At 46.2% G+C, this 453,170-nt stretch carries 498 protein-coding genes, 1 tRNA gene, 16 pseudogenes, 10 riboswitches and 1 other annotated feature (1 of these 526 cut by a window edge); of the genes and pseudogenes, 340 read left to right on the top strand and 175 right to left on the bottom strand.

The annotated features are described in order from the left end of the window. From glpK to AADZ70_RS00415, 6 genes are all read left to right on the top strand, one after another. A protein-coding gene (glpK, locus tag AADZ70_RS00390; protein WP_099743975.1) for a glycerol kinase GlpK crosses the window boundary here: on the top strand, positions 1–146 show its 3' portion. It extends 1,345 nt beyond the left edge of the window; only the last 146 of its 1,491 coding nucleotides appear in the window; the start codon falls outside the window, past its left edge; its stop codon occupies positions 144–146. A gap of 138 nt (positions 147–284) precedes the next feature. Next, complete coding sequence (glpD, locus tag AADZ70_RS00395; RefSeq protein ID WP_016938407.1) at positions 285–1,952, top strand: glycerol-3-phosphate dehydrogenase; 1,668 nt, start codon at positions 285–287, stop codon at positions 1,950–1,952. Between the two features lie 132 nt (positions 1,953–2,084). Beyond that, positions 2,085–3,827, top strand: a complete 1,743-nt coding sequence (locus tag AADZ70_RS00400) for a phospho-sugar mutase (protein WP_342007520.1) — start codon at positions 2,085–2,087, stop codon at positions 3,825–3,827. Between the two features lie 142 nt (positions 3,828–3,969). Then, entirely contained in the window at positions 3,970–5,127 is a 1,158-nt protein-coding gene (locus AADZ70_RS00405; protein WP_342007521.1) for a GAF domain-containing sensor histidine kinase, read from the top strand. Further along, positions 5,108–5,752, top strand: coding sequence for a response regulator transcription factor (locus tag AADZ70_RS00410; RefSeq protein WP_045927070.1), 645 nt, complete (start codon positions 5,108–5,110; stop codon positions 5,750–5,752). Before AADZ70_RS00405 ends, AADZ70_RS00410 begins: the two co-directional genes overlap by 20 nt. Then, a complete protein-coding gene (locus AADZ70_RS00415; RefSeq protein WP_045927071.1) occupies positions 5,753–6,277 on the top strand; it encodes an NADPH-dependent FMN reductase in 525 nt (174 codons plus the stop codon). A 13-nt stretch (positions 6,278–6,290) separates the two neighbouring features. On the opposite strand, the gene AADZ70_RS00420 is transcribed toward AADZ70_RS00415, so the two are convergent. Then, positions 6,291–6,533, bottom strand: a complete 243-nt coding sequence (locus AADZ70_RS00420; protein WP_016938402.1) for a YhdB family protein — start codon at positions 6,531–6,533, stop codon at positions 6,291–6,293. A 190-nt stretch (positions 6,534–6,723) separates the two neighbouring features. On the opposite strand from AADZ70_RS00420, the gene AADZ70_RS00425 reads away from it, so the two are divergent. Beyond that, on the top strand, positions 6,724–7,047 hold the full coding sequence (locus AADZ70_RS00425) for a DUF3889 domain-containing protein (protein WP_045927072.1): 324 nt from the start codon (positions 6,724–6,726) through the stop codon (positions 7,045–7,047). Positions 7,048–7,088: 41 nt separating this feature from the next. Here the strand turns inward: AADZ70_RS00425 and AADZ70_RS00430 are convergent, their stop codons facing one another. From AADZ70_RS00430 to AADZ70_RS00440, 3 genes and pseudogenes are all read right to left on the bottom strand, one after another. Then, a complete protein-coding gene (locus AADZ70_RS00430) occupies positions 7,089–8,546 on the bottom strand; it encodes a peptidoglycan endopeptidase (protein ID WP_016938400.1) in 1,458 nt (485 codons plus the stop codon). A 178-nt stretch (positions 8,547–8,724) separates the two neighbouring features. Beyond that, the gene (nsrR, locus tag AADZ70_RS00435) at positions 8,725–9,159 is read right to left on the bottom strand and encodes a nitric oxide-sensing transcriptional repressor NsrR (protein WP_016938399.1); all 435 of its coding nucleotides are present in this window, start codon (positions 9,157–9,159) and stop codon (positions 8,725–8,727) included. A gap of 133 nt (positions 9,160–9,292) precedes the next feature. Continuing rightward, positions 9,293–10,950, bottom strand: a pseudogene (locus tag AADZ70_RS00440) (mechanosensitive ion channel). Positions 10,951–10,980: 30 nt separating this feature from the next. On the opposite strand from AADZ70_RS00440, the gene AADZ70_RS00445 reads away from it, so the two are divergent. Further along, complete coding sequence (locus AADZ70_RS00445; protein WP_342007522.1) at positions 10,981–12,387, top strand: SpoVR family protein; 1,407 nt, start codon at positions 10,981–10,983, stop codon at positions 12,385–12,387. A gap of 35 nt (positions 12,388–12,422) precedes the next feature. Here the strand turns inward: AADZ70_RS00445 and AADZ70_RS00450 are convergent, their stop codons facing one another. Further along, positions 12,423–13,802: an alkaline phosphatase gene (locus AADZ70_RS00450; RefSeq protein ID WP_342007523.1), complete on the bottom strand. Its 1,380-nt coding sequence runs from the start codon at positions 13,800–13,802 to the stop codon at positions 12,423–12,425. Between the two features lie 460 nt (positions 13,803–14,262). On the opposite strand from AADZ70_RS00450, the gene AADZ70_RS00455 reads away from it, so the two are divergent. Beyond that, positions 14,263–15,087 (top strand): C40 family peptidase, encoded by an 825-nt coding sequence (locus AADZ70_RS00455; protein ID WP_016938395.1) that lies wholly within the window; start codon positions 14,263–14,265, stop codon positions 15,085–15,087. 68 nt (positions 15,088–15,155) lie between these two features. Here AADZ70_RS00455 and AADZ70_RS00460 read toward each other — a convergent pair whose 3' ends face one another. After that, positions 15,156–16,031 carry a LysR family transcriptional regulator gene (locus AADZ70_RS00460; protein WP_045927075.1) on the bottom strand — a complete coding sequence of 292 codons (876 nt, stop codon included), beginning with the start codon at positions 16,029–16,031 and terminating at the stop codon, positions 15,156–15,158. Between the two features lie 109 nt (positions 16,032–16,140). On the opposite strand from AADZ70_RS00460, the gene AADZ70_RS00465 reads away from it, so the two are divergent. From AADZ70_RS00465 to AADZ70_RS00480, 4 genes are all read left to right on the top strand, one after another. Beyond that, entirely contained in the window at positions 16,141–17,244 is a 1,104-nt protein-coding gene (locus tag AADZ70_RS00465; protein ID WP_342007524.1) for a citrate synthase/methylcitrate synthase, read from the top strand. A 79-nt stretch (positions 17,245–17,323) separates the two neighbouring features. Continuing rightward, positions 17,324–18,193, top strand: coding sequence for an SDR family oxidoreductase (locus AADZ70_RS00470; protein WP_016938392.1), 870 nt, complete (start codon positions 17,324–17,326; stop codon positions 18,191–18,193). A gap of 354 nt (positions 18,194–18,547) precedes the next feature. Next, complete coding sequence (locus AADZ70_RS00475; RefSeq protein WP_188153851.1) at positions 18,548–19,945, top strand: amino acid permease; 1,398 nt, start codon at positions 18,548–18,550, stop codon at positions 19,943–19,945. Between the two features lie 124 nt (positions 19,946–20,069). Beyond that, complete coding sequence (locus AADZ70_RS00480; protein ID WP_342007525.1) at positions 20,070–21,425, top strand: sodium-dependent transporter; 1,356 nt, start codon at positions 20,070–20,072, stop codon at positions 21,423–21,425. A gap of 40 nt (positions 21,426–21,465) precedes the next feature. Here the strand turns inward: AADZ70_RS00480 and AADZ70_RS00485 are convergent, their stop codons facing one another. Genes AADZ70_RS00485 through sigM form a run of 3 tightly spaced genes read right to left on the bottom strand, consistent with a single transcriptional unit; the run spans position 21,466 to position 23,301 of the window. Further along, a complete protein-coding gene (locus tag AADZ70_RS00485) occupies positions 21,466–21,756 on the bottom strand; it encodes an anti-sigma-M factor (protein ID WP_003155315.1) in 291 nt (96 codons plus the stop codon). Then, complete coding sequence (locus AADZ70_RS00490; RefSeq protein ID WP_016938389.1) at positions 21,744–22,817, bottom strand: anti-sigma factor; 1,074 nt, start codon at positions 22,815–22,817, stop codon at positions 21,744–21,746. Before AADZ70_RS00490 ends, AADZ70_RS00485 begins: the two co-directional genes overlap by 13 nt. Continuing rightward, positions 22,810–23,301, bottom strand: a complete 492-nt coding sequence (sigM, locus tag AADZ70_RS00495) for an RNA polymerase sigma factor SigM (RefSeq protein WP_003155312.1) — start codon at positions 23,299–23,301, stop codon at positions 22,810–22,812. The genes AADZ70_RS00490 and sigM overlap by 8 nt, the downstream gene beginning before the upstream one ends. Before the next feature lie 238 nt (positions 23,302–23,539). Between sigM and AADZ70_RS00500 the strand changes: the two genes are divergently transcribed. After that, on the top strand, positions 23,540–24,139 hold the full coding sequence (locus AADZ70_RS00500) for a 1-acylglycerol-3-phosphate O-acyltransferase (RefSeq protein ID WP_045927079.1): 600 nt from the start codon (positions 23,540–23,542) through the stop codon (positions 24,137–24,139). 45 nt (positions 24,140–24,184) lie between these two features. Here the strand turns inward: AADZ70_RS00500 and AADZ70_RS00505 are convergent, their stop codons facing one another. Continuing rightward, a complete protein-coding gene (locus AADZ70_RS00505; protein WP_016938387.1) occupies positions 24,185–25,519 on the bottom strand; it encodes a hemolysin family protein in 1,335 nt (444 codons plus the stop codon). Between the two features lie 61 nt (positions 25,520–25,580). Next, a complete protein-coding gene (locus AADZ70_RS00510; protein WP_342007526.1) occupies positions 25,581–26,006 on the bottom strand; it encodes a MerR family transcriptional regulator in 426 nt (141 codons plus the stop codon). Positions 26,007–26,184: 178 nt separating this feature from the next. Between AADZ70_RS00510 and AADZ70_RS00515 the strand changes: the two genes are divergently transcribed. The 3 genes from AADZ70_RS00515 to AADZ70_RS00525 all read left to right on the top strand — a co-directional run bounded on the left by AADZ70_RS00515 (position 26,185) and on the right by AADZ70_RS00525 (position 30,266). Next, entirely contained in the window at positions 26,185–27,369 is a 1,185-nt protein-coding gene (locus tag AADZ70_RS00515; protein ID WP_342007527.1) for a pyridoxal phosphate-dependent aminotransferase, read from the top strand. Between the two features lie 32 nt (positions 27,370–27,401). Next, positions 27,402–28,646 (top strand): beta-ketoacyl synthase N-terminal-like domain-containing protein, encoded by a 1,245-nt coding sequence (locus tag AADZ70_RS00520; RefSeq protein ID WP_342007528.1) that lies wholly within the window; start codon positions 27,402–27,404, stop codon positions 28,644–28,646. A 231-nt stretch (positions 28,647–28,877) separates the two neighbouring features. Continuing rightward, positions 28,878–30,266: a hemolysin family protein gene (locus AADZ70_RS00525; RefSeq protein WP_188153854.1), complete on the top strand. Its 1,389-nt coding sequence runs from the start codon at positions 28,878–28,880 to the stop codon at positions 30,264–30,266. A gap of 13 nt (positions 30,267–30,279) precedes the next feature. On the opposite strand, the gene crcB is transcribed toward AADZ70_RS00525, so the two are convergent. Genes crcB through AADZ70_RS00540 form a run of 3 tightly spaced genes read right to left on the bottom strand, consistent with a single transcriptional unit; the run spans position 30,280 to position 31,743 of the window. Further along, positions 30,280–30,639 (bottom strand): fluoride efflux transporter CrcB, encoded by a 360-nt coding sequence (gene crcB, locus AADZ70_RS00530; RefSeq protein ID WP_045927082.1) that lies wholly within the window; start codon positions 30,637–30,639, stop codon positions 30,280–30,282. Next, positions 30,636–31,031, bottom strand: a complete 396-nt coding sequence (locus tag AADZ70_RS00535) for a CrcB family protein (RefSeq protein ID WP_047476669.1) — start codon at positions 31,029–31,031, stop codon at positions 30,636–30,638. Before AADZ70_RS00535 ends, crcB begins: the two co-directional genes overlap by 4 nt. A gap of 1 nt (position 31,032) precedes the next feature. Then, positions 31,033–31,743, bottom strand: coding sequence for a glycerophosphodiester phosphodiesterase family protein (locus AADZ70_RS00540; RefSeq protein ID WP_095241009.1), 711 nt, complete (start codon positions 31,741–31,743; stop codon positions 31,033–31,035). Positions 31,744–31,912: 169 nt separating this feature from the next. Between AADZ70_RS00540 and AADZ70_RS00545 the strand changes: the two genes are divergently transcribed. From AADZ70_RS00545 to AADZ70_RS00555, 3 genes are all read left to right on the top strand, one after another. Further along, complete coding sequence (locus tag AADZ70_RS00545; protein ID WP_016938379.1) at positions 31,913–32,017, top strand: YhdX family protein; 105 nt, start codon at positions 31,913–31,915, stop codon at positions 32,015–32,017. Positions 32,018–32,181: 164 nt separating this feature from the next. Continuing rightward, on the top strand, positions 32,182–33,297 hold the full coding sequence (locus AADZ70_RS00550; protein WP_342007529.1) for a mechanosensitive ion channel family protein: 1,116 nt from the start codon (positions 32,182–32,184) through the stop codon (positions 33,295–33,297). Positions 33,298–33,348: 51 nt separating this feature from the next. Then, positions 33,349–34,092: an NAD-dependent protein deacylase gene (locus AADZ70_RS00555; RefSeq protein WP_342007530.1), complete on the top strand. Its 744-nt coding sequence runs from the start codon at positions 33,349–33,351 to the stop codon at positions 34,090–34,092. Positions 34,093–34,126: 34 nt separating this feature from the next. On the opposite strand, the gene AADZ70_RS00560 is transcribed toward AADZ70_RS00555, so the two are convergent. Then, positions 34,127–34,975: a polysaccharide deacetylase family protein gene (locus tag AADZ70_RS00560; protein ID WP_342007531.1), complete on the bottom strand. Its 849-nt coding sequence runs from the start codon at positions 34,973–34,975 to the stop codon at positions 34,127–34,129. 256 nt (positions 34,976–35,231) lie between these two features. Here AADZ70_RS00560 and dat point away from each other — a divergent pair, with 256 nt between their 5' ends. After that, positions 35,232–36,083: a D-amino-acid transaminase gene (dat, locus tag AADZ70_RS00565; RefSeq protein WP_099745088.1), complete on the top strand. Its 852-nt coding sequence runs from the start codon at positions 35,232–35,234 to the stop codon at positions 36,081–36,083. 40 nt (positions 36,084–36,123) lie between these two features. Here dat and AADZ70_RS00570 read toward each other — a convergent pair whose 3' ends face one another. After that, complete coding sequence (locus AADZ70_RS00570; protein ID WP_016938374.1) at positions 36,124–36,708, bottom strand: TetR/AcrR family transcriptional regulator; 585 nt, start codon at positions 36,706–36,708, stop codon at positions 36,124–36,126. 108 nt (positions 36,709–36,816) lie between these two features. Between AADZ70_RS00570 and AADZ70_RS00575 the strand changes: the two genes are divergently transcribed. Next, a complete protein-coding gene (locus tag AADZ70_RS00575) occupies positions 36,817–37,368 on the top strand; it encodes a hypothetical protein (RefSeq protein ID WP_342007532.1) in 552 nt (183 codons plus the stop codon). A 38-nt stretch (positions 37,369–37,406) separates the two neighbouring features. Here AADZ70_RS00575 and AADZ70_RS00580 read toward each other — a convergent pair whose 3' ends face one another. Beyond that, positions 37,407–37,907: a universal stress protein gene (locus AADZ70_RS00580; RefSeq protein WP_045927089.1), complete on the bottom strand. Its 501-nt coding sequence runs from the start codon at positions 37,905–37,907 to the stop codon at positions 37,407–37,409. A 420-nt stretch (positions 37,908–38,327) separates the two neighbouring features. Between AADZ70_RS00580 and AADZ70_RS00585 the strand changes: the two genes are divergently transcribed. Beyond that, complete coding sequence (locus tag AADZ70_RS00585) at positions 38,328–40,085, top strand: ABC transporter ATP-binding protein (protein WP_327813808.1); 1,758 nt, start codon at positions 38,328–38,330, stop codon at positions 40,083–40,085. Then, positions 40,082–42,103, top strand: a complete 2,022-nt coding sequence (locus tag AADZ70_RS00590) for an ABC transporter ATP-binding protein (RefSeq protein ID WP_327813809.1) — start codon at positions 40,082–40,084, stop codon at positions 42,101–42,103. Before AADZ70_RS00585 ends, AADZ70_RS00590 begins: the two co-directional genes overlap by 4 nt. 40 nt (positions 42,104–42,143) lie before the next feature. Here AADZ70_RS00590 and AADZ70_RS00595 read toward each other — a convergent pair whose 3' ends face one another. From AADZ70_RS00595 to AADZ70_RS00620, 6 genes are all read right to left on the bottom strand, one after another. Further along, on the bottom strand, positions 42,144–42,764 hold the full coding sequence (locus tag AADZ70_RS00595) for an SDR family oxidoreductase (protein WP_342007533.1): 621 nt from the start codon (positions 42,762–42,764) through the stop codon (positions 42,144–42,146). Positions 42,765–42,792: 28 nt separating this feature from the next. After that, positions 42,793–42,918 (bottom strand): hypothetical protein, encoded by a 126-nt coding sequence (locus AADZ70_RS00600; RefSeq protein ID WP_016938366.1) that lies wholly within the window; start codon positions 42,916–42,918, stop codon positions 42,793–42,795. Between the two features lie 102 nt (positions 42,919–43,020). Then, on the bottom strand, positions 43,021–43,227 hold the full coding sequence (locus tag AADZ70_RS00605) for an alpha/beta-type small acid-soluble spore protein (RefSeq protein ID WP_016938365.1): 207 nt from the start codon (positions 43,225–43,227) through the stop codon (positions 43,021–43,023). A 224-nt stretch (positions 43,228–43,451) separates the two neighbouring features. Then, complete coding sequence (locus AADZ70_RS00610; protein WP_012117190.1) at positions 43,452–43,667, bottom strand: YheE family protein; 216 nt, start codon at positions 43,665–43,667, stop codon at positions 43,452–43,454. Between the two features lie 83 nt (positions 43,668–43,750). Then, a complete protein-coding gene (locus AADZ70_RS00615) occupies positions 43,751–45,109 on the bottom strand; it encodes a YheC/YheD family protein (RefSeq protein WP_342007534.1) in 1,359 nt (452 codons plus the stop codon). Further along, positions 45,099–46,190 (bottom strand): YheC/YheD family protein, encoded by a 1,092-nt coding sequence (locus AADZ70_RS00620; RefSeq protein ID WP_016938363.1) that lies wholly within the window; start codon positions 46,188–46,190, stop codon positions 45,099–45,101. The genes AADZ70_RS00615 and AADZ70_RS00620 overlap by 11 nt, the downstream gene beginning before the upstream one ends. Before the next feature lie 237 nt (positions 46,191–46,427). On the opposite strand from AADZ70_RS00620, the gene AADZ70_RS00625 reads away from it, so the two are divergent. Both AADZ70_RS00625 and AADZ70_RS00630 read left to right on the top strand, forming a co-directional pair. Then, positions 46,428–47,561 (top strand): DUF445 family protein, encoded by a 1,134-nt coding sequence (locus AADZ70_RS00625; protein ID WP_342007535.1) that lies wholly within the window; start codon positions 46,428–46,430, stop codon positions 47,559–47,561. A gap of 85 nt (positions 47,562–47,646) precedes the next feature. Beyond that, the gene (locus tag AADZ70_RS00630; RefSeq protein WP_045927096.1) at positions 47,647–47,997 is read left to right on the top strand and encodes a YlbF family regulator; all 351 of its coding nucleotides are present in this window, start codon (positions 47,647–47,649) and stop codon (positions 47,995–47,997) included. A 37-nt stretch (positions 47,998–48,034) separates the two neighbouring features. On the opposite strand, the gene AADZ70_RS00635 is transcribed toward AADZ70_RS00630, so the two are convergent. Continuing rightward, positions 48,035–49,108, bottom strand: coding sequence for a DNA alkylation repair protein (locus AADZ70_RS00635; protein WP_047476758.1), 1,074 nt, complete (start codon positions 49,106–49,108; stop codon positions 48,035–48,037). A 435-nt stretch (positions 49,109–49,543) separates the two neighbouring features. Here AADZ70_RS00635 and AADZ70_RS00640 point away from each other — a divergent pair, with 435 nt between their 5' ends. The 3 genes from AADZ70_RS00640 to AADZ70_RS00650 all read left to right on the top strand — a co-directional run bounded on the left by AADZ70_RS00640 (position 49,544) and on the right by AADZ70_RS00650 (position 53,416). After that, positions 49,544–50,410: a Cof-type HAD-IIB family hydrolase gene (locus tag AADZ70_RS00640; protein WP_016938359.1), complete on the top strand. Its 867-nt coding sequence runs from the start codon at positions 49,544–49,546 to the stop codon at positions 50,408–50,410. A gap of 112 nt (positions 50,411–50,522) precedes the next feature. Then, a complete protein-coding gene (locus tag AADZ70_RS00645) occupies positions 50,523–52,025 on the top strand; it encodes a coproporphyrinogen III oxidase (RefSeq protein ID WP_342007536.1) in 1,503 nt (500 codons plus the stop codon). A 101-nt stretch (positions 52,026–52,126) separates the two neighbouring features. Beyond that, positions 52,127–53,416, top strand: a complete 1,290-nt coding sequence (locus AADZ70_RS00650; RefSeq protein ID WP_342007537.1) for a SidA/IucD/PvdA family monooxygenase — start codon at positions 52,127–52,129, stop codon at positions 53,414–53,416. 25 nt (positions 53,417–53,441) lie between these two features. Here AADZ70_RS00650 and AADZ70_RS00655 read toward each other — a convergent pair whose 3' ends face one another. Genes AADZ70_RS00655 through AADZ70_RS00665 form a run of 3 tightly spaced genes read right to left on the bottom strand, consistent with a single transcriptional unit; the run spans position 53,442 to position 55,542 of the window. Then, positions 53,442–54,656, bottom strand: a complete 1,215-nt coding sequence (locus tag AADZ70_RS00655; protein ID WP_016938356.1) for a cation:proton antiporter — start codon at positions 54,654–54,656, stop codon at positions 53,442–53,444. A 7-nt stretch (positions 54,657–54,663) separates the two neighbouring features. Continuing rightward, positions 54,664–55,161, bottom strand: a complete 498-nt coding sequence (locus AADZ70_RS00660; RefSeq protein ID WP_014469990.1) for a cation:proton antiporter regulatory subunit — start codon at positions 55,159–55,161, stop codon at positions 54,664–54,666. Positions 55,162–55,188: 27 nt separating this feature from the next. After that, entirely contained in the window at positions 55,189–55,542 is a 354-nt protein-coding gene (locus tag AADZ70_RS00665; protein ID WP_188153861.1) for a hypothetical protein, read from the bottom strand. A gap of 184 nt (positions 55,543–55,726) precedes the next feature. On the opposite strand from AADZ70_RS00665, the gene AADZ70_RS00670 reads away from it, so the two are divergent. Then, positions 55,727–56,494, top strand: a complete 768-nt coding sequence (locus AADZ70_RS00670) for an enoyl-CoA hydratase (RefSeq protein WP_099745099.1) — start codon at positions 55,727–55,729, stop codon at positions 56,492–56,494. Between the two features lie 24 nt (positions 56,495–56,518). Here AADZ70_RS00670 and AADZ70_RS00675 read toward each other — a convergent pair whose 3' ends face one another. Beyond that, on the bottom strand, positions 56,519–56,704 hold the full coding sequence (locus tag AADZ70_RS00675; protein ID WP_342007538.1) for a YhzD family protein: 186 nt from the start codon (positions 56,702–56,704) through the stop codon (positions 56,519–56,521). Between the two features lie 105 nt (positions 56,705–56,809). Between AADZ70_RS00675 and AADZ70_RS00680 the strand changes: the two genes are divergently transcribed. The 6 genes from AADZ70_RS00680 (at position 56,810) to AADZ70_RS00705 (ending at position 64,532) form a co-directional block, all read left to right on the top strand. Beyond that, on the top strand, positions 56,810–57,706 hold the full coding sequence (locus tag AADZ70_RS00680) for an ABC transporter ATP-binding protein (RefSeq protein ID WP_016938352.1): 897 nt from the start codon (positions 56,810–56,812) through the stop codon (positions 57,704–57,706). After that, positions 57,699–58,958 (top strand): ABC transporter permease, encoded by a 1,260-nt coding sequence (locus tag AADZ70_RS00685; protein WP_047476687.1) that lies wholly within the window; start codon positions 57,699–57,701, stop codon positions 58,956–58,958. Before AADZ70_RS00680 ends, AADZ70_RS00685 begins: the two co-directional genes overlap by 8 nt. Before the next feature lie 110 nt (positions 58,959–59,068). Next, a complete protein-coding gene (locus AADZ70_RS00690) occupies positions 59,069–60,292 on the top strand; it encodes a DNA repair exonuclease (RefSeq protein WP_342007539.1) in 1,224 nt (407 codons plus the stop codon). Next, positions 60,289–63,174 (top strand): AAA family ATPase, encoded by a 2,886-nt coding sequence (locus tag AADZ70_RS00695; RefSeq protein WP_342007540.1) that lies wholly within the window; start codon positions 60,289–60,291, stop codon positions 63,172–63,174. Before AADZ70_RS00690 ends, AADZ70_RS00695 begins: the two co-directional genes overlap by 4 nt. A gap of 73 nt (positions 63,175–63,247) precedes the next feature. Beyond that, positions 63,248–64,192: a 3'-5' exoribonuclease YhaM gene (yhaM, locus tag AADZ70_RS00700; RefSeq protein ID WP_047476692.1), complete on the top strand. Its 945-nt coding sequence runs from the start codon at positions 63,248–63,250 to the stop codon at positions 64,190–64,192. Positions 64,193–64,304: 112 nt separating this feature from the next. Then, positions 64,305–64,532: a sporulation YhaL family protein gene (locus tag AADZ70_RS00705; protein WP_342007541.1), complete on the top strand. Its 228-nt coding sequence runs from the start codon at positions 64,305–64,307 to the stop codon at positions 64,530–64,532. 38 nt (positions 64,533–64,570) lie between these two features. Here the strand turns inward: AADZ70_RS00705 and AADZ70_RS00710 are convergent, their stop codons facing one another. Further along, entirely contained in the window at positions 64,571–65,428 is an 858-nt protein-coding gene (locus AADZ70_RS00710; RefSeq protein WP_342007542.1) for a peptidylprolyl isomerase, read from the bottom strand. A gap of 158 nt (positions 65,429–65,586) precedes the next feature. Between AADZ70_RS00710 and AADZ70_RS00715 the strand changes: the two genes are divergently transcribed. Continuing rightward, a complete protein-coding gene (locus AADZ70_RS00715) occupies positions 65,587–65,673 on the top strand; it encodes a YjcZ family sporulation protein (RefSeq protein WP_016938346.1) in 87 nt (28 codons plus the stop codon). A 124-nt stretch (positions 65,674–65,797) separates the two neighbouring features. Beyond that, positions 65,798–65,884: a sporulation protein YhzE2 gene (gene yhzE2, locus AADZ70_RS00720; protein ID WP_013351705.1), complete on the top strand. Its 87-nt coding sequence runs from the start codon at positions 65,798–65,800 to the stop codon at positions 65,882–65,884. Positions 65,885–65,936: 52 nt separating this feature from the next. Here the strand turns inward: yhzE2 and AADZ70_RS00725 are convergent, their stop codons facing one another. Both AADZ70_RS00725 and AADZ70_RS00730 read right to left on the bottom strand, forming a co-directional pair. Then, entirely contained in the window at positions 65,937–66,155 is a 219-nt protein-coding gene (locus tag AADZ70_RS00725; protein WP_003155245.1) for a hypothetical protein, read from the bottom strand. A gap of 60 nt (positions 66,156–66,215) precedes the next feature. Further along, positions 66,216–66,746, bottom strand: a complete 531-nt coding sequence (locus tag AADZ70_RS00730; RefSeq protein WP_047476697.1) for a DUF3267 domain-containing protein — start codon at positions 66,744–66,746, stop codon at positions 66,216–66,218. A gap of 210 nt (positions 66,747–66,956) precedes the next feature. Between AADZ70_RS00730 and AADZ70_RS00735 the strand changes: the two genes are divergently transcribed. After that, a complete protein-coding gene (locus tag AADZ70_RS00735; RefSeq protein WP_003155243.1) occupies positions 66,957–67,298 on the top strand; it encodes a YhaI family protein in 342 nt (113 codons plus the stop codon). On the opposite strand, the gene AADZ70_RS00740 is transcribed toward AADZ70_RS00735, so the two are convergent. Both AADZ70_RS00740 and AADZ70_RS00745 read right to left on the bottom strand, forming a co-directional pair. Then, positions 67,295–67,906, bottom strand: coding sequence for an HTH-type transcriptional regulator Hpr (locus tag AADZ70_RS00740; RefSeq protein WP_016938344.1), 612 nt, complete (start codon positions 67,904–67,906; stop codon positions 67,295–67,297). The two genes, AADZ70_RS00735 and AADZ70_RS00740, sit on opposite strands and share 4 nt — an antisense overlap. 179 nt (positions 67,907–68,085) lie before the next feature. Beyond that, the gene (locus tag AADZ70_RS00745) at positions 68,086–68,442 is read right to left on the bottom strand and encodes a YtxH domain-containing protein (RefSeq protein WP_007409224.1); all 357 of its coding nucleotides are present in this window, start codon (positions 68,440–68,442) and stop codon (positions 68,086–68,088) included. Positions 68,443–68,560: 118 nt separating this feature from the next. On the opposite strand from AADZ70_RS00745, the gene AADZ70_RS00750 reads away from it, so the two are divergent. After that, positions 68,561–68,752, top strand: coding sequence for a hypothetical protein (locus AADZ70_RS00750; RefSeq protein WP_007409223.1), 192 nt, complete (start codon positions 68,561–68,563; stop codon positions 68,750–68,752). 57 nt (positions 68,753–68,809) lie between these two features. On the opposite strand, the gene AADZ70_RS00755 is transcribed toward AADZ70_RS00750, so the two are convergent. The 3 genes from AADZ70_RS00755 to AADZ70_RS00765 form a co-directional block, all read right to left on the bottom strand. Beyond that, positions 68,810–69,328, bottom strand: a complete 519-nt coding sequence (locus tag AADZ70_RS00755) for a tryptophan transporter (RefSeq protein ID WP_016938343.1) — start codon at positions 69,326–69,328, stop codon at positions 68,810–68,812. 120 nt (positions 69,329–69,448) lie between these two features. Continuing rightward, positions 69,449–70,528 (bottom strand): 3-phosphoserine/phosphohydroxythreonine transaminase, encoded by a 1,080-nt coding sequence (gene serC / locus AADZ70_RS00760; protein ID WP_045925268.1) that lies wholly within the window; start codon positions 70,526–70,528, stop codon positions 69,449–69,451. A 135-nt stretch (positions 70,529–70,663) separates the two neighbouring features. Beyond that, on the bottom strand, positions 70,664–71,101 hold the full coding sequence (locus tag AADZ70_RS00765) for an HIT family protein (protein WP_007409220.1): 438 nt from the start codon (positions 71,099–71,101) through the stop codon (positions 70,664–70,666). A 490-nt stretch (positions 71,102–71,591) separates the two neighbouring features. On the opposite strand from AADZ70_RS00765, the gene ecsA reads away from it, so the two are divergent. Genes ecsA through AADZ70_RS00780 form a run of 3 tightly spaced genes read left to right on the top strand, consistent with a single transcriptional unit; the run spans position 71,592 to position 74,301 of the window. Further along, positions 71,592–72,335 (top strand): ABC transporter ATP-binding protein EcsA, encoded by a 744-nt coding sequence (ecsA, locus tag AADZ70_RS00770; protein WP_016938341.1) that lies wholly within the window; start codon positions 71,592–71,594, stop codon positions 72,333–72,335. Further along, entirely contained in the window at positions 72,328–73,554 is a 1,227-nt protein-coding gene (locus AADZ70_RS00775) for an ABC transporter permease (RefSeq protein WP_342007543.1), read from the top strand. Before ecsA ends, AADZ70_RS00775 begins: the two co-directional genes overlap by 8 nt. A 42-nt stretch (positions 73,555–73,596) precedes the next feature. Further along, entirely contained in the window at positions 73,597–74,301 is a 705-nt protein-coding gene (locus AADZ70_RS00780; RefSeq protein ID WP_047476700.1) for an EcsC family protein, read from the top strand. Positions 74,302–74,323: 22 nt separating this feature from the next. Here AADZ70_RS00780 and AADZ70_RS00785 read toward each other — a convergent pair whose 3' ends face one another. The 3 genes from AADZ70_RS00785 to hmoB all read right to left on the bottom strand — a co-directional run bounded on the left by AADZ70_RS00785 (position 74,324) and on the right by hmoB (position 77,581). After that, positions 74,324–75,511, bottom strand: a complete 1,188-nt coding sequence (locus AADZ70_RS00785; protein WP_342007544.1) for a M20 family metallopeptidase — start codon at positions 75,509–75,511, stop codon at positions 74,324–74,326. A gap of 68 nt (positions 75,512–75,579) precedes the next feature. Beyond that, positions 75,580–76,965, bottom strand: coding sequence for a hypothetical protein (locus tag AADZ70_RS00790; protein ID WP_095240995.1), 1,386 nt, complete (start codon positions 76,963–76,965; stop codon positions 75,580–75,582). A 115-nt stretch (positions 76,966–77,080) separates the two neighbouring features. Next, the gene (gene hmoB, locus AADZ70_RS00795; RefSeq protein ID WP_016938336.1) at positions 77,081–77,581 is read right to left on the bottom strand and encodes a heme-degrading oxygenase HmoB; all 501 of its coding nucleotides are present in this window, start codon (positions 77,579–77,581) and stop codon (positions 77,081–77,083) included. A gap of 122 nt (positions 77,582–77,703) precedes the next feature. On the opposite strand from hmoB, the gene AADZ70_RS00800 reads away from it, so the two are divergent. The 6 genes from AADZ70_RS00800 to AADZ70_RS00825 all read left to right on the top strand — a co-directional run bounded on the left by AADZ70_RS00800 (position 77,704) and on the right by AADZ70_RS00825 (position 86,628). Further along, positions 77,704–79,845 (top strand): PBP1A family penicillin-binding protein, encoded by a 2,142-nt coding sequence (locus tag AADZ70_RS00800; protein WP_342007545.1) that lies wholly within the window; start codon positions 77,704–77,706, stop codon positions 79,843–79,845. Positions 79,846–79,968: 123 nt separating this feature from the next. Then, positions 79,969–81,030, top strand: a complete 1,062-nt coding sequence (hemE, locus tag AADZ70_RS00805) for a uroporphyrinogen decarboxylase (RefSeq protein ID WP_029575331.1) — start codon at positions 79,969–79,971, stop codon at positions 81,028–81,030. A 75-nt stretch (positions 81,031–81,105) separates the two neighbouring features. After that, positions 81,106–82,041: a ferrochelatase gene (gene hemH / locus AADZ70_RS00810; RefSeq protein ID WP_016938333.1), complete on the top strand. Its 936-nt coding sequence runs from the start codon at positions 81,106–81,108 to the stop codon at positions 82,039–82,041. A gap of 27 nt (positions 82,042–82,068) precedes the next feature. Next, positions 82,069–83,502, top strand: coding sequence for a protoporphyrinogen oxidase (gene hemY, locus AADZ70_RS00815; protein WP_016938332.1), 1,434 nt, complete (start codon positions 82,069–82,071; stop codon positions 83,500–83,502). Positions 83,503–83,650: 148 nt separating this feature from the next. After that, entirely contained in the window at positions 83,651–84,223 is a 573-nt protein-coding gene (locus tag AADZ70_RS00820) for a TetR family transcriptional regulator (RefSeq protein WP_016938331.1), read from the top strand. A 71-nt stretch (positions 84,224–84,294) separates the two neighbouring features. Then, entirely contained in the window at positions 84,295–86,628 is a 2,334-nt protein-coding gene (locus AADZ70_RS00825; RefSeq protein WP_342007546.1) for a YhgE/Pip domain-containing protein, read from the top strand. Between the two features lie 61 nt (positions 86,629–86,689). On the opposite strand, the gene fabHB is transcribed toward AADZ70_RS00825, so the two are convergent. Further along, the gene (gene fabHB, locus AADZ70_RS00830) at positions 86,690–87,667 is read right to left on the bottom strand and encodes a beta-ketoacyl-ACP synthase III FabHB (RefSeq protein ID WP_045925275.1); all 978 of its coding nucleotides are present in this window, start codon (positions 87,665–87,667) and stop codon (positions 86,690–86,692) included. A gap of 135 nt (positions 87,668–87,802) precedes the next feature. Beyond that, positions 87,803–88,024: a hypothetical protein gene (locus AADZ70_RS00835; RefSeq protein ID WP_016938328.1), complete on the bottom strand. Its 222-nt coding sequence runs from the start codon at positions 88,022–88,024 to the stop codon at positions 87,803–87,805. A gap of 122 nt (positions 88,025–88,146) precedes the next feature. On the opposite strand from AADZ70_RS00835, the gene AADZ70_RS00840 reads away from it, so the two are divergent. Next, complete coding sequence (locus AADZ70_RS00840; protein WP_016938327.1) at positions 88,147–89,187, top strand: M42 family metallopeptidase; 1,041 nt, start codon at positions 88,147–88,149, stop codon at positions 89,185–89,187. Positions 89,188–89,226: 39 nt separating this feature from the next. On the opposite strand, the gene AADZ70_RS00845 is transcribed toward AADZ70_RS00840, so the two are convergent. Both AADZ70_RS00845 and yhfH read right to left on the bottom strand, forming a co-directional pair. Beyond that, positions 89,227–90,516, bottom strand: coding sequence for a cation:dicarboxylase symporter family transporter (locus tag AADZ70_RS00845; protein WP_016938326.1), 1,290 nt, complete (start codon positions 90,514–90,516; stop codon positions 89,227–89,229). Positions 90,517–90,749: 233 nt separating this feature from the next. Then, on the bottom strand, positions 90,750–90,884 hold the full coding sequence (yhfH, locus tag AADZ70_RS00850; protein WP_016938325.1) for a protein YhfH: 135 nt from the start codon (positions 90,882–90,884) through the stop codon (positions 90,750–90,752). A 156-nt stretch (positions 90,885–91,040) separates the two neighbouring features. Here yhfH and AADZ70_RS00855 point away from each other — a divergent pair, with 156 nt between their 5' ends. The 4 genes from AADZ70_RS00855 to AADZ70_RS00870 all read left to right on the top strand — a co-directional run bounded on the left by AADZ70_RS00855 (position 91,041) and on the right by AADZ70_RS00870 (position 95,182). After that, entirely contained in the window at positions 91,041–91,775 is a 735-nt protein-coding gene (locus AADZ70_RS00855; protein WP_047476707.1) for an MBL fold metallo-hydrolase, read from the top strand. Positions 91,776–91,787: 12 nt separating this feature from the next. Then, positions 91,788–92,783 carry a lipoate--protein ligase LplJ gene (gene lplJ, locus AADZ70_RS00860; RefSeq protein WP_342007547.1) on the top strand — a complete coding sequence of 332 codons (996 nt, stop codon included), beginning with the start codon at positions 91,788–91,790 and terminating at the stop codon, positions 92,781–92,783. Positions 92,784–92,864: 81 nt separating this feature from the next. Further along, on the top strand, positions 92,865–93,509 hold the full coding sequence (locus tag AADZ70_RS00865; protein WP_342007548.1) for an SDR family oxidoreductase: 645 nt from the start codon (positions 92,865–92,867) through the stop codon (positions 93,507–93,509). Positions 93,510–93,640: 131 nt separating this feature from the next. Then, positions 93,641–95,182 (top strand): fatty acid--CoA ligase family protein, encoded by a 1,542-nt coding sequence (locus AADZ70_RS00870; RefSeq protein ID WP_342007549.1) that lies wholly within the window; start codon positions 93,641–93,643, stop codon positions 95,180–95,182. 50 nt (positions 95,183–95,232) lie between these two features. Here the strand turns inward: AADZ70_RS00870 and AADZ70_RS00875 are convergent, their stop codons facing one another. Continuing rightward, a complete protein-coding gene (locus AADZ70_RS00875; protein ID WP_047476712.1) occupies positions 95,233–95,628 on the bottom strand; it encodes a hypothetical protein in 396 nt (131 codons plus the stop codon). Positions 95,629–95,782: 154 nt separating this feature from the next. Here AADZ70_RS00875 and AADZ70_RS00880 point away from each other — a divergent pair, with 154 nt between their 5' ends. Then, on the top strand, positions 95,783–97,033 hold the full coding sequence (locus AADZ70_RS00880) for a M48 family metallopeptidase (RefSeq protein WP_342007550.1): 1,251 nt from the start codon (positions 95,783–95,785) through the stop codon (positions 97,031–97,033). Between the two features lie 43 nt (positions 97,034–97,076). Here the strand turns inward: AADZ70_RS00880 and AADZ70_RS00885 are convergent, their stop codons facing one another. Next, the gene (locus tag AADZ70_RS00885) at positions 97,077–98,225 is read right to left on the bottom strand and encodes a S8 family peptidase (protein WP_016938318.1); all 1,149 of its coding nucleotides are present in this window, start codon (positions 98,223–98,225) and stop codon (positions 97,077–97,079) included. A 487-nt stretch (positions 98,226–98,712) separates the two neighbouring features. Between AADZ70_RS00885 and AADZ70_RS00890 the strand changes: the two genes are divergently transcribed. After that, the gene (locus AADZ70_RS00890; RefSeq protein WP_342007551.1) at positions 98,713–99,576 is read left to right on the top strand and encodes an ABC transporter substrate-binding protein; all 864 of its coding nucleotides are present in this window, start codon (positions 98,713–98,715) and stop codon (positions 99,574–99,576) included. 15 nt (positions 99,577–99,591) lie between these two features. On the opposite strand, the gene AADZ70_RS00895 is transcribed toward AADZ70_RS00890, so the two are convergent. From AADZ70_RS00895 to AADZ70_RS00920, 6 genes are all read right to left on the bottom strand, one after another. Beyond that, on the bottom strand, positions 99,592–100,167 hold the full coding sequence (locus AADZ70_RS00895; protein ID WP_198698643.1) for a histidine phosphatase family protein: 576 nt from the start codon (positions 100,165–100,167) through the stop codon (positions 99,592–99,594). A gap of 50 nt (positions 100,168–100,217) precedes the next feature. Then, the gene (locus tag AADZ70_RS00900; RefSeq protein ID WP_327813847.1) at positions 100,218–101,309 is read right to left on the bottom strand and encodes an acetyl-CoA C-acyltransferase; all 1,092 of its coding nucleotides are present in this window, start codon (positions 101,307–101,309) and stop codon (positions 100,218–100,220) included. After that, the gene (locus AADZ70_RS00905) at positions 101,297–102,733 is read right to left on the bottom strand and encodes an acyl-CoA synthetase (protein ID WP_342007552.1); all 1,437 of its coding nucleotides are present in this window, start codon (positions 102,731–102,733) and stop codon (positions 101,297–101,299) included. Before AADZ70_RS00905 ends, AADZ70_RS00900 begins: the two co-directional genes overlap by 13 nt. A gap of 11 nt (positions 102,734–102,744) precedes the next feature. Beyond that, positions 102,745–103,302 (bottom strand): biotin transporter BioY, encoded by a 558-nt coding sequence (locus tag AADZ70_RS00910; protein WP_016938313.1) that lies wholly within the window; start codon positions 103,300–103,302, stop codon positions 102,745–102,747. A gap of 130 nt (positions 103,303–103,432) precedes the next feature. After that, positions 103,433–104,725 carry a globin-coupled sensor protein gene (locus tag AADZ70_RS00915; RefSeq protein ID WP_264819945.1) on the bottom strand — a complete coding sequence of 431 codons (1,293 nt, stop codon included), beginning with the start codon at positions 104,723–104,725 and terminating at the stop codon, positions 103,433–103,435. Positions 104,726–104,845: 120 nt separating this feature from the next. Continuing rightward, positions 104,846–106,369 (bottom strand): FAD-dependent oxidoreductase, encoded by a 1,524-nt coding sequence (locus tag AADZ70_RS00920; RefSeq protein WP_342007553.1) that lies wholly within the window; start codon positions 106,367–106,369, stop codon positions 104,846–104,848. Positions 106,370–106,492: 123 nt separating this feature from the next. On the opposite strand from AADZ70_RS00920, the gene AADZ70_RS00925 reads away from it, so the two are divergent. Next, positions 106,493–107,350 carry an SDR family oxidoreductase gene (locus tag AADZ70_RS00925; RefSeq protein ID WP_007610477.1) on the top strand — a complete coding sequence of 286 codons (858 nt, stop codon included), beginning with the start codon at positions 106,493–106,495 and terminating at the stop codon, positions 107,348–107,350. Between the two features lie 29 nt (positions 107,351–107,379). Here AADZ70_RS00925 and AADZ70_RS00930 read toward each other — a convergent pair whose 3' ends face one another. Then, positions 107,380–107,613 carry an IDEAL domain-containing protein gene (locus tag AADZ70_RS00930; RefSeq protein ID WP_016938310.1) on the bottom strand — a complete coding sequence of 78 codons (234 nt, stop codon included), beginning with the start codon at positions 107,611–107,613 and terminating at the stop codon, positions 107,380–107,382. Between the two features lie 316 nt (positions 107,614–107,929). On the opposite strand from AADZ70_RS00930, the gene AADZ70_RS00935 reads away from it, so the two are divergent. From AADZ70_RS00935 to AADZ70_RS00945, 3 genes are all read left to right on the top strand, one after another. Next, entirely contained in the window at positions 107,930–108,508 is a 579-nt protein-coding gene (locus AADZ70_RS00935; RefSeq protein ID WP_342007554.1) for a competence protein ComK, read from the top strand. 145 nt (positions 108,509–108,653) lie between these two features. Further along, positions 108,654–109,025 carry an iron chaperone gene (locus AADZ70_RS00940; protein ID WP_342007555.1) on the top strand — a complete coding sequence of 124 codons (372 nt, stop codon included), beginning with the start codon at positions 108,654–108,656 and terminating at the stop codon, positions 109,023–109,025. 88 nt (positions 109,026–109,113) lie between these two features. Next, entirely contained in the window at positions 109,114–109,248 is a 135-nt protein-coding gene (locus AADZ70_RS00945; protein ID WP_342007556.1) for a hypothetical protein, read from the top strand. Here the strand turns inward: AADZ70_RS00945 and AADZ70_RS00950 are convergent. Then, the gene (locus AADZ70_RS00950) at positions 109,241–109,951 is read right to left on the bottom strand and encodes a YrpD family protein (RefSeq protein WP_342007557.1); all 711 of its coding nucleotides are present in this window, start codon (positions 109,949–109,951) and stop codon (positions 109,241–109,243) included. The genes AADZ70_RS00945 and AADZ70_RS00950 overlap by 8 nt on opposite strands. Positions 109,952–110,146: 195 nt before the next feature. On the opposite strand from AADZ70_RS00950, the gene AADZ70_RS00955 reads away from it, so the two are divergent. Continuing rightward, on the top strand, positions 110,147–110,416 hold the full coding sequence (locus AADZ70_RS00955) for an excalibur calcium-binding domain-containing protein (RefSeq protein WP_016938305.1): 270 nt from the start codon (positions 110,147–110,149) through the stop codon (positions 110,414–110,416). A gap of 32 nt (positions 110,417–110,448) precedes the next feature. On the opposite strand, the gene AADZ70_RS00960 is transcribed toward AADZ70_RS00955, so the two are convergent. From AADZ70_RS00960 to AADZ70_RS00975, 4 genes are all read right to left on the bottom strand, one after another. Beyond that, the gene (locus AADZ70_RS00960; protein WP_342007558.1) at positions 110,449–110,766 is read right to left on the bottom strand and encodes a YbjQ family protein; all 318 of its coding nucleotides are present in this window, start codon (positions 110,764–110,766) and stop codon (positions 110,449–110,451) included. Between the two features lie 40 nt (positions 110,767–110,806). Then, positions 110,807–112,276 (bottom strand): sodium:solute symporter, encoded by a 1,470-nt coding sequence (locus AADZ70_RS00965; protein WP_049628227.1) that lies wholly within the window; start codon positions 112,274–112,276, stop codon positions 110,807–110,809. Continuing rightward, positions 112,273–112,473, bottom strand: a complete 201-nt coding sequence (locus AADZ70_RS00970) for a DUF3311 domain-containing protein (protein WP_003155162.1) — start codon at positions 112,471–112,473, stop codon at positions 112,273–112,275. The genes AADZ70_RS00965 and AADZ70_RS00970 overlap by 4 nt, the downstream gene beginning before the upstream one ends. Before the next feature lie 120 nt (positions 112,474–112,593). Then, on the bottom strand, positions 112,594–112,953 hold the full coding sequence (locus AADZ70_RS00975; protein ID WP_016938302.1) for a hypothetical protein: 360 nt from the start codon (positions 112,951–112,953) through the stop codon (positions 112,594–112,596). 150 nt (positions 112,954–113,103) lie between these two features. Here AADZ70_RS00975 and AADZ70_RS00980 point away from each other — a divergent pair, with 150 nt between their 5' ends. From AADZ70_RS00980 to AADZ70_RS00995, 4 genes are all read left to right on the top strand, one after another. After that, the gene (locus AADZ70_RS00980; RefSeq protein WP_016938301.1) at positions 113,104–113,730 is read left to right on the top strand and encodes a TVP38/TMEM64 family protein; all 627 of its coding nucleotides are present in this window, start codon (positions 113,104–113,106) and stop codon (positions 113,728–113,730) included. Further along, entirely contained in the window at positions 113,727–114,242 is a 516-nt protein-coding gene (lepB, locus tag AADZ70_RS00985; RefSeq protein WP_045925291.1) for a signal peptidase I, read from the top strand. Before AADZ70_RS00980 ends, lepB begins: the two co-directional genes overlap by 4 nt. A 145-nt stretch (positions 114,243–114,387) precedes the next feature. Next, complete coding sequence (locus AADZ70_RS00990) at positions 114,388–115,866, top strand: monooxygenase (protein WP_342007559.1); 1,479 nt, start codon at positions 114,388–114,390, stop codon at positions 115,864–115,866. Positions 115,867–115,954: 88 nt separating this feature from the next. Continuing rightward, complete coding sequence (locus tag AADZ70_RS00995) at positions 115,955–116,476, top strand: MarR family transcriptional regulator (RefSeq protein ID WP_342007560.1); 522 nt, start codon at positions 115,955–115,957, stop codon at positions 116,474–116,476. Positions 116,477–116,512: 36 nt separating this feature from the next. Here AADZ70_RS00995 and AADZ70_RS01000 read toward each other — a convergent pair whose 3' ends face one another. The 5 genes from AADZ70_RS01000 to AADZ70_RS01020 form a co-directional block, all read right to left on the bottom strand. Beyond that, positions 116,513–117,670 (bottom strand): AbrB family transcriptional regulator, encoded by a 1,158-nt coding sequence (locus AADZ70_RS01000; RefSeq protein WP_269775514.1) that lies wholly within the window; start codon positions 117,668–117,670, stop codon positions 116,513–116,515. A gap of 165 nt (positions 117,671–117,835) precedes the next feature. Beyond that, positions 117,836–119,032: an MFS transporter gene (locus AADZ70_RS01005; protein ID WP_342007561.1), complete on the bottom strand. Its 1,197-nt coding sequence runs from the start codon at positions 119,030–119,032 to the stop codon at positions 117,836–117,838. Positions 119,033–119,062: 30 nt separating this feature from the next. After that, complete coding sequence (locus AADZ70_RS01010; RefSeq protein WP_264819952.1) at positions 119,063–119,671, bottom strand: TetR/AcrR family transcriptional regulator; 609 nt, start codon at positions 119,669–119,671, stop codon at positions 119,063–119,065. A gap of 209 nt (positions 119,672–119,880) precedes the next feature. Continuing rightward, positions 119,881–120,390: a ferritin-like domain-containing protein gene (locus AADZ70_RS01015; RefSeq protein WP_016938293.1), complete on the bottom strand. Its 510-nt coding sequence runs from the start codon at positions 120,388–120,390 to the stop codon at positions 119,881–119,883. 68 nt (positions 120,391–120,458) lie between these two features. Next, positions 120,459–121,172, bottom strand: coding sequence for a DUF421 domain-containing protein (locus AADZ70_RS01020; protein ID WP_342007562.1), 714 nt, complete (start codon positions 121,170–121,172; stop codon positions 120,459–120,461). Positions 121,173–121,313: 141 nt separating this feature from the next. Here AADZ70_RS01020 and addB point away from each other — a divergent pair, with 141 nt between their 5' ends. The 5 genes from addB to AADZ70_RS01045 all read left to right on the top strand — a co-directional run bounded on the left by addB (position 121,314) and on the right by AADZ70_RS01045 (position 133,448). After that, a complete protein-coding gene (gene addB / locus AADZ70_RS01025) occupies positions 121,314–124,814 on the top strand; it encodes a helicase-exonuclease AddAB subunit AddB (RefSeq protein ID WP_342007563.1) in 3,501 nt (1,166 codons plus the stop codon). Beyond that, positions 124,801–128,505 carry a helicase-exonuclease AddAB subunit AddA gene (gene addA / locus AADZ70_RS01030; RefSeq protein WP_342008035.1) on the top strand — a complete coding sequence of 1,235 codons (3,705 nt, stop codon included), beginning with the start codon at positions 124,801–124,803 and terminating at the stop codon, positions 128,503–128,505. The genes addB and addA overlap by 14 nt, the downstream gene beginning before the upstream one ends. Before the next feature lie 65 nt (positions 128,506–128,570). Beyond that, positions 128,571–129,743 (top strand): exonuclease subunit SbcD, encoded by a 1,173-nt coding sequence (gene sbcD, locus AADZ70_RS01035; protein ID WP_047476740.1) that lies wholly within the window; start codon positions 128,571–128,573, stop codon positions 129,741–129,743. Then, on the top strand, positions 129,740–133,132 hold the full coding sequence (sbcC, locus tag AADZ70_RS01040; RefSeq protein WP_342007564.1) for an exonuclease subunit SbcC: 3,393 nt from the start codon (positions 129,740–129,742) through the stop codon (positions 133,130–133,132). Before sbcD ends, sbcC begins: the two co-directional genes overlap by 4 nt. Before the next feature lie 16 nt (positions 133,133–133,148). Then, a complete protein-coding gene (locus AADZ70_RS01045) occupies positions 133,149–133,448 on the top strand; it encodes a hypothetical protein (RefSeq protein WP_045925296.1) in 300 nt (99 codons plus the stop codon). Between the two features lie 38 nt (positions 133,449–133,486). Here the strand turns inward: AADZ70_RS01045 and AADZ70_RS01050 are convergent, their stop codons facing one another. From AADZ70_RS01050 to AADZ70_RS01080, 7 genes are all read right to left on the bottom strand, one after another. Continuing rightward, on the bottom strand, positions 133,487–133,705 hold the full coding sequence (locus AADZ70_RS01050; RefSeq protein WP_045925297.1) for a spore germination protein: 219 nt from the start codon (positions 133,703–133,705) through the stop codon (positions 133,487–133,489). 39 nt (positions 133,706–133,744) lie between these two features. Then, a complete protein-coding gene (locus tag AADZ70_RS01055; protein WP_095240969.1) occupies positions 133,745–134,140 on the bottom strand; it encodes a spore germination protein GerPE in 396 nt (131 codons plus the stop codon). Further along, positions 134,140–134,316, bottom strand: coding sequence for a hypothetical protein (locus tag AADZ70_RS01060; RefSeq protein ID WP_045925299.1), 177 nt, complete (start codon positions 134,314–134,316; stop codon positions 134,140–134,142). Before AADZ70_RS01060 ends, AADZ70_RS01055 begins: the two co-directional genes overlap by 1 nt. Continuing rightward, positions 134,313–134,930, bottom strand: coding sequence for a spore germination protein GerPC (locus AADZ70_RS01065; RefSeq protein ID WP_045925404.1), 618 nt, complete (start codon positions 134,928–134,930; stop codon positions 134,313–134,315). The genes AADZ70_RS01060 and AADZ70_RS01065 overlap by 4 nt, the downstream gene beginning before the upstream one ends. Before the next feature lie 34 nt (positions 134,931–134,964). Then, the gene (locus AADZ70_RS01070) at positions 134,965–135,201 is read right to left on the bottom strand and encodes a spore germination protein GerPB (protein WP_007409164.1); all 237 of its coding nucleotides are present in this window, start codon (positions 135,199–135,201) and stop codon (positions 134,965–134,967) included. 12 nt (positions 135,202–135,213) lie between these two features. Then, positions 135,214–135,435 (bottom strand): spore germination protein, encoded by a 222-nt coding sequence (locus tag AADZ70_RS01075; protein ID WP_003155135.1) that lies wholly within the window; start codon positions 135,433–135,435, stop codon positions 135,214–135,216. Between the two features lie 159 nt (positions 135,436–135,594). Continuing rightward, positions 135,595–135,813 carry an aspartyl-phosphate phosphatase Spo0E family protein gene (locus AADZ70_RS01080; RefSeq protein ID WP_342007565.1) on the bottom strand — a complete coding sequence of 73 codons (219 nt, stop codon included), beginning with the start codon at positions 135,811–135,813 and terminating at the stop codon, positions 135,595–135,597. 216 nt (positions 135,814–136,029) lie between these two features. On the opposite strand from AADZ70_RS01080, the gene AADZ70_RS01085 reads away from it, so the two are divergent. Both AADZ70_RS01085 and AADZ70_RS01090 read left to right on the top strand, forming a co-directional pair. After that, the gene (locus AADZ70_RS01085) at positions 136,030–136,935 is read left to right on the top strand and encodes a fumarylacetoacetate hydrolase family protein (RefSeq protein WP_016938280.1); all 906 of its coding nucleotides are present in this window, start codon (positions 136,030–136,032) and stop codon (positions 136,933–136,935) included. A gap of 93 nt (positions 136,936–137,028) precedes the next feature. Further along, entirely contained in the window at positions 137,029–137,385 is a 357-nt protein-coding gene (locus AADZ70_RS01090) for a YisL family protein (RefSeq protein ID WP_045925301.1), read from the top strand. Between the two features lie 205 nt (positions 137,386–137,590). On the opposite strand, the gene AADZ70_RS01095 is transcribed toward AADZ70_RS01090, so the two are convergent. After that, positions 137,591–138,133, bottom strand: coding sequence for a DUF2777 family protein (locus AADZ70_RS01095; RefSeq protein WP_049628815.1), 543 nt, complete (start codon positions 138,131–138,133; stop codon positions 137,591–137,593). A 175-nt stretch (positions 138,134–138,308) separates the two neighbouring features. Here AADZ70_RS01095 and asnB point away from each other — a divergent pair, with 175 nt between their 5' ends. Both asnB and AADZ70_RS01105 read left to right on the top strand, forming a co-directional pair. Further along, a complete protein-coding gene (gene asnB / locus AADZ70_RS01100; protein ID WP_047476749.1) occupies positions 138,309–140,150 on the top strand; it encodes an asparagine synthase (glutamine-hydrolyzing) in 1,842 nt (613 codons plus the stop codon). 84 nt (positions 140,151–140,234) lie between these two features. Beyond that, positions 140,235–140,978 (top strand): squalene/phytoene synthase family protein, encoded by a 744-nt coding sequence (locus AADZ70_RS01105; RefSeq protein ID WP_047476751.1) that lies wholly within the window; start codon positions 140,235–140,237, stop codon positions 140,976–140,978. 36 nt (positions 140,979–141,014) lie between these two features. On the opposite strand, the gene AADZ70_RS01110 is transcribed toward AADZ70_RS01105, so the two are convergent. Next, a complete protein-coding gene (locus AADZ70_RS01110; protein WP_342007566.1) occupies positions 141,015–142,382 on the bottom strand; it encodes an MATE family efflux transporter in 1,368 nt (455 codons plus the stop codon). Positions 142,383–142,504: 122 nt separating this feature from the next. Here AADZ70_RS01110 and AADZ70_RS01115 point away from each other — a divergent pair, with 122 nt between their 5' ends. Further along, entirely contained in the window at positions 142,505–143,368 is an 864-nt protein-coding gene (locus AADZ70_RS01115) for an AraC family transcriptional regulator (protein WP_016938274.1), read from the top strand. 187 nt (positions 143,369–143,555) lie between these two features. On the opposite strand, the gene AADZ70_RS01120 is transcribed toward AADZ70_RS01115, so the two are convergent. The 5 genes and pseudogenes from AADZ70_RS01120 to AADZ70_RS01140 form a co-directional block, all read right to left on the bottom strand. Beyond that, the gene (locus tag AADZ70_RS01120) at positions 143,556–144,050 is read right to left on the bottom strand and encodes a DinB family protein (protein ID WP_099745128.1); all 495 of its coding nucleotides are present in this window, start codon (positions 144,048–144,050) and stop codon (positions 143,556–143,558) included. 152 nt (positions 144,051–144,202) lie between these two features. Beyond that, positions 144,203–144,829, bottom strand: a complete 627-nt coding sequence (locus AADZ70_RS01125) for a pentapeptide repeat-containing protein (RefSeq protein WP_342007567.1) — start codon at positions 144,827–144,829, stop codon at positions 144,203–144,205. Between the two features lie 183 nt (positions 144,830–145,012). Next, a pseudogene (locus tag AADZ70_RS01130) lies at positions 145,013–145,153 on the bottom strand (N-acetyltransferase); the annotation flags it as partial. Positions 145,154–145,219: 66 nt separating this feature from the next. Further along, on the bottom strand, positions 145,220–147,061 hold the full coding sequence (locus AADZ70_RS01135) for a bifunctional homocysteine S-methyltransferase/methylenetetrahydrofolate reductase (protein WP_016938271.1): 1,842 nt from the start codon (positions 147,059–147,061) through the stop codon (positions 145,220–145,222). A gap of 89 nt (positions 147,062–147,150) precedes the next feature. Continuing rightward, positions 147,151–147,272: riboswitch (SAM riboswitch) on the bottom strand. 100 nt (positions 147,273–147,372) lie between these two features. After that, entirely contained in the window at positions 147,373–147,864 is a 492-nt protein-coding gene (locus tag AADZ70_RS01140; protein WP_342007568.1) for a YajQ family cyclic di-GMP-binding protein, read from the bottom strand. 99 nt (positions 147,865–147,963) lie between these two features. Between AADZ70_RS01140 and AADZ70_RS01145 the strand changes: the two genes are divergently transcribed. Further along, on the top strand, positions 147,964–148,860 hold the full coding sequence (locus AADZ70_RS01145) for a S1 RNA-binding domain-containing protein (protein ID WP_201025258.1): 897 nt from the start codon (positions 147,964–147,966) through the stop codon (positions 148,858–148,860). A 168-nt stretch (positions 148,861–149,028) separates the two neighbouring features. Here the strand turns inward: AADZ70_RS01145 and AADZ70_RS01150 are convergent, their stop codons facing one another. Together AADZ70_RS01150 and AADZ70_RS01155 are read right to left on the bottom strand one after the other, a co-directional pair. Next, the gene (locus tag AADZ70_RS01150) at positions 149,029–149,151 is read right to left on the bottom strand and encodes a DUF3941 domain-containing protein (protein WP_342007569.1); all 123 of its coding nucleotides are present in this window, start codon (positions 149,149–149,151) and stop codon (positions 149,029–149,031) included. Between the two features lie 49 nt (positions 149,152–149,200). Further along, positions 149,201–150,052 carry a DegV family protein gene (locus tag AADZ70_RS01155; protein ID WP_342007570.1) on the bottom strand — a complete coding sequence of 284 codons (852 nt, stop codon included), beginning with the start codon at positions 150,050–150,052 and terminating at the stop codon, positions 149,201–149,203. Between the two features lie 125 nt (positions 150,053–150,177). On the opposite strand from AADZ70_RS01155, the gene AADZ70_RS01160 reads away from it, so the two are divergent. Together AADZ70_RS01160 and AADZ70_RS01165 are read left to right on the top strand one after the other, a co-directional pair. Continuing rightward, entirely contained in the window at positions 150,178–151,020 is an 843-nt protein-coding gene (locus AADZ70_RS01160) for a YitT family protein (protein ID WP_003155101.1), read from the top strand. Positions 151,021–151,034: 14 nt separating this feature from the next. Then, positions 151,035–151,496 carry a BsuPI-related putative proteinase inhibitor gene (locus AADZ70_RS01165; RefSeq protein ID WP_016938266.1) on the top strand — a complete coding sequence of 154 codons (462 nt, stop codon included), beginning with the start codon at positions 151,035–151,037 and terminating at the stop codon, positions 151,494–151,496. A gap of 36 nt (positions 151,497–151,532) precedes the next feature. Here AADZ70_RS01165 and AADZ70_RS01170 read toward each other — a convergent pair whose 3' ends face one another. The 3 genes from AADZ70_RS01170 to AADZ70_RS01180 all read right to left on the bottom strand — a co-directional run bounded on the left by AADZ70_RS01170 (position 151,533) and on the right by AADZ70_RS01180 (position 152,777). After that, positions 151,533–151,730: a DUF3813 domain-containing protein gene (locus AADZ70_RS01170; RefSeq protein WP_013351795.1), complete on the bottom strand. Its 198-nt coding sequence runs from the start codon at positions 151,728–151,730 to the stop codon at positions 151,533–151,535. After that, a complete protein-coding gene (locus tag AADZ70_RS01175; RefSeq protein WP_016938265.1) occupies positions 151,730–151,879 on the bottom strand; it encodes a hypothetical protein in 150 nt (49 codons plus the stop codon). The genes AADZ70_RS01170 and AADZ70_RS01175 overlap by 1 nt, the downstream gene beginning before the upstream one ends. 85 nt (positions 151,880–151,964) lie before the next feature. Then, a complete protein-coding gene (locus tag AADZ70_RS01180; protein WP_045925313.1) occupies positions 151,965–152,777 on the bottom strand; it encodes a Cof-type HAD-IIB family hydrolase in 813 nt (270 codons plus the stop codon). Between the two features lie 119 nt (positions 152,778–152,896). Here AADZ70_RS01180 and AADZ70_RS01185 point away from each other — a divergent pair, with 119 nt between their 5' ends. Together AADZ70_RS01185 and AADZ70_RS01190 are read left to right on the top strand one after the other, a co-directional pair. Beyond that, positions 152,897–153,664, top strand: a complete 768-nt coding sequence (locus AADZ70_RS01185) for a prolyl oligopeptidase family serine peptidase (RefSeq protein ID WP_342007571.1) — start codon at positions 152,897–152,899, stop codon at positions 153,662–153,664. Positions 153,665–153,726: 62 nt separating this feature from the next. Further along, the gene (locus tag AADZ70_RS01190) at positions 153,727–154,035 is read left to right on the top strand and encodes a metal-sulfur cluster assembly factor (RefSeq protein ID WP_003155088.1); all 309 of its coding nucleotides are present in this window, start codon (positions 153,727–153,729) and stop codon (positions 154,033–154,035) included. A 73-nt stretch (positions 154,036–154,108) separates the two neighbouring features. Here AADZ70_RS01190 and fosM read toward each other — a convergent pair whose 3' ends face one another. Then, positions 154,109–154,531, bottom strand: a complete 423-nt coding sequence (fosM, locus tag AADZ70_RS01195) for a FosM family fosfomycin resistance protein (protein ID WP_016938262.1) — start codon at positions 154,529–154,531, stop codon at positions 154,109–154,111. A 220-nt stretch (positions 154,532–154,751) separates the two neighbouring features. Here fosM and AADZ70_RS01200 point away from each other — a divergent pair, with 220 nt between their 5' ends. From AADZ70_RS01200 to AADZ70_RS01245, 10 genes are all read left to right on the top strand, one after another. Then, entirely contained in the window at positions 154,752–156,188 is a 1,437-nt protein-coding gene (locus tag AADZ70_RS01200) for an FAD-binding oxidoreductase (protein WP_342007572.1), read from the top strand. After that, on the top strand, positions 156,185–156,727 hold the full coding sequence (locus AADZ70_RS01205) for an MFS transporter (protein WP_198698672.1): 543 nt from the start codon (positions 156,185–156,187) through the stop codon (positions 156,725–156,727). Before AADZ70_RS01200 ends, AADZ70_RS01205 begins: the two co-directional genes overlap by 4 nt. A gap of 132 nt (positions 156,728–156,859) precedes the next feature. Next, positions 156,860–157,897 (top strand): N-acetyl-gamma-glutamyl-phosphate reductase, encoded by a 1,038-nt coding sequence (gene argC / locus AADZ70_RS01210; protein WP_095240957.1) that lies wholly within the window; start codon positions 156,860–156,862, stop codon positions 157,895–157,897. A 22-nt stretch (positions 157,898–157,919) separates the two neighbouring features. Then, positions 157,920–159,137 carry a bifunctional ornithine acetyltransferase/N-acetylglutamate synthase gene (gene argJ, locus AADZ70_RS01215; protein WP_342007573.1) on the top strand — a complete coding sequence of 406 codons (1,218 nt, stop codon included), beginning with the start codon at positions 157,920–157,922 and terminating at the stop codon, positions 159,135–159,137. Positions 159,138–159,151: 14 nt separating this feature from the next. Continuing rightward, a complete protein-coding gene (gene argB, locus AADZ70_RS01220) occupies positions 159,152–159,928 on the top strand; it encodes an acetylglutamate kinase (RefSeq protein WP_016938257.1) in 777 nt (258 codons plus the stop codon). Next, positions 159,925–161,082, top strand: coding sequence for an acetylornithine transaminase (locus tag AADZ70_RS01225; protein WP_342007574.1), 1,158 nt, complete (start codon positions 159,925–159,927; stop codon positions 161,080–161,082). The genes argB and AADZ70_RS01225 overlap by 4 nt, the downstream gene beginning before the upstream one ends. 69 nt (positions 161,083–161,151) lie before the next feature. Then, positions 161,152–162,210, top strand: a complete 1,059-nt coding sequence (locus AADZ70_RS01230) for a carbamoyl phosphate synthase small subunit (protein WP_342007575.1) — start codon at positions 161,152–161,154, stop codon at positions 162,208–162,210. Then, positions 162,203–165,298: a carbamoyl phosphate synthase large subunit gene (locus AADZ70_RS01235; protein WP_342007576.1), complete on the top strand. Its 3,096-nt coding sequence runs from the start codon at positions 162,203–162,205 to the stop codon at positions 165,296–165,298. The genes AADZ70_RS01230 and AADZ70_RS01235 overlap by 8 nt, the downstream gene beginning before the upstream one ends. Next, positions 165,286–166,257, top strand: a complete 972-nt coding sequence (gene argF, locus AADZ70_RS01240) for an ornithine carbamoyltransferase (protein ID WP_342007577.1) — start codon at positions 165,286–165,288, stop codon at positions 166,255–166,257. Before AADZ70_RS01235 ends, argF begins: the two co-directional genes overlap by 13 nt. Before the next feature lie 76 nt (positions 166,258–166,333). After that, a complete protein-coding gene (locus tag AADZ70_RS01245) occupies positions 166,334–166,513 on the top strand; it encodes a YjzC family protein (protein WP_016938252.1) in 180 nt (59 codons plus the stop codon). Between the two features lie 36 nt (positions 166,514–166,549). On the opposite strand, the gene AADZ70_RS01250 is transcribed toward AADZ70_RS01245, so the two are convergent. After that, the gene (locus tag AADZ70_RS01250; RefSeq protein ID WP_016938251.1) at positions 166,550–166,735 is read right to left on the bottom strand and encodes a YjzD family protein; all 186 of its coding nucleotides are present in this window, start codon (positions 166,733–166,735) and stop codon (positions 166,550–166,552) included. A 261-nt stretch (positions 166,736–166,996) separates the two neighbouring features. Between AADZ70_RS01250 and AADZ70_RS01255 the strand changes: the two genes are divergently transcribed. The 4 genes from AADZ70_RS01255 to AADZ70_RS01270 all read left to right on the top strand — a co-directional run bounded on the left by AADZ70_RS01255 (position 166,997) and on the right by AADZ70_RS01270 (position 169,626). Continuing rightward, a complete protein-coding gene (locus AADZ70_RS01255) occupies positions 166,997–167,731 on the top strand; it encodes a hypothetical protein (protein ID WP_342007578.1) in 735 nt (244 codons plus the stop codon). A gap of 82 nt (positions 167,732–167,813) precedes the next feature. Further along, on the top strand, positions 167,814–168,380 hold the full coding sequence (locus AADZ70_RS01260) for a hypothetical protein (RefSeq protein WP_342007579.1): 567 nt from the start codon (positions 167,814–167,816) through the stop codon (positions 168,378–168,380). Between the two features lie 88 nt (positions 168,381–168,468). Then, positions 168,469–169,422 carry a BMP family ABC transporter substrate-binding protein gene (locus AADZ70_RS01265; protein WP_264819967.1) on the top strand — a complete coding sequence of 318 codons (954 nt, stop codon included), beginning with the start codon at positions 168,469–168,471 and terminating at the stop codon, positions 169,420–169,422. 12 nt (positions 169,423–169,434) lie between these two features. Then, positions 169,435–169,626, top strand: coding sequence for a ComZ family protein (locus AADZ70_RS01270; protein WP_003155061.1), 192 nt, complete (start codon positions 169,435–169,437; stop codon positions 169,624–169,626). A gap of 29 nt (positions 169,627–169,655) precedes the next feature. Here the strand turns inward: AADZ70_RS01270 and AADZ70_RS01275 are convergent, their stop codons facing one another. Further along, positions 169,656–169,883: a hypothetical protein gene (locus AADZ70_RS01275; protein ID WP_264819968.1), complete on the bottom strand. Its 228-nt coding sequence runs from the start codon at positions 169,881–169,883 to the stop codon at positions 169,656–169,658. A gap of 165 nt (positions 169,884–170,048) precedes the next feature. On the opposite strand from AADZ70_RS01275, the gene AADZ70_RS01280 reads away from it, so the two are divergent. The 9 genes and pseudogenes from AADZ70_RS01280 to AADZ70_RS01320 form a co-directional block, all read left to right on the top strand. Then, on the top strand, positions 170,049–170,987 hold the full coding sequence (locus AADZ70_RS01280) for a beta-ketoacyl-ACP synthase III (protein WP_342007580.1): 939 nt from the start codon (positions 170,049–170,051) through the stop codon (positions 170,985–170,987). Between the two features lie 23 nt (positions 170,988–171,010). Next, positions 171,011–172,249 (top strand): beta-ketoacyl-ACP synthase II, encoded by a 1,239-nt coding sequence (gene fabF / locus AADZ70_RS01285; RefSeq protein WP_029575326.1) that lies wholly within the window; start codon positions 171,011–171,013, stop codon positions 172,247–172,249. A gap of 85 nt (positions 172,250–172,334) precedes the next feature. After that, the gene (locus tag AADZ70_RS01290; RefSeq protein WP_342007581.1) at positions 172,335–173,120 is read left to right on the top strand and encodes a DUF2268 domain-containing protein; all 786 of its coding nucleotides are present in this window, start codon (positions 172,335–172,337) and stop codon (positions 173,118–173,120) included. Positions 173,121–173,292: 172 nt separating this feature from the next. Further along, positions 173,293–174,279: an ABC transporter ATP-binding protein gene (locus tag AADZ70_RS01295; protein ID WP_016938243.1), complete on the top strand. Its 987-nt coding sequence runs from the start codon at positions 173,293–173,295 to the stop codon at positions 174,277–174,279. Continuing rightward, positions 174,276–175,265, top strand: coding sequence for a dipeptide ABC transporter ATP-binding protein (locus AADZ70_RS01300; RefSeq protein WP_188153899.1), 990 nt, complete (start codon positions 174,276–174,278; stop codon positions 175,263–175,265). The genes AADZ70_RS01295 and AADZ70_RS01300 overlap by 4 nt, the downstream gene beginning before the upstream one ends. 77 nt (positions 175,266–175,342) lie before the next feature. Further along, the gene (locus tag AADZ70_RS01305; RefSeq protein ID WP_045925326.1) at positions 175,343–176,971 is read left to right on the top strand and encodes a peptide-binding protein; all 1,629 of its coding nucleotides are present in this window, start codon (positions 175,343–175,345) and stop codon (positions 176,969–176,971) included. Positions 176,972–177,037: 66 nt separating this feature from the next. Continuing rightward, positions 177,038–177,988 carry an ABC transporter permease gene (locus AADZ70_RS01310; protein WP_045925327.1) on the top strand — a complete coding sequence of 317 codons (951 nt, stop codon included), beginning with the start codon at positions 177,038–177,040 and terminating at the stop codon, positions 177,986–177,988. Between the two features lie 21 nt (positions 177,989–178,009). Continuing rightward, positions 178,010–178,750: pseudogene (locus tag AADZ70_RS01315) on the top strand (ABC transporter permease); the annotation flags it as partial. A gap of 913 nt (positions 178,751–179,663) precedes the next feature. Then, positions 179,664–180,152 (top strand): annotated as a pseudogene (locus AADZ70_RS01320) (DUF3603 family protein); the annotation flags it as partial. 33 nt (positions 180,153–180,185) lie between these two features. Here the strand turns inward: AADZ70_RS01320 and trpS are convergent. Further along, complete coding sequence (gene trpS / locus AADZ70_RS01325) at positions 180,186–181,178, bottom strand: tryptophan--tRNA ligase (protein WP_016938237.1); 993 nt, start codon at positions 181,176–181,178, stop codon at positions 180,186–180,188. A 55-nt stretch (positions 181,179–181,233) separates the two neighbouring features. Next, positions 181,234–181,446: a binding site (T-box leader), on the bottom strand. Positions 181,447–181,923: 477 nt separating this feature from the next. Here trpS and AADZ70_RS01330 point away from each other — a divergent pair. The 8 genes from AADZ70_RS01330 to spx all read left to right on the top strand — a co-directional run bounded on the left by AADZ70_RS01330 (position 181,924) and on the right by spx (position 190,087). Beyond that, positions 181,924–183,558: a peptide ABC transporter substrate-binding protein gene (locus tag AADZ70_RS01330; RefSeq protein ID WP_342007582.1), complete on the top strand. Its 1,635-nt coding sequence runs from the start codon at positions 181,924–181,926 to the stop codon at positions 183,556–183,558. A gap of 106 nt (positions 183,559–183,664) precedes the next feature. Continuing rightward, the gene (locus AADZ70_RS01335) at positions 183,665–184,600 is read left to right on the top strand and encodes an ABC transporter permease (protein WP_016938235.1); all 936 of its coding nucleotides are present in this window, start codon (positions 183,665–183,667) and stop codon (positions 184,598–184,600) included. Between the two features lie 3 nt (positions 184,601–184,603). Further along, positions 184,604–185,521 carry an oligopeptide ABC transporter permease OppC gene (gene oppC / locus AADZ70_RS01340; protein ID WP_016938234.1) on the top strand — a complete coding sequence of 306 codons (918 nt, stop codon included), beginning with the start codon at positions 184,604–184,606 and terminating at the stop codon, positions 185,519–185,521. Between the two features lie 12 nt (positions 185,522–185,533). Further along, positions 185,534–186,610 carry an ABC transporter ATP-binding protein gene (locus AADZ70_RS01345; RefSeq protein WP_342007583.1) on the top strand — a complete coding sequence of 359 codons (1,077 nt, stop codon included), beginning with the start codon at positions 185,534–185,536 and terminating at the stop codon, positions 186,608–186,610. Next, entirely contained in the window at positions 186,603–187,520 is a 918-nt protein-coding gene (gene oppF / locus AADZ70_RS01350; protein ID WP_016938232.1) for an oligopeptide ABC transporter ATP-binding protein OppF, read from the top strand. The genes AADZ70_RS01345 and oppF overlap by 8 nt, the downstream gene beginning before the upstream one ends. Positions 187,521–187,629: 109 nt before the next feature. After that, on the top strand, positions 187,630–188,817 hold the full coding sequence (locus AADZ70_RS01355; protein ID WP_064777831.1) for a putative glycoside hydrolase: 1,188 nt from the start codon (positions 187,630–187,632) through the stop codon (positions 188,815–188,817). A 117-nt stretch (positions 188,818–188,934) separates the two neighbouring features. Then, positions 188,935–189,513: a GNAT family N-acetyltransferase gene (locus AADZ70_RS01360; protein ID WP_045925331.1), complete on the top strand. Its 579-nt coding sequence runs from the start codon at positions 188,935–188,937 to the stop codon at positions 189,511–189,513. Between the two features lie 178 nt (positions 189,514–189,691). Next, a complete protein-coding gene (gene spx, locus AADZ70_RS01365) occupies positions 189,692–190,087 on the top strand; it encodes a transcriptional regulator Spx (protein ID WP_003327578.1) in 396 nt (131 codons plus the stop codon). Between the two features lie 57 nt (positions 190,088–190,144). On the opposite strand, the gene AADZ70_RS01370 is transcribed toward spx, so the two are convergent. After that, positions 190,145–190,801, bottom strand: a complete 657-nt coding sequence (locus AADZ70_RS01370) for a TerC family protein (protein ID WP_016938229.1) — start codon at positions 190,799–190,801, stop codon at positions 190,145–190,147. Between the two features lie 182 nt (positions 190,802–190,983). On the opposite strand from AADZ70_RS01370, the pseudogene AADZ70_RS01375 reads away from it, so the two are divergent. From AADZ70_RS01375 to pepF, 4 genes and pseudogenes are all read left to right on the top strand, one after another. Beyond that, positions 190,984–191,086, top strand: a pseudogene (locus tag AADZ70_RS01375) (hypothetical protein). After that, positions 191,077–191,733 carry an adaptor protein MecA gene (mecA, locus tag AADZ70_RS01380; RefSeq protein WP_045925332.1) on the top strand — a complete coding sequence of 219 codons (657 nt, stop codon included), beginning with the start codon at positions 191,077–191,079 and terminating at the stop codon, positions 191,731–191,733. The pseudogene AADZ70_RS01375 and the gene mecA overlap by 10 nt, the downstream one beginning before the upstream one ends. A gap of 150 nt (positions 191,734–191,883) precedes the next feature. Then, positions 191,884–193,044: a competence protein CoiA family protein gene (locus AADZ70_RS01385; protein WP_342007584.1), complete on the top strand. Its 1,161-nt coding sequence runs from the start codon at positions 191,884–191,886 to the stop codon at positions 193,042–193,044. A 228-nt stretch (positions 193,045–193,272) separates the two neighbouring features. Then, positions 193,273–195,102 (top strand): oligoendopeptidase F, encoded by a 1,830-nt coding sequence (gene pepF / locus AADZ70_RS01390; protein WP_099745180.1) that lies wholly within the window; start codon positions 193,273–193,275, stop codon positions 195,100–195,102. A 34-nt stretch (positions 195,103–195,136) separates the two neighbouring features. Here pepF and AADZ70_RS01395 read toward each other — a convergent pair whose 3' ends face one another. The 5 genes from AADZ70_RS01395 to AADZ70_RS01415 all read right to left on the bottom strand — a co-directional run bounded on the left by AADZ70_RS01395 (position 195,137) and on the right by AADZ70_RS01415 (position 198,377). Further along, positions 195,137–195,304, bottom strand: coding sequence for a hypothetical protein (locus tag AADZ70_RS01395; RefSeq protein ID WP_016938224.1), 168 nt, complete (start codon positions 195,302–195,304; stop codon positions 195,137–195,139). Between the two features lie 284 nt (positions 195,305–195,588). Continuing rightward, entirely contained in the window at positions 195,589–196,491 is a 903-nt protein-coding gene (gene spxH / locus AADZ70_RS01400) for a protease adaptor protein SpxH (protein WP_099745140.1), read from the bottom strand. Further along, the gene (locus AADZ70_RS01405) at positions 196,488–196,886 is read right to left on the bottom strand and encodes a thiol management oxidoreductase (protein ID WP_016938222.1); all 399 of its coding nucleotides are present in this window, start codon (positions 196,884–196,886) and stop codon (positions 196,488–196,490) included. Before AADZ70_RS01405 ends, spxH begins: the two co-directional genes overlap by 4 nt. Before the next feature lie 224 nt (positions 196,887–197,110). Next, the gene (locus AADZ70_RS01410) at positions 197,111–197,797 is read right to left on the bottom strand and encodes a lytic transglycosylase domain-containing protein (protein ID WP_342007585.1); all 687 of its coding nucleotides are present in this window, start codon (positions 197,795–197,797) and stop codon (positions 197,111–197,113) included. A gap of 4 nt (positions 197,798–197,801) precedes the next feature. Continuing rightward, entirely contained in the window at positions 197,802–198,377 is a 576-nt protein-coding gene (locus tag AADZ70_RS01415; protein WP_342007586.1) for a CYTH domain-containing protein, read from the bottom strand. A 124-nt stretch (positions 198,378–198,501) separates the two neighbouring features. On the opposite strand from AADZ70_RS01415, the gene AADZ70_RS01420 reads away from it, so the two are divergent. Genes AADZ70_RS01420 through AADZ70_RS01435 form a run of 4 tightly spaced genes read left to right on the top strand, consistent with a single transcriptional unit; the run spans position 198,502 to position 201,255 of the window. Next, entirely contained in the window at positions 198,502–198,867 is a 366-nt protein-coding gene (locus AADZ70_RS01420) for a hypothetical protein (RefSeq protein ID WP_095240942.1), read from the top strand. A gap of 27 nt (positions 198,868–198,894) precedes the next feature. After that, positions 198,895–199,530: a GTP pyrophosphokinase family protein gene (locus tag AADZ70_RS01425; RefSeq protein ID WP_016938218.1), complete on the top strand. Its 636-nt coding sequence runs from the start codon at positions 198,895–198,897 to the stop codon at positions 199,528–199,530. 16 nt (positions 199,531–199,546) lie between these two features. Then, entirely contained in the window at positions 199,547–200,347 is an 801-nt protein-coding gene (locus AADZ70_RS01430; RefSeq protein WP_047477853.1) for an NAD kinase, read from the top strand. 14 nt (positions 200,348–200,361) lie between these two features. After that, positions 200,362–201,255 carry an RluA family pseudouridine synthase gene (locus AADZ70_RS01435; RefSeq protein ID WP_342007587.1) on the top strand — a complete coding sequence of 298 codons (894 nt, stop codon included), beginning with the start codon at positions 200,362–200,364 and terminating at the stop codon, positions 201,253–201,255. Positions 201,256–201,288: 33 nt separating this feature from the next. Here AADZ70_RS01435 and prpE read toward each other — a convergent pair whose 3' ends face one another. Continuing rightward, the gene (prpE, locus tag AADZ70_RS01440; protein ID WP_045925339.1) at positions 201,289–202,038 is read right to left on the bottom strand and encodes a bis(5'-nucleosyl)-tetraphosphatase PrpE; all 750 of its coding nucleotides are present in this window, start codon (positions 202,036–202,038) and stop codon (positions 201,289–201,291) included. A gap of 226 nt (positions 202,039–202,264) precedes the next feature. Between prpE and AADZ70_RS01445 the strand changes: the two genes are divergently transcribed. The 10 genes from AADZ70_RS01445 to AADZ70_RS01490 all read left to right on the top strand — a co-directional run bounded on the left by AADZ70_RS01445 (position 202,265) and on the right by AADZ70_RS01490 (position 211,146). Next, entirely contained in the window at positions 202,265–204,109 is a 1,845-nt protein-coding gene (locus tag AADZ70_RS01445) for a monovalent cation:proton antiporter family protein (RefSeq protein WP_016938214.1), read from the top strand. A gap of 53 nt (positions 204,110–204,162) precedes the next feature. Beyond that, positions 204,163–204,271: riboswitch (TPP riboswitch) on the top strand. Between the two features lie 85 nt (positions 204,272–204,356). Then, positions 204,357–205,064: a thiaminase II gene (gene tenA, locus AADZ70_RS01450; RefSeq protein WP_342007588.1), complete on the top strand. Its 708-nt coding sequence runs from the start codon at positions 204,357–204,359 to the stop codon at positions 205,062–205,064. Beyond that, positions 205,042–205,659 carry a thiazole tautomerase TenI gene (gene tenI / locus AADZ70_RS01455; protein ID WP_342007589.1) on the top strand — a complete coding sequence of 206 codons (618 nt, stop codon included), beginning with the start codon at positions 205,042–205,044 and terminating at the stop codon, positions 205,657–205,659. Before tenA ends, tenI begins: the two co-directional genes overlap by 23 nt. Beyond that, positions 205,643–206,752, top strand: a complete 1,110-nt coding sequence (gene thiO, locus AADZ70_RS01460; protein WP_045925342.1) for a glycine oxidase ThiO — start codon at positions 205,643–205,645, stop codon at positions 206,750–206,752. Before tenI ends, thiO begins: the two co-directional genes overlap by 17 nt. Then, entirely contained in the window at positions 206,749–206,952 is a 204-nt protein-coding gene (gene thiS / locus AADZ70_RS01465) for a sulfur carrier protein ThiS (protein ID WP_045506936.1), read from the top strand. The genes thiO and thiS overlap by 4 nt, the downstream gene beginning before the upstream one ends. Further along, a complete protein-coding gene (thiG, locus tag AADZ70_RS01470) occupies positions 206,949–207,719 on the top strand; it encodes a thiazole synthase (protein WP_099745145.1) in 771 nt (256 codons plus the stop codon). The genes thiS and thiG overlap by 4 nt, the downstream gene beginning before the upstream one ends. Further along, positions 207,716–208,726 (top strand): thiazole biosynthesis adenylyltransferase ThiF, encoded by a 1,011-nt coding sequence (locus tag AADZ70_RS01475; protein ID WP_342007590.1) that lies wholly within the window; start codon positions 207,716–207,718, stop codon positions 208,724–208,726. Before thiG ends, AADZ70_RS01475 begins: the two co-directional genes overlap by 4 nt. Before the next feature lie 22 nt (positions 208,727–208,748). Then, positions 208,749–209,561, top strand: coding sequence for a bifunctional hydroxymethylpyrimidine kinase/phosphomethylpyrimidine kinase (gene thiD, locus AADZ70_RS01480; protein WP_064777841.1), 813 nt, complete (start codon positions 208,749–208,751; stop codon positions 209,559–209,561). A gap of 129 nt (positions 209,562–209,690) precedes the next feature. Continuing rightward, positions 209,691–210,467, top strand: a complete 777-nt coding sequence (gene fabI, locus AADZ70_RS01485; RefSeq protein WP_013351851.1) for an enoyl-ACP reductase FabI — start codon at positions 209,691–209,693, stop codon at positions 210,465–210,467. Between the two features lie 97 nt (positions 210,468–210,564). Next, positions 210,565–211,146, top strand: a complete 582-nt coding sequence (locus AADZ70_RS01490; protein WP_064777842.1) for a CotO family spore coat protein — start codon at positions 210,565–210,567, stop codon at positions 211,144–211,146. 57 nt (positions 211,147–211,203) lie between these two features. On the opposite strand, the gene cotZ is transcribed toward AADZ70_RS01490, so the two are convergent. The 5 genes from cotZ to AADZ70_RS01515 all read right to left on the bottom strand — a co-directional run bounded on the left by cotZ (position 211,204) and on the right by AADZ70_RS01515 (position 213,763). Then, positions 211,204–211,647 (bottom strand): spore coat protein CotZ, encoded by a 444-nt coding sequence (gene cotZ, locus AADZ70_RS01495; RefSeq protein WP_016938206.1) that lies wholly within the window; start codon positions 211,645–211,647, stop codon positions 211,204–211,206. A gap of 148 nt (positions 211,648–211,795) precedes the next feature. Further along, the gene (cotY, locus tag AADZ70_RS01500) at positions 211,796–212,278 is read right to left on the bottom strand and encodes a spore coat protein CotY (protein ID WP_016938205.1); all 483 of its coding nucleotides are present in this window, start codon (positions 212,276–212,278) and stop codon (positions 211,796–211,798) included. 150 nt (positions 212,279–212,428) lie between these two features. Beyond that, on the bottom strand, positions 212,429–212,929 hold the full coding sequence (cotX, locus tag AADZ70_RS01505; protein WP_016938204.1) for a spore coat protein CotX: 501 nt from the start codon (positions 212,927–212,929) through the stop codon (positions 212,429–212,431). A gap of 92 nt (positions 212,930–213,021) precedes the next feature. Then, entirely contained in the window at positions 213,022–213,336 is a 315-nt protein-coding gene (locus tag AADZ70_RS01510; protein ID WP_016938203.1) for a hypothetical protein, read from the bottom strand. A 40-nt stretch (positions 213,337–213,376) separates the two neighbouring features. After that, positions 213,377–213,763: a spore coat protein gene (locus tag AADZ70_RS01515; protein WP_342007591.1), complete on the bottom strand. Its 387-nt coding sequence runs from the start codon at positions 213,761–213,763 to the stop codon at positions 213,377–213,379. A 170-nt stretch (positions 213,764–213,933) separates the two neighbouring features. Between AADZ70_RS01515 and AADZ70_RS01520 the strand changes: the two genes are divergently transcribed. The 4 genes and pseudogenes from AADZ70_RS01520 to AADZ70_RS01535 all read left to right on the top strand — a co-directional run bounded on the left by AADZ70_RS01520 (position 213,934) and on the right by AADZ70_RS01535 (position 215,431). Beyond that, entirely contained in the window at positions 213,934–214,290 is a 357-nt protein-coding gene (locus AADZ70_RS01520; protein WP_015388440.1) for a DUF1360 domain-containing protein, read from the top strand. Positions 214,291–214,578: 288 nt separating this feature from the next. Then, positions 214,579–214,776, top strand: a complete 198-nt coding sequence (locus AADZ70_RS01525) for a hypothetical protein (protein WP_327813931.1) — start codon at positions 214,579–214,581, stop codon at positions 214,774–214,776. Between the two features lie 143 nt (positions 214,777–214,919). Further along, a pseudogene (locus tag AADZ70_RS01530) lies at positions 214,920–215,024 on the top strand (YjcZ family sporulation protein); the annotation flags it as partial. 152 nt (positions 215,025–215,176) lie between these two features. Next, positions 215,177–215,431, top strand: a complete 255-nt coding sequence (locus AADZ70_RS01535) for a stage VI sporulation protein F (protein WP_016938198.1) — start codon at positions 215,177–215,179, stop codon at positions 215,429–215,431. A 66-nt stretch (positions 215,432–215,497) separates the two neighbouring features. On the opposite strand, the gene AADZ70_RS01540 is transcribed toward AADZ70_RS01535, so the two are convergent. Next, positions 215,498–217,783, bottom strand: coding sequence for an ATP-dependent helicase (locus AADZ70_RS01540; RefSeq protein ID WP_099745148.1), 2,286 nt, complete (start codon positions 217,781–217,783; stop codon positions 215,498–215,500). Between the two features lie 120 nt (positions 217,784–217,903). Between AADZ70_RS01540 and AADZ70_RS01545 the strand changes: the two genes are divergently transcribed. Together AADZ70_RS01545 and bla (AADZ70_RS01550) are read left to right on the top strand one after the other, a co-directional pair. Continuing rightward, a complete protein-coding gene (locus AADZ70_RS01545; RefSeq protein ID WP_342007592.1) occupies positions 217,904–218,158 on the top strand; it encodes a hypothetical protein in 255 nt (84 codons plus the stop codon). Between the two features lie 67 nt (positions 218,159–218,225). Next, positions 218,226–218,978, top strand: a complete 753-nt coding sequence (gene bla / locus AADZ70_RS01550) for a subclass B1 metallo-beta-lactamase (RefSeq protein WP_342007593.1) — start codon at positions 218,226–218,228, stop codon at positions 218,976–218,978. A 38-nt stretch (positions 218,979–219,016) separates the two neighbouring features. On the opposite strand, the gene AADZ70_RS01555 is transcribed toward bla (AADZ70_RS01550), so the two are convergent. The 6 genes from AADZ70_RS01555 to AADZ70_RS01580 all read right to left on the bottom strand — a co-directional run bounded on the left by AADZ70_RS01555 (position 219,017) and on the right by AADZ70_RS01580 (position 222,562). Next, positions 219,017–219,739: an ABC transporter permease gene (locus AADZ70_RS01555; RefSeq protein ID WP_342007594.1), complete on the bottom strand. Its 723-nt coding sequence runs from the start codon at positions 219,737–219,739 to the stop codon at positions 219,017–219,019. Further along, entirely contained in the window at positions 219,732–220,469 is a 738-nt protein-coding gene (locus tag AADZ70_RS01560; RefSeq protein ID WP_064777848.1) for an ABC transporter ATP-binding protein, read from the bottom strand. Before AADZ70_RS01560 ends, AADZ70_RS01555 begins: the two co-directional genes overlap by 8 nt. Then, positions 220,470–220,703, bottom strand: a complete 234-nt coding sequence (locus tag AADZ70_RS01565) for an AbrB/MazE/SpoVT family DNA-binding domain-containing protein (protein WP_016938192.1) — start codon at positions 220,701–220,703, stop codon at positions 220,470–220,472. Between the two features lie 163 nt (positions 220,704–220,866). After that, a complete protein-coding gene (locus AADZ70_RS01570) occupies positions 220,867–221,295 on the bottom strand; it encodes a GNAT family N-acetyltransferase (protein ID WP_342007595.1) in 429 nt (142 codons plus the stop codon). Between the two features lie 4 nt (positions 221,296–221,299). Continuing rightward, entirely contained in the window at positions 221,300–221,815 is a 516-nt protein-coding gene (locus tag AADZ70_RS01575) for a YjcG family protein (RefSeq protein WP_045925353.1), read from the bottom strand. Between the two features lie 24 nt (positions 221,816–221,839). Then, complete coding sequence (locus tag AADZ70_RS01580) at positions 221,840–222,562, bottom strand: esterase family protein (RefSeq protein WP_064777850.1); 723 nt, start codon at positions 222,560–222,562, stop codon at positions 221,840–221,842. A 174-nt stretch (positions 222,563–222,736) separates the two neighbouring features. Beyond that, a riboswitch (SAM riboswitch) is annotated at positions 222,737–222,862 on the top strand. A 68-nt stretch (positions 222,863–222,930) separates the two neighbouring features. Here AADZ70_RS01580 and AADZ70_RS01585 point away from each other — a divergent pair. From AADZ70_RS01585 to AADZ70_RS01595, 3 genes are all read left to right on the top strand, one after another. Then, a complete protein-coding gene (locus AADZ70_RS01585) occupies positions 222,931–224,052 on the top strand; it encodes a methionine biosynthesis PLP-dependent protein (RefSeq protein ID WP_095240929.1) in 1,122 nt (373 codons plus the stop codon). Further along, positions 224,045–225,220: a cystathionine beta-lyase gene (metC, locus tag AADZ70_RS01590; RefSeq protein WP_095240928.1), complete on the top strand. Its 1,176-nt coding sequence runs from the start codon at positions 224,045–224,047 to the stop codon at positions 225,218–225,220. Before AADZ70_RS01585 ends, metC begins: the two co-directional genes overlap by 8 nt. A 137-nt stretch (positions 225,221–225,357) precedes the next feature. Next, positions 225,358–225,430 (top strand) — tRNA-Val (locus AADZ70_RS01595). A gap of 113 nt (positions 225,431–225,543) precedes the next feature. Here the strand turns inward: AADZ70_RS01595 and AADZ70_RS01600 are convergent. The 4 genes from AADZ70_RS01600 to AADZ70_RS01615 all read right to left on the bottom strand — a co-directional run bounded on the left by AADZ70_RS01600 (position 225,544) and on the right by AADZ70_RS01615 (position 228,502). Then, positions 225,544–226,755, bottom strand: coding sequence for a site-specific integrase (locus AADZ70_RS01600; RefSeq protein WP_342007596.1), 1,212 nt, complete (start codon positions 226,753–226,755; stop codon positions 225,544–225,546). After that, on the bottom strand, positions 226,713–227,252 hold the full coding sequence (locus tag AADZ70_RS01605; RefSeq protein ID WP_134986443.1) for an ImmA/IrrE family metallo-endopeptidase: 540 nt from the start codon (positions 227,250–227,252) through the stop codon (positions 226,713–226,715). The genes AADZ70_RS01600 and AADZ70_RS01605 overlap by 43 nt, the downstream gene beginning before the upstream one ends. 66 nt (positions 227,253–227,318) lie before the next feature. After that, entirely contained in the window at positions 227,319–227,891 is a 573-nt protein-coding gene (locus tag AADZ70_RS01610) for an SHOCT domain-containing protein (protein WP_061046889.1), read from the bottom strand. Between the two features lie 245 nt (positions 227,892–228,136). Beyond that, complete coding sequence (locus tag AADZ70_RS01615; RefSeq protein WP_061046888.1) at positions 228,137–228,502, bottom strand: helix-turn-helix transcriptional regulator; 366 nt, start codon at positions 228,500–228,502, stop codon at positions 228,137–228,139. A 164-nt stretch (positions 228,503–228,666) separates the two neighbouring features. On the opposite strand from AADZ70_RS01615, the gene AADZ70_RS01620 reads away from it, so the two are divergent. From AADZ70_RS01620 to AADZ70_RS01710, 19 genes are all read left to right on the top strand, one after another. Beyond that, positions 228,667–228,894 (top strand): helix-turn-helix transcriptional regulator, encoded by a 228-nt coding sequence (locus AADZ70_RS01620; protein ID WP_179960591.1) that lies wholly within the window; start codon positions 228,667–228,669, stop codon positions 228,892–228,894. A gap of 10 nt (positions 228,895–228,904) precedes the next feature. Then, positions 228,905–229,096: a helix-turn-helix domain-containing protein gene (locus AADZ70_RS01625; RefSeq protein WP_342007597.1), complete on the top strand. Its 192-nt coding sequence runs from the start codon at positions 228,905–228,907 to the stop codon at positions 229,094–229,096. A 150-nt stretch (positions 229,097–229,246) separates the two neighbouring features. After that, positions 229,247–229,819, top strand: coding sequence for a helix-turn-helix transcriptional regulator (locus AADZ70_RS01630; RefSeq protein ID WP_015388430.1), 573 nt, complete (start codon positions 229,247–229,249; stop codon positions 229,817–229,819). Continuing rightward, entirely contained in the window at positions 229,816–230,073 is a 258-nt protein-coding gene (locus AADZ70_RS01635; RefSeq protein WP_015388429.1) for a YqaH family protein, read from the top strand. The genes AADZ70_RS01630 and AADZ70_RS01635 overlap by 4 nt, the downstream gene beginning before the upstream one ends. Next, positions 230,070–230,273 carry a hypothetical protein gene (locus tag AADZ70_RS01640; protein ID WP_031378519.1) on the top strand — a complete coding sequence of 68 codons (204 nt, stop codon included), beginning with the start codon at positions 230,070–230,072 and terminating at the stop codon, positions 230,271–230,273. Before AADZ70_RS01635 ends, AADZ70_RS01640 begins: the two co-directional genes overlap by 4 nt. 102 nt (positions 230,274–230,375) lie before the next feature. Next, complete coding sequence (locus AADZ70_RS01645) at positions 230,376–230,564, top strand: hypothetical protein (protein WP_007408617.1); 189 nt, start codon at positions 230,376–230,378, stop codon at positions 230,562–230,564. Continuing rightward, a complete protein-coding gene (locus AADZ70_RS01650) occupies positions 230,561–231,478 on the top strand; it encodes a hypothetical protein (RefSeq protein ID WP_342007598.1) in 918 nt (305 codons plus the stop codon). Before AADZ70_RS01645 ends, AADZ70_RS01650 begins: the two co-directional genes overlap by 4 nt. Continuing rightward, complete coding sequence (locus AADZ70_RS01655) at positions 231,438–232,235, top strand: PD-(D/E)XK nuclease-like domain-containing protein (protein ID WP_342007599.1); 798 nt, start codon at positions 231,438–231,440, stop codon at positions 232,233–232,235. Before AADZ70_RS01650 ends, AADZ70_RS01655 begins: the two co-directional genes overlap by 41 nt. Beyond that, positions 232,235–232,423 carry a hypothetical protein gene (locus tag AADZ70_RS01660; protein WP_017417481.1) on the top strand — a complete coding sequence of 63 codons (189 nt, stop codon included), beginning with the start codon at positions 232,235–232,237 and terminating at the stop codon, positions 232,421–232,423. Before AADZ70_RS01655 ends, AADZ70_RS01660 begins: the two co-directional genes overlap by 1 nt. A gap of 9 nt (positions 232,424–232,432) precedes the next feature. After that, positions 232,433–233,134 carry a DnaD domain protein gene (locus AADZ70_RS01665; RefSeq protein WP_342007600.1) on the top strand — a complete coding sequence of 234 codons (702 nt, stop codon included), beginning with the start codon at positions 232,433–232,435 and terminating at the stop codon, positions 233,132–233,134. After that, positions 233,019–233,966, top strand: coding sequence for an ATP-binding protein (locus AADZ70_RS01670; RefSeq protein ID WP_342007601.1), 948 nt, complete (start codon positions 233,019–233,021; stop codon positions 233,964–233,966). Before AADZ70_RS01665 ends, AADZ70_RS01670 begins: the two co-directional genes overlap by 116 nt. Next, positions 233,963–234,106, top strand: coding sequence for a hypothetical protein (locus AADZ70_RS01675; RefSeq protein ID WP_342007602.1), 144 nt, complete (start codon positions 233,963–233,965; stop codon positions 234,104–234,106). The genes AADZ70_RS01670 and AADZ70_RS01675 overlap by 4 nt, the downstream gene beginning before the upstream one ends. A 144-nt stretch (positions 234,107–234,250) precedes the next feature. Further along, entirely contained in the window at positions 234,251–234,733 is a 483-nt protein-coding gene (locus AADZ70_RS01680) for a YopX family protein (protein ID WP_342007603.1), read from the top strand. Continuing rightward, positions 234,720–235,178: a DUF1064 domain-containing protein gene (locus AADZ70_RS01685; protein ID WP_342007604.1), complete on the top strand. Its 459-nt coding sequence runs from the start codon at positions 234,720–234,722 to the stop codon at positions 235,176–235,178. Before AADZ70_RS01680 ends, AADZ70_RS01685 begins: the two co-directional genes overlap by 14 nt. A 119-nt stretch (positions 235,179–235,297) precedes the next feature. Further along, entirely contained in the window at positions 235,298–235,450 is a 153-nt protein-coding gene (locus tag AADZ70_RS01690) for a hypothetical protein (RefSeq protein WP_014470584.1), read from the top strand. Between the two features lie 81 nt (positions 235,451–235,531). Beyond that, the gene (locus AADZ70_RS01695) at positions 235,532–235,735 is read left to right on the top strand and encodes an XtrA/YqaO family protein (RefSeq protein WP_003155894.1); all 204 of its coding nucleotides are present in this window, start codon (positions 235,532–235,534) and stop codon (positions 235,733–235,735) included. Between the two features lie 31 nt (positions 235,736–235,766). Then, a complete protein-coding gene (locus AADZ70_RS01700) occupies positions 235,767–236,147 on the top strand; it encodes a VWA domain-containing protein (protein WP_342007605.1) in 381 nt (126 codons plus the stop codon). Beyond that, positions 236,144–236,365: a hypothetical protein gene (locus AADZ70_RS01705; RefSeq protein WP_342007606.1), complete on the top strand. Its 222-nt coding sequence runs from the start codon at positions 236,144–236,146 to the stop codon at positions 236,363–236,365. Before AADZ70_RS01700 ends, AADZ70_RS01705 begins: the two co-directional genes overlap by 4 nt. Further along, positions 236,362–236,637, top strand: coding sequence for a hypothetical protein (locus tag AADZ70_RS01710; RefSeq protein ID WP_342007607.1), 276 nt, complete (start codon positions 236,362–236,364; stop codon positions 236,635–236,637). The genes AADZ70_RS01705 and AADZ70_RS01710 overlap by 4 nt, the downstream gene beginning before the upstream one ends. Before the next feature lie 62 nt (positions 236,638–236,699). Here the strand turns inward: AADZ70_RS01710 and AADZ70_RS01715 are convergent, their stop codons facing one another. Then, positions 236,700–236,975: a hypothetical protein gene (locus AADZ70_RS01715; protein ID WP_342007608.1), complete on the bottom strand. Its 276-nt coding sequence runs from the start codon at positions 236,973–236,975 to the stop codon at positions 236,700–236,702. Positions 236,976–237,083: 108 nt separating this feature from the next. Between AADZ70_RS01715 and AADZ70_RS01720 the strand changes: the two genes are divergently transcribed. The 36 genes from AADZ70_RS01720 to AADZ70_RS01895 all read left to right on the top strand — a co-directional run bounded on the left by AADZ70_RS01720 (position 237,084) and on the right by AADZ70_RS01895 (position 262,856). Further along, entirely contained in the window at positions 237,084–237,518 is a 435-nt protein-coding gene (locus AADZ70_RS01720) for a hypothetical protein (protein ID WP_342007609.1), read from the top strand. A gap of 10 nt (positions 237,519–237,528) precedes the next feature. After that, positions 237,529–237,705: a hypothetical protein gene (locus AADZ70_RS01725; protein WP_342007610.1), complete on the top strand. Its 177-nt coding sequence runs from the start codon at positions 237,529–237,531 to the stop codon at positions 237,703–237,705. 78 nt (positions 237,706–237,783) lie between these two features. Next, positions 237,784–238,509 carry a hypothetical protein gene (locus AADZ70_RS01730; protein WP_342007611.1) on the top strand — a complete coding sequence of 242 codons (726 nt, stop codon included), beginning with the start codon at positions 237,784–237,786 and terminating at the stop codon, positions 238,507–238,509. Positions 238,510–238,604: 95 nt separating this feature from the next. Further along, positions 238,605–238,733 (top strand): hypothetical protein, encoded by a 129-nt coding sequence (locus AADZ70_RS01735; RefSeq protein ID WP_224463130.1) that lies wholly within the window; start codon positions 238,605–238,607, stop codon positions 238,731–238,733. A gap of 15 nt (positions 238,734–238,748) precedes the next feature. After that, positions 238,749–239,264, top strand: a complete 516-nt coding sequence (locus AADZ70_RS01740) for a sigma-70 family RNA polymerase sigma factor (RefSeq protein ID WP_342007612.1) — start codon at positions 238,749–238,751, stop codon at positions 239,262–239,264. Between the two features lie 104 nt (positions 239,265–239,368). Further along, the gene (locus tag AADZ70_RS01745) at positions 239,369–239,506 is read left to right on the top strand and encodes a hypothetical protein (protein WP_014304494.1); all 138 of its coding nucleotides are present in this window, start codon (positions 239,369–239,371) and stop codon (positions 239,504–239,506) included. A 298-nt stretch (positions 239,507–239,804) separates the two neighbouring features. Further along, the gene (locus AADZ70_RS01750) at positions 239,805–240,017 is read left to right on the top strand and encodes a helix-turn-helix domain-containing protein (RefSeq protein WP_003155868.1); all 213 of its coding nucleotides are present in this window, start codon (positions 239,805–239,807) and stop codon (positions 240,015–240,017) included. A 133-nt stretch (positions 240,018–240,150) separates the two neighbouring features. Continuing rightward, entirely contained in the window at positions 240,151–240,393 is a 243-nt protein-coding gene (locus AADZ70_RS01755) for a hypothetical protein (protein ID WP_042635077.1), read from the top strand. Between the two features lie 414 nt (positions 240,394–240,807). Continuing rightward, on the top strand, positions 240,808–240,963 hold the full coding sequence (locus AADZ70_RS01760) for a hypothetical protein (protein WP_157872147.1): 156 nt from the start codon (positions 240,808–240,810) through the stop codon (positions 240,961–240,963). Between the two features lie 44 nt (positions 240,964–241,007). Further along, positions 241,008–241,727 (top strand): phage terminase small subunit, encoded by a 720-nt coding sequence (gene terS, locus AADZ70_RS01765; protein WP_342007613.1) that lies wholly within the window; start codon positions 241,008–241,010, stop codon positions 241,725–241,727. Further along, the gene (locus tag AADZ70_RS01770; protein ID WP_342007614.1) at positions 241,727–243,001 is read left to right on the top strand and encodes a PBSX family phage terminase large subunit; all 1,275 of its coding nucleotides are present in this window, start codon (positions 241,727–241,729) and stop codon (positions 242,999–243,001) included. The genes terS and AADZ70_RS01770 overlap by 1 nt, the downstream gene beginning before the upstream one ends. Continuing rightward, the gene (locus tag AADZ70_RS01775; protein ID WP_342007615.1) at positions 242,998–244,401 is read left to right on the top strand and encodes a phage portal protein; all 1,404 of its coding nucleotides are present in this window, start codon (positions 242,998–243,000) and stop codon (positions 244,399–244,401) included. Before AADZ70_RS01770 ends, AADZ70_RS01775 begins: the two co-directional genes overlap by 4 nt. Further along, a complete protein-coding gene (locus tag AADZ70_RS01780; protein WP_342007616.1) occupies positions 244,388–245,308 on the top strand; it encodes a phage minor head protein in 921 nt (306 codons plus the stop codon). Before AADZ70_RS01775 ends, AADZ70_RS01780 begins: the two co-directional genes overlap by 14 nt. A gap of 6 nt (positions 245,309–245,314) precedes the next feature. Next, positions 245,315–245,596, top strand: coding sequence for a hypothetical protein (locus tag AADZ70_RS01785; protein WP_342007617.1), 282 nt, complete (start codon positions 245,315–245,317; stop codon positions 245,594–245,596). 90 nt (positions 245,597–245,686) lie between these two features. Next, positions 245,687–246,268, top strand: a complete 582-nt coding sequence (locus AADZ70_RS01790) for a DUF4355 domain-containing protein (RefSeq protein WP_202274327.1) — start codon at positions 245,687–245,689, stop codon at positions 246,266–246,268. Between the two features lie 15 nt (positions 246,269–246,283). Continuing rightward, positions 246,284–247,201, top strand: a complete 918-nt coding sequence (locus AADZ70_RS01795) for a phage major capsid protein (RefSeq protein WP_264819767.1) — start codon at positions 246,284–246,286, stop codon at positions 247,199–247,201. Between the two features lie 4 nt (positions 247,202–247,205). Further along, positions 247,206–247,541 carry a hypothetical protein gene (locus AADZ70_RS01800; RefSeq protein ID WP_161503378.1) on the top strand — a complete coding sequence of 112 codons (336 nt, stop codon included), beginning with the start codon at positions 247,206–247,208 and terminating at the stop codon, positions 247,539–247,541. A gap of 1 nt (position 247,542) precedes the next feature. After that, on the top strand, positions 247,543–247,794 hold the full coding sequence (locus AADZ70_RS01805; RefSeq protein ID WP_342007618.1) for a hypothetical protein: 252 nt from the start codon (positions 247,543–247,545) through the stop codon (positions 247,792–247,794). An 8-nt stretch (positions 247,795–247,802) separates the two neighbouring features. Then, the gene (locus AADZ70_RS01810) at positions 247,803–248,102 is read left to right on the top strand and encodes a phage head-tail connector protein (protein WP_015388403.1); all 300 of its coding nucleotides are present in this window, start codon (positions 247,803–247,805) and stop codon (positions 248,100–248,102) included. Then, positions 248,099–248,437 carry a phage head closure protein gene (locus AADZ70_RS01815; protein WP_342007619.1) on the top strand — a complete coding sequence of 113 codons (339 nt, stop codon included), beginning with the start codon at positions 248,099–248,101 and terminating at the stop codon, positions 248,435–248,437. Before AADZ70_RS01810 ends, AADZ70_RS01815 begins: the two co-directional genes overlap by 4 nt. Next, entirely contained in the window at positions 248,430–248,846 is a 417-nt protein-coding gene (locus AADZ70_RS01820) for an HK97 gp10 family phage protein (protein WP_014471518.1), read from the top strand. The genes AADZ70_RS01815 and AADZ70_RS01820 overlap by 8 nt, the downstream gene beginning before the upstream one ends. An 18-nt stretch (positions 248,847–248,864) precedes the next feature. Next, entirely contained in the window at positions 248,865–249,263 is a 399-nt protein-coding gene (locus tag AADZ70_RS01825; protein WP_342007620.1) for a DUF3168 domain-containing protein, read from the top strand. Between the two features lie 13 nt (positions 249,264–249,276). Continuing rightward, the gene (locus tag AADZ70_RS01830) at positions 249,277–249,789 is read left to right on the top strand and encodes a phage major tail protein, TP901-1 family (protein WP_101605523.1); all 513 of its coding nucleotides are present in this window, start codon (positions 249,277–249,279) and stop codon (positions 249,787–249,789) included. After that, positions 249,731–250,045 (top strand): fibronectin type III domain-containing protein, encoded by a 315-nt coding sequence (locus tag AADZ70_RS01835; protein WP_342007621.1) that lies wholly within the window; start codon positions 249,731–249,733, stop codon positions 250,043–250,045. The genes AADZ70_RS01830 and AADZ70_RS01835 overlap by 59 nt, the downstream gene beginning before the upstream one ends. Next, the gene (locus AADZ70_RS01840) at positions 249,987–250,301 is read left to right on the top strand and encodes a fibronectin type III domain-containing protein (protein WP_223253963.1); all 315 of its coding nucleotides are present in this window, start codon (positions 249,987–249,989) and stop codon (positions 250,299–250,301) included. Before AADZ70_RS01835 ends, AADZ70_RS01840 begins: the two co-directional genes overlap by 59 nt. Before the next feature lie 65 nt (positions 250,302–250,366). Continuing rightward, a complete protein-coding gene (locus AADZ70_RS01845) occupies positions 250,367–250,873 on the top strand; it encodes a tail assembly chaperone (RefSeq protein WP_031378545.1) in 507 nt (168 codons plus the stop codon). Positions 250,874–250,920: 47 nt separating this feature from the next. Beyond that, on the top strand, positions 250,921–251,229 hold the full coding sequence (locus AADZ70_RS01850) for a hypothetical protein (protein WP_071348589.1): 309 nt from the start codon (positions 250,921–250,923) through the stop codon (positions 251,227–251,229). Between the two features lie 4 nt (positions 251,230–251,233). After that, positions 251,234–256,309: a hypothetical protein gene (locus AADZ70_RS01855; protein WP_342008036.1), complete on the top strand. Its 5,076-nt coding sequence runs from the start codon at positions 251,234–251,236 to the stop codon at positions 256,307–256,309. Further along, positions 256,306–257,070 carry a distal tail protein Dit gene (locus AADZ70_RS01860; RefSeq protein ID WP_342007622.1) on the top strand — a complete coding sequence of 255 codons (765 nt, stop codon included), beginning with the start codon at positions 256,306–256,308 and terminating at the stop codon, positions 257,068–257,070. Before AADZ70_RS01855 ends, AADZ70_RS01860 begins: the two co-directional genes overlap by 4 nt. Positions 257,071–257,082: 12 nt before the next feature. Next, positions 257,083–260,439, top strand: coding sequence for a prophage endopeptidase tail family protein (locus AADZ70_RS01865; protein ID WP_342007623.1), 3,357 nt, complete (start codon positions 257,083–257,085; stop codon positions 260,437–260,439). A gap of 13 nt (positions 260,440–260,452) precedes the next feature. Continuing rightward, entirely contained in the window at positions 260,453–260,842 is a 390-nt protein-coding gene (locus tag AADZ70_RS01870; protein WP_017417517.1) for a hypothetical protein, read from the top strand. Beyond that, on the top strand, positions 260,832–260,960 hold the full coding sequence (locus tag AADZ70_RS01875) for a hypothetical protein (RefSeq protein ID WP_017417518.1): 129 nt from the start codon (positions 260,832–260,834) through the stop codon (positions 260,958–260,960). Before AADZ70_RS01870 ends, AADZ70_RS01875 begins: the two co-directional genes overlap by 11 nt. Before the next feature lie 19 nt (positions 260,961–260,979). Beyond that, entirely contained in the window at positions 260,980–261,147 is a 168-nt protein-coding gene (locus tag AADZ70_RS01880) for an XkdX family protein (protein WP_017417519.1), read from the top strand. A gap of 12 nt (positions 261,148–261,159) precedes the next feature. Next, entirely contained in the window at positions 261,160–261,381 is a 222-nt protein-coding gene (locus AADZ70_RS01885; RefSeq protein WP_048367942.1) for a hypothetical protein, read from the top strand. Positions 261,382–261,415: 34 nt separating this feature from the next. Further along, on the top strand, positions 261,416–261,838 hold the full coding sequence (locus AADZ70_RS01890) for a phage holin family protein (RefSeq protein WP_048367939.1): 423 nt from the start codon (positions 261,416–261,418) through the stop codon (positions 261,836–261,838). Positions 261,839–261,884: 46 nt separating this feature from the next. Further along, positions 261,885–262,856 carry an N-acetylmuramoyl-L-alanine amidase gene (locus tag AADZ70_RS01895; RefSeq protein ID WP_134986469.1) on the top strand — a complete coding sequence of 324 codons (972 nt, stop codon included), beginning with the start codon at positions 261,885–261,887 and terminating at the stop codon, positions 262,854–262,856. Positions 262,857–262,907: 51 nt separating this feature from the next. Here the strand turns inward: AADZ70_RS01895 and AADZ70_RS01900 are convergent, their stop codons facing one another. Together AADZ70_RS01900 and AADZ70_RS01905 are read right to left on the bottom strand one after the other, a co-directional pair. After that, positions 262,908–263,348, bottom strand: coding sequence for an SMI1/KNR4 family protein (locus AADZ70_RS01900; RefSeq protein ID WP_130571121.1), 441 nt, complete (start codon positions 263,346–263,348; stop codon positions 262,908–262,910). Positions 263,349–263,360: 12 nt separating this feature from the next. Next, positions 263,361–265,181 (bottom strand): T7SS effector LXG polymorphic toxin, encoded by a 1,821-nt coding sequence (locus AADZ70_RS01905; RefSeq protein WP_342007624.1) that lies wholly within the window; start codon positions 265,179–265,181, stop codon positions 263,361–263,363. 272 nt (positions 265,182–265,453) lie between these two features. On the opposite strand from AADZ70_RS01905, the gene AADZ70_RS01910 reads away from it, so the two are divergent. The 4 genes and pseudogenes from AADZ70_RS01910 (at position 265,454) to AADZ70_RS01925 (ending at position 268,182) form a co-directional block, all read left to right on the top strand. Beyond that, the gene (locus AADZ70_RS01910; RefSeq protein ID WP_259347430.1) at positions 265,454–265,588 is read left to right on the top strand and encodes a hypothetical protein; all 135 of its coding nucleotides are present in this window, start codon (positions 265,454–265,456) and stop codon (positions 265,586–265,588) included. A gap of 356 nt (positions 265,589–265,944) precedes the next feature. Next, positions 265,945–266,146 (top strand): annotated as a pseudogene (locus AADZ70_RS01915) (DNA-binding protein). A 215-nt stretch (positions 266,147–266,361) separates the two neighbouring features. Continuing rightward, the gene (locus AADZ70_RS01920) at positions 266,362–267,783 is read left to right on the top strand and encodes a viroplasmin family protein (protein WP_342007625.1); all 1,422 of its coding nucleotides are present in this window, start codon (positions 266,362–266,364) and stop codon (positions 267,781–267,783) included. A 33-nt stretch (positions 267,784–267,816) separates the two neighbouring features. Further along, on the top strand, positions 267,817–268,182 hold the full coding sequence (locus AADZ70_RS01925) for a type II toxin-antitoxin system RnlB family antitoxin (RefSeq protein ID WP_342007626.1): 366 nt from the start codon (positions 267,817–267,819) through the stop codon (positions 268,180–268,182). A 29-nt stretch (positions 268,183–268,211) separates the two neighbouring features. Here AADZ70_RS01925 and AADZ70_RS01930 read toward each other — a convergent pair whose 3' ends face one another. From AADZ70_RS01930 to AADZ70_RS01940, 3 genes are all read right to left on the bottom strand, one after another. After that, the gene (locus tag AADZ70_RS01930) at positions 268,212–268,400 is read right to left on the bottom strand and encodes a hypothetical protein (protein ID WP_342007627.1); all 189 of its coding nucleotides are present in this window, start codon (positions 268,398–268,400) and stop codon (positions 268,212–268,214) included. Between the two features lie 530 nt (positions 268,401–268,930). After that, on the bottom strand, positions 268,931–269,287 hold the full coding sequence (locus AADZ70_RS01935) for a tRNA-Val4 (protein ID WP_342007628.1): 357 nt from the start codon (positions 269,285–269,287) through the stop codon (positions 268,931–268,933). After that, positions 269,284–271,113 carry a T7SS effector LXG polymorphic toxin gene (locus AADZ70_RS01940; protein ID WP_342007629.1) on the bottom strand — a complete coding sequence of 610 codons (1,830 nt, stop codon included), beginning with the start codon at positions 271,111–271,113 and terminating at the stop codon, positions 269,284–269,286. Before AADZ70_RS01940 ends, AADZ70_RS01935 begins: the two co-directional genes overlap by 4 nt. 760 nt (positions 271,114–271,873) lie before the next feature. Here AADZ70_RS01940 and AADZ70_RS01945 point away from each other — a divergent pair. The 13 genes and pseudogenes from AADZ70_RS01945 (at position 271,874) to AADZ70_RS02005 (ending at position 279,500) form a co-directional block, all read left to right on the top strand. Beyond that, positions 271,874–272,572 (top strand): hypothetical protein, encoded by a 699-nt coding sequence (locus tag AADZ70_RS01945; RefSeq protein WP_342007630.1) that lies wholly within the window; start codon positions 271,874–271,876, stop codon positions 272,570–272,572. A gap of 47 nt (positions 272,573–272,619) precedes the next feature. After that, positions 272,620–272,994 carry a UPF0715 family protein gene (locus AADZ70_RS01950; RefSeq protein WP_342007631.1) on the top strand — a complete coding sequence of 125 codons (375 nt, stop codon included), beginning with the start codon at positions 272,620–272,622 and terminating at the stop codon, positions 272,992–272,994. 137 nt (positions 272,995–273,131) lie between these two features. After that, a complete protein-coding gene (locus tag AADZ70_RS01955) occupies positions 273,132–273,509 on the top strand; it encodes a hypothetical protein (protein WP_342007632.1) in 378 nt (125 codons plus the stop codon). 682 nt (positions 273,510–274,191) lie between these two features. Then, positions 274,192–274,329: pseudogene (locus tag AADZ70_RS01960) on the top strand (hypothetical protein); the annotation flags it as partial. 147 nt (positions 274,330–274,476) lie between these two features. Then, on the top strand, positions 274,477–274,839 hold the full coding sequence (locus AADZ70_RS01965) for a hypothetical protein (RefSeq protein ID WP_342007633.1): 363 nt from the start codon (positions 274,477–274,479) through the stop codon (positions 274,837–274,839). Positions 274,840–274,938: 99 nt separating this feature from the next. Further along, positions 274,939–275,766 carry a hypothetical protein gene (locus AADZ70_RS01970; RefSeq protein WP_064777855.1) on the top strand — a complete coding sequence of 276 codons (828 nt, stop codon included), beginning with the start codon at positions 274,939–274,941 and terminating at the stop codon, positions 275,764–275,766. A gap of 92 nt (positions 275,767–275,858) precedes the next feature. Next, a pseudogene (locus AADZ70_RS01975) lies at positions 275,859–275,942 on the top strand (hypothetical protein); the annotation flags it as partial. Positions 275,943–276,178: 236 nt separating this feature from the next. Beyond that, positions 276,179–276,379, top strand: coding sequence for a helix-turn-helix domain-containing protein (locus AADZ70_RS01980; protein ID WP_342007634.1), 201 nt, complete (start codon positions 276,179–276,181; stop codon positions 276,377–276,379). Between the two features lie 199 nt (positions 276,380–276,578). Beyond that, entirely contained in the window at positions 276,579–276,791 is a 213-nt protein-coding gene (locus AADZ70_RS01985) for a DNA-binding protein (protein ID WP_342007635.1), read from the top strand. A 137-nt stretch (positions 276,792–276,928) separates the two neighbouring features. Continuing rightward, positions 276,929–277,597, top strand: coding sequence for a hypothetical protein (locus AADZ70_RS01990; protein WP_342007636.1), 669 nt, complete (start codon positions 276,929–276,931; stop codon positions 277,595–277,597). Positions 277,598–277,799: 202 nt separating this feature from the next. After that, a pseudogene (locus tag AADZ70_RS01995) lies at positions 277,800–278,084 on the top strand (hypothetical protein); the annotation flags it as partial. A gap of 132 nt (positions 278,085–278,216) precedes the next feature. After that, positions 278,217–279,137 carry a class A beta-lactamase gene (gene bla / locus AADZ70_RS02000; protein WP_156524386.1) on the top strand — a complete coding sequence of 307 codons (921 nt, stop codon included), beginning with the start codon at positions 278,217–278,219 and terminating at the stop codon, positions 279,135–279,137. A gap of 42 nt (positions 279,138–279,179) precedes the next feature. Continuing rightward, a complete protein-coding gene (locus AADZ70_RS02005) occupies positions 279,180–279,500 on the top strand; it encodes a putative quinol monooxygenase (protein WP_327813949.1) in 321 nt (106 codons plus the stop codon). 99 nt (positions 279,501–279,599) lie between these two features. Here the strand turns inward: AADZ70_RS02005 and AADZ70_RS02010 are convergent, their stop codons facing one another. From AADZ70_RS02010 to lacG, 9 genes are all read right to left on the bottom strand, one after another. Beyond that, complete coding sequence (locus AADZ70_RS02010; RefSeq protein ID WP_342007637.1) at positions 279,600–281,012, bottom strand: MDR family MFS transporter; 1,413 nt, start codon at positions 281,010–281,012, stop codon at positions 279,600–279,602. A gap of 141 nt (positions 281,013–281,153) precedes the next feature. Further along, positions 281,154–281,627 (bottom strand): MarR family transcriptional regulator, encoded by a 474-nt coding sequence (locus AADZ70_RS02015; protein WP_342007638.1) that lies wholly within the window; start codon positions 281,625–281,627, stop codon positions 281,154–281,156. A 226-nt stretch (positions 281,628–281,853) separates the two neighbouring features. After that, on the bottom strand, positions 281,854–282,966 hold the full coding sequence (locus AADZ70_RS02020; RefSeq protein WP_342007639.1) for a glycosyl hydrolase 53 family protein: 1,113 nt from the start codon (positions 282,964–282,966) through the stop codon (positions 281,854–281,856). Between the two features lie 50 nt (positions 282,967–283,016). Next, positions 283,017–284,516, bottom strand: a complete 1,500-nt coding sequence (gene galT / locus AADZ70_RS02025) for a UDP-glucose--hexose-1-phosphate uridylyltransferase (protein WP_342008037.1) — start codon at positions 284,514–284,516, stop codon at positions 283,017–283,019. A 1-nt stretch (position 284,517) separates the two neighbouring features. After that, positions 284,518–285,510, bottom strand: a complete 993-nt coding sequence (gene galE, locus AADZ70_RS02030; protein ID WP_016936495.1) for a UDP-glucose 4-epimerase GalE — start codon at positions 285,508–285,510, stop codon at positions 284,518–284,520. A gap of 3 nt (positions 285,511–285,513) precedes the next feature. Next, positions 285,514–286,683 carry a galactokinase gene (locus AADZ70_RS02035; RefSeq protein WP_342007640.1) on the bottom strand — a complete coding sequence of 390 codons (1,170 nt, stop codon included), beginning with the start codon at positions 286,681–286,683 and terminating at the stop codon, positions 285,514–285,516. A 15-nt stretch (positions 286,684–286,698) separates the two neighbouring features. Continuing rightward, complete coding sequence (locus AADZ70_RS02040) at positions 286,699–288,405, bottom strand: PTS lactose transporter subunit IIBC (protein WP_342007641.1); 1,707 nt, start codon at positions 288,403–288,405, stop codon at positions 286,699–286,701. An 11-nt stretch (positions 288,406–288,416) separates the two neighbouring features. After that, positions 288,417–288,731: a PTS lactose/cellobiose transporter subunit IIA gene (locus AADZ70_RS02045; RefSeq protein ID WP_016936492.1), complete on the bottom strand. Its 315-nt coding sequence runs from the start codon at positions 288,729–288,731 to the stop codon at positions 288,417–288,419. Between the two features lie 62 nt (positions 288,732–288,793). Next, positions 288,794–290,194 carry a 6-phospho-beta-galactosidase gene (lacG, locus tag AADZ70_RS02050; protein ID WP_342007642.1) on the bottom strand — a complete coding sequence of 467 codons (1,401 nt, stop codon included), beginning with the start codon at positions 290,192–290,194 and terminating at the stop codon, positions 288,794–288,796. 252 nt (positions 290,195–290,446) lie between these two features. On the opposite strand from lacG, the gene AADZ70_RS02055 reads away from it, so the two are divergent. Both AADZ70_RS02055 and AADZ70_RS02060 read left to right on the top strand, forming a co-directional pair. Beyond that, positions 290,447–291,208 carry a DeoR/GlpR family DNA-binding transcription regulator gene (locus AADZ70_RS02055; RefSeq protein WP_045925377.1) on the top strand — a complete coding sequence of 254 codons (762 nt, stop codon included), beginning with the start codon at positions 290,447–290,449 and terminating at the stop codon, positions 291,206–291,208. Between the two features lie 17 nt (positions 291,209–291,225). After that, a complete protein-coding gene (locus tag AADZ70_RS02060; protein ID WP_342007643.1) occupies positions 291,226–291,909 on the top strand; it encodes an HAD family phosphatase in 684 nt (227 codons plus the stop codon). Between the two features lie 185 nt (positions 291,910–292,094). On the opposite strand, the gene AADZ70_RS02065 is transcribed toward AADZ70_RS02060, so the two are convergent. Both AADZ70_RS02065 and AADZ70_RS02070 read right to left on the bottom strand, forming a co-directional pair. Beyond that, positions 292,095–292,439, bottom strand: coding sequence for a DUF3147 family protein (locus AADZ70_RS02065; protein WP_045925379.1), 345 nt, complete (start codon positions 292,437–292,439; stop codon positions 292,095–292,097). After that, complete coding sequence (locus tag AADZ70_RS02070) at positions 292,423–292,848, bottom strand: MarR family transcriptional regulator (protein ID WP_342007644.1); 426 nt, start codon at positions 292,846–292,848, stop codon at positions 292,423–292,425. Before AADZ70_RS02070 ends, AADZ70_RS02065 begins: the two co-directional genes overlap by 17 nt. 259 nt (positions 292,849–293,107) lie before the next feature. On the opposite strand from AADZ70_RS02070, the gene AADZ70_RS02075 reads away from it, so the two are divergent. Then, complete coding sequence (locus tag AADZ70_RS02075; RefSeq protein WP_016936487.1) at positions 293,108–293,743, top strand: MgtC/SapB family protein; 636 nt, start codon at positions 293,108–293,110, stop codon at positions 293,741–293,743. A 341-nt stretch (positions 293,744–294,084) separates the two neighbouring features. Here the strand turns inward: AADZ70_RS02075 and AADZ70_RS02080 are convergent, their stop codons facing one another. The 3 genes from AADZ70_RS02080 to AADZ70_RS02090 form a co-directional block, all read right to left on the bottom strand. Next, entirely contained in the window at positions 294,085–294,258 is a 174-nt protein-coding gene (locus tag AADZ70_RS02080) for a YjfB family protein (RefSeq protein ID WP_076983035.1), read from the bottom strand. A 43-nt stretch (positions 294,259–294,301) separates the two neighbouring features. Then, entirely contained in the window at positions 294,302–294,703 is a 402-nt protein-coding gene (locus AADZ70_RS02085) for a DUF2809 domain-containing protein (protein WP_327813965.1), read from the bottom strand. A gap of 96 nt (positions 294,704–294,799) precedes the next feature. Next, positions 294,800–295,369 (bottom strand): YjgB family protein, encoded by a 570-nt coding sequence (locus AADZ70_RS02090; protein ID WP_342007645.1) that lies wholly within the window; start codon positions 295,367–295,369, stop codon positions 294,800–294,802. Positions 295,370–295,493: 124 nt separating this feature from the next. Here AADZ70_RS02090 and fdhF point away from each other — a divergent pair, with 124 nt between their 5' ends. The 4 genes from fdhF to AADZ70_RS02110 all read left to right on the top strand — a co-directional run bounded on the left by fdhF (position 295,494) and on the right by AADZ70_RS02110 (position 301,596). Next, entirely contained in the window at positions 295,494–298,451 is a 2,958-nt protein-coding gene (fdhF, locus tag AADZ70_RS02095; RefSeq protein WP_342007646.1) for a formate dehydrogenase subunit alpha, read from the top strand. Next, positions 298,444–298,986, top strand: coding sequence for a DUF1641 domain-containing protein (locus AADZ70_RS02100; RefSeq protein WP_016936482.1), 543 nt, complete (start codon positions 298,444–298,446; stop codon positions 298,984–298,986). The genes fdhF and AADZ70_RS02100 overlap by 8 nt, the downstream gene beginning before the upstream one ends. Before the next feature lie 208 nt (positions 298,987–299,194). Further along, positions 299,195–300,415, top strand: a complete 1,221-nt coding sequence (locus AADZ70_RS02105) for a cytochrome P450 (protein ID WP_045925385.1) — start codon at positions 299,195–299,197, stop codon at positions 300,413–300,415. Continuing rightward, positions 300,412–301,596 (top strand): macrolide family glycosyltransferase, encoded by a 1,185-nt coding sequence (locus AADZ70_RS02110; protein WP_342007647.1) that lies wholly within the window; start codon positions 300,412–300,414, stop codon positions 301,594–301,596. The genes AADZ70_RS02105 and AADZ70_RS02110 overlap by 4 nt, the downstream gene beginning before the upstream one ends. A 38-nt stretch (positions 301,597–301,634) precedes the next feature. Here the strand turns inward: AADZ70_RS02110 and AADZ70_RS02115 are convergent, their stop codons facing one another. Then, positions 301,635–301,820, bottom strand: coding sequence for a hypothetical protein (locus tag AADZ70_RS02115; RefSeq protein WP_003154919.1), 186 nt, complete (start codon positions 301,818–301,820; stop codon positions 301,635–301,637). A gap of 173 nt (positions 301,821–301,993) precedes the next feature. Here AADZ70_RS02115 and AADZ70_RS02120 point away from each other — a divergent pair, with 173 nt between their 5' ends. Next, the gene (locus AADZ70_RS02120; protein ID WP_342007648.1) at positions 301,994–302,812 is read left to right on the top strand and encodes a uroporphyrinogen-III synthase; all 819 of its coding nucleotides are present in this window, start codon (positions 301,994–301,996) and stop codon (positions 302,810–302,812) included. Between the two features lie 23 nt (positions 302,813–302,835). On the opposite strand, the gene fetB is transcribed toward AADZ70_RS02120, so the two are convergent. Genes fetB through AADZ70_RS02135 form a run of 3 tightly spaced genes read right to left on the bottom strand, consistent with a single transcriptional unit; the run spans position 302,836 to position 305,346 of the window. Beyond that, positions 302,836–303,597 (bottom strand): iron export ABC transporter permease subunit FetB, encoded by a 762-nt coding sequence (gene fetB / locus AADZ70_RS02125; protein WP_049628300.1) that lies wholly within the window; start codon positions 303,595–303,597, stop codon positions 302,836–302,838. Position 303,598: 1 nt separating this feature from the next. Next, entirely contained in the window at positions 303,599–304,336 is a 738-nt protein-coding gene (locus tag AADZ70_RS02130; protein WP_342007649.1) for an ATP-binding cassette domain-containing protein, read from the bottom strand. 26 nt (positions 304,337–304,362) lie between these two features. Next, positions 304,363–305,346, bottom strand: a complete 984-nt coding sequence (locus AADZ70_RS02135; protein WP_342007650.1) for a multidrug resistance efflux transporter family protein — start codon at positions 305,344–305,346, stop codon at positions 304,363–304,365. Between the two features lie 129 nt (positions 305,347–305,475). On the opposite strand from AADZ70_RS02135, the pseudogene AADZ70_RS02140 reads away from it, so the two are divergent. The 3 genes and pseudogenes from AADZ70_RS02140 (at position 305,476) to AADZ70_RS02150 (ending at position 307,993) form a co-directional block, all read left to right on the top strand. Then, a pseudogene (locus tag AADZ70_RS02140) lies at positions 305,476–305,972 on the top strand (cupin domain-containing protein). A 386-nt stretch (positions 305,973–306,358) separates the two neighbouring features. Beyond that, the gene (locus AADZ70_RS02145) at positions 306,359–306,775 is read left to right on the top strand and encodes a DUF1641 domain-containing protein (protein WP_016936474.1); all 417 of its coding nucleotides are present in this window, start codon (positions 306,359–306,361) and stop codon (positions 306,773–306,775) included. 39 nt (positions 306,776–306,814) lie between these two features. Next, a complete protein-coding gene (locus AADZ70_RS02150) occupies positions 306,815–307,993 on the top strand; it encodes an NAD(P)/FAD-dependent oxidoreductase (protein WP_016936473.1) in 1,179 nt (392 codons plus the stop codon). On the opposite strand, the gene AADZ70_RS02155 is transcribed toward AADZ70_RS02150, so the two are convergent. Next, positions 307,973–308,128 (bottom strand): hypothetical protein, encoded by a 156-nt coding sequence (locus AADZ70_RS02155; protein ID WP_342007651.1) that lies wholly within the window; start codon positions 308,126–308,128, stop codon positions 307,973–307,975. The two genes, AADZ70_RS02150 and AADZ70_RS02155, sit on opposite strands and share 21 nt — an antisense overlap. 234 nt (positions 308,129–308,362) lie before the next feature. Here AADZ70_RS02155 and AADZ70_RS02160 point away from each other — a divergent pair, with 234 nt between their 5' ends. Both AADZ70_RS02160 and AADZ70_RS02165 read left to right on the top strand, forming a co-directional pair. After that, the gene (locus AADZ70_RS02160; RefSeq protein WP_342007652.1) at positions 308,363–309,361 is read left to right on the top strand and encodes a LacI family DNA-binding transcriptional regulator; all 999 of its coding nucleotides are present in this window, start codon (positions 308,363–308,365) and stop codon (positions 309,359–309,361) included. A gap of 494 nt (positions 309,362–309,855) precedes the next feature. Next, positions 309,856–310,047: a hypothetical protein gene (locus AADZ70_RS02165; protein WP_014304836.1), complete on the top strand. Its 192-nt coding sequence runs from the start codon at positions 309,856–309,858 to the stop codon at positions 310,045–310,047. Between the two features lie 41 nt (positions 310,048–310,088). On the opposite strand, the gene AADZ70_RS02170 is transcribed toward AADZ70_RS02165, so the two are convergent. Beyond that, positions 310,089–310,853: a sulfite exporter TauE/SafE family protein gene (locus AADZ70_RS02170; RefSeq protein WP_342007653.1), complete on the bottom strand. Its 765-nt coding sequence runs from the start codon at positions 310,851–310,853 to the stop codon at positions 310,089–310,091. Positions 310,854–310,998: 145 nt separating this feature from the next. Continuing rightward, the gene (locus AADZ70_RS02175; protein WP_016936470.1) at positions 310,999–311,466 is read right to left on the bottom strand and encodes a DinB family protein; all 468 of its coding nucleotides are present in this window, start codon (positions 311,464–311,466) and stop codon (positions 310,999–311,001) included. 206 nt (positions 311,467–311,672) lie between these two features. On the opposite strand from AADZ70_RS02175, the gene AADZ70_RS02180 reads away from it, so the two are divergent. The 3 genes from AADZ70_RS02180 to AADZ70_RS02190 all read left to right on the top strand — a co-directional run bounded on the left by AADZ70_RS02180 (position 311,673) and on the right by AADZ70_RS02190 (position 314,026). Then, on the top strand, positions 311,673–312,806 hold the full coding sequence (locus tag AADZ70_RS02180; RefSeq protein ID WP_095240872.1) for a Rap family tetratricopeptide repeat protein: 1,134 nt from the start codon (positions 311,673–311,675) through the stop codon (positions 312,804–312,806). Next, positions 312,796–312,930 carry a PhrA family phosphatase inhibitor gene (locus tag AADZ70_RS02185; RefSeq protein WP_016936467.1) on the top strand — a complete coding sequence of 45 codons (135 nt, stop codon included), beginning with the start codon at positions 312,796–312,798 and terminating at the stop codon, positions 312,928–312,930. The genes AADZ70_RS02180 and AADZ70_RS02185 overlap by 11 nt, the downstream gene beginning before the upstream one ends. 142 nt (positions 312,931–313,072) lie before the next feature. After that, the gene (locus AADZ70_RS02190; protein WP_342007654.1) at positions 313,073–314,026 is read left to right on the top strand and encodes an N-acetylmuramoyl-L-alanine amidase; all 954 of its coding nucleotides are present in this window, start codon (positions 313,073–313,075) and stop codon (positions 314,024–314,026) included. A gap of 36 nt (positions 314,027–314,062) precedes the next feature. Here the strand turns inward: AADZ70_RS02190 and AADZ70_RS02195 are convergent, their stop codons facing one another. Next, positions 314,063–314,440 carry a PH domain-containing protein gene (locus tag AADZ70_RS02195; protein ID WP_342007655.1) on the bottom strand — a complete coding sequence of 126 codons (378 nt, stop codon included), beginning with the start codon at positions 314,438–314,440 and terminating at the stop codon, positions 314,063–314,065. A gap of 109 nt (positions 314,441–314,549) precedes the next feature. Between AADZ70_RS02195 and AADZ70_RS02200 the strand changes: the two genes are divergently transcribed. After that, positions 314,550–315,155 carry a poly-gamma-glutamate hydrolase family protein gene (locus tag AADZ70_RS02200; protein WP_016936464.1) on the top strand — a complete coding sequence of 202 codons (606 nt, stop codon included), beginning with the start codon at positions 314,550–314,552 and terminating at the stop codon, positions 315,153–315,155. Between the two features lie 140 nt (positions 315,156–315,295). On the opposite strand, the gene AADZ70_RS02205 is transcribed toward AADZ70_RS02200, so the two are convergent. Then, on the bottom strand, positions 315,296–315,886 hold the full coding sequence (locus tag AADZ70_RS02205; protein ID WP_045925396.1) for an ImmA/IrrE family metallo-endopeptidase: 591 nt from the start codon (positions 315,884–315,886) through the stop codon (positions 315,296–315,298). A 146-nt stretch (positions 315,887–316,032) separates the two neighbouring features. Then, positions 316,033–316,371, bottom strand: a complete 339-nt coding sequence (gene xre, locus AADZ70_RS02210) for an HTH-type transcriptional regulator Xre (protein WP_016936462.1) — start codon at positions 316,369–316,371, stop codon at positions 316,033–316,035. A gap of 190 nt (positions 316,372–316,561) precedes the next feature. Between xre and AADZ70_RS02215 the strand changes: the two genes are divergently transcribed. The 36 genes from AADZ70_RS02215 (at position 316,562) to AADZ70_RS02390 (ending at position 342,285) form a co-directional block, all read left to right on the top strand. After that, positions 316,562–316,741 (top strand): hypothetical protein, encoded by a 180-nt coding sequence (locus AADZ70_RS02215; RefSeq protein WP_047475424.1) that lies wholly within the window; start codon positions 316,562–316,564, stop codon positions 316,739–316,741. Then, positions 316,731–317,558, top strand: coding sequence for a phage portal protein (locus tag AADZ70_RS02220; RefSeq protein ID WP_342007656.1), 828 nt, complete (start codon positions 316,731–316,733; stop codon positions 317,556–317,558). Before AADZ70_RS02215 ends, AADZ70_RS02220 begins: the two co-directional genes overlap by 11 nt. Beyond that, a complete protein-coding gene (locus tag AADZ70_RS02225; RefSeq protein ID WP_016936459.1) occupies positions 317,458–318,258 on the top strand; it encodes an ATP-binding protein in 801 nt (266 codons plus the stop codon). Before AADZ70_RS02220 ends, AADZ70_RS02225 begins: the two co-directional genes overlap by 101 nt. Beyond that, on the top strand, positions 318,258–318,425 hold the full coding sequence (locus tag AADZ70_RS02230; RefSeq protein WP_095240868.1) for a hypothetical protein: 168 nt from the start codon (positions 318,258–318,260) through the stop codon (positions 318,423–318,425). The genes AADZ70_RS02225 and AADZ70_RS02230 overlap by 1 nt, the downstream gene beginning before the upstream one ends. A gap of 97 nt (positions 318,426–318,522) precedes the next feature. Then, a complete protein-coding gene (locus AADZ70_RS02235; RefSeq protein WP_045925400.1) occupies positions 318,523–318,864 on the top strand; it encodes a hypothetical protein in 342 nt (113 codons plus the stop codon). Continuing rightward, positions 318,854–319,057 (top strand): XtrA/YqaO family protein, encoded by a 204-nt coding sequence (locus AADZ70_RS02240; RefSeq protein ID WP_045925401.1) that lies wholly within the window; start codon positions 318,854–318,856, stop codon positions 319,055–319,057. Before AADZ70_RS02235 ends, AADZ70_RS02240 begins: the two co-directional genes overlap by 11 nt. Positions 319,058–319,169: 112 nt before the next feature. Then, complete coding sequence (locus tag AADZ70_RS02245; protein WP_099744181.1) at positions 319,170–319,679, top strand: sigma-70 family RNA polymerase sigma factor; 510 nt, start codon at positions 319,170–319,172, stop codon at positions 319,677–319,679. Positions 319,680–319,795: 116 nt separating this feature from the next. Then, positions 319,796–320,593, top strand: coding sequence for a terminase small subunit (locus tag AADZ70_RS02250; protein WP_016936453.1), 798 nt, complete (start codon positions 319,796–319,798; stop codon positions 320,591–320,593). Beyond that, entirely contained in the window at positions 320,590–321,888 is a 1,299-nt protein-coding gene (locus AADZ70_RS02255) for a PBSX family phage terminase large subunit (RefSeq protein WP_060963014.1), read from the top strand. The genes AADZ70_RS02250 and AADZ70_RS02255 overlap by 4 nt, the downstream gene beginning before the upstream one ends. A 48-nt stretch (positions 321,889–321,936) precedes the next feature. Beyond that, positions 321,937–323,328 carry a phage portal protein gene (locus AADZ70_RS02260; RefSeq protein WP_156133002.1) on the top strand — a complete coding sequence of 464 codons (1,392 nt, stop codon included), beginning with the start codon at positions 321,937–321,939 and terminating at the stop codon, positions 323,326–323,328. A 19-nt stretch (positions 323,329–323,347) separates the two neighbouring features. After that, entirely contained in the window at positions 323,348–324,190 is an 843-nt protein-coding gene (locus tag AADZ70_RS02265) for an XkdF-like putative serine protease domain-containing protein (RefSeq protein ID WP_342007657.1), read from the top strand. A gap of 25 nt (positions 324,191–324,215) precedes the next feature. Further along, entirely contained in the window at positions 324,216–325,151 is a 936-nt protein-coding gene (locus AADZ70_RS02270) for a phage major capsid protein (RefSeq protein ID WP_095240866.1), read from the top strand. Positions 325,152–325,167: 16 nt separating this feature from the next. Then, positions 325,168–325,551, top strand: coding sequence for a DUF3199 family protein (locus tag AADZ70_RS02275; RefSeq protein ID WP_342007658.1), 384 nt, complete (start codon positions 325,168–325,170; stop codon positions 325,549–325,551). After that, positions 325,548–325,904, top strand: a complete 357-nt coding sequence (locus AADZ70_RS02280) for a DUF3599 family protein (protein WP_342007659.1) — start codon at positions 325,548–325,550, stop codon at positions 325,902–325,904. The genes AADZ70_RS02275 and AADZ70_RS02280 overlap by 4 nt, the downstream gene beginning before the upstream one ends. After that, positions 325,901–326,404, top strand: a complete 504-nt coding sequence (locus AADZ70_RS02285; RefSeq protein WP_342007660.1) for an HK97 gp10 family phage protein — start codon at positions 325,901–325,903, stop codon at positions 326,402–326,404. Before AADZ70_RS02280 ends, AADZ70_RS02285 begins: the two co-directional genes overlap by 4 nt. Then, a complete protein-coding gene (locus AADZ70_RS02290) occupies positions 326,401–326,847 on the top strand; it encodes a hypothetical protein (protein ID WP_016936446.1) in 447 nt (148 codons plus the stop codon). Before AADZ70_RS02285 ends, AADZ70_RS02290 begins: the two co-directional genes overlap by 4 nt. Next, on the top strand, positions 326,844–327,053 hold the full coding sequence (locus AADZ70_RS02295; protein ID WP_047475412.1) for a hypothetical protein: 210 nt from the start codon (positions 326,844–326,846) through the stop codon (positions 327,051–327,053). The genes AADZ70_RS02290 and AADZ70_RS02295 overlap by 4 nt, the downstream gene beginning before the upstream one ends. Then, positions 327,053–328,450 (top strand): phage tail sheath family protein, encoded by a 1,398-nt coding sequence (locus tag AADZ70_RS02300; protein WP_045925721.1) that lies wholly within the window; start codon positions 327,053–327,055, stop codon positions 328,448–328,450. The genes AADZ70_RS02295 and AADZ70_RS02300 overlap by 1 nt, the downstream gene beginning before the upstream one ends. Position 328,451: 1 nt before the next feature. Then, entirely contained in the window at positions 328,452–328,895 is a 444-nt protein-coding gene (locus tag AADZ70_RS02305) for a phage tail tube protein (RefSeq protein ID WP_003154837.1), read from the top strand. 66 nt (positions 328,896–328,961) lie between these two features. Continuing rightward, complete coding sequence (locus tag AADZ70_RS02310) at positions 328,962–329,408, top strand: phage portal protein (protein ID WP_342007661.1); 447 nt, start codon at positions 328,962–328,964, stop codon at positions 329,406–329,408. 41 nt (positions 329,409–329,449) lie between these two features. Continuing rightward, on the top strand, positions 329,450–329,587 hold the full coding sequence (locus AADZ70_RS02315; RefSeq protein ID WP_156187190.1) for a hypothetical protein: 138 nt from the start codon (positions 329,450–329,452) through the stop codon (positions 329,585–329,587). Between the two features lies 1 nt (position 329,588). Beyond that, positions 329,589–333,410 (top strand): transglycosylase SLT domain-containing protein, encoded by a 3,822-nt coding sequence (locus AADZ70_RS02320; RefSeq protein WP_342007662.1) that lies wholly within the window; start codon positions 329,589–329,591, stop codon positions 333,408–333,410. Further along, entirely contained in the window at positions 333,403–334,062 is a 660-nt protein-coding gene (locus AADZ70_RS02325; protein WP_016936442.1) for a LysM peptidoglycan-binding domain-containing protein, read from the top strand. Before AADZ70_RS02320 ends, AADZ70_RS02325 begins: the two co-directional genes overlap by 8 nt. Positions 334,063–334,075: 13 nt before the next feature. Then, positions 334,076–335,053: a phage portal protein gene (locus tag AADZ70_RS02330; protein WP_342007663.1), complete on the top strand. Its 978-nt coding sequence runs from the start codon at positions 334,076–334,078 to the stop codon at positions 335,051–335,053. Continuing rightward, entirely contained in the window at positions 335,053–335,319 is a 267-nt protein-coding gene (locus tag AADZ70_RS02335) for a DUF2577 family protein (RefSeq protein WP_016936440.1), read from the top strand. Before AADZ70_RS02330 ends, AADZ70_RS02335 begins: the two co-directional genes overlap by 1 nt. Before the next feature lie 144 nt (positions 335,320–335,463). Further along, positions 335,464–335,889 (top strand): DUF2634 domain-containing protein, encoded by a 426-nt coding sequence (locus tag AADZ70_RS02340; RefSeq protein WP_342007664.1) that lies wholly within the window; start codon positions 335,464–335,466, stop codon positions 335,887–335,889. Next, the gene (locus tag AADZ70_RS02345; RefSeq protein WP_045925716.1) at positions 335,882–336,928 is read left to right on the top strand and encodes a baseplate J/gp47 family protein; all 1,047 of its coding nucleotides are present in this window, start codon (positions 335,882–335,884) and stop codon (positions 336,926–336,928) included. The genes AADZ70_RS02340 and AADZ70_RS02345 overlap by 8 nt, the downstream gene beginning before the upstream one ends. Further along, positions 336,912–337,490 (top strand): YmfQ family protein, encoded by a 579-nt coding sequence (locus AADZ70_RS02350; RefSeq protein WP_016936436.1) that lies wholly within the window; start codon positions 336,912–336,914, stop codon positions 337,488–337,490. The genes AADZ70_RS02345 and AADZ70_RS02350 overlap by 17 nt, the downstream gene beginning before the upstream one ends. Beyond that, on the top strand, positions 337,487–337,759 hold the full coding sequence (locus AADZ70_RS02355) for a hypothetical protein (RefSeq protein ID WP_064778770.1): 273 nt from the start codon (positions 337,487–337,489) through the stop codon (positions 337,757–337,759). Before AADZ70_RS02350 ends, AADZ70_RS02355 begins: the two co-directional genes overlap by 4 nt. A 2-nt stretch (positions 337,760–337,761) precedes the next feature. Further along, positions 337,762–339,351: a hypothetical protein gene (locus tag AADZ70_RS02360; protein WP_342007665.1), complete on the top strand. Its 1,590-nt coding sequence runs from the start codon at positions 337,762–337,764 to the stop codon at positions 339,349–339,351. A gap of 12 nt (positions 339,352–339,363) precedes the next feature. Beyond that, positions 339,364–339,789, top strand: coding sequence for a hypothetical protein (locus AADZ70_RS02365; protein WP_342007666.1), 426 nt, complete (start codon positions 339,364–339,366; stop codon positions 339,787–339,789). A gap of 3 nt (positions 339,790–339,792) precedes the next feature. Next, positions 339,793–339,990 (top strand): XkdX family protein, encoded by a 198-nt coding sequence (locus AADZ70_RS02370; protein WP_045925711.1) that lies wholly within the window; start codon positions 339,793–339,795, stop codon positions 339,988–339,990. Positions 339,991–340,038: 48 nt separating this feature from the next. Further along, positions 340,039–340,800, top strand: coding sequence for a phage portal protein (locus AADZ70_RS02375; protein ID WP_342007667.1), 762 nt, complete (start codon positions 340,039–340,041; stop codon positions 340,798–340,800). Positions 340,801–340,851: 51 nt separating this feature from the next. Continuing rightward, positions 340,852–341,115: a hemolysin XhlA family protein gene (locus tag AADZ70_RS02380; protein ID WP_003154815.1), complete on the top strand. Its 264-nt coding sequence runs from the start codon at positions 340,852–340,854 to the stop codon at positions 341,113–341,115. Between the two features lie 14 nt (positions 341,116–341,129). Further along, positions 341,130–341,393 (top strand): phage holin, encoded by a 264-nt coding sequence (locus AADZ70_RS02385; protein ID WP_016936430.1) that lies wholly within the window; start codon positions 341,130–341,132, stop codon positions 341,391–341,393. A gap of 13 nt (positions 341,394–341,406) precedes the next feature. After that, positions 341,407–342,285 carry an N-acetylmuramoyl-L-alanine amidase gene (locus tag AADZ70_RS02390; protein ID WP_342007668.1) on the top strand — a complete coding sequence of 293 codons (879 nt, stop codon included), beginning with the start codon at positions 341,407–341,409 and terminating at the stop codon, positions 342,283–342,285. 36 nt (positions 342,286–342,321) lie between these two features. Here the strand turns inward: AADZ70_RS02390 and AADZ70_RS02395 are convergent, their stop codons facing one another. The 6 genes from AADZ70_RS02395 to AADZ70_RS02420 form a co-directional block, all read right to left on the bottom strand. Beyond that, on the bottom strand, positions 342,322–342,447 hold the full coding sequence (locus AADZ70_RS02395; protein ID WP_141228459.1) for a hypothetical protein: 126 nt from the start codon (positions 342,445–342,447) through the stop codon (positions 342,322–342,324). A gap of 96 nt (positions 342,448–342,543) precedes the next feature. Continuing rightward, positions 342,544–342,714: a type II toxin-antitoxin system SpoIISB family antitoxin gene (locus AADZ70_RS02400; RefSeq protein WP_003154807.1), complete on the bottom strand. Its 171-nt coding sequence runs from the start codon at positions 342,712–342,714 to the stop codon at positions 342,544–342,546. Then, on the bottom strand, positions 342,714–343,460 hold the full coding sequence (locus tag AADZ70_RS02405; protein WP_342007669.1) for a type II toxin-antitoxin system SpoIISA family toxin: 747 nt from the start codon (positions 343,458–343,460) through the stop codon (positions 342,714–342,716). Before AADZ70_RS02405 ends, AADZ70_RS02400 begins: the two co-directional genes overlap by 1 nt. Before the next feature lie 107 nt (positions 343,461–343,567). Then, entirely contained in the window at positions 343,568–344,566 is a 999-nt protein-coding gene (locus AADZ70_RS02410) for an inorganic phosphate transporter (RefSeq protein WP_016936427.1), read from the bottom strand. A gap of 12 nt (positions 344,567–344,578) precedes the next feature. Next, entirely contained in the window at positions 344,579–345,196 is a 618-nt protein-coding gene (locus tag AADZ70_RS02415) for a DUF47 domain-containing protein (RefSeq protein ID WP_016936426.1), read from the bottom strand. A gap of 284 nt (positions 345,197–345,480) precedes the next feature. Beyond that, complete coding sequence (locus AADZ70_RS02420; protein WP_064778778.1) at positions 345,481–346,797, bottom strand: amino acid permease; 1,317 nt, start codon at positions 346,795–346,797, stop codon at positions 345,481–345,483. A 321-nt stretch (positions 346,798–347,118) separates the two neighbouring features. On the opposite strand from AADZ70_RS02420, the gene AADZ70_RS02425 reads away from it, so the two are divergent. The 3 genes from AADZ70_RS02425 (at position 347,119) to AADZ70_RS02435 (ending at position 351,328) form a co-directional block, all read left to right on the top strand. Next, the gene (locus AADZ70_RS02425) at positions 347,119–348,069 is read left to right on the top strand and encodes a ring-cleaving dioxygenase (protein WP_016936424.1); all 951 of its coding nucleotides are present in this window, start codon (positions 347,119–347,121) and stop codon (positions 348,067–348,069) included. A gap of 185 nt (positions 348,070–348,254) precedes the next feature. Beyond that, on the top strand, positions 348,255–350,345 hold the full coding sequence (locus AADZ70_RS02430) for a glycosyltransferase family 39 protein (protein WP_099744355.1): 2,091 nt from the start codon (positions 348,255–348,257) through the stop codon (positions 350,343–350,345). Between the two features lie 11 nt (positions 350,346–350,356). Then, positions 350,357–351,328 carry a glycosyltransferase family 2 protein gene (locus AADZ70_RS02435; protein ID WP_099744354.1) on the top strand — a complete coding sequence of 324 codons (972 nt, stop codon included), beginning with the start codon at positions 350,357–350,359 and terminating at the stop codon, positions 351,326–351,328. Between the two features lie 91 nt (positions 351,329–351,419). Here AADZ70_RS02435 and AADZ70_RS02440 read toward each other — a convergent pair whose 3' ends face one another. Continuing rightward, on the bottom strand, positions 351,420–351,596 hold the full coding sequence (locus tag AADZ70_RS02440) for a hypothetical protein (protein ID WP_326350905.1): 177 nt from the start codon (positions 351,594–351,596) through the stop codon (positions 351,420–351,422). A gap of 100 nt (positions 351,597–351,696) precedes the next feature. Further along, entirely contained in the window at positions 351,697–353,040 is a 1,344-nt protein-coding gene (locus AADZ70_RS02445; RefSeq protein ID WP_327814007.1) for a trypsin-like peptidase domain-containing protein, read from the bottom strand. A 284-nt stretch (positions 353,041–353,324) separates the two neighbouring features. On the opposite strand from AADZ70_RS02445, the gene AADZ70_RS02450 reads away from it, so the two are divergent. The 10 genes from AADZ70_RS02450 (at position 353,325) to AADZ70_RS02495 (ending at position 364,409) form a co-directional block, all read left to right on the top strand. Further along, the gene (locus AADZ70_RS02450; RefSeq protein WP_099744352.1) at positions 353,325–354,884 is read left to right on the top strand and encodes an MFS transporter; all 1,560 of its coding nucleotides are present in this window, start codon (positions 353,325–353,327) and stop codon (positions 354,882–354,884) included. Positions 354,885–355,038: 154 nt separating this feature from the next. Continuing rightward, a complete protein-coding gene (locus tag AADZ70_RS02455) occupies positions 355,039–355,863 on the top strand; it encodes a M55 family metallopeptidase (protein ID WP_016936418.1) in 825 nt (274 codons plus the stop codon). Between the two features lie 13 nt (positions 355,864–355,876). Next, entirely contained in the window at positions 355,877–356,803 is a 927-nt protein-coding gene (locus tag AADZ70_RS02460; protein ID WP_016936417.1) for an ABC transporter permease, read from the top strand. A gap of 5 nt (positions 356,804–356,808) precedes the next feature. Continuing rightward, complete coding sequence (locus AADZ70_RS02465; RefSeq protein ID WP_047475384.1) at positions 356,809–357,756, top strand: ABC transporter permease; 948 nt, start codon at positions 356,809–356,811, stop codon at positions 357,754–357,756. 5 nt (positions 357,757–357,761) lie between these two features. Further along, positions 357,762–358,793 carry an ABC transporter ATP-binding protein gene (locus AADZ70_RS02470; RefSeq protein ID WP_099744351.1) on the top strand — a complete coding sequence of 344 codons (1,032 nt, stop codon included), beginning with the start codon at positions 357,762–357,764 and terminating at the stop codon, positions 358,791–358,793. Continuing rightward, complete coding sequence (locus AADZ70_RS02475) at positions 358,790–360,409, top strand: peptide ABC transporter substrate-binding protein (RefSeq protein ID WP_342007670.1); 1,620 nt, start codon at positions 358,790–358,792, stop codon at positions 360,407–360,409. The genes AADZ70_RS02470 and AADZ70_RS02475 overlap by 4 nt, the downstream gene beginning before the upstream one ends. 66 nt (positions 360,410–360,475) lie before the next feature. Beyond that, the gene (locus AADZ70_RS02480; protein ID WP_342007671.1) at positions 360,476–361,435 is read left to right on the top strand and encodes an LD-carboxypeptidase; all 960 of its coding nucleotides are present in this window, start codon (positions 360,476–360,478) and stop codon (positions 361,433–361,435) included. A gap of 6 nt (positions 361,436–361,441) precedes the next feature. Further along, the gene (locus AADZ70_RS02485) at positions 361,442–362,539 is read left to right on the top strand and encodes a dipeptide epimerase (RefSeq protein ID WP_342007672.1); all 1,098 of its coding nucleotides are present in this window, start codon (positions 361,442–361,444) and stop codon (positions 362,537–362,539) included. Then, the gene (locus AADZ70_RS02490; protein ID WP_342007673.1) at positions 362,536–363,435 is read left to right on the top strand and encodes a C40 family peptidase; all 900 of its coding nucleotides are present in this window, start codon (positions 362,536–362,538) and stop codon (positions 363,433–363,435) included. Before AADZ70_RS02485 ends, AADZ70_RS02490 begins: the two co-directional genes overlap by 4 nt. A 2-nt stretch (positions 363,436–363,437) precedes the next feature. Beyond that, positions 363,438–364,409, top strand: coding sequence for an oligopeptide/dipeptide ABC transporter ATP-binding protein (locus AADZ70_RS02495; protein ID WP_016936410.1), 972 nt, complete (start codon positions 363,438–363,440; stop codon positions 364,407–364,409). A gap of 26 nt (positions 364,410–364,435) precedes the next feature. Here AADZ70_RS02495 and AADZ70_RS02500 read toward each other — a convergent pair whose 3' ends face one another. Together AADZ70_RS02500 and AADZ70_RS02505 are read right to left on the bottom strand one after the other, a co-directional pair. Then, a complete protein-coding gene (locus tag AADZ70_RS02500; RefSeq protein ID WP_342007674.1) occupies positions 364,436–365,485 on the bottom strand; it encodes a lactonase family protein in 1,050 nt (349 codons plus the stop codon). 69 nt (positions 365,486–365,554) lie between these two features. Next, on the bottom strand, positions 365,555–366,415 hold the full coding sequence (locus AADZ70_RS02505; RefSeq protein WP_342007675.1) for a dimethylarginine dimethylaminohydrolase family protein: 861 nt from the start codon (positions 366,413–366,415) through the stop codon (positions 365,555–365,557). A 181-nt stretch (positions 366,416–366,596) separates the two neighbouring features. Between AADZ70_RS02505 and AADZ70_RS02510 the strand changes: the two genes are divergently transcribed. The 8 genes from AADZ70_RS02510 (at position 366,597) to AADZ70_RS02545 (ending at position 372,847) form a co-directional block, all read left to right on the top strand. Then, entirely contained in the window at positions 366,597–367,115 is a 519-nt protein-coding gene (locus tag AADZ70_RS02510) for an acyl-CoA thioesterase (RefSeq protein ID WP_016936407.1), read from the top strand. Between the two features lie 103 nt (positions 367,116–367,218). After that, positions 367,219–367,764 (top strand): GNAT family N-acetyltransferase, encoded by a 546-nt coding sequence (locus AADZ70_RS02515; protein ID WP_342007676.1) that lies wholly within the window; start codon positions 367,219–367,221, stop codon positions 367,762–367,764. Positions 367,765–367,776: 12 nt separating this feature from the next. Continuing rightward, a riboswitch (guanidine-I (ykkC/yxkD leader) is annotated at positions 367,777–367,886 on the top strand. A 66-nt stretch (positions 367,887–367,952) separates the two neighbouring features. Continuing rightward, positions 367,953–368,291 (top strand): multidrug efflux SMR transporter, encoded by a 339-nt coding sequence (locus AADZ70_RS02520; protein ID WP_029575216.1) that lies wholly within the window; start codon positions 367,953–367,955, stop codon positions 368,289–368,291. Then, a complete protein-coding gene (locus AADZ70_RS02525) occupies positions 368,291–368,605 on the top strand; it encodes a multidrug efflux SMR transporter (RefSeq protein ID WP_016936404.1) in 315 nt (104 codons plus the stop codon). Before AADZ70_RS02520 ends, AADZ70_RS02525 begins: the two co-directional genes overlap by 1 nt. A gap of 73 nt (positions 368,606–368,678) precedes the next feature. Beyond that, positions 368,679–369,581 carry a formyltetrahydrofolate deformylase gene (purU, locus tag AADZ70_RS02530; protein ID WP_016936403.1) on the top strand — a complete coding sequence of 301 codons (903 nt, stop codon included), beginning with the start codon at positions 368,679–368,681 and terminating at the stop codon, positions 369,579–369,581. A 368-nt stretch (positions 369,582–369,949) separates the two neighbouring features. Then, the gene (proB, locus tag AADZ70_RS02535; protein ID WP_342007677.1) at positions 369,950–371,062 is read left to right on the top strand and encodes a glutamate 5-kinase; all 1,113 of its coding nucleotides are present in this window, start codon (positions 369,950–369,952) and stop codon (positions 371,060–371,062) included. Beyond that, positions 371,059–372,306, top strand: coding sequence for a glutamate-5-semialdehyde dehydrogenase (locus tag AADZ70_RS02540; protein ID WP_016936401.1), 1,248 nt, complete (start codon positions 371,059–371,061; stop codon positions 372,304–372,306). The genes proB and AADZ70_RS02540 overlap by 4 nt, the downstream gene beginning before the upstream one ends. Before the next feature lie 115 nt (positions 372,307–372,421). Continuing rightward, positions 372,422–372,847, top strand: coding sequence for an organic hydroperoxide resistance protein (locus AADZ70_RS02545; RefSeq protein ID WP_016936400.1), 426 nt, complete (start codon positions 372,422–372,424; stop codon positions 372,845–372,847). 27 nt (positions 372,848–372,874) lie between these two features. Here the strand turns inward: AADZ70_RS02545 and AADZ70_RS02550 are convergent, their stop codons facing one another. Continuing rightward, a complete protein-coding gene (locus tag AADZ70_RS02550) occupies positions 372,875–373,321 on the bottom strand; it encodes a MarR family transcriptional regulator (protein ID WP_045925688.1) in 447 nt (148 codons plus the stop codon). Positions 373,322–373,457: 136 nt separating this feature from the next. Between AADZ70_RS02550 and AADZ70_RS02555 the strand changes: the two genes are divergently transcribed. The 4 genes from AADZ70_RS02555 (at position 373,458) to AADZ70_RS02570 (ending at position 376,176) form a co-directional block, all read left to right on the top strand. After that, entirely contained in the window at positions 373,458–373,868 is a 411-nt protein-coding gene (locus AADZ70_RS02555) for an organic hydroperoxide resistance protein (RefSeq protein WP_342007678.1), read from the top strand. A 141-nt stretch (positions 373,869–374,009) separates the two neighbouring features. Next, complete coding sequence (locus tag AADZ70_RS02560) at positions 374,010–374,555, top strand: hypothetical protein (protein WP_342007679.1); 546 nt, start codon at positions 374,010–374,012, stop codon at positions 374,553–374,555. Between the two features lie 21 nt (positions 374,556–374,576). Further along, positions 374,577–375,044 carry a hypothetical protein gene (locus AADZ70_RS02565; protein ID WP_342008038.1) on the top strand — a complete coding sequence of 156 codons (468 nt, stop codon included), beginning with the start codon at positions 374,577–374,579 and terminating at the stop codon, positions 375,042–375,044. A 4-nt stretch (positions 375,045–375,048) separates the two neighbouring features. Then, positions 375,049–376,176 (top strand): glycosyltransferase, encoded by a 1,128-nt coding sequence (locus AADZ70_RS02570; protein ID WP_342007680.1) that lies wholly within the window; start codon positions 375,049–375,051, stop codon positions 376,174–376,176. 18 nt (positions 376,177–376,194) lie between these two features. Here the strand turns inward: AADZ70_RS02570 and AADZ70_RS02575 are convergent, their stop codons facing one another. The 3 genes from AADZ70_RS02575 to AADZ70_RS02585 form a co-directional block, all read right to left on the bottom strand. Next, entirely contained in the window at positions 376,195–377,139 is a 945-nt protein-coding gene (locus AADZ70_RS02575; RefSeq protein ID WP_342007681.1) for a collagen-like protein, read from the bottom strand. A 183-nt stretch (positions 377,140–377,322) separates the two neighbouring features. Next, complete coding sequence (locus AADZ70_RS02580) at positions 377,323–377,793, bottom strand: nucleoside deaminase (protein WP_342007682.1); 471 nt, start codon at positions 377,791–377,793, stop codon at positions 377,323–377,325. 120 nt (positions 377,794–377,913) lie between these two features. Beyond that, positions 377,914–379,098: an MFS transporter gene (locus AADZ70_RS02585; RefSeq protein WP_342007683.1), complete on the bottom strand. Its 1,185-nt coding sequence runs from the start codon at positions 379,096–379,098 to the stop codon at positions 377,914–377,916. Between the two features lie 82 nt (positions 379,099–379,180). Here AADZ70_RS02585 and yeiL point away from each other — a divergent pair, with 82 nt between their 5' ends. After that, complete coding sequence (gene yeiL, locus AADZ70_RS02590; RefSeq protein WP_016936391.1) at positions 379,181–379,852, top strand: transcriptional regulator YeiL; 672 nt, start codon at positions 379,181–379,183, stop codon at positions 379,850–379,852. A 49-nt stretch (positions 379,853–379,901) separates the two neighbouring features. Here the strand turns inward: yeiL and metE are convergent, their stop codons facing one another. Both metE and AADZ70_RS02600 read right to left on the bottom strand, forming a co-directional pair. Further along, complete coding sequence (metE, locus tag AADZ70_RS02595; protein WP_342007684.1) at positions 379,902–382,190, bottom strand: 5-methyltetrahydropteroyltriglutamate--homocysteine S-methyltransferase; 2,289 nt, start codon at positions 382,188–382,190, stop codon at positions 379,902–379,904. 83 nt (positions 382,191–382,273) lie between these two features. Next, positions 382,274–382,428, bottom strand: a riboswitch (SAM riboswitch). Between the two features lie 140 nt (positions 382,429–382,568). Beyond that, positions 382,569–383,528: a S8 family peptidase gene (locus tag AADZ70_RS02600; RefSeq protein ID WP_342007685.1), complete on the bottom strand. Its 960-nt coding sequence runs from the start codon at positions 383,526–383,528 to the stop codon at positions 382,569–382,571. A gap of 219 nt (positions 383,529–383,747) precedes the next feature. Between AADZ70_RS02600 and AADZ70_RS02605 the strand changes: the two genes are divergently transcribed. Beyond that, positions 383,748–384,581, top strand: coding sequence for an STAS domain-containing protein (locus AADZ70_RS02605; protein WP_264820035.1), 834 nt, complete (start codon positions 383,748–383,750; stop codon positions 384,579–384,581). A 45-nt stretch (positions 384,582–384,626) separates the two neighbouring features. Here AADZ70_RS02605 and AADZ70_RS02610 read toward each other — a convergent pair whose 3' ends face one another. From AADZ70_RS02610 to AADZ70_RS02620, 3 genes are read right to left on the bottom strand one after another with little or no spacing between them, the layout of a single operon-like run. Continuing rightward, on the bottom strand, positions 384,627–385,388 hold the full coding sequence (locus AADZ70_RS02610) for an energy-coupling factor transporter transmembrane component T (protein ID WP_099744333.1): 762 nt from the start codon (positions 385,386–385,388) through the stop codon (positions 384,627–384,629). After that, positions 385,363–387,000, bottom strand: a complete 1,638-nt coding sequence (locus AADZ70_RS02615) for an energy-coupling factor transporter ATPase (protein ID WP_342007686.1) — start codon at positions 386,998–387,000, stop codon at positions 385,363–385,365. Before AADZ70_RS02615 ends, AADZ70_RS02610 begins: the two co-directional genes overlap by 26 nt. Further along, positions 386,987–387,586 carry an ECF transporter S component gene (locus tag AADZ70_RS02620; RefSeq protein ID WP_342007687.1) on the bottom strand — a complete coding sequence of 200 codons (600 nt, stop codon included), beginning with the start codon at positions 387,584–387,586 and terminating at the stop codon, positions 386,987–386,989. Before AADZ70_RS02620 ends, AADZ70_RS02615 begins: the two co-directional genes overlap by 14 nt. A 181-nt stretch (positions 387,587–387,767) precedes the next feature. After that, positions 387,768–387,881, bottom strand: a riboswitch (TPP riboswitch). A 148-nt stretch (positions 387,882–388,029) separates the two neighbouring features. On the opposite strand from AADZ70_RS02620, the gene AADZ70_RS02625 reads away from it, so the two are divergent. From AADZ70_RS02625 to mgtE, 3 genes are all read left to right on the top strand, one after another. Further along, the gene (locus AADZ70_RS02625) at positions 388,030–389,292 is read left to right on the top strand and encodes a glycosyl hydrolase family 18 protein (protein ID WP_047475345.1); all 1,263 of its coding nucleotides are present in this window, start codon (positions 388,030–388,032) and stop codon (positions 389,290–389,292) included. A 90-nt stretch (positions 389,293–389,382) separates the two neighbouring features. Then, on the top strand, positions 389,383–389,520 hold the full coding sequence (locus tag AADZ70_RS02630; protein WP_116746191.1) for a transcriptional regulator SplA domain-containing protein: 138 nt from the start codon (positions 389,383–389,385) through the stop codon (positions 389,518–389,520). Between the two features lie 106 nt (positions 389,521–389,626). Further along, a riboswitch (M-box (ykoK) riboswitch) is annotated at positions 389,627–389,792 on the top strand. 234 nt (positions 389,793–390,026) lie between these two features. Further along, the gene (gene mgtE / locus AADZ70_RS02635; protein ID WP_045925675.1) at positions 390,027–391,382 is read left to right on the top strand and encodes a magnesium transporter; all 1,356 of its coding nucleotides are present in this window, start codon (positions 390,027–390,029) and stop codon (positions 391,380–391,382) included. Between the two features lie 37 nt (positions 391,383–391,419). Here mgtE and tnrA read toward each other — a convergent pair whose 3' ends face one another. Then, positions 391,420–391,752, bottom strand: coding sequence for a MerR family transcriptional regulator TnrA (gene tnrA, locus AADZ70_RS02640; RefSeq protein WP_003154734.1), 333 nt, complete (start codon positions 391,750–391,752; stop codon positions 391,420–391,422). 192 nt (positions 391,753–391,944) lie between these two features. Between tnrA and AADZ70_RS02645 the strand changes: the two genes are divergently transcribed. The 4 genes from AADZ70_RS02645 (at position 391,945) to AADZ70_RS02660 (ending at position 393,710) form a co-directional block, all read left to right on the top strand. Continuing rightward, a complete protein-coding gene (locus tag AADZ70_RS02645) occupies positions 391,945–392,100 on the top strand; it encodes a hypothetical protein (RefSeq protein WP_016936381.1) in 156 nt (51 codons plus the stop codon). Between the two features lie 89 nt (positions 392,101–392,189). Further along, positions 392,190–392,372 (top strand): Fur-regulated basic protein FbpA, encoded by a 183-nt coding sequence (locus AADZ70_RS02650; protein ID WP_016936380.1) that lies wholly within the window; start codon positions 392,190–392,192, stop codon positions 392,370–392,372. Positions 392,373–392,514: 142 nt separating this feature from the next. Continuing rightward, positions 392,515–392,979, top strand: coding sequence for a MarR family transcriptional regulator (locus tag AADZ70_RS02655; RefSeq protein ID WP_007610911.1), 465 nt, complete (start codon positions 392,515–392,517; stop codon positions 392,977–392,979). Between the two features lie 176 nt (positions 392,980–393,155). Then, positions 393,156–393,710 carry a hypothetical protein gene (locus AADZ70_RS02660; RefSeq protein ID WP_342007688.1) on the top strand — a complete coding sequence of 185 codons (555 nt, stop codon included), beginning with the start codon at positions 393,156–393,158 and terminating at the stop codon, positions 393,708–393,710. A 9-nt stretch (positions 393,711–393,719) separates the two neighbouring features. Here the strand turns inward: AADZ70_RS02660 and AADZ70_RS02665 are convergent, their stop codons facing one another. The 3 genes from AADZ70_RS02665 to AADZ70_RS02675 are packed head-to-tail and all read right to left on the bottom strand — an operon-like array spanning position 393,720 to position 398,904. After that, positions 393,720–395,555, bottom strand: coding sequence for a DNA ligase D (locus tag AADZ70_RS02665; RefSeq protein ID WP_342007689.1), 1,836 nt, complete (start codon positions 395,553–395,555; stop codon positions 393,720–393,722). A gap of 2 nt (positions 395,556–395,557) precedes the next feature. After that, positions 395,558–396,439, bottom strand: coding sequence for a Ku protein (locus AADZ70_RS02670; RefSeq protein ID WP_016936377.1), 882 nt, complete (start codon positions 396,437–396,439; stop codon positions 395,558–395,560). A gap of 59 nt (positions 396,440–396,498) precedes the next feature. After that, positions 396,499–398,904 carry an EAL domain-containing protein gene (locus AADZ70_RS02675; protein WP_342007690.1) on the bottom strand — a complete coding sequence of 802 codons (2,406 nt, stop codon included), beginning with the start codon at positions 398,902–398,904 and terminating at the stop codon, positions 396,499–396,501. Positions 398,905–399,053: 149 nt separating this feature from the next. Between AADZ70_RS02675 and AADZ70_RS02680 the strand changes: the two genes are divergently transcribed. The 4 genes and pseudogenes from AADZ70_RS02680 to AADZ70_RS02695 all read left to right on the top strand — a co-directional run bounded on the left by AADZ70_RS02680 (position 399,054) and on the right by AADZ70_RS02695 (position 402,898). After that, on the top strand, positions 399,054–399,674 hold the full coding sequence (locus tag AADZ70_RS02680; protein ID WP_342008039.1) for a DedA family protein: 621 nt from the start codon (positions 399,054–399,056) through the stop codon (positions 399,672–399,674). Positions 399,675–399,805: 131 nt separating this feature from the next. Then, positions 399,806–400,701: pseudogene (locus AADZ70_RS02685) on the top strand (TerC family protein). Between the two features lie 275 nt (positions 400,702–400,976). After that, a complete protein-coding gene (gene sigI, locus AADZ70_RS02690; protein WP_045925670.1) occupies positions 400,977–401,732 on the top strand; it encodes an RNA polymerase sigma factor SigI in 756 nt (251 codons plus the stop codon). Further along, positions 401,729–402,898 carry an anti-sigma factor domain-containing protein gene (locus AADZ70_RS02695; protein ID WP_269775209.1) on the top strand — a complete coding sequence of 390 codons (1,170 nt, stop codon included), beginning with the start codon at positions 401,729–401,731 and terminating at the stop codon, positions 402,896–402,898. Before sigI ends, AADZ70_RS02695 begins: the two co-directional genes overlap by 4 nt. 6 nt (positions 402,899–402,904) lie before the next feature. Here the strand turns inward: AADZ70_RS02695 and AADZ70_RS02700 are convergent, their stop codons facing one another. Both AADZ70_RS02700 and AADZ70_RS02705 read right to left on the bottom strand, forming a co-directional pair. After that, a complete protein-coding gene (locus AADZ70_RS02700) occupies positions 402,905–403,099 on the bottom strand; it encodes an alpha/beta-type small acid-soluble spore protein (RefSeq protein ID WP_013352019.1) in 195 nt (64 codons plus the stop codon). 135 nt (positions 403,100–403,234) lie between these two features. Further along, positions 403,235–403,936, bottom strand: a complete 702-nt coding sequence (locus AADZ70_RS02705) for a DUF1836 domain-containing protein (RefSeq protein ID WP_016936370.1) — start codon at positions 403,934–403,936, stop codon at positions 403,235–403,237. A gap of 148 nt (positions 403,937–404,084) precedes the next feature. Here AADZ70_RS02705 and htpX point away from each other — a divergent pair, with 148 nt between their 5' ends. From htpX to AADZ70_RS02725, 4 genes are all read left to right on the top strand, one after another. Next, positions 404,085–404,978, top strand: coding sequence for a protease HtpX (gene htpX, locus AADZ70_RS02710; protein WP_045925667.1), 894 nt, complete (start codon positions 404,085–404,087; stop codon positions 404,976–404,978). Positions 404,979–405,136: 158 nt separating this feature from the next. After that, positions 405,137–406,489, top strand: a complete 1,353-nt coding sequence (locus AADZ70_RS02715; protein ID WP_047475329.1) for a TrkH family potassium uptake protein — start codon at positions 405,137–405,139, stop codon at positions 406,487–406,489. A 96-nt stretch (positions 406,490–406,585) separates the two neighbouring features. Continuing rightward, positions 406,586–407,260, top strand: coding sequence for a YetF domain-containing protein (locus AADZ70_RS02720; RefSeq protein ID WP_188154201.1), 675 nt, complete (start codon positions 406,586–406,588; stop codon positions 407,258–407,260). A 31-nt stretch (positions 407,261–407,291) separates the two neighbouring features. Then, entirely contained in the window at positions 407,292–407,432 is a 141-nt protein-coding gene (locus tag AADZ70_RS02725; protein ID WP_095240833.1) for a hypothetical protein, read from the top strand. Positions 407,433–407,473: 41 nt separating this feature from the next. Here the strand turns inward: AADZ70_RS02725 and AADZ70_RS02730 are convergent, their stop codons facing one another. Then, a complete protein-coding gene (locus AADZ70_RS02730) occupies positions 407,474–408,496 on the bottom strand; it encodes an acyltransferase family protein (RefSeq protein ID WP_342007691.1) in 1,023 nt (340 codons plus the stop codon). 255 nt (positions 408,497–408,751) lie between these two features. Between AADZ70_RS02730 and AADZ70_RS02735 the strand changes: the two genes are divergently transcribed. The 3 genes from AADZ70_RS02735 to AADZ70_RS02745 all read left to right on the top strand — a co-directional run bounded on the left by AADZ70_RS02735 (position 408,752) and on the right by AADZ70_RS02745 (position 411,675). After that, complete coding sequence (locus tag AADZ70_RS02735) at positions 408,752–410,971, top strand: PAS domain-containing sensor histidine kinase (protein ID WP_047475326.1); 2,220 nt, start codon at positions 408,752–408,754, stop codon at positions 410,969–410,971. After that, positions 410,968–411,465, top strand: a complete 498-nt coding sequence (locus AADZ70_RS02740) for a methylated-DNA--[protein]-cysteine S-methyltransferase (protein ID WP_342007692.1) — start codon at positions 410,968–410,970, stop codon at positions 411,463–411,465. Before AADZ70_RS02735 ends, AADZ70_RS02740 begins: the two co-directional genes overlap by 4 nt. A 90-nt stretch (positions 411,466–411,555) precedes the next feature. Then, complete coding sequence (locus tag AADZ70_RS02745; protein ID WP_016936362.1) at positions 411,556–411,675, top strand: hypothetical protein; 120 nt, start codon at positions 411,556–411,558, stop codon at positions 411,673–411,675. 31 nt (positions 411,676–411,706) lie between these two features. Here the strand turns inward: AADZ70_RS02745 and mtnA are convergent, their stop codons facing one another. The 3 genes from mtnA to AADZ70_RS02760 form a co-directional block, all read right to left on the bottom strand. After that, positions 411,707–412,768, bottom strand: coding sequence for an S-methyl-5-thioribose-1-phosphate isomerase (gene mtnA, locus AADZ70_RS02750; protein WP_342007693.1), 1,062 nt, complete (start codon positions 412,766–412,768; stop codon positions 411,707–411,709). Positions 412,769–412,774: 6 nt separating this feature from the next. Continuing rightward, positions 412,775–413,959, bottom strand: coding sequence for an S-methyl-5-thioribose kinase (mtnK, locus tag AADZ70_RS02755; RefSeq protein WP_342007694.1), 1,185 nt, complete (start codon positions 413,957–413,959; stop codon positions 412,775–412,777). A gap of 109 nt (positions 413,960–414,068) precedes the next feature. Further along, positions 414,069–414,223: riboswitch (SAM riboswitch) on the bottom strand. A 92-nt stretch (positions 414,224–414,315) separates the two neighbouring features. After that, entirely contained in the window at positions 414,316–415,095 is a 780-nt protein-coding gene (locus tag AADZ70_RS02760; RefSeq protein ID WP_264820046.1) for a carbon-nitrogen family hydrolase, read from the bottom strand. 92 nt (positions 415,096–415,187) lie between these two features. On the opposite strand from AADZ70_RS02760, the gene AADZ70_RS02765 reads away from it, so the two are divergent. From AADZ70_RS02765 to AADZ70_RS02790, 6 genes are all read left to right on the top strand, one after another. Continuing rightward, the gene (locus tag AADZ70_RS02765) at positions 415,188–416,384 is read left to right on the top strand and encodes a pyridoxal phosphate-dependent aminotransferase (RefSeq protein ID WP_342007695.1); all 1,197 of its coding nucleotides are present in this window, start codon (positions 415,188–415,190) and stop codon (positions 416,382–416,384) included. A 36-nt stretch (positions 416,385–416,420) separates the two neighbouring features. Continuing rightward, a riboswitch (SAM riboswitch) is annotated at positions 416,421–416,520 on the top strand. An 81-nt stretch (positions 416,521–416,601) separates the two neighbouring features. Then, positions 416,602–417,816, top strand: a complete 1,215-nt coding sequence (gene mtnW, locus AADZ70_RS02770; RefSeq protein ID WP_342007696.1) for a 2,3-diketo-5-methylthiopentyl-1-phosphate enolase — start codon at positions 416,602–416,604, stop codon at positions 417,814–417,816. Then, entirely contained in the window at positions 417,813–418,517 is a 705-nt protein-coding gene (gene mtnX / locus AADZ70_RS02775) for a 2-hydroxy-3-keto-5-methylthiopentenyl-1-phosphate phosphatase (protein WP_342007697.1), read from the top strand. The genes mtnW and mtnX overlap by 4 nt, the downstream gene beginning before the upstream one ends. Further along, positions 418,475–419,104 carry a methylthioribulose 1-phosphate dehydratase gene (locus tag AADZ70_RS02780; protein WP_016936355.1) on the top strand — a complete coding sequence of 210 codons (630 nt, stop codon included), beginning with the start codon at positions 418,475–418,477 and terminating at the stop codon, positions 419,102–419,104. Before mtnX ends, AADZ70_RS02780 begins: the two co-directional genes overlap by 43 nt. Positions 419,105–419,119: 15 nt before the next feature. After that, positions 419,120–419,659 carry a cupin domain-containing protein gene (locus AADZ70_RS02785; protein WP_188153993.1) on the top strand — a complete coding sequence of 180 codons (540 nt, stop codon included), beginning with the start codon at positions 419,120–419,122 and terminating at the stop codon, positions 419,657–419,659. Positions 419,660–419,929: 270 nt separating this feature from the next. After that, a complete protein-coding gene (locus tag AADZ70_RS02790) occupies positions 419,930–420,190 on the top strand; it encodes an aspartyl-phosphate phosphatase Spo0E family protein (protein ID WP_016936353.1) in 261 nt (86 codons plus the stop codon). Between the two features lie 207 nt (positions 420,191–420,397). Here AADZ70_RS02790 and AADZ70_RS02795 read toward each other — a convergent pair whose 3' ends face one another. Then, complete coding sequence (locus AADZ70_RS02795) at positions 420,398–421,915, bottom strand: ATP-binding protein (RefSeq protein ID WP_155816700.1); 1,518 nt, start codon at positions 421,913–421,915, stop codon at positions 420,398–420,400. Positions 421,916–422,115: 200 nt separating this feature from the next. Here AADZ70_RS02795 and AADZ70_RS02800 point away from each other — a divergent pair, with 200 nt between their 5' ends. Then, positions 422,116–422,562, top strand: a complete 447-nt coding sequence (locus AADZ70_RS02800; protein ID WP_016936351.1) for a MarR family transcriptional regulator — start codon at positions 422,116–422,118, stop codon at positions 422,560–422,562. A gap of 35 nt (positions 422,563–422,597) precedes the next feature. Here the strand turns inward: AADZ70_RS02800 and motB are convergent, their stop codons facing one another. From motB to clpE, 3 genes are all read right to left on the bottom strand, one after another. Continuing rightward, a complete protein-coding gene (gene motB / locus AADZ70_RS02805) occupies positions 422,598–423,383 on the bottom strand; it encodes a flagellar motor protein MotB (protein WP_016936350.1) in 786 nt (261 codons plus the stop codon). Continuing rightward, a complete protein-coding gene (gene motA / locus AADZ70_RS02810) occupies positions 423,355–424,170 on the bottom strand; it encodes a flagellar motor stator protein MotA (protein WP_016936349.1) in 816 nt (271 codons plus the stop codon). Before motA ends, motB begins: the two co-directional genes overlap by 29 nt. 166 nt (positions 424,171–424,336) lie before the next feature. Further along, positions 424,337–426,430, bottom strand: coding sequence for an ATP-dependent protease ATP-binding subunit ClpE (gene clpE, locus AADZ70_RS02815; protein WP_342007698.1), 2,094 nt, complete (start codon positions 426,428–426,430; stop codon positions 424,337–424,339). A gap of 347 nt (positions 426,431–426,777) precedes the next feature. Here clpE and AADZ70_RS02820 point away from each other — a divergent pair. The 6 genes and pseudogenes from AADZ70_RS02820 to queF form a co-directional block, all read left to right on the top strand. Then, a pseudogene (locus tag AADZ70_RS02820) lies at positions 426,778–427,254 on the top strand (hypothetical protein); the annotation flags it as partial. A 1,014-nt stretch (positions 427,255–428,268) separates the two neighbouring features. Beyond that, positions 428,269–429,069 (top strand): annotated as a pseudogene (locus AADZ70_RS02825) (hypothetical protein); the annotation flags it as partial. Positions 429,070–429,179: 110 nt separating this feature from the next. After that, a riboswitch (PreQ1 riboswitch) is annotated at positions 429,180–429,224 on the top strand. 96 nt (positions 429,225–429,320) lie between these two features. Then, on the top strand, positions 429,321–429,980 hold the full coding sequence (queC, locus tag AADZ70_RS02830; RefSeq protein WP_003154679.1) for a 7-cyano-7-deazaguanine synthase QueC: 660 nt from the start codon (positions 429,321–429,323) through the stop codon (positions 429,978–429,980). Between the two features lie 60 nt (positions 429,981–430,040). Then, positions 430,041–430,421 (top strand): 6-carboxytetrahydropterin synthase QueD, encoded by a 381-nt coding sequence (queD, locus tag AADZ70_RS02835; protein ID WP_231595081.1) that lies wholly within the window; start codon positions 430,041–430,043, stop codon positions 430,419–430,421. Continuing rightward, positions 430,414–431,145, top strand: a complete 732-nt coding sequence (queE, locus tag AADZ70_RS02840) for a 7-carboxy-7-deazaguanine synthase QueE (RefSeq protein ID WP_064778820.1) — start codon at positions 430,414–430,416, stop codon at positions 431,143–431,145. Before queD ends, queE begins: the two co-directional genes overlap by 8 nt. Positions 431,146–431,163: 18 nt before the next feature. Continuing rightward, positions 431,164–431,658 carry a preQ(1) synthase gene (queF, locus tag AADZ70_RS02845; protein ID WP_003154673.1) on the top strand — a complete coding sequence of 165 codons (495 nt, stop codon included), beginning with the start codon at positions 431,164–431,166 and terminating at the stop codon, positions 431,656–431,658. Between the two features lie 184 nt (positions 431,659–431,842). On the opposite strand, the pseudogene AADZ70_RS02850 reads toward queF, so the two are convergent. Beyond that, positions 431,843–432,033: pseudogene (locus AADZ70_RS02850) on the bottom strand (helix-turn-helix transcriptional regulator). Positions 432,034–432,360: 327 nt separating this feature from the next. Between AADZ70_RS02850 and AADZ70_RS02855 the strand changes: the two are divergent. The 4 genes and pseudogenes from AADZ70_RS02855 to AADZ70_RS02870 all read left to right on the top strand — a co-directional run. Continuing rightward, a pseudogene (locus AADZ70_RS02855) lies at positions 432,361–432,618 on the top strand (DUF6262 family protein); the annotation flags it as partial. A gap of 167 nt (positions 432,619–432,785) precedes the next feature. Then, a complete protein-coding gene (locus AADZ70_RS02860; RefSeq protein ID WP_342007699.1) occupies positions 432,786–433,277 on the top strand; it encodes a GNAT family N-acetyltransferase in 492 nt (163 codons plus the stop codon). A 93-nt stretch (positions 433,278–433,370) separates the two neighbouring features. After that, positions 433,371–433,529, top strand: coding sequence for a hypothetical protein (locus tag AADZ70_RS02865; protein WP_231595057.1), 159 nt, complete (start codon positions 433,371–433,373; stop codon positions 433,527–433,529). A gap of 314 nt (positions 433,530–433,843) precedes the next feature. After that, a complete protein-coding gene (locus AADZ70_RS02870) occupies positions 433,844–434,119 on the top strand; it encodes a DUF3219 family protein (protein WP_016936332.1) in 276 nt (91 codons plus the stop codon). A 73-nt stretch (positions 434,120–434,192) separates the two neighbouring features. Here the strand turns inward: AADZ70_RS02870 and AADZ70_RS02875 are convergent, their stop codons facing one another. Continuing rightward, entirely contained in the window at positions 434,193–434,378 is a 186-nt protein-coding gene (locus tag AADZ70_RS02875; protein WP_003232446.1) for a YkvS family protein, read from the bottom strand. 163 nt (positions 434,379–434,541) lie between these two features. Here AADZ70_RS02875 and AADZ70_RS02880 point away from each other — a divergent pair, with 163 nt between their 5' ends. The 6 genes from AADZ70_RS02880 to AADZ70_RS02905 all read left to right on the top strand — a co-directional run bounded on the left by AADZ70_RS02880 (position 434,542) and on the right by AADZ70_RS02905 (position 441,006). Continuing rightward, positions 434,542–434,736 carry a hypothetical protein gene (locus AADZ70_RS02880; RefSeq protein ID WP_012117423.1) on the top strand — a complete coding sequence of 65 codons (195 nt, stop codon included), beginning with the start codon at positions 434,542–434,544 and terminating at the stop codon, positions 434,734–434,736. A 273-nt stretch (positions 434,737–435,009) separates the two neighbouring features. Further along, positions 435,010–435,633, top strand: a complete 624-nt coding sequence (locus AADZ70_RS02885; RefSeq protein WP_016936330.1) for a cell wall hydrolase — start codon at positions 435,010–435,012, stop codon at positions 435,631–435,633. A gap of 112 nt (positions 435,634–435,745) precedes the next feature. Next, positions 435,746–437,086, top strand: coding sequence for a polysaccharide biosynthesis protein (locus AADZ70_RS02890; RefSeq protein ID WP_342007700.1), 1,341 nt, complete (start codon positions 435,746–435,748; stop codon positions 437,084–437,086). A gap of 118 nt (positions 437,087–437,204) precedes the next feature. Continuing rightward, positions 437,205–437,642 (top strand): endospore biogenesis thiol-disulfide oxidoreductase StoA, encoded by a 438-nt coding sequence (gene stoA, locus AADZ70_RS02895; RefSeq protein WP_231937530.1) that lies wholly within the window; start codon positions 437,205–437,207, stop codon positions 437,640–437,642. A gap of 242 nt (positions 437,643–437,884) precedes the next feature. Beyond that, positions 437,885–439,798 carry a heavy metal translocating P-type ATPase gene (locus AADZ70_RS02900; RefSeq protein ID WP_095240799.1) on the top strand — a complete coding sequence of 638 codons (1,914 nt, stop codon included), beginning with the start codon at positions 437,885–437,887 and terminating at the stop codon, positions 439,796–439,798. 113 nt (positions 439,799–439,911) lie between these two features. Further along, positions 439,912–441,006, top strand: coding sequence for a Xaa-Pro peptidase family protein (locus tag AADZ70_RS02905; RefSeq protein ID WP_342007701.1), 1,095 nt, complete (start codon positions 439,912–439,914; stop codon positions 441,004–441,006). 58 nt (positions 441,007–441,064) lie between these two features. Here AADZ70_RS02905 and AADZ70_RS02910 read toward each other — a convergent pair whose 3' ends face one another. Then, the gene (locus tag AADZ70_RS02910) at positions 441,065–441,190 is read right to left on the bottom strand and encodes a hypothetical protein (RefSeq protein WP_016936325.1); all 126 of its coding nucleotides are present in this window, start codon (positions 441,188–441,190) and stop codon (positions 441,065–441,067) included. 98 nt (positions 441,191–441,288) lie between these two features. Between AADZ70_RS02910 and AADZ70_RS02915 the strand changes: the two genes are divergently transcribed. The 9 genes from AADZ70_RS02915 (at position 441,289) to AADZ70_RS02955 (ending at position 452,058) form a co-directional block, all read left to right on the top strand. Beyond that, positions 441,289–442,254, top strand: coding sequence for a LacI family DNA-binding transcriptional regulator (locus AADZ70_RS02915; RefSeq protein ID WP_342007702.1), 966 nt, complete (start codon positions 441,289–441,291; stop codon positions 442,252–442,254). Positions 442,255–442,304: 50 nt separating this feature from the next. After that, positions 442,305–443,171: a ptsGHI operon transcription antiterminator GlcT gene (gene glcT / locus AADZ70_RS02920; protein ID WP_016936323.1), complete on the top strand. Its 867-nt coding sequence runs from the start codon at positions 442,305–442,307 to the stop codon at positions 443,169–443,171. Positions 443,172–443,401: 230 nt separating this feature from the next. After that, positions 443,402–445,498, top strand: a complete 2,097-nt coding sequence (ptsG, locus tag AADZ70_RS02925) for a glucose-specific PTS transporter subunit IIBC (protein WP_045926893.1) — start codon at positions 443,402–443,404, stop codon at positions 445,496–445,498. Positions 445,499–445,594: 96 nt separating this feature from the next. Then, positions 445,595–445,861 carry a phosphocarrier protein HPr gene (locus AADZ70_RS02930; RefSeq protein ID WP_010334034.1) on the top strand — a complete coding sequence of 89 codons (267 nt, stop codon included), beginning with the start codon at positions 445,595–445,597 and terminating at the stop codon, positions 445,859–445,861. Further along, a complete protein-coding gene (gene ptsP, locus AADZ70_RS02935) occupies positions 445,861–447,576 on the top strand; it encodes a phosphoenolpyruvate--protein phosphotransferase (RefSeq protein ID WP_095240796.1) in 1,716 nt (571 codons plus the stop codon). The genes AADZ70_RS02930 and ptsP overlap by 1 nt, the downstream gene beginning before the upstream one ends. Before the next feature lie 87 nt (positions 447,577–447,663). Then, the gene (locus AADZ70_RS02940) at positions 447,664–447,903 is read left to right on the top strand and encodes a transcriptional regulator SplA domain-containing protein (RefSeq protein WP_016936321.1); all 240 of its coding nucleotides are present in this window, start codon (positions 447,664–447,666) and stop codon (positions 447,901–447,903) included. A gap of 84 nt (positions 447,904–447,987) precedes the next feature. Next, positions 447,988–449,016: a spore photoproduct lyase gene (gene splB / locus AADZ70_RS02945; RefSeq protein WP_264820061.1), complete on the top strand. Its 1,029-nt coding sequence runs from the start codon at positions 447,988–447,990 to the stop codon at positions 449,014–449,016. A gap of 127 nt (positions 449,017–449,143) precedes the next feature. Next, a complete protein-coding gene (locus tag AADZ70_RS02950; RefSeq protein ID WP_099744303.1) occupies positions 449,144–451,111 on the top strand; it encodes a methyl-accepting chemotaxis protein in 1,968 nt (655 codons plus the stop codon). Between the two features lie 80 nt (positions 451,112–451,191). Beyond that, positions 451,192–452,058 (top strand): NAD(P)-dependent oxidoreductase, encoded by an 867-nt coding sequence (locus AADZ70_RS02955; protein WP_342007703.1) that lies wholly within the window; start codon positions 451,192–451,194, stop codon positions 452,056–452,058. Positions 452,059–452,090: 32 nt separating this feature from the next. On the opposite strand, the gene AADZ70_RS02960 is transcribed toward AADZ70_RS02955, so the two are convergent. Beyond that, positions 452,091–452,867, bottom strand: coding sequence for a CAP domain-containing protein (locus tag AADZ70_RS02960; RefSeq protein WP_047475273.1), 777 nt, complete (start codon positions 452,865–452,867; stop codon positions 452,091–452,093). Positions 452,868–453,170 lie beyond the last annotated feature (303 nt).

Raw genomic sequence — 453,170 nt, forward strand, 5'->3', positions numbered from 1 at the left:
CTGTCGGCTACTGGAAAGACAGCACTGAAATCGCCGATCAGTGGAATCTGGATAAGCAATTCAAACCGGAAATGGAAGATGAAAAACGCGATGAATTGTACGGCGGATGGAAAAAAGCAGTAAATGCAGCTATGGCTTTTAAATAAGATAAAATTATGATATACTGAAAACAAGTTAATAGGAACGGTCCTGAGATGAGGAGAGACCACAGCACCAAAGTGATAACATGCGCTTTGGCTGTTGTGGTCTCTTTTTCTATACCGTGACAACAAGGAGGAAACGTAATGATGAATCACCAATTTTCGAGTTTGGAACGGGATCATATGCTGGAAGACATGACTAAAAAAACATACGATCTGTTTATCATAGGCGGAGGCATTACGGGTGCCGGTACGGCGCTTGACGCTGCTTCAAGGGGAATGAAAGTCGCTTTGAGCGAAATGCAGGATTTCGCGGCCGGCACATCAAGCCGATCCACAAAGCTTGTCCACGGCGGTTTGCGTTATCTGAAGCAATTCGAAGTCAAAATGGTGGCTGAAGTCGGTAAAGAACGTGCCATTGTATACGAAAACGGCCCGCACGTCACGACGCCGGAATGGATGCTGCTTCCGTTCCATAAAGGAGGCACATTCGGTTCATTCTCTACTTCCATCGGTCTGCGTGTATATGACTATTTAGCAGGGGTAAAAAAATCAGAGCGCAGAAGCATGCTGTCTGCAAAAGAAACGCTGCAAAAAGAACCGCTCGTCAAAAAAGACGGCTTAAAAGGCGGAGGCTACTATGTAGAGTACCGGACGGACGACGCGAGACTGACGATTGAAGTCATGAAAGAAGCCGTTAAATTCGGCGCGGAGCCTGTCAACTATTCTAAAGTGAAAGAGCTGCTTTATGAAAAAGGAAAAGTCGTCGGCGTTTTAATTGAAGATCTGCTGTCAGGCAAGGAATACAAAGTGTACGCCAAAAAAATCGTCAATGCGACAGGTCCTTGGGTCGACGAGCTGAGAGAAAAAGACCACAGTAAAAGCGGAAAACATCTCCAGCATACAAAAGGGGTTCATCTCGTATTCGACCAATCCGTATTCCCGCTTAAACAGGCTGTGTACTTTGACACGCCGGACGGACGTATGGTGTTCGCCATTCCGCGTGAAGGAAAAACATACGTGGGCACGACAGACACGGTTTATAAACAAAAGCTTGAGCATCCGCGCATGACGGTGCAGGATCGTGATTATGTCGTCAGCTCCATCAATTATATGTTCCCGGAACTGAATATTACGGCGGACGATATTGAATCAAGCTGGGCCGGCCTCAGACCGCTCATTCACGAAGAAGGAAAAGACCCGTCTGAGATCTCCCGTAAAGATGAAATCTGGACATCTCAATCTGGCTTGATCACAATCGCCGGAGGAAAACTGACGGGCTACCGTAAAATGGCTGAGCACATTGTCGATCTTGTCCGCGACCGCTTAAAAGAAGAGGGCGGCCAGGACTTCGGCGGCTGTAAGACGAAGACGATGCCGATTTCCGGAGGACATGTCGGCGGCTCTAAAAACTTCGAGTCATTTGTGGAAGCAAAGACAAAAGACGGATTGAAAATCGGTTTATCACAGGAAACAGCTAAACAGTTAGCCATCAGATACGGCTCTAACGTCGAAAATGTATTCAGCCGGATTGAAGGCTTGAAAGATGAAGCGGCAAAACGCCAGATTCCGGTTCACATTCTGGCGGAAGCGGCTTACAGCATTGAAGAAGAGATGGCTGCGACACCTGCTGATTTCTTCGTCCGCAGAACGGGCAGACTGTTCTTCGACATCAAATGGGTGCAGACGTATAAAACGGCTGTGATTGATTACATGAGCGACCGGTTCCAATGGGATGACGAAACGAAAGCGAAACATACCGAGTGGTTAAACACGCTGCTGCACGATGCGGTTGTTCCGCTCGAACAATAATAACCGGAGGGCTGTGCCGAAAAGGCATGAGCCCTTCTTTTTACATAAAGCACTGTGTTAAGTTATCAAGTGACACGGACAGCCGCTTCATATTAAAATATGGTCATAAGCTGAAATTATAGGAGGACGAACATGAGTTGGAGTAAGAGTTACGAACGCTGGAATCAGGCCGAACAATTAGATTCAGAATTGAAAAAATTATTGGTGGACGCAGAAGGAAACGAGCAGCTGCTGGAAGACTTTTTCTACAAAAATCTTGAGTTCGGAACAGGAGGCATGAGAGGAGAAATCGGGCCGGGCACAAACAGAATGAACATTTACACGGTCCGCAAAGCATCCGCCGGGCTTGCTGCGTATATCGCAAAACAAGGAGAAGAAGCGAAAAAAAGAGGCGTTGCGATCGCGTACGACTCCCGTCATAAATCTCCTGAGTTTGCGATGGAAGCAGCCAAAACCCTTGCTTCCCAAGGCATTCAAACATACGTATTTGATGAGCTCCGCCCGACGCCTGAGCTGTCTTTTGCGGTGAGAGAACTGAACGCTTATGCGGGTATCGTCGTGACGGCCAGCCATAACCCGCCTGAATATAACGGATATAAAGTGTACGGCGATGACGGGGCACAGCTGCCGCCGAAAGAAGCGGACATCGTCATTGCAGAAGTGAATGCGATTGAAAATGAATTAACAATTCAAGTTGAAGATGAACAGGCGCTGAAGGAAAAAGGTTTAATTAAGATCATCGGCGAAGAAATTGATACACCCTATACTGAAAAACTGACTTCCATCTCCGTCCATCCCGAGCTTTCGGAAGAAGTCGACGTGAGCGTGGTGTTCACTCCGCTGCACGGCACGGCGAATAAACCGGTACGCCGCGGCCTCGACGCGCTCGGTTACAAAAACGTCGCTGTCGTAAAGGAACAGGAGCTTCCGGATCCGGATTTTTCAACGGTCAAATCGCCAAACCCTGAAGAGCACGCGGCATTCGAATATGCCATTAAGCTGGGAGAAGAACAAAACGCCGATATTCTCGTCGCTACGGACCCGGATGCCGACCGTCTCGGCATTGCCGCAAAAAACAGTGAAGGCAAGTATACGGTGCTGACGGGGAACCAGACAGGCGCGCTTTTATTGCACTACCTGCTTTCTGAAAAGAAAAAACAAGGCGTCCTTCCTGAGAACGGCGTCGTCATGAAAACGATTGTTACGAGTGAATTGGGCCGCGCCGTCGCTTCATCATTCGGTTTAGACACGGTTGATACGCTGACGGGCTTCAAATTTATCGGTGAAAAGATCAAAGAATATGAAAAAACCGGACAATACACGTTCCAGTTCGGATATGAAGAAAGCTACGGCTACTTAATCGGCGATTTTGCGCGTGATAAAGATGCAATCCAGGCTGCGCTGTTAGCCGTCGAAGTATGCGCCTTTTATAAAAAGCAGGGCATGTCGCTTTATGACGCGCTGCTGTCCATTTTTAAAGAATACGGTTATTACCGTGAAGGCTTGAAGTCACTGACGTTAAAAGGAAAACAGGGAGCAGAGCAGATTTCCGCTATCCTGACGTCATTCCGAAACGATCCGCCGAAGCAGATGGCCGGAAAACAAATCACGCAGGCTGAAGACTATTCAACGGGAAAACGGACTGTATTTGCCGATCATCGTGAAGAAGATATTGATCTGCCGAAGTCAAATGTCCTGAAATATTTCCTTGAAGACGGCTCTTGGTTCTGCCTCCGCCCATCCGGAACGGAGCCGAAAGTCAAGTTCTATTTCGCAGTGAAGGGAACTTCTTTACAAGACAGTGAACAGCGTCTTGCCGCATTATCTGAAGCCGTCATGAAAACGGTGGATGCCATAGTGGAAAAAACGAAATAAACAAAAAACCGCCGGAAGCGATATCCGGCGGTTTTTTTACGCCTCATCCGAAAGTATGAGGTAAAATCATGCTGAAGCAAAGGCAAATACAGATTAGAATTGATATAATATGGATAATTCTGAATGGCCGGAGTGAGGGAGTTTGACGAAAACGACGGTAGAAACCTTAAAAACCTTAAAAGCGATTGCGGAAACCTTAAACCAAAGCCACGATATGAAGGAAGCGCTTGATAAAGTCCTGCGCGAGCTGCTCAGCTTGACCGGGCTGCAGACAGGGTGGATTTTTCTGATTGATCCGGACGGGTCCTATACGCTTGCCGCATCCGCTTATTTACCGCCGGCTCTCGGTCAGCGGGAAAACGCATTAATGTGCAGCGGGGACTGCTATTGTCTGACCAAATTCAGCAATGGCGGATTGACCAAGGCTGTAAACATTATGAATTGTAAACGGATTGAATTTGCGGAACAGACGACGGACTGCAGCGACACCGAAGGCATTACCCATCATGCGACCGTTCCGCTTGAAGACGGCGGCCGGAAATTCGGTTTATTAAACGTCGCTGCAGGCGAAAAGACGTTTTTCAGCGAAGAAGAACTGCATCTTCTTGAAGGGGTTGCCTTTCAAATCGGAACGGCGATCCAGCGGATGAAACTGGCCGAATTTGCACAGCAGAACGCCCTGCTGATGGAACGGAGCAGACTGGCGCAAGAGCTGCATGATTCCGTCAATCAGATGCTGTTTTCCGTCAGCTTAACGGCAAAAGCCGCTAAAAGCTTTACAGATGATGAACGGCTCCGGCAGATGATTACGTTCATCCAAGAGCTGTCGCAGGATGCGTTGACAGAAATGAGGACGCTTATTTGGCAGCTGAGACCGGAAAGTTTAACGAAAGGGCTGTATGCGTCGATCAAAAGCTATGCCGCTCTCATCGGCCTGGAAGCCGTCTGTGACATGGAAGATAAACTGAAGCTTACGGATGAACAGGAACACGCGCTTTGGCGGATCGCTCAAGAAGCCTTGAATAACTGTAAAAAGCATGCGGGAACGGACCGGGTTATCATTTCTGCCGTTAAAAAGCCGGAACATGCTGAGCTTCGCATTATCGACTATGGAGCGGGCTTCAGCGCTGATGCGCATGCGGGGCTGCCGTCACTTGGCATTGCGGGTATGAAAGCGCGCGCCGAAGCAATCGGAGGCCGGTTTGCATTGCACTCTGAGCTTGGCGCCGGTACGATTGTCTCCGTTCGGCTTCCATTTTACGGGATAGGAGGTCTGATTGATGAAAATTGTGATCGCTGATGATCATCACGTTGTCCGCAAAGGATTGCGCTTTTTCTTCGCCACTCAGGAAGATATTGAAGTTGTCGGTGAGGCGTCTACCGGTGCTGAAGCGCTTCAGCAAGCTGAACTAACGAAGCCTGACATCGTTCTAATGGATTTATCAATGCCTGATATGGATGGCATTGAAGCGGCAAAAATCGCGGCTGAACGATTTCCGGAAATCAGTATCGTCGTTTTGACGAGCTATTCCGACCCGCAGCATGTCATTCCCGCCCTTAAAGCCGGAGCCAAAGCGTATCAGCTGAAAGACGCCCAGCCCGATGATTTAGTGAAAACACTCAGGGAAGTGTATTCCGGACGGTACCGGCTTTCAGCGGATATTGTGCCTCATGTGCTGACACATATGGTTCAGGAGGATCAGGATAAGGAAAAATATTATCAGCTGACTCCCCGTGAAAAAGATGTTCTTCAAGAAATAGCCAAAGGGAAAAGCAATAAGGAAATTGCCGCAGCTCTGTTTATTTCTGAAAAAACAGTGAAGACCCATGTGTCCAATCTGCTGTCAAAGCTGAATCTTTCAGACAGGACACAAGCGGCATTGTATGCCGTAAAATACAATGTTTCCGGAAAGGCGGTAAACTAAATGAGCATATTAGTGATCAGCGGCACGCCGAGAAAAAACGGGCGGACAAGAATTGCCGCTTCGTATATCAGAGACCGGTTTCAAACCGATTTTATTGATTTAAGCAAAAGTGAACTGCCGCTTTATAACGGTGAAGAAGAACAGAACGATCTGCCCTCAGTGCAAGAGTTAAGGCGGCAAGTGAAAAAGTCGTCTGCCGTCGTCTTATTATCTCCCGAGTATCACAGCGGCATGAGCGGCGCTTTAAAAAACGCCATTGATTTTTTAAGCAGTGACTGCTGGAGATATAAACCGGTGGCTATCATTGCAGCGGCGGGCGGAGGAAAAGGCGGCATGAACGCGCTGGCGAATATGCGGACTGTGATGAGGGGCGTCTATGCAAATGTCATCCCGAAACAGCTGGTCTTAGACCCGATTCACATCGACATGGAGCGCCGGACCGTATCTGAGGATATGGCGGTCAGCCTGAAAGACATGATGGAAGAGCTGAATATGTTTACAAACACGGGAAATCCCGGCGCCTGACGCCGGGATTGTTTTATGTCAGCATGGCTAATTGATCTTCATACGCGAGCTCTGCCGCATGATCAATATACCTGAGAAGGGAATACAGCTCTTTTTCAAGCACCGCATAATCAAGTTCAAAATGATATGCATGCAGAAAATGTTCAATACGCTTTGATAACAAATCATCTTTCGTACGCACCATCAAAATTAATAAATTGTCCCATTGAGACCTGTGTGTGTAATATAAGGCTTTATCATAATCGGCATGATCCATCTTACGCTTCCCCTTTCAATGAGAAGTTCTCCGTTAGTTTATGCCGCCGAAGCCCGGATGCAACGGGGGAAAAGTTGGTGTCCGTATAAATTGGGCATAGCAATATGAGGGAGACATAAAATAAAAACGCATATCCGTCTCTTCTTTGGACACGCTAAGATTGACAAAAACGACTCAGGAGAACATAAAGATGAAATTCCTTCCATTTGCGCTCGCCCTCTTGTTTTGTGGCATTCTCATTGCCTCAATCGCTGAAAAAGGGCATACAGAACACCTCGATCCATCAGTCGGAAAATGGGAGCAGCTCGCATGGAACCAGCTGGAACGTGAATACAAGGGTGCTGCGCTTACCGATTATTCGTACATGGGCCGTACGAAAGTAAACCGCGAACAGACGAAAGACGTGTTTCGCGTAACGGTGCAAACAAAAAAAGAGACGTTTTCCTCCCGTGCTGAAGTGTATTTTCACCCCGTGACAAAACATGTGATCAGCATTAATATTTTCAGGCTGTAAAAAAAGCTGCACAGCCTTTTCGGCTGTGCAGCTTGTCTGTATCAGAAGAATCGTTTCGCTCCGAGGTAGCGCTGTTTCCAATAGGAATTGTTCATGCTGGAGATGACGACACCCGAATCGTTGGCATTAATAAACTGTCCGTTTCCGAGATAAATGCCGACGTGAGAAGGTCCGGCTTTATAAGTTGAGAAAAAGACAAAGTCACCGACCGCCGGCTGGCTGACTGATGTCATCGTATTCCAGTAGCCTGCGGCTGAAAGTCTGGATACGGAAGTGACCTTATTAAGAACGTAATAAATAAAACCGCTGCAGTCAAAGCCTCTCGGCGTTGTCCCGCCCCATACATACGGTACACCCAGCTGAGCTTTTGCGGCATCGATCATTACATTAATCTTCGCGCTAGTTGAACCTGTGCCGCCTGTGCTGCCGGACTGATTCGGTGTCGTGTTTGACTGCTGTCCTGTAATCGTCAGCTTCTGTCCGATTTGAAGCACATCTGTTTTCAGATTGTTTTTCTCGCGGATCTGCTGGGCGGTTACATTGAATTTTTGGGCGATCACCCATAAAGAATCCCCGCTTTTGACGGTATATGTAGTGGTTTTCCCTGTATCTCCGGACTGGTTCGGAGATGACGGTGAAGACGAAGAGCCGGAAGATGACGTTTTTGTCAGCTTCAGCACTTGTCCGACCCGCAGCATGTCTGACGTCAGTTTATTGATGCTTCTGATTTGCTGAACCGTCATATTGTATGCGTTTGCGATCTTCCAGAGCGAGTCTCCGCTTTTTACTGTATAAGATGATGTTTGCGTCTGGTTTTGATTTTTGTTTGAATTGTCTTTTGACGGCTTGTTTCCCGAAGGAGACGTTCCTTTTATTTTCAGAACCTGGTTTACGTAGATCGTATCCGTTTTTAAGTTGTTTAATACTTTAAGTTCCGCAATGGACATATGAACGCTGTTTGCGATCTTCCAGAGCGAATCGCCGAGTTTGACTTTATATGTCCCGGAAGATGAAGATGACTGATTTTTACTGCTGTTTGAGCTGCTGCCCGGAACGGTTTTTGTCTTGTCGGTGCTTGAGGACACTTTCCCCTTCACTTGCAGCTTCTGTCCTGCGCGGATTAAGTCGCTTGTCAGACCGTTCAGTTTTTTCAGTTCCTGTACGGACATTTTAAAGTCAGACGCGATCAGCCACAGCGAGTCTCCGCTTTTCACCGTATACACACTTGTCGTCTTGCCGCTGTTCTTTGAAGATGGCTTTTTGCTGCCGGAATCTGATTTGCCGTTAGGGATGGTGAGCGTCTGCCCGATGGAAATAACGGTGGATTTTAGATGATTGGCTGATGTAATGGCATCCACGCTTGTATTGTAGTTTTGGGCAAGCTTCCATAATGAATCTCCGCTTTTAACCTTAATCGTTTGTGCTTCTGCCGGTGTTACAGCTAACGCAGACCCGACGATCGCAGATGCAGTCAAACCGACCGCTACCTTTTTTTTCATAGTGAATCTCCCTTTTCCTGCGATGATTTTACTATCCCCATTCGTTGCAGCCGCAAGGTGAGGATAACAGTAATGATAATCTTTATATCGGCACTTGTCTGCAATCATTTATCATATTAGTAGAAATAGTTCTTTTTTCTTATGCAGGCATAAAAAAAGAAGGAATGCGGGCATTCCTTCAGCTTCTGAGCAGTCTCATAATCTCCTCTTTATTTTTGACCAGGTCCCTTAACGTATATTTGTCTAAAACAGCCAGGTAAGCTTGCAGGGCTTCATTCAGCAAATTCTTTAAGTTGCAGGCGGGAGATATGATACAGAGATTTTTTTGGGAGTCAAAGCATTCTACGATGTTGAAGTCGTCTTCTGTATTTCGAACGACTTCTCCAATGTTAATGTCTTCCGGTTTCATTCCTAATCGGATTCCGCCTCCGCGGCCCCGGATCGTTTCCACATACCCGAGCTGTCCGAGACGGTAAATGACTTTCATGAGGTGGTTTTTAGAGATGGAATATGTGTCGGCGATTTCTTTTATGTTGGAAAGTTCTTCGGAATGTCTGGAAGCCAAAAAAATCAAAACGCGTAAAGAATAATCGGTATAGTTCGTTAATTTCATAGAATGACCTCGAAAAAAGAGATTTTGCTTCTGTTACAGTTTATCATATAGGATTTCAAAATGAAAAAAAAGGAATTTGCCCATCAATCTCAAAAAAAAACGTGCGCTCCTTCTGAGCACACGTTTTTTTCGTTTAAGACATCGGCGGTTTACGGTCATCAGCCGATTGATGTTTTTCAATTTTGCGGTCCAACTTAGACAGATAACGGGAAGCAAATTCTTTTCCGCCAAGACCGAATGAAAGTCCGAAGGCAAGCGCGAAACCGCCAAGAATCAGAATAAATGCGGCATTTACGATCGTGTCGGCGACACCGAGCTGATCCAGCGCCATAAAGATTGAGAGCGTGATAATCGTATATTTCGCAAGAGGCGCCAGGAATCTGAATTCTTTTCCGCTCAGCATGCCGACAAGCAGTCTGCTGACAAGCTGTCCGGCCAAAAGCCCGATTCCGAGAATAAATACAGCGGCCAGAACATTAGGCAGGTAAGCGATAATCCCGGTCGCAATGACGACGAGAAATTCAAGATGAACCAGCTGCAGCGCTTCTGCCGTAAAGAGCAGGACGATGATGATCTGCGCAATCATGCCGACAGTTTGAGAAAGCGTAAGCTTCGGACGGTCCGCCTGTTCAAAGCCCATTTTTCCGAGAAGAGAGTCAAAACCGGCCCGGTGCAGCAGCCCTGATACAATACTGTTTACCCATTTTCCGATCCAGATGCCGGCGATAATCAGCACAATACCGATGATGATATTAGGAAGCATTGTGAAGACCGTGTTCAGCATGGCTGAGGCAGGTTCAGAAATGCCCGCAATATCAAGCCGGTCAAGCGCAGAAATGACCACCGGAATAAAAATCAGCACGTAGACAATCGTTCCGATGATTGCCGACAGGCTTGTATCCTTCAGGTAAATAGAAAGCCCCATACGTGCGGCAAGTCTTTCCGTGCCGATACTCGCCAGAAAGTTTGTGACGATATCACGGACGAGACGGGCAACAAGCCAGCCGATTAAGACAATCAGCGCCGCGGCGAATAATTTCGGTATAAAGGATAACACGCTTTGGATCATATGTGTAAACGGTCCTGATACTCCGCTGATTTGAAGAGCGGACAAGACGCCCGGCAAGAACAGGAGCAAGACGAAATAAAAAACGATTCGTGAAGCGGCCGTAACGGACTTGCTCATCTCCGCCTCTTCAGAAACCATGGTCCATTTTCTGATCCAGCCGTTTTCAGCCAGTTTCATGCCCGCTTTTTTGACGAGATAGCTGAAAAGCGAAGCAGCCGCCCATCCCAAGAGCAGAATCAAACCGGCTTTTAAAATGCTCGGCACAGCCGCCGTTATCGCCGACAGCATGCTGACAAAAGGCGAAGCCACGGTTGTCAGATGCAGAATGTTAAAGAATAGAATAAAAACGATAATTAATGCGATAAAATAAATGACTTTACTGATGACTTTTTCCGAGGAATAGCGCGCCGGCTTTTTTTCGGCGAACAGCCTGTCGTCGATTTTTGTTTTTTGCAGGCCTTTGTATACGGCTTTTTCAATGATTTTCGCAATGCCCCAGCCGATAAGCAGGACGAGCAATGCAATGATCAGATTCGGCAGTTTGCTGAGATACGTGGTAAGCATGTCTGCTGTGTTCAAGTAGAATCGCTCCTTTTTCTTTTTTTATGGGGTATGGTGTGTGTTTACCCACTTACATATAAAGCAAACGGGACGGATGTGCCGAAAGTTTTCAGACGGAAACCCGCCTGTTATTTCATCTTTTGAGAGGAGGGGTCATACATTATAAATAAGTCCAAGTAGGGGGGATTCGGTTGAACGCGGAGGAGACAAAAGGTTTACAGCGGGCAATTGAGGAAATAACCGACATTGCGAAGGGATTCGGCCTTGATTTCTACCCGATGAGATACGAAATTTGCCCGGCTGAAATTATTTATACATTCGGCGCGTACGGCATGCCGACGAGATTCAGCCACTGGAGTTTCGGTAAACAATTTCACAAGATGAAACTCCATTATGATCTCGGTTTGAGCAAAATTTATGAACTTGTCATTAATTCCAACCCTTGCTACGCTTTTTTGCTGGACAGCAATTCGCTGATCCAAAATAAATTAATTGTAGCCCATGTACTGGCCCATTGTGATTTTTTCAAACATAACTGCCGCTTTCAAAATACGAACCGGGACATGGTCGAGAGTATGGCGGCTGCGGCGGAGCGGATTAAGCATTATGAAAGAATTCACGGAATTAAAGAGGTGGAGTCCTTTTTAGATGCCATTCTGGCGATTCAGGAGCATATCGATCCGTCGCTCGTCAGGCCGAAGCTGCAATGGAGCGTTGATGACGAAGATGAGGACGAAAAGGAAACTGCGCCATCGCCTTACGATGATTTATGGGGAATGGATAAGCCGAAGCCGGTGAAAAAGAAAAAAGGGAAAAAAGCGTTTCCGCCCCGGCCGGAAAAAGACATTCTGCTGTTTATCGAGGAGCATTCCCGGGAGCTCGAACCGTGGCAGCGAGATATTTTAACCATGATGAGAGAAGAAATGCTGTATTTCTGGCCTCAGCTGGAAACAAAAATCATGAACGAAGGCTGGGCATCCTATTGGCATCAGCGGATTATCCGCGAGCTTGATTTGACTTCAGATGAAGCCATCGAATTTGCGAAGCTGAACGCAGGCGTCGTTCAGCCGTCAAAAACGGGAATCAATCCGTATTATTTAGGGCTGAAAATTTTTGAAGACATTGAAGAGCGCTACGACAACCCGACAGAAGAAATGAAAAAAACAGGGGTAAAGCCCGGTTCCGGCCGTGAAAAAATGTTTGAGGTCAGGGAAATTGAATCAGATATTTCTTTTATCCGCAATTATTTGACGAAAGATCTCGTGCTGCGAGAGGATCTGTATTTATTCCAAAAGCAGGGCAGGGACTATAAAGTGATCGACAAGGAATGGAAGGCCGTGCGCGATCAGCTCGTGAACATGCGGGTAAACGGCGGGTTTCCTTATCTGACCGTCAATGATGGGGATTATCTGAAGAATAATGAGCTTTATATTAAGCATTGGTATGAGGGAATTGAGCTTGATCTGAAATATTTGGAGAAGGTGCTGCCGTACTTGTACCAGCTGTGGGGCAGGAGCGTGCATATCGAATCAGTTCTGGAAGATAAGGAAGTGATGTTCTCGTATGACGGCAAAGGAGTGCACCGGAGATATCTGTAAAGAAAAAGGATGCAGGGAAACCCCGCATCCTTTTTTTATTTGCCGTTTTTCAGAATGTGAAAGATCTTTTTAGCCTGATCCGTGTTGTTTAATAGGCCTGTAAAAGATTCTTTTCCCGGGCCGTATGCGTAAACCGGAACTTCTTCGCCCGTATGATCGCCGGTTGTCCAGCCGCTGTTGGTTTTCGCATTAAAGAGCTTAATGATCGCTTTGTAGGCGCCCTTGTCCTTATCCTGCTTTGCCGTAGTTTCGATCTGGTTGATTTCGGATTTTGAGCATTTCAGGCCGGTATAACGCGCAAGCACGGAAGATACGGATTTGCCCGCTTTGATTTGATCAGCCATAAATGCCGGTGTTTTTTTCGCGGCAAGAATCGGTTCAACATGCCAGTTTTTATCGTTATTCGCGCCGATCGTCAATCCGCCGGTCGTATGATCAGCAGTGGCAATGACAAGCGTATGTTTGTCCTTTTTGGCAAATGCGATCGCTGCTTTATACGCTTTTTCAAAATCCTTCATTTCGCTCATTGCGCCGACGATATCATTGTCATGTCCCGCCCAGTCAATTTGGCTGCCTTCGACCATTAAGAAAAAACCTTTTTTATTCTTATTCAGTCTGTCGATCGCCGCTGTTGTCATGTCTTCTAATGAAGGCACGTCGTTTGAGCGGTCGATTGCTTTGGCGAGTCCGCCATCGGCAAACAGGCCGAGAACGTTTTTATTGCGGTCCTTTTTAAGTTCCTGTTTTGATGTCACGTAGCTGTATCCCGCTTTTTTGAAATCCTTCGTTATATTGCGGTCTTTACGGATAAAGTTTGATTTGCCGCCGCCGAGGAGTACATCCACTTTCTGCTTTCCGTTGATGCGGTCATCAAAGTAGCTGCTTGCGATTTCATCCATATTTTTTCTTGATTTGTTATGCGCGCCGAAAGCCGCAGGAGTGGCGTGGGCAATCTCTGAAGTTGCGACAAGTCCGGTGGATTTGCCTTTTTGTTTCGCTTCTTCGAGGACAGATTTTACCCGCTTTCCTTTTTTATCGACTCCGATCGCCGCGTTATACGTTTTCACGCCGGTGGCCATTGCCGTGCCGGCCGCCGCGGAATCGGTGATAGTGGAATCAGGATCATTAGGATAAGTCATCATCATGCCGGTGAGATTGGGGTCAAATGCCGTCAGTTTCATGCCGTCTGAAGGCTTTCCTTTGTTAATGACCGAACGGTAGGCGTTCATGTAAGGCGCTCCCATTCCGTCTCCGACCATGAAGATGACGTTTCTGATCTCATTTTTGTCAGGCTGTTTTTTTGCCGCAGCCTGTTCGGAGTGCTGAAATCCCGCACCCGCAATCAAACCGGCTGTCAGCACGGATACGGCTGCCGCCGGCAGAAGTTTTGACCGAACCTGTTTAAATAGACTCATTCTCAAATCGTCCTCCTTTAATCGTGGTCTGCATGTCTAATGGTAGGGAATGTTTGTAAAGAACGCCTGTCCCTCCTGTAAATTTCAGGTGAAACATTGTTAGAAATGTAAATTCTCAAGTAAGGTTATGTTTTCAAGAAAAAGTGAAAATCATTCACTATTTCAAAAAAGATGAGGGTTTTTTTAACAAGGGGTAATGTGGAAAATAAATTTCTTTATTTTCCAAAACACGAGGATCACAGGAAAAAAACATGACAAAAAGACTCTTTTTTCGTCACGTTTGAAATCAAATTGAAATATTTAATACCCTTAAAAACTTTTTTTAAAAACGAATTAGTAAGAAATTTGTCACGGGAAGTCAAGTCTATTTCTAGTGGAAATTGAACCTTATAATAGGAAACAGATAAAAACTTTAAAAAAGAGACTTATAAAATAGATAGAATTATTCAGGGAGGAAAAAATGAAAAAGCAACTTGTTACAGCAACGACGGCAGTGGTTTTAGGGACGACTTTGTTTGCGGGTGCGGCATCTGCGCAAACAATTAAGGTAAAAAAAGGCGATACATTATGGGGACTTTCAAACCGGTACGGAACGTCAATTAATTCCATTAAATCTGAGAATAAATTAAAATCGGATATCATTTACATCGGCCAGAAGCTTTCGATCAATGGTAAATCATCTTCAGGTTCAAATTCGGGCAGCAAGTCATCATCGTCTACATATAAAGTCGTAAAAGGCGACAGCCTTTGGAAAATTGCGAATAAATATAAAATGACTGTAAACCAATTGAAAAGTTTAAACGGTTTAAAAACGGACCTGATCCGCATCGGACAAGTTCTTAAAGTAAAAGGATCAACTTCCGGTTCAGCGTCTTCAGGATCTTCGTCATCAAAGAAGCCTTCATCCAGCCATAATATTGCACAGACGAGCCTGAATGTAAACAAGCTGATTTCTGATGCGCAATCTTTAATCGGCACGCCGTATGTATGGGGCGGAACAACGACTTCCGGCTTTGACTGCAGCGGATTTATCTGGTACCTGCTGAACAAACAGACGAGTGTCGGAAGAACAAGCACTGCGGGTTACTGGAGCTCAATGAAGAGCGTGTCCAGCCCGTCTAAAGGCGACTTCGTCTTCTTTACAACCTATCAGGCCGGCCCTTCACACATGGGTGTGTACATCGGAAACAACAAGTTCATCCATGCCGGTTCTGACGGCGTCGCAACAAGTGACCTGAATAACAGCTACTGGAAGCCGCGCTACCTGGGTGCGAAAAGATTCTAGCATCCAGAAAAACCCGTTCATCAGAACGGGTTTTTTATTTAGACGGAACAGCGCTCCATTTGTTTCACCTAAAAATGAAAATGTGATAAAAAATCTAAAAAGGTTTTCTTTTTTTCATTTTCATGGAGGGCGATGGCGTAGGCGCCCGCGCTCGGCATCTGGGCGAAATCGCACGGGATTTCTATCATGCTGCCTTCGGCGAGTTCGGCCCGTACCGCTGACAGCGGCAGAAATGAGACGCCCAGCCCCTCTTTAATAAATCGTTTCGTAATATGCGTCTGTGTCACCTTCATCGTTCTGACAAAGGGGAACTGTATTCTGACCTGACGGAGCAAATCATCCCAATAGTCAGGATGGTTATGGGTCAAAAGCAGATATCGTCCGAGCAGGTCTTTCACTTCATCCGCTTTCCCTGATCCTGGTTTTCGGCCGGGGGGCGCGACGAGCACAACGGGGTCATTGTACAGGGGACGGCATGTGAGGGAAGATGATTGCACCTTTAAGCAGCTCAGTCCGATATCGGCTGAGCCGTTTCTGATTTGAGTGGCGATTTCTTCCGATTCGTAAATGGTGACCGTCATTTCGGTCTCTTTATTGTCCTCTGTGTAACGCTTCATGACAGACGGAAGAACGGTGTCGGCGATAAGCGGCGAAACAGCGAGCGTCAGCGTGTGGAAGTAGCCTTGACGCACTCTGTGCAGCTCCGCCATGCTGTTTTCATAGTCTTCCAAAAGCCTCATGGCAAATGGAACGTATGCTTTTCCTTCCTCAGTCAATTGTATTTTCCGGCCGCTTCGCTGAAACAGCTTACAGCTGATTTCTTTCTCTAATAATTTTATATGAACGGTGACGGTCGGCTGGGATAAAAAAAGTGTTTCCGCCGTTTTTCTGAAATTCTCATATTTTGCTGCGGTGACGAAGGTGTGAAGCCATTTAAAATCCATAGATGCACTCCTCTGATTAAAAGTTTTAATTAATTCCCTTAAAAATATTCATTATTTTTTAAATATTATATTTACTATAATAACAGAAAGAGGATAAGGGGGAATGAAATTGATTTATCATGGATTAAAAGGAATTACTTGTGCAGAAACGGCGATCAGCCACATTGACGGAGAAAAGGGGCATTTGATATATCGCGGATATGACGCGAAGGATATCGCGCTCCAATCCAGTTTTGAAGAAGCGGCGTATCTCATCTTAAACGGAACGCTTCCTGATGAGCAGCAATTGCTTGCGTTTCAAGAAAAACTTGCAGCCGAGCGCGGGCTGCCGAAACATCTCATCGACCTGATGGAAACGCTTCCGGACGATATGGACGATATGGCGGTGCTGAGAACGGCTGTTTCAGGTTTGGGGACAGATTCATTTACATATCCGCCTAAGCCGGAAGAAGCGATTAAACTGATTGCCGTCACACCGACGATTATTGCGTACAGATACCGCCGTAAACAAGGGCAGGAAGCACTGCCGCCTGAGGCGCGATACGGGCACGTTGAAAACTATTTGTACATGCTGACCGGCAGGCAGCCGTCCGAAGCTCAAAAGAAAGCGCTTGAAACGTATATGATTCTGGCGATGGAGCACGGGATGAATGCATCGACTTTTTCAGCGAGAGTCACCGTTTCCACTGAATCCGACTTAGTGTCTGCCGTCACTTCCGCACTGGGCACGATGAAAGGGCCGCTGCACGGAGGCGCGCCTTCCGGTGTAACGAAAATGCTTGAAGACATTGGACAAAAAGAAAACGCAGAAGCATATTTGACAGTGAAGCTTATGAGAGGAGAGCGCCTGATGGGCTTCGGGCACAGAGTATACAAAACAAAAGATCCGCGGGCGGAAGCATTGCGCATAAAGGCTGAAGAGGTGGCCGGAAATGATCCGTCGCTTGATTTGGCGCTTTATGTGGAGAAGGAAGCTATCCGTTTATTAGAGCAATATAAGCCGGGACGGAAGCTGTATACAAATGTAGAATTTTACGCGGCGGCTGTCATGCAGGCTATTGATGTGGATAATGCTTTGTTTACGCCGACTTTTTCGGCAAGCCGAATGGCGGGCTGGTGCGCACACGTGCTTGAACAGTCAGCTGACAACATGATTTTCAGGCCGTCTGCGCAATACACCGGAGCCTTTCCCGAAACGGCTCAGCAGCTTTAAGCACCGGCATATTTGTCCGTTTAGTGATCCGCACTCCGTGGTATCGTCTCAGTAATACCAAATGCAGGAGTGTGAGAACATGAATCCGATGGACAGACAGACAGAAGGTCAAAAACCGCAGGTGCAAAACCGCCAGCCCGGCACTGAGTCAGAAATGGAGCCGAAACCGCTCTTGGAGGACCCGGATGTAAAAGGATCGGGCAGACTAAAAGGAAAAGTCGCCGTCATCACGGGCGGAGACAGCGGCATCGGCGCAGCGGCTGCGATTGCTTACGCGAAGGAGGGAGCGGATCTTGCCATCCTGTACCTTGACGAACATGCCGATGCCGAGAGAACGAAAAAGCGTGCGGAAGAATGCCAGGCTGATTGCCTGTTAATTCCGGGAGACGTCGGGGATGAGGCCCATTGTCAGAAGGCGGTCCGGCAAGTCTTAGATCACTACGGAAAAATTGATATTCTTGTGAATAATGCCGCTGAGCAGCATCCGCAAAATGGGATTCTTGATATTACGGCTGAACAGCTGGAGAAGACCTTCCGTACAAACATGTTTTCCATGTTTCATATGACAAAGGCTGTGCTGCCTCATCTGAAAAGAGGGAGCGCCATTATTAACACAACATCTATTACCGCTTATCAGGGCGATACATCATTGATTGACTATTCGTGCACGAAAGGCGGCATCGTTTCCTTTACACGTTCGATGGCGATGTCATTGGCCGATCAGGGGATCAGGGTAAATGCAGTGGCCCCGGGCCCGATCTGGACCGCTTTGATCCCTGCGACGTTTACTGAAGAAAAGGTGGAAAAGCACGGTCTGGATACCCCGATGGGAAGACCGGGACAGCCTGCTGAACACGCCGGAGCTTACGTGCTTTTGGCTTCAGACGAATCTTCCTATATGACAGGGCAGACCATTCACGTAAATGGAGGCAGATTTATTTCAACATAATCCTTAAGTCTTATCCCGCACTTTTAAAAGTGCGGGATTTTTATTTATTTCTATATAATGTTAAGAAAACGCTGTCGTCAGGTCAATCGTGAATTCAAAGATGATAATAGGCGTTAACCCGCTGTAATAACGGGACGTTTTCCCATTCATGTTCTGTTTTGTTCATACAATAAATTTAATATATAGAATTTTCAAAAAAGTTATTTTCATTTTTTTATTTTTCGTTATAATATGATATAGGAGAAAGGAATGATGTACTGAAACATTTCATGCGAAAAATAAGAATTTAGTCATTATCGTTATTGTTATCTGAATATTCTAACATAAGAGATTGATATACAAGGAGTGAAGCAGATGAAGGGGAGCATATTCAGAAAGAAAAGCATTCAGGACCTGCTTGCCGCAACGGGCGGCGAAAAGTCGCTGAAAAGGGAGTTGGGGGCCTTTGATCTGACCCTTCTCGGGATAGGAGCCATCATCGGAACGGGTATTTTTGTTTTAACCGGAACAGGGGCAGTTACGGCGGGACCCGGGCTGACCGTTTCATTTGTCATAGCCGCTTTAGCATGTTTATTTGCGGCTTTGTCATATGCTGAATTTGCTTCAAGCGTCCCGGTTTCAGGTTCCGTCTATACATTTACTTATGCGACATTGGGTGAACTTCTCGCGTTTATCATCGGATGGGATTTAATCTTGGAATATATGCTCGCCGTCAGCGCGGTTTCGGTCGGCTGGTCCGGTTATTTTCAATCATTTTTGGCGGGATTCGGCATCCATCTTCCGACCGCATTAACGGCCGCTCCGGGTTCTGTTAAAGGCACAGTCACATTCTTTAATCTTCCGGCATTTGTTATTGTGCTTGCGATTACATTCCTTCTCTACTTAGGCATTAAGGAATCGAAGCGGGTCAATAATATTATGGTAATTCTGAAAATTCTGGTTGTTTTATTGTTTATCGCCGTTGCGGCAGTATATGTCAAACCGCACAACTGGCAGCCGTTTATGCCGATGGGGTTCGGCGGTGTTTTCAGTGCCGCGGCGCTCGTTTTCTTCTCCTTTATCGGTTTTGACGCCGTCTCTTCCGCCGCAGAGGAAACGAAAAATCCGGGGAAGGATCTGCCGAAAGGAATTATTTTTTCATTAATCGTCTGCACCGTGCTGTATGTGACCGTATCGGCGATTATGACGGGCGTCGTACCGTTTGCCGGTTTTGAAGGCGTTGACCATCCCGTTTCTCTCGTCCTGCAGATGGCGGGTCAGAATTGGGTGGCCGGGATTATTGATATCGGCGCAGTGTTGGGAATGACGACGGTGATGCTCGTCATGCTGTACGGCCAGACGAGGGTGATGTTTGCCATGTCCCGTGACGGTTTAGTGCCGGGGGCGCTTTCAAAAGTCCATCCGAAGCATAAAACGCCGCACGTGGTGACGTGGGTGTTCGGTATTCTGTCGGCATTGCTGGGAGCGCTCGTCCCGCTTGATGAACTGGCGAAGCTCGTAAACATCGGCACGCTTGCCGCGTTTGTCATGATTTCCGTGGCGGTTATCGTGCTGAGAAAGAAACAGCCTGATCTGCCGAGAGCTTTTAAATGTCCGGGAGTTCCCTTTATTCCGATATTGTCCATTCTGTTCTGCCTGTTTTTGATTATTAACCTTGGCGCCGCCACTATCATCCGTTTCTTTATCTGGCTGATCATAGGTCTGGTGATTTATTTCTTATATTCGAGAAAGCATTCGAAATTAAACGGATAATTGGCAAAAGGAGCGGTATCAGCCGCTCTTTTTGTGTTTTTCAGAATAGTGAAACATATTGAAATGGGCTTAAGTTATCGCGGCGAATAAGGGATAATATAGGGCGGAAGGGAAGTGGAAAGTGGTGTCTGACCAAAAAAGGGTTCAATGGGCCTCAAAAATAGGATTTATTATGGCCGCCGCCGGTTCGGCGATCGGCCTGGGAGCCATTTGGAAGTTCCCTTACGTAGCGGGTACGAACGGGGGAGGCGCTTTTTTTCTTGTATTCGTCCTCTTTACCGTGCTTTTAGGCTATCCGCTTTTGCTCGGTGAATTTATTTTCGGAAGGCGGAGCCAGACAAATGCGATTGATGCCTACAAACAAGCCGCGCCGAAGTCGGTATGGCACCTTACGGGTTATGTGGGTGTGGCGGCCTGTTTTTTAGTTTTGTCTTTTTACAGTGTTGTCGGCGGGTGGATTTTGCTCTATGTGCTGAAAGCCGTTACCGGTTCTTTATCCGGGCTCACTCAGGAGCAGTACGGCACGGTATTCGGGACGGTCATTGAAAATCCGCTCCAGACTCTCGCCGCGCAGCTGGTATTTATGATCATGACGGTAGCGGTCGTCGCAAAAGGCGTGCAGAAAGGGATTGAACGTGTCAGTGCGGTGCTGATGCCGATTTTATTCGTGCTGTTTCTGCTGCTTGTGCTGCGTTCTGTCACGCTTGATCATGCCGTTGAGGGAATTAAATTTTTATTGGTTCCGCACTTTGAAGATTTGACGCCGGAATCCATTCTTTATGCTTTAGGACAGGCGTTTTTTACATTAACGCTCGGCGTATCGGTCATGGTGACGTACAGTTCGTATCTGCCGAAAAACCAAAACCTTCCGGGATCGGCGGGTTCCATTGTTATCATGAATGTGCTCGTCACGCTGTTTGCGGGACTGGCCATTTTTCCGGCGGTTTTTTCGTTCGGCTTTAAACCGGATGAAGGGCCTACACTGCTGTTTACCGTACTGCCGGCTGTGTTTGACCGGCTGCCGTTCGGCACGCTGTTTTTCATCAGCTTTCTGGCGGTCTTTTTCTTTGCCGCACTGACTTCGGCCTTTTCGATGGTGGAAATTATCGTGGCGACTGTAGGGAAAGGTGATGAAACGAAAAGGAAGAAGCTGTCGTGGACAAGCGGTCTGCTCATTTTCTTAGTCGGAATTCCGTCGTGTTTATCATACGGTGTTCTCAGTGATGTTCATTTGTTCGGAAAAACGTTTTTTGATCTGGCGGATTTCACAGTGAGCAATGTGCTGATTCCGCTCGGCGCTTTATTAATATCAATCTTCATCCCGCTGAAAATACCGAAGCGGGAGCTGTTCGCCGAGATGAAAAGCGGTTCCGCCGTCGGCTATCGTTTCTTTCAGCTGTGGTATTTCCTTTTGAAATATCTTGTGCCGCTGGCTATCATTGTCGTATTGCTGCATTTAATCGGCGTTCTTTCATTTTAAAAAAACAGGCCCTGTCAAAGGGCCTGTTTTTATTTTATGGTTAAAAACCGAATTGCAGATTCGTATCAACGGCAACGATCGTATATACACAGACAATGACGAAAAGGTTGAGGATGACGCCGAGCAGCCCCGGGCCCGTCCGGCCTTTTTTAATAAACAGCTCAATGATGCCGAACGGCACGGCGGCCATCGCAAACGGCAGCATCTGATAAGAATAGAAAGTTACATTGCTGATGATTGCCACGTTCAACAGCAGCAGCGACAAAATCGCGGTACCGACTGATATCCAGCCGAAAACATTATGCTCTTTAAAAATTCTTACCAATTCCATAATTCCACCTCACCGATGTTTGCTGCTTTTACTGTTTTGTTTTTCAGCAGACGTTCGATTTCTTTTGTCGGCCCCGTCACGACAGAGCCGTATACATTCATTCCGTGATGTTCGACATAGTCTATTCTGCTGCTCAGGTTCATGTCTTTGCGTTTCGATATCGCATGCGCCCATTTTTTATGGCGGGACATAAATTCAAGAGCGCTGGTGAATTGTTCTCGGTCTGTCTGTCCCTGCGCTTCAAAAGAGGAAGCCATCTTAGAATCTTTCCCGGGAAATCCTAACGGCTCGGCATAAGGACTGTCTTTCAGATTTTTCTCCGTTTCGACCGCGTTCCATAAAAACTTCACATCGTATTTTTTAAAGGCTGAATATACTTGGGAAGAAGGGTAGGCGCGGTCATAAGAAAGATAGACCTCAGCCACGCTGCCTTCAGGCAATTTTTTTAACGTCTGTCCGGCTTTGTCGACCGTACGCTTCTTTAAGCCGGAAGGATGGGCGAAATAATGCTTTGCCTGTGCCGCGTCTAAATCATAGTAGTTAACGGCAGGCGATTTGACCGTATCTAAAAACATTTCAATCCGTTCTCCGCCGACGGATTTCGTTTTTGTGCCGATCTGCTTTTGCAGCGGAAATTCCGTATTCATTCCAAACAGCTTCACCTGGCTTTTCAGCCCGGAGGTATCGACGAGGACGTTCGGCATTGTGGTCGCCACCGTCACGGCAGCGGTCTCCATTAATTGATTACCGGTGCTTTCTTTTCCTCCCAAACCGTAATAGAGGTAGCTTCCTAAAGTGCAAAGCGGCAAAATCATTAAAGTGGAGATGACGGCGAGAACCGAAATCCGCAAATACGATTTGCGTTTTCCGTATGATAAAATGGCCTTCTGTTTTTCCGGGCTGATGCCGACGTCCCATTCCCGGTCGTCCTGCATTTCGCTTTCAATCAGCTCCTGATAGACTTCCAGCTTTTCCAGTTCTTCTTCAAAGGCGGCCATTTCCCGGTCGCTCATTTCTCCATTTTTGTATTGGTAAAAACGCTTTTTAAATTCTTCATTCATCATTAACACCTCTATTATAAAGTGCTTTCAGCCGCTGTCTGGCACGAAATAAAACACTTTTAAAATTAGCCTCTGAAATATTCATAATATGGGATGCTTCTTTGTAATTCAGTTCTTTTAAATAATACAGTGTTAAGGCCTCCCGATAATTGTCGGGAAGTTCGGACATATACCCTGTCAGCACTTCCTTGATTTCAATCTGATGAGCCGGGCTTTGCACAGCCGTCTGAAAAAGGCTCCCAATTAAGTCATCGGAAATGGTCACTTCCTTCTTATGTTTTCTGACATAATCTATAAACGCATTTCTCGCCACTTGAAAAAGCCATGGCTTTACTTTGCTGTGGTCGTAGGAGTGAATGTGTATGTATGCCCTCATAAAGGTTTCCTGCAGCAAATCTTCAGCGAGATGCTTGTCTTTAGTCATGGAGAGCAGGAACCGGTAAACATCATTCATATACATTTGGTAAATTTCATCGATCGTCACTGCCTTTTCTCCCCTCTATGTTATACACGCATAAGAAAGGTTTAAAGTTGCACGTTCCATGCAAACGGCTTAATTTCATTTTCACCTCATCAAACACCATTTCTCTATAGTACCCAAAATCCGTCATAAAAGATAGAGATCGGCGGAGGAAAAATATATTTATTAGTACCAGGTAATAAAAAATATTGTTATAATAGAGAGAGAACACTTTTGATCATTACAACAAAGGAAGTGCGTTATGTATAAGTTTTGTGCAAATGCCATCAAATTCATTCTTTCTCTGCGCGGAGGAGTCAAAGTATACAATAAAGAGAATCTTCCGTCTGATAAAGGATTCGTTATCGCGTGCACGCATGCGGGCTGGGTGGACGTCCTTACGCTCGGAGTCGGAATATTGCCTCATCAGATTCATTATATGGCGAAAAAAGAGCTGTTTCAGAAAAAGTGGATCGGAAGTTTTTTGAAGAAGATTCACGCGTTTCCGGTTGATCGTGAAAATCCGGGTCCGAGCAGCATTAAAACGCCGATTAAGCTTCTGAAGGAAGGGAAGATTGTCGGGATTTTTCCAAGCGGCACGAGAACTTCTGAAGACGTCCCGCTGAAAAGAGGAGCCGTGACTATCGCCCAAATGGGGAAAGCGCCGCTCGTTCCGGCCGCATACAGCGGACCGTCTGCGGGAAAAGAACTGTTTAAAAAGGGAAAAATGCGGCTTATCATCGGCAAGCCGATTTTTTTAGAGGACTTTGCCGACCTTGCGCCGAAGGAGAGGCTTGCGGCCATGACAGAAGAGCTGAATGCCAGAATTAAAGACCTTGAGAAAAAACTGGAACAAATGTAAACAAAAAAGCTTGCCGTCTGTATCAGACGCGCAAGCTTTTTTTGGTTATGCTTCTTTTTGTTCAGCGGTTTCCAGCAGTTCATCAAACGCCAGTTTTTTTACTTCGATATATGCGACGTGATGGCCGTCAATTTCATTAATAATAAATTCACAGCCTTCTTCGATAATCGAGTCGTATTGTTCGACGTCGTATTTCTGTGTAAGGAACCAGCCGCCGATAGTGTCGACTTCGTCATTTTCTAAATGGATGCCGAGCAGTTCGTTCACTTGATCAATCAGAACCTTACCGTCAAGCATGTAATGACCGTCGCCGAGTTTGCGGATTTCGTTGATTTCATCTATATCAAATTCATCACGGATTTCCCCGACGATTTCTTCGATGATGTCTTCAACGGTGACAAGTCCCGCGGTTCCGCCGTATTCGTCCGACAGAATCGCCATATGAACCCGCTCCTTCTGCATTTTCACAAGCAGGTCGTGAATCGGTGCCGACTCAATTACATGGATGATCGGATTGACAAATTCAGTAATCGGCGAGTCGACTGATACCTCGCCGCTGATGCAGGCGGTCAGCACTTCTTTAATGTTAATGACGCCGATAATATTATCTTTGTCACCCTCTTCGACAGGGTAACGGGTATATTTTTCAATCTGAATGATGTCCATCATTTCAGAAATTTTGATATCATGCGGCAGACTGACGATTTCCGTACGCGGAATCATGATTTCTTTTGCAAGTCTGTCGTCAAATTCAAAGATTTTGTTCACGTATTTAAATTCAGACTGGTTGATTTCACCGCTTTTATAGCTTTCCGATAAAATGATGCGCAGCTCTTCTTCAGAGTGGGCAAGCTCGTTTTCTGACACCGGCTCCAGGCCGAACATCTTCGTTAAAAGACGGGCGGAGTTGTTCAGAAGCCAGATAAACGGGAACATGATGCGGTAAAACCAAATGAGCGGTTTTGAAAACAGCATCGAAACGGCTTCCGCTTTTTGGATGGCGACTGTTTTCGGCGCTAATTCTCCGACGACCACGTGTAAAAACGTAATGACCGCGTAGGCGAGAATAAATGAAATAATGTGCGATAGTGAGCTTGGTACATTTATCTTTGTGAAAAGCGGATGAAGCAGGCGTTCAATCGTTGATTCGCCTAAGACACCAAGACCAATTGAAGTCAATGTTATGCCGAGCTGGCACGCTGATAAATACTCATCTAAATGCGTGGTCACTTTTTTGACACCGATTGCGGCTTTATTTCCTTCTGCTATAAGCTGGTCAACCCGTGAGCCTCTGATTCTGATTATCGCAAACTCAGATGCTACGAAAAATGCCGTCAGCGCGATTAAAACCGCGACTAAAATCAAATTCACAATGTCCAATTAGAACCTTCACTCCTTTTGGGAAGATGAAGGTAACACCTCCTGTTAGTAAGATAATGGTTTAACTTAACAGCAGCATAAATGATTGAAGCACTGCAAGCTTTTCAGGAGCCAGCTTTTTTTTCAGCTGTGCGCGCTCCTCTGGTTCAAGCCTTTCAAACCGATGCAAGATCCCGGAGATGTTTTGATTCATGTGATCAATTTCCGATGCCAGATTTCCAATATCGTCAGGCAAGGCTGAAGAGGGAAACTGGTTCTCCAGTCGGTCTTTTATATCAGACAGGGCCAATCGCTGCTTTTTACAAGCGACTATAAACTTTAACCGGTTGAGTGCAAGTGTATCGTAGTAACGATAGTTTGAACAAGACCTGCCAGGCTTTAAAAGCCCGAGGTTTGTGTAGTAATCCACCGTGCGTTTCGTTACACCGGCAAGCTCTGCTAATTCACTGATGCGATAAGTCTCAGCCCCATCTAAATCCCTCCCCAACCATCACGTTATAGTTATGAGAATAGTTTAATATATGAAGGGGAGTTTGCACAAGTTTATTGTTTTCCGTCTTTCTCTTGAATCCGGGCGGCATGATCCTGAAAAAGCGTTGACTGCGCTATGTAAATCTTTCATAATCATTGTAAATAGAAACGGCAGAAAAAGACAGAAGGGACAGATGACAATGGGCGGTTTATCACGGGAAGTGACAGAAAATCTGGAGAAAGGATCATGGATACGCAAACTATTTGATGAAGGCGCGCGACTGAAAAAAGAATTCGGCGCCGATAAGGTGTTTGACTTTTCTATAGGAAATCCGGTTTGTGAGCCTCCGGAAACATTTAAAAAGGCGCTTTGCGAAGCGGCTGAAACAGGACGGCACGGATATATACAAAACCAAGGGCTTCCGGAGGCGAGAGAGAAAGTTGCGGGCTTTTTGTCAGAGCGGTTCCAGACTGAAATTTCTGCCAGACATACAGTGATGACGGTCGGAGCCGGCGGAGCGCTGAATGTTGCGCTCAAGAGCATATTGAACCCGGAGGAAGAAGTCATCCTTCTGGCGCCTTATTTTGCGGAATACAAAGCGTATGTTGAAAATTACCGCGGCAGACCCGTCATCTGTCCGCTGACTGACTCATTTGAGATTGATATTGAAGCGGTGAGAGAAGCGATCACTCCCCGTACGAAAGGGCTGATCGTCAATACGCCGCATAATCCGACGGGAACGGTGCTGAGCCAGAAAAATCTTAATGAATTGGGCGCCTTATTAAAAGAAGCCGAGGAACGGAACGGACAAAGCATCTTTATTTTATTTGACGAACCATACAGCCAGCTGATCTACGGCGAAGAGCAGGCGAATCCGTTTCAGGCGTATCACCGCGTGATTTTAGTCAGTTCGTTCAGTAAAGATCTCGGCATTGCGGGGGAAAGGCTTGGGTATATCGCAGTTGACGCCCAAATGCCTGAGGGGGATCTTCTGACGGATGCGTTCGTTTTCTGCAACCGGACGCTCGGCTTTGTGAACGCTCCGGTCATGATGCAGCGCGCCGTGGCGAAAATGGATGTTCTTTCGATTGACGCTGAACCTTACCGTAAGCGCAGAGACCTTATGGTGGACATCCTCACAGAAGCCGGCTTCGAATTTGAAATGCCGAAGGGAGGCTTTTTCGTCTTTCCTAAATCACCGATTGAAGACGAGGTGGCATTCTGCATGCATGCCGCACAGAAATACAAACTATTGATCGTACCTGGCAGCGGATTTGGAAGAAGCGGCTATTTCCGCCTATCTTTCAGCGTGCCTATAGAACAGATCAGACAGTCGCGGGACATTTTCAAAGCGCTGTATCAAGATTTTTCTTCATAGCTTCCAATACATAAAGATGGGAGAACGGGCAAATGTCGAGGAGAAGTGTTGGCACGTCAGACATCAGCATTACAGGAGTCGGGGTTTTAACCGCGGTCGGACAGGGCAAAGAGGCGTTTCTTGATGCGCTTATGGAAGGGCGGCACGCTTTTGATGTGATGAAACGCCCCGGCCGGCAGAAGGGCAGTTCGTTTATCGGCGCGGAGCTTACCGAATTAACGCCGCCGGATGCGCTGTCCAAACGCTTGTACCGAAGGGCCGCATTATCAGGGAAGGCGGCGCTTATCGCTTTATATGAAGCGTGGCATGACGCTCAATTAGACGGTGCTGATCACAGCCGCACCGGTCTGATCGTCGGCGGCTCGAATACGACGCAGCGCGAACTGCTGCAGACCTTTGAGAAAAACGGCGAAACGCCGCAATTTGTAAATCCGGTGTACGGGCTTTCTTTTATGGATACTGATCTATCAGGGCTTTGCACCGAGCAATTCGGGATAAAAGGGCCGGCCTTTACGGTCGGCGGCGCGTCGGCAAGCGGCCAGGCGGCGGTTATCCAAGCTGTCCAAGGAATCAATGGAGGCCTGTTTGACCGCTGTATCGTGATCGGTGCGCTGGCCGATCTGTCGTATATGGAGTGTCACGCTCTCCGGTCATTGGGAGCAATGGGCACTGATCAATTCGCTGAACATCCTGAAGCCGCCTGCCGACCGTTTGACCGGCATACGGACGGTTTTATATTCGGAGAAGCATGCGGGGCGATTGTGCTGGAACGCGCTGAATCTGCCGAACAGAGGGGCGCGTGTTCGTGGGCCGGCTTAAAGGGCTGGGGGATGGCTTCTGATGCGAACCGCAACCCGAATCCTTCAGCAGAGGGCGAAATGACGGTGATCCGCCAGGCGCTGGAGCGGGCCGGTCTTTCAGCAAAAGAAATTGATTACATCAATCCCCACGGCACCGGTTCGCCGATCGGAGATAAAACTGAGTGCCGGGCGCTTTCTGAAAGCGGTCTGGCCCACGCGCGGATTAATGCAACAAAATCGATTACCGGACACGGCCTGAGTGCGGCCGGAACGGTGGAAATCATTGCCGCACTATTGCAGATGCGGGAATCCAAGCTTCATCCGACCCGCAATTTAACGGAGCCGATTGACGATTCATTTCAGTGGGTGACCGACGGGCCGAGCGCCCATACCGTACGTCATGCGTTGAGCTTAAGCATGGGATTCGGGGGGATTAATACGGCGCTTTGTTTAGAAAATCATTTCCGAAGCAGATAACGGCAGTCTTCTTTTTTGAAGGCTGTTTTTTATATGATGAAAAATCTGAAAATGATGAAAGAATGGAGTTATGATACAATAAAATATACAAATGACAATCATGCTTTGACTTAGGAGGTGGCAGGATGGGGCCCTCTGTGTAGTCAATCGCCCATTTCGTTCCTCTCGCTTAAGAAAAAACGATGAAACCAGGAGGTGACGTCCTTATCCTTCAATTCGGGATAAGGTGAAATGGACGATATTGACAGTTTGATTTTAATCGGTGTGCTCATTGCGTTAACGGCGTTTTTCGTGGCGAGTGAATTTGCGATCGTCAGAGTGAGGAGATCCAGAATCGATCAGCTCATCTCAGAAGGGAACAGACGGGCAGTGCTCGCAAAGCGTATCATTACGGATCTTGATGAGTATTTATCCGCCTCGCAGCTCGGCATTACACTGACATCTATCGGGCTCGGTGTACTGGGAGAGCCTGCATTTGAGCGGATGCTTCATCCTGTGTTACAGAGTATGGGGCTGCCGGATTCTGCTGAGCATGTGATTGCTTTTGCTGCGGCGTATGGGCTGATTACGTTTTTACATGTCGTCGTCGGTGAGCTTGCGCCTAAAACGGTTGCGATTCAAAAAGCGGAAAAGCTGACGCTATGGATTGCAGGGCCGCTTCGGTTATTTTACGTGTTCATGTTCCCGTTTATTTGGGTCTTAAACGGCTCCGCGAGGATTTTAACCGGTCTGGCCGGATTAAAGCCGGCATCTGAGCATGAAGGCTCCCATTCTGAAGAAGAGCTGCGGATCCTGCTGTCAGAAAGTTTAAAAAACGGAGAAATCAATCCGTCCGAATATACATTTGTGAATAAAATTTTTGAATTTGATAATCGGATCGCCAGGGAAATCATGATTCCGAGAAAAGAAATCGCCGCTGTTTCCACTGATATGACCGTGCAGGAAATGCTTGATATGATGCTGAAAGACAAGTATACGCGATGGCCCGTAACAGACGGGGACAAAGACAGCGTCATCGGCATGATCAATACGAAGCATCTTTTTTCAGATCTGCTGTTTATGACAGAAGATGAAAAAGCTGAAGTATCCATCACGTCTTACGTCCGCCCGGTCATTGAAGTCATTGAGACGATTCCGATACACGACCTGCTGATAAAAATGCAAAGAGAGCGGATTCATCTGGCGATATTGTCTGATGAATACGGCGGGACGTCCGGTCTTGTGACGACTGAAGACATCCTTGAAGAAATCGTCGGCGATATCAGAGACGAATTTGATGAAGATGAACAGCCGCTGATTCAAAAGCTGTCCGAACGTCATTATGTTCTGGACGGAAAGGTTCGGATCGATCAGGTGAATCATCTGCTCGGCGCAGAGATTGAAGAGGAAGTCGACACGATCGGCGGCCTTGTGCTGAAGCGGAATATTGATATTTGTGCGGGTGAGTCGATACAGATTGGGGGATACACTGCCCTTATCTTAGAAATGGACGGCCGGTTTATTAAACAGCTTGAATTAAAAGAAGAACAGGGCCGCCCGGGCGGTCAGGGGACAATAAACCGCCCGCTGCCCGTGCCTGAAACGGTCATGCTTCATAACGCAACCTTGAGCGAAAAATAAGCTCAAGGTTTTTTTAAATGGAAATGATAATGAAGCCGCACCAGAACACCAAAAGGCTTCCGGCTGCTGAAACTGCGATGTAAAGCAGGCTTTCCTTTATGCGGTTATTCATCATCAGCTGCACGGCTTCAATACTGAAGGTGGAAAAGGTCGTAAACGCACCGAAAAAGCCTGTCGCAATGATGATGCCGGCTGAAGGGTTATCCAGACCCAATCCGGTGAACATACCGAGGCCGAAGGAGCCGAGCAGGTTGACTGCAGCCATTCCAAGTGGAATCGGCAAACCCTTTGTCCTTTCTGAAACGGTTTGCCCCAGCAGAAACCGTAATACCGCTCCGATTCCCGCTGCAATAAGCATCAAGACAATCGTCATGGCGTATCATGCCCCCTTCCCGCGATGCGAAGCGCAATCCGCCGTCCCCAGAAAATGCCGGCGTATGCAAGGGCAAGACCGGCGAATAAAGTCGCGGCAGCATAACAAAAAGCTGTTGCGGGAGACGATTGCAGCAAAAAGACGGTTTCTTTTGCGAAGGTGGACATCGTCGTGAAACCTCCGCAAAAACCGGTTCCGAAAAAGGCGGTCAGGAGAGGGCGTTTAGCCCGAATGAGAAAATAACCCGTGATAAGACCGAGTAAAAGGCTTCCTGCCGCGTTTTCGAGGAAAGCAGCCGCCGGGAAAGACCGGCTGTGAATGTGTGTGCTCATTTCAAAGCGGAGCAAAGCGCCGAGCGCCCCTCCGATAAAAATTGCGATGTATTGTTTCATATCAGCCATCCTTAGAAATAAAATCCGGAAAATCAGTTACAATGCCGTCAACTTCCATCATTTGCAGCTTTTCGGCCGTCTTTTGATTTCTGACCGTCCAGGCAAATACTTTCAGGCCGTGTTTGTGAGCGGTGGAAATCAAGAACCGATTCAGACGGGTATATTTAATATTGACATAATGTGCGGCTGATTTGTAGGCGTTCAGCTGGCTTCTGGAAAACCTCCCGAAGCTGGGCCTGGCAATGATTGCAGTCGGAACGGACGGATACATATCATGAAAGGCCTGAATCGACTTCAGGCTGAAAGATTGAACGATATGATGCATGGAAAACCTGCTTAACAGCCGGCCGACTGCTTTTTCAAGACCGACTTGAGAAGCGTGCCCTTTCAGTTCAATTAAAAATCCGATTTTAGAATGGTAACGCTTCAAGACCTCTTCGAGCAGGGGAATCCGTTCCCCTTTAAACTCAGCCCCGTACCAGCTGCCGGCGTCCAGGGATTGCAGCTGCTTCAGCGTAAAATCTTTTACAAAACCAGAGCCGTCCGTCGTCCGGTCGACTCTGTCATCATGTATGACGACAATGTGTCCGTCTTTTGTGAGCTGGACGTCAAGCTCAATGAAATCAGCGTTCATTTCGGCAGCGATATCAAATGCCGCAAATGTATTTTCGGGCGCATAACCGGATGCGCCGCGATGAGCGATGGTATACAAGCTTGTCAGCTCCCCTCATGGGCATTTCTGTTATTATATCAAATTCATATATGCACAGCGATTCAAACTGGTGAATGTGCGAAACAGTATTTTTTTGGAAAAAAGATAGTGCTTTTTTCGGTTTACATTCCGCAGTGATGATTTATAATGGCAAAAAGGAGGCGAGATCATGGGAAAAGGGAGATTGAAAGTGGAGGAAAGAATTAAAGCCGAAACCGATGCTGAGATCCAAAAAGCGACTCTCCTGAATCAGACACAATCGAAGAAGAAATAGTGCCTGCCCCTGTTGTATCTGGCTGAAAGATGAACGAATTTGTGAAAAACCCCGGCTGTGTTCTGCTGCCGGGGTTTTTCAGGCTTTCATAAAGACATTAAAAGAAGCTGATGTCCGAATGTTTTAGTATAATGGATTTTCGACAAGACAAAGGAGCATATGCCATGGTAACACATTTTAAGAGCTTTTTTACTCTTGACCATATTTTGCAGATCTGTATCAGCATTGGGATTTTAGCGGCTTTTCTCATTTTGAGAAAGCTGTTTGTCAAATACTTTTTCCAGCTTGTTTACAAATTGGCGAACAAACCGAAAACCGATATATTCAAACAGATTGCGGTAGCGTTTGATAAGCCGGCCAGGTGGTTTTTCGTGGCGCTGGGGCTGTTTTTAGCGATTGAGTATTCGCCGTTTTTAGACGGGCAGATGGACATTGTCAAAAAAATGTACCGCTCTCTGATCATAGCGCTGATCGCCTGGGGGCTTTGCAATCTGACATCGGCGTCTTCCTTTTTATTTCATAAAGTCAATCAGCGCTTTGAGCTTGATATGGATGACATTTTGGCGCCGTTTTTATCTAAGGTGCTGCGCTTTGTCATTCTCGCACTCAGCGTCAGCGTGATCGCACAGGAATTCAATTATGATGTAAATGGGTTTGTGGCCGGACTCGGACTTGGCGGATTGGCGTTCGCGCTCGCGGCTAAAGATACGATCAGCAATTTTTTCGGCGGCATTATCATCATTACGGAAAAGCCGTTTACGATCGGCGACTGGGTCGAGACGTCATCTGTGACAGGGGGCGTAGAAGATATCACATTCCGAAGCACAAGGTTCCGGACGGCGCAGGGGGCGCTCGTCACTGTGCCCAATTCAACACTGTCGATGGAAGCCATCACAAACTGGACGAGAATGACGAAGCGCCAGATCACGTTTTCTGTTCGTGTCTCTTATGCGACGCCGATTGATCGTTTAGAGCGGTGCATCACGAGGCTCAGAGAAATGCTTCGTGAACATGAAGGCGTGCATGATGATACGATTATGGTTAACTTTGACGTGTTTGCGGACAGCTATTACAATCTTTTTTTCAACTTTTACACAAAGACCATCGTTTGGGCGGAAAGCCTGGACGTGCGGCAGGATATCAACCGCCGGATTATTGATATTTTTGCGGAGGAAGGCGTGGAATTCGCCTATCCGGGCCAGAATGTATTCGTAAAACAGAAAAGCCACGATGATCCGGTTCATGTGAAGGATCATTCCAGAGAAAAAGAACGGGCATAACGGGCGCCGTTCTTTTTTCATGATATGATAAAAAGAAAAGGCGGTGGAAGAGTGGAAGCGTTTATGACATTGATCAATCAGGCTGAACATATCGCGGTGCTGACGGGAGCTGGAATGAGCACGGAATCCGGCATTCCGGATTTTCGTTCGGCGGGCGGTATATGGACCGAAGACACCTCCAGAATGGAAGCGATGAGCAGGGAATACTTTGAACGCCGTCCGCGTGACTTCTGGCCCAAATTCAAACAGCTGTTTCAGATGAAAATGAGCGGAAGCTATGAACCGAATGCCGGCCATAAGTATTTGGCAGACCTTGAAAAGCGGGGAAAGCAGGTAGACATTTTCACGCAGAATATTGACGGGCTGCATAAGAAAGCGGGAAGCAGCAGTGTCTATGAGCTTCACGGTTCAATTCAGACCGCCGCATGCCCCCGCTGCGGAGCGCGCTACGGGCTTTCTCACCTGCTGAAGGAAGAAGTGCCGGAATGTACGGCGGAAACCGGAGATCATGCGGTTTGCGGCACTGTATTAAAGACGGATGTCGTACTTTTCGGCGATCTCGTCCAGCATTTTGAAACCCTTTATGAAAAGCTTGATCAAGCTGATCTCCTTCTTGTGATCGGCACTTCGCTTGAGGTGGCGCCGGCAAGGTTTGTCCCTGAGGATGCGAGCCGGATTCCCGGTTTGAAGCAGGTGATCATTAATCTTGAGCCGACATATTGCGATCATTTATTTGATCTTGTCATCCATGAGAAGATCGGTGAATTTGCAAAGCGGATCAGCGCCGCGATATAAAAAAAGCCGGATCATATACAGATCCGGCTTTTTCTTATTCATGGACGGGAATCATCTGGTCCGTCAGAACATCAAAGGAGTAGCCCTGGGCTTTCAGTTTTTGGATCAGGCTCGGCAAAGCATGCACGGTCGCAGGCAGATCGTGCATTAAAATGACATGCGGCCTGCTCGTATGGACGCTTTCCAAATATGCGAGCTGATTCAATACTTCCGGCACGTACCGGGCATTTTTGTATTTCCAATCCTCACTGTCAATCGTCCAGTCCCAGTACACAAAGCCGCCTCTTTCGAGATGCTTAATCTGGGTGTCTGTCAATGACGGTTTGCTGCCGTAAGGCGTGCGGACAAGATCCGTTTTCACTCCCGTGATGGCCTGGAGCGTATCGCGTCCCTGCTGCATTTCTTTCAGCGGCGATGTCGGTGTTTGATAAAACAGGTGATTATCGTGCGTCACGCCATGCAGGCCGAGCGCGATTCCTTCCTGATTCGCTCTTTGCACGGAATGATTATAGGCTTTCATCCGCGGTTCAAGCATAAAAAAAGTGGCCTTTGCGCCATTTGCCTTCAATACATTCAACAGCTGTTCAGTATAAGGAGACGGCCCGTCGTCAAAGGTTAAATATACCGTTTTTTTCCCCGTGTCCCGCTCTTTTTGCAAATGTTTAAGTAGGATGTCGGGAGAATCGTTTTTCAGCCGCAGGCTTTCTGTTTCATCTCGAAGCTGCCCGTTTGCAGTCACAGTGACCTGTTTATTTTTTGCGGCGGAAGCGGAATAACCCATTATGACGATTACCAGAAGCAGCCCGCACAAAACTGCTAAACTCGTAAGTTTAAAAGCCAATGAAAACAGAGAAGGGGAAGCACCTTCTTTTGTCTTGCGCATAACAATCTCTCCAGTAGCATAAATTTCTTCATAATGCCGATAACAGCAGAGGCTTGCGTAGTGCCATAAGTTAACAGCATATGTATGTCGAATCAAGTATACAGGAACAAAACTGGAAAAGACATAGAAAATATGTCGAATAATAAGATTTTAAGAAAAAAATAAACTCCGCTGCCTGCTTGTTCAATATGATAGAATAGTTGACAATAACAGCTGAGAATCCGCATCACGGCAGATAACGATGAGGAGGGTTTACATGAAGACATTGGTAAACGGCCAGTTGATTGATCGTGAAGAAGCCGCAGTTGATATTGAGGATCGCGGATATCAATTCGGTGACGGTGTGTATGAAGTCATCAGAGTATACAACGGCGTTTTATTCGGTCTGCGTGAGCATATCGGCCGTCTTTTCAGAAGCGCCGCAGAAATCGGCATCACCCTGCCGTTCTCCGCAGAAGACATAGAATGGGATCTCCAAAAGCTCGTACAGGAAAACAAACTCATTGACGGCGGGGTCTATATTCAGACGACGAGAGGGAAGGCGCCCCGGAAGCACCAGTATGATGAAGGATTGGAGCCGCAGACGACGGCATACACCTTTTCAGTGAAAAAACCGGAAAATGAACAAAAAGCCGGGGCGCAGGCCATAACGGCCGAAGACAAGCGCTGGCTGAGGTGTGACATTAAGAGTCTGAATTTACTGTATAATGTGATGGTAAAACAAAAAGCCTATGAAGCAGGCGCTTATGAAGCGGTGCTGATAAGGGACGGAGCGGTCACGGAAGGAACCTCTTCCAATGTATACGCCGTCATAAACGGCACCGTCCGGACGCATCCTGCAAATGAGCTGATTTTAAACGGCATTACGCGGATGAAACTTTTAGGGCTGATGAAAGAAAACGGGATTGAGGTGCGGGAGAAGCCCCTTACTGAAGACGAACTCAGAAACGCGGATGAAATTTTCATCTCGTCGACAACCTCTGAACTAATCCCGATCGTAACCCTTGACGGAAAACCGGTCGGCAGCGGTGTGCCGGGTCCTGTAGCCAAAACGATTCAAGAGGCTTTTCAATTGAGCATTCAGCAGGAGATCGGCGTTCAGTCATAAACGAAAAAAGGCCGGAAACAATCCGGCCTTTTTGCTTCTGTCAGATAAAAAGAGACTCGACATGCTGAACGAGCACGCGGGAGATTTTCTCTTTTGAAAGACGCTCAGGTTCAAGCAGTGCATGCAGCGCCAATCCGTCGGCAATGGCATACAATTTCTCCGCTTCTGTCTCTTTATCAAGATTTGGTTTCAGATGCTTATTATCATCCAGCCAGTCAATCAGACCGCGGATATATGCCAAGATCCCGTCATGCTGGGGATGAAACTCTTCTCCCTTATGTCTGGCATAAGCTGTGAAAGCGAACCATACCTCCATTTCAGCCATCGTTTCTTCATCTGTCGGGATGATTTCAAGCATCAGACGCACCGCTTTTTCTTTCGGCGGCAGATCTTTCATGGCAACTTCGTTAATTCTGGCGGCCGCTTTTTCTTTTACGAGGGTCATCGCATACCCTAAAAGCTCATCCTGGGTGGTGAAATAGTGCCTCAGCGCGCCTAAAGAAAGACCCGCTTCCCGGGCGATGTTTCTCACTGTCGCTCCTTCCATGCCCCGCTCCAAAATCGTCCGCCAAGTGGCTTCGGCTATTTGTTTTCTTCTTTTTTCATGATCGATGATTTTAGGCATGTCTCCAGTGTAACAGGAAAAAATATTTCTTGCAATTTTATAATACAATTGTATTAAATAAAAAGAGGTGTTACAATGCTTTTTAGAAAACGATAAGGGGGAACCGGATTGAACGCGATTGCTTGGTTGATTGTCATTTGTGAGGCTGCTTTTTGGGCGGCTGTTATCTTCGGATTGGCGGCGCGGTATTTATTCAGGCGGCAAAAGCTCGGAATGTTTTTTTTCGCTCTCATTCCTTTACTTGATGCCGTATTGTTTGCGGCGGCTGCAGCTGATTTATACAGAGGGGCGGCAGCGACTATGGCGCATGCAGTGGCGGCCGTTTATATCGGAGTGTCTGTCGCCTTCGGAAAAAGCATGATTCAATGGGCGGATGAGCGTTTCCGCTATTATGTCGTAAAGGAAGGGGCAAAACCGGTCAAGCGGTACGGACTGGATTATGCCAAACATTATGCAAAAGGATGGGGAAGGCATGTATTAGCGTTTGTCATCGGCGGCGTTCTTTTAGCCGGAACGGTATTTCTCATTCAGGACGCTTCCCGCACCGAAGCGCTCAGCAGGCTGTTGAAGGGCTGGTCTGTCGTGCTGTGCATTGATTTTTTGATCATGGCGAGTTTTTTTGTAATGCCGAAAAAAAGAGGAAACAGCCGGGAGCTTTAAAAAAAGCAGCTTTTGATTAAGCTGCTGTACAGAAAGGATTATTTTACGATCAGCACCGGAATGTCGGATTTTGATGACAGCTTTTCACTGACGCTTCCGAATAAAAGTTTTTTCAGCCTGTTCTGGTCCCTGCTCCCCATGACGATCAGATCCGCCGATATGCGGTCGGCATGCTCGATAATGGCATCAGCGGGATCACCTTCTAAAATGTCGATATCCCCGTCAATCTGGCTGTCGTTCATCAGCATTCTCGCTTCGGCAATGATTTCTTCCGTACGGTCTTCATAAATCATCGGGTCAGGGGGGATTCTTTCCGCTTGAAGCGGGTCGGGAACGCTTGCAATCCCGCCGCCGATATACGTGGCACCGGCTCCCGGCCTCGGGGGATCGACAATCGTCTGGGTATCTTTTGCATTGTGAGAATGCACGACCGTTAAATTCGCGTGAAATGTTTTTGCAAGGTCTATCGCTTTTTGAAGCGCTTTCTTGCTATCATCACTTCCGTCAAAAGCTGCAATCAACCGGTCCGCGTGAAACATCGGCCTCATCCTTTCAGTAAAAAAGGTTTACAAAACGATACCCGTACGGAAGAAATCTAAAACCTGTATTGACAAAAAAAGGATTCGTTTATATGATAAAGGAATAATATAGGAAAAAAGGAGGTATGGATCATGTCAGCATTAAAGCTTGTCAAATCATCTTCAGCTGAATATCGGCGTGACTGCCATACATCTTCCGTTTTCTGAACATTTGCTTAAAAACGGTGCAGTCGCGCATAACAGGCGGGTCTGTACCTTATTTATAATAATAAGAGGCATGGAGCTGACGCTTCATGTCTTTTTTTATACAAAAAATGAATGAAAGACAGGTGTGATGCATGTGGCGGTATTAGCGAAAACAATGAAAAACAATCCGGAAAAACTTGATGGCGGCTGATTCATGAAAGGGGATGAAGGTATTTGTTTACTGTATTAAAAAAGCTCGCTTGGTTTTTTAAAGCCTATTGGCTGCGCTATACGACAGCGATTGTTCTGTTATTGATTGTGAATGTCATTGAAATGTTCCCGCCGAAACTTCTCGGTAACGCAATAGACGATATGAAGGCGGGCGTGTTTACGAAAAGCGGGATGCTGTTTTACATATGTGTGTTTCTCGCTTTAACGGCAGCCGTTTATTTGCTGTCCTATTTTTGGATGTACCAGCTTTTCGGCGGGGCGAATGTCATGGAGAAAATTCTCCGATCAAAACTGATGGGAAGGCTTCTTCAAATGTCACCGCCGTTTTTTGAGAAATACAGAACGGGCGATTTAATGGCGCGGGGGACGAATGATTTGCAGGCCGTCAGTATGACGACGGGCTTCGGGGTCCTAACGCTCGTTGATTCGACGATGTATATGCTGACGATATTTTTGACAATGGGGCTTCTCATCAGCTGGAAGCTGACATTTGCCGCGATTATTCCGCTGCCGATTATGGCGGCTGCGGTCAGTCTGTACGGAAAAAAGATCCATGAGCGGTTTACGGAAGCGCAGGATGCTTTCGGATCATTAAATGACAAAGTGCTGGAGTCGGTATCCGGCGTGCGGGTCATTCGGGCTTTCGTGCAGGAAAAAAATGATGTCAGCCGTTTCGGTGATATGACGGCGGATGTATACGAGAAAAACATGAAGGTGGCGTTTATCGATTCACTCTTTGAACCGACTGTGAAACTTCTTGTCGGACTCAGCTATCTCATCGGTCTCGGCTACGGCGCCTATCTCGTTTTTCAAAACCGGCTGACGCTGGGAGAGCTGGTATCGTTTAACGTGTATCTCGGAATGATGATCTGGCCGATGTTTGCGATCGGAGAATTAATCAATATCATGCAGCGCGGCAATGCCTCCTTAGACCGTGTCAATGAGACCCTTTCCTATGAGCCTGATGTGACAGGGCCCAAGCAGCCCGCCGATATCAAGGAGCCCGGGCGTCTTGTTTTTGAACAAGTGACTTTTACGTACCCGAGCGGACCGGTACCGGCTGTTTCCGATGTATCATTTTCCGTTGAGAAAGGGCAGACACTCGGCATTGTCGGAAAAACGGGAAGCGGAAAGACGACGATCATTAAGCAGCTGCTGCGTGAATATCCGCCCGGTGCGGGAGCCATCACGTTTACAGGCATTCCGATTCAGGAGATTCCGCTTGAGAAGCTCCGAGGGTGGATCGGCTATGTGCCGCAGGATCATATTTTATTTTCAAAGACGGTGAAGGAAAATCTGCTTTACGGTCGGCAGGACGCAACCGAAGAGGAAATCGGCAGCGCGCTGAAGGATGCGCATTTTAAACAAGATATCGGCATGCTTTCAGAAGGGCTTGAGACGCTTGTTGGCGAGAAGGGGGTGGCGCTCTCCGGCGGACAAAAACAGCGCATCTCAATTGCGAGAGCGCTTTTGACAGATCCGGACATTCTCATATTAGATGATTCGCTTTCTGCGGTAGACGCGAAAACGGAAGCTGCCATCATTGACAGCATCCGTAAAAAAAGGCGGCATAAAACAACGATTATCACTACTCACCGGCTCTCGGCAGTTGAACACGCAGATCTCATTCTCGTCATGGATGAAGGGCGGGTGTCTGAAAGAGGCACGCATCAGGAGCTGTTGGCGAAGAATGGCTGGTATCGCGAACAATATGAGAGGCAGCAGCTGCCCTCTCTTGAAGAAGGGGGGACGGGCGCATGAAGACCGGAAGAAGATTATGGAATTACGCGCTTCAATACAAAAAGCTGCTGATATGGGCGGTCGTTCTGCTCATTATTGCGGTCGGCACTGAGCTGACCGGACCGTTTATCGGAAAAAAAATGATTGACGACCATATTCTCGGCGTTGAAAAAACATGGGTTAAAGCCTCTGGGGACGATCCGGACGCCGTCAGGTTCAGAGGGCATGATTATGTCAGGGAGGACCGGCTCAAACCGGGGGCGGAGAAAACCGGAGAGGCACATATTTATCAAGTCGGTGCGGCCTACTATTTTGTTGAGGGTCCCGTCAGTTTTGACGGAAACCGTTCGGTGACTGACGGCCGGCTGACAATATCAAACGGTAAAGAAAGCAGGTCATATCCCGCTATTGCGTTATCCAAACAGGAAATTTTTCAATTTTACCGTCCGGAAATAAAAGGGCTGCTGACGTTGACCGCCATTTACGCGGGACTGCTCATGTTTTCCGTGTGCTTTCATTACGGCCAGCATTACCTGCTGCAGATGGGAGCGAACCGAATCATACAGCGTATGAGGCAGGATGTATTTTCACACATTCAGAAAATGCCGATCCGCTACTTTGATAATCTGCCTGCCGGAAAAGTCGTGGCCCGCATTACGAATGACACAGAAGCGGTCAGAGATTTATATGTAACGGTGCTGTCTACGTTTATCACAAGCGGCGTCTACATGCTCGGTATTTTTACGGCGCTGTTTATGCTTGATGTCAGACTGGCCGCCGTCTGCCTTTTGATTATTCCGATCTTAATGATCTGGTCGGTTGTGTACCGCAAATACGCATCCGTCTTCAACCAAAAAATCCGTTCCATTAATAGTGACATCAATGCGAAAATGAATGAGTCCATTCAGGGGATGCCGATTATTCAGGCGTTCCGCCGCGAGAAGGAAACGATGAAGGAATTTGAAGAATTGAATGAAGCTCATTTCCGCTATAAGAACAAAATGCTGTCTTTAAATTCCCTCATGTCCCACAGTCTTGTCAATGTGTTGCGCAATCTGGCGTTTGTCGGGCTGATCTGGTATTTCGGAGGCGCGAGTCTGAGTGCGGCCGGAATTGTTTCGATCGGCGTTTTATATGCGTTTGTTGATTATTTAAACCGTTTGTTCCAGCCTGTTACGGGGATTGTCAACCAATTTTCAAAGCTTGAATTGGCTCGTGTGTCCGCGGGCAGGGTATTTGAGCTTTTACAGGAGGAGGAAACGGAAGAAACAGGCGCTCCCGCAGACAGAAAGGCGGAAGGGACTGTGGAATTCCGCGATGTTTCTTTTGGGTATCGAAAGGGAGAAGAGGTGCTGAAACACATCAGCTTTACAGCTGAAAAAGGCGAGACGGTCGCCCTCGTCGGCCATACGGGTTCCGGCAAAAGCTCCATCCTGAATCTTCTGTTCCGTTTTTATGATGCCGAAAAAGGAGATATCCTGCTTGACGGAAAAAGCATATACGGCATGTCAAGACAGGAGCTGAGATCGCATATGGGGATCGTGCTGCAAGATCCGTATCTTTTCTCTGGAACGATCGGCTCCAATGTGACCCTCGATGATCAGCGTATTTCCCTGCAGCAGGCTGAAGAAGCGCTTCGGCAAGTCGGCGCCGCAGGCCTTCTGCAATCCTTGCCGAAGGGCATCATGGAGCCCGTCACGGAAAAAGGCGGAACACTGTCTTCAGGCCAGCGCCAGCTGATTTCTTTTGCAAGAGCGCTTGTGTTTGATCCGGCCATTTTAATTTTGGATGAGGCGACGGCGCACATTGACACCGAAACAGAAGCAATCATTCAAAAAGCGTTGCACGTGGTGCAAGAAGGGCGCACGACATTTATTATCGCCCACCGGCTTTCAACGATCAGACACGCAGACCAGATTCTCGTTTTGGAAAAGGGGCGCATCATTGAAAAAGGAAGCCATGACGAATTAATGGCGCAAAAGGGGCAGTACCATCAAATGTATGAATTGCAGAAAGGAACGGCGCAGTCCGCGGTGTAATCAGGAGGAGGGTGAATCAAAAGATTCGCCCTTTTTCAATTTAGTAAGCCAGTCCCACCCGTTTTCTGACAAACTGCGGGTTCATCAGTTCACGGTAAAGAAAATGCGCCGTGTCTCCGACGGTGATTTTAGTCCCGCCTTCAGGAAGCTGATCTTGTTCGAACCGGTAAACTCCGGCAGCTTCTCCGCCAGGAAGGTAGGTGGGGCAGATGATCGTCCAGTCAATATCCTCTGCCAGAAGCATCTCGTATACGCGGGCGTGTTCCTTTGCGGCTCTTGTTGATTTTCGTTTTGATTCTGACGATTCAAAACGGTATTTGTCAGGCATAAGCCGTGATTGAAGGATACCCGCGGTTCCGATCGTAATCAGACGCTGAACATGATGCTGTTTCATGCTGTTAATTATATGGATCATAGCGGCTGAAAGGGTATCGTCACCATCCGTGCCGAGACAGCTCACGACTGTGTCCGCTTTAGAAATCAATCTGCCGATATCCTCCCGCCGTCTGGCATTCCCTGTGATGATATGTTTTTCAGGAATGGGAAGGGCCGTTCCGGCAGATCTGACAAGAGCGAATATCTCAATGTGTCCGTGTTTCTGCGCTTCTTTTATAAAAGCCTGTCCGACTCTTCCCGTTGCTCCGAGTAAAGCGATTTTCATGTAAAAAACCTCCTCGCCGCTCATTATATCATTCAAAGCAGCGGGGAAAAGAATACCTGTGAATAAAGGGGAGATGGTGGGCAACATATTCATTGACCAAAGAAACCGTTACGAACTGAAACAGCTCCCAATTGACTGAGGCAATGAATGACATGTTTTCCCTCCTTTTTTCCTAGGGTATGTGGAATAGGAAAAAGGGTGACGGCAATAAAAAGAAGACGCGGTATCCCGCGCCTTCTGTAAGCCATTTATTGAGTTATTGTACGCCTTGTCCGCCCATGTGCTGCTGCGCGAAAGATACTAAACGTTTAGTGATTTCTCCTCCGACAGAACCGTTTGCGCGGGAAGTTGTTTCTCCGCCAAGGTTTACGCCGAACTCAGAAGCAATTTCGTATTTCATTTGGTCGATTGCTTGAGCAGCGCCAGGTACTAAAAGTTGGTTTGAAGAGTTGTTGTTTGCCATTTGTATGATCTCCTTTATAAAGTAGTATGGTTGGGTTTGCTGGAATTGCACCAGCTGATGGTTTCCGGAATGAAAACCATTGCCAGCTCGGCTTCACCCAATGGTGTTTGCCGCTTTGTACTACGTATTATGGTGAATCATAAGGCATCTCATTCGGAAAACCGGGTGGTAAATAGCGGAAGGAAAAAGAAAAGCCCAGCCTTTTGAGGCTGAGCTTTTAGCTTTCAGTCATATATGTGATAAAGCATTAATTCATGCAGCTCTTTTACGAGAGCCGGCTCTTCTTTCCCAGGATGTGTGTGTCCCCATTCAATGTCTCCGGACTTGTGGTAAATTCCTTCGTAATGCGTACCCTGCCAGTAAAACGAAATCCGCCATCCGGGCAGTTTCTCTTTTTTGAATAACGGTTTCCAGCTGAAGTGCGAAATCATGACGTTCACGCTCCTTATCGGGAAATGTTGATCCTGTTCATTGTAGCTCATAAGTTCTGTGCCTGTCCCGGGTCAACGAAAAAAAGGCGGCCTCACCGCCAAAGTTTTTCCGGGGCGGTAATGGACCGTTCTGATAAATATGACGCGTATTCAAAATTTCTCCGTTTTGTGAGGTAATCGACTGATCTCAGCTTCGGATGCGAGAAAATGCTCCGCCCGGGGCGGGAGTTGGCCTCAAACATCCAAACTTTCCCCGCCTCATCAACGCCGAGGTCAAAACCGATTTCGCCGATAAAGCCTTCAATATGTTCATTTAACACACGGCTGACCGCTAAGGCGGCTTTCGAAAGCTTCCGGATCATGCCGACTCTCTCTTTCGGATCGCCGTATAATTCAGCTAACGTTCTGACTTCCCCGCCGTTTGCCAGATGCGTTGTAATGCTGTTTCTGCCGGAAATTTTTGCTGCGATCGCCGTCACTGTCCATTTTCCCTCGGCATTTTTGTTCGTATGCACCCTGAAATCGACGGGGCGCCCGTCAAGCTGGATCAGGTCAATGCCTTGCTGCAATAAAAAAGCGGACGGGTCATTGTTTTCTTCAAATGATTTCATGAAGGATGCCGCATCTGCATAATCTGCCGTCACCACCGTTTTTTCCTCATTCGTGTATTTGACTGAGAAGCCGGCGTCTGTTTTTTCCAGCTTGTAAATTCCCGTTCCGAGTGTGCCGTCTGCAGGCTTGATAAATACGGTGTCAAACGTGCTGCATAACGTCTCTATCGCTTCTGCATTCGGCTGCAGGATTGATTTTGGCAGGAGAGAAGCGGTGAGACTGTTTTTTTCCAGAAGCTTGTGAATGTCCCATTTATTAAAGAATTGCGGATTAAACCAGGGAATCTGATAGTCATTCATCAGCCTATATTTTGTCTGCTGTAAAAGAGGAACTTTTTCCGTTTTTCGGCTCGGGAGCCTGTCATATACAACATTTGGAAGCGGGACGTCCGCCCGTTTCCAGCTGTTTTCTTTATAAATCAGCGCCTGAACTGTGCCTTCTTCCCAGTTGATCTGATGTGCCCCGAAAACGAAACAATATCCGTTCGCCTGCTCGTGAAGGGAGAGCAGTTTGGAAAAGAAGGATGTGCGGTCTCTGAACGGGCGCTGTGCCGATGATGTGAACCCTGCTGTAAAAACGCCGATCAGCGGTCCGATATGCACCGTCTGGCCGTGGATGAGAAAATCAGCCCGGCTTTTATGCGGTATCATCAGCTCCTCAAATAAATCTTCAGAAAGGAGCGCGCTTTTTTCAAGAGATTGAGAAAAGGCCACACGGCATTTGACAACCTTGGTCCCGAAGGCAGCGGATAAAATCCCTTCCCGTTTCATGGCGGAGGGGAGATACAGCGTATTTTTGCTTTTTTTATCGATGCCGACCATCATCCCTTTATGATTCACGCGGAAGTGCTCCTTTCCGGTTTTCCTGTGACTGAAGATCGCGGAAGCGTTTCAGCGGACTGGTGTACAAATCCTCTTTCGCCTCGGGAGCCACGCTTAAAATAGCGTTCCGTCCCGGTTTTGAATTGACATCCAAAAGCCAGATGCGCCCGTCTTTGGCATAACAAATATCGAGCCCCAGCTCAAACAGCGGTCCGAATTGTTCATCAAGAAAATAAGGGACGGATTGGGTGATCGAAAAGACGTCATCCAATAAAACGGCCTGCTGCTTTTTCGGAATTTCTTCAAACCACGTGTCAAATTTAAGCGGCTCGGACCCTCCCCGCAAATGAGATAAAAGACCGTTCTGATAACCTCTTCGAATCGCTTTTCCGACCGTTTCCCAAGCCCCTGACTCATTTTTGCGCATGAAAATGCGGATGTCGCACGGGTGCTGTTCCTTATCCTGAATATTTAAGTAGGCTTGAAGCAAATAACGGTGCTGCAGCACTTTTTTGCACCAGGACTTAAAAGACACGTGGTTGGAAAACGTTTTTGTCTGCTTGTTTTTCCCGATATAGTAAGTGGCTGAAATTGATTTTTTCCCTGCTTTAAGGAGGATGATGCCTCTTCCTCCCGCGCCGAAAGCGGGCTTAAGTATACATGCTTTTTCTTTCGCTAAGTATGATTGCACCTCTTCATAACGGCTGACTTCGACCGTTTCAGGAATATAGGGACTGATCAGATGATGCTCTTGGAGCGCATTCGTGACCGTCCATTTATCAGGAAGCCCGCGGCCGATAAATTCCGTTTTTGGATATTTTTTCAGCCATTCGACGATCGGTTTGGCTTTTTGAGCTTCAGCAGATTTTCCGTAAAAACAGCGGTCGTAAATAAATTCGGGAATATCAATTTCCGTTTCGTTCCATTTTCCGCTTTTCGGATGATACACGAGCGCTTTCACGCGTAAAGAATCCGGATAAATATCAAACGGTGTAAATCGGGCAAAGCGCACATTGTACTCTGGCGCTCTTTCAGCCAGTTCACCGGCGAAATCTTCTTCGTGCCGGCGGGATACGGACATAAAACCGAGTGTTGTCATGTTGTTACTCCCCCTTTATTCAAAAGCCGCTGATGAAACGGCCCTTCCATCCAATAGACATGTCAAGCGCAGCATAAAAGATGATCTACTGTAAAGAGTACGAAACAGCATCTTGCCTTATTCCTGAGAAACAACAATTCAGGTTCTTCATTTGCCCGCATTCACGCCAGCCTCTATAATACGAATAGATATATCATCTAGAAAAATAGAACATAAGATGGAGGCAGAAGAAAAGGAATGGGCATAGCAGGAACGTTTATATTTATGATTGTGATCGGAGCCGCGATCGGCGCGGTGACAAATCACCTTGCCATTCAGATGTTATTTCGTCCGTACCGTCCGTATTACCTGTTCGGAAAACGGATTCCGTTTACCCCGGGGCTGATCCCGAAAAGACGGGACGAATTGGCAAAACAGATGGGGCTCATGGTGACGAACCATCTGTTAACTCCGGAAGGCATAAAAAAGCGGCTTTTGTCAGATACCGTTAAAAACCAGGCGCTTGTGTTCGCCGAACAATTCACGCAAAAAATGGCCGCTTCCGATATGACGGTGCAGGAAGCTCTGGCCGCCGCAGGCATCCGGAATCCTCAGGAAAAAACGGATGCCTGGATTGACCGTTTTACAGATGAAAAGCTTTCGGAACTGTACCGGAAATATGAACACCGCGCCATAAAGGACTGGCTTCCTGATGAGCTGCAGAAACAGCTGGATGAAAAAGTTCCGATGGCCGCCGATTATATCCTGAAGCGGAGCATTGATTATTTTGAAAGTGAAGAAGGCAAAGACAGACTCGGCAATATGATCGACGACTTTTTGAATGCACGGGGGATGCTCGGCAGCATGGTGCAGATGTTCCTCGGCAATTCAAGTCTGGCCGGCCGTGTGCTGCCTGAGCTGTTAAAGTTTTTGCACAACGATGAAACAAAAAAGCTTCTGACTGATCTGCTTTCTCAAGAATGGGGCAAGCTCAAATCTTATACACTTTATGAGGCCGACGAAAAGTGGAATGCGAAAGATCTGCTGTTCAGCCTGAAAAAACGGGCTTTGGCCGCGCTTCAAACCGCACCCTTTTTTGAGGGCCGGCTCGGTGACATCATCTCCCGCTATGAAGGGGAGATTACGGGAACGTATGCGCCGAAGCTGCTTGATGCAGCGCTCGGCAGTATTGCCGCTCATTTGGAAGATGTGCTTAAACGCCTTCGTCTTGAGGAAGTGGTCAAAGAGCAGGTTGATCAGTTTCCGGTTGAGCGGCTCGAGGAAATGGTGCTGTCGATTTCCAAGAGAGAATTTAAGATGATTACGTATTTAGGCGGTCTGCTCGGCGGGATCATCGGAGCAATCCAAGCTTTGTTTGTCATTCTTTTCTAAGGAAAACATCGGCCAAGGATGAAAGTCACTCCGCAGTCTGTTATAGTGGAGTGGTATGTCTGAAAGGAAGAAAGGAGCGGTTACAATGGCAGTTCATTTTTATGATGCAGCATATGATCTTGAAAAAGCTTTGCGTAACAGTGATGAATACAGCCGTTTAAGAGGGCTTTATGATCAAGTAAACGCAGATGAATCCGCAAAACGCATGTTTGATAATTTCCGCAATGTACAGCTGCAGCTGCAGCAGAAACAGATGTCAGGTGAAGAAATCACTCAGGAAGAGGTAGAGCAGGCGCAAAAAACGGTTGCTCTTGTCCAGCAGCATGAATTGATTTCTCAGCTGATGGAGGCGGAACAGCGCATGAGCATGCTGATCGGCGAGTTAAACAAAATTATCATGAAACCTCTTGAAGAGCTTTACGGAAACCCGCAGTAAGCTCCACCCCCTCCATCTATGAAATGGAGGGGGTTTTTTATTCAACAGAAAAATCAAGCGAACCTTTTACCGTTCCGTTAATGATGACAGACAGAGTGTGAATTCCCCGATAATGCTTGCGGGTGGTTAAATCTTTAAGGGAATGATGTTTGCTGAAGGCTTTTACGTCTCCGTTATCCATGGCGGACTCCGACATCTTAAACACCTTGCGGCTGCGGTGCCCCCTTTTCTTTACAAAATCAATCGCGTATTCAACCCTGACTTTTTGCCGGGCGGATGAGCGGATCTGAAAAGAAAAATGTATGCTTGTTCCGATGGCGGCCGTTTCCGAATTCAGTGTAAAACGTTCCAATGAAATCCGGGAGGCGTCTTCAAACCCGAAAATCGCAAGCGCCTGTTTGTCTCCTCTTTTTAACAGTGTCCTGCAGGCGTGCTTCAAAATCCAATCCGTGTGCGGACAGCTTCCGAACCGATCGGCTGCGATCTGTGCCAGAAGATCCGGATGTGTTTTGGAGATGTCATTCAGGTTATTTGCCACGCTTTTTCTGACATATAACGAGTCATCCTGCATCAAGCGGTCCAGAACAGGGAGAATCGGAGAAGGGTCGTCAAGAAGAGCCGGAATGGAGATTCCCCACGGCAGGCGCGGTCTTGAGCCTTCGCTGGCAAGCCTTCTGACATGTTCGTCCGGATGCTCCGTCCAGGAAAGGAACTCTTTGAACATTCGCTCCCGGTCAAGCTTGATATACGGGCGGACCGCAAATTCGGAAGTGGAAAAACGAGTGAAAAACTGAAGCGCCTTCATTGATTCTTCCCAGTGATCCGTTCCGTACTGTTGGACATAATCGGGAAAAATAATCCCGGCGAGCCCTGTGAAATGGGGAGCTGTCTCATATAAGACGTCAAGCGCCCGTATGTAATCCTTCGGCAGTGTTTCATATAAAGAGTCTGTGATCCGGCGCATCCGCTGTTTTAATGCCAGTTCGGGCCAATCTTCCTGAAACATCAGCGCCCGGCACATGTCCCGCTCAAAAGCCGGATGCGCCGATTTGATTCTGTTCAGAAGTGCTTCTGCAAATTCTTCGTTATAAATATCTTTTAATAGAGACATGAAAGTCACCGCTTTTTTCTTTTATTATATGCGAATATATGTTCTCTTTCAACTTTATCATACATTCAGCATAGATGGCCCTCTGATTTTTTTAGTTAAAAAAACCCTTGTCTTTTAACAGTAAACGTGTGATAATAACCCTGAAAGCGCCTACACTTACAGAAGGTCCAAGGATACGGTCGCCTATACTGCCTGTTATGTTAAGGGGTAGCAACAGAGAGTAAGTGAAACGAGCGCATCAACGGTCAAATAAGGGGTTCCTGATATAGAAATACACATTGGGGAGAAGGCAGCAAATCGATCGTATCCCACAAAATGACAGTTCAAAGTCTGCTTGAGGCAGGCTTTTTTGCTGCTGAGAAAAGGTTGTTCTAAACAAAGAGACAGGGTCATATCCTAATGACAAGTACAGTCATCAAGGAGGGGGACTTCTCTGTGTCAAAACAAATGCTGGCGTTAAATATAGACGGAGCGCTTCTTCGCTCCAACGGCAAACTGCATCAGACGACAAAGGATGCCATCGAATACGTCAAGAAAAAAGGGATTTACGTCACACTGGTCACAAACCGCCATTTTCGCTCCGCTCAAAAAGTAGCGAAAATATTAAAACTGAATGCAAAATTGGTTACCCACAGCGGCGCATACATTTCCGAAAAAATAGATGAGCCGTTTTTCGAAAAGAAAATATCGGAAGATCACACGTTTAATATTGTCCAGGTGCTGGAAAGCTATCAATGCAATATCCGGCTTCTGCACGAAAAATATTCGATCGGAAACAAGAAGAAAGTGAACTCCAATCTGGTCGGGAAAACGATGATTCATCCGTCTGACCCGATTTTTTACCCGGTTCAGTTTGTCGAATCATTAAGTGATTTGCTCCTTGATGAACCGGTTTCCGCGCCCGTCATTGAGGTGTATGCTGAAAACGGATTGCAGGCTGACATAACAGATACGATCGTGAAAGCATTCCCGGCCGTGGACGTGATCCGCGTTAACGAAGAAAAGCTGAACATCGTGCCTAAAGGGGTTTCAAAAGAAAGCGGACTTTCGATGGTCGCAGCTGAACTCGGGCTTTCAATGGAAGAGGTCGTGGCTATCGGCCATCAGGAAGATGATCTGCCGATGATCGAGCTGGCAGGCCTCGGTGTCGCGATGGGGAATTCCTCTAATGAATTAAAAAGAAAAGCGGATTGGGTGACAAGGTCAAATGATGAACAGGGCGTCGCCTATATGATCAAGGAATACTTCCGCATGCAGCACCGCAAAGGCTTTCTCGATAAGTTCCACATGAAACGGCCGTAATAAAGAGCCGCAGACGCGAAACACCGGTCTGCGGCTTTTTCGCGGATTGATTTTAGCCTGTTCTTTCTGTACACTAAAGAAAGTTTTGAATCTGAAAAATAAGGTGATCACATTGCAAATCAAAATAGACGGCATAACGGATGACAGGCTGCATCGTCCGCTGCAAAACATCGCGAATTTATTTTTTGAGGAGTGTGTTCTTGCATACGCCGAAACGGAGGAACCCTCTGATCTCGTCATCTCACTTGCCATTTCTCAAGATGCAGACAGCGTGTCAGTATCGGGAGAAATCAAAGGAACCGGCGTAAGGGAGCATCACACGAAACCGATTCTTGCCGGATGGAGCGACAAAGAAGTATTTAAACAGGTGAAAAACACGCTGTCATACGTCTACTTAAATCTTCTTCAATCGCATACGGGCATGACGCAAAAATGGGGAATCCTGACCGGAATCAGGCCTACTAAACTTCTTCATAAAAAGCTGCAAAGCGGCCTGACAAAAGAAGAGGCGCATGCCGATCTGAAAAAAGATTATCTGATCCATGATGAAAAAATCAATCTGATGCAGGAGATTGTCGACCGCCAGCTCGCCGCGGTTCCCGATCTGTACCGGGTCAAAGATGAAGTCAGCATTTATATCGGCATTCCGTTCTGCCCGACGAAGTGCGCCTACTGCACGTTTCCGGCCTATGCCATCCAAGGACAGGCAGGCAGAGTCGGCTCCTTTTTATGGGGGCTTCACTATGAAATGCAAAAAATCGGCGAATGGCTGAAACAGCATGATATCAAGGTGACGACCATTTATTTCGGAGGCGGTACGCCGACAAGCATTACCGCTGAAGAAATGGATCTTTTATATGAAGAAATGGTCCGTTCTTTCCCGAATGTCGCAAATATCAGAGAGATTACCGTTGAAGCGGGCCGTCCTGACACGATTACGGAGGAAAAGCTTGCCGTTTTAAATAAGTATAAGATTGACAGAATCAGCATCAACCCGCAGTCTTATGAAAACGAAACGCTTAAGGCCATCGGCAGACATCATACAGTCGAAGAAACCATTGAAAAGTACCGCCTTTCCCGCAAACACGGCATGAATAACATCAACATGGACCTGATCATCGGCCTGCCGGGAGAAGGGACGGGTGAGTTCAGGCACAGTCTTGATGAAACGGAAAAGCTGATGCCTGAATCTTTGACCGTTCACACGCTTTCTTTCAAACGGGCGTCAGAAATGACGAGAAACAAGCATAAGTATAAAGTTGCCGACAGGCAGGAAGTATCCCGCATGATGGATGACGCCGTCCGCTGGACAAAAGAGCACGGCTATAAACCGTACTACCTGTACCGGCAGAAAAACATTCTTGGAAATCTTGAAAATGTCGGCTACTCCTTCCCGGGTCAGGAGAGCATCTACAACATTATGATTATGGAAGAAGTGCAGACGATTATCGGTATCGGCTGCGGCGCGGCAAGCAAATTCATTCATCCGGAAACCGGAAAAATCACGCACTTCGCCAATCCAAAAGACCCGAAATCATATAATGACCGATTCGAGCATTATACAGAAGAGAAAATCAAATACTTAGATGAGATGTTCGTCAAATCCGCTTTGTAATATGAAAAACGGCACGGAATCAGCGTGCCGTTTTTTTATGTTTATCTGTATGTGAAAACGGGAAAAAGATCATCAGACTGTAATTCGTAAGAGGTGTAATTATGTATGATGTCATAGGAGCGGGAATCGGGCCGTTTAATTTAGGGCTTGCCGCTTTGTTAGAGGATATACCCGAAACAGACGCTCTTTTTTTCGATAAAAAGACAGAATTTGCGTGGCATCCGGGCCTGTTAATTAAAGGAACGGATTTACAGGTGGCGTTTCTGGCTGATCTCGTCACGCTTGCCAATCCGAAAAGCCGCTACACATTTTTGAACTTTCTCCATGAACATGACCGGCTGTACCGGTTTTATACGTTTAATGAATTTGATATTCCAAGGCGGGAGTTTAACGACTATTTGAGCTGGGCGGCTTCAGAAATCAAATCATGCCGTTTCGGCTCAGAGGTAATCGGCGTGAAAAATGCCGGCGGCCATTATGAAGTCAGCGTCAAGAACATTGAGGACGGAAGCATCAGCGTGTATCAAACGAAGCATTTCGTCATGGGAACGGGTTCTGAGCCTCTTATTCCGGCAGAGATTGATGACGGGGCGCGTCAGGACACGATGGTCAGCACGGAATATTTGTTCCGGAAAGATGAACTCGCCGGTGCCGAATCAATTACAGTAGTCGGCTCCGGACAGAGCGCAGCGGAGATCTTTTCTGATTTATTGCATGATGAACAATACCGCCGCTGCCGGCTGCAATGGGTGACACGCTCCGCCGGATTTCGAGAGTTGGAAACCGCCAAGCTCGGACAGGAAATGTTTACACCCGATTATGTGGAGTATTTTAACCGCCTGCCTTTTCAGGAACGGCTGAATACACTGCCTGAGCTGGAAGGACTGCGCCACGGCATTGATTCTGACACACTTGCTGACATTTACGATGCCCTGTACCACAGGTCGATCAGCGGAGGCTCGCCTGATGTCTATATTCAGCCGATGGCGGAACTTAAAAAAATTGAAAAGAAAAACGGCCGCTGCGCACTGAGCTTTCATCAATGGCAGATGGATGAAACCTTTACGGCCGATTCAGAAAAAGTGATATTGGCGACCGGCTTCAAGCCGCATATTCCGGATTGGTTTTCGGCCATTTCTTCCGATATCGAATGGGAGGATGAGAAACGGTTTAAAGTGACGGCCGATTCCCGCCTCGTCTTTAAGGACGATAGGCGGCATCATTTCTTCACATTAACGAATCTTGACCACGCCCACGGAACAGGGGCTACGAATTTGAAGCTGTCTGTTTACAGAAACCAAAAAATCATTAATACCATTCTGGGAAAAGAGCATTTCTCCATTAACAAAAAAACGGCTTTTCAGCAATTTCTTCCCGCGCGAAAAAACTGACCCCTTTAGTAAGGGGTCAGTTTTTTTATGATTTCTGCGGCGTCTTTTCAGGCTTTTTCCATTTGAAAACGCTGTTCAACAGGAGATATATCCGCTTCGATTCTTTCGTGAGCAAAGGGCCGAAGATGGCCAGTATCAAAACATACAAGGCGGCGAAGGGTTTTAGTGAGGCGGACAGTCCGCCGGCGATGCCGAGATTCGCAACGATGATGGAGAATTCGCCGCGGGAGACGATGGTCAGCCCGATGTTAGACGATGCTTTATGAGAAAGCCCTGCCCGGCGCCCGGCAATCATGCCGGCGATAAAGTTTCCTGCAATCGTCAGCAAAACGGCGCCGAGGGCAAGCCATACCGCATCTCCGAGTGAAAACGGATCAATGCTCAGCCCGAAGCTGAAGAAAAACATGGCCCCGAAAAAGTCACGGAACGGCACGACAAGATGCTCAATCCTGTCAGAATGGGCCGTCTCCGAAAAGACGAGTCCGAGTAAAAGCGCACCGATCGCTTCGGCGACATGAATCGTTTCGGAAAAGCCGGCAATGAAAAAGAGCGCTGCAAAAATGACAATGACAAACACCTCGTTTGAACGGATATCAAGCAGCTTGTTCAGAAGAGGCGGCAATTTTCGAGCGGCTATGAAAAACAGCAGCATGTATCCGAAAGCGATCACGATCGACATCAGCGCGCCTCCGACAGACGTCGCGTCTCCCAATACAAGCCCGGAAACAACGGACAAGTAAACCGCCAGAAAGATATCCTCAAACATAATGATGCCGAGAATCAGCTCCGTTTCCGGATTGGCCGTGCGCTTTAAGTCGACAAGCACTTTTGCGACAATGGCGCTTGATGATATCGTGATGACACCGGCCAATACAAGCACTTCCAAAAAGGAAAAGCCCGTGATAAAGCCGTATATCAGTCCTAAGCTGAAATTAATCAGAATATAAATCGTTCCGCCGGCGGCAATGGAACGTCCGGATTTGACTAATTTTCCGACCGAGAATTCAAGCCCGAGGTAAAAGAGGAGGAACAGGACGCCCATCCGTCCGAAAAATTCAATCACTTCGCGGCTTTCGATAAATGTCAGGTCAATGATGCCCGCTTGGGGCGCGTGCGGCCCGACAAGCATTCCTAAAATAATCAGGAAGGGAATAATCGAGAATTTAATTTTATTGGCGATGACACTTGCAATGGCCACGAGAACTAGCGCCGTACCGACTTCAAATACGAGATGATCCATAAACAGATCACACTCCGTCTCTGGAGAGAAAGTCTTGGATCAGTTTCTTCAAATGCTTTCTTTCGCCTGAGAGGACGAGTGTATCGTTTGCTTCAAGGAGCGAATCAGCGCCCGGGTTTAAAAACTTTTTCTGGTTATGCTTAATGATGGCGATGACCGTCACGTCGTAGTTTTGGCGCACATCCAGTTCGCCGAGCGTCCGGCCTGCCGCTTTTGCCCCTTTTTCAACTTTAAACCATTCGATAATCAGATCGCTGAACGCCATTTCAATCGATTCAAGCGCCTGCGGTTTGTACACCATCCCGCCGATAATCGCGGCGATCTGTCTTGCTTCCGCATCATCAAGAGAAATGCTTGCCAGAAGCTCATCAGGGTCGCGGTCATCAAATCTGTAAATTTCCCGCCTGCCGTCGTCATGAATGATGATCGTCATTTTTTCATGGTTTCTCGTTTCGATTTCGAATTTTTTCCCGATGCCGGGCAGATCGTTTTCCTTAATATTCATAAAAAATCCCTCCGGAATAGACTGTTTTTACACCGTAAATACAGATTGGCAATGAGAAAGGCTCTGATGCCGGAGGTAATTTGACTGGTATTGTATCGGAATGGCGCATGTCCTTTCCAGTGTGGAATCAATGAATTGATCAAGAGGTTTGACAGATAACAGGGTGACCATTCGGGATAACGCATCGTACCCTTTTGACAGGCCGTGCGGAGCGGTTTTGGCAGGGGCCGGCGTCTTTGCCGAGTCCGTTTCCTGCGGGTAAACCGAAATTTGAACGTGGCTGTCTGTTTCTGTCACCAATTGGGAAGGAAGGGCGACATCCGAAGGGGGGAACAGCACCATAAAAAAGCTCAATAAAAAACTCAGTATCACATAGTTCATGATCGGCGTTCCTCCCCCTTTTTGTTTTGTATGTCAATTTCACTATATAAAAATGTATGTTCAGTTTCAAATGATATGCATTTTTCGGTATCTGTTGACCTTGAAAAATAAAGGGGTTTCGCTTCGGCGGAAAGAATATATCCTTTGAACAAAATATGTAAGCGGATACAAGGAGGGTGTAAACATGCAGTATATTCGATATGAAGAAAAGGGAAAGATTGCAGAGATTGTGCTGAACCGGCCTGACAGTTACAACGCGCTCAATGAACAAATGCTCCGGGAATTGGAGAATGCATGCGTCATGGCAGCTGACAGTGAGGCGCTTATCGTCCTTTTGCGGGGGGAAGGCAGGGGATTTTCCGCGGGCGGTGATATTCAGATGATGACATCGGATCATGATTCAGGAGAATATGAACGGCTCATGAAAATGATCGAATCCATTACACTGACGCTCTATGATATGAAAAAAATTGTGATAGCCGCCATCCACGGAGCCGCGGCGGGGCTCGGACTGAGTTTCGCGCTGTGTGCCGACGTGGTTCTCGCCGAAGAAAATGCCCGCCTCGCGATGAATTTCATCGGCATCGGATTGGTTCCCGACGGAGGAGGCCATTATTTATTAATGAAACGCGTCGGTGAGATTGAAGCGAAAAAACTGATTTGGAGCGGCGAAAAATTGCCGGCTGAAAAAGCGGTGAAGCTCAAGCTTGCCGACGGGCTGTTCAGCGGCGACCCTGCGGCAGGGGCAAAGCCGTACATCGACCGGTTGTTACATGCGCCGCTGGCAGCAATGATTGAAACGAAGGCTATTTATCAAAGCCTCCATATCAGCCGTTTAAAAGACGTTTTGTCTCTTGAACGAAAGGCCCAGGAAAATATGAGAAAAACGGATGATCATAAAGAGGGCATCCGCGCCTTTTTAGAAAAACGGACGCCGCAATTTAACCGGTAAAATACAGAAGCCGGAAAGCTTCTGTTATCTGTGGAATAAAATCAGCTTTCCGGCTTCATTTACTAAGCGATGAGTAGTGTTCGCGAGCTTTTTTTCCTTTAACAAAGCCTCTCCGGCAGCCTTTGCCTCCGCCTCGTTACCTGCTTCGATCCGTTCATCCAGCAGTTTTTCTCCCGACGCATGGAATGCAGTCAATACATATTGTCCCATCACGTCACCTCCTTTATAGAATGATATTCTCATAAAGAATTTAAAATCCTCCATTAATTTTTACCCATTATTAGTATATAATGGATCGGGAAAGGAGTTGGATTCGTGCTTACAATTGAAAACGTAACGAAAACATTCGGCAGCTTTACTGCTGTTGACAATTTGAACCTGCAAATACCTGAAAGGGAAATGTTCGGGCTCCTCGGCGCAAACGGCGCGGGAAAAACGACGACCTTTCGGATGATTTTGGGGCTTTTAAGCCTGACTGACGGGCAGATCAGCTGGAAAGGGAAGCCGGTCAATTATTCTATCAGCGAAAAAATCGGCTATCTCCCGGAAGAGCGGGGGCTGTATCCGAAAGTGAAGGTGAGTGACCAGCTTGTCTATCTTGCGAGATTAAAAGGAATGAGCAAAAAAGAGGCGGAAAAAGAGCTCATGACATGGCTCGAGCGGTTCGGCATTACAGATTACAAGAATAAGAAAGTCGAAGAGCTGTCAAAAGGAAACCAGCAAAAAATCCAGTTCATTTCCGCCGTCCTGCATAAGCCTGAACTGCTGATTCTCGATGAGCCTTTCAGCGGTCTTGATCCGGTGAATGTCGAGCTGCTGAAAGAAGCGGTTATTTCTTTGAAAAACAGCGGCGTTTCCATCGTTTTTTCAAGCCACCGAATGGAGCATGTAGAAGAGCTTTGCGAGAATTTGTGCATTCTCCAGAAGGGAAAACCAGTCGTTCAAGGCAATCTGAAAGACATTAAGCGGTCTTTCGGCAAAAAAAATGTCACCGTTCATTCAGATGATGATCTCAGCTTTTTAAAAACGCATGAAGGTGTCGTGAAATGGAAGGAAACAAATGACGGGATCAGATTGCAGGTCGCGAATGAACCGGTTTCCCAGGATATTTTCCGGGCGCTGCAAGGGAAAGGTTTTATACGGAAGTTTGAATTGGAAGAGCCGTCACTGCATGATATTTTTATAGAAAAGGTGGGGGCCGTTTATGAATAAATTCTGGATTATGCTGTTTCATACATATAAAAACAAAATCTCGACAAAGTCATTCATTATTTCGACCGCCATTACCGTTTTATTAGTATTAGCGGTGACCAACCTGCAATCGATCATTTCCGTGTTTCAATCGGATGACGGCAAGCAGCAGATTGCGGTGATTGATGAAACGGGCGGGCTTTACCCGGCGTTTGCAAAACAGCTTAAAGCGGCTGATACAGACAATGATCTGCAGGCGATGGAGACGAAGGAGTCCGAAAAAGATGCCGTAAAGCGTGTCAAAGACGGTGAATGGGACGGGCTTTTTATTATCAGACAAGATCAAAAAGGAACGATAACAGGAGCCTACAAAGCGCTGACCATTTCTGATGAATCAGCGTATAAACTTCTCAAGCAGGCTTTAACCCAGACAAAAACCGCTGTTGAAACCGCCAAGCTCGGCATTTCGGCAGAAAAAGTCAGCAGCCTCTACACTCCGCCTGAAGTCAGCAAAGACGCGCTGGAAAAAGGGGCGAAATCTGAGGAAGAGCTCGGTCAGGTGATGGGGCTTGTATACATCATGCTGTTTGTCATCTACTTCTCGGTTATCATGTACGCAAGTATGATTGCGATGGAAGTGGCGACGGAAAAATCGTCACGGGTCATGGAAATTTTAATTTCAAGCATGCCGCCGATTCAGCAGATGTTTGCCAAACTGTTCGGTATCGCGCTTGTCGGGATCACACAGTTTGCGGTGCTGCTTGCGGCGGGTTTTCTCTCACTGAAGCTGAACCCTCAAAATGATGAGTCGTCGCCGATCAGTGCATTTCTCAATTTTTCGGATGTTCCCGTCTCGACGATTGTCTATGCCGTCATTTTCTATCTGCTCGGCTATTTTCTTTACGCGACGCTTGCCGCGTTTCTCGGCAGTGTTGTCAGCCGGATAGAGGACGTGCAGCAGACGATTCAGCCGATGGTTTTTTTAATCGTGGCAGGTTTTATGATCGCCATGTTCGGACTTGGCAATCCTGATGCCGGTTTTATTACCGTTACATCTTACATTCCGTTTTTCACGCCGATGATTATGTTTTTACGCGTAGGAATGCTCGATATCCCGTTTTGGCAGGCGGCGGCCGGTATCGCCCTGACACTGGTCGCTATCGTGATCTTTGCAGCGGTCGGCGCGAAAATTTACAAAGGCGGCGTTTTGATTTACGGAAACGCCGGCGGATTCAAAGCGATCAAACAAGCGCTGCGCATCTCCAAAAAATAAGTGAAACAGCCCGGGACAGCCGGGCTGTTTTTTTATCGTGCAGAACGTGCATTCGTATGAAAACGATGCTAGAATAAGGGTAATTCAACCTACAGAAAGGGGAGGGCGAGATGGCTGATCTGACGTTTATTCATGCCGCTGACCTGCATCTGGACAGCCCGTTTTACGGCATTTCGCATCTGCCTGAACCGGTATATGCGCGTATTAAAGAAAGCACATTTCACAGCGTCCGCCGTCTTACCGACGGGGCGCTCCGGGAGCAGGCAGATTTCATGCTGCTTTCGGGAGATCTGTTTGATGAAGCGAACAGAAGTTTAAAAGCCCAGCTGTTTTTGAGAAAGCAGTTTACCAGATTACAGGAAGCGGATATCCAAGTGTTCGTCATATTCGGCAACCATGATCATTTGGGCGGTGAGTGGACACCGATTGAATGGCCGGAAAATGTACATATATTCACTTCGGATACACCGGAGGAAAAATCCTTCTTTAAAAACGGAGAGCTCGCGGCAAGCATATACGGATGCAGCTATCAGGAAAGAAGCGTAACGGCCAATCAGGCATCCCGTTACCGGAAAATGACCGGCGCGCCTTATCATATCGGCATGCTCCACGGCATGTTATCAGGAGCGGATGGGCATGACCCGTACTGTCCGTTTACGAAAGAAGACCTTGAAAAAAGCGGCATGGATTATTGGGCGCTCGGACACATTCATAAGCGGCAGGTTCTGTCCGCCAAGCATCCCGCCGCCATTTATCCCGGAAATATTCAGGCCCGCCATTTAAAAGAAACCGGGCCTAAGGGATATTATCTCGTCCGGGCGGCAGACGGTGAGATGTCTTGGGAATTCAAAGAAGCGCACGATGTCTTATGGGAGGAAATTGATCTTGATATTTCCGAAGCCGAGCATATGACCTCACTGATGAAAATGGCATCGGATATGTTCACCCGCTTGCGTGCCGCGGGCCGCCCGGCATGTGTCAGACTGGTGCTCCGCGGCGAGGCGCCCCGCTTTTGGACAGAGGCGCCCGCAGGCATTGCGGAGGAGCTTCTTTCCGCTTTACAGGAGGAAGAGGCTGAAGAGGAATGTTTCATCTGGCCGCTTGCGATTGAGGATCGGACGGATAAAACAGATACAGTGCCGCCGGATCCGTTTTTTAAAGGGCTTCTTCAGGACATAGAACAATGCGCGGACATGAGCGGTGTATTTGAAGCGCTCGAGCGTCATCCCGTATACCGGCGGCAGATGACTTTATTTACGGATGAAGAGATACTGGACATTAAACGGCAGGCTCAAGCCGTTTTAAAGCGCCAGCTGAAGGAGCTTCAGCGATGAAAATAACGACGATGCTTATTTACCAGTACGGGAAATTTTCCAACCGAAGCTTCCAGCTGTCAGATTCGCCCGTCCAAGTGATTTACGGCTTAAACGAAGCGGGCAAAACGACATTGATGTCCTTTATCAAAAGCGTACTGTTCGGTTTTCCGAAATCAAAAAAATACGAACCGAAAAACGGCGGGGTGTACGGCGGCGTTGTGGAACTGAAGCATGACGATTACGGCGCTGTTAAAATTGAACGCACAAAAGGCGCTGCCGAAAAAGTCAGAGTGTATTTGCCTTCAGGCGAAATCAAGGACGGAGAATGGCTCAAACAGCTGCTTTCCGGTACGGATCGGGCGCTGTACGAAGCAATTTATTCGTTTGATGTATTCGGACTGCAGGAGATTCAAGCCTTTAACCGGGACAAAATCGGCGAGTTTCTCCTGTTTTCCAGCTTATTCGGATCTGAAGCGGCGGCAAAGCTTGACGGCAGACTGGCGAAAGAGCTCGACAGAATGTATAAGCCGAACGGACGGAACCCCCGTTTAAATCAGGAATTGGATACGTTAAAGCGGCTCAGCGTCCAGCTGAAACAGGCGGAAGCTGCGGAAGCGGGCTATCACAGCCTTCTGGAAGAGAAAAAAAGCGCCGGCAGCCGTCTGCAGGATGCCGAAGCACAATTGAAAGATGTAACTGAAGAAATCAAAACAGTAAAAGCGGCGATAGAAGCAAAGCCGCTCGCAGACAAAAAAACAGCGTTGGAAAGCGAACTTTCTTCTTATCCGGAAGCATTGGAGCAATTCCCGAAGGACGGAATGCATCAGCTCGAAAAATACGAATCGCATCTCCATCCAAAAGCGGCCCGGCTTGAAGGGCTTCGGGCAAAAATGGCTGAAATCAGGCGGCAGGCTGAGCTGCTCGCGCCAAATGAGGACCTGCTGCAAAAAGAACGGCAGCTGCAGGAGCTTTCCGGCGAGCAGCATATGTACGAATCACGCGGCGAACAGCTTGCCGCCATCCAATCACAAATCAGGCAGATATCGGCCCGTGTTTCTTCAGGGTTACAGCAGCTCGGCGGCAGACATGAGGAAGACGGCATTCTTTCGCTGAACACCGATTATGAATATGAATGGCGGCTGCAAGAAGCCGTGCAGAGCGCCGGACAGGCAAGAGAAAGAAAAAAACAGCTTGATGCGATTTTCGAACAAGCGCGTCTGGAGCTGGAAGACGCAGAACGAAAGCATGCCGTAACGGCGGAAAACATCTTGGCTCCCGCCGTCAGGCAAGAAAAAGAAGCCGCTTTACAATCATATAAGCAAATGGCTGATACTGAAGGAAACGAATGGCAGGCGCATTTTCAGCAGCTGGAAAAACAGCGCGCCAAACAAAAAAAGCTCTTTCTCGGTGCGGGCATTGTGTTCATTGCGATTTTCGCTGTGTTAAAGGAATGGCTGCCCGCCGCCCTTTTTACCGGCGCTTTGATGCTGTATATGCTGTCTGGCATACAGAAGCCGCTGCCGTCAGAAAGAAGAGGGGCCAATCACAAAAAGCAGCCGCCGCCGATCTCAAAAGAAGAGGCTGACATTCTGCAGGAAGAGCTTTGGCGTGACGGCCGGCACCGCCAGCAGCTGATTGCGGACCAAGCCGTGCTTGAACAGAAAGAAGCGGCATATGAAAGAGTCATCCGCCAATATGAAGAATGGGAGGCAGAAATGGCGCCGTCTGAAAAACAGGCGGAACATTTTATGAAGGAACTGGGGTTTTCGGGCAGCCCGTCCCATCTTCTTGACGCATATCATGTGATGAAAGATGTCAAAAAAGAAATTCTTAACAAGCATGAACTGACCATTGAAGCGGGCCGGCTCCAAAAGCTGCAAAGATTATTTGAGGAACGGGTCAAAAAGCTGAGTCCTTCAGACGGCCGGGAGCTGTCCGTAAAAGAAAGATTGCGTGCTTTGCTGGCGCAGGCGGAACGGGCCCGTGAGGACGCAAAACGAAAGCAGGCTCTCGAAACGGATCTGCTGCATACCCAAGAGCAAATGCGCGAATTAAACGAAGAAGTTCATTACTACGAACAGCAGGTGAAACAGCTTTTTATGGCGGCAGACGCAAAAAACCGCGGACACTTCTGTGAGCTCGCCAGGCTGAATGAAAGCCGCCGGGAAACAGAGAGGCAGCTGCGCGAAATCGATACGCACTTGTCCGGCATAGGCCAAAAACAGCTGGCGCCGTACATGAGCCGTACAGTGCCCGAACTTGAACATACACTCGCTCAGCAGGAAAAAGAGAAAGAAACACTCGAGGAAAAAAGCGCGCATCTCCGTGAGCAGATTGCTTTATTAACGGTGAAGCAAGAGCAGCTGGAGTCCTCGGGGCTTGTGTCCGATTTAAAACAGCAGACAGAAATGCAGAAGGAACGCGTTAAAAAAACAGCTAAAGAGTGGGCCGCATTGCAGACGGTCAGACATGTGATCAGAGAAAAAATGGAGCGGCATAAAAAGGTGACGCTTCCCCGTCTGTTAGAAACCGCCGGCGCATTGTACGGACCGCTTACGGACGGACGCTATCACAAATTGTATTTCTCAGAGGCCGATGATTCCATTATGGTCATGCAGAAAGACGGTACGGTTTTTTCTGCAAGCGAGCTGTCACAGGCGGCATGCGAGCAGCTTTACGCGGCAATCCGTTTTGCCCTTGCGTCAGAACGGGAATCTGCGGTATCATTGCCGTTTTTACTAGATGACAGTTTTGTTCATTTTGACAGGCAGCGGCTGCAGCGGCTGTTTGATGTGCTGAATCAGCTTACAGAAGGCGGGCGGCAGATACTTTATTTCACCTGCCATGAGCATGTGAGCCGGTCATTTCACAACGGACAAGTCATGCGGCTCCTGTCATAAAAGAGTTTATTTTCAAAAAAGAGGTATGTGCTATACTGGTATTATGTAAGATATGGAGGGAGCTTTTAATAGAATGGCAAAAGGTATTATGCTGCACGAGGTCGGCGAGCAGGTCGATCAATACTTTCTGATTAAATCTTCGACTAAAGGAATCGCAAGCAACGGAAAACCATTTCTGACGTTAATGCTGCAGGACCAATCGGGGGATATCGAAGCGAAGCTGTGGGATGCCAAGCCGACTGATGAAGCAACATACGCGGCGCAGACGATCGTGAAGGTAATCGGAGATGTACATCACTATCGCGGACGAAACCAGCTTAAGCTCAGAAACATCCGGCCGGCCGGCGAAAATGAAAATGTCAGCATTGATGATTTTCTGGAAACGGCGCCGATTCCGAAAGATGAAATGATGGAGACCGTCACTCAATACATTTTTGAAATGAAAAATCCAAACATCCAGCGGATCACGAGACATCTGGTCAAAAAATATGCCGCTGATTTTATGGATTACCCGGCGGCTGCTAAAAACCACCATGAGTTCGTCTCAGGGCTTGCGTATCATGTTGTGTCGATGCTGAACCTGGCAAAAGCGATTGCCGATCTGTATCCGTCTCTTGACCGGGATTTACTGTATGCGGGAGTCATCCTGCATGACCTCGGCAAAGTAAAAGAGCTTTCAGGCCCTGTTTCCACAACATACACCGTGGAAGGGAATCTGCTGGGACACATTTCAATCATGGTGACAGAGCTTTCAAAAGCAGCCGAAGAGCTTCAGATTGACGCTGAAGAAGTGCTGATTCTGAAACATTTGATTTTAAGCCATCACGGAAAAGCGGAATGGGGAAGCCCGAAACCGCCGATGGTGAAAGAAGCGGAAATTCTGCACTACATTGACAATCTGGATGCAAAAATGATCATGATGGACAGAGCGCTTGAACGGGTGAAGCCGGGCGAATACACTGAGCGTGTATTTGCGCTTGAAAACCGTTCTTTCTACAAACCGACTTTCCATCAATAAGAAAAAAAGGCCGATCCTTTACGATCGGTCTTTTTTACGTTCAGCTCTCATAACTTGTCTTTATCAGGCATAGCTTAAAATAAAGACTTTGGGTAAAAAGGGAGGAAACAACGTGCTATTTTTTCCTTGGTGGGTATACCTTTGCATTATCGGGATTATTTTCAGCGCTTATAAGCTTTTTACGACAGCTAAAGAAGAGGAAAAGCTTGACCAGTCGTTTATTGAAAAAGAAGGAAGAGTGTATATTGAACGGATGGAGCAGGAACGCAAGCGCCGTATGGCGGCGCCCGAAAATGAAAACGGAGATGCAGAAGAAAATTCCAATCATTCGATCGCATAAAAAAACTGTGCGGCTCGCCTAGAGCCCGCACAGTTTTTTTATTTAGATTGAGAAGATGATGATGTTGAAGTGTTAAACGTGTCTTTTAAGTCCTTGTCTTCAACTTTTACGTCAGCTTTCTTCATGACTTTTTGAATCGCTGCCTGCACGGCTGAGTTGTCGTTTAGTTTCTGTTTAAGAACTTCTTCTTTCAGTTCTTTTTTCATGTCATCATATTTGCCGCGTTCTTCCGTCTTTTTGATGATATGATAACCGAACTTTGTTTTGACCGGATCGCTGACTTGTCCGACTTTCAGGCCGAATGCTGCTTTGCTGAATGTTTCATCCATTGATTTTTTATCGAACCAGCCAAGGTCGCCGCCGTTGTCTTTTGAGTTGTCGGTTGAGTATTCTTTCGCAAGCGTTTCAAATTTCTCGCCTTTTTTCAGCTTTTTCTCCACTTCGTCAGCTGTCTTTTTGTCAGCGACAAGGATGTGGCTCGCGCGGATTTTACCTTTTAAGCCGTCGTAATATTCTTTCGTATCGGAGTCAGTCACTTTGATGTTGTCTTTCGCCGCTTTTTGTGCAAGCAGTTCGTATTTCACCTGATCTTTCAGGTAATCTTCGCCGTACTGCTGTTTAAGGGCGCTGTACTGATCGCCGAGCTGCGTTTTGTACTCTTTCAGCTTGTTATCAATGTCTTTGTCCGATACTTTGTATTTTTTGGCTAATACTTTTTCTTGTACGAGCTGTGTCAGCACACTTGCGCCCGCGGTTTTTTTCATGTTCGTGTAGAGCTCGCCTTTTGTTACATTGCCGGCATCCGTCTTGGCAATCACGTCGTTGTCGCCGCTGCTGCAAGCGCTGAGAGCCAGGACGCTCGTTGCCGTAATAGCTGCTATCGCGATTTTCTTCATTCCTTTAAACACTCCTAATCATCCAAATTAAATTGCATATGCGTATCATAACATATTGTGGCTTTCTGTAAAAAGATTTTAAATAAAGGGCATTCGTCTAGTCAAACTTTTTCCTGATACATACAAATATATTGATCATGAAAAGGAGGTAATGAACCATGGGCGGAGGATATTCAAACGGTTTTGCACTGCTCGTCGTATTGTTCATTTTGCTTGTCATTGTAGGTGCAGCTTACATTTGCTAAGCGAAACGGATCGCTTTTTCCAAAAGCGGTCCATTTTCTTACCCAGGCGCCTAATCGTTTCTGAAGTGAATTGCATATGATGTAATTGGAAAAATAAAACGTTTTGTAGGAGGTGCTTCTGGAGATGGGTGAAGTATTTGCAGGCGGTTTTGCATTGTTGGTTGTTCTGTTCATCTTATTGATCATCATCGGCGCTTCTTGGATTTACTAAAAAAAGATGGCTGTCCGCGTTAATCCGCCGGCAGCCATCTTTTTTTGCCTGTTTACACAGTAAAGGAGATCTCGACGAACGAAGAGATCAGTAAAATTAAAATAGATACATTAATAAAGCGGAATACCTTATCCTGCCGGTCTTCAGGAATCTCTCTGACAAGGCATAATGTATTTGTGAGCCTGTTTATAAAATAAAGAATAAACAGGGCAGCCACGATAAAATAGAATAAAATGATGGGAGATTCCCCCTCTCTCTGAACTGCTCCCATATTACATTACCAAATATTTATTAAAAAAGATAGAATGTAAGCTGAAAAATCAGCGGGACATCAGGACTCCGGCACTTTTTTTACTAAAATATCATAGCCGTCGGATTCCTGGTCAATCAGACATGATTTCGGCGCTTTGACCAGATGCAGCGCAAACAGAAGATCAGGCAGGCAATAGCCCGCATGAATGCTCGAAATCATATAAAAGTAATGGGCGTGTCTCGGGAATGCCAAGCCTGCATAAAATAACACCGGCGTAATGAATAAAAACGGGCTGATCGTTGAAATCAGCATCGTTGTTTTCGGTATGCCTTTCCATGTCGGCATCCGTAAAAAGTACATTTTCATTTCCTTTTTTCTTTTTTTGCAGATCATTGGCAGGACATGTATGACTTTATGTACAAATAAAGTAACGACGAGCAGAACGCAAAAAGCTAATACATGCCCGTCACTTAAACTGATATTCGGACGAAGCAGCCCGAATGCCAAGAAGTTGCATATAAAAAACAGGATCATAAAACCTACAGCAGTCAATAATAAACGAACCGCACCATAATCTTTAATCAGATTAATGGTTTTCCAGCAATTCATCAGAGTCATCCTTCCGTACAAAGATGGAATACAATCTCAAAATAATTTACTCTCTTCAGGAGAAAAAATCAATCCTTTTTTAAAGAAAAAAATAAACCCGGAAAGAGAAGAACAGAAGAGAGCGGTGAAACATGGAAATGTACGGTTTAACCTTTCTTCTCCATTCATTATCAGCTAAAATAAGATTAAAGATAGAAAGAAGTGAAACGGATGGATTCAATGGATCAGCGTATCGGGCGGTTAGAATATTACATACAATTGCTGGTGAAAACGGTGGATATGGATAAGTACCCTTTTTATGCGATGATGATTGAAAAAGGGCTGACCGAAGAGGAAGGTGAAGAGGTCGGGCGGATCTGCCGCGAATTGGAGGACGAGCTGGAGTCGCAAAAAGCGCAAGGCTTTGTGACGTTCGACAAGCTCCTTGCGCTTTTTGCGGGACAGCTGAACGAAAAATTAGATGTTCATGAAACGATTTTTGCTTTGTACGAGCAGGGGCTTTATACAGCGCTGATGGAAGAATTCATCGAGATTATGAAGCACTTTGATTAATTGCTGACCGGTTCCAGCTCTTCAGCCGTTTCATGGGCAGCCGATTCGCCCGCTTTTTTCTTCAGGCTTCCGTCTTCACTTTCAAAATCATTGTTTATGTTTGTCAATGATTTCTCGAATATCTCCATAAAATCTTCTCCGTAAATGTGGCGGATGACACAGGTCAATTCTTCCATCTCCGGGAACTTCCCGAATAAGTGGTAGAGCGGCTGTGAGCCTTTAAACACCGCGTTTCTCGACGGGTCAAACTCCTCTAGCAGACTTTCAAATACTTTTTCCCCTTCTTCTGTTAACTGAATGTACGTGTTCCGTTTGTCATTCAGCCGCTTGGAAAAATTCAGATACCCGCGTTCTTCAAGTTTTTTTGAAAAATTAAATGCAGTTGATACGTGCATAACGCCGAATTTGGCGATTTCCGAAATAGAAGCTCCTTTAAGCTGATAAGCAATCCATAATATATGATGTTCATTAATATTAAGATCGTACGGCTTCAGCCAATTCTGCCAGTCTTTCTCGATAGATTTCCACAGCGCTTTGGATAGCTGTGCCATTTTTTGGGTATAGATTAAAGCTTCTTTTAAATCGTAAGGCGGTTCAACACGATTCAATACAGATCACCTGCTTCACATTTTCTTTTCCTCTATTATGCCAATAAAATAAAGATTAATAAAGATGAAAATTTAAGAATTTTATAATAAATTCTAAATCCGTTGCTGTGAAAGGCTTTAAACCGCAAAAAAAAGTGCGGAACGCAATATGTCCGCACTTTTTTTGGTTGTATAGGATATTAGTTTTGTAAGGTTTTCTCCAGCTGTCTGATTTTCTCTTCAATATCAGCGATTTCCTTTTGGAGATCCTGCTGGTGCGGCTTGATTTCCTCCTGCCACCTTTTAATGCTTGTCTGAAGCTCTCCGCCTACGTCTTTAATGACTTCGGCGCTTTCTTTCGCCGTTTGGACAAGCTGGTCTTTCAGCGCCATTCCGTCTTTTTTTAACCGTTTGATTGTGTCCTCAATAGAATTGCAATTCGCTTTGATTTTGCCCCGCAGCTCTTTTCCGGATGAAGGAGCCGAAAGCAAAACCGCTGCGCCTCCGATCAATCCGCCTACGAAAAGGCCTGTTAAAAGGGAACGTCCGTCAGCCATTTGAAATCACCCCGTTTTTTTTCTCATAAGCTTTTACCATTTTTGTTCAGAAGAATAAACTTCTATACATAGCTTGCTTTATTTTAGCATATTTTTTAAGGGAAAAGGAGGGAGAAGGTTGTCTGTCTTCATGATTGTTTTATCTTGTATGGCTCTTGTCTTTGCGGCGGGCGCCGTTTATTACCTGAAACTGCTCGGCCAGGCCGCTTCTTATCCGCCGAAGCGGGTCGTCCGCCAAAAGGCCATTGTCTGCTCAGCAGGAACCGCCCTCGCATTGTTCCTTATCTTTTTCACAAAACTTCTCGTATGAAACATGCTGAAACACATTAAAAAACCTCTTCCGGCCGGAAGAGGTTTCAGTATGCGGCTATTTTGCCGTTTCAATCATATTGGAACGTTTTAAGATCGTCTGCACAATCGGATACATGATGATAATGGCGATTGCGTTCAGCGCAGCCGCCGGAAGGACGACCGCGAGCACCAATGCCGTGAATCCGCCCGGCAGGCCGACAATCAGAAGGGCCAGCGCCAGAAAGATCACACCGGAGATGAAAGTGCCGGCTATCGTAATGACGGCAGCCGCCGCTGTTTTCACGCTTTTTTTCACCAAAAGCGCCAGCGCGAGAAACAGAAACGCCGTTACCGGTTTTTCAATGATATTCGGAAGCTGTCCCCCCGGAAAAGATGTCGTGAGTGCGGAAATGATTCCCGTTACAATCCCGATCATCAGCACGTTCTGCACACGGGGGAATAACAGAATTCCCATGAACATCATCACAAGCATCATGTCGGGTTTCATTCCGAATAATACCGGCGGCATAATGGAATGAAGCACCGCTCCGATTGCCGCAAACAGGGCCATAATGACTAATTCTTTTGTTTTCATACTAAGCTCTCCTCTGCTAAGCTTTTTCGCCATCCAATAATATGCTCGTCATTTATTGCGATGGCCGGAAAAATTGATATGCCAACAGTATATCAAAGGAACTGTCGGGTTAGAAGAAATTTATTCGTTTTCCTGCTGGAACTTTCTCATAAACTGAGCCAGTTTTTCACAATCAGCCAGGCTGACGGCGTTGTAAACAGACGCCCTGCAGCCTCCGACTGAGCGGTGGCCGGCGAGTCCGGTCATTTTTGCCGCTTTCGCTTCTTCAACGAATTTTTTAGTCAGACTGCTGTCGCGGAGGGTGAACGTAATATTCATGTGAGAACGGCTGTCTTTTTCGGCATGGCCCGCGTAAAATCCGCCGCTTGCATCGATTGTGCCGTACAGGACATCCGCCTTTTCCCGGTTGCGCCGTTCAGCCGCTTCGACACCGCCGTTTTCAGCCAGCCATTCAAGGACGAGGCTCAGCATATAAATCGCAAATGTAGGCGGTGTATTATACAGTGAATCGGCTTTTGTGTGGGTGGAATATTTCAAAATTTTAGGAACGTTGGCGTTTTCGTTTTCAAGCCATGATTTTTTCATGATGACGACCGTAACGCCGGACGGCCCGAGGTTTTTCTGGGCTCCGCCGTAGATGACATCAAACTTTTTGACATCAAATTTTCTGCTCAGGATGTCGCTTGACATGTCGGCTGCGAGCGGAATCGGTGAATTCGGGAACTCTTTCCACTGCGTTCCGAAAATCGTGTTGTTGGACGTAATATGCAAGTAGGCGCCGTCTTTTATCTGTGAGAGGTCCGCTTTCGGTATATGGTTGTGGTTTGAATCTGCGCTTGTTGCCGTGACGGATGTGTTTCCGAACAGTTTCGCCTCAGCGAGGGCCTTTTCAGACCATGCGCCCGTCACGATGAAGTGCGCCGTCTTCTCCGGCGTTAAAAAGTTCATCGGCAGCATTGAGAATTGAAGGCTTGCTCCGCCTTGGAGAAATAAAATATCATAATCGTCGGGGATATCCATTAGTTCTTTCAGAAGGGTTTTCGCTTTTTGATGCACCGCGTCATATTCTGTGCTCCGGTGGGACAGCTCCATGACAGACATGCCGGTATCATTGAAGTTGATAAATTCTTTCTGTGCTTTTTGCAGCACATCCAGTGGAAGGGCTGCGGGTCCTGCATTGAAATTCGTTGTACGTTCCATTTTTACGATCTCTCCCTGTTTTCCGCTTTAGTGTAAGAAATAATACAATTATCCTATCACAATTTTTAGATTTTTTTGATATGAAAAAATATTATTTTATGTATTTTATGTTTCGGGCGCAAAAAAACCTCATCCTTAAGATGAGGCAAGCCGTTTTCTGACGGTTGACGCGATCTCCTGAAGATCGTCAGGCGTATAGTCTTCGGCATGTGTCTTCCAGACGGCTCCGAATCCGTCGCCTTTTCCGTAACGCGGAATGATATGCATGTGAAAATGGAACACGGATTGGCCCGCTTTTTCACCGTTGTTATTGAGAATATTCAGCCCGATCGGCTCGAATTCATCCCGGATGGCGCGCGCGATTTTCGGCACCGCTTCAAAATATTCTTTAGAAAGCTCAGGCGTAAACTCGTACACGTTTTCGATATGTGTTTTCGGAATGACGAGCGTGTGGCCTTTTGTGACCTGGCTGATATCGAGAAACGCAACGACGTGTTCGTTTTCATATACTTTTGAAGACGGAATGTCGCCGGCAATGATTTTGCAGAAAATACAATCGTCCGCTTTGTGCATAGATGGGTTTCCTCCCTGAAAAGAAATATATGTATATTCTCATCGTACCACAAAACCCGCCGAAATAAAAAACAGGATGAACGGCTGGCGTTCATCCTGATGCAGAAGTACGAGCTTTATCACAGAAAATTAAATATGCCTTTTGTAAGCACCTCATTTGTTTTTAAAATGAAGACTTATGGGTCTGCTTGATCATTCCTGGGACAAACACCTCATTTGATTATTTCATCATGACTGAAGAACATCATCAAAGCAGTGTGTGAAGAAATTGTAAGCATAAGACATGTTGATTTTCATCCAACTGTTCTAAGACGTCTTTTATAAACACCTCATTTTCAGTTGATTAAAGCTGTTTCCTTCTACACACATTATGATGTCCGCTGTCACGATAACTATGCAGGCTTTTTTACGTGAGAAAAAAAGGGAATCGTTTCAAATCAGCCTTTATTTTTGGTACTATGAAGAAAAACGAATCAGAAGGGGAGAAATTATGTCTCTGCTATCGGTAAAAGACTTAACCGGCGGTTATACGAGAAACCCGGTTTTAAAAAATGTTTCATTCACCCTTGAGCCGAACCAGATTGTCGGACTCATCGGATTAAACGGCGCGGGCAAGAGCACGACGATCCGGCATATTATCGGTTTAATGGACCCGCATAAAGGCTCGATCGAGCTGAACGGCAAGACGTTTTCAGAGGATAAAGAGGGCTATCGTTCGCAATTTACGTATATCCCCGAAACGCCGGTGCTGTATGAAGAACTGACGCTCAAAGAGCATTTGGAGCTGACGGCCATGGCGTACGGCCTTTCGAAAGAAACGCTTGAAAAAAGGCTTCCGCCGCTTCTGAAAGAATTCAGAATGGAAAAAAGGCTGAAATGGTTTCCCGCTCACTTTTCCAAAGGGATGAAGCAGAAAGTCATGATCATGTGTGCGTTTCTCGCGGAGCCTTCGCTTTATATTATTGACGAGCCGTTTCTCGGACTTGACCCGCTTGCGATCAATGCATTGCTGGAGCGGATGGACGCCGCGAAAAAAGCCGGATCAAGCGTGCTGATGTCAACGCATATACTGGCGACGGCAGAGCGCTATTGTGACGCTTTCATCATTTTACATAACGGCGAAGTACGCGCAAGCGGAACGCTGGAAGAATTGAGAGAGCAGTTCGGCATGAGAGACGCCGCTCTTGATGATTTATATATTGAACTGACGAAGGAAGACGCCGGCCATGAATAATATGTCTACTATTTGGCAGTCCCGGCTTGAGGAGCATATAAAGGAAACCAGAATGTATATGAAATATATGCTCAATGATCATCTCGTCATTGTCCTGATCTTTTTCATTGCCGGCGCTGCGAGCTGGTACAGCAAATGGGTCAAAGACATTCCCGTTCATTTCCCGTCCTTTTGGGTGATGGCGGTGCTCTTTTCGATCGTGCTGACGGGTTCATACGTCCGGACGCTGTTAAAGGAAGCGGATCTCGTGTTTCTGCTGCCGCTTGAACCGAAAATGGGGACTTACTTTAAGCATGCATTCAAGTACAGCTATCTGTCACAGCTGTTTCCGCTTATCGCTCTGTCGCTTGTATGCATGCCTCTGTTTTTCGCTGTAAGTCCGGGGGCGTCGCTTGCGTCGTATGCCGCCGTTTTTATTCAGATGCTGACGGTGAAAGCGTGGAATCAGGCCATGGAGTGGCGGATGACATTTATGAATGACAGAAGTATGAAAATGATGGATGCGGTCATACGTTTTATCTGCAACACGCTGCTTTTATACTTCGTCTTACAATCGTTTTATCTGTACGCCGCCGCCGTCTACATTGTGATGGCCGGCCTTTATGTCTATTTCACATCAGCCGCGAAACATAAATCGTTAAAATGGGAAGCTCATATTGAATATGAATTAAGAAGGAAGCAGCGGTTTTACAGAATTGCCAATCTGTTTACCGATGTGCCTCACTTGAAGAAACAGGCAAAACGCAGAGCGTATCTCGACTTTTTGCTCAGAATGATTCCGTTCGAGCAGCGGAAAACGTTCTCCTATATGTATGCCCGGGCCTTTCTTCGCTCAAATGATTATCTGGGCATTCAGGTCAGGCTCACGATTATTTTTATCCTGATTATTATGCTCGTTTCCGCCAATCCGTTGATAACAGCGGCGTTAACCGTATTTACCGTCTTTATTACGGGGATACAGCTTTTGCCGCTGTTCGGGCATTTTCAACATCTGTCGTTACAGGAGCTTTACCCGGTCAATCAGAAAGTGAAGCTGAAAAGTTTCTTTTCACTGATGAAATCGGCGTTAACCGTGCAGGCCCTGCTGTTTTCGGCAGCGTCGGCCTATGCCGCGGGAGTCAGCGGGGCGCTTTATGCCGCTATCGCTTCAGCCGTCCTGATATTTGTGATTATGCCTTCGTATATGGGCGGCAGATTGAAAAAGTACGGCAGGCTGTAATCAAATGGGTTTTTGAAACCTATACGAAAGAAGGAGACGCGGATGACCGGCGATCAGCAGCTGATACAGGAAGCCCTGCAATGGAAAGCGCGTTTTTTGCGTAAGGATTCCATGTTTGAACGTTTTTCTAAAGGCATGCAGGCGAAAATAAATGAGCGGATTCCCGGGAAAATTCATGCCGTCATCACAGAAAGCATTAAAAAAATGACCGAAGCAACAATGGCGGGGTCAAACCTGGTAAAAAGCAAGCGGGATACAAGCGGCATGTCGCTTACAGAAAAAGATGCCCTTGCCAGACAAACTATCGCATCCTATCAAAAGGTGGCGGCAGCCGAGGGCATCGGTACGGGGGCCGGCGGAATTTTTTTTGGGATGGCTGACTTTCCTTTGCTGTTGTCCATTAAAATGAAATGTCTGTTCGATCTTGCCTCCGTTTACGGCTATGATGTGAAAGATAGAGATGAACGATTGTTTTTGCTGTTTATTTTTCAGCTTGCTTTCTCAAGCGGTGAACAGCGGAAACGCATATATTCAATTATTGAACATTGGGATTCAAAAAAGCATGAAGTTGATTGGAGAGTTTTTCAGCAGGAATACCGCGACTATCTGGACGTGGTGAAATTGTTTCAGCTTTTGCCGGTCGTCGGAGCCGCCGTGGGCGGAGCGGCCAATTATAAACTGCTGTCACAGCTCGGCGAGACGGCAAGGCACGTTTATCATTTAAGAATCACAGCAGCCGGTACGTAATGTACCGGCTGTTTTTTATGCCCTATCGGGGGTAGCTCACTGCGGCGCCGATCAGCACCTTGGCGGCGGTCAGCATCGCTTTTTCATTAAAATCAAATTTCGGATGATGGTGAGGGTAAATAGATTCCGCATCGTCTAAAGCGGCGCCCGTAAAGAAAAAAGCGCCTTTTGTATGCTGCAGATAATAGGAAAAATCCTCTCCCGCCATCTGCGGCTCTCCTTCAGCGACTTTCGTGACGCCGTCTGTTTCCGCGGCGGCTGCCGCAGCGTGCGCCGCTTCCTCCGGATGATTGACGACGGCGGGATAGCCGCGTTTGAAACGATACTCATAGGAAGCGGAGTGCATGGAACAGATCCCTTTTACGACGGCTTCTATTTCTGCTTCAAGCAGGCTGCGCACCTCTTCATCAAACGAGCGTACGGTGCCTGTGATGACTGCCTGATCAGCAATGGCGTTAAACGGATTTTCAGCGATGAACGAGCCTGCTGAGATGACGGCCGGCTGCATAGGGTTTACACGCCGGCTCACGATATGCTGAAGGGCCGTGACGATTTGTGAGCCGATTAAAACGGCGTCTTTCGTATCGTGAGGGATCGCACCGTGGCCGCCTTTGCCGATGACTTTAATCGTAAAGCCGTCAGCGGCGGCCATTACTGGGCCCGGGCGGCATAAGACCGTTCCGACGGGTTCAGTCGCCCATAGGTGTGTGCCGAAAACGGCATCGACATGTTCAAGGCAGCCGTCCTCAATCATTGATTTTGCTCCGCCGGGAGATAATTCCTCGGCGTGCTGGTGGATCATCACAAATGATCCTTTCAGTTTTTCCCGGTTGTGATAAAGCACTTTTCCGGCAGCAAGCAGAGCCGCCGTATGGCCGTCGTGGCCGCAGGCGTGCATGACGCCGGGAATTTGTGAAGCATAGGGCACATCTTTTTCATCCTGTATCGGCAAAGCGTCAAAATCAGCCCTGAGCGCGACACAAGGTCCCGGTTCTCCGCCTTCAATATAGGCTGTGACGCCGTTTCCCCCCACGTTCGTCCGGATGGGAACGCCGAGCTTTTCATAAAACGAAGCGATGAATGCCGGTGTTTTTTTCTCTTTGAAGGAAAGCTCGGGATTCCTGTGAAGGTGACGTCTGATTTCAACCATTTCCTCGTACAGCCCGTCAAGTTGAGCGTACAAGCTTTTTTGAAGCGTCGTTAATGTCAAAAGCGGTGCCCCCTCGTCTGCTTTTCCCATGATTGTATAGAAAATGTCAGAAGATTTCAATCTTTTTGCTACGGAAGAATGATGATGGCAGCAATCGTCGTGACGATAAGCCCGGCCGTCACCGGGATAAAGTTTTTTCTGGCAAGCTCAAACGGGTCAACTTTACAAATAGCCGCAGCGGGAATAAGTGCCCAAGGGACCAATGTTCCGCCCCCGACCCAGATCGCTGAAATCTGGCCCAGCGCCGTTAAAACGGCCGGATTCGTATGAAGCGCGGCGGAAAACAGCTTTGCCATCGATCCTGCAAGAGAAATACCGGAAAAGCCTGAACCGTCAAGCCCGGTAATCGCACCGACTGCGGTCAGGGCGATGCCGGCGAATTCCCCGGACATCGGAAAGGAATGGGACAGCGCCAGGCCAAGGTCATTGACGATACCCGCAGACCCTTTCGGCAGGGGGGTGTTCAACATACTTTTAAACCCCGCGTCACCAAGATAAAAGAACGCCGCGATCGGAATGACGGGGCCGAATACTTTAAAGCCGAATTGAAAACCGCCGATAAAATACTCAGTGATCTTTTCTAAATGCCGCTGCTTATGCACGATGAAATGAATGATCAGGAGAATGCCGATCGCCGTTCCCCCGACGAGTGCCGTCGCATCATTTCCCTGCAGGCGGTAGACGATCATGCAGATAATATCGGCGAGGAAAACAAGCGGAATGAGAACAGCCAGAGTCACCCTGAGTTTTTTCGGGAGATACATGCTTGTGTCCAAAGAACCGGAGCTGTCAAAGGAGAGGGGGACCTGCGTTTTTTTTCGCTCCCGCATGATGAGAAAAAAAGCGGTGATTGTCGTCGTTAACCCCATGATTAAAACGAGCGGAATACTAGCCTGCATGACATCGCCCACAGGAACGCCCGCGGCATCGGCTGTCAATTTCGGCGCCGCCTGAATGACGTAATCACCTGATAAAGCGAATCCGTGGCCGAACAGGTTCATCGCCATTGCCGCGGCGATCGGAGAAAGGCCCGCCCGGATCGCCGCGGGAAGCAGCACAGCGCCGATCAGCGCCACACCGGGTGACGGCCAGAAAAAAAGAGAGATGGCAAACATCAGGCAGCCGATGATCCAATACGCGGCAGCCGGCCCCTTCATCAGCTTCGCAAACGGAGAAATCATCGCTTCATTAATACCTGTTTTGGTCAAAAGTCCGCTCATGGCCACGATAAAACAAATAATAAAAATTGTCGGCAGCAATTCCCCGGCGGCATACGTGAAGCTGTGAAACAGGCTGCTGACCGAAGCGGAGAATGAATGCGTCGTCCATAGCGCAATCACAAAAATACCGGCAAGTGAAATAAAGGTTGTATCTTTTCTGAGAAGCATAAAAACGATAATGGCCGCGATAAAAGCAACATAAAGCAGGTGTACCGAGTAGATGCCGATCCCCAATTGAACCACTCCGTTTATAAATAGGATTGCTACAGGTTATTCATAGGCGGGCGGAAGGTGCAAAGGGGGAGGCGGAAAATCGGGACTAAAAAAAGCCGGAGAATCTCCGGCGGTTTTAATCTATAGCGTAATAAGCGGTTACATAAGACGGGCGGGAGAAAATGGACGTCGTGTCGATGCCGGCTGATGTTCCGCGTTTTTTATGGGCTTCCTGATAAGAGTTTGACTGCTGCCAGCCCTGAAAGGCTTTTTCCTCTTCCCACAGGGTCAGGATGACATACGTGTCGCCTTCAAGCGGCCTTAATACGCGGATGGCTTCAAAGCCGGGTTCATTTTCCACTTTGCCGGCGCGGTTTTTAAACCGGTTTTCAAACAGCGGACGGCCTTCCTGGGTAACGGCGATGTTATTGAGGACGGCGTAGCCCGGATGTTTGATTTCACCGACACTGTCGATGCTTTCATAGGAATGGGGCGCCTGAAAAACGGTTTCTCCATTTGTCTCATGGATTAAAATCGCATTTTCCTCTCCTTGCATCAGCACCATATTCTCATTTGGGTGTTTCTTTGCAATCGTTTTTAAAAAATCGGCTGTCCCGTATGTAATATAAACCTTCATATCAGCCACCTCCTGCTTGCTAGTATAACAAAAGAGTGGTATAAGTTTCTATTGGCGACTCATTCTGACATAATTCGAAACAATATTTCCCATACTACAAGTTAAGAAAGGCGAGGTGACTTATGCTGAAAAAGAAAAAAAGATTCTTTATTCCGGCTGTAATTGCGGCGGTAACCGCTTTTCTCGCGTTAATCGGATACATTATCATTATATTTCTCGGCCATTATGTCATCGATGAAAAGAAATTAATCCTGCACGCATCTTCAAAAATCGTCGATCAAAACGGTGATGAAATCGCGAGTCTTTATACGGAAAACCGCGAACCGGTATCCATTCAGGAGGTTCCTGAAGATGTGAGAGATGCCTTTATCGCCGTTGAAGATAAACGGTTTTACGAACATCACGGCATTGACGTGAAGTCTGTCGGCCGGGCGATGTTCCGGGATATTTTAGCGGGCGGCAAGGTGGAGGGCGGAAGCACGATCACCCAGCAGCTGGCGAAAAACATTTTTCTGACTCATGATAAAACATTTTTGCGCAAAACGAAGGAAGTCATTATCGCCATCAATCTTGAGCGTGATTACAGCAAGGATAAGCTGCTTGAAATGTACCTGAACCAGCTCTATTTCGGCCATGGCGTTTACGGCATTCAAGCCGCGTCTCACTACTATTTTAATAAAGAAGTAAAAGATTTAACCGTTGCAGAAGGCGCCGTTCTGGCGGCTATACCGAAGGCGCCTTCCCTTTATTCGCCGATTCAGCATCCCGGCAAAAATAAAGAGCGGCGCGATACGATTCTTTCCATGATGAACGATCAAGGCTATATCAGCGCAAAAGAAGCCGTCAGAGCCCAGGGCCGGACATTGGGGCTTCATATCAAGAAAACATCTGAAACTCCTTGGTTTGACAGTTATATCGATCTTGTCATCAAGGAGGCGGAATCCCGTTATTCGATGTCAGGCGAACAGCTTCTTCAAGGCGGCTATACGATCAGGACATCGCTTGATTCCAAACTGCAGAAAACGGCATATACGCTCATGAGGGAAAGCGGCTATTTTCCGGGAACGGATCAGGCGGCGGAGGGAAGCGCCGTCTTTATTGATAATAAAACCGGAGGCGTCCGCGCGGCGGTCGGCGGTCGGGACTATGTGACAAAAGGATACAACAGGGTAACGGCGCCGCGGCAGCCGGGCTCAACGTTTAAGCCGCTTGCCGTATACGGGCCCGCCATGCAGGAGGACAAGTTCAAACCATACTCGCTTCTTCAAGACAAACTGCAGTCTTACAACGGGTACGAACCGAAAAATTATGACGGACAGTACAAGGGGCAAGTGACGATGCAGGACGCGATCACCTACAGCATAAATGCGCCCGCTGTCTGGACATTGAAGCAGATCGGCGTGGATACGGGAAAATCGTATCTTAATAAAAACGGCATAAATATTTCTGACAACGGACTCGCGATTGCGCTGGGCGGTCTGTCAGAAGGCGTCACCCCGCTTCAGCTGGCCGGAGCTTATCATACATTTGCTGCAAACGGAATGTATACGAAGCCATTTTTTATAGAGAACATCATGGACGAAGACGGAGAAACGATATCCGGGCCTAAAAACGGCAAAACGCGCGTCTTCAGCGGACAGACGGCATGGAATATGACGAGGATGCTTCAGCAGGTCGTAAAAGAAGGAACCGCTTCACAAGGCAGCTATCAGGGCGGCCTGGCGGGGAAAACCGGCACGACGTCATTTACCGGCGTCCCCGGCGCCACGAAGGACGCCTGGTTTGCGGGATACACTCCCGGACTGACGGGAGCCATCTGGATGGGGTATGACAAAACAGATAAAACCCATTACCTGAAAGGCGGAAGCCAGTATCCTGTCAGACTCTTTAAAGATATCGTCACAAAAGCGGGGGAAAACGGCAAAACATTCAAAAAGCCTGAAAATGTGAAAGAACTGGGAAGCCCGATTGAGCTGAAAGCGGTGAAGTCCCTGTCGGCCGGTTATACATTTAAGGCGATGGGACTGATTACGGTTCAATTAAAATGGGATGCTCAAAAGGATGATCGGGTTGTTTACCGAATATATGAAAAGAAAGACGGAAAAGACAAGCTTCTGGATTCGGTGAAAGGAAAAGGCAGCTTTGACATACCATACGCCAACCTGTTTTCAGGGGCTTCATACAAGGTCGTTCCATATAATTCACAGACGAATCAAGAAGGAGAGGGAACGGAATACGTTCAGCCGAAGCTTTTCTCTTCTTAATGATGAATTCGGCGATTTTTTGAACATTAGGCCTCAATTCTATACCATTTTAAAAAAACAAGGTATAGTGTAATGGGCGAAGAACACGAACGTATGGTTGCAGGAGGAAAGGTGGAAATTCAGATGAGTAAACGAGAAGCGTTTAATGATACGTTTTTAAAAGCGGCACGGGGAGAAAAAACAAATCACGTCCCTGTCTGGTACATGAGACAGGCGGGGAGGTCACAGCCGGAATACCGCAAGCTGAAGGAAAAATACGGCTTAGTCGAAATTACGCATCAGCCCGAGCTGTGCGCGTATGTGACGAGACTTCCGGTCGAGCAGTACGGAGTGGACGCTGCCATTTTATATAAAGATATTATGACGCCTCTTCCTTATATCGGAGTGGATGTTGAAATTAAAAACGGAATCGGCCCGGTGATCGATCAGCCGGTGCGCTCTGCTGCGGATATTGAAAAGCTCGGCGAACTGAATCCCGAACAGGATGTTCCTTACGTGCTGGAAACGATCAAATTACTCGTAAACGAACAGCTGAATGTCCCGCTCATCGGTTTTTCGGGAGCGCCTTTTACGCTGGCCAGTTATATGATTGAAGGCGGGCCTTCTAAAAATTACAACAAAACAAAAGCGTTCATGCACAGTATGCCGCAAGCGTGGCAGATGCTGATGGACAAGCTCGCGGATATGATTATCGTTTATGCAAAAGCGCAGATTAACGCCGGCGCAAAAGCCATTCAGATTTTTGATTCCTGGGTCGGCGCGCTGAACCGCGAAGATTACCGGCAATTTATAAAACCGGTGATGGACAGAATTTTCCGGGAGCTTTCAGCAGAACAAGTTCCGCTGATCATGTTCGGCGTAGGCGCAAGCCACCTGGCCGGAGACTGGCATGACCTTCCTCTTGACGTTGTCGGTCTTGATTGGAGACTCAGCATAGATGAAGCCAGAAAACAAGGCATCACAAAAACGGTTCAGGGCAATCTTGATCCGTCGCTTCTTCTTGCGCCTTGGGAGGTCATCGAGAAAAAAGCGAAAGCGATTCTTGACCAGGGTATGAAAACGGATCGGTTTATTTTCAATTTAGGACACGGCGTATTCCCTGATGTAAACCCGGAAACGCTGAAAAGGCTGACGGCGTTTGTGCATGAATACTCCGCGGCTAAAATAGGGGAACAATCTTCCTGAGCAGATCGTTGGTTATAAGAAGATTTTCCTGTCAAAATCAAGATAGACAGACCATCAAAAGAGGTGTTTAACAAAATGAGCAGCAAAAAGAAAATGGGACTTCTCGTTATGGCTTACGGAACGCCTTACAAAGAAGAAGACATAGAACGTTATTATACACATATCAGACGCGGAAGAAAGCCGGAGCCGCACATGCTTCAAGACTTAAAAGACAGATATGAAGCGATAGGAGGCATTTCGCCGCTTGCAAAAATTACGAAGGAGCAGGCGGAGAAGCTCGGACAGCGTTTAAATGAAATCCAGGACGACGTCACATTCAAAGTGTACATCGGATTAAAACATATTGAACCGTTTATCGAAGACGCGGTGGCGGACATGCATAAAGACGGCATTACAGAAGCTGTCAGCCTGGTGCTCGCCCCTCATTTTTCAACATTCAGCGTCCAGTCATACAACAAACGCGCCAAAGAAGAAGCGGAGAAGCTTGGCGGCTTGACCATCAAGTCGGTTGAAAGCTGGTATGATGAACCGAAATTCGTTGATTATTGGGTCAGCCAGGTGAAGAAAACGTATGAATCAATGCCGAAAGAAGAACGGGATGACGCGATGCTGATCGTCTCAGCGCACAGCCTTCCTGAAAAAATTAAAGAATACGGCGATCCGTATCCTGACCAGCTGGAGGAATCCGCAAAACTGATTGCCGAAGGCGCCGGAATTACCGATTACGCAGTCGGCTGGCAGAGCGAAGGGAACACCCCTGATCCGTGGCTCGGGCCGGACGTGCAGGATCTCACGCGCGAGCTGTATCAAAAGCATCCTTATAAAGCATTTGTATACGTGCCCGCAGGCTTCGTTGCCGATCATTTAGAGGTGCTTTACGATAATGATTACGAATGCAAAGCTGTGACCGATGAAGTCGGCGCAAGCTACTATCGTCCGGCCATGCCGAACGCACAGCCCGAATTTATCGACGCGCTTGCAGCGGTCGTGCTGAAAGAGCTGGACAAGTAGAACTAAACGGTAAAGAAGGCGATAAAAATGAGTGGCGATAAAAAACATCTGGTCATCATCGGCGGCGGCATAACGGGATTAGCCGCCGCCTTCTACATGGAAAAAGAAATCAAAGAAAAACAGCTGCCGCTTGAGGTCACCCTGATTGAAGCGGGCCCGAGAGCGGGCGGCAAAATTCAGACGGCGCATAAAGACGGCTACATCATTGAGCGGGGGCCGGATTCTTTTCTGGAAAGAAAAAAAAGCGCTCCGCAGCTCGTAAAAGATTTAGGGCTTGAGCATCTGCTCGTCAACAATGCGACCGGCCAGTCTTACGTGCTCGTCAACGAGACGCTTCATCCGATGCCGAAGGGCGCGGTGATGGGCATCCCGACAAAAATCGCTCCGTTCATCTCCACCGGCTTATTCTCTGTTCCCGGAAAGGCGCGGGCGGCGCTGGATTTTGTTCTGCCTGCGAGCAAGCCGAAGGAAGATCAGTCTCTGGGTGAATTTTTCCGCAGACGCGTCGGTGACGAAGTTGTTGAGAATTTAATAGAACCGCTTTTGTCAGGGATCTATGCCGGAGATATTGATAAGCTGAGCCTCATGTCCACATTTCCGCAATTCTATCAGACTGAGCAAAAGCACAGAAGCCTGATTCTCGGTATGAAAAAATCGCGTCCGCAGCCTTCAGGACAGCAGCTGACAGCCAAAAAGCAGGGGCAGTTTTTAACGCTGACGACAGGGCTTCAAACGTTAGTGGAGGAGCTGGAAAAGCAGCTTACGCTGACAAAAGTGATGAAAGGCACGAAAGTCACCCATATCGGCCGCGAGGAGAAAGGATATTCCGTGACGCTTGATAACGGCAAAGTGCTTCATGCGGAAGGATGCATTGTAACAGCGCCGCATAAAGCCGCGGCGAAAATGCTTTCTGATCTGCCGGCGGTTTCATGTCTTAAAGACATGCATTCTACGTCCGTCGCCAACGTCGCCTTAGGTTTTCCTGAGGGAGCCGTCAAGATGGAGCATGAAGGTACGGGATTCGTTATCTCAAGAAACAGCGACTTCTCCATCACGGCCTGCACATGGACGAACAAAAAATGGCCGCATGCGGCGCCGGAGGGCAAAACACTCCTCAGGGCGTACGTCGGAAAAGCCGGAGATGAATCCATCGTAGATCTTTCAGATAACGAGATCATTAACATCGTAATGGAAGATTTGAAAAAAGTAATGAATATCAAGGGCGAGCCGGAAATGACCTGTGTGACCCGCTGGAACGAAAGCATGCCGCAGTACCATGTCGGTCATAAAGAGCGCATCAAAGAGTTCAGAGACGCGCTGAGAGCTTCCTATCCGGGTGTATACGCGACGGGCGCGTCTTTTGAAGGGGTGGGCATCCCAGACTGTATCGACCAGGGAAAAGCTGCCGTATATGATTCACTGGCTTATTTATTTGAAACGTACCAGCCTCCGTTATCTTAAAACGGAGGTTTTTTTGCATGTTCCCGTTCTGTAAAGGGAACACCAATAAAAAGAAAAAACATTTGAATCTTCTTTGCGACTGTGATAAGTTATCTTATGTACAAAATGACTAAAACGTTCAAACGGTCAATTTAACGAGGTGGGAAACATGTCCGTCGATCGGAAAAAGCTCATTCTGGAAGCGGCAACGAAGTCTTTTACACAATTCGGCTACAAAGCAACGACAATGGATCTGGTGGCGAAGCTTGCAAATGTGGGGAAGGGAACCATCTATACGTTTTTCAAAAACAAAGAAGAACTGTTTGATGACATTTTCACCACTATTTTAAGAGAAATGAAGGAACACGCCGATGAAGCGATGAAACCGGAGCTTTCATTTCACGAAAATGTCCACCGGGCGCTTGTCGCGATTTTGGAATTCAGAAAAACACACCAGCTGACGATTAAAATTTTTCAGGAGAACGCCGAGATTGGTACAATAGCCGTTCAGGATGTCATTGCGAAAATGGAGCGGGCCATTCTGTCATATATTAAAGAAAAGATAGAATATGCCATTGAAAACGGGAGCATTAAACCGTGCGATCCGGAGCTGACCGCTTTTGTCATGCTTAAGCTTTACATCGCGCTGATATTTGACTGGGAAAAAAACCATCCGCCTCTTGAAAAAGAGACGATCGCCGAATTGCTGGAAATGTATGTTGGTCAAGGATTATCTAAATAGATGATCCTTCACTTTTTAGGTGCCGTGACCGTTTTGTCAAATGAGTCAGTTTGCGGAAGGAGGCAACAGGGTTGAATACAATAAAAAGCCAGTGGAAAGACATTGTAACGAGCAAGAAACTGTTAGTCCCCATCATTGCCATATTATTCGTTCCGCTGATTTACAGCGGAGTGTTTTTGAAGGCGTACTGGGACCCGTACGGCACGGTGGATCAGCTGCCGGTAGTCGTTGTCAACCAGGATAAAGGGGCGGACTACGAAGGGAAACATCTTCAGATCGGTGACGATCTTGTGAAAGAATTAAAGAAAAATGATAATTTTGATTGGCATTTTTCAAGCGATCTTGATCAATCGTTAAAGGACTTATTAAATGCTAAATATTATTTAGTGGTCGAGATTCCTGAAGGTTTTTCGAAAAACGCCAGCACGGTAATGGATAAAAATCCGAAAAAGCTGGATCTGAAATATCATACGAACGCCGGATCCAACTATGTCGGGGCGACAATCGGCGAAAAGGCGATCGATAAACTGAAAGCCTCCGTGTCGAAAGAAGTGACAGAGCAATACGCAAAAGTCATTTTCGACAACTTTAAAGATATTGCCAAAGGACTCGGCAAAGCCAGCAGCGGCGCCAAGAAAATAGACGATGGCACGAAAAACGCGAAAGACGGCAGCGCCAAGCTGAAGGAAAATTTAGCGAAGCTTACTGAAAGCACCGCAACCATCAGCGACAAAACACAGCAGCTTACCGACGGAGCGGCGAAAGTGACAAGCGGGATTCAAACGCTTAACAGCTCTATCGCAAAACTGCAGAGCGCAAGCGCCGACATTCAAGACAAATCGGGACAGATTGCTTCAGGAGGAGGCGAGGTGGCCAGCGGGCTTAAAACGAGCCTTGACGGGCATAAGCAGCTCCAGCAAAAGCTTCCGGATTTAACGAATGGATTAAGCGCATTAAACAGCAAGGCGCAGGAAGTATCGCAAAAAGCGGCGGCATTTGAAGATGCGATCAATTCAGTCAACCTCTCAGATATTGAAAAAGCGGTTGGGGAGCTTGAGCAGACTGAAAAGGAATTGCAGCAGTTTAAGAAAAAGCTTTCCGATCTGAAAAACAGCCTGGATGCCCGGGATGATGCGGTCAAAAAGGTGATTCAGGACAGTGATTTCTTAACGGGTGAGCAAAAAACGAAACTGGTTCAGCTTCTGAATGAGAAGCTTCCGAAGGCTGACCTTCCGGATTTAGACAATATCGTCAGCCAGCTTCCGTCCGGCGGAGATGTTCAGCTTCCGGATATGTCAGTTATAAAAAGCGCGCTGGAAGATGTAAAAGCGAAGGCTGATCAGCTGAAAGCACTGCCGCAGTCCACATCGAAACTGTATAACGGCGCGGCGGCGGTACAAGACGCGATTAACCAGCTGACAGCGGGAACTGACAAATTATACAGCGGAGCGCAGACCGTCTTTGAAAGCCAAAACAAACTGACGGCCGGTATCGGCGAATACAACAGCAAGTTCGGACAGCTCAAATCAGGATCAGAAGCGTTAGTGTCAGGGAGCGGCCAAGTGTCTGGCGGCTTAACGAAACTGCTGGACGCGCAAAACAAAATCCATGACGGCTCGTCCAAAATTGAGCAGGGTCAAGCGTCTCTCGGCACCGGTTTAAGCAAGCTTTTAGACGGCACCGGACAACTGTCCAGCCAGCTGAAAGACGCGGCTGATCAAACCGGGGACATTAAGACAGATGACAAAACGTACAGCATGTTTGCCGATCCGGTAAAAACGGACGATAACGCGATTCATTCCGTGCCTAACTACGGTACCGGACTGACGCCTTATATTCTCTCTATGGGCTTATATGTCGGCGGATTGATGCTGACGGTCGTATTCCCTCTGACTGAAGCTTCGGGCCGTCCGAGAAACGGGTTTGAATGGTTCCTCAGTAAATTCAGCGTCATTCTGCTCGTCGGACTGATTCAATCCGTTATTGTCGCAACGGTTCTGTTAAAAGGAATCGGACTTGATGTGGAAAGCACCTGGAGATTCTATCTCTTTACGATGATTACCAGCATCGCGTTCTTGTCCATGATTCAATTATTAGCGACCACGATGGGAAATCCGGGACGCTTTATCGCTGTCATCATTCTGGTGCTCCAGCTCGGGGCAAGCGGAGGAACCTTCCCGCTTGAACTCCTCCCGGGATTCTATCAAGTGATTCACGGGGCATTGCCGATGACGTACAGCATTAACGGATTCCGTGCCGTCATTTCAAATGGCGATTACGCCTACATGTGGCAGCAGGCATCGATTCTATTGGGCATTGCCGTTGTCATGATCGCGCTGACCATCGTGTACTTTACGGTGCAAAGTAAAAAAGAACACAAAGCGGAAGAAGAAATCACAGCATAAGAAAAAGAGGCCCTGGGCAGATGCTCGGGGCCTCTTTTTTCTGCTTTCGATCATCGTTCGATTAAAATCCCCATCTCACCAGCAATCCGGTATACGTCAATCCGCCGCCGAACCCGAATAATACCAGTGTCTGGCCTTCCGACAGTTTTTTCGCTTTCACGGCTTCATCCAAAGCGAGAATAATAGAAACCGATGAAGTGTTTCCGTAATATTCAACGCTTGTCAATGTCCGTTCAAGCGGGAAAGGAAGTTTTTCACAGATGGATTCGATCATCCGCATGTTGGCGCTGTGAGGAACGAACCAATCCAGATCGTCTTTTGAAAAGCCGGCTTTTTCTAAAAGGGCATTGCATTCCTCAGGCACGGTTCTGACCGCCCATTTATATACTTCGCGCCCGTTTTGCACCATGTTTCCTCCGCCCTTAAGGGGCTCGCCGTTTAATTCTGCGCTCAGCCCCGTGCGATACAGCACGTCCGCGCCGCTCCCGGCCGTTCCTTGCACGGCTGCCAAAAAGCCCGGCGCTGATTCGTCGCGTTCCACCAATAAGGCGCCTGCAGCGTCTCCGAAAAGGACGCAGGTCGTCCGGTCAGTATAATCCGTTACTTTTGATAATGTTTCACCGGCAATCACGATCACTTTTTGATGAGAACCGGCGGTGATTAATGCGTCTGCGAGCTGAAGGCCGTATGTGAGTCCGGCGCATGTGGCGTTAATATCAAGGGCGCCGGTGTGAGGCCAGCCGAAATGAGCCTGCACGCGTGCCGCAGTGCTTGGAAACGCATAGTCCGCCGTCGTTGTAGCGACAAGGATCATATCGACATCATCAAGGGTCCCGCTGTATCGTTCTGCAAGGTTTTTCACCGCTTCGATACATAAATCCGATGTGAATTCATGTTCGCCGGCAATACGTCTTTCCTTCATGCCGGTACGCTGGACGATCCATTCATCAGATGTATCGACGATGCGCTCCAAATCCGCATTTGTTAATCGGCGTGCCGGAGCATATGTACCGATTGCTGTAATTTTAGATTTTGACATGATGAATCACTCCTTTATAATCAGATTATAACACCAGATATTAATACTTGGTACTAATTTTAATAAAAAAACCCAAGCAGCATCCGCTGGTTGGGGAGCATGAGACATCTATTTATAAAACGGGCTTGTGTGATATTACCAATGACGGCAGCAGTGGCGGCGGTGATGGCGGCATGAATGATGATGCTTTCTTTCCTTTTTCTTCTTACAAGGTTCTTCTTCTTTTTTCTTCTTGCAGGGATCTTTGTCTTTTTTACAGCACCAGAAGGAGTCTGCATCAAACCAATCATCCTCAAACCAATCCTCAAACCAATCTTTATGAAACCTTTTCCGCTTATGCGATTTACGGCTGATCATACATTTCCCTCCTATCCCCATGCTCCCTTCATCTTATGAAAAAAGAGAAGGAAAAGATTGGACGGGTTGTGGATCAAAAGAGTATATTTTAAGAAGAATCAAATTGATAGGAGGAATGACCTGTGGCAGATATGAAACATACGATGGAACTGATTAAAAAACTGGTGTCGATTCCGAGTCCTACGGGCAATACATACGAGGTTATCGCCTATACAGAAAGTCTTTTAAAAGACTGGGGCGTCTCCTCTTACAGAAACCGCAAAGGCGGTCTTTTTGTCACGATTCCCGGCCGTGATGACAAGAAACACAGATTGCTGACGGCGCATGTCGATACGCTCGGCGCGATGGTAAAGGAAATAAAGGCGGACGGCCGGCTGAAGATTGACTTGATCGGCGGCTTCCGATACAACTCGATTGAAGGGGAATATTGCGAGATCCAAACTGCTTCCGGCAAAACCTATACAGGCACCATTTTAATGCATCAGACTTCAGTGCACGTCTACAAGGACGCCGGCAAGGCAGAGCGGAATCAGGAGAATATGGAAGTCCGCCTTGATGAACCTGTCCGGACGAAGGAAGAGACCTCCAATCTCGGCATCAGGGTCGGCGATTTCATCTCATTTGATCCGCGCGTGCAGATGACGCCGAGCGGTTTTATAAAATCCCGGCATCTTGATGATAAAGCGAGTGTGGCCCTGCTCTTGAACTTAATCCGCCGCATCACAGAAGAGAAAATCGAACTTCCGTATACGACGCACTTTCTGATTTCTAATAATGAAGAAATCGGCTACGGCGGCAATTCCAACATTCCGCCTGAAACCGTCGAATACTTGGCTGTTGATATGGGAGCGATCGGCGACGGCCAGTCTACGGATGAATATACCGTCTCTATTTGCGTGAAGGATGCAAGCGGCCCGTACCATTATCAGCTCAGAAAACATCTGGCCGGGCTTGCGGAGCGCTATGGCATTGATTATCAGCTTGATATCTATCCGTATTACGGTTCTGATGCCTCAGCAGCTATCCGTTCAGGCCATGACATCGTCCACGGGCTGATCGGCCCGGGAATTGACGCATCACACGCCTTTGAACGCACGCACGAATTATCGCTTCTTAATACGGCGAAGCTTTTGTACCGGTACGTTCTATCGCCGATGGCATAAAAAAACCCTGCGCGGAAAAGTTCCGTGCAGGGTTTTCGTTTAACCTGAGATGGTTGTGTTTTGTTCTGTTTTGGCGAGGCTCATGACCTTCGCGCCTTTAGCGGGATCATACTGACCTTCCCATTTTGACATCACAACGGATGCCAGCGCGTTTCCGGTCAGATTGACGACCGTACGGGCCATGTCCATAATCCGGTCAACACCGGCGATGAATGCAAGGCCTTCTGCAGGAATGTTGAATGCGCCTAGTGTCGCAAGCAGGACGACGAAAGAAGTCCCGGGCACGGCAGCCATTCCTTTGGAAGTGACCATCAAGACAAGCACAAGGGTAATCTGCTGCCAAATGGACAAGTCAACGTGGTATACCTGAGCGAGGAATATTGCGGCGATAGATTGGTACAGCACAGATCCGTCTAAGTTAAAGGTATATCCGATCGGCACAACAAATGAAACAATACCTTTCGGACATCCGATTTTCTCCATTTTTTCCATAACACGAGGGAGTACAGTTTCGGAGCTTGACGTACTGAACGCCAATAAAATTTCATCCTTCATATAGGCGAGGAATTTGAAAATGTTAACCCCGGCAAGCTTTCCGACGATTCCGAATACAACAATGAGAAAGAAAGCCAAAGCTACATATACTAAACCGACCAGTTTACCGAGTGAAAGCAGGGAACTGAGCCCAAATTTGGAAACGGTAACACCAATCAATGCAAAAACACCAAACGGAGCAACTTTCATGACCAGGTTCACAACGTGGAACATCGCATGAGAAACACCTTCAAAGAAGGCCAATACGGGCTTTCCTTTTTCACCGATTGCCGAGATGCCGAGTGCAAACAGCACGGTAAAGCAGATGATGGCAAGCAGATCTCCTTCGGCCAATGATTGGAAGAAGTTTGTCGGTACAATATGCAGGAATGTGTCCGCGATGGATTTATTATTTTGTTCTTTTTCTGTTTCAACATATTGACTGATATCTGTTTTTTGAGCCTCATGTATATTAACGCCTGTTCCCGGATGAAAAAGATTTGCCAAAGCCAGTCCGAGAATGATGGCGAAAGTGGTAATGATCTCAAAATACAAAATCGTTTTGAAGCCTAATTTTCCGACCTGTTTTCCGCTTCCCGCGCCGGCAACGCCGATGATTAAGCTGGAGACGACGATTGGAATCACGATCATTTTGATTAAGCGTAAAAACAAATCGCCGATAGGCTGTAAATAAGTTGGAACAGCAGGATTGCCATACCAGATGACACCGACTACAACCCCTAGTATGAGTCCGACGAAAATTTGCGTCGCTAATCCAAAACGTAATTTTTTCATAGATTACCTCCCGAAGAAAAAAGTGCAATAAGTATCTAAAAAGATAGCTATTAGAACAAATTATAATAGAAAAGAAAACAATTCGTCTATAAAAAAATATAGATTGAAAATACTGAATTGTACAAAACATACAGATAATTGCTAATAATGGTGGATAACGCCCTATTCAGAAAGTACGGCGCCAGCCGAAAAATAAAGGTGCCGCACACTATTGACTGTGCGGCACCCTATTGTCACATATCCTTTATTTTCAAGCAATCGTCACAAACATTTCCATAGCATTCATGCTGTTCAGCTATTTCTTTGCCGCATTCCGCACACTTTTTACCGGGCAGATTTCTAAAAAATTCTGTTATTTTATCCAACATACCCATCCCTCTTTCGTTGTGTTGTCTCTACATTGTATTATAACAGTTAACGAAAATCAACGGCTGTTTTGGCACAATGTTTAAAACATGCAATTTATACGAAAAATAGGTATATTGAAGGAAAGGATCTTTTATCTTAAACATTCGGAGGATGCTATGAAAGTTACAGTTATTGGATGCTGCGGCGGGTTTCCGGCCGCAAATGAAGCAACTTCAGGCTATCTGTTTCAGTCCGGCGGTTATTCTTTGCTCGTCGATTGCGGAAGCGCCGTATTATCAAAGCTGTTTGCCTATGTACCGGCAGAAGAGCTTGATGCCGTGATTTTGTCCCATTATCATCATGACCACATCGCTGATATCGGACCGCTTCAATTTGCCAAGCAGGTCGGCTCATTTCTTGGAAAAGGGACGGATGCGCTGCCGATTTACGGGCATGATGCTGATATAGAACAGTTTGAGCGTCTTACATACAAAACGCATACAAAGGGAGTGGCCTATCAGCCGGACCGTCCGCTTTCTGCCGGGCCGTTCACGATTACCTTCCTGAAAACGGTACATCCGGTCACTTGTTATGCGATGCGGATTACTGACGGTTCCGCTTCCGTTGTGTATACGGCTGATTCAAGCTATCAGGACTCGTTTATTCCGTTTGCGGAAAATGCCGATCTGCTGATCTGCGAGTGCAATTTTTACGCAGACCAGGACGGCACGTCAGCCGGCCATATGAACAGCTTGGAAGCCGGACGTATCGCGAAGGAGGCGGGAGCGGGGGAGCTGATTCTCACGCATCTGCCTCACTTTGGCGAGCACCGCAAGCTGAAAGAAGAAGCGGAAACTGTCTTCGGGGGCGAAGTGAAAATCGCGGCCTCCGGATTGAAGTGGGAGAAATAGAGGAGGAGCACCATGTTATTTATTGATAACCAAAACATAACCGATCCGAGGATCAACCTCGCGATCGAAGAATATTGTGTGAAGCATCTCGACCCTGAACAGACATACCTGCTTTTTTATGTCAATCAGCCGTCGATTATTATCGGAAAGAATCAAAATACAATAGAAGAAATCAATACGAAATACGTAGAAGATAACGGAATCATCGTCGTCCGCAGACTGTCAGGAGGCGGCGCGGTTTATCACGATCTCGGAAATTTGAATTTCAGTTTTATCACAAAGGATGACGGAGACAGCTTTCACAATTTTAAAAAATTCACCGAACCCGTTATTCAGGCGCTGCGCCAGCTCGGTGTGGAAGCTGAATTAAGCGGCCGCAACGACATTGTCGCAGATGGCAGAAAAATTTCCGGCAACGCTCAATTCTCGACGAAAGGACGGATTTTCAGCCACGGAACATTAATGCTGGATTCGGCCATTGACCATGTTGTGTCAGCGCTGAAAGTGAAAAAAGACAAAATCGAATCAAAGGGCATTAAATCAATCAGAAGCCGTGTCGCCAACATCAGCGAGTTTCTTGATGACAAAATGACGGCCGATGAATTCAAAAAGCACCTGCTTCACCATATTTTTAATACAAATGATCTTTCCAAAGTGCCGGAATATAAGCTGACGGATGAAGACTGGAAAGCGATCCGGAAGATTTCAGAAGAGCGTTATCAAAACTGGGACTGGAATTTCGGCAGGTCGCCGGCATTCAATCTTCAGCATTCTAAACGTTATCCGGTCGGATCAATTGAACTGCGCCTTGAAGTGAAAAAAGGAATCATTCAAGACTGCAAAATTTTCGGTGATTTTTTCGGTGCGAAAGATGTGAGTGAAGTCGAACAGGCGCTGATCGGAAAACAGTATGACAGAACCGCGATCAGGGAGGCGCTGGCCGGAATTGAGCTGAAACAGTATTTCGGCAACATAGAGCTGGAAGACTTTCTCGAACTGATTTATTAGAACACTTGCCGAACCGCATGATTTGAATCAGCGCCCGTTTTTATGAAATGATAGAACCATAATAGATAGGGAGGGATCATGATGAAAGTATTTCTCATCGGAGCAAACGGACAGATCGGACAGCGGCTGACCGGGCTGTTTCAACAAGACGGCACCCATACGCTTCGGGCGATGGTCCGGAAAGAAGAGCAGAAAGAAGCGCTTCAAGCTGCGGGAACAGAAGCCGTTCTTGCGGATCTCGAAGGAAGTGCGGAAGACATCGCGAAAGCCGCCGAGGGCTGTGATGCGATGGTTTTTACCGCCGGATCAGGCGGAAGCACCGGATATGATAAGACGCTTTTGATTGATCTTGACGGAGCGGCAAAAGCGATAGAAGCGGCAAAAAAAGACGGCATTAAGCGGTTTATTATGGTGAGCGCCCTACAGGCTCATAACCGGGCCAACTGGAATGAATCGCTGAAGCCGTATTATGCCGCTAAACATTATGCGGACAAAATTCTTGAAGCGAGCGGTTTGACGTATACGATTATCCGTCCCGGCGGACTATTAAATGATCCCGGCACGGGCAATATCAATGCCGCCGCCGATTTAGAAAGAGGCTCCATTTCAAGAGACGATGTCGCCAAGACCGTTATCGCATCCCTTAATGAACCGAATACGTTTGAAAAGGCGTTCGATCTGACGGCGGGCAGCACGCCCATCAGAGAAGCGCTGAAACAATTATAGTTTCCGGTTTTATAGCACTCGGGGCTTTTAGCCCTTGAGTGTTTTTCTATATTTTTCTATAATGAAAGTGAACGTTTATTCCGGAGAAATGAATGACTATTCATTCATTACATTTTTAAAGGGGTGGGAAAATGAATCTGGTTTCCAAATTGGAAGAAACGGCATCACAGAAACCGGAAAAACCAGCTTGTCTGTTTCAAGATCAGTACATGACGTATGAGGAGCTGGCAGGTAAAATTGAAGCATTTGCAAACGGATTGGAAGACAGGGGACTGAAAAAAGGGGACCATCTCGCTTTGCTGCTCGGAAATACGCCTGATTTTGTCATTGCGTTTTTCGGCGCGTTAAAAGCGGGAGTTGTCGTCATACCTGTTAATCCGGCATACACACCTTCAGAGATCGCATATATGCTGAAAAACGGCGATGTCAAAGCGATTGCCGGCATCGACCTTTTAATTCCCGTATTTGAAAGCCTGCACGGCTCACTGCCGCTAGTGGAGCATATCATCATCAGTCAGACCGCAGAGAACACTCCAACGACAGAAGACCCTCAATTGCGCTTAAAAATGACAACGTTTACAAAAATGCTCCGTCCGGCGGAGCGCACCAGAACCTATCCGACATTGTCCCAAGATGATACTGCCGTCATTTTATATACCTCAGGGACGACGGGAAAACCGAAAGGCGCCATGCTCACCCATCAGAATCTTTTTTCCAACGCAAATGATGTCGCCGGATACTTAGGAATGAATGAGAAAGATAAAATTGTAGCCGCATTGCCGATGTTTCATGTTTTTTGTTTAACCGTTTGTATGAATGCGCCTCTGATGAGCGGAGCGTGTGTATTAATCGAGCCGCAATTCAGCCCGGCCTCTGTGTTTAAACTGATTAAACGCCGGGAGGCAACTATTTTTGCAGGCGTTCCGACGATGTATAACTACCTGTATCAATATGAGCACGGCAAGGCGGAGGATTTTGCGTCTATCAGGCTCTGCATTTCAGGCGGCGCTTCGATGCCGGTCGCTCTGCTGCAGACGTTTGAACAAACTTTTAATGTCACCATTTTGGAAGGATACGGACTTTCTGAAGCGTCTCCGGTTACTTGTTTCAATCCGTTTGACCGGGGGAGAAAGCCTGGCTCAATCGGGACGAATATTTTGCATGTCGAAAATAAAGTCGTTGATACGCTCGGTCGAGAACTGCCCGCTCATCAAGTGGGAGAATTGATCGTGAAAGGGCCGAATGTGATGAAAGGCTATTACAAGATGCCGGAGGAGACGGAACATGCGCTGAAGGACGGCTGGCTGTACACGGGTGATTTGGCGAAGCGCGATGAAGACGGTTATTTTTATATCGTCGACAGAAAAAAAGATATGATTCTCGTCGGCGGATACAACGTCTATCCGCGCGAAGTAGAAGAAGTGCTCTACAGCCATGAGGGCATTAAAGAAGCCGTGGTTATCGGCGTTCCTGACGCCAAAACGGGGGAAGCGGTGCATGCTTATATAGTGCCTGCGGGTGGTGAGCTGACAGAGCAGGCCGTTGTTGATTACTGTGAACAGCATTTAGCAAAATATAAGCGCCCGGCGGAAGTGGTTTTTCTTGATGAGATTCCGAAGAACGCGACCGGGAAGCTGCTGAGACGGGCGGTCCGGGACATGCTTCCGAAATGACAGACGAAAAGCGAAGCCTGAGGGCTTCGCTTTTACATGAACTGATCCGGTCAGCTCTGCGATTCTTCCTTAATGATGCTTTGCACAAGCAACGTATCATGCCGGGTCAGTTTGTAATACGTGTTTTTATACTTGTACGTCATATAATTGCCGCTTTCGAGCCACATGCTGAATGAATCAATACGGTCTTCATGGTATTTGACCGTTCCGTTGTAATCGGGAGACACGCTTTTGGTCAGTTTGACTTGTTTTCCTTGGTTCAAGATATCGAGCATATCTTTTACATTCTGCCTGTCTTTAATTTTGATTTCTTTTTTTCCGTGCTCAGACAGAATAATCAGATCTGCGTTGCTTGATGGAAACACATCGCCGGTCCGGCTGTATACATAGAAGAAAGCAATAACCAAAAGGGCGATTACTACAATAAATGCGATTATTTTTTTCATATTCATCACTCCGTCTTTTAGTCTTTCCCGCTTCCTGTTGTTCCATTCTTTTCTGTTGTGAAAAGATTAACATCCGTTTCGGAGGCTTGGTTCTATTTATTTGCATTTATGCTTACAATAGGAGTAAGTCATAAGGGTAAGGAGGGTGACTTCCATGCGCAAATGGATTGCGGCAGCGGGACTTGCCTATGTGCTGTACGGCCTTTTTTTCTATTGGTATTTCTTTATGACAGGAGACTCCGCGGTCCCGGAGGCCGTAAAGGGAACAAAAGCCGATCCGGCCTCGTTTATGGACCCGGGCCGCCTGGCAGCCGCTGAAAACTATTCAAATGTAAAGGATTTTCTGTTTTTTATCGGTGCGCCGTTAGATTGGTTTTTATTTTTTCTGCTGCTCATTACTGGGCTTGCCAAAAAAATAAAGCAATGGCTGGAAGCAGCGGTGCGCTTTCGGGTGCTGCAAATCGTAAGCTTCGTATTTGTCATTTCACTCATCGTTATGGCTGCTTCGCTTCCGCTTGAGTGGATCGGATATCGGGTTTCGCTTGCGTATCATATTTCGACCCAGACCGCAACAAGCTGGATCAGAGACCATGTCATTGATTTCTGGATCAGTTTTCCGCTGTTTGCCGCGTGTGTGCTTGTGTTTTACTGGCTGATCACAAAGCATACAAAAAAATGGTGGTTTTACGCTTGGTGTCTGACCGTGCCGTTTACCCTGTTTTTGTTTTTCCTGCAGCCGGTCGTCATTGATCCTTTATACAATGATTTTTATCCGCTGAAAGACAAGGAGCTGGAAAGCAAAATTTTGTCGCTTGCCGATAAGGCCGATATTCCCGCCAGCCATGTTTATGAAGTGAATATGTCGGAGAAAACGAACGCGCTGAATGCGTATGTGACGGGCATCGGTTCGAATAAACGCATCATTTTGTGGGATACGACTCTTAACAAACTGAAGGATCCGGAAATTTTGTTCATAATGGGGCATGAGATGGGGCACTATGTGATGAAGCACGTGTACATCGGACTTGCCGGGTATCTGCTGCTGTCATTGGCCGGGTTTTATATCATTGACAAGCTTTACAGGCGGCTGGCGAAATCCTTCAGCCGGATGCTTCATATAGAGGGGCCTAAAGATCTGGCCGCTCTCCCGCTGTTATTGCTGCTCATCTCCGTGCTCAGTTTTGCTTCTGATCCGATTACGAATGCCGTCTCCCGGTATCAGGAAAACGCCGCCGACCGTTACGGCATCGAGCTGACCGGAAACCGGGAAGCGGCGATTGAGACGTTTCAGGATTTGGCTGTTACGGGACTGAGCCGGGTCAATCCGCCGTTTCTCGTCAAGGTTTTCAAAGGGAGCCATCCGTCGATTATGGAGCGGATTGAACATGCGGAGGAAGAAAAATAATAAAAAACCGGCGGGGCCAAGGCCGACGCCGGTTTTTTATGTTTTACTGAGCTGCCGCCTGTACGTTGATCAGCCCTTTTCCGTAGTAGAAAGCATCACCAAGTTTTGTAGTGGTGTTTTCTAAACTGCTGCGGACTTGAGTGGTTGTCCAGTTCGGGTGCTTAGAAAGAATTAAAGCAGCCGCTCCGGCAACGTGCGGAGATGCCATTGACGTACCGTTGTATGCTCCGTATTTGTTTCCGGGAAGCGTGCTTTGGATCGATACGCCAGGTGCCATGACATCAAGCTCAGGCCCTACGCTTGAGAAAGATGCTCTTTGGTTGCTGCTGTCAACAGCGCCAACTGCAATGACAGAAGGGTATTTACCAGGATAGCCCACTGTGCTTGAGCCGCCGGAAGTGCCTTCGTTACCGGCTGCCGCAACCACTACGACGCCGGAAGCAACAGCTTTGTCAACTGCAGCTTTTAACGCTGAAGAACCAGAAGGTCCGCCGAGGCTCATATTAATAACGTCCATTTTGTTTGCGATCGCCCACTCAATTCCGTTAATGATCCAGCTGTACTGGCCGGAACCGTCAGCGCCGAGAACTTTTACCGCGTAAAGGGATGCGCTTGGCGCAACGCCTAATACACCGATTGAGTTATTAAGAGCCGCAACTGTGCCGGCAACGTGAGTACCGTGAGAGTTTCTGTCTTGGAAAGGATTTGTTTCAGAAGGAACCATGCTGGCTCCGCCTGCCACCTTTAAATCAGGATGAGAAGAATCAATACCGCTGTCGATAACCGCTACTTTAACATTTGATCCAGTGAAGCCTTGAGAGTGCAGAGCAGGGGCTTTGATTTGAGATACGCCGTAAGGCACGGATTGCGCGTACGCTTTTGCAACGTGATCTTCTTCAACGTAAGCGACGCTAGGGTCTTTTTTCAGCTCTTTTACAGCTTTTTCATTTAATGTAGCTGAAGCTGCGTCTACATATTTGAATTGCTTCTGTACTTTTCCGCCTTTTTCAGAAATGACATCTTTCTTCTTAGCGGCGCTCATCGTGCTCATTGTCTGTTTGAACCCGACAATATATTTCTTTTCCCCGTTTGATTTTCCTGCCGCCTGGGCAGAAGACGTGCTGCCGAACGCCATCGTAAAGATTAACGCTAAAGCAAACAGCAAACTGATCCATACCTTTTTGCCTCTCACTCTTTATCCTCTCCTTTTTTTCATTTACAGAATAACCAATAGACAGACTATTCTGTGGATTAATTGTATAGTATGGAATAATATTTTAGTAGACCCAATTTTTTTCATCCCGTTTTATTTCTATTTAGGTATATCAACTCTCTTTCATTTAGTAGGAACCCGAAATATTTAAATTTTAATGGAAAAAACCGATGGAAGGACATGAGTAAATGTACACAAGCGCAATGACTCGCTTGTTTACTGGGTCGATTGTTTTGCTCCCATTTTTGGATGCTGTACCAAAAACAGGATAAATGTCACTTTTTGTTGAATGCAGAAGACTGAAGGAGGTGAAAGCGGAATGAGAAAAAGCCCCGGCATGAATCAGTCTTTGACTTCCTTGGTGGAGAATAGCCATGAAACCATTTTATAAAAATAATGATTATGAATATCATTAATGCTTATTTTGTTCATGATATAATTGCGGAAAAACGAAAGAGGGGAGCAGATGAAACGATTCAGTATGCTGATGCCGATCTTGGCCGTCCTCGTCATATCGGCATGTTCAGGACCGGAACATGAGACTGCCATCAGACATGATCTGGGGACCTCACATGTGCCAGCGCATCCGCAGCGCGTCGCCGTGTTGAATCCGGGCTTTAATGATACCCTCCATGATCTCGGCATAAAGCCTGTGGCTGCGGCCGATAACCCGTCAGCGCGAAACGCCGGCACCCGGTCACATCCCGACCTGAAAAAGATCGCTTCGCTGAAACCCGATCTCATCATTGCAGACTCAAGCCTGCACAGAGGGATATACCATAAGCTGACGGAGATCGCTCCGACAATCGCTTTAAAAAATGAAGATGCGGATTATCAGGATGCGGTTGACGCCGCCCTTACCATTGAAAAGGCGGCCGGTAAAGAGGGCATCATAGAGAAACAGTTGTCAGCTCAGGAAGAAAAGCTGAATGACATCAAAAGAAAACTGGATGCAGAAGGCGCCTCGATTTTAATAATGAACGCTGTAAACGGCAGCTTTTCTGTTAAGGACGATCAGTTTTTTACGTCCCGGCTTTTAACGCTCGCAGGGTTTACCTATGCGGTCCAGACAGCTTCCGGCGGAAAATCTGAGCCTATCAAAATGACGCCCGGGAGGCTTTTGCATATCGATCCTGATTACATCGTGCTGTTGGGCGGAGAGAAAGAGTTCGAAAAGAATCCGATCTTGAAACAGCTTAAAGCCGTGAAAAACGGACATGTTTACCGCGCGGACAGGGCGGTTTGGACGGAACGCCGGAGTATTGACGGTGCGGACGCCATATTACATGATCTGCAGGAAAAAATGCCCGCTAAAAAGGCCCGGCACTGAATGCGGGCCTTTTTGCTATGATTCTGAAAGGTGGCTGCTTACATTGTAATCCTTGACGCGCCACTTATTTTCAATTCGTTCGATATTGCTCAGACAAGCATTGACAAGCTTTGCGTTTTGTATGTCGGTGTCACCGTCAGAAATGGCGGACAAGAGGGCGTGAATGGCTGCGCCGTGAGCGACGATCAGTACTTTTTGATCAGGGAAGCGCTCCTGAACTTTCACTAAACCGGCCAGCATTCTGTCTGTCAGCTCCTCTGCGGTCTCCATGTTCGGATAGTTTTTATCCGGGTAGCGCTTCGACCGTTCCGGTAAAGACATTCCTTCCGCATCCCCATAGCTCCGTTCTCTGAAATCTTCCATGACGACGATAGGAAGATTCAGAAATCCATTAATGATGTCGGCTGTTTTTCTGGCCCGTTTCATCGGGCTTGAGACGATGACATCCCATTTGAAACCTTTTAAGTATTCTCCTGTTTCTTTCGCCTGACGCTCTCCCGTCGCATTTAACGGAATATCCGATTTGCCTTGAAGCTTCTTTTGGGCGTTCCAATCAGTCTCTCCATGTCTTACTAAACAAACGGCAGTCATAAAGTCTCCACTCCGATCATTTTTTATCGATACCATCTATTATACTGCCGTTACGTTAACACTTCAAAGAGAAGCGCCAGTCCGACTCCGCCTCCGCTGCCGATCGCTGCTGCTGCAAAGCGGGCATCCGGCCGCCTTTTTGCTTCATAAAAAAGCCGGGTGACAAGCGCCGCTCCGGAAGCCCCGTACGGATGTCCGACGGCCAGAGCGCCGCCCCGGACATTTATTTTAGAATACGGCACTTGAAGCTGCTGTGAAAAGACGCATATTTTGACGGCAAACGCCTCGTTTATTTCGTATATATCAATGTCATCAGGTGACAGGTCCCGCTCCTTCAGCAGTTTTTTGACGGCATACACCGGAGCAGCTGACGGATAATGCGGATGGACGCCGCTTACCGCGCTTCCGATAAAACGCAATCTCGGCTTTAAACCGAGAGACCGCGCTTTTTGTTCTTCCATCACACAGACTGCCGCCGCTCCGTCAGAAATTCCGCAGCTGTTGGCGGCGGTGACAGAGCCTCCGGGCTGAAAGACGGGTTTGGCGCGGGCGATGAGAGGCTCCATGTTCCGCTTTTTTTGCATGTTTTCGTCAGCGGCGAATCCGCGAAAGGGGAGGATCTCCCGGCGGTACAGGCCGTCTTCGTGCGCTTTGACGCTCCGTCCATAGCTGAGAAGGGTATATTCGTCCTGCATCTTTCTCGTTACCCCGTAAGCCTGTGCCGTATACTCGGCTGCTATGCCCATATCAGGATCGCCGATATGTTCAGGAGAAAAACGCGCGCGCGATGAGAAAGGGGAGCGGCTGCTGCTCTCCGCTCCTCCCGCGATATACGTACTCCCTGCGCCGGCTTTTACAAAATGACACGCGATTCTCACGGCATCAAGCCCGGAGCCGCACTGTCTGTCGATGGTCGTCCCGGACACGCTCAAAGGAAGTCCGGCCGCCAAGGCTGACAGCCGGGCGAGGTTTCCGCCGCGGCCCGTCGCATTTCCGATCAGGACTTCATCAATGTCTTCGGGTGTGTTCCGGCTCAAATGGCGGATCAGCGGAGCGGCTAAGTCCTCAGGAAGACAGTCCTTTAACAGGCCGTTTTCCCGGGCGAAAATCGTCCGTTTCGCATCCGTAATTACCGCTTCCATTCCATCATGTCCTTTGCCTGTTTTCGTATGGCGGCACGGGCGATCTTTCCGCCGGCTGTTTCCGGTATTTCTGAAAACAGCCATTTTTTCGGGATTTTATATGCTGCCAGCTGTTCGCGGCACCGTTTCTTCAGTTCCTTTACATCCGCATGTCCGTCGATTACCGCAACGGCGATGCTGCCCCAATAGGCATCAGGCACACCGGTTACGGCCGCTTTTCTGACGCCCGGACAGCCGTTGAGCACACGTTCAATCTCTTCAGGAAACACGTTCAGGCCGCCGGATACGATCATCCCGTTTTCACGTCCTTCGATATATAGATAGCCGTCACTGTCGACATACCCCATGTCATCAACCGTCATCCATCCGGAATCATCAGGCTTTGCGCCGCCGATGTATCCCGAAAATTTCATCGGGCTGTTCACAAAAATCTTCCCCGTTTCGCCCGGCATGCAGCGTTCTCCTCCGGGACGGCGGATTTCGATTTTAACATGATCAAACGGCCGGCCCGCCGCATTTGCCTTTTTTGCGCCGTCTTCAGGCGATAAGAAAGCCACGAAACTCAGCTCGGACGTACCGTAAAAATCATATAACCGCAGATTAGGATAGCGGTCTGACAGCGCTTGTTTAGACGAAGCCGGCCAGTCTGCGCCGGAAGAAATCACCTTGAGCGGTTTATCCGGAAACGCTTCTGCCGAGAGCAGGGCGTCGGTCATTGTCGGTACGGTATACAGAACATCAGCTTGTCTCAGCCAGTCTTTCATTCCGGCCGGATTGAATTTTCTTTGAAGGATGACGGTTCCGCCGATAAACAAAGTGCTGACGGCGCCGTACAAAAAGTGTGATGAGCGCAGCGTGCCCGGTACCAGCACTTTGTCATCAGGGGAAATGCCGAATTCACGTTTCGTACAAGAAAAGCTCTCCAGCCACGAACGGTGGGAGCGGGTGAAGGCTTTCGGCTTTCCGGTCGAACCCGAGGTGAACCCGGTATAAAAGGGCAGGCCGGCGTTTTTGATAAAGGCGCCTTCTGTTTTCTCCGCCTCGATACAAGATCTGCATTCATCCCACAGAATGACGGGTGTTTTGACGCCGTTCAATCTGACGCTCAGCCGGCGGTCACAGATAACGAGATCGGTTTTGCTGATGTGCAGCTGATCCGCGAATTCCGCTGCTGTCGAGCGGGGATCTAACGGAACCGCCGTGCAGCCGGCATGCGCCGCGCCTGCGAATAGTTGTAAAAAAGGGATTTCATTCGGCAGTAATATTGCAATGTTTTTCGGCTTACCTGAAAGGCTGTCAAGCCAGTTTGCGGTCTGGTTTACAAGTTTATTCCAAGTTTGATAGGTGATTTGATCTATTTCTGTCTGAATGGCGATTTGTTCCGGCGCTTGTCCGGCTGTATCTGAATATGATGATGTAATCATGGTGAGTAAAATCAGCTTCCTTTCGTCGGCAAAAGCCGGCTTGCTTGAAGAGTTTTTCTGATTCTTACGGCTGCGAATGAGGCTGCGGCCGCTTTAAGCAGATCTCCCGGCACATAGATGAGGCTGAGCTTTACGGCAGTCATGATATCAATGTGCATCATAAAAGCCTGAACGGGAATGCCGATGACATACAAAAACAGCACGCCGAACAAAAACTGTCTGATAAACAAATGGGGTGCGCTGGCTGAGCGAAGGTTTCGGATGCTGAGGCTAAGCAGGAATGCCGCAAGCGGATATGCGATGAGATACCCGGCGCTCGGCCCGAAAAAAACCCCGAACCCGCCTCTTCCGCCCGAAAGGAGAGGCGCTCCGCATGCCACAATCAGCAAAAACAGCAATTGGCTTAAAAACGCGGCTTTCGGTTTTAAGATGCTTCCTGATAAAAGCACACCGATCGTCTGGAGTGTAATCGGAACCGGCGTAAAGGATAAGAAAAGCGGGGGGAGCAGCCCTAAAAGTCCCATAATGGCGGTAAACACGGCAATATGCATCATTTCTGTCAATTTCATTATGTATTCCTCCAGCTTATCAAAATATGTTTATACAATAAATCGAGTCTTTATATATGTCAACATCATTATATTTTTAGTTTACATTAAAAAGACCGGCCCTTTATAAAAAAGGCCGGCCGGTTTGTCTTTATTCTTCTGTGAGGATAACAAGTGAATCAACGGATGATGCAACGTGGGAAACGGCGCGGCTGACTTCTTGAAGGCCGCCGAGAAAAGCCTGTAAATCAACGTCGATTTTGCCTGTCTGATCTTTGCTCGTTTTCATGCTTTGGACGATGTCATCAAACAGACGGTTGATCTGCGTCATTTTTTCTTTCGTTTCACCCACAAGTCCGTTTACATCTTTAATATGTTTGGACACGATGTTGATTTGTGTATTGGTATTGTTCACAAGCTCTGATACGGTGGAAACGGTTTTTTTCGTATCCTCTGAAAGCTTTCTTACTTCCGTTGCGACAACGGCGAAGCCTTTGCCGTGCTCCCCGGCTCTCGCAGATTCTATTGAAGCGTTTAATGACAGGAGATTCGTTTGCTCGGCGATCCCCGTCACGATGCCGAAGATTTTTTCGATTTGCTGGGCAATGTCATTCAGCTTATCCATTTCTTCTTCAATATGCAGAAGGCTGGCGTCGATTTTATTCAATTGCTTCTGCTGGCTTTCAAGTTCTTTTTTTCCGCCGATTGACTTTTCTTCTACATGTACGGAAGTGACGGTGCCGGCTTTTGATGCCTCGGAAATGTCCTCTGATTTATCGACCAGCTCCTGCACGGCTCTGCTCGTTTCTGAAAACAGATCAGCGAGTGATCCGGATGTTTCCTGAATTTTTTGATGAAGACGGGCTTTCTTTTCCTCTTGCTCGTCCCGCTGGCAGTTATATTCGGTCTGGAACGCTTCAAGGACGAGCTGCTGTTCGAGATTCAGTATTTTCGTCGTCGCTTTGATCGCTTTTAAAAGCTCATGCAAATCCGGGATGGAAGCTTCATATATGTTCATCATCGACAGAAGCAGATCCTGAAACGCCCCCATATACCATTTCGGTTCAAGGCCGATCCGCAAATGAATGGAAGCGATGCGCTGTCTTTTCTCAATGAACTCATCATCTATCGTGCCGGCGAACATTTCGTGGATATGACGGCGTAATGTTTTTTTCAGGCGCTCGACCGTACTGTGGTCGTTAATGATCGTCATTAATGATTTTTCGTGATCCAGGTTTCGGTAAAAGGAATCGACGATGGTGGAAATATGTTCTTTGATTAACGGCTGCAGCTCTTCAAGCACATGAAGCTCTTCGTTTCCAAGCCTGACCATTTTCAGCTGCTTTTTGACATCTGCATATTGATTTGAAAGCTCGATGCGTTTTTTGCCGTCGGCTTCTGAAAAATAAGCTGTTTCTTTTTTGCGGTCTTTTTTAAATAACAATATTAGTTCCCCCAGATATTCTCTTTTTCTTTTTATCGGTTTGGAAGGAACTTGAATGAAGGAATCTGGTAAAAATATTTTAATGCAAAAAAATAAAACCATTCATACAGAATGGTTCAGTTAATCTTGCGTGATGCGCTTCAGCGGCTTGATGGCGGGACCTTCGGCAACCCCGCCGTCAGGTGTGAACCGGGAGCCGTGACAAGGGCAGTCCCACGTCCGTTCGCCGTCATTCCATTCAACCTCACAGCCTAAATGGGTGCATGTCGTGTCGACAAGATGCAGGCAGCCTTTTTCATCTTTATAGGCGCCGGCCCGTTTGCCGTTTACCGTTACGATTTTTCCCTCTCCGGGCTGAAGGGACTCAGGTGAAGCGTCCGGCCTCTCAAGTTTGCCCGAGATAAGGTGTTTGGCTACGTCGGCATTATAGGAAATCAATTTTTTCAGCCCCGGATCTGCGTGGAAACGTGACGGGATAAACAGGCCGGAAAACGGGTTCTTTTTGTTTTGGATATGATCAGCCAAAAGCTTTGCCGCAAGGGCTGAGCTTGTCATGCCCCATTTTTTAAAACCGGTCGCCGCCAAAATATATTCTTCATCGCCTGAGATCGGACCGATGAACGGGATTTTGTCAATGGTGACAAGGTCTTGTGCAGACCAATGATATGGGATGCTTTCGACTCCGATTGTGTCTTCTGCAAATTGTTTCAGCGCTTCGTAATGCTCGGACATTTCTTTTCCTTGGCCTGTTTTGTGGCTTTCGCCGCCGACGAGCACCAGTTTTTCACCGTTCAGCTCTGTATAGCGCAGTGATCTGGACGGCTTGTCTATGCTGAGAAACATACCGTCAGGATACGCTTGCTTCGGTTTTACCGCGAGTACGTAGGATCTGCTGGCATACATTCTGGCGGCATAAAGCCCTCCGCCGTCATAAAAAGGAAAGTGGGAGGAGCAGACAATGTAGCGGCACTTGATGCCGTGTCTGTTTTTCGTGACCACCTCAGGCTGCGGTTCTTTTTTAATGTCAATTGCCGCCGTCTGTTCAAAAATCCGCGCCCCATTTTTGACCATCTCTTTCACAAGCGCCGCGCCATATAAAAGCGGATGAAATTGCGCCTGATTCTTCATGGCAAGGCCGAGCCTGCAATTAACGGGGACGGGAAGTTCTTTCACAAGCTCATGTTCAATGCCGAGCTTGGTGTAGGCTTCCTGCTCGCTGCGGATTTTTTTGACGCCGGCTTCCGTATTCGTGTAAATATACGCGTCTTGTTCAATCAGTCTGCAGTCAATCGAAAGGTCCTTGATGATCTGCTTCATGTCTTCCATAGCGTGAAGATGGGCTTCGAAATACAGCCTTGCGCTGGTCAGTCCGATCTGCTGAATTAGATCGGCATAGATGAAATCATGCTGGGCGGTGATTTTTGCGGTTGTGCCCGCGGTCGTCCCGTTTAAAATCCGGTCTGCTTCAATGACAGCGACACGGAAGCCTCTTTTCGTCAGTTCGTATGCCGTTGTCAGGCCCGTAATTCCTCCGCCGATAACCGCAACGTCGCATTCCGTATCTTCAGTCAGGGCGGGAAAGGAAGGAATGTCAGCTGTTGCTTTCCAATAGGAAGCAGATTCCTCGTTTGAAAAAGCAGTCATTTCAAATTACCTCCTCTATTGTATATTCTTAATTTTTCCAATAAGTCTATATTCATACATGAAAGTCGTATAAGATGCTTAAATTACTCATAATATAGTAATTAATGTAAAGGAGTGATCAAAATGGCGAATCAGAAGAAGAAAACCTTGCCGCCGCAGCATCAAAACCGGCAGCCGGGCTTTGAATATGTAATGGACCCTCGCCCTGTGTTTGACAAACCGAAAGCGGCGAAAAAACTTGAAGGAAAAACTGCGATTATCACGGGCGGAGACAGCGGAATCGGACGCGCCGTATCCGTTTTGTTCGCGAAGGAAGGCGCAAATGTGGTCATCGTTTACTTTGATGAGCATCAGGATGCCGAAGAGACGAAGCAATATGTAGAAAAAGAGGGGGCAAAGTGTCTGCTGATCGCAGGTGATGTCGGCGACGAAGCCTTTTGCAACGATGTCATCCGTCAGGCGGGCCAAGCCTTTCCTTCCATTGACATCTTAGTCAACAATGCGGGTGAGCAGCACGTGCAGCCGGGGATTGAGAAAATCACGAGCCACCAGCTCATCAGAACGTTTCAGACGAATATTTTTTCAATGTTTTACTTAACGAAAGCCGCGCTCCCTCATTTGAAAAAAGGAAGTTCAATCATTAATACGGCCTCCATTACCGCCTACAAAGGCCACAAAACATTGATTGACTATTCAGCGACAAAAGGGGCGATCGTCACGTTTACAAGATCTCTGTCTCAGTCTCTTGTCACTCAGGGCATCAGGGTGAACGCAGTGGCGCCGGGGCCGATCTGGACGCCGCTCATTCCGGCTAGCTTCTCGGCGAAGGAAGTGGAAGTCTTCGGCTCAGACGTGCCGATGCAGCGCCCGGGAGAGCCTGTTGAAGTGGCACCGAGCTATTTGTACTTAGCAAGCGATGATTCTTCCTATGTCACGGGACAGACAATTCATGTGAACGGCGGCACCATCGTAAACGGATAATATAAAAAAGCCAATCCATTTGGATTGGCTTATTCACTCAGTTTGAGTGCAGCATATTCTTTAGAAAGCGTAAGGAACGCTTCTTTATTTTTATCATCAAGCGCTTTATCAATCTGTTTTGTCAGCGTGTGGAGCCGGCGTTTATACAAGGATTCGTCGAGCACCATTTGAATGTAAATATCGGCCATTGTCACATCGAATTCATTTGCTTTTTGCGTGTTGCGGGACTTCATGAGCTCAGTGTACGATTTTTTCTCTTTCATAAAGAATCCCCCCAATGCCTTTTTTATAGTATATGGATAACAGCCGGAAAAATCAATTAATTTTTATAATCTTTAGACAACTAATACTTGGAAATATATCGACATATCCTGCAAACTGACGAAAAATTGAAAAATAACATTGTATAAATGTTGTGAAAAGGAAATTGAAAAATAATATTTAAGTAGTAAATTAAGACTAAATTATATCTTTAAAAGGTGATTTTTAGCTATATTCAAAAAAAACCTGTCGTTTTCCAATGACAGATGATAGATTATTAGTATAAATTTTCAAGAAAAGGATTGGAGGCTGCACATTATGTGCCAGAAAACACACGCACCCTTAGAAAGCTACGAAGTAAATCGTTCAACCATCGCTGTTTTGCCTGAGGAAATAGACGGTAAAATGGGGTCGAAGATCATTGAAAAAGATTGCATTCTATATGTCAGCATGAAGCCGATTCACATCATTGACAGAAGCTGCCGCTACTTTGGCTCCAGCTATGCCGGGAGAAAAGCGGGAACATATGAAGCGATTAAAATTTCTCACAAGCCGCCGATTATGGTGGACCCTTCAAATCGCATCTTTTTATTCCCTACACTTTCTTCTTCAAGGCCTCAATGCGGCTGGATATCTCATGTGCATGTTAAAGATTTTCAACCGACCGCATTTGATGATACAGCGGTCACATTCTCAAACGGCAAAACGATGGAGCTGGAAGTATCTTATCATTCTTTTGAGAATCAAGTTTACAGAACCGCCTATCTCAGAACCACTTTTCAGGACAGGATGGGCAGCCATATCCCGAAGCGGCAGGAATTCATGCTGTACCCGAAAGAAGAGCGGACTAAAATGATTTACGACTTTATTTTGCGGGAGCTGGGGGAGAGATATTAGAGAAAGCTGTGATGTGAAGGGACGGGCCCTTTCCTTTTTGGAGAGGGTTTTTTTGATTTACCTGCCCGGGCAGAGTTGTATCGTCTCCGTCTGTTGGCTATGATGGTGGAAAGAGTCATGACATTATATTTTAGGAGAGATGGGCATGGATGTATTTGCAAAATATATATCAGGAATCGACAATCCGGATCACCGGCTCAAACTAGAGGAAATCCTGTCTTGGACGGCTGACCGATTCCCGAATTTACAATCGCAGATCAAGTGGAATACGCCGATGTTTACTGATCACGGCACCTTTATTATCGGCTTTGCAGCAGCGAAGCATCATCTAAGTGTTTCTCCCGAAGAAGCGGGGATTGCGCATTTTGCCGATGACATCGCCCGCGCCGGCTACAGCGCCACTTCCCGTTTGTTCAGAATTCAATGGACTGAACCGGTGCATTATGATCTGCTTGAAAGCATGATTCAATTTAATATTCAGGAGAAGGCAGACTGTTCAGCGTTTTGGCGGAAATGAACGAAAAAATATTAAAGCACAAACCTGATCAGGAGCTTTTTTATGAAAAGTAATCCTAAGGGATATGCGTTTCCGGCGGAGGATCATCATGCGTTCATCGCTTGAATACCCGGGTTCGGCGAAAACGGCTTTTCCTTCAGGCGAAATCTTCGCGGTAAAGTGCGGGATTGACATAACGAAACGCACGATGGCAGGAATCGTGCGTTCGGAATTCTTTATTTGACGACAGACATGCTGACGCTGCTGCCTGATACCGTCACTTTGGCAAAGTCCTGTGTATCCACCACAGGTGTGACTGCTTTATTGTCGATCGTGATGTTTGTAAAAGCTGTTGAGAAGTTTGATTTGATGTAAGGGCGCTGATCCTCTGATGTGACCGCAACAGTGGCGAGCGCTTTCCATTTTGAGACTGAACTTACATTTGTTTGGGCGAGTTCTGAAATGATGCGGCCGGTGTACCCGTCATTATTCGTGCCCCAATATGTGGCGCGGGTATTGCCGTTCAGATTTTTGTAAATGGTCAGCTGTACGGTGCTGCCGGGCCGGAAGCCTTTCGTATAGGTGAATTGGCTTTCTCCTTCCAGATACCGGACCTGGCTTTGCCCTTTTGAGCCGACTTTCATGATCGGTTTCCATACATGATACGTTTCACTGTACTGAAGCCCGATATCGGCCTCCGTGCCTCCGGTAAATCCTGAGTAAATATAGGCTGTCCCATTTGACACCTGAATCGAGCTCGGAAGCTGAATTTTCGTGACGAGAACAGAGCCCGTACTGTTCAGGTAGGCCCTTCCGCCGATTCCTTTGCTGAGCTGGGACGCCGCTTCCGCCGTATTGGGGCTGATGACCCCTGGAATATCCGCAGTACATACACCGAATAGAACGGCTGAAGTGAGCACACCCGCAAGAAGCCCTTTTTTCACCATCATTTCTCCTCCTATCATCATAGTCAGATAGCGCTATCAATTCATATTATAAAAGGTTTTGGAAGAAATTCCATAAAAGAGATCCAAACAAATGTAAATCGAAACTTTTTTCCTATTTATCTTGTAAATGGAGATTATTTGAACTATGCTATGTTCAGCAATACTGCATCACTCTGGAGAGGGGATAGATAGAGGATGAAAAAGACGGCAGCTGTGCTTTTGTCTTTCGGTCTGGTGTTCGGATGTTCATACGGGGCGGGGCAGACGGCAGAAGCGAAAACAAAGGTGAAAACGTATCAAAACTGCAAGGCGCTGAATAAGGTGTATAAGGGCGGCGTGGCCCGGACGTCAAAAGTGAAAAACAAAGGCGGCAGAACAAAGTACAAGCCGTATGTCTCAAAAGCGCTTTACGATGCAAATAAAAGACTTGATCGTGATAAAGACTATATCGCATGTGAGAAATAAAAAAACAAGCCTCTTTAAAGAGGCTTGTTTTTTTACATTGATTCGATGGTGGCGGCGGTTCCGTATCCGATTAATTCGGACGTGTTCTGTCCGGCGGTCAGTTCGAACCGCAGGCCGACGATGGCGTTCGCTCCGAGCTGCTCCGCTTCTCTGATCAGCCGTTCTTTCACCGCTTTTTTGGAGTCTTCCAGCATTTCGGTATAGCTTTTTAATTCGCCGCCGACAACAGATTTTAAGCCTGCAAGCAAGTCTTTTCCGATGTGACGGGACTGGACGATACTGCTTGTCACCAGGCCTTTTACTTCCGTAATCTGTTTTCCGGCGACGGTTTCAGTTGTTGTCATGATCATGCGGCTTTCTCCCTCCATATGTCTTACCGCTATTTTACCATTAAGCCGCCTTTTCGGCTGCGCTGATTTGTTTTTTTCTGACTGCGGCACTGACTGCAAACATGACGGCAGTGTTTAAAATCAGCGCGATGATGCCTGTATTCATGTCTTTCACGATTTGCGGAAGAAACGGAAAGAGGGTTCCGATGGTTGATTCGGTCAGCGTGATGAAGGCGACCGTCCCGACCCCGGCCGCTATGCCGGCAAAAGCGCCGTGGCTTGTGATAAAACGCCGCTTCGGCAGGCTGAATAAAAGCGCGGGGAAAAGCTGGGTGACAAGGCTGTAGCCCATTAAAAGCAAGGTGACGATGGTATTTCCGCCTTTCAGCGTAAAATATACGGAAATCAGCGCGATAACGGGTACGGCATATTTAGCGAGCCGCGAAACTTTTTTGTCAGTCGTGCCGGGCCGGATTGCTTTGTACACATTTTTGGCGAACAGCGTGCTTGAGGCCATGAGTATCATTGAACCGGGGACAAGCGCCGTCAGAATGCCAGCCGATCCGATCAGTCCGACAAACCAAGGATCAAAGGTTTTCACTGACAGCTTTAATAAGGCGAGATCCGTGTCCGCCCCTTTTAAACCGGGCACCTGCAGAATCGCCGCAAATCCGGTAAAGATGACAAACAGCAGGACAAGCTGATAAAGAGGCATGATGATCGCGTTTTTCCGAAACACTCGCGGATGCTCCGCCGAATAGGAAGCGGCAAAGGTATGGGGCCACATATAAAAGCCGAGAGCGGTCAGCAGGACGGTTGAGCTGAACCATGAAGGGCTCTGTCCGGTTTCAGAAAGTGTAAGAAATCCGGGTTTTGCGGCGTCGATTTGTTTGAACATCTCCGCAAAACCGCCGTAGTAATGAATGGGAAGATAAATGCCTAAATACAGGACGATGCCTAAAATCATGATATCTTTGACGACTGATATCCACGCTGAACCGTGGATTCCTGAAATCATCACATAAATCGTGATGGAGACAGCGCCGATCCAGACTGCGGCTGATGGCGGAATCTGGCCGTACGACGTTGCTGAAACAATTAATCCGAGCCCTTTCAGCTGCAGGACGAGATAGGGGATGAGAGATGCGATGCCGACGAGCGATACGAGAATGCCGAGGAGCGGGCTGTTGTATTTTGAAGTAAAAAAATCAGATTGCGACATCAGTTTGTGCTGTTTGGCGTATGTCCACACGGCAGGCAGAAGCCAATATGACAAAATGTAGGCAAGACAGCCGTAAGCGATAATGTAAAAGGCGGGACCCCCTTTTCCGTAAGCCCATCCGCTTCCGCCGAGGAATGTGAAGGTCGTGTAAATTTCTCCCGCCATTAATAAGAAGACAAACATCGTGCCGAAGCCGCGTCCGCCCACCGTCCATTGTTCAAGGTCCATCTTTTTTCCTTTTCGGGCGCGGATTCCGAGATATACACAAAACAGGAGCACGGCGGCCATTACGGGAAATGCGGCGTTCATTCCGTCTCACCCGCCTTGTTTTCTTTGTCCAATTTGTAAACCGCAGCCATCAGAACAGAAGTCAGCACCGCCCAGATGACGACATATGCGAGAATGAAAGGCATTCCGAAAACATAAGGCGTCACCCGGTTGGCGAATGGAATGCCGGCGAGAATTCCGAAAAAGGGCAGGGCAGCGAGAACATGAATCAGTTTCATAACATTCCTCCTTTTCATTGAAAACAGCGTGTCCCGAATTATAAAGAAAATCATGTCGAATGTATAGTGTGAATAGTCTGAATTTTATTGATTGAAAGGAAAAGCAGTCCCGGCTGCTTTTTAAATGGCTGCAAGAGACAGGTAATATTCCAATAAGGCGGTTACCTGTTCCCGTATTCTCGGGTTGAAATAACGGTGTTTTTCTTCATAGCCGTTAATGGTGCATATATAAAGTGTAAATGCTTCATCTCTTTGGGCTTCGTATATTTTGATTTTACGCTTTCTTAACTCTTTTCGAACATCACTCAAATCCTTTTGTGCTAATTTTAAAGAGCAGCTGATAAGCTGTTTATAGGGTTGTTTTAATTTGAACGGGCACGAATCAAGCGCTTCGAGATCCCGATTCAGAATGGCGGCTGCCATGGGCAGAAACAGCCCTTTTTCGATGAGGTCGCGGGTGCCGCTCCGGATGTCAGGCATAAATACTCCTTCTTTCTTAAAAGAGAACATTTGTTCTTATTTTATACTCGCTTACACGATATTTCAAGTCGGAAAATCTCGTAAACATTTTCGTTTTTTGGAGATAATGTGTAGAATAAGGATAGACAAACTCGTTAAGGAGTATAAACGTTGGAGCAATTTTTATCATATTTCACTGAGGAACAGCTGACGGAATGGTTCCAAAGCTATAGAGCTTTCGGCCCGGCGGCTGCGGTTTTACTGCCTTTTATTGAAGCGTTTCTTCCGTTTTTGCCGCTTGTTGTATTTGTGGTGGCGAATACGAATGCATTTGGACTGTGGGAAGGTTTTTTTCTGTCGTGGCTCGGATCTGCGGCAGGATCACTGCTTATGTTTTATGCAGTCCGCCGTTTCGGACAAAAAAGAGCTTTCGGTTTCATCCGCAGGCATCAGACCATAAGGCGGATGATGCTGTGGGTTGAGCGGCACGGTTTCGGTCCGCTGTTTATTTTACTTTGCTTCCCCTTTACGCCGTCCGCTGCGGTTCATATCGTTGCCGGCCTGTCACGGGTGGGGGCGCTGCAGTTTGTATCAGCCGCCGCTATGGGGAAAATGGTCATGATCTTTATGATCAGCTTTATCGGGTATGACCTTCACGCGCTTTTTACACAGCCTTTCAGGATGGCGGGCGCCTTAACGGTGATCGCGGTGCTGTGGTATGCAGGAAAGCATATCGAACGGCGTTTACAGACGAGGATCAGTCAGCATGAGAAAGACGGAGGGAGACAGGAATCTTGAAAAAACGATTTTGGTTTATAGCCGGCGTGCTTATCGTTGTTTTGGCCATACAATTAAAAAATGCCATTTTTATTGATTATAAAGTCGAAGGAATCAGCATGAATCCGACCTTTAAACAAGGAAATGAGCTGATAGTCAACAAGTTTTCCCATCGTTACAAAACGATCCGCCGTTTCGATATTGTCCTGTTTAAAGGCCCGCACCACAAAGTGCTGATCAAACGTGTCATCGGGCTCCCGGGCGAGTCGATCGCTTACAGGGAAGACCAGCTGTATGTGAATGGAAAACGGGTTTCAGAACCGTTTTTAAAACCGTTAAAGTCATCATTGTCCGCAGGCAGCCATGTGACCGGTGATTATACATTGAAGGAAACGACCGGGCGCAAAAGCATACCGAAGGGACAATATTTCGTTATTGGCGACAATCGCATATACAGCCTCGACAGCCGTCATTTCGGACCGATTAAGGATAAAGACATCGTCGGGGTCATCAGTGAATCAGACGCCAAGTGAACGGCGTCTTTTTTTCGGAAATGATTGTCAAAAAGCAGAGGAAAGACTATAATGGAGATTGTTACGCGTGAAACAAAAATCAAGCGTTTTATTTTTGATGATTTTGTTGCGCGCGTAACAATAAATACGAAAGAGGGCTGATGAGATGGAAACACAAGCTGCCATTATCGGGGGAGGTCCGGTCGGGCTTATGCTTGCATCAGAACTGGCGCTGGCCGGAGTGAAAACGACTGTCATTGAACGATTGAAGAAGACGGTGCCATATTCCAAAGCGCTTATCATGCATCCGCGCACACTTGAGCTTTTTGCCATGAGAGGCATATTGGAACGCTTTTTGGATAAAGGGACGAAGGTGTCTTCCGGCCATTTTTCCATGCTGGATACACGGCTGGATTTTTCTCGGCTGGATACGAAGCAGAATTATTCGTTAATGCTGCCTCAGGCAGAAACGGAGCGGATTTTGGAGGAGTGTGCATCAAGTCTCGGCGCAAACATCATCCGCGCGGCGGAAGCGGTGTCCGTTACCCAGACGGATGACGGAGTGGAGACGGTGTTCCGGGATGAAAGCGGTATCCGCACCCTGCGCAGCTTATATGCCGCGGGTACAGACGGAGCGGGGAGCATTGTCCGGAAACAGGCAGGCATCGCTTTTTCGGGCACTGATGCCGACTTAATAGGAACCCTCTGTGATGCCGTTTTGAAAACTCCGCCCGAATCTGCCTTTTTTTCAACGTGCCGTCTGGCGGGATCGGTTGTCATTGTCCCTCTTACGGACGGGCTTTTCCGCGTCCTGATCGTTTCTCCGCACGCTCCGCAAAAGCGGAAAGAAGAGCCGGTCACAGAAAAAGAGCTGAAAGAAGACCTGCGGCAGATATGCGGCACTGATTTCGGATTGAGTGATCCGGTGTGGACGTCAAGGTTCGGCAATGCCGAGCGTCAGGCCGAACAATACCGCTCAGGCCGGGTTTTTGTGGCCGGTGATGCGGCGCATATTCATTTTCCCGCAGGCGGCCAAGGGCTGAACACGGGACTTCAGGATGCCTTCAACCTCGGCTGGAAGCTGGGGGCGGAAATGAAGGGGAAAGCGGCGCCTCATCTTCTGGACAGCTATCATCAGGAAAGGCACAGCGCGGGAAAAGAAGTGTTGCACAATATAAAAACCCAGATCAAGCTCATGGATTTTACCGAGTCGGGGATGGCATTAAGAGATACGATGACCGCTTTGCTCGATTTTCAGGAGGCCAACCGTTTATTGGCGGGAAAAGTATCCGCGCTTGATCTGCATTATGAACCGGACCCGGAGCTGCCGCCGCATACCCTGAACGGAAAACGGCTGCCCGATATAGAGCTGATTCTTCATGACGGCCGGCCGGCCCGGCTGTATGATTTTCTTCACAAGGGCGGCTTTGTGCTGCTGGCATTAAGAGGAAGCATTCCCGCCGGTATTGATACGGACAGCGTGGCGACTGTCAGGGCGGCGCTTTTTGAAACACGTATCGGCTGGGATGACGTCCATTCTGTTTTGATCCGGCCAGACGGCCACGCGGCTTGGGCGGCCGGCGGCTCGGGACGTGAAGCGGAAGAAACCGTACTGGCCGGTTTGGAGAGATGGGGACTTATCTGATACGCTTTTTTGCGCCTGTGTGATTGTTTCTTCCGTAACAAAACGTTATAGTAAAGGAAACAATTCATACGGAAGGGTGACTCAGCAGTTGGACAGAAGACAGCCAGACCATGCAAAACACATGATTCTTGAGGGGCTGACAGACATTTTCCACGAGCAGGAGAGGTGTCAGGAGGACATCAGGGCGTCATTAGCCGAACGGATGGACGAACTCCGAGAAGAAAACGGCAAAAAACTTCAGCTGACCTTGACGGAAATACACATTTTATCTTGTATCGGAGATCATGAACCGATCAATGTCACATCAATAGCAGAAAAAATGAAGACGACAAAACCGACCGTGTCGAGAAGCTGCGCGAAGTTTTTAGAAGCCGGCTTTCTGCGCAGAACCCGGCTGAGCGACAATAAAAAAGAAGTCTATTTCCGGCTGACTCCTGCCGGAAAAGAGCTGCATTCCCTTCATCATGAATACCACGAAATGATAAAAAAGCGGTTCTTGGCGTTTTTGGACCGCTATACAGATGAAGAACTGTTATTTGCTGAACGGCTGTTCCGTGATCTTTCAGCAAACTGGCGCTCTGTAAATGGCGTCGGAGAGCTGTTCAAATAAAAAACACGCATATGGATGCGTGTTTTTTTATTCGGCTCATGTTCCTCTTTCTGCCCGGCCTCTATCGCCGTGCGCCCTTTTCAGCTGAGAAAGGTGGTGCAGCAGGCGATAGAAGGGTGGAAGCATGGCGATGACGAGAACGATCCTGATGACCTGAACCGCGACGACGAAAGTCGAGTCCTCATGCAGGGTGATCGAAGTCGCCGCCATCTCGGCGATTCCGCCGGGAGAGAAGGCGAGAACGGATGTAATCATGGAGATGCCCGTTAATTTAGAAACGGCAACTGCACTCAGGATCATTGCGGCGATTAATCCGACGGAGGAAATAAATCCGATCGTAAGCACTCTGGACACGCCGGTGAACATGCTTTTGTACATTTTTGAACCGATTGTGGCGCCGAGAAAAATTTGTGACAGCTGGTTCGCTTCCGGCGGCCACCAGGCCAGCATATCTTTTCCCGCTAAGGCGGACACGCCGATTTCCGCGGCAGCAACGCCGATCATGCTGCCGAGCAGCCAAGGGGCAGGAAATTTCAGCCGTTTGGCGGCCTTACTTGCAAGCCAGGCAGCCAAAATAAATCCGGCCGTTAACAAGACGGGAATAAGGCCCGGATGTGAAGCTCCTGCTGAAACGGCTCCGGCTGATGTCTGAGCCGTACCGTTTTGTTTGGTAAATAAGAAAATGACGAGAAACGGTATTGTCATGACAACCAAAAGGACACGTGTCAGCTGAATGAGACTTACAATCGCGGTGTTTGCGCCGACTTCCTGGGCGATACCGGGCATGGCGGATAAACCGCCCGGCGCCGTGCCTACAAAGCTTGTCATCATGTCCGTCCGGCTGAACCGAAAGAGCACATATCCGGAAACAAGCGCCATCGCGATAGAGAAAATCAGCATGAAGCCTACCGGAAGCCAATGATCCCGTAAAACTGAAAGAACGGACAGGTTCAGTTTTTGGCCGAGTTCGATGCCGAGAATCATTTGTCCCGCCGCAAGCCATCTGCGGTTAATCCCTCTTCTGTCAGCCGCCATGAACAGCCAGCGGGGCCTCGTCATGGAGAGGATGCAGCCGGCGGCCAGCGTTCCGAGCATCCAGGCGATCGACATTCCTGTAAGCGAAAGAAGAAACCCCCCTGCCGCACTGATGAGAATAAACCAGATATCCGTAAGGAGATGTTTGTCTTTCTTCAATGAAAACCCTTCTTCCTGAAACATTCATATTAAATTGTTAAGCTCGTTAACCTTACTATTACTATAGTATAGATTTTGAGATAAATAAATGATGAATTATTTCTCATAATCCATTCATTTTTCTTATCATAAACAAAAAAAGCTCCGGAGAAGGGGGAGTGCACCCTACTCCGAAACCTCGCCGGCCTTTCCTTTCCACATAAGGGTCAGGCCCAGACCGAGACATAAGACCACGCCTGCGAACAGAAACGGGAAGTGAATATTCATATCAAATAAAATACCGCCCAGAGCCGGGCCGAAAATGGTTCCTAAACTCGTGTATGTTGAATTCATTCCGGCGACAAACCCCTGCTGATTTCCTGCGATTTTCGATAGGAAAGTAGTCAGTGCCGGGCGCAGTAAATCAAACGCAAGGAATATAATGCAGGTGACAGCAAGCACGGGCAAAAATCCTGACATCACCGTAGAAACGAAAGCCAGCACAGCCCCGATGACCAGACAAAGCTGAATGACTTTTTTCTCCCCGAGGAAGTTGACAAGCTTGCCGAATGCGAGCACTTGGATGATGACCGCAACAATGGAGCTGAACGTAATAATAACGGCGATATCCTTTGGTGTAAAGCCGAATTTATGGTTTGTAAATAAACTGAACACCGTTTCGTACGCTGACAGCCCGAATGCCAGCACAAAGACGATGATAAAGGCGATCAGGTAGCTTGGGTGAATCGACTTTTTCAAATCTTTTAAGAAGGTTGACTCTTTGACGCTTTCCATCTGCTGGGCGCGTTCCTCTTTAGTCAATGGCTCTTTCAGCATAAAGACAGAGGAAATCACTGCGATAAATGCAATTCCCGCCGCAAAGAAAAACGGCATACGGACACCGTGATCGGCAATAAATCCTCCTATGCCGGGCCCGATGATAAACCCTGTGCTGATGGCGGCAGATACATAGCCCATCGCCTTAGATCTTTCCTGCACTGTCGTAATATCTGCGACATACGCTGTAACAGCGGGCATGATAAAAGCGGCGCTGACGCCCCCCAGCACCCTTGCAAAGTACAAAACGCAGACATGTGTACCCAACCCGAAGGTCAGCTCGGATAATGCGAACAGAAACAGCCCGGCGAGAATCATGATTTTTCTGCCGAAGCGGTCAACCCATCTTCCCGCAATGGGGGATGCGATTAATTGCGCGACGGCAAAGGCAGCGACAAGGTATCCCATTGTGCTGCCTGTCAAGTGCATCACATTCATAAACAGCGGCATAACGGGAATAATTAACCCAATCCCTAAAAACGCAATAAATATGTTGCTTAATAAGATGATGAGTACAGCTTTTTGTTCTCTAATCGGTTTTTGCATGTTGTTTCTCCTTTGTCAGCTGTCCTGATTCTATTGATCGGCATTGATGACTCCGTGAATAAACACAGAGATGGCTTCTTTTTGCAATTCTCTTCTTTGCTGAATGGAATCGTTTTTATATAACACATCCAACCCGTAAAAGACAGACAGCAGGATTTTCACTTTTGATTCGACATGATGAATGGACCAGCTGCCGTCTTGATTTCCCTCTGTTAAGATATCTCTCATCACATCGTCATATTCAATATCAATTTTATTGAGACGTTTTACGACCTCCTCTGACGTAAACGCGCTCGCATAAAACTCTTCGCTTGCTCTCATCAGCGGGTAATTGATGCTCATCCGGCTGAGCAGTTCTGCAAAGCCCGTCAGCTTTTCGGCAGCGTCTTTCAAGTCAGCTTCCATTTCCCTCCACGTCTCAATCATCACGCGGTGATCCTCTTCCATGATATGAAGAAACAGAAACTCTTTTCCTTTAAAATGATGATAAAGATTGCCTTTGCTGATCTCGGCCGCCTCTAAGATATCCCGAATTGAGGTTTCTGAATAACCTTTTTTTGCAAATAAGTCACGCGAAGCGGATACGAGCTTTTTCTTCGTCTTTTCGCTCTTTCCGGCGCCGCCTTTTGTATTTGTCACATCACACAAATCCTTTCCGCCAAGTGAGGCTCGGTTCCTTAAAAACCGACCGGTTGGTTTATTTTATTATAAAGTGTTTTTGCTGATTATACAATGAAGAAGTTGTCCGTTTTTTAGAGAGGATCACGCAGCTCGAAAAATAAACCCCATTCTCTCCTATTGAAAGAATGGGGTTTGTCTGCGGTCTGAATGCTCCCGGCGGAGGAACGTTATTTTCCGGTATTTGCCTGGGTATAGCTCGTGTTCGGTGCGTTTGATACCGTTCCCCCTGTATGATGGGAAGGAGAGTGGGTCATATCGTATAAAAACCAGACGGCATGACGCTGCTCGTCAAATGCTGTTCGGGCAAATAACCGCTTCGCTTCCGGGTGCACCGCTCTATCGGATGCCTGCAAATAAAAATCATTCGTTTTCTGCTCATCATAAAACGCCGCCCTCAGTCCTTCTCTGTATGTGTGCGGACAATGTTCCGTCTGTTTCGGCGTCAACTGGTTTCCGGTAATTGAAGTATACAGTGAAGAGAAGGCGTGCAGGTGGCGCATTTCTTCCTCTCTGATATGTTCGATTCGTCTTCTGATTTCTGCGGTCGGCGCTTTTTCGGCTAATATCGAGTAGCAGATCACAGCGCTGTATTCGCCGTTAATGGATTTTATCAGATCTTTTATAAGAACAGAGTCGTCGCCGCAGACGGCTGTATAATGAAAAAAATTCTCGTGCATTGGACTCACCCCCGGATATTTATAGGGTATTATACGGCGATAGCCCGTGACATGTGCGGATGTCATGCTTATTCTTGATCAAGCGGCGATGTGATATGGTCATTATATGTATCGACAAACAGCCGGCCGTTGCTTCCGCGCACCGCGTATACGACCTCTTCGGGTGCAAGGTTTCTCTTGTCCAATTCTTCTCTGAGCCATTTTTCCGATACGTGGTTTTCTTCGAAATTCTTCGTCACCAGCTGGCCGTCCATAATGAGCTCAACGGCAAAGTTCTTTTCGTGTCCTGCAAAAATGCCGAGATCCTGTCTTGTAACGGGCGCGAATTCCGGTTTGACCTCCACGGACATGCTGCCGTTGGTTTCAATGATGGCCGTCTGAACCTGAGAAATGTCAAATACATCATTTACACGAAGCTGCTGGTTCAGATAGTCGAGGGTATAGCGCATCGTTTTCATATTATGCTCAAGTATTTTTCCGTTTTGAATGATGATGGTCGGTTTGCCCGCAAAGAAACCCCTGGCAGTTCTGTTTTTCATAGAAAGATATGCGACAAGATAAATGATGATCACGAAAATCGTGTAAGCACTGACAGTAAAATGAATCGGCAGTTTTGTATTAAACGACAGATTGGCTGTGATGGCGCCGAGCGAGATGGCCGCAATGAAATCAAAAAGCGTCATCTGTGATATGGTTTGTTTTCCGAGTATCCGGGCGCCGATAAACAAAATGCTGAACGACAGAATCGTTCGCACAATCACTTCGAGATATTCTGACATCATATTTAATCCTTTTTGTCTTTAATTTGGTCAAAAACGATATTTTTTAAAACAGTCATCCCGTTTTTACCAGCAGATGAGATTGGTCATTTTCGTCAACTTTCGATAAAATGTAGAAAGATAAAAAGAGAGGGGTCTTCTAATTTGGGTGTTGAGTTTTTAGTAGGCAGATCGGGGAGTGGGAAAACGAGGCTGATTATCGACAGCATTCAAGATGAACTGCGCCGGGAGCCGTTCGGGAAACCAATCATTTTTCTAGTCCCGGATCAAATGACGTTTTTAATGGAATATGAGCTTGCTAAAACGCCGGATATCGGCGGCATGATACGCGCTCAAGTGTTCAGTTTTTCGCGTTTGGCGTGGCGCGTGCTTCAGCATACCGGAGGCATGAACCGTCCGTTTGTGACGACGACGGGTGTGCAGATGCTGTTGAGGAAGCTGATTGAAGAGCATAAGCACGATTTTAAAGTGTATCAAAAAGCGAGTGACAAAACCGGGTTCACTGAGCAGGTGGAACGGATGCTGACAGAGTTTAAGCGTTACTGTATTGAGCCTGAAGACGTCCGCCGCATGGCGGAAAGCGGAACGGCGTCAGAATATCGCGGAGAGCGGATGCTGTCTGAAAAACTTCATGACTTAGGCATTTTATATCAGCAGATGGAAAGAAGCCTCGCCGGCCACTATCTGCATTCAGAGGATTATTTGACGCTGCTCGCCCAGCAGCTTCCGTTAGCGGATGTTGTAAAAGGCGCCCGGGTTTACGTCGACGGCTTCTATCAATTTACACCGCAGGAATTAAGGGTGCTGGAGCAGCTGATCATGCATGCTGAACATGTCACATTCTCGCTGACGGCGGACAGCCCTTCGGGAGAACAGGCACCGGATGAGCTCGATCTGTTCAGAATGACGGGAAGCACATACTATAAGCTTTATCAGACGGCAAAGGAATTGAATGCCGATATTTCCTGCAAGGAACTGCATGGCACGAAAAGGCATCAGCATGTGCCGGAACTTGCCTGCATAGAGTCGCAATACGATGTGCGTCCCGCTGCGGCGTATACCGGCCGGCAGGAAGCGTTTACCGTCATACAGGCGCAAAACAGAAGAGCTGAGCTTGAGGGTATTGCCCGGGAAATTCAATCACTTGTCCGGGACGGAGGATACCGGTACCGGGATATGGCGATTCTCATCCGCCAGCCGGAAGATTATAAAGATTTGCTCAAGGAAGTGTTTGCAGATTACGGGCTTCCTTATTTTATTGACGGAAAAGCTTCTATGCAGCATCACCCGCTTATAGAATTCATCCGTTCAAGTTTGGATGTCGTGAAGGGGAACTGGAGATATGAAGCGGTGTTCCGCTGTGCGAAAACCGAACTGTTATTCCCGCTTGACCAGCCGGTGCAGAAAATAAGAGAGCAGGTCGATCAGCTTGAAAACTATTGTATCGCCTACGGAATTAAAGGGGAGCGCTGGACGAACGGCGAGCGGTTTGTATACAGGCGCTTCGTATCGCTCGATGAGGATTTCGCGCAGACGGATCAGGAAATAGAGATGGAGCAAATGCTGAATGAGACGAGAGAATGGATGGCCGCGCCCCTCGTCCGGCTTCAAAACCGGATGAAAAAAGCGAAAACGGTTCAAAGCATGGCGGAAGCTCTTTATCTCTTTTTGGAAGATACCGATGTTCCCCTGAAGCTGGACCGGAAAAGGCAGCAGGCCGAAGAGGCCGGAAACATGATTGAAGCGCAGCAGCACGGCCAGGCATGGGACGCCGTTATCCAGCTTCTCGAGGAGTTTGCCGGCATGATGGGTGAAGATGAAATGTCTTTGGCGCTGTTCCAGCAAATGATTGAAACGGGAACGGAATCACTTCATTTTTCTTTAATTCCCCCTGCGCTTGACCAAGTGTTTGTAGGGAATATGGACCTGTCAAGAATGTACGGCACGTCCTGCACGTTTGTCATCGGGGCCAATGACGGCGTTCTTCCGGCGCGCCCGGATGAAAACGGCGTGCTGTCCGATGATGACCGGGAGTGGCTGAGAGCGGTCGGAGTGGAGCTGTCTTCGGCGGGGCGTGAGCGGCTGCTTGATGAGCATTTTCTCATCTATATGGCGCTGTCAAGTCCGTCTGACCGTCTGTATGTGTCATATCCGATTGCCGATGCGGAAGGAAAAACGCTTCTGCCCTCAATTGTTGTAAACAGGCTTGGCGAGCTGTTTCCCGACCATCAGGAAAAACTGTCGGCTGCTGATCCCGAGCAGGTAAGTGAAGAAGAGCAGCTTCAGTATCTCGTCAATAAACAGGTGGCGCAGACGTATACGGCAAGCCAGCTCAGGCTGTGGACAAGAGAGTATGAAATCAGTGATGTATGGTGGAGCGCATACAATGTGCTGATGAAAGAGCCTGATCACCGGCGCGCGAAAAAGCTGTTTTCAAGCCTGTTTTTCCGCAATGAGGCAAAGCGTCTTGAACGTCCTGTTTCGCGCCAGCTTTACGGCGAGCACATTAAAGGAAGCGTCTCCCGGATGGAGGCGTTTAATGCCTGCCAGTTTTCCCATTTTGCATCTCACGGGCTTCAATTAAAAGAGCGGCAGTTTTTCAAGCTGGAAGCGCCCGATATCGGACAGCTGTTTCACTCCAGCCTCAAGCTGATTTCAGACCGGCTTCGTGAGCAGAAGCTGGAATGGCGCGATCTGACGAAAGATCAGTGCCGGAATTTCTCCTATGAAGCGGTGGAACGGCTTGCGCCAAGGCTGCAAAAAGAAATTCTGCTCAGTTCAAACAGACACTTTTATGTGAAGGAAAAACTGCAGAAGATCGTCACGCGTGTCTCTGGCATATTAAGCGAGCATGCGAAGGCGAGCGGTTTCGTCCCGATCGGCCTTGAACTCGGTTTCGGCGGAAACGGTCCGCTGCCTCCGCTCACTTTCACGCTGAAAAACGGCTGTACGATGGAACTCGTCGGCCGGATCGACCGCGTGGATAAAGCGGAAAGTTCAAAAGGCCTGCTGCTTAGAATCGTGGATTACAAATCAAGCGACAAGGGGCTTGATCTGGCTGAGGTATATTACGGGCTCGCTCTGCAAATGCTCACGTACCTTGACTTATCGATTACACATTCAGCGGATTGGCTCGGCATGAAAGCGACACCCGCAGGCGTTTTGTATTTCCATATCCATGATCCGATGATTCAGGCCAGTCTGCCGATGGGGCTTGATGAAATCGAGCAGGAAATTTTCAAGAAATTTAAAATGAAAGGCCTTCTCCTCGGTGACCGGGAGGCAATCAGCCTGATGGACACGACTTTGGAGGAAGGACGTTCAAATATCATTAATGCCGGTTTGAAAAAGGACGGTTCTTTAAGATCCGATTCAGCCGCAGTCAGCGAACAGGATTTTCATCTCCTGACAGACCATGTGCGGCGGACATTTGAACAGGCGGGCGAAGCGATAACGGACGGGCTTGTGTCCATTACCCCGTATAAGCTGAAAGATAAGACGCCTTGTACGTACTGTGCGTTTAAATCGGTGTGCCAGTTTGATGAGTCTCTTAAGGAAAATGAATACCGCAGCCTGAAAGCGGAAAAAGACGGCACCATACTGGATTGGCTGAAAAAGGAGGCGGATGATGATGCAAATTCCTAAACCGAAAGACAGCATATGGACGGATGACCAATGGAGCGCCATCGTTTCTTCCGGCCGCGATATTCTGGTCGCTGCCGCAGCCGGATCAGGTAAGACCGCCGTGCTCGTGGAACGGATGATCAGAAAGATAACCGCGGAGGAAGATCCGGTTGATGTTGACAGGCTCCTTGTGGTGACCTTTACAAACGCCTCAGCAGCGGAAATGAAGCATCGGATCGCTGAAGCATTAGAAAAAGAGCTCGCCAAAAATCCGGGATCTCTCCATATCAGACGGCAGCTCTCTCTATTAAATCGGGCGAGCATTTCGACACTGCACTCTTTCTGTCTGCAGGTGCTTAAAAAATATTATTATATGATTGATCTTGACCCGGGCTTTCGGATGGCTGACCAGACGGAAGGCGAATTGCTCGGAGACGAAGTCCTTGATGAGCTGTTTGAGGATGAATACGCAAAAGGGAATCAGGCGTTTTTTGAGCTTGTGGACAGATATACGACGGACAGGCATGATTTGGATCTTCAAGATCTCGTCAAGCGGGTGTACGACTATTCACGGTCTCATCCTGATCCGGAAGCGTGGCTGAAAAGCTTTGTCCGCCTATATGATGTGACGGAAGAAAGCAAAATGGAAGAGCTGCCGTTTTACGAGTATGTGAGAGAAGATGCTGAAATGGCGCTCTTCGGGGCAAAGCAAAAGCTTGAAAAGGCGCTTGAACTGACAAAAGCGCCCGGCGGGCCGGCGCCGCGCGCTGATAATTTTCTGGATGATCTTCAGCAGATAGAAGAGCTGATCAGCTGCCGGCATGACTTTGAGGCGCTGTATGAACGGGTTCCCGCGGTCACATTTAAGCGGGCTAAGGCGGTAAAAGGTGATGAATTTGACAAGGCGCTTTTGGATGAAGCGACCGATTTGCGAAACGGCGCGAAAAAACTGATCGAAAAATTAAAGACCGATTACTTTACAAGAAGCCCGCAAGATCATTTAAAGAGTTTAACAGACATGAACCCTGTCATTGAAACGCTCGTTCAGCTCGTGATTTCGTACGGAAAACGATTTGAAGCGGCGAAACAAGAAAAATCAATCATTGATTTCTCAGATTTGGAACATTACTGTCTGGCGATTTTAACTGCGGCTGATGAAGACGGCCGGCGGGTGCCGAGTGAAGCGGCAGTTTATTATCAAGAGCAGTTCCGTGAGGTTCTGGTTGATGAATATCAAGATACCAATCTTGTGCAGGAATCTATTCTGCAGCTTGTGAAAAGCGGGAATGAAGAGGCGGGAAATCTGTTTATGGTAGGCGATGTCAAACAATCGATCTACCGATTCAGACTTGCCGAGCCGCTGCTGTTTCTCGGGAAATATAAAAGGTTTACAGAAAGCGGGGAAGGCGCGGGGCAGAAAATTGACCTGAACCGAAACTTCCGCAGCCGCTCCGATATTTTGGACAGTACGAATTTCTTGTTTAAGCAGCTGATGGGCGGCAAAATCGGCGAAGTGGACTACGATGAACAGGCGGCATTGAAGCTCGGTGCGTCGTATCCGCCGAATGACGCGGCGGATACGGAACTGCTGCTGATTGACAGTGCTGATGATGCAGACAGCTCCGAGGATGCCGAAGATTTTGAAACCGTGCATTGGGAAGCAAAAGCGATAGCCGGGGAGATCCGGAAGCTTGTTTCATCTCCGTTTAAGGTCTATGACGGCAAAACCAAAACACACCGGAATATCCAGTACCGGGATATCGTGATTTTGCTGCGTTCCATGCCATGGGCGCCGCAATTGATGGAAGAACTGAAAAACCAGGGCATTCCGGTGTACGCCAATTTGACGTCAGGTTATTTTGAAGCCGTGGAGGTGGCTGCGGCGCTTTCAGTCTTAAAGGTGATTGACAACCCGTATCAGGATATTCCGCTTGCTTCCGTACTGCGCTCGCCTATTGTCGGCTGTGACGAAAATGAACTTGCGCTGATACGCCTGGAAAAGAAAAAAGCGCCGTTTTATGAAGCGCTGAAAGCATATATAGCGAACGGTGACAGACATGACGAGCTGTATCAAAAGCTGAGAACATTTTATGACAATCTGCAAAAGTGGCGGTCATTCTCGACGAATCATTCGGTAGCTGAGCTGATTTGGGAAGTATACCGCGATACAGGATATTTTGATTATGCAGGCGGCATGCCTGGCGGAAAGCAGCGCCAGGCCAATCTGCGCGTCTTGTATGACCGGGCGCGCTCGTACGAAGCGACGGCGTTCCGCGGGTTATTCCGCTTTTTGCGGTTCATTGAACGGATGCAGGAGCGCGGCGATGATCTGGGGACGGCGCGGGCGCTCAGCGAGCAGGAGGATGTCGTTCGGCTGATGACGATTCACAGCAGCAAAGGGCTTGAATTCCCTGTCGTTTTCACCGCCGGACTCGGCAGAAGTTTTAATATGATGGATCTCAACAAATCATACCTGCTTGATAAAGAGCTCGGTTTCGGAACAAAGTATATTCATCCGGAACTCAGAATCAGCTATCCGACTCTCCCACTTGTGGCGATGAAGAAAAAAATGCGCAGAGAGCTCTTATCAGAAGAATTGCGCGTGTTATATGTGGCGCTGACAAGAGCGAAGGAAAAGCTGTTTCTCATCGGTTCCTGCAAAAACAGGGAAAAACAGCTGGCCAAATGGCAGGCGCAAGCGGACAGGGCCGATTGGCTTCTCTCTGAATTCGACCGCTATCAGGCGACATCTTATTTGGACTTTATCGGGCCGGCGCTTATCCGCCACCGTGACATGGAGGCGCACAGGCCGCCGGGTCTTTCGGCTCCGGAGGATATCGCGCACGACCCGTCCCGTTTTCATATCCGGATGCTGCATCAAAGTGAACTGCTGGAAGATAACCCAAAAGAACGGGCTGAAGAAAAGAGCAAACGTCTCAAGGCGATTCAGCAGGGCGAGCCGATTCCTGATTCGTTTTCATTTGATGATCAGGCGCGCCGTCTCCTTCAATGGGAATACCCGTACCGAGAGCTGACGGCTATCAGAACGAAGCAGTCAGTTTCTGAGCTGAAGAGAAAGCAAGAATACGAGGATGAATACAGCGGCCGCTCCCTCATCAAACCGTCAGGGGACACGCTTTTATACAGACGTCCCGGTTTTATGATGAAAAAGGGGCTGACGGCCGCGGAAAAAGGGACGGCGATGCATACAGTGATGCAGCACATACCGCTGACGCACGTTCCGACTGCCGAAGAAGCGGAGCGGACGGTTCGGACGCTTCACGAAAAAGAGCTGCTGACAGAAGAGCAGCGGGACGCTATTGATATCGACGACATTATACAGTTTTTCGAAACTGAAATCGGGAAAGACCTTCTCGGGGCGCGGCGGATTGATCGGGAGGTGCCGTTCAGTATGGCGCTTCCGGCCGGCGAGGTGTACAAGGATGCAAAAACGGCCGGTGAACCGCTGCTCGTGCAGGGGATTATTGACTGCCTCTACGAAACGGCGGACGGACTCTATTTGCTGGACTATAAAACAGATCGGATAGAGGGGAAATTCCGGAACGGATTTGAAGGCGCGGCCCCGATCCTGCAAAAAAGGTATGAAACACAAATCGAATTGTATACAAAAGCGATTGAACAAATTACAAAAACGAAAGTGAAAGGGCGTGCGCTCTATTTCTTCGATGGAGGTCACGTTCTTACACTGTAACAAGATCCGAAGCTCCTTTTTGGAGCGGATCTTTTTTTCTATCAGAAAAGTGAGGTGAATGCGGTATGCGCATTTTACATACAGCTGACTGGCATCTCGGCAAAACGCTTGAAGGCAGAAGCCGGCTGAGTGAGCAGGCTGAGGTATTGGAAGAGCTGAATACCATTGTCAAAGAAGAAAACATTGATGCGGTCATTATGGCAGGAGATGTATTTGATACGGTCAATCCGCCTGCGCTCGCTGAACAATTGTATTATGAAAGTCTTTCCGCGCTTTCTGACGGCGGAAAACGCCCGGTTGTCGTCATTGCCGGAAACCATGACAATCCTGACAGGCTGGCGGCGGCTTCTCCGTTAACAGATGAGCGGGGCATTCATTTAATCGGCTATCCGCGGACAGAACCGGTGCATATCGAGGTGCCGTCGGCGGGCGAGCTGTTAGCCGTTGCCGCACTGGCTTATCCGTCAGAAGCGAGATTAAACGAAGTGCTGTCTGATACATTTGAGGAAAAGCTTCTTCGCGATCATTACGATGTGAAAATCAGAGAGGCGTTTGCCCGCATGTGCGGACTGTGCCGGGATGATGCCGTGAAAGTCGCGGCGAGCCATATTTATGTCGCAGGAGGAAATCAGACCGATTCAGAGCGTCCGATTGAAGTCGGGGGCGCTTACACGGTCGCCGCTGAAAGCCTGCCGGCTGATGCGGCTTATGTGGCCCTCGGCCATCTTCACCGTCCGCAAACGATTAAGCGCGCCAAAACGGCTGCCCGCTATTCCGGTTCTCCGCTGGCATACAGCTTTTCAGAAGCCGGTTATGCCAAATCGGTGACGGTGGTAGAAGCGAAGCCCGGCGGCGAAGCGAAGTGGGAAGAGATTTTTCTGTCCTCGGGTAAACCGCTTGTCAAATGGAAAGCGCAGGGGCTGAGCGAGGTTCACGGCTGGCTTGATGAAGGGCGTGACCGGAATGCCTGGATTGATCTTGATATCCATTTGACGGATCAGCTTTCTCTTGAAGAAATTCACCGGCTGCGAAAGGCGCATCCCGGCTTTATCCATATCAGGCCGGTTTTTGAAGAAAAAGAGACCGGCAATGACCGGATTGAAGTGAAGCACATATCAATTGAGGACCGATTTAAGAAGTTTTATGAAAAGCAAACAGGCGGCGCCGTGCCGGATGAGGAGATGGTCAAGCTGTTTTTAGAGCTTGCGTCAGCAGATGATGAGGAGGATGCGACATGAAGCCGATTCTGTTAACGATAAAAGGGCTTCACAGCTTCAGAGAGGAACAGACGATTGATTTTGCCGGACTGTCCGGAGCAGGCGTGTTCGGAATTTTCGGCCCGACGGGAAGCGGAAAGTCGTCGATCCTTGATGCTATGACACTCGCTTTATACGGAAAGGTGGAGCGCGCCGCAAATAATACGCACGGCATCCTGAACCATGCCGAAGATCAGCTCGCCGTCTCTTTTACATTCGCGCTTCAATCAGGCCACCGGGTGTCCTATAAGGTCGAGCGCGTTTTTAAGAGAACGGATGAAACGAAAGTGAAAACCGCCCTCTGCCGCTTAATTGAAATCAAAGACGAACAAACCGTGCTTGCTGATAAAGCGAATGAAGTGAACAAAAAGGTGGAAGAGCTTCTTGGCCTGACCATTGACGACTTTACAAGAGCCGTCGTGCTGCCGCAAGGAAAGTTTGCCGAGTTTCTGTCGCTTAAAGGCGCGGAAAGAAGACATATGCTGCAGCGTCTTTTTAATCTGGAACAGTACGGGGACAGGCTTGTCAAAAAACTGCGGAAGCGCGCGCAGGAAGCGGCGGCGAAAAAAAATGAAATGCTTGCCGAACAATCCGGCCTCGGAGACGCGGGAGAAGATGCGCTGAAGCAGGCGGAACAGCAGTTTCACGAAGCGAACGAACGGCTTGAAGCAGCTGAGAAGAAACGGGTCCGGGCAAAAGAGCGTTTTGAAAGTCACCAGGAGATTTGGAACCTGCAGACAGAAAGAGATGAATATGAGCGCCGCCGGGAAAAGCTTGAGGAAAGGCGCCCGTATATCACGGATTTGACTGAGCGTCTTAAAGAGGCGGAAACCGCTCTCGCCCTTGAGCCGTACGCAGAAAGCTATTCGGAAGCCGTACGCCGGCAGCAGCGCGCCGAACAGGAGCACGAACTGGCCAAACGGAAATCAGAGGCGGAAACCGCTTCATTTACCCGGCAAAATGAAGCCTATGAAGCGTGGCGGGTTCATAAGGCTGAACAAGAGCCGAAGCTTGTCAAGGAAGAAGAATTGTATCAAAGACTGTCAGCCGTTGAACAAAAGCTGCTTGAAGCGAAAAAAGAAGCGGAAAAAACAAAGGCGGAGCACCGCAAAAAAGAGGAAGAATACGAAGCCGCCTCGAAACAGCTGACCGCAGTGAAAGACCGCCTGATCCGCGGCCAAAACAGGCAGAATGAACTGAAAGAAGAGCTGAAGGCAGTTCAGGTGACCGCTGATGAACGGAAAAAATGCCAGACCGCCGCACAGCTGGCAGCCGGCTTTCAGCAGACACAGGAACAAATCACGAAAGAACGGGCCAATCTGACAACGCAGATGAAGAACATGGAGAAGCTGAACGGAGAAAGCGAGGCGCTCAGCGCAAAAGCGAAAACGGAAGAAGAAGACATTACGCGCGCTTATCAAACGCTTCAAACCGTTTACCATATGGTTTGTGAAACGGAACGTTCACTGAAAGCCGCGGCCGAACGGGCCGGCAAAACGCAAGCCGACCTGCGCAGGCGCTCAGAGGAAGCGAGAACGGCTGCATTAACAAAAGAATTATCGGAAAAACTGATTGATGGAAAGCCTTGTCCTGTATGCGGCTCGACGCAGCATGACCGTCCGCGCTCCGCTCATGAAACACATTCGCCAGATACGGATGTGCAGGAACGTTTGCAGCAGGTTGAAGCGCTGCTGTCCGAGGCGGCGGCTCTTTCTCAGGAAGTGCTGACAGCCAAGGTTGCATTAGAAGAGCAGTCGGGGCGTTTTACCGAAGAATGTCCGTTCCTGCAAAGCGCCCGGACCCCGGAGCTGGAAGCCGCTTCTTCCATCAGCGGCCGTCCGCTTGATGAAGCGTTCAGCGCCGTCCGCTTGGAATGGAAACAAATGAAGCAGGATATGCTGTCGGTAAAAGAGAAGGTCACGAGACTGATCAGCGCGTATCAGCAGACGGTAAAACAAGCGGAGCAGCTGGCTGAACGAATCCGCTATGAGGAAAAAGAAGCCGAGCGCCTCAGACATTCATTACAAGAGCTTGAATCCCTCTCAGAAAGCCGCTTAAATCAGTACAACGAAGTCTGCGGGGATATCCCGGTAAATCAGGTTGACGCCTGGCAGGCTTCGATAGACGATAAAGACCGGCAGGCGGAAGAGTTTGAGAAGCGCATTGAAACAAGCATCGCATTTCTCAAGGAACACGAAGAAGAGAAGGAGCGGCTGCAGGAGAAGAAGCATCAGCTTGAACGGGAACGGCTCGAGCTTCACTATGCATCAGAGCGCCTGCAGCAGGTGATTGACGAGTATGAACAAGAGCTCGGCACGGCAGCAGAAGAAACATCAATTTCCGCAAAGCTTGAAGCGGTGCGGCAGGAATTACAGCTGTTAAAAACGAAAGAACAGTCCTTATTCGATGCACTGAAGCAGGCTCAGCAATCACTGAATGACGCAAAAGGCCGGGAATCCGGAAGTCTCATGTCACTGCGGGACGCTGAATCCGCCCTTGAGAAAGCGCAAAATGACTGGCGCGTGAGATCAAAAGATACCGGGTTTGCCGAACCGGACCAAGTCAAAAAAAGCCTGCTTCCGCAAACCCGCGCGGAGGAAATGAAAACAGAAATTGATGATTTTCTGGACACCTCAAAGCAGCTTTCGGCAAATATCCGCCGTGTCACTGAAAAATTAGCTGACCGCCGGGTAACGGAAGAAGAATGGACAGCATCGGTTTCTCTGCTGAAGCAGGCGGAGGCTGAGTCAGCCGCAGCCATGGAGGAAAAGGGCGCCCAGGCAAAAGCCTTTGCGGTTATGCAAAAACAGCATAAGCGCTTTAAAGAAATTGAAGCCGAACTGAAAAGCTGGCAGACGCAGATTGACAGACTTGATAAGCTGCAGTCTGTATGCAAAGGCAATACATTCGTCGAATTTTTAGCGGAAGAACAGCTGGAAAGCGTGGCCCGGGACGCCTCTGCCCGGCTCGGAGCACTGACAAGGCAGCGGTATGCCATTTTAGTCGATTCAGAAGGCGGCTTCGTTATGCGCGATGACGCGAACGGCGGCGTCAAACGGCCCGTATCAAGCCTTTCCGGCGGGGAGACGTTTCTGACATCGCTGTCGCTTGCGCTTGCTTTGTCCGCCCAAATTCAGCTGCGGGGTCAATACCCGCTGCAATTTTTCTTCTTAGATGAAGGATTCGGGACGCTTGACCAAGGGCTTTTAGACACCGTTGTCACAGCGCTGGAAAAGCTGCAATCGGATAATTTGTCCGTCGGGGTGATCAGCCATGTGCAGGAGCTGAGAGCGCGCCTGCCGAAAAAATTAATCGTTCATCCGTCCGAACCGGGCGGAAAAGGCACCCGGGTCACATTGGAGATCATGTAAGAAAGGAGAAGGAATTATGGCCGATTCTGCCGAGGGCACATGTGAATTATGCGGCCGCCGCCATGTGCGGCTGACAGAGCACCACTTGACGCCAAAGGAAGAAGGCGGGACATTCCTTCCGACCGCAATGCTCTGCATCCCTTGCCATAAACAGATTCACGCCCTTTATACGAACCGGGAGCTTGCGGCAAGGCTTGCGGGAATAGAAGAGCTGCGGCATGATCCGAAACTTGCGCGGTTTGTGAAATGGATCAGAAAACAGCCGCCGGAAAAGCTTGTGAAAACAAAAAAAGCAAATGAGCGAAAAAAACGCTGAACAAAAAAGCAGCCCTCTCTTTAAAGAGCGGCTGCTTTTTATGCGTTTCCGGTCACATTCTGATCGCTGACATCGGGGTCTATATAGTTTGTCGCATTGACAACGTTGTTTAATAACAGGAAATCTCCGGTATTGCCTGCTCCCGAACCGAGCGCAGATTTAGAAGAGCTTTTTGGAGAAAGGTAAAAGGAATCACCAAAGTTTACGACTCCGCCCGATATGGAATTGATAGCTATAGGTCCGGTAATTGCTGGCATAAACGACACCCTTTATAGAAGTCTCACCGTCATTATATGTCAGGGCTGCGGCGATTGTGAGCTCGGTGACTCGATCTGCCTAATATGTTTCAGCCTCGAATCGCCCAGCACGACCGACGTTGATCCGATTTGAACCACGGAGGCTGACGATACCCCTTGGACTTTCAGATTTCTTACCCGAATCGAAGGGTTTTCATGGCTGAATGCACTTTGAACTCCCGTTTCCGGTAACGGCATGACGGCCGGCTGCCGAAAGATCTGGTATTCTTTTGTGTTAAACGATCCCTCATCGTCTCTGTATACAGCAACACTGCGCTGATCGGCCAATACTTTGACTTTCATATTGATTTCATTCGAATCGCCTGCTTGAAAAACACTCCCGATCCCGACTGAATTGATTTTGGCGTTCCTGAGGCGTGAAATCCGCTTTAACATTATTCCTGAGCCAGCGGCACAAGAGGCCCGATAATGAGAGATTCCGGAGGTGTATCAAAGATGGAAGACAGATAGACGGACTCGGTGTCGCCGATTAATAATAGGGAAGAACTGGACACACCGGTAGATCGGATGTCGCCGACTTCAATATTCCGGTTAATCACTGTAAAAATCATGACGGATCATCACCTTTCATTTCACCTGGTATGTGTTTAATAAAATGCTCGACGGCCCTGACAATATCACGCTTCACGTGTTCGGCAATCTGCTCTGCGTATTGCGCGGGCGTCGTGTTTTCTTCTTTCTGGACTTGGGACAGGTAATACTTAATACGGCTGTCCATCTGCTTTCTGATATCTTCTATAATATGATATTTGTTCGTTTCGTCCAGCCTGCTCTCATACTGTGTTTCGAGCTGCTCTAACAGCACGGGGATTTCTTCATTCAGGTACATATCGACGTTTTGGCGGATTTGCTGCATTTGCTGGCCCGCCTGTTCCTGCTGCATCATTCCGACCTGCGGAGTTGTCTGGCCGACTTCAAAATTTTGCACGGCATTCGGATCAGTCGGATTCAATCCGATATTCAGCGTTCCTTCCAGCCGTTCAATTTTCAGCTGATCAAATTTATATTCGAGCCGATCAATCCTTGTGGAAGGCTGCTGTTTCAGTGTTGATATTTCACTCTGAAATTCTTTCAGCTGCCGTTCGAGCTCCTGAATCTGAAGCGCCTGCTGCTGGACGAAGGAATTTAAATTCTGCAGGTAGGATGAAACCGATTGATCATACATGACATTCACCTCGCGTCTCGTTTCCTTCATTGAACTACCGGCTTGGCGGCTGGAGCGGTACAAATGATGAGGTGCCGGGGCCTCCCCCTGTTGTTACAGTCTGCTGCCCCGCGGTGACAGGCGGCGCCGGCTCTACATAACTCCCTGTGTTATACAGATTGGAAAGAGATTTAATTGAACCGGCGCTCCCGATTTGCAGTATGGAGGAATTGCTGACAGATTCTACACGCATGTAATTGATATGGATCGACTGATTGACGTAAAAATTCATACGGCGCCTCCTTTATGCGTTACCTGCCATCGGCTGATCAATTACATCATTATCGTACACATTCGTTGAATTCCTGTAATTCGTCAGTGTGAGATTGTCTCCGGTATTAAAGCTGCCCGCTCCGGCAAATGTCTTAACCTCTGCTTTTGGAGAAATGGTGATGCAGTCGCCTATATGAACGACTCCGCTCGTACCGACGGCATTAATTTTAAACGCTCCGACAATTGCGGGCATACGAGCACATCCTTTTCGTGAAAATTTTAAGGGAATACACTCCAGGAGCTTATTTGGGCTGCCTACCTAAAATAGCTTATGACAAACGCACATTTTTGTGAGCGGAAAAAACTTTAGACATAAAAAAACAAATGGTTCAGATCTATATACATATCATGTTTATGAGAAAGCCTGTTTTTTTTCTGCTGTGTAATCCGGCTGAATCTGTGCGGCCGGGTTCAGCCCGCCGTCTTTCGTTTGTTGGATGAGCCCGCCCCGGCACCCGTTTAAGAGGCTGTCCAGCTCCTGGCTGCACCTGATGGTCTCCGTCGCATTGATTCCGAATTTTTGCGCTGTCTCGAATAAAGTCAATCTTTTTTCTTCAATTTTTCTGTTCATCGTGCGATCTCCAATTCTCGATTATTTTGGAAAACATAGGATGATAATAGTATAACCTATTTTGGCTGGGAAGGTTTTATTTCGTCAATATGACTAAAAAAGTGACAATTTTTGATACTCTTTTACGATGATATTCAGCCTGTTCAAAAGAGGAATTTCCCGCCTGCAGAAAGAATACATAAAAGATGCCAGATTTAAAAATGATGGGGGATTAACATGAAATTTGCGACAGGGGAACTGAACAGCCGGAAATTTGTCGGTCTGATCATTGATGATGACAAAATCTTAGATCTGCAAAAGGCTGAAAAGAAACTGTTTGAACTTGAGACGATTCCGGGTTCGCTGATCGAGTGCATTCAAAAGGGGGAAAAGTTTGTCAATCATGCCGGACAGCTTGCGGAATGGGCGAAAAAACCGAATGATGAGTCGGGTTCATTTATGTATGCGCTGTCTGACGTGAAGCTCTGCGCGCCTATTCCGAGACCTTCAAAGAACGTGATCTGCATCGGGAAAAATTACCGTGATCATGCCGTTGAAATGGGAAGCGAGGCGGATATTCCGGAGCATCCCATGGTCTTTACAAAAGCCCCGACCGCCGTTACGGGTCACGGAGAAACGGTGAAAAGCCACTTGGACGTAACGGAGCAGCTTGATTATGAAGGGGAGCTTGCGGTTATCATATCAAAAAGCGGATCGCACATCTCCAAAGAACATGCGCTCGATCATATATTCGGCTATACCATAGTAAATGATATAACAGCGCGCGATCTGCAGAAAAAGCATCAACAGTTTTTCATCGGCAAAAGCCTTGATACGACATGCCCGATGGGACCGGTTATTGTACATAAGTCAGCTGTCAGTGATCCGCAAAGCCTGCAAGTTGAAACGCGGGTCAACGGGGAACTGCGCCAATCAGGATCAACGGGCGACATGATTTTTCCGATTGCTGAATTAATCGAGACGCTGTCAAAAGGAATGACGCTTGAAGCCGGGGACATTATCGCGACGGGGACGCCGTCCGGTGTCGGGAAAGGATTTAAGCCGCCGACATTTTTACAGCCGGGAGACCGCATTGACATTACAATTGAACCGATCGGCACGCTGTCGAACCAAATCGGATAATTGAGTGTTTTTCTTGAGAATGATTATGCTCACAGCGGCTTGTTGTGGTACCATAAGTGAGGCAGATTGATCTGATAGGGGGAATTGAACATAATGACACATTGGCATATTACTTCATGGGTCGTTGCGCTTATCCTGGTGTTTGTCAGCTACGGGCTGTACGGCTCCGGAAAAGCGAAGGGCGCAAAAATAACGCATATGATTCTGCGCTTATTCTACATTATTATTATTTTGACCGGCGCTGAACTGTTTGTCCGTTTTGCGAATTGGAACGGAGAGTACGCCGGAAAAATGCTGCTCGGCATCATTACCATCGGACTGATGGAAATGCTCGTCATCCGCAAGAAAAAAGGCAAATCGACTGGAGGACTGTGGATCGGTTTTATTATCGTGCTTATCCTGACGGTGCTTCTCGGCCTTCACTTGCCGATCGGCTTTCACATATTTTAATCAATCGCTTGAAAACCCGGATGTAATCCGGGTTTTTTTATTTACACATACATTCTGCGCAACTGTGCCGCTGAATGAGAAATGCCGTGACAGGGGGATGTTGATGAGGCAAAGGAGATGTGCAGGATGCCAAAGGCGTCAATCAGCATGAAAAACAAAGCTAAATACATCAGGCGGCACCTATTTAAAAGGCACCGCCTGTTTTTTACGCTGTTCCGCCGTGTTTGGCCGCTGAATACATAATGGAGCGCCGCCCGTCAGATGCCGTCCATTCAAATCTGTCATGCTTACCCGGGCTGCCGCGGTGATGCTGCAGGGCGCATTGGGCGTCATCTGCCGAAAAGTGATAAAACGAGACCCCTTCACCGGAAAACAGCGTCTGATTGTAGGAAAATACGCAATCATATACAGATAGGCCGAACCCGTGCAGATGGCTGAGAAACAGCAGAAACGTTTCATCGTCCAGCGAATCGAGCAAGGTTAACAGCGGCCGTTTGACTGCCTTCTCATACCGGATCTCTTCTCCGCCGAACAGGGCAACCGTGTCTGCGCCGATTTCGGCTGAAGCGCCGTGAATCCGGGCCGGCTGCCATCTGCCGTCACGTTTCATCAAGACGGCTGCGTTTCCTAGACTGTCTGCCAGCAGGATATCACCTTCATCGTTTTCGACGAGACAGATGCCGTCTTCTATTATCAGAGTGCCGCGCCCCCATTTGTTTTTTTCTGAGAAAAGCTGTTTTCGTTTCATATCCGTGCCGGTCTCCTTTGTTTGTTTCTTCTCTTCCGTTCTTTCCAAATCAGGCTTGTCTCATACAACTCTTAGTGGGACAAATCAACTATCTGCGTTTCTTTGCATAAACTGGGTAAAGTGCTGATAGAAACGAATTTGATACCGACAGAAACGGGATTGGAGCTGATATCACATGTGTGGAATTGCGGGTTGGGTCGATTTTCAAAAGCAGCTCGTCCAAGAGAAACATATTATGAACAATATGATAGACACTCTTTCAAAACGAGGGCCTGATGATTCAAACGTCTGGGGAGAGCCCCATGTTTTATTCGGACATAAACGACTTTCGGTCGTAGATATTGAAGGCGGCCGCCAGCCGATGGGCTGCACGCATCAAGGGGAAACATACACCATCATTTATAATGGCGAGCTGTATAATACGGAAGAATTGCGGAGGGAGCTGCAGGCGAGGGGCCACCGTTTTGAACGGACCTCTGATACAGAAGTGCTGCTGCACAGCTATATTGAGTGGCGGGAGGAGTGCGTTGACCGCTTAAACGGTATTTACGCTTTTGCCATCTGGGATGAAAAACGGGAGCGGCTGTTTGGGGCAAGAGACCGGCTCGGCGTCAAACCGTTTTTTTATAAAGAACACGGCTCTTCCTTTCTGTTTGGATCGGAATTGAAGGCCATCCTTGCCCATCCGGATGTGAAAGCCCGCACAGACAGCAGCGGACTTGCGGAAGTTTTCGGGCTCGGGCCGTCCAGAACACCGGGCTGCGGGGTATTTAAAGGAATTCACGAAGTGCGTCCCGCTCATGCGTTCACTTTTTCAAAGGACGGTTTGTCCATATGGCGTTATTGGAATGTAAAAAGCGAAAAGCATACAGACAGCTTCGATGACACTGCAGCTCACATTCGGTACTTATTTCAGGATGCAGTAACGCGCCAGCTCGTATCTGACGTGCCGGTTTGCACGTTTTTGTCCGGGGGGCTTGATTCGAGCGCGATTACCGCGATAGCCGCCGCTCATTTTGAGAAAGAAGGCAGAGATCCCCTCCATACTTATTCCATTGATTATGAGGAGAACGGCAAATTCTTTAAAGCGAGTTCATTTCAGCCGAATGATGACGGCCCGTGGATCGATAAAATGACAGCTGCATTCGGCACACAGCACCATAAGTGTGTGATTACGCAGGATGAGCTGGTTGAACATCTGGAGGAATCCGTTCTCGTCAGAGACCTGCCGGGCATGGCGGATGTTGATTCCTCGCTGCTGTGGTTCTGCCGTGAAATTAAAAAAGATTTTGTCGTGAGTCTTTCCGGGGAATGCGCGGACGAAATTTTCGGCGGATATCCATGGTTTCACACCGCGGCGGAAGAAGACGGATTTCCTTGGATGAGATCCACTGAGGAGAGAATCACCCTCTTGGACGAAAAATGGCAAAAACGGCTGAACCTAAGAGAATACGTGAATGCGAGATATGAAGAAACCATTGCGGAAACGCCGCTGTTAGACGGTGAGACGGGAACAGACAAAGCGAGACGGCAGCTTTTCTACTTAAATATGCTTTGGTTTATGACAAATCTGCTCGACCGCAAAGACCGCATGAGCATGGGGGCAAGTCTGGAAGTGCGGGTGCCGTTCGCCGATCACAGACTTGTAGAATACGTCTGGAACATCCCTTGGGAAATGAAAATGCACGGCAACAGGGAAAAAGGCATTTTGCGGAAGGCACTTGAAGGGCTGCTTCCGGAAGAGGTTCTGTACCGCAAAAAAAGCCCTTATCCGAAAACCCACCATCCGAAATACACACAAGGGGTCACAGAGTGGCTGAAAACGATTTTGCAGCATAAAGATTCCGTGCTTCACACCCTGCTGGACAGAAAGAAGCTGGAAATGCTGCTGGAGACAGAGGGTTCGTCTTTTCAGGTTCCGTGGTTCGGCCAGCTGATGAAAGGCCCGCAGCTGATCGCCCATCTTGCCCAGATCCATACATGGTTTGAGGCGTACCGTATCGATATAGAAGAATAACAGTGCCGCGACCGGTTTCCGCTGAGGATATCGGTCTTTTTATTGTGAAACATATGGTACACTAAAAAACAGAGGAGTGATATCATGACCGAATACGAAACATGCGCGCAGCTTGCCGAGGCGCACTTTCCTTTATATAAACGGATCTTTTCATCCCTGCCGCCAAAAAACAGACAGGCCGCGTGGGCGGTGCTGGCTTTGTTTCATGAAGCTGAGCAGCTTGCGGATGTCCGGGAGTTTGAGGGATTTGAACAGGCAGCACAAGACTTTATGAACGGGACAGGCGCCGACGGCTTTTTGTGGAAAGCGCTCGCCGATGTGAGGCAGCAATTTGCGCTCGAAGAAGAACCGTTACGTGAGTTTATCGCCGGCCAAAGGTCTGACAGAGAAAAAGAGACCTGCCAAGAGTTTGACGACCTGCTGATGTACGCGGGCCAAACAGGCGGAGCCCTCGGCCTGCTTCTGCTGCCAGTTTGCGCTCGCCGAAATCAAGAGAAACTCCGCCATGCAGCCGTTTCATTAGGAGCTGCCATTCAGCTGAGCCGGGTTCTCACCGGGGCCTGTGCGGATGAGCGGATGAAAAAGCGCCTTCCGCGTCAGGTGATGGCGCAATTCGGCTATACGGAAGAAGAGCTGGAGAACTGCACGATCAACAAAGCTTTTGTGAATGTATGGGAGTATATCGCATTCGAAGCCGAGGCGTATTTTGAGGAGGCGTCTGAAGAGCTGGAGCTGTTTCCGTTATACTCAAGGCCCGCCGTTACCGGTTTGCTGACTCATTACCGGTCAGAGCTCGAAGGCATGAGAAAACGGCTTTCTCAAGCATAAAAAAAACGCCCGGCTTCATAATGAAGCTTCGGGCGTTTATGCAATCCCTTTTTGGATCCAAATCCGTGACCGCCATCTTCTGTACATGAGAATGCCTCTGACCCATTCATCCGCGATAAATGAAATCCAAATCCCCATAAGCCCTAATCCGAAATGGATGCCGAACAGGTAAGCGAGAGGCAGACCGATGCCCCACATGGAAATCATCGCCATATAGACGGGGAATTTTGCATCTCCGGCAGCCCGGAGCGAGTTGATGATAATGACATTAAATGAACGGCCGGGCTCAAGAATGATCGTCATGGCAATCAGCATGCTCGCCGTCGCAATAATATCAGGGCTGCTTGTGAAAATTCCGATCAGCTGCTTTGAAAACAAGGTCATGATAACCGATGTCATAGCGGCAATGCCAAGCGCCCAGTACAGGCTTTTCATACAGCGGTCATAAGCGTCGTCAAACTGTTTGGCGCCGATGTACCTGCTGATCAAAATCTGGGTGCCTTGGCTGATCGCCGTTCCGAACAGCAGGATAAACATGGTGATGTTTTGTGTATATACCTTTGTTGTAAGCGCCTGGGCGCCCATAATGGCGATAAAATAAGTGACAACCATTTGTGAAATGTTATAAGACAGCTGTTCACCTGCAGACGGAATCCCGATTTTTAGGAGTTTCCGCAAGTGCTCTTTATGAACGTGAAAGATTTTTTTCCATGTAAGACCGAGTCCGATACGTTTTTTGACGATAACTACCATAGCGATCAGTCCGATGATCCGTGCGATGGACGTTGACATCGCAACTCCGGCGACGCCCAGCACCGGCAGGCCGAGCGGCCCGAAAATGACAAGAAAGTTTCCGGCAATATTTAATATATTCATCCCAATCGTAACGAACATCGTATCTTTTGTATGGCCGTAGCTTTTTAAAATGGCGCTGAACGTCATAATCAGTGCCTGAATAAATGACAGCCCGCCGATCACCTGCAAAAAGACTTTGGCATCCGGCATCAATTCATCGGAAAGACCCATGACATGAAGCAGCGGAACGGCCGCGAAAAACACGGCGGCGCTGATGGCGAGGCTGATGACGAAGTTCGCTCCTATCGATACATAAGCCACTTCCTGCGCTTCTTTTTTCTGTTTAGAGCCTAAAAACTGCGAAATTACAATTGTTGTACCCGTTGCGATAAAGCTGAACATCACGATAATTAAATTTAAGATCTGATTGCTGACGCCCACGGCCGCCACACTGTTGTCAGAGTATTGGCTAAGCATAAGAGTGTCGGCGTTTCCCATAAACATATATAATGAAACCTCAATAAAAATCGGCCAAGTCAGCGCGTATAATGAGAGTTTGTGATCAGAAGATTGTTTGAATGCAGCCCGTTTTAAAATCGCTTGTTTCATTTCTTTTAACCCCTTTCCTGACAAAATCAACGTTTAACAGTGTACCTCCATTTTCTTATAATAAAAAGGGAGAGAAACGAAACTTCTTGCAAAAATCCGACTTAAAAAGGAGGGCCGAAAATATGACCTTTCTCGAGTTCACAGTCCCTCCGTTCCCGGTCTTTATCGCTGCGGGAGAAGGGGTGTTCAAAAAAGGCGAAACCCATGTGAGACGGGTCTTTCCGGTGTTTGATCTGCTGTATGTGAAAGAAGGCGTCCTTCACATTACAGAAAGCGAAAACGCCTTTTCCGTTGAAGCCGGAGAATATATTCTGCTCTCTCCCGGCCTTGAACATTACGGAACAAAAGGCAGTGAAGAAACGACCTCCTATTCGTGGCTTCATTTTGAGGGAGCGGATTATGAGGTGACGGAAACAGCGGGTAACAACTGGGCGGAGCTGAGGCGGAAAAAAGGCAGTTTTGAAGAGCCGGCCCGCTACCGCCTGTCCTTGCCGCAAAAAGGAAAAGTGAGACGCCCGCAGTTTATGGCCGGGCAATTCAGTGTCCTGACAGATGACAGTGCTGAGAACTCCGACCTGCCGCTGAGAAAGCAAATTTTGTTTGAGGAGCTGCTGCTTCACCTTCAAAAGGAAGCGTTCCAAATCCCGTCCGCAAAGGAAAGAGTCGCATGGGAGGCCGCCCGGTACCTGCAGGAGCACTATCAGGAGAAAACAACCATCAAAGCGCTCTCTTCGGCTCTTCATTACAATCAAGACTATGTGACCCGCTGTATGCAGCAGGTGCTCGGCGTTACGCCCGGCCAGTATACGAACAAAGTCAGAATGACGGAGGCGAAGCGTCTTTTGTCCGCAACCAATGACAAAATGGGGGCAATCGCTGACGCCATCGGCATGGAGGACCCGACCTACTTTTCTAAGCTGTTTAAACAGATTGAAGGCATTTCGCCGCTTGAATACCGCAAATTCGTAAGCCGGAAAACGGACTGACCTAAAACCAGAGAACAGAAGAGGGATCAGCAAGCATGCCGATGCCACGATTAATTTAGAAATCGGGATCGCAGCCACGGAATCTTTTAAAACCGGAAGGCCTGTAAAGCTTACCCCGGGCGCTTCCAGCTATGCCTTATGATAGATTCGAAGTAAAAAAGCAAAGGCTCAGCTGGCCTTTGCTTTTTTATGATTCGTATGAAAAAAAAATGTAGTCAGTCGGCACGCCTTTATACCCCATTTGATGAAGCATCGCCGTTATATTGCCGCGATGGTATGTGCCATGATTCACAACATGGCGGATCACATCGGCATATGTCGTCTGGAGCGATCCCAGACGCGGATGGGAAATGGAGATCGGACTTTCCGGGTTCTCCAATTTTCTTAAAAATTCTTTGTATTCTTTGTCCAGCTCAGTCATTCTATGTTCAATCGCCGCAAAATCTCCGTCGAGCTTTTCAAATTGGTCAAATTGCGAGACGATTTGTTCGTAAGTTTCTCCGTAAAGCACGTGAAGCCAGATGAAATCAGCCCGGTATATATGCACAAGCACGGCGTTCACAGTCGGAAAAACACTTTGCAGTTTCTGCTGTATGCTTGCCTGAGGCACGGTCTTCAGATGCTGGATGACTTCCTTATTCGCCCATCTGTGATAGTGATAAAGCTTTACAATGTCTGACACTCCAATTCCCCCTTTTCCTTTCGATACATTCAACATAGCTTGGGAGAATTCCTTTTATCTGAGCAAAAGCGCCGCAAAATAAAAAGCCGCACCCCACATCACCAATGCCGAGCAGCCGGCCTCCTGTATCCGCCGTTTCGTTTGATGAAAGGTCACGTCACAATGGCCCCGAGCGCTTCTGCGAATGTAATGGCATGCGCCGGAGAGATTCGGCATCCTTTCAGCTTATCAAGTGAGACATGCAGGTGATCAAATGAGCACGTGCTGATATCCATGTTAAAAAGGGACGTGCCGATGAAGTTTGCGCCGTTCAGATCACATGCCTCAAGATCTGTGTGTTCAAACGCGGCATCATTCCACTCGCTTTCTGTAAGAGCGCACGTGTCGAACCGGACATGCTTCATATTGGAATAGCTGAAGGAGCTGTAATTTGCGAGGCAGTCTTCAAACCGTACGTTGCGCATGGCAGCATCGGCCAGATTCAAGCCGAGAAGTTTTGAATGCTGAAAGACTGTTCTATGGATGATGCTTCCGCTGAAATCTGCGTTTGAAACATCACATTTTTCAAACAAGGCATCCGTACATTCCATATGTCTGAAAGAGACATCTGTAAAAATGGTATTTCTGAAAATGACTTTTTCGGCGCGCAGGCCGTGCAGTTTGCCGCTTATGATGCCGTTTTCAATGACGGCTTCTTTGATCTGATCGTCTTGAAGCGCTTCAGCGAAAGAAAGCACCGGCAACTCTTTCGGGATTTTCGGTTTTTGGATCGTATTCATCTCATACTCCCTTTTCATAAAAAATAGCTGATCAGCAGTTGACAGATATCGTTTCATACCCGGTGTCCTTGCCGAATTGCATGTTGCTTCATGAACAAAGGGTAATAAAAAAGCGGGGAGGCGTCAATACGGAAGCTGATGAAAAAGCCCTCAGAGGGTGCTTCTCTGGGGGCTTTTTCTGTTTCAGGAGAGTTCTTTATACATGATCACATGGGGGCCGATGCCGGGTATGTCAAAGGGGCCGCCGGTGCTTTGCCAGCCGAGCTTTTCGTAATATCCCTTTACGTGACATCTGGCGTTGCACCAGACAAGCGCCGCCATGCCGCGCGGTACGCCGTGTCTTCTGCTGTGATAAAAAGCCGCCTGTCACATCAGGCGGCCTCTTGATTATCAATGCAAATATACATCGGCCCGCTTTTCATCCTTTTGCTTAATATAAGCAGCGAGCTCTGACGTCAAATCAGAACGGAGAAACGGGGTGATTAAATAAATTCCGTTGAACAGTTCACACGCCGTGTCAAGAAGCGACTTGGCGATGGCGAGGCCCTCGGCTTTCTGCTTCCGTTTGTCTTCGCCGGCGAGCGCCATTTTTTCGCGGATGCTGTCAGACAGCTTAATGCCCGGGATTTCATGATGAATGAACTCTGCATTGCGGCTGCTCGTTAACGGCATGATTCCGATATACACCGGTGTTTTGAGATGTTTTGTTTCATGATGAATGTCAATGAGCTGCTGCTCTGAGTAGACAGGCTGAGACACGAAGTAGTCAGCGCCGCACTCGATTTTTTTCTCCAGCCGTTTTACAGCCTTATCCAAATGACGGACATTCGGGTTAAACGCCCCGGCTACGGAAAAGTTTGTTTTCTTGCCGAGCGGTTTCCCCGATAAAGAAATGCCCTCGTTGAATTGTTTAATCAGCCTGATCAAGTCAAAGGACGTTAAATCATAGACGGAGGTAGCCCCCGGAAAGTCGCCGATTTTTGAAGGGTCGCCGGTGATGGCTAAAATGTCGGTAAGCCCGAGCGTATCCAGTCCCATTAAATGTGACTGAAGGCCGATGATGTTGCGGTCTCTGCATGTAATATGGACGAGAGAACGGATATCAAGGCGCTCTTTCAGCAATGAACCGCAGGCGGCATTGCTGATTCTCGGTGTCGCCAATGAATTGTCGGCGAGCGTCAGCGCTTCTATGCCGGTTTCCTTTAATTCAGCCGCCGCTTGCAGAAATTTGTCAAAATTCAATTTTTTCGGCGGGTCAAGCTCTACGATAATTGACCGTTTTTGCGCGGCGATTTCGTTTAAACCCGGCTCGGTCCGTTCATCCCGGACTGAGATGACTTCTTCTTCCCGTCTGATTTTCACTTCTTTATCAGTGACCGGTGAAAGTCCGCGAACCGCTTCAGCCATGGCTCTGATATGGTTGGGCGTCGTGCCGCAGCAGCCGCCGATAATGCGAGCGCCCTGAGTGCGGAATTGTACGGCGCTTTCCCGGAAATAGGCATCGTCCGTATCATAAACAAGCCGGCCTTCTTCTAAGGACGGAAGGCTGCTGTTCGGATAGACCGATAAATAAGCGTCACGGAAAATCGGCACTTCGGTGAGCGCTTCAATCATGTGGTACGGGCCGAGCCGGCAATTAATTCCCGTTATATCAGCGCCGAGATCGGCAATTGACCTGAGAGCTTCCCGAAGCGGCGTTCCGTCCTGAAGCACGCCCTGTTCGTGCATGGATACGTTCAGCATGATCGGAAGTTCCGTTTCTTTTCTGGCGATCTTCAGCACTTCGCGCGCCTCTTCTAAATCATAGTATGTTTCCAAAAGCAGGCCGTCCGGCTCTTCGTGCAGCAATAAATAAAGCTGCTCCCGAAAGCTGCGTTTAATCTCTTCAAGGCTGTAGGCGTTTTTGTTAAAGGTGCGGATGCCGCCCATCGTTCCCAATACATAAGCGCCGTCTGAGGAAGCGCGCGCGATTCTGACCGCCTCCTGATTGATTTTTTTCGTTTCATCCTCAAGGCCGTATCTGGAGAGCTTAATAAAATTCGCGCCGTACGTGTTCGTCTGGATGATGTCTGCACCGGCTTCCACGTATGCCTTATGTATCCGCTTGATCTCATCGGGCTTAGATACATTCAGTTCCTCAAAACATCTGTCAATGCCGTAGGAGTAGAGGAGAGTGCCCATCGCGCCGTCTCCGATTAAAATCCGTTCTTCTAAGTCTTGTAATAGTCCCATTGTTTGCCTCCTTCATCACATTCAGCAAGGAAAAAAGAGAAATAAAAAAAGTCTTCTTAAGAAGAAGACTTTGTAATCATTTGTCTCTCTTCTTATCTTCCAAGCTGTTTTTAGCTTGCTGGATTTAGCACCTTGGTCATGGTTTGGGTAAACCACTACACCGGTTGCTGAAGCGTCGTCGGGCCAGTCCCTCGGCTTCTCTTGATAAGAACGTTCATGTAATTGTCATGGGTTTCCAAAACTTAACTGTGAAAATCCCTTTCTCCAAATTTACCGAAAATAGAGACAATAATCAATAGGAATCACATAATTTATCTGAAATTAATAAATTGAACGTCAATCGGCAGGTCTGCTCCGCGGACGGCTGTAATAATCTGCTGCAGATCATCTTTATTTTTTCCGGTGACGCGCACTTGGTCGTCCTGAATCTGCGACTTAACCTTCAAGCCGGAGTTTTTAATCACCGCGTTGATTTTTTTGGCGTTGTCTTTATCAATGCCCTGTACAAGCTTCGCGCGCTGGCGCACCGTGCCTCCCGATGCATTTTCGATTTTGCCGTATTCAATGTTTTTCGTCGGCACATCCCGTTTAATCAGCTTGCCGCTCAGCACATCCTTGAGCTGATTCAATTTAAACTCATCATCAGAAATCAGAACGAGTTCTTCCTTTTCTAAAGTCACATCGCTTTTAGATCCTTTAAAGTCATAGCGCGTGCCGATTTCTTTCAGCGTCATCTGAATCGCATTCTGCACTTCAGGAAATTCAACTTTGGATACAATATCAAAAGAACTTTCTTTTGCCATGAGAAAACCTCCTATAACATTTCACTTATGTGTTGATTATAGTAGAATAAAGAGAAATGTCCAACAGCACAAAGCATGAATTTGTGCGAATTGGAAAAAATGAGAAAAACATCAGCCTCTGACGGGCGAAGCAGGAAGGACGATAACATGAAACCAGGGCAGCAGCTCACGCTTAGTATAGATCACCAGACCGATTTCGGTTATTTTTTAACGGACGGCGAGGATACGGTTCTTTTACATAACAGTGAAATCACGGAGGATATCGAAGACAGAGATGAAGTGGACGTATTTATTTACGTCGACCATCAGGAAAGACTCGCGGCGACAATGAAAAAGCCGCTCATCAGCTTTTATGATTACGGATGGGTGGAAGTGACGGACGCAGTGGAAGATATGGGCGTATTCGTCGACGTCGGTCTGTCGAAAGACGCGCTCGTCGCAACGGAGCATCTTCCTCCGTACAAATCCGTCTGGCCGCAAAAAGGCGACAGACTGTATTGCATGCTGAAGGTGACAAGCCGCGGACGCATGTTTGCCAAGCCGGCGCCTGAGGATATCATCAGTGAATTATTTACGGATGCAGAGGAAGACGTCATGAATAAAGACTTGACAGGCACGGTGTACAGACTGATCGCATCTGGCTCTTTTCTGATTACAGATGAAGGCATCCGCGCATTTATTCACCCTTCAGAAAGAAAGGAAGAGCCGAGACTCGGCAGCCGCGTGACAGGGCGTGTCATCGAGGTGAAGGAAGACGGCTCCGTCAACATGTCGCTGCTGCCGAGAAAGCAGGACGCGCTTTCGGTTGACGCAGAAGAGATTCTGACCTATCTGAGATCAAGAAACGGCGCAATGCCTTACGGAGACAAAAGCCATCCTGACGATATCCGCGAACGGTTTCATTTAAGCAAAGCCGCCTTTAAGCGGGCGCTCGGGCACCTGATGAAAAACGGCAAAGTGTATCAGGAAAACGGCTGGACATACGAAAAACAATAAATGTTCTGCAAAAACATCGGTGAACAAAAACCGATGTTTTTTATTTCCTCAAAACGCTATATCCTGTATTTATTTATCAGGTCCGCCGGTTTACTATGTAACTGGCGCACTTATGGCCGTACAGAAAAAACAGCCCTCTTTTTCCAAGGTAAGAGGGCTGTTTTGCATTTACAGATGGTCCGGTTTTTTTGAATTCTGTTTTTTTCCCGCCTGCCGGTTTTTTTCGGCAAGCCGGTTCTTTTTTTGATTTAAGGCGTTATTATCCAGCGGTTTTTTGTCATCATCGCTCATGCGGCAAAGCCTCCCTTCTTTACGATAGGATGCCCGCCGGCATTGGAAATTATGGCTTCAGGAAAAAAATCGCGAGCGTTCCCGGCCCGGAGTGGGCGCCGATGGCGGAACCGATTGAATGAAGAATGATCTCTTTCGGACCGAACGCATCTTCAATCATCTCTTTCATGCGAAGCGCCGTCTCTTCATTGTCGGCATAGCTGATTCCGACCGTTTGATCCGGCCAATCGCCGCCTTCTTCCTTCATCATTTCTAAAATCCGTTTAAACAGTTTCTTCTGTCCGCGCAATTTTTCGAGCGGCACGAGCCTGCCGTCAGCCACATGCAGGATCGGTTTGATGTTCAAAAGCCCGCCGACAAAAGCAGACGTTTTTGAAATCCTGCCGCCCCGCGCGAGATAAGCGACATCATCGACCGTAAATATATGTTTCATCCGTGCGCAAAAGCTCTTTACAGACGTTTCGATTTCTTGTATTGTATTCCCGTTAACACAGAGTGTTTGCGCATGCATCACCGCGAGGCCGCAGCCCAATGAAGCGCATTTGGAATCTACAATCCGTAAATCAAAATCGGGAAATTCCTCTTTGATTTCATTGGCGACCATCACGGCCGTCTGATAAGTGCCGGAAAGACCTGAAGAAAAGGCAATGTAAATCGCCGGCTCTCCCAGTTCCGCGTATTGTAAAAATACTTTTTTTATCGTATCCGGTGATGCTTGGGATGTTTTCGGGACTTTCCCATCCCGCATCGCTTGAAATATATGATCCGCCTGAATAGTGACTGAGTCCTCATATTCGTTTCCGTCGAGTGTTACGTGCAGCGGAATGAACCCGATCCGGTTTTCTTCAATGTAAGATTTCGGCAGATCAGAGGCGCTGTCAGCAATAAGGTGAACTGTCATCATAATTCCCTTCTTTCCATTTGGTGAGAGTGATGCCAACTATATCATATAAATGTGGCAAAATAGTGTTCAAAACTTTGTTTTAAGGGAAAAGCTAATAATGAAAATGAGCGGAGGAGCAAGCCATGGTACTTGAACAAGTAAAAAAATTAGCAATCGTCGTCATCGGCGCGTTTCTATATGCGGCGGGGCTGAATTTATTTCTGATACCGGCGAATGTATATGCCAGCGGTTTTACCGGTGTCGCCCAGCTGCTGTCAAGCGTCGTTGATCAATACGCCCCTTTTTATATTTCGACAGGAGTTCTCATGTTCCTCTTAAACATTCCCATCGGTGTGTTAGGGTGGCTGAAAGTCGGCAGATCATTCACTGTATACAGCATATTAAGTGTAGCGCTGACGTCCGTCTTTATGGGAATTCTCCCGGAAATGAGACTGTCGCACGATATTCTCCTGAATACCGTATTCGGAGGAGTCATCTCAGCCATCGGCATCGGTTTAACGCTGAAATTCGGCGCGTCTACAGGGGGTCTTGATATCGTGTCGATGGTGCTGGCCAAATGGAAGGATAAACCGGTCGGCACGTATTTCTTCATTTTGAACGGGATTATCATTTTGACGGCAGGATTATTGCAAGGATGGGAGAAAGCATTATATACCCTTGTCGCTCTTTATGTCACAACAAGGGTGATTGACGCCATTCATACCCGCCACATGAAACTGACCGCTATGATCGTTACGAAAAAAGCCGATGAAATCAAAGAAGCGATTTACGGAAAAATGGTCCGCGGCATTACGACGGTGCCGGCAAAAGGCGCTTACACAAACGAACAGAAAGAAATGATGATTATCGTCATCACGCGGTACGAATTGTATGATCTTGAGAAAATCGTGAAAGAGGTCGACCCGAAAGCCTTCACAAACATCGTGCAAACGACGGGGATCTTTGGTTTCTTCAGAAAAGACTGATAGGAGCGGATAGAATGAAGTGGCTGTTTGGCCTGTTATTACCGGTCATTTTACTGATCGGGTGCAGCAGTCAATCCGGGCAGAAGGAGCCCGCTGAGGAGGTATCCGGAGAGATGAATGAACAGCAAGCGGAATTAGCCGTAAATCCTGTGCAGACGGATCAGCAGATCGAATTTCAAATGTCTTTAAAAAACAAAAGCGAAAGTCCGATTGATTTCACATTCAGCTCAGGGCAGAAATTCGAATTGACCGTACATGATCAACAGAACAAAGAACTGTACCGCTATTCAAAAGACAGAATGTTTACCCAGGCGTTTCAGACCATGACCTTAATGCCGAATGAAACGTATGACTTTTCAGATGTGTGGAAAAACGCGTCCGGACCGGGGACATACACGGTCACCGTGACGTTTTTAGGAAAGTCCGATCAGATCGGAAAAAGACTGAAAACGGTAAAAACATTTGAAGTAAAATAAAAAAGCGGCGCCCTCGTCCAGACGGGGCGCCTTTTTTTATTGCAATTTCTCCAGCTGATCCTGAAATTGGTGCAGCTGCTGACGTTCTGCATCCGTCGAATTGGCGTACGCGGAAGACACGGCATTTTTGGCGCGTGAGACAGCTTTTTCTCGGTCGCCGTCTTCGAAACCATTAGCAATCATGACAGCCTGCTGGACAAATGACTTGGCTTGAGAGAACAGTTCGTTTCTCATTAAAAGTCAACCTGTCTTTCGGCTGCGTCTTTTGCTGCATCATGCTGTGCTTCTTCTAATGTAGACCGATATGGAAATCTTGCGTCATGAAGACTGACAGAGTCCTTGCCTTGCTGAATAAACCGTTTTGATTTGTTTCGTTTACCCATTGCAATGTCCCCCTTCCATATTTAGACGAGATGAGTCGTCTGTTTTAGTATGGGCGGAAGGCTTCGGGTTATGAGCGGGAAAATCTCATAGGGAGAAATAGGATTTTAAAAACCCGGCGATTCCGTCCGCTTCATTTGAACCCGTGACGCGGTCAGCAGCCTGTTTGACTTCATCCGTGCCGTTTCCCATCGCGACGCCGCACCCGGCGAACCGAAGCATTTCAAGATCGTTGTCTTCGTCGCCGAACGCGATGATCCGTTCTCTCGGCACTTGGTAATAGTCGCTGATTTTCTTCAATCCGACCGCTTTATTCATCCCGTGTTTAATAATTTCAATCACATGCCACGGAGCTGCCCATCTTCTGTGGTCAATGACCTCGGCGTGCACATCGGATAAATGCGCGCGTATGTCCGCCACGTCCTCTTCCTTCGCGTGAATCAATACGGACGTCACATCCTCTTTGACCGTTTCACGCAGATCACCGAACGTGACATTCGCCGTATTCATATGAAACGCCTCGATTAAATGCTCATCATGATAATGAAAATACACATCATCAATGACCTCAGCGAGCACATTATGTATTTGATAGGTTTCTGTAAGTTCGGCAAGCTGTCTGACCACATCGACAGATAAAGACGTATGGTAGCGTCCCCATGACTCGTCTTTCGGATGGTGGACAAACGCCCCGTTAAAATTGACAATCGGCGTCGTCAGCCCAAGCTCGTCATAATACATCGAACTGGAACGGAAAGGGCGGCCGGTTGAGATGCAGACATGATGGCCCGCTTCTTTCAGCGTCTGAATCGTCCGTGCCGTTTCAGGGGAAATGGTTTTATCATCTTTTAATAATGTTCCATCCAGATCTAAGGCGATGAGATAAGGTTTTGTTTCCATAAATAACTCCTTTTGTCATATGATTTGCTGTTTTTATCTTATGTACAGTGTAGCTTTTTACCATCTTTATTGTCTACATGTTACACTTATGATTATGGTTATCCTAAGGAGGGAGTCACGTGATTCTTATTGATCATCAAACCGTATCAGGCATTCCGTTTTTACATATTGTAAAAGAAGAAAATCGGGACCGTCCCGCTCCCCTTGTTTTCTTTATTCACGGTTTTACAAGCGCGAAGGAACATAATCTTCATTTCGCTTACCTGCTTGCTGAAAAGGGCTTCAGAGCCGTGCTGCCGGAAGCTCTTTATCACGGTGAACGCGCTGAACAGCTGTCAGCGGAAGAGCTCGCCGTCCATTTTTGGGACATTGTATTAAATGAAATCGAGGAGCTTGACGTGCTGAAAAAGGATTTTGAAACGCGCGGTCTGATTGAAGACGGGCGGATCGGTCTTGCGGGCACGTCAATGGGCGGGATAACGACATTCGGCGCGATGGCTGCGTATGATTGGGTCAAAGCCGGGGTCAGTCTGATGGGAAGCCCGAACTACACGGCATTTTTTCAGCAGCAGATTGACCACATTCAAAAGCAGAATATCGACATTGACGTCACAAAAGAACAGGTCGATGAACTGTTTACGCGGCTCAAACCGTTTGATCTCAGTCTGGAACCGGAAAAACTCCGCAGCCGCCCGCTGTTGTTCTGGCACGGCGTTCAGGACAAAGTCGTACCGTATGCACCGACCCGAGGCTTTTATGAGTCGATTAAATCGCATTACAGCAGCCGGCCGGAGCATCTTCAGTTTCTGAAAGACGAACGGGCTGATCATAAAGTCCCGAGATACGCCGTTTTAGAAACAGTCGCCTGGTTCGATAAGCATTTATAAAGCACAAAGGTGTTAACAAAAGCCGTTTTTACGTTATACTGAGGAAAAAGGAGTGATGGAACGTGGAAGAAGCATTAAAAGAAAACATCATGGGCGCCTTGGAGCAGGTCGTTGACCCTGAGCTCGGCGTCGATATCGTCAACCTCGGCCTCGTATACGACGTCGATATGGATGACGACGGCCTGACACACGTTACAATGACACTGACATCAATGGGGTGCCCGCTCGCTCCGATCATCGTCGACGAGGTGAAAAAAGCGCTCGCCGACATTCCGGATGTAAAAGAGACCGAGGTCCACATCGTCTGGAATCCGCCGTGGACGAGAGACAAAATGTCACGCTACGCGAAAATCGCATTAGGGATTCAGTAATAAGAAAATGCACCCCGGATTTTAGGTACACCCTAAAGTTTGGAGGTGCTTTTCTTTTGTCTGCATAAAACCTTTATATATAAAACGTCATATGGGGTTTATCTTTTTTGTAATAAGACAATCTGTCTTGGAGTGTGCCTGTATGGAATTCAAATTTATGTCCATCGGGATCAGTAAAATAAATTGATTTTTGATCCTGCTGATCTCTGGGCCGTCCGTTTAATATATTTACATTTAGATTTTCTAACCTTTGATGTATTGCATCAAAATCGCTTGGATCAATTGAAAAAGCCGTATGTGTGTAGGATTTATGTATTTCATTTCTTGGAATATCTGCCTCTAAGTTCAGCGCAAGCCAAAGCCCATTCAGATCAAAATATGCTGTTTTTTGCCCTTTAACCAGGAGCTGTGCATGAAATACTTTTTCATAAAATTCTATGGATTTTTCCAAATTTGAAACAGAAAAAAGAAGATGATTGATTCCTTTTATGTTCACGTTCCCACCTCATTTAACATGTTTATTATATATAAAGAGTATATACCCACTAAAAAAATTTTCGGCGGTCGCTGCAGGCCGGCGTGCGGAAAAAAGGGCAAATCACTAAAAAACTCCGAGTGTTCCAGCATTCGGGGTTTTTTTCGGTATCGGGATAAAAAGGAAAAAAGAGGGCGGAAGTCGTGATATAATAGACCGGCTGCACGCGAGGGAGGAACATATGAAGAAAAAAATACTTCTCATTATCCTTAGCATCCTAGTTTATACGGCGCTGTTCGCTGTTTCTGTCTTCCACAAAGAGCGGCATCAGCAGGCGGGAACAATGACGGATGTCAGCCGTCTCATGCCCGTGAAAATTAAGCAGACGGTCAAAGGAAAAGAGAAAGAAACATTGGTCGAAACGATTAAGGAAGCAAAGAGAAAGCATCTGAAGATTTCGATCGCAGGCGCCCAGCATTCAATGGGCGGCCAGACGTATTATGAAGACGGTATCGTTCTCGACATGACGGGGTACAACAAAATACTCGGTCTCGACCGAAAGAAAAAAATCATCAGAGTGCAGGCGGGGGCGACGTGGAATGATATTCAGCGGTATGTCAATCCGTACGGGCTCGCGGTAAAGGTCATGCAGTCGCAAAACATTTTTACGATCGGCGGCTCACTGAGCGCCAACGCTCACGGCCGGGATATCCGGTACGGCTCGCTGATTGATACGGTTAAATCGTTTCATCTTTTAAAGGCGGACGGCAAAATCGTTACGGTCACCCCGAAAGATGACCTGTTTTCAGCCGTCATCGGCGGGTACGGCCTGTTCGGTGTGATTCTTGACGCAGATATTGAGCTGACAGATGATGAGCTGTACGAAATGAAAACGAAACGCATGAACGCTGATACATACAGTCAATATTTTACCCGGCATGTACAGCACAATCCTGCCGTGCGCATGCATCTTGCGCGGATCACAACAGGGGATAAAGGCTTTTTGCGCGATATGTATGTGACTGATTACACGCTCTCAGACAATCAGACTGAATTAAAGCAGCACAATGACCTGAAAGAAGATGAGCATCCGGCGCTGACGAAATTCGCGCTCGGCCTCTCCCGCCGGTATGACTGGGGAAGAAATTGGCTCTGGTCGGCCCAGCAGTCTTATTTTCTCAGCCAAAACGGCGTGAAAATCTCCAGGAATAATGTCATGAGGTCAGAATCGAAATTTTTGGAATATGAAAACACGGACAACACCGACGTGCTTCAGGAATACTTCGTGCCCGTCGGCGAATTTGCGCCGTACATTCATGATTTGCGCACGGCGCTGTCACACGAAGATCTCAATCTCGTAAATATTACGATCCGCTACGTGCAAAAAAATGAAAAAGCCGACCTGTCATATGCAAAGGATGATATGTTTTCGCTCGTTCTATTAATCAATGAAGGATTTTCAAAAGACAGCCAGGCGAGTGCGGCGCGGATCGTCAGAAAAATGACGGACACGGCATTGCGCCACGGCGGCAGCTATTATCTGCCGTATATGCTGTACCAAACGAAAGAGCAGATGCGCGAGGCGTATCCGAAGACCGACATGTTCTTTCAGAAAAAGCGCAAGTATGATCCGGATGACTTGTTTATGAATTATTTTTATCAGAGGTACAAATCATGAAACACAATCATTTAAAATGGCTGATCCTGTCTCAGAGCAGTGTCTTTTTTGCCGGCAGCTTGATCTTTCCTTTTTATATTTTATTTATTAAAAACATCGGTTCCAGCTACACGCAATTCGGTCTCTCATACGGCTTGTTCGGCCTGAGCGGCGCTTTGATTCATCCGCTGCTCGGCCGGCTGTCGGCAAGACTTGATCCCCGCTGGTTCCTTATGGCGAATTCGTGGGGCATGGCGGTGCTTCTCCTGACGCTCCCGTACATCACCGGTGTGCACCAGGTTTATGTTGTACAGGTGCTTTTGGGCCTGTTCGGCGCCATGCAAAAACACGGCGAAAAAATAGTGATCGCCGATTACACCGACGGCGGGGAGCGGGGGAAAAAAGTCGGCAGCTACCATTTTTGGACGGCCGTATTTTCCGCTGCCGCCATCATTCTGGGCGGCTTTCTCGCTGACTTCTTTACGGTTCACATTATTTTTTACGCAAGCTCTGTGCTGTTTTTTATAAGCGGGCTGATGATGCTGAAGAAAACAGGCTGATTGAATCAGCCTGTTTTTTTGTCGGCAAAAACAGATGGAAAATGAATAAAAAATATTAAATATACAATTGAATTAATTTTTATTCATGTTATAATGTTAAATAATTTCACAAAAACCAAGAAGGTGAACCCGTTGAAAATTGGTATTATAGGCGCAACTGGCTATGGAGGCGCCGAACTTGTCAGGATTCTTAACCATCACCCTTATACAGATAATTGTATATTATATTCATCGAGCGATGAAGGAAAGGCATATGATGCTTCATATCCGCATTTGAGAAATATAGCGCCGCAATCACTTCAGCCGCTTCATATAGAAACGATTCGCAACGAAATTGATGTGATGTTCATAGCCGCGCCGCCCGGCGTTTCCGGAGAGTGGTCGCCGAAGCTGGCGGAGGCAGGCATTCCGGTCATTGATCTTTCCGGCGATCTGCGGATTCAAAACCCGGCCGTGTATGAAAAGTGGTATAAGCGGCAGGCCGCTCCGGAAGAAACGATTCAAAACGCGGTTTACGGTTTAGCCGAACTGCAAAAAGAAGAAATTCAGAATGCAAAGCTGATTGCCAATCCGGGGTGTTTTCCGACGGCTGTGCTTCTCGGGCTCGCTCCGCTGGCGAAAAATAAGCTTTTACAAGATTCATTTCTGATTGTTGATGCGAAGACAGGCGTATCCGGCGCCGGCCGAAAAGCTTCCATGGGCACTCATTATTCTGAGCTGAATGATAATTTCAAAATTTATAAGGTTAATGAGCATCAGCACACTCCGGAAATTGAACAGCAATTGGCGGCATGGCAGCCCGGCACAGGTCCGATCACGTTTTCCGCTCATTTGGCGCCGATGACAAGGGGCATTATGGCGACGATGTATACCGACGCCCCTCCGGGAATGTCTTCTGCACAATTAAGAGAGTTTTATTCCGAATTTTACAAAGATTCATATTTTGTGAGAATTAGGCCGGAAGGTGAATTCCCGGCGACGAAAGAAGTGTACGGCAGCAACTTTTGTGACATCAGTGTCACTGTGGATGAACGAACAAACCGCGTGACCATCGTTTCTGTCATAGATAATCTGATGAAAGGCGCCGCCGGGCAGGCGGTTCAAAATTTAAATATCATGAATGGCTGGCAGGAAGAAACGGGACTTATGATGACGCCAGTCTATCCATAGAACGAAAGAGGGATTCAAAAATATGATTCAGCTGAGTGAGAAAATCACGAAAATCAAAGGCGGCGTATCTTCGCCGAAAGGGTTTGAGGCAAAGGGCGTCCACTGCGGGCTGCGCTATTCAAAAAAAGATCTCGGGGCGATTATCAGCGAGACGCCTGCAGTCAGTGCAGCGGTATATACGCAGAGCCATTTTCAGGCAGCACCCTTGAAAGTGACGCAAGAGAGCTTGAAAAAAGAGGCCGTGCTTCAGGCGGTTATTGTCAACAGCGCGATTGCCAACGCTTGTACGGGAGACCAAGGTTTAAAGGACGCTTATGAAATGCGGGACGGCTTCGCAAGCCAGCTCGGGATTGAGCCGGAGCTTGTTGCGGTTTCATCAACCGGGGTGATCGGCGAGCTGTTAGACATGGAAAAAATTCAGGCGGGCATTGAGCAGCTCGGTCAAGCGCCTGCAGTGTCCGGAGCTTTTGAAGAAGCCATTTTGACGACGGATACGGTGACGAAACAGACGTGTTATGAACTGGTGATCGGCGAAGACATCATCACGATCGGCGGAGCGGCGAAAGGCTCCGGCATGATCCACCCCAACATGGCGACAATGCTCGGCTTTGTCACAACGGATGCAGCCGTGGAAGAGCAGGCGCTTAAAAACGCGCTTAGAGAGATCACGGATGTTTCATTTAACCAAATCACCGTTGACGGAGAAACATCGACGAATGACATGGTGCTCGTGATGGCGAATGGCTGCGCCGGGAATGATTGCCTGACGGAGCAGCATTCCGACTGGCCGGCTTTTAAAAAGGGGCTGAAGCTTGTATGCGAAGACCTTGCCAAAGATATTGCCAGAGACGGTGAAGGAGCGACGAAATTAATTGAAGCCAAAGTCGAAGGCGCGAAAAATAATCTTGAAGCGAATATCATCGCCAAAAAAATCGTCGGTTCAAGCCTTGTGAAAACCGCCGTTTACGGCACTGATGCCAACTGGGGTCGCATCGTCGGCGCAATCGGGCACAGTGCGGCAAGCGTAACGGCCGAACAAGTGGAAGTTTTCCTCGGCGGTCAGTGTCTGTTTAAACACAACGAACCTCAGCCGTTTTCAGAGACTGACGCCAAGGAGTACTTATCAGGTGATGAAATTACGATCGCAGTCCGCCTGCAAGAAGGCGCCGGCAGCGGCCGGGCATGGGGCTGTGACTTAACCTATGACTATATCAAAATCAATGCGAGCTATCGCACATAACAAAGGGGAGCGGCATGAAGAAAACCATTGTTTTTAAGTGCGGCGGCAGCGTGATCCGCGAGTTATCCGCCGCTTTTTTTCAAAATGTAAAAGAGCTTATGCAATCGGGCTGGAATATTGCCGTCGTGCATGGCGGCGGTCCGGAAATTTCACAAATGCTGAAAACATTGCAAATTGAAACGGAATTTGTCGATGGGCAGCGGAAAACGACCAAACCGGTGCTGGAAACAGCCGAAATGGTCTTGTCAGGAACGGTCAATAAATTTTTCGTAACCGAACTCGCGAAAAACGGGCTGAAAGCTGCGGGAATCTCAGGAAAGGACGGCGGTCTCCTTCAAGCATCCTATCTTGATCAAGACAAATACGGAGAAGTCGGTGAAATCCAAAAAACCGATCCGTCCATTATTCAAGCACTAATGAAAGAAGGCATCATACCCGTTATCGCTCCGCTTTCCATGACAAGTGATTTCGAAACGCTGAACGTCAACGCAGACGCAGCAGCTTCGGCCGTCGCTTCAGCCTTACAAGCCGATAAACTTTTATTTGTCACGGATGTCGAAGGAATTATGGATGGAGAGAACCGGCTGGAGACGTTGACGCCGCGGGAGATTCAGACCCTCATCGATGGCGGTGTCATTTCGGGAGGGATGATTCCGAAGGTGAAGTCGGCATTATCGGCACTGAGTGAAGATGTCGCGGAAGTCATGATCGTAAACGGAAAAGGAGCTTTTTTCACCGATCAAGCCTTCCAAGGAACAAAAATCGTCAAGGAAAAGGAGAGCGTGTCATGAGCAGCTTATTTCAAACCTACAGCCGCTGGCCTATCGATATCAAAAAAGCGAAAGGGACAATCGCAGAGGATGTAAACGGAAAAACGTATCTGGATTTTATTCAGGGCATCGCCGTTTCCAATCTCGGCCATTGTCATGATGCGGTGACAGAAGCGGTCAAAGAACAGCTTGACAGCGTATGGCACGTTTCCAATCTGTTTGAAAATGACCTTCAGGAAAAAGCCGCGGCAAAGCTTGCCGAACATAGCGCGGGGGACCTTGTTTTCTTCTGCAACAGCGGGGCTGAAGCGAATGAAGGCGCCATTAAGCTTGCCCGTAAAGCAACGGGAAAAACAAAAATCGTGACATTCCGGCAATCCTTTCACGGACGGACATATGCGGGAATGGCCGCCACCGGACAAGACAAAATCAAAGCCGGTTTCGGACCGATGCTCCAAGGATTTCACTATCTTCCGTTTAATGATCCGTCAGCATTCAGCACGCTTTCAAAAGAGGATGATATCGCCGCCGTCATGCTTGAGACGGTGCAGGGAGAAGGGGGAGTCCATCCCGCCGACCCGGAATTCATCGCAGCCTTACAGACGTTTTGCAAAGACAGGCAGACGCTGATTATCATAGACGAGATTCAAACCGGAATCGGCCGGACGGGGAAAGCATTCGGCTATGAGCATTTCGGCATTTCTCCGGACATCATCACCGTTGCGAAAGGGCTTGGAAACGGTTTTCCCGTCGGGGCCGTGATCGGCAAAAAGAAGCTTGGCGAAGCCTTCACGCCGGGTACGCATGGTACGACTTTCGGCGGCAATAAGCTTGCCATGGCAGCCGTGAATGCAACCTTGGACATTGTGTTTCAGCCGGACTTTCTCCAGGCTGCGGCCGGCAAAGGCTCTTTTTTAAAAGACCGGCTGAAAAGTGAGCTGACAGGGCCTTTTGTAAAAGATATCCGCGGAAAAGGGCTATTAATCGGTATTGAATGCGCAGGTTCCGTTTCCGGCATTATCGGAGACTTGCAGGAACGCGGGCTTCTCGTGCTTCCGGCCGGACCGAATGTCATCAGGCTGCTCCCGCCGCTTACGGTTTCTGAAGAGGAAATGCTCTCGGCCGTCAGTATGCTGAAAGCAGCGATAGAAGCGCATACCGCAGTGAAACGATAATTTTTTTTTGCTATAAAGGTATAAAAATTCATGTTTTTAATTAATTATTCATCAAAAGGTGGGCTTTAGATGAAAGGCTATTTAGTATTGGAAGACGGAACATCATTTGGCGGTGATCTTGAAAAAGAAGCATGCTGTGTTGGCGAAGCGGTTTTTTTCACCGGAATGACGGGTTATCAGGAAGTGCTTACGGACCCGTCATATAAGGGCCAGATCATTGTTTTTACGTATCCGCTGATCGGAAACTACGGAATTAATGAAAAAGACCTTGAGAGTAAGATTCCTCAAGTCAAGGCCGTTGTCGTGTATGAAGCGTGTGAACATTTTTCTCACCATGAAGCAGTCTCAAGTTTGAGAGAGTATTTAAATAAATGGAACATCCCGCTTTTAACTGAAGTGGACACACGGGCCGTCGTCAAAACCATCCGCTCCGGCGGCACGATGAATGCTGCCGTGTCAACAACAGAAGAAGTTCCGGCGGCATCCGGAACAGAAAACCCGGCTGAGCTGGCGCAGGCCGAAGAGATCACCTCTATGGGAGACGGAGACCGGCATATTGCGCTAATTGATTTCGGCTATAAAAAATCAATCGCTTCGTCGCTTGTAAAGCGCGGCTGTAAAGTAACGGTCGTTCCGTATCACCAGATGAACGCCGTTTATGATATTCGGCCTGACGGAATCGTGCTTTCAAACGGACCTGGGGACCCGAAAGCGATTGCTCCGTACATGGACCGGATTAAGGCTTTACTGAATGCTTTCCCCGCACTCGGCATTTGTCTCGGACATCAGCTGATTGCCCTCGCTTTCGGAGGGAATACGTATAAACTGCCGTTCGGGCACAGGGGAGCCAACCATCCCGTTATTGACCGGAAAACGAAACGGGTGTTTATGACAAGCCAGAACCACAGCTACGTCGTCGATGAAGCATCAATTGACCAAAATGAGCTGTCGATCAGATTCCATCATGTCAATGACACATCAGTGGAAGGACTCATTCACAACCGCCTTCCCGTAATAAGCGTACAGTTCCACCCTGAAGCTCATCCCGGACCGGCTGAGAGCGAGTGGATATTTGATGAATTTCTAGAGAAAGTGATACCAGCAAGGAGAGAAATCGCTCATGCCTAAAGATACAACCATTTCCAGCATATTAGTCATCGGCTCAGGCCCGATCATCATCGGCCAGGCGGCTGAATTTGATTATTCAGGAACGCAGGGATGCATGGCTCTGAAAGAAGAAGGATACCGTGTTATTCTCGTCAACAACAATCCGGCAACAATTATGACGGATGAGGCGTTTGCTGATGAAATTTATTTTGAACCGCTCACGACCGAAAGCATCGAAGCCATCATTGAAAAAGAAAAACCGGACGGCCTCCTTGCCAATTTGGGTGGCCAGACGGCGTTGAATTTAGCTGTTAAGCTTGAAGAAGCAGGCGTGCTGAAGAAGCATAATGTCAAGCTTTTAGGAACATCAGTGGAGACCATTCAAAAAGGCGAAGACCGGGAGCGGTTCCGGGCCCTGATGAAGGAGCTCGACCAGCCCGTTCCGGAAAGCGAAATCGTCGACAACGAAGAAGATGCCCTCCGCTTCGCTGAGTCTATCGGATTTCCGGTTATTCTGAGACCGGCGTATACGTTAGGCGGAAAGGGAGGCGGAATCGCGAAAACGAAAGAAGCATTTCAAACGCTGATTAAACAGGCGCTGTTGGCAAGCCCGATCAGCCAATGCCTCGTCGAAAAAAGCATCGCCGGTTTTAAAGAAATCGAATATGAGGTCATGCGTGACAGAAATCATACATGCATCACCGTCTGCAACATGGAAAACATTGATCCCGTCGGCGTGCATACAGGAGACTCGATCGTAGTCGCGCCGTCCCAGACGTTAACGGATGAAGAATATCAGATGCTGCGTTCGGCAAGTTTGGCGATTATTTCAGCACTGGATGTGGTCGGCGGCTGCAACATTCAATTTGCGCTGGATCCGTTCAGCAAACAGTACTATGTCATTGAAGTGAACCCGCGTGTCAGCCGCTCTTCAGCTCTCGCATCAAAAGCGACCGGCTATCCGATTGCCAAAATGGCGGCGAAACTTGCCGTCGGCTATACGCTTGATGAACTGAAAAATCCGCTGACGGGCTCTACTTATGCAAGCTTTGAACCGGCGCTGGATTATGTCATCGTCAAGTTCCCGCGCTGGCCGTTTGATAAATTTAAACATGCCGACCGCACACTCGGAACGAAGATGAAAGCGACGGGAGAGGTCATGGCGATCGAAAGAAACATGGAAGCAGCCATTCAAAAAGCGGCCGCCTCCCTTGAGCTGAAAACGATCGGCACCCGCCTTCCTGAACTCGGCGGCTTTACGGTCAGTCAGCTGTGGGACTTAGCGGTAACACCGGATGACCGGAGATTCTTCGTTGTCATGGAACTGTTAAGCCGCGGTGTAACGATAGAAGACATTCATTCTAAAACGAAAATTGACCCGTTTTTCCTTCATGTATTCCGAAATATCATCACATTGGAAAACAAGCTGATGGAAGAAGGAGATCATCTGTCTGTCCCGCTTTTAAAGCAGGCGAAGGTAAAAGGCTTCACGGACGTCATGATCGCGTCTCTTACGGGAAAAACGGAAGAAGACATCCGCGCTCTCAGAAAGAAAGCAGATATCGTCCCGTCGTTTAAAATCGTAGATACATGCGCCGCTGAATTTGATGCCAAGACCAATTATTTCTACTCCACCTATCTCGGAGAAAGCGATGGAGATATCAGCCGAAAAGAGAAAAAACGGGCGCTCATCATAGGATCAGGCCCGATCCGTATCGGTCAGGGAGTGGAATTTGACTACAGCGCAGTCCACGGCGTCCTGACCCTGCAAAAGCTGGGCTATGAAACGATTATGATCAATAACAATCCGGAAACGGTAAGCACCGATTACGAAATTGCCGACAGGCTCTATTTTGAACCGCTGACATCAGAGCATATTTTAAACGTGGCGGAGCATGAAAACATTGATTTTGCCATCGTCCAGTTTGGGGGACAGACCGCTATCAATGCCGCTGAATCATTGGAAAAAGCGGGCATTAAGCTGCTCGGAACATCCTTTAGAACCCTGGATGCGCTGGAGGATCGGGATCTGTTTTATCGGCTGCTTGATGAGCTTGATCTGAAACATGCCAAAGGGGAAACGGCTTATACGAAAGAAGAAGCCGCGGAAAAAGCAAGCCGCATCGGGTATCCCGTGCTGATCCGTCCGTCTTATGTCATCGGGGGGATGGGCATGATCATCGTGGATTCAGAAGCGCAACTGTCAGACCTGCTGGAAAAAGAAGCGGGCATGCCGTATCCGATTTTGATCGACCAGTACATTACAGGAAAAGAATTGGAGATCGATCTGATTTCCGACGGACATGAAGTATTCGTTCCGACTTACACAGAACACATTGAACGGGCCGGTATCCATTCAGGCGACAGTTTTGCGATTCTGCCGGGTCCGTCCGTCACACTTGATATGCAGCGGGAAATAAAAAAGGCTGCCGAAAAAATTGCGGTAAAACTGGGTTTCAAAGGCATTATGAACATTCAGTTTGTCATTGATGACAAAGGGGATATTCTCGTTCTTGAAGTGAATCCGCGGGCAAGCCGCACCGTTCCTGTCGTGTCTAAGGTGATGGGAGTGCCGATGATCCCGCTTGCCGCCAGACTGCTGGCCGGAGCTTCCCTGAAAGACCTTAAGCCCGAGGTTCAAAATCAGCATGGAACGGCTGTGAAATTCCCGGTATTTTCTTCTCACGCCATTCAGGATGTTGACGTAAAGCCGGGACCGGAAATGAAGTCGACAGGAGAAGGGATGTGTGTCGCCTTTGACGCAGAAAGCGCCCTGAAAAAAATCTACGCGCATGTCTGGGAGAAAAAAGGAAGCGTCTATCTGGAAGGCGGAGATGAGGAACTGGCACGGCAGGCTCAAGCGGCGGGATTCACCGTGTGCAAAGACTCTTTTGAGGCCTGGGCGGATCGGAAGGATAAAGCGGTCCATATTAATTTCAATCATTCTGAAGAAGCGCGCAAACAGCGGATTGAAGCCATGACGCATGGCGTGACGGTCTTTACTGAACCGGAAACCGCAAAGGCATTTTTAGCAAGCGGCTCCGGCAAACCTCAGCCTGTATCGCTTAAAGATCTTTATCAAAAGGATGTGGCATCATGCACACAGTAAAAGCGGAACATACTTTAACCCATTTGTACGGCAAAGATTTTCTTTCCTTGAAGGATTTCAGCCCTTCTGACATTAACGGGCTTCTGACAGAAGCTTCATTATTAAAACAGCATCCGATACAGCCGATTTTTCAAGGAAAAACATTGGCGATGATTTTTGAAAAATCTTCAACCCGCACGCGTGTATCGTTTGAAGCGGGCATGGCTCAGCTCGGAGGAACAGGACTATTTCTTTCAAGCAGCGACCTGCAGCTTGGACGGGGAGAGACGGTCGCGGATACGGCGAAGGTGCTGTCCGGATTCGTTGATGCCATTATGATCCGCACCTTTGAGCATAAAAAAGTCGAGGAACTTGCCGAGCATGCACACATTCCCGTCATAAACGGGCTGACCGACCGGTACCACCCGTGTCAGGCACTCGCGGATCTGTTAACGATACAAGAAATAAAAGGAGAGCTGAAAGGAGTAAAAGTCGCCTATATCGGTGACGGAAATAATGTGGCGCATTCACTTATGATCGGCTGCGCAAAAATGGGCTGTGACATTGCGATTGCTTCGCCGAAAGGCTATGAAGTAGAGGAAGAGGCGGTAAATGCCGCAAAAGAAGCTGCGGCTGTTTCCGGAGCGGAGATCATCCTTACCGAAAATCCGCAGGAAGCGGTGCAGGATGCAGACGTGATTTACTCCGACGTCTTTACGAGCATGGGGCAGGAAGAAGAGATGCAGCAGCGGCTGAACGTGTTTGCCCCGTACCAAGTCAACGCCTCACTCGTCAGTCTCGCCAAACCTGACTATACCTTTTTGCACTGTCTGCCCGCGCATCGGGAGGAAGAGGTCACGTCCGAGATAATTGACGGCCCGAACTCTGCGGTATTCCAGCAGGCGGAAAACCGGCTTCACGCGCAAAAAGCGCTCTTGAAAGCTCTTCTTTACAAACAGGATGAACAAAAAAACCGCTGAGCCTCATTCAGCGGTTTTTTAATATTTTCCCGTATACAAGCGCATACTACATGAAAAAGAAAAAGGAGGAAATGACGTGGGACAGCAGCATCAATTCCGACCGGGACAAAAAGCGCCGAATAACGGTGTGTACGTTGAAATAGGCGAAACGGGAAGTATGGTCAAAAATCCGCAAAAAATCAAGCTTACAGCGGGAGAAATGTTTCCTGAGACTTCAAATCACAACAGATTATGGACATATCAACGAAAACCGTGAACACAAAAAAACCTGCTGAATAGCAGGTTTTTTTAATTAATGCTGGCTTGCATCCTGTTTGACAGGCATGACTTCCGCAAGAACAAACACAAGCACCGCGATAACCACGGCGATAACGGATGATTGCTTGAAGTTGTATGCCGCGCTGTTCATGGAGGCGATCAAATAACAGGCCATATGTGTTAAAAGGAACGTCCAAATAAAACCGATAACTAACCGCACGTTTCCACCTCGTCCTTCATTTTATTCTACGTTGTATCATACCATACATAAGGCGCGGGCGGAAGGTCAATTTCGCATCAAAAAGCCCCGCCCTAAAACTGACTTTTTCCCGCCTGTCCGGCCGTCTGACAGAAAATACGGTCCCCGCACCGGTATAATAGCCAAAACATAGAAGCAACTAGGGGTTTAACTGATCCGTTTTCATTCTTCTTACATATGATAGCCAATAGAGAAACTAGGAGTAAAAGGAGGCGGAAAGGCATGGGGATAACGGAAAGATTTTTCCAACTCGGATCTGAGCTGAACGTCATCCATCTGCCGTATCGGCCGAACGGCTTCTGTATCTTTATTCTTGGGGACAGAACTCACTTTGTCAGCGGGGATTCAAGCTTTTGGCTCGAACATGAAGGGAGAAACCAGCTGTTAAATACGCTGCGTGACAGAGGTTATACAATCTTCAACAGCAATTTATACGGCAGGCACTGGGGATCGGAAAAAGCCGCCGCTTACGCCAGGCAGCTGATTCATTATGTGCTGAAACAAGAAACCCTCAACCCGAAGATACACTTGCTTGCAGAAGGCATGGGCGCTCTCATCGCCGATCAACTGCTGCAATCTTCGCCGGAGCATATCCGTTCAGCAGCAATGTTAGATCCTTGTCTTGACCTTCAAGCCCATTTTGAATCAGAGAAAGAAAATAAGTTTTTTTATAAGCAGTTTCTGAGAGAAACGGCTCAAAGCTTCGGTGTTTCTGAAAAAGAGGCAAGCTCGCTGACCTATCAGACCATCACCGGCTGCCGCACCAGCGTGCCGGTACATATATGGCAAAGAACGACCGGAGCGCCGTATCCGTATACCCTGCATGCGAACGCATATAAAGAAGCCCGGGAAAAGACCGGATGCAAGACTGATATCACGTACCACATGCTTGAGAATCCGGCGCGGATGTACAGAGCCATCTGCCGCTTTTTCCGCAGTCATGAAAAAGACCTGTAATGAATAGAATACAACAGCCATCTCTTTTCAGAGGGCTGTTTGGCTTGTACGTGAATGAAAAACCGGAAAGGCGGCAGATGTGATGAAGACAGCGCTGATCATTGGAGCAGATGAATTTCTCGGCCTTTCATTATGCGAACGGATGATGGATGAAGGTGTGCATGTTGATGTCATTTTGGATGAGCCGGAGGACAAAACGAGGCAGCTGTATTTAGAAGAACGTTTAATGTGGCTCGGGAGAAACGGGCTTTTTCAAATCATAGATGAAATCGGTGATAAGGAATACGATCGAATCTGCGTTCAATACGGGAGCGGATGTCTGCCTGAAGACAGAACGGAGGCTTTATATTGGATTGTTTACAACGAGGATCACGGAGACTGGGAAAAAAACGGCCAGCGGGACACGGTTAAAACGATTATTCTTCCGCCGCTTTACGGCCCGTGGACGGAAGCGAAAGAAGATGGTGAAAGCAGGGTCTTTTTAGAAGACGCAGTCTGCGGTCTGATGAATAAGCTTCAGGCGGACGGCACAGAGGACGAAAATCAGGTTATTACCCTGGAAATAATAGAAAAAACGCAAAAAACAGAAGCGGAAGAAAAAATTCAAGAGTGGAAAAGACAACTTTCATCAACATTCGACAATTTTTAAGAAATACCTTCCATGTTATGTGCATTACCGCTACAATAAATGTATATCAATTATACATGTTATGAGTAAAAAAGGGGTTGAACACGGCTTGATCACCAGGCTTGTCATGGTCTTTTCTGTCCTCCTTTTATTGAGCGGATGCGCACAAACTCCGTTTAAAGGGAAAATTGAGAAGGTCGGAATGCTTTTTCCCGATACCATCAGTGACCTGGTATGGGGCACAAAAGGTTACAAAGGTTTATTAGCGATACAATCTGAATTTAACGTTGACGTTTATTATAAAGAAAATATCAGATCTGATGAAGATATTTTAAAAGCGATAGATGATTTGCATAAAAAAGGAGTCAATCTTTTATACGGGCACGGAAATGAATACGAGGAAATCTTCAATATGATCAGTAAGGATTATCCCGACATGGAATTCGTCGTCGCAAACGGAACGGCGAAAAACGATAATGTCACAAGCGTTCATCTTATGGGAGAAGCGATGGGCTTTTTTGGGGGAATGACGGCCGCCCATATGTCAAAAACCAATGAGGTCGGCGTCATCGCCTCGTTTTTATGGCAGCCTGAGGTAGACGGCTTTATTAAAGGGGCAAAATATGAAAAGCCCGATATCACCGTCAATACTGAATTTACGGACCATTGGGATAACGGCAATGAAGCACTGCATCTTTATAAGAAGTTAAAAGAAGAAGGCACGGATGTTGTATATCCGGCCGGAGACGGGTATAATGTTCCTGTCATTCAGCAAATTAAAAAAGACGGGCTTTACGCCATCGGCTATGTCGCCGAGCAATCGAACCTCGGCAAAAACACGGTGCTGACAAGCACCGTGCAAAATGTAGACAAAGCCTATACAATAATCGCCGAGCAATATAATAACGGCACGCTCAAGAGCGGAGATCACAACTTCGATTTCAGGGAAGGAGTCGTTGAAATGGGGACGTTCAGCCCTCTGGTGGACAAAGCATTTCAAGACAAAATCTCAGACCTTGTAAAAACGTATAACCGAACAAATGAACTGCCGTCAAATGAATAGAGGTGGATACACATGCAGCATGAAAAGTCTCTTGAATTTATGCAGATCGCAATGAAATACCTGCCGGAAGCAAAGGCGGAGCTTGAGAAATCCGGCATTGATCTGTCTATGGAAATGATTCAGCCGTTTATGGATCTATTTACATCGGTCATGGCGGAAGCGTATGAGCTTGGCAGATCTGATGCCGGAGAGCTGAATAAATAAAGAGAGCCACTTTTTCATGAAGTGGCTTTTCACATGATTTTTTTCTTTATAGCGGATACCATCGATCCAAGCCCAAGGTCTTTAAATACTGGCTTTAATTGATCCAGGGAGTTCATGATGGAACCGAGCTGATTCATGACGTGATTGTAATCGATCTCCTGCTCTTCGTTTTCTGCCTGAGGCTGCTCCGGGTTTTCTTCCGGTTCTTTATCCCGGTCCCCGGAATTGCCGAACATCATTTTAGTGAAAATATCCATAATAAAGCCTCCTTTCATCTTCCTTATATTCTATGAGGAGCGGGAGCCGATAGTTTAGACGAATATATTGCCAACAGAAAAAAAATAGGGTAGAATTAGTACCTGATACTAATAATTGATCATAACTAATTAGTTTTAAATTCATTATAAAAAGGAGTATTTCCTATGAAAGCTGGAATTCTTGGTGTCGGCCGTTACATCCCGGAAAAAGTGCTGACAAATCATGATCTTGAACAAATGGTAGATACATCGGACGAGTGGATTCGTACGAGAACAGGTATAGAAGAAAGAAGAATCGCCGCTGAAGATATGTATTCATCCGGCATGGCCGCTGAGGCTGCGCAAAAAGCGCTTGATCAGGCGGGCGTTTCCGCTGAGGAGCTTGATATGATCCTCGTGGCGACGGTCACTCCCGACCAGTCTTTCCCTACTGTATCCTGTATGATACAAGAAAAGCTCGGGGCCAAAAAAGCGTGCGCGATGGATATCAGCGCCGCATGTGCGGGTTTTATGTACGGTATCGTAACCGCCAAACAATTCATTGAATCGCAAACATACAAACATGTTCTCGTAGTCGGAGTCGAAAAGCTTTCAAGCATTACTGACTGGGAAGACCGCAATACGGCTGTTCTGTTCGGGGACGGGGCCGGAGCGGCTGTCATCGGACCGGTCAGCGACGACAGAGGCATACTGTCATTTGAGCTCGGAGCAGACGGTACAGGCGGTCAGCACTTGTACTTAGATGAAAAAGGGCATACAATCATGCATGGAAGAGAAGTATTCAAATTCGCCGTCCGGCAAATGGGTGAATCAAGTGTAAATGTCATTGAAAAAGCCGGTCTTTCCAAAGAGGACGTAGACTTTTTGATTCCCCATCAGGCAAACATCCGCATTATGGAAGCGGCACGGGAACGTTTGGAGCTTCCGGTTGAAAAGATGTCTAAAACAGTCCATAAATATGGAAACACATCCGCAGCATCCATTCCGATTTCATTAGTAGAGGAACTGGAAGCAGGTAAAATTAAAGACGGCGATGTCATCGTCATGGTCGGTTTCGGCGGAGGATTGACATGGGGCGCCATAGCGGTGCGCTGGGGACGATAGAAAAAAGGTGAGGTGCACACATGATGAGTAAAAAAAGAGTAGTCGTTACAGGACTTGGAGCCTTGTCTCCGCTTGGCAACGACGCCGAAACAAGCTGGAAAAATGCAATTAGCGGCGTATCCGGAGTCGGACCGATCACACGTGTGGAATCGGACGAGTATCCGGCGAAAGTAGCTGCTGAACTGAAAGATTTCAATATTGAAAACTACATGGATAAAAAAGAAGCGAGAAAAATGGACCGCTTCACGCAATATGCTGTCGTAGCCGCGAAAATGGCTGTTGAAGATGCCGGTCTGAACATCACAGAAGAGATCGCGCCAAGAGTCGGCGTTTGGGTCGGTTCCGGAATCGGCGGCCTTGAAACGCTTGAATCCCAATTCGAAATCTTCCTGACAAAAGGGCCGAGACGGGTCAGCCCGTTCTTTGTTCCGATGATGATTCCGGATATGGCGACAGGCCAAATCTCAATCGCTCTCGGAGCAAAAGGAGTTAACTCCTGTACGGTGACGGCATGTGCGACGGGGACAAACTCTATCGGTGACGCGTTTAAAGTCATTCAGCGCGGCGATGCTGATGCGATGATTACGGGCGGAACGGAAGCGCCGCTGACAAGAATGTCATTTGCGGGCTTCAGCGCAAACAAAGCCCTTTCTACAAATCCTGATCCGAAAACGGCAAGCCGCCCGTTTGATAAAAACCGTGACGGCTTTGTCATGGGAGAAGGCGCGGGGATCGTCGTACTTGAAGAGCTTGAGCACGCGCTTGCCCGCGGTGCGAAAATCTACGGAGAAATTGTCGGTTACGGCTCAACGGGTGATGCTTACCACATTACCGCGCCTGCCCAAGACGGGGAAGGCGGTGCGAGAGCGATGCAAGAAGCAATCAAAGATGCGGGCATCAAGCCTGAAGAAATTGATTACATTAACGCTCACGGCACAAGCACGTACTACAATGACAAATACGAGACAAAAGCCATTAAGACCGTTTTCGGCGATCATGCGTACAAGCTTGCCATCAGCTCGACAAAATCAATGACGGGCCATTTGTTAGGCGCTGCCGGAGGAATTGAAGCCATCTTCTCCGTCATGGCGATTAAAGACAGCGTTATCCCGCCGACGATTAACATCGAAACACCTGATGAAGAGTGTGATTTAGATTATGTACCGGACAAAGCGCGCGAGCAGGATGTTAACATCGTTCTCAGCAACTCGCTCGGATTCGGCGGACATAATGCCACTTTGATCTTTAAAAAATATCAATAATACAGTTTTTTGACCGGCTGCCTGAAAAAGGCGGCCGGTTTTTTTTGTGCGTGCATATGATAACAACAAGAGGAGGCGAACCGGTATGAGCGTCAAGCAGACATATAAATGGATGGAAAAGGCGGCATCCATGAATGATTTGGCCCCGCACCTTTTGCCGCTTTTTTCAGGGGCCGAAAAGAAAGAGTGGAAGCCGATACTCGGGATGCTGCAAAACCACGGAATGTTCCGCCATCTGAAGGACGGCGTTAGGACCAGTAAACGGCTGAAAGAAAGAGGAAGCTACAGCCATATCCAAAAGGAGGAAGCTTATTTAAAGGAGAAGTGGAACGGGCCGGACGTGCCGATCGTTGTTTTGCCCGTTGATGAACGAAACCGGAAAATCCGTCTGGAATTCGGGTCAAAATCCGGTCTTGCTTTCCGGGACAAAATGTTTCTCTTCTTATCGTCGGATAGTTCCAATTCAGCTGTTTCCGCCCTTATGACACATGAATATAATCACGTCTGCCGGTTAGAACATGTGACAAAGGACGAAAAAGATGAGACATTACTTGATACAATCATGATGGAGGGGCTGGCAGAATATGCTGTATATGAGCGGTTCGGCTCAAGTCTTACGGCGGAATGGACGTCCTACTATACGTCTGAGCAGCTTAATTTTCTGTTTGAAAAAAGAGTCAAGCCGAACCTCCGATTAACGAGAGACAGCAGAATGTTTTCCCAGCTCTTATACGGAAAAGGATACTTCCCCTCAATGCTTGGTTATGCCGTCGGATTCAATATAGTAAAAAAATATTTAACCGATCATCAAAAAACAGTAAAAGAAGCATTGGCCATCCCTTCAAAAACCTTTCTGGAAGCAACGCTTTAAAAGATTAAAAGAATGGTAATTATTTAAGGATATTACATTTATCCTAAAAAATTCTTGCTTTTGTAATAATGATGTAATAATATACAACTATAAAATTTTTGACTATTCTATATTTTGTGATAGCGAAACGTATGTTTCCCTCTGCTGCAGCGGAATGAGAAAGGGGCGTATCATGAGCACACTATTAGAAGTGAATAATTTAAAGACCTATTTTTTCAGAAAGAAACAGCCGATTCCCGCAGTCGACGGGGTGGATTTTCACATTAACAAGGGCGAAACCGTCGCCCTTGTAGGAGAATCCGGCTCGGGCAAAAGCATCACCTCGCTTTCTATTATGGGACTTGTTCAAGGCTCGGGCGGGAAAATTGTGGACGGCTCGATTAAGCTGGAAGGCAGGGACCTGGCCTCCTTCACCGAAAACGAATATTGCAAAATCCGCGGAAATGACGTCTCTATGATCTTTCAGGAACCTATGACTTCTCTAAACCCGGTGCTGACCATCGGCGAACAAATTACCGAAGTGCTTGAATACCATAAAAAAATGAGTAAAAAAGAAGCCGCGAATAAGGCCGTTGAGCTTCTCAAGCTCGTCGGATTCTCAAGAGCGGAACAAGTAATGAAAGAATATCCGCACCGCCTTTCCGGGGGGATGAGACAGAGGGTGATGATCGCCATTGCGCTCAGCTGCAACCCGAAGCTCCTGATAGCCGATGAACCGACGACAGCGCTTGATGTGACGATACAAGCCCAAGTATTGGAGCTGATGAAAGACCTCTGCAAAAAATTCGATACTTCCATTCTGCTGATCACTCACGATTTAGGCGTCGTTTCCGAAGCCGCCGACAGGGTGATCGTGATGTACTGCGGACAAGTCGTTGAGAGCGCGAGCGTGGAAGACTTATTTTTAAACCCCCTTCATCCGTACACGGAAGGGCTGTTAAACTCCATACCGGTAATAGACGGAGAGATTGATACATTAAAAGCGATCAAAGGCAGTGTCCCGACACCGGATCATCTTCCGGAAGGCTGCCGATTCGCTCCGAGGTGTGCAAAGGCGATGGACAAATGCAAAACGGGGCAGCCTGAGCTGATAACACATGAAAGCGGCCGTTCTGTAAGGTGTTTTTTATATGAGGAAGAGGGTGCCCAATCAAAATGACAGCTGTGAGCCAAGAAACGATATTAGAGCTGAAAGACGTAAAAAAATATTTCCCGATCCGTTCCGGTTTTTTTCAAAGAAAAGTCGGAGACATAAAGGCTGTCGACGGTGTTTCTTTTTCACTGAAGCGCGGCGAGACGCTCGGCATCGTCGGTGAATCAGGATGCGGCAAATCAACGGCGGGAAGGACCATGATCCGTTTATACAAACCGACAGACGGCCGGATTCTTTTTAAGGGTCAGGATATTTCCGGCTTATCAGAAGAAAAGCTGAGAAAAAGCGTCCGCAAAAACATCCAGATGGTCTTCCAGGACCCCTTCGCATCGCTTAATCCGAGAAAAACACTGCGCTCCATTATTAAAGAACCGTACCAGACTCACCATATGTACAGCATTCGTGAGCGGAACGAGAGAGTAGAGGAGCTGCTGGCGAAAGTCGGTCTCCATCCGAGCTTTGCAAACCGCTATCCGCATGAATTTTCCGGAGGGCAGCGTCAGCGGATCGGGATTGCGCGGGCTTTAACATTGAATCCCGAGCTGATTATTGCGGATGAACCCGTATCCGCGCTTGATGTCTCCATTCAGGCTCAGGTCATCAATCTGATGGAAGAACTGCAGGAAGAATTCAACCTGACCTATTTGTTTATATCCCATGATTTAAGTGTTGTCCGCCATATCAGTGACAGAGTCGGCGTCATGTATCTGGGGAAAATGATGGAGCTGACCGATAAACATGAGCTGTACGACAATCCGCTTCACCCCTATACGCAAGCGCTGTTATCTTCAGTGCCCGTCACGAGAAAAAAAGACGCCGTCAAGCGGGAACGAATCATCCTGAAAGGAGAACTGCCGAGCCCGGCAAACCCGCCGAAAGGCTGCGTGTTCCACACGCGGTGCCCGATGGCCAAACCGATCTGTAAGGAACAAATCCCGGCATTTGAAGAAGCCGCTCCCGGCCATTACGTCGCCTGCCATTTATACACCTGAAATGACAAGCATCGAGAGGGGGTATGCCGGATTACATAACCTGTTTGCTGCATATATATCACAAAGGGGGAATTGATATGAAATTACGTAAAACCGCACTGATGATGCTAAGTGTTTTTATGGCGCTCGCCATCTTCCTGTCAGCCTGCTCCGGCTCAAAATCCACAAACACCGAATCCAAACCGGCCGGAAAACCGCAAAAAGGCGGAGATTTGGTTGTTGGGTCAACTGGGGAACCAACGCTTTTTAATCCTCTTTACTCCACCGATGTTGCAAGTTCCGATATTGAAGGAATGATTTACAGCACATTATTAGAAACTGATGAGAAATTGAACGTCAAGCCGTCGCTGGCTGAAAAAGTAACAGAAGCTGACGGGGGATTAACGTACAACGTAAAACTTAAAAAAGGCGTAAAATTCCATGATGGAAAAGAGCTCACGGCCGACGATGTAGTGTTCACCTACAGTATTCCTCTTAACAAAGATTACAACGGTGAGCGAGGCTCAGGTTTTGAGTCACTTAAATCCGTAACGAAAAAAGGAAAATATGAAATTCAGTTTAAAATGAAGAAAAAAGATGCCTATTTCTACAATGTCGTTCTCGACAGTTACGGCATTTTGCCAAAACATATATTGGGTAAGGTTCCGGTTGCTGATCTGGGAGAGAATGAATTTAACCGTAAAAACCCAATCGGCTCCGGTCCGTTTAAGTTTGTTGAGTGGAAAAAGGGTGAGTATGTCAAACTGGAAGCAAATGATGAATACTTTGGCGGCAGACCTTATCTTGATACAGTGACAGTCAAAACAATTCCTGATTCCAACGCGGCCGTGGCCCAGTTAAAAGCGGGAGACATTGATTTCTTCGTTGTGCCGGGCACAGATTTTGATACGGTTAAAACGTTTGGAAACGTAAAGGTTAAATCTGATCTTGGCTTAAACTACAGCTATATCGGCTGGAATGAGAAAAAAGAGCTTTTTAAGGACAAAAAAGTGCGTCAGGCATTGACTTATGCTCTTGACAGACAGGCAATGGTGGATCAAGTGCTGAATGGAGACGGTAAGGTAGCAAATGTTCCTGAAAGTCCGCTGTCATGGAATTATCCGAAGTCTAAAGTGCCGACATTTGATTATAATCCGAAAAAAGCAAAGCAGCTGTTAAAAGAAGCCGGATGGGAAGACCATGACGGTGACGGCTACCTTGATAAAGACGGAAAAAAATTCTCTTTTGAAATTAAAACGAATCAAGGCAATAAAATTCGTGAAGATTTAGCGGTTGTCGTTCAGCAGCAATTAAAAGAAGTAGGAATTGAGGCTAAGCCGCGGATTGTTGAATTCAGTGCGTTAATTGAACAGACCAGTGCCCCTAATTGGGATTATGACGCTCTTCTTCTCGGATGGAGTCTTGCTACGTTCCCGGATCAGTTCTCCATCTTCCATTCAAGCCAAGCTAAAAACGGGCTGAATAATATTTGGTACAAAAATCCGAAAGTCGATAAGCTGCTTGAAGAGGCGAAGTCAATTACTGACAGAAAAGAATACCAAAAGAAATATGAAGAGATATACAAATTGATTGCGGAAGATCAGCCGTACAGCTTCTTATTCTATTACAACTATCACAGAGCGATGCCGAATAATTTACAAGGCTATGTATTCCACCCTAAAAATGACTTGTATAATATTGAAAAATGGTGGCTGGACCAAAAATAGCAGAAGCCCTTGAGAGGGAAGGAGTTTCCTTTCCTCTCTTATCCTATTTAAAAAGGGGACAAGAACATGGTTACATATATTTTACGGCGAACATTAATGTCCTTGCCGATTCTCTTAGGCATTACAATTTTGTCGTTTGCTATCATGAAAGCAGCGCCCGGAGATCCGATGTCGCTCATGATGGACCCTACAATCAGTCAAGCGGACAGGGCGAAATTCATTGAAAAATACGGGTTGAACGATCCGGAACCGGTTCAATATGTGAAATGGCTGGGGAATATGCTGCAAGGCGATTTCGGGACTTCTATTGTGAAGAAAGGCACCCCTGTTTCTGAACTTATCTTATCCCGCTTACCGAATACGATTGTGCTTATGCTTTTCTCAACCCTTGTCGCTCTTCTGATTTCTATTCCATTTGGTGTTTTGTCAGCGAAACGTCCTTATTCAAAATTGGATTACGGGATAACTGTTACTTCATTCTTAGGGCTTGCCATTCCGAATTTTTGGTTCGGTTTGATTTTAATTATGGTTTTATCTGTGAATCTTGGATGGTTTCCTACTGGCGGAGTAAGCACTTTGAATGCGGACTTTAACATATTTGACCGTTTGCATCATTTGATTCTGCCTGCTTTTGTGCTCGCAACGGCAGACATGGCTGGAATAACGAGATACACAAGATCCAGTATGCTTGATGTGTTAAAACAGGATTATATACGCACGGCGCGTGCGAAAGGATTCAGAGATAATAAAGTGATTTTTAAACACGGTTTGCGAAACGGACTTCTTCCTGTCATCACTATTTTTGGTCTGATGATACCGTCTTTTATCGGGGGAGCGGTAGTTGTAGAACAGATTTTTACTTGGCCGGGTCTCGGCAAATTGTTTATTGATTCAGCCTTTTCACGAGATTATCCGGTTATCATGGCCATGACGGTCATTTCAGCTGTTTTGGTTGTAGTGGGGAATTTAATTGCAGACATCTTATATGCGTTGGCTGACCCCCGTATTGAATATTAACAAAGAGAGGTGAGAGGTCAAATGTTACAGCCAAATACCGGCACACCCCCCAGTGAAATAAAATTAAAAGAAAATATTCAATCCAAACCGGAAACAATGACTAAGATTTTTTTCGAAAAGTTCTTTCAAAACAAACTTGCTGTAATCGGAGCCGTTATATTAACCATCATCATTTTGTCAGCTTTATTCGCTTCGGTAATCGCTCCTTACTCTCCAGAGAGTCAATCTCTTATCAATCGTTTGAAGCCGCCGAGTTTAAAACATCTAATGGGAACAGATAAATTCGGAAGAGACATCTTTACGAGGGTTCTGTACGGGGCGCGCGTTTCCTTGCTTGTCGGATTCGCATCTGTGATCGGTGCGATTACAATCGGAACTGTTGTCGGAGCCGTTGCCGGTTATTTTAAGGGGATTGTCGATGCCGTTCTCATGAGAACTGTTGATATCGTATTATCCATACCTGATATATTTTTGCTTATTACACTTGTTACGATTTTTCAGCCCGGAATGGATAAATTAATTTTAATTTTCTCCCTTACAGGCTGGACAACAACAGCACGCCTTGTGCGGGGGGAGTTTTTATCGCTTCGTTCCAGAGAATTTGTACTGGCTGCAAAGACGATCGGTACAAAAAATCATCATATTATTTTTTCTCATATATTGCCGAATGCGCTTGGACCGATTATTGTGTCGGCCACATTAAAAGTCGGAACGGTTATTTTAGCAGAATCTACATTGAGTTATCTCGGTTTCGGGATTCAGCCGGGCCCCACCCCCCCCCACCCCACCCCCACACCCACCCCACCCCCACACAAGGGGTGGGGGGGGGGGGGGGGGGGGGTGGGGGGGGGGGGGGGGGGGTGGGGGGGGGGGGGGGGGGGGGCACAACACAAAAACAACAGTGGGGGGGGGGGGTGGGGGGGGGGGGGTGGGGGAAAACACACACACAACACACAACAACCCCCAACAACAAACGGGGGGGGGGGGGGGGGGGGGGGGGGGGGGGGGGGGGGGGGGGGGGGGGGAAAAAAAAAAAATAAACAAAACCAAACAACACACACACACAACCAAAAAAAAAAAACACCCAACAAAATAATTTTAAAAAAAAAAAAAAAAAAAAAAAAAAAAAAAAAAAAAAAAAAAGTGAGGATTGAGGGATTGTAGGAGTGGAAATGTTATGTAAGTTGGTTTAAGAGGGGTGGTTGAAGTGTGGAAGTTGGGGGGAGGAGAATGTAGGTAGGTGGGGGGGATTAGGGGGAAGGAGTAGGGATGAGGGTAAAGGGTTAAGTTTTTGTGTTTGTGAGAAGTAGGTTAGGTTTTGGGGGGGGGGGATGAAGGGTAGGTTTGAATGAAAAAGTGGGAGGTTTGATAAGTGATTTGGTTGTTGGTTGAGGGAAAGGGAAGTTAGGTGGTATGATGGGGGTGTTGGGGTGGAGTTGTGGTGGGAGGATGGTGGGGGGGGATTGGGGGTTGGTTGTGTTGGGAGTATTGGGTGAATGTGATATGGGAGTTTTGTATAGGGGGTATGGGGGGTGAGTTAAAAGGAGATTTGGGAAGGGAAGGTGGGTGGGGGATGGTATGTTTTTATAGGTTGATTGAGGAAGTTTGTGAGGAGGGTTATTGGATGATTTTGGATGTAGGAGTTTTGTATGAGTTAGTAGTTAGGTGGTAGTAAGTAGGTATTGAGCTTCATGTGCGCGTGGATACGATCGGGTATACCATTCCGGTCAGAAAGAGCCGCCTGATTCCGAGGCAGGAGCAGCTTGTTTATGAAATGGTAAAGGATGTAGAGCCGGAATCGTTTCAATTTGAGCCTGCACAATTGGAGTCTTCAAAGGAATATCACATTTTATCATTGGCGCCGGAGCATGTCAGAGGGCTGACGAGAAAAGAACGGCAGATCAAGCAGCTGATGTTTATGGCGCTTGACCAGCTGAAAGGGCTGAAGAACCGCGCGGAAATAGTGTATTGGTACACGGAATGGAATCCGCATATGTACGAGCAGATCAAACGGATGAGCTTCGAAGAGATTTGGGACATGCTTTATAATGAAACAATCGAAGGCTGGTCAGACAAGCATCTTGCGTTCTGTGAAAATTTGATTAAAGGGCAGCCGTTTTTCGAAAAGCTTTGGGAAATGGAACAGGAATCAAAAGTGAACTAAAAAAAGAGGCGGGGATCATCCCGCCTCTTTTCTTTATCTTCTTTTCCGTCCGAGACCCATGGCGTTCTCCATTTTTTTCACCATTTTGCCGGCGGTTTTGTTTGCGCGCGCTGCCCCTTCGTCGAGAATGCGGTCAAGCTCGTCGCTTTCAATTAATTCACGATAGCGCTCTTGGATCGGTGACAAAGCGCCGATAACGACTTCGGCTAAATCGCTTTTGAATTCACCGTAGCCTTTGCCTTCATATTTTGCCTCTAATTCTTCAATTGATGTGTTTCCTAAAATAGAATAGATCGTCAAAAGGTTAGAAACACCCGGTTTATTTTCTTTATCATACTTTACAATGCCTTCCGAATCAGTCACGGCGCTCTTGATTTTCTTTTCGAGCTGTTTCGGCTCATCAAGCAGCGTGATGTATGCCTTTTGGTTCGGGTCTGATTTGCTCATTTTTTTGAGCGGATCAGCCAGTGACATGATGCGCGCGCCCGTTTCAGGGATTTTCACCTCAGGAATCGTGAAGATGTCATTGTATTTCTTATTGAAGCGCTCCGCCAGATTGCGGGTCAGTTCAAGGTGCTGTTTTTGGTCTTCTCCGACCGGAACAAGGTCCGTGCCGTACAGTAAAATATCACCGGCCATCAGCGGCGGATATGTTAACAGCCCTGAGACGACGGCTTCTTTGCCTTTTGACTTATCTTTAAATTGCGTCATCCGCTCAAGCTCGCCGATATATGCGACACATTGGAGCATCCACCCCGCCTGGGCATGTGCAGGAACCTCTGACTGGATAAAGAGGGTCGCTTTCTCGGGGTCAAGTCCGACGGCCAGGTAAAGAGCCGCCAGATTGCGGATGTTCTTCCGCAGCTCAAGCCGATCCTGCGGAACCGTAATTGCATGCTGATCGACGATGCAGAAATATCCGTTGTAATCATGCTGCAAATCGACAAATTGTTTCATGGCGCCGATGTAGTTGCCGAGGGTAACGGAACCGCTCGGCTGAATACCTGAAAAAATCGTTTTCTTCATAGTTCTTACCTCATTTCTTAAAACATAATAAAAAAAGCCCATTCTTCCCGTAGAAAAAAGGGACGAATGAACCGTGGTGCCACCCTGATTATTCCATTACAATGGAATCGCTCGAGACGTTGGTAACGGAGGCTGCTCCGGCTGGGCCTACTTTACGTTCGGTCAGCTGCTCAGAAGTCCATTCCACAGGGCCCGTTACCTGCTCCCAGCACCGCAGGCTCTCTTCAAACGGGTTGATATGTGTACTACTCTTCATCATAGCAATCACAACAAAATGTTCTTTGATTGATCTATTATAAATCAATTATAGCCAAATGTCATCAGAAGAATGCAAGCTTATTTCCAATTTGCTTAAAGGCTGAAAATCCGCAAAAAGAACTGAAAATGCCTAAAAGATAACGGATATCAACATTTCGTATAACGAATATTATATGTAAAAAGCAATATGAACTGGAAATTACAATAAAAATATTTAGTTAGGTCATGCTTTAAACTATAGAAGTGTATCACCTTTTTGGCAGAAAAACTGACCAAATTTAAATATTTTAAATTGAGAAAATAGTATTGCAATAAATTATTCATTTCATTATAATGAACTTGTTCACTCTATTGTTACAGCTTCTTTACATAAAATAATCAGAAAAGACGGAACACAATTAAAGTTTAGAAAAATATTACGTTATTTTGTCTGATATTTCTGAGTATTTAGTAGTAAAGGCTGAAAATTTGATTAGGGGGTTAGTGCATGAAAAAGCGTTGGTCTATTGTAGGTTTGATGCTTATCTTCTCGCTTGTGTTAAGTGCGTGCGGCGGATTCAGCGGCGGATCAGGCGACGGTAAAAAAGACACCAAAGGACAGACTACACTTAATATCAATATTAAAACTGAGCCGTTTTCAATGCATCCGGGATTAGCGAATGATTCCGTTTCAGGAGGCGTAATCCGCCAGATTTTTGAAGGATTGACACGCGTAAACTCCAAAGGTGAGCCTGAAGAAGGAATGGCATCTAAAATTGAAACAAGCAAAGACGGAAAGACCTATACATTTACGATTCGTGACGGTGCGAAATGGTCTAACGGCGATCCCGTGACTGCGCAGGATTTTGAATATGCATGGAAATGGGTGCTTGACCCGAACAACGAATCACAATACGCTTATCAGCTCTACTACATCAAAGGCGCTGAAGCCGCCAATACAGGAAAAGGCAAGCTTGATGACGTAGGCGTAAAAGCCGTAAATGACAAAACATTAAAGGTTGAACTGAACAACCCGACACCTTACTTCCTGCAATTAACTTCATTCTATACGTATATGCCGATCAACAAGAAAATTGCTGAAAAACATAAAAACTGGAACACAAACGCAGGTGAAAATTACGTGTCAAACGGCCCGTTCAAAATGACAGCCTGGAAACACAGCGGTTCCATCACGCTTGAAAAGAACGATCAATATTGGGATAAAGACGCTGTGAAATTGAAGAAAATCAACATGGTGATGATTAACAATGACAACACCGAACTGAAAAAATTCCAGGCGGGTGAGCTTGACTGGGCAGGAATGCCGCTCGGCCAGCTTCCGACCGAATCTCTGCCGACTTTGAAAAAGGATGGATCGCTCCATGTTGAACCGATCGCAGGTGTGTATTGGTACAAATTCAACACAGAAGCGAAACCGCTGAACAATGTTAACATCCGTAAAGCCCTTGCTTATGCGATCGACCGCTCATCTATCGTGAAAAATGTGACGCAGGGGGAACAAATCCCGGCCATGGCTGCAGTGCCGCCGTCAATGAAGGGATTCGAGGATAACAAAAAAGGCTATTTCAAAGACAATGACGTCAAAACAGCAAAAGAATACTTAAATAAAGGACTGAAGGAATTAGGTGTCAAGAGCGTTTCTGACCTTCCGGCAATCAAATTGTCCTACAATACGAATGATGCGCATGCGAAAATAGCGCAGGCCGTACAGGAAATGTGGAAAAAGAACTTAGGTGTCAAAGCTGAGCTTGATAATTCCGAATGGAATGTGTACATCGATAAGCTGCACAGCCAAGATTATCAGGTCGGGCGTATGGCCTGGTTAGGCGACTTTAATGATGCAATTAACTTCCTTGAAGCATATCGCGATAAAGATGGGGGAAACAATGATACAGGATGGGAAGACCCTGAGTTTAAAAAGCTGCTGAACCAATCTCAGCTTGAAACGGATCCGGATAAACGTATCGAAGAGCTGAAAAAAGCAGAAAAAATCTTTATGGACGCAATGCCGGTCGCGCCAGTTTACTTCTATACAGATACTTGGGTGCAGGATAAAAACCTCAAAAATGTAATCTTGACCGGAACAGGTGACGTTTTCTTCAGAAACGCTTCTTTTGAATAACAGGCGGTTCTGAAAACAAAAGACCCAAGGTATATGGGGAGGATGTCCCCGTATACCTTTCTTGCTTATTAAGTTTAAAATGGTAAAAAATATGGAGGTGTTCACCTTGCTGAAATACATCGGTAAACGATTCATTTACATGATCATCACGCTGTTTGTGATTGTCACCGCCACTTTCTTCTTAATGCAGGCAGCCCCGGGCGGACCATTTTCCGGCGAAAGAAAGCTGACGCCTGAAATTGAAGCAAACTTAAACGAACACTATGGTCTGGACAAGCCTCTTTTCGTTCAATATGTCAGCTACTTAAAATCTGTAGCGATGTGGGACTTTGGGCCTTCTTTTAAATATAAAGGCCAAAGTGTTAATGATTTAATCAATTCCGGCTTCCCCGTCTCATTCACTCTCGGTGCAGAAGCAATTCTCCTCGCATTAGCGTTTGGTGTGCTTTTCGGGGTGCTGGCTGCCCTGTACCATAATAAATGGCAGGATTATACCATTGCGATTTTAACGATCTTTGGGATCTCAGTTCCGAGTTTTATATTGGCAACGATTTTGCAATATATTTTCTCCATTAAATTAGAACTGTTCCCGGTCGCGGGGTGGGAATCCTGGGCATACACCTTTCTGCCCTCCATTGCGCTCGCTTCCATGCCGATGGCATTTATCGCCAGACTCTCCCGTTCAAGCATGATTGAAGTGTTAAACAGCGATTACATACGGACTGCAAAAGCAAAAGGCCTTTCCCGGCCGTCAGTCACCGTGCGCCATGCGCTTCGAAATGCGCTTTTGCCCGTCGTGACATATATGGGACCGATGGCGGCGTCCATTTTAACGGGAAGTTTCATCATTGAATCGATTTTCGGAATTCCCGGTTTAGGCGCGCATTTTGTAAACAGCATTACAAACCGTGATTATACGGTCATTATGGGAGTTACCGTGTTCTTCAGCGTGATCCTGCTTTTATGCGTATTGATTGTAGATGTGCTGTACGGATTAATCGATCCGAGAATCAAGCTTTCTAAAGCAAAGAAAGGAGCCTAGACCATGCAGAACATTCCTAAAAATATGTTTGAACCAGCTTCAGCTAATGCCGGCGATGCCGAAAAAATAAGTAAAAAAAGCCTTTCCCTCTGGAAAGACGCCATGCTCCGCTTCCGCAGCAATAAGCTTGCGATGGTCGGGTTGGTACTGATCGTTCTTATTATTCTTATGGCGATTTTTGCACCTGTTTTTTCAAAATATGATTATGCGACTACCAATCTATTAAATGCTGATAAAGCCCCGTCGAAAGATCATTGGTTCGGCACCGATGACCTTGGAAGGGACATATTTGTCCGGACATGGGTGGGCGCGCGGATTTCGATCTTTATCGGAGTCGCAGCTGCCGTGCTGGATTTATTAATCGGCGTAATCTGGGGCAGTATTTCCGGATTCCGCGGCGGACGCACAGATGAAGTGATGATGCGCATCGCCGACATTCTGTGGGCTGTTCCTTCATTATTAATGGTGATTTTGCTGATGGTTGTTCTGCCGAAAGGGTTGCTGACCATTATCGTCGCCATGACGATCACGGGCTGGATCAATATGGCGAGAATCGTCCGCGGACAGGTGCTGCAATTAAAGAATCAGGAGTATGTGCTTGCTTCACAGACACTCGGTGCCAAAACCGGCCGGCTTTTGTTTAAGCATATCGTCCCGAATGCGATGGGATCTATACTTGTAACGATGACGCTCACGGTTCCGACGGCGATTTTTACAGAAGCATTTTTAAGTTATTTGGGGCTTGGCGTACCTGCACCGCTTGCGAGCTGGGGGACGATGGCCTCAGACGGATTGCCTGCATTAACCTATTACCCTTGGCGTCTGTTCTTCCCTGCAGGATTTATCTGCCTGGCAATGTTCGGCTTTAACGTTGTCGGCGACGGGTTAAGAGACGCGCTGGATCCTAAGTTACGCAAATAAGGAGTGATATGAGTGACACGCTTGCTAGAAGTAAAAGACTTAGCCATTTCATTTAAAACATACGGCGGAGAGGTACAGGCAATCCGCGGCGTGAATTTCCATTTGAATAAAGGAGAGACGCTGGCGATCGTAGGGGAGTCAGGTTCCGGAAAAAGTGTGACATCTCAGGCGATAATGAAGCTGATTCCGATGCCTCCGGGCTATTTCAAAAGAGGACAGATTCTTTTTGACGGGCGCGATATCGTGCCGATGTCCGAAAAAGAAATGCAGGCCATCAGGGGAAGGGACATCGGAATGATTTTCCAAGATCCGATGACCTCTTTGAACCCGACGATGAAAGTCGGAAAACAAATTATGGAAGTGCTTTTCAAACATGAAAAAATCTCAAAAGAAGCTGCGAAAAAACGCGCCATAGAGCTGCTTGATCTCGTCGGCATCCCGATGCCTGAAAAACGGGTCGGCCAATTCCCGCATGAATTTTCAGGCGGTATGAGACAGCGCGTCGTCATCGCGATGGCGCTCGCAGCAAATCCGAAGCTGTTAATTGCCGATGAACCGACAACAGCGCTTGATGTAACGATTCAGGCGCAAATCCTTGAGCTGATGAAAGATCTGCAAAAGAAAATTGATACGTCTATCATTTTCATCACGCACGATCTCGGCGTTGTCGCCAATGTCGCCGATCGGGTCGCCGTCATGTACGCGGGTCAGGTGGTTGAATCGGGCACGGTGGATGAAATCTTTTATGATCCGCGCCATCCGTATACGTGGGGACTGCTTGCCTCAATGCCGAGTCTGGACAGCACAGATCAGGAAAAACTGACGGCCATTCCGGGCACGCCGCCTGATCTCACAAACCCTCCGACAGGGGACGCATTTGCGCTCCGCAGCTCGTATGCGATGAAAATTGACTTTGAACAGGAACCGCCGATGTATAAAGTGTCCGACACGCATTTTGTAAAATCATGGCTTCTGCATCCTGATGCGCCTAAGGTCGAGCCGCCAGAAGCGGTGAAGGCTAAAATCCGTCAGCTGCCGAATACGTATCAGCAGCCTGTTTTAATGAAGGAAGGTGAAAAAAATGACTGAGAAACTGCTTGAAATCAAACATTTACAACAGCATTTTTTTACGCCGAAAGGAACGGTAAAAGCCGTAGATGATTTATCATTTGATATTTATAAAGGCGAAACGCTCGGCCTTGTCGGAGAATCGGGCTGCGGTAAATCAACGACGGGCCGCAGTATTATCAGGCTGTATGAGGCAACCGGCGGGGAAGTTCTCTTTAACGGGGAAAATGTCCACGGGAAAAAGTCCCGCAAGAAACTGTTGGAGTTTAACCGGAAAATGCAGATGATTTTCCAGGATCCGTACGCTTCGTTAAATCCGAGAATGACAGTCGCCGACATTATTGCCGAGGGAATAGATATTCATCGCTTGGCCAAAACGAAAAAAGAGCGGATGCAGCGGGTTCACGAACTGCTGGAAACTGTCGGTTTAAATAAAGAGCACGCCAACCGCTATCCGCATGAATTTTCGGGCGGGCAGCGCCAGCGTATCGGAATCGCCAGAGCATTGGCGGTTGATCCGGAGTTTATCATTGCGGACGAACCGATTTCGGCGCTTGACGTTTCCATTCAGGCGCAGGTTGTCAATTTAATGAAAGAATTGCAGCAAGAAAAAGGGCTCACTTATCTGTTTATCGCCCATGATCTATCAATGGTCAAATACATCAGCGACCGCATCGGCGTCATGTATTTCGGGAAGCTGGTGGAGCTTGCGCCGGCGGATGAGCTTTACGAAAATCCGCTTCATCCTTACACGAAATCATTGCTGTCCGCTATCCCGCTTCCTGATCCGGACTATGAAAGAAATCGCGTGCGAAAGAAATATGATCCGTCAATTCATCAGCTCCAAGACGGAGAAAAGATGGAATTTCGCGAAGTGAAACCGGGACATTTTGTCATGTGCACAGAAGCTGAATTTAAAACCTATCTATAAAAGCAGCATCCTTCAAGACTTAGTCTTGGAGGATTTTTTTTTCGCGCACATCCAAGTTTATTCAGCCTGCTCCCGTTTTCCTATAATGGAAAAAAAGGGGGAGATCAGTATGAAAACCATTTTATGCGCCTTTGCGGCGGGACTGTTTTTCAGTGCAGCCGCTTATCCGGCACAGGCGGCTGTAAAAGAAGAGCAGCCGCTTGTAAAAATAGCGCTGACTGAAAAAGAGCTGCCAAAAGCAAATGAGAGGTTTGCTTATCCGTCAGGACTGCATTTTACACGTCCTGATAAGGTCCGGGGCATTTACGTCACAGGACATTCAGCGGGAGGGAGCAAATTCGGGGAGCTGACAGACTTTGTGGACAAATCGAAGCTCAACACAATGGTGATTGATGTGAAGGACGACAACGGAAATCTTACCTTTAAACCAGACGGTCATTCTGAGTATGACAAAATCGCCAAACCATACATCAAAGACCCAAAAAAGATGATGAAAAAGCTGGAGGAAAAAAAGATCTATCCGATCGCGCGTATTGTCGTATTTAAAGACAGCGAACTCGCGAACGAAAAGCCAGAGTGGTCCTTTAAAGAAAAAAACGGAAGCGTCTGGAAAAACGGCCGCGGAGAATCGTTCGTCAATCCGTTTATGAAAGAGGTATGGGATTATAATGTAAAGATTGCAAAACAAGCTGCGAAGATGGGCTTTCAGGAAATTCAGTTTGATTATGTCCGTTTTCCTGAAGGATTTGAAAAACGTGATGGCGAACTGACATACGGACACGGCGATTACGGAAAAACAGCAGACAGCAATGTGCAAAAACGCGTTCATGCCGTCACCGATTTTGTCGGATATGCGAAGAGAAAACTCAAGCCGTATGGCGCAAATGTGTCGGTTGATATTTTTGGCTATTCTGCGACACTGCCGGAGGCGCCTGGGATCGGCCAGAATTTCAGCAAAATTTCAGAACAGGTCGATGTCATTTCATCTATGATTTATCCGAGCCATTGGACAAGCTATTTCGGCATTGATAAACCGGATCTTGAGCCTTACAATGTCGTCAAAGAATACGCGAAGGTGGAAAATAACAAACTGTCTAAACTGAAACACCCGCCTGTGTCGCGCCCGTGGCTTCAGGACTTCACGGCTTCTTATCTTGGCAGCGGAAATTATCAAAAGTACGGGAAAAGCCAGGTGGAAGACCAGATTAAAGCGCTGCATGATGAAGGAATTGACGAATTTTTATTATGGGATGCGGCAAACCGTTATACAAAAAATGTCGATTACACACCATTTTAAAAAAATTGAAACCATGTCAAAGGGTCACACGTCTTAATAGATGTAAGATTGTTTAAACAATCGGAAATGGGGTATATCTAAAAGTGTGAAGACAACGAACCCATAAGGAGCAAATGAATGAACTGGTACGAAAAGCTGAGTGAATATTTTCCGATTGAAGAAATGAAATCAAAAGCGCATATGGAAGCTCTGTTAAAGGAGCGAAGCGATGTTTATCATAAAGAAGAAGGACAGTACCACGTGCTGATGTATGCGGAATTTGACTCTTTCATCTTTATTGATTACCTGTTTGTGTCGAAGAAATCCAGAGGACAAGGTCTCGGAAGCAAGCTGATCGGCAGGCTGAAAAAGAAAAACAAACCGATTCTTCTTGAAGTGGAGCCTGTTGACGAGGATGACACGGACACACAGAAGCGCTTGCGTTTTTATCAAAGAGAGCATTTCAAGCACGCGCAGTCAATCGGGTATCGGCGCCGGTCATTGGCTACGAATGAAGTGAACAAAATGGAGATTCTGTACTGGTCGCCTAAGACGGAGTCAGAAGAAGAAATGTTTGAAGCGATGAAACAGACATATGAAAACATTCACACTTATAAAGATGAAAAATGGTACGGAGAATCATACGAAAAAACGGATGAAGTTCTCAAAGTCATTGAGGAGAACAAACGAAAAAACATTTTCGATCAGCTGAGCTAATTGAGAATGGGAAATAATCCGCAAAACGTAAATTTGCCGGATTGACACATTTTTTTCTCAGGAGACTGTTCATACTTACTTTTTTATAGTATAATACCTATAAAGATTCCTTTTTTAAAGTCATTTCAATTTGAGAATACAAACATGTTCATCCTACTAATTAGAGGAGTGAAGATTAATGGTTACATTATACACATCACCTAGCTGTACGTCATGCAGAAAAGCAAGAGCTTGGCTTGAAGAGCACGAGATTCCGTTTGAAGAAAGAAACATTTTCTCTGAGCCGTTATCAATTGATGAGATCAAGCAGATTCTGCGTATGACTGAAGACGGTACGGATGAAATTATCTCTACCCGTTCTAAAGTATTCCAGAAACTGAACGTAAATGTTGAATCAATGCCGCTTCAAGACTTGTACACTTTGATCAATGAGCATCCGGGACTGCTCCGCCGTCCGATCATCATTGATGAAAAACGTCTGCAAGTCGGCTATAACGAAGATGAAATCAGACGATTCCTGCCTAGAAAAGTACGTTCTTTCCAATTAAGAGAAGCACAGCGTCTGGCTAACTGATATAAGCTTACGATAAGCATGAAAAAAGCCCAAAACCATCGCGGTTTGGGCTTTTTATTATTTTTCAGTCTGCTGATAAATCATACTGGCGAGGATGACAAAAGCGACGGTCAAAATCGGCAGCATCATCTGTATAGTGCCGTGTTCCGCCATGAAGAAAGACAGCTTGCTGTCCCCGGCAATCATTTCACCGCCGGTAAATGCGAGAAGGCCGCTTCCGGCGTACATCAGTAAAGGCATTTTCTCCATAGCGGCATGAACGAGCTTGCTGCCCCAAATGATAATCGGCACCGAGATGAAAAGCCCTATCACTACAAGCGTCAGCTCACCGTGAGAAGCGCCGGCTACTGCGATGACATTGTCAAGAGACATAAAGATATCAGCCAAAACAATTGTGCGGATGGCTTTCCAAAGGGAAGAACTGCTTTTCACATGCTGTGCATCTTTCTTCTCAATCAGAAGCTGATAGCCGAGATACAATAAAAACACCCCGCCTGCGCATTGTAAAAAAGGAACATTCAATAAATAGACCGCGGCGCTCGTCAGCACGATTCTCAAGACGACTGCGATAAACGTTCCGAAGAGGATCGCTTGCTGTCTTTGTTTATGCGCCAGATTCCGGCTGGCCATCGCGATGACGACAGCATTGTCACCGCCGAGAATGAGATCAATTCCGATAATGAGCAGAAGGGACAGCAGGTAATCGTGCGGCATGGTAACACCTCGCTTATAGTTCGGTTGCTTGTACAGCTAATATATGAAGCAGTGCGCCATTTATGATGGGAACCGGGAGAAAGCCTGTTTTTCGGCGTGAAAATGCATTTTTATTTCTTTTATAACTGTTTTATCATAAAATAGAAATATACAGAATTTGTGCTGTCTTCTATAAGGTTAAGATGTGGACGGAATGGGTAAAGTGTAGTAAAGTACTATTCATCGGGAGCTTAGATGTCCCTTCAACATCTTATAAAGAAGGGAAGGTTGGCAAAATGGAAATAGAAAGAATTAACGAGCATACTGTAAAATTTTATATGTCTTATGGTGATATTGAAGATCGCGGTTTTGACAGAGAAGAAATCTGGTACAATCGCGAGCGCAGTGAAGAACTGTTCTGGGAAGTCATGGATGAAGTTCATGATGAAGAGGAATTCGCTGTCGAGGGTCCTCTTTGGATTCAGGTTCAGGCATTGGACAAAGGACTGGAAATAATCGTAACAAAAGCCCAGCTTTCCAAGGACGGACAAAAACTCGAACTGCCGATCCCGGAAGATAAAAAACAAGAGCCGGCAGATGAAAATCTCGATGCTTTACTTGATGATTTCCAGAAAGAAGAGCAGGCCGAGAGCCGGGAAGATAAGGAGCAAAAGCTTCAGTTCACTTTGCGGTTCGATGATTTTGAGGATCTCATCTCGCTATCAAAATTGAATCTTAACGGAATTAAAACGACCCTGTATTCGTTTGAAAACCGATATTATTTATATGCAGATTTTTATGAGCAAACTGATGAAGAGGTTGAAAATCAGCTAAGCATCCTGTTGGAGTACGCGCACGAATCGTCAGTCAGCATTCACCGTCTTGAAGAATACGGAAAATTGGTGATCGCTGATCATGCGTTATATACGATAAAAAAACACTTTGCATCATAACAAACCGATTTCTCTCAGCAGAAATCGGTTTTTTTTGTTTTCAATGACATGATAAACGGCTGAAAACCCCATAACGGCGCTCACTCGCAAACAGGATTATGCCTTCTTTCTGCTGAATACAACAAGATTCAGGAAAGGAGAAGATGCAATATGTTCAGTGCTGTGAATGCCGACGGCCGGCTCATTCAGCTGGCCGGAAGCTATTCAAAGGAAAAGGCGGCGGAGCTGAGAAATAAGCGCTGGTTCTGCCCCGTGTGTAAAAGTGAGCTTGATATCAAACTTGGACGGGAGAAACTGCCGCACTTCGCCCATAAAAAAAGCAGGCTGTGTCCGGGAGAATCCGAGCCTGAAAGTGAATACCATCTGGAAGGAAAAAGACAGCTTTTTCTCTGGCTTAAGGCACAAGGGTGCACCGTCAGTCTGGAGCCGTATCTGACTTCCGCAGGTCAGCGGCCTGACTTGACGGCTGAAAACGGAAAAGAGAGGCTGGCTATTGAATTTCAATGTGCGAACCTTTCGGCAGACTCTTTAAAGAGCCGGACGGCAGGCCTGAAAAACGCCGGATACCGGCCGGTCTGGATCATCGGGGCAAAACGCCTGAAACGGCTGGCTGCGCATTTTTTCCGGCTTTCTGCATATCACTGGCAGTTCTTTGAAGCTAATTTATTTTCATCCTTGATGTTTTACTGCCCCGACGCCCGCTCCTTTTACAAACTGCATTCCATCACCCCGTTTTACACCGGCTATTCTTATGCCGGCTTAACTACGATCCCACTTCACAAAGCAAACCTGAAAGACATTTGTCATCCGGAAGGGCGGCACAGCGTCAAACTTTCCTCTTGGAGACGCGCCGTAGCCGGATTCCGCAAAAAAAGCGGCCGGTTTTTATCTGAGGATGCCGGTCTCATCCGGCGGCTTTTTTACGAGAGACACCAGGTTGCATTTCCTTTTCTGCCTTCTGAAGTGTTTATTCCCGTTTCAGCGGGATTTGTGTTTGCAAGTCCCGTTTTCGTGTGGCAGGGCCATTTATACTTGCGGCTTGCGGAGCTTTTTGAAAAAGGAGCACCGATCCGGTTATCCGGCTTGATTCAAGATGTACGGCATAACATCCGCCGTCAGGAAATCCGGATGCGGTACGATTCTCACGAACATCTCATCGGAATGGCGGTAAAACAATATGCGGATTTCTTATGCTTGCAGGATTTTTTAAGGGAAACTGAGAATGAAGTATATATGCCCTCATCTCAACAGAAGCGCCCTCAAACGGCTGAAGAGCTGCATCAGCGGGATCAGCTCTTTTTTGGAGAATGAGAATGCTTGATTTCGTTCACCCTAACGTCAAGGTGGTGGCTGAATGTGAAGGGCGTACGGGCATTTTGTTTTCGTTTTTTCACTGGATTATTGGTATGCTTGGTCTTATATGCCGCATATGATTTGACAAAAGGCAGTGAAAAGCCGGAAGATAATCACAACACAAGTTTTTGGAGAAACAATCGTTTTTTCAATTGGCTTGAAGTAAAGAAAACGAGGGGGATCACCATGACTGAGGAAAATAAAGCAGCACAGCTGCCTGACAGAAGTGAAGTAAAGGCAGAGCATACATGGAGACTAGAGGATATTTTTCCTAGTGATGAGGCCTGGAATAAAGAATTTCAAGCGGTTAAAGAATTAATTCCGAATTTATCTTCCTTTAAAGGCACGCTTGCTCATTCAGCCGATAATTTATACGCGGCGCTTACCGCACAGGATGAAGTGACGAGCCGTTTGGGGAAACTTTATGCATACGCGCATATGCGTTCAGACCAGGATACGGGAAATTCTTTCTACCAAGGGCTGAACGACAAAGCCGCAAGTCTGTATTCTCAGGCTGCCAGTGCGACTGCTTATATTGAACCGGAAATTCTGGCGATTCAGGAGGACAAGCTGCATCAGTTTATTCTGGAAAAAGAAGAGCTGAAGCTTTACTCCCATGCAATTGAAGAAATTACAAAACAGCGTCCGCACGTGCTGAGTGAAAGAGAAGAGGCCCTGCTTGCGGAAGCGTCAGAAGCGCTGTCTTCGCCTTCCAACACATTCAGTGTGTTAAATAACGCCGATATTACGTTTCCGTCAATTAAAGATGAAGACGGCAAGGAAACTCAAATCACACACGGCAACTTTATTAATTTTCTGGAAAGCAGCGACCGGGAAGTCCGTAAAAACGCCTTTAAAGCCGTATATAAAACATACGGACAGTATAAAAACACGATGGCGACTACACTCAGCGGCACTGTGAAAAAAGACAATTTTTACGCCCGCGTGAAAAAATACAAATCAGCACGGGAAGCGGCTTTATCCAATAACAGCATCCCTGAAGAAGTTTATGATAACCTGATCAAAACGATCAATAAACACCTTCCGTTATTACACCGTTACATTGATTTGCGGAAAAAGGTGCTCGGCCTTGATGAAGTCCATATTTATGACCTGTACACACCGCTTGTAAAAGATTCGGGAATGAAGGTCACATATGAGGAAGCAAAAGATTATATGCTCAAAGGGCTTGCTCCGTTAGGCGAGGAATACGCGTCTATTTTAAAAGAAGGACTTGAAAACCGCTGGGTCGATGTATACGAAAACAAAGGAAAACGCAGCGGTGCTTATTCGTCCGGTACATACGGCACGAATCCGTACATCTTGATGAACTGGCATGACAATGTCAACAATCTGTTTACGCTCGTTCACGAGTTCGGCCATTCCGTGCACAGCTACTATACGAGAAAATATCAGCCGTATCCGTACGGAAACTACAGCATTTTTGTCGCTGAAGTCGCTTCTACGACCAATGAAGCGCTGCTTGGTGAATATATGCTGAACAGCTTAAAAGATGAAAAACAGCGTTTGTACCTGCTCAACCACATGCTTGAAGGTTTCAGAGGCACAGTCTTCAGACAGACGATGTTCGCTGAATTTGAGCATCTGATTCATACGAAAGCGCAAGAAGGCGAGCCGCTGACGCCTGAACTGCTGAGCAAGCTTTATTATGATCTCAATAAAAAGTATTTCGGAGACAACATGGTGATTGATAAAGAAATCAGCCTGGAATGGTCAAGAATTCCGCATTTCTATTACAATTATTATGTGTATCAATATGCGACAGGCTACAGTGCGGCCCAAGCGCTGAGCAGCCAGATCTTAAAAGAAGGCAAGCCTGCGGTTGAGCGTTATACCGAATTCTTAAAAGCGGGAAGCTCAGAATACCCGATCGACATACTGAAAAAAGCGGGAGTCGATATGACATCGCCTGAACCGATCGAGGCGGCCTGTAAAATGTTTGAAGAGAAACTGAATGAAATGGAAGAACTCCTTTCGAAAGTGAACCCTTCATAATAGAAAAAGCCTGTGCAGAAGATGCGCAGGCTTTTTAAAATCCTTTAAACGTTTTTCGGTGATTCAGCCGGTACAGGGCAAACAATATCGACAGAAACAGCAGGGGAGATGTGATGTAAATCGGCAGCATGTGCATCATGGCCAGCAGATTTAAAAAGAAGAAAAACACAATCATTCCGATGGTCAATACGGTGCGAAGCATGTATGTCCCTCCTTGTTTACATTGATATATTCTATGAAAACAAGCAGTCAGTTATGTTTTGTGACAAAAATATGAACATTAAGCTTATGGGTTGTCAAAACTCGACAAGATTTGATATGATAAGGATGTGAAATTGATCACAAACAAACATTACCCCTTTGTTTGACCGTGAAAAATTTCTCCCATCCCCTTTGTTGTCGTTAAGACATATGAAACCGCGCTTATCCCGGCGCGGTTTCTTTATTTGCACAAAAAAAGCCGGCTCCGTAAGGAATCAGCTTTTTTTAATGATCGCAGCAGGTAACATCCTCTTTGGTTCCGGTTAAGGATTTCCAAAACAGACCATGCTTTGCATCCACTCTGGCGACCTTTTTGGCGAACGCCAGTTTTTTCATTTCTTTTTCAACTTCCTCAAGGCTTAAATCATAAACAAGTGCAATTTCTTTCGATGCGACAAATCGGAAATATTCAATGAAACATTCCAAAGGCGGCGTTTCAGAAGGCTTCGGTTCATCGCCGAGCATTTCGAATAAGATGTCTTCGTATACTTCATAAGAATAGTTGCCGGGCACTTTCAGCCCTTCGTCATCATGCAGGCTGTTAAAGAACGTCAATGTCGGATTAACGGTGACGTCCATTTCCGCGGCGATTTTCATATCGCACTGCAGTGCTTTTACCGCGCTTTGTGAATGGAGATCGCGTTTAAATTCTTCGATATCCAATTTCGTCTTTTTGGCAATCTCTAAAAGAACGTCTTCATCTGTAATATTCTGCTTTGAGACAAACAGGCTTTCCTGCATGTTGCGGAGAAACAGGATGCCGGCCTTTCTTCCCTGCAGTTCGGCCGCTTTTAAAGCGAGTGCCGCCAGATAAGGTGATGAAAGGGGCTGATCCTGCTCAAGCCAAAGGCTTCCGTCACACGGCATCCCGGAACGGTTCGCGATTTTTTCCCAAGCTTCGGCAAGAAGGTGTTTTTTACGCTTTTGCTTATTCAGCGATGTGATGCTCGCGGAAACAATGATCCGCAGCGTAAAAAAACGTCCGTATCGGATTTTTAATTTTTTTATGGCGGGCTCCAGCGACCAGCATTCAGGACATAAAGGGTCGACAAACATGTAAATTTCCAGCGGTTTTTTTGGATGTCCGTGGCAATGGGCGAAGTATTGCTCATGCTGATAGTTCGTCAATATGATCGATCCTCCGCTTCTGACTGGTTTACCATATGTCTGGCCGTTAATTCCAGACGCCCGTACAGAAATTCACGAATATCGCCCTCTAGCCCGACATGATCCATTGCTCTGCTCATACAGCTCAGCCACGCATCAGCCCTTTCTGCCGTAATCGGAAAGGGAAGATGCCTTGCTCTGAGCATGGGATGGCCATGTTCTTCAGTATAGAGGGGAGGCCCGCCTAAATACTGGGTTAAAAATTGCTTTTGTTTTCTGGCCGTTTCAGTCAAATCACTTGGGAATATCGGCTTCAGCAAGGGATGAGACGAGACACGCTCATAAAAAGTATCAACAAGTTGCGATAGAAGTTCCTCTCCAATCGCTTCATATGGTGCGTTAAACGATTGTCCCATGTTGACTACTCCTTTTATATGGCTAATAGGAATCATAATTCCTATTGCGAAATTATCTTTCAGTTTTACTATCTTCAGTTACTGTATATTTTAGCAATAACATTTTATTTCTACAAACAAAGTGCCTTTCTGTCAGGCGCTTGTATTTCATATCATATCACATCGACTTCATTCATGTGTAAGATTTACTCCGCAAAAAAACCAGAGAAGGAAGCCTCTCTGGTTTACGCGTAATACTGCCGGGTGATGTTTTTGACATATTGCTGTGTTTCTTTAAACGGCGGAATGCCTCCGTACTGATCTACGTTGCCGGGGCCTGCGTTGTAGGCGGCTAACGCCAAAGACACATTTCCGTCGTATTTTGTGAGCATCTGCTTTAAGTATTTCGTCCCGCCGTCAGCGTTCTGGACGGGATCAAGCGGGTTTGACACCCCGAGTGATTCAGCTGTGGAAGGCATGAGCTGCATCAGTCCCATCGCCCCCGCACCGCTGACCGCTTTCGGATTAAAGCCTGATTCCTGTTTAATAACCGCACGGATCAGCTTTTCGTCCACTCCGTATTTTTCGGCCGCTTTTTGAATGGCGCTGTCTATTGAAAAGTTTCCGGTGCTGATGTCAGAAGCTGTATGCGCAGGTTTTATACCGGAAGAAGCGGTCTGTGAAGCGGCCGCGGGACTGACTGAAACCGGTATTCTCGGTGAATATGAAGTATGATCGGTCCGCACCCCGTTTAAAATACCCGCTTCCGGCTGCTGCCGGACGGCTGTGCCCGTATATTGGCTGAGCAGCGCGCTGAAATTTGCAAGCGGGCTTTCTGCAGATTGTCCGCTTGAAGCGGTGCTTGTATTAGAGATTGATTGCAGCGCCATTGATTGAAGCTGGAGAAGGGACGCCCAATTCGTTATATTCACTGTGTCATTCCACCTTTTTTTGTTTCTGTTCATAAAAACGCTGGATTTTATTTTTAGTGACCCGCTGAGGGATGCCGAATTGCTTGAGCAATTGTTCAAACGCCCGTTTTCCTTCGTCCCACTCAGCAGCCTCGAATTCCAATTCAAAATCTTCTTTCTCTAAATATCGGCTGTGATCTAAAATGATTAAGCCTTTTTCTGATTCTTTTTCCGCGCGTTCAGTCGACAGCGTTCCGAAGTAACAAATGGCTTCTGAATGGATACCGAGACCGTCCAGCTGCCGTTTTACGGGGCCATCGGGAATTTTGAAGCTGGCAAGGCCAGGCTGTTTTGCAAGCTCTTGGTGCGTTTCCAGCAGACCGACCGCGGCAGGCTCTTTTAAAGTCAGGACGAACGCGCCGTTTTTTTCACGGATGCGGAGGGCTGATTTTTTTTGTTTCAGAGAAAAATCTTTTGTATCGAAATAATGATTGATTTGCTGCTTAAAATCATGTTTTTTCATGCCGAGTGCTTCACTCAGCTTCTGAAATTCTGATTTTGTCAGCAGATTTTTGAATTCAATTTCTATTTCTTGGGTCATGACAGTCTTCCTTTCAGGACGAAAAATTGTATAATTCCCATTATCTCTTTAGAGGTTACGTTTATCAATATCGACCTTGATATGATAAAATAAATGCTGTACTTTGTTAAAAAAGGAGAACATTATGCAAAAGAGAATTGAAATTCAAAATGCATCATTAACAGAAGACGTGCTCCGCCTGAAGTGCGGAGAGGACTTAAGCGGAGCGGAACGCAAAGCCACAGGTCAAATGCTTGTTGATTCCGATCACTTTGCTTTTGTATACATACTTGAAACAGCTGACTCTTTTGAATATGTCATTATAAAAGAACATGTATGGCCGGATCTGAAAGAGGCCTTTGACAAAAGAAAACCGGCGGTGCTGGAGGCCGGCGGCAAAACGGTTGAACTTTCAGGGCTGCATGAAGAACTCGATTATCTTATTGAAAATATTAAAGATAATGCAAACTACGGAGATATGGAAGAAAAAGTGAAAAGCGTATTTCTTTAGATCAGGTTCGGAATTGGGGGATGTACGATGGATGACAAACAATGGGAGCAATTTCTAGCGCCATACCGCCAGGCTGTTGAGGAATTAAAGGTGAAGCTGAAAGGCGTCAGAACCCTTTATGAGTATGAAGATGACCACTCACCGATTGAGTTTGTGACAGGCCGCGTGAAGCCGGTGGTAAGCATACTTGAAAAAGCGAGACGGAAAAGCATACCGCTTCATCAGATTGAAACGATGCAGGATATCGCAGGACTGCGTATTATGTGCCAATTTGTCGATGATATCCAGATCGTCAAAAATATGCTGTTTGCCAGAAAAGATTTTACCGTTGTCGACAAGCGGGATTACATAGCAGAGCATAAAGAGAGCGGATACCGGTCTTACCACCTTGTCGTTTTATATCCTTTACAAACTGCGTCCGGAGAAAAGCATGTTCTTGTGGAGATACAGATTCGGACGCTTGCCATGAACTTTTGGGCCACCATTGAGCATTCACTGAATTACAAATACAGCGGGAACATTCCCGAAAAAGTAAAGCTGAGGCTGCAGCGGGCCTCGGAAGCCGCATCCCGGCTCGATGAAGAAATGTCTGAAATCCGCGGAGAGATTCAGGAAGCCCAAGCCGCGTTTTCACGAAAGAAAAAAGCGGGAGGCCACCAGTAGAAAGGAGGGGAATGGCATGAAATTTGCCGTTTCTTCAAAAGGAGACGAAGTTTCAGATACACTGAAAAGCAAAATACAGGCGTATTTACTTGATTTTGATATGACCTTGGATGAAAAAGAGCCGGAAATCGTTATTTCCGTCGGCGGTGACGGAACGCTTCTCTACGCATTCCACAGATACAGCGACCGTCTCGATAAAACGGCTTTTGTCGGGGTTCACACGGGGCATTTGGGTTTTTATGCCGATTGGGTTCCGCAGGAGATAGAAAAGCTTGTTCTTGCCATCGCCAAAACGCCGTATCATACCGTGGAATATCCCCTTCTTGAAGTGGTTGTCACTTATCATGATGAAGAGCGTGAGGAACGGTATCTGGCTTTGAATGAATGTACGATCAAAAGCATTGAAGGCAGTCTCGTCGCTGACGTTGAAATTAAAGGCCAGCTGTTTGAAACGTTCAGGGGAGACGGTTTATGTCTGTCAACGCCTTCCGGAAGCACGGCTTATAATAAAGCGTTAGGCGGCGCGATCATCCATCCTTCCATCAGAGCGATTCAGCTTGCGGAAATGGCATCCATCAACAACAGAGTGTTCAGGACTGTCGGTTCGCCGCTTTTGCTTCCCGATCATCATAACTGTGTCATCAAACCGAGAAACGACGTCGACTTCCAAGTCACAATTGATCATTTGACCTTGCTGCATAAGGATGTCAAATCTATTCTATGCCGGGTGGCAAATGAAAAAGTCAGATTTGCAAGATTCCGCCCTTTTCCGTTTTGGAAAAGAGTGCAGGACTCCTTTATCGGAAAAGGCGAATAGAAAGAGGAAACGGATTGAACAACTTTTTTATCCAAAAGAATATTTCAGCCCGGGAAGCCGGCATGACGGTAAAAGAATATACGGCACAGCTCGGCATTTCGAAACGGCTTCTCGCTGACATCAAATTCGGCGGGGGAGATCTTCTTGTCAATGGAGAGCATGTAACCGTCCGCGCCGTATTAGCGGCAGGGGATGTGCTTAAGATTGAATTCCCAAAGGAGCATGTGAGTGAAACGCTTTTGCCTGAGCCGGTTCCGCTTGACATTCTTTATGAAGATGACCATGTGCTGGTGGTCAATAAACAGCCGTTTGTTTCCTCAATTCCATCACGGGAACACCCGTCGGAAAGCATCGCTAACGGAGTGATCAGCCATTACTTAAAAAGCGGCGTACAGTCCACGGTTCATCTCGTCACCCGTCTTGACAGGGATACGTCGGGAGCGATGCTGATCGCCAAGCATCGGCTTGCTCATTCTCTTTTGTCGGCAGCGCAGAAGAAGGGGCTTGTCAGCAGGCGGTATCTCGCTGTCGTACACGGCGTCATGCAGCAGAAGAAAGGAACAGTGGACGCGCCAATCGGCAGAAAACCCGGCAGCATTATTGAGCGGATGGTAACGCCGGAGGGACAAGAAGCGGTAACGCATTTTCAAACGGAAAAAACCGGACGTGTGTTTACGCTTGCGCAGTTGCGGCTTGAGACGGGGCGGACGCATCAAATCCGGGTGCACATGAGTTACCTCGGCCATCCGTTAGTCGGTGATACGCTGTACGGCGGAAAAAACGAGGAAATTGCACGGCAGGCGCTTCACAGTGAGCGGCTTTCATTCGTACACCCCATAACAGGAGAAACGCTTGTTTTTCATGCCCCCGTTCCTGACGATATGAAAACATTGATTGAACATATGTAAAGCCCGAACCGTTTACCGGTTTCGGGCTTTTTTTCATGTCTGACTGCCTTGATCTTCGCGAAAGCGTGAAGCATCATAGGGCATTGAGCTTTCAACAGAGACGGTTTCATGCTCCGGAAAGCGAAAGCCTGTCAGCTGATTCCCGAAGACGCATCCTGTATCAATGTTGATTGTACGGTTGACGATCCGGGGGCGTTTTACCGGGGTATGGCCGTAAACAATCCATGCCTTCCCTTCATAGGCGGCGGCCCAGTCTCTTCTGACGGGTCTGCCGTCGGGATACGTTTCACCCGTGATATCGCCGTACAACACAAATTCTTTTACCTTACGCGAGTATTTACCGATATCGTCAGCTTTTATGCCGGCGTGGGCGACAACGAGATCGCCATTATGTAAAATGTCATAAAGCGGCGCTGACTCATATAATCGGATAAATTGTCTGGAGACTTCCGTTCTGTCGGCGGGAGACAGCTCTTTCAGTTCGGCTGCCGTCGTTTCCAGTCCGTGCATCACTTTTACGGGGTTTCCTTTTAAGTAACGATACAGTTTGTTGCAATGATTTCCCGGGACATAACGGACGATGCCTTTTTCATATGCTTTTGCCACGAAACGCATCACATCTACGGATTTGGGGCCTCTGTCTGTTAAATCTCCCGCAAAGACTAGCGTTCTGTCTTCAGAATGGACGGGCATTCCGTCTTTCACTTCATATCCGAGCTTTTGCATTAACGCGATCATTTCGTCATAACATCCGTGTATATCGCTGATGATGTCATAAGCCATTCTGTCAGCCTCCCTTTTCCGGTTTTTTATTTATTATGGGACTAATTCCTTTACCTAATTACGCTGTTTTGGTACAAATTAAAAAAAGAATTTGAAGAAATAATGCCTTATCACTTTTTTTTCGCCGCCAGCCTTGTTAGAATATGCGTTATGTTTTTAAAAAAAGTAAGGTATTGCCCGCTTTAAGCGGGCTTTTATAACCCTTGTTTTAAGGAGGTATTTACAAATGGAACACACATCAGTCGCTTCTTTAGTCGTCGTTCTGATCGTCGCTTTTTTGACGCCGCTCCTTTTACATCGGTTTAAGCTCAGCATTCCGGTCGTTGTCGCGGAAATCATCATGGGGCTTATTATCGGAAAAAGCGGCCTGAATCTCGTCGTTCAGGGAGACACGTGGCTGGAGACGCTGTCTGTTCTCGGCTTTATCTTTTTAATGTTTTTAAGCGGATTGGAAATTGACTTTTCGTCATTTGAGAAAGGGAAGAAAAAACAATTCCTTCCGAACGGCAAGGAAGCACCCAATACGTTTTCTGCCGCACTGATCATATTTTTCGGCATCTTTATTTTATCATTACTGCTGTCCTATGCCTTTGTATTAGCCGGTTTTATTCAAAACGCGTTTTTAATGACGCTTATTATTTCGACAATATCACTCGGTGTGGTGGTTCCGACTTTAAAGGAAGAACGGATCATGAATTCCAATATCGGCCAGATCATTCTGCTTGTCGCCGTTATTGCGGACTTGGCTACGATGATTCTGCTCGCTTTCTTCTCTTCTCTTTACGGGGAAGACAGCGGAAATATGTGGCTTCTTCTGATTCTCTTTGCCGCGGGGGTGGTGCTGTATTTCTTCGGCAGGATCTTTAAACACCGCTCGTTTGTGCAGTCGATGTCTAAAGGCACCGTCCAGATCGGCACGCGAGCCATTTTTACACTGATTATCGTGCTTGTCGCTTTATCGGAATCTCTCGGGGCGGAAAATATTCTCGGTGCATTTTTAGCAGGCGTTTTAGTATCGCTTCTGTCGCCGAATAAAGAAATGGTGGAGCAGCTGGATTCATTCGGCTACGGGTTTTTAATTCCGATCTTTTTCGTCATGGTCGGGGTGAAGCTGGACATATGGACGCTCTTCCAAGATCCGAAAACATTGACGATGATTCCGCTGCTTCTGCTTGCGCTGTTTATCAGCAAAATATTCCCCGTGTTTTATTTAAAGAAATGGTATGACAAAAGAACCGTGTTTGCTTCGGGGTTTTTGCTGACTTCTACGCTGTCGCTTGTTATCGCGGCGGCTACGATCGGAGAAAGGCTTCACATTATCAGCGCCAATATGTCCGGCGCGCTGACTTTGGTTGCGGTTATCGCCAGCATCATCACACCGGTCGGCTTTAAAAAATTATTCAAGCGGCAAAGTGCGCCGCAGGAAAAGAAGCGCATTACATTTATCGGCGCCAACCAAATGACGCTTCCGGTGACGCTGGAGCTGCCTGATGAGGAATATGATGTGCGGGTCGTCCATGTGTATCAGGAAAATGCCGGGGAAAAGCTTGCGGAATCCGTTTTTTCTGTTGAAACGATTTCTGATTACGAGCCCGGCACGCTTGAGTCGCACGGTATTTTTAAAACGGATATTCTGGTCGTGGCGACGGGAAATGAAGATGTGAACGCTGAAATCGCCTTAATGGCGAAAGAGAAAGGGACTGAGCGCATCATCGCAAGCGTCGGCTCGGTTGAACATGAAACAAAACTGAAGGAAGAGGGCATCAGTATTTTTTCTATCCTTCTGTCTACAAAGACGCTCTTGCGCGCATTAATTGAAGCGCCGGGCGTGATGAACCTTCTGACGAATGAAGAGTCTTCGCTTTATCAGATCAATCTGGAAAATACGGCGTATAACGGCATTATTCTGCGCGAATTTCCGCTGATGGGCGATGTGATTTTCGTCCGGATTTTCAGAGGTGTGGACAGCATCGTTCCGCACGGGGACACGAGGCTGAAAACAGGAGACCGTCTCATCGTTACGGGCTCACGCAACTACGTGTCGGAGCTGAGAAAAATCCTTGAAGCTTGACCAAATTGCATTTCGTGATAAGATAGAAGGCATAACAAGTAAATGATCAATCGTATGACCACTAGGGGTGTCCTTCATAAGGGCTGAGATAAAAGTGAGACTTTTAGACCCTCATAACTTGAACAGGTTCAGACCTGCGTAGGGAAGTGGAGCGGTATTTTTTGGGTTCCTTTTATCCAGATAAATTCCAAACCACTTTTCCGATGCGGGAAAGTGGTTTTTTTATTTTATCAGGGGGGAAAACTTTATGACATTTTCTGAAGAGTGCAGACTGGCGGCAGCCGAATGGTGGGACGGAAGCTTTGTTCATCCGTTTGTAACAGGGATCGGTGACGGAAGCCTGCCGTTAGACCGTTTCAGTTATTATGTACTGCAAGATTCCTACTACTTGACGCATTTTGCAAAAGTTCAGGCGTTTGCAGCCGCATATGCCGAAGACTTGTTTACGACGGGAAGGATGGCGGGCCACGCTCAAGGCACATATGAAGCGGAAATGGCGCTGCACCGCGAATTTACGGAGCTTTTAGGGATTACAGAAGAAGAGCGTGCGGCATTTAAGCCGGCGCCGACAGCCTATTCTTATACGTCTCATATGTACAGATCGGTGATGAGCGGCAATTTTGGAGAAATATTAGCTGCACTTCTGCCCTGTTATTGGCTTTATTATGAAGTCGGCGAACGCTTAAAGGAATGCAAACCGGAACATCCGATTTACGAAAAATGGATCGGTACATACGGCGGAGACTGGTTCAGACAGCAGGTCGAAGAACAGATCAGCCGTTTTGACGAGATTGCTGAAAACAGTACAGAGGAAATCCGCGCGAAAATGAAAGAGAATTTTGTGATTTCAAGCTATTATGAATATCAATTTTGGGGAATGGCTTATCAAAAAGAAGGCTGGTCCGAGAAGGGCGGAAAAGAGGTGGAATCCTTTGGAACTGCACGCCGTAACTGATAATCGCAAACCCGTTGCCAAGCTGGCCGAGGATATTCTATCGATTCAGCGCGAAGTAAGCTTTATCCATATCAGGGAGCGGGATAAAACAGCGGGAGAGATCATGCAGCTTTTGTCACTGTTGAAAAGAGGCGGTGCGGATAAGGACAAATTGATCATCAATGACAGAGCGGATATCGCGTTTTTTGCCAATATACACCGTGTTCAGCTCCCGTCTAGCAGCTTTTCCGTAAAGCAGGTGCGAAGCAGATTTCCCCATCTTCATATCGGACGTTCGGTACATTCACTGCAAGAAGCCATCCAAGCTGAAAAGGAAGATGCGGATTATGTGGTGTTCGGCCATGTGTTTGAAACCGAATGTAAACAAGGACTTGAAGCAAGAGGCATCAGCCTGCTTTCAGATATCAAACGGACGCTTTCCATCCCCGTCATTGCAATCGGCGGAATGACACTACAGACGATCCGACTCACAAAGCAGGCGAAACCGGACGGAATTGCTGTCATGTCAGGCATTTTCTCAGCTGAAAACCCTGAGGAGGCGGCAAAACGGTATGCACGCGCGGTGAGGGAGGCTGATTATGAAGAAGCACTATGATACGGCGGTTATCGGGGGCGGAATTATCGGATGCGCCATTTCTTATGAGCTGGCGAAGACGCAGCAGAACGTTGTCTTGTTTGAAGACGGAGCAATCGGCCGAAAAACGACAAGCGCTGCGGCGGGAATGCTTGGCGCTCACGCGGAATGTGAAAACCGGGATGCGTTTTTTGATTTTGCTATGCACAGCCAAAGACTGTATGAAGCGGCGGGGCAAGAGCTTGAGGAAGCCAGCGGCATTAATATCAGGCGCCATAACGGCGGAATGCTTAAACTGGCGTATACAGAAGAAGACATGACCCGTTTACGGAAAATGGATGATCTGCCTTCCGTCACTTGGCTCTCAGCGGAAGAGGTTCTTGAAAAAGAGCCTTACACTTCAAAGGACATTCTCGGCGCATATTTTATAAAAGACGATGTCCATGTCGAACCTTACTATGTTTGCAAAGCATATGCAAAAGGGGCGCGGCGTTATGGCGCTGACATATGTGAGCATACACAAGTCACTTCCGTAAAACGGGTGAACGGGGAATATTGCATCACAATGTCCGGCGGGGATGTTTATGCTGACAAAGTCGCAGTTGCCAGCGGTGTATGGAGCGGCCGGTTTTTCAGCCAGCTCGGCTTGGGACAGCCTTTTTTCCCTGTGAAAGGAGAATGCCTCTCTGTGTGGAATGACGAAATCCCGCTGACCAAAACCCTTTACCATGATCATTGTTATGTCGTTCCGAGAAAAAGCGGGCGGCTTGTCATCGGCGCCACGATGAAACAGGGCGACTGGAGCGACACGCCTGACATCGGCGGGATTGAGGCTATCATTGCGAAAGCGAAAACCATGCTTCCCGCCATCGAACATATGAAAATAGACCGGTTTTGGGCGGGGCTCAGGCCGGGGACAAAAGACGGAAAGCCGTTTATCGGGCGGCATCCTGATAACAGCGGCATCATATTCGCCGCCGGCCATTTTCGAAACGGCATCCTGTTAGCTCCGGCAACGGCTGAAATGGTGCGGGATATGATCCTGGGAAGACAGGTTAAACATGAATGGGAAGAAGCGTTTCGAATTGATCGCAAGGAGGCTGTTCAAATATGATCCTTCAACTGAACGGAAAACAAATTGATTGGGATCGAAAAGAGGGGACGGTTCAGGATTTGCTTGAATCGTATCAGCTTGATCAAAGAATCGTAGTTGTAGAAAGAAATAAAGAAATCATCGAAAAAAAGAATTATGAAAACACAAGTTTATGTGATCGCGACGTCATAGAAATTGTCCATTTTGTAGGAGGCGGATGAGGATGTTAACAATAGGCGGAAAACAGTTTCAGTCAAGATTGCTGTTAGGAACGGGGAAATATCCGAGTTTTGAGATTCAGAAAGAGGCGGTGGCCGTCTCGGAATCAGATATTTTAACCTTTGCGGTGCGGCGGATGAACATCTTTGAACAGTCTCAGCCAAACTTTCTCGAACAGCTTGATTTGTCTAAGTACACGCTTCTGCCGAATACGGCCGGCGCCGCAACGGCTGAAGAGGCGGTCAGAATCGCAAGGCTTGCCAAAGCTTCAGGACTTTGTGACATGATAAAAGTGGAAGTCATCGGTTGCAGCCGGTCACTTTTGCCTGATCCGGTTGAAACGCTGAAAGCATCAGAACAGCTGCTTGAAGAGGGATTTATCGTGCTTCCGTATACGTCGGACGATGTCGTGCTCGCAAGACGTCTTGAGGAGCTCGGAGTGCATGCCATTATGCCGGGCGCTTCGCCGATCGGTTCCGGTCAGGGAATTTTAAATCCGCTGAATCTTTCCTTTATCATTGAACAGGCGAAGGTGCCGGTCATTGTTGATGCCGGTGTCGGATCTTCAAAAGACGCCGCCTACGCGATGGAGCTCGGAGCTGACGGCGTGTTATTAAATACCGCTGTGTCAGGCGCTGATGATCCGGTCAAAATGGCCCGGGCGATGAAGCTTGCCGTAGAAGCGGGCCGCCTTTCTTATGAAGCCGGGCGGATTCCGGTGAAAGATTACGGAACTGCAAGCAGTCCGCGGGACGGTCTTCCGGTATGACGGACAGATATTCCAGACAGGAGCTGTATCAGCCGATCGGTCCCTACGGACAGGAGAAGCTCCGGTCGTCTCATGCCGTGGTTATCGGCGCGGGTGCGCTTGGCGCGGCAAATGCAGAGATGCTTGTCAGAGCAGGGGTCGGGAAGGTAACGATCGCTGACAGAGATTATGTGGAGTGGAGTAATCTCCAGCGCCAGCAGCTTTATACCGAAGATGATGTCAGACAGGAAATACCGAAAGCCGCGGCAGCTGAAAAACGGCTTAAATCCATCAACAGCGATGTAGATGTGAAAGGATTTGTCATGGATGTCACTGCGGAAAACGCACCCGGACTGATTTGTGACGCATCTCTTATCATTGACGCGACTGACAACTTTGAAACGAGGCTGATTGTGAACGATGCGGCTGTACAGAAAGGAATTCCCTTTCTGTACGGCGCCTGTGTCGGCAGCTACGGACTCTCCTTTACCGTCATTCCCGGTGTCACGCCGTGCCTTCACTGTCTGCTTGAGACATTGCCTTTAGGCGGTATGACATGTGATACGGCGGGAATTATCAGTCCGGCTGTATTACAGGCGGCTGTTTTTCAGACTGCAGACGCGCTGAAGCTGTTAACAGGCGGACCTGTTGAGCATGTTCTCCGCTCGTTTGATTTGTGGAAAAATGAACGGTCCGAAATAAACGTTGCCCGTCTCAAGAAAGCGGATTGCCCGAGCTGCGGCACGAACGATTTTCCATTTTTATCTTACGAGAATCAGTCAAAAGCGGCTGTTCTGTGCGGGAGAAACACGGTACAGATCAGAACAGGAATCTCAGAGCCGTTTGATCTGCAAAGGCTTTCGGGACAGCTCAGACGGGCCGGGCTTGACGTTTCGGCCAATCCGTATTTAATTTCTTTCACGACAGACAGTTTCAAGATGGTTCTGTTTCGTGACGGCAGAGCATTAATTCACGGTACAAGCGACATCAGCAGAGCGAAATCCTTTTATCATAAATGGATCGGATAATGCGAAAGGAGAGAAAAACAGCATGAGCATTTGCAAAGCATTGACGATTGCCGGGTCAGATTCAGGAGGAGGGGCCGGTATACAGGCGGACCTGAAAACTTTTCAGGAGCTCGGCGTCTTCGGGATGTCAGCCATTACAGCAGTAACCGCTCAGAATACATTGGGCGTTCACGGCATCTACCCGCTCACCCGGGAAGCGCTCGGCAGCCAGATCGACGCGGTAGCGGAAGATCTGCGGCCTGACGCGATAAAAACGGGAATGCTGTGGAGCGCGGAGATGATTGCGGAAATTGTGCAAAAAATGGATCAGTACAGACTGGAGCATCTCATCACCGATCCCGTCATGATTGCCAAAGGAGGCGCATCCCTGCTGCGTGAGGAAGCACAGGCCGCGTTAAAAGAGCTGTTAATTCCGCGCAGTTATGCGATTACGCCGAATGTTCCGGAAGCTGAGGCATTGACCGGAATGGAAATCCGTACGTTTGAAGACCGGAAAAAAGCGGCCGAACGCCTTTGCCAGCTTGGCGCAAAGAACGTCATCATAAAAGGCGGACACCAGCCTGAACAGGGGAAAATCGTTGATTTATTATTTGACGGTTCATCATTTACCGGAATCAGTCACGCCTATATTGATACGAAACACACCCACGGAACGGGCTGTACATTTGCGGCTGCGCTGACGGCGGAAACCGCAAAAGGAAAACATATTCAAGCCGCGTTTGAGACAGCTGCCAACTTTGTGCGTGAAGCCGTGGAACATACGCTCGGCATCGGAGCTGGACACGGGCCGACAAATCATTTTGCCTATAAAAGAAACAGCCTGCAGACGAGATAAAAAGAGACCGCTTCAACACCCCGCGGTCTTTTTCCCATGCTTTTAATCTGGACAAGGTTATGATATGATAAAAATTAAGATCAGGTACTAAATTATGTCTTTAAGACGATTACAGGAGGCTTTATACATATGAATTTCTCACTAGAAGGCCGCAACATCGTGGTGATGGGCGTTGCCAATAAACGCAGTATCGCCTGGGGAATCGCCCGCTCGCTTCATGAAGCCGGAGCGCGCCTCATTTTCACTTACGCAGGGGAGCGATTGGAAAAATCAGTTCATGACCTTGCGGCTACATTAGAAAGAAATGATTCTCTCATCCTTCCGTGTGATGTGACAAATGACGCTGAGATCGAAACTTGCTTTGCGAGCATTAAAGAGCAGGTCGGTGTGATTCACGGCATTGCGCACTGCATCGCGTTTGCAAACAAAGAGGAGCTTGTCGGTGAATATTTAAATACGAACCGTGAGGGATTCCTGCTTGCGCATAACATCAGTTCTTACTCTCTGACAGCGGTCGCAAAAGCGGCTCGTCCGATCATGACTGAAGGCGGCAGCATCGTCACACTCACATACCTCGGCGGCGAGCGCGTCGTTTCAAACTATAACGTAATGGGTGTTGCAAAAGCGTCTCTTGATGCAAGTGTCAGATATTTAGCGGCTGACTTAGGAAAAGAAAACATCCGCGTCAACAGCATTTCAGCAGGACCGATCCGCACGCTTTCTGCAAAAGGAATCAGTGATTTCAATTCTATCCTGAAGGAAATCGAAGAGCGCGCGCCGCTGCGCCGCACGACAACACCTGAAGAAGTGGGTGACACGGCCGCATTCTTGTTCAGTGATCTGTCAAGAGGCATCACGGGCGAAAATCTTCACGTTGATTCCGGTTTCCATATTACCGCACGTTAATTGACAAGCAGTCCCTTTTTAGGGATTGCTTTTTCTTTCTTCTGATTTTAATCATTCCGTCATATAGATAAAACATGACAGAATCGGAGGGATGAAGATGTCAAAACAAAACAGAAACGCGGACAAAAAACCGCTCATGTATATTGTGCAGCCGGATTATTCAGACACGCAATCATCAATGCAGGATATATTAATCAAAAGGAAAACACCTCAGCCGCCTATAGAAGAGCCTGCGCAAGGAAGACAGGAGGAAAAAAGTAAGACTCAGCCTGTCGAAGCAGCGCCTGCCGAACCAGAAAAGCAGACACCTGAACAGCACAGCCGAACAGAGGAAGCCGCACAAGAAATTCCGGCGCAAGTGCAGGATGCTGCTGAGCCCGACGCCGCAGAAAAAGAGCCTGAAGCGGTTCACAATGACGCCTCGGAGGAGAGGGTCCCGCCAAAGCGCGTGAAAAAGCCGATGAGCAGAATGTCCATTCTTGAAAAAATTGATTTCTTAACGAAACTGCCGCATAATATGCCCCGGGCGCTTTGTTTGATAGAAGCCAACGGGAAAACTTACAGAGGCGTAATCGTCGGCAGAAAAAATGATGCCATCTATTTGAGGACGACGAGCAACGGTGCGCCTGCTGAGCTTGCCATCAGCGATATCACCTCGCTGCATCCGCTCGGTTTTTAACCATACAAAAAGCTGCCTGAATTCTTTACTCCGGCAGCTTATTTTTATGCTTTTCGGTTAAGAATGTGTGCGGTTCAGCAATCTCGGGCTAAGGCAATTGATGGCGCAGAAGCTGTGAAGATCGACTTCAACGCAATAGTTTGTTTTTTCTAAACGGAATACATCACAGACAGAATCTTTATCTGTAAAATCAAGGATGTGCTTATGTTCGTCAAAAGCAATAAGCAGGCTTAATGTGGCACAGCCGTCACAGACTCTTTCAACTCTGAAAAAAAGAGTATTAAAGCACGGACCGTTATCCAGCTCGCCGACATTTCCGAAAGCGATAAACGGCGATGATTTAGAAGTGAAAAGCACAAACGGCACTGTATCGCCTAATGAAAAACCCGGCGATAAAAGGTTGGAATAGCATCCGGCCGGGCAATCTTCCTCAACCGCATTTTGCAGGTCCTCAATATTTTCCACCGCTTCACGCACACAGTATGTTGTATTCTTGCTCATAATTTCCCTCCTGACTTCACGTTTTAAATGGCACCGGATTAAACGATATCGGAGAGTCAGCCGCCCGGGCGTCCGGGCGGGCTGATGATTGCATCTGTAATAGAAAGTTGGAAGGGGATTCCTCTTTAGAAAAGATGCGAATCAATGACTATCCGTGATGCTTTTTCTCTTTGTGCGGCTCAGGCCGGTCGACAAGTTCGGGTGAAAGGCATTGAATGGCGCTGAAGCAGCTCAGATCAACTTCAATGCAAAAATCTGTTTTTTCTAAACCGAAGAAATCCGGATCACAAGGATGGCAGACGCTGAGGGTGTCGCCGTGCACATCTACGGGGCGCAGTATTGAAAGCGTCGCGCAGCAATCGCAAACTCTTTCTGCCCGGAAGAAAATAGACTCGAAACACTGGCTGTCATCCGCAAATCCTCCGACGTTCCCGAATGTGGAGAACAAACCGCCTTTTTTATCAAACAAGAGAAACGGGATGGTATCTTTACCGGTAACCGTCGGGCTTAACAGATTGGTATAGCATCCAGTCGGGCATTGTTCTTCAACAGCCTCTTGTTCTGCTAAAATCTTCTCGACTGCATCGCATACACAATTTTCATCTCGGCCATGGTGTTTTCCGCAGCTCATGGATTTCAGCTCCTTCTTTTAGGGTATTTGACTTTTGTCTTTAACAACATATGTACGCGAGCCTCACTTGGTGTGGGTGAACGTCTATATATTCATCATATGCGGAGAAAATAAGAAAAAGCAGAGCGTTTTTTAGCTCTGCTTTTCTTTTTAGAGGACGAGAGTGATGACTAAGATGGCAACCAGTGTATTTGTCGCTGTTGAGATCAGCGTTGCGATATCGGCATCTACTGTTGTCACGTTTACGCCGCGGGAGTTTTCGATGAGTAATTTTTGGCGGTTGATTTGTTTGTTAGCTGTCAGCTGCAGTAAGTCTTGTGCGACCAATTCAGCGATGACTCCGTCAGCGATTGAAGTGAGAGTAGCCGTTACGACTGCTGCATTAAGCGCTGTTACAACGGAAGTGACTGCCTGAACGTCTGTCGATGTCACGTTAATGTCGCAAGAATCTCTGATAATAATCGCTTCTTCAGAAACTTGTTTGTTGATGTTCGCTTGGGCCAGGTCTTGGTCAAGGAAGGCGTTATCTTCGCCGAATCCGTTTCCGTTACAGCAAACACTGCATCTTCTGCCTTCTTTTTCTTCTTTTTCTTCTCGCGGATGTTCGCATTCAGGATCAAGTGCAACCCAAGAGTATGGTCTGCTTTCCATATCTATTCCTCCTTTTCTTTTACTATTATTAAATGAGCCGGCCCCTTACTTTGACTCAGGCATATATCCTGATAAAAATCACTATTTTTTAGTTATTGACCGGGATTTTGGCGTCTTTGCCGGAGCTGTTCGATTAATTGTTCTCTGCGGGTTTGCGGAGTTTTCTGCTGCTCTTGTGCTTTTTCCTGCTCTTTTTTCTGTTTCTGGCTTTCAAGAAAAGCTTCTGATTTCGCTTGCATGTCTTTGACTAAAGCGATCAGCATTTCTTTTTCTTCGTCAGGTATTTCCCGTAATTTATCTTTTGTTACGCCGTGTTTTTTGAAGACATTACTGACAAGCACTTTTAAAAGCGGGTCCACTTCTGGTAGATTTTCGAGTTCTTTTTTGATTTTTTCGTTGTCTGCCATTTGTTCTCACCTCTATTTTTAAAAATTTGAATAGAAAGAGTTAAAGGATGTCTAGTTCAGCAAAAAGTACATTTAATAATTGAAACAAAATTTGTACAAAGGCCATGATATCGTCTGCTGCCAGTGTGATTTTGACATTGCGGCTGTTCAGAACTTGAATGACGGTCCTCTTTTTTATTTGGCAATCATCCAGGATCAGCAGTTCGGTTACCATTTGGTCGGCTGTGTCTTCATCTGCGATCACGAGCTGTGTCGCGAGGATAATCGCCGCAGTAACTGAGGCTTGTATAGAAAGAGCGGCCGTTATATGTGTTGTATCTACTGTGACATTTTCGCAATCAATCACTTCGATCTTCTGCTCGAATTCGTTGGATAATTGTTCGAATATTTGCGGTTGCAGTGTTTCAACATTTTCTTCAAACGACATAACCTTCACTCCTTTCTCATTCATACTTTATATAATGCAAATGAAACGCCGAGCGGAATAAGAAAAACAACTAAACCGCACCTATTTTTTTCCCGGACAAGGTGCGATTCATGAAGAACAGGGTTTTCGCATATATATTATGAGGTCAAGTTTTAAAAAGGAGTGAACAGGTGGTTATCAATTGGCTTTCATTTATTCTGTTATCGTTTGCCGTTTTTCGGCTGGCCAGGCTTTTCGTATTTGACACCATAATGGCGCCGCTCCGGAGCCTTTTTCACGAGGAAAAAACAGAAACCGCACCAGACGGCACGACAGAAACCTATATTGTCATAAAAGGAAAAGGCATCAGGGCTTTTATCGGTGAACTGCTCAGCTGTTACTGGTGTACGGGCGTATGGTGCGCCGCCTTTTTAATTGCGGCGCAGATTGTGATTCCCGAGGCTGCGCAATGGCTGATTTTACTTTTAGCCATAGCCGGGGCGGCGGGGATCATTGAAGCTGCGGTTTCGCGTCTTCTTCAGGAATAAGGCGGTTCCATCAGCAACTTACCATTATTTTCTGCATAAAATGGTATATATGACATAAGGAAAGGAAGGATCAACATGAATCAATCAAGCAAACCTTCCCAAAAAACTCCATACAAATCCACTGAGTACCAGCCTTACGAAAAAAAAATTAAAAAGAAAGGCTGCGGCTGCGGCCAAAAGAAAAAACCGAGATAGCCGTTTTCTAAAAAAACCGGGGATTCCGGTTTTTTTGTTTTTTTGCCGAACACCGGTCCCTGTTCCGCATAGATCATAGGAGGAGGGGATGTTATGAATATATTTGAATCGTTGATCAATGGAAAATACCGCAGACACAATCAAAATCAGCGGGAGCATAACAAACATATCTTATCTATTGAAAAGCAGCTGTCAGAGTTTGATGAAGCCGGTTTGCGCTTCGAGGAATGGATAGATGTGTTTGCCGCTGAAACCGAAGCCAAACTGAAGAAAAATGAGCATTCTCAATAAAATGAAATGAAATCCGCACCGGCCCTATGCATTTATCCAAGCCAAACAAGTCTCATCACATAGAGTATAGAGAGTAAAGGAGGTGCTTAAGTATGGGATTCGGATATGGCGGATTCGGAGGCGGCTACGGCTACGGCTGCGGCGGATACGGTGGCGGCTATGTCGGAGGCGGTTACGGCTCAACATTTGTTCTTGTTGTCGTATTGTTCATCCTCTTGATCATTGTCGGTGCATCCTTTTTCGGCTAAACCTTAGCTAGACCCAGGATAAGCGCGGGATCGTTCCCGTGCTTGCCTGATGTATGAAAACGGGGTATGCGGAATTTCCCGTTGTCTTACGGGCACATGTTCCGCCCTTTGTTCATACAATATCGTATTACTCCACAAAAAGGAGGCACAACATGGATAATCAATTTTTTAAAAATATTGAGAAGAAAACAGGCGTCAGCATGAAGGATGTCATGAACCTCGCGGGATCATTGCAAAATGCAAATTTCAAAGATGAAAACACGGTGAGAGGTGTCATTCAGAAGGTATCCCAGCTGGCTAACAAACGTGTACCGAAAGAATTGGAAGACAAAATCGTTCAATCGATTACAAGCGGTAAAGAGAAACTTGATTTTGGCACCATTTCTAAAATGATGGACAAAAAATAGGCGTCAGCCGGCCTTATTGAAGGCCTTTTTATGTGAGAAGAACCCGGCAGTGATCTGCCGGGCTCTTTATATTCTGAGTGCGCTCCGTCTGTCCGTCCGAAGAAGAGGCTCGAGAAATCTTGAACTGCGCGCTGTTTTCCCCCGTCTGTTCGCGGGACATGATACATATAAATGCTGCATGGCCCTTGTCATTGCGACGTACAGAAGCCGTCTTTCTTCTTCGAGCGGAGCGGGATCGCCCTGTCTCGCCGTCTCAAGCGCGAAGTCATGGGGGATCGAGCCGTCAGCCGCGCCTAAAATATAGACCGTATTGAATTCAAGACCTTTTGAGCGGTGAATGGTCATCAGTTCGACGCCGTTTTCATCGGTTTTCAGATTCTCGGCGGCGCGCATATGATCGACATGCGCAAGAAAATCCGGAATGGTTTTAAATTTTTTGGCGGCCACTTTGACATCCCGGAGATCATCAGAGCCTTTTTCCAGCTTGTTTCCTTCATTGCCCCGTTTTTTTAAATACTCGGAAAAGCCCATTTTGCTTTCGGCGAAGGTGATGGCTTCAACAGGCTTCATTGTCCGGATGCTGGCGAAAAACGGAACGATCTGCTTGATTTTCCCTATTTGAAACGGCTTCAGGTCAGGAAGTTTCGTCAGCGCCTTAATCATCGTGCAATCTTCTGTGATTGACAGCGCCTTTAGCGTTTGCAGGGCGGATTGCTTTAAAAATAAGGCCGGAAGCAGATCTTTCACTGCATCCGTATCATCCTCGTTCTGGCTCGCGTATAAGTAGGCGAGGATCTGCCGGACGATTCTGCGGCTGTAAAACGTCTGCACGCCCCTGTCGGCATGGTAAGGGATTGATGATTGATGCAGTCTTTCATAAATGGCCCGCCCGGCGCTGTTTGTCCGGTAAAGCACGGCAAAATCGCCAGGGCTCGCCCCGTTTTGAATTTTCTCTTTTATATCCGAAACGATCATGGTTGCTTCTTCTTCCTCATCGTAAGGATAAAACATCACGGGATCGTGAGCGCTGTCTTTGACGGCAGAAAGTGTTTTTTCATACCGTTTTTTATTTTTCTTTACGACGGTATGAGCACTTGAGACAATCGGATGCGGCGAGCGGTAATTTGCCGTTAAGTAAATGGTTGTTGCTGCCGGATAGTCTTTCTGAAAATCAAGGATGAAAGACGGGCTGCTTCCGCGGAACGCATAAATGGATTGGTCGTCATCCCCCACGCAGCACAGGTTATTCTCTGGGCTTGCGATCAGCTGCATAATTTTATACTGTACAGGATTAATATCTTGAAACTCATCAATCAAAATATGAGAAAATCTGTTTTGATACTGTGCGAGAATATCAGGCCGGCTTTTTAACAGCTCATAACAGCCTTGGGCCATGTCATCAAAATCAAACTGGCGATTTTCCCGTTTTTGCCGTTCATAATGTTCATAGAGCCTGTATACTTTTTTCTCCCAGTCATCCGCAAGCGGAATTGTCTCATGGGGGAGGTACGTGTTTTTCCAGCAGCCGATAAGCTGAAGCGCCTGGTCGACGGGAAACTCTTTTTCATCCAAATGTTCTTCATAGAGCGCCTTTTTCACATATTGCTCTCTTTGCCATTCCATTTTTAGAAGCTGGCTGCCGTTCCATTTTGAAGAATCAAAATGATAGAGTATTTTATAGAAAAAGCTGTGGAATGTTCCCGTCACGAGACGGGAGACTTTGCCGGCTGCCAGCCCGTATTCAGTCGCCATCCGCTCTTTCATTTCGGCGACGGCTTTTGTCGTAAAGGTCACAAGCAGCATGTTCTCAGGTGAAATGCCGAGATGTTCAATCATATGGGCGGCGCGGGCTGTCAGCACCCTCGTTTTTCCGCTTCCCGCTCCGGCGAGCACCAGCAGGGGCCCGTCGGTTTCTGTGACTGCCCGCATCTGTTCACGGTTCAGTCCGATACCGGGAAACAGCGATGTATCAGCTGCTTCAGATATTGGTGAAAACGGCTCGGCTGCAGGCACTTTTTTCGGGCTTTTCCATTCTGAGACGATTGGTTTCGGATTCTCTGAAATCGCTTTTCCTTTCGGCAGACGGAACATGCCGGCTTCCTTATACTCTTCCTTTTCCTTCTCCGCTTTTGGCTCCTTGGCCGCGCATGCTTTTTCACAAGCGGTAAAGTCTCCCTTTTGCCGGTGATAAAACGCCGGCTTCTCTAAAATCGAAAGCCGCATGAAGACGGGCTGGTCACAATGTGCGCAAAAAATATTTCCTTTCTGAGCTTCTTCAAAAAGGAATTGGTAATGTTCTCTAGAATATGTATGTAAATGTATCGTTCGGTTATTCAGTCGGGCGCATTTCAAAAAGGGGTCCTCCCATTAAAAGGTGTTCATCCATTTGATAGACAAAGAATATCATAACAAAAGAACCGCGTTTCAAAAAGTAAGATTAAGGGAAATGAAAAGCGAAGGGGAGGGGTACATATGATTTATGCAGGACGGATTCAAAACCAGCAGTATACTCAATACGCAAACCGGATAGCGGGTTATAGGCCTGATTACGCCGGCATTACGAAAGCGGCCGCCCTCGCCAATGACAGGAGGTACAGAGAGGTGGAGCGCCGCCAGGAAAACACCGCAGCCGCAGAAAAGAACGTACATGAGGAAAAACGTAAGCGCTCTCTTTCCCGTCTGCCGCAAATTATGGGAAAAGGCCGATTGATTAATCAATACGTGTGAAAAACCCGGAAAATATCCGGGTTTTTTTGAGTCGTATATATAAAAGGTGAAGAAGGAGATGATTTTTTTGAGAAGGTTTACATTATTCATCGCGGGGTTATTTTTATTCAGCCTCTTTATTGCCGGAATGAAACCGGCGCACGCAGAGGCGGGCTCCGCAGCAAAAGATGTCACTCTCACACAGCTGGCGCCGCATGTTTGGATGCATACAAGCACCGGCATGGCAGACGGAAGTCCCGTCCCTGCGAACGGATTGCTCCTTGAGACATCCAAAGGAATCGTACTGATTGATACGCCATGGAATGACAGTCTCACAGAGCAATTAATGACAAAAATAAAACAGCAGTTTCCCGGTAAAAAGATGACCGATGCCATTGTGACACACGCCCATGACGATCGCATCGGCGGGCTGAACACCCTGTATACATACGGCGTAAAGGTGCACAGCACGAAGCTGACAGCCGACTTCGCCCGGCAGCAGGGATATGACCGGCCGCTCGGAGATTTGAAAAACGTGACCAAGCTGCAGTTTGGCGATATGAAAGTTGAAACGTTTTATCCGGGGAAAGGGCACACGGAAGACAATATGACTGTCTGGCTGCCTCAGGATAAGCTCTTATTCGGCGGATGTTTAATCAAGTCTTTAGAAACAAAGGAAATCGTGCCTACTCCTGGGTTTTACCCGGACCACTGGCCGCGAGCCGTCCGCAAAGTGATGAAAAGATATCAAGACATCAGCATTGTCGTTCCGGGCCATGGCAGTCCGGGGGATGACCGTCTGCTGCCTCATACGATAAGTCTCCTGAAAGAAAAGCAATAAAGAAGACCGGCGCTCCCATTACGGAGTGCCGGCTTTTTTTATCTCTTCCTGATTTTTATAAAACTGAGGAAAGCAAGTGCAAGCGCCAAAACGGCATATCCCGCTATCGGCCAAACATGCTGATGAAATGAAGAATAATCTCCGGAGATGACTTCCTGGGCCAGCTCGATCGAGTGGATAAACGGCAAGGCATAAGCGATATGTTTGAACGTCTCACCGAGCAGATTGACATCCATCCAAGCTCCGCCCAGAAATTGTACGAGTGTTATATAAATCGTTCCGATACCCGAAATTTGTTTGTCCGTAAACACAGCACCTAAACATAAACCGAAGAAAACAGACATCATCGCAATCGGCAGCAGTACAGCGATACCGGCGAGAAGATTGATCCATTCGGCTGATAAACCGGCCGCCGCTGCTGCGGTAAAACAAATGACAATTTGTAAAACGGCTAAGGGCAGCATCGGCAGTGTATAACCGACAACATAATCGGCTGTTTTTAAAGGGGAAGCAAACAAACGGGTCAGAAGAGCGGTCTGTTTGTCTTTTGCGATCAGCAATGCAGAGAACATCGTAAGGAAAGCAAAGCCGAAAACAATGAGTCCGGGTGCTAAATGCTGGACTTTAAAGGTGTCAAGCGGCGCATTTTTCTCAATCGCCGTAAACAGTAACAATAGAATAACAGGCAGTGCGATTCCAAGGATGATAGATAGGGGATCACGAAAAATCTCTTTGCGGTTGCGTATGGCGAAATCAAGCATAAAGACCCGCCTCCCCGTCACAAATCGCTAAAAAGGCATCTTCAAATGTGGCTGAATGAGTTTGCTTTTTCAGAGCCTCTGCCGTACCCAGTGCTTTTAATGTCCCATTTTCTAAAATGCAAATACGGTCTGCCAGGGCTTCGGCCTCTTCTAAATAGTGTGTCGTTAAAATAATCGTCATGTCTCCCTTTAATGCCTCAAGATTTTTCCACAACTCGCGGCGTGAACGGACGTCCAGCCCTAATGTCGGCTCATCTAAGAAATAAATATCCGGCTTTGTAATCATACCCATGGCGATGCTGAGCCGGCGCTGCATTCCGCCTGATAATGTTTTTGTTTTTGCTCTTTCTTTCTCTTTTAATTGAAACAATTCGAGCATCTCATCCGTTCTTTTTTTTCCTTCTTTTTTGGAAATTCCATAGACTCCGGCTATAAACTCTAAGTTTTCCCGCACGGTTAAATGAGGGGCAATGGCTGTTTCCTGCGGAGAAATATTCATTTTCGGTTTAATTTTATCCAAATCAGTCAAAATGCTGAAGCCGAGCACTGATGCATCACCTTCATCCGGAGAAAGGAGGCCGCAAAGCATGCTGATTAATGTCGTTTTTCCGGCTCCATTCTCACCGAGTAAAGCGAAAAATTCTCCTTTTTCAACTGAAAAATCAAGGCGGTCAACGGCGGCGGTTTCTTTATAATGTTTCGTTAATTGCTTCAGCTCAATCGCGTGCATTTACTCATCCTCGCCATCTGCGTCAATTTGCTTAGCGTTTAAAATATCTTTTGCAAACTCGAAAAAGAGTTCTTGTTTTACAAGTGCGATACCCTGCTGGTCATCCCCGAGCATAAGCAGTGAGTCCCCGGGATTTATATCAAAAACATCTCTTGCTTCTTTAGGAATGACAATCTGGCCTTTTGTGCCAACTTTAACGGTCCCGAATATATGCTTTCCTTTAGGTGCTGTCATGTGTATCCCTCCGTTGTGTGAATTGTATTTTTTGTATGAATTGTAATACTTCGTATACTAAACATACATCAACCTTCCATAAAATTCAATTAAATTCATGAAAAAGTAATATTTTCATAAAAAAAGCACTCCTGCCATATCAACAGAAGTGCTTTTGATTTTATCATTTGTGTTCCTTTATCATTTCCAGGTGGGGGATGCCGGCATCAAGAAATTCTTCGCCGGATGTGACGCGGTACCCTTGTTTTTCATAAAACGGAACCGCCTGCGTCTGCGCATGTAAGATAAAGCTGCCGGCGCCCTGGGCGGCCGCCGCTTTTTCAAGCGCCTGCATCATGATGGCTCCGACACCGAGAGAGCGGTGGCTTTTCATCACGCAGATACGCTCTAATTTTCCGCGCCCGTCTTTCAAGCGCCATCTGCCGGCTCCGACCGGCTGACCGCCGTCATAAATGACAATATGCTCTGACGCGTCTTCGAATTGATCAATTTCCTCTTCTTCCGGAACGTGCTGCTCTTTAACAAAGACCTCTTTTCTGACGAAAAAAGCGTCGTTCAGATGTTTTTCAGTTTTTGCAACGATGGCTTCCAAACAGTTATTCTCCTCCGCCTAATAAAAATGTTTCGTACACAGTCCATGAGCCGTTATCCAGCTGATAGAGCAGGTGAAAACGGTCGATGACTTCTTCGTGGGAAATGTCCTGCATTTTCAGCTGTCCGAGTACGTCGGAATGTTCATCTGACGACAGCTTCTGGCCGACCGTGACATGCGGAACGAAGCTGTATTCCGGCTTACCGGACAATGCTCCTGAGTAGCATTTCTCACTCAGAGATTTTAATTCCTCCGTCGGCTCCGCTTTCATATATATCACATTATTCACAGGAGAAAACGAGCTGTATTTTGTGATCTTCAGAACGAGCGGGTGCGACTCTTTCGCTGTCTGTCTCAGCTGTGATACGATCTGCTCGATTTCCTGTTCTGTCGCTTCAAACGGATCTCTTACCGTCAGATGCGGCGGTATGAGCGCGTAGCTCGGGTCGTAGCGTTTCCGGTACGAATTTGCGAGATCCTGTAATTTTTTTGATGGAAATAAAACAATACCGTATTTCATGAAAGTTCCCTCCTTAATGAATGGTTACAGCATTTTTTTCAGCGCCGGCGTGATGAGCGGCTGCCAGTATGTCCATTTATGATCCCCGTCAAAGGTTTCATACGTGTATTCAGACTGTTTGCTTTCCAGCAGCTGTTTGAGCTCTTCGTTCGGCGCGGTGAAATCAAGCACCTGGCCGTCCGTCGTGTGGACAGCGGTTTCTTTTTCTCCGATTTGATGATAAACGGATATCTGTTTGAGATCCTCCGACTGCCGGACGGCATCCAGCACGTGCCCGTCAACATACGGAGACTGCATGATGACGTTTCCAAACATGTTCGGATAGTCAATCGCCGTCATGAGCGAGACGGTTCCGCCGAGGGAATCCCCGATCATGGTGCGGCCGTATCCGACTTGATAAGTCGGGTATTCTTTGTCGATAAAAGGAACGAGCTCATTTGCGATAAACCGTTTATATGAGGCGAACTTAGAGCCTTCGGGATGGTATGTGTTTCTTCGCTCCCGCACATTTTTATATGGGACGCCGATAATGATGCAGCGGTCAATTTCCCCTTTTGACATGAGCTCTTCCGCCTGCCGCCCGATCCTCCCTAATCTGAAATAATCATGGCCGTCCTGGGCGATGACCGTATGATATTTATACAGGGGAGAGTAAGTGTTGGGCAGGTAGACCAAAACGGTCATTTCTTCTTCAAGCTCATGAGAGAAAAGGTTTTTCTCATGAATGATTCCGGTTTTCGGTGCCACTTCGCATTCCTCCAGGCCGCTTCTTGTCTTGATGGTTTTTCCCTATTGTACCATGAATTATTAGAAATTTCTTTCTTCAGATGCACTTCTTGCGAGAGTTCAGAAAATTAAAAAGTTGTTGAAATCCATTTTATAGTGCGTTAATATAGAACAATCAGAAAATACAAAACAATATTCTTATCACGAGAGGTGGAGGGACTGGCCCTTTGAAACCTCAGCAACCGGTTTGCTTTGCCGCGGGAAGGCAAAGTGCCAAGGTGCTAAATCCAGCAAGCGATTCACATGCTTGGAAGATAAGAGGAAGAGAAAAGCTCCTTCTTCTTATGAAGAGGGAGCTTTTTTATTTTTGAAAAGGATGGTGCTTACTGATGACGCAGCATGTTGAAACAAAATTAGCCCAAATTGGAAATAGAAGCGAAGAAGCAACAGGAACGGTCAGTCCGCCGATTTATCTGTCCACCGCTTACCGGCATAGAGGAATAGGAGAATCTACAGGTTTTGATTACGTGCGCACGAAAAACCCGACACGCCAGCTCGTTGAAGACGCTATCGCCGTGTTGGAAAACGGTGCGAGAGGCTTTGCTTTCAGCTCGGGAATGGCAGCCATTCAAACGATTATGGCTTTATTTAAAAGCGGGGATGAATTGATTGTATCCTCCGATTTATACGGAGGCACATACCGTTTGTTTGAAAATGAATGGAGAAAATACGGCTTAAGCTTTATTTACGATGATTTCAGCGATGAAGACTGTTTACGCTCCAAATTAACGGAAAACACGAAAGCGGTATTTGTTGAAACGCCTACAAACCCGTTAATGCAGGAGGCGGACATTGAAAAAATCGCCCGGATTACGAAAGAAGCCGGCCTGCTCTTGATTGTCGATAATACGTTTTATACCCCGGTCATCCAGCGCCCGCTTGAACTGGGAGCCGATATCGTCATTCACAGTGCCACAAAATATTTAGGCGGGCACAATGATCTCCTTGCCGGTCTTGCTGTCGTAAAGGATGAAGAGCTCGGCGACATCATGTTTAATCACCAAAATGCGATCGGAGCCGTTCTCCCGCCATTTGATTCGTGGCTTTTAATGAGAGGGATGAAAACACTCGGGCTCAGAATGCAGCGTCATGAAGAAAACGCCCGTGAACTTGCAGAATTTTTAGAACAGGAAGAAGAAATCGCCGACGTGTTATATCCCGGAAGAGGCGGAATGCTTTCTTTCCGGCTGCAAAAAGAGGAATGGGTCAATCCGTTTTTAAAGGCGCTGAAAACGATCTGTTTCGCAGAAAGTCTCGGCGGGGTGGAAAGCTTTATTACATACCCCGCGACACAGACGCACATGGACATTCCGGAAGATATCCGTATCGCAAACGGCGTCTGCAACCGCCTGCTGAGATTTTCAGTGGGAATTGAACATGCAGAAGATTTGAAGCGGGATGTAAAGCAGGCGTTACAGCAAGTAAAAGAGGGGGCCGTGTCATATGAGTAATCAAAATTGGACGCTGGAAACCCAGCTCGTGCACAATCCATTTAAAACTGACGGAGCTACAGGAGCCGTCAGCGTGCCGATTCAGCATGCTTCCACATTTCATCAGTCGTCCTTTGAAGAATTCGGGACATATGATTACAGCCGCTCCGGCACACCGACAAGAACAGCGCTTGAAGAAACGATCGCAGGTCTTGAAGGCGGAACGAGAGGTTTTGCTTTCAGCTCCGGAATGGCGGCGATTTCGACGGCGTTTCTGCTCTTATCCCAAGGCGACCATGTTCTCGTCACGGAGGATGTGTACGGCGGAACATTCCGCATGGTGACAGAAGTGCTGTCCCGTTTCGGAATCGAACACACTTTTGTCGATATGACGGACACAGAAGCGGTTGCCCGCGCCATCCGGCCGAATACGAAAGCCATCTATATGGAAACACCGTCAAACCCGACGCTCGGCATCACGGACATTAAAGCCGTCGTCGAGCTGGCAAAAGAACACGGCTGTCTGACATACCTTGACAACACTTTCATGACGCCTGCACTGCAGCGGCCGCTTGATCTCGGCGTAGATATCGTGCTTCACAGCGCGACGAAATTTTTAAGCGGCCACAGCGATGTGCTGTCAGGCCTTGCCGTCGTCAAGGATGAAGAGCTCGGCAATCAGCTGTATAAGCTGCAAAACTCATTTGGAGCGGTGCTCGGCGTTCAGGACTGCTGGCTCGTATTGAGAGGCTTAAAAACATTGCAGGTCAGACTGGAAAAAGCGAGCCGGACGGCTGAACGGCTGGCTGCCTTTTTTGACGGGCACCCCGCCGTCAAAAACGTTTACTATCCCGGCCTTGCCGGACACCCGGGAGCCGATACCCATAAACGGCAAGCAAGCGGAGCGGGCGCCGTCCTGTCCTTTGAACTGGAAAGCAAAGAAGCCGTCAAAAAGCTGGTCGAAAATGTATCTCTTCCGGTATTTGCGGTCAGCCTCGGCGCCGTTGAATCCATTCTCTCATACCCTGCAACTATGTCGCATGCCGCCATGCCGAAAGCGGAGAGGGAAAAACGCGGCATCACAGACGGCCTTCTGCGCCTGAGCGTCGGAGTCGAAAACGCCGAAGATTTAGAACGCGACTTCAAACAGGCATTGAAAAAAATAACTCCCGCCAAAGTCAGATCATAAACGAAAAGGGCGCCGCCAATTTTGCGACGCGCCCTTTTTTATTTTAGATAAAAAAAGTGTTGACGAATGAGAAATCAGGATATATAATTATAAATGTCAGAGAGACAACAACATACCCAGCAACACATACATATCATGATTCCGTAGCTCAGCTGGGAGAGCGCTACCTTGACAGGGTAGAGGTCGCTGGTTCGAGCCCAGTCGGAATCATAGCCGAAACCCTTGCGTAGCAAGGGTTTTTTACTTTCTCTTAATAAAGCCGGTTTATCAAATTCGCAAGTTGTTGGCAAACTGTTGGCGAACTTGATTTTTTGGCTCGAAATTTATTGTCCGTATCTCTTTTTAGGATCAAAATTGTTGAAAAGTTCAGCTGTCTCATCAGTTAATTTTTTTGTTACATGGCCGTATCTATCGAATGTAGTTCGATAACTGGCGTGACCGACTCGTTCTTGAATCGCTCTATAATTTGCGCCAGCTTCAATTAATAAAGTAACCATTGTGTGACGCAACTCATGTAATCGTATTTTTTTCAGTCCATACTTTTTGGTGAACTTGGACCATTTTGCGGTGGGGGTTGTGTAATAATAGGGCTTTCCTTTCCCACTATGGAAAACGTATTGATGTTCTCCGCCTTCCCAAGCATCACCTAATCTCAGTTTCTCTTTTTTCCACATTCTATAATACTTTTCAAGCTCATCCATATACCAATCAGGCATCTTTACAAAGCGCTTAGATTTTTTTGATTTAGGATCTTTGATAAGCGGTTTTCCGTCAATTGTTTTTGGAATTGAACGATTTACATAAAAACCTCCTGCATCCCAATCTACATCTAAGTGCCATTCAAAGGCTAATCCTTCTGCTCTTCTAAGACCGCCAATCATTGCGCCTAAAAAATACAACCTCCACATTATATCAATCTGATACAGAGCCTCAATACACTCCTTAGCTGCTTCTGAATCATAAAATTGCATTTCTTTGGTTTCAACAGTAGGAGGATCTAAATCTTCTGTTGGATCTGATTTAATGAGTTTCCATTGTTTTGCAGCAACTTTAAACATCGCTTTCAAAACTTTGAATATATCGTATCTGGTTGAACTTGATAAACCTCCTGCTTTGCCGTCTTTACGAATTCCGTCTTTTTCTAGGGAATCCATAAAACCAACAATATGCATTGTTTTAATTTGATCCAATCTCCTGTGGCCGATTGAGGGTACAATATAGTTTTTTATATGGCTTTCATGCATTTCAGATGTTCGGTGAGCGAATTTTTTATACAAGATCCGGTCTTTATATTCATTTGCAAAGGATTCAAACGTTGATTTTTCAGGTGATATGTATTCCCCTGAAGTGACTTCCATTTCAAACATAAGAAGCTGCTGATTTAAATATTTTTCTCTTTTCCTTGTGCTGTTAAGAATCTTTGGGTCTTCGATCTTTATAGTCTTAGTTTTTCTGTCGCGTTTCCCTTTGGTATTGTATCCATTCTCAACTACTAATAAGAAAGACTTTTTACCTCTTGGCATCCAATGGCCCATGTTTTACACCTCATTGAATAGATTTTATCTGAAAATTTTTTTCTCTCATACATTTCTAACCGTTTAGCCGCGAAGGAATATGTCACATTAAATGTATCTCCTAATAATTTAATGACTTCTGATTTAAGACGGGGCAGTTTCAATTTTATGAGCATGAATGTTGGTACACAGAAGTGATACATGAAACTGTTCGCCTGGTATTCCTGAAGCTGCCTGAACATTCTATTCATGTGAAATTGGTTTCCAGTATGTTTTAAGACATGGCATAGCTCATGAACAAAGTCTTGCCACTGTTCTTGTGGAGAGGCACGAGCATCAAGGACGACGCTATACTCACCGTTGATTTGAAACATGCAGCTTTCTCTTTGCTCATAATGCAACCAGATACGAAATGCCGCGGCAATCCTTTCTAAATCAATGTCTTCAGGAGTTTCAATATTTAATCTGTGGTAGATTTTTTTGACTTCTTCTTCGAGGTACGATAGTTGGATTGACATTAAAAACACCACCATAAAGGGAATATATGTTCTGTTTTTGGTGTGAAAGAAAAGCCCATAGGGCCACTATAATTTTAAAAGCTGCTTTTTTTTCGCTGTAAACTCTTCTTCTGTCAAAAGACCTTCTTCTTTTAACTCAGCATATTTTCTAATTTCTGAAGCTATCATGTCAAAATCAGATAAATGCTGGTGAGTAGACTGGGCAGGGGATGGATCATTATTTTTTTGAGCAGTTTGTATTTCTTTTCTCACGTAGTTGACAAACTTATCATGATCCCCTTCTTGAATTCCCTTAATCAAGAATTCCTCTTTATGGGTTTTGAGATCTATCTGAAACCCTGTAAATGTTTCCTTTAAGATGGTGATGCTCGTAATTTCGTTATATGACCAGCTGATTATTCTATGGGCACCAGCTTTATCTGCAATATGATATAAGTTTTCTTTGGTAGCAATAAGTAAACCTTGAGTGCCGAATTTTTTGTCATTTAACACACCGAATATAGCTTCCATTATTACTTGGTTTTTCTTCCCCAATAATGGCTGGGCTGCATAATAAGTTTTCCTGAAAGCCCCTGAAGCTCTGCGTTTTTTTCCAAAGGCACTGTTATATACTTCCTCATTAGTGAACAAAAACGCCAAATTAATTTCCCCTTTATATGTAGTCACGGCTGAGTTTGTCTTTCTTTTTTTCTGATCCATTCCAGTTTGAATACTGAAGCAATCCAGAAGAAGACGATTGCTGAATCCCTTGATATAACTGGATTCAACCTACTAATGAAAAATGCTTTCCCGTTCCAGTTCGGTTCTAATCCCGATCCAATCCCGATCTTATTAGTAAACAGAAATAACATAATAAATAATATAAATAAAGGTTTCGGCAGTTGTTACTTTTTAGGCTTGCGGCCTTCGCGTTCTTCTTTCTCTTTAAGGTACTTAATAAAATCAATTGCTTGTTTTTGACTTTCTTCTGAGAAATCACGAGCTTGTCTAAAGGCGAGTTGTAAATCAGGATCATCAAAAAGGTCAGTATTAAAAGCATTAGGTTCTTTGCCGGTTAGGAGATAGTCAGTAGTTACACCATACAGCTTTGCAATTCTCACAAGCATCTCGCCATCCGGTTTCCTTAAGCCGTACTCCCAATTCGCATATGTAGACATTGTTTTAATGCCCAATTTTTTTGCGACAAAAGATTTGCTCCAACCTTTTTTTTCTCTTAATTCAGTTAGAATTTTCCCTGTTATATTATCCATTATTATACACCTTTTTTCATTTGGTGTGTAAATTTTAACACGGTTTACACACAACAGATAATAACTTACACAAAAAGAATAAAAATATATTGACTTACCCTTATTGTGTATATTATTATGAGTTTAACGAGTTACACAAAAAGAGTAAGGTGGTGAGTTAAATAATGTTAGAAAATTTACGGGCGACTAGAATTTCTCAAGGAAAGACCCAAACCTTTATGGCTAAAAAACTCGGATACAGATCTGTAAGTGGGTATGCGAATATAGAAATGGGTCGTACAAAACCAAGTCTTGAAAAAGCACATCAAATATCCAAGTTGTTGAATAAAGATGTAGATGAACTTTTTTTTGATCAAAAGTTACACGTAACGAGTAAAGAACACACTGCTTAGGAGGCCGAGTATGACACGCAATACATTAAATGTGCAGGAAACAGCTGATTACCTGGGTGTTCACCATGACACAATTTACACAATGGTTCGAGAAAAACAAATTCCTCACTTTCGTGTGCGAAATCGGATTTTCTTTACCAAACACAATATTGATGCATGGATCGAAGCACAAGAACAAGCAATCATGAAAGAGGCTCTATAGAGTAAATATTTGTTTTTATTGTGGCCACAAAGCGAAATTTAGAGCCATGAGGCCGGATATTCGAAAAATCATAAGCCAATACAATAAAACATCTTTTGACCCTAATTAAATTTTAACAGCAAACAGCTGAATATATCAGGAGGCAAACATATGGAGAACAATCCGTACAACTTGCGGAATTTACCGAAGATCATGCGCTGTGTTCGTAAAGCGGCCGGGTTTACACAATATCAGATCGGCAGTTTGATAGGCGGGAAGGATCAACGTTACGTTTCCGATGTTGAAAATGGTTTTAGTAAGCTGACCCCTGAATTATGCATCAGGTGGTTTGAGGCGTGCGAGGCATACGAACATATTGATCTGGTACATTACCTTTTCAAACTGCACCCGACAACGGCAGCTCCAATAGACCCAGCTCTTAATGAGAGCGCAAGCACAGCGGTAATCAACATGATTCACCAGCTTGAAGAAGCATTGCAGGCAACAAAGCATTTAGCGCGCTGGCTGGCAAATGACAGGCCAGGCCGACAGGCGGAAGAACTGCCCATGGCCGATATTAAACAGATTTTTGATCTGATCCCAGCAAACAAAACGCTGATATATTCGCTGGCCCGCAGTCATGGCCTGAACATGAAGGAACTGGCTGAAAGATGGACGCGGAAAGCGCTAATGAGTCAAGTTGCAATGGCAAAAACAGAGGAAAGGCAGGCGGTGCTGGTATGAAAATCAATCAGTTTCTTAAAGCAGATGCAGATTCAGCAAAAAGGAAAATCGAGTCGGCGGAAAGGCTCTCTATCATGCTTTCGGAGGCGTTACGGGATGGCGATTATGAAGAAGCTATCAGTCTTGCAGGGAGCATCAAGGTTCTTACAGAGGATATTAACCGGCTGGCGAATAAAGGACGCTTACATCAAACCGTTTTAAATATGGCAGCCCGCGGGATTCAACTGAGTGTTGCGAGTAGGTGTTCACAATGAATATTGAAAATCCAATGGTTCTGAACAACTGGCATGACAAGCTGACTGAGCCGGAAACGCAAAAGGATTTCTTTGGGGATGAAGTAACGGCTTTCGATGATTTCGTGATAGATAGTGCTGAAGGTGAAGTCATATTGAGGGAAAACCTTGAGCGGTATCTGAAGGAGCATCTTGGTTTTGAATTTAAAAATGAGCAATAAAAAAAGCCCACTTGGCAGAGTGGACTTCAAAAGATCTTTTGGTAAAGATTAGTTCCTTTATTATACCAAATTACCTCATAAAAGACAATGGAGGTTTTACACATGGCAAAACGAATAACAGCATCTTTCAGTGACCGGGCGGACGATCAGAAGCGCCTGAGAGAAGTCGGCGGCTCAATCATGTTCAGTAAAGGCAAACCCGTATTTTCCTTTCCGTCAATGGATGCATACCGAGAATGGCAGCGGCTCGGCACAGAAGCTTATTTGAGAAAGGTGGCAGAAGCACAATGAACGGATTATCTCAGGTAGATTACTCAGATTACATGCCGGCGCCCCAGCAGGATACTAGCGTGACTACGGAAGCAATGGTAAGCCGACAGGCTCAAGAAGTACAGGCGGCGATGGTCATCGCAAAGAAATTCCCACGGGACGTATTCGCGGCGTTTGACCGGATTAAAAAAGCATGCGAACGGAGGCTTTTAGCCGAGAATGCGGTGTATGAATATCCGCGCGGCGGCACAAAGGTTTCCGGCCCATCCATCCGGCTGGCGGAGGCCTTGGCACAGAACTGGGGGAACATTGATTACGGAATTATGGAGTTGGAACAAAAAGCTGGTGAATCATCTGTCATGGCTTACGCTTGGGATCTTGAAACGAATACCCGGCAAACCAAAATTTTCACTGTGAAGCATGAACGGAAGGCACGGGGCGCCATTACAAAACTGGATGATCCGAGGGATATTTACGAAACGGTTGCCAATCAAGGAGCCCGCCGGGTTCGCGCCTGCATACTTGGGGTGATTCCGGGCGACATCGTTGATGCGGCGGTAGATATGTGTCAAAAAACATTGATTAGTGGACATAAGGAACCACTGGAAGACCGGCTCAGAAGCGCCTTCTCCCTATTTAAAAAAGAGTTTGGCATCACTAAGGAAATGATTCAGGAGTACATCGGCAGTAATGTTGATGCCTTCACTGAGCAAGATTTCCTGAAAATTGGTCGTATTTACACGTCCCTGCGTGATGGGATGGCGAAGAAAGAGGATTACTTCAATGTGAAGGCCACTGGCGCGACTAAATCAAAGGCCGAGGAAGAATTCAAAAAGCAGAAAGAGCAAGCTGACAAGCCTGCTGATAGTAAAGAAAAGGCGGGTGATCCTGCTAATGCGGATACCGGCGCTGAACAAGAAGAATTATTACTCTAACGAGATTGATAGACACTACATGTCAAATTCTCAATATAAAAGCTTTTTGCAATGCGAGGCTGCCACGATGGCAAAGTTGAACGGAGAATGGACGCCGCCCACATCGGAGGCGCTCCTCTTCGGCCAATACGTTCATGCCTGGCTTGAGGGTGAACAGGCTTTTGATGAATTTAAAAAGAACACCCCATCACTTTTTACACAAAAGGGCCAGCTGTACAAGCAGTATCAGTTAGCTGATCTGATGATTGAGGCGATTCAAAATGATGATCTCTGTATGTTTGTTCTTCAAGGAGAAAAGGAAGTCATCGTAACTGCTGAATTGTTCGGTGTTCCGTGGAAAGGAAAGCTGGACGTATACAACCCAGCAGGTGGCCGTTTCTCCGATCTGAAAACAGCGCGGTCATTGCGGGAGAAAGTTTGGGACCCGGAAATAGGATATTGCTCTTTTGTTGAGGCATACGGATACATCGCTCAGATGGCGCTTTACGCAGAGATTGAAAAACGGATGACTGGACGGAGCGAATGGCTTGAGCCCCTGATCGTAGGGGTTTCAAAAGAAGATCCACCTGATAAAGCTGTCATCAATCTTGATGAGGGCAGGATGGAAATAGAGCTTGAAGAAATTGAGCAGCGGATGGATCGGATTTTGCAAGTGAAACACGGCGGAGAGAAGCCAGAGCGATGCGAAAAATGCAAGTATTGCCGGGCCACTAATCAACTGAACAGTATCATCCATTTTTCGGAGTTGGTGAGCTGATGAAAAGGGAGCTGATCAGGATTCCTATCCCGCACTGTTATCTCTGGCTGGTCAAAACGGTTCAGCGCGACATGAGAAAGGACTTGTATACCCGGTACACGACTGACTACTTAAAGACAAATGAGCCGTCTCTGAGATTAGTAGAAATAGATTTCAAGGCTCTGACAGCACTGTGTGAAAGGAAGTAGGTGAGTGGCATGGATATGCAAGGTTTGGGGTATGTGGTCCTGCCCCGGCTGCCATTTAAAGATTCACGAGACGAGACAATATACGATTATTTATTCAAACGGGCGGAGTACAGGGCAGATCAAGAACTAAAGCTCGGGCAGACAATCATTAAGCTTGTAGATTTAGCCAGGCGCTTCAACTGGTCTTCTGATCAGATCAAATACTCGTTAGATCGGATGGTAAAGCAAGAGTATTTGAAGCTGGATCGGCTGCCGCAAAAACGTGGTTTCATTGTGACGGTGTTGAATTATGCCGAGTACATACAGCTTGGAAATTACAACAAGAAGGTAGACCCGGCTCCAATACCTTTAGGACAGCAGGAGGTTGACGAAAAAATGAAAAACGCATTTGAACTATTCGAAAACAAAACAGCCCGCACCATTGGCACAATGGAGGTTCAGCGGCTCGGGTATATGGTGGATGATTACGGCGAAGAGAAAGTCATGGAGGCAATGAAACAGGCTTTCAGAAGCAAGGGAAACAACGTCAATCTGAATTACATTGAAGCAATCCTCTCAAACCCATTCAGCCAGAGACGAAAGGAGAAACAGCAGTATGGAAGCTCGCAAAACGCAAGATATGGACGCGGCAATGAAGGCAATTCTAACCAAGCTCCGGGATCGGTCAGCAGCATCTTCAACGGGACAGGCCGCCTCAGAAGAAAAGGCTGAATACGAGTGCTCTGACTGCAAGGATAAGGGCATTATTGTTTACCGTATTCACCAAGACACCGAGCGCCAATTGAGAAAAGAGCATAAGACAATGGAAAGCCTGGCCCCTGATCAAATGGTCAGAGAAGAAGATTATCTTGCGGGGAAAGTATGCTTGCCGGATAAGGCCCGAGAATGGAAAACCACATTTTCCAAGCAATGCGGATGTGTAAAACGGAAAAAGATCGCCCGGCTTATGAAGGCCAGCGGCATCACGGAGGAATTCGAAAAGCTCCTTTTTGGAAACTTCATTAAGAACGGGAAGCCGGACATGATCAAGGACGCTTATGAGTGCGCGGTGGAATACTATAAGGATTTTCAGAGCATCAAGGGAAAACGTTCAAACAGCATCGCTTTGCTCGGGCAGCCGGGTAGCGGAAAAACGCACCTGTTAACGGCGATCATGAACAATCTGATCAAGAAAAAATCAATTTACTGCATGTATTTCCCGTACGTTGAGGGAATGGGCGATCTGCGAAATGACTTTGACCAGCTGGAAACAAAGCTCGACGCCATGCGAAAAGCTGAGGTTCTGTTCATTGATGACTTGTTCAAGCCAGTGAAGGGGGAGCCGCGGGCAACGGATTGGCAAGTGGAACAAATTCAATCGGTTGTGAATTATCGGTACTTGAATCATAAGCCTCTGCTAATCTCTTCCGAGCTTGATACGGGCGGAATTTTGGACATCGACGAAGCGCTGGGCTCCCGCATTCATCAAATGTGCAGAGATTACACGGTGATCATTAAGGGCGACCGAATGCAATTAAACCATAGGTTAGGAGATTGGGAATGACGGAAAAAGCGAACTTCACGGCAACCGGCGGCATGTATCTGTTCGGGCCCGCCGAGCAAACGGCCGGCCAGGACCTTACCCCGGCGATCCGGGTGCTTGAGGAAAAAATCAAACAAATGGAGCTGGTGCACAGTGCTTAAAGCGTTTATCCTGCTGCCAGCCATCATCCTCACAGGGCCGTACAAGGAAAAGCAGATTCAGCACTGGGAACAAATTGACGGGAGGTAACGACGGCACGCGGGAACGGGCCGATAAGGAAATAGTCAGAGATATGGAGGCACAGAATGAGAGAAATTAAGTTTCGTGCTTGGAGCAATAAATACCAGCACATGTTCAGAGTGAGCGAAATTGCACAAGACAGAAGCGGCTATACACACGGAATTGTCGACGAAGAGTTTAAAAATGAATTTGAACCGGAATTCGATAGTCCATTTTGTTGGATAGGCCGTGTAGATTTTACAAAATCATCTGATGGACGCGTTGCTTCTTTAGCTCAAAAGTCAAATGATGAACCCTTTTATCTAATGCAATACACCGGATTGAAGGACAAAAGCGAGGCCGGGCAGGAGATTTGGGAGGGAGACATTCGAAAAGACGCTTTGGGGAGAATATTTAAGGTTGTTTACGATAATGATTTGGCTGCATTTTACGGAGAATATACCAACGGGCATTATGAGTCTCTTGGTGATTGCGGGCCGGATTCTGAATTTCTCGGAACAGTCTATCAAAATCCTGAGCTTTTGGAGGCATCACATGTCAGCCAATAAATACGGCGCCAGAAAAACACAGGTAGACGGCATCACGTTCGACAGCCGGGCCGAAGCCAAATACTATGAGCAGCTGAAATGGCTCAAGGTGAGCAAGCAGATCAAAGATTTTAAGCTGCAACCGCGGTTCCTGCTTCAAGAGGCATTCAAAAAGAACGGAAAAACTTTTCGGAAGATTGAATATATTGCAGACTTTGAGATTCATAACTTGGATGGCAGCATTGAGATCATTGACATCAAGGGTGTAGAAACAAAGGAATTTGCCATCAAACGCAAGCTGTATGAGCGGCTTTACGATACGCCACTCAAGGTGCTGGCTCTGGATAAGTCACTCGGCTTCATTGAGCTGGACGAGCTGAAAAAACTCAAAAGAAAGGCGGGGAAGACCACTGCAAAACGTGGTAATCGCAGACGATCAGCCGTTGTGGGTGCAGGAAGAAGATAAGCTCATGGCCTGCATGACGCTCTGTTCCAGTTACAAGCGATGCGCTAGCCGCATATGAGCGGATTGCAAAAAGCTTGGAGGTTCAGAAATTCCCAAAAACAATTCAGGAGGTTATCGCTATGCAAGAAAAAATCGATCCATACAAGCCTGGTCCAGTTAAGGAGTGGAAAATGACGCCGGAGCAGTTGGCGGCATACGTCGAAAAGCATCCGATCATCTACCGCGAGGAATTAAAGCCATCTGCCGGCTTAACGATGCGGCTGCCATCGTAAAACGTAAAAAAGCACCGAAGCTGCGCCTCAGTGCCCTTGATATGAACTGGTACTTCTATCATAGCACAGGGGGCGGCCAGAGTGAACAAGCCAACAGAAATAAAAAATCATGAAACAACTATTCAGCAAAGCATCGAGCCGGGGAAAGTCCGCATCATTGTTTTAGATGGCACTGAAGGGACTGCTCATCTAATGGACGCCCCGGAACACGGTAAAACAATCATTCAAACAATAAAAGGCGGCCTGGCTCGTTGTGATTACGAGATCGGCCATAAATTCAAATAGCAGGGGTTTCCCCTGCGGGGGAGGAACGGGCATGGATAAATTACAGGAAATTATAAGTGACTTGTCATTGTGGCATTTAGCTTCAAAAGAGGAATTGAAGCCACTCGATATAAATGCAGGACCTTGTTACATCATCGAGCAGAGTTATGTCAAAGACATAATGATCAGCTACATGAGAAAACAGCAGGCAATCATTGAGGAACACCAGCGCCAGCAGGAAGTCACGGTCAATCAATTCCGGCAAGCGCGGGAAGAGATTCAGCGGCTTACAAAAGAGAATGAAGAACTAAAATTAAAGGTCGAGGGACAGGAAGAAGAAATAAGAGATTTAGAATTTGAAAACAGCAATTTAGAGGACGAGATAGAGGAATTGGAAGATAAAGTTGAAGCATTGGAGGGGGCTGCGGAATGAATTCGTATAAACAAATTTGCCCGTACTGTGGTTGCACAGAAGAAGAATGCTATGCCAACTGGGATTCGGACAGCGACGGAACTGTAACGTGTTCGAAATGCAATAAAAATTATTATTCTATGCCGCAGTATCGCTTCGAGGGTTGGCAGGTCGAAAAAATTTGTGAAGAATGTGGCGAAAAAGAAAGTGAATGTTTTTGCGAGGAGGAAGAAAAATGATGCCATTACAAGTAGAACTGCAACGGAACGTGAAGGCCACGAAGGACGAAGCAATGACCGTCGAGCAGGCGGCCGAGCTTTTAAAGGTTCACCCGGACTACATCCCGACGCTTGTCGCGCGGTCTGACGATCTGAAAATGATCGGCGACCATACCATCATCGCTAAACGGGATAAAACAAATATCTGGCTGGTCGGGGCATGCGTGGGGCTTTTCTTCTTTGCTGTCTCTGTGCTGCCGGGAATGTTGGGGATGACAGCACTTTTGAAATAAAAAGTTACAAGTTGTAGAGAAAGAGTTTTTCTCTACAACTTGTAAACAATATTAGAGATCAATTATTCCTGAACGTATTTACCTTTCCAAGTGTTAGGACCTATTTTGTTATAAGCTCCTGTATAATAATAACTTTTTCCACCAACATAAATACGTTTCTCAAAGTTTGGACTATTTTGCTCGATCCAAATATATTCTCTCCAATCATCATCAGCATTTACTGAGGCTTTAGTAGTTTGGTTAATTGGTGATGTTGGAGTTTGGGCAAAAGCAGGAGCTGCAGAAACAAGCAGAGCAAGGGACAATGCAGAACCAGTTAACACTTTTTTTAATTTCATTTAAAACACTCCTTTAGTTGTTTTTAGTACATCTAAAGAATTCGCCTGAAGTGAAAAAAATCCTTGTAAATAAATGTTAATTATTTGTGAATTAGGAAGGGGAAAATAATGAAAAAACTATTCAAATCAATCATACTATCAGCAGTATTACTTACGGGAGCGGCGGCCGTTGCGCCGTCTGCTTCTGCTGCATGGTCCGGCTGGCAAAATGAATCCGGGTACAGTGGTCGGGTATTTACGGACGCCACGACTTACACGGCCAGTGCCTCAACGGTGGACTGGAAAGCTGAGAAGAAAGGTTCCAGCACTCTTTATTACACGGCCGGCGTATACAAGAAGCGCAGTGGCGGCGGGCTGACTGATACGAATCTGGTACAGCGGGGCAGCTTCAAAACGGCAACACCTCTGAAATCATTCAATGTGAAAACGCTCCGGAATAAGACCGGGAAAGGAACCTATGTCATTCAGCTGGACTGCTATTCTGATTCCGGCAAGAGGAACTATATCGGAACATTTGAAACAGCTAAATTTCAAATCAAATAAGGGGGATTCGATGGCGCTGAGAATAGTTTTTCTGCTGATGGGGTTAGGATTCTGGTTTTATTTCCAGTACGAATACAGGCCGGACATGAAAGCGAACATCACGTTAATAGGCGCAATCATTGCATTGACGGCCGCGGCGTTTTTTCAAGATATTGATAAGTATTTAAAGAAAGAGGAGAAAGGGTAATTATTAATAGAAATCGTATTAACGCCGATATGATAAAATAGGGTTTATTGTAAATAATCGGTTTCAGGAGGAAATGGTTTGAAGGATGTTTTGTCTCTATTTGATTCACCAGAAGCTCTTTCTGCGCTGATGTCAGTATTTTTTGGCCTTACCTTTTTTTTAGTCACAGTTTTTACACTTCTAAAGAGTAAACATGAAGAGAGATACTTAAGGACATTGAGGGAATTTGAATTTCTTAAAGAACATACTAAGAATCTCGATGAAAAAGAAGAACAAGAAGCACAAAAAAATGTGATGAAACAAGAACAAGAAGTAAAGTCTCATGAAAGATCTTATGAAAAACCTTATAAAAAACTTCATGAAAAACCATATGAAAGAACATTGGGGATATATCAACAACAAGCTACTAATCATTCAAATTTGCAATTCTATGTTGGTCTAATTATGTCTATAGTTGGTTTTATCCTTTTAATAGGTATCATCATTTTTGCTGTTGGCTCAGACAACACTGTTAGTAGCGCAATTAGTGTTGTTGGAAGTTTAATTTTTGAAGGGATTTCACTTATGTTCTTAAAGGAGTCACAAAAGCTACGGATACGTGTAAAGGAATACCATGATAGTGTATTAGAAAATTCTAACAGAAAAGAATCAATAGACTTGACGGATAAAATTCAAGATGAAAAATTACGTTCATTAGTACAGGCCCAATTAGCTTTTCATTTAATGGGAATTGATCCTAGCATATTGAACATTTCAAATCTTTCAGACAATAATAGTTCTCTAACTGAGGATAATTCAAATTAAATAAGTCCAAGACGGAAAGCCTGCGGACACTGATCATTGCACAGAATCACTGTGCTCTGATTGGTGTCCGTTTTTTATTTGAGCGGAGGGATGACATGAAGCAGAAAAAGAAAAAGCCCAATAAAAACACGCAGGAGCGCTCAGATCGTTTCTGGCAACAAATGATGAACACGAACATGCAAAGACTTAAACGAGGCAAGGGCGGCGCATTTAAGCGCAAATAAGGGAGAGGAATCAGAATGCAGGATTTAATCATTGAATACAAACGAGCTTTAAGAGAAACAAGAAAAATGTATCGGCTCTACAAAGATACGGCTGAAGTCAATCTGACGGCTGAACAGATCAACGACAAAAAGATTATCAGTAGCATGATCAGCGATATTGAATTCACTCTCGAATGGCTGCAGAACGGAAGACAGCCCGGCGCCCGCCGAGGTGCTGACAGAAGAGACGCATACCAAAGGACGATTCTGGCTGAACCACGCTTAATTGATGCGCTGCCGGAAGAATACGCAATCGTTCAAGAAGCTGAGGGAAAGGTAAGTGATTGGGATAAGGAAAGAATTGCTGATGCCCTATCCGTGCTTACTGAAAGAGAAAAAGACATTTTCATGATGCACGCTGTGCAAAACATGTCATTCGAAGAGATCGCGCAGTTATTGGGGATTAAAAAAGGAACTGTGCAGAAGAACATTGAACGTTCCCGTCTGAAAATGAAAAATAGAGCAGATCACAGCCTATTCTGTTTAGCGTGAATAGGCTCTTTTTTATTGGAGAAATAATGAAAAAAGCCCATGAAGTTACTTGACGTGAGTAAATAAATGAGGTATAATTAAAGTATAGAAAGGAGGGAAAGAAAGTGGCTGAAATCGCATTGGTACTGGGGATTATCCTCACAACTCTCACAGTTGTTGAAAAAGTCCTCATCATCAGGGAAAAGCTTAAAACAAAAAAGCCCAAAATCAAAAAACGCAGACGTCCAAGAAAGCGCAGATGATTTTGAGCCGAGGGAGAAGGTAGCGCTTCTCCCTTGCTCCAAGTATAGCAAATGCGGCGACTAAATAAAAATACTTGAAAGCCAGCCACTTTCAAAAAAATGAAAAGTGTACAGTCCACCACCGATATTGTTGTTCTTCTCGCCCTGGCATATATGTTGTTTTTCCGTCAGGATGTGGCAGCGGGACCATTGAAAACGGCTCTCGACATTAGCCTGATCATTTTATTTGTTGTTTCGATCATCGAGAAAGCATTTTCCCTTTACTTGAAATATCGTGAGAAAAAAGGATGATTCAAAAATGTACAAGCCTAAAGAGCGTGACGCAATCAAGAAATTTCTGAATGAAGAGATACTCAATACAAGTGAAGCGCTTGAGATATTGGGGTTCACCCGTCAGTATCTGAACCAGTTAGTAAAGACCGGGGAACTGGAGCCGATGAAAGAAATGCCTCGGGACAGGCTTTTTCTGAAAGAGGATATTTTGGATTTCCAAAAACATAGGCGGAAATGAGCACCCTGTCAAAAGGGTGTTTTTTCGTCTTACGGTTGCCACCTATTTATGAAGGGCGCTTTCGTTCGACAAATTTTGCGAATAGTTCCTTTATCATACTCCTTAACCGATAATAAGGTGGGAGGTGAGAAGATTGGAACAGAAAATTTATCATATCGAAAGTCATATTTATGTGAAAATCGATAATTTTAAAACACCGGGAAATACGATCCATTTTGACGTCTATATTGCTAGAGATGAAAACGGTTATTATGGTAGAGCAGAAGTGTTTGGCGAAAAACCGATTTTTATTCCTTGGGTCCCACTTAATGACGAGGCTAGAGGACAACAAACTGAAATGATTGATTATGTAAAAGATTATTTATCAAAGAGTTAAAAGAAGCATCCTTCGGGGTGCTTTTTTATGTTCTCTGTAAACTGATTCCGGTAAATCTCAGAAAAACAATTGGCGGTTAACGGTCTGAGTGCGGTGTCGGTTTAGAGAGAATAAAAAACACTCCAAAGAGTGCTTCATTGATTACCTTTCCAATCTTTATTAAACACAAAATTAATTGAAAGAACAGATGCTTTTTGGGAAATTTCTCGATTACAGTTAGGGCAAGTGGTTTTAAATCTTTCAGCAAATGGATATTCACCCTCATATTCCATTATATATGGTTGCCCGCATGAACAGTTATTCTCGTATTTACGTATTAACAATTTCATCACCTCTTATTTATTTTTTGGCTTTGTTAATTATTTTACAGGGAGAAAAGTTACAAAACAACACAATTCAAAGGGGGGCACAATAATGAAATTACAAGCTGAACGAAATTTTTCGTTGAGTGCTGGAATACCTGCTTATAGGCCTGTTCTGATTACAGATGAAGACAGACGCCGAGAACAACTGAGAAAAGAGCTGTATAAGGAATTAAGAATCAATCCAATGAAATCAGCACGAAGATAATTCCAAAACAAACACGAATCAGAAGGGGGCGGCGGTGAATGTAGATGGCTGAAAAGCACATTCAGGCGTATAAGGATTACGTCAAAGGCATGAAATACAAGGACCTTGCCGAGAAGTACGGGGTGTCGGTGAACACCATTAAATCGTGGAAGCAGCGGCATGGTTGGGAAAGGAAAAAGGGTGCACCCATTGAAAAAAGTGTGCACACAAAAATAGGCGGCCAACCCGGCAACAAAAACGCATTAGGAAATAGCGGCGGGGCGGCTCCGGCAAGAAATCAAAATGCTGTATCACATGGGTTCTTCTCAAAGTATCTGCCGGAAGAAACTCTGTCCATTATGGAAGAGATTCAGGAGCGTTCGCCTGCTGATATGATATGGGATCAGATTCAGATCCAATACGCGGCTATTCTACGGGCGCAAAAGATCATGTTCGTTTCTGATAAGGAAGAAATGATTAAAGAATTGAAAAAGAAAAGGTCCCTATTATCTGAGGTCAGCGAAATTGAAGAGGAAGAGTATGAATTCCAATTTGCTTGGGATCGTCATGCTACATTCCTGAACGCCCAATCTCGGGCAATGGGAGAGCTCCGGAGTCTGATCAAGCAGTTCGACCAGCTGGCGCATGAGCAAGATGAGCGGCGTCTTAAATTGGAGCAAATGCGCTTGAATATCGAGAAGACAAAGGCAGAAGTAGAACGCCTGACAAATAAAGACGATGATTCGTCATTTGAAATTATCATCAAGGATAAGGGGGGACGCTGATGGAAAAAGAGGTGAATCCCCGTTTTAGAAACTTTCTTTTTGATTGGTCACAAAAGTTTTATTTCCTTGTTGGTGGTTATGGATCATCCAAAAGCTATCATGTTGCTTTGAAGATTGTTCTGAAATTGCTCAAAGAAAAGCGAACAGCCTTGGTGGTACGGGAGGTTTACGACACCCACAGAGATTCGACTTTTTCCCTACTCGAAGAGATCATTACTGACATAGGGTTGGATCATAAAATCCGATGCATTACCTCACCGATGCAGATACGCTTTCCAAACGGCAGCAAGATCATCTTTAAAGGGATGGACAAGCCTGCGAAGCTGAAATCGATCAATAATATTTCGATTGTATGGATTGAAGAGTGTTCAGAAGTAAAATACGACGGCTTTAAAGAGCTGTTAGGGCGTTTACGGCACCCGACTTTGCAACTCCATATGATTCTATCTACAAACCCTGTCAGCAAAGGGAATTGGTCGTATAAACACTTTTTTAAAGATGACACAAATCAGTTTTTTGTCTTGGATGACGAAGAACTTTATAAAGAGAAAACGATCATAAGAAACAAAACCTATTATCATCACTCGACTGCTGATGATAATTTGTTTTTGCCTGAAAGCTATATCGAGCAGCTAGAAGACTTAAAAACACATGACCCAGACCTTTACCGCATTGCCCGTAAAGGTCGTTTTGGCGTTAACGGAAAACTTGTTCTGCCGCAGTTTGAAGAGCGGTCGCATGAAGAAGTGATGGATGCTATAAGAGCAATTGACAGGCCTGTTCTGAAGAATGGTATGGACTTCGGTTTTGTTGATTCTTATAACGCTCTGGTTCGGATGGCTATCGACCATAAGGAAAAGATTCTGTACATCTACTGGCAATATTACAAAAACGATACGACCGATGACAAAACAGCTGAGGACTTAAAAGAACTTAAGCGCGTTTTGATCAAGGCCGACAGTGCCGAGCCTAAAACAATTCGATTCTTTAGGCAGCAGGGCTTCCTCATGAAACCTGCAAAGAAGTTTCAAGGCTCTCGCCTGCAATACACCAAGAAAGTAAAACGATTCAAAAAAATTATCTGCTCCGATCAATGTCCTGATGTTGTTAGGGAACTGAAGGACCTCACGTTCAAAGTGGACAAAGACGGAAACATCATCGAAGACGAATTCAACATTGATCCGCATACATTCTCGGCCATTTGGTATGGCTTAGACGATTATGAGGTATCTAGCCTTAAAGGGCATGGGGTAACAAGGAGGTTTAGAGGTTGATAAAGTTCTTAGACCAGATCAGAGCTTCAGGCATTACACCTGAATTGATTGCAGACATCATCGAAGCGCATAAAAGCGATCATGATAGAATGAAAAACTTATATGACCGGTATAAGGCAGAGGTTCAGGGCGTACCAATCCTAACCAGAGAAGCCATTGAATATGAGGATTTCGAGACCGGCCATGTTAAGAGGATAGATCATAAGGTCAATAACAAGCTTAATAACTCATTTGATTCAGACATTGTTGATACAAAGGTGGGCTATCTCTTCGGGCATCCGATTACTTATGAGTTTGATGATAAGCGAGAGACTGGCACTACTTCATCCGGAAAGCAGATGATTGATGACTTCAACACTCTGAATAATATTGCTGACGAAGATAGTGAATGGGGAAAGATGGCGACAATTTGCGGCTACGGAGCGCGGCTTGCATATATCGACCGGAACGGTAATGAAAGAGTCAAAAACATTGAACCATGGGAAGCGGTTTTCCTCAGCGATGGGAATATTCATGAACCGGAATATGCTTTGCGTTATTACGAGACATATAACGGGCAGCAAAAAGCAGAATTTTATGATAGTAAAACGATTTATTATTTCAGTACGAAGGATAGTTCAGCTTTTACCTTGGACGACAAAACGCCTCATATGTTTGATGGCTGCCCTTTATTTGGGTTGGCAAACAATAAAGAGCTCAAGGGCGATGCCGAGAAGGTATTGTCTCTTATTGATGCCTATGACCGGACACTGTCAGACGCCTCAAACGAAATTGAACAATACAGACTGGCGTACTTGATCCTAAAGGGACTGGGAGCCGATGAGGATACACTCCAACAGCTTAAAAAGACTGGGGTTCTTGAACTTTACGATGAAAAAGACGATGTCAGCTATCTGACAAAGGATATAAACGACGCGATTATTGAAAATCACTTGAACCGTTTGGAAGATAACATTCTCCGTTTCGCAAAGTCGGTCAATTTCTCTGATGAATCATTTGGCGGGAATGTCACAGGCGTTGCAATGAAATTTAAATTGATGGCGCTTGAGAATAAGTGCATTACGATGGAACGGAAAATGACTGCTGCCCTCCGTTATCAGTACAAGTTGATCTTTTCAGCTTGGGCAACGAAAAATAAAGCCAAAGCAGAAGATTACTTGAAAGTCTGGTTCGGATTCAAGCGCAATCTTCCAGCCAACGTACTTGAAGAGGCACAAACCACAGCTCAGCTTAAAGGAATGGTAAGCGAAGAAACCCGCCTGTCTCTGCTGTCGTTTGTTGATGATGTCCAGTATGAGCTGAAGAAGATGGAAGAGGAAGAAGAGGAATACAGGCTCAACATGCCGCCGTTAACGGATGTGGAAACAGATGCGGGCGGTGATGAAGATGAACCAGAATGATATTGATAAGTACCTGGACGACATGATCACTGAGGAAGCTCAGAAGATTGATGTCGTTTTTGCGTCTCGCTTAAAGGAGATCAATGCACAAATTGCCCGGATGTATGCGAAGTACAGCAAGGACGGCCAGCTTACTTTTGCCGATGCCAACAAATACAATCGTCTGAACAAGGAAATGGAGAGGATGGCCGAGGAATCTCACAAGGCTTTCAAAACCATTCTGACTATTGTTGAGGCATTAGCAGCCAAGCAGTTTTTAGAGAATTATATGCGTTCTGCTTATCTTTTTGAAATGGAATCCGTGGTTAACTTGGGTTTTAGCATCCCGACAGCCGAAGTCATTCGGCAGGCCATTCTAAACCCTATAGCTGAATTGACTTTGTCAGCGATATACAGGCGGCATCGAGACGATTATGTCCGGCAGATTCAAATTTCCGTCGCACAGGGTCTACAAGCGGGGGAGGATTATTCAAAGATCGCCCGCCGCATTGAAAGAGCGACCGAATTTGCCCGCAGGAAAGCCCGTGACGTGGCGAGAACAGAAGCTCATAGGGTACAAGTCTCGGCGAGGATGGAAAGCGCTGAGAAGGCCTCGAAACGGAGTAATCTTAAAAAAATGTGGAATGCTACCCTGGATCTTAAAACACGATCTGGCCATAGGAAGCTGGACGGGAAGACAATAGAACGCAATGGGCTGTTCAAATCAATTTACGGCGGCGTCGGGCCGGCTCCAGGGCACTTGAATAATGCCAAGGATGATATTAACTGCCGTTGTACGATTGCTTTTAAAGTAAACGGCGTGCTGCCGGATACGAGAAGGGCGAGGGAAGGCGGCAGCGGGGCAGGCCAAACAATCCAGTACCAAACCTATGAAGAGTGGTATAAATCCATTGAGGAAAAGGGGTAATGATCTATGAAAGTGAATGAACGTATTCAATATTTGCTTGAAATGCTGAATTGCGCTATTCGTTACGATGACTCTGATAGTTACGACGAGATTATGAGTGAGCTGAAACAAACACTGTTGCAAACAAAAACATTTGATGCAAAAAAAGCCAAGAAGCTTATTGAATCACAGGATATGTACAGGGCTAACTTACAGGATCTTGAAAAACAGAATGAACAAAGCAGTCTGACCGTTATTTTTAAGGGTGAAGCGTTGCAAAATTACCAGTTGTATAAAGATAGTCATTAAAGACCTGTCCTGAGCATGACGTTAAAAGGCTTATTTTTCATGCACTCATAACAGGCGCGCACTGTAGAGGGCAAAGGAGGAAGAAGCGTAATGCCAACATTAGAAGATGTGAAAAAATTTCTTGAAGAAAATAAAGAAAACGAAGAAGTGCAGTCGTATCTGAATGAACTTTCTGCCGTGTCTGCTGACAAGGTGAATGGGTTTTTAGATACAGAAGAAGGAAAACGTCTCATTCAGCCTCGGTTGGATTCTCACTTTACAAAAGGTCTTGATACGTGGAAGGCGAACAACCTCGATGCTCTGGTTGATGCAAAGGTAAAAGAGCTTTATCCAGAAGAAACAGAAGAGCAGAAGCGGATCAGGAAGCTCGAAAAGGAGCTGGAAGATCAAAAGACAGCGGCACAACGTGAAAAGCTTTTAAACAAAGCTGTTTCTTATGCTTCTGAAAAGCAACTGCCAGCAGATGTAGTGGAATTCTTTATCGGTGAGGATGAAGAATCAACGATGAAGAACCTCGGAGCATTCGAAGAGAAGTACAATGCCGCACTTCAAAAGGCTATTGAATCCAAGTTTCAAGAGAATGGCCGTGATGTCCAGTCCGGCAGCAATGAACCGACAAATCAAGATTTAGACATCAGCTCGCTTGCAGCTGAAGCAAGTATTAGAAAATAAGGAGGGCTATCTTTAATGCCAACATTTAATCCAAACAATGCATTAATGCAAGACTCAGTAAATGGGAAGGTTCCAACTGAACAAGGAACGCTGGTTTTAAAAGAGTTTATGACCCAATCTGCTGTCACGAAACTAGCAAAATATGAAGAAATGAGTAAGCCGGTAAAGGAATTCACGTACTTGGCTTCAGGACCGGGAGCCTACTGGGTTGGAGAAGGCGAGAGAATCCAAACTTCTAAGGCTCAATGGTTAACAGCAAAAATGATTTCAAAGAAATTGGGTGTCATCATCCCTGTTTCTAAAGAATTCTTGCGCTACTCTGTAACAGATTTCTTTACACAAATGCGCCCTGCTATCGCTGAAGCCTTTGCGATCAAATTTGATCAGGCTGCGTTATTCGGTGTAGATTCACCGTTTGGAAAAGGCGTATCTGTATTTGAAAAAATCAAGGAATCTGGTAACACAATTGCGTTAAACTCACTTGGCAATCTATATGATGAGTTAAATGGGGTCATGGCTCTTGTTGAAGACGCTGACAAAGATGTAAACGGCTTTACAACAACACGCCGATTCCGTCAAAAGCTCCGCGGCACTAAGGACGGTAACGGGCTTCCGATCTTCAACGATGCGACAGGGGGCGCCACACAACAAGCCCTTGGCCTTCCGATCGGATATGTGGATTCTAAGTCATGGGATTACGAAAAAGCGGCATTACTTGCGGCTGACTGGAATTACACACGTTACGGAATCCCTCAAGGCATGGAATACAAAATCTCAGAGGATGCAACATTGACAACGATTGTCGATGCAGACGGAAACCCGATCAACTTGTATGAGAGAGATATGGTTGCTCTCCGTGTAACTCAGCAAGTCGGATTCATGACACTGACCGATGATGCTTTTGCTGCTATTACACCAGCAACGGAGGCGTAAGCTTATGGGGTACACATCTAAAAACTATAGCACTAATAACGGCGACAAATTGGTGATCGGCGGCGAGCTCGAAATAAAAGAGGGTGCGAAGGTGACCGGGTTATCGGGTTCTGCGCCTGCTCCTAAAACTATCACTTCGGAAATGATCGGCGACGGAGAAGTGAAAAACATCAATATCGGTGATGGGTCTGTCCAAAGTCGTAATATTGGCACCGGTAGTGTACAAAATGCCAACATCGGCGCAAAGGCAGTTACTTTAGCCAAACTCGGTGACGATGTGACAGCAAAGCTTTCTGATTTAGAGAATCGGATAAAAGCACTGGAAGGAGGCAGCGCGTGATATGAAAGCATCTAACGGTTCTAAAACAATTGAATGCACTGAAAAGGCTTTTGAGGTGGTTTATTCTCACATTGGTTTTAAGAGAGTGGATGAGATCAAGAAGCCAGCTGCCGATCTTCTTGATATGACTGAGACTCAACTGCAGAAGGTAAACAAAGATGAGATTATTGCTTTCTTGAAAGAGAATGAATATGATTTTGACCCTAAAGCGCCTAAAGACGAACTGATCAAGATTGTCTTAGGTGAAGAGTAGGTGATTCAGTGGACATCGCACAAGTAAAGCGAATGACAGAGATTAAGACAGATAGGCATGACGAATATTTATCTGAAATAGTCCCTATTTTGATTGAGTCTGCCAGTGATTTTTGTAGCAACACTTTCGACCCGGAGGCTTTGCCAGCTGGCGTGAAGCTTTTTGTTGCGAAGGCTGCAGAATATAACATGAATCCTTCTGGACTCTCGGGAAGAAGCATGGGGGATGTGTCGTATTCGTACAATACAGAATTTCCTCGGTACATCACTAAACACCTTACGCCATATCGAAGGCTGAGAGTTAAATGATTTATGAGGAATTCCCCCACAAAATCACGTTTCAGCGGATGGAAAAGGTGCCGGACGGCGGCGGGGGCTATGTTGAAAAATTCACTGATTATCTCACAACAGAGGCTTTTGTTGGTGGGATTACGTCCCGGGAATATTATCAGGCTCAGCAACTTCAGAACCCGGTTGATTGCAATGTATATTTCCCGTACCGCAATGATATTGAGAAGACAATGCGGATCATCTACGAGAACAAGGTGCTGACTCTCAAATCAGATCCGATCGACCAGGGCGGCATGCATGAGATTATGAATTTGAAATGTCAGGTTACGGGGGTGTTGAAGGGCAATGGCTGAGGTCAGTGGTAGATGGGTCAGGCAGATGCAAAGAGCCACAAGCGAGTTCAGAAGCCGGGTCATAGATGATATTAAGCAACTGGTCACAGACACGGCCGAGCTGATTTACAGCCACGCTGTTCTGAATGCTCCGACCGCCGCAATAGACGGGGGGAACCTGAAAAATTCAATTGAAATCGACTACCAAGAGGGCGGCTTACGTGCCGTTATTTCTGTTGGTGCCGATTATGCCGTATATGTGGAATACGGAACAGGGATTTACGCAGAGGAAGGCGGCGGCCGGCAAACGCCGTGGGTTTATTATGACACCAAGCTTAATAGATGGGTGGTCACGCGGGGAATGCGGGCACAGCCGTTCTGGAATCCAGCGGTGGACGAAGGCATGCGGTATTTTGCCAGTCAAATGTGATAGAAAGGAGCTGTCATCATGCGATCTGCCTTGTGGCCGTTGCAGGCTGCTCTATTTAAGAGGTTATCAACAGACGAAGAGCTGAACGGGCGCGTCACGGGCGTCTTTGATGCAGTCCCGAAAGATCAGCAAAAGCCTTATGTGACAATGGGCGATGATGATGTATCCCCATTTAAAACCAAGACATCCAGCGGTGAAGAAATCAATGTGGTTTTACACTGCTGGTCAGGTTACAAAGGAAAAAAGGAAGCGATGGAGATTCTGAGCCTCATGCTTCAAGCGTTAACAAGCAGGCCCCTAACAATAGAGGGCTTTTCTTTATGCCGTTCTGAGATGCGCAGCATGCAGGTGATCACCGATATTGACGGGTACACGCGTCACGGCATTCTCAGAATGCGCTTCACAATAAACAATTGAGAGGATGAACAAAATGCCGGAATTATTGAACGGTAAAGATGAGATTTATTTTGTGCAGCCGATGGATGCAAAAGGGACAGACGGGCTGTTCATCGCCTTTCAAACAGAAGGGTCACACACGAAAGAACAGGACACGCTGGACGAATCCACAAAATCAGGTCGTATTGTTGGTTATGGTACAAAAAATGAAAGCTTTGAGCTGACTTATTATGCTGCTGTGACCGATCCGGGGCAGGAAGCGATTGAAAGTGCTTATGATAACGAAAAGGCAATTAAGGTCTGGAAAGTCAATAAAAACAAAAACAAAAATGATAAGCATGATTCTGTTTTTGGACATGCAATTATTGAAAGTTTGGAATTCAGTCAGCCGCAGGATGGGTTTGTTGAGGTTTCAATAACTCTGCCTGTGCTCGGGAAAACATTCAAAGGCGAATTGCCTCCACTTCCGGAAGAAGTGTTAAAAGCTATTGAATCCTCTGCCGGCGCGACTAAATTTGAGGAATTCGGCGGCTCAACTACGCCCTAAGGCGCCCCAAAATTTATCGTTCACGGCTACGTCTGACAGCGTGACCGTGAAATGGGATGCGGTAGATGGGGCAACTTCATATAAGGTATACAGGGGAGCGAGCAAGCAGCTGGACGCAACTGTCACTGGCACATCCCACACCTTGACAGGAATTGCGGCCGACACGAAACTTACGGTCAATGTCTCTGCTGTGAACGATGCGGGCGAGTCCTCAATGTCTGAGATTGTTACGCAAACACAAGCGGTTACGCCCTAACGTACCCCGCAATATAACTGCGAAAAGCGCCACTTCAAATCAGGTGAGTTTTTCATGGGATGCGGTGAAAGGGGCGACATCTTACAACATTTACAGATTTTACGCGAAAATAGCGACTGTCTCAACGAATTCGTACACGTCGAATCCTAACCTGAAGCCGGATACCGCCTACATTTTTAACGTGTCGGCAGTGAACTCGGCCGGGGAATCGGAACGTTCGGCCAATTTTACGATACGAACAGAAAAGGAATCATAGGGTCCGGGCTTCCCGGGCTTCCCGGGCTCTTTTTTAACATACAAAAATAATCGGAGGTTTTATAAATGGCTTACTTAACTATCGGAGATAAAGAATACAAATCACGTTGCGACTTTGCTTTTGATAGATTGGCAAACGAAAAATATTCCACTGCGGACGAAAAGGGCAAAGGCGGCACAATGAATATTTACATGAGCTTGCTTAACGAAGAGGCTTCCTACCTTTCTGCTTTTTGGGATTGTGCACTCGCTTACTTGAAGAAAGAAAAGCCATCAACTGAGGCTATTGAAGAAGCAATCATGAAAATCATTGATGAAGACGAGACAGGCGAGGCAATTGACAAAATGATCAATGAAGCATTCACAACACTGGACTCAGCGGGTTTTTTCAAAGGCGTGATCCGTCAGCGCTGGAAGATGATGGAGAAGATGAACAAAGGGAAGAAACCGGCTCCGAACGAAACACCGGAAATGGAAGCGAAACGGCTGGAGGACGAAGAGAACGGCAAGGAAGTCCTGAAGATGATGAAAGAGGCGTACAAAGAGAGAACGGGATCGACTATGACCAAATAATTACGAATTCCGCACATTGGCTTGGGGTTTATGATGTGGATTTAATCATGTCATGGACTCCTAACGAGTACAAGCTTCTGCTTAAAGGGGCCAAGTTGCGAGAAATAGATGAATTGGAGCTTATGGCAAGAAACGCCATGTTTCACCGTTACGCCATGAATGAGAAGCGCCCCAAAGAAACGAAAATGTTTGATGCGAAGAAGGCCAGACGCCAATTGGAGCGTAATATCACTGGCGATAACGACAAATGGCGCAAGTCAGATGTAAACGAGCTCGGCAAACGAGCCAAAGGGGTTCAGCGGTTTAATGATGCAATCCGCAACCACTTTGCAAAATTCGGACAAGGAATGGGGTGAGGGAATGATCGAAAGACTTACAGCGATAGTTGAAGCACAGACACGAAAATTTAATCGCAGTATGGATCGTGTCAACGATATAATGCGCCGGATGGCTGATCATCACACTGTCGAGATTGACGCCGAAATTGCCAGCTTTCAAGCAAGAGTACGGCAGGCGACTCAACAAATAGATAACTTTGTTCATCGACATGAACGCACGCGAGTTGATTTAGATGCGGATTCAGACCCTTTAACTCGGGCCATCAATTGGGCGAAGCAAAGATTAAGACAGATTCCCCAAACTGTCACCACGCAATTAATGGGGAATGTGCGGCCGTTATCTTCCGCATTGGCACGCGCTAAAGCAGGGCTATCGGCGATGGCGAACAGAATCACAACGACGATAGACGGAAATCCCACTCCTTTAGGGCGTGCTGTCGCTGTTGCGCGGTCAGCCATAGCATCAGTATCTCATAACGTAACTACCACTTTTAATGCGGCCACGTCGCCTATCATGCGCGGGGTTTCGTCAGTCCGTTCAGCTTTGGCTTCACTGCCAAACAGAATTACCACGGTCATAAACGGAAACACGGCTGCGCTTATGCGCTCTGTGGCAACGGCTCGCGCTGCTCTGGCGTCCTTACCGAGAAGAGTATGGATCAGTATAGAGGCTCGAATTGATCGGTTTGAAACGTCAATGAACAGGCTTGCCAAGATCACAAACTCAGTTTCAACAGTCATCGGTCATTCAATTGCCGGGGCACTAACGTCTCTACTCCCTGCAATTTCGCCAGCCCTTGCAAGTATTGTCGGGGTAATCGGCTCATTGGGTCCTATGCTCGGGGTGGCAGCCGGCGGAGTAATGGGGTTAACCAGTGCATTTGCAACAGCGGGAACAGGCGCGGCGGCATTCGGCGCCCTTGCTATTACTTCGATAAGCGGTGTATTCAAAGCATCCGAAGACCTTTCCAAGCTGCAGGAGAAGCTGGACAATGCAACAAGCGCAAAAGAGCGCGCTAAAATCATGAAACAGATCAATAATCTGCAAAAATCTCTTGGAAAAGAAGAGAGAGAGGCATTAAAGAACCTCGAAGACTTTAAAGACAACTGGCGGGACATCGGTACGATGGTTCAAAAGCCGATCTTAAAAACATTCGGTATGTCTCTTAATACGTTCAAACTCGCGCTTAACTCACTGATTCCAATGTTTGACGGGCTGGCGAAAGAGGGCGTGGGACTGGCAAAAAGCATGGACAAGGCTTTCAAGGCTCCGGACATGCAGAGATTCATTTCCTATCTGAACAAAGAAGCTCCGAAGGCGTTTGCTTCATTCGGCCGATCTGCCGGGAATGTCTTGCGGACAGTTTTCAATCTCATCGTAGCATTCGGACCGACCGGAAAGAGCATGACAAAATCCATCGAAGGAATGACCCAATCATGGGTGAAATGGTCAGCAAACTTGGGTTCCTCAAAGAAATTTCAAACTTTTGTGGAGTATACAAAAACCAACGGCCCAAAACTGCTGCAGATCATCAGAAACTTTTCGGGCGGCCTGACAAAGTTGTTTACTGGATTCGCTCCTATGTCTCAAGACATGATGACATCCCTCGTAGATCTGACCAAGCGGTTCAATGAGTGGGCTGGCAGCGTTACGAAAACAAAAGAATTTCAATCGTTCATAGACTATATCAAAACCAACGGCCCTACAGTATGGAGCACATTGGGGCAGATCGCGAAGACTATCATCAACTTGCTTGTCGGCATGGCTCCACTCGGAAAAACGATTTTGGAGAATGTAAACGGGTTTTTGAAATTTACTAATGCGGCGATGGAGGCAAACCCGGCAATCGGGAAATTTATCGCAGTCGGTATCTCATTACTTGGAGCTTTAAGAGCTATTGTTCCGGCGATAGTAGCGGTAAGCGCTGTTACCAACGGTCTTAAAGATTTTAAAGATGCAGCTGATTATCTACGAACCTTCAAAACCACAGCTGCGGGTATAAAGCTGTCCGGCCTGATTGGCCAATTAAAATCAGCGATAGCAACTATGGGACAATTCATTGCGAAGTATACAGCGATGGCAGCAAGTGCAACAGCTAATGCTGTGAAAATGGCGGCATCGTGGACAGCCATGAAAATATCAGCGTTTGTTTCTGCTCTGAAGCGCGGCATTGTTCAAATGGGTTTATGGATCAAGAATATGACTGTTATGGCGGCTCAATCAATCGCAAGTGCTGCCCGTACAGCAACCGCATGGACAGCAATGAAGATCAGCTCTTTTATCACAATGCTGACAAACGGGATTAAGCAGATGGGTCTTTTCATTGCCAAAATGACCGTGCTCGCAGCGCAATCCATAGCGCAGGCAACCCGCATGGCAGCGGCCTGGACGGCGGCGCAGATCAGCAATTTTATATCTTTGTTGGTTGCAGGCGGTAAGCAAATGGTTTTATTCGGCCGGCAACTCGTCGTGCTTGCGGCACAAGCGGCAGCACAGGCGGCACGTATGGCGGCATCATGGGTCATCGCAATGGGGCCTATCGGATGGATTACGGCGGCTGTCGTCGGTCTGGTTGCCTTGATCATCGCGAATTGGGACACGGTGAAATCGGCTACAATTGCGGTATGGGGTGCTATTTCCAGTTGGTTGTCTACTGTCTGGACAGGTATAAAGACGATAGCGACATCAACATGGAACGGGCTAAAGTCGTTCTTCTCTAATGTCTGGAATGGTATTAAGAAGACTGCGACTTCAGTATGGAACGGCATTAAGAACACTATTACCTCAATTTGGTCAGGTCTTAAATCGGCGGCTGTCACAGCCTTTACGTATATGCGGGCCCAGATCGTTAACAGGATCATTGCGACGAGAGATAAAATGATCAGCATCTGGAATGCAATTAAGAGTAAAGTATCGTCCATATGGAATGCCCTGAAAAGTGGTGCAGTGACTGCTTTTACCTATATGCGCGCACAAATTGTGAATCGGATTATTGCAACCAGAGACAAAATGGTCAGTTTGTGGAACTCGATAAAAAGCAAAGTGACATCTGTCTGGAATGCTTTAAAAAGTGCAGCTGTCACAGCCTTCAACTACATGCGGGCGCAAATCGTCAATAGAATTGTAGCGACGAGAGACAGCGTAATAAACCTCTGGAATACAGTGAAAAGCAAAGTGATGTCCATTTGGAACGGCATTAAAAGCGCGGCTTCTACAGCATTCAGCTACATGAAAGCGCAAATCGTAAACCGTATCCAAGCAACAAAAGAACGTATCGTCAGCATTTGGAATGGTGTCATGAAGTTTTTTAGGGGCATCAACCTCAAGTCCATTGGCCGCAACATCATACAAGGCTTAATAAATGGTATCAGCGGCATGGCGGGGGCGTTAGCGAGCAAAGTGAAATCAATGGCAAACGCAATTCCTAACGGCATGAAAAAGCTTCTCGGAATCCATTCTCCGTCAAGGGTAATGCGTGACCAGGTCGGTTATCACGTCGGCACCGGTATGGCGGCTGGTATTGATAAATCACAGGGAAAAGTAAAAGCGGCTGCGGCAAAAGCAGCAAAAGCGGCTCAGAAGGCAGCTGAGGTAAAGGTATCCAACAAAATTAAGAACGCTGAAGTGAAGTATGACACCAAGAAAATGGGCGTCGATACGTATATCAAAACATTGCAGAAGATTCAGAAGCAAAACAAGCTTACCAGCGAGCAAAACCGAAAAATCCAGCGCGAGATATATCAGGCATCCAAAAGCGCCTCTGATAAACAGAAGAAGCTACTGAAAGAGCAGCAGCGCAAGGAAGCGAAGGCGAAACTGGCGTATACCAAGAAAGTATCAGATCAGATTAAGAAAGCTGAGGCAAAATACGATACAGGAAAAATCAGCGGGAATACCTATATCAAAACGCTTGAGAAAATCAAGAAGAAGAACAAGCTGAATTCTGACCAGCAAATAAAGGTTCAACGGGAAATCTATCAGACTCAAAAAGCTATGGCTGATAAGGCCAGAAAGCAGAAGGAAGCCGAAAAGAAAGCGGCTGACAAACTTAACAAGGGCATTCTTTCTGCAAACAATACTTATCTCTCAAAATTCAAAAGTGTGAATGATAAACTGACTGCCGATATTAAGGCGGCCAATGATGCCTATAAAAAAGAGCTGCAAGACCGAACTGACGCGATTTATAACGCCATCGGTCTATTTGACGATGTCTCAAGTCAAAATGTGAACGGCTCCAAGCTGACTTCAAATCTTAAAAAGCAGCTGGACAAGATCAAAACGTTCAACACTGACATTACAAAAATAGCAAGCCGGGCACCGAAGGCATTCACAGACGAATTGAAAGAAATGGGTGTCGGGTCAGCTGATCAGATTAATGCAATAGCCCGTATGACTGATTCAGAGCTAAATGAGTATGTCAGTCTGTGGAAAGAAAAGCACAAGCTCGCCAGTGACCAAGCTGCCCAAGAATTAACCGGCTTGAAGAACGCGACGACCAAGAAAATAAATGAATTACGATCGGCCGCAAATAAAGAACTGGCACTTTTGAAAAATGACTATCTCCGCAAAATTGGGGAGCTTACAGTGGATGTAAAACAGCTTGGTTCTCTCAAGAAAAGCGGAAAAGCCATCGGTTCAAATACAATGGCTGGCATTATTTCTGGAATGAAGAATATGAAGGGCGAGTTGGCAAAAGAAGCAAATTCCATCGCCTCGACAATTGAGAAAACCATTAAGAAAAAATTGAAAATCCACTCCCCATCCAGATTGATGCGGGATCAGGTCGGGATCATGGTTCCTGCCGGTATCGCTGTGGGGATTCAGAATGGTATCGGCACTGTTCAGAAAGCTATGGGCGCCGTCAGTGATGCCATGACTATTCAGCAGGAGGATCTGAATTTTGCATATGACACATCCATTTCTAGCAGCGAACTCGGCACGGTTAGAAAAGAATTGAGCGCGGACATCCGGAACCTTGAATTGCCTGACAGAATGATTGTTGTTGAGATGGACAGCAAGAAGGTCGGTCAAGGCGTAGAAAAACCTGTCACAGACGCTCAGAAAAGGTCGAACGCAAGGAGGACGAGATTTAATTGATCAAATATCAGGAACTACTGCCTAACCAATGGAAAATCACGTTTGACGGCATTGATATATCACCCTTCTTTTATGTGAAGACCACGGGCGGCCGGGGAGTGACAGGAAGAGAAGTGAATACAGCCACTATCGGGAATCGCCCCGGTGGTTTCCTGCGGAACACAAGAATCCCTGTAAGAGTCATAACCATTGAGGTTCTTTTTGCCTTCAGAAGTGAAGAAGAGTTGAAGAAAAAGCAGGAGGAATTGACTTTTATTCTGCACACCGAAGAGCCTAAACCGTTAATTTTTCATGATGAGCCTGACAGATTCTATAACGCTGTCTTTGAAAGCATTTCAGAAGGCGAAGAACAGGGAGGGTTTCAGACTGCAACATTGACTTTTATCTGTCCGGATCCAAAAAAATACGGCTTAGCGAAGGATTTTGAATTTGATTCAGGTGTTCAAACTATTACTAATCCGGGCTATGCAGCCGTAGACCCAACAATCGAATGCGTTTTTGAAGAGAAAGCCACTTCATATGAGGTGGCTCTTCTTAATGCTGATGGGTCTGTATCGAAAACGATCAAGCTGCTGTACGATTTCATCGCTGGTGACACTCTTGTAATTGATTCAGCAAAAAGAAAGGTCACTTGCAGCGGTAATTTAATCATGACAGCACTTCAAATTCAATCAGATTGGTTTCTGCTGCCGCCCAGGACGCCAGTTAAAATCAAGTTCAGTCATAAGAGCAGCATCAAATTTAATGAGGCATATTTGTAAGGAGGTCCGGTCATGGCTGACATTTATATACTTTCACCAGATGATAAATTATTGACAGTGCTGTCCAGCTACGGACGAGAAACCTGTACGTTCTGGGATGCAAAATACAAGGAAGAGCTGAACAAGGGCTCTTCTTTTTCTTTTGTAGCGGACGCCTCCCATCCTGACGCACGCTTCTTATTTGAAGAGAATCAAGTGGTGTTCAGGGATAAGGACGGTGTACTGCGTCTGTTTGTCATCAAGGAATTGGATGATGCAGACGAAGAAGGAGAGGTTAACACCCAGGTTACCTGTGAGGCTGCCATGATGGAGCTTGTCGAAACATTTGTAAAAGATTTCCGCCCAACTAACAAAACTGCTCAGTTTGTACTGGACAACGTCCTTTCTCGGTCAAGATGGGTGGCGGAAGTAACGGCCGAGCTTGGAGTGAATTCGACTACCTTCTATAAAAAAACAGCGTTGGATTGTATTGCTGACGTGATCAATATATGGGGCGGAGAGCTTCAGGACACTATAGAATTTGATGGAAATAAGGTCGTCAAACGAATCATAAAAATACTTCCCCGTCGCGGTAAAGACAGCGGGAAGCGCTTTGAGAGTGATAAGGATACAACGAATATCCGGCGGACCGTTATCAGTTACCCGGTGACAGCCCTTTGGGGTTATGGAGCATCCATAGCGTCTACGGATGAGGAAGGAGAGGAGACGGGCGGTTATTCCCGTTTTATTGATTTCTCTGAAGTAGAATGGAAAAAATCAAAAGGCGACCCGGTCGATAAGCCTTTAGGCCAGGAGTGGGTTGGCGATCCGGATTTATTAGAAAGATTGGGGCGCCTTAAAGATGGAAATTTGATCCATCGGGAAGGCCAGTTCAATAATGAAGACATAACGGATCCGGAAGAACTCTTAAAGGCCACATATAATCATTTGATAACGACTGCATGTAAGACAGAAATCAATTATGAGCTGTCCGTGCAGCTGCTTGAGAGCGTGCCGGGACACGAACACGAACATGTGGAATTGGGAGATACAACGATCGCAATTGATCGAAACTTCGCTATCCCGATTGAGACATCGCAGCGCGTTATTTCAATGGAATACGATATTACCGACCCAGAAAATACTTGCGTCGTAGAGATCGGTCAATTTTTATCAGCATTACAAAAAGATGGCCGGATTGATCAAATTGAAAGCGTAATTGAAAAAAATCGCGGTACTTGGGAAAGTAAACCGGATGCCGGCGAGGTTACGGATGGCAGTTTCCCTGACAAAGCCCCGCCAGTTCCGTCGAATGTAGTGATCAAGGCAATGTTTCAGAATGTGGCCCTGACATGGGATTATGATCCGTCCAGTTATATTGCAGCCTATGAGGTATATGCTTCACAAGTAAATGGATTCATCCCATTAAGAGAGAATCGTATTTTCAGAGGCAAAACAGGCGGATATGAGCATTTTACGGGAGTAAATGAAGTTTGGTATTATCGCTTGCGATCAATCAACACACGAGGCACAGCGAGCGAATTCACGGATCAGTTTTCCGCGACCACTCAGCGCATTCTGACTGATGACATTGTTTTCGGAGCGATCACAAAGGAAAAACTGGCCGACCTGGCCGTTGATGCTGATAAGCTTTCCAGAAACTTTGATGATGCCAATATTTTGCCGGGTTCATTGTTGGATAGCAACTGGTGGTATGCCTATTCAGGCGCCAAGTACACGATAGACAAAAAAGAATTCAATGAAATGACAATTTCTCAGGATGGGAACAAGGCTTTTGGTGTTTGTCAACTCTCTGTCAAACAGACGATGTCGCTTGTAAAAGATCAAGTATATACTTTGTCTTTTGAAGTGAAACGAAATAATACAACAGATATATCTTGGAATCATCTAAAAAAAGGAAGCACTTTTATTTCCTTGGATGAAAGCGGACTCACTGACATAAGCAATTACCCGGCTGATGAATTCGTAAGAGTGAATATTCAATTCACGGCACCGGAAACCGGTAATAATTACACAATTGGTTTGGGCGGGCGTGGTTCTGATGATAACAGTAATTGCAGTTATGTCGTAAGAAAAGTTCAAGTCAGAAAAGGATCGGTATTTAAAGAGTATGGCTACAGTCCCTATGACGTAGCCCTGGTTGATGGAGTCATCACGAATAACTATCTCGCAAACCTTGCGGTCGGTTCTGCCAATATTCAATCAGCCGCGATAACATCAGCAAAAATTGCAGACGCGGCGGTAGGATCTGCTGCTATCGCGAACGCCGCAATTAAAAAGGCGCATCTTGGAACGGCCATAATTGACACTGCGCATATCATTGACGGTTCAATAACAAACGCCAAGATCCAAGACCTTTCAGCGGACAAAATAAACGTCGGGACGTTGAAAGGTATCACGATAGAGGGTGTGGACATAAAAGGGGCCCGTTTCGAGGCGCTGACACAATCAGAAGATGCCGAATACTATATCGAAGGTGATAAGATTTACCAATTCACCAGAGACTCTCATTATGATTACAACAAATTAGTTGTTAGTTCTGCGAAAATAACGCAGGAACAAGGAAGGTTTTACGATCATGGTGATTCCTCTAATGAAATCTACAGAACAGTCTCAATTGGTGATGGCAAAATTGAGCTCCGCGGCGCAGGCGAGCAAACCGCATATGAAACGGTTCCAACTATTTCAATGTATTCAGAAATAGGAGATGTTGGACAAGTTATAAGCCATTTTAATATGAAAATGGAAAGACAGGCAGCTGTTGAAGAAGACGCTTTTCTTCTTACTGCTACTACCAATCCTAAAAATATAGGAGAGCCGTTCACATATAACCGTTATCAGGCCCTTTTTGAAGGATCAGCTACTATTTATCGCTTTAAACCGAATAATTTAGATATTGATGTCCCCGGGGTCATTCGACTGAAATCAGGCCAAAAAACGATTGTTGATGCATCAGATTTAACGCTACCATTGGGAACCAAAGTTGTAGCAGGGAATGCAAAAAATTGCGAATTCAAATTGATGGGTGGCAATGTTTCTACAGAATTAGAAGACGAGCATGGAGGCCTACAATACGGTTTGATGGTTTACTGCTTTACTTGGGACATTAAACTGCCGCCGGACGGAGGGGCAACTGCGTACGCGCGCTACAATCGCATTCCTTTTGTTGATAGTTTTGATTATGCGCCTGAGAATGTTTTTGCGGCGGTAGGTACAGCGATTGGCGCATATTCTAATGCGGTTACGGTGGGATTAGAAAATATAAGCGCCAGTTCTGTTGATATTGGAGTGAGAGGAACTGGGACTACTGCCGGAGTTGCCGGAAAAACGATAAAGGTTCAAATTGTTATTTTTTACGAATCACAATAAAGGAGTAATTTTTATGATTGAAAAAAGGGATTTTAACATGAGTCTTTATTATGCGGACGGCATCGAAATAGAAGAAACCAGCGCGGGAATCGAAATAACTGCCGGCTCTATAAAAAAAGGAGACAAGACATATCCCATGGAGGCTGTTTCGTTCGATCTGCAGCCGGACGATAAAACCAAAGTAGCGTATCAATTATATGTCCTTCATGATATAAAGTCTGATGAAATAAGCTATTTGCTCACAAAAACCTATGTAGAGCCTGACGGTTATTATCAAGGGTACAGTGGGAGCAAAAAGCTTATTATGATTCCAGTTCAAATTGTCGTTGATCCACAAGGCAACCGAGAGGGGCTTATAACAATCTACGTTCAAAATAAGGAGGGTGACAAAGATGAAGCTTGAGCCCGTGGTATTAAATATTGAAGCAAAAGATAGAGAAAAGGAAAAGACTACAGAGGAAAAGTTGCAGGAACAAGTCCTTGACCTTCAGCGGGTTTGCAATCTCTTGATGAATCAATAAAAGGAAACGGGGGAGCCCATTGGAGAACCGAAGTGCTCTTTTCGGGTTTTTTGAGGATTGCTGGAAAAACGGAACTGTTTTGACCAGTGAAATGAGAAAAGCCGTTGAGAAAGGCCGCATCACACAAGCGGAATATGATGAAATTACAGAAAGCGAACGCGGTAATGCGTATCCCGATCAAGAGTAAGGAGTGAAAGGAATGCAAGAAATGACAAAAGAGCAACTTCAGGACCAGTTACAAATTGCAGCATATAAAGCTGCTTCCCTACAGCAGGAATTGAATCTGAAGAATAATGAGCTGGCCGAATATAAAGCGCTATACACGTTTGCAGATAATAAACGCGAGGAACTCGAAAAGCAAATAAACGCGACAGCAGCGTTGAAAGAAAATAATAGTGAACCAACACCTGTAACTGAATAGGTGTTTTTATTTTGCCTCGGAGGAGGTGATCAAAATGGAGGGAATACATGTGTGGATGAATTTTGAAAGCTTACAGATCGCAAGAACATATCTTTTCGGGGAGGTGAAATACCTTGACTTGCTTCTGATCCTAAGCATCTTGGATGTCATCACCGGCATTATCAAAGCGTGGAAAATGAAGCAGCTCCGGAGCCGCAGCGCGTGGTTTGGGTATGTGCGGAAGATGCTCAGTTTTATGGTGGTCATCGTCGCCAACATTATTGATACGATAACAAATTTGAACGGTGTTCTGACCTTTGGAACCGTTCTTTTTTATATCGCAAATGAGGGCCTGTCCATCACGGAAAACTTGGCACAGATCGGCGTTAAAATTCCGGCCGTCATCACTGACCGGCTCCATGTAATTGAAAGCGACAACGATCAGAAAGCAGAAAAAGACGATCAGGCAGCTGGTTAACCCGGCTGCTTTTTTATATTTCAAAACAGAATAGGAGAGATTTTTTATGACAATTGCAGTGAAAAAGAGATTAGTCCCAAGCGAAGAATACAGCCTGAAATGCCCGAATCCAATGACGCCGGAGTATATCACCATCCATAACACAGCAAACGACGCATCAGCCGCCAATGAAATCAGTTATATGACGGGAAACAGCGAATCGACAAGCTATCATTTTGCCGTAGATGATAAAGAAGTAATTCAGGGGATTCCGCTGGATCGGAACGCTTGGCATTCTGGCGACGGTACAAACGGAACCGGGAACCGTAAGTCTATCGGTGTGGAAATCTGCTACAGCAAGTCAGGCGGAGCGCGATACCAAGCAGCGGAGGCGCTGGCTATCAAGTTTGTCGCTCAGTTACTTCAAGAGCGCGGATGGGGCGTTGACAAAATCAGAAAGCATCAGGACTGGAATGGGAAATACTGCCCGCACCGTATTTTAGATGCGGGGCGCTGGGATGAAGTGAAAGCGGCCATTGCTGCAGAACTTGAACGCCTTGGAGGTAAAAAAGCATCCAAACCACAAAAAACAGATTCAAAGCCCAGTGGGGCGACGTACACCGTAAAGAAGGGAGATGCCCTCTCTGTAATTGCAGAGAAAACAGGCGTAAGCATGAAAACCCTGCAAAGCTTGAACGGCATCAAGAATCCGAATCTGATAAAAGTTGGTCAGGTATTAAAGTTGACCAGATCGGCCGGTTCTCCATCAGGCGGCAAGAAATCATCTTACACGTTGCCGTCAGGCGTTTTTAAAGTGACAAGCCCCTTAACTAAGGGAACGGCCGTGAAACAGATTCAATCTGCACTGGCGGTTCTCTATTACTACCCGGACAAAGGGGCAAGTAACAACGGAATAGATGGCTATTACGGGCCGAAAACAGCAAACGCGGTCAAACGATTCCAGTCCATGTATGGCCTGACTGCAGATGGTATTTATGGACCGAAAACGAAAGCAAAACTGGAAAGATTATTGAAGTAACAAAAAGCCCTTCTCAAAAGGGAAGGGCTTTTTTATATGGACTTTGTGTTTCTATTCTTCATAGAGCTTATCTACCAATTCCGTAAATGAATCACATATATGACTCAAAGCTCCATCAGGATCTTCATATGCAATTTCATGATCCCAGAATACCACGGTGGGATTCTCTTTATTTTGACGATAATCGAAACAGATTTCATTACCGAAAGGATCACAGGCGAAAGGGACTACCCCTGAAAGCATTCTTCCATCCTGATAATCTTCTAAAACCTCTAAAATAAAACTTGAACTATCCTCAGTTAGACCATGTAATCGATTAAAAACCGCGCCTTTTGTATTTTCATAGTCAAAAATCTTTTTACTTGGGCGTGCTCCATTGTTGTTTAATATAGTTGAAATGTAGTCGTTTGGAAACTTAATATCTAAAGCCTTTTCGATTTTTTTAACAGTTGTTTCCCCGATGGGTTCTTCGGCAAATCTCCACTCTGTCATATTGACCAACTCCTATCTGTTCTTACTTCCACCACCCCAAAGGTGCCGGCCTCCTGTATGGCCTGTTTGCCGATGCACCTTTTGGTCAACTAATTGCATTCTCCCTGAATCTTGGTGATGATGCCAAGTATATCCGTCTGGTGTTTCACCAGCTTTTATCATTTCGATTTGAAGGTCATTGAATTGATTTCTAAGTAAAGGATCCTTTTCAATTTCTTCTTTTAATTTTAAGGTTGCATCTTTAAATTGTAAATAATCGCTTTCCTTATAGAGTCTAGAATCAATCTTCGTATCAAATTTTGCTTTGAAAATTGGGAAACCGTCTTTATTATATGGAACTCCAGTTTTAGGATGTTTTTGGTTTTTAAGATGGCCCATTTTTAAGTTAACTGTTTTGAGGTTTCCGTATTCATCTCTGTAAGTATAAGGTGCGGCTTTAGTAAACAAATCATCCTTTGATTGAACTAATCTCTTTAAAAGCGGCGTATTTTTAACATTAATAGTATTCCCGGCGTCTTGTAAAATCCCTTCTAATGCAGGGGTATATCTATTGGCATAAGGCTTGACAGACGGATTGCCATTTTTAATCTTTTCGCTAGCCGCCTTCCCAACTTTAGCAAGATCTTTCGAACCTGTTGAGACAGAGGACTTTCCGCCTTTCAATAACAGAAGACTTCCGCCCAAGTAAGTAACATAGTGCATCCGTGTATATGCATCGCCGTGAATCATCTTTTTATCCCAATCATCCTTCAATGTGTCAACCATACTTTGAAAGACACCTAGATAGTCGTATTCCAGAACAGTATCCAGAACTTTTTGAGGATCTTTGTTTAAGTTGTCAATTGTCCAACCGATATTCCGTCCGAGTTGAAGTGCTCCTTCACCGGTATCCTTGGCAAGATCGTATACACCAACAAGCAGACCTTTGGCGCCATCACCTATGATTTGCAATGCTTCTTTTCCGTTATCCATGAAAGCTTTACGCTGTTCCAGAAATGAAACAAATTCAAGCTGTTCTGGGGTGAGATTCTCATAGCCAACCTTTTTGGCGATTTCTAAGTATTCATCCGGGTCGGTTACGCCATCAGCCAGCTTTTTCTTCAGATCCTTGATTTCACGCTCTTTCGCTTCTTCCTTTTTAATCGTCAAATAAGCATCCGAATGTCTTGCGATATCGCCTTTTTTCTTATGGATGTCGCTTTCCCGGTACGCTTTGGCGTTGTAGTGAAGCGGCATGGCGCTTTTTCCTTTGCCCGTGGCATTTTGAAGCTGATGGAAGTCAGCTTGGATGAACTGTTCGTTCGCTTCGGTTTCTGCGTATTCATTCATTAGATCGTGATCGAGCTTGCCGAGCTTATGTATTGTTTCGCTTCTTTTTTTGTCTGCTGAAGAGAGCTTCTGATCCGTGTTTTCGGTTGAAAACAATTCGAGCGAGATGATGTCTTCGATCTCACCGAGGATGGAGCGCATGTCTTTTTTCTGCTCTTCCATAATCGCCTTTGATTTACTGAGGGCGTGGGTGAGCTCATGCTCCAGAAATGATTCCTCCACATGCGAATTGGAAAGTCCGGCATCTTCGACCTTGCCGGGAAGACTTGTGAGAAATGCGATTTTCATGTCGATCAGATCAAGCCAGCTGTCTGTGACGCCGGCGTGGTCCTGGAAAAAGGCTTTGATGTTGTCGGCGCCCCGGCCTGAAAAGTCGCTGTCACCGAGGTCAGCCATACCTTGAAACGCTTTTTTTAGATTGACCATCTGGCCGCGCAGTTCTTTATATTCACCCGCGCGCTGTTTGGCAGCGGCCATCAGGCTGTTTGCTTCAAAAACTTTCATGACCATATCCTTTCTTTTAAAAAGCTTCAACAAGATATTACCATGGAAGAATGAAGAAAATGGTCGCTGTACGATTGAAAAGGAAAAATGAATCATTTGGTCTGCGTCTTTATTCCTTGTGTTGCTCTTGAATAGAGATAAGAGAAAGCAGATTTGATGTGGTTGGGTAAAAATGACTAGCGGAGCATTCGTCTCTTTAGAGTGGTTTTTTTATGAAATATATTGGTGTCTCGGATAAAAATGGTATAATTCTTGTGTTAGGAGGTGGTTAAGTGGATGAGTTTAAAGACTGGGTACTTTCCATTGCAGGGATTGTCACAATTGGCAAACAGCTTTATGACATATTCCAAAATGAAAAGAAGCAGCGAGGAGAAAAGGAGAAAAAGCGCTTCCGCCGCCAAAGCTAGAAGCGCAACTGCAGGTTTCAAGGTTTTTAAGGGGGGAAACCCCCTGTTTCCTCGAATATACACTCAGTATACATCAAAAGTGATTGCGGTATGCCGCAAAAGCGTATTGCGGTATACTGTAACTCATCCATTTTTTGTATGATGAAAGATTATTTCAGCAAGTACAGCACATCAGATATGGCCATACTTCTAATAATGTTATTTGGCCTTGTCGCTATTGATTCTAAAAACTTATCGCTTTCGGGAATGATAGCGAGTGTAATTTTATATCTGGCTGTGATCCTCACACTATTCAAAGGTCTTATTATGATTTGGTCAGAAAAACGACATGAAAAAAACCGAAAAAATTAAGTTTTATCCAGGAAGAAGTTTTGACTGCAGCAGAAGCGGGGGAGCTGCTTGGAATTACTCGGCAGCGTTTAAGCAGCACCCTTGTCACTTCTGGAAAGCTCAAGCCGGTTAAAAAGGTTGGGACAGTTACAATTGCTTGAACATGTACAAGCCTTTAAAAAAGAATTAGAAGCCGGCCGGAAGAAGTACCGGACAAATGATGAATGAAACTCTCTCGAGATGAGGGGGATTGTTTATCGTATTTTGTTGAAATAAGGGATAATACTGTAAGTTATATCGGATTATATTATTGTCTTGGTTATAGATGAACTTTAATGTGTAAATCAAGGTCACGGGAAATTCAAAAAAATTCTAGAAAACTACTCTATATTTCCTATTTTAATGGTATATTGGATTAGATGTCATTAAGAAGGGGAAGTGTCATGGCTAAGAAAGTATATGCAGTTAGAAGAGGGCTCGATACCGGCATTTTTTTCACTTGGGAAGAATGTAAGAAAGCTGTGAATGGATTTAGTAACGCTGAATATAAAAGTTTTCCAAGTATGAAAGAAGCCCAAGCTTATCTAGATCAAGAAGATAAAAAAGAGGAAACACCATCAACAACAGAAGAAACTGAATTGGTTAAAGAAAACACTGTCATTGCATATGTAGATGGTAGTTATAAAAAAGAATTAAAAAGGTATTCTTATGGCTTACTGTTACTTTTACCTGATGGCAAACAGGTAAAAGATTACGGTAGTGATAATAAGGAAGAAGCTCTAGTTTCAAACAATGTTGCTGGTGAATTATTGGGTACAATGGTTGCTATTGATAAAGCCATTGATTTAAAGTTTGATAATATTCATATTCACCATGATTATGAAGGTATTGCAAAATGGGCTAAAGGAGAATGGAGAGCAAATACCTTTGTTGCAAAGCAATATAAAGAATTTATTGAGAAGAAAAAAGAAAAAATTAATATTTCATTTGAATGGGTTAAAGGTCACTCAAACAACGAGTACAACGATTTAGTTGATTCCTTAGCTAAAAAAGCATTAAATATAAATCAACAACCAAAAACAGGAGACAATTATTTGGTCGTAGATCACATTGATTTAGAGGAATTTAAGCTAATCCTTACAATTGTCCAAGAAGATATAAAGGGTATAAGTATTCAAAAAGAGGAAGAGAAGAATAGTATTAGGTGGGTCTTAAAAAAAGATAAAGAAAAACTCACGATTATTTATTTTCAAACAAAAAATAAATTGGTGTTACAAGGGAAACCGGAAACTATTTTCTCACTGACTCAAACTTATGTACTTGAACTTGTTAATTCAGAACAAATACATGAAGTTTTAACAAGCTACTATAACATAGATGTTGATAAAGAAACTGTTGAAAACAAATATCAGTTTTTACTTCCTAATAAAAATGTTGTACTTTCAACTAAACTTGAAAATACTTTAAAACAGGCTATTTTAAATCTACAGTTGCAAGGAGACATGTATGATTTTACATATTTAGTGTTCCCTGCTTTCAGAGGCATGGAAGGGTTTTTGAAATATGTGTTGGACAAGCATCAAATTAATTCAGATGATTCTTTCCGGAAAGCTTTTGAAGAAAAAACTGGAATGAAGCGAACATATTGCTTAAAAACAACATATCATGATAAAGTAGGTTCACCGCAAAAAATAAAATACATGAATAAACTGTACCGATACTACAAAAATAATAGAGATTTAATTTTTCATTGGGATGCTTATGATCAAAAAAACGATACAACCCGGATGGTCAGTGAAAAATCGTGGCGAGATACCATTACAACCGTATTGGATTTAATTGATGAATACTTTCGTGTGAATTAGGGTATAATGTGTTTAAGGAAGGTAGGAGTAAAAATGAGTATTTTAAAAACAATTGAATTAAAGAGGGATGATTATTCTTTCTGTGTATTAATTCAAGCTCAAGAGTCGCTCCATGAATTAAGACCTGAATTAGACCGGGATATTTCATGTGAAAATATGCAGGGGAAAATTCTTTTCGATACTCTATTCCACGCTGGTAATGCTGATGATCGTTTTTTTGAAATAGAAACAGAAAATGGACGACCAAACTGGGAAACCTTAAAAACTACTCTTGTTGAAAAGCAAGATAACATTAGAAAAAAAATTGCACAAGTTCTTATGGAGAACCCTGAATTATTAGAAGTATCACCTCTTACTAACATTCAAAAACGAATGTTAAGTAAGGGAATAGGTATATAAAAAGAACCTTCTAAAAAAGTGGGTTCTTTTTATATTATCCATTTTTCTTCTTTTTTATCCCACTTCAATTCACCTTTCATCATTAAACCTCGCACAGCAGCACGTATTGTCTGCTCATCTTTTCCGGTTTTCCTTTTCAATTGTTCCATGGAGGGATTTTTCCCGAAGCGGGTCATGTTAAAAATAATCCGATACACTTTCCGTTCAAAATCGGTCATTTTGATTTCATCTCCTTGAATAAATTATATGCGAACATAAGTTCTTTTATCAATGGAGAAAATATTGGCAAGGCTGTGGATTCAATCTCTGGTTTTAAGTGGAAAATTGTTGGCAAGTTGTTGTCCAAACCTGCCAACAATCATTATTTTTAATCAGAAAAGATCAGATCTTAAATTTGCAATCCCTTGATGGATAAGTATTTGTCAGGAATAAAAATAACAGCTCAGAAGGTAATCACTACCTTGACAGGGTAGAGGTCGCTGGTTCGAGCCCAGTCGGAATCATAGCCGAAACCCTTGCGTAGCAAGGGTTTTTTACTTTTTATTGAAACGGCTCTAGAGGCTTACATTATTCCAGTAAGAAGGGCAAGGAAATGGCATTGATAGCTATTATGCACTGAAAACCAAAAATTCGTCAGACCGTTCCTTATGAGTTCTCCAGATAGTAACTGCGGATCGAAAACAAAGTGAAACTTGAAGCGGTATTAAGGTAATAAAAAGGTCCCTTGAATTTCAAGGGACCTAAAGTTTTAATCATCACTCTTATACCTTTGGGGGATCTTGTCTCTCCAGTCGAGTATAAGTTTTTTGAATTTTTCTGTCTCCATGGAGTTTCTATCGTTTTCATTTTCTGTATGAAGGTGTTCTATAACAGTTTGATCTTCTTTTATATATGCAATGGTTGTATTTAGTTGAATCTCATATTCTTCAGAAGAACCATCCAATACGTCTTGAATCATTTTCAAGTATTCATCAGCTTCATCTATCGAAACAATGTCTTCAATGAAATCAGAAAAGTATTCTAACTCTGCGGGGAGAACTACTCGTAAGTATCCTAAATGGTCTCTTTTACATTCAAATGAATATTCCATAATAAATTCAATCATTCCCTTGGTTTTTTATATAAAGGATATGCAGTAGCTATTGAGCCATCTTTATTAATATACATCTCTACATCAATCCCTGATGATGTTTTGCCGATATACTTATTATCTCGTACTTGTTTTTTGTTTTTGTAAGCTTCGGAAATTGTATTGTAAACTTTTATTCTATCCCATTCTTTTGGAAAGAAAGTTGACCTTGCTACTTTTTTTATTCCTTTTACTTCTACTTTAGCTCTATATACCCCATTTATATCAGGCACTTCTTCTGTTCCAGGTATTATATTGCCACCCATCATACTCTCGTGATGATAACCTACAGCTTTATTTTTCCTATTAACTTCACCATGATATACGTGCTTTATCGTTTTCTTATTAATACCATTTGAATTGACAGATTGCCTGAGAACACTCTCTTTCTGCTCTTTAATAATACTTTTCAACAAAGGCGTATTCTTCACATTGTGAGTATTTTCAATATCCTGTGCTAATCCGGCAAGTGCGGGTTCATACTTATTTTTCGAAACGGAATTGATATAATTTTTTCCTTTTTCAATCCCGGTTTTTACATGTTTTGCAGCCGCTTTTTCACCGGCTTCCAAGACGTTATCCACTTTGGCGGCGCCTGTTTTCGCGAGCTTGCTTGTTACTTTTACAGCTGAGCCGGAACCTTTTAGTCCGACGATGCTCCCGATGGCGTAGGTGATGTAATGTGATCTTGAATACGCATCCCCGTTAATCATTTTATCATTCCATGAATCCGCCAGGTTTGTCCATATGATTTTTGCGTAAGAGGGCGTGTTCAGTACAGCCGATATGGTTTTAGCGACTTTTTGTTCATCAGAGAGATGGTAAAAATCCCATGCGCCGACAGCCAGATCTTTGACGCCGGTTACGGTGTCTTTTCCGACATCATAAAGGCCGACGCCTATTCCTTTGACGATGTCCCAAGCCGTTTCTCCGACTTCTTCGAGTTGTTTTGCTTGTTCAAGCTGCATCACATATTCCACCTGAGCGGGTTCAAGGTTTTCATAGCCGATCTTCTTCGCGATTTCCAAATACTCATCCGGATCGGTGACACCATCAGCCAGCTTTTTCTTCAGATCCTTGATTTCCCGCTCTTTCGCTTCTTCCTTTTTAATCGTCAAATAAGCATCCGAATGTCTTGCGATATCGCCTTTTTTCTTATGGATGTCGCTTTCTCGGTATGCCTTGGCGTTGTAGTGAAGCGGCGTGGCGTTTTTTCCTTTGCCTGTGGCGTTTTGGAGCTGCTGGAAGTCGGCTTGAATGAACTGTTCGTTCGCTTCGGTTTCTGCGTATTCTTTCGTTAGATCGTGGTCAAGCTTGCCGAGTTTATGTATCGTTTCGCTTCTTTTTTTGTCAGCTGAAGAAAGCTTCTGATCTGTGCTTTCCGTTGAAAATAAATCAAGCGAGATGATGTCATCGATCTCTCCGAGGATGGAGCGCATGTCCTTTTTCTGCTCTTCCATAATTGCCTTTGATTTACTGAGGGCGTGGGTGAGCTCGTGCTCCAGAAATGATTCCTCCACATGCGAATTGGAAAGTCCGGCATCTTCGACCTTACCGGGAAGGCTTGTGAGAAATGCGATTTTCATATCGATCAGATCAAGCCAGCTGTCTGTGACGCCGGCGTGGTCTTGGAAGAATGCTTTGATGTTGTCAGCGCCCCGGCCTGAAAAGTCGCTGTCACCGAGGTCAGCCATGCCTTGAAACGCTTTTTTCAGGTTGACCATCTGACCGCGCAGTTTTTTGTATTCACCCGCGCGCTGTTTGGCAGCGGCCAGCAGGCTGTTTGCTTCGAAAACTTTCATGATCATATCCTTTCATACGAAATACTTCAACAAGATATTACCATGGAGGAATGAGTAATAAGGTCAATGTACTATCTAAAATGGAAAAATGAATCATTAGACCTGATTCTTTGTCCTTATAATTATGTGATTAAGCATTTGAGAAGAGAGTTTATGGATGATAAACCGATAGAACTGGGAATTACTCGGCAGCGTTTAAATGAATTGAATTGGAAAGAGTAAGCGGGTAAAAAGGTTGGAACAGTCTTATTAAAGACAATATTACTTTAATAAGGAGAAATAATTATGAAACAATTTCATTGAAAAGTACAGTATTATTAGATAATGAATTGTAGTGGGGAAAAGATGAAAATGGTGTAATTCAGGATAAAGGTGAGTTATTAACCGGAATTGATATGTTAACGGAAAATAATGTATAATGTACCGGGCGGCTTTGAACTCATTGAAGGTGATGAACATGAAGAAATGGAAATTTTTCGTAATATACATCCTGACTGAAGAGACTTAATTCAATGAAAATTAACCTATTTATCCTGTTCTTTTTTAGGAGGAAGGTATGTCAATTTTAACAATAATTGAAATCGCGTGAGTGGCAACTGTATTAGGGTTATTTGCATGGACTTTTAAAAAAGAGAAAAATACTGATGAAAGTGTATTTAATTATGCTGGATATATGATTTATTTGCTTATCGCTGAAGTTGCATTGTATGTCGTATTTCAAATTGTTTAAGTTTATTCCAGGCAAAGAGAGATGTGAATCATGATAGATGTCTTAACTAATATCTTAAAAAATGACAGACTGGATGAATACCCATTATTTAAAAAGTTTTGCTCTCTCAAAGAAAAAGGGTTACGTAAAGAATCCTTTAAAGCATTATCTTCGTTTATCGATGAAGCCAAGACGTGGGATAATCATGCACAACGGAATTTTGCTTGTTGGCTATTTGCTTTATTAGAAACATCAGATGATATTCACCATATACTTGTTCACCCTTTAGAAATGGATCTTTTAAAGCCTTTGCTTGAATCATGGATGAAGACTAACCCCGAAGATCCAAGACCATACAGGTGGTATGGTGTGTTTTTAAATACTGAAAACCGTGTCGATTACTTAAATAATGCACTTAGACTAGGCGGCAGTAATGAACAATTATCTTTATTAACGTTAATCGATATTCATTTGAACGCCTTGTGGTATTCATTTCATCACATATCCGAAGATTTATATCTAGGCGATATTAAAGAAGATAAAGCACTTCTTATCAAGTCCCGGCAGTTGAACAACAAGATAGAATGTCAACAAACAAGAAAAAGCAATAACAAACAGCTTAACTATTATCAAGATTTGTTGAATGACTGGTTGTTGTTTAAAGAAGAACAATCAAAGGGATTTGTTGAATGGTGTGAAAATAAGGGCAGAAGCTATCCTTGGGCCAAATCTTATTATTACGAAAAATAGCAATTGCAAGCATGTTTGATTTTTAATCGTAAGGGGAGATAGATTTGATGGCAGTAAGATACGCAGCTGTCCTTATTTTGTCGGCCATATGCTCTGTACTGGTATATGTTATCACCTTGGATCAAGCTGAATATGTCCCTTATCTTATAATTAGCGGGATCATGTTGACATGTTATTCAATTTTTGAATTGCCATTGCAGCTTTTCTTAAACCGAAAAGCTAGAAGGTTCAATTTTAAATATCTCTTAATATACACAGTGTTTTCATTTATTGCATGGCTAATCATAGCGCTTCTCTTTGAACCTTATAACCCAATAGGGTCTATACTAGCGAGTTATGAGATATATTTATTCAGCGTATTATTTGCTCTGATCTTTAGTTCTTCCCTTCACTTCAAATATTGTACAATTTCGGAAGAGTGAGTAACTTTGAAGTGAATGGATTGGGGATGGAGAGAAAAAACATTGTTGTTGCGGAAGGCTGAGGTAATTGGGCACCAATGCTGGAAGACCTTTATCAGCAGCGACGATTTAAGTATGTTGAATGGAGCGGCTTGTTTATGTTGAACTGGAAAATAAATGAAAAAATTATGTTTGCAGGAACTTTAATTGCAATTTTTTTGATTTTAATATTTAGCGTCATATTTATTAAAGGAGCGAGCCATACTCCCGGTAAGGATGATGTTGCTGTTTTTGGGAAATTTGCAATCAGCAGACCGCCGGTCAACTATGATCTATATAATAAAGACAATTCCAAGACGGTTTTAGAAAACGTTACGGGTTACTATGAATCATCTGACTCCCGAGTTTATGTGCAAAATAATTCAGATTTTGTTGTGATTAATAAAGGAACATCATATGAGAAAAAATCGCAGAAAAGAGCTTCGGAAAATGATAGGAAAATGTTAAGTAGAATAAATAAATTTGAGGAAGAATAAAGTATTTATTAATCAGGAAAAAACATAAAATGTGATGTATTGAAATTATTTCTTAGAGGAGAAAGTTTATGGATTTACTTGATTGGACTTACATTATATCTCAAATTATAGGAGCTGCTGGGTTCATAAGTTTATTGTGGTTCTCTTATCTTAATAACAAAAGTGAAAAATAAAGCAGAGCATTAAAGGATGAAAAATTCGCATTAAGCAAGTTCTTTATGTTTCTTTTCCATCGCTCTGAAGGACCTTAATTTGAAACATCTAACCCCCTTGTTTAATTCTTTTCCTTTTTAATTGAATATTTGTACATTAACATGGCAGCAAAATCATCACCTCATCAATCAATTTTTGCATCTCGTCGTTTATTTCAGTTTTTACCTTGCAGTTTTCTCTTTTTTCAAGCTTACGTTCTGGCATATAATCCTCCTGCTATTGAGATGCAGACATTTGAGTTCAATAAAGAAATATCGGCCACGTTATCAAGCCCCCCCACCATTAACTGAGGGGGGCTTCTTATTAATTTAGAAAATGCGTTGACTAACAATCCATATTCATAAAGATCAATTGCTTTTAAATTCACCGTTCTTTTTGTCGACTAAATCACTTTATTTAAGTTGAATTGGTTGTTAGAACATCATGTGATGCACCTCCTTTAAAAAGCATACACACATATTAGAGGACTGAAATTTACCCGTATGAATTGGGATATGGCTGCCTAAACGGCTTTTCGCATGGAGCCAACATGCGGCAACTGGTCAACAGCTTTAGAAACTTCATCATAACAGGGAAATCCGGCGAGCATCGGGAATATAAATACAGCTAAGCAGGATGTATGAATATCCGTCAGACGGCGAAGGAAAGGCAATCTCTATGTGTCGTGACAGTTCGGATGCGGGTGAATGGAACTTCCCATTCATCCGCTGTTATGTCAGAGGGACGAAAAGACATGTTTTGAGGAGGAAGCGGAATGATTAAATTTACACGGCCATCGCCTATGAAGAAAACATGCACGATGCACCCGGAAAAGAAATCTGTCAGAGCGGTTTCGTTTACTGATTTTAACGGCAATTCTGTAACAGTAACACTTTGTGAAAAGTGTCTGGCTGATTTAAAAAAGAAAGCCGCGGCTGAATACAGGGGCGTGATCGAGGAGCGGGCCAAACAGAATCGTTTCAAGATTGGTGATCATGTGTATTTAAAGCATTTGGGAGTAGTCGGCGAGGTGAAAAACATGGAAGGTGTTCAAGCGGCAAACAGGACAGACACAGACGGAATCCGGATGGCCACCCCTAAGGAAATCGCAGAATACAAAAAGCAAGCGGGAAGGTAAATAAACACGATATAAATAGTGATTTCCCTAAAAGAACTAAAGAAAATCCATAATTTGTCGATTTCATAAAAGAACAATTACGAAAAAAGGTGGAGAATTATGGACGTATTTAGTTTGCTTAAAAGTATAGGGATACCTGGATCCGTAGCTGCAGGAGGGATATTGATTTACTTATTTGGGGTAACTTTTAGACCAATCACTCTTTTATCGGCAAATGCATTTGAAAAAAAGCTTTTTTCTAAAGAAAAGTTATTTTTATTAATGAGTTGGCAACATTTTTGGCAAACAATGCTTTGGATGTGCGTTTTTCTTTCTTTTACAATTTCATTAAATGTGCAAAAATGGGCGATAAATCAAAAATTATCTTCAACGGTTGGAAGCATAGCAATTGTTGTTGGAGAATTAATATTTTTCCTAATATTAGCTGTGAAAGATAGCAAAAAAGAAAATCCAAAGTGGAATATTTTAAAGTCAAAACCCATGAAAATTGTTCTGTCTGTTCTTTTCATATTATGTTTAGGTGTTTTTTATATATCATTTGATGGGTTTATAGTTGGGAGTGCTTTGCAAGAAAAAGGACTGAATAAATTCATATTATTATTAATATTTCCATTCTTTATATCTTTGCCTATCCCATTCTTAATGAAACCAATTTCAAGGTTCATCGAATGGAGCAAGGAAATGAATATTTATATAATTAGTGTTAATGAAGATCGGCAACAAGAAGAAGTAACACAAGATGTTCAAAATGAAGTTCCTACTGATTTGGGTGATAAAAAAAGAATTCGTTGGTATATTCTGCACCCCATTAATAAGGAATTTATATTATTGGGGAATAACGCAAATAGAAAGTTATCTACAGAGACAAAAATAATAAAATTTGAGGAACTTTGTGATACAACGATGTTTATAGAAGAGAAAAAATAATATAGTCCAAGACGGAAAGCCTGCGGACACTGAACTTACAGCATTAGCGCTGTTTGTTTGGTATCTGTTTTTTATTTAAACGGAGGGATGAGATTAAGCAGGAAAAGAAAAAGTCCAATAAAAACACGCAGGAGCGCTCAGATCGTTTCAGGCAACAAATGATGAATACGAACTTAAACGAGAATAAGGGGAGGAATCAGAATACAGGATGTAATCATTGAATACAAACGAGCTTTAAGAGAAACAAGAAAAATGAAAAATAAAGCAGATCACAGCCTATTCTGTTTAGTATGAACAGGTTGTTTATTTATTGAAACATAAGAAAGGTTTTCAAAAAATCTTTAAAGAATACTATTGTTATAGGTATAATGATATTTTTTAACGTTACAATTTAGGGAATTCAAAGAGGATGATGTTAACGTACAATCTTAAAGAACGTGATGCAATCAAACGGTTCTTAAATGAGGAAATCGTTAATACAAGCGAAGCAATTGAAATATTGGGATTTACTCGCCAATACCTAAACCAGTTAGTTAAAAACGGAGAATTAGAGCCGATGAAAGAAATGCCTCGGGACAGGCTTTTTCTGAAAGAGGATATTTTGGATTTTTAAAAATATAGAGGGAAATGAGCAAATATGAAAAAATTAATCGATGGTTCAATGATCTTATTCTTTATTCTGTTTGTGATATTGTTCACTAATTTTAATTATGGTCATCTCAGCACTCCCGATATTATTACTATGATTTTGGCAATGATCTGGTTGGTATTGACTTTAATTAATATAACCCTAAAATGGAGAAACCTCCGAAATGGCTAAGTTTATTTTTGAAAGTATAGACGAGCTGAGAGATTTTATGGGTAAAGAAGTCATAACGACATTTGAAGCCATTGAGATAATCGGATGCAGCCGGCAGAACCTCAAGCAGCTGGTAGATTATAAAACATTGGTTCCGATTAAAACTACGAACAGAGATCGCCTATTCTTGAGAAAAGATATTGAAGGCTATAAAAAGAAACGTTGATTGCACCCTGCAAAAGGGTGTTTTTTCGTCTTACGGTTACCACCTATTTATGAAGGGTGCTTTCGTTCGACAAATTTTGCGAATGGTTCCTTTCTCCTACTCCTTAACCGATAATAAAGTGAGAGGGGGAAGAAGAGTTGAAAAAAATATTTATAATCATTCCTATATTGATTTTTGTTCTATCTGGTTGCGGCGTGGATACAAAAGAGGCTGAAAAGTTTTTAAAAGAGCTGTCTAAAAATAAAACGGTATCACAATATCTTAGTGAAGCGCCAACTTTAGATTACACTAATCCTATAAAGAAGTATTATGATTTTCAAATCAACCTGTCCATGAATAAGAAATTCACGCAACTCTCTAACAAGGAAAAATATAAAATTCTTTACAAAGTTTATGAGTTAATTGAGGATAAAGGTTTTTCTAAGGTAATCAGCTGTGGGGATAGGTATACTTGTTCAGTAGACGAAGTACATGCAAAGTATAAAAACGATGATTATACAATTGATTTTAAACATGTGGATTCTTTGTACCAGTTAGAAAAAAATGATGAAGTAATTTTTGATTTAGAGGATGAAAAAGAGAAAAGAAAAGAAAATTCATCAGAAGAAGAGGCACAATCAGCTAATGATCAAACCATATATAATTACATGGAAAACGAATTTAATAGAATTACAAATAACGGGGAAAATTACACCCCAGAGATCCATGATTCAATGGTTGCTGAATTGGCAAGCGAAAAGTTTGGTATAACAGTTGATGAAGCAAATGAAATATACGTGAGTATGTCTATGAATAAATATAAATAAATATAACAGGCATAAATCCTAGAATAAGATTTATAATTTTAAAGCACCTCATTCCGAAAGGTGTTTTTTTATATTCTCTGTAAACTGCTTCTGGTTAGTCTCAGGATAGACAATCGGCGGTTAACGGTCTGAGTGCGGCGTCGGTTTAGAGGGAATATCTTTTCCAAAACAAACATGAATCAGAAGGGGGCGGTGGATGTAGATGGCTGAAAAGCACATACAGGAGGATAAGGATTACGTCAAAGGCATGAAATACAAGGGCCTTGCCGAAAAGTAAGGGGTGACAGTGAACATCATTAAATCGTAAAAACAGCGGCATGGTTCGGAAAGGAAAAAGGGTGCACACAAAAATAGGCGGGCAACCCGGCAGTAAAAACGTATTAGGAAACAGCGGTGGGGCGGCTCCGGCAAGAAATCAAACTCTGTATCACATGGGTTCTTCTCGAAATATCTGCCGGAAGTAACACTATCCATTGAAGAGATTCAGGGGTGTCTTAAATTAAAATTTCAGCTGATTCCCTAACTGTCACGGAAAACATTTCACAGGAAAAATATTGACTGTTTTCCTGTTTGTGATGTTTATTAGAAGGAGTATACAAAATTATTATAATGAGGAGGTCTGGATGTGAAAAATAAAGCGAGAATACAAGTTGGAATATGCATTGGGCTTTTATGTTTAAGCTTTACCGGTTTCAGCCCTTTATTCGGCTCAGCGCATGCTGAAGCGAAAGCCATAGAAGACACAAAAATGACAAGCTGTACAACGAACAAAAAATTTGTTCAGCTTGAGAAGAAATTTGATGCCAGGCTCGGGGTTTATGCGATTGATACGGGGTCAAACAAGACAATCGCCTATCGGCCGAATGAACGGTTTGCTTACGCATCAACCTATAAAGTGCTGGCCGCAGCTGCAGTTCTGAAGACAAGCTCAAATGAAAAACTTAATGACATCATCCGCTACACCAAAGATGATCTTGTTACATATTCTCCAATCACAGAAAAACACCTGGATACAGGCATGCGCCTGAAAGAAATCTCCGAAGCCGCTGTCCGTTACAGCGATAATACCGCCGGGAACCTATTACTCCAGCAGCTTGGCGGCCCTAAAGGTTTCGAAAAGTCATTGAAACAGATCGGGGATCATGTAACGAAAGCTGATCGATTCGAGACGGATTTAAACTCGGCGATTCCCGGGGATCGTCGTGACACAAGCACCGCAAAAGCACTGGCAACTGACCTTAAGACTTTCGCTTTGGGTAATACTCTCACGGCTGACAAGCGCACGATTTTAACAGATTGGATGCGGGGCAACGCTACCGGCGACGAACTGATTCGGGCAGGCGCTCCTGCAGGATGGGAAGTCGGCGATAAATCCGGAGCCGGAAGCTACGGCACACGAAACGACATTGCGATCGTTTGGCCGCCTGACAGAGCTCCAATTGTTTTGGCAATCCTGTCAAACCGGTTTACGGAAGATGCCGATTATCATAATGCTCTTATCTCGGAGGCTGCAAAAGCCGCCCTTGATGGCCTTAAATAAACATTGCCGTTCATTGCGGTATTTTTTTCGATAAATGTGATAATGAAGAGCCATAAAATGATGGGAAGAGGGGGAATTGCGATGCATTACATAACGGCATGCTTAAAAATCATCAGCGACAGAGACCTTAATGAAATAATGAAGGAATTCAAAAAACTTGAGGAAGAAACGAACAAAGAAGAAGGCTGTATTCAGTTCCATGCTCATCCGCTTGAACCATCAGAACGCAAAATCATGCTTTGGGAGATTTGGGAAAACGAAGAAGCTGTTAAAATCCATTTCACGAAAAAGCACACAAAAGACGTTCAAAAACAAAAATTAACGGAAGTAGAATGGTTAATGAAAAGCAATGTGAATGAGTAAAAGGCTTTGTCTGTTGTTGGCCGACTCTGTCAGCAACAATTATCAGTTTTATTCACTAAAACCCTTGCTGCGCAAGGGTTTTTTACTTTGAAAAGTTCTTTATACTGCAGTCTTTTTATGGGTAAGGAACAGACTTGGAATGAAGATGGCCGCAAGGATGATGACGGATGCTAAAAATCCGGCATGGTAGCCTTTTAAACTGTTCGAAATCGTCGGCTGCAATCCTTGTATGACAGTTGCGGTAACGGTTGCGATCACAGCTGACCCAAAGCTGGAACCGAGGTTTTCAATCATATGAATACCGACACCTGCTTCCGGAAGCTGTTTACTGTCAAGACCTGTATAAGCGTCACTCATCAATGGGAGCATAATTCCTCCAAAACTGGTGCCGCGGATAAACAATATGACGGAAATCCAAATCATACTTGTGTTATCGGTGATAAAAATAAGCGGGACAGATCCGATCAGCGACAGAACAAGACTGACCATAACCACGTATTTCGCACCAATCTTATCAATCATTTTTCCGGTCAGCGGACGAATCACGAGCATTCCAACTCCTTGAGGGATTAAAGCGAGTGCTGCTTCGACTGCCGTGAAATGCCGGAAGTTTTGAAAAAACAGCGGAAGTATTAACATCGGCCCCATGATGGCAACATTCGCTAAGAACAACCCGATCGCTGATGCTAAGAAGCTCTTGTGAGCAAACAAATTCATCGGCAGCACGGTTTGATTTTTTTTGATTCGATTATATACGAGGTAAATCGCTGCTGAAACAAGACCGATGACCACCCATAAGATCGTGTCGCTATTGTTAAATGATGCATGAGCCGCCGCTTTCGTAATACCGTACATCAATGCCGCGCTCATTAATGACAAATTGATAATCCCGAAAATATCGAGTTTCCGAACTTTGTTGAATGGTTCAAAGTCCGGAATGGTTTTCATCATAAGCGGTGCAGCAATCAAAACGATGAACACGTTGATGTAAAAAATCCAATGCCATGAAGCACCTTGGACGATGAAGCCTCCGATGACAGGTCCTAAGATCGGGCCGAAGATCATAGGGGTGCTGACGATTGCCATCACTTTTCCCAGGTTTTCCTGACCTGCCGTTTTAACCAAGAGTGTTGACATAAGCGGAGTGATAATGCCGGCGCTGAATCCTTGAAGCAAACGGAAGAAGATGAAGCTGGAAACGTCACGGCTCATTCCCGCAAAAACAGAAATGACACCAAAGGCGATGACTGAGCCGATGAAGATTTTCTTGCCGTTATATTTGTTCATAAGCCAGCCGGATACGGGTACTGCAATCGCAAGTGCTAACATATAGCCTGTAACGGACCACTGAATGGTATCCAATGTCGTGTGGAAGTCTTCAGTCAGTTTGCCGATGGCGATGTTTACCATCGTAGAGTCAAGCATTGGAGCGATTGCTCCCAGTGCAATAGCCCAGGCGGCAGTGAGAACTTCTTTTGGCAGCCGAAGTTCCTTTCTTTTATGTGTTGACATATTATTCTCCTCTCAAAATTGCTGTCTTTGTTTCCTTGTCAACAAAATAATAGAGTGTTTTTGTTTCTTTGTCAACAATAAGAGGGGTATAAAAAGGCAGCCCGTTTTCATGGAGCAGGGCTGCCGGTGCTATATTCATATTTATTCCGATTTCATGTCTGCACCAAGTTTCTTTATTTCTGAATCCAAATGTCTGCTGTATGCTTCCACGAAGTTCAGCATCGTGTCAAATTGTTCATCAGTTACTTGTTCAAACACGATTTTGTCCCGTTCTTGAAACTCTTTGTGCAATTCCTCGTGAATTTTATAAATGACTTTTCCTTGCTCGGTAAGCCTGAAATAGATTTCTTTCTTGTTAAGCGGCTTCTGATAGCTTTCGATAAGGCCTTTATTGATAAGCTTCTTCGTTAATTTACTGATGGCGCCTCTTGTCATATAAAGGGACTCCGCAAGTTTAGTCACATTGGCGTCTTCAATTTTTTCGATTTTTTCGATGCAATGCACTTCAGAAGGTTTATGCCCTTTAAGGCTTTCTTCCATCTTCAGCCTATTCAGCCACACCATCTTGTTAAAAAAGTCCCTGAAATTCGTGAGGAGCTGTTCTTTTTTGTCCATGGCCCGTCCTCCTGCTCGGTGGTGCTTACACAATAGTATAAAATTTTTGTTTCTTTTTCAACAATCGTAAAGCTGTTTTAGGAACTGAGAGTTAACCGAAACGTGGTTTTTCGGGTATTTTTCTTTCCGTATTCGTTACTTGCTCTTTTTCTTTTCATAACAGGCCAACTCTACAGCCTTATAAAAAAGCAGGCTGCGCAATGAGCCTGCTTGAGAATCACATCAATCATTTTCCTGTTGCGGCGTCATAAAAAGCGTCGATTGCGGTTGTGTATTTCAGGACGTTTTTAGACACTTTTGCGGTTGCGCCTAATGGATACGCGTCTGACAGAACGCTGGAGTGAGCCTCGGGCTCCCAGTAAAATACGCCGGTACCTTTACCGTTCGGAACCGCTTTCACCAGTTTTATGGTGTCTTTTATGGTCCAGTAGGAATCTTTCGGATTATTTTCATCTCCGCCCAGTTCAACCACCATGACTTCCTTGTTGTAGCGGGAGGCGATGTCATTTAAATTAGAGGATAATTGGCCGGTGAGCTCCCAATAAGGCTTACCCTCCCAATAGGGGTAGAACGAAACACCGATGATGTCGGTTTTGCCGCCATTTTTAAAGAATTGATCAAACCACCATCTGAATAGGCTGTTGTCCGTGCCGTGTGCCAAATGGCTGATTACCTTGGTGGCCGGGCTGACGGATTTCACGGCGTCATAGCCTTTGTTCAATAAGGCGGTCAATTTGCTGAAATCGTTCGTGTTGCCGTCGGGCAGTAAAATTCCTGAATTCATTTCATTTCCTACTTGCACCCAATCAGGGGAGATGCCGTGATTTTTAAGTTCTTTCATGACGTCGTACGTATGGTTATACACCGCTCCTTGCAGCTGGCTGTTTGAATAGCCGGTCCATTGGTTCGGCTTGATTTGATGGCCGGGATCGGCGAATACATCACTGTAATGGAAATCAACCATGACCTTCATTCCTAACGCTTTTGCCCTTTTGGCCGCCGCAAGTACGCCCGCTTTGTCACTATAGCCGAGCATGGTCCATGTTGTGCCGTCTTTCAGCCAATAATAGCTGCTTGGCGGATTCACAAACACTCTCAGTCTCACGGCATTTATTCCGTGATCTTTAAGAATCTGCAAGGCATCTTTCTGTTTCCCGCCGTCATCCAGCCAGCGCACACCTTCATCCTCCATTTGTTTCAGCCAACCTATATCAGCGCCATAGGCAAAGGGGGTGTCCGCTTTTGCTTTAGGAGACTTCTCAATGAATGTAAAAGCGGTGAAAATGAGGGAAAGACAGATGATATTTACAAATACACGCTTCACCTGGTTTTTGAACATCACAATACCTCCTGATAAAAAGATTGTTGGTTGAGTTCACTCTGAATGTTTCAGCTGCCATTCTCTAGCACCTTTGTAAAACGCTGAAACGCCTGAATGCCTTCTGCTGTCATTTTAAAAACGCCTGCATCGGTCAGCGCGCGTAAAAATACATTCGCGGTTTCTTTTTGTAAAACAGCGGCTGCATTTTCAAGTGTCACGTCTTTATCCGCTTTGATGTTTTCGGCCCACGGAAGATGAATGTCTTTGATGTCATGAGGTTCATTCAGCAAATACTTTTTTACTTCTGCCAGCTCATCTTTCAGGCGGGGAGGCAAAACGGCAAGCCCCATCACTTCAATCAGACCGATGTTTTCTTTTTTGATGTGATGAACGTCTTGATGCGGGTGAAAAATGCCATCCGGATATTCTTCGGAGGTGCGGTTGTTTCTGAGGGCGAGATCGATTTCGAAATCCGTTCCCCTGCGTCTGGCAATTGGAGTGACGGTATTATGGAATTCATTCGTCTTTGCGATGACGCCGACAGTTTCGTCTGTATATTCCCGCCACTCTTCAAAAACATATGCAGCCGCCTCAGTCAGCAAATCCGGATCTTTTGCCCGCAAGCGGATCACTGATACCGGCCACTTCACGACAAAAGCCTGAACGTCTGGAAAATGACGCATACGAAAAGGATAAAGGGAGTCCGCTTTTGCCATCGGAAACTCATGCGCGCCGCCTTGATAATGATCGTGTGAAAGAATGGAACCTCCTACGATCGGCAAGTCTGCGTTTGATCCCGCGAAATAATGCGGGAAGATTTCCGTAATGGCCAGAAGCCTTCTGAAGCTGCCGCGGCTGATGTTCATCGGCTTGTGCACGCTTGAAAGAAAGATGGCGTGCTCGCTGTAATACGCATAAGGTGAGTATTGAAAACCCCACTGTTCTCCCGCTAAGTCAAGCCGGATGATGCGGTGGTTTGAACGGGCAGGGTGATGTAAAGTTCCGGCATATCCCTCATTTTCCATACAGAGCAGACAGTTCGGATAACGGTTTTCCGGGCTGTTTTTAACCAGGGCGATGTCTTTAAGGTCTTTTTCCGGCTTTGATAAATTAATTGTGATCTCCAACTCGCCAAAAGGTGTTGGTGAGCGGTACACGATATTTTTTCGGATGGCCCGCGTCTTCATATAGTCGTTGTTTTGGCTCAGACGGTAAAAATAATCTGTTGCTTTTTTCGGGCAATCTGATAACAATTCGCTGAATGTGGCATTGATCAGAGAAGGGGCCGGCGTGATTACATCCATGATCCTGCTTTCCAGCATGTCTTTTTCAGCCGGCGTGTCGTTGATGATTGACCGTTTTACCGCGTCTTTCACCATTTCGTCCAAATAGTGAAGCCTGTTTTGTTTCTTGATATGCTTCGGTTCTGCATAATCCGTCAGTCTGAGCAGATCAAGAAGCCTGTTTCTTGTATAAATTACATCTGTTTCATTTATGTCGCCTAAGACAGTGCTCTCTTTCAGAAACCCTGCCACTGATTCAAAAACTTCAATGACCGCCGCCTCCATTTCATTTGTCTTTGTATCCGTTTGGATGACGCAGATGCCAATTCCATGCTGATGCAACGATTTCCGTTATGTCCGTTTGTTTCGGATTCCAGCCGAGAATGTTCCGCGCTTTATCGCTTGATGCGATGAGCGTGCCCGGATCACCGGGTCTTCTTTCGGCCGCTCTTGCTTTTATGCCTCGCCCGGTTGCTTGCCGGGCTGCATTGACCATTTCTAATACGGAAAATCCGCTGCTTGAGCCTAAATTGAAAATACCGCTGTCTCCGCCGTTCTGCAAATATTCCAGAGCGAGAATATGGGCATCGATTAAATCAGAAACATGAACATAATCGCGGATGCACGTGCCGTCTTTAGTATCATAGTCAGTGCCGAATATCAAAACCTCGTCCCGCTGACCGAGCGCCGTTTGTAAAAGGATAGGGATAAGGTGGGTTTCCGGATGATGATCTTCTCCGATGGAACCGTCCGTTTTCGCGCCGGCCACGTTAAAATACCGAAGGGAGACATATTTTATGCCCCAGGCGGCATCGCACCACTTCAGCATTTTTTCTGCCATGAGTTTTGATTCGCCGTATGCGCTTTCCGGCTTTTCCGGCATGTCTTCTGTGATGGGCACTTTTTCAGGTTCGCCGTATACAGCGGCGGATGAAGAAAATACAATGTGTTTCACCCCGAATTCCTGCATGACCTCCAGTGTAATTTGTGTGCCGTACACATTATGATTGAAGTATGAAAGCGGGTCTTTCATTGATTCGCCGACAAGAGATTGAGCGGCAAAATGGAGAACGCCTGTTATGTTCTCCTTCGCAAAAACAGAGCGAAGAAACGGTTTGTCGCGGATATCTCCATGGTAAAAAACGGCTTTTTCATGAACGGCTTTCCGGTGGCCTGTCTGGAGATTATCCACAGCTATCGTTTTAAATCCTTTGTTTACTAATTGATCAACCGCATGAGAACCGATGTAGCCTGCGCCGCCGAGAACGAGAATCGCCATGATTTATTTATCCCTCCATTCAGCCGCGCCATCGCTTATATCCGCGATGTAGAAAGAAGCTTCAAGACCTGTCCTGCTGCGGTAGTGAGATGAAACAGCCCGGATAAAGCCGGCGGTTTCTCCGCTTTCCACAATGGCTATGGCGCAGCCGCCGAACCCCGCGCCCGTCATCCGCGCCCCGAGCGCTCCTTCCTTCCAGGCTGCTTCAGCGAGCGCGTCTAATTCGGCACCGGTCACTTCATAATCATCGCGTAATGAACGGTGGGACGCATTCATCAGCTCCCCGAACGTTTTCAAATCATTCAATTTGAGAGCTTCCGCGGCTGAGAGGGTCCGCTCGTTTTCATTGATTCCGTGACGGGCTCTTTTGCGCAATGTTTCACGGGAGAGAAGGTGTTCGAGTTTGTTGAATTCTTCTGCCGTTAATTCCGCAAGTGATGCGATATTCCGATATTGCCGCAGTTCCGAGAGAGCCTCATCACATTCACTGCGGCGTTCATTATATTTTGAAGCTGCCAGTTCCCGGCGCTTGTTCGTATTCATAATGACGATTTTATATCCGTTAAAAGCAGCCGGAATCATTTCGTGCTCAAGCTTATCGCAGTTTAAAAGAATGGCCATGTTCTTTTTGCCTTTTTGCACTGCGAATTGATCCATAATGCCTGAATTCACGCCGATAAATTCATTTTCGACTCTTTTTCCGATAAGCGCCAGTTCAGTATCGGAAACATTCAGACTGAATAACTCTCTTAAAATGGCACCGGTTAACATTTCAATAGAAGCGGAGGAACTTAATCCGGCGCCGTTTGGAATCGTACCGTGAAAAAGAATATCCATTCCGCTGTCTATTTGGCCGCCGGCTTCGAGAAGGTAACGGATCATTCCCTTTGGATAATTGGTCCAGCCGTCTTCTTTTTTGTATGCTGTATCGTGGAGATCAAGGCAGACAATGCCGCTGTCCGGAAAGTTTTCTGAGAATAACCGGATTTGGTGATCTCCGCGTTTTGCGCAGACGGCATATGTTCCGATCGTAATCGCGCAGGGAAGAACGTGGCCGCCTATATAATCCGTATGTTCCCCGATCAGGTTGATCCGGCCGGGTGCGAAAAACAGTTCCCCGTTACTTCTCTGGAAAACGTCTTTAAATCTTGATTTCAAACGTTTGTCATCCATGATAACCCTCCGATTCTATTTTGAGGTATGCTCCAGTATGAACTGAATGGCTTTGTGTGAATTCCTGGTGAGGCCGATATATTCCGCTCCTTTCGTTGCGATGAGTTTCACATGCAGGCGGTCTGCATCTTCTTTAATGTCATCGTAATAAGAGCCGACTTGCGGAGCCAAAATGATCATATCGAAGTCTTTCATGATGTCGTAATGGGATCCGTAGGCGCCTGCTGAGGCGGTGATCGGCACGTTATATTCCTCGGCGCCCTCTGTCAGTGCGTTCGCAAGCATGGCGCTCGTTCCCGCTCCGGCGCACAGCACTAACACATTGGTGCCGTGTTCCAAGGCGGATGAGGATTCCTGAAGATTTGTGCTGATGACTGAGGCCGCGTCTTCTGAGGCGCCGGCCATTGCGGGCTGTATCTCCCGGGATGTTTGCGGCGCGGTTTCAGATTCGGTGTGTTGGGCTTCTTTCGCCGCTAATACATTGTCGTAAGCTTTACAGAATGGCAGGTATATCAGGAAATCAACAATGATTAACACAGCTGTGAGGACAAAAGCCGAAAGCCCCATCCCGGTCCCCAGAATCAGGCCGACGGGAGCCGGGGCAGCCCACGGAAGAACATACATAAAACTGTTCATTCCGATGACATCCACGAAAAATTTAAACAGACAGACATTCACCATCGGCGTTACAACAAACGGAATGAAAAAATAAGGATTTAAAATGATCGGCGCAGCAAAGAGAAGAGGTTCGTTTACTGCGAAAGACACCGGAACTGCGGATGCTTTTCCGACTGCTTTCAATTGCTTGGATTTCGCGAAAAGAAGAAAGATAAACGGAACAACAAGGGTTGCGCCGGTTCCTCCCATTGTGCCGACGAAATTTCCGAGTCCGACGGTCAGCACGTTGGACGCCTGCTCACCGGCATTATGAAGCTGCAGGTTCGCCTCCACATTTGCGTAAATAATAGCCGCGATGGCAGGCTCCACAATAGAAGGCCCGTGAACGCCGACAAACCAGAACAGCGCCATCATTCCCCAAATGACAGAAATCCCAAGATAACCGTCTGCAGCGGTAAAAAACGGCGATAAGAGAGAGGAGAGAGCCTCCGCGAACGATACGTTCAGCGTATTCCTGATCAATAAATCAATGATCACCATGGCCAAAACGGAAAAGGCGAACGGGAAAACATCTTTAAATGTTTGTGAAATGGTTCCCGGAACTTCTTTCGGCATTTTAATCGTAATATTTTTCAGAGCGCAGAATCTGTATACGTTCACTGTTATGAAAGCGGATACAAAAGCGGCTAAAAGACCTTTTGTGCCGAGATATTCCGTGGAGAATCCGCCGTCGATTTGAGTGACGCTTAAAATGAGAAACCCGACGACTGAAGCAAGCATCGCTGAAACGGGATTGATCCCTTTGTTTTTCGGCATTTTCCGGTTCATTGATTCACTCAGGCATTTCGCAGTTGTTGCCGCAACAATCAGGCCGAGGGCACCCATTGAATAGTTATAAACTTTCCAAAGCCATTCAGAAACACTTTTAGGCCAAGTGAAACCCAACACTTCCGGCACAGCCGCGGTGAGGATGAAAATGCTGGCGAATAAAATAACAGGCATGGCCGTTAAGAAGCCGTCGCGGATCGCGCCTAAATAAATGTTTCTTGAGATTTTTTCAAAAAACGGTTTTCCCTTTTCGATTTGCTTGATGATACCGTTCATTTTTCCACTCCTTATCGGCGGCTTCGGTAGAGTTCTATAAAATCCTGAATAAGATCACGGAGCAGAAGGGTTGTCATTAAATGGTCCTGGCCGTGAACGAAAATAAACCCTAATTCCATGTCCTTGCCGTCAGCTTCTTCAGCTAACATTTTCGTTTGCACATTGTGGGCGAGGGTTAGATTTTCATCTGCGCTTTTTAATGCTGCTTCCGTGTTTTCGAAGTTTCCCGCACGGACTTCTTTCAAGACTTTCAATAAAGTGCTTCTGGCATCGCCGGCATAGGCGACAATTTCAAAACCGAGCATCTGCAATTCTTCCTTTGTCATGAAAAAACCTCCTAAAGATGGCACACATGATGAAAAGAGATTCTTTTCACCATGTATGATCGTTAAATGATTGTTTTTGTTTCACTTACAAGTTTGTACCAGTAGGCCGATTCTTTCGGATACCGTTTTTGGGTGTCGAAGTCGACGTAAAAAAGACCGTAACGTTTGTTGTAGCCGTTGGTCCATGAAAATAAATCCATTAAGGACCATAAGAAATATCCCTTTACGTTGACCCCGTCGCTAATCGCTTTGCTGACGGCTTCTAAATAGACTTTTAAATAGTCGATTCTTGCCTTATCCATAATGATGCCGTCTTCAAACTCATCTTTATAGCCCATGCCGTTTTCGGTAATGTAAATTTTGTTATATTGCGGATAGTCCCGTTTGATGCGCATCAGCATGTCATACATGCCTTCAGGATAAATGAGCCAGTCCCAATCGGTCCGTTTCAGGCCTTCTTTGTAAATTCTTTCGCCGATCCCTTTTACTTTATAGACCGAAGTGCCCTTATCGCCCGTTCCGTTATGGTGAATAACGGTCTCTCCGTCGTACGCTTTGACGAAATGGCATTGGTAATGATTGATGCCGAGATAATCATTGCGCGTTGACGCTTTTTTCATCACGTCAAAATCGCTGTCTGAAAACTCGTATGAAGCGCCATTCGCCTCACAGATTTCATCCAGAGCACGCATGGTTTCTTCAGAATAATAGCCGAGGTAGGTGGCATCCAGGAGGAGTCTCACTGATAACGCGTCATCGAGAAAGCAGGCATGGCGGTCTTCTTCCGAGTCACTGGCGGGGTATTTTGTTTCCAGTGAGTGGACGACACCGATTTCTCCCGGATAGCCGCCTTCTTTAAAGAGGTTGACGGTCATCGCATGCGCCACCATCATGTGATGGAGGCATTGAATGACTTTTGTGATATCACTTTTAACAGATGGCGGAAAAACGCCGAGTAAATACTGGTTGGTGGCTGTAGGATAGATTTCGTTAAACGTGCTCCAATATCGGATTTCGCTGAATTCTTTAAAGCAAAACTCCGCATACTTGACGAACGCATCTATTGCGTCGCGGTTGAGAAAATCTCCCTGATCAAATAATCCTTTCGGCGTATCGAAATGATGCAGCGTGACAAAAGGGGTGACGCTGCGTTTTTGGCACTCTGAGAAAATACGGTGATAGTAATCAACGCCTTCCTGATTGATTTCGCCTGTGCCATCAGGGAAAATTCTCGTCCATGCTATAGAAAGGCGGATGCCGTTTATTCCGAATTTCTCACATAGTTTGATATCTTCCGGAAACTGTCGGTAAAAATCACTTGCCGGATCAGGGCTGAATCTTCCCTGTTTTTCAAGAAATTCATCCCAGGCTACAGGCCCTTTGCCGCCTTCTTTTGTGGCGCCTTCCGCTTGGTATGCCGCAGTCGCCCCGCCGAAAATAAAGTCATGAGGTAATTTGAGCATTACTGAATCCTCCTTTGCCAATGTGTAAATTGAAGTTTGTTAATGTTTGTAAATGTTATCTTTTGTTTAATAGTAAACGCATACATTTTTGTTGTCAATAGCTTCATAAGGAAATAATAACTGTGTTTACAAGGGTAAAACAAGTTCTTCAATGTTTTATATGTTGATAATATTGTTTGTTATTGTTTGTTTTTGTTGACCAGATTGGCGTGGTATGTTAGATTGTGTGTAAAGTTGAGGGGATGATTGAGTATGTTAAAAAAAGAGCGTCTTTTAAAAATCATCGATATCGTAAACTCGCGGGGGTTTATTACGGTGAGTGATATTATCGATGAATTAGAAGTTTCTGATATGACGGTGAGAAGAGATCTGGATGAGCTGGATAAGGCCGGAAAAATCGTGCGTATTCATGGAGGCGCACAGAGCATTTCTTATTCCATTGACCACGAATTATCGCATAATGAAAAACTGGATGTTCAAATGGAGGAGAAGGGGAAAATCGCGGAACTCGCGGCTTCATATGTAAATGATGGCGATACCGTTTTTTTAGGACCGGGCACGACAATTGAACTTTTAGCGAAACACCTGCTGCATAAGAGAATTCGGATTATCACCAATAACTACCCCGTGTTTGATATTTTAAAGCATGGCGACACTGCGGATACCATTCTGATTGGCGGCGACTTCCGAAAAAACACCGGAGCATTCGTCGGGCCTATTGTGAACGGCAACCTGCAGAAATTCAATTTTACGAAAGCCTTCATCAGCGCAAACGGCATACATAATGATGAAATTTCTTCTTACAGCATTGAAGAAGGAGAGGCCCATCAAATCGCGCTGAACAATTCGCGGACGAAATTTTTGCTGGCGGACAATAAAAAATTCAACCGGGAAGATTTTTACGTGTTCTACAACTTACACGATATGGATTATCTGATTACGGATGATAAAGTGATGAAAGATGTTCAGATTCATTATGAGCAATATGTGGATGTCAAAATCGCAAAAAAATAAAAAGGGGAGGCGGTTCGATGAAAGGGGTTATTTTTGATTTCAACGGCACGATGTTTCAAGATTCACATCTCCACGAAAAAGCGTGGTTTTACATGGTGAAAAAATACGCTCCGAAAGCGATTTCTGATGAAGATATTTTCGTTAACATTCACGGAAGAACAAACAGTGAAATCCTGACGCATTTTATTTCCAACGATTTAACAAATGAAGACATCAAGAATATGTCTTTTGAAAAAGAAGCCTACTACAGAGAATTATGCCTTGATAACAAAGCTGAGTTAAAGCTGACGAAGGGGCTGACCGGCGTCTTAAACCATCTGAAAAAGTCCGGAATGCCGATGACCATCGCCACGGCTACGGTAAAGGAAAATGTCGAGTTTTACTTTGATGTCTTTCATTTGGGGAAGTGGTTTGATTTTGACAAAGTCACGTTTGATGACGGAAGCTTCCCCGGAAAGCCGGCGCCGGATATTTTTATCATCGCATCGGAAAAATTAGGCCTTAACCCTGAAGAGTGCCTAGTCATTGAAGATGCCTTTTCCGGGCTCACAGCGGCGAAAAAAGCAGGTGCGGGCAAGATTGTGGCCATTGACCCGTTCGGAAAAAACCGCGCGTTATTTGAAGAAAAACATCTGGCGGATGACGGGATACTGACAGATTTCACCTCGTTTTTTGAGGTGATTGCCGGACATTCTGTTTGAGAGATCAGCCGGTTCTTCATGTTGGTATGGCCTTACAGATGCGGACACCGTTCGTAACACAAGATGTTTTTGTGTTCGGGCGGTGTCTTTTTCTGATGAGACTGTGCAGAATCAGTTTCCGACAGGGGCCTTTCTTCTTTTTTTCGCACATGTTCAATTAAGCGCTCGCATGTATTCAAGTCTTATTACTGACTGCTGATATGTTTTACGATAACATCCTGAGCATATAAGAATAGCAGCCATCCTGTTAGTCCAAGCCCTGATGCGGCAATGAAAGGCAGTGAATGGCGAAGGGCGATGCCGATAATGACCAGCATAATGACTGTGGAAGGGATGCCGGAAGCCACACTGAAGGCAAAATGACTTAATGTCTCCTTCGTTTCTCCTTGGATGTACAGCCAAACCATGCTCAGCATACTGACAATTGGCAAAGCCGCTATTATACCTCCATAACTCGGGCTTCTTCTTGATATTTCAGTGATAATCCCAATAATAGCAGCAGAGACAATAATTTTAACGATCGTAAACATCTTCAGTCCGCTCCTTCATCAAACTGAATGCTTTTAAGACAAGTGTTCTTTCTTCATTATTCATGTTGTCAAAAAGAAGCTGTTTAAGCTTTTCTTCATCGAGGCCGGAATGACGGTAAAGGACATCCGCCCCCAAATTGGTAAGTTTTAAAATAACCTTCCGCTCATCCTCAACACTTCTGATTTTATAAACGTACTTTTTCTTAAGTAAACGTTTTATATGTTCGGAAGCGGTATTATGTGATACTTGAATCGCTTCGGCAATGTCTTTTATTCCGACTGCCTGCTCTTTTTGAATGACTTGCAGAATTCGCACACCTTGGTGAGTGATTTTTTCATGATGCTGATAACGGAGCCGATAGTAAATATCTGTCCAGAGGCCATTTAATTCGAGTATTTCGTTTGCCATCGTCATCAATCCTTGTCGTTTATTAAGATTATATCTTATAATACGATATAATTTAACGGATTGAAAGAAGTTTTTGGAAGATGGAAGGGAAAGTGGCCGCTGGTTCAAAGCCAAAATAGAGAAAGGAGCTTTTTGGCATAATAAAAAGGCACTGACAATAAGTTGAAGAACCTAAGAATATATTAAAATACCATGCGCTGATTGAAAAAGATACACGTAATAAAAAGCGGGTAAGAAGATAAGGAAAGGAGAGAGACGGATGGAACTTGATTTTGTGATTCGTCTGGCGGTTGCGGGGCTGCTTGGGGCCCTGATTGGATTGGAGAGAGAATTCAGGGCGAAGGAGGCCGGTTTGAGGACGCATTTTCTAGTGGCCGTCGGCAGCGCCTTGATGATGATTGTTTCCAAATATGGATTTTTTGATTTGTTATCCAACAGCCATACGTCCTTTGACCCGAGCCGGGTGGCGGCGCAGGTTGTCAGCGGTGTCGGATTTTTAGGGGCCGGCACGATTATTTTGCAGCGGCATGTCGTGCGGGGGCTTACGACAGCCGCGGGGATTTGGGCCACGTCCGGGATCGGTCTGACGATCGGGGCGGGTATGTATGTCATCGGTATTAGCGGCACGATATTGGCGTTAATCGGGCTTGAACTTTTAAATTTTCTGTTTAAACCGGCGGCGCATTCTCTGTCTGTCAGTTTCCAGATTGAGGAGAAGGCCGTTATGCATGAAATTTTAACTTCGCTTGAAGCAAAGGGAATTCTCATCACGTCCTATGAATTGAATAAGGCGGTGCTTGAAGTGAAGGGAAGGGTGAAAAGCAAAAGCGGAAAAGCCGCGGTGATGGAGAAAGTTCAATCCCTCCCGTATATCCTGTCCGTCAAAGTTGAATAGCAAAAAGGGGAAGCTCCCCTTTCTGCGGTCATTTCTTTTCAAACATTAATACCAAGGATAGAACGGGATATACGGCCGCGGATAGTATGGATACGGTCTGGGGAAATAATAAGGCGGCCGCGGATAGTATGGATATGGTGTGGGGAAATAATAAGGCGGCCGCGGATAATGATACGGCACCCGCTCGTGGCTCTCGGCTGTGTACTCATGATCAAAAGGATCGTACAAGAGGAAAACCTCCTTTGAAAGAGTTATTCCGTTTACCATATTCCTGTATGCCCGGTATGGTGTGCGTACTCCGGGCAGAAAAAAAGACGCCGGTTATCATCCGGCATCTTTTTTTACACTTTTACATCAATTGAATGTCCGGCAGTCGGGTGCTGGGCCGGCAGCATTTTCACAGTTTCTTCCGCAGCGGCCTGGGCATTCTGCATGACCGTTTTTGTTAACGCGATATTTACATTCTGCGCCAGAGATGCCTGGTGCATAGCGATTGATAACGCAGGGATATCCATAGCTTCCACCTCCTTATCCCTTCATATCGGCGGCGTGCTCCGATTATGAAGAGAGCCGGCGTTTTCTTTTGACGGCCCATTCTAAAAGTGCGGCCGCGCATACCCCGAGGGTATAGGCGAAAATGTCGCTCCAGACAAATTGCCAGCCGAGGATCAGCCCGCCGAGCGTGCTGCTTCTGATCTCGTCAATCCACGGCGCATGATACAGCTGGCTGCATTCAATCAGACAGCAAAACGAGAGGCTCAGGATAGCGGCTGTTTCCGTCCGGATGTTTCGAAATAAAAAACCGAATCCGGTAAAAATCATTGCCGCCCACAGGGCGTCTCCTAAATAAGCGGTTATCATGCCGGGCAATAGGTTGGTAATGCAGGCGGTTCTGGATAGTAAACCGAGGGCGATGATAAAAACGGTCAATGCCCCGTATGTCAATCGATGTCTGTTCACTTCACACTGTTCCCCTTTTTTGTACTCCCATGTATTGTAAGGAATGACGGAGAAGCTGTCTATGAAAAAAACGGCCCGGGAGGCCGCTTTTTCGGATTATCTTTCTTTTAGGTTGACATGGTCTGCTTTTTGATCACTGCCGATAACGAAGCGAAGCTCATACTGTCCCGTATGATAGACGTAATCTGTTTCGCCCGTTTTCGGCACTGTCAGGATTTTGTCAGCGCTGCCGATTTGTTTGCTTAAAACGTCAGGTGTGACGCTGCCGAGGTTTAAACGCCGTTCCACCCCTGTCCCGAAATAGCGGATTTCTGAGATTTTGCCGTTTTTATGATAGGAAAATCCATAACCGGGGTTTCCCATGTTCCAGCTGTATAAATCAAATGGATTGCGGCTGTCCGCTTTCTGTTCCGGCTGGCCGATTTTATCGTAAACATCCTGTCTCGTGCTTTGGTTGATTTTCAGGCCTTTCACTTGTTGCGGCATTTCTCCTTGAAACGCCGATTGATAAAGGCTGTTCACCAGTTCTTGTGCACGTTGATTTTCCGTTTTTGAAGCGGCTTCGGCATGAACGGACTGTGTATCCGAAACTGCTTCTGCGCTGAGTGCGCCGCCTGTGAGCATCACGGCCGACAATCCCGTGATGAGTGTTTTTTTCTTCAGCATATGTGAATGCCTCCTTTTTACCGCTCATACCCGTATGTTTCCTCAGTTAAACGGGATGTTTTAGTGAAAGGTGGGCTGGGAATCATAAAGGATGTATAGAGGGGAACAGAAAGGGGAAAAGAAAATGGCTGATACAAAGAAGGTTACAATCAACGGCGTTGAAATGGAAGCCGCAGACGGACAAACCGTTTTGCAGCTTTTGAACAATAGTTCAATTGACGTGCCGCACGTGTGCTATCATCCGAGTCTCGGTCCGATTGAAACGTGCGATACTTGTATCGTCAGTGTTAACGGGGAACTCGTCCGTTCGTGTTCCGCACAAATAAAGGACGGAGACGTCATTGATACGCTTTCGTCCGATGTGAAAAAAGCGCAGATTATCGGCATGGACAACATTCTGCACAACCATGAATTATACTGCACGGTTTGTGATTACAACAATGGGAGCTGCGAAGTACATAATACCGTAAAGGAAATGAAAATCAATCATCAAAGCATTCCGTTCGATCAAAAACCGTATCCTAAAGATGAATCAAATCCGTTTTACCGGTATGATCCCGATCAGTGCATCTTATGCGGACGCTGCGTCGAAGCCTGTCAGGACGTACAGGTAACCGAGACGTTAAGTATCGATTGGGAGCGCAAACGTCCGCGGGTCATTTGGGATCAGGATGTGCCGATTAATGAATCATCATGTGTTTCCTGCGGACATTGTTCAACCGTATGTCCGTGCAATGCCATGATGGAAAAAGGCATGGAAGGCGAAGCGGGCTATTTAACAGGCATCAATGAAGAGACGCTTCGGCCGATGATTGACATCACAAAAGGCGTCGAAACCGGCTACGGATCGATTTTGACCATATCGGATATGGAATCAGCCATGCGTGATGAAAGAATCAAAAAGACGAAAACCGTATGCACATACTGCGGTGTCGGCTGCAGTTTTGATATATGGACGAAAGGAAGAGACATTTTAAAGGTAGAACCTCAGGCCGAGGCGCCCGCAAACGGAATTTCGACGTGTGTAAAAGGGAAATTCGGCTGGGATTTCGTCAATAGTGAAAAGCGCCTTACCAAACCGCTTATACGGGAAGGGGATTCGTTTCGGGAGGCAGAATGGGATGAAGCGCTGCAGCTGATCGCCGATAAATTTACCGATATAAAAGAACATTTCGGCCCGGACGCGCTTGCTTTTATCACATCTTCCAAATGCACGAATGAAGAATCATACGTGATGCAGAAGCTTGCCAGAGCCGTGATCGGCACAAATAATGTCGACAACTGCTCACGCTACTGTCAGTCTCCAGCTACGGCCGGTTTGTTCAGAACGGTCGGCTACGGCGGCGATTCAGGATCGATTACAGATATAGAAAAAGCTGAGCTCGTACTGATTATCGGCTCAAATACGTCTGAGTCTCACCCCGTTCTGTCTACACGTATTAAACGTTCCCATAAGCTGCACGGACAGAAGCTCGTCGTGGCGGACTTGCGAAAGCATGAAATGGCCGAGCGCTCCGACGTGTTTTTCCAGCCGCGTGCCGGATCGGATATTGTCTGGCTGAACGCCGTATCGAAGTATCTGCTTGATCACGATTTGGCGGATACTGCATTTCTGAATGAAAGAGTGAACGGATTAGATGAATTCGTGAAAAGCCTTGAACCTTACACGATGGAATATGCTGAAAAACATACCGGTGTGGACAAGGAGACCTTAATCAAAGTAGCGCGGATGATTCATGAAGCCGGCAGTGTGTGTGCGCTGTGGGCAATGGGGGTTACCCAGCATATCGGAGGAAGTGATACGAGCACGGCCATTTCCAACCTGCTGCTTGTGACCGGAAATTACGGCAAGCCCGGGGCAGGCTCATATCCGCTTCGGGGCCATAATAACGTGCAAGGTGCCAGTGATTTCGGCAGCATGCCTGACAGCTTCCCCGGTTATGAAAAAGTAACGGATGAAAAAGCCCGCAAAAAGTATGAACAGGGCTGGGGAGCAGACCTGCCGAAAGAAATCGGAATGACAAATCATGAAATGATCGAAGGCATCCACTCAGGAAAACTGAAGTCGATGTACTTAAAAGGAGAAGAAATGGGGCTTGTCGACTCCAACATCAACCATGTTCATGCCGCCTTTGAAAAGCTTGATTTCTTCGTTGTGCAGGATATTTTTCTCTCGCGGACGGCCGAGTTCGCCGATGTGGTGCTCCCAGCAAGCCCGAGCCTTGAAAAAGAAGGCACATTTACGAATACGGAACGGAGGGTGCAGCGCCTTTACCAAGTGTTTGAACCGCTGGGCGATTCAAAGCCTGACTGGCAGATTATTACGGACATCGCCAACCGGCTGGGCGCTGATTGGCGCTATGAACATCCGGCAGACATTATGGAAGAAGCGGCGATGCTTTCACCGCTCTACGCAGGCGTCACTTACGAACGTCTCGAAGGCTACAATTCACTGCAATGGCCCGTTGCAGCGGATGGAACCGATTCACCGCTTTTATTTACGGAGAAGTTCCCGTTTTCAGACGGCAAAGCGGTTCTTTATCCCGTTCAGTGGACCGAGCCGAAAGAATTTGATGAAGAGTATGATCTCCATGTGAATAACGGGCGGCTGCTTGAGCATTTTCACGAAGGAAACCTGACTTACCGGTCAAAAGGAATTTCCGAAAAAACACCGAGTGTGTTTCTGGAGGTCTCACCCGAACTCGCTGAAGAAAGAGGGCTTGAAGACGGGACGCTTGTCCGCCTGACATCACCGTACGGAAATGTGAAAGTCAAATGCGTCATTACAGACCGGGTAAAAGGCAAACAGGTTTATCTGCCGATGAACGATTCAAAAGATGCCGCCATTAACCTTTTAACAAGCAGCTATGCGGATAAGGATACGGATACACCAGCCTATAAAGAAACCTCAGCGAAGATGGAGATTTTGAAAAAAGAAGGCATTAATCCGCTTCCGAAAATCAATTTCCGTTACGGAAACCCGCAGCCGCAGATCGGTGTCCAGGTTGAGCGGAAATGGGCGCGAAAAGATTATGTATTTCCGGGAGACGCGGTAAAAAGGGGGAAACAGCAAAATGGCTAAAGCAACCCGCACCATCCGAAAACAGACCGTCACGGAAGAAGACAAACGAAGAAAGGATTTAGAAGAGATTGAGACGGCTCTTCTGCAAAATAAAGACGCGATTTTGGAGTCTTTGCACATTCTTCAGCACATGAATGAGCGCGGCGTTTTGGCGCTTTTGCGCGGACTTTTCGGCCAGGGCGACAAAGTGATGGATATCCTCGTGAAGAAGGCGAATACGCCGGAAACGGCCAATATGCTGAAAAATCTCCTGCTGTTAACCGGCGTCCTCGGCATGCTTGATGTAAAACAGCTTGAGCCGTTTATCGTCAAAATCAACGCGGGCGTCACAAAGGCTGTTGAGGAGAAGGACAGCAGCAAAAAGACGGGTTATTTTGATATCGTCCGCGCTTTAAAAGACCCGGAAATCAACAAGGCCGTCACGCTGCTGTTTTCTTTCCTGAAAGGCATGGGTGCTGATACAAGCGACATGGAGAGAAATACGCGGCCTCCTGAAGACCAAAAGCACCATCAGGAACCGCAGACGAATGAGTGAACATCACCCCCCGAGCCTCTCATACGGCTCGGGTTTTTTGTGCGTTCATGCTGCTTTCTTGGGAAAAATTTCACCTCGGGATTCATGACTTTTGTTGTGTTATGTTAATAGTTAAGGTTATGAATAGAAAAAAATTGAAAATATGTGCTAGGATAAAATTCAAAGTAGGTCAACTGTTCAAATATGAAACAATCAGGAGTGATAAAACATGAGTAAGCTGAGGAGCCCGAGACAAGCCATCCAAAGAACCCTGATGAAAGGAAAAAACGGTCTGGACGTATACAATCCTTTTCCTTGGTACGAAAAAATGAGACGGGAAAGCCCCATTCAATTTGATGAAGAAACTAAGGTATGGAGTGTGTTTTTATATGATGATGTCAAAAGGGTCATCAGTGATAAAGAGACTTTCTCAAGCCTTATGCCAGACGTGAAAAGCTCGATTGCAAAGTCCATGCTGAATATGGACCCGCCGAAGCATACCCAAATCAGATCGGCCGTCAATCGCGCTTTCACTCCGCGCGTACTGAAGGAATGGGAGCCGAGAATTGAAGACATTACAGAAAATCTGCTGAAACAGGCAAAGAACAAAGGGCGGATTGATATCGTGAAAGATCTTTCCTATCCTTTGCCGGTCACGGTGATTTCAGAATTATTAGGCGTCCCGTCCGAATACATGGAGCAGTTTAAAAAATGGTCGGACATTCTCGTCAGCATGCCGAAAGATGCGAGTCCTGAAGCGGCGGAGAAAAATCAGCAGGAGCGTGACCAATGTGAGGCGGAGCTGGCGGCGTTTTTTGCGGAAATAATAGAACGCAAACGAAAACAGCCCGGCCAAGACATTATTTCTATTTTGATCAAAGAGGAAGAAGAGGGGGAGAAGCTATCGGCAGAAGACCTAATTCCGTTTTGCAATTTGCTTTTAGTAGCGGGAAATGAAACAACGACTAATCTCATTTCAAATGCGGTTTACAGTATATTAGAGACGCCCGGCCTTTATAAAGAACTGAGACAGGACCCTTCTCTCATCGCGCAAACGGTGGAGGAAACACTGCGTTTTCGCGCTCCCGCTCCATTTGTCAGAAGAACGGTCCGGCATGATACTGAATTGTGCGGCCGCCGTCTGAAAACCGGGGATATCGTTCTTTGCTATATTGCATCTGCCAACCGTGATGAAAACAAATTTGAGCAGGCTGACGTATTTGATATTCATCGCGAGTCAAATCCGCACCTCTCCTTCGGGTTCGGTATACACTTCTGCTTAGGAGCCCCGCTTGCCAGACTTGAAGCGGAAGTTGCGCTGAAAGGAATTGTAAAGTCCTTTCCACACCTGGAGCCCGTCCGGATTGAGCCGATCCGAAACAGTGTCATGTACGGGCTGGAGTCTTTAGAAGCGGAGATAAACGAAAATAAGGGAGAGAAACAAAGATGAGACAAACACACATCGCCATTATTAATGTGGGCGCTCACGGCCATGTCAATCCCACGCTGCCCGTAGCCGAAGAGCTTGTCAATCGCGGGCACAGAGTGACATTCGCTACGACTGAGGAATTCGAGGCTTCCGTTGCCAAAACGGGTGCCGTTCCTCTTTTATACCGCACAAGCATTAAGGCGGATCCGAAGACGATAAAAGAACGGGTAAATAAAAATGACGCGTTTGTGATGTTTCTGGAAGAAGCGGTTGAAGTGCTTCCGCAGCTGGAAGAGCTGTACAAAGATGACCTTCCCGACATCGTCCTGTTTGATTTTTTAGCGCTTGCCGGAAAGTTGTTTGCGGATAATGGCGGCATCCCGGCCGTAAAGTTCTGCCCAAGCTATGCAATGAATGAGTATTTTCAATTAGGAAGAGACGAAGAAACGATGGAAGCCGCCAAACAGGCGATAGAAGAATATCAGGAGAAAATTGAAAATGAACAACTGAAACGGATGACGATGGAAGAGTTTTTCATGCCTGAAAAACTGAATATCGTCTTTATGCCAAGAGCCTTTCAGCCGAAACAGGAAACCTTTGATGAACGGTTTTGTTTTGCCGGTCCGTCCCTTGGGAAACGCACAAATACGGGAAGTTTGGAAATTGATGCGGCTGATGACCGTCCGCTTATGCTCATCTCACTGGGAACTGCGTTTAACGCTTGGCCTGAATTTTACCAAATGTGTATCGATGCGTTTCGGGACTCAGACTGGCGGGTTATTATGTCAGTCGGCACAACAATTGATCCGGACAGTTTTTCGGATGTGCCCGATCACTTTATTATCCGCCAGCACGTTCCGCAGCTTGATGTACTGGAGAAAGCAAAGCTGTTCGTATCTCACGGCGGGATGAACAGTACAATGGAGGCGATGAATGCGGGTGTTCCCCTCGTTGTCGTTCCGCAAATGCACGAACAAGAGGTCACTGCAAAGCGCGTGGATGAATTGGGGCTCGGCGTGCATCTGCCGCTGAAGGAAGTCACTGCGGCGCGTCTCCAAAAAGATGTTCAGAAAGTTTACGGTGATAAAAACATCCTCAGCCGTGTGAAAAGCATGCAGCAGAAAATAGAAGAAACCGGCGGCGCCAAACAGGCTGTTTGTGCCATTGAAGAATTTCTGAAAGAGGCGTCCCTCGAAAATTGATTGAAAAAACAGGCAGCGCCGGACGGCTGCCTGTTTTGTTATATATTTTTCTTCATGCCGCATCTCCGGCATTCCCGCAAAAATTTTCCGCCCTTCACTGAGCTTTTAAACAGCGTATAGTCGCAATTATCACATCGGCCGCTGTGAACATCAGGATATTCATTGAACTCATAAATGACCGAAGTATCGTAACCTTTTGTTTCGAACTCTTTTTTTGTTTCCATGATTGAAAGTCCCTCCGCGAATCAAATCATTCTGCCCGGTTAATGATACAGCAACTGCACGGGGGATTCAACGGAGCATATCTTGATTTTCCCGGCTGATTGCGTAACAATAATAGAAATAAATGACGGCCTGCCATGGGGCGCCCGGCATCTGAAGGGAAGAAAAAACAGCGATGGGAAAAGGATTGAAAGGTAAACGGATTGCCATCGGCGGTTCGCGGAAAACAGAAGAGATCACAAGATTAATAGAAAAGCAGGGCGGAACGGCAGTCACCCGTTCCCTCCAAGGAACCGTATACTTGGCGGAGGATCAGATAGAACCTGATGTAAGAATATTTGCTGAGCAAAAAGCCGACTGGGTGATATTCACCACAGGCATCGGGACGGAAACGTTATTGTCCATATCAGAAAAAATAGGTCTGAAAGAAGAATTTCTAGCGGCCGTACACGAAGCGAAAATCGGCTGCAGAGGCTATAAAACATATGCGGCCTTAAAAAAGCTCGGCATCACGCCGCATGCCTCTGACGAAGACGGTACAACAAGAGGGCTGATCCGCTCCTTGGAACGGTTTGACTTTAAAGACAAAAAAGTCATGATACAGCTTCATGGCGAAAAAGCGCCCGTTTTAACGGAATTCTTCGAGAAAAACGGAGCGGAGGTATTCCCCGTTCTGCCTTATCAGCATATTCCGCCTGAAAGGGAGACGGTTGATAAACTGCTGGGAGAGCTGTTAAACGGCGAGGTTGACGCCGTATGTTTTACGACAGCCATTCAAGTGCGTTCTCTCTTTGATTATGCAAAAGAAAAAGGGTCCGCTAAAGAACTGCAGCAAGCTTTCGAAAACCATGTTCTTGCCGCCGCAGTCGGCAAAGTGACGGCAGAAGCGATCAAGGATGAAGGGGTGGAGAGGGTCCTTGCTCCGGACATTGAGCGGATGGGAGCGATGATTATTGAATTATCCCGTTACTATGAATCTCTGACCTTGTCATAAACAATCATTCAGCAGGGAAAATCCTAAGCTTCCCTGCTGAATTTTTTTAATTGCCAGTGTTCCGTGAAAAGGGATGGATACGTTAAGGCGCTGAGTATGATACATGTAAGAAGAGCGGAGGCCATCGTTGTAAAAACGATCAACAGCTGAAAGCGCACCGCCTGTATCGGATCAGCCCCCGCTAAAATCTGTCCCGTCATCATGCCGGGAAGCTGAACAAGACCTAATGTTTTCTGGCTTTCCAGTGTCGGTATCATACTGAGTTTCATACTGGACGTCAATATATGGCGGACTGCCTGCTTAGGCGTTCCGCCGAGAGAGAGAATCAGCTGAATTTCTTCCTTCCGCAGATCCGCTTCCGAACTGAGCCGGTTTAAAAACAGGCTTGAAAGCACCATGGAATTTCCGATGACCATGCCGCTTATCGGAATGACATATCTTGAAGTGAACGGAATGATATGAAGAGCCAGTAAAATTCCCTGTGTCACGATTTCCACAATAGCCAGTGTCAGAAAAACGCGCCAAAATGAACCGATCCGCATTTTTTTCCGTTTGGCGACATTATGCGAAGCGGCCGTGAGCATAAGAAGCACCATGAGTAGGATAAACACCGGGTGATCACCGTGGAAAATCAGCGACAGCACATAGCCGATGATGAGAAGCTGAATGACGGCTCTGACGGTTGCGATGATCATATCTTTTTCTACGCCGGCTTTAAAAGATTTAGACAGGAATAAAGCGATAATGACAAATACACTTGTAAATAACAGAGAAAGATAATCCATATCAGCACCCGCTCCCTTGTAAAAGCGCCCGGGCCTTTTCGTGTTTCGGTTCTTTAAAGAACGTTTTCGTTTCCGCGATCTCTAAAAGCCTGCCCTCGGCCATAAACCACACCGTATCGGATATCCGTTCCGCTTGTTCAAGGTTATGAGTGATCCACAGGATCGTCAGCTGTTTTTGCCGATGGAGCTTTGTAATCAGCTTTTCGATGATGAGAACAGATGTGGGGTCCAGGGCCGATGTAATTTCATCGAGAAGCAGGATGGACGGCAGGCTGGCGAGGGTTCTCGCCAACGAGAGCTTCTGCCGCTGTCCGCCAGATAATTCTTTTGCATCCTGATCCAGAAGCCCGTGCGGAAGATCAGTGAAGTCTGCGAGCTCTTCAGGCGTATAGTGCTGTGTCCCGTGAAGTTTTTCTGCGAGTAGAAGGTTGTCCCGCACCGTGCCGTCGATGACGGGAGCTGACTGGAATGCAAGGCCCGCGGTTTTCCTGAGCTCTCTGATGTCCCAGCGCCTTATTTCTTTTCCGAATACAAGCACTTCGCCTTCATCAGGTGTATTCATCAGGTTGCACAGTGACAGCAGCGTGCTTTTCCCCGCGCCGGACGGCCCTATCACCGCCGTAATAGAGCCTTTTGGGATATGTCCGGTTACCTGGTTTAGGACATCAAAGGACGTATTGTTTTGTTTGAAACGTTTGCCGGCCGACAGAAAAGATATTGCCGGAATTTCTTCTTTCATACAGGATGACACCTTTCGTAAAAAAATCAGGAACCGGTGAGATCGGCTGCCGTTTGTTCTTCTGTTTTCGGGTCTGTCTGCCGTGAAGCGAATGTATGCATGACCATTCCCGCAATAATAATGAACAGTCCGGCAAACGAAAGAAGTGACGGAAACGCTGCGGATAAAAAGACGATCTCGCCGATCAGCGCAAACAGAACCTCTCCGGATTGCGTCGCTTCAACAGCAGCGAGCTTCTGCGGCTCATTCCTCACCATATCGGTGGCGCGGAAAAATAACACTGTCGCGATAACACCCGAGCTGAGCGCGACGATAAAAGATTGAAATGTCTGCCCCATTGACGGAAGCCCGTCTCTTTGCCAGCCGAAAGCGGCGATCAGAAGCCAAAACGGAAGGCTTGCAAGCGTCATGCCAAGCACGCGCTGAAACGTGTCGAGTTTACCGCCGTATTGCTCCAGCATTTTTCGATTGCCGAGCGGATAGGCAAATGCGGCGATGACGACCGGCACAACACTGAATAGTATCGTGCGCCCGGACAGAGAGCCCGCATGCTGAAGCTGAATCAGGCCTGCTCCGATCAGGATGATGACGGAAGTAACCAGCGAAATCAGCGGGATCTTTTGTCTGACGGGAACCGGGCCCGCCGGTGAATCTTTTGTTTCATAGAAAAACGGCGACAGGAGCACACCCGCGACAATTGTAACCTGCCACGTGCCGGCGATCAGCCAGCCCGGCCCGTATGCCGCCGCAAAGGTAATCGGGGCATAAAAAAGCACGAAGCCGGTAAAGCTCCACTTCAGCCAAAAAAACGGTTTTTTCCGGATTTCATGCCAGAGCGGCACCCATTTTCCTTTCGCATAAACGATCAGAAATAAAAACGGAACCATAAAAAGAAAACGCAGGGAAGAGCTCCACATCCAGTTTCCGCCGGAAAGCTCCATCGCCCTGTTTAAAATAAATGTGACTGCAAAAAACAGAGATGCCAATATTCCGAATATGATGGCTTTCATGAAATCCCTCATTTTGACACATATTTTTTTATACTATACTATTCACCGGCAGGCTTCGCAATGGAATATGTGAAAATAGCGTTTTAACAACTGATGAATGGGAAACAGACATATACGGAGGTGAACACAATGCAGAAAGAGGATATTGAAGTTCTTTATTTTGAAGATGACGGCCGCATTCCGAATAATCCGAAGCTCCCGCTTGTCATTATAAAGCGGTATTTAATGAAGAAACGGTACAGAAAGAGGAATCCGTCCTCCGCCGGCACGATTGGTCGAACAGCTGGAGGGGCGGAGTATTTCCGTATCACCATTTTCACAGCACCACCCACGAAGTTCTCGTCGCGGTAAAAGGAAACGCGGTTTTGAGGTTCGGCGGGGAACAAGGTGCAGACGCCGTTCTTCAAACTGGAGACGCAGCGGTCATTCCGGCCGGCACCGGACATAAAAAACTGTCGGCCAGTTCTGATTTCACCGTGATCGGGGCTTATCCGGGCGGCCGGCAGTACGATACAAAAACGGAGAAAAATGATAGAACTTCAGAAGAAATCAGCCGTGTCCCGCTCCCGGAATATGATCCCTTTAGGGGAAAAACGGGCCCGCTTATAAAATTGTGGGAGAAATGACAGGGGAAAAGCGGATGGTCTGTAAAAAAATAGCCTAAAAGAAACGTTATTACACCCCCGCCATATAAATAATTTCATAAACGAAACAATTCACGTTCAAATTTTGTTCAAAAAGTGTTATTATATAAGAGTAATTCAAATTGGGGTTTTTTATGTTTGCTATTTTCAGAGAGGAAAAAGAAATTTTGACTTATTCAATTGTTTTTGTTGATATAAAAATAATACTGAATATGGCAAAGTGAAAAACTGGGTAGTAAACATTTATTTTTGCAACTGATTGTGCACGGATTCACAATCTTGCTTTTTCATGCTTTTCTGCATGAGAGGGGAAAGGCTACCCTTTCCAAAAAAATCAGCACACTGCTTATAGTAAAGGAGAATCGGATATGCCAGAAACAATCGATCAAACAAATGCATCTGTCAGCCAAGGCCAACGCGATCTTATTGATCAGCTGCTAAAACCTGAAGTTCAAGAATCACTGACTGTTTTAGTGGATCAGCTACCAAAACTGACTGAGTTAGTAAATATTTTAACGAAGTCTTATGATTTTGCACAGTCTGTAGCGACAGACGAAGTATTGAAGAGCGATACAGTGGGTGCGCTTACAGAAATTCTTGAGCCTGTGAAAGAAACAGCGAAAGACATTGCGGCTACTGCGATCGAAGCAAAAGACCGCGCGGATGCAAGCAATGACACGATCGGACTTTTCGGCCTGCTGCGCATGCTGAAAGATCCTCAAGCGCAAAAGCTGTTCCGTTTTGCTAACAGCTATCTTGAAATCATGAACGAAAAACAAAAATAATCTCAGATTCAAATTGATATAAAGGACGGAGGATATACGATGTCAAAACATATTGTCATTTTAGGCGCTGGTTACGGCGGAGTTCTTTCTGCTTTAACCGTTCGCAAACATTACAGTAAAGATGAAGCACGCGTAACCGTTGTGAACAAATACCCGACTCACCAAATTATTACGGAACTGCACCGCCTTGCAGCCGGCAACGTGTCTGAACAGGCTGTTGCTATGCCGCTTGAAAAACTTCTTAAAGGAAAAGACGTAGACATTAAAATCGCAGAAGTCAATTCTTTCTCAGTTGATAAAAAAGAAGTCGCCCTTTCTGACGGTTCTAAGCTGACTTATGACGCGCTTGTTGTCGGACTTGGTTCAGTTACGGCTTATTTCGGCATTCCTGGACTCGAAGAAAACAGCATGGTGCTCAAATCTGCTGCGGATGCCAACAAAGTATACAAACACGTGGAAGACCGTGTGCGTGAATACTCTAAAACGAAAAACGAAGCTGATGCAACGATTCTTATCGGCGGCGGCGGCTTAACAGGCGTTGAGCTTGTCGGTGAGCTTGCTGACATCATGCCGAACCTTACGAAAAAATACGGCGTAGACCATAAAGAAATCAAACTGAAACTAGTTGAAGCAGGTCCGAAAATTCTTCCTGTTCTTCCTGATGATCTTATCGAACGCGCGACAAAAAGCCTTGAAAAACGCGGTGTTGAGTTCTTAACAGGTCTTCCTGTTACAAACGTGGAAGGAAACGTCATTGATCTGAAAGACGGTTCAAAAGTCGTTGCCAACACATTTGTATGGACAGGCGGCGTACAAGGCAACCCGTTAGTCGGCGAATCAGGTCTTGAAGTGAACCGCGGCCGCGCGACTGTTAATGATTTCTTACAATCTACTTCTCACGAAGATGTATTTGTTGTTGGAGACAGCGCAGTATACTTTGCGCCGGACGGCCGTCCATACCCGCCTACTGCGCAAATCGCATGGCAGATGGGTGAACTTGTCGGTTACAACCTGTTCGCTTACTTAGAAGGAAAAACGCTTGAAACATTCAAGCCTGTAAACTCTGGTACGCTTGCAAGTCTCGGACGTAAAGACGCGGTTGCCATCATCGGAGCGAACTCTACTCCGCTGAAAGGTCTTCCGGCATCTTTAATGAAAGAAGCAAGTAACGTACGTTATTTAACACATATCAAAGGATTATTCAGCCTGGCTTACTAATCCTTCAAATGACACTGCCGACTTTCTTGGCAGTGTTTTTTTATGTCTGAATGTTAACGTGAACAGCACCGCGGCTGATGCGCTGAATTTCTGTCTTCCGTCATCAGGATTTCTTTCAGGCATCGGACTGATCAATACCGGCTATATCCCGAATACATCTCGACGAAAGGCACGTTAATCGGGATTATAGGCTCCTTTTGCTGTGCGCCATGCTGATTATCGGTATGATGGATAAGCTGATAGACAGGCAGCATGCCGAGCCCGTTCAGGACTTACATCATGCAAAACCTCAACTTTAGTGATTTTAGAGACTGTCCGTTAATGGTACAATAGAAATAAATGACAGTATACAGGGAGAAAGGAAAACCGATGGTAACCATAAAAGATATCGCAAAACTCGCCAACGTATCCCACACAACGGTATCCCGGGCACTGAACGGCAGCCCCTACATTAAAGAGCATACAAAACAGAAGATATTAGAGCTCGCTTCACAGCTGAATTACACACCGAATGTAAATGCAAAAAGCCTTGCCATGCAAAAGTCCCATACGATCGGACTGTTTTTTACAAGCATCACAAACGGAACTTCACACAGCTTTTTTTCCGATACCATCAAAGGGGTAAACCGCACAATCAGCGAGGATTACAATTTGTTCGTCCGCGCTATTGACGACCTGAAAAGCTTTGAAACCATTACGCCCATGAGATATGACGGAATCATCTTAATGAGCCAAAGCGACAGTGATAATTCCTTTATTTATCATATCCGTGAGAAAAACATCCCGCTCGTCGTGCTGAACCGGGACATTGATGACCGGAGCATCACGAATATCCTGTCAAACGATAAAGAAGGCTCCAGACAGGCGGTCAACTGCCTGATCGCAAACGGACACAGAGATATCGCGATCATTGAGGGAAAAGAAGGATTCAGGTCAACTTCTCAGCGGAAAGAAGGCTATTTGTCATCTTTAATTGATCATTCTATTCCGATTAAGCAAGAATACAGTGTAAAAGGCAACTACGATATGGAGAGCGGCAGTCAGGCGATGGAAAAACTCTTGGCGCTTCAATCACCGCCTACCGCTGTTTTTTGTTCAAATGATGATATGGCGATCGGAGCGATGAACGCCATTTTCGCCAAAGGTCTGAACGTTCCCGAAGACATATCCGTCATTGGGTTTGATGACATCGGCATTTCACAGTACATGACACCGAGGCTTTCGACCGTAAAACGCCCGGTTGAAAAAATCAGTATCCTCGGCGCAGAGAAGATTCTGGCGCTTATCGCTGATCCGAATACGGCGGCTGAAAAAATATATGAAAACACTGAGGTGATGATAAGAGATTCAATCAAAAAACTCACATAAACTGCCCGTCTGAATATCCGGGTTTTTTGCACAAAAAAATGTTAACGTGTGCACAAATACAGCAGGAGGCGGACAGCTTGCGGCAGATACATTCAATATCCTGAAAAAGTCCTTCAGTTCGGTGAAGGCCATTTCTTGCGGGCTTTATCAGTCCGGCAGATCGATTTTTAAGTCCGGTGTGACGTTATAAGAGAAAAGGCGATCCGTGAAAGGGTTGCTTTTTTATTTTGGAAATGAATTGTGAAAGTGGGATGTGCGAAAATGCAGGCAGAGGAAAAATGTTACTGCATACTTGATTAAGTTATAATTTGGAATGACGCTGTAAAGAGCAATCAAAACGGAATGGTTTTTAATAGCGACATTTTTTCTGCTGCAATGAACCTCGTAACGTTTCATTTCTGGTAATGAAAATGTCCGGTCGCAATCGTCTTATCTTTTTCCCAGACTAATCGGCATATTTGAAAAAATAGAATGTAAATGGAGGATGATTTGACATGGAGCAGGTTATTTTTGTGATTTCAATGCTCGCTTTAGGAGTTACACTGGTGACATTTTTCGGAATGATTTTGAATGACGGATTAAGAGGAGTATTAAACTTCTCAAGAAAACCCGTAAAATTTATGACCGGATCATTTCTGGTATACATTGTCGCGTTTGCTGTTTATATTTTAATAAGTGTAAGGTGATATCGAAAAATAAAAAAGCGTTCCTGTAAAGGACGCTTTTTTTATATTAATTTTATTCCGCTGATCAAAATAATCGCCGCCATCACAAACTGCAGCGGGCGCGGAGAGAATTTCGGCGAAAAGAAGCTGCCGAGGAGCACACCCGGTACGGAGCCGAGCAGAAGATTCAATACGAGCAGGTAATCGACGCTGCCGAAGCTTGCGTTTAACAGACCTGCGGCCGTTACGAGCAAAAAGGCATGTGCGATATCCGTTCCCACCACTTCTGCAGTTTTCATTCTGAACAGGTACAGCATGGCGATCGCGAATAATGAGCCGGACCCGATAGATGTCAAACCGACGATGAAACCGAAAATGACGCCGATCAGTATCATAAGTGCCCGTTTTTCTTCAAGCGTTTTTTGCTGCCAGCGGTTCGGCCGCAGTTTTTTATCGAAAAAAAGGCGGGCGATAATGGAAATGGCGACAAGAGTCAGCACGTAGCCGAGCGCGTGTTTGATAATCTGCTCCTGATGCTGGTGAAAAGCGGGAAACAGGTGAAGAATGCCGATGGCGGCTGTTGCGCTGGGAATACTTCCGAGCGCCAAGTAGCCGACAAGTTTAAAATGAACGGTGCGCTGTTTCCAATGAGAAACGACACCGAACAGTTTGGTGATCGAGTTATATAAAAGGTCCGTGCCGACGGCAATTGACGGGTTGATTCCCAAAACGATCAGTAAAGGAGTCAAAAGCGCCGCTCCTCCAACACCCGTCAATCCGACCAGCGTTCCGACAATGAACCCCATAAACACAATGCTTACAGTCATCTGTGTGCCTCCTGAATAATCCTACTATTTTTATCAGATTATATATGATTAAGGGGCTATTATCAATTAAATTTTCGGAAAATTTTATACAGAACAAAAAAATCCGCCGGCCTGCTGTTATTTCGCAGACCGGCGGATGGCCGGATTATGATTTTTGCTGGTAAAACGGAAGTTCCGTGTGGCCCATTTCTCTTACATACACGAAAAGATTGCCTTTATGATGAATTTCATGTTCCATCGCAAGCTGAAGGAGAGCGGAGCCGGTAATTTTTCTGCCGAAAGAGGCAGTCAGGTCAATTTCGCGGTTCAGCTGCTCTTCAGTCAGCTGTGACAGGATGTCTGTCGTTTTTTCAGTACATGCTTCCGCCAGTTTGACGAGGTCTGTTTCCGCTTCTTCTTTCGGCTTGTTCTGGATGGCTGATCCGTCTCCGTCTTTAATGACGTTTGCAAACATGAGAAAAGAATAAACGATGTGTTTTACAAGTTCCTGAGCGGACATTGATGTCTCTGCCGGCTTGTAATCGTAATGTTCGCGGCTGATTTTTTCCGCCAGCTCAATCGTCACGTTTCGATGTGACAGAAAGTGGCTGACCAATTGATTTTGTGCTGTCATGTGAAAACCCCCATTTGATCAAGAATTAAAATGATGCAAGGATATGCTATATCAACGGCACGGAAGAAACAAGCAATAAGCTCTTGATGAAGATAAATCGTTGCGGATTTCCGAAATTCGACAATTGCGGTCTTTTTGCGTTCTTCTTTTTCTAGCAAATATGATAAAATATGACATATCTCGGTCATTCCAAAAGGGGGGATTAATTGAGGATGAAGCAGACTATTCCGTCCTCTTTTGTCGGGCTCAAAATTAATGAATGGTATACCCATATCCGGCAGTTTCACGTCCTTGAGGCGGAGCGCGTCAAACGTGAAGTAGAGAGAGAGATCGAGGATATGGAAGAAGATCAGGATCTGCTGCTGTATTATTCATTAATGGAATTCAGACACCGCGTCATGCTGGATTACATTAAGCCCTTAAAGGAGGACCCTTCTCAGCCTGAGTTTTCAGAATTATTGGAAGACATTGAAGGCAGCCAGTATAAGCTGACAGGACTGCTTGATTACTATTTTAATTTTTTTCGAGGAATGTATGAATTTAAACAGAAAATGTTCCTAAACGCCATGATGTATTACAAACGGGCTGAAAAAAACCTTGCACTCGTTTCTGATGACATCGAGAAAGCTGAGTTTGCTTTTAAAATGGCCGAGATATTTTACAACCTGAAACAAACCTACGTCTCCATGAGTTATGCCGTACAAGCCCTTGAAACGTACCAATCGTATGAGACGTACAACGTCCGCAGAATCCAATGTGAATTCGTTATTGCAGGGAATTATGATGACATGCAGTATCCAGAAAGAGCATTGCCCCACTTAGAACTTGCTTTAGATCTTGCGAAACAAGAAGGCAATCCCCGTCTTATTAGTTCAGCCTTATATAATCTCGGAAACTGCTATGAAAAAATGGGAGACCTCTCTAAAGCAGCCGAATATTTTGAGACATCTGTTTCCATTTGCAAGTCAGAAAAGTTCGATAATCTTCCGCATTCTATTTACTCATTAACACAGGTCCTTTATAAACAGAACACCACTGCTGAAGCAGAGAAGCAATACCGCCTCGGGCTTAGTATCGCCCGCGAATACAATGATGAATTGTTTGTCAAGCTGTTTCAATTTTTACATGCGTTATACGGTAAGATGGATAACGCATGCGTCAGGCACACCTTTGAGTTTCTGGAAGAACACATGCTGTATCCGTATGTTGAAGAATTGGCGCATGACGCAGCTAAATTTTACATGGAGCATGGACAGCCTGAAAAAGCGCTCACGTTTTATGAAAAAATGGTGCACGCCCAAAAACAAATCCAGAGAGGAGATTGTCTATATGAAATCTAAACTGTTGTCAGGATTGCTGCTTGTTGCTGTCGGGTTCAGCTTTACACAGGGAATCGGCCATGAAAGCCATTTGGAAAACCAAGCGGACGGCACATTTCATATTGCCGCGCGCAACCAAACATAAGTAAAGACCCTTCTTAGGAAGGGTCTTTTTTTTGCCTAAGCACAAACATTCCACTTTTATCCGATTGCAGGGTCTATATACTCAAGGCGTCTGTCCTACGAATGCCACCTATTTATGAAAAAGGCATAAGGAGAGATGAAGAGTGGGGATTGAAGTGAAAAAACGGCTCGTATCGGCTGATAAATATGCGTTAAAATGTCCGAATCCAATGACGCCGGAGTATATTACCATCCATAACACGGCAAACGACGCATCCGCCGCCAATGAAATCAGCTATATGACGGGGAACAGCGAATCAACGAGCTATCATTTTGCAGTCGATGACAAAGAAGTGATTCAGGGCATTCCGCTGGACCGGAATGCCTGGCATTCGGGAGACGGCACAAACGGCACCGGAAACCGGAAGTCGATTGCTATAGAAATCTGTTACAGCAAGTCAGGCGGCGAACGGTACAGAGCCGCAGAAGAACTGGCGATTGAGTTTGCCGCTCAGCTTCTGAAGGAGCGGGGCTGGGGGATTGACAGAATCAGAAAGCACCAGGATTGGAACGGAAAGTACTGCCCGCACCGCATTTTGTCTGAAGGCCGCTGGGATGAAGTGAAGGCGAAAATTGAAAAGAAATTAAACGGCAGTACGCCTGCAAAAAAGGCCGCCGTTTCTTCGTCGGTATCTGAATATCATGTAAAAAAAGGCGACACCTTGTCGGAGATTGCCGCATCACACGGTGTCAGTGTAAAATCGCTGCAAAGCTTAAACCATATCACCGACCCGAATCACATTACAGTCGGGCAGGTGATCAAGCTGTCTCAGACGGGATCTTCCTCGAAAAGTCAGGCTGCGTCTTCCTATCCGCTCCCGTCCGGAGTGATTAAAGTGACAAACCCGCTGACGAAAGGGACAAACGTGAAACAAGTGCAAAACGCTTTATCCGCCCTTTATTTTTATCCTGATAAAGGCGCAAAACATCACGGGATTGACGGCGTTTACGGTCCGAAAACGGCAAATGCCGTAAAACGTTTTCAATCTGTCAGCGGATTAACGGCAGACGGAATTTACGGCCCGAAAACGAAGGCAAAAATCGAGGAAAAGCTGTAATCAATAAAACGGAAGCTCACCGGGCTTCCGTTTTTCTTACATACAAACTGCGGCAAGAGCCTTTTGAATATCATAAATGCTTTCATCTTTTTTAAACTGCTTTGAGACAGCGGGAATGTCCGCGCCGGAAATCCAAATTTTCAGCTCTGAATCTAAGTCAAAGCGGCCGGCGGTTTCTACGCTGAATCTGGAAATGCTTTTGTACGGAATGGATTGAATCTCTGTTTTCTTACCCGTAAGCCCCTGTTTATCAACAAGAATAAGACGCTTATCCGTAAAGACAATGATATCGCGGACGAGTTTAAACGCGGCGTTGACATTCTCACCTTCCAGCAGAATACGGGCCAGTTCTTCTTTTGCTTCAGCCGTCGATATTGTCGACGCGTTACCCAGCAATCTATTGATAAACCCCATGATAGATCCCCCCTGATACGTATTCTTTCAAATCATACTATAAAAAGGTTTTCATTCCTAGACGAGTAGAGTAAACTGGTGCTGACTGAAAAAGGAGAGCATGTTAAACATGAAAGATCGATATGACAGTTTCGCAGCTCTTTCCGCTGCTGAATCGGAATACAGAATTATCTATGAAGAAAATGAGGGAAGTGAACATATCGTCCTCGCTCCCCACGGCGGCAGAATTGAGCCCGGTGTCAGTGAACTGGTGCGGGCATTTTCTGACCAAAGCTCAATTTACTTATTTGAAGGCACAAAGCAATGCGGCAATCGCTCCCTCCACTTGACAAGCACACGCTTTGATGAACCGCTGGCTTTAGAAAAAGTGACCGCTCATCATTATGCATTGGCTTTTCATGGGTACCATGATCGGGAAACGGCAAATACGCTCGTCGGGGGCGCGGATCTGGAAAAGGCCAGACTGATTTGTGATCTGCTGCGTGAAGCGGGTTTTAGCGCCGAGCTGACGGACATGAACGACCGGCTGGCAGGTGTAAACCCCGGGAACATTGTGAATCGGACAAAAAGGAAAATGGGGCTGCAATTGGAAGTAAGCACGGCACAGAGAAACGTGCTGTTCAGCAATTTTGGCTGCCGGGGAGAAGAATACACGCCAACGGATCTGTTTTTTCGGTATGTAGATGCCGTCAAACTCGGTTTTTATGATAAATGAACAGGGTTCACTGGGTCTGTGGGGAGCAAGAAGTGCTTGGCTGGCAGCACGGTGAGAACAGCTTCATAATGCAAAAACCTTTCCTCCGATGTCAAAATGATGACATTCTGCCGGCTGCGTTTTCAGCCGGCAGAGAATCGCTAGTTTTCAATAAAATACGGCGATTTTTCTTCAGCGGCATGCAAGTGTGTCTGCCTGCCTTCGTAATACACATTCGGCCGCTTGTCGGATAGCAGACAAGTGAGCCGCTTCTGAAATTGAATACCTGCTTTACGCCGTTCAAACAGCTCAAGCCTTTTTTCCGCAAATGATGCCGTCACCCGGAAAGCGGCTGCGATTAAAATAACGGCGTGGTTCCTCCGCTGAGGAAGCTCCATGTTTAACAGCATAAAGGTCGGTACACAGAAGTGGTACATAAAATGGTTGGCCTGGAATTCCTGCAGTTCCCTGAACAGCTTGTTCATGTGGAAATGGTTCCCGGTATGCTTCAGCACATGGCACAGTTCGTGTGCAAAATCCTCCCATTGCTCCTCAGGTGACTTTTTTTGGTTCAGGACGATGCTGTACATGCCGTCCCGCTTCAGCATCATGCTGTGCGTATCTTCAAAATGAATCCAAATGTCAAGCTCCTTGGCAATCGTTTGCATATCAATATGGAGGGGGGCGGTCATTCCCATGCGGCAATATAAGTTTTTGACGTATTCCTCAAGATGTGTTAAAAAATCGCCCAATTGAATACACCCTTTCGAACATATGTTCTTTTTTAGCGAGAAAGAAAAGCCCTGATCGGACTTTGAATCAATTCCCTTTTCTTTCAAAAATAAACATTCAGATATTATATCGGCTGAACGTTAAGCATTTTAAGGAAAAGAGCGAATTATTTATGTTTCGGCCTGCGGTTTTTCTCTTTTTCTTTTAAATAATTAATGAATTCAATGGCCTGCTGTTTGCTTTCCGGTGAAAAGTCCTGCATGTCCCGATATGCGATCTGCAGGTCGGGATCGGCAAACATGTCTTCATCTGAAGGTTCTTTTCCGGTTAACAAATAATCCGTCGACACTTTGAAATAATCCGCAAGCTTTTGCAGCGTTTCATAATCGGGTTCAGATCGGCCGTTTTCATAATGAGAATATCTGGCGCGCGAGACACCGATATGATTTGCGACTTCTTCCTGCGTTTTTTTTCCTCTGAGACTTTTCAATCTTCCGCCTATCATCCGAACGACCTCTCTTTTTTCAACACCCTAAGTTACTTATCATTATAGATACAAAATGTATCAAAATAAAGCGATGATAAAAAAAGTATCAAAAAGGTCTTGATGATACGAAAGGTATCGTTTATAATCAACATCATAGGGATACGAAAAGTATCGAAATATGATAAGAAATTGATCAGGAGGGTGAGAGATGCATCCGATTATCATCCGTTTCAGCAGCAATCCGGCTGACCAAAGAAGTTTAGGAAAAGCAGGCGGGTCGATATCTTTTACCGCTTGCGGACTTCCGGTGTTCCGATTTGATAACCGATTGCAGTATGAACACTATATAAGTTTGAAGAAAAACGGAGATGTCCGTTATGAATCGTAAAAGCTACCCGTTTTTTATCTATTCCGGATTATTGAATTCTGAACATTATGACAAAATAGGTTCCGCTTTATGGCTGTTTTTATGGTTCATCAGTTCAACGACAAAGGAACACGTAAAAGACGGCGTCAAGTGGGGGCTCGTCCTCGGACATAAGCCAATAAAAGCAAGAGAAATGGCCGATGTATTCGCAGTCAGTGAAAAAACCGTCAGGCGGTGGCTCGAGAGCTTGGAACAGCATGAATATATCAAAACCGTCCGCGCGCCTTACGGACTTATAATCTCCGTAAAACACTCGAAAAGATTCACGCAAAAAGGGACATTGCCCCGCCCGGAAGCAACTGACCGGACAATATCGGCAGATCACCGGGACAAAAATGTCCAGAGAGAAATAGATATAACAAAAAATCATACTGCTGAAGAAGCGATTACCGAAATTGCCGCCCAATTTATCAGATTAAGGTCTGCACAGGAGGGGCGGAGCGTATACCCGTCGCCAAGAGATTATCAGGCCATCGCCCGTATTGTTTCCCTCGGTGCGTCAGCACAAGAAGCAATCAAATGGCTCGGCGAATGCTTTACCGCTTTTGAACAGCGGCGCACCTCTTCAGCTGAAACGATCAAGGCTTTCAGCTATTGCGCTAAGTTTATGGAAGACCGCTTGAATGCACGAATTGCGGGAAGGACAATCACAACAAAAAAAGAGAGGAATACGATACATGACAAAACGAACGATCGAGCAGATACTGGCCGACCTGAAAAACGGAAAACGTCCATTACTGGCGGACAGACCGGAAGAATCAGACGAAAGCCGCTTTGACTGTCCGCTCTGTAAAGATCAGGGCGGTTATCTCGAAAAACAGCTGGGAATGGATGTGTGGGTCAAGTGCCGCTGCGCCGCGGAACGAAAAGCAGAGCGCATCCTCAGCGCAAGTGAGATTACAGGCGCTTTTCGGAAGCTGGATTTCAAAGGATTTATTACGCAGGGCAAGCCTCAGGCGATCGTTGACGCATATGAATGCGCCCTTGAATTTGCTGACAACTTCGACAAGATTAAAAACTGCCGGAAAAACAGCATTGCCCTATTAGGGCGTCCGGGATCGGGGAAAACCCACCTTCTGACTGCTCTCAGCAATCATGTCATGAGACAGAAGCAGACACCGGTGCTGTATTTTCCTTTTGTGGAGGGATTTACAGATTTAAAAAATGATTTTGATCTGCTCGATACAAAACTGACCCGTATGAAACGGGCGGATGTGCTCTTTATTGACGATCTGTTCAAACCGCTGAACGGAAAACCCCGGGCGACCGATTGGCAGATTGAACAAATGTACGCCGTCGTGAATTACCGCTATTTAAATCATAAACCGCTTCTTATCTCGAGTGAGCTGGCGTGTGACGAGCTGGTGCAGGTTGATGAAGCATTGGGCACAAGAATGTATGAGATGTGCAGCGATTATTTAGTCATCATTAATGGAAACCCATACGAAGTCAACCACAGATTAGAGGGGGCGAGATAATGTGTAAACTGTGCGGGCCAAAGAGGGTCGTTGTGACGGAAACAAGTTTCGGCGCTGTCTTTCACCCTTGCCCGAACTGCAAAACAGGAACTGATTTAACGCCGGTCATTAAACGTCTTGAGCGAATGGTTCAAGACGCAAAAGCGAGGCTTGATGCACGTGTATAAATATATCAAATGGCTTTTTTGCCTGCTGTTCAGGGCGAAACGGATCGAAAAGCAAATTGAAGCATGGCATGAGGCTGATGGAAAGTGAGGATAAACATTGCAAGTAAACAACAGCCCCGCTCCATGGCGGGCCGTACACAGCGGAGAAGAAAAACCCATTTACATTTATTCTGCTTACAGCGAAGCGGAAAAAGAGAAATTTCCTTATTCAAACGGAAGGCTTATCGCGGCCGTTTTCAACTTAAGTTCATACTCACAGCGGATCAACGCGGCAATGATGGCGAAAGCCCCGGAACTTTTTGAGGCGGCCGAAACGGCTCTCCGCCTGCTCCGGGGAGAAAGCGCTGAAGAAAAAGAAGCATTCATAAATAATCTCGAAAGCCTCATACATGAAGTAAATATCCTGAAAAAGACGGAGGGCGTAAAACATGAATCCTAAAAAACTGTCAGACATTGAACATACAACATTAAAAAGCCAGCTGGAAGAAGGCAAGGTGCGGGTGATTATTGTAGACGGGCTGAAGAATGAAGCCTGGCTCGCCGAGGCGCCGGAGCACGGCAAAACGCTTGTCGAAACGAGAAAAGGCGACCTGGCCCGTGTCGAATATGAAATCGGCTTTAAATTGAATTAATCGAAAAAACAGAATACGTCCAAGACGGAAAGCCTGCGGACACTGATCAATCGCGCATATGCTGCGCATTGGTTGGTGTCCTTTTTTTGTCCGAAAAAGAGGAGGATCTATGATGGAAGACTTACTATTTGAATATAAACGCACGCTGAAAGAGACGAAAAAATGGTACAAGCAGCTGGGGGAAGCCGATGAATCGGCTCTGACTTCAGAAGAACTGAAAGATAAAAAAATCATCAGAACGATCATTACAGATTTGGAATATGTCACCGAATGGCTTGAAAAAGGCCGGCAGCCCGGCATAAGAAGAGCAATAGACCGCAGAGACGCTTATCAAAGGATGCTGATTAAAGATCCTAGAATCATAGATACCTATTCACAGGCGCTGATGTTCGAACCTTCCGGGAATGTGACTGAAGAAGACAGAATCAGACTGCGGGAAGCATTAGCCGTTTTAACGGAAAGAGAAAAAGAAATACTGCTGCTCCACAAAGCGGAATGCTTTTCGTATGAACGGATCGCCGCATTGCTGAATGTGAAAAAATCAACCGTACAGACGACGGTCAAACGGGCGCTTCTAAAAATTCAAAAACAGCAGGAACAAAGAAATCAGTCGCCTGCTTAAAATGTTGTCATACGTTTGCCACTTAGAAGTGAACAGACAAATTACAAAAAAGCGGCCCGAAAGAAGCCGCTTTTTATTATAGACATCCATGTCGGAGGTGGCGGTGATGCCGTAGCATGAAAAACGCAAAAAGAGAACAGGCATTTACAATCTATCAGTCTCATAAAGGCCGCATCACAAACCGCGCCCTTGCCGGCAAATCAGGCGTATCCGCAAGAACGATCGGCAGATGGAAAAAAGAAGGGCGCTGGGACGAGGCGCTCGATAAGAACGCGGAAAGCGGCGGAAAAATCGCCCCGGCCGAAAGTGATGAGTTAAACGAACGGCAGCGGCTGTTTTGTCTTTATTATGTGAAAAGCTTTAACGCCACCCAATCTGCGATAAAAGCCGGGTATTCACCGGAAAGCGCGCATGTCACGGGAAGCAGGCTGTTAAAAAACGAAAAAGTCGCCAAAGAAATCAGCCGCATGAAAAAGGAAATGGTCAATAAAGTGTTTGTCGAAGCGATGGACGTTCTTCAAGTCTATGTGAAAATCGCTTTTGCCGACATTACCGATTATGTAACCTTCGGAAAAAAAGAGGTTCAGGCCTTCGGAAAATCAGGGCCGCTCTTTGACGAAAATGATAATCCGATTATGCAGGAGATCAGCTACGTTGACGTTAAAGATTCGAATCTGCTGGACGGAACGATCGTTACGGAGGCAAAACTCGGGAAAGAAGGCATTGCAATCAAACTTGCCGACAAAATGAAGGCTCTTGAAAAGCTGTCGTTGTACTTTGACCTTTTCCCCGATCAATTTAAACAAAAAATTGAAAATGAAAAATTAAAGCTGGCGCAGCAGAAGCTGGAAAAATCAGAAGACAGCCAAAAGCCGATTGACATTGTCATTACGCGGAAAGAGGAACGGCCATGATTGAAAAAGCGGTCAACCCGCGCTTTGAAGATTATTTATTCAATTGGAATGAAACGTACCAATTTCTCGTCGGAGGCTATGGGTCGTCAAAAAGCTATCATACCGCGCTGAAAATCATCTTGAAGCTGCTTCGTGAAAAGCGGACGGCGCTTGTGGTGCGGGAAGTTTTCGATACGCACAGAGATTCTACCTTTGCCTTGTTTGAGGACATTATCGAGGAGCTTGAGCTGGGACATGCCGTAAAGGCCGTGTCTTCACCGATGCAGCTGAGATTTTCAAACGGAAGCCGGATTATGTTTAAGGGGATGGACAACCCGGCCAAATTGAAATCTATTCATCATATTTCTCTGATTTGGATTGAAGAATGCTCAGAAGTGAAATATGAAGGCTTTAAGGAGCTGATCGGCCGTCTGCGCCATCCCGAGCTTTCGCTTCATATGATATGCACCACAAATCCCGTCGGCACTTCCAATTGGACGTACCGGCATTTTTTTCGTGATGAGCAAAAAAAACGGTTCGTTTTGGATGATCAGATGCTGTATGAAAAAGGCACCGTCGTTAAGGGAGATACGTATTACCATCATTCCACAGCGTGCGACAATCTGTTTTTGCCGAAAAGCTATATTAAGCAGCTGGACAGCTTACGGCAATACGATCCCGATTTGTACCGGATCGCCCGCAAAGGACAGTTCGGCGTGAACGGCATCCGTGTATTTCCGCAATTTCAGGTCCTGGAGCACAACGAAGTAACAGAGAGGATTGCCGCCATCAGGCGCCCTCTGTTTCGGACGGGCATGGATTTCGGTTTTGAAGAGTCATACAATGCGGTCATCCGGCTTGCCGTCGATCCCGATCAAAAAGAGCTTTATATTTTCTGGGAGTATTACAAAAACAAAATGACCGATGACCAGACAGCTGAAGAGCTTCAGGAATTGGCGGATCAAAAAGAGCTGATCAAAGCGGATTCGGCCGAGCCGAAAAGCATCCAATATTTCCGCAGGCAGGGCTTTTGCATGGTCGCGGCCAAAAAATTTCCCGGCTCAAGGCTCCAGTATACGAAAAAGCTGAAACGGTTCAGACACATCTATTGCTCAGACAGCTGTGAAAATACGATCCGCGAATTGCAGAACTTAACATATGCGAAAAACAAAAACGGCGCTCTGTCGGAAGATGAGTTTTCAATTGATCCCCACACACTTTCAGCCATTTGGTACGCGCTGGATGATTATGACGCGGCGGATCTGAAAGAGTCATCGCAAAAACGGATGCGTCCGAATCGGGAAAGGAGGAGGTAAACGTTGCCCAACAATCAAAACGTTAGAGCCACCGTCATTAAATCAAAAATGGCCGCGCCGCAGGCAAGGCAGATGCACGAAGATCAATTTGCCGATCTGTACGGAGAAGATATCATTTCACCGCCCTATAATCTGATCGAGCTGAAAACGATCGCCGAATATTCGACCATTCTTCAGCAGTGCATTGACGCATACCGGGTTAATATTACGGGTTTTGGATTCGATGTGGAATATACCTTTGACGTAAATAGTTCAGATTGCTCCCCGGGCAAAAAGGCGCGGGCCGAAAAAAACTGGATGAAGCTGGAGAGCTTTTACAAATGTCTTCATTTTGATGAATCAGCTGAGACGATCCTTGGATATGCGATAGAAGACCGTGAAAAAACAGGCAACGGTTTTCTCGAGGTGCTCCGGGACGGGCTGGGAAAACCGGCGGGGATTGAATATCTGGATGTAAAGCATATGCGGGTATGCGGTGTGACTGATCCTGTTGAGGTCACGTTTTCCTATGAAGAAAACGGCGCATCCAAAACGATTAAAAGGCAAAAACGGTTCCGTAAATATGTTCAGATGCTGAACGGACGGAAAGTGTTTTTCAAGGAATACGGCGATCCCCGCATGATGGACATGAGAACCGGCGAATACGTAAAAACCCTGCCTGAAAAGTTCAGGGCAAATGAAGCCGTTCACTTGAAAATCGGAAGCGGCACGTACGGTATTCCGCGCTGGGTCGGCAATATCGTCAACCTGTACGGCGCCCGGAAAGCGGAAGAACTGAATTTTATGTATTTCAAACAGGGCCGTCACGTGCCGGCCGCCATTACGGTTGAAAACGGCATGCTGTCAGAAGCATCGTACAAAGAGCTTCACGATTATATGAATGACCTTGAAGGGGTGGAAAACGCCCACAAATTTCTGCTGATTGAGGCGGAAGGCATTGCGAAGGAAAAAGACCTTCACGGAGGCGAAGACATTACGCCTGTGTCTGTGGAAATTAAATCACTTGCGGAAATTCTGCAGGAGGATGCGCTGTTTCTTGAATATGACGACAAAAGCAGAAATAAACTCCGCTCCGCGTTTCGTCTCCCGCCGCTTTATACGGGCGAGGCGCAGGAATACAACAAAGCCACAGCCGATACGGCACGCAAAATCACGGAGGAGCAGGTGTTTCAGCCGGAGCGGAAAACGCTGATTAATAAGCTCAATACGTTATTTTTGCCTGAACTGGGGCTTCACGATGTACAGCTCACATTAAAAGGGCCTGATTTTCGCGATCCGCTTGAAATTGCGAAGGTGCTTACGCCATTTATCTCCGCCGGCGCGGTTTCTCCTAATGACCTCCGTGATCTGGCCGGAAGAGTGCTCGGCAAAACGCTTGAGGAATGGCCGGAAGAGTACTACAGCCGGCCGGTGCTGAAAGGGAAAAAAGAGCAATCCTGAAAGGGGGTGAAAACATCTCGTGCCGAGAGAATTAAGAAATGCCGTCATCAGTTTTGTGAGCTATGTCGATAAAGCGGCGAACCAAACTGAATTCTTTTTCACAAAAGCAGCCGGCCTTCCGTCATTTGAAAAAAAGGTGCAGGTGTTTACAAAAAGCGAACCCGATGAGCAGAAGCTTGTCTACGGCATCGTTTACGAGCCGGATGTCCCGGATGCCCATGGCGATTATATGACGGCCGAAGAGATTGAAAAGGCCGCTCACGGTTTTTTGGCGGACGCCCGCAACATTGATACAAATCATAATTTTGAAGGCGGAACCGGCGAGGTGGTGGAGTCGTACGTCGCCCCGGATGACTTTGAAATCGGGAATGCTGTGATCCGGAAAGGATCTTGGGTGCTTGTCACCAAAGCCTCCGATGAAGTATGGGATCAGATTAAAGCAGGTGTCATTACAGGCTACAGCATGGCGGGAACCGCTGATGTTTACGAGGAGCCGGCGGAAAAGCAAGCCGGCTTAATCGGCGCGGTCAAGCAATTTCTCGACCGTGACCGCAAATCAAGATACCGCAAGGGAGAGGACTTGAACAAGATGAGAAAAGATGATTTAAGAGAATCGATTGAACACGCGCTGCACCCGCTCTTAAAGCGGCTTGACAATATGGAGCAAAACACGGAAGACAAAGACGGGGCGCCTGCACAGTCTGATGAAGAAAAACTGAAAACGCTTGTCGAGGACATGCTGGCGCCGATTATTAAACGCATCGAAGCGCTTGAAAAAGCAAGAGGCGCTTCAAAGCAGCCGGAAGAAGAGACGGGCGGCCAAGAACCTGTTAAAAAATCCATTTGGAGCGGACTGCTTTAAGCCCAGTCAGAAGGAGGAACTGTTAGTGAGAAATCAAGATATCATCAGAAAGGCGGAAATGTCACTTTCCGCATTAAAAAGCGGCGGTTTAATGAATCCCGCACAAGCTTCAGCATTTATCCGCATGGTGCAGAACACGCCGACCATTTTCAGCGAATCACGTGTGATTCAAATGGAAAACGACTCGCAGAAATTTGAAAAAATCGGTTTCGGCCAGCGTATTCTGCGTGCCGCTGAGGAAGGAAAAGCCTTAACGGACGATCAGCTGACCGTCCCGGCAACAAGTACGGTGCAGCTGAATACGAAAGAAGTCATTGCGGAAATTAACATCACCTATGACACGCTTGAAAACAACATTGAAAAAGACGGTCTGCAGCAGACAATCATGCAGATTTTAGCGGAGCGGGCGGCAGTTGATATTGAAGAGCTTGTCGTAAACGGCGATACATCTTCTTCTGATCCGTATTTGGCACAGCTTGACGGAATCCGTAAACAGACTGTGTCTCACGTCATCGACGGAAATGGGGAAGAGCTGACCAGAGCTACATTTAAAAAAGGTTTAAAAGCCATTCCGGCAAAATATTTACGCCTGCCTCAGGAATTCAGATTCTACACGTCTCAGGGCATGGAGATTGAATGGAAAGACCGTGTGGCTGACCGTCAGACCAATCTGGGGGATCTTGCGGTGCAGGGCGGTTTATCCTCAGCATTCGGTGTTCCGGTCAAGGGGGTTTCCAACCTGCAGCCGTACTCAGTCGGGGAAGGTGATTCCCAGTACGATGCGTCTGACATCATTTTGACTCATCCGAAAAATATCATTCTCGGTTTTTCACGGAATATCCGAATCGAAGTAGATAAAGATATCCGCAGCCGAAAATTTATTATCGTACTGACGGCTAAACTTGACAGCAAATTTGAAGAAGAAGATGCAAGCGCCAAAATCGTAAACGTTAAAGAATAAGCCGGGGGTGGCAGTTATGTTAATTCAGCCGTCTGACGTTGTCTCATATTCAGTTTATGATGAAGTCAAAAACAGGCCGGAGCCGCTGCTTATACAGGACATTCTGGAGGCGGAAGCGGAAGCGGCCAGAATGGCGGGACACTCGTTCACTGATCCTGTTTACTCACCGCTTCCCGAGAAGGTTAAGCTTGCGTTATTAAAGCTTTCTCAATATTTTGCGCTGATCAATCAGAATGAAGCCGCCGCTTCCGCCTATCAATCTGAAAAGATAGGCGACTATTCCTATACAGTGTCAGGTGAAAGCGGAATCCGAAAACCGGCGGTATACCATCTGCTCTGTGAATATATCGCGCCGGGCTATTCCCCGGTTTCTATAAGTGCTAAGGTGAGACCGTTATGAGCTATGAACGGCTGCTCACTGACAGATGCGATATTTATCATGAGACGGTGTCAGTTCCGAAGGCCGGGCGCTTCGGCATTCCCGCTGAAAAGCTCCAGCCTGTTTTTACTTATCCGGACGTTCCCGACGCTGAAGACGTGCCGTGCCTGTTTGTTGAAAAACAGCAGCGGCTTATTCAGCTTGCGCCTGATCATAAAGTATATCAGCGGTTTCTCGTTCATTTTCCGAAAGAGGCCGTTGTGCGTGTCAATGACAAAATCATTTGGGAAGGACAGGCGTATATTCTGGAAATGCCGAAGAAAGCAAGACAGCACCATTGGGAGGCCATCGCTGTGAGAGATGACAGACTATGAGCATAAAGAGCCTGGAAAAATGGAATCGGTCGCTGCAAAAGGCATCATCCGGAGAATTTGCCCGTCAGGCTGGCCGATGGCTGGAACAATCAGGGGAGGATTTTCTCGACCTGGTACGGGAGGAGCTTATGCATTCGGGAGGGATTGATACAGAAAACCTGCTGTCTTCCTTCCGAAAAGGAGCGCAGGATCATGTATGGATCATTGAAAACGGGGGACTGACCCTTGAAATCGGCACCAATGTAGAGTATGCCTCATTCATAAATGACGGACATTGGACCGTCTCAGATGAAAATGTCAGATGGGTGCCCGGGTATTGTCAAGGCTCCCGGTTCATCTATGATCCGTCAGCTTCAACAGGAATGGCCCTTAAAAAACAGTGGATCAGCGGGAATGGGTTTTGGGACAAAGCCCTTCTTATGTATGAAACAATCTTCGCCGGTTCGCTGGACAAGCGCTTCAATCAGTGGCTTAACACGTTAGGGGGAGATAACGGATGAATCGCGAGACCGGTTCAATCGCCGCTTTTTTGTATCAGCAGTGCGGCGTGCCCGTATATGAAAATGAACTGCCTGAACAATTTCAGGTGCCGTCCCTTTACATCCCGCCCCCGTATGTTTTTGACGAGAATGACACAGTCTCCACCTTTAAGAAGACATACAGTCTGAATGTGAAGCTGTTTCATGCTGACTCGGTGCAGGCGCTCTCTGCAGCCGACCGGATCGCTGATGCGGTGAGAGAATCAAGACAGATCATTCCGCTGCTTACGGAATCAGGAGAGGATACGGGTGATTTCGTCCGTATCAGCCGTATCGAAACAAGAGTCGGAGACAAAGGCGAGGCAGTGATCACCATCCGCTGGACGAGCCGCTACTACTATCAGAAACAAACATCTCCCGCACTGCGGGATGTGGACATTAACAGCGGGGTGAAACAAAAGTGAAAGAACATAAAAAGAAAAATGCCGCAACGGCAGAACGAGCGATTCTTTTTGACACGGCGGACTTAACAAAGCACGCAAAGGAGCTTTTCGGCGTAAAACCTGAGATTCTCCAGGGGGCTTTATTCGGCGTGAAGCAGAAACAAATGACAAAAGCGCAAGCCCAGACTTACATTCAAGCATTTTTAACCAAGGAGGTCATGCAATAATGAACGGCGGAACATTTACGCAAGGAAAAGAAAAAGAACGTGCCGGGATCTATTTTAACTTTAAGACAACAGCCCAGGAGCGGGTCACAATCGGTGAACGGGGGATTGTCGCCCTGCCCGTCGCATCTAACTGGGGGGAAGCGAAAACATTCGTCTCTATTTCAAGCATTGAAGATTTGAATAAAAAAGTAGGGCTCAGTATTGAAGATCCGTCACTGATTCTGCTGCGCGAGGCGAAAAAGAAAGCAAAAACCGTTTTGATGTACCGTCTGACAGAGGGAATCAGAGCGAGCGCCGATCTTTCGCAAGGTGTAAAAGCAACCGCTTTGTACGGCGGTTCAAAAGGAAATGACATCATCATCCGCATCAGTGAGAACGTCCTTGACCAGACTGCTTTCGATGTGACCACATACATGGATGAAGCGGAAGTTGACAAACAAACGGTGAAAAAGGCCGAGGAGTTAAAAGCGAACGGCTATGTCACATTCACAGGAACGGGCGAGCTGTCGGCTTCCATCCCGCTGACAGGCACTGACGAAGAGTCCGGAGAAACGTTAAATCCTCAGGCAGGCATCCGTCTTGCGGGAGGAACTGATAAAGCGCCGGTCAACTCAGACTATACGGATTTTTTAGCTGCGGCTGAAACGGAGAATTTCGATGTCATCGCTCTTCCTGTCGCGGATAACGATCAGCTGAAAGCGACATTTGCCGCATTCATTAAACGCCTTCGCGATGCGCAGGGACAGAAAGTGCAAGGGGTGACTGCCCATTACAACGGAGATTACGAAGGTATCATCAATGTGACTGAGGGCGTCTTGCTTGAAGACGGAACCGAAATTAAAGCTGAAGATGCGACCGCGTGGGTGGCAGGCGCAAGTGCCGGCGCTGCATTTAACCAATCCTTAACTTTCGTTGAATATGAAGGCGCGGTCGATGTGCTGCATCGTCTGACTCATGATGAAGTGATCGAACGCCTTTCCAAAGGTGAATTCCTTTTCTCTTATGACGCCCGTGATAAGTCAGTCAGCGTAGAAAAAGATATCAACTCATTGGTGACATTTACGGCAGAGAAAAACAAAAAGTTCGCGAAAAACAAAATCGTCCGTGTGCTTGATGCGGTGAATAACGATTTGACACGTGAACTGAAAGCTTTAATTAAATCGAAAAAAGGCACCGGAAGCGATCTTCCTGCGACAAACGACGGCCTTCAATTCGTCAAAACGATGATTATTCAATATTTGACAACGCTTCAGGATGCGGGCGGCATCGCTAACTTTGATTCAGACAAAGACATTACAATCGGCCTTAATGAAGACCGCGACGGCTTTTTAATTGACCTCGCCGTGCAGCCTGTGGATGCAGCAGAAAAATTCTACTTTAATGTGGAGGTAAACTAAGATGGCATTAAAAGCGCAAAACACAATTTCAGGAAAAGAAGGCCGTTTATTTCTCGATGGAGAAGAGATGGCGCATATTAAAACCTTTGAAGCAAACGTAGAAAAAAATAAATCAGAAGTAAACATCATGGGACGCCGCATGACGGGGCATAAAACGACTGGCGCCAACGGAACGGGCACAGCGACGTTCTATAAAGTCACATCCAAATTCGCCGTGCTTATGATGGATTACGTGAAAAAAGGCAGCGACCCGTATTTTACGCTGCAAGCCGTTCTTGACGACAAATCATCAGGCCGCGGAACAGAACGCGTCACCCTGTATGACGTCAACTTTGATTCTGCAAAAATCGCCGGACTGGACGTAGACTCAGAGGCGCTTGAAGAAGAAGTGCCGTTTACCTTTGAAGATTTCGATGTGCCGGAAAAGCTTTCTGAAACGTTTTAAGAAAATGAAAAAGTATTGAAACCATCGCAAAAGCGATGGTTTTTCTAAATAAAAGGAGCATGCTGTATGAGTGAAAAACAACAAAATGTATATGATCTTTCATTTTTTATGCCTGGACAAACAATAGAAGCTGAAGAAATAAAAATTGCAATTTCAAAACGATTTGTAGATAAAAAAGGGAATGTCATTCCATTTGTATTAAAGCCGATTACAACTGAACGGATTGATGAGCTGGAGAAAGAAAACACGACTTTTAAAAATGTGAAAGGCCGAGGCCGTATTAAAGATTTAGACACTCAGCGTTTCTATGCAAGAATCGCCATTGAATCAACAATTTATCCTGATTTTCGTTCCAAGGAATTGCGTGAAGCATATAAAACAGCAGACCCGGTTGAGGTGGCCAAACGTGTACTCTCTGTCGGCGGTGAATATGCAAATTGGCTGAATAAAGCGATTGAAATTAACGGCTTTGAAGATGATCTTGAAGATCTGGAAGAAGAAGCAAAAAACTAATTAAGGATGGTAATAAAGAAGCCGTGTATCTTTATTACGCGATGCACGAGCTTCATTATTCACCGTCCCAGATTTTGGAATTATACGAAGCGGAGAAATCTTTTAAAGCTCTCTTATACGGGATGATCGGCTATAAACTGGATCTGCTTGAAAAAGAATCGCAGAAAGGGGGGGCATAACTTGGCAAAGCTGACTGCACGTTTTGATTTAGAGGACAAGGTATCCAAAAAACTGAAAAGGATACATAAAGGCTTTAAAGAAGTTGAAAAGAAAGCGAAGACAATTAATCGGCAGATCAAAATCAGTATTAGAGCTGAAGATCAAGCTTTCTACAAACTGAGAAAAATCAATGATTATATTATTCTGAAATTCGCAAAATCCCTTCAGATCAAAGTGGCTGTTGATGATCAAGCTACCGGCACACTGGAAGCTTTAGAAAAAAAAATGAGGCTTCTCCCCAAAAAAATGAATATTTCTGTTTCTTTAACCGAACATGTGACACCTGTTTATAAAAAACTGAAAAAAATGTTATCAAATCATGCATTTTCCTTTCTTCTGACGGCTGATGATCAAATTACATTGAAAGTCAAAAAAATAATAGGCTATATCAAGCGGAATCTGAAAAAGGGCTACACTGTAAAATTAAAAGTGATTGACGAGATCACAAAAACCGTCAATCGGTTAACATCTGTTCTGAGGCAATTTGAAAAGACCTACTATGTCAAACTGGAAGTAAAGGATAAGGTAACTGACAAAGTCAAGAACCAGGGAAGTCCTCTTGAATATAAGGAAGATAAGCCTAAAAAAGGTGAAAGTGAGAATTTCAAAAAAACCTCAGAAAATGAGTCTGACAAAAAGCCTGGATGGGCTGGTAAAATAAAAGGCTGGCTTAAAGACTGGTGGACAAAATCAGCATGGCCTTGGATAAAGGATACACTGAAAGAAATCGGCAAGGCGTTTGTGGATCGATTTAAGGAAAGGCTGATGGAAAAGCTGAAGGATGACGTTTTTGATAAAATCATTGACAAAATCCTTGGTCCTCAAAAAAAGAAAGATGCTGAAGGCAAAGAGGAAACAGAAAGCAAAATTAAAAACCGTAATACAGGAGGATGCTGCTGCGATTGCGGAGGAAGCAGCGCTCCGGGAAGAAAGAGAAATAAAAATCCCCGTAAAAAAAGAAAAGGTCCGGGTACAAGGAAAACGCCTGGAAAGACCCCTTCAAGAACAATCAGAGTGCCTGGTAAAGTTATAAAGAATCGTCAGGAGAAATCTTCAGGAAACAAAACGGCTGGTTCAAAGATGAAAAAATGGTTCGGAGATTTAACCTCAGCCGGTGAAGAATCCTCTAAATTAGGAAAAGCACTAAAAGGATTGGGAAAATTCCGTAAAGCAATCCCTTATATCGGGAATTTGTTATCTTTATCAGACCTGCAAGGAACAAATAAAGATAATGTCGGAGAAAAGGTTGGTACGGTCGGAGGGCGTATTGTCGGTATGGAGGCCGGAGGTATTGCCGGGGCAGAAGCTGGTGCGGCAATTGGCAGTTTCGCAGGACCCGCAGGCACTGTGATAGGCGGAGCTGCAGGCGGTTTGGCAGGTGGAGCTATAGGCGCATTCGGCGGAGAAGAAGCTGGGAAATCAATCGGTAAGATGTTTGATACTTCTAAGTTAAAAGAAGATATATCCAAAACGCTGTTTAATGGGAGCTGGTGGAACGAGAAATGGACCGGGGTAAAAACATCTGCCGGCAATACATTAGGCGGTCTTGGGGGTACTTGGGACAACATTAAGAGTACTGCGTCTACGTCATTTTTTAATAATTCGAATTGGTGGGCTGAAAAAGCGGGTTATGCATATGGAGCTATGGAATCTACTCTTTTTAACAGTGATTGGTGGAAAGGAAAATGGGAAGGAGTAAAAGGCTGGACATCTGAAAAATGGGAAGAAGCCTCTTCTATATGGAATGACGTACAATCAAATGTAAAGAAAACGGTCTTTAATAAAGATTGGTGGAATGGAAAATGGAAAAACGTACAAAGCTGGGGTAAAGATACTTGGGAAAATAGCCAGGAATTATGGGGTAAATTTCAAAGTAAAATTAAGGAAACTTTGTTTAACAAAGATTGGTGGTCTGAAAAATGGAATTCGGTTAAACAATGGGGCGAAAATATATTAGGAGATTCAATGGATGCTATTAAAAGTGCTGGCGGGAAAGTGGTTAGCACTGCTAAAAATATAGGCGGAAAGGTAAAAGAAACTGCAGGGAATATTGGGAATGGTGTGAAAGACTGGCTTTCTGGAGTATCTTCAAGTTTCCAGAAAGGGAAAAATAAAGCTTACAAAGACTTTCATTATGACAAAAACGCCACAGGCGGCTTCATTACAAAGCCGACCATTTCGTGGATCGGTGAAGCCGGTAAAGAATTTGTTATTCCCGTTGACAACAACCGCGGCCGAGGGAAAATGCTGCTTTCACAAGCTGCGTCTAAGCTTGGCATGCGTGTCGTCGACGATATGGGAGCGGCTTCGGCTCAGTCTTCCGCTGCACCGGCGGGAGCGGGCGGTGTTTCTTCTTCGGCGTCTGTATCGGCAGCTGCGTCTGTGGATGCTTCCGGATTTGCCGGGACGGCTTCATCACTCGGCAAACAGTTTACAGAAGGCTTTGACAGCGGGATCAGCAATAAAGCAGTGGATATGGACGGCTGGAAAGAGAAAAACATCGGTACGCCGTTTAACGCCCTCATTTCGTCTTCGCCCGATTACGGAAAGCAAGTCGTTGCGGGCTATGCGAAAGGTCAGAATACGTCACAGACGGGCACCGATTCGTTTTTAAAAACAAAGGTGAAAACACCTTATCAATCGGCGGTCAATCAATCGTCCTCGTGGGGAACCGCCACAGTTAAAGGATTTTCGGCCGGACAGAATGCAAAAGATACGGGAACCGCGCAATACGTGAGCACACACATCAATAAACCGTTTGTGCAATCAAGAGATTCTGCGAACGGCTGGGGGTCAGGCCTGATCGGACACTTCGTATCAGGGATGAATGCGAAGGGAAGCGAAGTCAAACAGGCGGCCAAAGATTTGGCCAAAAAAGTCGAGGACGCATTCAGGGAAGAGCTTGATATTCACTCTCCTTCCCGTGTCATGATGAGTCTCGGACGCTTTGCTTCAGTCGGCGTCGTCAAAGGGCTCAGCTCAGTTGACGTGAAAAAATACGCCGAAAAACAGGCAGGCTCGCTTGCAGCGGCCTTTTCCGGCATGGGTGCAGCGGGAGGAAGCGTCAAAGAGTGGCTATTGGCCGCAATGAAAGCAACCAATACTCCGATCAGCTGGCTTCCCGGATTAATGACGATCGCACAGAATGAATCAGGCGGAAACCCTAATTCCATTAACTTATGGGACAGCAACGCCAAAGCCGGACACCCGTCACAGGGCTTAATGCAGACAATTCCGAGCACCTTTGAATCTCACAAAGCGCCGGGAATGAATGATATCAGAAATCCAATCCACAACGCCGCTGCCGCCATCGGCTATATTAAAAGCAGATACGGCTCGATCAACAATGTGCCGGGGATTAAGAGTATGGCGCACGGCGGCCCATACGTCGGTTATGCCAACGGAGGTCTGATTACGAAGGAGCAGATTGCCCGTGTCGGCGAAGGGAACAAACGGGAGTGGATCATCCCTGAAGAACGGGGCATCCGCGGCCGTTATCTGCTTCAAAAAGCGGCTCAAGCGCTCGGCATGGAAGTGTCCGATCCGTCCCAGACGGAACCCGCAGCGCTTTCAGCCGGCACGGTTTCCGCAGCCGTTAAAGGCGGCGGACAAACCGTGCAAAAAACGGGAACAAAAGAGATCAAAATCGAATTCAGCGGCGATCAGCATTTCCATAACGGACAGGACGCCGACAGCCTCGCCGCCAAAATCAAACAGGCGCTGATTGATGAACTGCAAAAAGACATTTATACCGGAGCAAAGGGGGCCGTTGCTTTTGACTAAATCTGTTTACGAATTTTGGCTGTCACAGGGGAAGGACAAGCTCCGGCTTCCCGTTCTCCCTGAAGCGATTGATATCGCAAACAGCGTGCAGAATGATTCCGTGAAAGTCACGGGTCTTGGAGAGGTGACGTTTATTGAAGAACCGGGAGCGAAAGAAATTTCGTTCTCTTCTTTTTTTCCGAAACGATACACCCCGATTGCTGAATATCAAAGCATCCCTTCGCCGGAAAAAGCCATTTCAGCCATTGAAACATGGATGAAAGCGAAAAAACCCGTTCAGTTTTTAATTACAGGAACAAAAATCAATGTCACATGCAGTATTGAAAGTTTCAATTACAGCGAAGGTGACAATGAAATCGGCGACCGGAATTTTGATATCGTACTGAAAGAATATAAAACCGCTTCGCCAAGAAAAATCAAACAAAAGAAAAAAACGAAAGCGAAGCGCCCATCCAAAGCTTCACCCAAAACATATACCGTCAAAAAAGGGGATACGCTTTGGGACATCGCCGGCAAGTTTTACGGAAACCACACGGAGTGGCGGAAAATCTGGAACGCGAATAAAACCGCCATGATTAAGCGCAGCAAACGGAATATCCGGCAGCCGGGGCATTGGATCTTCCCGGGGCAGAAGCTGAAGATACCGCAATGAAACGGGTGAGAAGATGATTGAACTATTTGTCATAAAAGAAACGGAGTGGCTCGAGCTTGTCACAGAAAGCGTAACGCTGGAAGGACACAGATATCAGGCGCCCCGCTCCATCGAAGCGACAATTATCGTAAAGCAGGGCAGCCAGACGTATTACGGCGTATCAGAAGGGGATACGGTTTTGTTCAAATGGAACGGAAAAGAGCTGTTCCGCGGCATTGTCTTTGCAAGAACGCCGGATGAGCATACCGTCGCCTTCACCGCATACGATATGCTCCAATACCTTGTGAAAAACCAGGACGTTTATGTGTTTTCCAACAAGCGCGCCGATCAAATATTAAAAAGGATCGCCAGCGATTTTCAAATTCCCGTGACATCCATTGCCAACACAGGGCATACCATTAAATCACTCGTTTTCAAAAATGATACAAGTCTTTACGATATGATGTTAAAAGCGTTAAAACAGACAAAAAGCCAGACGGGCCGCAATTATCAGCTCTATTCAGAAAAAGGCAGACTCGGCTTGCGTGAATGGCCGGACCCGTCTGATATTTGGGTGCTGGAAACAGGAGTTAATATTACAGGGTATCAATACAGCACTTCAATTGATGATACCGCAACCCGTGTCGTCATGCGGCTGCAAAAAGACGATAAAACCGTGAAAGCTTCCGCGTCAGATAGCGCGGGCATGAAAACATTCGGCGTTTTACAGTATACCGAAACGGTTTCTGACGACATTAACGAAGCCCAGCTGAAACAGCGTGCAAAAGTGAAGCAGGCTGAGAAAAAAGGCGTAAAGAAAGAGCTGAAAAATATACAGGCGATCGGCATTCCGGGGTTGGAAAGCGGATTGCCGGTCTATATCTCAATTTCGGAAATCGGGCTGAAGAAAACTTATTATGTAGATACGGACCGCCATGAATTCCAAGGAACAAAACATATCATGACGATTGATGTCACGGAGAAAAACTCACTTCCGGAGGGGACATCCTGATGAGATTAAGCGATGCTATTAAACATTTAGCCGTCGGGGCGGTTGACGCCGAAGCGCCGGTGGAGCTGATGACGGCGGAAGTGACCTCGGTTTCGCCGCTCGAGCTGAAGCTGAAAGATCACGACAAACTTTTGATTCCGTCTGATGCACTCATTGTGCCGAAGCGGCTGAAATCCGGCGGAGATGATCAGCTCCAGGCAGGAGACCGGGTGATGACCGCCGCATTAACAGGAGGACAGTCCTTTTTTGTGCTGGATAAAATCTAACCGCATTCGATGAATGCCGGGAGTGTGACTTTGAAAATTCATCCGTCTGGACAGAAATGTATTAAAGATATCAGCCTGTTAAAGCCGCTTCTTTTTCTGAAGAGGGCTTTTTTACATGAATAAATCAAAAAGGAGCGGGTGCCAATGGCACTGACACAGGAAATCGAATTTGAAGATTTGGAGGATGCGAGTGAGGCCATTGAAACTTCACAAACCTACCGAATTGATTTTGAAAACAACCGGATTACCAATGAACTGATAAACGGACTGGACGCTATCAGACAATTCGTCTATATCGCTCTTCACACAGAACGGTATTCATATTCGGTTTTCAGCCATGATATCGGGAATGAACTGCAGGAAGTGCTTTCTGATCAGAGCACGACGGATGCTTATAAAAAAATGGAGATTCCAAGACTGATAGAAGAAGCCTTGCTGTATGATGACCGGATTTTGGCTGTTGCCAATTTTGAGATTGAGAAAAAAGATGATGCCTTCATCGTCTCTTTTACCGTTGAAGCGGATGAGGGCATGCTTGAGATAGAGGAGGTGCTGGGAGAGAATGTTTGAAGCTCAGACGTTTGACGGCATTATGGACAGAATGCTGGCGCGCATTACGGCGGATATTGATACGAGAGAAGGAAGCGTCATTTACAATGCGCTCGCGCCTGCGGCCGCTGAGCTCGCAAAGTCTTATATTTGGCTTGATACCGTGCTGGAGCTTGTTTTTTCCGATACGGCTCAAGGAGAATTTCTGGACAGGCGGGCTGCCGAAGCGGGAATTGAACGAACACCTGCCACAAAAGCGGTCAGAGCCGGAGAATTCACAGCGGGCATCACCATTCCGACAGGCTCCCGTTTTTTCGTCGACAACCTGTATTTTCAATATACGGAGGATGGAACGCTCGAATGTGAAACGGCCGGAGAAGCGGGGAATGCCGGCATTACAGGTCAAAATCTGCTGCCGCTTGATACGATTCCCGGGCTTGAGAAAGCGGTCATGGGTGATATATTAATTCCCGGCCGTGAGGAAGAAGATGACAGCAGCTTAAGGACACGATATTTTACCCGAGTCCGCCGGGAGGCAGTCAGCGCAAATAAACAGCATTATAAACAGTGGGCTGAAGAAGTGGACGGTGTCGGCAGAGCGAAAATCTTCCCGCTTTGGAACGGAGACGGAACGGTGAAAGTTGTCATCACAAATGCGAATTTGGAACCGGCATCAGATATTCTGATCAAGAAAGTAAAGGATTATATTGATCCCGATGAAGGCCAGGGAGAAGGCCAGGCGCCGATCGGAGCTGCAGTAACAGTGGAAAGCGCGGTATGGAAAGAGATTGAAATCTCCGCTTCCGTGCTGCCTGAGCTGAACAGCTCGATCGATGACGTAAAAGCGGAGATTGAAAAAGGCATCCTGAATTTATTTAAGAAAATGGCCTTCGAAGAAAACACCGTCCGCTTATCACAAATTAACAACATCGTTTATAACGCGGCATCCGTCAGTGACTACGCAGATATCAAAATGAACGGTGCGGCGGAAAACCTTGTGCTCAGTGATGTGGAAATTCCTAAACTCAAAGGGGTGACAATCCTTGAGCAGACTCGATGAGATGACGGCATATCTCCCGCCGTTTTTAACTCAATTAAAAGAGATGGCGGAAATTCTTGAGGCGGAAGCTCCCGAATTTGAGCGGCAGAATAACGATATTTTCGATTTGACAGACCAGCTTTTTATTACGACGGCGACGTGGGGGCTTGACCGCTGGGAAAAAATATTAAAAATACCGCGGGAGTCAGGTGACACAGAAGACATGAGACGGCTCAGGCTGATCTCGAAGATGTCGAATATTCCGCCCATCACCCATCAAGCGATTGAGCAGGCGCTAAACCGTTTTTTAAAACATCCGTCAGCTTACGTTCGGATGTTTCCGGGGGAATATCGTTTTTATGCCGATATGGAGCTTGATGACCTGCAGTACATGAACGACCTGATTGAAACGCTTGAAAAAATCAAACCCGCTCATTTGGCGTATACACTGAGAGCTGCATTAAACGAAACACTGGAAATCAAAGACCGGGTCATTCTCAACAATCGGAGATACCGAAAAGTCAGTGAACTGAAGGTCGGTTATTCCGTCACACTCAACAATAACGAGGTGGTCTTACCATGATATCAGCCGCTTACAGACAGCGTGCTGCAGCCGATTTGAAAAACAGGATCACAAAAGTGCTGTTAAACGGCAAAGAAACATTGATTGCGGACATTTCTGTAAAAGATGCCGCAGTCACCGTTCTCACACGCAGGGAAGAAGACATTAAACATATTGAAACCGTGCAGATGCTTGACGAAACAGGGAGCATCATCACAGAACGAAAAACAAATTTGGACCTCAGCAATAACAGAACGCTTGATTTAAGATTTACTTTTGAGGTGGTGTAACGATGGCTTACGAAGAAAAAACAGACTGGCTTCCAGACGACCCGATTAACGAAGATGACGTCAACCGCTGGGAAAAAGGCATAAAAGACGCACACACGGATCTGGCGGCCCATAAAAATGACATGAACAACCCGCACAAAACGACAAAGGCCCAAATCGGCCTCGGAAACGTGGACAACGTCCAGCAGGCAGCAAAAAAAGATTTCGACCAGCACAATCAAGATCAGAACCGGCATGTGACAAAGGAAGAGCGCCAGAAGTGGGATAATGGGCAATTGACAAAGCTGACGGATGATTCAGGGAAATATTTAATAAGTATACAAGATGGCTTGGATTTTCATCAAATTGTAGATCAGCTTAATCAATCTTTTTTCTTTTACACAAATAACACGGGAGTTCATACTCCTCCGCTATCCACCAGAGGTTTATATATCGGATTCAAGTCTTATGGTGAGGCTCTGGCAATGGATTATGAAGGAGGCACATGGAGAAAAACCCTTAAAGCTTCCGGCTGGACTGATTGGGTTCAGTTAGAAACTTCAGAAGCCGCCCAAAAAAAAGTCGATACCCACGCAAAGCAGACTGATATCCATGTAACGAAAGCTGAGAAGGATACATGGAATGCAGGACAGTTGTTTAAAATCACTGCCGATAATGGCACTCAGAAAATCAATTTAACTTCCGGCTCGTTTTATGACTCGTTAAAAGACGTTGGTTCTGTAACTTTTTATGGAACCAATGCAGTAACAGACAACCCGTCAAATACGAGCCTGCGCGGTATGCAGTTAGTGGGGCAGCCTGGAATAGGTAATGGTTATGCCGTAGACGTGAAAGGTAATGCATGGTGGTTTTACTATAACTCTAATCAAACAGCAATCAATTGGTATCCAATTGAATCCATAGCTGGAGCGCAGTCAAAGGTCGATGCACATGCGATAGATTCATCAATTCATATAAGCCCTATCGAAAGAGACAAATGGAACGGCGGCCAGTTGGCGAAGTTGACAAAGGATGATGGGAGACGGACACGATTAGAAAACGGATCAGACATACTGGCGCTGAGCTCGGGGTTTTATTGTGGAATGGGTGCTCAGCTTAAAAACAATCCGGTTGAAAATGATAATTCCTGGTTTAACTATGATGTGGTTGAGGGGGAGTCAGGGAGGAAGTCGATTTTAGCTTGGAGAAGTTACGATAACAATGTATGGATTGCAACTGTTCATACAGACGGTGTTTTTAAGGGGTGGAAACGTCTATTTACTGAAGAAGATTTTAATAAAATAACTTGGTATGATTTAACGCTAATTAATGGACATAAGGTTGGCGGAAGAAAACCTCAGTATGCAGTGTGGGGCAACCAAGTATTCACCCGTGGTGAAGTGGTTCCTCCAGACTTCGATAGTGTTTTTGCTGTACTCCCTGCTGAAGCTCATCCTTCAACACAGAAAGCAATGGCTGCCACTTTCTTTGGAACAACGGGGGTAACAAAATATTATGCCGAACCAACGGGTGAACTGAGATTTAGCGGAAAATTCGCTAAAATAGAGGAAAATATTACAGGGATTTCAATAGATAATAATTTCACTTTGTAATGAGGGATGAATATGCAAGTCTTTTTGTATGATGAGAATTTTTATTTTCAAAGGCCTGAAATCTTAGACAGTACATCAAGTACAATGCCGCAAAACTCAACAACCATAAAACCTCCGGACGGCTTATGGAGACCGCAGTTTGATGAAGTAAATAAAATTTGGAACGAATCTGCTGATCAAGAATATAAGGAAAATCAAAAAAACAAGTATCAGGATGTGGTGGAGCCGGATCCCATTGTGGAACAGTTGAAAGAAATCGGACAGCAACTGGCAGATGAAAAACTAGCGAGAAAACAAGCAGAACAAGCTCAAAATGCTTTAGGTGTACAATTGTCTGTCGAAGTGGTGGCAAGGGAGAAAACAGAGATTTTGAATAAAGCTTTAGGTGAACAAATAGCATCTTTAAAACTGGAACTCTTAAACGTAAAAGGAGAATGAAAAATGAAGAGACTTAACTTTTGGGTTTACGCTTTGTTTTATAAGTGGGCCTCAACAGAAATGGTCAAACAGGCTATGGGCTATAATGACTGTTCTGCCGAAGATCTGGCTGAAGGGGTGGCCGCGCACTATATCACGCCTGAGGAATTTCAAGAAATAACGGGTGAAACATACGAAAACTATAAAAATGCTGTGTCATAAGCCAAACGGCTTTTTTTATTTGTCATTTTTAAAAAAGGAGGATGGCCAATGATAAAGCATTCATTTGAATTTCCCGCTGATCAACTTGGCAGGCCAGGCGCCGTAAAAGCTTATCGCGGTAGCAAAAACGATTATGCCACACCGGTTGCTGATTTGTCCGGAATGGCAGAGCTGCTTACCAACACGTCGCTGCAGGCAATTGAAGTTTACAGCCAATTCGGACAAGACCGTTTAGGGGCCGTCTTAATAGACAGAGCACAGGGGTGGGCTTATTCGGACCGCAGCGGGACTCTTTTTATCGAAGAGAGCGAAGATAACAATTCGTGGACAGCTTCACATTCTGTCACAGTCAAAGGCGGAGTGCTGACCGCTTCGGGGTGGGTCTGCCTGACAAAAAGATATTACCGGTTCCGTTTTGAAAATGGAAATCAAAAGCAGTCCGAATTTGTTTTATACCAATCCGTCGGTACGGGCGGTGATATGGCGTTTTCATATACAGACGTGATTTTTCATGAAGATGCAGCAGAGGCGGGCGAGGGGGTCATCTTCTCAGCGGGCGCCTGGAAAAAACTTCTCGTCGAAATCACCGGCACGGCTGAGTCGGGCCATGTCGCGTTTTGGGGAAGGTCTATCTCGGGGAAAAATGTGCCGATCAGGGGAATCAGATCTGACGACGGAACCTCAGCCGCCGGCACGTCAGGCACAGGAGAAGTGTGGTTATTTGATATTGCCGGCTTTAAAGAAATCGTCATGGAAATCAAGAGCATTTCCGGCGGCAGCCTGTCTGTCAAAGGCACGGCATTTTCTTAAGAATGAAGCTTCCGAAGGGAGGTGAGAACAATGTAAGAGGGGGGAGCGGAAGTGCTTCTGGATGAACAAGCGGTGCAAAAAGAATTCGCAGGCATTAAAGGTGAACAAAAGGTGCTTGAACAGCGGGTGGCCGCATTAGAGCGGGTATCCGACCGGCAGGATCAGCAAATCATGACGCTGAATGAAAAACTGAACAAAATTGACGAAAACACAACATGGATTAAGCGGACCATTACAGGAGCGATCGTGACAGCAATCTGCACGGGCGTCATTGGCGGAGCCATCGCCATCATGTACAATCTGCTGCAAAAGTAAGGGGGAAAACCGATATGAAATTCGCGGACAAAGGCACGGTCGTCAGGACGGTGCTTCTTTTGCTTGCTTTATTAAACCAGACTTTGCTGATGTTCGGCAAATCGCCGCTTGATATTCAGGAGGACCAGGTCAGCCAGCTTGCAGATACACTGTATGCCGCCGGTTCGGCCGTTTTTACGATCGTAACGACAGCCGCAGCCTGGTTTAAAAACAATTACGTCACAGCAAAAGGGAAAAAACAGCAAGCTTTATTAAAAATAAACAATTTATCGAAATAGGAGAGATGAGAACATGGTAAAAATCACACAGGATTTTATCCCGGCAGGAAACAATAACCGCCCCGGCTATGCAATGACACCGATTTACATTACGGTGCACAATACGGCCAATACCGCAGCCGGCGCTAACGCCAAAAGTCACGCAAACTATGTGAAAAACCCCGATACGCCGACAAGCTGGCATTTCACAGTTGATGATACGGAAATTTATCAGCATCTTCCGCTCAACGAAAGCGGATGGCATGCCGGAGACGGAAACGGGGACGGCAACCGCAAATCTATCGGTATTGAAATTTGTGAAAACGCCGACGGCAACTTTTCACAGGCCGTGGCAAACGCCCAATGGCTCATCCGCACATTAATGACGTCGCACGGCATCCCGCTTTCAAATGTTGTTGCGCACAAGCATTGGTCAGGAAAGCTTTGTCCGAGAAGACTGTTGGATACATGGGACGAGTTTAAAGCGGGAATCGGTTCTGAGGAAAGACAGACGTATACTGTTCAAAAAGGAGATACGCTGTCGGCCATCGCGCGAAAATTCGGCGTCAGTGTGGCTGATCTTCAGAAATGGAATAACATCGCAGACCCGAATTTGATTAAAGTCGGACAAGTGCTGTTTGTCAGCGCGCCGCTTGAAGCACTGTATCCTCTTCCTGATGAGGTGATTCAGCTGACAGAGCCGTACACGTCCGGTGAAAAAGTATACCAGGTGCAAAACGCGCTCGCCGCGCTTTATTTTTATCCTGAAAAAGGAGCTGTCAATAACGGCATTGACGGCATCTACGGACCGAAAACCGCAAATGCCGTGGCCCGATTCCAATCTGTAAACGGACTGCCGTCTGACGGCATCTACGGTCCCGCTGTAAAAGCGAAAATTCTGATGCAGCTTTAAAAAATAAAAGGCTGGGTCCCGATCACATTACGGGATTCAGCCTTTCTTCTTTTTTAATCGGTTCAATAGCCCAAGACTCCTCGCCCGCATCCTCAGCGAATAAGCGGAAAGCCCGAACCGTCCGTAATCCACAAACTTTACACGCCTTACAATTTTCTTCACATCATCACCTGTCGCATCTCTTTGTTGATTTTATTATATGAAATATAAGGAAAAAAGGAATAAGGACAAGAGCCGTGTCTCCTGTCCTTAGTGTAATCAAGCTTTTTTTTGTTTATACTTGTCAATCAGCCGTTCGTTTTCTTTGAAAATTCTGGCGGTATGAGGGCTGACCTGGTAACTTGCGATACTTGTCATTGAGCGTTTTTTAAACATTTTGAACGGTTTCGCTCTTTGTTCCGGCTGCCCGTTTTGAAATGCCTGCTCCATTATTCGTCACCTTCCTCTTCTATTGGCAGCATTAAATCATAAATGCTCGTGAGCGATGTGAAAAGCAAATAATCGAATTCCGTCAACAGGTTTTCTGACGTCAGTTTGATCACATAATGGCGGTCCTGGACTGTAAACGGAATAAGCACAAGCCTGCCCTTTTGATCATAGTAGACGTCTTTTCGGTTAAGGCGGGACTGAACGTCTGCCGCATCAGGCATATGCTCCGTCAAGCGGTCCTTATCCGACTGTGCCGAATAGTCGCACAATGAAGCCGTGACATTCATTTTTTCTGCATAAGCGGCCAGCAGTCTGCTGATGCCTTCTGCATAAGCTTCTGTACTTCCATAATATACATGGATCGGTTCATTTTTCAACAGATATTGATAGGTTTTCAGTTTTTCAAGGTAGGAGTGAAGCATTTCATTGTTTTCTTCCAAAATCTCCCTCGTATCCGTCTCTAATTCATTGCCGGCGAGCTTTTTGATATATGCGCTCAAAAAGATAAACGCATCAATAAGAGCAAAGCAGACGGCAACAATCAAATATTGTCTCCATGCGGAAAAGAGCGATTCAGGATCATATGTCCAATAGACCATGGAGCCCAGTACAAATAGTAAATACCACGTTTTACGGATGGCAAACATTTTTTCTTTTACCTTTGCCTCATACCGCCAGGATGCGTACACATATAAAATGAGTGCGGCGGCCATCGTCCACACCATGATCTGAAAAAACATAAGCATGAGCATCCCTCACAATTCGAAAAATGGTCTGCTATGTTCATTCTATGTCATGACATCATTTTCCTGTCACAAAAAAAACCGCTTCTGTAAAGAAGCGGATGCCGTCATTAGAAAAAGAGATCTAAGATGAAAAAGGCGATGGCGCCGAGTGTGCCTGCAATCGGCAGGGTGATGACCCATGTAATGAGCATCCGTTTAGCCGTTCCCCAGTTTACGCCTTTTACGCGGTGGGAAGCGCCCACACCGAGAATGGAAGACGAAATGACGTGCGTCGTGCTGACAGGGAGATGAATAAACGTGGCCCCGAAAATAATGGCTGCGCCGGTTAAGTCGGCAGATACGCCGTTTACCGGACGGATTTTCATAATTTTACCGCCGACGGTTTTAATGATTTTCCAGCCGCCGATGGATGTGCCGAGACCCATTGCCAGGGCACAGGAGAGCTGCACCCAGAAAGGAATCGTATCACTTTTATGTAAATTGGCCGTCATAAGCGCCATCGTAATGATACCCATCGCTTTTTGCGCGTCGTTTGTTCCGTGTGTATAGGACTGAATGGCAGCCGTCAAAATCTGCACTCTGCGGAAGCGTTTATTTGTTTTCGCCAGATTGCTGTCTTTAAAAATCAGCTTCACGATCGAATATACGATAAAGCCGAGAACAAAGGCGATGATCGGTGATAAAATAAGTGCTTCGATAATTTTAATGAACCCTTTATAATTAAGCGTCGCAAAACCTGATGCTGCAATAGCCGCACCGGCGATCGCTCCGATAATCGCATGTGAAGAGCTGCTCGGAATGCCGAAATACCATGTGATCAAGTTCCAGGCGATTGCGGCGAGTAAAGCAGCAAGAATGACAACCGATCCGTTGTCTAATGTATAAGGATTCACAATATCTTTCGTAATGGTTTTCGCCACACCGGTAAACGTCATGGCTCCGAGAAAGTTCATGATGGCGGCCATGATAATCGCGTGCCGCGGCTTCAGCGCTTTTGTCGAAACTGAGGTGGCGATTGCGTTGGCGGTATCGTGAAATCCGTTAATGAAGTCAAATACCAAAGCGCAAATGACAATTAATATCGTTAAAAGTAATAGAGTATCCATTATAACCCCTCGTTACGCGTTTTTCATAATGATGGTTTCAAGATTATTGGCAACGCTTTGGCAAGAGTCAGCAATTTCTTCAAGCGTTTCGTAAATCTCGCGGTACTGAATCACTTTAATCGGATCGGTTTCTGTGCCGAACAGATTTTTTAATGATTTTCTGTGCAGGTTGTCACAGTTGTGCTCATACTCTTTAATTTTGATGGCGTGAGGCTGAATGTCCTTTAAGCGGTTTTCTGCCAACAGCTCAGTTGCAATTAAAATTTCTTTCGCACATTCTCTAATGTATCCGCTGAATTTGTCGATATGCTCGTCTGATGAAGTAATTGAGAAAATCTCCATCATGGCAGAGAAATGTTCAATTCCGTCAAGCACATCATCCAGGCTGTTTGTCAGCTGAAGGATATCTTCGCGTTCAATAGGAGTGATGAATGCTTTGTTAAGCTCTTTAATCATGACATGAACATGATTGTCACCTTTTGTTTCGTATTCTTTTAACGTATCTGCAAATTCTTTAAGTGTTGTTTGGTTTGTGACTTTAAAGTTCACAAAATACTCTGCAGTTTCATCTATATTTTTTGCGATTTCTGTTAAAAGGAGTGAGAACTTATCTTTTTTTCTTTTTATCATTAAAAACCCTCCATTGTTTGAATGAGACAATGCACACATCAAATTATTATATAGCCTTTTGTCGAAAAAAAACAGATAAAGTCGAAAAAAACGCTTCTTGATTTTTTCGTAAAAACGTGTCTCATCCTGTTTTCTTATGTTACCCATCTTTGCCAAAAAAACGTAACATACTTCGAATTCAGACATCTTGCTTAAAAAGTATAACAAAAGATGTGAATTTGCTGTCAACTTTTGCACGTGATTTTGCCGAAAAAAAACGGCTCCCGTAAAAGGAACCGTTTTTGTCAGTCATTTCTGCGGTTTTTCAGCCAAAAATAAAGCGGGAGTCCGGCAAGGCCGATCAAGATGGAAAGCCCGCAGCTCAGTGTATCTGTAATGATCGTGCTGATCAGCACAAACAGTGAACCCGCTATCGCCAAAACAGGAATGACCGGATACAGAGGCACGCTGTAGGCGCGCGGCTTTCCGCCGCTTTTTTTTCTTAGGATGAAAACGGCGAAAAAGGCCATGACGTAAAAAATATAAATCATGAAAATAGAGATTTCAGACAGCTTATCAGGGTTGCTGATGATCATAAAAATAATAGCCAGCGCGATCTGAAATGACACGGCAATCCAAGGAGTGCGGAACGTCGGATGCACCCGTGAAATCTGTCCGGCAAACGGCAGCTGTTTCCGTTCCGCCATTGCAAACGAGACACGCGGAAAAGCGAGAATCTTTCCGTTTAAACAGCCGAAAATGCTGACGATGATCCCGACGCTGATCAATTTTCCCCCGATGTCGCCAAACAGCATTCCGGCAGCGGTGCCTGTGGCGTTTTCACCGAGTTTGACAATGTCGGTCGCGGGAAGAATGTGCAGCAGTGCGAAGTTAATGAAAAGATAAATGGCGGTGACAACCAAGAGTCCGCCCGTCATCGCTCTCGGGAGAAGCTTTTCCGGGTTTTTCATTTCACCGCCGAGAGCCGCAAGCAGAATCCAGCCGTCATAGGCAAACAAGGTAGCCAGTATGGCAGCGCCGAAATTCATTTCTGACATGCTGCTTGTAACGGCTGTAAAAATATGCTGATCGCCTTTCCAAAGGCCGAACACAATCATGCAGATAATCGGAATCAATTTGCCGACCGTCGTAATTCCCTGGACGATGCCGCCATATTTCGTTCCGATAATATTAATGATGCTTAAAAACAAAACGGCTGCAATTCCGATCAATTTAGACCAGCCGGAATCCCAATTGAACAAGTGCGCCATCAAAGAGCCGAAATACAAGCCGATTGCTCCGATAATCGCGGGGCCGTAAATGATGATTTGCACCCAGCCGCACAAAAAGCCCCAAAATTCGCCGTACACTTCTTCAAGGTATGTATAAAGTCCGCCCGTTTTCGGAATCTGAGTGCCGATTTCCGCAACGGTCAAGCCGCCTGCAAGCGTCAAAATGCCTCCTAACAGCCACGCGATAAGCGCGGTTTTTGCATCACCGGAGTAGGCAAGCACGGCGCCTGGTTTCATAAATACGCCGGAACCGATGATGGTGCCGATAACAAGTGAGAGGGCGATGGTAAGGCCGATCTCTTTTTTTAGTCCGTTTTCTTCAATCTGCATATCCTTTCCCTCCAGATGTAAAATCGTCATGCTGAAAAAACTATTTTCCATATTGTAAACCCTAATTGCTGAAACGCGAATAAAATAAATTTTCTGATTTCGGATTTTGGCTTAAAAACAAAGGTTTTCGCTTTTGGTAAGGAAAATATCTTATTTTAAAAACGAACATTAAGAGTTTTAAAATTCCTATAGTTCGTTATTTTGAAGACGGAAATCTGCGGACCGTCGGCAAAGCAGATGTGTTGACTTTATGCTCCGGATAACATAAATTGTATATATAAAATATCTCGAAATCGAGATAATTGAGTGGAGGATAACATAATGAAAGTTAACGGAATACACCATGTATCAGCAATGACGGCTGATGCGCAGAAAAATTTAGATTTCTATCGGGACATCCTGGGACTGAAACTTGTGAAAAAGTCCGTAAACCAAGATGAACCGACGATGTATCATTTGTTTTACGGTGATGAAACAGCAAATCCGGGATCTGAATTGACGTTTTTCGAAATTCCGCGGATTGCGCCGTTTCATGCGGGAACAAACAGTATTTCTTCAATCGGCCTGCGTGTCCCGGATGCACAAGCGCTGCAATATTGGAAAAAAAGATTCGAAGAGCATCAGGTCGCTCATGGCGACATCGTGACAATAGCGGGCAGAGAGACACTCGCTTTTCAGGATCATGAAGGACAGCGGCTTGTACTGACGGCTGACGAAAAAGGAAAAGACATCGGTGAAGCGGTGAAACAAAGCGGCATTCCGGAAGAATATTCTTTCCGCGGTCTTGGTCCCGTTGAATTGACCGTCCCATATGCGGAGCCGACGCTGCGTGTGTTAACCGATGTGCTCGGCTTCACTGAAATCGGAAAAGAAACCCATGAAGACCGGGGCACAGTTACAGTGCTGGAATCAGGAAACGGAGGCGCGCGCACGGAAGTCCATCTGATTGAAAGAAACGATCTTCCGCGAGAGCGTCCGGGGAAAGGCAGCGTCCACCATGTGGCCTTCCGCGTTCAGAATGAAGAGGAGCTTGCTTTATGGCACCGCATCATTACAAAAGAAGGTTTCAGCAACTCAGGCATCGTAGAGCGTTATTATTTCAAAGCGCTGTACTTCCGGGAACCGAACGGAATTCTGTTTGAATTGTCAACGGACGGTCCGGGATTTATGGTTGATGAAAAACCTGAGGAGCTCGGCAAAACGGTGGCGCTTCCGCCTTATCTCGAACACCGCCGTTCTGAAATAGAAGCGCGGCTGAAACCGATTCAATAAATCAGGAATAATGACAGATGCCTCCCGCGGCTTGAGGGAGGCATCTTTTTTTGCTTTCTAAAACCGTTTTGTCATTCTTTTTACCCATTTGTCAACGGCAAAATAATTGTCTTTGTTTATTAATAAATTTTTCACATTTGGTTGTTACACTTGTTCAAAGTTCAACCAAAGGAGTGAAAATACAGGTGAAAATGAAAAAACGCGAGATAGACGCAGTCTTAATCCTCATTTTACTCGTTTCCGCATTCTTGAATATGTACAACATCTGGAATGACGATACGGTGAACCCTTATTACACCGCAGCGGTAACGAGTATGCTACAAAGCTTTCATAATTTCTTTTACGCTTCATTTGACGCAGCCGGATTTATCACGGTAGATAAACCGGCTGTTACATACCAGATTCAAACGATCAGCGCGCTGATATTCGGTATGCACGGGTGGAGTGTCATCCTGCCTCAAGCATTGGCGGGTGTAGGCTCGGTTCTGTTCATGTACTTATTAATAAAGCCGACGTTCGGAAAAACGGCGGCCCGCATCGCCTCATTTGTCATGGCATGCACCCCGATCGCTGCAGCGGTCGCGCGGACAAACAATGTCGATGCTTTACTGGTCTTTTTCCTGCTGTTCGCCACATGGCTCCTCTTTAAAGCGATTCGAAAAGGAAAACTGATTTGGCTTCTGGCGGCGTTCTTTGTCGTCGGGGTAGGTTTTAATACAAAAATGCTTCAGGCTTATATGATTTTACCGGCTTTCTTGCTGTTCTATATGATTGCGGCAAACACAACCATAAAGAAAAAAATCATTTCATTGGTAAGCGCGCTGGCCGTATTAGCGGCTGTTTCGTTATCGTGGCCGCTCATTGTTGACAATATCCCTGCCGGCAAACGGCCATATGTCGGAAGCAGCCAGACCAACTCCGTATTGGAACTGGCTTTCGGATATAACGGCATTCAGCGGCTGACAGGCCAAAGTTCGGGCGGCGGTCAGGGCATGCCGCACGGAGACGCTTCGAAAGAAAAGGCTTCTTCCGCCGGTTCTTCACAACTGCAGGCGCCGCCCGGACAGTCTTCAAACGAAGGCAAATCTCAAAACGGCAACATGACGGCACCTCCATCTAACGGGCAAATGCCAAGCGGCGGAGGAAAAGGAGGCGCAGGCACCAGCTCAAAAATGCAATCAGGTTCAGGAATGTTCGGTACGGGAACCCCCGGTCCGCTGCGACTCTTCCAACAAGAATTATCTGATCAGATCAGCTGGCTCCTGCCGTTTGCGATTTTTGGAATGGCCGGTTTACTGATCGCCGGAGCGAGAGAAAGAAGAAGATTGTCAGAAGAACAGAAGGAAACGATCTTTTGGGCAGCATGGCTAGTGCCGATTGCCGGATTCTTCAGTGTGGCGGAATTTTTCCACCATTATTATCTCATTATGCTGGCGCCTCCGATTGCTGCTCTTGCCGGTGCGGGATGGGTCGCCCTCGTTCATCTGTACCGCACGGAGACAGGCTGGAAGTCTTGGCTTCTGCCGGCCGCTATTTTTGTGACAACCGGATTTGAGCTGTTTATCCTCAGAAACTGGATTGATCAAATCGGCGCAGGCTGGAGCATCGGTGTTGGCGTTTTCGGAGCTTTGTCTGCAATCGCTCTGTCCGTGTTCAAACAGCGCCAAAAACCGCTCAGTTATTATCTGTCACTTGCAGCTCTTCTCGTCTTGCTGGTGATGCCGATATATTGGGCGAGCACACCGCTTCTGTACGGGGGCAACAGCTCATTGCCTGAAACAGGCCCCCAGCTTGCGTCAACAAGCGGGAAAGGCATGGGAATGAATAACGCCTCTGTAAATAAAAAACTGATCAGCTATTTAGAGAAACATAACGCCGGAGCGGACTATCTATTTGCAACAACCGATTCCAACACAGCGGCGCCTTACATTATCAAAACGAAAAAAGCGGTCATGGCGATCGGCGGATTCAGCGGATCTGATCCGGCCATCACGCTGACTCAATTTAAAAAGCTCGTAAAAGAAGGGAAAGTAAAATACTTCTTAACATCCGGAATGGGCAAAGGCGGAAACAACGAAATTGTTGAATGGGTTGAGAAAAACGGTAAGAAAGTATCTTCAGATAAATGGCAAACAAGCACAGATCAGAAAACGAAAAATCATGATGCAGCTGATACAAAGCGCAGCAAGACCTCAGGTGAAAACAGCCGGATGGGCGGCGGCCCCGGCGGAATGAATCAGTCAGCTTCATTATACGAACTGCAATCTGATGAATAGGAGGAAAAAATATGAGCAGACATATTCAATATTCAATTGTCGTCCCGGTGTATAACGAAGAACCCGTCATTCAGACAACCTATCAGCGTCTGAAAGAAGTCATGGATCAAACAAAAGACCATTATGAATTAATCTTTGTCAATGACGGAAGCAAAGACCGCAGTATTGAAATATTACGAGAACACAGTCTGATTGATCCGAGAGTGAAAATTATTGATTTTTCCAGAAACTTCGGACACCAGATCGCGATCACCGCGGGCATGGATTACGCAGAGGGAAATGCAATCGTCGTCATTGACGCCGATTTGCAGGACCCTCCCGAACTAATCCTTGATATGATTGAACAGTGGAAAGAAGGCTACGATGTCGTGTACGCCGTCAGAACAAAACGAAAGGGAGAAACCTTTTTCAAGAAACAGACGGCTTCTATGTTTTACCGGCTGCTTCGGAGCGTGACTGATATTGATATTCCGCTCGATACCGGAGATTTCCGCCTGCTGGACCGAAAAGTCTGTGACGAAATGAAAAGATTAAAAGAGAAAAATCCTTTTGTCAGAGGGCTCGTCAGCTGGGTCGGCTTCAAGCAGACTGCTGTTGAATATGAACGTGATGAGAGGCTTGCGGGAGAAACAAAATACCCGCTTAAAAAAATGCTGAAGCTTTCCATGGACGGTATCACAACGTTCTCCCATAAACCGCTCAAGGCGGCAAGCTACGCGGGAATGATGATGTCCGGGGCGGGTTTTCTCTATATGTTTATCGTTTTATATATGAAACTCTTTACAGACAGCACCATAACGGGCTGGTCCTCTCTGATTGTGATACAGCTGTTATTCAGCGGCATCGTTCTTTTAATGCTCGGAATAATCGGCGAATATATCGGAAGGATTTATGATGAAACAAAAGACCGTCCGCTCTATATCGTGCAAAAAGCGTACGGTATTAAAAACGAAAAGGTTTATCGGGATCAGCATATGTCTTAACCGAAACACCCTGTCCGGCCACCCGGGCAGGGTGCTTTTATGTCAAAAATAAAAACCGCAAGAACACACCGTGTCCCGCGGTTTTTTTCATTCATCTGCGGCCGGTCTGGATGTGCAGAGAGCGCATGATCAAGCCGGTTCCCGTCAGGTTCAATAAAATGCTTGCACCCAGCGTCATGCCCCAAGCAACGTTTTGCTGAGGAAGCTGAATGCTCAGCTGCAATAAGATAAGGCCGGTAACGACCAGCAAAAGTCCGGTTTGTTTCATGTGTATGTATCCTCCTTTGTACACTAAGTCATATGGCTGATCCAGGCCTAAAGTTTCAGCTGTATATAAAAAAATCCAAGGCCGCTGCCTTGGATTTTTGTTAAGACGAAGTTTCTTCTTTTTGAGTCAGTTTCATTTTTTTCGTCATTTCCTTGCCGTTTCTGATAATCTTCACGTCAACGGTGCTGCCGACTTTCGTATTCTTATAGAGAATATTGCGAAGTTCGCTGCCCGTGTCAGTTTCTTTCCCTTTCAAGCTGATAATGATGTCTTCTGCTTTTAATCCGGCTTTGGCTGCAGGGGATCCCTGCGCCACTTCGCGAATGTAAACCCCTTTATTCAGCTGTTTGCCGAAAAGGCCGAGTGTGCCTTCCTGATAGTTTTGCGGCACTTGCTCCAAGTCGATCATGCTCACCCCGATATAAGGGCGCTCCACCTGTCCTTTCGTGAGAAGCTCTTCGGCAATCGGTTTGACATCGTTGCTCGGAATCGCAAAGCCGATGCCTTCTACATCATTTTCACTGATTTTCATGCTGTTGATGCCGATGATTTTGCCGTCTGTATTCAAGAGCGGTCCGCCGCTGTTTCCGGGATTGATGGCGGCATCGGTTTGAATGACGTTGATGCTTGACTCGCCGGCTGACGTGGAAATCGAGACCGTTCTGTTTAAGCCGCTCACAATCCCCTGTGTGACGGTGCGGGAAAGGTCTTTGCCGAGGGGATCACCGATGGCGATCACGGATTCACCCGTTCTGAGAGCGGATGAGCTGCCGAAGCTTGCCGTTTTTGTTACGTGTTTATCACTGATTTCTAATACGGCCAAGTCTGTCAGCGAATCACGGCCGACGAGTTTAGCTGTTACATCGGTGCCGTCATATAATGACACTTTAAGGGAAGAGGCGCCTTCAACCACGTGATTATTCGTAATAATATACGCTTTGCCGTTTGCTTTCTTAAAGATAACGCCTGAACCTGAGCCTGTTTCCGCATCTTCACCCGATGAATTTGAGTTCGAATCTGAACCGAATCCGAATAAATCTGAACTGCTTTGCTGCTTTTGCAGATTGGTGATTCCGACGATCGCCGGTGAAATGTCTTCCACCATATTCGAAATGCTGCTTGAATTTGCGGATGAGCTGTTTGCCGATTTGCCGCTGCCGGAATCAGAAGATGTCTGCTTAGCGGTTACTGAAGACGTTTCCTGAGCGGGAGCCGGATTTGAAGTATCTTGAGTCTGATGGTCTCCAAGCGGCGTAAATGTATAGATGCCGAGGGCGAGCCCTCCGCCGATCACCCCGCCGAGAAGCGGTCTGAACCAGCCGAAGCTTCGTTTTTTCTTGTCATCGTCCGGCGCCGAATATCTCGCCGGCTGCTGATTTTCTTTTACTAAAAGGACTTCCTGTTCTTTTTGGTCTGTCCGATTTTCATCACGATAGTTATCCATCATGTTCACTCCGTTTCTCTATTTCATCATAGCATGATTTGCCTATTATTACTGACTCCATCTTAAACAAAAAATGTGGGATAATAATGAAAAGATTGTGGGAAATTGTGAAAAAGACGCAATCGGACGGCGCGCTCTATATTGACAATTTCCATCGGATTTGAAATAATAAATAAGATATTATGTTCAATCCTTCACATGAAAAGATATGAAAATTCTGTCAAGCTAATGGGGGAAATCTGTTAGCTTTTTCACTTTGTCAAATTTTAGAAAGGGGCTGCCAAATGAAAGAAAAACATCACTGGATTATTTCTCTGCTTGCTGTGCTGGCGGTCGGGCCGGGACTGATGTCGAACACCGCTCTTGCGGCTGTCCAAAGCCTTGTCCGGCAGACGGTCGGCGGGGAAAACTTTGACTCTTTTCATCCGATTATTATCGGTAATATGGCATTCGCCTTATTTGTGCCGGCTGGGCCGTATTTAAGAAAAAGGTTCGGCTCCCGGCCTGTCTATATGATTTCGATGGCCGCGGGTGTCATCGGTGCGCTGCTCGCTGCTGTGACGAATGATATTTACCTGCTCGCTGCGGGCCGTTTGCTGCAGGGAGCTGCGGCGGGCACTATGCTGATGATTATGATTCCGATGCTGGTGCTTTCGTTTCCGATTGAGCGGCGCAATTACGCATTATTTGTATTAATCGGCGGATTTTACGGAGCCGTCATAATGGGGACCGTATTAGGCACGGCGGCGGCAAGCGCCGGCCATTGGCATTGGCTGTTTATCATTTTTGGCCTGCTGTCTCTATTCGGCTTGATTTTCAGTTATATGTGGCTGCGGGATGATGCTCATAAAAATGCTGAAAAATCTCCATTTGACGGCATCGGTTTTCTTTTGGCCGGTATATCAGCCGTGCTGACCGCTTATACGTTTATTCATCTGCCGAAATGGGGCTTTTCGTCTTGGCATACATTGGCGGGATTTGGCGGAAGCTTCGTCATTCTGCTGATCCTGCTGATTATGCAGTACAGAAACGAACATGCGCTGATTTCGATTAAACTTATGCTGATTCCAAAGCCGATTCTGGGTGTTTTCATGATCGCTGCGGGCAGCATTTCCATAGCGGTCAGTCTTTCTGCATTTCACGGGGAGCTTCAGACCGCATACCATTTGTCACAAACCCAGTTAATATTCTTATATGCGAGCCTTTTGGGAGGCGTGGCCGTTGCCGCTGTCATCAGTGCTTTAGCATATGATAAAGTCGGCCCGGGCATGCTCGGCATAACAGGCTCTGTGATATTGGTGTTCGTGAATTTTCAATGGATGACGACGGATCATCATCTGCCGCTTATTCTATTTGCGGGTCTTTTCGTGATGCTGGCGGCAGGGACAGGGCTTATCGTGGCGGCCGGACTGATGGGCGCCGCGTTGGGCGGACCGCTTCCGGAACTGGTGAAACGCATGACGGCCGTTCAGTTTTTACGGCTGTTCATTTATATGGGCGCGCCTGTATTAATCGGGTATTTTACGAAAAGAGATGCTTCGGGCACGCTTTGGGGCGCGCGCAGCACACAATCGCCGCATGACCAGCTGATGGGGACATACAGCGATCTGTTTCTAATTGCTTTTATCTTTAGCCTGCTTTTAGTGTGTTTATCATTTGTTATGAATGCGACCGGCATGGGACATAAGCTGGCGCATAAACCGCATGCCGTACGCAGGCAGGCGGCTGAAGAGCCTTCGCCGCAGGCTCCTGAACCGATCAGGCATCAGGTCATTCCCGATCGCGAATACAGAAGTGCGGTCAGACAGTTTCAGGGTCACCCTATAAACAAAAACAGTATGTAACTTTTTCTATCAACAAACCCTTTTCCCTGTGAAAAGGGTTTGTTTTTTCCTATAAAGGCATAATGGTATATTGCATGTTTCATCCTTTTTTAATATAATTTGTTAGAATATTCATAATTTAATATCGGAATTTAAATAAAAAAGGAGGCATTATATGAAACTGTATCTATCTGTAGACATGGAGGGGATTTCCGGACTGCCGGATGAAACATTTGTCAATTCCCGCATGCACAATTATGAGCGCGGCAGGGTTCTGATGACTGAAGAAGCAAACTGGTGCATCGCTGAAGCGTTTAATAATGGATGCACGGAAGTGACTGTGAATGACAGCCACTCTAAGATGAATAATCTGCTTGCAGAAAAACTTCATCCTGAGGCAGAGCTGATCACGGGGGATGTCAAGCCGTTTTCTATGATGCAGGGGCTTGATGAATCATATTCGGGCGTGATGTTTATCGGCTATCATGCAAGAGCCTCGATGCCGGGCGTCATGTCACACAGCATGATTTTCGGCGTGCGCCATTTTTACATAAATGATCAGCCGGTCGGTGAACTGGGGCTGAATGCCTACCTCGCCGGATTTTACGGCGTCCCGGTTATCATGGCAGCCGGAGACGATTGCGCCGCAAAAGAAGCGGAGGAGCTGATACCGAATGTGACGACTGCCGCCGTCAAACAATCCATTTCAAGAACCGCTGTCAAATGCCTGTCTCCTCAAAAAGCCGGGCGGCTCCTGACGGAAAAAACAGCTTATGCGCTCAAAAATAAAGATAAGGTCAAGCCGCTGACACCGCCTGATCGACCTGTATTAGGCATTGAATTTGCCAACTACGGACAGGCTGAATGGGCTCATTTAATGCCGGGCACAGAAATTGTACCGGGAACGACAACCGTTCAATTTCAGGCAAAAGACATGCCGGAAGCTTATCAGGCCATGCTCGTCATGACAGAACTCGCCATGAGAACAACATTCTGTTAAAGGGGTGAACGGCATGCTGCGGTATTTTATCAAACGTTTTATCGCCATGATTGTGACCGTGCTCGTCATCACCACTCTGACATTTGTCATGATGAAAGTGATACCCGGCTCGCCTTTTAACGAGGAGCGGGGCACAAACGAAGCGGTCCAGCGAAATCTCGAATCCTACTACCATCTGAACGAACCTCTTATCACTCAATACGCCATTTATCTAAAATCCATTCTCGCCTTTGATTTCGGTCCTTCAATCAAAAAACCGTCAGACAGTGTAAACGCCATGCTTGAACGCGGATTTCCCGTTTCCTTTGAGCTTGGGATTACGGCGATCATTGTCGCTGTTATTTCAGGACTTGCGCTCGGCATAACGGCCGCTCTCAGACGCGGCGGCTTTCTCGATTATGCAGCCATGAGCCTTGCGGTGCTGGGGATTTCCATTCCGAATTTTATTATGGCGACACTGCTGATTCAGCAATTTGCGGTTCATCTGAAATGGTTTCCGGCAGCCACCTGGACGAGCCCCATTCATATGGTGCTGCCGACTGTTGCGCTTGCTGTCGGCCCTATGGCCATTATCGCGAGGCTGACAAGGTCAAGCATGGCCGAAGTGCTGACTCAGGATTATATCCGCACGGCAAAAGCAAAAGGTCTTTCCCCTGTCAAAATTATCATCAAACACGCCTTGAAAAATGCTCTTATGCCCGTTGTGACAGTACTCGGCACGCTTGCCGCAAGTATCCTGACGGGCAGTTTCGTCATCGAGAAAATCTTTGCCATTCCGGGGATGGGCAAATATTTCGTGGAAAGCATCAATCAGCGTGACTACCCGGTGATTATGGGAACGACCGTTTTTTACAGTGTGATTCTGATCGTCATGCTGTTTCTGGTTGATTTGGCATACGGCCTGCTGGATCCGCGCATAAAACTTCATAAGAAAGGGTGAGCCTGATGAGTCTCCCGCAAGAAACGGTAAAACACACAGAAGTGCCAGATGACTGGTTTCAGCCGGGCATGGAAAGAAAGGGTGAAACCGAGTCGGTGAAGCGTCCGAGCCTGTCTTACACTCAGGATGCGTGGCGGCGGCTTAAAAAGAACAAATTGGCGATGGCCGGCCTTGTGATTTTATGCTGCCTGTTTCTTTCAGCAGTGTTCGGTCCGCTGATATCACCGCACAGTGTGACGAGGCAGACGCTCGCCGAGCAGAATCTTCCGCCGTCTTTTTCACATTGGTTCGGAACCGACGAGCTTGGGCGGGACGTGTTTACAAGAACATGGTACGGAGCGAGGATCTCTTTATTTGTCGGTGTGATGGCGGCGTTGATCGACTTTTTGATCGGCGTCATTTACGGAGGCGTCGCCGGCTACAAAGGTGGGCGGACAGACAGCGCCATGATGAGAATCATCGAAGTTCTCTACGGCTTGCCGTATCTGCTCGTTGTCATTTTGTTAATGGTGCTGATGGGACCGGGGCTCGGTTCCATCATCGTCGCTCTGACCGTGACGGGATGGGTCGGCATGGCGCGGATTGTCAGAGGGCAGGTACTGAGGATGAAGCATGATGAACACGTGCTTGCTTCGAAAACGTTTGGAGCGAAAACATTTCGGATCATTAAGAAAAATCTGCTGCCGAATACGATGGGAGCCATTATTGTCCAAATGACGCTGACGGTGCCGGCGGCGATTTTTGCGGAATCATTTCTAAGTTTTCTCGGACTCGGCATTCAGGCGCCGTTTGCAAGCTGGGGCGTCATGGCAAACGACGGGCTTCCGGCGATTTTATCAGGCCATTGGTGGCGGCTGTTTTTCCCCGCCTTTTTCATTTCCTTAACGATGTACGCGTTTAACGTGCTTGGAGACGGCTTGCAGGACGCGTTAGATCCGAAACTGAGGAGGTAGGAAAAATGACGCAGCCAATTCTTTCAGTTCAAAATCTGCATGTTACTTTTTCGACATACGGCGGCACCGTAAAAGCCGTCAGAGGCGTCGGCTTTGATTTATATAAAGGTGAAACGTTTGCGATCGTCGGTGAATCGGGCTGCGGAAAAAGCGTGACGTCACAAGCCGTGATGGGTCTTCTTCCGAAACATTCGGCAAAGATTGAATCCGGAAGCATACAATTTAAACAGAAAGACCTTTGCCAAATGACGGAGCGGGAAATGCGGGCAATTCGGGGGCGCGACATTTCTATGATTTTTCAGGACCCGATGACGGCGCTCAATCCGACGTTGACCATAGGGGATCAGCTTTCGGAAGCGCTGTTGGAACACCGCGCCATGACGAGAAAAAAAGCTGAATCCGAGGTTCTCGCTATGCTGGATCTGGTCGGAATCCCTGACTCGAAATCCCGCCTGAAGCAGTATCCTCACCAATTAAGCGGGGGCATGCGGCAGCGGATCGTGATCGCGATGGCGCTGATCTGTGAGCCGGAAATCATGATCGCCGATGAACCGACAACGGCTCTTGATGTGACGATTCAAGCGCAAATCCTTGAATTATTTAAGAAGATTCAAAGAAAAACAGGCGTATCTATTATTCTGATCACACATGACCTCGGTGTTGTCGCTCAAACCGCTGACAGGGTCGCCGTCATGTATGCGGGAAAAATCGCCGAAATCGGCACGAGGCATGATATTTTTTACCGGCCGGCTCATCCCTACACAAAGGGGCTGCTCCGCTCAGTGCCGCGGCTGGATATGGAGGACAGTGAGCTTTCGCCGATTGACGGGACTCCGCCTGATTTATTCGATCCGCCGCCGGGCTGTCCGTTTGCCGCCCGCTGTCCGGACAGGATGATCGTCTGTGAAAAGGTATATCCGGAAACAACCGTGAAATCCAAAAGCCATTTCGTCAATTGCTGGCTTCAGGATCACCGTGCAGAGCGGCTGAAGCACAAACAGCTGACGGCAGCAGAGGAAAAAGGGGGATTTAAATGAAAAAGAGATGGGCGATCGGAGTGATTGCTGTTGTTTCGTTTGCTTTGATGGGCTGTACGGCCAATGAGCAGGCGGGGACAGAACCCGGCAAAGCAAAAGAACAGGGGGGCGAAACGGTGCTCCGGCTCAATAACGAAAATGAGCCGACCTCACTTGATCCGCCGATCGGATTTAATAATGCTTCCTGGCAGCCGCTGAATAACATCATGGAAGGCTTAACGAGGCTTGGAAAAGATAATAAGCCCGAACCGGCCATGGCGGAAAGCTGGAAGGTGTCCGCTGATAAGCTGACATATACCTTCAATATCCGTGATAATGCCAAATGGACAAATGGCGATCCAGTCACGGCGGAGGACTTCGTCTACGCCTGGAAACGGATGCTTGATCCGAAAACGGGCGCATCTTCCGCGTTTCTCGGCTACATGATCAAAGGCGGGGAAGAATTTAACAGCGGAAAAGGCAAAAAAGAAGACGTGAAAGTTGAGGCAAAAGATAAAAAAACACTGGTCGTCACATTGGCGGCACCGCAGGATTATTTTCTGAGCGTCGTGTCCAATCCGGCGTATTTCCCGATTAATGAAAGGGCCGCCAAGGCTGATCCGAAATGGTTCACTGAAGCGAAAACCTTTGTCGGCAACGGACCGTTCAAGCTGACGGAATGGAAGCATGATGACAGCATGACGATGGTCAAAAACGAGACGTACTGGGATAAAAAGACGGTGAAACTGGATCAAGTCACATGGGCGATGGTCAGTGACCGGAATACAGACTATCAAATGTTCCAGTCGGGGGATTTGGATACCGCTTTCGTGCCGGCAGAACTGAGTGAGCAGCTGATGGGCGGAAAAAACGTCCACACGTGGGATCAGGCCGGACTTTATTTCTATCGCTTTAACGTAAAAATGGAGCCGTTCCAAAATGAAAAGATCAGAAAAGCGTTTGCTGCAGCCATTGATCAAAAAGAAATCACGGATTATGTGACCAAAAACAGGGAAAAGCCGGCGCATGCTTTCGTATCTCCCGGATTTACGCAGCCTGACGGGAAAGATTTCCGCGAAGCGGGCGGCAGTTTATTAACCCCGAATGAATCAGAAGCCAAAAAACTGCTGGAAAAGGGCATGGCAGAAGAGCATTATGACAAGCTGCCTGATGTCACACTGACATACAGCACAAAACCGGAGCATAAGAAAATAGCGGAAGCGATACAGCAGAAGCTCAAAAGTGTGCTCGGTATAGACATTAAGCTCGCCAATATGGAATGGAACGTCTTTTTAGAGGAGCAGAAAGGACTGAAGTTCCAGTTTTCTCAAAGCTCATTTTTACCGGATTACGCAGATCCGATCAGTTTTCTTGAAGCTTTCCAGACGGGGAATTCCATGAACCGCACAGGCTGGGGCAGCGCGGATTACGACGAATATATTAAGCAGGCAAAACAGGAAGCCGATGCAAAAAAACGTTTTGCGCTCATGCATAAAGCGGAAAAGCTGCTCATGAACGAGGCACCGATCATTCCGATTTATTTTTACAATCAGGTGCATCTGCAGAACAGCGGTGTGAAAGGCATTGTCCGGCATCCCGTCGGTTACATTGATCTGAAATGGGCGGAAAAGTCCTGATATCACAACGGAAACAAATACCGCTCTTTTGACGGTAAAGGAGCGGTCTGTTTCACTTTTCAATCCATGGAAAAGGAGATTGAAAAAGCCATGAACCATAAACCGAAAGCACTGCAAAAAGGCGACACGGTCGGTGTGATTGCCCCTGCGAGCCCGCCTGAGAGCGGGACGCTGCAAAATGCGCTGCTTTTTTTAGAAGATGAGCTTGGTCTTCAAGTGAAACTCGGCCGGGCGCTGAAAGCCCGTCACGGCTATTTGGCGGGAGAGGACCGCGCGCGTCTCGATGATCTTCATGACATGTTTAGCGATCAGAAAGTCAAAGCAGTGATATGCGCGTGCGGAGGATTCGGCACGGGCCGCATTGCCGCTGATATGGACTTCGGCTTAATCCGCCGCAATCCGAAAATTTTCTGGGGATACAGCGATATTACGTTTTTACATACCGCCATTCATCAAAATACGGGGCTCGTCACATTTCACGGCCCGATGCTGAGTACGGATGTCGGGCTTGATGATGCTGATCCGCTGACAAAGGCGTCATATCACCAGCTTTTCGCAGAAACGGAATTCACCTATACGGAGGACATTTCCCCATTAGAGGTGCTGACAGACGGAAGAGCCGAGGGAGAGCTTGCGGGCGGCAATCTGTCCCTCATTACATCGACACTCGGCACGCCGTTTGAAATTGATACAAAAAACAAATTGCTGTTTATCGAGGATATTGATGAGGAGCCGTATCAAATCGACAAAATGCTGAATCAATTAAAAATGGCCGGAAAACTGTCAGACGCGGCAGGAATTCTGGTCTGTGATTTTCACCAATGCGAACCGAAGAATAAAGAAAAATCTCTTACTTTAGAGCAAGTGCTGAACGATTACATTGTCAAATCAGGAAAGCCTGCGCTTAAAGGCTTTAAAATCGGTCATTGTTCACCGAGCTTCGCCGTTCCGATCGGAGCCCGCGCGGTTATGGATACGGCGGCCAAAGCGGTAACGATTGAATCGGGGGTTTCCGGAAAGGAGTGATCAGGCGTGAGGATAACAGATATTCAAACGGGGCGGGTATCCGTCCCGCTGAAAAAGCCGTTTAAGACCGCTTTGCGCACGGTTTACTATGCTGAATCTGTCATTGTGAAGCTCACATTTGACAACGGTCTGACCGGATGGGGCGAGGCACCGCCGACGGTTGTGATTACAGGCGACAGCGCGGCCGGTATTGAAAGCGCAGTCTGCGATGTGCTGAAGCCCGCTCTCTTGGGGCGGAGCCTTTCCGGCATGGAAGCTGTGCTGTATGATATCAGCCGGCTGTTGGAAAGAAATCAAAGCGCAAAAGCCGCTGTAGATATGGCTGTATATGACGGATGGGCGCAAATGCACGGGCAGCCGCTTTACCGGCTGCTCGGCGGCTATCGGAATACACTGGAAACGGATTTTACCGTCAGCGTCAATTCTCCAGAGGAGATGGCGGGGGACGCGGACCATTATGTAAATAAAGGGTTTCGTATTTTAAAAATAAAAGTCGGCATAGGTGACATATCAGACGATGTGGCGCGGATTCAGGCGGTCAGATCACGTGTCGGCGCAAACGTCAAACTGAGACTGGACGCGAATCAAGGCTGGACGCCGAAAGAAGCCGTGACCGCGATCCGAAAGATGGAAGACGCCGGACTCGGCATTGAGCTTGTCGAACAGCCTGTTCACAAAGACGATATCGGCGGGCTGAAGCAGGTCACCGATGCCGTAGACACGCCGATTATGGCGGATGAGAGCGTGTTTACGCCCCGTCAGGCCTTTCACGTGCTGCAGACAAGAAGCGCCGATTTAATCAATATTAAGCTGATGAAAGCGGGCGGCATCAAGCAGGCGGAAACAATCAATGCGATGGCGGAAACGTGCGGGGTGGAATGCATGGTCGGCAGCATGATTGAGACCAAGCTCGGCATCACCGCCGCAGCCCATTTTGCAGCGGGCAAACGCAATGTGACAAAGTTTGATTTTGATGCGCCGCTTATGCTGAAAAATGATCTCATTAAAGGCGGCATCATATACAGCGGCAGCCAGATTACGATCCCCGATGAACCGGGTCTCGGCATTACCGGTGTGTCGGTGCAAGAGGAGGCGAAACAATGAGAGCAGCCGTAACAGCGGCGGCAGCCAACATATGGACGCTGCCGTCATCTCCCCGTTCGCATGATGCGCCGATGCTCGAAAACCCGCCCAAGATCAGAAAATGGCTGGCGGCTATGGGATATGAAGAGCGGCTCCGATTATGCACGGACAATCTTGTCCAAACGCAAGTGCTCTTCGGGGAAGAGGTGATCATTCTCAAAGAAGAAGGAGAATGGGCTTTTGTTGCCGTTCCCGGTCAGCCTTCAAAAAAGGACGCGCGCGGATATCCGGGCTGGATGAAGAAAAGCCAGCTTTCAGCATCCGGCTTTCAAACATCTTCTCCCGCCGTCTGGATTACCAAACCGACAGCTTTTTTATATCACACAAACGGCGAACCGGACTTTGAAGTGAGTTTCTTAACGCGTCTTCCGGCATCAGGACGTGAAAAAGGCTTTTTTCGTGTGATGACGCCGCTCGGGGAACGGCTCATAAATGAAGCTGACGCAGACGAATTTCGGCATACGGAAGGGCGGGCCGCAGATGTCATTGAAACGGGCATGATGTTTCTTGGACTTCCGTATTTATGGGGAGGACTGAGCGGTTTCGGGTTTGACTGCTCCGGATTGATGTATTCGATATTTAAAGCAAACGGCTATACCCTTCCCCGAGATGCCCGGGACCAGGCAAAAGCGGGATGCGGTGCAGAAGTAAACGATATCCGGCCGGCTGACCTTTTGTTTTTCGCCTATGAAGAAGGGAAAGGCGCGATCCACCATGTCGGTTTGGCGCTTGGAGACGGCAGGATGCTGCACTCCCCGAAAACGGGAAAAGCCATCGAAGTGCTGCGTTTGAAAGGAACCGTCTATGAAAAAGAATTATGCACCGTACGCCGCTGTATAAGCGAAAAGGGGGAATGAATATGACGGCATCTCCGCTCCTTGAAGTCAGCGGGCTGAAAATGCATTTTGACGCCGGAAGAAAGAAAGCCGTCAAAGCAGTCGACGGTGTCAGTTTTCACATTCAAAGAGGAGAAACATTCGGACTCGTCGGAGAATCGGGATGCGGTAAATCGACGCTCGGAAGAGTTATTCTCCGTCTGTATGACCCGACGGCCGGTTCGGTATCATATGAAGGAACGGACATACACCGTGCCGCGGCAGAACAGCGGTCCGTCCTCTTCCGTAAGCTGCAGATGATTTTCCAAGACCCGTACGCCTCGTTAAATCCGCGTTTGACCGTACGTGAAATTATTATGGAGCCGATGGAAATCCATAATCTTTACAATACCCGTAAAGCCCGGCTGATGATGGCCGATGAACTGCTTGAATCTGTCGGGCTTCATCCGGATTTCGGCAGCCGGTATCCCCACGAATTCAGCGGCGGACAGAGGCAGAGAATCGGGATTGCCAGAGCGCTTTCTCTGCACCCCGAGTTTATTGTGGCGGATGAGCCGATTTCCGCGCTTGATGTGTCCGTACAGGCCCAGGTCGTCAACCTTTTAAAAAGGCTTCAGAAAGAGAAAGGGCTGACATTTTTATTTATAGCCCACGATTTATCAATGGTTAAGCACATCAGCGACCGGATCGGCGTGATGTATTTGGGGCGCATGATGGAAATCACAGAAAGCGCTGCGCTTTATAAGGAACCGCTTCACCCTTACACGAAGGCGCTTTTATCCTCAATCCCGATTCCTGATCCGCTTCTTGAGGACAAGCGTGAACGGATCATTCTGAAAGGGGAGCTGCCGAGTCCCCTTAACCCGCCGAGCGGCTGTGTGTTCAGGACGCGATGTCCTGAAGCGATGGAGATCTGCGGCAGAATCACGCCTGAGCTTGAGGAAGTGAAGACAGGGCGTTTTGTCGCCTGCCACTTATACAAAAAAGAAAGCTGACCTTATGCCGTCAGCTTTCTTTTTGATTAAACCTGATGGAGAAATGACACGCAGACCGGATACGGAACCGGTACGTCGGATTGAAGCAGAGTCAGTCCGCCCGTTTCGGAGTCGCGTTCAAACAAAACCAGATTTCCCGTTTCTTCATTAGACGCGACAAGGAATGTTTCGGACGGATCAAACGCGAAATCACGCGGCCAGTTTCCTTCTGTCGGCACCCATTCAAGAAGAGACAATTCACCGGAATACTGGTTGACCTTAAAGATGGCGATGCTGTCATGTCCGCGGTTGGCGGCATAAAGAAATCTGCCGTCTTTAGATATGCGGATCGCGCTGCCCTGCGATTTGTCCGTAAATCCTTCTGGCAAAGCGGAAATGACCTGCAGCTCTCTGAATTCACCTAAGGTCGGGTTGTATTCAAGCACAATGACTTCATTGCTGATTTCCGTCATGACATAGGCATATTTCTCCGCCGGATGGAAAACGATGTGGCGCGGCCCTGAACCGGGTGCGAAAGAATGGGTTTTCACCTCAGTGAGCGCACCGTTTTTCATTTGGTACGTATACAGCGTATCCGTCCCTAAATCGAGGGCTGCAATGTAGTTATGCTCAGGTGTATAGCCCGCGAAATGGGCATGCGGTTTCTCTTGTCTTTCATGAGGGCCAGTCCCCGTATGAGCGGCTTCGGCTCCCGGCTCCCGCAGGCTTCCGTCCTTATTGACCGGAAAGGCGTGCACTTTTCCGCTGTGATAATTCGCGGTTAAAACATATTCATGTTTCTCATCAATGCTGACGTGGCACGGTGACGGGCCTTCAATCAGCTGATGGTTCACAAAAGTTAATTCCCCGCTGTTCTGATGAATCTGATAGGCTGCCACGCCGCCTTTACCGTCTGCTTTTTCAATGGAATACAGCATGCTGTTATCAGAGTTCGGTGTGACGTACGTCGGGTTGCCGAGCTTTGCAGCCAGCTTCGGCCGGCTGAGCCGTTTCGCTTCTGTATCAAGTTCAAAACAATAAATGCCTTCGCTTCCGCCTTTTGTATATGTTCCCGCATATCCTATGTACTTAGCCATTCGGTTTCCCCCTTTAAGTCTTGTCTTCTCTATATTAACGTATCTTGAAGGAAACTGCCTTGTAAATGTTTAAGATGTTCTGACAAGCGGAAGGGTGCAGCAGCGGAAGGAACCGCCTGATTTAATAATTTCGGAAAACTCGGTTTCAATGACTTTATATCCTCTTTTTCTGAGCTCGCGGTTCGTATGACGGTGCTGGGGCAGGCTGATAATTGTCTGATTCCCGATGGACAGGATATTCGGGCCGAGCGTAAATTGCTCTTCTTCAGGCACTTCTATCAGCTCAAAACGTTCGGCGAGAAGATCAATTTCTTTTTGTCCCAAGCCATTTTTGCAGTATAGCGCCTCCGTTTCCGAGATCATATTAAATACACAGTCCAAATGTAAGAAATCCTCCTTGAGAGGGATCGGCACAACGGTCATCTCCGGCAGCGCTTCCTGCAGCTCCCGGACAGCCGTTTTATCCGTGCGCTCGCTCAGCCCGGCATAAACGGTGCCGTCTGCGATCATGACGTCGCCGCCTTCAATGTTCGCTTTTCTGAGCCGCGTATAAGGGATGTTCTCCTCGTCAAGCAGGTTTTGAAAGACTTTTTCTTCTCCCTGCCTGACTGAAGCCGCCATGCTTGAAATAAACGCCGTCTCTCCTAAGACAAATCCGATATCCCGGGTGAATATCTGCTCGGGCAAACCGGGATCGGCGGGAAGCAGGGCGACTTCAATCTGATGGGATTTTAAAATGTCAATAAATGCATCATGCTGTTTGAGGGCGGCGGGGATGTCAATATTTTCTTGTTTGAAATGTTTTTGTGTTCCGTTAATAATATCTTTGATGGCCATGTGTTCCGGCCGGCATAAGATAACGGTCTTCAAAGCATCATATTCACTTCGGCATGCCGGTTTCTGTGTGGATTTGGGAATGGATACGTCCATGTGACAGCCTCCTATCAGTAATCAATGTGCGTTTATTATTCCCGGATGCGATGAATAATGAAACATTTCTGATAGAATATCTAACCAACTTAACATTTAAAATTTTAGACAAAATGGTCAAATTATTGTTTAATAAGGTACAGATGCAGTACGACCAGACACAAAGGGGAGTTTAAATCATATGAAGTTGCCAGAATCAAGGTTTTGCAAAGAAACAAGGGTTGTCAAGACAAGCAGGGTTTTTCCGCTCGATACGAATAATCACAATACACTGTTTGGCGGAAAGCTGATGAGCTACATAGATGACATCGCCTCAATTTCCGCGGCCCGTCACTGCCGATGTGAAACAGTCACGGCCTCAATGGACTCTGTAGATTTTTTGCGCCCTATCGGCCAACAGGATTCCGTATGTCTTGAATCCTACGTCACATGGGTCGGCACATCGTCTATGGAGGTGTTTGTCAAAGTCATTAAAGAGCATCTGATGACGGGTGAACGCGAGCTTGCGGCAACGTCGTTTCTGACATTTGTCGCGCTCGATTCAAACGGGAAATCGGTGCCCGTTCCGCGAATCGTGCCGGAAACCGAGGAAGAAATCATGCTTCACAAGACGGCCGTTCAGCGCGCCGGAGAACGAAAAAACCGCTTAAAACACAGCAAGGCCCTGGCTGAGGCGCTCGGAACAGATAAGCCTTGGTAATCAATCGCCAAACCGCTTTTTTTTAAAAGCGGTTTTTTTACGCTGAAAAAGGACTTTTCCCGCCGGATCCATAATCTATTACAGGGAAAGGAGCGTGGCGTGTATGATGAAACATAAATCTTCCGGCACCATCCTGACAACCGGGCGTATCCGCCTGCGGACCATGCGGGATGACGATGAAGAAAATTTGTACGGGCTGTTTACCGACAAAGAGGTCATGAAATATTATCCTTCTCTTAAAAGCAGGCGTGAAACAAAGGAATGGATCGCCTGGAACAAACGGCTGGCCAAAGGATACGGCGTCAGTCTTTGGATCGCAGAGGATAAAGAGACGGGCGCATTTCTCGGTCAATGCGGAATCGTTCCGCAGACGGTAAACGGAAACACATTGATGGAAATCGGCTATATGGTTGCCCGCAGCCGTTGGGGATGCGGTTATGCGACAGAGGCTGCGAAAGCCTGTCTGAAGTATGGTTTTCACACGAAACAATACGGACGCATCGCGGCGCTGATTGACCTGGATAATCTTGCTTCCGTCCGCGTCGCGGAAAAAATCGGCATGGTGCCGGGCGAGACCGTTAACAAATGGGAAAGGCAGCTGACGGTTTTTGATATTACATCTGACATTGAACGTTTCAGCGAAGTGTAGTATGATACGAACAGACATGTTTTCTAGGGTTCCGCATGTTCATACATGGCCTGGTCCGAGAGAAAACACATATGCGGACATCTTCCCGCATATGCACACGGAGGGAAAAAAGCCCGGGAGAGTCAATCTCATGTGAGACGACTATCCGGGCTTTTTTGTATTGTCCGGAACAAGAAAGGGTGAAGAACATGAAATGGGGTTTAGTGGTCATAGCCGCCGTATTTGAAGTGGTATGGGTCACCGGACTGAAACATGCTGATTCGGCACTGGCGTGGAGCGCCACGATTACGGGAATCATCATCAGTTTTTATCTATTAATCAAGGCGACAGACAGCCTGCCCGTAGGAACGGTATATGCGGTCTTTACAGGGCTCGGAACAGCCGGCACCGTGCTCAGTGAAATTCTGCTTTTCAAAGAGCAGGCCGATCCGGTGAAAATCGTGCTGATCGGCGTTTTGCTGATCGGTGTTATCGGATTAAAGCTGGTGACGCAGGATAAGCCTGAGACGAAGGAGGAGAAGGCGTAATGCATTGGATCAGCCTGATAGCCGCGGGCCTTTGTGAAATGCTCGGGGTCATTTTGATGAATCAATTTCAAAAAGAAAAGAAAGTCAAATGGATTCTTTTCATTATCGCAGGCTTTGCGGCTTCTTTTTCCTTGCTTTCTTATGCGATGGAGACGATTGCGATGGGAACGGCCTATGCGATCTGGACCGGTATCGGCACGGCGGGCGGCGCTTTAGCCGGCATTCTTTTCTACGGCGAGCAGAAGGATGCGAAGCGCATCTTTTTCATTGCGCTTATTTTGTGCGCAGCCGCAGGGCTGAAAATTCTTTCGTAAATTGATTTTTATCAAATTTTCAGTATAATCTATAATAAGTTACGAATTATGAAGATACGAGGGATTAAAGCATATGAATTCATATATGACACAGCGGCTGAAAGAATACCGCGACGGGAATGAGGAAAAAGGGCGCCTGCTTGTCAGCTGCCCCGATCAGCCGGGAATTGTATCGGCTGTGTCCGCGTTTTTGTTTGACCACGGTGCAAATATTATTGAATCAAATCAATATACGACTGACCCTGAAGGCGGACGTTTTTTTCTCAGGATTGAATTCGACTGCAAGGGCATTCGTGAGAAAAAAGAGGATTTAAAGCAGGCGTTCGCTTCAATCGCCCAGACATTCGGCATGACATGGAGCCTCTCTCTGGCAAGTGAGCTGAAGCGCGTGGCGATCTTTGTATCCAAAGAGCTGCACTGCCTTCATGAACTCATTTGGGAGTGGCAAAGCGGCAATATGATGGCCGAAATTGCGGTCGTCATCAGCAACCATGAAGAGGCGAAAGAAGTGGTCGAGCCGCTGAATATTCCGTTCCATTACATGAAAGCTAACAAAGACATCCGCGCCGAAGTGGAGCGGCGCCAGCTTGAGCTGCTGGAGCGATATGAGATTGATGTGATCGTTCTTGCCCGCTACATGCAGATTTTGACGTCTGATTTTGTATCTGCCCATCCGAATCGGATTATTAATATCCACCATTCATTCCTGCCGGCCTTTATCGGCGCCAATCCGTATAAACGGGCTTATGAGCGCGGAGTGAAATTAATCGGGGCGACATCTCACTATGTGACGGACGATCTTGACGAAGGTCCGATTATTGAACAGGATATCGAACGCGTCGATCACAGAGATCACGCGGAGGATCTGAAGAATATCGGCAGAACCATTGAGCGCAGCGTGTTGGCGAGAGCCGTAAAATGGCACTTGGAAGACCGTGTCATCGTTCACGGAAACAAAACCATCGTATTTAATTAATGACGGTCCGCCGGGGAGGCGGGCTGTTTTTATGGATAAAAATGTCTTGACAAGAACCTTTTTTCTTTGCATAATATAAAAAAATCATTGAGCGTTGAAGAGGATCAGTACGCAGAAATTTCTGTGACAGAGAGCAAAATGGCCCGCTGAAACATTTTGCCGCATGAAACCTGCCGAACCTGCCTTGGAGTCCTGAGGGGAAAACTCAGGCGCGATAACCTGGCGTTACAGGAAAGCGGGACGCGTGCAAAACGCGTTCAAACAAGGTGGTACCACGGAAAGCCCATTTCGTCCTTATTTTTCAGGACGGAATGGGCTTTTTTTATTGAAGAAAGCCGGTTTGGATTGATTGCCACGGAGGAGAAACGATGAAAAAGCAAAGAATTGTTGTGAAAATCGGGAGCAGCTCGCTCACCAACAGTAACGGAAGCATTGATGAAACCAAAATCAAAGAGCATACGGAAGCCATTTCATTATTAAAAGAAGACGGGCATGAAGTCATTCTCATTACCTCAGGCGCTGTGGCCGCGGGTTTTTCCGCTCTCGGCTATCCGTCGCGCCCCGTTACGATAAAAGGAAAGCAGGCGGCTGCCGCGGTCGGCCAGACGCTTTTAATGCAGCAATACATGGACCATTTAAAAAGATACGGACTGACGCCGGCGCAAATTTTATTAACAAGAAATGATTTCTCAAAAAGAGAGCGGTACAGAAATGCGTACGCTACGGTAATGGAGCTGCTGGAGCGGGGAGTCGTGCCGATTATCAATGAAAATGATTCCACATCTGTTGAAGAGCTGACGTTCGGTGATAACGACATGCTGTCGGCGCTTGTGAGCGGTTTGATTCATGCAGACCAATTAGTGATTCTCACAGACATTAACGGCCTGTACGATGCCAATCCGAATGAAAACCCGGACGCAAAGCGGTTTGACTATCTGAATGACATCACACCTGAATTGCTCGGGTATGCCGGATCAACAGGCTCAAAGGTCGGCACCGGCGGCATGAAGTCAAAACTTCTCGCCGCCCAGACCGCATTGTCGCTCGGAGTGAAGGTGTTTATCGGCACCGGCTTCGGGCGGGAAAAACTGAGGGTGATTTTAGACGGAAAAGGTGACGGCACATATATCGGCGATAAAGAGCTGTCCTCAGTGAATAATACACGGCAATGGATCATGTTTCATTCTCCGATATCAGGGGAAATCATCATTGATGGGGGAGCGGAGCAGGCGATGATCCATAACGGGTCAAGTCTGCTCCCGGCCGGTGTCGCCGATGTCTGCGGCAGTTTTCCGAAAGGGGCTGTGGTGGAAGTCAGAGGGCCCGGCGGCATCATCGGAAAAGGCCAGACGCTTTACTCATCCGATGAGATTTTAGAAGCTAAAGGGAAGCGGAGCGATCAGCTTCCGGGCACGAAGCAGGTGGAAGTGATTCACAGAGATGATTGGGTGAATTTATTTGACGAGGGGGAAAACAAATGAGTGAAGTATTGCAAAAAGCAGCCTTGGCAAAAGAAGCCGCTGCCGAAATGGTCATGAAAACGACGGCTGAAAAAAACGAAGCGCTCCAATGTATCGCAGACGGACTCAGAAATGAACGGCAGCTGATTTTAACAGAGAATCAGAAAGACATTGAAGCAGGACAGAAAAGAGGATTGACAGCTGACATTATTGACAGGCTGACTCTTGATGAAAAACGCCTGCTCGATATAGCGGACGCTGTGGAACTGTTAATCGGTCTTGAAGATCCCGTCGGTGAATCATTGGAGACCATTCAAAAAGAGAATGGATTATTCATTGAAAAAATCCGTGTGCCCCTCGGAGTAGTGGGTATGATCTATGAAGCCAGACCGAATGTTACCGTAGATGCTGCTACACTCTGCCTGAAAACCGGAAACGCGGTTGTCCTCAGAGGAAGTTCTTCAGCCATCCACAGCAACATAGCGCTTGTCAGTGTGATGAAACGCGCACTCGGGCTGTCAAAGCTTCCGATTGATGCCATTCAGCTCATAGAAGATACAAGCAAAGAAACCGCGAAACAGCTCTTTACATTAAATGACGGTCTGGATGTATTGATCCCGCGCGGCGGCAAAAATTTAATTGATCTTGTGGTCAGGGAATCCACCGTACCCGTGTTAGAAACCGGAGCGGGAAACTGCCACGTGTACATAGATGAGTCAGCAGATCCAGATATGGCAAGAGAAGTCGTCATCAACGCCAAAACACAGCGTCCTTCCGTTTGCAATGCGATTGAATCTCTTTTGATTCATGAAAAATGGGCGGAAGAACACGGGCGAAAACTGTTGCGCCAGCTGACAGAAAAAGGGGTGGAGCTTCGCGGAGATCAGGTGATTTGCGGACTGGAGCCTGCAGCGAAACAAGCCGAAGAGGCCGATTGGGGAGCGGAATACCTGGCGCCGATTCTCAGTGTAAAAACGGTGCAGGACGTACAGGAGGCGGTCCGCCATATTCAGCAGTACGGCACAAACCATTCAGAAGCCATTCTGACGGAAAACGGCGAGCATGCCGCATACTTCCAGACGGCCGTAGACGCCGCTGCCGTGTATCATAATGCTTCAACCCGGTTTACAGACGGCTTTGAATTCGGATACGGAGCCGAAATCGGCATCAGCACGCAAAAGCTTCACGCGAGAGGGCCGATGGGGCTTCCGGCGTTAACCTCTACAAAAATCATCATCAAAGGAAACGGACAAATCCGAGTATAGTCTATTAAGCTTATCCTGAAAAAAAGGGTAGGCTTTTTTTTATACAGAAAGATTGACGAGTTAATTTGTATTGTGTAGAATTAAATTGCACAAAATATAAAAGAGGTGAATTCACATGACAAAACCATTATTTACAGCAACAGTATCAGCCGCCGGCGGACGGGAGGGAAAAGTCACGTCTTCTGACGGTGTGCTGAATCTTGATGTTGCCATGCCGGGAACGCCAAGAGCGAAACGTCTCGAACACGCCACAAACCCTGAACAGCTGTTTGCTGCAGGGTACTCAGCCTGCTTTGACAGCGCCCTTCAGCTCGTAGCGAGAAAAGAGCGCCTGAGTATTGAAACAGAAGTCACTGCGCATGTCAGTCTGCTGAAAGATGAAGCAGATCAAGGATATAAACTCGGCGTTACGCTTGAGGTTAACGCATCCGGCATTGAGAAACAGGAGCTGGAAGCACTTATCCAAAAAGCGCACGGTGTCTGCCCGTATTCAAAAGCGACGGCGGGAAATATAGAAGTAAAGCTTCTGGCAGCAGAATAAAAATAAGGATGCCCATTCGGGGCATCCTTATTTTTCGCCGTGCAGCGTTCTTAAAACCTCATAAAGCGACTGCTTTACCTGCTTTAATTCCTCTTTTGACAGTCCCGTCTGTTCCAGCATGGCAATGGGAATATCCGCCGCCGTTTTCTGCATGGCCCATCCTTCATCTGTCAGCCTGATCGTCACGGAGCGCTCATCTTCAGGCGACCGCCTTCTTATAATGATTCCGCGCTGCTCCATCCGTTTCAGCATCGGTGTCAGCGTTCCTGAATCCAGGTGCAAAAGCTCACCCATCCGTTTTACATTCAGTTCTTCATGCTCCCATAATAAAAGAAGCGCCAAATATTGCGGATAGGTCACATTGAGCTTATCAAGCAGCGGCTTGTACCGTTTCGTCATTTCCCTTGAGCTTGCATACAGCAAAAAGCAAAGCTGATTCTCCAGTTTCATATGTTCAAATTCTTTTTCTGCCATAACTTCTTCACCAACTCTTTGTTTGTTAACGTTACCCCTATTGTAGCCGAAAAACGGCCCATTTCCTATTCTAATATGTTTAAAAATATGAGTATGGGTAATATAAACAATAAGTACAATGAGGAGGCTGATAATTATGGCATTATTTACTGCAAAAGCGACCGCAGTCGGCGGACGGTCAGGACATATTAAATCCGAAGACGGAGTGCTGGATTTTGACATCATCATGCCGAATGCAAAAAAAGACGGAGAAACGGGCACAAACCCTGAACAGCTTTTTGCGGCAGGATATGCTGCCTGCTTCGGGGGAGCGCTTGAGCTCGCTGCCAAAAAACAGAATATCGACCTGACTTCTGAAATTGAAGGGCAGGTCAGCCTTTTAAAAGATGAGGGTGACGGGGGATACAAAATTGGCGTAACGCTCGTCATTGATACAAAAGACCTTGATAAAGAAACGGCGGAGAAGCTTGTACAGGCCGCTCACGAGTTCTGCCCGTATTCAAAAGCAACAAGAGGAAATGTTGACGTCAAACTTGAACTCAAATAAATAAATGAACGAATATCCCGGATATATAAGATCCGGGATATTTTATTAACGAAACATCAGTAATGAACTCTTCTCTCCTGGAATAAGAATACGATATAGCACTTTTGCATAATGACACCAAGAGAAACGAGGGAGAAATCGATGTCTCTTCCAAATATTCCGAACATCACCCCCGACATTACACTCTCCAAATGTGAGACTTTGAACTTCCTTCTTTCATCTGTGGCTATGGAAGAAATCGGACTATCCCATATTCTGCAGGCGGAAGCAGATCGAATTCAAACGTTTCTCAGCGCTTCCGGCGATCCTTCTCTGGGGGAATTGTCAGCAATCAATCGAAGCACCGAACGGCTTCTGCGCACAGTCATGAAATCCCAGCTCCTTTTGCAGACAAAGCTTGAGGACATTATCTACTTACAGGATTCTGAAGCCTGCATGGATCCTGATGACCGAAGCGATCCGAGTGACCCGGACGATCCTGATGACCCGTGGGACCCAGATGAACCCTGCGATCGTGATGATCCGGATGACCGGTGCGACAATCCAAGCGACTCATGTGATCCGCGCTTTCCGAATCCTCCGCCTGAAGATCCGTGCGACGGTCTGTTTTACGGCCGCATTGGCTGCTGTGAGTGCGAGGATTGTGAGGAATGCGAATGGAGGAGAAAAGGCGGGGAGCGTTCATAAAGGAAGAGATGGGTGAAGCATATGCCGTATCCAAGCCTCTCAAAAGCGAAACAGACATCTTTTGAAGCGATGCATTGTCTCACGATTGCGCTGTTACATATATTAGCTGTGACCGTTGATAAAAGAAAGGATTCAAATTACAAAGAAGAAATCAGGCTGTTTTCCGCATTGTGCCGCTGGCAGGCGGAAACAGGCGGGCGGCTGTTTTTAATGATCAGCATGGAAAGAGAGCAGAAGCGGATGTATGAGCGGCACTTTCATGAAATGAAGACAGTGACGGAACGAACGAAAAAATTCATTTCTGAAAGCCCGCCAGAATTCCGGACGCATCCCATTACGAAACGGGCGGTCAGGCAGCTTCGGGAATGGGATCCGGAATCATCATCTGCCGAACCTGCCGTCAGATGGGTGCGGCCAGTCTTCGTAACGATGAACGGCACTCCTGAAAAGCCTTGGTTCAATCAACAACTCCAAAAGCGGGAAAGGTGAGAACATGAGCGGAAATGCTGAATGTAAACTGACGCTTTGCATGATTGTAAAAAACGAGGAGAGATATATCTCCCGGTGTTTATCAAGTGTACAAGATATTGCGGACGAGATCGTCATTGTAGACACCGGGTCACAAGATAATACAAAAGATATCTGCAAAAGTTTTCAGGCCAGAGTGTTTGATTTAGAATGGGAGAATAATTTCGCCAAGGCGAGAAATTACGGCCTGCAGCATGCCAATGGGGATTGGATTTTAATGCTTGACGCTGATGAAGAGCTCGATCAGGAGAGCGGCCGCTTTATCACTTCGCTGCTTCATGATGAATTACCGAGCCGGGGTCTTTTAAAAATCATCAATTACACTGGGAAGCAGCTGGATGAAAATGAAGCGTTTGAAAGCATGCAGCCGAGACTGTTCCGCAATCATGAAGGCCTTCTGTACCAAGGCAGAATTCACGAAAATATTACCTCTTCCAATGAGGAAGAAAACAATACTTTTTTTACGCTTCCTTGTGTGATTCATCACTACGGTTATTTGGAGCAGGAAGAAAAGATCAAACAAAAACATAAACGGAATATCAGCATTTTAAATGAAGAGCTTTCAGAAGAAAATCCGGATCCGTGGCTTATTTATCATTTGGCAAGCGAATGCTGCAGAATAAAAGACTATGAAAAAGCATTACATCTTGTCAACGGATCAATTTTTCAATTTTTAAGCGAAAAACGAATGCCCCCGTCTCTCTTGTATCATTTAAAATATACAATGTTGCTTGAACTCAAACGGTATGAAGAAGCGGAGCAAGGGATTGAAAAGGTGCTCAGGCTTTATCCTGATTACAGCAATCTTCATTATTATAAGGGCCTTATATTATATCATTTGGGAAAGTACAGAGCGGCTATCAAAGCATTTGAAAACGGAACGAAGATTGAAGAAGAAAATGCTGGCCACTTAAAATTAAAAGGTGCCGGCGATTTCAGAGCTTTTTATCATATGGCGAAATGCCATGCTGCATTAAACCATGATATGACGGCTGTCGCTTACGCCAAAAAATCCGTGAAATCTAATCCTCAATTTAAACCTGCACAAGAACTTCTGACACAATTAAAAAAGGATCAGCGGACAAACGCCTGATCCTTTTTTTTGTTCCTGTTAAGATAATCGAATAATGTTCAACGCCGCACCGGCACTTCCCCCAAGCAATGCCGCCTCACCTAATAATCCGAACAGCTGAAGCTGGATGGTGCTGCCTGCTGACAAATTCACAATGAAGGAGTTGTTGAAGTTTGCCAATGACACGGCAGGTGCAATAATTGAACTTGCAGGCGGGGTGCCGTTAATCAGGACCCGTGAACTTACAAGCTGGCCCGCTGCTAAATTAATCTGGTAGGAGATATAGTACCGTCCTGCCGGCGCAACGGTAAACACAGTATTAGCAGCATTAGCCGTAATATCTGCGGAAAGGTTTTGATCATTCGGCAAGGAAATGGCTGTGCCGCCGATAACAACAGCGACAACACCGCCGCCCGTATTACTTGCAAATCCGGAAGTCGCCGTTAAACTTGTTCCGGTGACACCCGCAGCGCCGGTGGCTCCAGTGATACCAGTGGGTCCAGTCGGCCCTGCCACTCCAGTGGCCCCAGTAGTACCTGTGCCTCCGGGCGGTCCGATGGCTCCGGCAGCACCAGTGATGCCTGTGGGCCCGGAGACCCCTGTAGCTCCGGTAATTCCTATCGGTCCATTTTCTCCAGCAGCGCCAGTGGCCCCAGTAATCCCGGTCGGTCCAGTCGGCCCCGCCAGTGCAGGAATATTTGAGATACTGTCCAATTTTGAACCGAGAAGAAGCTCCTGTTTCATTAAGCTGTCAAGCGTATGACGGACGCTCTCATTCAAGTTCGAAATATCCGCAAGACTTGACGGCGGTCCTGTTAATCCGGGAATCGTCCCGAGCGCGTATTGGATTTTTTCTCCTTCCGCATTCAGAATATGGGCCATTCCCAGCTCTTCCATCGCAATTGATGAAAGAAGAAGGTCAATGGTATCGTCTCTGGAATGGGTCACGACAGGGGTGATGTTAGGTAAATTAGGCTGTGACACAATGTCCCTCCTTATGAGTTGACAGAAAATGTCTTCATTACGTATAAAGTCCCCGAAAAAAAGCGTAAAGCAGTACTGTATCAATATATTCACTTATGCTGTCCATTTTTCTGAATGAATGACCTTAATTACTCAATTGCGTTCACGAAAAATAAACCTGCGTTGTAAGCAGGTTATTCTGGATTAATATACTTTTTTGCGGGCGGAAGTTTTCCAGGCGTCAAAGGGGGCGGTATGATCGGAGAAGCTGAGATGATAAAAAGGAATTGATCTCTCCGTCCGCTGTTTCTTGATTTCATCATATATGAAGGTGTCATCAAAGCCTGCATCAGAGGCATCTGAGTGGCTGGATGCGTAATATACCGCTTTTGGCCTCGCCCAATAAATGGAGCCTAAACACATAGGGCAGGGTTCACAGCTTGTGTAAATCACACAATCGTCAAGCTGATATGTTTGAAGCGTCCGGCACGCATTCCGGATCGCCGTTACTTCAGCATGGGCTGTCGGATCGTTGCTGGATGTCACATTGTTCTGCCCTTCGGCGATAATGACGCCGTTTTTAACGATGACGCAGCCAAAAGGCCCTCCGCCTTCATCCACGCTCTCAACTCCAAGCGTGACCGCCCGCTTTAAAAATGAAGTGTGCTGATTCATCTCAAGTCCCCCTCGGTTGATCGAATACTTTAACTATAGCTGAAGATACATCGCAAAACATTGGCAAATCGGTCAAAATAACAGCTGGAAATGGGATCATATATATAAAGAAAGCTTTGTCTATATATCTTGTGCATGTCCTGCAAAAACTCTCTTTTTCATTTCCAGTTTTCTGTATAAAAGGGCAAGAAGCATAGAGGGGATCGTACAAACAACCATTCCGATAAAGGCATACCGGGGTTCAATTTCATATAAAAAACCTCCGAAAATAGTAAATACCGCAGTGCTCCAGCTGAGCGCAAGCGCTGAATACATGCCTTGGGCTTTCGGGACTTGCGCAGGGGAAATATGTTTAATTAAGTATTTCATAAATGCATAGTGTCCCATCGCGAATGAACAGGCATGCAGCGTCTGCGCGAGGCAGAAAATGATGACATGCGGAAAGGCAAAGACGAGTACCCAGCGTACGGTAGCACCAAGCGCCGCCAAAGCAAGCAAAGCGCCAGCCGTAAATTGATGAAAGCATCGGTCAGCGATTGCAAAGAAAATGATCTCCGCAATAACGGCGATGTTGATGATGATTCCGATTGCATATGCGGGTGCATGGATTTCCTGCAAAAAGAGATAACCGTAATTGTAGTAAGACGCATGTGCCGCCTGCAGCAAGATAACGATTGCGAGCACCAGACCGAAATGTTTGATGCGGAATAAGGCAAGCATGCCCTCTTTTTTTGTACAATCTGTTTCCGGCCGTTTTGAAAGAACAGCGGGCGCATGCATAAAGCTGAGGCATACGAATATCAGAGTGCCCAAAAGCAGTGCCCATAAAATCACTTGATCTCCAAATATACCTGTAAAGACGGACAGGATGACGCCGGCTGAAACAAATCCGGCGGACCCCCATTGCCGGCTGGTCCCGTAATCTCTTAATTCGTTATGCTGTACCAAAACGCCGCAAGCGCTGTCCAAAGCAGGCATCAAAGCCGGATAAAACACATGCAGCCCTAATGTGACAAGAAGCAGGCTTAGAAAAGAGTCAGCCGGAATATAACATAAAAGCGCAAGAAATGTACCGATTCTGGCTCCGTTCAATATGGCTCTGCTGCTGAATTTTCCGGATAAATAAGGAAAGAAAAGCAATGTGGAAATTCCTCTTGCCGCCAGACCTAAGCTCATAATGAAACTGGCTTCGGATACGGAAACTCCTTTTATATGGACCATCCATCCCGTCCAATAGGGCAGAAAAATCCCCCATGTCATAAAAAAGCTAAAAAAATGCAGACTCATCCAGCGATATGCGTTCATTCCCGTTCCTCCTTTTCATTGGCATGTTATCATGTAAAACGTAAAGATAATATGAGATATCTCATATATTTCGGGGTGGACGATGGAAATTTATAAAGGTGAGAAAAAACGGCATCAGATAGAAAAACACTCAATCGCGCATTTATTTTCTTTTCCCGCTGAAGAGTATATGGAAGTGCGGGAATATCAGCGGGATGAATGGATTATTCAAGAGGGCATGAGGCCGGACTTCCTATTTTACGTGATTGAAGGAAAAGCGAAAATATATGTAACCCATCAAAACGGAAAAGTATCGTTAATTAATTTTATCAACAAAAATGATTACATCGGAGAGATGGAACTATTACATGAAGTATATTACACAAAAGGCATTCAGGCCTCAGCGAAGACTGTGTGTTTCGCTCTGCCGATTTGCCGCTGCCGCGCGCAATTGCTGCAGGATGCGAATTTTCTGCGTGAATTGGCTAAGTTTTTAAGTGATAAAGCAACGCTTATGGCTTCAAAGTATTCACAAAGTCTGGCGTTCCCGGTTGAAAACCGGCTTGCTGATTTCATTTTGCAGACGGCTTATGAAGGATTTTATAAAGAGAAGCACGTAACGGTTTGTGATTATTTAGGTGTATCTTACCGTCATCTCTTGCATGTGCTGACGCAATTCTGCCAAAAAGGGTATTTGCAGAAAGAAGGGCGGGGCTATCAAATTAAGCAGCATGATTCACTAAGTGAACTTGCAGAGGCGCTGAAGAATAAGTAGCAAGCCCAAAAAAACAGCCATCCGCACATTAGGGATGGCTGTTTTTTTATTATACAAGCTGAGCTTGTTTTTTTCGCGCCTGTTTCGCAGCGTCGACCATATTTTTTAATGCCGCAACGGTTTCTTCCTGCTGTCTTGTTTTCAGCCCGCAATCCGGGTTTACCCAGAAGCGGTCTGTCGGACACACTTCAAGCGCATCATCGATAATTTGATAGATTTCTTCAGTAGCCGGCACGCGCGGGCTGTGAATGTCGTATACACCGAGTCCGAGGCCTTTCACGTAAGGATGATCTTTCAGATATTCTAAAAATCCTCCGTGGCTTCGGCTGTGTTCGATTGTGATGACATCCGCATCAAGGTCATTGATCGTATCGACAATATCTTCAAAGTTGCTGTAACACATATGCGTATGAATCTGCGTCTCATTTTTCACAGAAGACGTCGTTAATCGGAAAGCTTCTGCGGCCCAAGTTAAATATTCATTCCAATCCTGCGTTTTTAACGGCAGTCCTTCGCGGAGCGCGGGTTCATCCACTTGGATAATCTGAATACCGGCATCTTCAAGCGCTTTTACTTCTTTTCTGAGGGCAAGCCCGATCTGGAAGGCGATTTCTTTTCTTGAAATATCCACGCGCGGGAATGACCAGTTTAAAATGGTGACAGGTCCCGTCAGCATGCCTTTCATGTGCTTTTCTGTCAGCGATTGGGCATAGACCGTATCTTTTACCGTCATCGGTTCGATAAATTCGACATCTCCGAAAATGACAGGCGGACGTACGCAGCGTGAACCGTAAGACTGCACCCATGCATATTTCGTAAAGGCGAACCCGGCCAGTTTTTCACCAAAGTATTCGACCATGTCCGTCCGTTCAAATTCTCCGTGAACGAGCACGTCTAAGCCGATTTCTTCCTGAATGTCAACCCAGCGCTTCGTTTCCGCATTAATAAACGCTTGATACTGTTCATCCGTCCAATCTTTTTTCCGCCATTTTTGCCGTGCGCTCCGCACTTCTGCAGATTGAGGGAAGCTTCCGATCGTCGTCGTCGGCAGAAGGGGAAGACCGAGTGATTCATTTTGCAGCGCCAATCGTTCTTCAAAGCTTGCAGGGCGGGAGAAATCTTTTTCTGTCAGCTGATTCAATTCTTCTTTTTGAGCTGAGTTCGCTCCTGTTGCGAATGCTTTCAAAGCTTTAAGTGCCGCTTTTGACTCTTCGATCTGCTCACTGACAGCCGCTTTGCCGGACAGAAGCCCTTCTTTTAAGACGCCGAGTTCCGCCAGTTTTTCTTTAGCGTATGACAGGCCGTTCAGCAAATCCTTTTCAAGATGCTCGTCAGGGTGTTTCGCCACGGGCACGTGCAGAAGGCTGCTTGAAGGCTGAATCCATAACTCCTCAACATCAGCGTGGCTGAGGATATCCAAAGCCGCATCAAGGTGTTCTTCAACATCGATTTTCCAAATGTTTCGGCCGTCGATCACACCGGCTGCCAGCACTTTATCTTTCGGGAAGCCGTGCTTTTTCAATTGCTCGAGGTTTCTGCCTTTATCATGCACGAAATCAAGCCCGATTCCCTGTACAGGATACGAAACGAGTTCTTCATATGCATCAACCGAATCGAAGTATGTCTGCAGGAGGACATTCAGCCCTGAAAGCTCTTTTGCAATAGATTCATAGAGTTCTTTTGCGGCGCGGACATCTTCAGCAGAGGCTGTCACAAGGGCTGGCTCATCAATCTGAACCCATTTGACGCCTTCAGCTTCAAGCTCTTTCAGCAGCTGCACATAAAGAGGAACAAGGCGCTTTTGAATCGCTTTCGCCTCTGATTCTTCGTATCCTTTCGCAAGCGTGACGAATGTGTACGGACCGACGATGACAGGTTTCGTTTCCGCTCCGAATTCTTCTTTGATCCGGCGGTAGTCGTCAAGCTGTTTGTTTTTCGTCAGACGGAATTCAATGCTTTCGTCATATTCAGGAACGATGTAATGGTAGTTGGTGTTGAACCATTTTGTCATTTCACTGGAAACGGCGTCTTTAACACCGCGGGCAATCGCGAAATATGTATCAACGGGATCCGTGATGCTGCGGAATCTTTCCGGAATCCAGTTAAAGCTGACGGCGGTATCAAGCACATGATCATAATGAGTAAAATCAGAGACCGGCACGATATCGATATGTTGGTCAAGCTGCGTTTTGACAGCTGATAAGAATAAACCGTCAAGCTCTTTAAGAAACGTTTCTTTATCAATGTTTCCTTTCCAATAAGCCTCAAGCGCTTTTTTCCATTCTCTGTTCAAGCCGATTCTCGGAAAACCGAGATTTGAAGTTTTGATTGTAGTCATTAAGTCTCCTCCTTTAAGTGAGATGTAACAAAAAAGCCTCTTTCTCATGAGAGAAAGAGGCTTTAACATCAAAATTTAAGCCTCTCTTATCTCTCAGATCACGTCTGATGGAATTAGCACCGTGCCTTAGGAGACAATCGTCTCGGCGCAAAAATCACGCGCCCCATTTCACAATGGAATTACGGTCGGTTGCTGTTGGGGTCAAAAGGCCAATCCCTCGCCCAACTCTCGATAAGAGAAAATATTTCAATTTTTTTGAAAAGTTACATCATTTGTTGGTTATCTTATCAGCTTATTCAGATCACTGTCAATAGAAAATCTCACATTTTAAAAATTGGTGATTTTGACAAGCGGATCAATCATTATATGAGAAAAATATCAGAAAGACAGCAGCTGTGCCTGTTCGGCTCTTTCCAGGAGCACATCAGGCGCGTCTAAATACAGAAACCCGTTCCCGGCCAATGTTTTAGAGATGTTCAAAGGAAGAGTACGCCGCACAAGCTGGGCATAAATTTCGGCTTCAGAAAGCGTCCGCTGAAACGAGTCCTGTTCAAGCCCTTTTATTAAGGCCAGCGCTCCGCTCACGTGCGGGGCGGCCATTGAAGTGCCCGTCAGCTTCCCGTATTTATGGTTGGGAAGGGTGGAGAGAATGTTTTCTCCGGGCGCCACGAGGTCAATTTCTTTATTTGCGTTTGAAAATTCTGACGATTTACGGGCGATTGAGACTGATCCGACGGCGATCACTTCGTTGTAAGCGGCCGGATACGACAGTTCTTCTGTCCGCTCGTCTCCGTCACCTTCATTTCCTGCTGCGCAAACGACCAGTACACCGCTTTTTACCGCATTTGAGACGGCTTCTTTCAGTTCAGGCACATCGTTCGGTCCGCCGAGTGACATGGAAATAATGTCCGCCTTTTGTTCAACGGCGTAGTTGATGCCGTTAATGATCCATTCGTATTTACCGCTGCCGTTTTGACCGCCGAGAACTTTAACGATTAAAAGGCTCGCTTCCGGCGCAACACCTGAAATTCCGCCGTTTGAATCATTGGCGGCAATCGTTCCGGAAACATGTGTCCCGTGGCCGTTGTAATCGGAAATCGCGTCTTCTTTGCCTTCGTCATCATCGGTGAAGTTTTTTCCGCCGATAACCCGGTCTTTCAAATCAGGATGATTAATGTCGCAGCCTGTATCAAGCACCGCGATTTTAATATCCTTTCCTTTAAACCCTTTTGCCCACAATTCTGGCGCCTTAATCACTTTAATACCCTCAGGAAGCTCGTTCACATCCATGATCTGCTCATCCGTGACATAAGGAATCAACCGCATTTCACCATTCATAAAAAAGCCCTCCTTTTTTATGCTTGCGAGTGGATTCAAGGGTGTTGCTACTATTTTATGGCAGATTATGCCGTTCGGAAAGAGTCATTTGAAGCATTTTCATAAAAAAGGCGCAATCTATTGCACTAAATAATTTCAAATAATTGGATGGTTCAACGGCTTTTATTTTGATTCGGCACCAGCTGACGCTATAATTGGAAATGGGAAAGGAGAAGAGGTATGAAGATAAGTGAAGCATTGTACGACTATTTTTCCGAACGGGTGGATCAAATTGCGAAAGAATGGATTGAAACGATGGAAGATTCGGATCCGAATTCGATTTACTCTTTGACAAATCCCGTCATCATAGAAGAACTGATGGAGCAAGATAAAGAATTTTACCGGCATATTAATAAAATGTATATCATGCCGGAAAAAGAATTTTTAGAAGAGTTTGAGCGATGGGTGATTGAGCTTGCGAAAGACCAGAAGCATCTGGATACCCCGGTCCAGTATGTGGTCCGTGAATTCATGAGAAACCGGAGACTGTACATCAGTTATTATGATGCGTTTGCCGATAAACATGAATCTTCGTTTGCCGAGGGAGAAAGGAAGAGATGGGAGAATTTAATCGTTCAAGTATTTGATTTTACGATTTACACCTTTGTCGATCACGCCGAATATAATTCGAAAATGCAGCTGAATGCGCAAAGAGAAATGATTTTAGAATTAAGCTCGCCGGTTATTACGCTGAGCAATCGGACTGGTCTTCTGCCGCTTGTCGGCAATATTGACACGCAACGCGCCAAATACATTCTTGAAAATACGCTGAGTACATGTGCAAACCGGCTGATTGAGCATCTGTTAATCGACTTGTCGGGCGTAGTGGTTGTCGATACAATGGTGGCGCACCAGATTTTTAAATTAATTGAGGCGCTGAACCTGATCGGCGTTTCGTCCACTTTATCCGGGATCAGGCCGGAAATTGCCCAAACCGCCGTACAGCTCGGTATTAATTTCTCGGATATTACGATTAAATCCAACCTCGCCCAGGCTCTCAATTATCATCAGTAACATACATATAAGAACAGGCTGCCGAATCACTCCGGCGGCCTGTTTTTATACAAACAACAGTGAAATGAGACAGCTTGCGCCGAATAAAAGGAGCACGAGCATGAAAAAGAACCAGTCGGCGCGGCGCACAGTAACCGTTCTGTAAAACGTGCGGTTTCGGCTCCCTGTAAAGCCTTTAGATTCCATTGCGATCGCTGTGCGTTCCGCCTTTCTGATGGCGCCTGCCAAAAGCGGGATGGTAAAGCGCCTGAAGGCAAAGAGCTTTCCTTTCAGCCCGGAATCAGATGCCGCGCCTCTGATTCTGTGCGCCTGTCTGATAATCAGGATTTCATCTTTCAGAAGAGGAAGAAACCGGAACCCGGCGATCACGCCGTAAGCAAGCTTCGGCGGGAGCTTACATTGCTGAATCAGACTGAGCATAAACAGAATCGGATCGGTTGTGAAAAGAAACATCATCGACAAAGCGGAAAAACATAAAATACGAAACGCGATAGAAATCCCGAGCGCCGCATTATCACTGTTGACGGCAATCGGTCCGAGCTTAAACAGCAGATTGCTTTCGGTTGTCGGGACGTTTCCGAATACGGCGGCTGTCCATAAAGAACCGAAGGCAAGAATGACAAACGGAACCGTAAACAGCAGCCATTTTTTCAGCGGCACACGTCCCGCCAAAAGGACGCCTCCGGCAATGATAATATAAAACAAAGCAGGCGTGTACGGGTTATAAATAAACGAAAGCATAATGACGCATAACAAAACAGCCGCCGCCTTAATTGACGGGTTAACAGCCTCCAGCCGCAGGTTCATTTCTCCGCCTCCTGTCGTGTTTCATCCATTCATACCGCAGGGGCAAAGCTAAATGCGTCCGCTCCGCGATTCCGATATGATCAGAAAACAATGAGTCGGGCGTTCCGCGGTACACAAGCTTCGTGCCGCAGAGCACAACGATCGTATCGGCATAATCTGAGACGAGCTCCATATCATGTGTCACCATTAAAACGGCCGTTCCTTCCTTTTGGATCTCCTGAAGCATCAGCATGCACTCACGCGCCGTTTTTGCGTCCTGCCCGAAAGTCGGTTCATCAAGCAGCAAAACTTTCACCTGATGCATAAGCATCGTGGCGACGCTGAGCCTGCGTTTTTGTCCTTGGCTTAAAGAGAACGGATGCTGTGAGGCATAGCGTCTCAGGCCGAACCGGGTTAAGAGCTGAAGAGCTTTCTCCTTTGCGGCTTGACCGTTTTCAAAGCCGAACAGCAGCTCTTGAATGACGGAATCTGTGACAAACTGGTGTTCAGGATTTTGGAAAACATACCCCACCAGCCGCCGAAGCTCTTTTTCCGAATAGGAATCTACCGGTCTGCCGTCTATTTTGATGTCTCCGCTCACAGGACGGATGAGCTTGGCCGCGGCGGACAGGAGCGTTGATTTTCCGGTTCCGTTAGGGCCGGCAATCGCGGTGATTGACCCTTTTTTTACGGAAAAGCTCACGTCCTGAAAAATGATGTCCGTTCCTCTTATGAATGACAGCCCGTGAACACTCAGCGCGTCCTCTGCCGAAAGCGCGGCGGGCCGGGGGCCGGGAAAGGGCGGTACAGGTTCTTGAAACAGTCTTTCTTTGCACAATGTAAAAGGGATGCTGACGTGCTTCTGCAATGAGATCACCCGCGGAATCGGAATGCCGAGCTGCGTCAGCTCTTCAAGTTTTGTTTCAAAGATCGAGCCCGTCTCTCCGTCCATCACCTTCTGACCCGTTCCGTCAAGGACAATCGTCCTGTCCATCCACGGCGCCCAATGATCAAGCTGATGCTCAATAACGAGAAGTCCGAAGCCTTTTTCGGCCTGCAGTTCTTTGATCAGCCGCACCAATTCACGCACGGAATATGGATCAAGCTGTGCCGTCGGTTCGTCTAAAATAATGAGTTCCGGTTCCATCGCAATGATACAGGCGAGCGCGACCTTTTGTTTTGAACCGCCTGACAGCGAGGCGATCGTCCGTGTTTTCAGATGAGTGATTTCTAATTTTTCCAAAACGTCCTCAATAATTGAGTCCATCTCTTCTTTTGTATATTGCAAATTTTCCAGACCGAAGGCTATTTCATCTTCAACCGTCAGCATGCAAAACTGCTGATCCGGATCTTGAAACACGACCCCGATGGATCGGGCGGCGGGTTCTGACAGGTCCGAAAGAGGTGTTCCGTATAAGGAAACGGTTCCCGTTTGAACCGCATCGCAGGCTTCCGGGTACAGACCGTTTAAACAAAGTGCGAGCGAGCTTTTGCCGCATCCGCTCGGCCCGAGCAATAAAACCCGTTCTCCTTTGCGGAGCTGAAATGACACGTCTTGAAAAACCGGCTTCTCATCCTGCTCATAAGAAAAGGTAAGACGGCGGGCCGATAGAAGGGGTTCAGATGCCTGCATCTTGATTCACCTGTTTCTTTTTCTTCTTGAATTCTTTTCCGAGCGCCATGACGTTCAGCACCCCTGTGTAAGCCAGCGCATCACTGATTGCTTTGCCGAGAAGGCCGGCAAGAAGCGCACCTGAGACCAGGCGGATGAGAAGCATGACGGCTAATAAACCCGGATTCAAAACAGAGTATCCGGAAATGAACAAGTCATAAATGAAGCTCGCAACAGAAGACCCCATACCGGATAAAAGGAGCACGGGCAGGGTATACACCCGCCAGCGTGTCGCAAAAAAGACCGCTTCCGCACCGATTCCCTGCGCGATGCCGATCAGAATTACCATCGGCCCTGACGGATTTCCGAGTAAACACTCCACAAATGCGGCGATGATTTCAGAAATGAGCGCCGCTCCCGGTTTTTGAATAATGTAGGCGGCAATCACCGAGACGATAAACCAAATACCGTAAATCGGTTCGTAGCTCATCCGGCCGAAAAACCCTGCCGCTATATTGCTTGCATGAGTTGATAATAAATAAACGACAGCAAATACAACACTGATGACGGACATGACGACAATTTCTCTCATTTTCCAATTTTTCATTGTGATCTCCTGCTTTCTTATCGGATAGTCGTATGTATGAAAGAGTTGATTTTACGAAAGACGATTGATCGTAAGTTTCATATTGCAGTGTCCTCCCCCGTTTTTTAATGAAAAATAAAAAACTGCATATCCGAGGGAATATGCAGCAGCAGAACGAAAACGCATGGAAAAAACCCTGCGCTCCGGTCAATCTGCACTTCCCCACGCTGGTATTATCCAGATCGGGTTATAAGGGATCAAAACACGCCTGCCGCATGTTTTATCTCAGCCAATAACAGCACCCCTAGTGCGTTTCCTATACAGTTTTTTATGATGACATCATCATAGTTGATCATGTGTGATTTGTAAACAGCCTTTCTCTAAACAGAGTTTGGAATCGGACCGGAAGATCATTCATAAAGATAAGAAGAGCCCTTTTGATCAAAAGGAAACGGAGGACATCTATGTTTGTTCATACAGTGCAGTCTGGCGACTCGTTATTTTCCATCAGCAGAAAGTACGGATACCCTGTTGACAGCATCAGAAGCGTCAACGGGCTTGAGGAAACGAATATCGTTCCGGGGCAGGCGCTTTTGATCCCTCTTAATGAATATACGGTTCAGCCGAATGATACGTATGCCGTTATCGCAAGTAAAACTTATGTGCCGCAGATGCAGCTGATGCAGGCAAACCCGGATATTCCGCCGAACCGGCTGCGGCCGGGTTTGAAAGTGAGAATTCCGGATATCTCCAACTATCTGGCGGGAACCCTGCAATTTTATGTCATTCGGACACCTGAAGCGGACAGAGAGCTCATTAATGATTTTGCACCCTATTCATCGGCGATTTCTTTGTTTGAATATCATTTTGGCCCGAACGGAGATATCATGAATGATTTAAACGACAGAACCGCGATAGAAACTACATGGCAAAACAGGGTGCGGCCGCTTGCGGTTATCACGAATCTGACAGAAGGAGGGTTCAGCCCGGAATTAGCCCATCAAGTCCTGCAGAACCCGACGGCGAGAACGAACCTCGTCAATAATATCGTCTACCTGACCGTAAGAAAGGGATACGGCGGTGTCAATATTGATTTTGAACGGATCAGGGAAGCCGACCGGGACCTGTTTACAGGATTTCTCCGGCAGTTAAAAACCAGGCTCTCAGAGCACCAGCTCGCGCTAACGATATCGGTTCCGGCGAAAACAAATGAAGCGGTGCCGTGGCTGAGGGGATATGATTACGGCGGAATCGGAGCCGTCGTCGATTATATGTTCATCATGGCGTACGACTGGCACCATGCCGGCAGTGAGCCGGGACCCGTAGCGCCTTTGACGGAGGTCAGAGAAACCATCCATTTTGCCATCAGCAGGGTGCCGAGAAGAAAGGTGATTCTCGGTGTGCCGCTGTACGGATATGATTGGGTGATTCCGTACCGCCCCGGGACGATCGGATCGGCGATCTCCAATCAGCGCGCCATGGAAACCGCCATGAAATATCAATCAGTGATCCGCTACTCTCAGAGGGATCGTTCCCCTTACTTCCGGTATACGGATGAAAATGGAAGAACGCATGAAGTATGGTTCGAGGATGTGCGGAGCATGAGTGAAAAAATGGTTCTCGTGCGGGAATTCGGACTGCAGGCGATCGGCGCGTGGCAATTAACGCTCGGCTTCAAACCGGGTCCGTGGCTGTTGCGGAACTTTTTCACAATCCGAAAGATATAGCTGCATTGTCCCGCTTTTGCGGAAGTTTTTCTTTCTTATGATAACGGATCTTCTTTTGGACAATCTAAAGTTGAAAAGGAGGTCTGTTCTGTGAAGAAAAGGGAAGAGCAGTATATCAACGAGGCTGAGTATGTACCGCACCCGACAAAAGAAGGGGAATACGCGCTCATGCTGCATGAATCATATCATTTACTTTCAGAAGAAGATGAAAGCGATTTGCCGGAATAAGGGCTTTATGCCTTTATTCCGTTTATTTTATAGGCATATGCTGAAATAACAATTTAAAGGTTGACACATTCCTTTTTTTTCTGTAATCTCAGTGTGTCAATTCAAATAACAACTTCGTTAGGTGAGGCTCCTGTATGGAGATACGCTGCTGCCCAAAAATGTCCAAAGACGCCAATGGGTCAACAGGAATCATCGACATAAGGTGATTCTTAACGCAGCTGGATGATTGTCCTATGCCATACAGTGCTAAAGCTCTACGAATGAAGGCCCCGCACGTTTATTTGCCGTGCTTGTTTTCGCCTTCATTTCGGAAGGTTTTTTTTATGCCTCAAAACGTACATGACTGAGCATGATAAGGAGGTGCGGAGTATGGATTCTCCCCATTCGAGTATGTCAGAAGAAGTACCCATATACAGCCAGATAACCAGTGACGACATGATGAGGAGACAAACCGCCGCACTTCCCTTGACGGACGGCGCGTCTCCGTAAAGGAGGTACGAGTCCCGATGGTCCAAAACATGACCTATGACGAACTCATATTACGCATTATCATTTTATTGCGGGACGGAAAAATAAAAGAATTCCGAAACATGATAGACGAGCTTCAGCCCTATGATATGGCCTTTTTATTTAAAGAAATGCCGGAAAAGCACCGGGCCCGCTATCTGTCATATATGACGGTTGATGACATCACCGATATGATCGGAGAGCTGGAGCGGGAATTTCAGCTTGCCGTTCTCCATAAAGTCGGTAAAACGAAAGCCACTCTCGCAATGAATAAAATGGATAACGACGATCTCGCCGCTTTGCTGGAAGAGATGGATGAAGAGCTGAAAGAGCAGCTTTTGTCCAGCATGGAGGCCGAGGAATCAAAGGCCGTACAGCTTTTGATGAACTATCCGCAAGAATCCGCGGGCCGGATGATGACGAACCGCTTTGTCTGGATTCCGCAGCATTATACAGTAAAAGATGCGGTCGTGAAGCTGAAAAGCTTTGCGGAAATCGCAGAATCAATTAACTACTTGTACGTGATTAATGACAGCAAGCAGCTTGTCGGGGTGCTGTCTTACAGAGATTTAATTCTCGGCGAGCCTGACGATAAAGTGCAGGATCTCATGTTTACGCGTGTCATCTCGGCCGGGGTGCTCCAGGATCAGGAAGAAGTCGCCCGGCTGATCCAGCGGTATGACTTTTTAGCCATTCCCATCGTTGAAGAAAATAATGTGCTTGTCGGCATCGTCACTGTCGATGATATTATCGACGTCGTGATTAAAGAGGCTGATGAAGATTACGAAAAATTCGCCGCCTCCGGTAAGGCGATTACATTTGATACGAAAGCGTACGTGGCGGCGTACCGCCGCTTGCCGTGGCTCATTCTCCTTTTGTTTATCGGATTGATTTCCGGAAGCATCCTGAATTATTTTGAAGATACATTGCAAAAAGTGGTCGCCCTCGCATTTTTCATGCCGATGATCGCGGGAACGACGGGAAATACAGGCACACAGTCGCTCGCTGTCGTTATCAGAGGATTGGCTAAAGAAGAAATGAATAAAAAAACCATCTTTAAGCTGATTTTCCGGGAATTAAGAGCCGGCATCTACATCGGTATTGTCTGTGCGATTGCGATTACAATTGTCGCAACCGTCTGGCAGAAAGACTTAACGCTCGGTTTCGTCGTCGGTTCATCGCTGCTTGCAACGCTGATTATCGGTACGATGGCCGGAACGATCGTCCCTATTATTCTTCATAAACTGAACATAGACCCGGCGATTGCATCCGGGCCGCTGATTACGACGCTGAACGATATTTTGTCCTTATTAATTTATTTCGGCATTGCAACTGCATTTCTTCATGCTTTATAAAAAAAGGTCCGTCTCATTAGGAGGCGGACTTTTTTTGTCAGCGGTTTTTATATTTAAAATGAGCATTAAGTTGTCCTTCCAACATTTTCTTGCGGAGCTGCGGGTCGTTTTTGAGGGCCTGCTCTTTTTTGCGCATGTCTTTTAAAATCTCAGCCGTCTGTACGCCGTCCTCACGCTTGTTGGCAATATCCATCAGCCGCTCAACGTCCGCGAAGGAATATTTTCTCGTTCCCCGCGATGAGCGCTGCGGGTAAATTAATTTCCGTTCTTCATAGTATCTGATCTGCCTGACTGACAATCCGGTTAATTCGCTTACAATGCCGATCGAGATTACTTTTTTATCTTTGTAAGATTGTTCGTCTGTCGTCATTTTTCCACCCCTGGATGTCTTTTACTCATATTATATAAGAAAAAAAGAGAAAAAACCTGACGCTTGTCAGGTTTTCTGACGTGAAATAGAAGATTTTAGAAAAAAAGCGTCAGAAAAATTAACAAGGTTAATGCATGGCTCTGTATCCCGTTTTATGCTTACTTTACAGATACAATGAGAGGAAGGATATGAATGGAGAAAGAAAAAGCGGTTTCGCTGGCAAAAGAAATCATTGAATTAGATATGAAACGCGATGAAATGCTCGAGACGTTTATGCAGATTGCCGGGGAACATGCTTTTCCGCTGCTCAGAGCCGTCCAGAACGGACTTTACCGAAAAACATCATAATTCCACATAAGTTTTACAATGGCTTCATACGTCATTGAAATAAAAGCGGTATTCTGATCATAGAATAACGGAAAACAAAGGAGGGCGTCATGAGTCATTTGTTTCAAAATGCACTGGACAAAGAGAGAAACCATTATTCCAAAAAGCTTCTTCAGATCGGAGTCTATACGAAAGAAATACTGAACTCCATGACAATCACGGAGCTGAGAAAGGAATACGCGTATTTTTTTCGGAACATTCCCTATAAAGAACGAAACCCTTATACAAATTAAATGATGTATAAGGGTATTTTTTTATATAAAAAAGAAGGAATTCTGAAAAACGGCACGAATAGAATATAAAACAAAGAACGACTCTTATGAATTGTAAGGGTTTACATTATTTTTTTATAAAAATCTTAAATACGGGGTAGATATGATGAGATTATCATTTAATGAAGAAGAAGTGATGCGTTCGATGAATTTGTACAAAGTTTTTGCAAGGGCTTTCAAAAGTGTGTCTGAACACAGCATCCGCGACAGTAAAGAACACGGTTTTAATCCGACTGAATTTGCCGTTTTGGAGCTGCTGTATACGAGAGGCCCGCAAAAGCTCCAGCAAATCGGGTCGCGTCTTTTGCTTGTCAGCGGGAATGTCACCTATGTCATCGACAAGCTTGAAAGAAACGGGTTTTTGGTCAGAGAACAAGACCCGAAGGACAAACGGTCTGTTTACGCCCATTTAACTGATAAAGGAAATGAGTATTTAGACAAAATTTATCCGATTCATTCATTGAGAATTGCGAGAGCGTTTTCAGGACTTATGCCTGAGGAACAGGAACAGCTGATCGCCTTATTGAAAAAAGCGGGGATTCACAGCCAGCACTTGCTTTTCCGTTAAAAGAAAGCGGATACAAACACTCTTCTTCAAGGAGAGTGTTTTTTTCTGTCCGACGGTAGAGCCTGAAGCCGATTTTGCATATGCTGATACAGGGCGGCATCATTATTTACCAATCATAATGTGACATGCCCCATGCCAAAATATGAAAGTGCTTTGAATATAAAGAAGGTGAACGTGTGAGAAGCTGTCTGCTGACTATATGGTACTTACTTGATCCGCTTTATTTCTTCTTTACCCGGCTGACGCTGATTGATAAACGGCAATCGAATGTATTCCGCGTTCGTTTGACAAGATATAGAGGGAAAGAGGTCATCCTGAGCGACGGAACCAGAATTAAAAAAAACGACGTGTTAGTCAAGATTCATCTTCATAACGTCAAACTCCTGAAAGAGCTGCAGCCTATTGAAAGCGCGGTCAGAAGGGGGATTATGCTATATCAGAAGGTTTATCAATCCATGCCTCATTTAGCTGATTATATTAACCAGCATAAACGGAAAGACGAGATTAAAGGCGTCGTCGGCATTACAATGCTTCATAAAGGGGCGGCAAGACTCGGATTTGATGTGATAAAGCCGTCCAGCTGCTGCTACAGGCTGTTTAAAAAAGCGGCACATATTCCGATTTTATATTTTACTGAAAAACAGCTCACCCTCAAAAACATTCCTTATTCCTGCTATTTATTCATTTCCAAAGAAAAACTGATGTGCACGTATCAGACTGAAAAGAGCTGACGAAAAGCGTCAGCTCTTTCTCTTGATTTGCTCAAGCACGTTTGAAATCGGGTCGTCCTGCGGATTCCGGTAAAAATCATAAAACGGATCTCCCTCTGTCCTGACCCGATTCACCACTGTATCAATCGTATAATCATCGGGTGTTAAAGAGGAGTTGACTTCGTTCCAATAAAGAGGGGCGGCAACCGTTCCTAGTTCATTGCCCCGGGTCGAATAAGGAGCGATGATCGTTTTTCCTTCGGCATGCTGCAAATAATCAAGGTAGAGCCTGCCGTTTCGGTTTTTGATAAACCGCTCTGTCGTAAAAAGATCCGGACGCGTCCTGACGCAATAATCGGCGATGAGCATTGTGAACGCACGGGTCTCCTCATAGGTGAATGCTTCCGGTGAAAGCGGGATGTAGAGCTGAATGCCTTTATTCCCGGAGAGCTTCGGGAATGATGTAATGCTGAATGAGTCAAACAGCTGTTTCAGCACATGCGCCGCCTCCACGGCCATAGGAAAATCGTTCCTTGACGGAGGATCAAGGTCAATGACGATTTCTGCGGGCCTTTTGGAATGCACGGTCTGAAACGGAACGTGAAATTCCAGCGCCAGCTGATTGGCGAGCCATAAAAGAGACGGTACGCTGCTGCATACGATGTGTTCGTGGCTCCCGTCCAATACGCTTGAGACAAAGTCAGGCGTGTAATCCGGTTTGTTTTTTTGAGCAAAAGATTCGCCCGGCGCCCCATGCGGATAACGGATCACCGTGACGGCCCGATCTTTAAGAAAGGGCATAAGAAAATCGCTCATCTTCACCATATAGCAAAGGAAATCCTCTTTCTTTTTTTCAGACTTCTTAAAAACGGTCTTGTCCAGGCTTGTGAACTGCAGTTTCGGCGGCAGCGTTTTAGAACGGAGGATAAGCTGCTGATACGTACATTCAGTCCAATCCATTTCAAACTGAAAAGAAACAAAAGATACTTCACGCAGCGTGTCCTGCAATATGGTTAAATACTGCACGGTCATACAGATGGAAGGCTCAAGTGTATACTCGCCGCTTTTTTGTTTTTTGCCGTGAGTCTCCATAATGGTTCTGACGGCGTTTTTTTCTTCCGCCTGCATGCCGTGGGAAACGGAAGCGATCGGGACAATGGTGCCGTCTTTTAATACCGAGGCCGTCACATACCCGTTCTTCGGATTAAACCCGGTTAATAGCACATGAGCCGTTTTCATATGTTTATACTTCTGCCAGTCGGGAGACCGTTTATTTTCCGCCCAGCCGCTTGCTGCTCTTTTTGCTACTATTCCTTCTCCGTCATGCCGGACGACCTTGTCCCAGAGCGCTTTAAAGTCAGTGTGCTCCGGAATGTACTGAATCGCTTCCTCCGCTAAGTGATGGGGGCTTTTCGGAAGATTTGCTTCTTCAAACAGTTTGAAAAGGGCGCACTTCCGCTTCACATACGGCAATGAGACGGTGCCGGCACCTTCCAGAACCAGGAGATCAAATGCCAGAAAGCGGCACGGCCGTCTATGGGCGGTGGTTTCAATGGCTTCTGCCCGTTTTAAACGCCCGCGGATTTGAATATGTTCAAAGTCCGCTCTGTACGGATTGATTAAATAGACAAGCTCTCCGTCAAGCGTAATGGGGAACCGGTCTTTCATGTGCTGAAAACACCGTGCCGCAAAAGCCGTGATTTCCGGAAATTGATTCGTCAGCGTCTGGCCGTTTCTGCTGGTCAATGTGACGCCGCTTTCGTCTATGCGGAGAAGACAGCGGAATCCGTCATACTTTACCTCATAGCGCCACTCACTGCCTATGGGCGGTGAAGAGGTCAAAATCGGCTGCATCGTCAGCACCATGATTAAGACGTTCCGGCTTTTTGTCTGGTCGTCTTCCGCTTTTTGCCTTCGCCGCCTGCAGGTGCGGCGTCTTTTGTCCGTGCCGGTGCAGCCTGCTCGCGATTCGGCCGCTTCGTCCGGTCGATGCTTGCCTGAAGGGCGCTGACAAGATCAATGACATCTTCGCGCGGGCCGGCAGCAGCCGGTGTTACGCCCGCTTCTTCATGTTCAAGCTTATCATTAATTTTGGCGAGAAGGGCTTTCCGGTATGTGTCTTCGTATTGCTCTGGCTCAAACTCGGTTGTCAGCTCATTAATTAACGTAATCGCCGTCTGCAGCTCTTTTTCATTAACGGCTGTCTGCTCCGGAACGCCCGGCACATGTCCGGCGTTTCGGACTTCATCCGGATAATGAATGGATTCCATCACGATGCAGTTGTCATACACCCGAAGAATCGCAAGCTGCTGCTTAGAACGGATCGTAATAGAGGCAATCCCGATTTTACCGGTCGTCCTCAGCGCTTCCCGCAAAAGTGTATAGGCTTTTGTGCCGTTGTCTCCAGGGCCGACATAATAAGACCGGTTAAAATAAATCGGATCAATCTCTTGCAGCTGGACAAAGTCAACAATCTCAACCGCTTTTTCTTCGTGTTCCTGTTTTACGTCTTTCAGGTCTTCGTCTGTCAAAATGACGTATTTTCCCTTTACATACTCATAGCCTTTAGCGATTTCATCCGGCTCCAGACTCTTTTCACACCCGGTACAGATCTTTTCGTATTTAATCGGCGCATGATCTTCTTTATGAAGACTGCGGAATTTTATATCTTTATCTTCAGTGGCCGCAAAGAGCTTGACCGGGATATTGACGAGGCCGAAACTGATCGAACCCTTCCACATCGTGTGCATGAATAAAAACTCCTTTTTTCTTTATTGTGGATAATCGGGTCCGTTCCATGTGTAGAAACTTATGGGTGGCGCGGCGCTTCATTGAGGAGCCGTTCAATCTCCTCAGGAGGCAATGGCCTGCTGAAATAGTATCCCTGAAGAAAATCGCATCCTTTTTCATCTAAAATCTTTTTTTGCATCGCCGTTTCAACCCCTTCAGCAACGACTAGAAGAGAAAGCTGATGGCCCATGGCAATAATGGCGCCGGTGATCTGCGCAGATTTAGGATGTGTCTGGAGATCATCTATAAATGATTTATCTATTTTCAATCTGTGAATCGGAAAGTCCTTCAAGTAGCTGAGAGAACTGTGACCCGTTCCGAAATCATCGATGCTTACACTGATTCCCAGCTCAGTTAGTGCGGTAAGCACTTTTTTGCTGTGCTCGTGATCCTCCATTGTCATGCTTTCGGTCACTTCTGCTTCAAGCAGCCGGGGAGGAAGCTTGTAATGGGAAAGTGTTTTCTGAATAAACGGAACCAGTTCTTCTGATTGAAACTGTTTGGCCGAAATATTAATGGCGACTGGAAGGTGGTATCCTTTTTCATGCCACTCCTTCGCCTGCCGGCACGCCTCGGTAATGATCCATTTGCCGAGGTCAATAATCAGCCCGGTTTCTTCGGCGGCCTGAATAAAGTCTCCGGGATTCTTCAGTTTCCCATCCGCGCCGGCCACTCTCAGAAGCGCTTCAGCTCCCGTGATGAGCTGATCAGAAGAGCTGTATTGAGGCTGATAATGAAGGACGAACCTTTTTTTCTCAATCGCTTCTCTCAGCTCCATCTCAAGCCGAAGCTTTTTCGCTTCTTTTTCTCCGATTCGGGCAGAGTAATATTTGTATTTGCTTTTGTTTCGGTCTTTACAGGCGTACATCGCCATATCGGCTTTTTTCATCAGTTCCATCCCGTCCGATCCGTCTTTTGGAGAGACAGCGATGCCGATGCTGACGGAGGTGATCAGCTCATGCTCCTGAATGGTAAACGGTTTTTCGAACTGCAGGATGATCTGTTTTGCTAAATCATCAATGTCATCGTTCTCAGAAGGGACATCAGTTAAAATAATAATAAATTCATCACCGCCAAGACGGGCGATAAAACCATTATCCGGGATGATGGAGGAGAGTCTCTGAGCCGCTGATTGAAGAAGTCCGTCTCCAGCATTGTGCCCGAGCGCATCGTTAATAATTTTAAACCGATTTAAATCGAGAAAGAACACAACGGTCAAGCGTCCGAATGAATGATCTCTTGCCAGAACTTCTGTCAACCGCTGAACGGCATGCCGGCGGTTCGGCAGGTCTGTCAAAGAATCATAATGCGCCATACGGTGAATGTCCTTCTCGGCTTTCCGCTGTTTGGTCATGTCTTTGCAGATGACATATACACTGTCCAGTCCGTTATCGACCAAAACGGGGATAAAGGTAACATTAATATAAAATAAGCCGACGTCTGTTTTCAGATCAGCATCAATATGCAGGGCCTGCTGTTCTTTTTTTACCTGTTTAAAATAGGCTTTCAGCTGTCTACTGATATGCCGGCGCCAATTTTGGCTGTCCAGTCCGAAATTGTGTTTCATCTCGGCTCCTGCTTCATTAGAGTAAAGAATTTTACCGTCAGGAGATAGGATGAAAATAGGGTCAATATTATGATTGATTAATGATTGGAACCGCTGTTCATGGTCTTTCATCCGTTCATTGTAGCGGAAAAATTGACGATCGAAATGTGAGCTGAAAAACAATAACATCTGAAAACAAAAGATGATCAGCGTAATAAAAACAGACCAATGAAACGAATGAATTTCCATATCGTTTTCCGGCTTGCTCATGTCTTCATAAAATGAGGCAGCCATCATTCCGGTATAATGCATCCCTGAGACGGCCGCGCCCATGAAAACAGAACCGATGATTTTGTGAAAAGTAAAAGGTTCCGTCGGTTTCTTCGCTGCCAAACCGAAAAATACTTTCAGCGAAATGAAAGAAGAAGCCATGGCAATTAGAATAGACATACAGAACAAAAAGGGATTATACATAATCATTACCCGGGAAATGGCCGACATTCCCATGTAATGCATGAGAGAAATTCCCGCTCCCATAAAAACAGATCCGGTAATCAGCCGGCTGAATGTTAAGATTCTCCGGCTGACGATGTATAAAGCTGCAAAAGATCCGGAAATCGCGGCGGCTGCAGAAAAGAACATCGGCACAGCTTCATAATTCATATGCATGTTCATATAAACGGCAAGCATTCCGACAAAGTGCATTGACCATATGCCGAAACCCATGATAACTGAACCCGCAAACAGCCACAGCTTACTGTGAATCCCCGTTTTGAGCGTTATTTTTCTGGAAATTTCAAGTGAAGTAAACGCCGCCAGACAAGCAATCAGGATGGATAGCCCGACAAGCGGGACATTGTATTGTACATGTAATTCCAAAAGATGATTCCTCCTACTACTACCGATCTGAAACGATCCTCATTTATATCGGCGCGGCATAAAAATATTTCAGTTTCGAGGTTTTGTGTTAAAATGCTTCTTAAGATTCAGAATACAAATGCCTGGAGTGATAAATCATCGAAGGTTTTATCATAACAATAATAGAAGCGTTTAAAAGCTTATCCTACGCCGGAATTTTTTTGGCGCTGAGTATAGAATTTATCCCGGCGGAAATTGTACTTCCGCTTGCGGGCTACTGGGTGTCAAAAGGGGATATGACGCTTGCCGGAGCCGTGATTGCCGGATCGCTCGGCGGTGTTTCGGGTCCGCTGGTCTTATATGGAATCGGAAGGCTGGGGGGCCGGCCGTTTTTGCTGAAGTATGGAAAGTATATATGGATAAAGCCCGAATCGCTTCAGAAATCAGACCATTTCTTTCAGAAACACGGAGGTTTGGTAGCGTTCAGCGGCCGTTTTATACCGGGGGTCAGGACGCTGATTTCTCTGCCGTGCGGAATTGCGAAAATGAATGTCTGGGTGTTTTCTCTTTATACATATGCAGCGATGCTTCCGATTACGTTTGTTTACGTATACCTCGGAATGAAGCTCGGGGAAAATTGGAAAAGCGTCGGTTCCATTCTTGATCAATATATACTGCCGCTCGGTATATTCATTGTCTTGCTTCTTGTCTTTTATCTGCTTTTAAAGAGAGGAAAGCATCGGGATAAAACAGAAAAAATTTCTCAATTTGTTAAAAAAGTTAAGCGTTGACAAATGATAAAACAGGCTTTATCATGAGCGTATAAACAAAATATTTCTTGAAATCCCAAAGGGGAGTAGCGTCCGGATGTTCCGGAAACAAAGTCGTCAATTCATGGATCATATCCATCGGCTTTGTTGGCATGCCAATCATTCATGTCTAGCAAGACCTTTGCCTTATATCGGCAAAGGTCTTTTTTGCGTAAAAAAACGCCGGTATAAGCTCGGATGATAGAAATGAAACGGAGGGAATGGATTGGACTTTGCATTATTATTGGAGTATGGATGGGTTCTTCTCGTTTTAATCGGGCTGGAAGGGATTTTAGCGGCGGATAATGCGCTGGTGATGGCTGTGATGGTGAAGCATCTTCCGGAAAAACAAAGGAAGAAGGCTTTATTTTACGGATTGGCGGGCGCATTTATTTTGCGTTTCGGGTCGCTGTTCGCCATTTCTTTTCTGGTGAATGTCTGGCAGGTTCAGGCCCTGGGCGCCTTATATCTGCTTTACATCGCGGTCAGTCATTTGCTGAAGCGGTATGTATTCAAACATGGCACAGGGCAGAAAACACAGAAAGAGAGCGGATTTTGGCAGACTGTATTGAAAGTGGAGCTGGCTGACATCGCTTTTGCCGTTGACTCCATTTTAGCGGCGGTCGCGCTTGCCGTAACGCTTCCGGAAACGCCGCTTCCTGCCATCGGCGGCTTGGATGGCGGTCAGTTTCTCGTTATTTTAGCCGGCGGTGTTATCGGTTTAATCATCATGCGCTTTGCAGCGTCAATGTTTGTTTCCTTATTAAAAACCAGGCCGGGCCTTGAAACGGCGGCATTTGTTATTGTCGGGTGGGTAGGCGTGAAGCTCGCTCTTTATACTCTGGCTCATGAGGAACTCGGCGCCATTCCGGCGGATGTTATTCATTCTGCGGCTTGGAAAATCATTTTCTGGACGGTTTTGGCAGCCATTGCGGTTTGCGGATGGTTTATGTCAGGAAGAAAACAAATAGAGCAGGACGCGGCAACGGCGGAAAGAGAACATGCATAAAAGGAATCTTAAAGGGACTGTTTTTTCAAAAAACAGGTTCCCTTTTTTATTTGAAACGCTTACATTTAAGACATATGATAACAATTTTATAACAGCCTTGTTACAAAAAACATAGAGAAAACCCCCTTAATTCTGCCCGAGCGCACGAAATCATGTATAGTACGTCTTATTGGCTTGTCATAATTGAGACAAATGAAATCGATTTCTCTTTTTCTTCCTTTGCGAATCCCTACTAAATTAGCTATGATTATGAGTAGTTATAGGGAGGAACTGAGGTGAAACCAGTGCTTAGCCTTTTGTTTAAATTGGGAAAAAAGAAGCAAACGCTTGAAACATCTGTTGAAAAAATACAAAAAGGCGACAAAGATCTGCAGAATGATTTAATACAGCAATATAAGCCTTTTATCGCGAAGACGGTTTCATCCGTTTGTAAACGATATATAGATGAAAAAGACGACGAATTCAGCATCGGGCTGATCGCGTTTAACGAAGCCATTGAAAAATATTCGGCTGAAAAAGGTAATTCGCTGCTTGCATTTGCAGAGCTGATTATAAAAAGAAAAGTAATAGATTATATCAGAAAAGAAGCAAGAGCCGCCCAGCATATCAATATGGATGTGCAGGAAGGCGACGACCAGGAGTCTTCGCAAAGCCTTATTGAAGCGGAGCTTTCCATTGATGAATACCGCAAACAGATAGAACAGGAGCAGCGCCGGGAGGAAATTCTTTTTTTTCAGAAGCAGCTGCAACAATACGGTCTGTCTTTTAAAGAGCTGCTGGAACAATCGCCGAAGCATACAGATGCGAGGCAAAATGCGATTAAGGTAGCCTACACGCTTGTGGAAAATGAAGAGCTGGCGTCTATTTTGCACCAGAAGAAACAGCTTCCGGTCAAACAGCTGGAGCAGCTCGTGTCGGTCAGCAGAAAAACGATCGAACGGAACCGAAAATATATCATCGCCATGAGTATTATTATTTCCGGTGATTATATTTATTTAAAAGATTATCTTAAAGGGGTGTTGCACTCATGAGAAGAGGGATCATAGTAGAGAAAAATAAAAAATTCGTCACGTTGCTAACCCCTGACGGACAATTTTTGAAAACAAAAAATGATCACCGTGCTTGTGAAATTGGAGAGGAAATTACGTTTGAAGGCGAAACGCGTATGGGAAGAAGGGCCAGCTTTTTTGATTTTCTGAAACTGCGCCCTTTTAAATTGGGAGTGTTTACAATGACTGCTATTATCCTATTTATTTTAATCATGCTCCCGGTTTTTTCTGATAACAAAGCTTACGCGTATATGACGCTTGACATTAATCCAAGCATTGAAATGGCTTTAAACAGCAAATACGAAGTCATTGAACTCACACCGCTGAACCATGACGCCCAAAAGGTCATAAGTGACATCGGAGACTGGAAAAGCAGCGATTTTAAGGAAGTCATCAGTAATATTATTACCGATTGCAGCAAGCATGGATATGTAAAGGAATCAAAAGAGATTTTAATTTCCACGGTTTACGAAAATACAGATGACAATACATATAAAAAAGGCGTTAAAAAACAGCTGGCTGACATGACTGAAAAATATAAGGGCACCTACCAGCTTCAATCTCTTGAATCGGATATGGAAACAAGGGAAAAAGCAAAACAGGAAGGGATGTCAACAGGCAGCTACATAAGAAGAAACGAAAAGAAAACAGAAGATAAACAGCCTGAAAAGAAAACCGACGATAGTGAGAAAGATCAGAAAAACACTGAAACAGATACCGATCAAAATAAGCAGCCGGACACAGAAAAACCGGCGGCTGATGACAACACGGCTCCTGATGAAGAAAAGGCAGCAGAGCAGCCGGAAAACAATGAAACAACGCCCGGCACGGAAGATGCGAAGCCGGACAGTCAAGACGGCAATCAGCAAAACGAAAAAAATGCAGTTTCCGGATCAGAGGAAAATACTCAGAAGGAACAAGATGGGGAAACAGAGCAGCCCCCAACACAAAATCCTCAGGAAAACGGAAATGACAAAGAGCCTCAGCAGAGGTATAACAATCATTACTGGAATCATGAACGAAATGAACATTGGGAATCCTATCGGCGCCATGAAGATCCGTCAGACCGAAGGAACCCGAACGGCTACCGGCACGGAAGGGAGAATGCCGATAAACATCAAAATTCGCCGAGAAATCCCGGCGAATAAGCTGCATTATTGAGTTTTGCCGTTTAATTGTGATTGGGCCTGCTGTACAAGCCGCTTTGTCATTTCCCCGCCTACAGAGCCGTTTGCGCGTGCTGCTGTATCAGAGCTAAGGTTCACGCCGAATTCTTGAGCCACTTCGTATTTAAATTGGTCAAGTGCCTGCTCAGCCCCTGGAACTAAGAGTTTATTTCTGCTCGCCATCTTTTTCATCTCCTTTTCTCTGGCAAGATGTTTTTACGCGTTTTAGTTTCAAACGGAACGGTATTGATTATGCTGGCAATTGTTGTGCACCTGAAAAAACCCCGGCGCAGACACCGGGGCAAAAAAACGTATGAATTATAATAAATGGCTGGTCATTTTGTAGGCGGAGGCTTGGATATGGAAAGTCAAAACGGAGAGCACGGTAACCGCGAGTATGGCCCTGATATTGTTCCATTGCCCGCTTTCGAGTTCTTGAAAGCAGCCTCTGAGCTTGTCCGTCTGCTGTTCAACGAGCTCCTGCAGGCTCGTTTCCTTCATCGGCGGGTTTGTCTTATGATGAAGATAATCAATCACCTGGGCGCAGCTCTCATAATAGCTGATCGGGCTGATGACGTCATCTGATCTGTCGGTGATCGTGTTAAAAGCGATTTTTAATATGGCGCGTATATGTTCGAAGTCATAAATTGATTTTAAATCACGTACAATGAGAAGGATGACAGCTTGTTCAATTGTATATTTTTTTCCGAGTAAAGGGTGTCCGATTAAATCTTTAATATCGCGCTTCACCCAGTTTTGAACAGCGGTTGATTTTAAAGACGTCAGCTCGCACAGGTTTCCCAGCTCGACAATCTCGTTTGTTGAAAGCCCGTATTCCTTTTTCTCTTTTTTTCGTTCGAATCTCGTCAGAAATTCAGGGATGTGCAGCCGGCTTTCCGCTTCATCCAATGTCATGTCCGCTGATTGCAGTAAGATTTGGAGAGGGGTTGCGTCTCCTTGGCCTTTTAACGCGTAAAGAAGCCGCACCATATCGGTTCGGGTCAGTTTAAACGTGTTCATGATTCACCTCTGATTGATTACGTGTTCACTTTCTTATATCACTGAGAATTACATTAACATCATACGTCGAAATTGTTGCATTTTCAAACAGATCATTTATAATTTAATTAAATAAGTTCTTTTGATCTTAAAAAAGACGGAGGTAATTATGGCGAAAAGAATATTTCTGTTTATTTTAACGAACCTTTTGGTCATTACGACAATCGGAATTGTGCTTACGATTATTACAAGCGTTACCGGTGTCGGCTCGTATATACAAAATGGCCGCGTCGATCTGATGGCATTGCTCGTGTTCAGTCTTGTCGTCGGTTTTGTCGGTTCTTTTATTTCTCTCGGTATGTCCAGATGGATGGCAAAAACGATGATGGGCGTCCGGGTGTTAAATCCGAAGAAGCAGTCACTCAGCTATGAAGAGCAGCAATTGGTTGACCGTGTGCACAGATTGTCCCGTGCAGCGGGGATGACGAAAATGCCTGAAGTCGGCATTTATCATTCATCTGAGGTCAATGCCTTTGCGACCGGGCCTTCTAAGCGCCGCTCGCTTGTCGCGGTTTCCTCAGGTTTATTGCAGCAGATGGATGATGCTGCGGTGGAAGGGGTTCTTGCCCATGAAGTCGCACACATTACAAACGGTGACATGGTCACGATGACGCTGCTTCAGGGAATCGTCAATACGTTCGTCGTATTCCTTTCCCGTATCGCGGCATGGATCGCGAGCCGCTTTGTCAAAGAAGATCTCGCGCCGGTCGTGCATTTTATCGCGATGATCGTGTTTCAGATTATTTTTTCCATTCTCGGCAGTCTTGTCGTCTTCGCATACTCGCGTCACAGAGAGTTCCACGCTGACCGCGGCGGTGCGGACCTTGCCGGAAAGGATAAAATGATTCACGCCCTGCGTACGCTGAAGTCTTATACGGGACATGTGAATGAAGAGGACCAGACGGCGGTGCAGACGTTAAAAATTAACGGCAAAAAGCATTCGTCACTGTTCTCCACACACCCTGATCTGGATGAGCGCATCCGCAGGCTGGAAGCCAAATAATCAACAAAACCTCTGACAATCATTTCAGAGGTTTTTTGTTTAAAGATCGGCAAATTACATAAGGTAATGAAAAATCTTTCTAAAAAGCCCTTTAAAAAATCTCCCAATATCATTAGAATAATTACGTACTACATTTGAGAGGCAGAAGGAACTATCTTATGAAATTAAAGCTGAAGAAATTCATACAGGTTTTGTCGCCTGCACAGCTGATCGCGTTATATTATTTTCTTGCTGTGACGGTGGCATTTATTTTGTTAAGTCTGCCGGCCGCCCACAAACAAGGGGCCAGCTGGTCGTTTATAGACGCGCTGTTTACGGCGGTCAGCTCAGTCAGTGTCACCGGTTTAACGGTCGTCAGCACGGCTGACACGTTCAGTACGGCCGGAATTGTCATTTTGGCTTTCGTGCTGCAATTCGGCGGCATCGGCATTATGACGCTCGGAACATTCGTCTGGCTCATTATGGGCAAACGGATCGGTTTGCGGGAACGGAAGCTCATTATGGTGGACCAGAATCAATCGCAGTTTTCCGGTATCGTCAACTTGATGAAGCAAGTGCTGTTTTTGATTTTATTAATCGAGTTTTTAGGCGGCATCATTTTAGGAACATATTTTTTAACGTACTATAATTCGTTTGAACAGGCGTACTTGCACGGCTTCTTTGCGAGCGTCAGCGCCACGACAAACGGCGGTTTTGATATTACGGGAAATTCACTCGTTCCGTTCAGGCATGACTATTTCGTGCAGTTTATTACGATGCTTCTGATTGTTTTCGGTGCGATCGGGTTTCCGGTGCTCGTAGAAGTGAAGGACTTTTTGTTTTCAAAACAGCGCAGATACTCATTTACGCTGTTCACGAAAATTACGACCGTAACGTTCGGACTGCTCGTTTTGTTCGGGGCTGTCGGAATATACGCGCTTGAAGCCAGCCATGTCATGAAGGGAAAAAGCTGGCATGATGTTTTATTTTTATGTCTCTTTCAATCAACCGCTACGAGAAGCGGCGGGCTTGCGACGATCGATATCAGCCAGCTGTCCGCGCCGACATTATTTTTCATTTGCGCCCTTATGTTCATCGGCGCATCGCCGAGCTCGGTCGGCGGCGGAATCCGTACGACGACATTTGCGCTCAACCTTCTTGCCTTGTTTCATTTTGCCCGCGGAAATAAAGCGGTCAAGGTCTTTAAGCGTGAGCTTCATCAGGCTGATGTCATAAAGTCGCTGGTCGTTACGATGATGGCGATTCTGCTCGTATTTGGGTCAACGCTGATTCTGGCAGTGACGGAGAAAAATCAGACGCTGCTAGGGCTGCTGTTTGAAGTTTGTTCCGCTTTCGGAACGACCGGGCTTTCGCTGGGAATCACTCCGCATTTAAGCGACATCGGAAAATGCGTGATCATGGTGGTCATGTTTATCGGCCGAATCGGTATTTTGACGTTCCTTTATTTAATCGGCAGAAAAGAAATCGAAGCAAATTATCACTATCCGAAGGAAAGAATCATTATCGGCTGACACCGCTTTTTGAAAAGCGGTGTTTTTTTATTACCGGAAAATGGATGGGTGGAAACCGTTTATTTGGAGATTCTAATTCGTAAAGAGGTGACGTCATTGCTTGCCGTTTTTTGGAAATCTTTGATTATGATAGCTGTCGGTACCTTTTTATTGCGAATTGCCGGACGGAAATCGATCAGCCAGCTGTCGGTAACTCAGACGGTCATCATGATTTCCATCGGCTCGATTATTATTCAGCCGTTTATTGAACATAATTTATGGGAAACCATTTTCGCAGCGTCGATTTTTATCGCGGTACTGATTCTGATGGAATATTTAGAAATCAAATCAAACTTTTTTGAGTTTTTGTTTTCGGGGAAAACCGTCGCCGTTGTCAGAGACGGAAAAGTCATCCCGGAAAATTTAAAAAAGATGCGCTTCACCGAGGCGCAGCTCTCCATGCGGATCAGGCAGGAAGGCCTCGGGGACATAGAGGATTTTAAATATGTGCTGCTTGAGCCGAACGGACAAATCGGCTATGAGCTCATTGATGATGCCAAAAATGTGACAGTGCGCGACCTTAAAAAAATGTTTGATGAATTCAAAACAGATCTGCAGACAGAAGGAGGAAATCAAATGAAACGAAAAGCAGCAAAGAATGAAGCTTTGACCAACAACAATACACCCACTGAGAGCATGGATAAAGATGCATACACAACACAATATGACGGCGATCCCGGACTGAGAGGGGCAAACCGCAAATCAAAGCACGGCAGACAAGGGGGCGAATAATGTGACGAAAACAAACCGGCACAGCAAAGACATGCAAAATCATAAAAAGCCGATGGACCCTAAATTGCTTGAAGAAGAATTTTCAAGTGAGCTCGGAGATTATAACGCCGGAAAATGGATTGAAACGCTTGAACAGACGAAGCCAAAGAAAAAAGAAGACGGCAAAAAATAAAAAATACCTCTTAGGCGATAACGCTTAAGAGGTATTTCACATTATTTCGAATAAGCCCCGTTCCTTGTTCCTTTAATCGCTTGAAGCCAGCCGGTAATCCGCAATTCAATAAACGGCTGTGCGGCCGTTTTCACCGCATTGCTGGAGAGAATGGACGTTAGGGCGGCCGTTAACATCAAGAGAATGACTAAATTCTGGTAATCAGACAGATGATCTTCAAGCCCGATCTGCCGCAGCGTTTTTATAATGAATCCATGCAGCAGATAGACGTAAAACGTTCTCGTACCCCACTTCGTAAAGAAATAACGCTTTTGCGGAACGAGCGCCAAAAAGCTGAAGGTGGCGGCAAAGGCCAATACATACCAGCCGATCCGCGACAGACCGCTCAAAAGCGTCACTGTGCCGAATGTAGAATAAGGCTCCGATCCGAACAGCCACGAGTAATCAAAATCAATGCACCAGCATAAGAGGAAAACAATGCCCAGTACGCCCGCGGCAATCTGCCTGCCCCTTTTAGCCCGAAGTAAATCAAAGTGCTGTTTTTTTAAATAAAACCCGACGAGGAACATCGGAAGAAAAACAAACGTCCGTGAAAGACTCAGCGTGCTGCTGACGAAATCAAGATACCCGATCATGACGGCAAGCCCGCAGCTTGCCCCAAGCGCCCACATTTTCGGCAGCTTCGTAAAGGGATACAGCAGCAGATTCCAAAAGAATAAGCTGACTAAAAACCAGAGAGACCACTGCGGATCAATCGGATTGACGCTTGTCATGCTTTCATCCTGAATCAAATAGTAAAAAACCGAGTAGATGCCCTGAAAAATCAGGTACGGAATAATCAGCTTCACAGCCAGCTTTTTTACATAACCTTTCCGCTTAAAGTTTTTTGCGAAATAGCCGGAAACCAGGATAAAGGCCGGCATATGAAAAGTATAAATGAATTTGTAGAGATGGAGCATAAACTCATTTCCGTTAATAAATGACCGGAGGATATGGCCGAACACCACCAGAAAAATCAAGATAAACTTGGCGTTGTCAAAATAACTGTCTCGCGATTTTGTCATAGCATCACCTTCTCTTCAAAAATCATCCACTGCATGATTATTTCCTGATGATGTTCATTTTAAAATAAAAAACAAAAAATTGAAGGAGGAAAAAAGGGATTGTTAGGATGATGTAACGGGGAGGTAAGGATCGTAGAAAAAGACTCTAACTTGTCATATCATTGAAATTTTCTGAAATGTATAGGGCGAATGAAGGAAGATGAGGTATTTTGTAGAAATATTGAAGGATAGGTTTTTGAAGAAGGAGTGTACTGAATGGCTGAAACTCTGGATTTGCAGACAAAGGAGTCGCTGAAAGAGCAGCTGAAGCGGCTGAAGGAGGAAAATGACCGCCTGAAGAGTGATTTGAACCGGTATCATGTGATTATGAATAACACGCTTGATGCCATTTTTATATGCCATAAGGAAATGAAAATCGTCCAGGCGAACGAGGCCGCGGCCCGGATGATGCAGATTGAGGCAGAGAGCCTCATGAACCGCTCCGTTCTGGACTTTTTATATTCCGTGCCTCAGGAAGAACTGAATAAGGCCGTGAAAAAATTTTTGAAAAAGGGCTATCTGTGGAAAGAGGTGCCGATTAAGCTTGACAGCGGCGCGACGAAATACATTGAATTCCTCGCCAGAGACGGAATTGGGGAGGATTATTTTTTTGTGGTAATGAGGGATATCTCCTCTAAAAAAATCTTAGAGCGTGAATTCTCCATGAACGAGCAGCTGTTCAAAGATTTGTTTGACAGAGCTGTCGACGGCATCGTGCTGTTTGATAAGGACGGCGGTTTTATTGATGCGAACCTCTCTTTTTGCAAAAGCTTTGAGATCGGCCAGAATGAACTGTCCCATCTGTCGCTCCGCCATTTTACCGATGGAGAAAACAAAAAGCACCTGAAAGAAATCTGGGACACCCTCCGGAGAAAAGGAAACGCCAAAGGAGAACTGCCGGTCAAGCTTCGGTCGGGCGAGGAGAAGCTGTTTGAGTTTACGATTACGTCCAACTTAATCAGCGGGTTTTACATGTCTATTATGAGAGACATAACGGAGAAACGGTCGATGGAATTGAAACTTTTTAAAAGCGAAGAGCGCTTCCGCGAAATCTTTGAAAACGCCATGGACGCGATTGTCATTTGGTCTGATGACGGAAAAATTGCCAAAGCAAACGAGTCGGCGTGCCGTATTTTCGAGCTGCCGATGGATAAGCTGGTGGAGACGAATTTATGTACGTTTATTGTTGATCCGCAGAAAAAATACAAGCAGATTAAGAAGAAATATGAAAAATACGGGGAAATCCGGGAAGAGATGCTGTTTCAAATGGCAAACGGCCAGTACAAAGAGCTTGAGTTCACATCAAAACGAACCATACTCGAAGGTCAGCATTTAACCATTTTAAGAAATGTCAGCGATCGTAAGCGGATGGAAAAAGAATTGCGGGAAAGCGAGCTGAAATTCAGAAAAGTATTCAACGGCTCAATGGACGGAAAAGTCTTGTTTGACAACCAATTCCGCATAATTGACGCGAATCCTCTTGCAAGCCGTATACTCGGCATGCCCGATGATGAGCTGAGAGCGCATACCGTTCCGGATATTCTTTCTTTATTTGAAATTGAAAACGCGGGTGTACCCGCCAAAAAGATCGATCTGGAAGGAATGGATAATGAAATCCCCTTCCTGTTAAGCAGCAGTGACAGCCGCAAATTGGAATTTTCCTTCAAAAGGAATATCATTCAAAATATGAACCTGGCCATCTTTAAAGATGTCACCGAGGCCAAAGAGCTTGAGGAGAGGCTGCGGAAATCTGACACTCTTCACGTCGTAGGGGAGCTGGCGGCCGGCATCGCCCACGAAATCAGAAATCCGATGACTGCGCTGAAAGGGTTCATTCAGCTTCTGCAAGGAAGCATTGAAGGCGAATATTCCCTGTACTTTAACGTCATTACCTCAGAATTAAAACGCATCGAGTCTATCATTACCGAATTTTTAATTTTAGCGAAACCTCAGGCAATATTATATGAAGAAAAAGACGTGACGCAGATTATGAAAGACACGGCTGATCTCTTGAATGCTCAGGCCAATCTTGTCAATGTGCAGATCCATTTGAACCAGACCGGGAACATCCCGCCGATTTACTGTGAGCCGAATCAATTAAAACAGGTGTTTATCAATATTTTAAAAAACGCGATTGAAGTCATGCCGGGCGGAGGCAATATCTACGTGACGATCCAGCCTTCTGATAAAGACCACATTCTGATATCCCTTCAAGATGAAGGAACAGGCATTTCTGAAGACAAATTAAAACGTTTGGGCGAGCCATTCTACACGACAAAAGACAGGGGGACGGGTCTCGGTCTCATGGTCAGTTATAAAATCATCGAAGAGCATCAGGGCCGCATTCATGTGGAAAGTGAAGAAGGGAAGGGAACGGTTTTTCATTTGACGCTTCCGATCCGGCAGAATACTGAAGAAAGAAGGAGCGGCGAATGATCTGCTTTACAAGTGTGAAAGCACCGTTTGGAACGGTCAGCCTGACGGAGGAAGATGGCTTTATTACCGGCCTGTTTCTCACCGGGGAAGATTTTGAGGAATGGCGGAAAGATACGCCCGGCGTGAAATTTTGCGAAACCGATCTGCTGTCGGAGGCGAAACAGCAGCTGACATCATATTTTTCCGGAGAGAGAAAGCATTTCTCTCTGCCTCTGAAACAACAAGGCACACTCTTTCAGGAAAAGGTATGGACCGCGCTGGCGATGATTCCTTATGGTGAATCACGAAGCTATGGTGATGTAGCTGAAGCTATCGGCAAGCCGAAAGCGGTGCGCGCCATCGGACAGGCCAATAAACGCAACCGGCTGCCGATTTTTGTCCCGTGCCATCGGGTAATCGGCAAAAACAGCGCCTTAACGGGATACGCAGGCACGAAGACGGATGTGAAAGCGGCGCTGCTGAACATCGAACAAATATCCTATAAAGAAAAATAAAGCATATGGCACGTTCCGTTTTTTTACGCCCGACATATCATTTTATTAAGTGAAAAAAGTTGGTCTGATGAAAAAGGAGGACGAAGCCTGATGAAAATGAGCCGTCCGCAAAAGATAGCCGGTTATGCAGAGCTGTTTTTTAAAATGCATCTGATTTCAGCCGCCCAAAAAGATGAAGTGCTGACATTATGCAGACAAAAAAACCGCTGACATTGCCTGAGGCAACATCATCAGCGGTTTTTCAGCTCAGCTGGCAGTCTGCGAATAATTGTTCAATTTCTTCCGTGTAAGAACCCGTCACAATTCCTTTCTCGGTGATAATGCCTGAAATCAGGCTGCCCGGTGTGATGTCAAAGGACGGATTGAAGACCGGCACATCTTCGGGAGCGGTGCGTATGCCGGAGATTTGTCTGACTTCATCCGGATCTCTTTCTTCAATCGGAATCTGATCGCCGTTTTCAATCTGCAAGTCAAAGGTCGAAAGCGGTGCGGCCACAAAAAACGGAATCTGAAAGGCGTTTGCCAAGATCGCGAGGCCGTACGTTCCGATTTTGTTGGCCGTATCTCCGTTTTTAGCAATTCTGTCAGCGCCGACAATGACTGCTGAAATATGTTTTTCCTTCATTGTATGGGCGGCCATGCTGTCAGTAATGAGCGTGACATCAATCCCGCCCTGCATCAGCTCCCACGCCGTCAGCCGCGATCCTTGGAGAACGGGCCTTGTTTCACATGCGTAAATATGAAGGCCGAGGTCTTTTTGTTTCGCTAAGTAAAAGGGAGCAAGCGCCGTACCGTACCGGCTTGTGGCAATTGAACCCGCATTGCAGATGGTCATGATCTGGTCGCCTTTTTTAAAAAGGTGCAGCGCATTTTGGCCGATCATCCGGCATGTTTCTTCATCTTCAACCTGAATTTGAATGGCTTCATGAACGAGCGTTGTCTTCGCTTCATTGATTGAGATTGCATTCCTGATGGAATCCGTCAGTCTGTCAAGCGCCCAAGCGAGATTGACGGCAGTCGGTCTTGAGCTGTTTAAATATGCTTTGACATCGGCGAGCTGACGGCGGAAATCAGAAAGATCGCGGGTTTCAAACGATTTGGCGGCAAGCGCGAGTCCGAACGCCGCAGTTATACCGATGGCCGGAGCGCCCCTTACTTTCAGTGTGACAATCGCGTCGAATACATCTTCCTTTGTTTCAAGATCCGCATACTCAGTGACATCAGGGAGCTTTTGCTGATTTAAAATGCGGATGTGTGTTTCTTTCCATTCCACGGAACGGGGGATGGCAAATTCATTTGTCATGCTGCATCATTCCTTTACACGGAGCTTAAATTGATCCAGAACCTCAGTGATATGCTTTAGTTCTTTTCTGTTTTCGATATAATAGGCGCCGATTTCAAGCGCCTGCTTCTTCCGTTCAATTCGTTTATCAAACGGAGTGATTTCATCCAAGTCAGCCACATGGGCGAGCCCGATCGTGCGCCGGATCAGTTCGCATCCCGCAAAACCGACTGCTTCCTCAAACGCGTTTTTCAGTGTATTTTCCAGCAGGTGTCTGCAGGAAGGCAGGCAGTCTTTCTCCCATGCTTCACTGAATGTTTTTACAAATGTGTCCCATACGGCGGCGGTGTGGTCATATAATGGCTGTCTGTCGTCACCGTCCCGGCTGAGGGCGTTTAACAGCAGATTTGCAATAAATTGGCCGATGTCAAAGCCGATCGGTCCGAAGAAAGCAAACTCGGGATCAATGACCTTTGTTTCATGTTCATTGGCGAAGATGCTTCCCGTATGCAGATCGCCGTGAACCAATGTTTCCGCGGAATTCAGAAAGACGGCTTTCAATTCATCAGCGCCTTCTTTCAGCCGGGAATTGTTCCAAATTTTTTCTGCGTATGGGCGCAGCTCCTCTTCAAAATCGTTTGTTTCATGGTCGAGAAACGGTTCTGTAAACACAAGCCTTTCTGTAATATTGCAAAGTTCGGGATTTGTAAACTGCTTTGCGAGCTGCTGTTTTACTTTCGCATCAAGCGCATAATCGGATGAGTAAAAGAGCGTTTTTCCCAGAAATTCACCGATATGGGCTGATAAATTCGGATAATGTTTTCCTTCCATCAGTCCTTTTCTTGAGATCTTCAGATGCGAAAGGTCTTCCATTACCGTGACCGCCATTTCAGTATCGGAATAGTAAACGGCCGGAACGAGATGGGGCACGTGTTCGCCCTGGCGGATGAGGGCGCTGCTTTCGATTCTCGCCCGGTCAATCGTAAGCGGCCAGCTTTCCCCGACGATTTTCGCATAAGGAATCGCCTGTTTGATAATCAGTCCCTTTTTGTTTTCTTTATCGAAAACGTGAAAGACGTAATTTAAATTGCCGTCGCCGATTTCACGGCATGTGAGAGTGCTTTTGCTTTGAAATAAGCCGAGCTTCACAGCTAACGCTGCGGCAGAGCTTTCCGTTAATTGTTCATAAAGACTTGTTTTAGTTGCAGACATGGATTTACCCTCCAATTATGTAGTGGCAGTAAGAGATCGTGACGGAGAATACGCCCGAAAAAAAGCCTCCTTCTCTGAAAGAGAAGGAGGCCGAAACAGTGCAGTCCGCCTCTTATCTCTCAGATAACATCTGATGGAATTAGCACCGTGCCCTATGAGACAATCGTCTCGGCGCAAAATGTACGCGCCCCATTTCACAATGGAATTACGGTCGGTTGCTGTTGGGGTCAAAAGGCCAATCCCTCGCCCAACTCTCGATAAGAGAAAAATATATTGATTTGTATCACAATTCGGATTAATCAGTTGATGAAAATATTAGCAGGTGCCGGATATTCTTGTCAACATTTTTTTGAAAATTAATATAAATCACGCCGCAAATCTTTGAAAACCGGGATGGTCTCGCGTACGGACGCGCTTTCTGAAACATCGATTTCCGCCCGGACTGCGCCTTCCGTCCGATCTCCTTCGGCTAAAATCCGGCCCCACGGGTCAATAATCAGGCTGTGGCCGGCAAATTCATTATCGGGATTTGACCCCGTGCAGTTAGAGGCTGCGACAAAACATTGGTTTTCAATGGCTCTGGCGACAAGCAGACTCCGCCAATGATCGAGGCGGGGCAGAGGCCATTCCGCAGAGATAAACAGGACATTCGCTCCTTGGGACGTATGCTTTCTGATCCATTCGGGGAAACGGATATCATAGCAGATCAGCCCGGCGCACTTGACACCGTCAAGCTCAAAGGAACCGTCACTGTTTCCTGCTGTCAGATACAGATGTTCATCCATCAGCTGAAACAGATGGGCTTTCTGATAGCGCTTCACGATCTGCCCGCTGTTATCGGCGATGTACATAGTGTTATAGACATTTTCGCCTTCTTTGACTGCAAAAGATCCGGCAACGAGGTGTACGTTGTATGCCTTGGCCGTTTTTTTAAGCCATTGTTCCGAAACTTCGCCGTTTTCATCCGCCAGCTGGTCAAGCCGTGTGAGATCATAGCCGGTCGTCCACAGCTCAGGAAGCACGATGACATCAGCATGACGGCTTTCTTGCTCAATCAAAGATTCTGCTTTTTTGAAGTTTTCTGAAGGATTTCCGTATGAAATATCAAATTGCAAACAGGAAACGGTCCATTTCATTTTTTATACACCTCAAGTTTCTCTTTACTTTTTTTATTTAACCATATATGATGATGGACTATCATTTCAAGACATTTTTAGAAGGTGAAAATATGAACTTTGAAGTCTCAGATGTACTCAAACAGCTGCCGGAACAATTTTTTGCATCTTTGGTGCAAAAGGTCAATCAAAAGCTGAAAGAAGGCAAAGACATCATCAATTTAGGACAGGGGAACCCTGATCAGCCGACACCTCAGCATATCGTTGAAGAAATGAAGCGCGCCGTCGAAAAGCCGGAAAATCATAAATACTCATCATTCCGGGGCGCTTACAGCTTCAAAAAAGCTGCGGCTGAATTTTATGAAAGGGAGTACGGGGTGACGCTTGACCCGGAAACGGAAGTAGCCGTGCTGTTCGGAGGCAAGGCGGGGCTTGTTGAGCTTCCGCAATGTCTTTTGAACCCGGGAGATACCATTCTTGTGCCTGATCCCGGATATCCTGACTACTGGTCGGGGGTCGCCCTTGCGAAAGCGAAAATGGAAATGATGCCGCTGACGGAAGATAGAGGGTTTCTCCCCGATTACAGCGCAATTCCTGAAACGGTGCAGAACGAGGCAAAGCTGCTGTATCTCAATTATCCGAATAATCCGACCGGTGCTGTGGCAACAGAGGCGTTTTTCGAGGAGACGGTCAGCTTTGCGGAACAAAACGGCATTTGTGTCGTTCATGATTTCGCATACGGGGCTGTCGGTTTTGACGGGCATAAACCGCTGAGCTTTTTGCAGACAGAAGGCGCAAAAGAAACGGGGATTGAAATCTATACTTTGTCCAAAACGTATAACATGGCGGGCTGGCGGGTCGGATTTGCGGTAGGAAACGCGTCTGTCATCGAAGCGATCAATCTTTATCAAGATCATATGTTTGTCAGCTTGTTTCCCGCGTCGCAGCAGGCTGCAGCCGCCGCTCTTTTGGCGGATCAGACGTGCGTCGCAGCGCAAAATGACAGATATGAGTCGAGACGCAATGCCTGGATTGCAGCCTGCCGTGATATCGGCTGGGATGTGAAGGCTCCGGCGGGTTCCTTTTTTGCATGGCTTCCGGTGCCGGACGGTTATACGTCGCAGTCGTTTTCAGATCTGCTTTTGGAAAAAGCGGATGTCGCGGTCGCAGCCGGAAACGGGTTCGGAAAATTCGGAGAAGGCTATATAAGAGTCGGTCTTCTGACAAGTGAAGAAAGACTTAAAGAAGCTGCGGAACGGATCGGGAAGCTGAATCTTTTCACCCGAAAAAGCATTGACATATCAGGATAACAATGCGATAATTCAAAATACTTTATAAAATCATTATTCTTATCAAGAGCAGGCAGAGGGACGAGCCCGATGAAGCCCGGCAACCGACTGATAAAGCACGGTGCTAATTCTTGCAGCAGGAGCTGAGAGATAAGATTCGGACATAACACGAAGCCTCTTTCTGCTCTTAAGGAAGAGGCTTTTTTATGTTTTGCGAAAGAAAGAGAGGCGTTCACGCATGAGCGAAGTATTGGCAACATATCTTCTGACAGACACAACGGACAGTGAAAAGCGGGCGGAACAGATTGCGGCGGGGCTGACGGTAGGCTCCTGGACGGATCTGCCCCTGGTGAAACAGGAACAGCTCAGAAAGCATAAAGGCCGGGTCGTGAAAGTTGAGGAAAAAGAAGGGGCCAAAGAAAACGAAACACAATCCGTCATCACCATCGCCTATCCTGAGGCGAACTTTTCAAGAGATATTCCGGCCGTCCTGACGACGGTATTCGGAAAGCTGTCACTGGACGGAAAAATAAAATTGACTGATCTGGAATTTTCCGAAGGGTTTAAACGCTCCCTTCCCGGGCCGAAATTCGGTATATACGGCATCCGCAAACTGCTGGGCGAATTTGAAAGACCGCTTCTGATGAGCATCTTTAAAGGCGTGATCGGACGGGATCTTGCCGACATTAAAGAGCAGCTCAGACAGCAGGCGCTCGGCGGCGTAGATCTTATTAAAGATGACGAAATTTTCTTTGAAAATGAACTGACTCCGTTTGAAACCCGCATTATCGAAGGAAAACAAGTCCTGAAGGAAACGCGGGAGGAGACGGGGCATAAGACGCTGTACGCCGTAAACCTGACGGGGAGGACTTCTGAATTGCGGGATAAAGCGAGACGCGCGGCAGAACTCGGGGCAGACGCCCTTTTACTGAATGTATTCGCCTACGGCTTAGACGTCATGCAAAGTCTTGCTGAAGATGGGGAAATCCCGCTTCCGATTATGGCGCATCCGGCGGTCAGCGGCGCGTTTACATCATCTCCCGTTTACGGTTTATCGCACGCACTTTTGCTCGGCAAGCTGAACCGCTATTGCGGCGCCGATTTCAGCTTATTTCCGTCACCATACGGATCCGTCGCTCTTCCGAAGGAGTCCGCACTTGCGATCCATCATGAATGTGTAAAGGAAGACGTCTTTCAACCGACGTTTGCCGTCCCGTCAGCAGGCATTCATCCCGGCATGGTGCCATTGTTAATGCGTGATTTCGGTATTGATCACATCATCAATGCAGGCGGAGGCATTCACGGCCATCCGAAAGGAGCCGAGGGCGGCGGAAGAGCGTTTCGCGCCATTATTGATGCAGTGCTTGAAGCACAGCCGATTGAAGAAAAAGCCGCGTCGTGCAAAGATCTTCAGCTCGCATTAGACAAATGGGGAAAGGCGGAATCCGTATGACCCGCACACCGCTGATTATTTGTGATTTCGACGGAACAGTCACCATGAACGACAACATTGTCAGCATGATGAAAGAATTCGCGCCCCCTGAGTGGCTTGAATTAAAAGACGGTGTTCTGTCTAAAAGCATATCAATTCAGGAAGGGGTCGGCCGGATGTTCGGGCTGCTGCCGAGCAGCTTAAAAGATGAGCTGACGGACTTTATTCTGGAGGATGCGAAAATACGGGACGGCTTTTTGGATTTTGTTTCGTTTGTCCGGTCAAACGATCTCCCGTTTTATATCGTAAGCGGGGGGATGGACTTTTTTGTGCATCCGCTTTTAGAAGGCATCGTAGAAAAAGAGCGGATCTTCTGCAATCATGCATCCTTTGACAATGAATATATTCATATCAATTGGCCGCAAGCCTGTGACGAAGCCTGCACGAATCAGTGCGGCTGCTGCAAACCGTCAGTCATCAGGAAGTTATCCGACCGGCAGAAATTTCTCATTATGATCGGTGATTCGGTGACGGATGTCGAGGCTGCAAAGTTATCCGATATGTGTTTTGCGAGAGATTATCTTTTGACTGAATGCAAAGAGCTCGGTCTTCGGCATCAGCCTTTTCAAGATTTTCATGAAGTGAAAGCAGGCATCGAAAATATCGGGGAGGTGCAGGCATGGCTGCAAAAGAAGAACGCTGGCGCGAACTTGCCGAAGTAAAGCGCGAGCTGGCTGAAAGAGACTGGTTCCCGGCAACAAGCGGGAATCTTTCCATCAAAGTATCCGACGGGCCGCTGACGTTTCTCGTTACGGCAAGCGGAAAAGACAAACGAAAAGAAACAGACGAAGATTTTCTCTTAGTCGATGAGAACGGGGAGCCCGCGGAGACCGGCCATTCCTTAAAACCCTCGGCAGAGACGCTTCTCCATACGTACTTATACCAAAAGACAGACGCAGGCTGCTGTCTGCATGTCCATACCGTTAATAATAATGTCATCTCAGAGCTCTACGGGGATGAAAAACAAATTACCTTTCAGGGGCAGGAAATGATTAAGGCGCTCGGATTGTGGGAGGAAAACGCGTCGGTGACCGTCCCGATCATTGACAATCCGGCGCACATCCCGGCATTGGCCGAAAGCTTCGCGCGCCATGCAGACGCCGGATCAGGCGCGGTATTAATCCGCAATCACGGCATTACAGCATGGGGGCGGACCGCGTTTGAGGCGAAAAGGGTGCTGGAAGCCTATGAATTTTTATTCAGCTGTCATATCAAGCTTCTGTCACTTCGGCCGCAGCTTGTAAAATAAAAGGAGGAACGCAAAATGGCGACAATCAGAATTCATGACGAAAAGAATACGATCATTGAACATCAGGAAGAAGTAGCGCGCTTTTTAGACGAACAAGAGGTGATCTATGAGCAGTGGAACATTGAAAAACTTCCGCCTGAGCTTTCGGAGAAATACGATCTAACCGAAGATGAAAAAAACCGGATTCTCACGGTGTTTGACAAGGAGATTCAGGATATTTCAGCCCGGCGCGGCTATCGGTCTCAGGATGTCATTTCTTTATCAGATACAACACCCAATCTTGATGAGCTGTTGAACAATTTTCAAAGAGAACATCACCACACGGATGATGAAGTCCGCTTTATCGTCAGCGGGCACGGCATCTTCGTCATTCAGGGCAAAGACGGCACTTTTTTTGATGTCCGTTTAAATCCGGGGGATTTGATTTCGGTTCCGGAGAACATCCGCCACTACTTTACGCTTCAGGAGGACCGCCGGGTCGTCGCAATCCGAATCTTCGTGACGACTGAAGGATGGGTGCCGATTTATGAAAATGAAAGTGTGCAAAACGGATAGATGTCCGAACCTCTCATGCGGTCAGCCGCATGAGAGGTTTTTTATTGTAATATAAAATCTCTGTTTTTTTATGCATTAAATGGGCGCATTTTGTTTATATCATTACCTGAATGGGTATTATTCTCGTAATCATACTAAAGATTCCAATATGAAATGAAAAATTAAGTTATTTAGTAAAAAAATGTTTACAAATAAAGTATAATCTGTAATAATGCTCAATAACCCAATCAAACTTGTTTCCTATTCTTTTAGCGGTGAGGGGTGAAGTGAATGGGCAGTTATTCTGAACAAGAAAAATTGCTAGTATCTATTGATGAAAAGAGGAAAATGATGATAGATGCGGCTAACAGGCAGGGGTTTACAGGATATGACACGATCAGACACAGCCAGGAACTGGACAGTCTGATGAACGCGTATCAGCAGCTGATAAACCGTGAACGCACACATCACCAAGGAATACAGGGCCTTGTGAAGAAAATAGGCTTGTTCTCCCGCGGTGACGTCATGCCTGCATATGAAGCAAACAAATGATTGATGATAAACAGATAACGAAGACTGAATGCGCTTCATGATTAACCGCCGGATCCGAAAGATGACCGCGTGCAGTCAGCGGGTTTTTCCGCTGGCACAGCTCACGAAGCGCCTCGTATCTATCTGCCGGCTATGTTGCCGTTCCCCGGTATATCCTCTTACACATATTCTTCTTATATAAAAAACACCCTGTTTCAGGGTGTTTTTTCATCGTGAAGCGGCAGGGAGGGTAATGGTGACCTCTGTGCCTTTATCGACTTCACTTTGAATGTCAATCGAACCGCCGTACATCAGCACGATCCGTTTACATACGACAAGACCGAGGCCGGTGCCTTTTTCCTTTGATGTGACAAACGGAAGGAAAATGTGCTCAAGCATATCTTCAGAAATACCCATTCCGTTGTCGGCCACCTTAATGACTGCTTTATGGTCGAGGGCCTCTAAATAGATGGACAGCCTGCCGCCTTCCTGCATTGATTCGAGCGCGTTTTTCGCGACATTTAAGATCACCTGTTTAATATGGTCTTTCGTGCAGTTGACCTTGAGCGGCCGATTGACGAGAATCTCCACATTCACTTCCACATTATAAAGATTCCCTTCCGAATAAATAATCGGCATAATCTCATCAAGAATATCCTGCAGCGAGTTCACTTCCAATCGTTCCGCGGTCGGTTTGCCGAGCACTAAAAACTCACTGACAATCTGATTGATCCGTTTAACCTCCTGCTCAATAATTGAGAAATACAGCTGATCTTCCTCCGTTTTATATTTTTTCTGCAAAAGCTGAATGAAGCCGCTGATCCCTGTAAGCGGGTTGCGTATTTCATGAGCGGTGCTTGCGGCAAGCGTTCCGATCAGCTCCAATTTTTGCGCCTCGTTTTGAGCGCGCTCCAGCTCGGTCTTGCGCTTAAGCAGATAATATTGAACGAGGATGAACAGAATATTCAGCAGCACGGCAATACTGGACATCGGCAGCAGCACGCTTTTGGTCAGCTCGTTCAGCTCTACCGGTTTCGGGTAAACATTGATATTCCAATTAATATCATCCAGATAGCCGCTGACCGGTTTCACGCCTTCTGACTGATCAGCCCGTCCGCTGGCAAATATCACTTTATCCTCATGGGTTGCCTTGACATAAACGTCAGGGCTCAGCATATTGATCATATTTCTCAAATAATCGACTTGTATGGCGGCCACGAAATAATCCGTGACCTCCCGGTTTGCGTCTAACACCGGGACGCAGATCGTAAAGATACGCTGGCCTGTAATTCTGCTGGAGTAGTCGTTTGTGATGACCGTTTTTTTCGTCTTTTTTGCCTTCGTAAAATACGGTCTGTCGGCCAAATTCACCTTTGTTTTCAGATCGGTCGTGCTTGCGATGACGTCACCTTTGGAATTCAGCATATACAATCCGCTGAATCTGGGTTCATCCTCAAAAGCCTGATCGAGAATTTCATTTATCTTTTCTTCATTGACAGGCTTATCGACAGCGATCGCAAGTGTTGTCATCCGGGCTTTTGTTTCACCGATTAAATAATTGAGCTTATTGCGGTGAAGATTGAGCATCATACTGGCTTCCTGTATGTGTTTATCGGCTATTTTCTGCTTTTCTTTTTCATATATGAAAAAGCTGATAATAAGTGCCGGGATGATCACCAATATGAGATAAAGTTTGATCTTTCCCCGGGCACCTTTAAATGTATTCACTCTGCATCGCTCCAACATTACACTTGAATAGAGGTATTATATCATTGTTTATACTTCTTTAATAAGAAAAAATAACCAAAATGCTATAAAAACAAATTATTTTATTAAGGTCCGTCAAAAAGAAGAGAAATTTTGGAAAGATTTTTGTTGACATTTTTCATTTTGTTTATTAATGTTTCTCTGTAACGGTTTCTTTTGCAAAAAGGATGATTGAATGTATGACGGATAAAACAGAAAACTCATTGAAATTATTTATTGTACTGTCGCGTGCATACCGGTCCATAAACGACCATATGAATAAACATATTCATAAGCACGGCCTGAATCCGACAGAATTTGCTGTGCTTGAACTGCTGTATCATAAAGGCAACCAGCCGCTGCAGCAGATCGGCGACAAAATTTTATTAGCGAGCGGAAGTATTACATACGTTGTTGACAAATTAGAGAAAAAAGAACTTCTCATCAGAAAAGCCTCGCCGACTGACAGGAGGGTGACTTTCGCACAGATTTCCGAAAAGGGAATCCGTCTTTTGGACGATATTTTCCCTGATCATGCAGCCGAAATTAAAGAAATGATCAGTGTGCTGAGTGATGAAGAGATAGAAATGTGTACGGAAATGCTGAAAAGAGTGGGATTAAACGCTAAACATTTTCATCAGAAATAAAAAAGGAAGCCATTTGAAAGGCTTCCTTTTTTATATTACTGATTTTGGTCAGTCGCGGCGTTTCTAGGCTGTATCAATACCTCGACACGCCTGTTTTTGCTGCGTCCTTCCGCGGTTTTGTTCGACGCAGCCGGCTTATACTCACCGAAACCTTTGGCGCTGAATACTTTTGCATCAAGTTTCGGGTTTTCTGTAAGAATAGCCATGAAGTTGACGGCCCGCATGACGCTTAAATGCCAGTTTGATTGAAATTGTGAGTTTTTAATCGGCACATTGTCCGTATGCCCGCTGATGATAATGTTCCTTGGCGGATTCAGCACAAGGAGATTCGAGATTTCCTTCGCAAGCGGAATATCTTCCTGGCGGATATCCGCCCGTCCTGAGTCAAAAAAGATACTGTCTTTAATGGTAATTAAGAGGCCTTCTTTTGTCAGCTTTGTTTCCAGCTGATGTTCAAGCTTTTTGTTTTTTATAAATTGTTTGACTTGCTTTTGCACACCTTCAAGCTCTTCGCGGTCGGCTGCTTCTCTTTCTTTCTTTTTCTGTTCTTTATCTTTTTCCTTGTCTTTTTTTAACTGATCAACGCCGTCTTTTTCATTTTCGGGAGGGGTGACGCTTGAATATTCAAGGACCCCCGTGCCTCCTGTGAAAACGGCGTTAAATGATTTAGACAGCATTTGAAATTTCGCCGCGTCGACAGAACTCATGGCGAACAATACAATGAACAGAGCCAAAAGAAGGGTGAGAAGGTCCGCGTACGGGATCAGCCAAGACTCATCCACATGCTCGTCATCATGCTTCTTCTTCTTTTTTCTCGCCATTGGTTGCCTCTCCTTCTTGTTCAATGACTTTTGCTCGTTCGTTCGCAGGGAGATACATGAGAAGTTTTTGTTCGATCACTTTCGGCGCCTGTCCTTCAAGCACCGACAGAACGCCTTCGATCATGATTTCACGCAGTTTGACTTCCTGTTTTGATTTACGTTTCAGCTTGTTGGCGAAAGGATGCCATAGTACATATCCCGTAAAGATCCCGAGAAGGGTGGCGACAAACGCCGCACTGATGGCATGTCCGAGCGCCTCGGTATTGTTCATATTGGAAAGAGCGGCGATAAGGCCGATGACCGCACCCAAAACGCCGAGTGTCGGCGCATATGTGCCGGCTTGGGTAAAGATAGCCGCGCCGGCCTGGTGTCTGTCCTCCATCGCTTCAACTTCCTCAGTCATAATATCTCTGATAAATTCTGCGCTTTGTCCGTCAACCGCCATGCTCAGTCCGTTTTTCAAAAACGCGTCATCCACGTCTTCGATGCTTGCTTCCAATGCGAGCAGACCTTCCCGTCTGGCGATTTGCGCCCATTGAGAGAACATGGGAATTAATTGCGCAATGGTCAGCTGTTTGTTTTCTTTAAACAGCACTTTAAAAAGGGCAGGCACTTTTTTGATTTCTTTTCCGGGGAATGCGATGATCACCGCTGAAATCGTACCGAACAAAATAATCAGAATAGCTGCCGGGTTAGCGAGTGCGCTTAAGCTGACCCCTTTCAGCACCATGCCCACGCTTAAAGCAATCAGGGCGAGGATGATACCGATAATCGATGTTTTATCCATAGTTTTCACCAAATCCTTTATACTAGCTTTCTATGGTTAATATCGGTGGCAGTGGATGGAACTTTAGGGTGAATGTGAAATTGTTGCCGAATTCTTCACAGTTTCTGCCCTCCGGCATGGAAAAAGATACAAAAAAGCGGCTCCCCGGACAGGGAACCGCTTTTTCTTATTGTGCACGGACTTTGATGCCGTCTTCTTCCATTACGACATGGAAGGCTTTTATTTCATTGTCATCCAATAAGAGATCTGTCATTTCGTCTTCGATCAATTCCTGGATGGTTCTTCTGAGCGGGCGCGCTCCGAAAGCAGGGTGATAGCCGATTTCAGCGATTTTTTCTTTCGCATCATCGGTGACGCTCAGGCTGATGCCGCGCTCTTTTAATGTGTCTTCAAGCTCTGCGAGAAGCAGGCTGACGATTTTCACGAGATGTTCTTTTTTCAGGGATTGGAATTCAATAATGCTGTCAAACCGGTTTAAAAACTCCGGTTTGAAGAACGCGCTCAGTGAATCAATCAGCGTTTGTTCTTCCATGACGCTTTCTTCAGACTGGAACCCGACCTTTGCTTGTTTTTCGCCGGTTCCCGCGTTGCTTGTCATAATCAGAACGGTATCTTTGAAGCTGACCGTTCTGCCTTGGCTGTCTGTCAGACGGCCGTCCTCCATAATCTGCAGGAACATATGCTGGACGTCAGGGTGCGCTTTTTCAATCTCATCAAGCAGCACGATGCTGTACGGATTGCGTCGCACTTTTTCCGTTAATTGCCCGGCTTCATCATGTCCGACATATCCCGGCGGTGAACCGATGATTTTAGAAACGGCGTGTTTTTCCATGTATTCACTCATATCGAGCCGGATAATGGAATCTTTTGTACCGAACAGTTCATCTGCGAGTGTTTTTGATAACTCGGTTTTTCCGACCCCGGTCGGTCCGACAAAGAGGAAGGAGCCGACAGGTCTGTTTTTTGATTTTAAGCCGGCGCGGCTTCGTCTGACTGCTTTCGCCACTTTTTTCACGGCTTTTTCCTGACCGATGACGCGCTCATGAAGGCGCTCTTCAAGTTCCTTCATTTTGACTTGTTCATCAGCCTGAAGTTTTCCGACCGGAATGCCTGTTTTCTGTTCAATGATGGCTTGAATATGCTCCGCCCCGATTTCTGAAGAAGCGGCCGGTGTTTCATGCGCCAGCTGCTTTTCCAACGCCGCTTCTTCATCGCGCAGTTTCGCGGCAAGCTCATAATTTTCTTCCTGAAGCGCTTTTGTTTTCTCCGCGTCAATTGCTTTAAGTCTCTCAGCCGCATCTTCTTCATTTACGGTATCAAGCTCCAGGTTTGCCTTAGAACCGGCTTCATCTAACAAGTCGATCGCTTTATCCGGCAGATGGCGGTCCTGAATGTAGCGGGAAGAAAGTGTAACACACGCTTTGATCGCTTCATCGCTGAATGTGACGCCGTGGTATTTCTCGTATTTATCTTTTATGCCTTCAAGAATGCTGATGGCTTGTTCGATAGAAGGCTCGTGAACCATGACAGGCTGGAAGCGTCTTTCAAGCGCTGCATCTTTTTCAATCTGGCGGTACTCTTTCAGCGTTGTCGCCCCGATGACCTGCAGTTCGCCTCTGGCCAGCGCCGGTTTCAGGATGTTTCCAGCATCCATTGATCCCTCGGCAGAGCCGGCGCCTACGAGAAGATGAATCTCGTCAATGAACAAAATGACGTTTTTCCGCTCTTTTAATTCGTTCATTAATTGTTTCATTCTTTCTTCAAACTGACCTCTGATTCCTGTGTTGGCGACGAGGGAAGCGACATCAAGCAGATAAAGTTCTTTGTTTTTCAGTTTGTTCGGCACATCGCCCTCAGCGATTTTAAGCGCCAAACCTTCTGCAATAGCCGTTTTGCCGACACCGGGTTCACCGATAAGCACCGGGTTGTTTTTATTCCGGCGGTTCAAAATTTCAATTACGCGCGCCACCTCATCATCGCGTCCGATCACAGGGTCAATCAGACCTGCTTTTGCGCCGTTTGTGACGTTTTGAGCGAGCTCATCGAGCAGACCCTTTTTACGGCTGTCCTGTTTATTTTGACCGGGAGCGAAGCTTTGCTCAAACGGGAATCCGAAAGATTGCGGACCCATGCTCATAGCCGGTTTGCGGGTTAATTCTGTATAACATGTTTCACATAAAACGAATTGTCTTTGAATGGAATTGACTTGCATGTTCAGGCGAATCGTCGCCTCGTTTTTCTGACAGTGTTGACAACGCATTTGCCAAAACCTCCTTGTTTGATCTTCTTTGACCAAATGAATTAGAAAATAAGGTCTTAACTTTGACCTTCTTTGATTAATAGTATACTCTGACCTTCTTTGACTTTCAAGTGTTTTGTTTTAAACCTTGAAAAATCAAAGTTTACAGCATGAAAAGCGGCATTTGAAATGTTTGACCTTTCTTGATGAAGAGTATACGCCGGTCCTTTTTTTCTTTCAATATTTTTGCTTAAAGGGGAGAGCTGAATTCGTTTTTGGGGAAGGATGATTTGTTCTTCTTTTCAGGCGACTTGTCTCATAAGCTGATAAAAAGGCCTGGACAAATCTGAGCTTAGCCGGAGGGTGAAATGGGACAAAGAAAAGGTTCTGCAAGTCAGCTTGCATTCGTATACGTAGGAACGGTTGTAGGAGCCGGTTTTGCCACGGGACGGGAAATCGTTGAGTTTTTTCTGAGGTTTGGCTGGATCGGTCTGTTCGGTATTATGGTAAGCGGTCTGATGTTTACATATTTAGGCGCCAAAATCATGATTATTTCCAAACGGATTCATGCAGCATCTTATCAGGAATTGAACACATATTTATTCGGCCGGTCCATCGGCCGCGCCGTGAACATATTTATGATGTTTATCTTGCTTGGAGTGACCTCCGTCATGCTGTCCGGAGCTGGAGCGCTGTTTCATGAGCAGCTTGGCTGGCCCGCACAAGCGGGGATCCTTCTGACGATCGTACTGAGCTTTGCCGTCATGACAAGCGGTGTTAAAGGTGTGTTCGGCGTCAATATATTGGTTGTGCCGCTTTTAATTTCTTTCTCTTTTATCGTGGTACATATCAACAAAGACTAAACCACATCCCCTCTCAACTCTTTCTCCATTTACATTCCCATTCCCTATCCCATTCAAAATACCTCCGACAAAACCTTCTCTAAACCCAAACACTCAATACCCCCTCTACCAATATCCTCATCTACCTACCACAATAAACACTCTCCACTATCACCTCATTTTATCAAAAAAATTCTTCTCACAAAATCCCATTATAATCCTCTCTCCCAACAAAACCAACACTTATCATCCTTCATATCATTCTTAAATCCCACCTCATTCACCCTAATATACAATTCACAACTCTACTCAACCAACAACACATATAAACAACATAATTTCTATAAACCTTACCTAACACTTCCAAAACACATTCAATTCCCCCCCAACCCCCTACAAACCAACCACACCCCATACCCAAACAAACTTCTTCAAAATATAAATTAAACAATACCTACCAACTCACTTTCCATCATCAAACCCAACTAAAAACCTTTTAAATTCAAATATCTACATTCCAAAAACTTCTCAAATTAAATCCCCCTACCCTCCACTCCCCACCCCCTACCACTTTCCCACATACATACAAATTTCCAACCCCCGAAAAAAACCATACCAAACAACACCATCAAATTTCCCATCATTTTCTTCTACCTTTCATCCTCCACTCTATACAACAATTTCAAACAAAAAAAATACACTTCCAATCTAAAAAAACCCTCCTTCTTTCTAAACCCACAAACATCCTTAACTTCTATTCCTAAACAAAAACAACACCATCTCTTTTAAACCCTCTCAAATAAAAAACTCCCACCCCTCATCCCCTCCTTGCCATCACTAACCTTCCTTACAAAAACAATATCATTTCAAATAAAATAAAATCTACTTCCCCTTCATTTCTACAACTTTATCCTATTATAAAAAAACATTTCTCCATTCACACCTTACATAAATCACCATCCCCCCCCCCCAACCCCCAAACCCCCTCCCCCCCCCCACACACACCCCCCTGTGGTATTCGGCGGGAGAAAGGTCGGCGTATTGATTCCTGCTTTGATTTTGGCAGGGACGGGTGCCCTATGCTTTGCCGGTATGCTGTTGACAGGGCTGTGGCCGCTTTTGATCATTGCAGTAGCGCTTCTGTTTCACGCCGCTGCCTTCATGCAGCCGAAAAAAAGAACGGGCCTTCTCATTCCGGGCGGAACATTGCTTGTGATTGGCGGGTTATTATGGTTTGAAACTCTGACGGATTGGACATACGCAACTATGACATCGCCTGTCTACCTCTTTGCCGTCGCGTTCGGCCTGTTTGAAGCCTGGCTGTTCGGAAGAAAGAAAAGGGGGCTTTTGACTGCTGCGGCGGTTCTGTGCGCCGCGGGCATTTTCGGCATATTCACCAATGCAAATGAAGTCATCAGCGAACGCGGCTGGCCCGCGCTCATTCTTTTGCTTGCAGCCGCTTTTCACATTCCGATTTTCGGTCCGAAACCGGTCAAAAACGCAGGACTTCTTGTACCGGGCGGCATTTTATTGGTTACGGGGATCTTGTTTGTTTTTGAAACGGCGACCCAATGGACCTATTCCGGTGTGACATGGCCTGTTTACCTGTTGGCAGCGGCATTCGGTTTATTTGAACTGTGGCTGTTCGGCGGGAAACAAAAGGCGCTGCTCATTCCGGTTGCGGTTCTGACCTTGACCGCGCTATGCTTTACGATGATGTATCAGCCGATCATCCCGGTTTCTGTTTTCTGGCCTGCCTTATTTGTGCTGATCGGGATTGCACTGATGGCATTTCCGAAAAAGAAAAGCCGGGCTTAAATCGGTTTTTGCAGCCTGACACAGGTTTCAGGCTGTTTTTTTTATTGTCACGGGAAGCGGCATTATGGTATGATAGCAAAAGTGAAAAAAAGAAGAAAATCCGTATTGATGCGGGAGAGGTTCTAGCTACACCCTCTATAAAAAACTAAGGACGAGCTGTATCCTTGGATACGGTTTTTTTATGTTTTTTAGGGCGCCTTCTCCGAGAAAGGCGCTTTTTTTATTGAATGATAGATAAGGGAGAGAAAGACATGAAAAAAGAAAAAGCGGTTGTGGTATTCAGCGGAGGCCAAGACAGCACGACGTGTTTATTATGGGCTTTGCAAAACTTTGAAGAAGTAGAAACCGTTACATTCCATTACAATCAGCGTCATCAAGAAGAAATTGATGTAGCTAAATCGATTGCCGAAAAGCTCGGTGTCAAAAATCATCTGCTTGATATGTCTCTTTTAAACCAGCTTGCGCCAAACGCGCTGACACGAGATGATATTGAAATTGAAGCTAAGGACGGGGAACTGCCGACAACGTTTGTGCCGGGGCGCAACCTTGTATTTTTATCCTTTGCATCGATTCTTGCATATCAAATCGGCGCACGCCACATCATCACCGGTGTATGCGAGACTGATTTCAGCGGCTATCCGGACTGCCGGGACGAGTTTGTCAAGTCCTGCAATGTCACCGTCAACTTGGCGATGGAAAAGCCGTTCGTCATTCATACGCCGCTTATGTGGCTGAACAAAGCGGAAACATGGAAACTTGCTGATGAGCTCGGCGCGCTTGATTTTGTAAAGAATAACACATTGACTTGCTATAACGGCATCATTGCGGACGGATGCGGAGAATGCCCGGCATGCCTGCTCCGCAATAAAGGATACGATGAATATATGAAAATGAAAGGGGAGCGGAACTAATTGCTTTCTCAAATTTACCCGCAGGTTCAGCATCCTTATTCGTTTGAGCTGAATAAGGACATGCACATTTCAGCCGCGCACTTTATTCCCCGTGAAAGTGCCGGAGCGTGCAGCAGAGTCCACGGCCACACGTATACAGTAAATATTACAGTTGCAGGGGATGAACTGGATGATTCAGGCTTTCTCGTGAATTTCAGCGTGCTGAAGAAATTGGTGCACGGCGCTTACGATCATACATTGCTGAATGACCATGACGAATTTTCCGATGATGACCGATATTCGCTGCCGACAACCGAAGTCGTAGCCAAAACGATTTACGATAAAGTTCAGTCCTACCTCGAAACACTGGAGAATCAGCCGGTCTGCGTCCAGGTTTTTGTCAGGGAAACCCCCACAAGCTATTGCATATACCGCCCGAAAAAAGGTGATTTGAATGGCTAAAGGAATCCCGGTTTTAGAAATTTTCGGACCGACGATACAAGGAGAGGGCATGGTCATCGGCCAGAAAACCATGTTCGTCCGCACGGCAGGCTGCGACTACTCCTGCAGCTGGTGCGACTCCGCCTTTACATGGGACGGCTCAGCCAAAAAAGATATCCGCTGGATGACGGCGGAAGACATTTACCGCGAGCTGAGAGAAATCGGCGGAGACGCCTTTTCCCATGTTACCATCTCAGGAGGAAACCCGGCGCTGTTAAAGCAGCTTGACGCGCTGATTCTGCTGCTGAAAGAACATGGTGTGCGCGCCGCTTTAGAAACGCAGGGAACGATCTATCAGGATTGGTTTACAATGATTAACGACCTGACGATTTCACCGAAGCCGCCGAGTTCAGGGATGACAACCGACTTTGCAAAGCTCGATCACATCGTGTCTTCGCTTGATGCGGCTGAAAGGCTTAGCGCAGTCAGCTTAAAGGTCGTCATTTTTAATGATGAAGATCTGCAATTCGCGAAAACCGTGCATAAGCGGTATCCGAATATCCCGTTTTATCTTCAGGTCGGAAACGATAATGTCCACACGACAGATGACCGGGCATTAATTGCGCATCTGCTCGAAAAATATGAAAAACTCGTTGATAAGGTTTCTGCTGATTCAGATCTGAATCTCGTCAGAGTCCTGCCTCAGCTTCATACATTGCTTTGGGGCAATAAACGGGGAGTTTAATAGAAAGGGAGAATTTACATGACAAGAAAAGAATCAGAATTAGAAGGAGTTACGCTCCTGGGGAATCAAGGGACAAACTATTTATTTGAATATGCGCCGGAGGTTTTGGAATCATTTCCGAATAAACACGTGAACCGTGATTATTTCGTTAAATTCAACTGCCCGGAATTTACGTCGCTATGCCCGAAAACGGGACAGCCGGATTTTGCAACTATCTACATCAGCTATATTCCGGACGAAAAAATGGTGGAAAGCAAATCGTTAAAGCTGTATCTTTTCAGCTTCCGCAACCATGGAGACTTCCACGAGGACTGCATGAACATCATCATGAATGACTTGATCGAATTAATGGACCCCCGCTACATTGAAGTATGGGGCAAATTCACGCCAAGAGGCGGAATCTCCATTGACCCGTATACAAACTACGGCAGACCGGGAACAAAATATGAAAAAATGGCCGAACATCGGATGATGAATCATGATATGTATCCGGAGACGATTGACAACCGTTAATGTTCCCGGCGCAGCCTAAATACTTCCGGTTATGATCCGAAGTATGAAACGGAGTGAGGTCACGGTAAAACCCGAACATTCAACGTCAGTTTTAGGCGGAAATGTGACCGATCGTGACCTGAAGCAGCCGCAGTGTGACCACGATCCCTGTCTTTTTAGGCGGGGATTTTTCAATACGATCCATTTATTCAGCGTCCTCAATTTCAAATAGCTCATCGACTCCTACGCCGAGCGCTTTCGCAATCGAAAAACGTGCCAGTCTTCGTGGCGACTATTCTTATCGAAGCGCGATATCGAACCTTGTGGCACACCTGATGCTTCCGAAAGTCTTACCTGCGTCCACCCTTTCGCCTTCATAATGGCGTTTAGTTTCATTTCGACCACCTCTGAGACCATTATAATCTCTTTTTAAAAGAGCAAGTATAGTCTATTCAGTTGTTTATTTCTAATATTGTTTAATGTGTTATAATTTACCTATACAATGAGAATAAACACGAAAGGCAGTGAAAATGGAGGGGGAAAATTACGAAACTAAAGGATACGATTCGAGCATAACGTTCGACTACAAAGAAATGCCGGACGTACGCTTAACAATACTATAATAAAATAATTAGAGGATAATATGTTTGATATATACATACATCCTCTTTTTTAATACATATAAATTTTAAACCGGACCAAACAAAGTTAGTTTAATATGTAGACATTAACTTTAACAGTGTAGCCAATGAGGCTGGAGTATCTAAGGCTACTCTATATCATACTATGATACTAAGAGAACAAATTGAAACGTTCCGTTAACAGCAGCAGCAGATAAAGAGACCAGCTGCGAAGCGTAATGAAAATAATAAAGACTAGATTATTGAATCTCTAAAACGGAAAATTAAGCGGATAGAAAAAGAACTACGAGAACAATTAAAGATTGCTTACGCTCAGGTATATAAAATGCTATTCACCTAAATGGTGAAAACGAAAGCAATTGTGATAAGAGCAGTTGCTTTTTTTGCCGGGCAGCATTCCTGTAATAAATAAAAATTTAACTTATGGAAGAAACATGGCAGTTTGGCACAACAGAAAATTAAAAAAAGATATAATAGTTCTAGATAATATTAACTTGGAGGACAAAAATGAATTTAGAAATACGATTAGCAAGTGCAGAAGAATATCAGATTGTGCATAAAATTATGTTAGAAGCATTTGAAGAATATAGATTTCTTGAAGTTCCCTCTAGTGCATTAAATGAACCATTAGATAATCTATTAAATGCAATGAAACAAGGATTAGAAAAAGCATTGTTGTGCTTTGTAGATGGGGAACCAGTAGCTTCTTCTAGGATTACATTAAAAGATACCTCGATATATTTTTCAAGATTATCCGTTACATCACATGCAAGAGGAAAAGGGATTGCGAAGGCAATGTTATTATGGATTGAGAATTATGCTATTGAAAATAACAGAAAGAAAATAGAATGTCGTGTTCGTGCATCATTACCAAAAAATATAAGCTTGTACGAAAGAATGGGTTACATAGTTTCTAAAGAAGAAACTGTTACCAACCCAAATGGTTACGAAGTTAAAACAGTAGTAATGGAAAAACCTATACTAGAAACTAGGAACTAGGAACGGCAAATTGGATAGTTTGTGAAGTAATACACTTAAACAATCGGGTGCATTTGTTGAATAAAGGGGTCATACATATTATTTCTGTCTTATATGAATGACCCCTTATTTTATCTGTATTATTATTTTAAATTTAGTCTTGATAATTTAACAGCAGGACAATGTGATAACTGCGACTATACGCTAGTCAAAAGCTCGGTGAAGAACGAGAAGTTTCTTCGGGAGTGCCGGCGGTCTCGGAATATAACCTAAATCCCCCCGCCTTTTAAGCGGGGGTATTTTTCGTCTGTGGCGCGCCGCCGGAAAGGTGCATGATATCCGCACAGACCTTGTATAATGAAAAGAGAAATCATCTGGACAAAAGAAAAAGACGAGTAAACCCGGGGGGAGTATACTCGCCGCTTCATTACGTGACGGGTGCTGGATGGCAGCTCGTCTGTTTCATTATAAAATGGGGAACGTATGTTTGTAAAGGCCTGCGCCGTTTTTTTCTTATCCGGAGCGGAACAATTGTAAATGAATGATCAGCATGATAGCATGTCCTGTAAAAAGAAGGAGTGTTCGTCATGGAGCCGTTAGAGTTAAACGGTGTAAGGCTTGAAATGTATGACTGTAAAGAAAGTGCGGGCAAAAACGGCCGCGTCATCTCATTTATATTGAAGGTGACCTCTGAAACGTATCATGACATCGCCGTCCTTTTGTATGAAAAAACATTTGAAATTAAGGCGCCCGATCGGGGTCTTGAATTCCGCGGCAAAATAACCAACTACCATACATCCATCACAAATCTTTACAATAAAGATGAGACCGGAGATTTTTTCATTGAAATGACGGAAATCTGAAATCATTTGAAAAAGCTGCCGGGCGGCAGCTTTTGTGCGGGATATGTAAATGGTTCGGATTGTTCAGTGGGGGTTAATAGGAGTCTCTGATGATTTTATAATTTTTATGGTTGACGACAGTGAGGGAATCTAATTCAAGATCACGATAATTATCCATGATGGTTACATCAACGATGACGGAGTTTTCATTTACCTTTTCAACAACACCGGTTAATCCGTTTTTAAATTCAATGACGTTTCCAACCTTAGCAATTTTCACGAGCTTCCTCTCCTTTATCATAAATCCTGTTTGAAAATATTTTGCAGTATTTTCTTTAAGAAGTAAAGCGATATGGGTATCGGCCTGCTCAATCATTGTCCCGGCGGGGGAAAGATGGTATATTGATTTTCGGGAAAAAGCCGAGAAAAGGAGGCTGTGTTCGTTGCTGCCTGAAGAAATATCAGAACGTATCAACCAAATGCGCACCGGTGAAATCAAAGAATTCAGGGTGCAGAAAGAACATTTTCTTGCATTTCGAGCGGTTTTATCGAAGCAGGAAGATTTTAAGCATTTCCGCGGTATTGCACAGCAGGGCGGAGATGTTGTTTTCCAGTATTTAGAACAGCCAAGAAGCTGACGGCTCCTCACATATGAGGAGTCTTTTTTTTGTTTTCGCTGCTCATTTCATCTTGCTGTAACAGATGTAAACAAAATGTAAAATCCCTCCGATGGATACTTTTACTGTAATTTGGTTAATGTTGTGAAAATGACGGCCGTTTTTCTGCCAATAATAAGGCCGTTAACGAACTTCTTCCATCATAAAAGCTGATTGGGAGTGTTGGAAAATCTTTAACCGTGAATTTGCGCACTGCTCTTGTTAAGGTAGTGAAGTATTTAAGGAGGAAAGCGTATGACGACAAAATTTGCTGCCTTGGCTGTCTTTTTTCTTTGTTTTATGCCTGCAACAAAAATTGAACATACAGAAGCTCTGTTTACTTTAGCGAAGAAGCCAAAGCAAGAATCCAGCACACTGGTTGCTGATTTAAATAGAAATAGTTCGGTTCCGAAGTTTTCAAAAACTGACCAGAAGCATTCGATCCATCTGATAAAGCTGTCATCTCATCTTGAGCAGAAAGCCAAACCGGAGAAAACGGCTTATCAGCCGCCGAAAAAGACGTATTCCAGTGCCGACAGGGAACTTCTGTCACGTCTCGTTCACGCAGAAGCGAAGGGTGAGTCTTATAAAGGAAAGGTCGCGGTAGCCAGCGTCGTGCTGAACCGGACTGAAAAGAAAGGCTTCCCGGATACCATTCGGGGTGTGATTTATCAAAGGAATGCATTTGAACCGGTAGCAAACGGAAGCATTAATCAAAAGCCGGATAAGGATTCCATCGCCGCCGCAAATGAGGCGCTTAACCATCCGGGCAGAGAAACGAACGCATTGTTTTTCTACAATCCGAAAACAGCTTCTGACCATTGGATCCGTTCCCGAAAAATTATCGAACGGATCGGCAGACACGTATTTGCTATGTAAGCATAGCGGGACAAATATCCCGGCTATGCTTTTTTCAATTTTAAGAAATCGAAAATATTTTCAGAACTTGTCTCATATGATGATGAAAGAACGAGAGACAAGGAGAGACACCATGAATCGATTTGTGAAAGGGATCATTCTTTTATCCATCGCCGCCTTTTTCGCTGAATGTCTGGAATTTGTCGTGAATATGATACTGGCGCGGGAGCTTGGCGAGCATGGGATGGGGCTTTACATGAGCATTCTGCCCACCATTTTTCTCATTATCGTGATCGCCAGTCTGGAGCTTCCGATCTCCATCTCAAAATTCATCGCGGAATCCAATCAGAAGCTGCATGAAAGCATGCTCCGGCATGCCTTCAGAATGACCGCCGTATTTACCGCGTTTTCAACTGTTGCCGCAAGCATCGCGCTGCCGTTCATTCCTGTATTCGATACGTATCACCCTTTTATTAAAGGGATTGTCATCGGACTGATTCCCGTCGTCGCTTTTACATCCATCGCCAGAGGCTATTTCATGGGTGTGCAGCAGATGGGGAAAATCGCGGTTGCGAATGTTTTGAAAAAAATCATTCAAGTGCTTTGTCTGTTTATCTTTTTTCAATGGTACTCTTTTGAAATTGATATGGCCGTGCTCATTTCGTTATTTGTGCTGGTCGCAAGTGATGTCGTGGTGTTCGTATACTTGTATACGCAGTTTATTTTGGCGAGGAGGACGCTTTCCGGCCATCAGCACATTCATCTCCGCGGTAAGGATGTGCGGAAACGTCTTCTGGCGGTATCCATTCCGACAACGGGACTTCGTATTTTTCACGCGGTGACAAATGCCATTGAACCTTTTTTAGTAAAAGGAGCGCTGCTGGCGTCAGGGGCGGCCGGGGCAGCCGCGATTGATCAATATGGCATGCTCGCCGGTGTAGCGGTGACGATCGGTTCGTTTCCCGCATTTATCGCTCATTCGCTGATGGTTGTCATGATTCCGAGCATTTCAGAAGCGTACGCGCTGTCTCAATATGACATTGTACTGAAACGGCTGAGACAAGCGATTTTTATTACATTCGGCTATGGCATTCCGGCAGTCTGGATCATGTTTCAGTTCGCCGGCCCGCTGACCCATTTATTTTTTCAGTCTCCGGAAGCGCAGTATTTTTTGCAGCTTTTGTGGCCGTATTTTCTTTTTCAGCTGTTTGTGATGCCACTTCAGGCCTGTCTGATCGGCATCGGTCATGTGAAAACGGCGTTTTATCATAATGTATGGAGCAGCATTGTGGGTCTTTCGATGATGTATGTGCTTGGTTCTATGCCGAATCTGCAAATGCTCGGCATTATACTCGGTATGAATACCGGCATGATTCTTCTGACAAGTTTACATTACGCGACGATCTGCAAAGACCTGGGTGTCTCCGTGTTCCTGACCGGCGGCGGAAGAACAGCGCCCCGGATCGAGAGCTGAAAGACTGATACATTTCAGTAAGGAGGGGCAAGCTATCCGAAACGCGTGAAAGGAAGATCTTATGCATAAAAACCGTCTTATTGCATGCGCAGTCCTTTTGATAGCTGCCGCTCTCTGGATGCCTGAAGCAAAAGCCTCATCAGAAAAACAGGCAGTTCCCGCCGTGTTTCTGATGAAGACGATTGAAGGAGACGAGATATCGGTCCCGAATAAAGGGCAGAAAACCATTTTGCATTTTTGGACATCGTGGTGTCCGCCGTGTAAAAAAGAACTGCCGCAGTTTCAAACGTATTATGAACAGCATCAATCCGATGATGTAAGTCTTGTAACGGTAAATCTCATGAATGCTGAGCGAAACAAAGAGGCCGTTCAAAACTTTGTCAATCAGCACCATCTCACATTCCCGGTCGTTCTTGACTCTAAGGGCGAGCTTATGAAGGAATACGGGATCATGACGATTCCCACGTCATTTCTGCTGAATGAAAAAGGAGAAATCGAAAAAAAGATCGTCGGTCCGATGACCGCTTCACAATTAAAAGAATGGTCTGAGAAATAAAAAGGTGCGGGGGATTACCTCCCGCTCCTTTTTTGCATATCATGAACAGCTGAAGGGATTCTAATGATAATTATTATCAAAAAGAAATTAAAACAATTATAATTGAAATCTTTCGCCGGCGTGCTATAATAAAGAAAAACACCGCGATATTACTGTGAAAATGCTGCCTGTAAGGCGGCAGTTTTGCTTTTATCAGGGAAATGAAGATGATTTGCGTTCTCAATTAGAGAGGAGAATTCATAATGAATGAACAAGTGGTGACTCAAACCCATTCACAACAGCAGACTCAAGAAGAGCGGTCCGGAAAAAAGTGGCTCCAGCATGCGGAACTCATTGCGGCTCTCGTATCGGGCGCCCTTATTCTTGCAGCCTGGTTTTTCACCGAAGCAAAAGGCCTGTCCGTTACTTTGTATATCCTGGCCTTTGTGATCGGCGGATTTGCAAAAGCGAAAGAAGGAATTGAAGATACGCTGGAGACGAAGGCTTTAAATGTTGAACTGCTGATGATTTTTGCGGCTGTCGGCTCTGCCCTTATCGGGTATTGGGCGGAAGGCGCTGTTCTTATCTTTATTTTTTCGTTAAGCGGCGCGCTGGAAACGTATACGATGAATAAAAGCAGCCGTGATTTAACCTCCTTGATGAAACTGGAACCGGAGGAAGCGACCCTGCTTAAAGACGGACAGGAAAAGCGGGTGCCGGCCGCTGAACTCAAGATCGGCGACATGATCGTCATTAAGCCGGGCGAACGCGTAGCGGCAGACGGGATCATCGAGTCAGGCGCGACGAGTCTTGATGAATCGGCGCTGACGGGTGAATCGATGCCGGCGGAAAAAACAGCCGGAGATTCTGTGTTTACAGGAACGGTAAACGGAAACGGCTCTTTAACGGTCCGAGTTACGAAAACAAATGAGCAGTCTCTATTCAGAAAAATCATCCGTCTGGTGGAATCGGCTCAAAACAGCGTGTCACCGGCTCAGGCATTTATTGAGCGTTTCGAAAGTGTCTATGTAAAAGGCGTGCTTTTAGCCGTGGCTTTGCTTTTATTCGTTCCTCATTTTGCTTTAGGCTGGAGCTGGAGTGAAACCTTTTATCGGGCGATGGTGTTTATGGTGGTCGCCTCCCCGTGCGCTCTTGTCGCTTCCATTATGCCCGCTGCGCTTTCTCTTATTTCAAATGGAGCCCGCAACGGATTGTTGGTTAAAGGAAGTGTGTTTTTAGAGCAGCTGGGAAGCGTCCGGATGATTGCTTTTGACAAAACCGGCACGGTCACAAAGGGACAGCCTGCAGTTGCTGCATTCCAAGCGGCGGAATATGTGAATGAGGATGAGATCATGCAAGCGGTGTATGCGATTGAAAAGCAATCAAGCCACCCGCTTGCAAAGGCGATAGCTGAATTTGCCGAAAGCCGGGGCGCTGTGCCTGCAGGCCATACATCGATTGACGAGACGTCCGGATTCGGTGTTCAGGCCGATATAGAAGGCGCCAAATGGATGATCGGAAAAGCTGGATTTGCAGGGAAAGAGGATGCAGACGCTTTTTTGAAAACATCGGGAAATGAGTTGAAAGATAAAGGCTGTACGCTGGTTTTTGTTAAGAAAGATGACAGGATAGCGGGCTGTTTTGCGTTAAAGGATCAAATCCGGCCAGAAGCAAAAGCCGTAATGGCTGAGCTTGAATCACTCGGGATTAAAACGGCCATGCTTACCGGAGATCAGCCTGAAACAGCGGCTGCCATCGCAAAAGAGGCTGGCATGACGACGGTTGTTGCCGATTGTCTGCCTGACCAAAAGGCAGAGGAAGTAAAGAAACTGAAAGAAACGTACGGCACAATCGCCATGGTCGGAGACGGCATTAATGACGCGCCCGCTCTGAAAACCGCTGACGTCGGTATTGCGATGGGAGGGGGAACGGACGTGGCTTTAGAGACGGCTGACTTGGTCCTGATGAAAAATGATCTTCATAAGCTTGTGAAAATGTGCAGGCTCTCACGGAAAATGAACCGGATTATTAAGCAGAACATCGTTTTTTCGCTCTCGGTCATCTGCCTGTTGATCTGCGCCAACTTCCTGCAGGTGATGGAACTGCCGTTTGGCGTTATCGGGCATGAAGGAAGCACGATTCTGGTCATACTGAACGGACTCAGGTTATTAAAATAAACAAAACAGCCGCACATCGGGCGGCTGTTTTTTTAAATGTTCGTTCACAGCATAAACGCCGGAAAACTGATAGAATGAATAAAGAGCCACTTTGGTAAGGAGGAAAAACAAAAATGAACAGATTACAACGTGTTTCAGATTGGCTGAAAAAAGAAGGACACGATGCGGCGTTTATACATACAAAGGAAAATGTATTTTATTTGACTGATTTTTATACGGATCCGCATGAGCGGTTAATGGGATTGTTCCTGTTTCAAGAACAGGAGCCGTTTTTCGTCTGCCCGGGAATGGAAGCCGGACAAGCCCGCAGTGCCGGGTGGGAGCATGAAATTATCGGCTACGGCGATCACGAAGACCCGTGGGAGCTGATCAAAGCCGAGCTCACAAAACGAAATGTGCGCCTTGATTCCATCGCGGTTGAAAAGGATTCGATCTCGCTTTCACGTTCAGAACAACTCAAGCATGCTTCAGGGGGCGCCGCGTTCGCTTCGGCAGAAGAAACGCTCAACCAATTCCGTCTCGTAAAAGATGAGAAAGAAATCAGCATTCTCAGGGAAGTGGCAAAACTTGCGGATTTCGGAGTTGAAGTCGGTGTCGCAGCGCTTAAAGAGGGCGTGAGTGAAACTGAAGTGCTGGCGCAGATTGAGTTTGAGCTGAAGAAAAAAGGCGTGCAGGGCATGTCGTTTTCAACGATGGTGCTGTTCGGAGAAAAATCAGGCCAGCCTCATGGCAATCCGGGTACAGACCGTCTGAAAAAAGGCGATTTCGTTCTGTTTGACCTGGGTGTTATTCTTGACGGCTACTGCTCAGACATTACGAGAACATTTGCATACCAATCAATCAGCCCAAAACAGGAAGAGATTTACGAAACGGTGCTTAAAGCAGAAAAGGCGGCGCTTCAATTAAGCAAACCCGGTGTGAGAATCGGCGATCTTGATTTAAAAGCCCGCGGCATTATTGAAAAAGCCGGATACGGAGACTATTTCCCCCACCGCCTCGGCCACGGACTCGGGATTTCGGTTCATGAATATCCATCAATGAGCAGCGCGAACGACACGCTCCTCAAAGAAGGTATGGTGTACACGATAGAACCGGGGATTTACGTGCCGGATGTAGGCGGCGTGCGCATTGAAGACGATGTGTTTGTCACAAAAGACGGCGCCGAAGCATTAACGCAATATCCGAAAGAATTAACGATCCTGAAATAGAAAGCTTTGTGATAAAAAAGGACGGTTCTGGAACGCAGCGTCCTTTTTTATCACCTTGTTAAATGAAAAAGTCATCAAAATGCTGAAATGGTTTGATATCATGCTTTTCCCGCAGCGGCCGCATAGCAAGATAACTGCCGCCGAGTATGGCCAGACACAAACCGATTAAGCAAAGAATCCCCATCACTGTAATTCTCCTTTCAAATGAATAGGCTGTATTTGTTTTTAGCTTACTGTATGAAACGCATTCCAGATCAAGGAAAAAAAGAAAGGGGGGACGCCATGGCTACGATCAGAGACATTGCCGGCGCTGCCGGGGTTTCTGTTACAACAGTATCAAGAGTATTAAATGATCATCCTTATGTAAGCGAAGACAAAAGAGAAAGAGTGAAAAAAGCGGTACAATCGCTCGGCTATACGCGCAACATCCATGCTGTGCATTTATCCAAAGGCTTTTCCGATATGATCGGCGTTGTGCTGCCGTCGGTGAATCTTCCGTATTTTGCAGACCTTGTCGCGGGTATTGCCGAGGCTGCCGAAGCGTCAGGCGTGCATCTTTCTTTATACCAGACGGATTATCAGCAGAAAAGAGAACGCTTTGCTTTATCACAATTACAGGAGCGCCAGGTGGACGGCCTGATTATCTGCTCCAAAGCAATTTCCGATGAGCAGCTGCTTACCGTGAAAGAACCCATTATTCTCTGCCAGCACACTGATGCCGCTGAGCTGTCCTCAATCAGTAATCCGCATGGGGAAGCATTTCGGCACGGCCTGGATTATCTGATAGAAAAGGGTCACCGAAAAATAGCGATCAGCCTGGCCAGAAAAAAGGGAAAAAACAGTCAAGTCCGCATTGCCGCATACAAAGAGGCGCTGAAGAAGATCGGCCGGCCTTACAGGGAAGAGCTGGTTGTGGAAAAGGCGCTGACGCTGCTTGACGGGAAAGCCCTTTTTCACAGATGGAAGAGCTGGGATGACAAACCGACTGCGCTGTTTGCGGCGAATGATCAAGTATCCGCCGGTCTTTACCTTGAAGCCAAGGCAAACGGGACGCGCATTCCGGAAGAGCTGGCGATTTTGAGCATCGACAATCATGATATCAGCAAGATGTTAGGTATTTCCACAATAGATATACAAACGAAAGAAATGGGAAAGCAGGCTTTTCACATGCTTAAGAACCGGATCAGCGGCGGGCCTCCGGCAAGGAAGATTCTTGATTACCGTCTTATTGAACGATCAACCGTCTAAAAAAAGAATTGACGCGCTTTCTGTTCGTTTTGTACGATATGAGGTATTGAATGACAAAGGAGCTGAGGATCATGAAGGGGTCCTTTACAGTTGAGAAGGTATTAAATAACAATGTGCTGATCGCAACACATGATAGATACAGTGAGGTCGTCTTGATCGGAAAAGGAATCGGCTTTGGAAAAAAACAAGCGGATGTCATTGAAGATAAAGGGTATGACAAGATGTTCATCTTAAAGGATGAAAAAGAACAAAAACAATTTAAAAAGCTCCTCGGTTATGTGGACGAGACACTTGTCGACATCTCCAATGACGTCATTTATCATATCAGGAACCGAACAAGCCAACCGTTAAATGAACATATCCATATTGCGCTGACGGATCATATCGCCTTTGCGGTAAAGCGGCTGCAGCAGGGCTTTGACATTAAAAACCCTTTTCTTATGGAAACCGAAACGCTTTATCCGGAAGAATTTCAGATTGCCCGTGAAGTCGTCGGCATGATTAATGAAAAGACTGGAATCTGCCTTCCGGAAGGGGAGATTGGCTTTATCGCTCTTCATATCCACTCCGCTCTGACGAATCGGTCCCTTTCAGAGGTCAACCAGCATTCGCAGCTGATGTCCCGGCTCGTTCAGGTGATAGAGGAATCTTTCCAAATGAAAGTCAATAAAGAAAGCGTCCACTATTTGCGGCTGATCCGGCATATCAGATTTACCATAGATAGGATTAAACGGGAAGAGCAGACAAAAGAACCAGAAAAGTTAATGTTATTATTGAAAAATGAATACCCGCTATGCTACAATACTGCTTGGAAACTGATAAAAATCTTACAGCAAATGCTGAAAAAACCAGTTCATGAGGCGGAAGCGGTTTATCTCACGCTTCATCTGTACCGATTAACCAATAAAATTTCATAATTTCAGTTGAGACCTTTAAAAACGTGTCACTGATTCGATCAGGCATGAGTGATTGAGGGTAAAAAACGGGAAGAACGGCCCCGTTATTTTGCACACCCTTTTTTACTCATGCTTTTTGTTGTGTAAAAGGGCAAATGTAAACGGTTAAACTGAAGACTTGCGCCTGTGAATTCGTTGTCATGAATTTTCGCTGTAAGGTCACACTAGCTAACAGGGGAGGTACATTCTTTATGTTTAAAGCATTATTCGGCGTTCTCCAAAAAATCGGCCGTGCTCTTATGCTTCCGGTTGCGATTTTACCGGCTGCGGGGATCTTGCTTGCGTTAGGGAATGCCATGCAGAACAAAGATATGATCCAAGTCATGCATTTCTTAAGCAATGATAACGTTCAGCTTGTGGCAAACGTTATGGAAAGCGCCGGCCAAATCGTATTTGACAACCTGCCGCTTCTTTTTGCAGTAGGGGTTGCGATCGGTCTTGCGAACGGAGACGGCGTTGCCGGAATCGCGGCCATTATCGGATACTTGGTCATGAACGTATCCATGAGCGCCGTGCTTATGGCAAACGGCAGCATTCCGTCTGACAAAATTGAACGCGCTAAGTTTTTTGCGGAAAACCATCCGGCCTATATTAACATGCTGGGGATACCGACTTTGGCGACGGGCGTGTTCGGCGGTATTATCGTCGGGGTTCTGGCCGCGTTATTGTTCAACAAGTTTTATAAAATTGAACTTCCGCAGTACCTCGGATTCTTTGCGGGTAAGCGGTTCGTCCCGATTATTACATCAATTTCCGCATTAATTCTTGGTCTTATTATGTTAGTAATCTGGCCTCCGATCCAGCATGGTCTGAATTCCTTCTCAACGGGACTTGTGGAAGCGAATCCAACCTTGGCGGCCTTTATTTTCGGAATGATTGAACGGTCATTGATTCCGTTCGGTCTTCATCACATTTTCTACTCGCCGTTCTGGTATGAATTTTTCAGCTATAAAGATGCCGCTGGAGACATTATCCGCGGAGATCAGCGGATTTTCATGGCTCAGATTAAAGACGGCGTACAGCTGACGGCAGGTACATTTATGACGGGGAAATATCCGTTTATGATGTTCGGCCTTCCGGCGGCAGCGCTTGCAATCTATCATGAAGCGAAGCCTGAAAAGAAAAAACTTGTAGCCGGAATCATGGGTTCTGCCGCTCTGACAAGTTTCTTAACGGGAATCACCGAGCCGCTTGAATTCTCATTCTTGTTTGTGGCTCCTATCCTGTTTGCGATTCACTGCGTATTCGCGGGGCTTTCCTTTATGGTCATGCAGCTGCTGCATGTAAAAATCGGCATGACCTTCTCAGGGGGTCTGATTGACTACTTCCTGTTCGGAATTCTGCCTAACCGGACGGCTTGGTGGCTTGTCATTCCGGTCGGCTTAGGATTAGCCCTTATTTACTACTTCGGTTTCCGGTTTGCGATCAGGAAGTTCAACTTGAAAACGCCGGGCCGTGAAGAAGAAGCTGCAGATGAAGGGGCAGGCGCATCAGGCGAAGCCGGCGACCTTCCTTATGAAATCCTTCAGGCGATGGGTGATCAGCAAAACATTAAACACCTTGATGCTTGTATCACGAGACTTCGTGTGACGGTCAACGACCAGAAGAAAGTGGATAAGGCCCGCCTGAAACAGCTTGGCGCATCAGGCGTCCTTGAAGTCGGAAACAACATTCAGGCCATTTTCGGCCCGCGCTCTGACGGTTTGAAAACTCAGATGCAGGATATCATCGCTGGACGCACGCCGCGCCCTGAACCGAAAGTATCCGCACAAGAAGAAGTCAGCCAGCAGGTTGAAGAGGTTATCGCGGATCCGCTCCAAAACGAGCAGGGTGAAGAAGTGTTCGCTTCTCCGATCACCGGCGAAATCCATCCGATTACGGATGTGCCTGACCAGGTGTTCTCAGGGAAAATGATGGGTGACGGTTTTGCGATTCTTCCGGAAGAAGGAATCGTCGTATCGCCTGTCCGAGGAAAAGTGCTGAATGTTTTCCCGACAAAACATGCGATCGGCCTCCAGTCTGACGGCGGAAGAGAGATTCTGATTCATTTCGGAATCGATACAGTCAGCCTGAAAGGTGAAGGATTCACTTCTTTTGTTTCTGAGGGTGACCGGGTTGAACCGGGGCAAAAGCTGCTTGAAGTTGATCTTGAGGCGGTTAAACCTCATGTTCCTTCATTAATGACACCGATTGTCTTTACAAATCTTGCTGAGGGTGAAACGATTTCCCTTTCGGCCGAAGGTACTGTAAAACGGGAACAAAAAGATATTGTGAAAATCGGAAAATAAGCATATAAATACGCCGTGCTTGTCAGATGACAAGTACGGCTGTATGATATAATATTGTGTAGTAAAATAGCTTTAATTTAAAGGAGAATGATAATCATGGCACAAAAAACATTTAAAGTAACAGCAGATTCCGGAATCCACGCTCGTCCTGCGACAGTTCTTGTACAGACTGCAAGCAAATATGATGCTGACGTAAACTTAGAATATAACGGCAAAACAGTAAACCTTAAGTCTATCATGGGCGTTATGTCTCTAGGTATCGCTAAAGGCGCTGAAATCACAATTTCCGCTGCAGGCGCTGACGAAAACGACGCTCTTAACGCTTTAGAAGAAACAATGAAAAGCGAAGGACTCGGCGAGTAATGCAAGAATTAAAAGGAATAGGCGCTTCAGCCGGAATTGCGATTGCAAAAGCATACCGGCTTGAAGAGCCGGACTTAACGGTTGAAAAGAAAAACATTGCTGATGCTGCGGCTGAAGTAAGCCGTTTTGATGAAGCGATTGTACGTTCTAAAGAAGAGCTTGAGAAAATTAAAGAGCATGCTTTAAAAGAACTGGGACAAGACAAAGCTGATATTTTCTCCGCGCACCTTTTGGTTCTGAGTGATCCTGAGCTGTTAAACCCGGTAAAGGAAAAAATCAGCACAGATTCAGTTAATGCGGAATTCGCTTTGAAAGAAACGGCTTCCATGTTCGTGACCATGTTTGAATCAATGGATAACGAATACATGAAAGAGCGTGCGGCGGATATCCGTGACGTAACAAAACGTGTGACAGGCCACCTGCTGGGCGTGGAAATTCCGAACCCGAGCATGATCTCAGAAGAGGTTGTCATCGTGGCTGAAGATTTGACACCGTCTGATACGGCGCAATTAAACCGTCAGTTTGTAAAAGGTTTTACAACTGATATCGGCGGACGCACTTCACACTCCGCAATCATGGCCCGTTCGCTTGAAATCCCGGCTGTTGTCGGAACAAAAGCGGCTACAGGCACAATTGAAAACGGTGTTATGGTGATCGTAGACGGCATCGATGGTGATGTGATCATCGATCCTTCCAGTGAAACATTAAAGAAATATGAAGAAAAGCACAGTGCCTACCTGGCGCAAAAAGCTGAATGGGCTAAGCTCGTCAATGAACCGACTGTTTCAAAAGACGGCCATCATGTAGAGCTTGCCGCAAACATCGGCACCCCTGATGATGTAAAAGGCGTTCTTGAAAACGGAGGAGAAGCTGTAGGGCTTTACCGTACGGAATTCCTTTACATGGGACGCGACCAGCTTCCGACAGAAGACGAGCAATTCGACGCTTATAAGACGGTTCTTGAGCGTATGGAAGGAAAATCAGTAGTCGTGCGGACATTGGATATCGGCGGCGACAAAGAGCTTCCTTACCTGCAGCTTCCTAAAGAAATGAACCCGTTTTTGGGCTACAGAGCCATCCGCCTTTGCCTTGAAGAACAAGAAATCTTCAGAACTCAGCTGCGTGCGCTGCTTCGTGCAAGTACATACGGAAACTTAAAAATCATGTTCCCGATGATTGCGACAGTAAACGAGTTTAAACAGGCGAAAGCGATTCTTCTTGAAGAAAAAGAAAAACTCGTCAAAGCCGGCGTAACGGTTTCTGACGATATTGAAGTCGGTATGATGGTAGAGATTCCGTCTACAGCCGTTATCGCAGATCAGTTTGCCACAGAAGTTGACTTCTTCAGTATCGGAACAAATGACTTGATCCAATACACAATGGCTGCTGACCGCATGAACGAGCGCGTGGCTTATCTGTATCAGCCATACAATCCGGCGATTCTCCGTCTTATTACGCTTGTCATTGAAGCCGCTCACAAAGAGGGCAAATGGGTCGGCATGTGCGGAGAAATGGCAGGAGACGAAATTGCGATTCCGATTCTTCTCGGCTTAGGCTTAGATGAGTTCTCAATGAGCGCTACATCCATCCTTCCGGCAAGAACGCAGATCAGCAAGCTTTCTAAAAAAGAAGCTGAATCATTCAAAGAAACAATCTTGTCTATGAGCACGACTGAAGAGGTTGTCGCATTCGTTAAAGAAACTTTCAATAAGTAATACAACAGCCAGACGGTGTAAGCCGTCTGGTTTTTTTCATATTCGGAAAAAAGGGGGGAACAATAACTTTCAACAGGAGGGATTATCATGACAAAATCATTTGGAGCGGGGGATACGGTCTACGTCATTTACCGTAATCCGCATGCCGCCAATGTTGCCCATATTAAAGAGGCGGAGATCGTTCATCACCCATACCATGAGGGGGAACTGTCTCTTTTTTTACACGAAACCTATCATCCGCTGGCCGAAGATGATGCGGTCTTTTCGACATATGAAGAAGCGGAAGCGCTTTACAGCGAGCTTTTTGAAGAAGATCGGCACCACTGATCAAAGGAAATGTTTACAACGCATATTCACTCTCTTTTGGACGGAAAGTAACAACATGAGACTATGTAAAGGGAGTGTCTGTCTATGCTGAAGCCATTTGTTCCCCAGCTTGTTTATATTGAACCGCGAGCGCTTGAATACCCGCTAGGACAAGAGCTTAAAAATAAGTTTGAAAACATGGGGCTTGAAATCAGAGAAACGACATCGCATAATCAAGTCCGGAATATTCCGGGGAAAAATCATTTGCAGCAATACCGGAACGCGAAATCAACCTTGGTGATCGGCGTCCGGAAAACATTGAAATTCGATTCTTCAAAGCCATCCGCCGAATATGCCATTCCGTTTGCGACGGGCTGTATGGGGCATTGCCACTATTGCTATCTGCAGACGACGATGGGGTCAAAGCCTTACATCCGGACATATGTCAATGTGGAAGAGATTCTGGATCAGGCCGATGAGTATATGAAAGAACGGGCGCCGGACTTTACAAGATTTGAAGCCTCTTGTACGTCTGATATCGTCGGAATTGATCATTTGACACATACATTAAAAAGAGCCATTGAGCATTTCGGACAAAGCGAATTGGGAAAGCTCAGATTTGTGACCAAATTTCATCATGTCGATCACTTGCTTGATGCGAAGCATAACGGAAAGACAAGATTCAGATTCAGCATCAATGCGGATTATGTCATTAAAAACTTTGAACCGGGAACTTCTCCGCTCGACAAACGGATTGAAGCCGCCGTTAAAGTCGCTAAAGCGGGCTATCCCCTCGGTTTCATCGTGGCGCCCATTTATATTCATGATGGCTGGGAGGAAGGCTATAAGGAACTGTTTGAGAAGCTGGATGCGGCACTTGATGAAGATGTTCGGCATGACATTACATTTGAACTGATCCAGCACCGTTTTACAAAACCGGCCAAACGGGTGATCGAGAAGAACTATCCGAAAACAAAGCTTGAACTGGATGAAGAAAAGCGAAGATACAAATGGGGACGTTACGGAATCGGCAAATATATATACCAAAAGGACGAAGAACATGCCTTAAGGGAAACGCTCGAGTCTTATATCGAAACCTATTTTCCGAAAGCGAAAATCGAATATTTTACGTAAGGCGGAGCTGTCGGCATGACGGCTCTTTTTTTTGCTGCGCCAAATGACGGAAATTTTTGATATTTATTTCAAGGTTTATTCATTTTCTTGGCCGAAAGACCGATATAACTCTCAGGAGGGGATGGTTATGTTTAAAAAAATGCATATCAAAATTGCTGTGTTTGTATCGGCAATGCTTATCGTAACGGTTGTTTTTTTAACGGTATCTTCATATTTGACATTAAAGCCGATGATGACAGATGAAGCAAAACGCACGACAGAAAATGTCACCAATTCACTCGGTCAGAACATTGAGCTTCAGCTGAAAAATGATGAGACTGTATTATTGAGATTAGCAGGCGGTGAATTGTCCCGCACGTTTTTAACAGATGGGAATAAAGAAACCGCGCGGCTCTTTAACGATGAGTTAAAGCAGATCGGGCAGAATGACAAATATGTCGCGCTTGCATACGTCGGAACCGCAGACAAACAAATGTTTACATATCCGAAGGCTGACTTTGCCAAAGACTATGATCCGACAAATAGAACGTGGTATAAAATGGCGGCCGAAAAACCCGATACGGTTGTCTGGACTGAGCCTTATAAAGATGCTGTGACAGGAGATATGATCGTGACGGCTTCAAAAGCCATTCAAAACAGCGGAACCGTCATCGGAGTGGCGAGCTTAGATTTGAAGCTGTCATCCATTCAGAGCATGGTCAATCAGCAAAAGGTTCCGTATAAAGGATTTGCGTTTTTAGCGGATGAAAACGGTTCTCTTCTGGCGCATCCGTCAAAACAGGGGAAAAATATTTCGGAAGATCAGGCGTTAAAAGACATCAGCTCAGACAAAGAAGGCATCAAAGAGCTGCAGGGGAATATGGTCGTCTATCAAACGATAAAAGAAACAGGATGGAAAGTCGGAACGCAGTTTGAAAAAGATCAGCTGATGGGAGTAGCCGACAAAATGAATACAGTGAGTATTTTTATGTCACTGATCGCCCTTGTGATTACGATCGGGCTCAGTTATTTCCTTGCGAAAACGATAACCGGGCCGATTCAGCAGCTGATCGCCAAAACAAATTCGGTCTCAGCGGGAGATTTAACCGTCCGCGCCCAGACTAAATCAAAAGATGAAGTAGGCGAATTAACAAAAGACTTTAACCAAATGGTTGAAAATATGAAAGAAATGGTCGAACAGGTCAAGACTTCTTCAGAAAAAGTGTCCGATACATCAAACCAATTAACCGTCATTTCACAAGAGACAAATGAAACGAGCGGACAAATCGCAAAAGCGATAGAGGAAGTCGCCGCCGGAGCGACAGAGCAAGCGTCAGAGGTTGAGACGATCAATGAAAAATCTGAAAATCTCTCAGTCAAAATAAGAGGAATCGCTGATCGCGCGGGGAGCATAAAACAACTCTCAAAATCTTCAGAGGACGCCAGCTACAAAGGCCTGGATGCGCTCGGCCAGCTGCTGATGAAGTCAAATGAAGCCAATTCAGAAACGAAAAAAGTAGAGGCCATGCTGACTGACCTGGAAAACCAAACGAAAAACATAGAGGAAGTCGTAACGGCAATATCCGCCATTTCGGACCAGACGAATCTCTTGGCGCTGAATGCGAGTATTGAAGCCGCAAGAGCGGGAGAAAGCGGACGGGGTTTTGCCGTCGTCGCTGAAGAAGTCCGCAAGCTTGCTGAACAATCAGCTCTTTCCTCCGGCCATATCAGTGAGACGGTCCGGCTGATTCAATCAGAGACGAAAGAAGCGTCGCACGCAATGATCGAGGCAAGCAGAATGAATGATGAACAAAACAGCGCCATTCATGAAACGGGCGAAGTGCTCAATCTGATTACGACGGAAATGCAGTCTCTCGTTCAAGGAATAGATCATATTTACAATGACATTCAAAAAATGAGTGAAGAACAAGCCGCGATCCAAGAAGCGATTCAAAGCATCTCCGCCATTTCTCAAGAATCAGCGGCAGCCGCGGAAGAAGTGAATGCTTCAACTGATGAACAGCTCGTTACGCTTGAAAAAGTGAAGCAATCGACCGACATGTTAAAGAGCGCGAGCGAAGATCTGATCAGCGCCATTTCTAAATTCACCTTGTAACGCGGACTCTATCAGCCTGTCATATGGTAATATAGACATAAAAGAGTGATATATGAATCGCAGCAGGGGAGGAAAGCGCAGTGAACAAAACGGTCGGATTTATCGGTTTAGGTGTCATGGGAAACAGTATGGCATCGCACATTTTAGAAGCGGGCTATCCTGTTTTAGTCTACACGCGGACGAAACAAAAAGCGGAAGAGATTGTGAATAAGGGAGCGGTCTGGCAGGAGACGGTCAAAGACCTTTCGGAGAAAGCTGACATCGTTATTACCATGGTCGGCTATCCGAGTGATGTCGAGGAAATCTATCTCGGTGAAAACGGCATTCTCCGTCATGCAAAAGAAGGGGCGTTTGTCATTGACATGACGACATCAAAACCGTCTCTGGCGAAGAAGATTGCGGAGAAAGCCAAAGAAAAATCGATTCACGCCCTGGATGCACCCGTTTCCGGCGGTGACATCGGCGCCCAAAACGGAACGCTTGCCATTATGGCCGGAGGAGAAAAAGAAGCGTTTGAAGCATGTCTGCCGCTTTTCTCCGTAATGGGGGAAAATATTCAGTATCAAGGGCCGGCAGGGAGCGGCCAGCATACGAAAATGTGCAACCAGATCGCGATTGCAGCGGGAATGGTCGGAGTGGCTGAAGCGATGGCTTACGCTGAAAAATCCGGTCTGAACCCGGAACAAGTGCTGAAAAGCATTACAACCGGAGCTGCCGGAAGCTGGTCATTGTCCAACCTCGCTCCCCGTATGCTGAAAGGCGATTTTGCACCCGGATTCTACGTGAAACACTTTATTAAAGACATGGGAATTGCTCTTGAAGAAGCGGAGCTCATGGGAGAAGAAATGCCCGGATTGGCGCTGGCCAAATCATTATACGACAAGCTTTCCGCGCAAGGAGAAGAAAACAGCGGGACTCAAAGCATTTATAAGCTTTGGGTGAAATAAAAAAGATTGCCCGCAGGGGCAATCTTTTTTATTTATTTTCCGATGAATTGCTGTGTCCAGATGTTTCCTGATTCTACATAACCGACACCGATTTGAGTGAACTCAGGGTTCAGGATGTTCTTTCTGTGGCCTTCACTGTTCATCCAAGCTTTGACGACAGCTTCAGGAGTCGGCTGCCCTTTGGCGATGTTTTCACCGGCAGTTTTATAAGTGATTCCGAAAGATTTCATCATATCGAAAGGTGAACCGTAAGTCGGGCTTTGGTGATCGAAATAGTTTTTGTCTTTCATATCTTGTGATTTTGCGTGAGCTGATTTGCTTAGTTTATCATCAATCTGCAGAGGTTTTAAGCCTTGCTTTTGTCTCTCTGCGTTTGTCAATTCAACGACTTTCTTTTCATACGCACTGACAGATGAAGGAGTTTTCTCGCTGCTGTTGTTTGTGTTATCTGTCTGTTTTGCATTGTCAGCCGTCTGGTTTTGATCGGCTTTCGGTTTTTCAGCAGCTGCCGGAGCCGTTTTTGCAGGTGTTTCTTTTTGAACGTCTTTAACTGTCATATCAGAATGCTTTGCGTGTTTTTGCAGCTGCTGTTTCAGTTCTTTCTCATTTTTAAAGCTCAGCTGTTTCGCGCTCTTTTTCATATGTAGTTTTTCAACAGCCTCTTGAAGAGTCAGATGCTGTACGGTGTTTCCTTTTTTCACAGTAACGACGTGCTGGCATGACAGCTCTTTGGCAGATGCCTGCTGAATGCCTCCGAATGTTATCAAACTGACTGCCGCGGCGGCAGATAAGAGAAATGCTTTCTTCATAAGTTTATAGCCTCCCAGAGAAGTTGTTTTTTTCTACATGAAAAATCTTATCACAGCTTTTTTGTCATAATGCAGGCATTCATTTCCTTTGACAACAATCTCTTGTCATAATTGTAATTGAGCATAGAAAAATGGCTTTATATCAGGAGAAACGATCTGTATTTATATTTTAAAATCCGTTACATTACTTCAAGTTATTTGAAGTGTTAGATATTTTTTAAGATAATTTGATCTTGACAGTTTTTTTTACCCGTTTTCGCTGTAACAACTTTTACAAAAATGTTACAATTAAAATCTGTTTAT

The organism is Bacillus sp. YBsi01, from assembly GCF_038406745.1.
GTDB classification, from domain to species: Bacteria; Bacillota; Bacilli; order Bacillales; family Bacillaceae; genus Bacillus; species Bacillus siamensis.

Bases quoted from the DNA above. Each gene is read 5' to 3' on its own strand.
- glpD (WP_016938407.1), top strand. From the start codon at position 285: ATGATGAATCACCAATTTTCGAGTTTGGAACGGGATCATATGCTGGAA.
- AADZ70_RS00400 (WP_342007520.1), top strand. From the start codon at position 2,085: ATGAGTTGGAGTAAGAGTTACGAACGCTGGAATCAGGCCGAACAATTA.
- AADZ70_RS00410 (WP_045927070.1), top strand. From the start codon at position 5,108: ATGAAAATTGTGATCGCTGATGATCATCACGTTGTCCGCAAAGGATTG.
- AADZ70_RS00415 (WP_045927071.1), top strand. From the start codon at position 5,753: ATGAGCATATTAGTGATCAGCGGCACGCCGAGAAAAAACGGGCGGACA.
- AADZ70_RS00420 (WP_016938402.1), bottom strand. From the start codon at position 6,533: ATGGATCATGCCGATTATGATAAAGCCTTATATTACACACACAGGTCT.
- AADZ70_RS00425 (WP_045927072.1), top strand. From the start codon at position 6,724: ATGAAATTCCTTCCATTTGCGCTCGCCCTCTTGTTTTGTGGCATTCTC.
- AADZ70_RS00430 (WP_016938400.1), bottom strand. From the start codon at position 8,546: ATGAAAAAAAAGGTAGCGGTCGGTTTGACTGCATCTGCGATCGTCGGG.
- nsrR (WP_016938399.1), bottom strand. From the start codon at position 9,159: ATGAAATTAACGAACTATACCGATTATTCTTTACGCGTTTTGATTTTT.
- AADZ70_RS00450 (WP_342007523.1), bottom strand. From the start codon at position 13,802: ATGAGTCTATTTAAACAGGTTCGGTCAAAACTTCTGCCGGCGGCAGCC.
- AADZ70_RS00455 (WP_016938395.1), top strand. From the start codon at position 14,263: ATGAAAAAGCAACTTGTTACAGCAACGACGGCAGTGGTTTTAGGGACG.
- AADZ70_RS00460 (WP_045927075.1), bottom strand. From the start codon at position 16,031: ATGGATTTTAAATGGCTTCACACCTTCGTCACCGCAGCAAAATATGAG.
- AADZ70_RS00470 (WP_016938392.1), top strand. From the start codon at position 17,324: ATGAATCCGATGGACAGACAGACAGAAGGTCAAAAACCGCAGGTGCAA.
- AADZ70_RS00475 (WP_188153851.1), top strand. From the start codon at position 18,548: ATGAAGGGGAGCATATTCAGAAAGAAAAGCATTCAGGACCTGCTTGCC.
- AADZ70_RS00485 (WP_003155315.1), bottom strand. From the start codon at position 21,756: ATGGAATTGGTAAGAATTTTTAAAGAGCATAATGTTTTCGGCTGGATA.
- AADZ70_RS00490 (WP_016938389.1), bottom strand. From the start codon at position 22,817: ATGAATGAAGAATTTAAAAAGCGTTTTTACCAATACAAAAATGGAGAA.
- AADZ70_RS00500 (WP_045927079.1), top strand. From the start codon at position 23,540: ATGTATAAGTTTTGTGCAAATGCCATCAAATTCATTCTTTCTCTGCGC.
- AADZ70_RS00515 (WP_342007527.1), top strand. From the start codon at position 26,185: ATGACAATGGGCGGTTTATCACGGGAAGTGACAGAAAATCTGGAGAAA.
- AADZ70_RS00520 (WP_342007528.1), top strand. From the start codon at position 27,402: ATGTCGAGGAGAAGTGTTGGCACGTCAGACATCAGCATTACAGGAGTC.
- AADZ70_RS00525 (WP_188153854.1), top strand. From the start codon at position 28,878: ATGGACGATATTGACAGTTTGATTTTAATCGGTGTGCTCATTGCGTTA.
- crcB (WP_045927082.1), bottom strand. From the start codon at position 30,639: ATGACGATTGTCTTGATGCTTATTGCAGCGGGAATCGGAGCGGTATTA.
- AADZ70_RS00535 (WP_047476669.1), bottom strand. From the start codon at position 31,031: ATGAAACAATACATCGCAATTTTTATCGGAGGGGCGCTCGGCGCTTTG.
- AADZ70_RS00545 (WP_016938379.1), top strand. From the start codon at position 31,913: ATGGGAAAAGGGAGATTGAAAGTGGAGGAAAGAATTAAAGCCGAAACC.
- AADZ70_RS00550 (WP_342007529.1), top strand. From the start codon at position 32,182: ATGGTAACACATTTTAAGAGCTTTTTTACTCTTGACCATATTTTGCAG.
- AADZ70_RS00560 (WP_342007531.1), bottom strand. From the start codon at position 34,975: ATGCGCAAGACAAAAGAAGGTGCTTCCCCTTCTCTGTTTTCATTGGCT.
- dat (WP_099745088.1), top strand. From the start codon at position 35,232: ATGAAGACATTGGTAAACGGCCAGTTGATTGATCGTGAAGAAGCCGCA.
- AADZ70_RS00570 (WP_016938374.1), bottom strand. From the start codon at position 36,708: ATGCCTAAAATCATCGATCATGAAAAAAGAAGAAAACAAATAGCCGAA.
- AADZ70_RS00580 (WP_045927089.1), bottom strand. From the start codon at position 37,907: ATGTTTCACGCGGACCGGTTGATTGCAGCTTTTGACGGAAGTGATGAT.
- AADZ70_RS00590 (WP_327813809.1), top strand. From the start codon at position 40,082: ATGAAGACCGGAAGAAGATTATGGAATTACGCGCTTCAATACAAAAAG.
- AADZ70_RS00595 (WP_342007533.1), bottom strand. From the start codon at position 42,764: ATGAAAATCGCTTTACTCGGAGCAACGGGAAGAGTCGGACAGGCTTTT.
- AADZ70_RS00600 (WP_016938366.1), bottom strand. From the start codon at position 42,918: ATGTCATTCATTGCCTCAGTCAATTGGGAGCTGTTTCAGTTCGTAACG.
- AADZ70_RS00605 (WP_016938365.1), bottom strand. From the start codon at position 43,227: ATGGCAAACAACAACTCTTCAAACCAACTTTTAGTACCTGGCGCTGCT.
- AADZ70_RS00620 (WP_016938363.1), bottom strand. From the start codon at position 46,190: ATGACAACACTCGGTTTTATGTCCGTATCCCGCCGGCACGAAGAAGAT.
- AADZ70_RS00625 (WP_342007535.1), top strand. From the start codon at position 46,428: ATGGGCATAGCAGGAACGTTTATATTTATGATTGTGATCGGAGCCGCG.
- AADZ70_RS00630 (WP_045927096.1), top strand. From the start codon at position 47,647: ATGGCAGTTCATTTTTATGATGCAGCATATGATCTTGAAAAAGCTTTG.
- AADZ70_RS00635 (WP_047476758.1), bottom strand. From the start codon at position 49,108: ATGTCTCTATTAAAAGATATTTATAACGAAGAATTTGCAGAAGCACTT.
- AADZ70_RS00650 (WP_342007537.1), top strand. From the start codon at position 52,127: ATGTATGATGTCATAGGAGCGGGAATCGGGCCGTTTAATTTAGGGCTT.
- AADZ70_RS00655 (WP_016938356.1), bottom strand. From the start codon at position 54,656: ATGGATCATCTCGTATTTGAAGTCGGTACGGCGCTAGTTCTCGTGGCC.
- AADZ70_RS00660 (WP_014469990.1), bottom strand. From the start codon at position 55,161: ATGAATATTAAGGAAAACGATCTGCCCGGCATCGGGAAAAAATTCGAA.
- AADZ70_RS00665 (WP_188153861.1), bottom strand. From the start codon at position 55,542: ATGAACTATGTGATACTGAGTTTTTTATTGAGCTTTTTTATGGTGCTG.
- AADZ70_RS00670 (WP_099745099.1), top strand. From the start codon at position 55,727: ATGCAGTATATTCGATATGAAGAAAAGGGAAAGATTGCAGAGATTGTG.
- AADZ70_RS00675 (WP_342007538.1), bottom strand. From the start codon at position 56,704: ATGGGACAATATGTATTGACTGCATTCCATGCGTCGGGAGAAAAACTG.
- AADZ70_RS00685 (WP_047476687.1), top strand. From the start codon at position 57,699: ATGAATAAATTCTGGATTATGCTGTTTCATACATATAAAAACAAAATC.
- AADZ70_RS00690 (WP_342007539.1), top strand. From the start codon at position 59,069: ATGGCTGATCTGACGTTTATTCATGCCGCTGACCTGCATCTGGACAGC.
- AADZ70_RS00695 (WP_342007540.1), top strand. From the start codon at position 60,289: ATGAAAATAACGACGATGCTTATTTACCAGTACGGGAAATTTTCCAAC.
- yhaM (WP_047476692.1), top strand. From the start codon at position 63,248: ATGGCAAAAGGTATTATGCTGCACGAGGTCGGCGAGCAGGTCGATCAA.
- AADZ70_RS00710 (WP_342007542.1), bottom strand. From the start codon at position 65,428: ATGAAGAAAATCGCGATAGCAGCTATTACGGCAACGAGCGTCCTGGCT.
- AADZ70_RS00715 (WP_016938346.1), top strand. From the start codon at position 65,587: ATGGGCGGAGGATATTCAAACGGTTTTGCACTGCTCGTCGTATTGTTC.
- yhzE2 (WP_013351705.1), top strand. From the start codon at position 65,798: ATGGGTGAAGTATTTGCAGGCGGTTTTGCATTGTTGGTTGTTCTGTTC.
- AADZ70_RS00725 (WP_003155245.1), bottom strand. From the start codon at position 66,155: ATGGGAGCAGTTCAGAGAGAGGGGGAATCTCCCATCATTTTATTCTAT.
- AADZ70_RS00730 (WP_047476697.1), bottom strand. From the start codon at position 66,746: ATGAATTGCTGGAAAACCATTAATCTGATTAAAGATTATGGTGCGGTT.
- AADZ70_RS00735 (WP_003155243.1), top strand. From the start codon at position 66,957: ATGGATTCAATGGATCAGCGTATCGGGCGGTTAGAATATTACATACAA.
- AADZ70_RS00745 (WP_007409224.1), bottom strand. From the start codon at position 68,442: ATGGCTGACGGACGTTCCCTTTTAACAGGCCTTTTCGTAGGCGGATTG.
- AADZ70_RS00755 (WP_016938343.1), bottom strand. From the start codon at position 69,328: ATGAAAACAAAAGAATTAGTCATTATGGCCCTGTTTGCGGCAATCGGA.
- serC (WP_045925268.1), bottom strand. From the start codon at position 70,528: ATGGAACGTACAACGAATTTCAATGCAGGACCCGCAGCCCTTCCACTG.
- AADZ70_RS00765 (WP_007409220.1), bottom strand. From the start codon at position 71,101: ATGCACAAAGCGGACGATTGTATTTTCTGCAAAATCATTGCCGGCGAC.
- ecsA (WP_016938341.1), top strand. From the start codon at position 71,592: ATGTCTCTGCTATCGGTAAAAGACTTAACCGGCGGTTATACGAGAAAC.
- AADZ70_RS00775 (WP_342007543.1), top strand. From the start codon at position 72,328: ATGAATAATATGTCTACTATTTGGCAGTCCCGGCTTGAGGAGCATATA.
- AADZ70_RS00780 (WP_047476700.1), top strand. From the start codon at position 73,597: ATGACCGGCGATCAGCAGCTGATACAGGAAGCCCTGCAATGGAAAGCG.
- hmoB (WP_016938336.1), bottom strand. From the start codon at position 77,581: ATGAAGGTTTATATTACATACGGGACAGCCGATTTTTTAAAAACGATT.
- AADZ70_RS00800 (WP_342007545.1), top strand. From the start codon at position 77,704: ATGCTGAAAAAGAAAAAAAGATTCTTTATTCCGGCTGTAATTGCGGCG.
- hemE (WP_029575331.1), top strand. From the start codon at position 79,969: ATGAGTAAACGAGAAGCGTTTAATGATACGTTTTTAAAAGCGGCACGG.
- hemH (WP_016938333.1), top strand. From the start codon at position 81,106: ATGAGCAGCAAAAAGAAAATGGGACTTCTCGTTATGGCTTACGGAACG.
- hemY (WP_016938332.1), top strand. From the start codon at position 82,069: ATGAGTGGCGATAAAAAACATCTGGTCATCATCGGCGGCGGCATAACG.
- AADZ70_RS00820 (WP_016938331.1), top strand. From the start codon at position 83,651: ATGTCCGTCGATCGGAAAAAGCTCATTCTGGAAGCGGCAACGAAGTCT.
- fabHB (WP_045925275.1), bottom strand. From the start codon at position 87,667: ATGTCAAAATCTAAAATTACAGCAATCGGTACATATGCTCCGGCACGC.
- AADZ70_RS00835 (WP_016938328.1), bottom strand. From the start codon at position 88,024: ATGATCAGCCGTAAATCGCATAAGCGGAAAAGGTTTCATAAAGATTGG.
- AADZ70_RS00845 (WP_016938326.1), bottom strand. From the start codon at position 90,516: ATGAAAAAATTACGTTTTGGATTAGCGACGCAAATTTTCGTCGGACTC.
- yhfH (WP_016938325.1), bottom strand. From the start codon at position 90,884: ATGTTGGATAAAATAACAGAATTTTTTAGAAATCTGCCCGGTAAAAAG.
- AADZ70_RS00855 (WP_047476707.1), top strand. From the start codon at position 91,041: ATGAAAGTTACAGTTATTGGATGCTGCGGCGGGTTTCCGGCCGCAAAT.
- lplJ (WP_342007547.1), top strand. From the start codon at position 91,788: ATGTTATTTATTGATAACCAAAACATAACCGATCCGAGGATCAACCTC.
- AADZ70_RS00865 (WP_342007548.1), top strand. From the start codon at position 92,865: ATGAAAGTATTTCTCATCGGAGCAAACGGACAGATCGGACAGCGGCTG.
- AADZ70_RS00870 (WP_342007549.1), top strand. From the start codon at position 93,641: ATGAATCTGGTTTCCAAATTGGAAGAAACGGCATCACAGAAACCGGAA.
- AADZ70_RS00875 (WP_047476712.1), bottom strand. From the start codon at position 95,628: ATGAAAAAAATAATCGCATTTATTGTAGTAATCGCCCTTTTGGTTATT.
- AADZ70_RS00880 (WP_342007550.1), top strand. From the start codon at position 95,783: ATGCGCAAATGGATTGCGGCAGCGGGACTTGCCTATGTGCTGTACGGC.
- AADZ70_RS00890 (WP_342007551.1), top strand. From the start codon at position 98,713: ATGAAACGATTCAGTATGCTGATGCCGATCTTGGCCGTCCTCGTCATA.
- AADZ70_RS00895 (WP_198698643.1), bottom strand. From the start codon at position 100,167: ATGACTGCCGTTTGTTTAGTAAGACATGGAGAGACTGATTGGAACGCC.
- AADZ70_RS00900 (WP_327813847.1), bottom strand. From the start codon at position 101,309: ATGGAAGCGGTAATTACGGATGCGAAACGGACGATTTTCGCCCGGGAA.
- AADZ70_RS00905 (WP_342007552.1), bottom strand. From the start codon at position 102,733: ATGATTACATCATCATATTCAGATACAGCCGGACAAGCGCCGGAACAA.
- AADZ70_RS00910 (WP_016938313.1), bottom strand. From the start codon at position 103,302: ATGAAATTGACAGAAATGATGCATATTGCCGTGTTTACCGCCATTATG.
- AADZ70_RS00920 (WP_342007553.1), bottom strand. From the start codon at position 106,369: ATGACTGCTTTTTCAAACGAGGAATCTGCTTCCTATTGGAAAGCAACA.
- AADZ70_RS00925 (WP_007610477.1), top strand. From the start codon at position 106,493: ATGGCGAATCAGAAGAAGAAAACCTTGCCGCCGCAGCATCAAAACCGG.
- AADZ70_RS00930 (WP_016938310.1), bottom strand. From the start codon at position 107,613: ATGAAAGAGAAAAAATCGTACACTGAGCTCATGAAGTCCCGCAACACG.
- AADZ70_RS00935 (WP_342007554.1), top strand. From the start codon at position 107,930: ATGTGCCAGAAAACACACGCACCCTTAGAAAGCTACGAAGTAAATCGT.
- AADZ70_RS00940 (WP_342007555.1), top strand. From the start codon at position 108,654: ATGGATGTATTTGCAAAATATATATCAGGAATCGACAATCCGGATCAC.
- AADZ70_RS00945 (WP_342007556.1), top strand. From the start codon at position 109,114: ATGCGTTCATCGCTTGAATACCCGGGTTCGGCGAAAACGGCTTTTCCT.
- AADZ70_RS00950 (WP_342007557.1), bottom strand. From the start codon at position 109,951: ATGGTGAAAAAAGGGCTTCTTGCGGGTGTGCTCACTTCAGCCGTTCTA.
- AADZ70_RS00955 (WP_016938305.1), top strand. From the start codon at position 110,147: ATGAAAAAGACGGCAGCTGTGCTTTTGTCTTTCGGTCTGGTGTTCGGA.
- AADZ70_RS00960 (WP_342007558.1), bottom strand. From the start codon at position 110,766: ATGATCATGACAACAACTGAAACCGTCGCCGGAAAACAGATTACGGAA.
- AADZ70_RS00965 (WP_049628227.1), bottom strand. From the start codon at position 112,276: ATGAACGCCGCATTTCCCGTAATGGCCGCCGTGCTCCTGTTTTGTGTA.
- AADZ70_RS00970 (WP_003155162.1), bottom strand. From the start codon at position 112,473: ATGAAACTGATTCATGTTCTCGCTGCCCTGCCCTTTTTCGGAATTCTC.
- AADZ70_RS00975 (WP_016938302.1), bottom strand. From the start codon at position 112,953: ATGCCTGACATCCGGAGCGGCACCCGCGACCTCATCGAAAAAGGGCTG.
- AADZ70_RS00990 (WP_342007559.1), top strand. From the start codon at position 114,388: ATGGAAACACAAGCTGCCATTATCGGGGGAGGTCCGGTCGGGCTTATG.
- AADZ70_RS01005 (WP_342007561.1), bottom strand. From the start codon at position 119,032: ATGCAAAAACCGATTAGAGAACAAAAAGCTGTACTCATCATCTTATTA.
- AADZ70_RS01015 (WP_016938293.1), bottom strand. From the start codon at position 120,390: ATGCACGAGAATTTTTTTCATTATACAGCCGTCTGCGGCGACGACTCT.
- AADZ70_RS01020 (WP_342007562.1), bottom strand. From the start codon at position 121,172: ATGATGTCAGAATATCTCGAAGTGATTGTGCGAACGATTCTGTCGTTC.
- addA (WP_342008035.1), top strand. From the start codon at position 124,801: ATGCAAATTCCTAAACCGAAAGACAGCATATGGACGGATGACCAATGG.
- sbcD (WP_047476740.1), top strand. From the start codon at position 128,571: ATGCGCATTTTACATACAGCTGACTGGCATCTCGGCAAAACGCTTGAA.
- sbcC (WP_342007564.1), top strand. From the start codon at position 129,740: ATGAAGCCGATTCTGTTAACGATAAAAGGGCTTCACAGCTTCAGAGAG.
- AADZ70_RS01045 (WP_045925296.1), top strand. From the start codon at position 133,149: ATGGCCGATTCTGCCGAGGGCACATGTGAATTATGCGGCCGCCGCCAT.
- AADZ70_RS01050 (WP_045925297.1), bottom strand. From the start codon at position 133,705: ATGCCAGCAATTACCGGACCTATAGCTATCAATTCCATATCGGGCGGA.
- AADZ70_RS01055 (WP_095240969.1), bottom strand. From the start codon at position 134,140: ATGTTAAAGCGGATTTCACGCCTCAGGAACGCCAAAATCAATTCAGTC.
- AADZ70_RS01060 (WP_045925299.1), bottom strand. From the start codon at position 134,316: ATGATTTTTACAGTGATTAACCGGAATATTGAAGTCGGCGACATCCGA.
- AADZ70_RS01065 (WP_045925404.1), bottom strand. From the start codon at position 134,930: ATGTATGATCAATCGGTTTCATCCTACCTGCAGAATTTAAATTCCTTC.
- AADZ70_RS01070 (WP_007409164.1), bottom strand. From the start codon at position 135,201: ATGAATTTTTACGTCAATCAGTCGATCCATATCAATTACATGCGTGTA.
- AADZ70_RS01075 (WP_003155135.1), bottom strand. From the start codon at position 135,435: ATGCCCGCAATTGTCGGAGCGTTTAAAATTAATGCCGTCGGTACGAGC.
- AADZ70_RS01080 (WP_342007565.1), bottom strand. From the start codon at position 135,813: ATGAACAGAAAAATTGAAGAAAAAAGATTGACTTTATTCGAGACAGCG.
- AADZ70_RS01085 (WP_016938280.1), top strand. From the start codon at position 136,030: ATGAAATTTGCGACAGGGGAACTGAACAGCCGGAAATTTGTCGGTCTG.
- AADZ70_RS01090 (WP_045925301.1), top strand. From the start codon at position 137,029: ATGACACATTGGCATATTACTTCATGGGTCGTTGCGCTTATCCTGGTG.
- AADZ70_RS01095 (WP_049628815.1), bottom strand. From the start codon at position 138,133: ATGAAACGAAAACAGCTTTTCTCAGAAAAAAACAAATGGGGGCGCGGC.
- asnB (WP_047476749.1), top strand. From the start codon at position 138,309: ATGTGTGGAATTGCGGGTTGGGTCGATTTTCAAAAGCAGCTCGTCCAA.
- AADZ70_RS01105 (WP_047476751.1), top strand. From the start codon at position 140,235: ATGACCGAATACGAAACATGCGCGCAGCTTGCCGAGGCGCACTTTCCT.
- AADZ70_RS01110 (WP_342007566.1), bottom strand. From the start codon at position 142,382: ATGAAACAAGCGATTTTAAAACGGGCTGCATTCAAACAATCTTCTGAT.
- AADZ70_RS01115 (WP_016938274.1), top strand. From the start codon at position 142,505: ATGACCTTTCTCGAGTTCACAGTCCCTCCGTTCCCGGTCTTTATCGCT.
- AADZ70_RS01125 (WP_342007567.1), bottom strand. From the start codon at position 144,829: ATGAATACGATCCAAAAACCGAAAATCCCGAAAGAGTTGCCGGTGCTT.
- AADZ70_RS01135 (WP_016938271.1), bottom strand. From the start codon at position 147,061: ATGGGACTATTACAAGACTTAGAAGAACGGATTTTAATCGGAGACGGC.
- AADZ70_RS01140 (WP_342007568.1), bottom strand. From the start codon at position 147,864: ATGGCAAAAGAAAGTTCTTTTGATATTGTATCCAAAGTTGAATTTCCT.
- AADZ70_RS01145 (WP_201025258.1), top strand. From the start codon at position 147,964: ATGAGAAAAACATCAGCCTCTGACGGGCGAAGCAGGAAGGACGATAAC.
- AADZ70_RS01150 (WP_342007569.1), bottom strand. From the start codon at position 149,151: ATGAGCGATGATGACAAAAAACCGCTGGATAATAACGCCTTAAATCAA.
- AADZ70_RS01155 (WP_342007570.1), bottom strand. From the start codon at position 150,052: ATGACAGTTCACCTTATTGCTGACAGCGCCTCTGATCTGCCGAAATCT.
- AADZ70_RS01160 (WP_003155101.1), top strand. From the start codon at position 150,178: ATGGTACTTGAACAAGTAAAAAAATTAGCAATCGTCGTCATCGGCGCG.
- AADZ70_RS01165 (WP_016938266.1), top strand. From the start codon at position 151,035: ATGAAGTGGCTGTTTGGCCTGTTATTACCGGTCATTTTACTGATCGGG.
- AADZ70_RS01170 (WP_013351795.1), bottom strand. From the start codon at position 151,730: ATGAGAAACGAACTGTTCTCTCAAGCCAAGTCATTTGTCCAGCAGGCT.
- AADZ70_RS01175 (WP_016938265.1), bottom strand. From the start codon at position 151,879: ATGGGTAAACGAAACAAATCAAAACGGTTTATTCAGCAAGGCAAGGAC.
- AADZ70_RS01180 (WP_045925313.1), bottom strand. From the start codon at position 152,777: ATGGAAACAAAACCTTATCTCATCGCCTTAGATCTGGATGGAACATTA.
- AADZ70_RS01200 (WP_342007572.1), top strand. From the start codon at position 154,752: ATGAAGAAAAAAATACTTCTCATTATCCTTAGCATCCTAGTTTATACG.
- AADZ70_RS01205 (WP_198698672.1), top strand. From the start codon at position 156,185: ATGAAACACAATCATTTAAAATGGCTGATCCTGTCTCAGAGCAGTGTC.
- argJ (WP_342007573.1), top strand. From the start codon at position 157,920: ATGATTCAGCTGAGTGAGAAAATCACGAAAATCAAAGGCGGCGTATCT.
- argB (WP_016938257.1), top strand. From the start codon at position 159,152: ATGAAGAAAACCATTGTTTTTAAGTGCGGCGGCAGCGTGATCCGCGAG.
- AADZ70_RS01225 (WP_342007574.1), top strand. From the start codon at position 159,925: ATGAGCAGCTTATTTCAAACCTACAGCCGCTGGCCTATCGATATCAAA.
- AADZ70_RS01230 (WP_342007575.1), top strand. From the start codon at position 161,152: ATGAAAGGCTATTTAGTATTGGAAGACGGAACATCATTTGGCGGTGAT.
- AADZ70_RS01235 (WP_342007576.1), top strand. From the start codon at position 162,203: ATGCCTAAAGATACAACCATTTCCAGCATATTAGTCATCGGCTCAGGC.
- argF (WP_342007577.1), top strand. From the start codon at position 165,286: ATGCACACAGTAAAAGCGGAACATACTTTAACCCATTTGTACGGCAAA.
- AADZ70_RS01255 (WP_342007578.1), top strand. From the start codon at position 166,997: ATGGGGATAACGGAAAGATTTTTCCAACTCGGATCTGAGCTGAACGTC.
- AADZ70_RS01260 (WP_342007579.1), top strand. From the start codon at position 167,814: ATGAAGACAGCGCTGATCATTGGAGCAGATGAATTTCTCGGCCTTTCA.
- AADZ70_RS01270 (WP_003155061.1), top strand. From the start codon at position 169,435: ATGCAGCATGAAAAGTCTCTTGAATTTATGCAGATCGCAATGAAATAC.
- AADZ70_RS01275 (WP_264819968.1), bottom strand. From the start codon at position 169,883: ATGGATATTTTCACTAAAATGATGTTCGGCAATTCCGGGGACCGGGAT.
- AADZ70_RS01280 (WP_342007580.1), top strand. From the start codon at position 170,049: ATGAAAGCTGGAATTCTTGGTGTCGGCCGTTACATCCCGGAAAAAGTG.
- fabF (WP_029575326.1), top strand. From the start codon at position 171,011: ATGAGTAAAAAAAGAGTAGTCGTTACAGGACTTGGAGCCTTGTCTCCG.
- AADZ70_RS01290 (WP_342007581.1), top strand. From the start codon at position 172,335: ATGAGCGTCAAGCAGACATATAAATGGATGGAAAAGGCGGCATCCATG.
- AADZ70_RS01295 (WP_016938243.1), top strand. From the start codon at position 173,293: ATGAGCACACTATTAGAAGTGAATAATTTAAAGACCTATTTTTTCAGA.
- AADZ70_RS01300 (WP_188153899.1), top strand. From the start codon at position 174,276: ATGACAGCTGTGAGCCAAGAAACGATATTAGAGCTGAAAGACGTAAAA.
- AADZ70_RS01305 (WP_045925326.1), top strand. From the start codon at position 175,343: ATGAAATTACGTAAAACCGCACTGATGATGCTAAGTGTTTTTATGGCG.
- AADZ70_RS01310 (WP_045925327.1), top strand. From the start codon at position 177,038: ATGGTTACATATATTTTACGGCGAACATTAATGTCCTTGCCGATTCTC.
- trpS (WP_016938237.1), bottom strand. From the start codon at position 181,178: ATGAAGAAAACGATTTTTTCAGGTATTCAGCCGAGCGGTTCCGTTACC.
- AADZ70_RS01330 (WP_342007582.1), top strand. From the start codon at position 181,924: ATGAAAAAGCGTTGGTCTATTGTAGGTTTGATGCTTATCTTCTCGCTT.
- oppC (WP_016938234.1), top strand. From the start codon at position 184,604: ATGCAGAACATTCCTAAAAATATGTTTGAACCAGCTTCAGCTAATGCC.
- oppF (WP_016938232.1), top strand. From the start codon at position 186,603: ATGACTGAGAAACTGCTTGAAATCAAACATTTACAACAGCATTTTTTT.
- AADZ70_RS01355 (WP_064777831.1), top strand. From the start codon at position 187,630: ATGAAAACCATTTTATGCGCCTTTGCGGCGGGACTGTTTTTCAGTGCA.
- AADZ70_RS01360 (WP_045925331.1), top strand. From the start codon at position 188,935: ATGAACTGGTACGAAAAGCTGAGTGAATATTTTCCGATTGAAGAAATG.
- spx (WP_003327578.1), top strand. From the start codon at position 189,692: ATGGTTACATTATACACATCACCTAGCTGTACGTCATGCAGAAAAGCA.
- AADZ70_RS01370 (WP_016938229.1), bottom strand. From the start codon at position 190,801: ATGCCGCACGATTACCTGCTGTCCCTTCTGCTCATTATCGGAATTGAT.
- mecA (WP_045925332.1), top strand. From the start codon at position 191,077: ATGGAAATAGAAAGAATTAACGAGCATACTGTAAAATTTTATATGTCT.
- AADZ70_RS01385 (WP_342007584.1), top strand. From the start codon at position 191,884: ATGTTCAGTGCTGTGAATGCCGACGGCCGGCTCATTCAGCTGGCCGGA.
- pepF (WP_099745180.1), top strand. From the start codon at position 193,273: ATGACTGAGGAAAATAAAGCAGCACAGCTGCCTGACAGAAGTGAAGTA.
- AADZ70_RS01395 (WP_016938224.1), bottom strand. From the start codon at position 195,304: ATGCTTCGCACCGTATTGACCATCGGAATGATTGTGTTTTTCTTCTTT.
- AADZ70_RS01405 (WP_016938222.1), bottom strand. From the start codon at position 196,886: ATGGGACAATCGTTTAACGCACCATATGAAGCGATTGGAGAGGAACTT.
- AADZ70_RS01415 (WP_342007586.1), bottom strand. From the start codon at position 198,377: ATGACCCAAGAAATAGAAATTGAATTCAAAAATCTGCTGACAAAATCA.
- AADZ70_RS01420 (WP_095240942.1), top strand. From the start codon at position 198,502: ATGCAAAAGAGAATTGAAATTCAAAATGCATCATTAACAGAAGACGTG.
- AADZ70_RS01425 (WP_016938218.1), top strand. From the start codon at position 198,895: ATGGATGACAAACAATGGGAGCAATTTCTAGCGCCATACCGCCAGGCT.
- AADZ70_RS01430 (WP_047477853.1), top strand. From the start codon at position 199,547: ATGAAATTTGCCGTTTCTTCAAAAGGAGACGAAGTTTCAGATACACTG.
- prpE (WP_045925339.1), bottom strand. From the start codon at position 202,038: ATGGCTTATGACATCATCAGCGATATACACGGATGTTATGACGAAATG.
- AADZ70_RS01445 (WP_016938214.1), top strand. From the start codon at position 202,265: ATGGAACACACATCAGTCGCTTCTTTAGTCGTCGTTCTGATCGTCGCT.
- tenA (WP_342007588.1), top strand. From the start codon at position 204,357: ATGACATTTTCTGAAGAGTGCAGACTGGCGGCAGCCGAATGGTGGGAC.
- thiO (WP_045925342.1), top strand. From the start codon at position 205,643: ATGAAGAAGCACTATGATACGGCGGTTATCGGGGGCGGAATTATCGGA.
- thiS (WP_045506936.1), top strand. From the start codon at position 206,749: ATGATCCTTCAACTGAACGGAAAACAAATTGATTGGGATCGAAAAGAG.
- thiG (WP_099745145.1), top strand. From the start codon at position 206,949: ATGAGGATGTTAACAATAGGCGGAAAACAGTTTCAGTCAAGATTGCTG.
- AADZ70_RS01475 (WP_342007590.1), top strand. From the start codon at position 207,716: ATGACGGACAGATATTCCAGACAGGAGCTGTATCAGCCGATCGGTCCC.
- thiD (WP_064777841.1), top strand. From the start codon at position 208,749: ATGAGCATTTGCAAAGCATTGACGATTGCCGGGTCAGATTCAGGAGGA.
- fabI (WP_013351851.1), top strand. From the start codon at position 209,691: ATGAATTTCTCACTAGAAGGCCGCAACATCGTGGTGATGGGCGTTGCC.
- AADZ70_RS01490 (WP_064777842.1), top strand. From the start codon at position 210,565: ATGTCAAAACAAAACAGAAACGCGGACAAAAAACCGCTCATGTATATT.
- cotZ (WP_016938206.1), bottom strand. From the start codon at position 211,647: ATGAGCAAGAATACAACATACTGTGTGCGTGAAGCGGTGGAAAATATT.
- cotY (WP_016938205.1), bottom strand. From the start codon at position 212,278: ATGAGCTGCGGAAAACACCATGGCCGAGATGAAAATTGTGTATGCGAT.
- cotX (WP_016938204.1), bottom strand. From the start codon at position 212,929: ATGGAAAGCAGACCATACTCTTGGGTTGCACTTGATCCTGAATGCGAA.
- AADZ70_RS01510 (WP_016938203.1), bottom strand. From the start codon at position 213,336: ATGGCAGACAACGAAAAAATCAAAAAAGAACTCGAAAATCTACCAGAA.
- AADZ70_RS01515 (WP_342007591.1), bottom strand. From the start codon at position 213,763: ATGTCGTTTGAAGAAAATGTTGAAACACTGCAACCGCAAATATTCGAA.
- AADZ70_RS01525 (WP_327813931.1), top strand. From the start codon at position 214,579: ATGAATATATTTGAATCGTTGATCAATGGAAAATACCGCAGACACAAT.
- AADZ70_RS01535 (WP_016938198.1), top strand. From the start codon at position 215,177: ATGGATAATCAATTTTTTAAAAATATTGAGAAGAAAACAGGCGTCAGC.
- AADZ70_RS01545 (WP_342007592.1), top strand. From the start codon at position 217,904: ATGATTTATGCAGGACGGATTCAAAACCAGCAGTATACTCAATACGCA.
- AADZ70_RS01555 (WP_342007594.1), bottom strand. From the start codon at position 219,739: ATGCTTGATTTCGCCATACGCAACCGCAAAGAGATTTTTCGTGATCCC.
- AADZ70_RS01560 (WP_064777848.1), bottom strand. From the start codon at position 220,469: ATGCACGCGATTGAGCTGAAGCAATTAACGAAACATTATAAAGAAACC.
- AADZ70_RS01565 (WP_016938192.1), bottom strand. From the start codon at position 220,703: ATGACAGCACCTAAAGGAAAGCATATATTCGGGACCGTTAAAGTTGGC.
- AADZ70_RS01575 (WP_045925353.1), bottom strand. From the start codon at position 221,815: ATGAAATACGGTATTGTTTTATTTCCATCAAAAAAATTACAGGATCTC.
- AADZ70_RS01585 (WP_095240929.1), top strand. From the start codon at position 222,931: ATGACGCAGCATGTTGAAACAAAATTAGCCCAAATTGGAAATAGAAGC.
- metC (WP_095240928.1), top strand. From the start codon at position 224,045: ATGAGTAATCAAAATTGGACGCTGGAAACCCAGCTCGTGCACAATCCA.
- AADZ70_RS01600 (WP_342007596.1), bottom strand. From the start codon at position 226,755: ATGGGCCATTGGATGCCAAGAGGTAAAAAGTCTTTCTTATTAGTAGTT.
- AADZ70_RS01605 (WP_134986443.1), bottom strand. From the start codon at position 227,252: ATGTCAATCCAACTATCGTACCTCGAAGAAGAAGTCAAAAAAATCTAC.
- AADZ70_RS01615 (WP_061046888.1), bottom strand. From the start codon at position 228,502: ATGGATAATATAACAGGGAAAATTCTAACTGAATTAAGAGAAAAAAAA.
- AADZ70_RS01620 (WP_179960591.1), top strand. From the start codon at position 228,667: ATGTTAGAAAATTTACGGGCGACTAGAATTTCTCAAGGAAAGACCCAA.
- AADZ70_RS01625 (WP_342007597.1), top strand. From the start codon at position 228,905: ATGACACGCAATACATTAAATGTGCAGGAAACAGCTGATTACCTGGGT.
- AADZ70_RS01630 (WP_015388430.1), top strand. From the start codon at position 229,247: ATGGAGAACAATCCGTACAACTTGCGGAATTTACCGAAGATCATGCGC.
- AADZ70_RS01635 (WP_015388429.1), top strand. From the start codon at position 229,816: ATGAAAATCAATCAGTTTCTTAAAGCAGATGCAGATTCAGCAAAAAGG.
- AADZ70_RS01640 (WP_031378519.1), top strand. From the start codon at position 230,070: ATGAATATTGAAAATCCAATGGTTCTGAACAACTGGCATGACAAGCTG.
- AADZ70_RS01645 (WP_007408617.1), top strand. From the start codon at position 230,376: ATGGCAAAACGAATAACAGCATCTTTCAGTGACCGGGCGGACGATCAG.
- AADZ70_RS01650 (WP_342007598.1), top strand. From the start codon at position 230,561: ATGAACGGATTATCTCAGGTAGATTACTCAGATTACATGCCGGCGCCC.
- AADZ70_RS01655 (WP_342007599.1), top strand. From the start codon at position 231,438: ATGCGGATACCGGCGCTGAACAAGAAGAATTATTACTCTAACGAGATT.
- AADZ70_RS01660 (WP_017417481.1), top strand. From the start codon at position 232,235: ATGAAAAGGGAGCTGATCAGGATTCCTATCCCGCACTGTTATCTCTGG.
- AADZ70_RS01665 (WP_342007600.1), top strand. From the start codon at position 232,433: ATGGATATGCAAGGTTTGGGGTATGTGGTCCTGCCCCGGCTGCCATTT.
- AADZ70_RS01670 (WP_342007601.1), top strand. From the start codon at position 233,019: ATGGAAGCTCGCAAAACGCAAGATATGGACGCGGCAATGAAGGCAATT.
- AADZ70_RS01675 (WP_342007602.1), top strand. From the start codon at position 233,963: ATGACGGAAAAAGCGAACTTCACGGCAACCGGCGGCATGTATCTGTTC.
- AADZ70_RS01680 (WP_342007603.1), top strand. From the start codon at position 234,251: ATGAGAGAAATTAAGTTTCGTGCTTGGAGCAATAAATACCAGCACATG.
- AADZ70_RS01685 (WP_342007604.1), top strand. From the start codon at position 234,720: ATGTCAGCCAATAAATACGGCGCCAGAAAAACACAGGTAGACGGCATC.
- AADZ70_RS01690 (WP_014470584.1), top strand. From the start codon at position 235,298: ATGCAAGAAAAAATCGATCCATACAAGCCTGGTCCAGTTAAGGAGTGG.
- AADZ70_RS01700 (WP_342007605.1), top strand. From the start codon at position 235,767: ATGGATAAATTACAGGAAATTATAAGTGACTTGTCATTGTGGCATTTA.
- AADZ70_RS01705 (WP_342007606.1), top strand. From the start codon at position 236,144: ATGAATTCGTATAAACAAATTTGCCCGTACTGTGGTTGCACAGAAGAA.
- AADZ70_RS01710 (WP_342007607.1), top strand. From the start codon at position 236,362: ATGATGCCATTACAAGTAGAACTGCAACGGAACGTGAAGGCCACGAAG.
- AADZ70_RS01715 (WP_342007608.1), bottom strand. From the start codon at position 236,975: ATGAAATTAAAAAAAGTGTTAACTGGTTCTGCATTGTCCCTTGCTCTG.
- AADZ70_RS01720 (WP_342007609.1), top strand. From the start codon at position 237,084: ATGAAAAAACTATTCAAATCAATCATACTATCAGCAGTATTACTTACG.
- AADZ70_RS01725 (WP_342007610.1), top strand. From the start codon at position 237,529: ATGGCGCTGAGAATAGTTTTTCTGCTGATGGGGTTAGGATTCTGGTTT.
- AADZ70_RS01735 (WP_224463130.1), top strand. From the start codon at position 238,605: ATGAAGCAGAAAAAGAAAAAGCCCAATAAAAACACGCAGGAGCGCTCA.
- AADZ70_RS01740 (WP_342007612.1), top strand. From the start codon at position 238,749: ATGCAGGATTTAATCATTGAATACAAACGAGCTTTAAGAGAAACAAGA.
- AADZ70_RS01750 (WP_003155868.1), top strand. From the start codon at position 239,805: ATGTACAAGCCTAAAGAGCGTGACGCAATCAAGAAATTTCTGAATGAA.
- AADZ70_RS01760 (WP_157872147.1), top strand. From the start codon at position 240,808: ATGAAATTACAAGCTGAACGAAATTTTTCGTTGAGTGCTGGAATACCT.
- terS (WP_342007613.1), top strand. From the start codon at position 241,008: ATGGCTGAAAAGCACATTCAGGCGTATAAGGATTACGTCAAAGGCATG.
- AADZ70_RS01770 (WP_342007614.1), top strand. From the start codon at position 241,727: ATGGAAAAAGAGGTGAATCCCCGTTTTAGAAACTTTCTTTTTGATTGG.
- AADZ70_RS01780 (WP_342007616.1), top strand. From the start codon at position 244,388: ATGAACCAGAATGATATTGATAAGTACCTGGACGACATGATCACTGAG.
- AADZ70_RS01785 (WP_342007617.1), top strand. From the start codon at position 245,315: ATGAAAGTGAATGAACGTATTCAATATTTGCTTGAAATGCTGAATTGC.
- AADZ70_RS01790 (WP_202274327.1), top strand. From the start codon at position 245,687: ATGCCAACATTAGAAGATGTGAAAAAATTTCTTGAAGAAAATAAAGAA.
- AADZ70_RS01795 (WP_264819767.1), top strand. From the start codon at position 246,284: ATGCCAACATTTAATCCAAACAATGCATTAATGCAAGACTCAGTAAAT.
- AADZ70_RS01800 (WP_161503378.1), top strand. From the start codon at position 247,206: ATGGGGTACACATCTAAAAACTATAGCACTAATAACGGCGACAAATTG.
- AADZ70_RS01805 (WP_342007618.1), top strand. From the start codon at position 247,543: ATGAAAGCATCTAACGGTTCTAAAACAATTGAATGCACTGAAAAGGCT.
- AADZ70_RS01815 (WP_342007619.1), top strand. From the start codon at position 248,099: ATGATTTATGAGGAATTCCCCCACAAAATCACGTTTCAGCGGATGGAA.
- AADZ70_RS01820 (WP_014471518.1), top strand. From the start codon at position 248,430: ATGGCTGAGGTCAGTGGTAGATGGGTCAGGCAGATGCAAAGAGCCACA.
- AADZ70_RS01825 (WP_342007620.1), top strand. From the start codon at position 248,865: ATGCGATCTGCCTTGTGGCCGTTGCAGGCTGCTCTATTTAAGAGGTTA.
- AADZ70_RS01830 (WP_101605523.1), top strand. From the start codon at position 249,277: ATGCCGGAATTATTGAACGGTAAAGATGAGATTTATTTTGTGCAGCCG.
- AADZ70_RS01840 (WP_223253963.1), top strand. From the start codon at position 249,987: ATGCGGGCGAGTCCTCAATGTCTGAGATTGTTACGCAAACACAAGCGG.
- AADZ70_RS01845 (WP_031378545.1), top strand. From the start codon at position 250,367: ATGGCTTACTTAACTATCGGAGATAAAGAATACAAATCACGTTGCGAC.
- AADZ70_RS01850 (WP_071348589.1), top strand. From the start codon at position 250,921: ATGTCATGGACTCCTAACGAGTACAAGCTTCTGCTTAAAGGGGCCAAG.
- AADZ70_RS01855 (WP_342008036.1), top strand. From the start codon at position 251,234: ATGATCGAAAGACTTACAGCGATAGTTGAAGCACAGACACGAAAATTT.
- AADZ70_RS01865 (WP_342007623.1), top strand. From the start codon at position 257,083: ATGGCTGACATTTATATACTTTCACCAGATGATAAATTATTGACAGTG.
- AADZ70_RS01870 (WP_017417517.1), top strand. From the start codon at position 260,453: ATGATTGAAAAAAGGGATTTTAACATGAGTCTTTATTATGCGGACGGC.
- AADZ70_RS01875 (WP_017417518.1), top strand. From the start codon at position 260,832: ATGAAGCTTGAGCCCGTGGTATTAAATATTGAAGCAAAAGATAGAGAA.
- AADZ70_RS01885 (WP_048367942.1), top strand. From the start codon at position 261,160: ATGCAAGAAATGACAAAAGAGCAACTTCAGGACCAGTTACAAATTGCA.
- AADZ70_RS01890 (WP_048367939.1), top strand. From the start codon at position 261,416: ATGGAGGGAATACATGTGTGGATGAATTTTGAAAGCTTACAGATCGCA.
- AADZ70_RS01895 (WP_134986469.1), top strand. From the start codon at position 261,885: ATGACAATTGCAGTGAAAAAGAGATTAGTCCCAAGCGAAGAATACAGC.
- AADZ70_RS01900 (WP_130571121.1), bottom strand. From the start codon at position 263,348: ATGACAGAGTGGAGATTTGCCGAAGAACCCATCGGGGAAACAACTGTT.
- AADZ70_RS01905 (WP_342007624.1), bottom strand. From the start codon at position 265,181: ATGAAAGTTTTTGAAGCAAACAGCCTGATGGCCGCTGCCAAACAGCGC.
- AADZ70_RS01920 (WP_342007625.1), top strand. From the start codon at position 266,362: ATGGCTAAGAAAGTATATGCAGTTAGAAGAGGGCTCGATACCGGCATT.
- AADZ70_RS01925 (WP_342007626.1), top strand. From the start codon at position 267,817: ATGAGTATTTTAAAAACAATTGAATTAAAGAGGGATGATTATTCTTTC.
- AADZ70_RS01930 (WP_342007627.1), bottom strand. From the start codon at position 268,400: ATGACCGATTTTGAACGGAAAGTGTATCGGATTATTTTTAACATGACC.
- AADZ70_RS01935 (WP_342007628.1), bottom strand. From the start codon at position 269,287: ATGATTGAATTTATTATGGAATATTCATTTGAATGTAAAAGAGACCAT.
- AADZ70_RS01940 (WP_342007629.1), bottom strand. From the start codon at position 271,113: ATGAAAGTTTTCGAAGCAAACAGCCTGCTGGCCGCTGCCAAACAGCGC.
- AADZ70_RS01945 (WP_342007630.1), top strand. From the start codon at position 271,874: ATGATAGATGTCTTAACTAATATCTTAAAAAATGACAGACTGGATGAA.
- AADZ70_RS01950 (WP_342007631.1), top strand. From the start codon at position 272,620: ATGGCAGTAAGATACGCAGCTGTCCTTATTTTGTCGGCCATATGCTCT.
- AADZ70_RS01955 (WP_342007632.1), top strand. From the start codon at position 273,132: ATGTTGAACTGGAAAATAAATGAAAAAATTATGTTTGCAGGAACTTTA.
- AADZ70_RS01965 (WP_342007633.1), top strand. From the start codon at position 274,477: ATGATTAAATTTACACGGCCATCGCCTATGAAGAAAACATGCACGATG.
- AADZ70_RS01970 (WP_064777855.1), top strand. From the start codon at position 274,939: ATGGACGTATTTAGTTTGCTTAAAAGTATAGGGATACCTGGATCCGTA.
- AADZ70_RS01980 (WP_342007634.1), top strand. From the start codon at position 276,179: ATGTTAACGTACAATCTTAAAGAACGTGATGCAATCAAACGGTTCTTA.
- AADZ70_RS01985 (WP_342007635.1), top strand. From the start codon at position 276,579: ATGGCTAAGTTTATTTTTGAAAGTATAGACGAGCTGAGAGATTTTATG.
- AADZ70_RS02005 (WP_327813949.1), top strand. From the start codon at position 279,180: ATGAAGAGCCATAAAATGATGGGAAGAGGGGGAATTGCGATGCATTAC.
- AADZ70_RS02010 (WP_342007637.1), bottom strand. From the start codon at position 281,012: ATGTCAACACATAAAAGAAAGGAACTTCGGCTGCCAAAAGAAGTTCTC.
- AADZ70_RS02015 (WP_342007638.1), bottom strand. From the start codon at position 281,627: ATGGACAAAAAAGAACAGCTCCTCACGAATTTCAGGGACTTTTTTAAC.
- AADZ70_RS02020 (WP_342007639.1), bottom strand. From the start codon at position 282,966: ATGTTCAAAAACCAGGTGAAGCGTGTATTTGTAAATATCATCTGTCTT.
- galT (WP_342008037.1), bottom strand. From the start codon at position 284,516: ATGGAGGCGGCGGTCATTGAAGTTTTTGAATCAGTGGCAGGGTTTCTG.
- galE (WP_016936495.1), bottom strand. From the start codon at position 285,510: ATGGCGATTCTCGTTCTCGGCGGCGCAGGCTACATCGGTTCTCATGCG.
- AADZ70_RS02035 (WP_342007640.1), bottom strand. From the start codon at position 286,683: ATGGATGACAAACGTTTGAAATCAAGATTTAAAGACGTTTTCCAGAGA.
- AADZ70_RS02040 (WP_342007641.1), bottom strand. From the start codon at position 288,405: ATGAACGGTATCATCAAGCAAATCGAAAAGGGAAAACCGTTTTTTGAA.
- AADZ70_RS02045 (WP_016936492.1), bottom strand. From the start codon at position 288,731: ATGACAAAGGAAGAATTGCAGATGCTCGGTTTTGAAATTGTCGCCTAT.
- lacG (WP_342007642.1), bottom strand. From the start codon at position 290,194: ATGCTCAAATTACCTCATGACTTTATTTTCGGCGGGGCGACTGCGGCA.
- AADZ70_RS02055 (WP_045925377.1), top strand. From the start codon at position 290,447: ATGTTAAAAAAAGAGCGTCTTTTAAAAATCATCGATATCGTAAACTCG.
- AADZ70_RS02060 (WP_342007643.1), top strand. From the start codon at position 291,226: ATGAAAGGGGTTATTTTTGATTTCAACGGCACGATGTTTCAAGATTCA.
- AADZ70_RS02065 (WP_045925379.1), bottom strand. From the start codon at position 292,439: ATGTTTACGATCGTTAAAATTATTGTCTCTGCTGCTATTATTGGGATT.
- AADZ70_RS02070 (WP_342007644.1), bottom strand. From the start codon at position 292,848: ATGGCAAACGAAATACTCGAATTAAATGGCCTCTGGACAGATATTTAC.
- AADZ70_RS02075 (WP_016936487.1), top strand. From the start codon at position 293,108: ATGGAACTTGATTTTGTGATTCGTCTGGCGGTTGCGGGGCTGCTTGGG.
- AADZ70_RS02080 (WP_076983035.1), bottom strand. From the start codon at position 294,258: ATGGATATCCCTGCGTTATCAATCGCTATGCACCAGGCATCTCTGGCG.
- AADZ70_RS02090 (WP_342007645.1), bottom strand. From the start codon at position 295,369: ATGCTGAAGAAAAAAACACTCATCACGGGATTGTCGGCCGTGATGCTC.
- fdhF (WP_342007646.1), top strand. From the start codon at position 295,494: ATGGCTGATACAAAGAAGGTTACAATCAACGGCGTTGAAATGGAAGCC.
- AADZ70_RS02100 (WP_016936482.1), top strand. From the start codon at position 298,444: ATGGCTAAAGCAACCCGCACCATCCGAAAACAGACCGTCACGGAAGAA.
- AADZ70_RS02105 (WP_045925385.1), top strand. From the start codon at position 299,195: ATGAGTAAGCTGAGGAGCCCGAGACAAGCCATCCAAAGAACCCTGATG.
- AADZ70_RS02110 (WP_342007647.1), top strand. From the start codon at position 300,412: ATGAGACAAACACACATCGCCATTATTAATGTGGGCGCTCACGGCCAT.
- AADZ70_RS02115 (WP_003154919.1), bottom strand. From the start codon at position 301,820: ATGGAAACAAAAAAAGAGTTCGAAACAAAAGGTTACGATACTTCGGTC.
- AADZ70_RS02120 (WP_342007648.1), top strand. From the start codon at position 301,994: ATGGGAAAAGGATTGAAAGGTAAACGGATTGCCATCGGCGGTTCGCGG.
- fetB (WP_049628300.1), bottom strand. From the start codon at position 303,597: ATGGATTATCTTTCTCTGTTATTTACAAGTGTATTTGTCATTATCGCT.
- AADZ70_RS02130 (WP_342007649.1), bottom strand. From the start codon at position 304,336: ATGAAAGAAGAAATTCCGGCAATATCTTTTCTGTCGGCCGGCAAACGT.
- AADZ70_RS02135 (WP_342007650.1), bottom strand. From the start codon at position 305,346: ATGAAAGCCATCATATTCGGAATATTGGCATCTCTGTTTTTTGCAGTC.
- AADZ70_RS02145 (WP_016936474.1), top strand. From the start codon at position 306,359: ATGCCAGAAACAATCGATCAAACAAATGCATCTGTCAGCCAAGGCCAA.
- AADZ70_RS02150 (WP_016936473.1), top strand. From the start codon at position 306,815: ATGTCAAAACATATTGTCATTTTAGGCGCTGGTTACGGCGGAGTTCTT.
- AADZ70_RS02160 (WP_342007652.1), top strand. From the start codon at position 308,363: ATGGTAACCATAAAAGATATCGCAAAACTCGCCAACGTATCCCACACA.
- AADZ70_RS02165 (WP_014304836.1), top strand. From the start codon at position 309,856: ATGGAGCAGGTTATTTTTGTGATTTCAATGCTCGCTTTAGGAGTTACA.
- AADZ70_RS02170 (WP_342007653.1), bottom strand. From the start codon at position 310,853: ATGACTGTAAGCATTGTGTTTATGGGGTTCATTGTCGGAACGCTGGTC.
- AADZ70_RS02175 (WP_016936470.1), bottom strand. From the start codon at position 311,466: ATGACAGCACAAAATCAATTGGTCAGCCACTTTCTGTCACATCGAAAC.
- AADZ70_RS02185 (WP_016936467.1), top strand. From the start codon at position 312,796: ATGAAATCTAAACTGTTGTCAGGATTGCTGCTTGTTGCTGTCGGGTTC.
- AADZ70_RS02195 (WP_342007655.1), bottom strand. From the start codon at position 314,440: ATGGGGTTTATCAATAGATTGCTGGGTAACGCGTCGACAATATCGACG.
- AADZ70_RS02200 (WP_016936464.1), top strand. From the start codon at position 314,550: ATGAAAGATCGATATGACAGTTTCGCAGCTCTTTCCGCTGCTGAATCG.
- xre (WP_016936462.1), bottom strand. From the start codon at position 316,371: ATGATAGGCGGAAGATTGAAAAGTCTCAGAGGAAAAAAAACGCAGGAA.
- AADZ70_RS02215 (WP_047475424.1), top strand. From the start codon at position 316,562: ATGCATCCGATTATCATCCGTTTCAGCAGCAATCCGGCTGACCAAAGA.
- AADZ70_RS02220 (WP_342007656.1), top strand. From the start codon at position 316,731: ATGAATCGTAAAAGCTACCCGTTTTTTATCTATTCCGGATTATTGAAT.
- AADZ70_RS02225 (WP_016936459.1), top strand. From the start codon at position 317,458: ATGACAAAACGAACGATCGAGCAGATACTGGCCGACCTGAAAAACGGA.
- AADZ70_RS02230 (WP_095240868.1), top strand. From the start codon at position 318,258: ATGTGTAAACTGTGCGGGCCAAAGAGGGTCGTTGTGACGGAAACAAGT.
- AADZ70_RS02240 (WP_045925401.1), top strand. From the start codon at position 318,854: ATGAATCCTAAAAAACTGTCAGACATTGAACATACAACATTAAAAAGC.
- AADZ70_RS02245 (WP_099744181.1), top strand. From the start codon at position 319,170: ATGGAAGACTTACTATTTGAATATAAACGCACGCTGAAAGAGACGAAA.
- AADZ70_RS02250 (WP_016936453.1), top strand. From the start codon at position 319,796: ATGAAAAACGCAAAAAGAGAACAGGCATTTACAATCTATCAGTCTCAT.
- AADZ70_RS02255 (WP_060963014.1), top strand. From the start codon at position 320,590: ATGATTGAAAAAGCGGTCAACCCGCGCTTTGAAGATTATTTATTCAAT.
- AADZ70_RS02260 (WP_156133002.1), top strand. From the start codon at position 321,937: ATGGCCGCGCCGCAGGCAAGGCAGATGCACGAAGATCAATTTGCCGAT.
- AADZ70_RS02275 (WP_342007658.1), top strand. From the start codon at position 325,168: ATGTTAATTCAGCCGTCTGACGTTGTCTCATATTCAGTTTATGATGAA.
- AADZ70_RS02280 (WP_342007659.1), top strand. From the start codon at position 325,548: ATGAGCTATGAACGGCTGCTCACTGACAGATGCGATATTTATCATGAG.
- AADZ70_RS02285 (WP_342007660.1), top strand. From the start codon at position 325,901: ATGAGCATAAAGAGCCTGGAAAAATGGAATCGGTCGCTGCAAAAGGCA.
- AADZ70_RS02290 (WP_016936446.1), top strand. From the start codon at position 326,401: ATGAATCGCGAGACCGGTTCAATCGCCGCTTTTTTGTATCAGCAGTGC.
- AADZ70_RS02300 (WP_045925721.1), top strand. From the start codon at position 327,053: ATGAACGGCGGAACATTTACGCAAGGAAAAGAAAAAGAACGTGCCGGG.
- AADZ70_RS02305 (WP_003154837.1), top strand. From the start codon at position 328,452: ATGGCATTAAAAGCGCAAAACACAATTTCAGGAAAAGAAGGCCGTTTA.
- AADZ70_RS02310 (WP_342007661.1), top strand. From the start codon at position 328,962: ATGAGTGAAAAACAACAAAATGTATATGATCTTTCATTTTTTATGCCT.
- AADZ70_RS02315 (WP_156187190.1), top strand. From the start codon at position 329,450: ATGCACGAGCTTCATTATTCACCGTCCCAGATTTTGGAATTATACGAA.
- AADZ70_RS02330 (WP_342007663.1), top strand. From the start codon at position 334,076: ATGATTGAACTATTTGTCATAAAAGAAACGGAGTGGCTCGAGCTTGTC.
- AADZ70_RS02335 (WP_016936440.1), top strand. From the start codon at position 335,053: ATGAGATTAAGCGATGCTATTAAACATTTAGCCGTCGGGGCGGTTGAC.
- AADZ70_RS02340 (WP_342007664.1), top strand. From the start codon at position 335,464: ATGGCACTGACACAGGAAATCGAATTTGAAGATTTGGAGGATGCGAGT.
- AADZ70_RS02345 (WP_045925716.1), top strand. From the start codon at position 335,882: ATGTTTGAAGCTCAGACGTTTGACGGCATTATGGACAGAATGCTGGCG.
- AADZ70_RS02355 (WP_064778770.1), top strand. From the start codon at position 337,487: ATGATATCAGCCGCTTACAGACAGCGTGCTGCAGCCGATTTGAAAAAC.
- AADZ70_RS02360 (WP_342007665.1), top strand. From the start codon at position 337,762: ATGGCTTACGAAGAAAAAACAGACTGGCTTCCAGACGACCCGATTAAC.
- AADZ70_RS02365 (WP_342007666.1), top strand. From the start codon at position 339,364: ATGCAAGTCTTTTTGTATGATGAGAATTTTTATTTTCAAAGGCCTGAA.
- AADZ70_RS02370 (WP_045925711.1), top strand. From the start codon at position 339,793: ATGAAGAGACTTAACTTTTGGGTTTACGCTTTGTTTTATAAGTGGGCC.
- AADZ70_RS02375 (WP_342007667.1), top strand. From the start codon at position 340,039: ATGATAAAGCATTCATTTGAATTTCCCGCTGATCAACTTGGCAGGCCA.
- AADZ70_RS02385 (WP_016936430.1), top strand. From the start codon at position 341,130: ATGAAATTCGCGGACAAAGGCACGGTCGTCAGGACGGTGCTTCTTTTG.
- AADZ70_RS02390 (WP_342007668.1), top strand. From the start codon at position 341,407: ATGGTAAAAATCACACAGGATTTTATCCCGGCAGGAAACAATAACCGC.
- AADZ70_RS02400 (WP_003154807.1), bottom strand. From the start codon at position 342,714: ATGGAGCAGGCATTTCAAAACGGGCAGCCGGAACAAAGAGCGAAACCG.
- AADZ70_RS02405 (WP_342007669.1), bottom strand. From the start codon at position 343,460: ATGCTTATGTTTTTTCAGATCATGGTGTGGACGATGGCCGCCGCACTC.
- AADZ70_RS02410 (WP_016936427.1), bottom strand. From the start codon at position 344,566: ATGGATACTCTATTACTTTTAACGATATTAATTGTCATTTGCGCTTTG.
- AADZ70_RS02415 (WP_016936426.1), bottom strand. From the start codon at position 345,196: ATGATAAAAAGAAAAAAAGATAAGTTCTCACTCCTTTTAACAGAAATC.
- AADZ70_RS02420 (WP_064778778.1), bottom strand. From the start codon at position 346,797: ATGCAGATTGAAGAAAACGGACTAAAAAAAGAGATCGGCCTTACCATC.
- AADZ70_RS02425 (WP_016936424.1), top strand. From the start codon at position 347,119: ATGAAAGTTAACGGAATACACCATGTATCAGCAATGACGGCTGATGCG.
- AADZ70_RS02435 (WP_099744354.1), top strand. From the start codon at position 350,357: ATGAGCAGACATATTCAATATTCAATTGTCGTCCCGGTGTATAACGAA.
- AADZ70_RS02440 (WP_326350905.1), bottom strand. From the start codon at position 351,596: ATGAAACAAACCGGACTTTTGCTGGTCGTTACCGGCCTTATCTTATTG.
- AADZ70_RS02445 (WP_327814007.1), bottom strand. From the start codon at position 353,040: ATGGATAACTATCGTGATGAAAATCGGACAGACCAAAAAGAACAGGAA.
- AADZ70_RS02450 (WP_099744352.1), top strand. From the start codon at position 353,325: ATGAAAGAAAAACATCACTGGATTATTTCTCTGCTTGCTGTGCTGGCG.
- AADZ70_RS02455 (WP_016936418.1), top strand. From the start codon at position 355,039: ATGAAACTGTATCTATCTGTAGACATGGAGGGGATTTCCGGACTGCCG.
- AADZ70_RS02460 (WP_016936417.1), top strand. From the start codon at position 355,877: ATGCTGCGGTATTTTATCAAACGTTTTATCGCCATGATTGTGACCGTG.
- AADZ70_RS02465 (WP_047475384.1), top strand. From the start codon at position 356,809: ATGAGTCTCCCGCAAGAAACGGTAAAACACACAGAAGTGCCAGATGAC.
- AADZ70_RS02470 (WP_099744351.1), top strand. From the start codon at position 357,762: ATGACGCAGCCAATTCTTTCAGTTCAAAATCTGCATGTTACTTTTTCG.
- AADZ70_RS02475 (WP_342007670.1), top strand. From the start codon at position 358,790: ATGAAAAAGAGATGGGCGATCGGAGTGATTGCTGTTGTTTCGTTTGCT.
- AADZ70_RS02480 (WP_342007671.1), top strand. From the start codon at position 360,476: ATGGAAAAGGAGATTGAAAAAGCCATGAACCATAAACCGAAAGCACTG.
- AADZ70_RS02490 (WP_342007673.1), top strand. From the start codon at position 362,536: ATGAGAGCAGCCGTAACAGCGGCGGCAGCCAACATATGGACGCTGCCG.
- AADZ70_RS02495 (WP_016936410.1), top strand. From the start codon at position 363,438: ATGACGGCATCTCCGCTCCTTGAAGTCAGCGGGCTGAAAATGCATTTT.
- AADZ70_RS02500 (WP_342007674.1), bottom strand. From the start codon at position 365,485: ATGGCTAAGTACATAGGATATGCGGGAACATATACAAAAGGCGGAAGC.
- AADZ70_RS02505 (WP_342007675.1), bottom strand. From the start codon at position 366,415: ATGGACGTATCCATTCCCAAATCCACACAGAAACCGGCATGCCGAAGT.
- AADZ70_RS02510 (WP_016936407.1), top strand. From the start codon at position 366,597: ATGAAGTTGCCAGAATCAAGGTTTTGCAAAGAAACAAGGGTTGTCAAG.
- AADZ70_RS02515 (WP_342007676.1), top strand. From the start codon at position 367,219: ATGATGAAACATAAATCTTCCGGCACCATCCTGACAACCGGGCGTATC.
- AADZ70_RS02520 (WP_029575216.1), top strand. From the start codon at position 367,953: ATGAAATGGGGTTTAGTGGTCATAGCCGCCGTATTTGAAGTGGTATGG.
- AADZ70_RS02525 (WP_016936404.1), top strand. From the start codon at position 368,291: ATGCATTGGATCAGCCTGATAGCCGCGGGCCTTTGTGAAATGCTCGGG.
- purU (WP_016936403.1), top strand. From the start codon at position 368,679: ATGAATTCATATATGACACAGCGGCTGAAAGAATACCGCGACGGGAAT.
- proB (WP_342007677.1), top strand. From the start codon at position 369,950: ATGAAAAAGCAAAGAATTGTTGTGAAAATCGGGAGCAGCTCGCTCACC.
- AADZ70_RS02540 (WP_016936401.1), top strand. From the start codon at position 371,059: ATGAGTGAAGTATTGCAAAAAGCAGCCTTGGCAAAAGAAGCCGCTGCC.
- AADZ70_RS02545 (WP_016936400.1), top strand. From the start codon at position 372,422: ATGACAAAACCATTATTTACAGCAACAGTATCAGCCGCCGGCGGACGG.
- AADZ70_RS02550 (WP_045925688.1), bottom strand. From the start codon at position 373,321: ATGGCAGAAAAAGAATTTGAACATATGAAACTGGAGAATCAGCTTTGC.
- AADZ70_RS02555 (WP_342007678.1), top strand. From the start codon at position 373,458: ATGGCATTATTTACTGCAAAAGCGACCGCAGTCGGCGGACGGTCAGGA.
- AADZ70_RS02560 (WP_342007679.1), top strand. From the start codon at position 374,010: ATGTCTCTTCCAAATATTCCGAACATCACCCCCGACATTACACTCTCC.
- AADZ70_RS02565 (WP_342008038.1), top strand. From the start codon at position 374,577: ATGCCGTATCCAAGCCTCTCAAAAGCGAAACAGACATCTTTTGAAGCG.
- AADZ70_RS02570 (WP_342007680.1), top strand. From the start codon at position 375,049: ATGAGCGGAAATGCTGAATGTAAACTGACGCTTTGCATGATTGTAAAA.
- AADZ70_RS02580 (WP_342007682.1), bottom strand. From the start codon at position 377,793: ATGAATCAGCACACTTCATTTTTAAAGCGGGCGGTCACGCTTGGAGTT.
- AADZ70_RS02585 (WP_342007683.1), bottom strand. From the start codon at position 379,098: ATGAACGCATATCGCTGGATGAGTCTGCATTTTTTTAGCTTTTTTATG.
- yeiL (WP_016936391.1), top strand. From the start codon at position 379,181: ATGGAAATTTATAAAGGTGAGAAAAAACGGCATCAGATAGAAAAACAC.
- metE (WP_342007684.1), bottom strand. From the start codon at position 382,190: ATGACTACAATCAAAACTTCAAATCTCGGTTTTCCGAGAATCGGCTTG.
- AADZ70_RS02600 (WP_342007685.1), bottom strand. From the start codon at position 383,528: ATGAATGGTGAAATGCGGTTGATTCCTTATGTCACGGATGAGCAGATC.
- AADZ70_RS02605 (WP_264820035.1), top strand. From the start codon at position 383,748: ATGAAGATAAGTGAAGCATTGTACGACTATTTTTCCGAACGGGTGGAT.
- AADZ70_RS02610 (WP_099744333.1), bottom strand. From the start codon at position 385,388: ATGAACCTGCGGCTGGAGGCTGTTAACCCGTCAATTAAGGCGGCGGCT.
- AADZ70_RS02615 (WP_342007686.1), bottom strand. From the start codon at position 387,000: ATGCAGGCATCTGAACCCCTTCTATCGGCCCGCCGTCTTACCTTTTCT.
- AADZ70_RS02620 (WP_342007687.1), bottom strand. From the start codon at position 387,586: ATGAAAAATTGGAAAATGAGAGAAATTGTCGTCATGTCCGTCATCAGT.
- AADZ70_RS02625 (WP_047475345.1), top strand. From the start codon at position 388,030: ATGTTTGTTCATACAGTGCAGTCTGGCGACTCGTTATTTTCCATCAGC.
- mgtE (WP_045925675.1), top strand. From the start codon at position 390,027: ATGGTCCAAAACATGACCTATGACGAACTCATATTACGCATTATCATT.
- tnrA (WP_003154734.1), bottom strand. From the start codon at position 391,752: ATGACGACAGACGAACAATCTTACAAAGATAAAAAAGTAATCTCGATC.
- AADZ70_RS02645 (WP_016936381.1), top strand. From the start codon at position 391,945: ATGGAGAAAGAAAAAGCGGTTTCGCTGGCAAAAGAAATCATTGAATTA.
- AADZ70_RS02650 (WP_016936380.1), top strand. From the start codon at position 392,190: ATGAGTCATTTGTTTCAAAATGCACTGGACAAAGAGAGAAACCATTAT.
- AADZ70_RS02655 (WP_007610911.1), top strand. From the start codon at position 392,515: ATGATGAGATTATCATTTAATGAAGAAGAAGTGATGCGTTCGATGAAT.
- AADZ70_RS02665 (WP_342007689.1), bottom strand. From the start codon at position 395,555: ATGGTGCTGACGATGCAGCCGATTTTGACCTCTTCACCGCCCATAGGC.
- AADZ70_RS02670 (WP_016936377.1), bottom strand. From the start codon at position 396,439: ATGCACACGATGTGGAAGGGTTCGATCAGTTTCGGCCTCGTCAATATC.
- AADZ70_RS02695 (WP_269775209.1), top strand. From the start codon at position 401,729: ATGAGAAGAGGGATCATAGTAGAGAAAAATAAAAAATTCGTCACGTTG.
- AADZ70_RS02700 (WP_013352019.1), bottom strand. From the start codon at position 403,099: ATGGCGAGCAGAAATAAACTCTTAGTTCCAGGGGCTGAGCAGGCACTT.
- AADZ70_RS02705 (WP_016936370.1), bottom strand. From the start codon at position 403,936: ATGAACACGTTTAAACTGACCCGAACCGATATGGTGCGGCTTCTTTAC.
- htpX (WP_045925667.1), top strand. From the start codon at position 404,085: ATGGCGAAAAGAATATTTCTGTTTATTTTAACGAACCTTTTGGTCATT.
- AADZ70_RS02715 (WP_047475329.1), top strand. From the start codon at position 405,137: ATGAAATTAAAGCTGAAGAAATTCATACAGGTTTTGTCGCCTGCACAG.
- AADZ70_RS02725 (WP_095240833.1), top strand. From the start codon at position 407,292: ATGCAAAATCATAAAAAGCCGATGGACCCTAAATTGCTTGAAGAAGAA.
- AADZ70_RS02730 (WP_342007691.1), bottom strand. From the start codon at position 408,496: ATGACAAAATCGCGAGACAGTTATTTTGACAACGCCAAGTTTATCTTG.
- AADZ70_RS02735 (WP_047475326.1), top strand. From the start codon at position 408,752: ATGGCTGAAACTCTGGATTTGCAGACAAAGGAGTCGCTGAAAGAGCAG.
- AADZ70_RS02740 (WP_342007692.1), top strand. From the start codon at position 410,968: ATGATCTGCTTTACAAGTGTGAAAGCACCGTTTGGAACGGTCAGCCTG.
- AADZ70_RS02745 (WP_016936362.1), top strand. From the start codon at position 411,556: ATGAAAATGAGCCGTCCGCAAAAGATAGCCGGTTATGCAGAGCTGTTT.
- mtnA (WP_342007693.1), bottom strand. From the start codon at position 412,768: ATGACAAATGAATTTGCCATCCCCCGTTCCGTGGAATGGAAAGAAACA.
- mtnK (WP_342007694.1), bottom strand. From the start codon at position 413,959: ATGTCTGCAACTAAAACAAGTCTTTATGAACAATTAACGGAAAGCTCT.
- AADZ70_RS02760 (WP_264820046.1), bottom strand. From the start codon at position 415,095: ATGAAATGGACCGTTTCCTGTTTGCAATTTGATATTTCATACGGAAAT.
- AADZ70_RS02765 (WP_342007695.1), top strand. From the start codon at position 415,188: ATGAACTTTGAAGTCTCAGATGTACTCAAACAGCTGCCGGAACAATTT.
- mtnW (WP_342007696.1), top strand. From the start codon at position 416,602: ATGAGCGAAGTATTGGCAACATATCTTCTGACAGACACAACGGACAGT.
- mtnX (WP_342007697.1), top strand. From the start codon at position 417,813: ATGACCCGCACACCGCTGATTATTTGTGATTTCGACGGAACAGTCACC.
- AADZ70_RS02780 (WP_016936355.1), top strand. From the start codon at position 418,475: ATGGCTGCAAAAGAAGAACGCTGGCGCGAACTTGCCGAAGTAAAGCGC.
- AADZ70_RS02785 (WP_188153993.1), top strand. From the start codon at position 419,120: ATGGCGACAATCAGAATTCATGACGAAAAGAATACGATCATTGAACAT.
- AADZ70_RS02790 (WP_016936353.1), top strand. From the start codon at position 419,930: ATGGGCAGTTATTCTGAACAAGAAAAATTGCTAGTATCTATTGATGAA.
- AADZ70_RS02795 (WP_155816700.1), bottom strand. From the start codon at position 421,915: ATGTTGGAGCGATGCAGAGTGAATACATTTAAAGGTGCCCGGGGAAAG.
- AADZ70_RS02800 (WP_016936351.1), top strand. From the start codon at position 422,116: ATGACGGATAAAACAGAAAACTCATTGAAATTATTTATTGTACTGTCG.
- motB (WP_016936350.1), bottom strand. From the start codon at position 423,383: ATGGCGAGAAAAAAGAAGAAGAAGCATGATGACGAGCATGTGGATGAG.
- motA (WP_016936349.1), bottom strand. From the start codon at position 424,170: ATGGATAAAACATCGATTATCGGTATCATCCTCGCCCTGATTGCTTTA.
- clpE (WP_342007698.1), bottom strand. From the start codon at position 426,430: ATGCGTTGTCAACACTGTCAGAAAAACGAGGCGACGATTCGCCTGAAC.
- queC (WP_003154679.1), top strand. From the start codon at position 429,321: ATGAAAAAAGAAAAAGCGGTTGTGGTATTCAGCGGAGGCCAAGACAGC.
- queD (WP_231595081.1), top strand. From the start codon at position 430,041: ATGCACATTTCAGCCGCGCACTTTATTCCCCGTGAAAGTGCCGGAGCG.
- queE (WP_064778820.1), top strand. From the start codon at position 430,414: ATGGCTAAAGGAATCCCGGTTTTAGAAATTTTCGGACCGACGATACAA.
- queF (WP_003154673.1), top strand. From the start codon at position 431,164: ATGACAAGAAAAGAATCAGAATTAGAAGGAGTTACGCTCCTGGGGAAT.
- AADZ70_RS02860 (WP_342007699.1), top strand. From the start codon at position 432,786: ATGAATTTAGAAATACGATTAGCAAGTGCAGAAGAATATCAGATTGTG.
- AADZ70_RS02865 (WP_231595057.1), top strand. From the start codon at position 433,371: ATGAATGACCCCTTATTTTATCTGTATTATTATTTTAAATTTAGTCTT.
- AADZ70_RS02870 (WP_016936332.1), top strand. From the start codon at position 433,844: ATGGAGCCGTTAGAGTTAAACGGTGTAAGGCTTGAAATGTATGACTGT.
- AADZ70_RS02885 (WP_016936330.1), top strand. From the start codon at position 435,010: ATGACGACAAAATTTGCTGCCTTGGCTGTCTTTTTTCTTTGTTTTATG.
- AADZ70_RS02890 (WP_342007700.1), top strand. From the start codon at position 435,746: ATGAATCGATTTGTGAAAGGGATCATTCTTTTATCCATCGCCGCCTTT.
- stoA (WP_231937530.1), top strand. From the start codon at position 437,205: ATGCCTGAAGCAAAAGCCTCATCAGAAAAACAGGCAGTTCCCGCCGTG.
- AADZ70_RS02900 (WP_095240799.1), top strand. From the start codon at position 437,885: ATGAATGAACAAGTGGTGACTCAAACCCATTCACAACAGCAGACTCAA.
- AADZ70_RS02905 (WP_342007701.1), top strand. From the start codon at position 439,912: ATGAACAGATTACAACGTGTTTCAGATTGGCTGAAAAAAGAAGGACAC.
- AADZ70_RS02910 (WP_016936325.1), bottom strand. From the start codon at position 441,190: ATGGGGATTCTTTGCTTAATCGGTTTGTGTCTGGCCATACTCGGCGGC.
- AADZ70_RS02915 (WP_342007702.1), top strand. From the start codon at position 441,289: ATGGCTACGATCAGAGACATTGCCGGCGCTGCCGGGGTTTCTGTTACA.
- glcT (WP_016936323.1), top strand. From the start codon at position 442,305: ATGACAAAGGAGCTGAGGATCATGAAGGGGTCCTTTACAGTTGAGAAG.
- ptsG (WP_045926893.1), top strand. From the start codon at position 443,402: ATGTTTAAAGCATTATTCGGCGTTCTCCAAAAAATCGGCCGTGCTCTT.
- AADZ70_RS02930 (WP_010334034.1), top strand. From the start codon at position 445,595: ATGGCACAAAAAACATTTAAAGTAACAGCAGATTCCGGAATCCACGCT.
- ptsP (WP_095240796.1), top strand. From the start codon at position 445,861: ATGCAAGAATTAAAAGGAATAGGCGCTTCAGCCGGAATTGCGATTGCA.
- AADZ70_RS02940 (WP_016936321.1), top strand. From the start codon at position 447,664: ATGACAAAATCATTTGGAGCGGGGGATACGGTCTACGTCATTTACCGT.
- splB (WP_264820061.1), top strand. From the start codon at position 447,988: ATGCTGAAGCCATTTGTTCCCCAGCTTGTTTATATTGAACCGCGAGCG.
- AADZ70_RS02950 (WP_099744303.1), top strand. From the start codon at position 449,144: ATGTTTAAAAAAATGCATATCAAAATTGCTGTGTTTGTATCGGCAATG.
- AADZ70_RS02960 (WP_047475273.1), bottom strand. From the start codon at position 452,867: ATGAAGAAAGCATTTCTCTTATCTGCCGCCGCGGCAGTCAGTTTGATA.